Raw genomic sequence first — 418,097 nt, 5'->3', positions numbered from 1 at the left:
GGGGTTTCCCCATGTGAGAGTAGGTCATCGTCAAGATTAAATTCCGAAACCCCATCTGCGAAAGCAGATGGGGTTTTGTTTTTGCGCGCGGAAAATTCTCAGCGCGGGAAAGTTGCCAAGTACTCGGCCCCCGCATCACCACCACGAAAGTACGTTTCCCTGTCGCCCTCACAAGATCGACCGCTAACGAATCCTCTCCCTCTGTTAGTCTTCTCCCTCTTTTGAAAGACCAAGGGACGCAGCTATGCCGGTGACATCCAATCTCAACCCCGGGTTTATGGTGGTCCATGGGAATCGCCTGGATGAGCTGCGTGGCCTTGTGGTGTCATGGATGCGACGTTATCCCCTGACGCCCCTTGAAAACGAGGTAGCGCTGGTACAAAGCAACGGTATCGCGCAGTGGCTGAAGCTCGCCTTGGCAGAAGATGCACAGGACGATGATCAAGGTGGTTGCGGCATCGCCGCCGCGATCGATGTGCAGCTGCCTGGCAGTTTCATGTGGCAGCTGTATCGAGCGGTGTTGGGCAAGTCAGAGATTCCGGAAACCTCGATGCTCGATAAGGCTCCCCTGACTTGGCGTTTGATGCGTCTGCTGCCCGGTCTGATCAATCAGCCACACTTCGAGCCCCTGCGGCGATTCCTGACAGCCGACACTGACCTGCGCAAGCGCTACCAGCTCTCCGAGCGACTTGCTGATCTGTTCGACCAATATCAGGTGTACCGCGCCGACTGGTTGGAAGATTGGGCTGCTGGCAAGCATCAACTCAGGACCGGCCGGGGAGAACCAAAGCCGCTGAAAGCAGAGAACTGCTGGCAAGCCGAACTGTGGGGTGCACTGCTCCATGATGTCGGGGCAGAGGGCATGGCCCAGAGCCGCGCTGGGGTGCATCAGCGTTACATCGAACGTATAAACAGCCTGACCGAGGCACCGGCGGGTTTGCCGGCGCGAGTGATCGTCTTCGGCATTTCGTCATTGCCCGCTCAGGCATTGGAAGCGCTCGCTGGGCTGGCTCGTTTCAGCCAGGTCCTGCTCTGTGTTCACAACCCTTGCCGCCATCACTGGGCAGACATCGTGGCTGACAAGGATCTCCTGCGTCACGAATACAAACGCCAGACGCGAAAACCCGGCATGCCAGTGGTGCTGAACCCTGATGCACTGCACCAGCATGCTCATCCGTTGCTGGCTGCGTGGGGCAAGCAGGGTCGCGATTACATCAATTTGCTCGACAGTCATGACGACCCCAACAGCTACCGGTCGATCTTTCGCGACGGGCGCATCGACTTGTTCAGCGAGAGTGAGCCCAAGACCCTGCTTAATCAGCTCCAGGACGATATCCTTGAGCTGCGTCCCTTGAGCGAAACCCGGGAAGTCTGGCCAGCCGTGGACATCAAGACCGATCGCTCGATTCGCTTTCATGTCGCCCACAGTGCCCAGCGCGAAGTGGAGGTGCTGCATGACCAACTGCTCGCGCGCTTCAGCAAAGATCCGGACCTTCGTCCTCGGGACGTCATCGTCATGGTGCCGGACATCGACAGCTACGCCCCCCACATTCGCGCAGTCTTCGGCCAACTGGATCGCGACGACCGCCGCTTTATTCCGTTCACCCTCGCCGACCAGGGCCAACGTGGCCGTGATCCGCTGCTGATCGCCGTGGAGCACTTGCTAAAGATCCCGGAAAGTCGGTTCCCGGTCAGTGAAATCCTCGATCTATTGGACGTCCCCGCATTACGAGCGCGATTTGGCATTGATGAGCGAGACCTGCCAACCCTGCACCGCTGGATCGAAGGAGCGGGTATCCGATGGGGGCTCAATGCGAAGCAGCGTGAGGGGCTGGGGCTGCCGGAACAGCTTGAGCAGAACAGCTGGCACTTTGGTCTGCGTCGCATGTTGCTGGGCTACGCCGTCGGTGCGGGTGCAGCTTACGACGGCATTCAGCCCTATGACGAAATCGGCGGGCTGGATGCAGCTCTGATTGGCCCTCTCGTATCCCTGATCGACGCGCTTCAGGTTGCACACAATGAACTCTCACTGCCTGCGACGCCCGCGATGTGGGGCGCGCGCCTTCAGGCGATCATGCAGCTGTTCTTCATGGCCGACAGTGAGCACGACGACTACCTGCTCAGTCAGCTGGAAACCCTGCGTGAAACCTGGCTGCAGACCTGCGAGAACGTTGGCCTTGAAGAAGAGCTGCCGTTGACGGTCGTGCGTGAAGCCTGGCTGGCGGGGCTGGATCAAGGCCGCTTGTCCCAACGCTTTCTGGCCGGCTCGGTCAACTTCTGCACGCTAATGCCGATGCGCGCCATTCCATTCAAAATCGTCTGCCTGCTGGGCATGAATGACGGCGATTACCCCCGCGCGCAGCCCCCGCTGGATTTCGATCTGATGGGCAGCGACTACCGTCCCGGCGACCGTTCCCGACGCGAGGATGATAGTTATCTGTTGTTGGAAGCCCTGTTGTCCGCCCGTGATCAGCTGTACATCAGTTGGGTGGGGCGCAGCATTCGCGACAACTCTGAGCGGCCAGCTTCGGTGCTCATCGGGCAGCTGCGCGATCATCTGTCCAGCGGTTGGCGGCTGGCCGATGCCATCGAGCCCGAGGACGATAGAAAGCGTGATCCGGGCCAACAGTTGCTGCACAAGCTGACCGTCGAACATCCGCTGCAGCCGTTCAGTGCCAAGTACTTTCAGGAGAATCCGGAGTTCTTCAGCTTCGCCCGTGAGTGGCAGGTGCTGCACGAAGCCGTCATCGAAGCAGGGGAAACAAAAGCGCTGCAAAAGCACCTGCAGGAAGAGCCCTTGAGCCTGATGCAGTTGCAGGATTTCCTGCGCAATCCGGTCAAGCACTTCTTCAGTCAGCGCTTGAAGATATTCTTTGAGGTCGCCGAAGCGCCCTTGGCGGACGAGGAGCCTTTCGTGCTCGACGCGCTTGAGCGCTACGGCCTCAGCGACAGCTTGTTGCAAGCGGCGCTCACAGATCCCGAGCACATTCAGGAATCGCTCCATGCACAAGCGACGCGCTTGCAGGGCAGCGGACTGCTGCCGATGGCCGGGTTCGGCACCTTGTTGCAGGATGAGCTGATCGAACCGCTGCCGGATCTGGTCGCCCGCTACCATGACTTGCTGGTTCGCTGGCCGGTGCGGCTGCACAGCGCGCTGCCGGTCAGTTATGAGCATCAGGGCGTCGAGCTCGATGGCTGGGTCGATGGGCTTTATCAGAACCCTCAGAACGAGTTGCTCGCGATCACCGCTATCCCCAATGCCATTGCCAGCAAGAAGACGCGCAAGTGGCATCGTCTGACCAAGCCGTGGGTGAACCATCTGGTGGCCTGCGCGTGCGATCTGCCGTTGACCACCGCGCTGGTGGCCAGCGACGAAACCCTCTTGCTGCCGCCGCTGGACAAAGACACCGCCACGCGCACCCTCAATGACCTGCTGCTGGCCTGGCACCAAGGCATGCAGCGACCGCTGCCGATTGCGGTAAAGACGGCCTTCGCCTGGCTGGGGCAGAGCGATGAAGTCAAAGCCGAAGCCGCCGCGCGCAAGGCCTATGAAGGCGATGGCCAGAACACCAAGGGTGAACGTGCTGAAAGCACTGCCCTGGCGCGTCAGTTCCCGGACTTCGATGCATTGCTGGGCAGCGAAGAGTTCGTGGGCTGGTGCGAGGCATTGTACAAACCGATTTTTGAAGCGCCCTGGCAGGCACTTTCTCGCGAGGAGGCCGGCGCATGAGTGACGCACAACAACCATTGGCCCTGCGCTTCCCGCTGAAAGGCAGCCAGCTGATTGAAGCCAGCGCCGGCACCGGCAAGACGTTCACCATCTCGGCGCTGTACCTGCGTCTGGTGTTGGGGCATGGCAGTGAAGACTCGGGTTTCGGCAGGGAACTGTTGCCGCCGCAGATTCTGGTGGTGACGTTCACCGACGCAGCGACCAAGGAGCTGCGCGACCGTATTCGTACGCGACTGGCCGAAGCCGCGCGGTTCTTCCGTGAAGAAATCGACGCGCCCGACGCATTGATCGCCGGTTTGCGTGACGAGTTCGCGATTGAGCAATGGCCCGGCTGCGCCAGTCGTCTCGACATCGCGGCGCAGTGGATGGACGAGGCGGCGGTCTCGACCATTCACAGCTGGTGCCAACGCATGCTGCGCGAGCACGCCTTCGACAGCGGCAGCCTGTTCACCCAGAGCCTGGAAACCGATCACACCGATTTGCTCGGCGAAGTGCTGCGCGATTACTGGCGCAAGTTCTGCTACCCCATGAGCGATGACGCGCTGATCTGGGTGCGCGAGAACTGGAGCGGCCCTGCGGCGTTGTTGCCAAGGGTGCGCGCGTTGTTCGGCAGTGAGCGGGCAAGCATTACGCAAACCCCGACGCAGATCATCGAGCAGTCGATTCAGCAGCGGCGCGAAACCCTCCGCCAGCTCAAGGCGCCATGGGCTAACTGGGCCGCGGAGCTGCATGCGATTTGCATCGACGGCGTCGCGTGCAAAGTGGTCGACGGCCGCAAGATGCAGGAGCGTTATTTCAGGCCCTGGTTCGACAAGCTGATTGCCTGGGCGAATGACGACGAGCAGGAGCAACTGGACCTCGGCACCGGTTTCACCCGGCTGACGCCCGACGGCATTGCCGAAGCGTGGAAGAACAATCCGCCGTCGCACCCCGCGTTCGAGGCGATGGTCGAGCTCAAGGTGGCGCTGGACACGCTGCCAACGCCCGATGCAGCGGTGCTCGAACACGCGGCCCAATGGGTCGGCGCCCGCTTTGAAGAAGAGAAGCGCCGCCGCGCCGAGATGGGTTTCGACGACATGCTGCTGCGCCTGGATGCCGCCCTGCGCGGGAGCGGTGGCGAGCGCCTGGCGACGCTGATCCGCGAGCAGTTTCCGGTCGCCTTGATCGATGAATTTCAAGACACCGACCCGGTGCAGTACCGCATTTTCGACAGTATCTACCGGCTTGAGGCCAACGACGAAAGCACCGGGCTGTTCCTCATTGGCGACCCGAAGCAGGCGATCTACGCTTTTCGCGGCGCGGATATCTATACCTACCTGCGCGCCCGTCAGGCCACCACCGGCCGCTTGCACACGCTGGGCACCAACTTCCGTTCCAGCCATGCGATGGTCGATGCAGTGAACCACGTGTTCACGCGCGCGGAGACGAGCGAGGCCGGTCGCGGTGCGTTCCTTTTCCGCACGCCCGAGGACAATCCCGTGCCGTTTCTGGCAGTCGGGTCTCAGGGCCGTAAAGAGAGCTTGCAGGTCGACGGTCAGGTGCTTGCGGCGCTCAACGTATGGCAGCTGGAAACCGATCAGCCGGTGTCGGGCACGATGTATCGAGCGCAACTGGCGGCGAGCTGCGCCAGTGAGATCGTCCGCCTGCTTAACGCTGGTCAACAAGGCCAAGCGGGCTTTGCCAAATCCGGCGAGCCTTTGAGGAAGCTGCTGCCCGCCGACATCGCGATTCTGGTGCGTGACGGCAAGGAAGCCCAGGCGGTGCGAGGCGAGCTGTCGGCCCGTGGTGTGCGCAGTGTGTACCTCTCGGACAAGGATTCGGTGTTCGCGGCGCAGGAGGCCCATGACCTGCTCGTCTGGCTCAAGGCCTGCGCCGAGCCTGACGCCGAGCGAACCCTGCGCGCGGCCTTGGCCTGCATCACCCTTGCGTTGCCGCTGGCCGAACTGGAGCTGCTGAATCAGGACGAACTGGCGTGGGAAAACCGCGTCATGCAGTTCCGCGACTACCGACGCATCTGGCGCACCCAAGGCGTGCTGCCCATGCTGCGGCGGCTGCTGCACGACTTCAAATTGCCCCAGGCGCTGGTTCAGCGAACCGATGGCGAACGTGTCCTGACCAACCTGCTGCACCTCAGCGAACTGATGCAGCAGGCCGCCGCCGAGCTGGACGGCGAGCAAGCGCTGATTCGCCATCTGAGCGAGCATCTGGCGTTGTCCGGTCAGGCGGGAGAAGAGCAGATCCTGCGCCTCGAAAGCGATGAGCAACTGGTCAAAGTGGTGACCATCCACAAGTCCAAAGGCCTGGAATACCCGCTGGTGTTTCTGCCCTTCATTTGCTCAACGAAGCCAGTGGATGGCAGCCGTCTGCCGCTGCACTTCCACGACGCCGCCGGCCACGCGCAGATCAGTCTCAAAGCCACGCCGGCGCTGATCGAGCAGGCGGACGACGAGCGTCTGGCGGAGGACCTGCGTCTGCTGTATGTGGCCCTGACCCGCGCGCAACACGCCTGCTGGCTGGGCGTTGCCGATCTCAAACGCGGCAGCAACAGCGCTTCGATACTGCACCGCTCGGCATTGGGCTATTTGCTCGGCGGTGGGCAGAAGCTGGAGGAGTCAGTGGGGTTGGGTCAGTGGCTGCGTTCGCTGGCAGAAGATCATCCCGCCGTGAAGGTTGAGCCTGTGCCGCTGCCGACCACCGAGTCTTTCAGCGCGCCGCGCAGCGAGGTCGCGTTGAGCAAGCCGCGCGTGCCCCGGCGCAGCGCTCGGGAGAACTGGTGGATTGCGTCCTACAGCGCGCTACGCATCGGCGACACCATTACCGACAGCGGCGATCAGTCGCCGGATAGTCCGCAAGCGCAGAAGCTGTTCGACGATGAGCGTCTCGACCCGGAGGCCCCGCGAGAGGTGATGGTCAGCGGAGGCGATATCCATCGATTCCCGCGCGGCCCGAACCCCGGCACCTTCCTGCACGGTCTGTTGGAGTGGGCCGGCGAGAAGGGCTTTGCCGAAGCGGCTGGTGATCCGCTGTCGCTGGAGAAAGTCGTCGCCCAACGCTGCAACCGTCGCGACTGGAAAGGCTGGATCAACACGTTGACCGACTGGCTGCAGCATCTGCTGACCCTGCCGCTGCGTTTGGGCACGGATGTGCAGCCCGTGGCGTTGTGCGAGCTGGATCAGCCGAACCAGTACCGCGTCGAAATGGAATTCTGGTTTGCCTGCTCGAAGGTCGATGTGGCGCAGATGGACGCGCTGGTTCGCCGCTACACCCACAACGGTGCGCCGCGGGCGGCGGCAGAAACGGTCTCGCTCAACGGCATGTTCAAGGGCTTCATCGACCTGACGTTCGAGCACGAAGGCCGTTACTTCGTTGCCGATTACAAATCCAACTGGCTGGGCGTCGACGACGATGCCTACACCGAGCAGGCGATGGAAAACTCGATTCTGGACAACCGCTACGACCTGCAATACGTGCTCTACCTGCTGGCCTTGCACCGTCAGCTCAAGGCGCGGCTCGCCGATTACGACTACGACCGGCACATGGGCGGCGCGGTGTATCTGTTCGTGCGCGGCAGCCGTGCGGCAAGTCAGGGCGCGTGGTTCACCCGACCGCCCCGCGAGCTGATCGAAAGTCTTGATCTGCTGTTTCAGGGCCGAGCGCCGATCACGGAAGATGTGCTGTCAGGAGACCTCGTATGAACCGCACCTTCGCTCACTTGATGCCCACGGCGCTGGACGCCGACAGCCTGGCCGACCTCAAGCCCCTCAGCCGCGTGGAGGATTTGCTGCTGTTGCTGCAGCGCTGGGTCGAACGCGGATGGTTGCGCGCGCTGGACAAGGCGTTTGTGGCGTTTCTGGCTGATCTTGATCCTGCCGCCGATTCCCTGGTGCTGTTGGCGGCCACGCTGACCAGTCACCAGTTGGGTCATGGCCACGTCTGCCTGGACCTCTACGAAACCCTTAAAGAGCCGGACTTCGCCTTGTCGCTGCCGCCGGAGGGCGATGTGTTGTCGACGCCGATGCTATTGCCGTCCTCGCTGCTCAAATCCCTCGACGGCGCGACGTGGTGCAAGGCGCTGGAAGCCAGCGCGCTGGTGGCCCACGCCGGGGATGTCAGCGAAGCGGCGGCTCAGAGACCGTTGGTTTTGTCCGATCGGCGCCTGTACCTGCGCCGTTACTGGACGTACGAGCGGCGGATCGATACGGCGTTGCGTCGTCGACTGGCTCAGGTGGAAACGGGGTTCAGCGATTTGCCCCAGCGTCTGGATGCGCTGTTCGGCCCGGCCAACCATGCGCCTGACGCCTTGATCGACTGGCAAAAGCTGGCCTGCGCCCTGGCAACCCGAGGCGCGTTCAGCATCATCACCGGCGGCCCCGGCACGGGCAAGACCACCACGGTCGTGCGCTTGCTGGCGCTGCTGCAATCGCCGGCAGTGGAACGCGGCAAACCGTTGCGTATTCGTCTGGCGGCACCGACCGGCAAAGCCGCGGCACGGCTGACCGAGTCGATCAGTCATCAGGTGCAGTCGCTGCAAGTGCCGGAAGACGTGCGGCAGAAGATCCCCAGCGAAGTCACGACGGTTCACCGTTTGCTGGGCAGCCGTCCGGGCACGCGGCATTTTCGTCATCACGCGGGTAACCCGTTGCCGCTGGACGTGCTGGTGGTCGATGAGGCCTCAATGATCGACCTGGAAATGATGGCCAACCTGCTCGACGCATTGCCGCCCCATGCACGGATGGTGTTGCTGGGCGACAAGGATCAACTGGCGTCGGTTGAGGCCGGCGCCGTGCTGGGCGATTTGTGCCGCGACGCGGAGGCGGGCATGTACAGCCCGCAGACCCAAGCGTGGCTGGAATTGGTCAGCGGCGAGGATCTTTCCAGAAGCGGCTTGCAGCAGGGCGACGATCAGCATCACGCGTTGGCTCAGCAAGTGGTGATGCTGCGCCATTCCCGGCGTTTCGTCGCGGGCAGCGGCATCGGTCAGTTGGCCAAGCTGGTGAATCAGCAGCAGGACCAGGAAGCGCGCGCATTGCTCGCGGCTCGCCAGTACCCGGACCTGTTTTCCCTGGTGCTGAAGGGGGAGCAGGACCGCGCGCTGTCGCGGCTGCTGCTCGACGGTCACGGCGATGGCCCGCAAGGCTACCGTCATTATCTGGGCGTGATGAACGCGCAGCGGCCGCAAGACCTAACGCAGATCGAAGACCCGCGCAGCGTCGAGTGGGCGCGGCAGGTGTTGAATGCGTTCGATGAGTTCCAGCTGCTGTGCGCAGTGCGCAAAGGGCCGTGGGGCGTAGAAGGGCTAAATCGACGGATCACGGAAACGCTGTTTTCTGCCGGTCTGATCGAGAGCGATCATCAGTGGTACGAGGGCCGCCCGGTATTGATGACGCGCAACGACTACGGGCTGGGTTTGATGAACGGCGACATCGGCATTGCCCTGCGCCTGCCCGAGGGGCCGGTTGAGGAGAACCGTCAAGCGCTGCGCGTCGCATTCCCCCGTAACGACGGCAGCGGCGGGGTGCGTTTCGTGCTGCCGAGCCGGCTCAATGACGTGGAAACGGTGTACGCGATGACGGTGCACAAGTCCCAGGGCTCGGAGTTCGCGCACACAGCGTTAATTTTGCCGGAGGCGCTGAACCCGGTGCTGACCAAGGAGCTGATCTACACCGGCATCACCCGGGCCAAGCACTGGTTCAGCCTGATCGAGCCGCGTCAGGGCGTGTTTGAAGAAGCGCTGCGGCGCAAGGTCAAGCGCCTAAGCGGGTTGATGTTGGGGCTGTGAGGCTTACGCCTCTTTGAGCGCAGGCGTCTGCTGCGTAACGGCGTGGTCCAGTCCCATGAACGTGCGCACGCGCGCGCCGCACTGGTCGGCAAGAATCGTCTGCGGCGCGGCGTCGACTTGCACGATGCCGTTTTCCATGAAGATCACCCGGTCGGAAATCGACAGGGCGAAGTCCATCTCGTGGGTCACGATGAGCATCGTCATGCCTTCTTTCGCCAGCTCGGCGATGACCTTCAGCACGTCGCCCACCAGCTCCGGATCCAGCGCAGAAGTGGGCTCGTCGAACAGCATGATCTGCGGGTCCATCGCCAGCGCTCGGGCAATCGCCACGCGCTGTTGCTGACCGCCGGATAACTGATGCGGGTATTTGTGCGCGTGGGCCAGTAGCCCGACCTTGTCGAGCAGGGCGTAGGCACGGTGTTCGCTGACTTCCCGGTCGCGACCGTGATAGCGCGGCGCCAAGGTCACGTTGTCGAGAATGGTGCGGTGGGGGAACAGGTTGAAGTTCTGAAACACCATGCCGATGCGCTGCACGCCCCGGCGGATCTGCGGCGCGTTGGGGTTGTCGCCGGCGTGAATGTAGCCCTCGCCAAACAGGATGATCTCGCCCTTGTCGATGGTTTCGAGGCTGTTGACCGTGCGAATCAGCGAGGTCTTGCCCGAGCCCGATGGGCCAATGATGGAAATGACCTGACCGGCGTCCACCGCCAGATTGATGCCCTTGAGCACTTCGTGCTGCCCGTAGCTTTTGTGGATGTTGACCAGCTTCAGCGCCGGCGCCGACCCCGGTCCTGTTGTCGGCTGGCGTGCTACCGCGGGCTGCGCGACCAGGCTGGCGCGCAGGTGAGTCAGGGCGGTGTCGTCGAGGGTCTGCGGTTTGCGATTGCTCAGCTCAAGGTGCTGCTCCAGCCAGTGAAACAGCCAGCCAAATACCGTCACGATCATCACGTAATACACCGCGACGGCCGACAGCGTTTCCATCACCAGAAAGTTTTGCGCGTACAGGCGTTGGCCCACGGTCAGCAGTTCGGTGAGGGAAATCACTGACACGAGCGAGGTCAGTTTCACCACGGTGATGTATTCATTCACCAGCGTTGGCAGGGAGATACGGAACGCCTGGGGAATGACGATCAGACGCTGCATGCCGATCAGGCCGACACCCAGGGCGCGGCCGGCTTCTTTCTGGCCCTTGGCGACGGAGATCAGGCCGCCGCGGTGAATCTCCGCCATGTACGCTGCTTCCGTAACCACCAGCGCGAGAAGGCCGGAATAGAAGGGGTTGGAAAGTACGTCACGGGTGACCGGAAACATCTGCGGCACGTTGTAGGTAAACACCACCAGCACCAGCAGCGGAACACTGCGGAAGAACCAGATATAAATCGACGCCGGAACGCTGATCCAGCGCGCGGTCGACAGCTTGGCCGAGGCCAGCAGGAAACCCAGCAGCATGCCGATAAACCAGCCCAGGGCGCTGAGTTCGATCACGGTGATGCAGGATTCCCAGAAGTCAGCGACCGAGAATAAAGAAAAAAAGTAGGACCATTCGAATTGCATACACACACCTCAGCAGGGCGGGGCCCGGCGGGATTCCCTTAACAAACGCGATCCCTGTAGGAGTGAGCTTGCTCGCGAGGCATAAGCACAGACACCGCTGAGGTGACTGACCTACCGTGATCGCGAGCAAGCTCACTCCTACACTGGGTTAAGCATCAAACCGTCAGTTGGCGGGCGCTTCCAGGTTGTATTTCTTCAACAGCGCAGCGTATTCGCCGGATTTTTTCGTCTCGTCGAAGGCCTTGAGCAACGCCTGATACAGCTCGTCATTGCCCTTCTTCACGTAGATGCCAAGCGTCTGCTGGTAGATGGAATGCTCGGTGCTGACCACCACGCGGCCCTTGGTGCGTTCGGCGATCATGCCGGCGGCGCCGTCGATTTCCACTTGCGCCTGAACGTTGCCCGACAGCAGCGCCTGGGTGACTTCCGGCGCGGACGGGAACTCGCTGACGGTGACCGGGCCTTTGCCCTTCGGCACGCAGTATTCGGCGGACAGCTTGTTGAACTGGGTGACCCACGTGGTGCCTTTTTCCAGGCCGATTTTCAGCCCGCACAAGTCTTCCGGCACCTTGGGTTTGAGCGGGCTGTCCTTGAGCACCATGATCGCCGCGCCGGTTACGGCGTAGGGGATGGTCTGGGCCTGGGTCTGGCGCTCCGGCGTGATGTACATGCCCGAAATGATCGCGTCGTAGTGCCCGGCATTGAGGCTGAGGATCAGGCTGGAGAACTTGGTGTCGACAAACTCCGCTTTGAGATCCATGTGCTTGGCGAGCAGGCGTGAGAGGTCAGGGTCGGCACCGACGACGTTCTTCTTCTCGTCGTAGGACTCGAATGGCGGGTAGGTGATCTCCATGCCGACCTTGAACTGCCCGGGCGTCACCGTGGTGGCAGCCTGAGCGGCGGTTGCCGCAAACAGGGATGTACCGAGCACCGCAGAGGCAAGCACGGTCAAGCGGACAGCAGTGTTCAAAGTGTTGCGCATCGTCGGTGACTCCACGTCAGGAAGGTAGGGCTGGGTGTGCTGGGTATTCGAGTGATGCAGGACGCCGTATCGCATCAAGATACGTCCTGTGTCTGATTCTTCAGGTGGCCGAAGCTCGACGGCTTGCGGGCCTTTTCGTACAACTTGATTTCGCCGTTCTCGACCTTGCGCCGCAGGTATTGGTAGGTCTGCAACGCCTGACCGAACATGTGCTCGCCGATGGTGATTTCTTCGTAGTCGGCCGTGCCCTTGTCGAACTGCGGAAGGGGCTTGATCTGGGTGTGGAAGTCGCAGGCGAAGAACAGCGGAAACGAATAGCGCTCCTCGCTGACCGTGCGTACCCGATGAGCCGTAGCAACGAACGTACCAGCGGTCATGACCTCCAGCATGTCGCCGATGTTGACCACGAACGCGCCCTCCACCGGCGGCGCGTCGATCCACTGTCCGAGGTCGTTCATGACTTCCAGGCCGGGCTTGTCGGCCAGCAGCATGGTGAAGCACTCGTAATCGGTGTGCGCACCAATTCCGGGCGCGTCTTGGGCCGCGCCGTCGAACGGGTAATGAATCAAACGCAGCTTGGAGGGCGGACGGGTGACCATCGCTTCGAAGTAGCCTTCCTCCAGGCCCAGCGCCAGCGCAAAGCCGTCGAACAGGCGGCGGCCCAAAGCGAAAACCGCGGCGTAATACGCCTCCACCGCTGGGCGAAAGCCGGGCAGGTCCGGCCACTCGTTGGCGCCGATCAGCGGGGTTTTGGCGATCACCAGCGGGTCGTCATCGTCCACTTCGAAACCGATATCGAACGCTTCCTTGTGGTCCGGCTTGCCCTTGGCATACACCTCTTCGCCCTCGGGCACGAAGCCTTTGTGACTGCGCGAGGTGCCGATGTAATGCTGCATCTTGTAGTCAAGGGATTGGGCGAACAGGTCCTTGGCGGCCTGGCGCAGGCCGTCGATCAACGGCGGCGCAATGCCGTGATTCCTGACGTACAGAAAGCCCACTTCGCGCGCCGCCTTGCCCAGTTGGTCGGCGACGGCCTGACGCCGGGCAATGTCGGGGCTGAACAGCCCGGCGATATCGACCACCGGGATGCTGCTGAAGTTGGCGACCTTCGGTGCTGCCGCGTGCGACGGATCTGGCATGACGAAACGCTCCTTATCGGCTTGTTGTGTGGGTGAAGCGCTGGAAATGTTCGCGTTCGGTCTGGCCCATCCACACGTTCAGCGACCAGAGATTGGCCACCGGCACATTGGTGAAGGGCAGATGATGCAGATAGCCGTCGGCGCCGAATTCAGGCGTCATCGTGCTGACCTGGTAACCGCGGGCCTGCTGGGATTTCCACACGGTTTCCCAGTGTTGCTGATGGAAAGCCAGCTCGCGGGCGTACTCGGGGGCAGCGGGATGCGGGACTTGCGGACCCTGGTCGTAACCGACCCGTGCCTGAATGTGATGGACGCGCTCGACAAACGCGCTGAGGTCGTCTTCCAGGTCGTCGAGCAAACGCTCGCAAGTGACGATCCAGTGGCTGATGTCGCTGGTGAAGCGCAGATCGGGCAATTGGCGGATCAGCTCAAGGGTGACCCACGGATTGAACAGCGAGCGTGCGCGGTGGGTTTCGAACGCCACTGCCTGACCATGCTTGCGCGCCACCTCCAGCGCCTGACCGAAGAAGTCCACCTGCTGCGGCAATTGCCAGCGGTCGTTGCCGGCCAGCACGTTGACGAAACGCGGCGCCAATTCGGTTGACCAGGCGAGCTTCTGTTCCAGGTCGGTGAGGTGTTCCGCGGTGGTCGCTGATTGTTCCGGAAGGACGTCGTAGGCGGTGAACACCGTGGCGATGTAAGGCACGTGATTGGCACGCAGGAAGGCGCCGAATTCCGCGCGCTCGACAGGCGTCAGTGGCAGGCGTGCTTCCATGCCGTCGAACCCGGCTTCCAGCAACTCGTCCAGCGCCTGGGCCTTGCTGGCGCGGTAGTCCCAGAGCGTGCGGAAGATTTCCAGTTTCATCAAGCGTCCTCAAAGATTGCGTCGTGCGGCTGACGTGTGACCCGAGACAGGGCTCCGCCACGGCACAGGCCAAGACGGGGTACAGCGGCAGTCACATCAGAAAAGGCAATCTTCGGGCCGGGTCTCTAATGGACGGGCTCCTTTATTGGGGGCGATCTTAGATTTGGCTTAGGAACGGGAAGAATAGGAAAGCTCAAATGCATAGTTCAGAGATTTCTGAACTATGGCGGGGAGGGGCTTTTTGAATGGAAATCCCGGCCAAATGACGAACTTGTGGGAGCGAGCTTGCTCGCGAATAGGCCGGTGCAGCCTCAATACATTCATGGGTAGAAACATTGCATTCGTGAGCAAGCTCACTCCCACAGGACCGAGTGGTGCTCAACGACTTGTCCGGACCAGATCCCCATTCAATCCACAAACATCATCCGCCCGGTTTTGCCCAACAGAAACGCCTGATTGCGCTCAGTTGCGGCGCGGATGTAATCCCACAACAACGTAATCCGCTTGAGCTTCCTCAAATCCTCGCGGCAATACATCCAGAACTGCCTCGTGATATCCACCTCGCTCTCCAGCACGGGCAGCAGTCGAGCATCTTGCGCCGCGAGAAAGCACGGCAGGATCGCCAGCGCTCGGCCCTGCAGCGCGGCGACGTATTGGGCGATGACGCTGGTGCTGCGCAGGGTGGCGTGGGCGCCGGGGAGGAGGTTGCTGAGGTAGAGCAATTCCGAGCTGAAGGCCAGGTCGTCGACGTAGCTGATGAACGGATGGTCGGCGAGGTCTTCGGTCCTGAGAATCGGCGCGTGGGTGTCGAGATAATCCTGGGTGGCGTAGAGCCTGAGGCTGTAGTCGCACAGTTTGCAGCACACGTAAGGCCCGTGCTCCGGACGCTCCAGCGCGATGACGATATCGGCCTCGCGCTTGGACAGGCTGATGAAGTGCGGCAGCGGCAGGATGTCGACAGAGATGGCCGGGTACGTGTCGGTGAAGTGACTGAGTTGCGGGGTGATGAAGAAGCTGCCGAAGCCTTCGGTACAGCCCATGCGCACATGCCCCGACAACGCGACGCCGGAGCCGGAAACCTGCTCGCAGGCCAGGTGCAGGGTGCTTTCGATGGACTCGGCCGCGCCCAGTAATCGCTGGCCTTCAGCGGTGAGGATGAAGCCGTTGTTGCGGGATTTCTCGAACAGCAACGTGCCCAGTGAAGTCTCCAGCGAGCTGATCCGTCGCGACACCGTGGTGTAGTCCACCGCGAGGCGTTTGGCCGCAGAACTGGCCTTGCGCGTGCGCGCCACTTCGAGAAAAAACTTCAGGTCATCCCAGTTCAGTGCGCTCAGGGACGTGATGTTTTTTTGCATGTTGAACCTGCTTTTATGTGCGTTCTTATTAGAAGTTTGCACATCTATACTCCGAAGCGCGGCCGGATCCAACCTGCCCGTCAACGCCTGTTGCAGCTGCTGAAACCAACGAGGCAACGCCCCGGTAAATCGCCCCATCCCACATGCCATAACACCCTGCACAACAATAAATAAGCGGAGGAGTTTATGAAGAACGCTATTACGGCGGACGCTGGCGCACTCGATGCCAGCCCCGTGAAAAATGCCCGATCCTACCGGCTTGCCGGCGCGGCGAGCATGGCTGGCACGACCATCGAGTGGTACGACTTTTTCCTCTACGGCACGGCTGCCGCACTGATCTTCAACAAGATCTTCTTCCCTGCACTGGACCCGATCATCGGTGTGCTGGCGGCGTTCGCCACCTACGCCGTGGGCTTTCTCGGCCGGCCACTGGGCGGCATCGTGTTCGGCCATTTCGGCGACAAGATCGGGCGCAAGTCCATGCTCCTGTTCACGCTGATGCTGATGGGTATTCCGACCATCATCATCGGCCTGATCCCGACCTACGAACAGATCGGCTATTGGGCCGCAGTGTTGCTCGTCGCGATGCGTTTCTTGCAGGGCATGGCGGTCGGCGGCGAGTGGGGCGGGGCGGTGCTGATGGCCGTCGAACATGCGCCCGAAGGCCGCAAGGGCTTCTACGGCAGCCTGCCGCAAACCGGCGTTGGCGCAGGGCTGGTGCTGGCGTCCCTGGCCATGGGCATGGTCGCCAAATTGCCAGAGGCCGACATGTTGAGTTGGGGTTGGCGCATTCCGTTTCTGGCCAGCGTCGTGCTGCTGGGCGTGGGCTGGTTGATTCGCCTGAAAGTCCCGGAGTCGCCCGATTTCGAGAAGCTCAAGAAGGACAACATCGCCGTCAAGGTGCCGCTGTTCAAAGTGTTCCGCGAACACCCGAAAGAAACCCTGACCATCATCGGCGCGCGCACGGCCGAGAACGCCTGGTTTTACATGTCGGTGACCTTCGCACTGGCGTACGCCGCCAACCAGTTGCTCATCCCTCGCGCCGACGTGCTGAGCGCGATCACTGCTGGTGCTGCGCTTTCTCTGGTGACGATGCCGCTGTGTGGGCACCTGTCCGACAAGGTCGGTCAGAAACGTCTGTATTTCGCCGGGCTTCTGCTGCTCTGCGCCTTCGTTTATCCGTTCTTCGCCATGCTTGGCACCCGCGAACCGCAGATGGTGTGGTGGGCGATGGTGCTGGCGGTGGGCGTGGTCTTCCCGATCCTTTATGCGCCGGAATCTCTGCTGTTTGCCCGGCAGTTTCCGGCGGAAATTCGCTACAGCGGCATCTCCGTCTCGGTGCAGTTGGCGGGCGTCCTGGGCGGCGGATTTGCGCCAATGATCGCCACGCAGTTGCTGGCCATGGGCGGCGGCAGTCCGCACTACGTGATCGTTTACCTGATCGGCATGGCGTTGGTGGCATTGGTCTGCACCGCGCTGATGAAGCGTGATCCGCCCCGCCATCGCGCTGCCTGAAATCGACTTTTTTCAGCGCGCCCACGCTGGCGCGCTGCCTTGAATGGAGCAATGGCAATGAACGTGTCACTGAACAAAAACAACACCACCGTGGCCCGCGTGAAGCTGCTGATCGGCGGCGAATGGGTTGAGTCGCAAACCACCGAGTGGCTCGACGTGGTCAACCCCGCCACCCAGGAAGTGCTGGCCCACGTGCCGTTCGCCACGGCCGCTGAGGTCGATGCCGCTGTCGCCGCTGCGCAGAAGGCATTCACCACCTGGCGGCACACGCCGATTGGCGCCCGCATGCGCATCATGCTCAAGTTGCAGGCGCTGATTCGCGAACATTCCAAGCGCATCGCCGTCGTGCTCAGCGCCGAACAGGGCAAGACCATTGCGGATGCCGAGGGCGATATCTTCCGCGGTCTGGAAGTGGTCGAGCACGCGTGCTCCATCGGTACGCTGCAGATGGGCGAATTCGCCGAAAACGTAGCCGGTGGCGTGGATACCTATACGTTGCGTCAGCCTATCGGCGTCTGCGCAGGGATCACGCCTTTCAACTTCCCGGCGATGATTCCGCTGTGGATGTTTCCGATGGCCATCGCCTGCGGTAATACGTTCGTGCTCAAGCCGTCCGAGCAGGACCCGATGTCGACCATGCTGTTGGTGGAGCTGGCCGTCGAAGCGGGTTTGCCGGCAGGCGTGCTCAATGTCGTGCACGGCGGCAAAGAAGTGGTCGACGGGATCTGCACCCACAAGGACATCAAGGCAGTGTCCTTCGTCGGCTCAACGGCGGTGGGCACTCACGTTTACGAGCTGGCGGGCAAACACGGCAAGCGCGTGCAGTCGATGATGGGCGCCAAGAACCATGCCGTTGTGCTGCCGGATGCCAATCGCGAGCAGACCCTCAACGCACTGGTCGGCGCCGGTTTCGGTGCGGCGGGGCAGCGCTGCATGGCGACGTCGGCGGTGGTGATGGTCGGCGCGGCGAAGCAGTGGATTCCCGAGCTGAAGGCGCTGGCGCAGAAGCTCAAGGTGAATGCGGGAAGCGAGGCGGGCACCGATGTCGGACCGGTGATTTCCAGGCGCGCGAAACAGCGGATTCTTGATCTGATCGATAGCGGCGTTCAGGAAGGCGCCACCCTCGAACTGGACGGGCGCGACATCACGGTGGCGGGCTACGAGGACGGCAACTTCGTCGGGCCGACGCTGTTCACCGGCGTGACCACCGAGATGCAGATCTACACTCAGGAAATCTTCGGGCCAGTGCTTGTAGTGCTGGAAGTCGACACGCTGGATCAGGCCATTGCGCTGGTCAACGCCAACCCGTTCGGCAACGGCGTCGGGCTGTTCACTCAGAGCGGTGCGGCAGCGCGCAAATTCCAGAGTGAGATCGACGTGGGTCAGGTCGGCATCAACATTCCGATTCCTGTGCCGGTGCCGTTCTTCAGCTTCACCGGTTCGCGCGGTTCGAAGCTGGGGGATCTGGGGCCGTACGGCAAACAGGTGGTGCAGTTCTACACTCAGACCAAGACCGTCACCAGCCGCTGGTTCGATGACGACAGCGTGAATGACGGGGTGAACACGACGATCAATTTGCGTTGAGTGCGACGCGCTTTAAGTGGGCCTTCGCCTGCTCGCGATCGCGTTGCGTCATTCAGCGTTGTGCCATCTGAACGATCGCTTCGCGAGCAAGCTCGCTCCCACAAGGGGCCTGCGTCACCTGTGGAACTGGAACTGAGCAAGGAGAACAACCATGAAAATCGCATTCATCGGCCTGGGCAATATGGGGGCGCCGATGGCGCGGAACCTGATCCGTGCCGGGCATCAGCTGCATTTGTTCGACCTGAACCAACAGGTGCTGGCCGAGCTGGCCGAATTGGGTAGCCGGATCAGTGAGTCGCCCAAACATGCTGCTCAGGGCGCCGACCTGGTGATCACCATGCTCCCGGCGGCCGCTCATGTCCGCGCGGTTTATCTGAATGACGACGGCGTGTTGGCTGGCATCAGCGCAGGAGTGCCGGCGGTGGACTGCAGCACCATCGATCCGCAGACCATCCGCGATGTGGCGGCGGTAGCGGCGAAACAAGGCGTGGTGGTCGGCGATGCGCCAGTGTCCGGCGGCACTGGCGGCGCGCAGGCCGGGACCCTGACGTTCATGGTCGGCGCGAGTCTTGAACACTTCACGGTACTCAAGCCGATCCTGGCGCAGATGGGCCGCAACATCGTCCATTGCGGCGATGTCGGCACCGGGCAGATCGCGAAGATCTGCAACAACATGCTCTTGGGCATTTCCATGATCGGCGTGGCAGAAGCCATGGCGCTGGGCAATAGCCTGGGCATCGACACCGGCGTGCTGGCGACCATCATCAACAGCTCGACCGGCCGGTGCTGGAGCTCGGAAATGTACAACCCCTGGCCCGGCGTCGTCGAAACCGCCCCGGCGTCCCGTGGTTACACCGGAGGGTTTGGCGCAGAGCTGATGCTCAAGGACCTGGGCCTGGCAACCGAGGCTGCCAAAGCCGCACGCCAACCGGTGCTCATGGGCGCGCTGGCACAGCAGCTGTATCAGGCGATGAGCCTGCGCGGTGATGGTGGCAAGGACTTCTCGGCGGTGGTCGAGGGATACATCAAGAAGGAAAAATGATGGTGCATGGCCCGGCCTCTTCCCGGCTAAAGCCGGTCCCACAATAGGCACGCGATCAGTCAGTGGGACCGGCTTCAGCCGGGAAGAGGCCAGCACCGACACCGCAATTTCGCGGCGTGGCATCCGACGCCTTCCCGGCTAAAGCCGGTCCCACAATAGGCACGCGGTCAGTCAGTGGGACCGGCTTCAGCCGGGAAGAGGCCAGCACAAACACCGCAAATTTGGGGCATGACACCCGGCGCCTTCCCGGCTAAAGCCGGTCCCACAGAGTGCACGCGGTCAGTCAGTGGGACCGGCTGCGCGCAATTAACCCCGCGGGCCGCTGTAATCCTTGGCCCACTGCTCTTGCGCCACCAGGTGCTGTTTAAACCGCGCGATCTGTTCGGCCACTCGCACCGGCGACGTTCCGCCCCAGCCGCTGCGCGCTGCCAGTGCGGCTTCCAGCGTCAGGCTCTCCAACACCTGTGGCGTCAGGCGCGGGTCGGTGTGGGCGAGCATCTTTGGCGTCAGCTCCGGCAGCCCGATGTCCTGCGCCTCACACAGCTGAACCAGTTGCCCGGTGATCTCGTGGGCTTCCTTGAACGGCACGCCGCGAACGGCCAGCCAATCGGCGACCTCGGTTGCCAAGGTAAAGCCTAGCGGCGCCTGTCGCAGCAACTCGTCCTTGCGCACCGTCATCGTGCGGACCATGCCGGCGAAGGCGGGCAGCACCAGATTCAGCGTGTCCAAAGCGTCGAAGATGGCGTGCTTGTCTTCGCTCAAATCCCGGTTGTACGACAGCGGCTGCGCCTTGAGCACCGACAGAATCGCCGTCAGCGAACCGATCAAACGGCCGGATTTGCCCCGCGCCAATTCGGCAATGTCCGGGTTCTTCTTCTGCGGCATGATCGAACTGCCCGTGGCGTAGGCATCGTCCAGCTCGACCCAGCGAAACTGCCGCGATGTCCAGATGCAGAACTCCTCGGCCATGCGCGAAATATTGATACCCAGCATGCTCGCGCAGAACAGAAACTCGGCCACGTGATCGCGGCTGGCGACGGCGTCGATGGAGTTCTCACACGGCCCGGCGTAGCCCATTTCCGCCGCCGAACGTTGCGGGTCGCGGGCGATGGCGGACCCGGCCATGGCGGCGGCGCCGAGGGGCGATAGATTGAAGCGCTGATCCCAATCCTGCAGGCGCTGGATGTCACGATGTATCGCTTGGGCGTGGGCCATCAAATGGTGACCGAAGACAATGGGCTGCGCCTGTTGCAGGTGGGTGAAACCAGGCGCAATGGTCTCGATGTGCGCTTCGGCCTGACCCACCAACGCCTGCTGCAGATCAAGAATCGACAGGGTCAGCACGCGAATCCGGTCACGCAGAAACAGCCGCATGTCGTTGGCCGTCTGATCGTTGCGCGAGCGTCCGGCGCGAAGCTTGCCACCCAGTGCGCCGAGGCGTTCAGTGAGCAGGCGCTCGATGAAGGTGTGCACGTCCTCATCGGCGGGAATGGGCTGGATCGTGCCGGCAGCGAAGTCCTCGTCGATCGATTGCAGCGCGTCGATGATGCGGCGAGTTTCGTCGGCATCCAGCAAACCGGCGCGCTCAAGCTCGTGGGCGTGGGCCTTGGAACCCGCGACGTCATAAGGCGTCATGCGGAAATAGACGGCGGGCGAGCGTGACAGGTTGGCCATCGCTTCGGCTGGCGCTGATTTGAAGCGCGCGCCCCATAGACGCTCAGTGGCATCGGACATATGCATTCCCCCTTAAACACGTGATGGCTGGCGAACCAGGCGTCGGCGACGTCAGGGGATCCTAGGAAAAACCCGCTGCCGTTGAAACGTCACAAATGGCAAGTCGGGTTGGCAAAAATGGAAAGCTGCCCGCATTGGCCTGCTGATCAGCCGCGTGGTGCTGAGCATTTTTTCCATTACCCCAGGCGCCGGAATGTGGTGAAGTGGCGCCGATTGCAACGTTCGTTGTTGCCCATCGTCGACCTTTCGCAGGATGCGCCCATGACTGATTTTCTATCGCTGTATCAGCACCTTGGCTGGACGTTGTCAGTGCTGGTGCTGCTGACGTTTCTGCTGGCGGGGACGGTCAAGGGCGTGATCGGCATGGGGCTGCCGACGGTTGCGATGGGCCTGCTGGGGGTGATGATGCTGCCCAGCCAGGCGGCGGCGTTGCTGCTGATCCCCTCGACACTCACCAACCTTTGGCAGCTGGCAACCGGCGGGCATTTGCGCGGATTGTGCGTGCGGTTGTGGCCGTTGCTGCTGACGATCGTCATCGGCACGCTGCTCGGCTCATACGCGTTGGGCCTCGGCAACGGGCACGGCATGGCGCGGGCGCTGGGTGGCGCGCTGTTTGTCTACGCGTTATGCGGCTTGTTTCTGCCGACGCTCAAAGTGCCGTCCGCTGCGGAGGGCTGGCTCGGGCCCTTGTGCGGCTTCATCACCGGCCTGGTCACCTCGGCCACCGGCGTCTTCGTGATTCCAGCGGTGCCTTACATTCAGGGCCTTGGGCTGGATCGCAATGAACTGGTGCAGGCGCTGGGGCTGTCCTTCACCGTCTCGACCCTGGCACTGGGTGCTGGTCTGTTCTGGAACGGCGCGGTGGGAAGCGCTGAAATGGGTGCCTCATTGCTGGCGCTGGTTCCAGCGTTGCTGGGGATGATGTTCGGTCAGTGGCTGCGTCAACGGATCAGCGCGCTGGTGTTCAAGCGGATGTTCTTCATCGGCATGGCGCTGCTGGGCGCGCACCTGATGATTGCTGGCTGATTACGCGACGTCCCGCTCGGATTCACGCTGCTGTTCAGTCAACAAAAATTCATCAATAGATGCATGACTCGTGATTCAGGCGCAAATGTATTTTGCCCCTCTGCGGCTTATTCCCGCCTCGTCTGGCAGATATTCTGCCGTCCATTCCAATTGAAGACCCTCAATCCGCCACCGCTAAACAGCGGGCTGCATTGACGGCGGACGAGGCTTGATATGAAAAAAGTACTGTTTCTGAACGGCGGCAAACAATTCGCGCATTCCGATGGCCGCTACAACACCACCCTGCATGAAGCCGGCATGGCGTTTCTGGACCGCGCCGGGTTTGACGTGCAGCAGACTTTCATTGACGGTGGCTATGACGTGGCCGAGGAAGTGCAGAAGTTTCTCTGGGCTGACGTGATCATCTGGCAGATGCCGGGCTGGTGGATGGGCGCGCCGTGGACGGTGAAAAAGTACATCGACGAAGTGTTCACCGAAGGTCACGGCAGCCTGTACGCCAACGACGGTCGCACCCGTTCCGATGCGTCCCGGCGGTACGGCAGCGGCGGCTTGCTGCACGGCAAGCAATACATGATTTCGGCCACTTGGAATGCGCCGCAGCAAGCGTTCGACGACCCGGCCGACTTCTTCGAAGCCAAGGGCGTGGATGCCGTGTACTTCCCGTTCCACAAGGCCAACCAGTTCCTGGGCATGACTGGCCTGCCGACCTTCCTGGCAGTGGACGTGATGAAGATGCCGAATGTCGACGCAGACGTGAAGCGGTATGAAGCGCACTTGGGGTCGGTGTTCGGGATGTGAGGGGGAGGAGCGAGCTACAAGCGGCAAGCGGCAAGCGGCAAGCGGCAAGCGGCAAGCGGCAAGCGGCAAGCTCACGGCTCACGGCTCACTTGCAGCTTGCAGCTTATAGCTTATAGCTTATAGCTTGCTCCGAAGAGCGCTAATATCCGGTCTCTTGTGAGCGGGAGACAACAGTGAAAGCCAGGTCGGATGAGTTGCAGGTGTTTGTCACGGTGATCGAGAGCGGTTCGATTTCCGCCGCTGCCGAGCAGGTCGGGCAGACGCCGTCGGCGATCAGTCGCACGCTGTCGCGACTGGAAAGCAAGCTGGGCACGACGTTGATCAACCGCACCACCCGGCGCATGGACCTGACCGAGGAGGGCAAGTATTTCCTCGAGCGGGCCAGGCAGATTCTGGATCAGATGGAAGAGCTGGAAGAGCGCATGTCGGTGCGCCAGCAGACACCCTCCGGCCGCTTGCGGATCAACGCGGCGTCGCCCTTCATGCTGCATTCCATCGTTCCGTACGTCGCGGAGTTTCGCGCGCGGTACCCGGACATCCAGCTGGAGCTGAACAGCAATGATCTGATCATTGATCTGCTGGAACAGAGCACCGATGTAGCAATCCGCATTGGCGTGCTGGCCGATTCCACGCTGCACGCAAGGCCACTCGGCAGCAGCCCGCTGAACATCCTCGCCAGCCCGGAATACCTCGAAAAACACGGCACGCCGAAAACCGTGGAGGCGCTGAGCGGGCATTCGCTGCTCGGCTTCACCCAGACCGAAACCCTCAATCACTGGCCGTTGCGCCACGCCGATGGGGATCGGCTGTTCATTCAGCCGACGGTCTCCGCTTCCAGTGGCGAGACGTTGCGCCAGTTAGCGTTGGCGGGTGAGGGCATCGTCTGCCTGTCGCACTTCATGACCCACGAGGACATCCGCCAGGGCCGCCTCAACGTCATCCTGCCGCAAGCCAACAGTGGCTATCGCCAGCCGATCCACGCGGTCTACTACCGCAACTCGCAACTGGCGTTGCGGATTCAGTGCTTTCTGGATTTCATTCAGGAGAAGCTGGCGGTGTACGCCGCCTGATGCGTCACGCGTCGCCAACCCCGCTGAACTCCGCCCGCAACATCTCCACAAACGCCTCCCGCGCGGGGTGATGCTCGGCGCTTTCGTGCCAATAAAACAGGTTGTCGACGGAGGTCAGTTCAGGGAATTCATAACCGACCCAGCCCGAGCCTTTTCGGTACTGCTCGTAAACCCCTTTGGGCACCAGCGCCACGCCCGCCCCGGCGCTGACGCAACCGACGATGGTGCCGTAATTGGCGATGCTGACGATGGGCTGGGTCTGGCCGTCGTTGTGCAACCAGCGTTCAAGCGCTGCGCGGTAAGGGCAGCCCTCGGGCCACATGAAAATCGATTTGCCCTGCAGATCTGCGGCACTGGAAATCGGCCCCAACGACTCTGCCGCAATCAGCACCAGATCCTCCCGGTACATCGACGTGCGCTTGAGCCGTGGGCGTTTGACGTCGATGGCGACGATCGCGCCATCGAGCTTCTGGTTGAGCGTCGCGTCAAGCAGTTGCATGCCGGTGCCGGTGGTCAGCTCCAGCGACACGTGTGGGTAACGCGCATGAAAACGCGCCAGCAGTCTCGGCAGCCGCGCCGTGGCCGAGGACTCGATGGCGCCAATGCGCAACGGCCCGGATGGCGCCGCATCCGGATGCACCGCGCGTTTGGCTTCGTCGGCGAGGCTGAGCATTTTGCCGGCGTAGGTCAGGAAGATTTCTCCCGCCGGGCTGATGCGCAAACCGCGGCCCTGGCGGTAGAACAGCTCGGTGCCCAGCTCCGCCTCGAGCGCCTTGATCCGTGCGGTGATGTTCGATGGCACGCAATGCAGCACCTCCGCAGCGCGGGCAATGCTGCCGGTGTCGACGACGGTCTTGAACATCCGAATCTGGGCCAGTTCCATTCATCACCAAAAGTGAGGGGTTGAGTCATTATTGTTCGGTTGTGGTGAGCATAAGTTGTTTCGATACTTGCAGCCATGGGCAGGCGTCGGGCTTGTCGGCGGGAGTATCGAGATGCGCAGGGTGGCTGAGCCGGTTGTTGATTCGGATATCGCGGTTAATGGTGCGGTGCCTTGGCAAGGGCTGAAAATCGCCTTTGCCACGTTCTTCGTGGTCGCCTGCTGGGGCTTCTCGCCGACCGGCATTCGCATCGGTTTGCAGGCCTATGAGCCCGGGCATCTGGCGCTGCTTCGTTTTCTGATCGCGTCGGTGTTCATGCTGCTAATCGCTTCATCGCAACGCATCACGTTGCCGCGCCTGAAGGACCTGCCGTTGCTCGCGGTGCTGGGTTTCTTCGCCGTTAGCCTGCATCACATCGCCCTCAACTTTGGCCAGGCCGGGGTGAGTGCCGGGGCGTCCAGTGTGCTGGTGCAGTCGACGCCATTGTTTACCGCGCTGCTGGCGCATTTCGTGTTCAAGGAGCGGGTCAGCGCCTGGCGTTGGGGCTGTGTCGCGCTCGGCCTGGTGGGCGCCGCGATTGTTGTCACCGGTGATCGCGGCATCGGCCACATGGACGCGCGCGGGCTGCTGATTCTGGCGGCGGCGTTTTCCTGGAGCGTGTATTTCTCGCTGCAGAAGCGTCACAGCCACCGCTACGACGGCCTGACCATGGTCTGCTACACGGTCTGGGCCGGCACGGTATTTCTGCTGGTTTACCTGCCGGGGCTGATCGGCGAGATCCTCAACGCGCCACTGCGGGTCAATGTAGCGGTGGGGGTATTGGGGCTGTTCCCGAGCGCACTGGCGTACCTGGCCTGGGCGTACGTCTTGAAGCATATGGACGTCAGCCGTGCGTCGATGAGTTTGTACCTGACGCCGCCGATGGCCATCGCTATTGCCTCGGTGATGCTGGGCGAGTTGCCTTCGCAGCGAGTCATCGTAGGCTCCATTGTGGTGCTGGCGAGTGTCTTGGCGCTCAATCTGCGGCGGGAGAGGGCGGTGGTGTTTCCCGTCCGGGATGAACCTGAGCGTGCCCCGGTTTAGGGGCCTGGCTGTTTGCGTTTGTGGCAAGTTTCATCATTAATGTGCAGCCGGACCGTTAGTCTCTTCAGCCTCCAGACAGCCCATCAGTTTCAAGCTGTCGCATTTGTCATCAAGGAAGCCCCATGCGTGCAGTGACCTTCAAAACCCTTGCCCTGTCGGTGATCTTCGCCGCGAGTTCGCCAGTGTATGCCGTGGTACTGGAAGGCGGCGCCGTTGCGGCCCCGGACCAATACGGTGCTCAGGTCGCTGCGCAGATTCTGAAAAAGGGCGGGAACGCAGTCGACGCTGCGGTCGCCACGGCGTTTACCCTGGCGGTCACCTACCCGGAAGCGGGCAACATCGGCGGCGGTGGCTTCATGACCCTGTTCATGAACGGCCGACCGTACTTTCTTGACTACCGCGAAGCCGCGCCAAAAGCGGCGACACGCAACATGTACCTGGACGACAAGGGTGAGGTTATCCCGGGCATGAGCCTGGTGGGCGCACGTGCTTCAGGCGTTCCCGGCACGGTGATGGGGCTGTGGGAAGCCCATCAGAAATTCGGCAAGCTGCCATGGGCCGAGCTGCTGACGCCGGCCATTGGTTACGCCAAAAATGGTTTCAAGGTCGCTGACAAGCAGTACATGTATGGTGCCGAAGCGATCAAGCAGCTCAACGGCAAGACCAATTTTGCCGATTACTTCGGCGACATGAAGACCGGCGAGACCTTCCGCCAACCTGAGTTGGCCAAGACCCTGGAACGCATTGCCAACAAGGGTGCCAACGAGTTTTACCAAGGGCAGACGGCTGACCTGTTGGTGTCGCAGATGCAGCACGACAACGGCCTTATCACCAAAGAGGACCTGCAGGATTACAAGGCGGTCTGGCGCAAGCCGCTGCACGTGAACTTCAACGGCAACACGCTTTATACCGCGCCGCTGCCCAGTTCCGGCGGCATTGCGCTGGCGCAATTGATCGGCATGAAGCAGCTGCTTGCCGATGACTTCAAAGACGTGCCGCTCAACTCGGCGCGCTACATCCACTTGTTGGCAGAAATTGAAAAGCGCGTGTTCGCCGATCGCGCCAACTACCTGGGTGATCCGGACTTTTCCGTGGCGCCGGTGAATCAGCTGACCGACAACGCCTATCTGGCCAAGCGCGCCCACGAGGTCAACCCGACGGCAATTTCGCCTACGGAGAACGTGAAGGCCGGGCTTGAGTCGCACCAGACCACGCATTTTTCCATCGTCGATGCCAAGGGCAACGCGGTCAGCAACACCTACACCCTGAACTGGGATTACGGCAGCGGCGTGGTGGTCAAGGGCGCAGGCTTTTTGCTGAACGACGAGATGGATGATTTCAGCTCCAAGCCGGGCGTTGCCAATGCGTTCGGCGTGGTGGGCGGGGATGCCAACGCCATCCAGCCCGGCAAGCGCATGTTGTCGTCAATGAGCCCGAGTCTGGTCACCCGCGACGGCGCAGTGACGCTGGTGCTGGGCACGCCGGGTGGCTCACGGATTTTCACCACGGTGTTTCAGGTGCTGAACAATATTTATGACTTCCACATGCCGCTGAAGGACGCCGTCGCGGCGCAGCGGGTTCATCACCAGTTGCTGCCGAAAGACACGATCTACACCGAGAAATTTGCACCGCTGGCAACCCCGGTGGCCGACGAACTGACGGCCATGGGTTACACGCTGAAGGATCAGGGCTGGTCGATGGGCAATGTGCAGGCGATCAAGATCGACGGCACGAAAGTCGAAACCGCGTCCGATCCGCGCGGGCGGGGTGTGGGGATGGTGGTGAAGTAACGAGAGGCTCATGTGGGAGTGAGCTTGCTCACGAATGCGTCAGTTCAGGCTACTCCAATCGCACGTCCTGCCGCTTTCGCGAGCAAGCTCGCTCCCACAGGTTTTGCATCACCCCGAGATCTGAATCAGCCCCGCCCAGTCGATGATCGTTTCCGCGCTCCGCGTGGGAATGCATTCCTGGACGCTCTGCGTCTGCGGTTACTCAGCGTGCTGAGCCTTAGTGATGCTCCCGCGTCGCGCGGAATTTCACGTCAGGCCAGCGCTCTTCCATCAAGGCCAGGTTGACCCGCGTCGGCGCGAGGTAGGTCAGGTGACCGCCGCCGTCCACGGCCAGGTTTTCCACAGCCTTGTTCTCGAATTCCTCGAGCTTCTTCTTGTCGCTGCAATCGATCCAGCGGGCTGACCACACGGTGATCGGCTCGTAGGCGCATTCGACTTTGTATTCTTCCTTCAGGCGGCTGGCGACCACATCGAACTGCAGCACACCGACGGCGCCGAGGATGATGTCGTTGCTGCGCTGCGGGAAAAACACCTGAGTGGCGCCTTCCTCGGCCAACTGCTGCAGACCCTGACGCAGCTGCTTGGATTTCAGCGGATCCTTCAGGCGTACGCGACGGAACAGCTCAGGGGCAAAGTGCGGGATGCCGGTGAAGCCCAAGGCCTCGCCTTCGCTGAACGTATCGCCGATCTGAATCGTGCCGTGGTTGTGCAGGCCGATGATGTCGCCCGCGTAGGCTTCTTCAAGCTGTTCACGCTCGCTGGAGAAGAACGTCAGCGCGTCACCGATGCGCACGTCCTTGCCGGTGCGCACATGGCGCATTTTCATGCCCTTGTCGTACTTGCCCGAACAGATGCGCATGAACGCGATGCGGTCGCGGTGCTTGGGGTCCATGTTCGCCTGGATCTTGAACACGAAGCCGCTGAATTTCTCCTCGACCGGCTCCACCGTGCGCTCGTTGGCGACGCGGGCCAGTGGCTTCGGCGCCCAGTCGACCACGGCATCGAGCACATGGTCGACCCCGAAGTTGCCGAGTGCCGTACCGAAAAACACCGGCGTCAGCTGGCCGTCGAGGAATTCCTGCTGGTTGAATTCATGACAGGCGCCCTGAACCAGTTCCAGCTGATCGACAAAGCGATCGTACTCATCGCCCAGGTGGGCGCGGGCCTCGTCCGAGTCGAGCTTCTCGATGATTTTCACCTCGGTGCGCTCATGACCATGACCGGCGGTGTACACGATGATGTAGTCGTCGGCGAGGTGATACACACCCTTGAAGTCGCGGTAGCAACCGATCGGCCAGGTGATGGGCGCGGCCTTGATTTTCAGGACGGCTTCGATCTCGTCGAGCAGCTCGATCGGGTCGCGAATGTCGCGGTCAAGCTTGTTGATGAAGCTCACGATCGGCGTGTCGCGCAGGCGGCAGACGTCCATCAGTGCGATGGTGCGGGGCTCAACCCCTTTACCGCCATCGAGCACCATCAGCGCCGAGTCGACGGCGGTCAACGTGCGGTAGGTGTCTTCGGAGAAGTCTTCGTGGCCCGGGGTGTCGAGCAGGTTGATCATGTGATCGCGATACGGGAACTGCATGACCGAGGTGGTGATGGAAATGCCGCGCTGCTTTTCCATTTCCATCCAGTCGGAGGTGGCGTGACGGTCGGATTTACGCGACTTCACTGTACCGGCGACGGAAATGGCCTTGCCCATCAGCAGCAGCTTTTCAGTGATGGTGGTCTTACCCGCATCGGGGTGGGAAATGATGGCAAAAGTGCGGCGTTTCGCGACTTCGGCGGCCTGTCTGGTCATGGGAAATCGCCCGAGAGGTGATTCAAAAAAGGGCGGCGATTATAGCCCAAACCAGAGCAATAACCGAACCGTTCAGTCGATAAGGGGTGGCCAGATACCATCGCACGTGGGAACCTTTGCGGTTAAGGAGACGTCCATTCCCTGGTATCGCTACACGCCAAGGGTTGCAAAATCAGCAAGTTAGCTTGACGAAGCTGCGCTCATGGCTTGTGTTTTCGCCGAGGTATCAACCTTTCCGGCGACCCACCCGCTGCTCTTCGCGAACGTTCGCGTGCTGCCTGAAGAGGCCAGTTCCACGCCAGACGTTCGCCGACTGAAATAAGGAGTCCGCCCGTGGCAAATCGCTATGGCAAGGGGCTGTTGGGAGGTGTGATTGTCATCGCACTCCTGGCCCTGCTGGTCCAATGGATCGGCATCAGTACCATCAGGCAATATCAGGATGATCTGCTGTTTTATCTGCAAGCCCACGTCTGGCTTGTGCTGGCTTCGATGCTGGCGGCACTGGTGGTCGGGATCCCGACCGGCATTGTCCTTAGCCGACCGAACATGGTTGGCCGCGCCGAACGCTTCATGCAGATCTTCAACATCGGTAACACCGTTCCTCCTCTCGCCGTGCTGGCCATCGCTCTGGGTATTCTGGGCATCGGCAGCGGTCCGGCGATCTTCGCTTTGTTCCTCGCTTCGTTGTTGCCCATCGTGCGCAACACCTACGAAGGCCTGAAAAACGTTCAGGGTTCCCTTAAAGAAGCTGCTCGCGGCATTGGCATGACACCGCGCCAGGTGCTGTGGCGCGTCGAGCTGCCCAATGCCGTGCCGATCATCATCGGCGGCGTGCGCGTGGCCCTGGCGATCAACGTCGGGACCGCGCCACTGGCGTTCCTCATTGGCGCGAACAGCCTGGGCAGTCTGATTTTCCCCGGCATCGCCCTGAACAATCAGCCGCAACTGGTGCTGGGCGCCGCGTGTACCGCGTTGCTCGCGCTGTTGCTCGATGGTGCCGTGACCCTGGCAAGCCGTCTCTGGCTGGAACGCGGCCTGGCTCGATAAGTCGAGCCCCGCTGAGAAAGGAATTGCTATGAAGAAGTTATGCACATTAATCATGGGCGTCGGGATGTTGCTGTCCGGTTTCGTCCAGGCCGCGGATGCACCGGCCGAAATGCCTGTGCTGCGCATCGGCGCGCGAGTGTTCACCGAACAGACCATGCTCGCCGAACTGACGGCGCAATACCTGCGCGACAAGGGCTATCAGGTTCAGATCACCGGCGGCCTTGGCAGCAACCTGGCGCGCAGTGCCCAGGAAACCGGCCAGCTGGATCTGCTGTGGGAGTACACCGGTGTGTCGCTGGTTGCCTACAACCATGTCGACGAGAAGCTCGACAGCGATCAGACCTATCAGCGCGTCAAGGAGCTGGACGCCAAGAAGGGGCTGGTCTGGCTGTCACCGTCAAAGTTCAACAACACCTATGCGTTGGCGCTGCCGGACAAAATTGCCCAGCAGTACCCGCAGGTCAACAACATGTCTGACCTGACCACGGTGCTCAAGGCCGAGGCCGACAAGGGCCACATCGTCGCGCTGGACACCGAATTCGCCAACCGTTCCGACGGGCTGGTGGGCATGGTCAAGCATTACGGCATGAACCTGGGGCGTGAAAACACCCGTCAGATGGACGCCGGCCTGGTCTACACCGCGTTGCGCAACGGACAGGTTTTTGCAGGGCTCGTCTACACCACCGACGGCCGTCTGAACGCGTTCAAACTCAAGGTGCTGGAGGACGACAAGCACTACTTCCCGGACTACACTGCGGCGCCAGTCATTCGCAAAGAATACCTGGACAAGCACCCGGAACTGGCCGATTTGCTCAAGCCCCTCGCCGCGCTGCTGGATAACCAGACCATGCGCACGCTGAACGCGCGCATCGACGTCGACCACGAAAGTCCTACCGTGGTGGCGGCTGAATTCCTGCGCGAGCATCCAATCAATCCTTCCGCCGACAGCGTGCCGGTCCCACCGGCGCCGGCGGCAAAACAGGAGGAGAAACCATGAGTTTCCTCAGCGCTTTCTCCCATCTGGACTGGAATCAGGTCATGCACCTGACGCTGCAACACATCACCTTGGTCGGCATCGCGGTGACGCTGGCGATCGTGGTTGGCGTGCCATTGGGCGTGTTGATGACACGCTTCCCGACCCTCGCCGGGCCGTTGCAGGCCAGCGCCACGGTGCTGCTGACCATCCCGTCGATTGCCCTGTTCGGCTTGCTGCTGCCGTTCTATTCCAAGTTCGGTCAGGGCCTCGGCCCGATGCCGGCGATCACCGCAGTGTTTCTCTACTCATTGCTGCCGATCATGCGCAACACCTACCTGGCGCTCACCGGCGTCGAGCCCGGCATCCGTGAAGCCGCCAAGGGCATCGGCATGACCTTCGGCCAGCGCCTGCGCATGGTTGAACTGCCGATCGCCGTGCCAGTGATCCTCGCTGGCGTACGCACTGCCGTAGTCATGAACATCGGTGTCATGACCATCGCCGCCACTATCGGCGCGGGCGGTCTGGGCGTACTCATCCTCGCTTCCATCAGCCGCAGCGATATGTCGATGCTGATCGTCGGCGCCGTACTGGTCAGCATTCTGGCCATCTTCGCCGACCTGCTTCTGCAATGGCTGCAACGCTCGCTGACTCCAAAAGGACTCCTGAAATGATCGCCAAACAAATGATTGAGCTGCAGAACCTCACCAAGACTTTCCAGAGCAACGGCAAGGAAGTGAAGGCCGTCGACTCAGTGAGCCTGACCGTCAATGAAGGCGAGATCTGCGTGTTTCTGGGTCCGTCGGGTTGCGGCAAAAGTACAACGCTGAAAATGATCAACCGGCTGATCATGCCGACCTCCGGCAAAGTGCTGATCAACGGCGAGGACACCACCGGTCTCGACGAGGTCACCCTGCGCCGCAACATCGGCTACGTGATTCAGCAGATCGGCCTGTTCCCCAACATGACCATCGAAGAAAACATCGTGGTCGTGCCCAAGCTCCTGGGTTGGGACAAGCAGAAGTGCCACGACCGTGCCCGCGAACTGATGAGCATGATCAAGCTGGAGCCCAAGCAGTACCTGCATCGCTATCCGCGCGAGTTGTCGGGTGGTCAGCAACAGCGGATCGGCGTGATTCGTGCGCTTGCCGCAGACGCGCCGCTGCTGCTGATGGACGAGCCGTTCGGTGCGGTCGACCCGATCAACCGCGAGATGATCCAGAACGAGTTTTTCGAGATGCAGCGCGCGCTGAACAAGACCGTGATCATGGTCAGCCACGACATCGACGAAGCCATCAAACTGGGCGACAAGATCGCCATATTTCGCGCCGGCAAACTGCTGCAGATCGACCATCCGGACACGCTGCTGGCGCACCCGGCGGATGATTTCGTCAGCAACTTCGTCGGCCAGGACAGCACGCTCAAGCGCCTGCTGCTGGTCAAGGCCGAAGACGCGGCGGACAACGCACCGTCCGTGAGCCCGGAAACGCCCGTCGCCGATGCGCTGGAAATCATGGACGAAAACGACCGCCGCTACGTGGTCGTCACCGATGCCGAAAACAAGGCCATGGGCTACGTCCGCCGCCGCGACCTGCACCGTCAGGCCGGCACCTGCGACCAATACCTGCGCCCATTCAACGCCACCGCCGCCTACGACGAGCACCTGCGCATCCTGCTGTCGCGCATGTACGAGTTCAACCGCTCGTGGCTGCCGGTGCTGGATGCCGAAAATGTGTTCTTGGGTGAAGTGACGCAGGAGTCAATCGCGGCGTACCTGAGTTCCGGCCAGTCGCGCGGGATGAAGACCAGCATTGTTTCGCCGGCGGAGTTGGTGGAACAGGCTGCGTTGAGTTGAGGTGAAGGGCCTGGGTACTTTGGGTGCCCGGGCCTTTTTTTACGGTGGTGCCGCTGAATCGTCACCGCTGACACGTCAGCTTGCTCTTGGTCTGCACGAACGACATGAGGACCAAGCCCAAGGCGTTCTCCATTGGCCCAGCGAAATGAGATTTTTCATGTGTAAGTCAGTGTGCCGAAAGTTGGAGAAGGTCTTGTTTTTGCCTATCTTTGGTTAGTGATGTCGGCAGGTTTAAGGGTAAGTTCACGCCAGTTCCACTTCGCTATGAGATAAAGAATTTGCCATAAGTGAATGGATTAGCGCGAATGAGTTGCCCTCTGCCAAGACTAGAGGCGTGGCTGGCCAGATTTCCTAAAAAAATTAATGAGCATTCGGTTTGGAGTTCAGTTTCTGGAGCTGTCGTCTGATTGTGTCAATGTGATCCGGTAGCTTCTTAACTGATTGCCTTCAGTAACGTACTCTTTACTGAAATAGCGATAGACGGCCCCTTTGACTTCTATCCCTACGCCATTGGGCGTGTCTTGAATCTGGACATTTTCCAGGGCGCTGTCCGTGATCATGAATTCGCTCGCCTTATTGAGCTGCTCCAGCACTTCTGAATCATCGCCCTCAAGCGGTCTGCTGATAAAAAATCGCAAAGTGTCCCGATCAGTTGCCATCGCGCCGTAGCGGGTAATGTATAGCCAGTCGCCCTGAGGGAGCTGCCGTTTCAAAACTACCTCATCAGCGTCGCTTCCGAATTCAAAAAAGACGCCGCACGATGCATTGAAAATCAAAACCGCTACAAGCAACCAGAATGCATGTTTTTAGGTGAACCCAAGATTCGTATTGCTTACGGTATTCATAGATTTTTAAGAGGGCGTAGGAACGGATTCGCCCGAGATTGGTTAGGCAGGTTGCAGGTCAATGGCGACGCACTCGTCATGATTATGATTCAGTAGATTCGCACTGATACCGGAGAATCATGCGTTTCGGTGAGTTCGTAAATTTGCTTGCACTTGTGAAAGTCGTCCATCGTATTTATGGGAGTATCAAAACCTACGTAATATTTGCAAAAATCGATGGCGTACTGTCGTTCCTCGGTCTCCAGATATCCATTCCAGTTATCCTCATGATCACTGCGAAATACGTTGATGAAACTGATTTTGTAGGTTGGGCGTTTTTTAATGAAAAATGTCAACTGATCGTCTTCTATCCATCGTGTTTGGTAAAAGCCCAAAAAAGGGAGTGGTGAAATTAATAACGCAATTATGAGCGAGATTTTTTTCATGCTTCAGGAGGCCTGTTCAAGGAAGTTTTGAGTCTAATTAAATTGACGAGGGTCATCCCAACATTTCCCGGACAGATTTTTCCATTGGCTTTCTGGCGTGGAAATTCTTTATGACCACCCAGCCGGGTGATGTTGAAAACGCTTTTCAACGCATTGACGAGATTTAGGGTCGCATCAGCCTGTTGGAGCGGGATTTCATTGGTGGTACTAAATCCGATGGCGTCCAGCAGGCTTCTTCCCCATGCAGTGGGGCCTCCTCCTTCTTCGGTCGTGGTCAGGTTGTTGAGCAATACAATGCTGATCACGGCAGTGTTGTATAACTCAACACCTGATGCTTTAAATCGAATATCTCTACCCTCATAACAATGCCCGAGCAGTCGATTCCAAAGTGATAGCCGATGTCATCGAATTTTTTCTCCTCAAGATGTGTTCGTAGCGCTTCTTGCATTTGGTTCGCACCCTCCCCGCAGGAATAACTCCTCCCTGCGTGATGAAGCGCGACCATTGTGTAGTCCCAGTCTCGAACCAAAGCCTTTTTAGGCGGCTGCGCATGCCACTCCGACCGCTCAACAAACCCATGCCCCAACTCACGCACCTTCCGAATGATCGCCTCGCGCGTCGCGGCCCGATCATTCACGGTGATCACCATGGGCTTGGGCGTGTCCCCGTGGATCAACGTCTCGACCCGCGTCGTAGTGGTCACTTCCCGCGTCGTCATTCCCGCAAGCTCGTTCAACTCGCGCGCAGGCGAACGGAACATGACGTGGAGGGAAACGACAGAATCTGCTGAAGAACCCTCAACGCGCGCCATTCCGTTGCTGTCGGTAGTCCCTGACTTTTGCTGACCATCCACCGTCGCCGTGAATGTCCGGTTCGCGAGTGGCTGCCCCGTTTCGCTGTCGCGGATGGCGAACGCACGGGCGAAGATTTTCCCCGGCGCCGGAGTGGTGTGTGGATAAAGAGAAGACGGGGTATTCGGCGTGGGCATAATGGGGTGTGGCGCCGCAGCGGCGTCCGGTGCCGCTCGACTGGCCCCCGCGCGTTCTGACCGCGAGGCAATCAATCGATTGGTGCCCGGCGGACATGCGCACAACACAAGCGCGTCGTGCACGGCGGTCGGAATGCCATCCCACGTGAAGCTGTCGTCCCCTTCGACAATTTCGCCAACTTGCCCACACACGCCGCAGGAGCTGGTCTTGTCGCCGAGCCGCAATGCCATGCGGCCATCTTCCAGCGAAGTTTGAACAAGGCTGGCGTGGCAGATGGCGCCGGTGGTAGTTAGGTCACCGTCGAGGCCTTGCTCCCGGCCGTTGATGTCGAAGATTGTCATGCTTCAACTCTCCACGTCGGGCAGAAAGTCATCCGGCCAGGCGACATCCTTGCGCTGGAGCAGAAGAAGAGAACCCTGCGGCGTGTTGATGATCTCGTCGCCGTTGCTCAAGCGGCTGCCCACCAGCGCCATTTGGCTGTTCGCCTTTCCTGCACCCGTGACGACCTGGGCCATGGTGCCATCGGGGTAAACGGCGCAGTCACCGACGCTAGCACCTGCGACCTTGCTTCCGTCCGCCAGTCTGAACTCCACGCCAAGGGCGCCTCTCACGATCACACCGCCATCGCGGGTCTGGCTGCCTTCCGCCGCCACCCGGAAAATGCCGGTGCAGGGGTGGGCTTGCTTGTAAGCCTCACTCTCTCTCACCTGAGCCAGCGCTGCCGGACTGAACGTGGTCAGCGCCTCTTCCGAAAAGGGCGGTCGATCCAGATCACGCAGGTACTCGGAGGTGACGTCATTGTTGTACAGCGGGGAATAGGCAGTCTTGTGCATGAATTTGATCCATGGTCGGGGTTGATCCAGCTCCTCGCACAGTTCGTGCGAGGCGATTGGACGCCAACCCTAGTGATCAGGACCAATGGGATACGTGGGGGAGAGAGATCCGGTGCGTAGGGCATTTCGGGTGATCAGGTAGCCGATGTCTGACGGACAGGTGGCTTTCGTGACGGATTGCCCATTTGCCACCCACCGGGAACATCACCCTGTCATGTCGGTCGGTTACTACGGGTTGATTGAACGTGCGCGGATTCCCGTCTGGCAAAAACGGGCAGAAACGCGACATTTTTAGTTGATCTCCGGCCCCTCAGGTCCTACAGTTCGCGCCGAACGTCCATGCTGGAAACGATCCATCCGGCTCAAGTACTGACGACGAGACAGCAAGGCCAACCGTGACCTGTCACCGGATGGCCTTTTTGCTTTCGGCCGAGCAGCCTTGGGAAGTAGGCGAACCAAAGTGGGGATACGGAGGACGTTCACGAGCCGCGCGCTCACACCCATTGTTTTTTACCGTTTGCCAACAGGAGTCCCCGCATGTCGATCCAGGTCGAAGATTATTTCGAGAAAAGCACCTTCGATAAAATGAAGGCGTTTGCCGACAAGCAAGAAACCCCGTTCGTGGTCATCGACACCGCGATGATCAGCAAGGCCTACGATGACCTGCGTGCAGGCTTCGAATTTGCCAAAGTGTATTACGCGGTTAAAGCCAACCCGGCGGTCGAAATCATCGACCTGCTGAAGGACAAGGGCTCGAGCTTCGACATCGCCTCGATCTACGAGCTGGACAAGGTGATGGATCGCGGGGTCAGCCCGGATCGCATCAGCTATGGCAACACCATCAAGAAATCCAGAGACATTCGCTACTTCTACGAGAAGGGCGTGCGTCTGTTCTCCACCGACTCCGAAGCCGACCTGCGCAACATCGCCAAGGCTGCGCCGGGCTCGAAAGTCTACGTGCGCATCCTCACCGAAGGCTCGACCACGGCTGACTGGCCGCTGTCACGCAAGTTTGGCTGCCAGACCGACATGGCGATGGACCTGCTGATCCTTGCCCGTGAACTGGGCCTGGTCCCTTACGGCATCTCGTTCCACGTTGGTTCGCAGCAGCGTGACATCAGCGTCTGGGACGCCGCGATCGCCAAAGTGAAAGTGATTTTCGAGCGTCTGAAAGAAGAAGACGGCATCGTTCTCAAGCTGATCAACATGGGCGGCGGCTTCCCGGCCAACTACATCACCCGCACTAACAGCTTGGAAACCTACGCTGAAGAAATTATTCGCTACCTGAAAGAAGACTTCGGTGATGACCTGCCGGAAATCATTCTGGAGCCGGGCCGGTCGTTGATCGCCAACGCCGGTATTCTGGTCAGCGAAGTGGTGTTGGTGTCGCGTAAATCCCGCACTGCTGTCGAGCGTTGGGTGTACACGGATGTGGGCAAGTTCTCAGGCCTGATCGAAACCATGGACGAAGCCATCAAGTTCCCGATCTGGACCGAGAAGAAAGGCGAAGTGGAAGAAGTAGTTATTGCCGGCCCGACCTGCGACAGCGCCGACATCATGTACGAAAACTACAAGTACGGCCTGCCATTGAACCTGGCCATCGGTGATCGTTTGTACTGGCTCTCGACAGGGGCGTACACCACCAGTTACAGCGCTGTTGAGTTCAACGGCTTCCCGCCGCTGAAGTCTTACTACGTCTAAGCCCGGCCGCTGAACAGAAACCCGCGAGAAGTCGCGGGTTTTTTTATTGAGTCATTGTCGGGTGTGCTCGGTCAGTTCTTCTGCCAAGTCCAGTCGGACCAGCGCCGACTCGATCATGTCGTGGAAGCGCTGGAGCGTAATTGAGGTAAAGAGGTCGATGAACTCGTCCACCGCGCCGGAAACAAGGCGCTCCAGGTTGACGTAACCCTCGCTGAGATCCCTCGATGCGTCCGCGAGCAACTTTCCGTCCTCCTTCATTTTCTCCATGAGTGTCATGACCATCTTGATTTTGGCGTCACTGCCAAGAGGGTCGACAGTGTTCTCCCTTGCGTACGTATCGATAGCGACCTGCATGAAGTCCATGAGGCGCGGCAAGATGAGCGAAGAGTTCTGGTAGACGTTGTTGCAGGTGATAGATGCGGTTCGGTATTGATTGGCCAGATTGATGACGTGTTGCTTGAGCTGCAGGCCGAATGGGAAACCAGGTCCGACACTCAGGATTTTCAGTTGGCCGTTCAACTCATAGGGCGCTCGTGAGAAGTCCAGTGCAGAGAGAAATCCAGCGCGCTCCTCCCGGGTCATCCCGTCCATGATCCTGGAATACTCCGCGTCGAACCGCTTGATATCGCTCACCAGGTCCGATTGCTCATAGAAAATCCGGACGGGCCACTCAAACAATTCGGGCCAGTTCTGGAGCTGGCCCCTCACTTGAATAAACGCGTTATCAAGGCTCGGCTGGTGAAGCTGGATAAACGCCTGGTTCGAGGTCAGCGCCAGTTCCTCCTTCACTCGGTCAGTGGTCTGCTTGGCCTCTTGCAATGTCATGCGGTAGCGGTTGAGCGCTTCGAAGTTGTCTGGCTTGAAGAAGGGTGTAGACATATCGACGTCCTTGTCGGTGGCGCAGCCGTGACAGCGGTTCGGCTGTCACGGCTGCTTAAGTGCATTTAACAAGCGTCGTTCAGATACGCGATGAGCGATGGTGCCGCAGCGACTAGCTGGTCTTCATAGCCTGGCCCACTGGCCAGCGCCAGATGGTTAACGAAAGCCTTGATCGACTGATCGATTTTTGCGTATTCGTCGCGAGCGATGAAAAAGCTCTCGAACAAGCCGTGGATGCTGACGATCACGGTGGTCTTGTCGGTAATGAGCTTCGCGTCTGCCGCCAGTTCGGTATTTCTGGCTTTCAGTTCACCGAGCTGTTTGATCAGCGCATCGCGTTGTCTGTTCATCGTGATGTAGTTGAGCGCTTCGCCCACGTGCTCGAGGGTTTTTTTCATTTGTTCGACGGCGATCCTCACCAGCTCGACTTCAGGTACCGCCAGCCCTGCTGCCGAGAGATTCTCGGCGGTGAGCAGGGTGTCTTTGGCCAGGCCTGCGAAATCATCTTTTTCGAGCACCGCCATCGCGTCATTCAGCGTCGCCCGAGCAGCCTCTACCGCGGCGATGTCTTGGTTTGCAGACGTGAAGGCTTCGTCCAATTTCGTCAGTTGCGCCTGCAGGTCATTTTTGTAAGTGGTCGTCAGTGCCGGGTCGAAAGCGACATCAGCGAGCGTCTTGAACTGCTGTTGAAGCGCTTGCACGGCGGGTGTAAAGGCTTCTTTAAAGGTGCCAATCGTTTGTGCCCGGACATAGGCATTACTTTCAAGATCATCCTCGGACATATCGGTCGTCATCGCCGCGCGATAGGTGTTCAGACTCTTCAGCGCTTTAGTAGTGGCAATACCAATCGCTAACAGCTGTTCGTTGATTTTACGCCCTGACACGACGAGGGAAGTGTGCAGACCTTGCGCTTTTGCACGTATCGACGGCAGGTAGCTAGTTCCGCTAAACGCAAAGTCGAGCTCCCCGTTCTGTTTGAGCATCTGGTCGATGGTAGCCTTGATCAGTGCGATATCGGGTGCGACGTACGCGACGTCGTCGTTGAATTGAATAACAGTCATTTTGAACAGTCCTTGTAATTAAATAGCTCGATTTTTTATTTCTTGATCCGCTTCAGCGAAGACGCCATATAGCGTATCGGCGTCGGTCAAAATCTGCGCCCACGGTCCGACCACTTGGTCAAAATGGTAGGCCAGAAGATTAACTTTCAATGCGTCGTCGATTTTGCGTGCCTCTTGGGCGGACGAGGTGACGTACAAGTTCAGTGCGTTCCAGGTGAACACCAGATTTTGCGTGGCAGCATCGGCTTGAAGGCTTAGGAACTGAATATCTTGCAGATCGGCTTTGACTTGATTGAGACGTTTGAGGACAGTACTTTTGAATCCCATTTCCTCGTTCTTGGCGTCCCGGGTTGCTTTAAGGCTATTCCGATATTTTCGAACCTTCTCTGCCTCAACCCCGATATAGATCGCCATGCCTAATCCGATCAAGCCTCCGTCGGCAGCAGATTTTATAGAGTCCATGACCATCTGCTTGTACGTTGCATTCTGTTCATCGATTTCCTTTGTCGCTGCGGCGATTTCGGATTGAAGCAGGCTTATCTCATCATCCAGTTTATGGTTATCGACCGCGACCAGCCTAAGCGAGATCTCGGGTCGCACTTTGGTCGCCAGCTCATCTGAGAACTGGTCCAGGTCAGCCTTCAGCTCCTCGGTTTTACGCTCCTGAACGGCGATCTTCTTCTGCAGGTCATCCAGGTAGTAGGCGATTTGCGTTGCTGCTCCCGCATCATTTTCATCCAGGTGGATACCCGGGAACTTGTCGCCCATCTCGGCTTCAACCTTCCGCAGATCAGCCAGCGTCTCGATACCGTATTCCTTCAATACTTTCAGGGCGGTAATTTCGTCCAGTGCCTTGGTCACGTGCTTTTCGGCATTCATCATGCCGGATGCAAAAATTTTCAGCTCGCTGCTGATAAGTTTGATTCGCTGGCGTAGGCCGTTCCACTGACTTGCGTGGGATTTTATGATTGAGAATGTTTTGGTGAAGTCACTGACTTCCAATCCTTGACCCGGCGTGTATCCCTGCTGGTAACCCAGATAGGAACTTACGTCTGAGGGGGCCGTCGGTAAACTCAGGCCCTTCTGTTCATACAGGTATAAGTCGACAATCTGATCTTTTGTCAGAATAAGCCCTTTCGGTCGAAAAGTGCCTGGCATGTTTCCGGTCGACGCATCAATCAGCGTCTTTGGCGCTTTCGCTGCCACCTCCGCTGTCTTTTCCATGGAAGTGTCAGACGTGTCATACAAAGCGTTATTCATAGTGATTCCCTGCTCTAGTAAAAAGCGCCTTCCTGGCGCTACTTATCATGTTCGCACTGCGTGTTGAGTTGCAGTGAGCGCAGGCTAGTTGCAACTATCGTCGGCTGTCAAAGTGAGTTCGCCTTCATCTGCTGTAGGAATATTTACAACAGCAACGTAGTTACGGCCCCAGCCCAAGAGGGCCGGGGATCGGCTGAGTGAATATCTAACGTGTTTCAGAAAAATACTAATGGGCGTCGCGATTGCTATTCAAGAATTCAGACAAGGCATCTTGGTCGTGGCTGTCGCCCAACACTGCCGCTTTGCTGAAATAGTCGAGTGCCAGAGCCCGTATTTCGGGGTGCCTGGACAGCGTGAGTGCCGCGCGACTGATCCGGAGGAATTTGAGGTTGCCCAACTCAAGGGCGGCTTGAAACCACACAAGGGCTGCATCGACATGACCGTCATCAGCGAGAATTGAGGCATGGCTGAACTGGCCGCGGAAATCACCTGCCTGTGCTGACCGTCTATACCACTCATGGGCAGCGGCAAGATCCCGCTCGCAGCACAGACCTTCTTCCAAATAACGCCCCACCAGGTTCATCGACTTCGCATGACCCAGCTCTGCCGCCTTGCGGTAACACGCCAACGCGCGGGCCTGGTCTTTATTGACGCCACAGCCGGTTGCCAGAAGATTGCCGTAGTTATAAAACCCCCAATCCAGACCATCCTCGGCGGCGAGACGATAATGCTCGGCAGCTTTGGTGGCGTCCGGCTCGCAGCCCCACCCATGCTCGTGGCATCGGCCGGCCATGTTCTGCGCCATCGCGTGGCCGCGACGGGCCGCAATCTGAAACCAGACCAGCGCCAGCGCCGGGTCGCGTTCTATGCCGCTGCCGTCGAGCAGGATCTGCCCAAGTAACGCTTGGGCGTCGACGATGTTGGCCTGCGCCGCGCTCAGAATCGCCTTTGCGGCACTGGCCGGGCTCTCTTCCAGCATGGCGCGCAACTGGTCGCCATCGAGCACTTCTTCACGTCGCAGATTCCAGGTCATGACTCAGACCTCGACCCACTGCCGCAGCAGGTTGTGATAGGTGCCGGTGAGTTGAAGCAGCGAGGGGTGATCAGGCACATCGCGGCTGAGTTGCTGGATGGCCGTGTCCATTTCGAATAACAACGTGCGGTGGCCATCGTCCCGCACCAGGCTTTGGGTCCAGAAGAACGAGGCGTACCGCGCGCCCCGTGTGACGGCGTTGACCTTGTGCAGGCTGCTGGCCGGATAAAGCAGCAGGTCGCCCGCCGGCAGCTTCACCTGACGGGTGCCGAACGTGTCCTGAATCACCAGCTCACCGCCGTCGTAATCATCGGGATCGCTGAAGAACAGCGTCGATGAAAGATCCGTGCGCACTCGCTCGGTGCTGCCCTTGGCCTGACGCACGGCGTTGTCGATATGAAAATCGAAACTGCCGCCGCCGGTGTAGCAATTCACCAATGGCGGGAAGACCTTGTGGGGCAGGGCGGCGGACATGAACGGGGGGTTCTGCCAAAGGCGCTCGAGCATCGCCGCGCCAATCTCCACGGCAAGTGGATGGCCTTCCGGCAACTGCAGGTTGTGCTTGGCTTTCGCCGACTGATGCCCGGCGGTGATCTTGCCGTCAGCCCATTCGGTTTCCTCCAGCGCCTGTCGGATGCGTAGCACCTCCTCGGGTGAAAACAGACCGGGGATATGTAGGAGCATGAATCGCGACCCGCGAGAAGAATGAAGCGGTGGATGATAGTGATTCTTATTGATCGTGTAAAACGTGGCCCGCGCGCGTGAATGGGTAGATGTGAAAATTGGGTAATGGGAAAGTGTAAAGAATGTAAGTTTTCTGCGAATGCGAAGCAGTCTCAACTATATTCCGCCGCCTTATTGTTTCCTTGGGGAAGGAAAATGTCGCGCCAAGCACAACCGGTTACCGCCCATTCGCAGCGTTCCATCGTCAGCGCCGTCGGTGTTGCCCTTGCGGCGATGTCAGCCGCCCATATGGCGCAGGCTGCGGAGCCTGCATCGGATGCTCTGAATCTCGGGGCCACCAACATTGACGGCGAGCGGGCCGACACAGCTTACAAGACCGAAGAATCGACCTCGAAAAAGTACACCGCACCCCTGCGCGAGACGCCAAAGAGCGTCACTGTGATCCCGCAGCAAGTGATCCGCGACACCGCTGCCACGAGCCTGGCTGACGCATTGCGCACCACCCCCGGCATTACCTTTGGCGCGGGCGAGGGCGGTAACCCGAATGCGGATCGCCCGATCATCCGTGGCTTCAACGCAGAGAGCGACGTGTTCGTCGACGGCATGCGCGACGTAGCGGCGCAAAGCCGGGAGATTTTCAACGTCGAATCGGTCGAGGTCAGCAAGGGCCCGGGCTCGGCGTTCACCGGCGCGGGCTCCACGGGTGGCAGCCTGAACCTCGTCACCAAGGGCGCCCATCTGGGCGATGCCTTCAACGGTGGCTACACCTTCGGTTCGGACCAGACTCAGCGCTACACCCTCGACGTCAACAAGCAGATGACCGACACCTCGGCCTTCCGCCTGAACCTGATGAAGCACGATTCCAACGTCGCCGGCCGCAACGATGTCGACAACAGCCGCTGGGGCGTTGCGCCTTCGTTCGCATTCGGTCTGGGCACCGACACGCGGGTCAAGGTCGACTACTACCACCTGTCCACCGACGACATGCCCGACTATGGCATTCCGCTGACCAACACTCCCGGCCGCAGCCAGTACGTGGTCGACAAGCCGGCCCACGTCAATGAAAACAACTTCTACGGCCTGACCGACCGCGATTACCGCAAGAGTGTCAACGACAGCGGCACGATCCGCCTCGAACACGACCTCAACGACAACCTGACGATCTCCAACAGCTTCCGCATGTCGCGCTCGACGCTGGACTACATTGTCACCAACCCGGACGACAGCCGCGGCAACGTCGCCAGGGGCCTGGTCTCGCGCTCGGCGAAGAGCCGCAATTCCACCTCCAGCGGCTTCGTCAACCAGACCGACCTGCAGGCGAAATTCAATACCGGTTTTGTCGAGCACAGTCTGGTGACCGGTCTCGAGTTTTCGTATCAGGACACCCACAACCGTGGCTACAACGTGCTCAGCGCCAGTGGCGGAAGCATCGGCTCGACGTGCAACGCTGCGCTGCTGGCGTCGGGCGATTGCACGAGCCTGTCCAGCCCGTCGCCGAAAGACGACTGGAACGGCACCATCACCGACAGCCAGGCGTACACCGATACCGACACCAAAACCAGTGCCGCCTACGTCTTCGACACGCTGAAATTCAACGAACAGTGGTCGTTGAACCTCGGCCTGCGGTATGACGATTACGACGTGCGCTCCAGCGGTTACAGCACGGGCGGCCGTGGTTCGGTGGCGGGCAGCTTCAAGCGTGAAAACACCAGCCAGCTGTGGAATTACCAGGTCGGCGTGACCTACAAGCCTTTGCCGAACGGCAGCATCTACGCAGCATGGTCGACGTCCAGCAACCCGTCGGGTGAGACCAGCGGCAATGGCGGGCTGGAAATTGCGGCGAACAACGCCAACCTCGATCCGGAAAAGAACCGCAACTACGAGCTGGGCACCAAGTGGGATTTCTTCGACGACAACCTGTCGCTGACGGCTGCGCTGTTCCGCACCCAAAAGACCAACGCGCGGGTGACCGATCCTGACAACGCGACCTTCCAGGTGCTGGACGGCGAGCAGCGGGTCGATGGCCTGGAGCTGACCTACAGCGGCAACATCACCGGCAAGTGGAAAGTCTATGGCGGCTACACCTACATGGAGAGCGAGATCGTCAGTGCGACCAGCAAGGCGGACGAGGGCAATCACATGCCGAGCACGCCGCGCAACAGCTTCAACTTCTGGTCGACCTACGAGCTGATGCCAAAGCTGACCGTGGGCGGCGGCGCGACCTTCGTCGACTCGCGTTTCGGCAATGAAGCCAACTCGGTAGAAGTGCCGTCCTACTGGCGCTACGACGCAATGGCCACGTACGCGCTGACCAAGAACGTCGACCTGCAGCTGAACGTGCAGAACCTGACCGACAAGCGTTATTACGACCAGGTCTTCACCACTCACTACGCCCACATGGCCGCCGGGCGTACCGCGCTGATAAGTGCCAGCTTCCACTTCTGATCTGAAAGCGAACCCGACACCTGTGGGAGCGAGCCTGCCTCGCGAAGGCGGAATCGACCGCTGGGTATCCAGCGGATGTCCCGGCCTCCTCGCGAGCAAGCTCACTCCTACAGGATGTATGTTGGCCGGGTGAGCGCGGGGTGTCAGGACGCGTTCACCCCACATCTTCGCATCAAGAATCAGCCACAGATGAGAATGTATGCCGTTTGTGCGCATAATGCGCGCCGTAGCGGGTGAGTGAGGGGTCGAGGGTGTTGAAGAAAGTCCTGTTTCAAGTGCACTGGTTCTTCGGAATCACGGCCGGTCTGGTGCTCGCCCTGATGGGGATCACTGGCGCGCTGTATTCCTTCGAGGACGAGATACTCGACGTGCTCAACCCTGACGTGTTGTTCGTGCAGCCCCAGGGTCGTCAACTGTCACTGGCTGAAATGGTCAGCAAGGTTGAAGCCCAGGGCAAAGACACGGTGGCGATGTTTCGCATTGATGTCGACAGCGACAAGGTCGCTCAGGTCTGGTTCAAGCCGCCGCCGGGTCAGCGCCGCGGCGAGATGCACAACTTCAACCCCTACACCGGCGCATTCACCGAGGACGTCACAGGTCAGGACTTCTTCGGCTTCATCCTTAACCTGCACCGATTCCTTGCCGCAGGGGAATATGGCAAACAAGTCACCGCGGCCTGCACGCTGATCCTCGTGTTCTTCTGCCTGTCAGGGCTGTATCTGCGCTGGCCGCGCAAGCCGCTGAACTGGCGCGTCTGGCTGACCATGGACTGGGCGAAGAAGGGACGCAGTTTCAACTGGGACCTGCATTCGGTGTTCGGCACCTGGTGCCTGATCATCTATCTGCTGCTGGCGATCACCGGGCTGATGTGGTCCTACGACTGGTTCAGCAACGGCATGACCAAGCTGATTGGCGATCCTCCCGTGGCGGGCGAACAACGCCGTGGCGGAGGGCCGCGTCCTGGTCCTGCTGTGAAAGAGGCGCCTAAGGAGCTCACGGCGTCGGCCCCGGATTACGACGCGATCTGGCAGACCATTCAGAGCGCGGCCGGACCGGACCTCAAGACTTACAACCTGCGCATGCCTCAGGCACCGGGCCAGATGGCGACGGTGTTCTACCTCCTCAAATCCGCGCCGCACCCCCGCGCGTTGAACCAGATCACCCTCGATCCGGCCGACGGTACGCTCAAGGCAGTGTCGCGTTACACCGAGAAAAGCCTCGGCGCCCAGTTGCTCATCAGCAACTACGCGCTGCACACCGGCAGCTACTTTGGCCTGATCGGGCGCATCGTCGTGACCGTGGCCGCGTTGCTGATGCCGCTGTTCTTCATCACCGGCTGGTTGCTCTACCTGGACCGCCGACGCGAGAAGCGCGAGATCCGCAACGCCCGCGGTGACGTGTCGGCGACGACAGGCGAGCAGGGCGCGACCTGGCTGATCGGCTTCGCCAGCCAGAGTGGGTTCGCCGAGCAACTCGCCTGGCAGACGGCCAGCCAGCTGCAGACCGCCGGCGTGCCGGTGAAGGTGCAGCGTCTGGGCGACATCACCGAGCAGGACCTGCACCAGAGCCGCAACGCGCTGTTCGTCGTCAGTACCTTTGGCGACGGCGAAGCACCGGACAGCGCCCGCGGATTCGAGCGCAAAGTGCTGGGCCGGCCGCTGGCGCTGGATAACCTCAACTACGCGGTGCTTGGGCTGGGCGATCGCCAGTATCAACAGTTCTGTGGTTTCGCTCAGCGGCTGCACGGCTGGCTGGCCGAGCGTGGCGGGCGCACGCTGTTCGCACCGGTTGAAGTGGACAGCGGTGACGGTGAAGCGCTGCAACACTGGCAACAGCAGTTGGGCCAGTTGACGGGCTCGACGCCGACGACGGTCTGGCAAGCGCCGGAGTATCAGAACTGGACGCTGGTGGCTCGGGAATGGCTGAACCCCGGGAGCGTGGGATCGAAAGTGTTCTTGCTCGGCCTGGCGTGTGAGTCGGCGACTCGCTGGGAGGCCGGCGATCTGGTGGAGGTATTGCCGCGCAACCCGGCCTCTGCGGTCGAGCAGTTCCTGTCCGGGTTGGGTATTGCTGCCGACACGCAAGTCACCGTCGACGGCCTGAGCGAGACCCTCAGCCAAGCCTTGTCCACGCGTCAGTTGCCGGTCAATCGCAGTCATCTGGTCGGCCTGCATGCGCAGGCGTTGGTCGATGCGCTGGTGCCCCTGGCGATGCGCGAGTATTCAATCGCGTCGATTGCCGAGGACGGTGTGTTGCAGCTGATCGTGCGTCAGGAACTGCACCCCGATGGCAGTCTCGGGCTGTGTTCGGGCTGGTTGACCGAGCATGTCGCCGTGGGCGGCGCGGTCAGTGTGCGGGTGCGTCGCAACAGTGGTTTCCATCTGCCGGCCGAGTCGGTGCCGATGATTTTGATTGGCAACGGCACCGGGCTGGCAGGCCTGCGCAGCTTGCTCAAAGCGCGCGTCGTTTCGGGTGAGCAGCGCAACTGGTTGCTGTTTGGCGAGCGAAACAGAGCGCACGATTTCCACTGCGCAAACGAGCTTAATGGCTGGCTGGCGAGTGGGAATCTGGCGCGTCTGGACCTCGCGTTTTCCCGGGATCAGGCGGAAAAAATCTATGTGCAGGACCGGTTGCGTGAGGCGGCTGATGAGCTGCGTCGCTGGCTGAATGAAGGCGCTGTGATTTACATCTGCGGCAGTTTGGAAGGCATGGCGGCTGGCGTGGATGAAACGTTGAACGCTCTGCTGGGTGAGGACGCGGTGCGGGAGTTGATCGAGCAGGGGCGGTATCGGCGGGATGTTTACTGATAGCGTTCTGGCTGCCAGGGCCTGTCGCGTCATTCCCGGCTAAAGCCAGCCTACACTGCAATTCCCGGCTAAAGCCGGTCCTACCCCAGCCACAAAAAAAGGCCGTTGCGCTCACACGCAACGGCCTTTTTATTAGTCAATCATCACGCCACAAACTGTTCCGCGTAATGGCAAGCAACCTGGCGGTTGTCGACCCAGCGCAGCTCCGGCACTTCCGTCACACAACGTTCTGTCGCGTACGGGCAGCGCTTGTGGAACGGGCAGCCCGACGGCGGGTTCAGCGGGTTAGGCAATTCGCCGACGATTTTGATCTTCGGCTTCGACGGGTCCGGGTGGATCGTCGGAGTCGCTGACAGCAGCGCCTGGGTGTAAGGGTGCAATGGACGGTTGTAGATCTCTTCCTTGGGACCCATTTCGGCCGGGCGACCGAGGTACATCACCAACACCGTGTCGGCGACGTGACGCACCACCGCCAGGTTGTGGGAGATGAACACGTAACCGGTGTTGAACTCTTGCTGCAGATCCATGAACAGGTTCAGCACCTGGGCCTGAATCGACACGTCGAGCGCGGAAGTCGGTTCGTCCGCCACCAGCACTTTGGGCTGCAGCATCATCGCCCGCGCCAGCGCGATACGTTGACGCTGACCGCCGGAGAACATGTGCGGGTAGCGCTGATAGTGCTCGGGACGCAGACCGACCTGCGCCATCATCGCCTGCACTTTCTCGCGGCGTTCGGCGGCGGAAAGGCTGGTGTTGATCAGCAGCGGCTCACCCAGTTGATCACCGACTTTCTGCCGCGGATTGAGCGATGCGTACGGGCTCTGGAACACCATCTGCACGTCTTTGCGCAGCTGCTTGCGTTGCGCCTTGGTCGCGCCGGTGACTTCCTGGCCGGCGATCTTCAACGATCCCGAAGAAGGCTCTTCGATCAGCGTCAGCGCCCGGGCCAGCGTCGACTTGCCGCAGCCGGACTCACCGACCACCGCCAGGGTCTTGCCGGCTTCGAGTTCGAATGACACGCCGTTGAGCGCGCGCACGGTTGCATGGGGCTTGAACAGCCCACGGGACACATCATAGTGACGAGTAAGGTCACGGGCGGTCAGTACGATTTCGCTCATCACGCCACCTCCTGATTCAGCGGAAAGAAGCAACGCGCCAGGCTATGGGCTTTCGGGTCAAGGCCCGGGCGTTGCTGGCGGCATTTGTCCTGGACGTACGGGCAGCGCGGCGAGAGCAGGCAACCACTTGGACGGTCATAGCGACCCGGCACGATGCCCGGCAGCGTCGACAGGCGCGCGGCGCCCATGCTGTGTTCGGGGATCGCTGCCAGCAATGCTTCGCTGTACGGGTGCGCCGGGATGTCGAACAGTTGGGGGACCTGACCCACTTCCACCGCCTGCCCGGCATACATCACGCAGACCCGCTGAGCGGTTTCAGCCACCACCGCAAGGTCGTGGGTGATGAGCACCAGCGCCATGTCCTGCTCTTTTTGCAGGGCCAGCAGCAGGTCCATGATCTGCGCCTGAATGGTCACGTCCAGCGCGGTGGTCGGTTCGTCGGCGATCAGCAGCTTCGGCTCGCCGGCGATGGCCATGGCGATCGCAACACGCTGGCTCATGCCGCCCGAGAGTTGGTGCGGGTAGGCGTCCAGACGCTGTGCGGCGCCCGGGATTTCCACCTTCTGCAACAGCTCAAGTGCGCGCTGATGGGCCGCGCGGCCAGACAGACCCAAGTGCTGCTTGAGCACTTCCTTGATCTGGAAGCCCACGGTGTAGCTCGGGTTCAGCGCGGTCATCGGATCCTGAAAGACCATCGACATGTCTTTGCCGACGATCTTGCGACGCTGGCGTGCATTCAGCGTGAGCATGTCCTTGCCGTCGAAGACCAGAGCGTCGGCGGTGACGATGCCGGGGTGCTCGATCAGGCCCATGAGCGCCATCATGGTCACGGATTTACCCGAACCCGATTCGCCCACGATTGCCAGCACTTCGCCCTTGTCGACGGCCAGGTCCAGTCCATCGACGACCGGGGTGGCCCTGGCGTCGCCGAAGCGCACGTTGAGGTTCTTGATGTTTAAAAGAGACATTCGGACGTCCTCAGGCGGCGTTCTTGAGTTTCGGGTCCAGCGCATCGCGCAGACCGTCGCCCATCAGGTTGATTGCCAGCACGCTGAGCAAAATGGTCAGACCCGGGAGGCTCACCACCCACCAGGCGCGTTCGATGTAGTCGCGGGCCGAAGCGAGCATGGTGCCCCACTCAGGCGTTGGCGGTTGTACACCCAGACCGAGGAAGCCCAGCGCCGCAGCGTCGAGGATCGCCGAGGAGAAACTCAACGTGGCCTGAACGATCAGCGGCGCCATGCAGTTCGGCAGCACGGTGATGAACATCAGGCGCGGCAGCGTTGCACCGGCCAGACGCGCGGCGGTCACGTAGTCACGGTTCAGCTCGCCCATGACCGCAGCACGGGTCAGACGCACGTACGACGGCAGCGAAACGATGGCGATGGCGATGACGGTATTGATCAGGCCAGGGCCGAGGATCGCGACGATGGCCACAGCCAGCAGCAGCGATGGCAGTGCCAGCATGATGTCCATCAGACGCATGATGGTCGGGCCCAGGATTTTCGGGAAGAAGCCGGCCAGCAGACCCATGAGGATCCCCGGAATCAGCGACATCACCACCGACGACAGACCGATGAGCAGCGACAGGCGCGAACCCTGGATCAGACGCGACAGCAGGTCGCGGCCCAGTTCATCGGTGCCCAAGAGAAACTGCCATTGGCCGCCTTCAAGCCAGACCGGCGGGGTCAGCAGGAAATCACGGTATTGCTCGCTCGGGTCATGGGGGGCAACCCACGGCGCGAACAGGGCGCAGAACACGATCACCAGCATGAACAAGAGGCCCGCGACGGCGCCTTTGTTCTTGGCGAAGTGCTGCCAGAACTCTTTGTAAACGGACGGGTAGAGCAGGCTTTGATCGACTGCTACTACGGGAGTAGGTGTGCTCATAAAAAGGGATCTCAGCGCTGATGACGAATGCGTGGGTTGGCAAAGCCGTAGAGGATGTCCACCACGAAGTTGACCAGAATCACCAGGCAGGCGATTAGCAGGATGCCGTTTTGCACGACAGGGTAGTCACGGGCGCCGATGGCTTCGATCAGCCACTTGCCGATGCCCGGCCAGGAGAAGATCGTTTCGGTCAGAACCGCACCGGCCAGCAGCGTGCCCACTTGCAGACCGAAAACCGTCAGCACCGGGATCAGCGCGTTGCGCAGGCCGTGAACGAATACCACGCGAGCCGGCGAAAGGCCCTTGGCACGGGCGGTGCGCACGTAGTCTTCACGCAGGACTTCGAGCATCGAGGAGCGGGTCATTCGGGCGATGACCGCCAGCGGAATGGTGCCCAGCACGATGGCCGGCAGAATCAGGTGACGCAGGGCGTCCATGAACGAACCTTCTTCATCGCTGAGCAAGGTGTCGATCAGCATGAAGCCGGTTTTCGGGGGAATGTCGTAGAGCAGGTCGATACGCCCCGATACCGGGGTCCAGCCCAGGGATACCGAGAAGAACATGATCAGGATCAGGCCCCACCAGAAGATCGGCATCGAGTACCCCGCCAGGGAGATACCCATGACCCCATGGTCGAACAGGGACCCTCGCTTCAGTGCTGCAATGACACCGGCCAGCAGCCCGAGAATGCCTGCGAAGATCAGCGCCGCAATCGACAGTTCCAGTGTTGCCGGGAACAGCGAAGTGAATTCGGACCACACGCTCGTGCGCGTACGCAGCGATTCGCCCAGGTCGCCATGGGCGAGCTTGCCGACGTAATCGATGTATTGCGCATAAAGGGGTTTGTTCAGGCCAAGACGTTCCATGGCTTGGGCGTGCATTTCCGGATCGACCCGGCGTTCACCCATCATGACTTCGACAGGGTCGCCCGGAATCAGGCGAATCAAGGCGAAGGTCAGCAAGGTGATGCCGAAGAAGGTGGGTATGAGCAACCCCACTCGGCGAGCGATAAAACTAAACATCTTCTCGTGTACCTCATCAGGTACCGGCGAGTCTCTGGGTAGCAGAGCCCGCCGGATTCTTCTTCTACTTCGCTTGGGTGGTAGCGAAGTTATTAGTGGTGAGAGGGCTGATGTGGTAACCCTCCACGTTGTTGCGCATTGCAGTGAACATCTTGGTGTGCGCCATGCTGATCCATGGCAGGTCCTGATTGAAGATCACCTGAGCTTGCTCGTAGAGCGAAGCGCGTTCGGCCGGGTCGGTTTTTTCCCGAGCCTGATCGATCAACGTCTGGAACTTCTGATTACACCAGCGCGCGTAGTTTTCGCCGTTTTTGGCGGCCTCGCAACTGAGGTTCGGGGTCAGGAAGTTATCAGGGTCGCCATTGTCACCTGCCCAGCCGGCCGACACCATGTCGTGTTCGCCGTTTTTGGCACGTTTGAGCATTTCGCCCCATTCCATGACGCGTATATCTAACTTAATGCCGACTTTGGCCAGGTCGGCCTGCATCATTTGTGCGCCGAGCATTGGGTTCGGGTTGGTCGGACCGCCGCCGTTGCGCGTGAACAGGGTCAGTACCGTGCCTTCAGGGACACCCGCTTCCTTGAGCAAGGCGCGGGCCTTGTCCAGGTCGTGGGCAGGGTTTTTCAGGTCTTTGTTGTAACCCAGCAGGGTGTCCGGATACGGGTTCACAGCGACGGTGGCGTTGCCTTTGCCGAACAGGGCGTTGACGTAGGCTTCTTTATCAAATGCGATTTCGATGGCCTTACGCACTCGCACGTCGCTCATGTATTTGTGCGTGGTGTTCATGGCAATGTACGCGGTGGTCATCGCGTTCAGCTCATCAACCTTGAGGTTGGTGTCTTTCTTGATGCTCGGGATGTCGTCCGGCTTCGGATACAGGGCGATCTGGCACTCGTTGGCCTTGAGCTTCTGCAGGCGCACGTTGTTATCGGTGGCGATCGCAAAGATAAGGGTGTCAGCCGGCGGCTTGCCGCGGAAGTAATCCGGGTTGGCCTTGAAGCGAACCTGAGCGTCCTTGGCGTAGCGCTGGAAGACGAACGGACCGGTGCCGATGGGCTGGCTGTTGAGGTTGTCGGTCTTGTTGGCCTTGAGCAACTGATCGGCGTATTCCGCCGAGTACACCGAAGCGAAGGCCATGGCGACGTCAGCCAGAAACGGCGCTTCGCGGCGGGTCAGGGTGAACTTGACGGTGCTGTCGTCCACTTTCTCGACGTTCTTCAGCAGCTCTTTGAAACCCATGCTTTCGAAGTATGGGTAACCGACCATCGACTGTTTGTGCCAAGGGTGGTTGGGGTCCAGTTGACGCTGGAAGCTCCACACCACGTCATCGGCGTTCATGTCGCGGGTCGGTTTGAAGTATTCGGTGGTGTGAAACTTGACGCCCTTGCGCAGATGGAACGTGTAGGTCAGGCCGTCATCGCTGATCTCCCACGTCTCAGCCAGCGCGGGAACAATCTCGGTGGTGCCCGGCTTGAAATCCACCAGACGGTTGTAAATGGTTTCCGCCGACGCATCGGCGGTCACGGCGGTGGTGTAGAGCGCCGTGTCGAAACCTTCCGGACTGGCTTCGGTGCAGACCACCAGAGGCTTGGCCGATACGCCGACCGCAACGCTGAATACCGCCAGTGCGATCGCGCTGCGCAATGTTGCGAGTTTGAATGTCGATTTCAAGTAACGCACTCCGCAAGTGATGAAGCCATTAGTGAGTCGGTATCGGGCCCCGAAGTTCGGTATAAACCGCACCGTGAGGCCCGATCGATCATGCTGATTACATAATGTTGAATGGAATCGTGGTCACCAGACGGAACTCGTTGATGCTGCCGTCAGCCTGATTGGCGCTCGCGCGGTGAGTGGTGTAGGTCGCACGCATGGTCGACGCCTTGAGCGGGCCGGACTGCAGGGTGTACGACGAGCCAACACCGTATTCGTAGTGAGTTTCGCCGTCCATTCGCGAGACGTCATAGGCGGTGCCTTTGTAATGGGTACCGTCGATGTCGAAACCGCGCGCCTGATAGATGTTGAATTTCAGGCCTGGCACGCCGTAGTCGGCCATGTTCAGCAGGTAGCTCAGCTGAACCGACTTCTCGTTCGGGCCGTTGAAGTCCGAGAGCAGGGAGTTGGCCAGGAAGATGGCGTTGGTGTCGTGGACGTAGTCGAAGTAGGTGTCGCCTTCGACTTCCTGGTACGCGACGCTGAAACTGTGCGCCTTGTGAGTGGCGGTCAACGACAGGCTGTAGGTGTCGTTGTCGATCTCGCCCATCTTCTTCTGACCGGAATCCTTGGTCTTGTAGTAGTTCAGGTTGGTGCTCAGGCCCAGTACGTCGCTGTCGCCGATTTCGTGCAGAGCCGAGAAGTAGTACTGATGCCAGAAGTCTTCGACATTGGAGGCGTAAAAGCTGGTGGTCAGGCTCTTGAATGGCTTGTAATCCACGCCTGCCATGTCAACGCGGTCGGCGGTGGCGGTGTTGTTGGTGTACTCGGAGCGGAACTTGGTCAGGCTCTGCTCGGTACGTGGCGACACGCGGTCGAAGCTGCCTGCCTGGATCGAGATGTTGTTGAACTCTTCGCTCAGGATGCTCACACCTTCGAAGCTCGAAGGAAGTGCGCGGTTGCCGATATAGGCCAGCACCGGGGTGTTCATCGACTGACGGCCGGCGGTCAGGGTCGTATTGGAAACGCGCGCCTTGATGTTGGCCAGGCCCATCTTGCTCCACTGCCCGACAGGGTCGCCGTTGTTCTCGGTCAGCGTACGGTTGGCGCCGCCCATCAGGTCGTCTTTGTCACGGTCCAGCGCAACGGCGTTGTAGACCGCCATTTGCGTGGCAAAACCGACAGTGCCCTGGGTGAAGCCCGAGCTGTAGTCAACGATGGTGCCCTGAACCCAGTTGATCCGGCGCGGGTCGCTGTCGACCACAACGCCGTTCTCTTTGCGGGTGAACTCGCCGCCACGGCGCAACAGTTCGTTGGCGTACCAGTTCTTGGTCGAACCGGTCAGCTTCGAGTCTTCCAGAAAGCCCTTGGCTTCGCCCTGGAGGTTGCTGGTGGCCAGTGTGGTCGGAACGAATTCCTGACTGGTCGGCTCTGCCTGGGCCGCGACGCTGATGGCGAGTACGGATAAGGCGAATACAGCGGTGCTGGCTTTTTTCACGTTTTGAAGCTCCCGATTGCTGCTTTTTTAGAGGCGGGCTTTTTATGGTGTAGCCCGCTCGATGGTGCGGCCCTATGGGCCAGTTTCTTGCCTATCCGGCTAAACGCGGATAAAGCAATGCCAAAGGGCGTGGTTGCGCCCCAGGCAAGTTTTGAATTATTCGGCGATGCTGACGCCCGAGAAATTGTTGCGGTTGAACGGGCTGACCAGGAAACCTTGCACTTCCTTACGCAGCGGCTGGATCACCGTCGAGTGGGCAATCGGCGTAATGGGTACCTGTTCTTTCAGGTAATGCTGAGCCTGTTTGTACAGCGCAATGCGCTCGTCCTTGTTCGTGTTCGAAACAGCGGCCTTGACCAGTGCGTCATATTTTTCGTCGCACCACATCGAGTAGTTATTGCCCCCGATGGACGCGCAGCTGTACAGCGTGCCCATCCAGTTGTCCGGGTCACCGTTGTCACCGGTCCAGCCGATCAGCGAAATGTCGTGCTCGCCGTTCTTGCTGCGCTTGAGGTATTCGCCCCACTCGTAACTGACGATGGTTGCCTTGATGCCCACCTTCGCCCAGTCGGCCTGAAGCATCTGGGCCATCAGCTTGGCGTTGGGGTTGTAGGGGCGCTGGACCGGCATGGCCCACAGGGTCAGTTCGGTGCCTTCCTTGACGCCGGCGGCGCGCAGCAACTCGCGGGCTTTTTCCGGGTTGTAGGGCGCGTCCTTGACCGTGTCGTCATAGGACCACTGCGTGGGCGGCATGGAGTTCTGGGCCAGTTGCCCGGCGCCTTGGTACACCGCCTCGATGATCGCTTTCTTATCCACCGCCATGTCCAGCGCCTGACGAACCTGCAAGTTGTCCAGCGGGGCGTGGCGCACGTTGTAGGTGATGTAACCGAGGTTGAAGCCGGGCTTTTTGATGACCTGCAGGTCCTTATCCGCCTCGATCGACGCGACATCAGCCGGACGCGGATTAAGCGTCACCTGGCACTCGTCTTTTTTGAGTTTTTGAATGCGCACCGAAGCATCTGTATTGATGGCGAAGATCAACTGATCAATCTTGACCCGACTCGGGTCCCAGAACTGTTTGTTTTTCACGTAGCGAATCTGAGAATCTTTTTGATAGCGCTGAAATACAAAAGGACCCGTGCCAATAGGCGCCTGGTTAATATCGCGGACATCGCCGGAGGCCATCAATTTGTCGGCATATTCGGCGGACAGAATTGACGCGAAGTTCATGGAAACGTTCTGGATGAACGCCGCATCAACTTTGTTGAGTGTGAACACGACGGTCATCGGGTCGGTCTTTTCCACCGACTTGATGTTCTTGTCCAGGCCCATGCTGGTGAAGAAAGGAAACTCCGTCGGATACGCCACGCGGAACGGATGGTCCTTGTGCAGCATGCGATTGAAGGTGAACAGCACGTCGTCGGCATTGAAATCGCGCGTGGGCGAGAAGATCTTGTTGCTGTGGAACTTGACGCCTTCACGCAGATGGAACGTATAGGTCAGGTTGTCAGGGGAGATATCCCAGCGGGTGGCGAGAGCAGGTACCACGGTGGTCTCACCGCGTGCGAACTCGGCTAAACGGTTGTAGATCGGCTCAGCGGCATCATTGTCAGTGCCCGAGGTGTACTGACCGATATCAAACCCGGCCGGGCTGCCTTCCGAACAGAAGACCAGGCTTTTGCTGGCGGCCTGAACGACAGGCGTCATCGCCAAAAGGCCGGCGGCAATAAGTGATGGCACAACGATATTCGTACGCATGATATTCCTTATCGTGAGAGGCGCATTAACTGCGAATGCCTGCGCGATCCATTGCAACCGTTTGCGCAAATGGAGAGTCAACGCCTGGAAGAAAATCCCACTGTTCAAGATAAACAACGGACCGCATGTGCGGCTTGTCAGACGGTATGTCTCCGGCGCCGCACAGTCCATAGTTACGCATGCTTCAAAGTTTGTAGGAAAAGTGCTTATCGTTAGTAGGCAAGAACTGTAGGCAAGTCGCTACTCATCTAACGATAGTCAATTTCATTTAACGATCGAGCACATGACAACGCGATCGCGTCGCCCTGGGGCAACGCGACCGAGTGGTCATTTAAAAATATTACTTGCCGCTGACGCTGACGCCGTAGAACGAGTTCAGACCGAACGGGCTGATCTTGAAGTCCTGAACTTCCTTGCGCATCGGCTGATAAACAGTCGAGTGAGCAATTGGGGTCATAGGGACCGCGTCTTTGAGCAGGTGTTGAGCCTGCTTGTACAGCTCGGTGCGTTTGGCCTGATCGGTGGTTTCCTTGGCCTGGTGGATCAAGGTATCGAACGGCTTGTCACACCATTTGGCGAAGTTGTTGCCGTTGAGGGCATCACAGCCAAACAGGGTACCCAGCCAGTTGTCCGGGTCACCGTTGTCGCCGCTCCAGCCAATCAGCATTGCGCCGTTTTCGCCGGCCTTGGCGCGCTTGATGTATTCGCCCCATTCATAGGAAACGATCTTGGCGTTGATGCCGATCTTCTTCCAGTCGTTCTGGAGCATCTCGGCCATCAGCTTGGCGTTCGGGTTGTAAGGACGCTGAACCGGCATCGCCCACAGGGTAATCTCGGTGCCTTCCTTCACGCCCGCCTGCTTGAGCAGGTCCTTGGCCTTGGCGATATCGAACGGTGCATCTTTGATGGTGGTGTCGTAGGACCATTGGGTCGGCGGCATGGCGTTGGTCGCCAGTTGGCCCGCGCCTTGATACACGGCATCGATGATGGATTTCTTGTTGACTGCCATGTCCAGCGCTTGACGCACTTTGAGGTCAGCCAGCGGGTTCGGCTTGTCTTCGCCTTTGATCTTGGGCATCACGTTGTAGGCGATGTAACCCAGGTTGAAGCCGGCCTGGTCAGGCATCTTCAACGCAGGGTCGGCTTTCAGCGGAGCGAGGTCAGCCGGACGCGGGTAAGCGGTGATCTGGCATTCGCCTTTCTTCAACTTCTGCGCACGAACCGAGGCGTCAGTGGTGATGGCAAAAATCAGGTTGTCGACTTTGACGTCTTCAGGCTTCCAGTAGTCCTTATTCCCGGTGAAGCGAATGTTGGAGTCTTTCTGGTAGCTCTTGAACACGAACGGGCCAGTGCCGATCGGCTTCTGGTTGATGTCTTCCGGCTTGCCTTCTTTCAGCAGCTGGGCAGCGTATTCAGCGGACTGAATGGACGCGAAGCTCATCGCCAGGTTCTGGATGAACGCAGCATCGACGGTGCCGAGGGTCATTCTGACGGTGTGATCGTCGACCTTCTCGATCTTGGTGATGTTGGTGTCCATCGCCATGTCGGTGAAGTACGGGAATTCGGTCGGGTACGCCTTACGGAACGGGTCGTCCTTGTTGATCATGCGGTTGAACGTGAACAGCACGTCATCGGCATTGAAGGTACGCGTCGGCTTGAAGTACGGCGTGGTGTGGAATTTCACACCTTCACGCAGGTGGAAGGTGTAGGTCAGGCCATCCGGGGCAACGTCCCAGCTGGTGGCCAGGCCTGGAATGACAGCGGTGCCGCCACGTTCGAACTGGCTCAAACGGTTGAAAACGGTCTCGGCCGAAGCATCGAAGTCGGTACCGGTGGTGTATTGACCTGGATCGAAACCAGCAGGGCTGCCTTCGGAGCAGAACACCAGATTCGATGCTGCATGGGCGAAGGGAGCGCTGGCGATCAAACCTGCGCCGAGAAGAAACGGAATGACCGCTTTTTTGAGCATGGTGGCCTCAGTTGTTGTCATTTTTTGATTGAGGGTACGGCCTTTTGAGCCGGTCCCACGGATACTTATGCAGGCGCCATACCCAAAGCAAGATGTTGGCGCCAGCAAGGTGTCAAACAGTGGCACGAACGTACACGAATGTCGCATAAGTGTAATTTCTGACGCTGTTGAACGTTTGCGTGTCGCATATCGATATCTTTGCAGCACCAAAAGGGTGCATCGCAACGTGGCGATTGCACCCGCTTCGGTCATCGAGTGTTACTTCGCTGTTGGTTTCAGCGAGTTACTTGGCCAGGCTTACGCCGTAGAAAGGCGTCAGGCCAAACGGGCTGAGTTTGAAGTCCTGAACCTCTTTACGCATCGGCTGAAAGACCTTGGAATTGGCGATCGGGGTGATCGGCACGTCGTTTTTCAGAATGTTCTGCGCTTGCTGGTACAGCTTGATGCGCTCATCGCGGTTGCTGGTCAGCTTGGCCTGGGTGACCAGTTTGTCGTAGCTGGGGTTGCACCATTTCGCGTAGTTGCTGCCCTTCACCGCGCCACAGCTGTACAGCACGCCGAGCCAGTTGTCAGGGTCACCATTGTCACCGGTCCAGCCGTAGATCATCACGTCGTGCTCGCCGGCCTTGGCGCGCTTGATGTACTCGCCCCATTCATAGCTGACGATGTTGGCCTTGATACCAATCTTCGCCCAGTCCGACTGGATCATCTGCGCCGACATGCGTGCGTTGGGGTTGGACGCGCGCTGCACGGTCATCGCCCACAGGTTGATCTGCGTGCCTGGCGCAACGCCGGCCTCCTTGAGCAACTGCTTGGCTTTTGCCGGATCGTGGGGCGCGTCCTTGATGTTCGGATCAAAGCTCCATTGCGCAGGCGGCAGAGCGTTCTGTGCCAGCTGCCCGGCGCCCTGGTAAACCGCCTTGATGATGGCCGGTTTGTCGATGGCCATGTCCAGCGCCTGACGCACCTTCAGTTGATCCAGCGGCGGATGGGTCACGTTATACGCAAGAAAGCCCAGGTTGAAACCGGCCTGGCTCAGCACCTTGAGGTTCGGGTCCTTCTGCGCTTCTTCGATGTCCTGTGGGCGCGGATACCCACTGATTTGGCACTCGCCGGTCTTCAGCTTCTGCAGACGGGTGGCGGCGTCGGTGTTGATCGAGAAGATCAGGTTGTCGAGCTTCACGTCCTCCGGCTTCCAGTATTCCTTGTTGCCGACGTAACGGATCTGCGCGTCTTTCTGATAACGCTTGAACACAAACGGCCCTGTACCGATCGGCTTCAGGTTGATGTCGCCTGCCTTGCCTTGCTTGATCAATTGGGCCGCGTATTCAGCCGACTGAATCGAGGCGAAGCTCATCGCCAGGTTCTGGATGAACGCCGCGTCGATGTTGTTCAGCTGGAAGCGGACGGTTTGGTCGTCGACCTTTTCGACCTGCTTGATGGTGGTGTTCATCCCCATGTCGGTGAAGTACGGCGACTCCGACGGGTACGCCTTTCGGAACGGGTCGTCCGGGTTCAGCAGGCGATTGAAAGTGAACAGCACGTCATCGGCGTTGAAGTCGCGGGTCGGTGTGAAATAGTCCGTGGTATGGAATTTCACGCCAGGCCGCAAGTGAAAGGTATAGGTCAAGCCGTCTTCGGACACGTCCCATTTCGTTGCCAGGCCCGGCTCGACATCGGTGCCGCCGCGCTTGAACTGGGTCAGGCGGTTGAAGACTGTTTCCGCTGACGCATCGAACTCGGTGCCGCTGGTGTACTGACTGGGATCGAAGCCGGCAGGGCTGGCTTCCGAGCAATAGACAAGGGTGCTGGCCGCCTGCACCGAGGGAACGCACAGCGCCATTGCGGCTGCCAGGAGCAGGGGTTTGAAGGTGGTGTCCATGTGAACCTCATTAAGTGCGGCACTCATGCCTGAATTCATCGACGGGATGATAGACCGCCAAGAATGCCGCACGGCTCACTCGGGCAACAAGCCAGGTAAATTCATAAGCTTATTACTTAATGAAGTTCTGCAACTCCTTCCACCAGGTGGTGCCGGAAACCACTTTCATGAACCCCTGCTCCAGAATGCCCTGCAAGCCCGAGGCCTGTGAGGTTTTGCTGTTGAACACGTAGTCCAGGTAGCTCTGGCTGTCTTTGATGAGTGTGTTCTGGATGGCGCGAAGTTCGTCGATTGCCGCTTGCTGGGTCTTGTCCAGCTCGCTCTTCGATTCACTGCGTGCCACTTCCGCCGGATTGCTGGCCGCCCATGCGTTGACGATCGGGTACTGCCATTCGCTGTCGGCAGGATGGCAGAAGAATGCCGACGCGACGGCGACCGGATCTGCCTCAGGTTTGCCAGCCCAGTAATCGACCATGGACTGGGCAACTTTGCGCACGGCTTCGGTAGCGAGCAGCGCGGCCAAATCGTGGAGCGGGTGTTCAGCGTGGTCCTTGGAGAGTTGCGAGTGGCTCGGCTCCAGCGTCGGGTCAGTATTCGGGTCACTGCCCAGCAGAGTCTGCGCATCGTCGACGCTGTTGCCGATCCAGGTCAGTACACCTTGTGCCGCGCTGTTGTACGCGTTCAGCAAAATGCCCGCCGGGGTGTTGATCAGCCAGCGATAGAACTTCAGGGTGTCTACGCCCATTTTTTTGGCGAGCGTCACCAGGCCGTCCCTGGCCGTCAGCAGCGCGTTGAATGCGTTGAAATAATCCTGATCAGGGTGTTCGCTCAGCAACACCAGCATCACTTTATCTCTGTCCGAGCGATAACCCGGCTGAGTGAGCTCGAACTCAAGCTCCTGGGTGGAAAAGAGGATTTTGCCCAGCGGTCCCGCCAGACTGGCGATGACGTCGGTGGCCCCGAATGTGCCCGTGACCAGAGGCAGGTTCCATTTGACGTGAACAGGCGTTGTCCAGGGTAGAACCCTGACATGCCCGGCCTTGATCAGGCTCAGTTCTGCGAAGTTTGAATGGGCGAACAGGTCTTCGAGCACATGCAGCGCGGCGCCGAAGCTTCGCAGTCCGTCGAGGGAACGGCCCTGTTCCATCGCCAGGCGCAGCTCCTGCTCCATGTAGCCCACCGCGTTGCCGATGTAGCGTTTCATTGACGTGGCCAAGTCCGCGCCAAGGGACGGATCACCGGATAGCACCCAGGCTTCGAAGTCCGGGTCACGCACTTTCGGGTCCGGGAACGGTGGATCGGTCACCAGCGGATTGTCGATGTGCTCCGTCGGCCGGTAAACACCCAGCTTCGTGGGCGTGACCTTCATTTCGTTCGGATAGCGCATCCGCAGATCGAAAAATTTCTTGGCTGCCAGCACGTCGATCAGATTCGTCCAGCCCTCGCGGGACAGTGTCGACGGGAATTCTTTTGGCATGTCGGGTGCACGGGTGATCTTGGGATCAACGACCTGAGAGTAATCCCGTAGCCAGTTGCCGAAATAAACGGCGTCGATTTCCGTTCGGCTGAATTTGAAATCCTGCAGTACCCATTCAATCGTCTGGTGGGTGCTGCCTTTCGCCTCGGCGTTGCCGGCTTCGAAGGCTTCGCGGTCGGAATTGCTGTGGGAAGGCTCGATGCGCAGATCGGTCGAGGCCAGATAGTCGCGAATGGCTTCGCCAGCCTTCTTCCAGGACATCGCGTACTCACGATTGCCGGAGGCCACTTCGGAATACGTGGCGAAACTCAGGTCGTCTCGTGACGGGGAGGCTGCTTCGGTCAACCACAAGGTGAAAAGATGGCCTTCCTCGAATGGGGCATCGTTCGCCAATGGCGCATTTTCATCAGCCAGTTCATGGCGCAGGACGTTGTCGATGTGGTGGCCGAATTCATGGAGCAGTGCGGTGAGCAACCACCAGTAGTGCTGCGGATGGGCGGTCGTACGCGCGAAGAATGACCAATCGACACGGATGACCCGCTCGCGGTTGTCATAGTCGGCTTCGAAGCCCAGCTCCCAGGAGAGAAGCACGGCAGGGTTTTGCACCTCACCCGCCTGCAGTTTGTCCCGCAGCTTCGTATAGAGGTGAGGCGGAATGTCGTTACCGAAGACGTTGCCCATCTCAATGGCAAAAGATTCTGGCGCGAGCGTTTCGGCCACGTGGGTCAGTAGATCCAGCGCGAATGTACTGCGCAACGTGCGGGTAGACACGTCGACAGGAATAACGGTTTGAGCTTGAAAAGGCATGATCGGATTCTTCCTTGAATCATTGGCCGCGCACGGCCGTGCTCTTGGGGCAGGCGGCCTTGAGTGCGCGTCAGGTGTGTTTTGCTGCGGACAATTCTATTTATTTCGGGCAGCGTGAAAATCGGCCGAATCGCCCCGGGACGTAGGAGATAGGAGCTGCGCTGATGGGGAAGCGGCCACGGGATGGCCGTAATAAAGCGGGGATGGGAGAGGGAAAAGGCGGCAGCCCTTGGCTGCCGCCGGGTGCATCAAGGGATAGCGACTTCGATCACGCCATCTGCTGCCACACTGACCTGGCTGGTGCCGGCCTCGACATCAGGCGTTGGCGCGGCGTCGGCACGCGCGGCCTTCATCATCATGACTGGCGCGCGCAGATACGGCTGCGGGAACCCGGAGGTGTTCAGGTTCAGGTTGACCAGTTTGTAGCCCGTACCGCCCAGTGCGTCGGTCACCAATTTCGCGCGAGCACGGAATGCTGTCACAGCGTCCTTGAGCAACGCGTCTTCGCTGGTCTTGCGTGCGGGGTTGGAAATGGAGAAGTCCATGCCGCCCATTTTCATGTCGCCACCCAGCAGGTCGCCGGTCAACTTGGAGAGGGCGGCAAAGTCGGCGCTTTCCAGGCGCAGTTCGGCGTGTTCACGCCAGCCGGTGATCTTCTGGCCTTTGTCGTCGTAGATCGGGTAGCTGTTGCGGCTGCCCTGACGGATGTTGATGTCTTTGACCTGACGCGCTTCGCCCAAGGCCTTGTTCAGGGTTTCAGTGACGCCGGCCGCCAGTTTGGCCGGGTCGGTGTTCTGCGATTCGGTGTAGAGGGTGACGGTCATCAGGTCGCGCTGCACTTCCTGGCTGACTTCGGCGCGGACCGAAACCTGGTTGTAGTGAACGTCGTCGGCGAGGGCAGGGGTGCTGGCCAGCGCGAGTGCGCCGAGGGTGAGCAGTGCGGCAGTAGGGCGAAGGCTGAACATAAAAACTCCTTGTTTGGCGAACCGTCCCGAGAGATGTGGCAAGTCCTCGGCGGACGGATGCCCATGAGACTGTGAACCCGGAGGCTTGTTCCTGCGCCATTGGGCGGAGGTCAAATGGATGTGGCGGTTTGACGCACTTTGACGGCAACTGTTGTCGCATTGGTTATACTCGCTCCGATTCGCCTGGAGCGCTCATCAGGAGAGCTCATGCTCGCCCCCTTGCAACTGCTTTCTGCCACCCGTCAGAACCTCTGGCGCCTGACGTTCATCCGCATTCTGGTGCTGGGTGCACAGGCGGGCTCAGTGGGGTTCGCCTATCTGTTCGATTTGCTGCCGCTGCCCTGGCTGCAGCTGGACATCACCCTGGGTTTCTCGGCGATCGTCTGCCTGCTGACGGCCATCCGTTTGCGCACCTCGTGGCCGGTGACCGAGCTCGAATACGCCGTGCAACTGGCATTCGACCTGTTTATCCACAGTGCGCTGCTGTACTTTTCCGGCGGCTCGACCAACCCGTTCGTTTCTTATTACCTGGTGCCGCTGACCATCGCCGCCGTGACGCTGCCGTGGCGTTATTCGCTGATCCTGTCGGGTATTGCGCTGGCGTTGTACACCCTGATGCTGGCCAAGTTCTTCCCGCTGGATGCCTTCGTGGCCCGCGAGAACATGCAGATCTACGGCATGTGGCTGAGTTTTGCGCTGGCGGCCGGGGTGATCACCTTCTTTGCCGCGCGCATGGCCGAAGAACTGCGCCGTCAGGAACACATGCGTGCCTTGCGCCGCGAAGAGGGCGCGCGCGATCAGCAATTACTCGCGGTGGCCACCGAAGCTGCCGGCGCCGCCCATGAACTTGGCACGCCGCTGGCGACCATGAGCGTGCTGCTCAAGGAAATGCAGCAGGACCATAAAGACCCTGCGCTGCAGGACGACCTTTCGGTGCTGCAGGACCAGGTCAAGCTGTGCAAGGAGACGTTGCAACAACTGGTTCGCGCCGCCGAAGCGAATCGCCGGCTCTCGGTGCAGGAACAAACCGTTACGCACTGGCTCGATCAGGCGCTTAATCGCTGGCACCTGATGCGCCCGGAAGCCACTTACCGCTTTCAACGCCTGGGACAGGGCGACGTGCCGATGCTGGCGCCGCCGCCGGACCTGACCCAGGCGCTGCTGAACCTGCTCAACAATGCTGCCGATGCCTGCGCCGAAGGGCTTGAGGTGAATCTGGACTGGACCGTGACTGAAATCCGCATCAGCATCCGCGATCATGGGGCCGGCGTACCGTTGGCCATCGCCGAGCAGATCGGTAAACCGTTTTTTACCACCAAGGGCAAAGGCTTCGGCCTTGGCCTGTTCTTGAGTAAGGCCAGCGTGACCCGCGCGGGCGGCTCGGTGAAACTCTATCCTCACGAGGAAGGCGGCACGCTGACCGAGCTGCGCCTGCCCCGTGACGCACGAGGAGATGAAGCATGACTGACGAAATCCAGGTTGAAGGCGAAGAGCTGCCGCACCTGCTGCTGGTGGACGACGACGCCACCTTCACCCGCGTGATGGCGCGGGCTATGGCGCGCCGCGGTTTTCGCGTGAGCACCGCCGGCTCCGCCGATGAGGGCCTGGCCCTCGCGCAGCAGGACATTCCGGACTACGCCGCCGTCGACCTGAAAATGGAAGGCGATTCGGGGCTGGTGCTGTTGCCCAAGCTGCTGGAACTGGACCCGGAAATGCGCGTGCTGATCCTGACCGGTTATTCGAGCATCGCCACGGCCGTCGAGGCGATCAAGCGCGGCGCCTGCAACTACCTGTGCAAACCCGCCGATGCCGATGACGTGCTGGCAGCGCTGCTGTCCGAACACGCCGACCTGGACACGCTGGTGCCTGAAAACCCGATGTCCGTCGACCGCTTGCAGTGGGAGCACATTCAGCGCGTGTTGACCGAACACGAGGGCAATATTTCCGCAACGGCGCGTGCGCTGGGCATGCATCGACGTACCTTGCAGCGCAAGTTGCAGAAGCGCCCGGTCCGTCGCTAAGCAGGGACTGCTTCTTAAACATTTATTCATGGAAGATCGTCTGTGGCGTCTGGCACATTGGCGCCAACGCCTTTAATTGCCTGCTGCCGAGCTTTTGCCATGAATTTTGATGTAGACGAATCCAGGGTCAATGACGCTGTAAACGGGAATTTCTTTTCCCGGGTCTGGAAGCTGGTGACGCCCTACTGGCGCAGCGAAGAAAAAGGCATGGCCTGGGTGCTGCTCATCGCAGTGATCGTGCTGTCGCTGTTCAGTGTGTTTATCTCGGTGCTGGTCAACAGCTGGTACCGCGACTTTTACAACGCCCTGCAGAACAAGGATCTGGGCGCCTTTACCCACCTGATTCTGTACTTCTGCGGCATTGCCGCCATTGCCATACTTGGCGCGGTCTATCGCCTCTATCTGACCCAGATGCTGACCATCCGCTGGCGTCGATGGCTGACGGAACAGCATTTTGCCAAATGGCTTGCGCACAAGAACTACTACCGGCTGGAGCAGGGCGGTTACACCGATAACCCGGACCAGCGTCTGTCTGAAGACCTCAATAACTTCACTTCCGACACCCTCAGCCTAAGCCTCGGCCTGCTGCGCACGGTGGTCAGCCTGGTGTCGTTCTCGGTGATCCTGTGGGGCGTGTCCGGCAGCATCGAGCTGTTTGGCATCACCATCCCCGGCTACATGTTCTGGGCCGCACTTATTTATGCCGCGGTCGGTAGCTTGCTGACTCACCTGATCGGCAAACGCTTGATCGTGCTGAGCAACCAGCAACAGCGTTACGAGGCCGACATGCGTTTCTCGCTGGTGCGCGTTCGCGAGAACGCCGAAAGCATCGCCCTGTCCGACGGGGAGGCCAACGAGAATCAGCGCCTGAGCGCACGGTTCGGCATGGTCTGGAGCAACTTTTGGACGATCATGAAGGTGCAGAAGCGCCTGACGTTCTTCACCGCCGGTTACTCGCAGATCGCCATCGTTTTTGCCTTCGTCGTCGCTGCGCCGCGTTATTTTGCCGGCAAGATCGAACTGGGCGAGCTGATGCAGATCAACTCCGCATTCGGCAATGTGCAGGAAAATTTCAGCTGGTTCATCGACGCGTACACCCAGCTGGCATCGTGGCGCGCCACCTGTGATCGTCTGCTCAGCTTCCGTCAGGCCATGGACGAAAACGAAGCGCGCGTGCCGGCCATCAAGGTCAGTCATGAGAGCGATGCCTTGCAACTCGAGGGCCTCGCGCTGTCTCTCGCCGGCGGTCGTAAGTTGCTGAACAATGCCAACATTCGCATTGCGGCAGGCGAAAAGGTCATGCTCAGCGGCCGCTCCGGCAGTGGCAAAAGTACGCTGCTGCGGGCGATGGGCGGATTGTGGAAAGAAGGCCACGGTGCCGTGAAGCTACCCGCCAAACGTGCGTTCTTCCTGCCGCAAAAACCGTATCTGCCAATTGGCACCCTGCGTGAGGCGTTGAGTTATCCCCAGGCGCCCGAAGTCTATCCTGCCGAACGCTTTGCTCAGGTGCTGGAAACCTGCCGCCTCGATCACCTGATCCCGCGACTGGACGAGAGTGAACACTGGCAGCGCATGCTTTCGCCGGGCGAGCAACAGCGCGTCGCTTTTGCCCGAGCGTTACTGTTCGCGCCGGACTGGCTTTATCTGGATGAAGCCACATCCGCGATGGACGAAGAGGATGAGGCCGCGCTGTATCAGGCGTTGCTGGACGAGCTACCAGGCGTGACCCTGCTCAGCATCGGCCACCGCAGCAGCCTCAAGCGTTTCCATCGCCGGCACGTGCGCATCGACGGTGGCCAGTTGCACGAGCAGCCGCTAACCGAATCGGCACTTTAAGCGTACAGTGCTGAAGCGATAAAGTGTCGTAAACCAGGTGCTACGCCGGGGTTGTTGTGTGATCGCACAACCCGGTGAGCTATCATCAGCGTTCAGCGTATTTAGAGATGCATGTTGGATATGGAAAATCAGAGCGCTCCGCCTCGCGCACGCAGAAAGCACCGCAGTCTCGCACAGGAACTGGTGACTGAACTCTCCGAGCGGATCCGCACTGGCGGGCTAAAGCGCGGGGACAAGTTGCCTACCGAGTCTGCAATCATGGAAGAGCAGGGCGTCAGCCGCACGGTTGTTCGCGAAGCCATCTCTCGCCTGCAGGCCTCCGGACTCGTCGAAACCCGGCATGGCATCGGCACGTTCGTTCTGGACACGCCGAGCCCGAGCGGTTTCCGTATCGATCCGGCCACCATCGTCACCCTCCGTGACGTCCTGGCGATTCTTGAGCTGCGCATCAGTCTCGAAGTCGAATCAGCCGGCCTTGCCGCCCAACGCCGATCCGCCGAGCAACTGGCCGATATGCGCGCCGCCCTCGACGCACTCAGCGAGAGCGCGGCCCATGCCAGCGATGCTGTCGGCGCCGATTTCCAGTTCCACATGGCCATCGCCCTGTCGACCGGCAACCGCTACTTCACCGACATCATGAATCACCTGGGCACTAGCATCATTCCCCGTACCCGTCTGAATTCTGCGCGCCTGGCCCACGACGACAACCAGCATTACATGAGCCGCCTGAGCCGCGAGCACGAGGAAATCTACGATGCCATCGCGCGCCAGGATTCCGATGCCGCCCGCGCCGCCATGCGCCTGCACCTGACCAATAGCCGTGAACGGCTGCGTCATGCCCATGAAGAGGCTGAATCGCAGCGGGCTTGAGACACGTTGTTAGAAGGCTAGGGCATAGCTGCGCTGCCCTCTAAGGTGTTTGCGCGGGTCGGTGATTCAGGCTCGGACGTCGGCTCGTTGACTCTGGCCGGAGGCCGTAGGAGTGAGCTTGCTCGCGATCGGCTGCGCAACAGTCGTAAAACTGAAGCTGCGGTGCTTTCAAACGCGCCGCATCACCAAGAATGCTGCCGCTTTGCGCCAGATCGCGAGCAAGCTCACTCCTACAAATCGCGCCATTCAGCACTCCTCTGCAGCGACTGCGGCATCTCATAACCGGGCTTCGCACCATGCCAGCATCAGCAGGCACCACTCATCCTCCCCCGTCATAAATATTTCAAAACGCTATTGAGTGATCCTACTACCGGTTGTACGATGACTTACGACATCAGCGCAGGACTGGTGCTTCATCCACAAAAATAGCTCCCCAGGGTGTTCGAATAATGAATCCACAAGAACTGAAGTCCATCCTCTCTCACGGTCTGCTTTCCTTCCCGGTTACCGATTTCAATGCCCAGGGCGACTTCCACCGCGCTGGCTACATCAAGCGTCTGGAATGGCTCGCCCCGTATGGCGCTTCCGCGCTGTTCGCCGCAGGCGGTACAGGTGAGTTCTTCTCCCTGACCGGCGACGAATACTCCGAAATCATCAAGACTGCCGTCGACACCTGCGAAACCAGCGTGCCGATTCTGGCTGGCGTCGGTGGTCCGACCCGCCAAGCGATTCAGATGGCTCAAGAAGCCGAGCGTCTGGGTGCCAAAGGCCTGCTGCTGCTGCCTCACTACCTGACCGAAGCCAGCCAGGACGGCGTCGCCCTCCACGTTGAAGCGGTCTGCAAATCGGTCAAGATCGGCGTTGTTGTCTACAACCGTAACGTCTGCCGCCTGACCCCTTCGCTGCTGGAACAACTGGCCGAGCGCTGCCCTAACCTGATCGGCTACAAAGACGGCCTGGGTGATATCGAGCTGATGGTTTCGATCCGCCGTCGTCTGGGCGACCGCTTCTCGTACCTGGGTGGTCTGCCAACGGCAGAAGTCTACGCCGCTGCCTACAAGGCGCTGGGCGTGCCGGTTTACTCCTCGGCGGTGTTCAACTTCCTGCCAAAAATGGCGATGGACTTCTACCACGCCATCGCCAAAGACGATCACGAGACCGTCGGCAAGCTGATCGACGATTTCTTCCTGCCGTATCTGGACATCCGTAACCGCAAACACGGCTACGCGGTGAGCATCGTCAAGGCGGGCGCCAAGCTTGCCGGTTACGACGCAGGCCCTGTCCGCGCACCGCTGACTGACCTGACGTCAGACGAAGTCGACATGCTGGCTGCATTGATGGACAAGCAGGGCAAGCAGTAATCGCCCAGTTGCCGCAAAACCGCTGAGCGATCAGCGGTTTTTTGCCCTCGGGGCTTCGCTAACGGACAGCTCGCAGTACAGCTTCACATCGCATCTGTTTTAGGGGCAGAGGCGAGCAGCACACACATAAGATCGTTTACCCGCGCAAAAAAAATAACTAGTGGGAGTTTCGAACATGCAGAAAACCAAGCCGACGCACGTCCGCTATTTGATCTTGCTCATGCTGTTTCTGGTGACCACGATCAACTACGCCGACCGTGCAACCATCGCCATCGCGGGCTCCAGCCTGCAGAAAAGCCTCGGCATCGACGCCGTCACCCTCGGTTTCATCTTCTCCGCATTTGGTTGGGCCTACGTCGCCGGCCAGATCCCAGGCGGCTGGCTTCTGGACCGCTACGGCTCCAAGAAAGTCTACGCATTGAGCATCTTCACCTGGTCGCTGTTCACCGTGCTGCAAGGCTACGTCGGCGAATTCGGTCTCTCCACCGCCATCTTCCTGCTGTTCGCCCTGCGCTTCATGGTCGGCCTCGCCGAAGCACCGTCGTTCCCCGGCAACGCCCGTATCGTGGCGGCCTGGTTCCCGACGTCTGAACGCGGCACGGCCTCGGCGATCTTCAACTCGGCACAATACTTCGCCACCGTTCTGTTCGCCCCGATCATGGGCTGGATCGTTTACACCTTCGGCTGGCAGCACGTGTTCATCGTGATGGGCAGCATCGGCATCCTGTTCTCCCTGATCTGGCTGAAAGTTATCCACAGCCCGCGCAACCACCCAAAAATCAACAAGGAAGAATTCGATCACATCGCCAACAACGGCGGCATGGTCGACATGGATCAGGACAAGGGCAAAGGCTCTGCCAGCGGCCCGAAATGGGACTATGTGCGTCAGTTGCTGACCAACCGCATGATGCTGGGCATTTACCTGGCTCAATACTGCATCAACGGCATCACCTACTTCTTCCTGACCTGGTTCCCGGTGTACCTGGTTCAGGAACGCGGCATGACCATCCTCAAGGCGGGCTTCATCGCTTCGCTGCCAGCCATCTGCGGGTTCATCGGCGGCGTGCTGGGCGGGATCATTTCCGACTACCTGCTGCGCAAAGGCCACTCGCTGACCTTCGCTCGCAAGGCGCCGATCATTGGTGGCCTGCTGCTGTCGACCTCGATCGTGACGTGCAACTACGTCGACATCGAATGGGTCGTCGTGGGCTTCATGGCACTGGCCTTCTTCGGCAAGGGCGTTGGCGCACTGGGCTGGGCGGTCATGTCCGACGCATCGCCGAAACAAATCGCCGGTTTGAGCGGCGGTCTGTTCAACATGTTCGGTAACATCGCTTCCATCACCACCCCGATTGTCATCGGCTACATCATCAGCACCACCGGTTCGTTCAAATGGGCCCTGGTGTTCGTCGGCGCCAACGCGCTGGTGGCGGTGATCAGCTACATCTTCATCGTCGGTGAAATCAAACGTGTAGAACTCAAGGAAACCCCACAGAAGGGTGCCTTGCCGGCCAGTGAAGCCGAGCTTTCTCAAGCGAAACTCTGAGGAAAAACCGTGATGAACTTGATCCAACATGCCGATTCGCCGCGTTACATTCGCTTGCACGCGCTTGATAACGTCGTCGTCGTGGTCAATGACCAGGGCGTACCGGCGGGGACTGAATTCGATAACGGTCTGGTGACCGTCGACAATGTGCCGCAGAGCCACAAGGTGAACACCGTGGACATCGCCGAAGGGGAGCCGATCATTCGTTACGGCCACACCATCGGCTATGCGCTGCAGCCGATCCCGAAAGGCAGTTGGGTCAAGGAAGATCAGCTGCGCATGCCATCAGCGCCGGCGCTGGACAGCCTGCCGATGTCCGACGCCGTGCCGGTCCGCGGTGAGCCGCTGGAAGGCTTCACCTTCGAGGGTTACCGCAACGCCGACGGCACCGTTGGCACGCGCAATATCCTGGGCATCACGACGACGGTGCAGTGCGTCACCGGGGTTCTGGATTTCGCCGTCAAGCGCATCCGCGAGGAATTGCTGCCCAAGTACCCGAACGTCGATGACGTGGTGGCGCTGACCCACAGCTACGGCTGCGGCGTCGCCATCACTGCCAAAGACGCGTACATCCCGATTCGCACGGTGCGCAACCTGGCGCGCAACCCGAACCTTGGTGGCGAGGCGCTAGTGATCAGCCTGGGCTGCGAGAAGCTGCAGGCCGATCAGGTCATGCACACTGGCGACGCCTCGGTCGACCTGAGCGAGCCCTGGCTGTATCGCTTGCAAGACTCCAAGCACGGCTTCAACGAAATGATCGAGCAGATCATGGAATTGGCCGAGACACGCTTGAAGAAGCTCGACCAGCGTCGTCGCGAAACCGTGCCGGCGTCGGAATTGATTCTGGGCATGCAGTGCGGCGGCAGCGATGCGTTTTCCGGCATCACCGCCAACCCCGCGCTGGGTTATGCCTCGGACCTGTTGCTGCGCGCGGGCGCAACCGTGATGTTTTCGGAAGTGACCGAAGTGCGTGATGCGATCTACCTGCTGACCTCCCGTGCCGAAAACATGGAAGTCGCTGAAGGCCTGGTTCGCGAAATGGACTGGTACGACCGTTACCTGGCCAAAGGCGAAGCGGACCGCAGCGCCAACACCACGCCGGGGAACAAGAAGGGCGGGCTGTCGAACATCGTCGAGAAGTCGCTGGGGTCGATCGTCAAATCCGGCAGCAGCGCGATCAACGGGGTGCTTGGCCCTGGCGAGCGGGTGACGCGCAAAGGCCTGATCTTCTGCGCGACGCCGGCGAGCGACTTTGTCTGCGGGACGCTGCAACTGGCGGCCGGGATGAACCTGCACGTGTTCACCACAGGACGCGGCACGCCGTATGGTCTGGCGATGTCACCGGTGGTGAAAGTGTCGACCCGCACGGAGCTGGCACAGCGCTGGCCCGATCTGATCGATGTTGATGCAGGGCGCATTGCAACCGGGCGCGCCAGCATCGAGGACTTGGGATGGGAGCTTTTTCACTTCTACCTCGACGTCGCCAGCGGAAAGAAGACGACCTGGACCGAGAAGTATCGTCTGCACAACGACATCACCCTGTTCAACCCGGCGCCGATCACATAAGCCGGAGTTCAGCCCTTTACCAGCCGGGCTTGGTAGCCCGGCTGGTACATGGTCCATGTGGGAGCGGTCGTGTCGCCACAGGTTTCTGCGCCGTACTCAGCGCCCCTGTGGCAGCGAGCTTGCTCGCGAATACGCCACTTCTGCCGCTGTAGATTTCGGACGTACCGGCCTCGTCGTGAGCAAGCTCACTCCCACGATTTAACCCTCTCGCCAAAAGACTTCGCGCCGTACTCACTTCCCTGTGGGAGCGAGCTTGCTCGCGAATTCGTCACTTCAATCGCTGAAGAATCAGCGACTGGTCATCAACTCCGCTTTCTCTTCACCCGCCTCAGGCTCCGGTTCCGGAAACGCCTCGGTGTGATCAAACTCCACGCCTTCGCCCATCGCCTTGTATTTCTTGCGCAGTGCGTGCAATTCCTTCTGATCAAGATTATCCAGGCTCAGCACAGCGTTCTGCGCGTCTTTGGTCACGCGCAGCAGTTCGTCGATCTTGATATGCATCTCATCGGTGTCGCGGTTCTGGGTGTTCTGGATCAGAAAGACCATCAGGAAGGTGATGATCGTCGTGGATGTATTGATGATCAGCTGCCAAGTGTCGTTGTAGTGGAAGAATGGCCCGGTCACGGCCCACAAACAGATCAGCGCAATCGCCACGAGGAAGGTTCGTGGGCTGCCGGACCACTGCGACAAGGCCTGCGCGAACTTCGAGAATTTCATTAACGGGTTTCCTTAGTTAACCAAGAGAGATACCCAAGGGACCACGCTAAGTCTTTGAAATTTCTTATCGCAACATGAAATCGGCGACAGGTTTCAGTCCCAGCCGAACACTTCACACGCATTGGCGGTGCTCGCTGCGGCCAGTTTGTCCGCAGGGATTTTCATCAGTTCGGCGATGGCCGCGCATATATCGGGAAGGTGCTCGGGGCTGTTGCGCATGCCCGGAAACATTGCCGGCGCCATGTCCGGGGAGTCGGTTTCCAGCACGACGCTTTCCAACGGCAGATCGGCGATCACCCGGTGCATGCGCAACGCCTGCGGCCACGTCGCCGCACCGCCCAGCCCCAGCTTGTAACCCAGCTTGATGTATTCCCGGGCTTCTTCGCGGCTGCCGGCGAAGGCGTGAACGATGCCGCTGCGCTTGAGCTTGAAGCGCTTGAGCGCGGCAATGGTGTCGGCGTGGCTGCGGCGCACGTGGAGCAGGGCAGGGAGGTTGAAGTCGGCCGCCAGCTGCAACTGCTGGTCAAGCAACGTCTGTTGCCGCGGGCGGTCCAGGGATTCGATGTAGTAATCGAGACCGATCTCGCCCACGGCGCACAGCTTGGGATGCCCGGCCAGACGCGTCAGCCAGTTGCGCATCTCCTGTACATGCTCTGGCTGATGCTCCTCAAGGAACACAGGGTGCAGACCCAGCGCGGCGTACACCGAAGGTTCGCTGATCGCCAGATCCCACACCCGTTGCAGATTGCGCTGATAGACGCCCAGCACCACGATGCGCTCGACACCCAACTGCCGGCTGTTGGCGAGGACGGCGTCGCGGTCGGCGTCGAAGTCGTCGAAATCCAGGTGCGTGTGGGTGTCGATCAGTCGCACGTTGCTTACGCCTCGTGAATCCGTTGTTTGAATGTCCGCACGATGGCATGCACGCCTGGCTCGTACTGATCCTGCTCGATGGCCGACAACGCCAGGGCCAGGGCTTTTTCAGCGATCAGATGGTGCTGCTGAGCCATGGCATTGACCGGCAACGGCAGGAAATCCAGCAATTGCGTGTCACCGAATGTGCCCAGATGAAGCTGGTCCGGGTTCAGGCGGCGCTGGTGCAGCACATCGAACACCCCTTGCAGCAGGACATAGGACGTCGTAATCAGCGCGTCGGGGAAATACCCCAGGCGATCAAACATCTCGCTGGCGAGTTGCTGGCCGCAGTCACGGCTGAACGCGTCGCCGTGTTCGATGATCACCGAGCCTTCGAAACCCTCCAGCGCATCTTCGAAGCCACTGGCCCGCGCCTGACTGACGCTCAGCTCCGGCCGCGCGCCGATCAGGGCGATGTGCCGCGGCTTGATCTCCAGCAGGCTGCGGGTCAGTTGCTGGCTGGCGTCGTGGTCATCGCTGACCACCGAGCAGAAGTGCGCCGGGTCCATCTCCCGGTCGATGGCGATGACCGGTGTCCCTTGCTGTTGCAGCGCGCGGTAGCTGTCATCGCTGGCCGGCAGGCAACTGGCGACGAACAGCGCATCGCAGCGTCGCGCGCGAAACAGCTGCAACAACTGCAACTCGCTGATGGGATCGTCGTCTGAACTGGCGATCAGCAATTGGTAACCACGCGCGCGGGCACCCTGTTCAAGTTGCTTGGCGATGCGCGCGTAACTGGGGTTCTCCAGATCGGGCAGGATGAAGCCAAGGGTCCGGGTATGCCGGCTGCGCAGCCCGGCCGCCTGCGGGTTGGGCCGGAAGCCGTGGGCGTCGACCACCGCGCGCACGCGCTCGACCGTCGCGCTGCTGATGCGTTGCTGTTCGGCCTTTCCGTTGATCACGTAGCTGGCCGTGGTCACAGAAACACCGGCCAGACGCGCAATATCACTGAGTTTCAAGCCGGGCATCCTTTCGTGATGAGAAGCAGAAGTGAGAGCTGAACTACCGTGGCAGGGATTTTCACCGATTAACAGCCATCATGACAGCAGACCGTTGTCTCGTAGGAAGCGTGTGGGCCGCGAAGGATGTTTCCTACACGATTCGACCGGATGAGCTTCAATCCGCATGGATTATCAAGTAACGTGCGCGGCACGCTAGATTAAACGATTCAGCAGGCCTGTTTATGGCGCCTTCTGCCCTGTTCTTTGCCTAAGGCGGGCCTGAGTCGAAGTATCAATGTGAGTTTACGCATTCATTATTAGCAAACCGTAAGTCATCGGTGTGTACGACCGGTCCTACAACAAGAATCTGGCGCGACCCCGCGCAGCACAGGAGAACGCAATGCTCGAGCTGACCATAGAGCAAATTTCCATGGACCAGTCGGCGGTGGACAAGCCCGCCGCGTTGCAACTGCTGGCTGACTTGCTTGTCGCCGATGGCCTGGTGGCTCCCGGCTACCTTGCAGGCTTGCAGGCGCGTGAGCAACAGGGTTCGACTTTTCTGGGGCAAGGCATCGCCATTCCCCACGGCACGCCGCAGACCCGCGACCAGGTGTTTGCCACCGGCGTGCGCCTGATGCAATTCCCCGAGGGGGTGGACTGGGGCGACGGGCAAATGGTTTATCTGGCCATCGGCATCGCTGCCAAGTCCGACGAGCATTTGCGGTTGCTTCAACTGCTGACCCGTGCCTTGGGTGAAAACGACCTGGGCGAAGCGCTGCGTCAGGCGAAGGATCCCGAGTCTCTGCTCAAACTGCTGCAAGGCGCGCCGCAGGAACTGGCCCTCGATGCTCAGATGATCAGCCTGGGCGTCATGGTCGATGATTTCGAAGAGCTCGTCTGGCGCGGCGCACGTTTGCTGCGCAAAGCCGAGTGCGTGAACAACGGTTTCGCGGCGGTGCTGCAGCAGGTCGAGCCGCTGCCGTTGGGCGAAGGCCTCTGGTGGCTGCACAGCGAGCAGATGGTCAACAAGCCCGGCCTGGCCTTCGTTACGCCGGACAAACCCATGCGTCATTTGGGGCAGTCGCTGACCGGCCTGTTCTGCCTCGCCAGTCTGGGTGAGTCCCACCAGGCGTTGCTCGAACGTCTGTGCGCCTTGCTGATCGAAGGTCGCGGCCACGTACTGGGTGAAGCGACCAGCAGTCGCGCGGTGCTTCAGGCATTGGGCGGCGAGGTGCCGCCCGACTGGCCGAGCGAGCGCGTGACCCTGGCCAATGCCCACGGCCTGCATGCGCGTCCCGCAAAAATCCTCGCGCAACTGGCCAAGGGCTTTGACGGCGACATTCGCGTGCGCATCGTCGACGGCACCGAAAATCCTGTGTCGGCCAAGAGCCTGAGTAAACTGCTGAGCCTCGGCGTGCAGCGCGGTCAGTCCCTTGAGTTCATTGCCGAGCCGACCATTGCTGCCGACGCCTTGCCCGCTTTGATTGCTGCGGTGCTCGAAGGCCTGGGCGAAGAAATCGAGCCGTTGCCGACCCATACCGAAGTCAAGCCAGCCCCGGCAGTTGTGGAAAAAACCCTCAGCGCCCCCGCCGCAGGCACTCAGATTCAGGCCGTGCCTGCTGCGCCCGGCATCGCCGTCGGCCCTGCCCACGTGCATGTTCTGCCGGTGATTGATTACCCGGCAAAGGGCGAATCGCAGAGCGTCGAACACGAACGTCTGCACAGCGCGCTGGCGCAGGTGCGCGTCGACATCGAGCAATTGATTCAACGCAGCACGGCGAAGGCCATTCGCGAGATTTTCGTCACGCACCAGGAAATGCTCGCCGACCCCGAGCTGGTCGACGAAGTGGCCCAGCGTCTGAAACAAGGCGAAAGCGCCGCTGCCGCGTGGATGAACGTGATCGAGGCCGCCGCGCGTCAGCAGGAACAGCTGAAAGACGCGCTGCTGGCCGAGCGCGCCGCTGACTTGCGGGATGTCGGCCGCCGGGTGCTGGCGCAAATCTGCGGCGTCGAAGACCTGGTTGAGCCGGAAGAACCGTACATTCTGGTGATGGATGAAGTCGGTCCGTCCGACGTCGCGCGTTTGGACCCTGCCCGTGTCGCCGGCATTCTCACCGCCCGCGGCGGCGCCACGGCCCACAGCGCCATCGTCGCCCGGGCGCTGGGCATCCCGGCCCTTGTAGGCGCGGGCGATGCGGTGTTGCTGATCAAATCCGGCACCCAATTGTTGATTGACGGCCAGCGCGGGCGTCTCGACGTTGCGCCCGACGAAGCGACCCTGCAGCGCGCCTTGCAAGACCGTGACACCCGGGAGCAACGCCTCAAGGCTGCCGCTGCACTGCGCATGGAGCCAGCGATCACCCAGGACGGCCACGCCGTTGAGGTCTTCGCCAACATTGGTGATAGCGCCGGCACGCCGGCAGCAGTGGAGCAGGGCGCCGAAGGGATTGGCCTGCTGCGCACCGAATTGCTGTTCATGGCCCACAGTTCCGCGCCCGATGAAGCGACACAGGAAGCGGAATACCGACGCGTGCTCAACGACCTCGACGGTCGCCCGCTGGTGGTTCGCACCCTCGACGTCGGCGGCGACAAGCCGCTGCCGTACTGGCCCATCGATAAAGAAGAAAACCCGTTTCTCGGCGTGCGCGGCATTCGCCTGACCTTGCAACGCCCGGACATCATGGAAAGCCAGCTGCGCGCGTTGCTGCGTGCGGCGGACAATCGCCCGTTGCGCATCATGTTTCCGATGGTGGGCACCGTTGAAGAATGGCGCCAGGCCCGGGACATGACCGAGCGTCTGCGTCTGGAGATCCCGGTTGCCGACCTGCAACTGGGGATCATGATCGAAGTGCCGTCGGCGGCATTGCTGGCGCCGGTGCTGGCCAAGGAAGTGGATTTCTTCAGCGTCGGCACCAACGACCTGACCCAGTACACGATGGCGATCGATCGCGGTCATCCGATGTTGTCCGCCCAGGCCGACGGTCTGCACCCGGCGGTGTTGCAACTGATCGACATCACCGTGCGCGCCGCTCACGCCAACGGCAAATGGGTAGGCGTTTGCGGCGAGCTGGCCGCCGACCCGCTGGCCGTCCCGGTGCTGGTCGGTCTGGGTGTGGATGAATTAAGCGTCTCGGCGCGGAGCATCGGCGAAGTCAAAGCCTGCGTCCGTGAATTGAATCTGATCGAAGCCCGAAAACTTGCGCAGGCGGCCCTGGCCGTTGGCAGCGCGGCGGACGTGCGTGCCCTCGTGGAGGGGCTGTAATGGCGAAAATTCTGACATTGACCATGAACCCGGCGCTGGACCTGACCGTGCAGTTGGGCCCCTTACAGATCGGCCAGGTCAACCGCAGCGATGCCATGCTCAGCCACGCGGCGGGCAAGGGCATCAACGTCGCCCAGGTGTTGGCTGATCTGGGGCACGAGCTGACCGTCGCGGGCTTCCTCGGCGTCGACAACCAGCAGCCGTTCGAAACCCTGTTCGCCAAGCGCGGCTTCGTCGATGAGTTCGTGCGGGTGCCGGGCGAGACGCGCAGCAACATCAAACTGGCGGAAAGCAGCGGGCGTATCACCGACCTCAACGGCCCGGGCCCGGAAGTCAGCCTTCAGGCGCAACAGGCGCTGGCCGCTCGGGTTGAACAGATCGCGGCGGGTTTTGATGCGGTGGTCGTGGCCGGCAGTCTGCCCCGCGGCGTCAGCGCGCAGTGGCTGAAAACGCTGTTGCTGCGCCTCAACGCCATGGGTTTGAAAGTGGCGCTGGACACTAGCGGCGAAGCGTTGCGCGCCGGCCTGGAAGCGTCGCCGTGGATGATCAAGCCCAATACCGAAGAACTGGCCGACGCCCTTGATGCGCCGATCATTTCCATCGCTGCGCAAGCCGAGGCGGCGGCCGATCTGCGCCAGCGTGGCATTGAGCACGTGGTGATTTCCCAGGGCTCGGAGGGCGTTCACTGGTTCAGTTCCAACGTGGCGTTGCAGGCACTGCCGCCCAAAGTCACCGTCGCCAGCACCGTCGGCGCGGGGGATTCGCTGTTGGCCGGGATGGTCCACGGCTTGCTGTCTGGGCACAAACCCGAGCAAACCTTGCGAACTGCCACGGCCATTGCGGCCATGGCCGTGACTCAGATCGGCTTCGGCATCAATGATCCGGCGCAATTGAAACGTCTGGAAAGCGGCGTCAACGTCCGCGTCCTGACGGCATAACAAGAGAGGAAGTGTGATGAAGTTAGCCATCGTTACGGCCTGTCCGAACGGCAAAATCAGCAGCGTCCTCAGTGCCCGTCTGCTGGATGCGGCGGCCCAGCGCCAGGGTTGGAGTACCAGCGTCGAGATCCATGATCCGCGTCATCCGGAGAAGCAACTGTCGCCGGGCGACATCGAAGCGGCCGACTGGGTGCTGGTGGTCAACACCGGCGCGCTGGACCTGGCGCGCTTCGCCGGCAAGCGCCTGTATCAGGCCACGCCCGCGCAAGCGTTGCAGGACGCCGACGGCTTTCTGCGTTCAGCGGCGGCCCTGGCGACCGAGCACACCGCGACTTCTGCTGCGCCGACTGCTTCCAGCGCGCAACCGCGTCTGGTGGCAGTGACGGCGTGCCCGACCGGCGTTGCCCACACCTTTATGGCGGCCGAGGCGATTCAGCAGGCAGCCAAAAAGCTCGGCTATGAACTGCAGGTGGAAACCCAGGGCTCGGTCGGTGCGCGTAATCCGCTCAGCGCCCAGGCCATTGCCGACGCCGATGTGGTGCTGCTGGCGTGTGATATCGAAGTCGCCACCGAGCGTTTCGCCGGCAAGCGCATCTTTCGCTGCGGCACCGGTATTGCGCTCAAGCAAGCTGAAGCGACGCTGAAGAAAGCGCTGGCGGAGGCGGAGGTTGAATCCACGGCTTCGGCATCCAAGGCCTCCTCCAAAAAGGAGAAGACCGGCGTCTACAAACACCTGCTCACCGGCGTGTCGTTCATGCTGCCGATGGTGGTAGCGGGCGGTTTGCTGATCGCGCTGTCGTTCGTGTTCGGCATTCACGCGGCGGAAGAACCGGGCACGCTGGCGGCAGCCTTGAAACAGATCGGCGCGGGCGCGGCGTTTCAGTTGATGGTGCCGTTGCTGGCCGGTTATATCGCGTATTCCATTGCCGACCGTCCGGGCCTTGCGCCGGGGATGATCGGTGGCCTGCTGGCGAGCACCTTGGGCGCGGGCTTCATTGGCGGCATCATCGCGGGATTCCTGGCGGGCTACAGCGCCTGGGCGGTCAATCGCTACGCGAAGTTGCCGGCAAGTGTCGAAGCGCTGAAGCCGATTCTGATCATTCCGCTGCTGGCGAGCCTGTTCACCGGCCTGGTGATGATCTACGTGGTGGGCAAGCCGGTGGCCGGCATGCTCGAAGGGCTGACCCACTTCCTCGACACCATGGGCACGGCCAACGCGGTGCTGCTCGGCGTGCTGCTGGGCGCGATGATGTGCGTGGATCTGGGTGGGCCGATCAATAAAGCGTCCTATGCGTTTTCGGTGGGCTTGCTGGCCTCGAGCAGCGGCGCGCCGATGGCGGCAACCATGGCGGCTGGCATGGTGCCGCCGATCGGCATGGGCATCGCGGCATTGATCGCCCGTCGCAAGTTTGCCCAGAGCGAGCGTGAGGCGGGCAAAGCGGCGTTCGTGCTGGGGCTGTGCTTCATCTCCGAAGGCGCGATTCCGTTTGCGGCGAAAGACCCGCTGCGGGTGATTCCGGCGAGCATCGTCGGTGGCGCGCTGACCGGTGCCCTGTCGATGTTCTTCGGCTGCAAACTCATGGCGCCCCACGGTGGGTTGTTCGTGCTGCTGATCCCGAACGCGATTAACCATGCGCTGCTGTATCTGCTGGCGATCGTGGCGGGCAGCGTCGTTACCGGCGTGCTGTACGCGCTGCTGAAACGACCTGAACCCGCCGAGCTGGATGCGGTGCCCGCCGGCGCGTAACCGCTGGCGCTTCCCTGGCTATAACCGGTTCCACGGGATGCACGCGATGCTTTTAGTGGGACCGGCTTCAGCCGGGAAGAGGCCGGTTGGCGCGCCATCACATTTGCGGTGTTAACGCCGACGCCTTCCCGGCTAAAGCCAGTCCTACAAGTGCGCGGTCTGGCTTCGGGAGATGTGTCGGATGTTCGGGCCTCTTCGCGAGCAAGCTCACTCCTACAGAAGGCTGAGTGCGCCCCGGATTTCCGCGGCCGAACACGATCAATTGTAGGAGTGAGCTTGCTCGCGAAAGCGATATCCCAAGCGCTGAATGTGTGTCGGATGTTCGGGCCTCTTCGCGAGCAAGCTCACTCCCACAGGGATCGGGCTTGGCACTGGATCTTGTGCCAGACACAGACAACCCTCGGCCTGTTCACTGCCCTGTCATCTCCCGCAAACAATCCGCTGCTAGCGTCCTCCTTTCGGATTCCCTTGAGGAGGATAAACATGTCCCGGTTCGACCTGACTCGCCGCCGTATCATCCAGGCCGCTGGCGCCGGATTGTTGTTGCCGGGGCTTGCGCCGGCGGTCATTGCCTCGGTGAAGGATCGACCGAAGATGACCGACGGCGTGCAGTCCGGCGATGTGCTCGGCGACCGCGCCATGGTCTGGAGCCGCAGCGACCGGCCGGCGCGCATGGTGGTCGAATGGGACACCCGCAGCATGTTCCGCAACCCCCGTCGCACGGTCTCGCTGCTCGCCGACCAGCGCACTGACTTCACCGCCCGCGTCGAACTGACCGGTCTCCCAGCGGATCAAGCCATCTTCTACCGCGTGTTTTTCGAAGACGCGCAAACCGGCGTCGCCAGCGAACCCTGGTTCGGTCATCTGCGCAGCGTGCCGGTCAATCGCCGCAACATCCGCTTTGTCTGGAGCGGTGACACCGTCGGCCAGGGCTTCGGCATCAACCCCGAGATCGGCGGCATGCGCATCTATGAGGCCATGCGCCTGCGCTTGCCGGACTTCTTCATCCACAGCGGCGATACCATCTACGCCGACGGCCCGGTGCCCGCCGAAGTGGTCACCGAAGGCGGGCGCGTCTGGCGCAACATCACCACCGAAGAGAAGAGCAAGGTCGCCGAAACCCTCGACGAATACCGCGGCGCCTACCGCTACAACCTGATGGACGAGAACCTGCGGCGCTTCAATGCCGAGGTCCCGCAGATCTGGCAGTGGGACGACCACGAAGTGACCAACAACTGGTCACCGAGCAAACAGCTCGACGATCGCTACAAGGTCAAAGACATTCAGCTGTTGGCAGCCCGCGGGCGTCAGGCGTTCCTCGAATACTCCCCTATGCGCCTACAGAGCGCCGACAACGGCGGGCGTGTCTACCGCAAGATCGCTTACGGCCCGATGCTGGACGTGTTCGTGCTCGACATGCGCAACTACCGCGACGGCAACGACGCCAATCTCGCCGATAAGCCCGGGCCGACCACCGCCTTCCTGGGCCGCGAGCAACTGGACTGGCTCAAGCGCGAACTTCAGGCTTCTGGCGCTCAGTGGAAAGTCATTGCCGCCGACATGCCTATCGGCCTCGGCGTGCCCGACGGCGAGATCAGCCCCGGCGTGATGCGCTGGGAGGCGATCGCCAACGGTGAGAATGGCGCGCCAAAGGGCCGCGAACTGGAGGTCGCCGAGCTGCTGGGTTTCCTGCGCCAGCAGAAGGTGCGCGACACCGTCTGGCTGACGGCCGATGTGCATTACTGCGCGGCACACCACTACCTCCCGGATCAAGCGGTGTTCCAGGATTTCGACCCGTTCTGGGAGTTTGTCGCGGGGCCACTCAATGCGGGCAGTTTCGGACCCAATACCCTGGACAAGACGTTCGGGCCTGAACTGGTGTTCCAGAAGGCGCCGCCGGCGCAGAACACCTCGCCGTTTGCCGGGTTTCAGTTTTTTGGTGAGGTGAACATCGATGGCCAGAGCGGGGAGATGACCGTGACGCTGCGGGATCTGGACGGGGTTTCAGTGTTTGAGAAGACGCTGCAACCCACGCCCATCGCCTGACGCAGCCTTGGGTTGTACGACCACTGCGTAATTGCCGGTAACACTTCCCGCGCCGCTGGCCTATCATTAGCCACCTAACGACGGCTCAGGGTTTGGCGTGCATGCTGGCAATCTTTCTGGAAACCCTGAACATCACCGCGCCGGTCTTTGCGATGTTGTTTCTCGGCGTATTGCTCAAGCGCGTGGGCTGGATCAACGACAGCTTCATTCACACCGCTTCCTCGTTGGTGTTCAACTGCACCATGCCGGCGCTGCTGTTTCTGGGGATCATTCACGCTGACCTCCACGCGGCGTTTCAGCCAGGTGTGTTGATCTACTTCATCGTCGCCACGCTGGCGGGTTTTGCGTTGTCGTGGGGCTGGGCCATCTACCGCGTGCCGTTCGCCGAACGAGGCACGTACACCCAAGGCGCGTTTCGCGGTAACAACGGTGTGATCGGCCTTGCCCTGGCCGCGAGCATGTACGGCGACTACGGCATTTCCCTGGGGGCGATCCTCGCCGCGCTGGTCATTCTTTTCTACAACACCCTGTCCACCGTTGTGCTGGCGGTCTACAGCCCGGTCATCAAGTCCGACCCGTGGAGCATTACCAAGAGCGTCATGGCCAATCCGCTGATCATCAGCATTGTCATTGCGGCGCCGTTCGCCTACTTCCAGATACCGCTCCCCAAATGGCTCGACACGTCCGGCAGCTATCTGGCGCAGATGACCCTGCCGCTGGCGCTGATGTGCATCGGCGGCACGCTGTCATTGAAGTCGTTGCGAGAGAGCGGCACGTTGGCGATCAGTGCGAGCCTGATGAAGATGGTCTGGCTGCCGCTGATCTGCACGCTGGGCGCGTGGTTGCTGGGCTTCCGTCATGCGGAACTGGGGATTCTGTTTCTGTATTTCGGCGCTCCGACGGCGTCGGCCAGTTTCGTCATGGTCCGCGCGGCCAATGGCAATCACGAGTTGGCTGCGTCGATCATCGTCATGACCACCCTGGCAGCGGCGGTCACCACCAATATCGGGATTTTCATCCTGCAGTGGGGCGGGTGGATTTAGGTATCCCGGCGCTGAAAGGTGGGAGATAGCTGTCGCCCGTACGCCGAGCTTTCGCGCAGCAATCACTGTCCGTGTGGGAGTGAACTTGCTCACGAAGACGTCACTTCAGCCGCTGAAGATTTGGCGGATGTCCCTGCGCATTCGCGAGCAAGCTCGCTCCCACCATTCGCGCGCCCCTACGATTTGTCAGGGCTTAGTGCTGACGCCGCCACGCTCGCACCGTACCCACGACGATGCACAGGGCGATTACCGGCAGCGCGTAGTGAATCATCAGGCGCTCCAGTCGCTCGGCCAGTGGCATGCCCGTGGTAAACGCCACGATGTGCAGCCCATACACCGCGTACAGCCCGAGCAGCAGCAGCCCCTCCAGCCGGGTGATCCGGTACCCCGAATAGAACAGCGGCACGCACAGCGCCGCGACACCCAGCATCACCGGCAAATCGAAATCCAGTGCATTGGGCGAGATCGATAACGGCGCGGTGGAAATCAGCGCCGTGATGCCGAGCACACCCAGCAGGTTGAACAGATTACTGCCGATGATGTTGCCCACCGCGATATCGCGCTCGCCGCGCAATGCTGCGATGAGCGAGGTCATCAGCGCGGGCAGCGAGGTCGCAACGGCGATCACGGTCAGGCCGATCACCCGCTCCGACAGGCCCAGATCCAGAGCCACCGAGACCGCCGCGCCGACCAGCAGATGACTGCCAAAGGTCAGCAGGGCCAGGCCGCAGGCCATCAGCGCCAGTCGACCCAGCAGCGGCCCGACGCGACGACGCGGCTCAAGGTCCGTCCTCGCCACATGCCGCGCGCCGTGGGCGAACTGGCGCACCACGACGAACAGATACGCCGCCATGGCCAGCAACAGCACGACGCCATCCAGCGCGCTCAACTCGCCATTCCACGCCAGCGCCGCAACCAGGGCGGTGGCAGCGATCATCAATGGCAAATCGACGCGCACCAGTTGCCGGGCCACGCGCAGGGGGATGATCAGGGCAGACAGCCCCAGCGTGACCAGCACGTTGAAGATATTGCTGCCGATGACGCTGCCCACCGCAATGTCGGTGCTGTCAGTGAACGCCGCTTGCAGCCCGACCGCCAGTTGCGGGGCGCTGCTGCCCAGCGCAACGACGGTCAGGCCGAGAAACAGAGGGCGGGTTTTGAGCAGGGCGGCCAGGGCCACGGCAGCGCGCACCGACAGTTGCGCGCCGAGGATCATCAACAGCAGGCCGCACGCCAGCTCGATGAGCGTAGGCAGGGGAAGATTCGTTAGGGCGAGAATTCAGGGCACCAGTCAGTCGTCGAGGGCTTGTACCCGCACGTGGGCGGTTCCGCTGCGCAGCATACCCAATTGCGCGGCGGCTGCACGTGACACATCGATCAGCCGCCCCCGGGTGTGCGGGCCGCGGTCGTTGATACGGACAATGACCTTGCGGTCGTTGTCCAGGTTGGTGACTTGCACGCGCGTGCCGAACGGCAGTTGCCGGTGCGCGGCGGTCAGGGAATTGGCGTCGAAGCGTTCACCGCTCGCGGTGCGCTGGCCGTGGTGTTGCGAGCCGTAGTACGAGGCGCCGCCGGTGGCGTTGTAACCGTGCGGGTCGATGATGCCGTCACTGGCGCAGCCGGCCAGCAGAGAGAGCAGGGCGCAAGCGCCGAGGATTCGCTGCATGGGGCAGGGTCCCTACAGAATGTGATGATCGTTCCCGTGCAGAACGTGGACTGGATCAATAAGGTAGGTGCGAGGATATGTGGGAGCGAGCTTGCTCGCGAAGACGGCGTGTCAGTCGCTAAAAACATAGCGACTGTACTAACGTGTTCGCGAGCCGCTCGCTCTCACCGGTTCTGCACTCAGCCTTCGAGCTTGCGCTTCAGCAGTTCGTTGACCTGAGCCGGGTTGGCCTTGCCTTTCGATGCTTTCATCGCTTGCCCGACGAAGAAGCCGAACATCTTGCCGCGTTTGGCTTCGTCGGACGCGCGATATTGCTCGACCTGCTCGGCGTTGGCGGCGAGGACATCGTCCAGCATCGACTCGATGGCGCCGCTGTCGGTGACTTGCTTCAGGCCGCGCTGCTCGATGATCTCGTCGGCGCTGCCTTCACCATTGGCCATGCCCTCAAACACCATCTTGGCGATCTTGCCGGAAATGGTGTTGTCCTTGATCCGCAGCAGCATGCCGCCCAACTGTTCGGCGCTGACCGGCGACTCATCGATCTCGACGCCTTGCTTGTTCAGCAACGAACCCAACTCGACCATCACCCAGTTGGCCGCGAGCTTCGCGTCCCCGGAAATGCTGACCACCTTCTCGAAGAAGTCCGCCTGCTCGCGGCTGGAGGCCAGGACACTGGCGTCGTACAGCGACAGGCCGAACTGCGACTGGAAGCGTTCGCGTTTCTGCGGCGGCAGTTCCGGCAGCGTGGCGCGGGTATGCTCCAGGAACGCGTCTTCGATGATCACCGGCAACAGGTCAGGATCGGGGAAGTAACGGTAGTCGTTGGCTTCCTCTTTGCTGCGCATGGCGCGGGTTTCGTTGGTGTTCGGGTCGTACAGGCGGGTCTGCTGAATGACCTTGCCGCCGTCTTCGATCAGATCGATCTGGCGCTGGATCTCGCTGTTGATCGCCTTCTCGATGAAGCGGAACGAGTTGACGTTCTTGATCTCGCAGCGGGTCCCGTACTCAACCTGGCCTTTCGGGCGAATCGACACGTTGCAATCGCAACGCAGCGAGCCTTCGGCCATGTTGCCGTCGCAGATGCCGAGGTAGCGAACCAGCGCGTGCATGGCCTTGACGTAGGCGACCGCTTCTTTGGCCGAACGCATGTCCGGCTCGGAAACGATTTCCAGCAACGGCGTACCGGCGCGGTTCAGATCAATGCCGGTCATGCCGCTGTAGTCTTCGTGCAGGCTCTTGCCGGCGTCTTCTTCAAGGTGGGCGCGGGTCACGCCGATGCGCTTGATGGTGCCGTCTTCCAGGGTGATGTCCAGATGGCCTTTGCCAACGATCGGCAATTCCATCTGACTGATCTGATAACCCTTCGGCAGGTCCGGGTAGAAGTAATTCTTGCGGGCGAACACGTTGTGCTGACCGATCTCGGCATCGATGGCCAGGCCGAACTTGACCGCCATCTGCACGGCTTCCTGGTTCAGCACCGGCAACGTGCCCGGCATGCCCAGGTCGACGAGGCTGGCCTGAGTGTTGGGCTCGGAGCCGAACGTGGTGGCGCTACCGGAGAAAATCTTTGATTGGGTGGTGAGCTGGGTGTGAATCTCCAGCCCGATGACGACTTCCCATTGCATGTGTTTTCTCCTTAGAAGCCAGCCGGCGAGCGGGTGTGCCAGTCGGTTACTTGCTGATATTGATGGGCAACGTTCAGCAAGCGGCCTTCCTGGAAATACGGCGCCAGCAATTGCACGCCCACCGGCAGGCCGTCGGCGAAACCGGCAGGCATCGACAGGCCCGGCAGGCCCGCGAGGTTGGCGGTGATGGTGTAGAAGTCTTCCAGGTACTCGGCGATCGGATCGGCGTTCTTGGCGCCGATTTTCCAGGCCGGGTTCGGCGTGGTCGGGCCGAGGATCACGTCGACTTCGGCAAACGCGTTCATGAAGTCGTTCTTGATCAGGCGGCGGATCTTCTGCGCCTGCAAGTAGTAAGCGTCGTAGTAACCGGCCGACAGCGCGTAGGCGCCAACCATGATCCGGCGCTGCACTTCAGGGCCGAAGCCTTCGCCGCGGGAACGCTTGTACAGATCGGTGAGGTCTTTAGGGTCTTCGCAGCGATAGCCGAAGCGTACGCCGTCGAAACGCGACAGGTTCGAGGAGGCCTCGGCCGGCGCGATCACGTAGTAGGCCGGGATTGCGTGTTGCAGGTTCGGCAGGCTGATTTCCTTGACCACGGCGCCGAGCTTTTTCAACTCTTCGACGCTGGCCATGATCAGATCGGCGATGCGCGGGTCCAGACCTGCGCTGAAGTATTCCTTCGGCACGCCAATACGCAGGCCTTGCAGCGAGGCATTCAGACCGGCGCTGTAATCCGGCACGGGCTCGTCGATGCTGGTGGAGTCATTAACGTCGAAACCGGCCATACCTTGCAGCAACAGCGCGCAGTCTTCAGCGGTGCGTGCCATCGGGCCGGCCTGATCGAGGCTGGAAGCGTAGGCGATCATGCCCCAGCGCGACACGCGACCATAAGTCGGCTTCAGGCCGGTCAGGTTGGTCAGTGCAGCAGGCTGGCGAATGGAACCGCCGGTGTCGGTGCCGGTGGCGCCGGGCAGCAGACGCGCCGCCACCGCCGCCGCTGAACCGCCGGACGAGCCGCCCGGGACGTGCTCCAGGTTCCACGGGTTTTTTACCGCGCCGTAATGGCTGGATTCGTTGGCCGACCCCATGGCGAATTCGTCCATGTTGGTCTTGCCCAGGGTCACAGTGCCAGCGGCGGCGAGCCTGGCAACCACGGTGGCGTCATAGGGCGCCTTGAAGTTGTCGAGCATCTTCGACGCGCAGCTGGTGCGAATGCCCTTGGTGCAGAAGAGGTCCTTGTGCGCCAGGGGAGCGCCCAGCAGCGCGCCGGTTTCGCCTGCCGCACGACGGGCGTCGGCGGCCTGAGCCTGGGTAATCGCCAGGTCTTCGGTGACGGTAATGAAGCTATTGAGTTGCGGATCCAGCTGGGCGATGCGCGCCAGCAGATTGCGGGTCAATTCTTCGGAAGAAAACTTTTTATCGGCGAGTCCGCGAGCGATCTCTGCCAGAGTCATTTGATGCATTGCAGGCACATTCCCTTAGTCGAGGACTTTCGGAACCAGATAAAGGCCGTCTTGGACCGCTGGTGCGATGGCTTGATAGGCGTCGCGATGATTGACCTCGGTAACGGCGTCTTCACGCAGGCGTTGCGAGGCTTCAAGGGGATGCGCGAGGGGCTCGATGCCGGTGGTATCGACCGCCTGCATCTGGTCAATCAGCCCGAGAATGCTGTTCAGTGCTTCAGTAGTACGCGGGATATCGGCGTCATTAAGGCCCAGTCGGGCCAGATGAGCGATTTTTTCCACGTCGGAGCGATCAAGCGCCATGGGGTTCTCCAGTGGAATGCGGACGGGGTGAGCCGTACGTCAGATTGCGGAACACTACGCCCTTTAAACGGTCATAAGGCCGCGATCTTCCAGGGTAGTGCTCGGAAAAACCGCCAATTTAACATATTGGCTCCTTGCCCAAAATCCCTGTCGTTGTTAGAGTTTGCCGCACTTTTTTACCCACGCGTTGCCTAGGGTCCTTTCCCCATGTTCAAGAAACTGCGTGGCATGTTTTCCAGCGATCTTTCCATCGACCTGGGCACTGCCAACACCCTTATTTACGTGCGTGAGCGCGGCATTGTGCTGAATGAGCCATCAGTTGTGGCCATTCGGACCCACGGAAATCAGAAGAGCGTTGTTGCGGTCGGGATGGAAGCCAAGCGGATGCTGGGCCGTACCCCGGGCAACATCGCCGCCATTCGCCCGATGAAAGACGGCGTCATCGCCGATTTCAGCGTCTGCGAAAAAATGCTTCAGTACTTCATCAACAAGGTTCACGAGAACAGCTTCCTGCAGCCAAGCCCTCGTGTGCTGATCTGCGTTCCCTGCAAATCGACCCAGGTCGAGCGTCGCGCCATCCGCGAATCCGCTCTGGGTGCCGGTGCACGTGAAGTATTCCTGATCGAAGAGCCAATGGCTGCGGCCATCGGTGCCGGCCTGCCGGTTGAAGAGGCCCGCGGTTCGATGGTCGTCGACATCGGTGGCGGTACCACTGAAATCGCGTTGATCTCCCTGAACGGTGTGGTCTATGCCGAGTCCGTCCGCGTGGGCGGCGACCGTTTCGATGAAGCGATCATCACCTACGTGCGCCGCAACTACGGCAGTCTGATCGGCGAATCCACCGCCGAGCGCATCAAGCAGGAAATCGGCACGGCCTATCCGGGCGGCGAAGTGCGTGAAGTCGATGTGCGCGGTCGCAATCTGGCCGAAGGCGTGCCACGTGCCTTCACCCTGAACTCCAATGAAGTGCTGGAAGCGTTGCAGGAATCCCTCGCAACCATCGTTCAGGCCGTGAAGAGCGCGCTGGAGCAGTCTCCGCCAGAGTTGGCCTCGGACATCGCCGAGCGCGGTCTGGTGCTGACCGGTGGTGGCGCGTTGCTGCGTGATCTCGACAAGCTGCTGGCCCAGGAAACCGGTCTGCCGGTGATCGTGGCTGAAGACCCGCTGACCTGCGTCGCTCGCGGCGGTGGTCGTGCGCTGGAAATGATGGACAAGCACACCATGGACCTGCTCTCCAGCGAATAAGTCGCCGGATCGCAGCATGTTGCGCTTAACGGGCAGCACCTCACCGTGCTGCCTGTTCGTGTCTGACCTGTTGACGTCGCGCAGCGATGTTGCAAGTCTGACGCCCTGCATTTCCATCAACCCGCATCAGGCCGGTTTCATGTCGCATGAATAAGCACAGTCACACTCACGCATCTCTGGAAGGAGCGGCCCATTAAACCGCTTTTCTCCAAGGGCCCGTCCCTGGGCGTCCGTCTACTGGTGCTGGTCGTGCTGTCTGTGGCCATCATGGTCGTGGACGCGCGTTTCACCCTGCTCAAGCCTGTCCGCAGCCAGATGTCGCTGGTGCTGATGCAGTCTTACTGGATTGCCGATCTGCCCGAGCGCCTGTATCAGGGCGTCGCCAGCCAGTTTGGCAGCCGCACCGAACTCGCCGCCGAAAACGAAAAACTCAAGACCGAGAACCTGCTGCTCCAAGGCCGCCTGCAAAAGCTGGCCGCCCTGACCGAGCAGAACGTGCGCCTGCGCGAGCTGCTGAATTCGTCGGCACTGGTCAACGAGAAAGTCGAAGTCGCCGAGCTGATCGGCATGGACCCGAACCCGTTCACCCACCGGATCATCATCAACAAGGGTGAGCGCGACGGCGTGGTCCTCGGTCAACCGGTGCTCGATGCACGCGGCCTGATGGGGCAGGTGGTCGAATTGATGCCGTACACGTCTCGCGTGCTGCTGCTGACCGACACCACCCACAGCATTCCGGTGCAGGTGAACCGTAACGGCCTGCGCGCGATTGCCAGCGGCACCGGCAACCCGGAACGTCTTGAGCTGCGCCATGTGGCGGACACCGCCGACATCAAGGAAGGCGACCTGCTGGTGAGCTCCGGTCTGGGTCAGCGGTTCCCGGCGGGCTATCCGGTGGCGACGGTCAAGGAAGTGATTCACGATTCCGGCCAGCCCTTCGCCATCGTGCGAGCGGTGCCGACCGCTGCGCTGAATCGCAGCCGCTATCTGCTGTTGGTGTTCTCGGACGGCCGTTCTCCAGAAGAACGCGCTGCCGACGCCGCGCAGCAGCAGGAATCCCTTGATCGTCAGACGGCTGACCCGTCAGCGGTGCCATCGGCCACTGTGCCCGGTGCTGCCCCAGCCGCCACGCCGAACAAACCGGTCGTTCCGGCCACCGTGCCGAAGCCTGCCGGGCACAGTGCTTCATCGACGCCCGCCAACGCCAACGCCAATGGCGCAGCGGCTCCGGCGACCACCGCGCCGGCGGCAACCACACCTGCCAAGCCCGCGACCAGCAAGCCGCCCGCCAAACCTGCGGCGAAACCCGCCGCCACCCGACCGGCGACCCCTGCTGCGACCCCGGCCGCCCCACGCGAGAGGGAAGAATAATGGCGCGTCACGCTCCCGCACGAAACGGCTGGGTGGTCTGGTTGACCTTCGCCATCGGCCTGCTGCTCAGCGTCTCGCCGCTGCCGCAGTTCATGGAAATATTTCGACCACTGTGGTTAGCGCTGCTGCTGGCCTTCTGGGCGTTGGCGCTGCCGCACAAGATCGGCATGGTCACGGCGTGGATGCTCGGGCTGGCCGAGGATGTCCTGTACGGCACGTTGCTGGGGCAGAACGCGTTGATCCTTACGCTGATTACCTTTCTGGTGCTCTTGTTGCAGCAACGTTTGCGCATGTTCCCCATGTGGCAGCAGTGCCTGGTGATCCTGGTGATTTTCGGCCTCGCCCAACTGGTGCAGCTGTGGCTCAGCGCCCTGACCGGCAACCGTCAGCCGACCCTGGCGCTGGTCTTGCCGGCGTTGGTCAGCGCATTGCTCTGGCCATGGGTCAGCTACGGCCTGCGCGGACTGCGCCTGCGGTTGAAGATCAACTGAGTAATTGGGAACGGCATCTGTCAGTTTTTGTAGGACCGGCTTCAGCCGGGAAGGGGCCGGTATGGGCGCCATCAGTTCTGCGGTGTGACACCTGACGCTTTCCCGGCTAAAGCCGGTCCTACAAGTACGCGTCGCATCAGTGAGACCGGGTCTGAGTGCGCGATCTGTTTTTAGTGGGACCGGCTTCAGCCGGGAAGAGGCCGGTGTGACCACCATCACGTTAGCGGCATGCACCAAGGCTACGCTTGTGATCAACGACACGGAGACGTCCCATGCCCCAACTTCTTCTTGCCTCCGGCTCCCCGCGCCGTCGTGAGTTGCTGACCCAGATTGGCGTACCGTTCACGACACTGAGCGCCGATATCGACGAAACCCCCCTGGCTGACGAAACCCCAGCCGCTTACGTCCTGCGACTGGCTCGTGGCAAGGCGGACGCCGGGCTGCTGCAGCTCGCCAACGATCCTGCGTACCCGACCGCCTGCGTCCTCGGTGCCGACACCGCCGTGGTCCTCGATGGCCGCATCCTCGGCAAACCGGCGGACGAAGCCGAGGCGCTGGCGATGCTCGCCGCACTTTCGAACCGGGAACACGAAGTCCTGACCGCCGTCGCCGTGGTCCACGAAGAGCGCTGCGAAACGCGAACTGTCACCAGCCGTGTCCGTTTCCGTGAGATCCCGGAAGATGAGGCCCGCCGCTACTGGGCCAGCGGCGAGCCGTGCGACAAGGCCGGCGGCTATGGCATTCAAGGGCTTGGCGCGGTGTTCGTGGAAAACCTCAGTGGCAGTTATTCCGCCGTGGTTGGCCTGCCCTTGTGCGAAACCGCAGAAATCCTCCAGCGTTTCGGCATACCCTGTTGGCAACGCCCGGAAGGTGACAAGTCATGAGTGAAGAGATTCTGATCAACATCACGCCGATGGAATCGCGCGTGGCCGTCGTTGAGAACGGGGTGTTGCAAGAGGTGCACGTCGAACGCACTCAACGTCGCGGGATCGTGGGCAATATCTACAAGGGCAAGGTCGTGCGCGTGCTGCCTGGCATGCAGGCGGCGTTCATCGACATCGGCCTGGACCGCGCGGCGTTCATTCATGCATCGGAAATCTCCATGCGCGAAGGCCCGGCCGTGGAGACCATTAGCTCGCTGGTCCACGACGGACAGAGTCTTGTCGTGCAGGTCACCAAAGACCCGATCGGCAGCAAGGGCGCGCGGTTGACGACTCAACTGTCGATCCCGTCCCGCTATCTCGTCTACATGCCGCGCACGGCCCATGTCGGCATTTCTCTGAAAATCGAAGACGAAGCCGAGCGCGAACGCCTGAAACAAGTGGTCAGCGATTGCGTCGCCAAGGAAGGGATCAAGGAGAAGGGCGGTTTCATCCTGCGCACTGCTGCCGAAGGGGCGGGCGCCGACGAGATCATGATGGACATCCGCTACCTGCGCAGGCTGTGGGACCAGATTGGCGAGCAGATCAAAACCATCAGTCCGGCCAGCGTGATCTACGAAGACCTGGGTCTGGCGCTGCGCACGTTGCGCGATCTGGTCAGCCCGCGCACCGAAAAGATTCGCATCGATTCACGGGAAACCTTCCAGAAGACCACCCAGTTCGTCGCCGAGCTGATGCCGGAAATCGCCGACCGCCTTGAGCATTACCCCGGCGAACGGCCGATCTTCGACCTGTATGGCGTCGAGGACGAAATTCAGCGGGCGCTGGACCGCAAGGTGCCCCTCAAGTCCGGCGGCTACCTGGTGATCGATCCTGCCGAAGCCATGACCACCATCGACGTCAACACCGGCGCGTTTGTTGGCCATCGCAACCTCGAAGAGACCATTTTCAAGACCAATCTTGAAGCAGCGACGGCCATTGCCCGGCAGCTGCGGCTGCGCAACATCGGCGGCATCATCATCATCGATTTCATCGACATGGAAGACGCCGAGCACCAGCGTCAGGTGCTGCGAACCCTCGAAAAACAACTCGAGCGCGATCACGCCAAAACCAACATCATCGGCATCACCGAACTGGGTCTGGTGCAGATGACCCGCAAGCGCACCCGGGAAAGTCTGGAGCAAGTGCTCTGCGAGCCATGCAGCAGTTGTCAGGGCCGTGGCAAGCTGAAGACACCGGAGACCATCTGCTACGAGATATTCCGTGAGATTCTGCGCGAAGCCCGCGCTTATCAAGCAGTGGGTTATCGCGTGCTGGCCAATCAGAAAGTGGTCGACCGGCTGCTCGACGAAGAATCCGGCAACGTGGCCGAGCTGGAGGTGTTCATCGGCAGGACCATTCGTTTCCAGGTCGAGACCATGTACTCCCAGGAACAATATGACGTCGTGCTGCTCTGAGAGTGCGTGATGCGCCGCGCTGCCGAGTGGCGGTGCCGTTGAAGACAGAAAACAGTGCCCTTGAGGCAGACGGAACGGATGCCGTCCAAAGAGAACACCGCGTGGCGATTGAGCACAACCTGGACGTACCCGCACCTGCACGATTGGGCCGGATTCCACTTGCAGGCAGTTTTTGCGGAGGCGCTGCGACATGGAGCGTCTGACCCGCTTTCTGGCTGTGCTGACCCGTTGGGGGCTGAGCCTGTGCGCCCTCGTCGTGGTGCTGGTTGCGCTGTACGTGAGCGTCGGACGGCAGCTGGTGCCGATGGTGGCCGAATACCGCGCCGACGTCGAAGCCAAGGCGCAGGCCGCGCTGGGCATGCCTGTAAGCATTGGCCGCCTGGAAGGCAGCTGGAGCGCCTTCGCCCCTGTCTTCGTTGCGCGTGACGTGATGATCGGTGAAGGCGGCAACGCCGTTCGGCTCGATCATGTGCGAGCCATGCCGGACCTGCTCGCCAGCGTGAGGACCCGTGAAGTTCGCCTCGAACGGCTTGAGCTGGACGGCCTGCAGATCGGCCTGAAAGAAGACCAGAACGGCCACTGGGCACTGCAAGGGCTTCCGGTGCAGCCCGATCAGATTGTCGATCCCGAGAAAATCCTCAACCAGATGCAGATGGTTTCGCAGCTGTCGCTGTTCGACAGCCAGATCACCTTGCAGCCGTATGACCACTCGCCTCTGACGCTGACCTACGTGAGCCTGACGCTGAAGACCGGCAGTCTGCATCAGCGCCTCGACGCCCGCCTGAACCTGCCTGACGGCCAGCCGTTGTCGCTGAATGTCCGCTCCACCGTGCGCGCCCACGAATGGCGCGACGGCAAGGCCGAGGCCTACTTGAGCTTGCCGCAAAGCGACTGGTCGAAGTGGCTGCCGAAGAGCCTGACCCGCGACTGGAAGATTCAGAAGCTCAAGGCCGGCGGTGAGTTGTGGCTGAACTGGGGTAAAGGCAATCTTCAGAGCGCGGTTGCGCGCCTGAATGCGCCGCAGTTCAAAGGCGCGTACGCCGACCGCAAACCTGCAAGCATCGATAATCTTGCCCTCAATGCCTGGTTTCAGCGCGACGAAAAAGGCTTTAGCGCCACGCTCGACCCGCTGGCGATGGACCTGAACAGCAAGCGTTGGGAAAGCCACGTTCATCTGCAGCAGACCGCCGCGACGGCCGACGCCGAAGAACTGTGGCACGTTCAGGCTGACCGGCTTGATCTGACGCCGATCACGCCGCTGCTCGACTCACTGGCGCCGTTGCCCGACAAGGTCATGGTGGCGGTCGACCGCCTGAAAGTCACCGGCGGGCTGCGCAACGTGCTGGTCGATTACCGACCGCAGGCCGAGCCGCCCAAGCGAGTGAGCTTCGCCGCCAATCTGGACAAGGTCGGCTTCAACGCCTACCACGGTGCGCCGGCGGCGGGGAACGTCAGCGGTGCCATCAGCGGTGATCTCGGCCAGGGCGAACTGCGCCTCGACACCGACGATTTTATGCTGCACCTGGACCCGATCTTCCGTAACGAATGGAAGTACCTGCATGCCAATGCGAAGCTGACCTGGTCGCTGGACGATCAGGGCTTCACGCTGATTGCGCCGTACATCAAGGTCGAGGGGGAGGAGGGCAGTATTGCCAGTGATTTCCTGATCCGCCTGCACTTCGATCACAGCCAGGAAGACTACATGGACCTGCGCGTCGGGCTGGTCGACGGCGACGGTCGCTACACCTCCAAGTATTTGCCCGCCGTGCTCAGCCCGGCCCTCGATCAGTGGCTGCGCACCGCGATTCTGGGGGGCAACGTCGATCAGGGTTTCTTCCAGTACCAAGGCTCGATCAACAAGGACGCGCCTGATGTGGCCCGGGTCATCAGCCTGTTCTTCAAGGTGCGCAACGCGAGCCTGGCCTTCCAGCCGGGATGGCCGCAGCTGAACAATGTCGACGGGGACGTCTTTGTCGAAAACAGCGGCGTGCGCATTCGTGCCAACAAAGGTCAATTGCTGAACACTCAAGTCAGCAACGTCGATGTGGACATTCCCCACGTGCCGGCGGGCCAGTCCAGCCATCTGTTGGTGGATACAGATCTGAAAGGCAGCCTCCAGGACGGTATGAAGATTCTTCAGGAAGCGCCGATCGGCACCGCCCAGACCTTTGCGGGCTGGCAGGCGGAAGGGCCGTTGCAGGGGCATCTCAATCTGGATATTCCGCTGGTCAAGGGGCAGGACCCCAAGGTCGTGATGGATTTCAGTACCGACAGCGCGCGGCTCAAGCTCGCCGATCCGGTGCTGGAGCTGACGCAACTGCGCGGCGACTTCCGATTCGATTACACCAAAGGCTTGAGCGGCAAGAACATCAAGGCCGTCGCGTTCGACAAGCCGGTGAACGCCGAGATTTTTGCCGAAGGCAAGCCGGGGGCGCCGGTGACGCGCATCACCGCCAGTAGCCAGATCGCCAGCAAACGCCTGACCGATTGGCTGGGCGTCACGCAGCCGCTGCCGATCTCGGGAGATCTGCCCTATCAGCTGCAGTTGACGTTAAGCGGCAACGCCAGTCAGCTGCAGATCAACTCCAACCTGAAAGGGCTGGCGGTCGATCTGCCAGCGCCGTTCGGCAAAACCTTTGATGAGACGCGCGACACTGATTTCCGTATGAACCTGCAAGGTCCGGAGCGGCGCATTGACGTCGGCTACGGCAACATCGCTAACCTCGCGTTCGCATCACCGCCGGGCGCGTTTGGTGACGGGCGTGGCGAGCTGTTCCTCGGTGAAGGCGGGGCGATCGTGCCGGACAGCAAGGGCCTGCGCGTTCGCGGCTCGTTGCCGGAACTGGACATCGCGCCCTGGCAAGCCATGGCTGAGCGCTACGCTGGCAATGACCCGGGCGGCAGCGCCAAGCAATTACTCAACAGCGTCGATTTGCAGATCGGCAAGCTGACCGCGATGGGCACGACCCTGGAGCAGGTGGGGGTTCAGCTTCAACGCAGCAGCGCCGCATGGGCCCTGTCGCTGGACAGCTCGAAGGTGAAAGGCACGGCAACGTTGCCGGACAGCAAGACTGCGCCCATCGACATCAGCCTGCTGTATGTGCGCTTGCCGGCGCCGGACCCGACCGCGGCGGTCGTTGAAAACGCGCCGGACCCGTTGGCGGACGTGGACCCGCGCAAGATCCCTGCGCTGAACATCAAGATCACCCAGCTGTTTCAGGGCGATCAATTGATGGGCGCGTGGTCGCTCAAGGTCCGCCCGACGCCGAACGGCATCCAGATGGCCGACATGAATCTGGGCCTCAAGGGCATCGCGCTGCTGGGCAACGGCGGCTGGGAAGGTACGCCGGGGACGACCAGCAGTTGGTTCAAGGGCCAGGTGAGCGGCAAGAATCTCGCTGACGTGCTGAAAGCCTGGGGTTTCGCGCCCACCGTTACCAGTCAGGAATTCGAGCTGAACGCTGACGGTCGCTGGCCGGGCTCGCCCGCGTGGGTAGGCTTGAAGCGTTACTCCGGCAGCCTGGATGCGACGCTGAAGAATGGCCAGTTCGTTGAGGTCGAGGGCGGCGCGCAGGCGTTGCGGGTGTTCGGCCTGCTGAACTTCAATTCGATTGGCCGGCGTCTGCGCCTGGACTTCTCCGACCTGCTGGGCAAGGGCCTGAGCTACGACAAGGTGAAGGGGCTGTTGGTGGCGAGCGATGGTGTCTACGTCACTCGCGATCCGATCACCATGACCGGCCCGTCCACCAATCTGGAGCTCGACGGCACGCTGGACATGGTCCGCGACCGCGTCGACGCCAAGCTGTTGGTCACGCTGCCGGTGACCAACAACCTGCCGATTGCCGCGTTGATCGTCGGCGCGCCAGCAATCGGCGGCGCGTTGTTTCTCGTCGACAAGCTGCTCGGGGATCGCGTATCGCGCTTCGCCAGCGTGCAGTACAAGGTTGAAGGGCCATGGAAAGAACCCAAGATCACCTTCGACAAACCGTTCGAGAAGCGGCAGTGAAGGATGACGCCAGGCAACTGAATCTGTGGCGTGATGCCTGACGCGTTCCCGGCTAAAGCCAGTCCTACAGGTGCGCGCGGTGCGTAGGACCGGCTTTAGCCGGGAAGAGGCCGGTGTTGGCGCCCTCAATTTTGTGGTGTGACACCCGACGCTTTCCCGGCTAAAGCCGGTCCCACAAGGTGGGCGCCGTGTGTAGGACCGGCTTCAGCCGGGAAGAGGCCGGTTTGAACGCCGACAGTTTTGTGGTGTGGCGCCTGACGCGTTCCCGGCTAAAGCCAGTCCCACAGGGTGCGCGCGGTGCGGAGGACAGGCTTCAGCCGGGAAGAGGCCCGTTTGGATGCCGACGATTTTGTGGTGTGACGCCTGACGCCTTCCCGGCTAAAGCCAGTCCTACAGGTGCGCGCGGTGCGTAGGACCGGCTTTAGCCGGGAAGAGGCCGGTGCCATCACCCTGAATTCTGCGGTGTGACATCCGACGCTTTCCCGGCTAAAGCCGGTCCCACTAAGTTGAAATCAGCGTGTTGAACAAGCCCAATCATCGGTGCGTGGAGTAGAGTGCAGTTCTATCGATCAGGGAGCGCTTATGTCCTTTGCAGTCATTCAGATGGTCAGCCAGAGCGATGTGCTCGGCAATCTGGCCCAGGCGCGCAGGTTGCTGGAACAGGCCGCAGCGTCGGGTGCGAAGCTGGCAGTGCTCCCGGAAAACTTCGCTGCCATGGGCCGTCGTGATGTCGCTGCCATCGGCCGCGCCGAGGCCCTTGGTGAAGGACCGATCCTGCCATGGTTGAAACTGGCTGCTCGCGACCTCACATTATGGATAGTGGCCGGGACATTGCCGCTGCCCCCTGAAGGCCAGCCTGATGGCAAAGTCACCGCATGCTCGCTGCTGGTCGACGACCAGGGCCGGCAAGTCGCGCGTTACGACAAGCTGCATTTGTTCGACGTCGATGTCGCTGATGCGAGAGGGCGCTACCGGGAATCCGACGATTATGCCCATGGCAACAACGTGGTGGTGGCCGACACACCCGTTGGGCGTCTGGGGCTTTCGGTGTGTTACGACCTGCGTTTTCCCGAGCTGTACACTGCGCTGCGGGAAGCGGGGGCTGAATTGATCAGCGCGCCGTCTGCCTTCACCGCGGTGACCGGCGCGGCGCACTGGGAGATTCTGCTGCGCGCCCGGGCCATCGAAACCCAGTGCTACGTACTGGCGGCCGCGCAAGGCGGCATTCATCCGGGACCGAGAGAAACATTTGGGCACGCGGCGATCATAGATCCATGGGGCCGCGTGATGGCCGAGCAGGCACAGGGTGAAGCCGTGCTGCTGGCCGAACGAGACAGCGTAGAACAAGCGTCCATACGGACGCGCATGCCGGTATCGAATCACCGGCGATTTTTTTCGCAGGCCGCCGTGCGACCTGCCAATACCCCGGAGTGAATATGAGCCACTTGTCCTCTGTCAGCGAACACCTTCTGGCACCAGGCGGCCTGAGCATCGATAGCCTGCAATCGGTGCTCGGCGAGCTGGCCGGCCCCGGCATTGACGCGGCCGACCTGTATTTTCAGGGGCAGATTTCCGAGTCCTGGGCGCTGGAAGACGGCATCGTCAAAGAAGGCAGCTTCAACCTGGACCAGGGCGTCGGCGTCCGCGCGCAATCGGGTGAGAAAACCGGCTTCGCCTACAGCAACGCCATCACCCCTGAAGCACTGACCCAGGCGGCCCGTGCCGCTCGCTCGATTTCCCGTGCGGGTCAGAATGGCCAAGTTCAAGCGTTCACCACTCAGGACGTCGCCCAGCTGTATGCACCGGACAACCCGCTGGAAGTCATGACCCGCGCCGAGAAAGTCGAATTGCTCAAGCGCGTCGATGCCGCCACCCGTGCGCTTGACCCGCGCATTCAGCAGGTCACCGTGAGCATGGCCGGTGTCTGGGAACGCATTCTTGTGGCCTCCACGGATGGCGGTCTTGCCGCCGACGTGCGTCCGCTGGTGCGTTTCAACGTCAGTGTGATCGTCGAGCAGAACGGCCGTCGTGAGCGCGGCGGGCATGGCGGCGGCGGTCGTACCGATTACCGTTATTTCCTCAGCGACGACCGTGCCATGGGCTATGCCCGCGAAGCGCTGCGTCAGGCGCTGGTCAATCTCGAAGCGATTCCGGCCCCGGCGGGCACCTTGCCGGTGGTGTTGGGCTCGGGCTGGTCCGGCGTGCTGCTGCACGAAGCCGTCGGCCACGGCCTTGAAGGCGACTTCAATCGCAAGGGCAGTTCGGCGTACAGCGGCCGCATGGGCGAGATGGTCGCGTCCAAGCTCTGCACCATCGTCGATGACGGCACCCTGGCCGATCGCCGCGGTTCTCTCACCGTCGATGACGAAGGCACCCCGACCGAGTGCACCACGCTGATCGAAAACGGCGTGCTCAAGGGCTACATGCAAGACAAGCTCAACGCACGGCTGATGGGCGTGGCGCGTACGGGTAACGGTCGTCGCGAATCCTACGCGCACCTGCCGATGCCGCGCATGACCAACACCTACATGCTCGGCGGCCAGAGCGATCCGGCGGAAATCATCGCCTCGGTCAAGCGCGGCATCTACTGCGCCAACCTCGGCGGTGGACAGGTGGACATCACCAGCGGCAAGTTCGTCTTCTCCACCAGCGAGGCCTATCTGATCGAAGACGGCAAAATCACCGCGCCGGTCAAAGGTGCGACGCTGATTGGCAACGGCCCGGAATGCATGAGCCGCGTGTCGATGGTGGGCAACGATCTGTCACTGGACAGCGGCGTTGGCACGTGCGGCAAAGACGGTCAATCGGTTCCGGTCGGCGTCGGTCAGCCCACGCTGAAGATCGATGCGATCACCGTTGGCGGCACTGGCGGGGCTTGAGAGTCGAGGGGGCTTGCGCCGGTTGAGTGACTCAATCGGCGCAGCGGTTCTAGCGCAGTCCGCGTTTGCTTTCGTCTAGCTCGCGGATGTATTTGAAGATTTTGCGGGTCGCGGTAGGGGCCTTGTTCTGCGCAGCTTCGTGCTGAGCCTGACGGATCAGCGAGCGCAGTTGCTGGCGGTCGGCGTCCGGGTATTCACTGACGAATTGCTCAAGCACGTCGTCAGTGCCGGTCACCAGGCGATCACGCCAGCGTTCCAGGTTGTGAAAGCGCTCGTTGTACTGGCGCGTAGAGGCGTCAAGCTGATCGAGCAGCACCAGGATTTCATCCAGATCCTGATCGCGCATCAGCTTGCCGATGAATTGGATGTGGCGTTTGCGCGCAATGTGCGCGGTGTGCTTGGGAGCATCGGCCAGTGCCCGACGCAGAGGGTCGGTCAGAGGCAGCTTGGCCAGCACATCGGGCTTGAATGTCGTCAAGCGTTCGCCCAGCTCCACCAGAGCGTGAAGCTCTCGTTTGACTTGGGTTTTGCTTTTCTCTCCGTCGAAGGAGTCGTCGTAAGAATCAACCATGGGGGCCGTCCGCAAATAAACGCCGCCATGATAACCAGTCAGGGCCCGGTTGTCCGGCCCGGCTGCTGAAATCAGAATTTGATGGAGAACGTCATGAGTGCATCAGAAAGCGTCGGCCCGCAGGCTTTGCCGGCATTGCAGCAGCAGGTCGAGCAGATCGTCGCTGAAGCCAAGCGTCAGGGCGCGACCGCGTGCGAAGTCGCCGTGTCGCTGGAGCAGGGCCTGTCCACCACGGTTCGCCAGCGCGAAGTCGAGACGGTCGAATTCAACCGCGACCAGGGTTTCGGTATCACCTTGTACGTGGGCCACCGCAAGGGTTCGGCCAGCACCTCCGCGAGCGGTCCCGACGCCATTCGTGAAACTGTAGCCGCGGCGCTGGCCATCGCCAAGCACACGTCGGAAGACGAGGCCTCGGGTCTCGCCGACTCTGCGCTGATGGCGAAAGATCAGCCGGATTTTGATCTTTATCACCCCTGGGACATCACTCCCGAGCAGGCCATCGAACGCGCGCTGATCTGTGAAGCCGCTGCCTTCGACGCCGACAGCCGGATCAAGAACGCTGACGGCACCACGCTGAACGTGCATCAGGGCTGCCGCGTGTATGGCAACAGTCACGGTTTCATCGGCGGCTACGCGTCGACCCGCCACAGCCTGAGCTGCGTGATGATCGCCGAAGGCGAGGGGCAGATGCAGCGCGACTACTGGTATGACGTCAACCGTCGTGGCGAGCTGTTGATGGACGCCACACTGATTGGCCAGAAAGCTGCTGAACGCGCGGCGAGCCGACTGGGCGCACGGCCGGTGCCGACCTGCGAAGTGCCGGTGCTGTTCTCGGCGGAACTGGCCGGCGGCCTGTTCGGCAGTTTTATGGGCGCGATTTCCGGCGGCAACCTGTACCGCAAGTCGTCATTCCTCGAAGGCGCCATCGGCCAGCGTCTGTTCCCCGAATGGATGACCATCGACGAGCGGCCGCATTTGGTCGGCGCCATGGGCAGCTCCGCGTTCGACGGCGATGGCCTGGCGACCTACGCCAAGCCGTTTGTCGAAAATGGCGATCTGGTTTCCTACATCCTCAGCACCTATTCAGGCCGCAAACTGGGCCTGCCGAGCACCGCGAACGCAGGTGGCGTGCATAACCTGTTCGTCAGCCACGGCACTGAAGACCAGGCGGCGTTGATCCGCCGCATGGGACGCGGGCTGCTGGTCACGGAACTGATGGGCAGTGGGCTGAACATGGTCACCGGCGATTATTCTCGCGGCGCGGCGGGTTTTTGGGTCGAGAACGGCGAGATCCAGTTCCCGGTTCAGGAAGTGACCATTGCCGGCAACATGCGCGACATGTTCAAGCAGATCGTCGCCGTGGGCAGTGATCTGGAGCTGCGCAGCAACATCCGCACCGGTTCTGTGCTGATCGAGAAAATGATGGTGGCGGGTAGCTAAGTTCGCTGTGTTTGACCGCTTCATCCCAAGGCCTGCCCCGATCCCGGTGCGGGCCTTTTTAATGGGGGCGTTCAGGCTCAGCGCGTTAACTCAAACCATCACTGGGGTTGTGCTGATTCTTAAACTCATTTAATAATGAATCTCATTCGTTAAATGGGCCTCGGTCATGGGCACTGTTCTGCACGAGTCGCCGTACCTGGAGCACTGGCGCGCATTGAGTCTGCGGATTCGTTGCGCGCTGGATCCGGACGAGCCGCGGCTCATCGAACACTACCTTGCGGAAGGCCGCTATCTGGCGCGCTTTACCGCCACGCCCAAATCCCTCATCTGTGAAAGCACCTTCCGCCTGCTGCTCGACACCGCCAGCGACACCGCGCTGCCCTGGCATTGGCGTTGTCTGTGCCTGGACCAGGCGTGGCGTCCGCTGCGTGACATGCAGTCGCTCGCCGAGTCGGCTGCGCAACAGCAACGCGTCCAGGCTTTCGCCCGGCGCCTCGCGAACTGCGCGCTGCTGCCGTCGATGCCTCTGGCAGAACCCGCGCCATCGAATCCGCAAAACGCCCTGCCGACGGCATCTGATCGCCGGCGCCACCCGTGAGGACCTGCGCCATGGAGCAATGGAAACGTACCATCCTGAGCGGTAACAGTTGCTTCAACCGAGGCGACCTGATCGATGCGCGCGAGCTGTACCTGCAAGCTCTCGCCCTGGCACAGGTGCTCTTCGACCGATGGCGCGTCGCCGATGAAGCCGTGGCGGCGTACGTGATTTCTCATCACAACCTGGCGGATCTTCACCTGAGTCTGGGGCAGCCGGAGGAGAGCGCAGAATACCTCTGCACCGTCCATCAGCGCCTGCTGAATGTGATTCAAGACCCGCAAATGACACCGGCCCTGCGACAGGCAGCGCTGCGACACAGTAATAAAACCTACAGCGAACTCTTGGGTTTCGTCGGCCAATACGGCGAGTACCCGCGTACCCAACGCCTGCTCAACAGCAATGGCGAACATTCCCGCTCGGCGCTTCAGCACCCTGCTGCTCGTGCCGGCACCCTCTCGTTCGGAGTCCACTGACATGCCCTTTACGTTGCCAGCCTTGCCCTATGCCTACGATGCGCTCGAACCCCACATCGATGCTCAGACCATGGAAATCCACTACAGCAAGCACCACCAGACCTACATCAATAACCTCAACGCGGCGGTCGACGGCACTGAATACGCCGAGTGGCCCATCGAGAGGTTGGTCGCCAGCGTCGCCGAGCTTCCGGAAAAAATGCGCCCGGCGGTTATCAATCAGGGCGGCGGTCATGCCAACCACTCTCTATTCTGGGAAGTGATGAGCGCCCAGGGCGGCGGCGTGCCAAGCGGTGCGCTGGCGTCAGCGATCGACGGGCAACTGGGCGGATTCGAAGCGTTCAAAGATGCCTTCACCAAGGCGGCGCTGACACGTTTCGGCAGCGGCTGGGCCTGGCTGAGCGTCACCCCGGACAAAAAGCTCGTGGTGGAAAGCAGCGGCAATCAGGACAGTCCTCTCATGAACGGCAACACGCCGATCCTCGGGCTGGACGTCTGGGAGCACGCTTATTACCTGCGCTACCAGAACCGTCGGCCGGAATACATCGCTGCGTTCTACAACGTCGTCAACTGGGATGAAGTTGCCAGGCGCTACGCAGCAGCACTCGGCTGAAAACTCTCAGAACTCGGATAAGGCGATTTATGCGCTCGGACATACTGGCTCTCGGCAGCGTGCGGTTATTGCGCCTGGCATTGGGCTTGATTCTGGTCATCGTTGGCACAGCGTTGCTGGTGGCCCAGGGTCTTTCGTGGGTGGCGCTTGAGCCCAGAATGTTACGAGCGCTGGAAGGCGGTGCCATCTGTGCGTTGGGCACCGCGTTGGGGGCCGTGCCGGTGCTGGTGATCCGTGGCATGCCGGTGGCGGTGTCCGACGGCCTCCTGGGTTTCGGCGCCGGCATCATGCTGGCGGCGACAGCCTTTTCGTTGATCGTGCCGGGACTGGGCGCGGCTCATGACCTGGGCTTTACCCCATGGGGCGCCGGAGCGTTGGTCAGCTTCGGGATACTGCTCGGGGCGGCGGGTTTGTTTCTGGTGGATACGCTGGTTTCCAGAGGGCCGCAGTTGTCGGAGGTGGCTGGGAAGCCGGCGATCCCTTCGAACATCTGGCTGTTTGTGATTGCCATCATTGCCCACAACATTCCGGAAGGCATGGCAGTGGGGGTGTCGGCAGGCGGCGGTCTGGCCCACGCCGACAGCCTGGCGATGGGTATCGCCATTCAGGATGTGCCGGAAGGGCTGGTCATCGCGCTGGTTCTGGCGTCGGCCGGCATGTCGCGGCTCAAGGCGTTTCTGATCGGCGCGGCTTCCGGTTTGGTCGAGCCAGTATTCGCGGTGCTCTGCGCCTGGCTGGTGGAAGTGGCCGCGTTGCTGTTGCCGGTGGGACTGGCGTTGGCGGCCGGGGCGATGCTGCTGGTGGTGACCCACGAAATCATCCCCGAATCCCGTCGCAATGGTCACGAAAAGATCGCCAGCTTCGGATTGCTGGTCGGGTTCTGCCTGATGATGGTGATGGACACCGCGCTGGCCTGAGGAGCGCGCAGGTGAAGGTCTGCCTCAGCCCAGCTTCGACAGCGTCACGGCATCTGGCTCGCCATCAAAAAACGCCTCAAGCACTTGCTGAAACACCGGCGTGTCCGGCGCGACCGCTGCAAACAGCGTCATGCTTGATCGCAGCTTCATGTCATCCGGTGAGCCCATGATCTGCGTGGCGCTGCGGTCTTCCCACTGAAGCAACGCTTCGCAGCAACGGGCTAGCCGATCTCCCAATACCGGATGCTGCACATAAGCGATCGCCTCTTCACGCCCACTGATGCCATACCGCCGGGCCATGTCGCTGTGGCCCAGGCCGGCCAGCTGCGGGAAGACGAACCACATCCAGTGCGACTGTTTGCGCCCGGATTTGAGTTCCGCCAATGCGCGTTCATGCATTGACGCTTGCGCCTCGACAAATCGCTGCAGGTCAAATGGATCGCTCATTTCACTCACCTCGTTCTGACCACGGCACCCCGCCGTTCATGAGATTGAGACTACGGCAGTGGGCGATGTTTCCAGCTCTTTGAGGCGCCGACTCCCCAGGTGGGTAAAAACCCTTATAATCCTGCGCCTATTCATCTGATGCGAGATCCGCCGTGAGCTTACCGCCGTGCCCAAAATGCAGTTCCGAGTACACCTATGAAGATAGCAGCCAGCTCGTGTGCCCGGAATGCGCCCACGAGTGGTCGGCTGATGGCGCCAGCGCCGAAGCGGGCGATGACACAAAGGTCATCAAGGACGCAGTGGGTAACACTCTGCAGGACGGCGACACCGTCACGGTCATCAAGGACCTGAAGGTCAAAGGCTCTTCGCTGGTGGTCAAGGTCGGCACCAAGGTCAAAAACATCCGCCTGGTGGACGGCGATCACGACATCGACTGCAAAATCGACGGCATCGGCGCGATGAAGTTGAAGTCCGAGTTTGTGAAGAAGGGTTGATCCCCGGCCGGCCTGATCGGCAGGTCGATCGTCCCTCACGGTTTGCCTGCTGATCGTTCCTCACGCTCTGCGTGGGAATGTTGCTCATGATGCTCCGCGTCCCCTCAATGTGGGCGCGGACTTGGGACGAATGTCGCAATTATGTAGGCCTGATCCTCTTGGTGATTCGGAAACTTCCCACCATCAGAGTGGCATTGCTGCCCATCCATCCCGTCGCAAGCCCCATAGCCTATGCCGCCTTGGATTGGCTATGCGGGAATTGCTTCGATGTCAGATTTCTACCAGTACTTCAAAGAAAACATGGAGAGCATGGGGCTGCCTGCGCCTCAATCGCTTTTTGGCTCTGTCACGAGCGCGGTTGCGACAGCGACGACGCTTCTCAGCCAGGTCGAGAAATTCGGTAAAAAAGTAACCATTAATGAGCTTGTGCGCGCGGGTACCAGATTAGAGCAACTTGCAATCGTCGGAACATGCTCGGCGGCGTTCTATTTGGGTGCGGTGATTGGAAGCATTGCCGTTGCTACCGGAAGGGTGCTTGGTAACGGCGCGACTTTGTCCGACGTGCTTCTCACCGCCCACTCCCATGACCTTAGGACTGACTGGCTGGTCCATTGCTTACACATGTATCCAGGCATATACCAAGCCGCCACTCCGGGCAAAACCCTTTATCGATTCTTGGGACATGTGGTGTGAAAGACTCAATCTTGCTGCTGACAGTCGCTGTGATCGTCGCCTATGCCGCATGGGTTTTCTGGCACTACGTCGGTCTGAACGGCTTTGAGCTAATAAGCACTTTGATAGTTGTGTCGCTTGCGGTGGACAACACGCGCTTGAGGCGCGAGTTGAAAAAGCGCAGAGCTTAGTCGGTAAGTGCGATCCCAGCGGCCTTGCTAACGGGCGCTGTGATCGTTCCTCACACTCCGCGTGGGAATGCCGGTCATGATGCCCTGCGCCTGTGGAGTGCCACCCCGGTTACTCCCACCGTTAACTGCAAGCCGCCATGTAGCTGAGAGACGCGGAGCATCCCCGAAGGCGTTAGCACGCGGAGCGTGGCAACGGTCATAGTGGGGCGACATGCCTGCGCCTCAACTCGGCAAATTGATCCCGAACGTATTCACCCCATGCCCACTGCGCACGAACACGGTGCCGCCGTGCATCAGGGCGATGGCTTTGACGATCGCCAGGCCCAGCCCGTGGTTGGCGCCGCTGTTGCTGCGCGAGGCGTCGACGCGATAGAAGCGCTCGAACAGTTTCGGCAGATGCTCGCCAGCAATCGGCGCGCCGGGATTGGTCACGCCAATACTGACGTGATCGCCCTCATCGCGAATATCCACCTGAATCAACTGCCCCGGCGAGGTGTGCTGCACCGCGTTGTGCAGCAGATTGATCAGCGCCCGGCGCAAGTGCGCGGTTTCGATCGGCGCGTTGGCATCACCACGCACTTCAACCTGGACCTGGGCGTCCTCGAGAATGAAATCCAGATAATCCAGGGTCTTCGCCACTTCTTGGGCGAGCGAGGCCTGGGTCAGTTGCGTGGCCTTGCTACCCTGGTCGGCGCTGGCGAGAAACAACATGTCATTGATGATCGAGCGCAGCCGTTCGAGCTCTTCGAGATTGGATTGCAGCACCTCGAAGTAATGCTCGGCGGATCGCCCTCGGGTCAGCGCCACTTGGGTCTGGCCGATGAGATTGGTCAGCGGCGAGCGCAATTCGTGGGCAACGTCGGCGTTGAACGACTCCAGCCGCGAATAAGCCTGCTCGACCCGATCCAGCGTCGAGTTGAAAGAGGTCACGAACTGATCCAGTTCCGGCGGCAGCGGCGACAACTTGAGGCGCCCGCTCAGTCGTGGCGGCGTCAGCTTGCGCGCCTCCAGGGACAACTCCGTCAGCGGTTTCAGGCCGATACGCGCCACCCAGTAACCCAATGCAGACGCGAGCAGGATGCCGATGGCCGCCAGACTGATCAGCGCGATCAGCAGGGAATGTTGGGTCTGCCAGAAGGTTTCGGTGTCGACCGCTGTCAGAAAACGCAGCGGCGGGCGTTGATCTTTCGCCGGGAACTGACTGACCAGCACCTTGAACGGGTAATCATGGCCCCTCAGGTTCAAGTCGCGCATGCCCAGCGGACCGTTGGCGAAGGCACGGATCTCGGCGTCCGGGTCGCCGAATTCGTAGGTCGGGTTGTCGCTGACCACCCAGAAGCGCAGGCGTTTGTCTTCCTCGCTGAGCAGCCTGAGCTTGGCGTTGATCTTGGCCCAGTGTTCCGGGTTTCCGTAACGCTGCACGGCGGATTCGAGCACGCTGTAGCGGGCGTCGACCTCCGATTCCGGCAGCAGGCCGAGGCTTTTATCCACTTGCAGGTAGAGCGCCCAGCCGATCAACAGAAACACCAGCAGCGCCACGAGGGCAAACATCCCGCTCAGGCGCAGGGCGATGGAATTAGTCGACACGACGGCTCTCCAGCACGTAACCCATGCCGCGGATGGTGTGCAGCAATTTTTGCTCGAACGGCCCGTCGAGCTTGGCCCGCAGTCGTTTGATCGCGACTTCGACAACGTTGGCGTCGCTGTCGAAATTCACGTCCCAGACCATCTCGGCAATCGATGTCTTCGACAGGATTTCCCCCTGACGCCTGGCCAGTACGCTGAGCAGCGAAAACTCCTTGGCGGTGAGGTCCAGACGCACGCCGGCGCGGCTGGCTTTGCGGCTGATCAGGTCGATCCACAAATCGGCGACGCTGATCTGCACCGGCTCGTGGCCGCCGCTGCGCCGGGTCAGGGCTTGCAGACGCGCCACCAGTTCCAGAAACGAGAACGGCTTGCCCAGGTAATCGTCGGCGCCTTCGCGCAGGCCGCGTATGCGATCGTCGACGTTCTCGCGGGCGGTGAGCATGATCACCGGCGTCTGTTTACGCGCACGCAGGGCGCGCAGCACGCCATAGCCGTCCAGTCCCGGCAGCATGACGTCGAGAATGATCACCGCGTATTCGCTTTCCAGCGCCATGTGCAGGCCTTCGATGCCTTCGCGCGCGACGTCGGTGGTGTAACCCTGCTCGGTCAGGCCCCGGTGCAGGTAATCGGCGGTTTTCTCTTCGTCTTCGATAATCAGGACACGCATCGGTCCACGCTCACTTTTCGCTGCTTGCTTATTAGGTGCTTGGGTTCAACCGCTTATTTTTCAGCAACCAGGTCGGCCGCAGCCGGCCTGGAAACCGTTGAACCTGATGCTACCGAGCCCGGCGTTGGACGCTGGCGATGGAAAATTCGCTCCAGTTGCAGGTAGATCACCGGCGTGGTGAACAGCGTCAGCGCCTGGCTCACCAGCAATCCTCCTACCACGGCGATGCCCAACGGCTGACGCAGTTCAGCGCCGACACCATAACCGAGCATCAAGGGCAGCGCGCCAAGCAATGCGGCCAGCGTGGTCATGATGATGGGCCGAAAGCGCGTCAGACACGCTTCATAGATAGCGTCGCGCGGGGACATCCCGCGATTGCGCTGGGCGTCCAGCGCGAAGTCCACCAGCAGGATGCCGTTTTTCTTGACGATGCCGATCAGCAGCACGATGCCGATCAGGCCCATGATCGAAAAGTCCTGACCCATCAGCCACAGCAGCAACAGTGCGCCGATACCGGCGGAGGGAAGGGTGGAAATGATCGTCAGCGGGTGGACGAAGCTTTCATACAGCACGCCCAGAATGATGTACACCGCCACCAGTGCGGCGAGAATCAGCCACGGCTGGTTCGCCAGCGAGCTCTGGAACGCCTGGGCCGCGCCCTGGAAGTTGCCGATGATCGAGGCCGGCATGCCGATCTCGTTCTTGGCCTGATCGAGCAACACCACGGCATCGCCCAGCGCTACGCCCGCCGACAGGTTGAAGGACAGATTGGCGGCCGGGAACATACCGTCGTGGCTGATCGACAACGGGCCCATCCTCGGCGCACCGACCTTGGCCAGCGCCGACAGCGGCACCATTTCATTGGTCAGCGGCGAGCGCAGGTAAAAGTAGTTCAGGCTTTCGGCCTTGCCGCGCTGTTGCGGCTCTAGCTCCAGAATGACTTTGTACTGGTTGATGTCGGTCTGGTATTCGTTGATCTGGCGCTGACCAAAGGCGTCGTACAGCGCCTGATCGACATCCGCCGTGGTCAGGCCGAAGCGCGCGGCGGCGCTGCGGTCGATGTCCAGATGCGTGACGCTGCCGCCCAGTTGCAAGTCGTTGGAGAGGTCGCGGAAAGCCGGCAGTGTTTTCAGCTTATCGGTCAGCTTCTGCGTCCAGACATTCAGCAGCGCGCCGTCGTTGCTCTTGAGCACGTATTGGTACTGCGCGCGGCTCGGCCCGGAACTCAGGTTGATGTCCTGCCCCGCGCGCAGGTACAGGACGATGCCGGGGATCTGCGCCAGTTTCGGCCGGATCCGGTCGATGAACTGACTGGCGGAAACGTCACGGTCTGCACGGTCCTTGAGGGCGATCCACACCCGGCCGTTGGCGATCGTCTGGTTGCTGCCGCTGACCCCCACCGAGTGGGAAAACGCCTTGACCGCCGGATCGGCCGCGATGATTTTCGCCAGCTGTTTGTGTTTCTCGATCATGTCCGGGAAGGAAATATCCGCCGCCGCTTCGCTCGTGCCGAGCACCATGCCGGTGTCCTGCACCGGGAAGAAACCTTTGGGGATCAGCACATAGCCCACAACCGCCAGCACCAGAGTCAGGCCAAAAATCCCCATCATCAATCGCTGGTGGGCGAGGGCGAAGCGCACGCCGCGGGCATACCGCGCCAGCAGTCGTTCGCCGAAGCCGGGTTTGGCGTGGGGATCGTGTTTCGGCGCGCGCATGAACAGCGCCGCCAGGGTGGGCGCCAGGGTCAGCGAGACCACCACCGAGATCAGAATGGTCGACGTCGCCGTCAGCGCGAACTCCTTGAACAGCCTGCCGACCACGCCGCCCATGAACAGCAGCGGAATGAAGGCGGCGATCAGCGAAAAGCTGATCGACACCACGGTAAAACCGATTTCGCTGGACCCCTTGATCGCCGCGTCGCGCTTGCTTTCGCCGGCTTCCAAGTGTCGATGGATGTTCTCCACCACGACAATCGCATCGTCGACGACAAACCCCACCGCGACCACGATGGCCACCAGGGTCAGGTTATTCAGGCTGAAGCCGAGCACGTACATCAGCGCGAAACTGGCGACGAGGGACACGCCCAGCACGGCAGTCACGATCAGCGTCGCAGAGAGCTGGCGCAGGAACAGCGCCATGACCGCAATCACCAGCGCGATGGCAATCAGCAACGTCATTTCCACTTCATGCAGCGACGCACGAATGGTTTTGGTGCGGTCGCTGAGCACCGAAACGTCTACCGACGCCGGGAGCATTTCCTGCAACTTGGGCAACTGGCCGAGCACGCGATCGACCGTCTCGACGATGTTCGCGCCGGGCTGGCGGAACACCACGATGTTCACGCCCTGTTGATCCCCGGACCAGGCCCGCACGTAGGCGTTTTCAGAACCGTTGATGACCCGAGCCACGTCACGCAGATGAACCGGGGCGCCGTCTTTGTAGGAAACAATCAGTTGTTCGTAGTCCTTTGCCTGAAACAGTTGGTCGTTGGAGGCGAGGGTGGAAATGCTGTCTTTGCCATACAGCGCGCCCTTGGCCAGGTTGAGGCTGGTCTGCTGCAGGGATTCCCGCAGATCGGCGAGGGTCAGCCCGATGGACGCCAGTTTTTCAGGCGCCGCCTGGACGCGAATTGCCGGACGTTGCTGGCCAGTGATGTTGACCTGTCCGACGCCATCGATCTGACTCAACTGGCGCGCCAGCAGGGATTCGGTGACGTCGCTGAGTTCGGTGCCGGGCATCAGGTTCGAGCTGACGCTGAGGATCAGCACCGGGCTGTCCGCCGGGTTGACCTTGCGCCAGGTCGGCAGCGTCGGCAGGTCTGCGGGCAAACGTCCAGCCGCCGTGTTGATCGCTGCCTGCACTTCCTGCGCGGCGGTGTCGATGCTTTTGTTAAGGGTGAATTGCAGGGTCAGGTTGGTGGAGCCCAGTGCGCTGCTCGAGGTCATCTGGGTCATGCCGGGAATGGCGCTGAATTGCACTTCAAGCGGTGTTGCCACCGATGACGCCATGGTTTCCGGGCTGGCACCAGGCAACTGGGCCGCGACCTGAATCGTCGGAAATTCGGCTTCCGGCAGCGGCGCCACCGGCAGGCGAGGGAAAGCGATGCAGCCCAGCAGCACCAGCGCGAAGGTCAGCAGAACCGTGGCGATCGGGTGATTGACGCACCAGGCGGAAATAGACCCGCGGCTGTTCATTTCGCTGCCCCGGTGGCGTCGGCAAGGGTATCCACAGGATCAGCCTTGACCACCTCGATGCGCGTGCCGTTTTTCAGGCGCGACTGACCGTCGCTGACCAGCACGTCATTAGCCTCCACCCCGCTGATCAACATCAGGTCGCTGTCCTGATACAGCACCTTGACCGGTACCACCTCGGCAGTGTCGCCTTTGATCCGATACACGTAATGCTGGTCGATGCCGCGCTGCACCACCTGCGGCGGGACCTTCAGGGCACCGCGGTCGATGGCGGTCTGAATCCGCACGGTCACCAATTGCCCGGGCCATAGCTTCTCTTGCGCATTGTCGAATATCGCCTTGGCGCGGATGGTGCCAGTGCTAGCGGCCACCTGATTGTCGATCAACAGCAACTTGCCCTGACCCAGCAGCGTGCCGGTCGCCCCTTCGCCGAGGTAGGCGTTGACCGGCGCGGGCGTGCTGGAAGCAATCAGATCATGCAGCGTGGGCAGCATCTGCTGCGGCAGGGAAAACTCCACTGACACCGGGTCGATCTGCGTCACCGAGAACAGCCCGGTCGCGTCGCTGACGCGCAGGAAGTTGCCCTCATCGACGTTGCGGATGCCGACCCGGCCCGTCACGGGCGAGCGTATTTGCGTGTAGGAAAGCTGCACTTGCGAAGCATTAATCGACGCCTGATTGCCCAGCGCCGTGGCCTTGAGTTGGTCGACCAGCGCTTGCTGCTGATCGTATTGCTGCCTGGAAATGCTGTTGTCGACCGTGAGCAACTTGTAGCGCTTGAGGTCGACATTGGCCACGTTCAGCTGCGCCTGGCTCTGGGTCAACAGCGCTTTGGCCTGTTCGAGGGCGGCGCGGATCGAGCGATCATCGATGGTTGCCAGCAGATCACCCGCCTTGACCTGCTGCCCTTCCTTGACCAGCACTTTGGTCAGGATGCCGTCCACCTGCGGGCGGATCACCACGCTTTGCAGCGACAGCACCGAGCCTATGCCGGTGACATAACGGGGCACGTCTTCCTGCATGACGTTGATGACGCGCACCGGCACGGCAACGGGAGCGCTGACCTTTTTCGCAGCGGGGCGGGTCATTGCCCAGACGCCTATCACCAGCAGCACGACCACCAGGGTCGCGAGCACCACCACGTTGTTCTTCTTCTGCATACAGGGACAGGCCAGCCAGTGAATGAGGGGCGGGTAACCGGAAGCGTCCTTTATAACCCTTTGACCCGGTCAGCAAAATGACTGCTACCTGTCAATATTGTCAGGTGAATAAGGGCAGACGATGAACGTGGGTAAAGAAACAGCGCCGCAGGGCGATACCCAAGTAGAAGGCACGAGTTTCGATGAACGAGTTCTACTGTGACGGGGAAAATTCCTACATAAACTTCGTGAGTTCTAAATGCTTGTTCACAGGCCGGGACTTACTTTGTGAGCCGGGCCTACTCCGGAGTGTTTGCGATGAAAAGCCAAAAGGCTGTTTCGCTGTTTTTCTCGATCACGGTCATCGGTGCATGTGCCATGACAACGCCAGCCGCCTGGGCTGCCCAAGGCGCGCTCATGTTTCACGGCAGCGTGACCAATGCGACGTGCGACGCGCAGGTTTATAGCGCTCCGTCTTCAACCGGCTCTTTTAAAACCTTGCGAGCCGACACTTATCTGACCGTGGGCGATAGCGGTGGTGACGACACGTGCGCTCAGCGAGTTGGGCCCGTACAGGTCACTTTCAACGAGCTGTCCGCAGCCGGGCCGGATATTCACGCGGGCATCGTCACGCTGACGTACCAATAGGCGCTTTCTAGCTTCCCCTAAAACATTCGCTGACGAACCCGGCTCAATCGAGCCGGGTTTTTTGTGGGTGAAGGCTTTTAAGGCGCCCTTCTGCGGCCAGGCCTTTCGGAGCACGGTGCAAACCTTCGTACCAGGTTTTCTGGAGGCTCAATCACGCAAGCCCCGGCCTACGGGAGGTGTGACACAAAAGCGTAACCTCCTACTGAAAAGTCCGACGCGCCCCACTGTGCTTTCTGTCCATAGGAAGTAGAGCGCCTGACAGCCGCCCTTGGAAGCGCTGCTTATAGTTCGTCTCGTCCTTTTGGGCACACACGAATCGACACAAGGAACGTCGTTATATGAAAAAGCTTTCTCTTAGACTGGCTATCGTGGCCGCAATCGGCCTCGGCATTTCCGGTACCGCGAATGCTGCCAACAACGGCAAACTTGTTTTCACCGGCACCCTGACCAACATCACGTGTGACATCGGCGCCGGGACTGGCGCAACCCCCGGCAACAACCCGGGCGAGATCAACGTAGACCTCGGCAACGTCTCTTTCTCCGACATCGGGCTCTTTGCCGATAACAAACTTGAAACCGCTTCGCCCATCCAGCTGTTGGTCAACTGCACCGGCGGCGCCGCTCAATACAACACTGTCAACATGCGCTTCGTTGCCCGTCAGGGCAGCGGTCTGGATAACCTCGATCAGAAACTGCTGCGTGCGACCGGTGCGGCAGACGGTGTGGGCATCGGCCTGCTCAATGCGTCCAACCAGTTGATGGACCTGAGCGGCAACGAAACCATCGACACGCCGCTGATCAAGGACGGCGCCGATGGCGCTACCGCCGAGATCAACTTCGGCGCGGTTTACGTTCTCAATGGCGCGCCGACCAATCCGGGTAACGCTGACGGCTTCCTGCCGTTCGTGATGGATTACCAGTGATGTAGCAGGCGAGCGGGCACTGCTCGCTCGCCTTCCTCACGCGCTCACTTCCAAACCCGAGACGGTCTCATCATGCTTCCTGATTTCATTCGTTGCTCCGCCATCTGGCTGGGGTTGCTTCTGGCTGCCCCGGCGCAGGCGGGTATCGTGCTCAACACCACGCGTGTCATCTACCAGGCCACGGACAAGGAGGTCAGTTTCGTTGTGAACAACAGCGGCACCGCTGACATCCTTGCCCAGTCCTGGCTCGAAGCGCAGAGCGACACCGAGAACCTGCCCTTCGTCGTCACCCCGCCGCTGGCGCGAATGGCGGGCAGTACGCGGCAAATGATTCGGGTGATCTACGCCGGCGAAGGTTTGCCTCAGGACCGCGAGTCGGTGTTCTGGCTCAACGTCCAGGAGATCCCGCAATCGGCGAAAGACAACCAGCTGCAGATCGCGATTCGCCAGCGTATCAAGCTCTTTTACCGTCCCGCCGCATTGAATGGCGACCCGCTCGACGCTGCAAAAAGCCTGCGATGGCGCGTGCACGACGGCCAGCTGCAAGTCAGCAATCCGACGCCCTATCACGTGTCGATGATCCAGATCGACGCCCGACAGCAGGGCAAGACGCTGTTCACCGCCGACAGCCGGATGCTGGCGCCCCTGCAGACCGTGCAGTTGCCGCTCAAGCAGACGGCCAGCGGTCAGGCGGTGGACCTTCGGTTCATCAGCATCAACGATTTCGGCGCGCAGGAGCCGTACACCGCAAAAGTGTCCGGTGGACAGCCGACCCAAGCCATCAAGGCCGCCAATGTCGTGACCCACGCCGAGTAGCCACTCGGTTGCGGGTGGAATTTTGCCCAGGTCTTCCTTCGGTCGCAGTCATGCGGCTCCAGCGCCTGCGCCTGCCAAACATGATTTTGCCAGCGCGTCGGAATCGAGAACACGAGTGAAACCAGCCAATGGAACCCCGAGATCACACCAAGGGACATGCACGGACCGCAGCATGCTTTTCCCCCGTCGACCGCAGACATCAGGCACGCCGGCCGTTCCTGCTGAACCCGTTGGCGAGGATCATCCTTGCATCGGCAGGGCTGGCGCTGGCCTCGTCTGCGACGGCAATGACTGATCAAAACAGCGCCGCGACCGATGTGAAATTCAATACTTCGTTCATTCAGGGCACCGATCAGCCTGCCGATCTCGCGACGTTTCTGCATGGCAACAGCGTGGTGCCCGGAAGCTATCGGGTGGACGTCTACGTCAACCGTGTCCTGAGCGGGCGGCGCGACATCAACTTTGTCCCCAATGCTGAAAAAGGCTCCGTAGAACCCTGTCTCACCCTGGACATGCTCCGCCAGTTCGGCATGAACGCAGAGGCTGTGCAAGCCGGCGACACCTTGCCGACGGCGTGCTTCGATCTCCCGGCGCGTGTCGAATTTGCCCGCGTCGATTACCAGCCGGCGAGCTTGCGCCTGAACATCAGCATTCCTCAGGCGATGATGTCGCGCAGCGCTCGCGGCTACGTGCCGCCGGAATTATGGGACGAAGGCGAGACCGTCGGTTTCGTCAATTACAACTTCAGCGGCGCGCGCCGTACCCGCAGCGGCCAAGGTCGATCTCAAGCGCAGGATCAGTATTACCTGAGCCTGCGCAACGGCATGAATCTGGGTGCCTGGCGGCTGCGCAACGAGTCTTCGCTGACCTATGGCAATGATCAGCCTTATCGCTTTCGCAGCAATCGGACGTTCATGCAGCGGGACATCACATCGCTGAAAAGCCAGCTGACCCTGGGCGAGACCTTTACCGATTCGCAAGTGTTCGACAGCGTTCGCTTCGTCGGTGCGGCCTTGGCGTCCGACGACGGCATGCTGCCTGACAGCGAGCGCCTGTTCGCGCCTGTCATTCGTGGCATCGCCGACACCAACGCGTTGGTAGAAGTGCGGCAGAACGGTTTCATGCTGTACAGCGGCAACGTCTCGCCGGGTCCGTTCGAAATCACCGACATCTACCCCAGCGGGTCGAACGGTGATCTGGAAGTGACGGTCGTCGAAGCCGACGGCAGCAGGCGCGTGTTCGTGCAGGCCTATGCATCACTGCCCATCATGGTGCCGAAAGGCGCGTTGCGTTACAGCCTCGCCGCGGGGCAATACGACAGCAACACTGAAGACGGCCTTTCACCCTCGTTTGCCAGTGGCACGCTGGTGTATGGCCTGACCGAGCAGGTGACCGCAGCGGGCGGCGTGCAAATCGCCGAGGATTATCAGGCGGGCAACATCGGCGCGGGGATCAATACCGGGCTCGGCGCAGTGTCGCTGGACCTGACCCAGTCCCTCAGCCGACAGCGCGAGCAACGCTACAGCGGACAGAGCCTGCGCCTGCGCTACGCCAATACGCTGGACCTGACCAACACCACCCTCGCCGTGGCCGGTTATCGCTATTCAACCGATCAATACCTGACGTTCGACGATCACGTCGATGCGTTGCAAGCAGATGACGGATCAGCCCGCGCGCGCGCCAAAGATCGCATCGAAATCAGCCTGACCCAGGCGCTGCCGGAGCAGTCTGCGTCGCTGAGCTTTACTGGATCCGAACAGCGCTACTGGGACAGAGGCAGCGAGACGCGACAGCTTTATCTGTCGTGGAACTCGGCGTGGCGCAGCGTTAGCTATAACGTGTCGGTCGAACGCAATCAGACCTTCGAACGCAGCGGAGAAAGCCAGTCCGACAACCGCATCGCGCTGACAGTGAGCCTGCCGCTGGGAAGCGATTCCGGGTCGTCGCGGCTGTTTGCCAATGCCGTTCGTGACAGCGCCGGCGCGTCCAGCCTGCAGTCCGGCTTGAACGGTCAGCTGTTCGACGACCGCAACAGCTTCTACTCGCTGCAGGCCGGGCACGACAGTGCGTCGGGCTCATCGGGGTTCGGCAAACTCAGCACCACAACGGCCTACGGGCGTTTCGATGCGGGGTACGGGCAGGGCAGGGATTATCAGGCGCTGAGCATGGGCGCTTCAGGTTCGGTGGTTGCTCACGCGGGCGGGGTGAATTTCGGTCAGCCCCTGGGCGAGACCTTCGCCCTGGTGCAGGTAAAAGACGTCAGCGGTGCGCGGCTGAGCAATTTCAGCAACGTCGAAACCGCCGATAACGGCTACGCCATCCTGCCTTACGCCCAGCCGTATCGGACCAACTGGGTCAACCTCGACACGCGTCAGCTAGGTGCCGACGTCGAGTTGGAGAATGCCGTGGATCAAGTCGTGCCCCGGCGCGGCGCGGCGCCCTTGGTCAGCTTTCGCACGGCAATTGGCCGGCGTGTGCAATTCGACCTGGAGCGGGCCGATGGCAGCCGCGTGCCAATGGGCGCAGCGGTGGAGGACGAGCAGGGCAAGCCGCTGGCGACCGTCGATCCGAGCGGGCGAGCACTGGTACTGAGCGAACGGGACAGCGGCGAGCTCATCGTCAAATGGACCGGTCAACAGTGCCGCGCAACCTTCGTGCTGCCGCCGAAAGAAGCCCACCGCAGCTACGATCGCCTGAAGGTGCAGTGCCAATGAACCGCGCTTGCCTGTCAGGTATTTTGCTGGCCTCGATCAGCGGCATGGCACAAGGCGCGGTGTCGCTGTCAGGCACCCGGTTGATCTTCGACGGTCGCTACAACGAGGCGACGATCGAGGTCAGTAACCGCGGTGATTCCGAGGCTCTCATTCAAGCCTGGCTCGATACGCCGCGCGGGGACGATCAACCAGGCAATGGGCCCTCAGCCGATCTGCCGTTCGCGTTGACCCCGCATCTGGTGCGCATCCCGGCAAAGAACAAACAAACCTTGCGCCTGTTGTATGAAGGCATCGGCATGCCCCAGGACCGGGAGTCGATGCTGCATCTGTACGTGCTGGAAATCCCACGGCGCAGCCCGGCGGTTCAGCAACTGAGCATTGCCATACGCCAGCGCATTAACGTGTTCTACCGCCCGGCGGGGCTGGCCGGCGATCCGGCGGATTCCCCGCAAACGCTGATCTGGCAACGCGTTCCGTCGGCCAACGCTGCGCTGTCCCTGCGCAACCCGACGCCGTATCACGTTTCGCTGCAGGACCTGCGCATCAATGGAATCAAGGTCGCGGACCACCGGTTGCTGCCGCCTTTTTCGGACGCATCACTGACGCCGCCTGTCCTCGGTAAGAAGGGCACACTGCCCGAAACCCTGAGCTTCAAGGCCATGACCGATTACGGCGGGCAGCGTGAGTACTGCGCGCCATTTCGGGAAGGGCAGCCGTTCACTGTGCCGCTGGGCAAGCCGGATTCACACTCACTCATAGGGAAATGCTGACATGAAAACATCCATCATCCGAAGATGGCTGATGCTGCCGATCACGTTGCTGATGACGCTATTGATGCCCGGTCTCGCACTGGCGCTGACCTGCAAGACCCAGGGCGCTGGCGAGTCAGTGGTTCGCGCGGACCTGAGCAGCACCGTTGCCATTCCTGCGAACCTGCCCGATGACAGCGTGGTCTGGCGCTCGGAGCGATTGAACCTTGCCATCGAGTGCGCGCGGGACGAAGCGGGCGGCCCTGAGGACGTGTTCATGAATCTGAACCCTGACAACTTACAGATCGGGGAAGGGATTCGCGCCGGACTCACGTTCAGTGGCGTTGATTTCGTGCAAAACAGCGGGCGTATTCCTACGCAACAGCAGGCCCCTGCCTGCACGGATGCAAGCTCGGGCTGCCCGAGCGTCAGGTTCAACCTGCCGTTTTCAGTGTTTATAGAGAAGTACGGCCCGACCCCGCCCTCCGGCGTCGCCAGTGATCTGTACGACTATCGGATGTTTCAACTGGATGGCCGTGACGGGCCCAGTTCCGGGGCTGACGGCACGTTGAGCTACGTCATCAACAACCTGATGGGCTTGCGCTTTGTGGCGTGCGACGCCGAATTGCGCGTCATGCCCGAGACGGTGGACTTCGGCGACGTTGCCATTCGCAATGTGCGAGTGGGAGAGATGGCGACTTTTCAGCGCTTTGCCCTGGCCACCAGCCGGACCTGCGAATCGCCGTTCAGCCTCAATGCTCGGATTACCCCGGTGTCCGGGATACTCAAGGGCGATGTGCTGGTGCCGGTCGACAACGACAGCATCGGCATTCGGATCACTCAGGCCCGCGACCGCTCGCCCGTGCCGTTCCACGAACCCTTTCACTTGACCGATCTTCTGGAGGGCAACTACTCGGACACGGCCGACTTCAACGCCGAACTGCTGTGGCAAACCAGCACGCCGACCGCAGGGCCTTTTTCAGCGGAAGTGATGGTGGATCTGTTCTACAAATAGGCGGGCGCAGCCGGTCTGTTGGCAGCAGCGATCCGGCGGCGATTCAGGTATGCTGCGCGGCCCTCGGGCGCCGCCCGTATTCCTCGAACGTCTGCCATTCCGGAGCTTTCATGACCACCCCCGAACACACGCCCGCTCCTGAACTGGACACGTCGGTCGACACCAACGCTGTCCCGGCGGATACGAAACCTGCGATTCCCGCCTTCAGCTTCCCGTTCAAACCGGGCGAGTTGTTGCAGGCGAAGAAGGATCAGCAGCACTACAAGGGTTCAGGCAAATCGAACCACGACAAGCGTCCAGGCGTTGCGCCATCAGGCACACGTCGGTCGATGGGCAAGCGCTGATTACGCCTTCGCTGACGCGCGCTGCAGGATCATTCTCCGCCCGCCATGCTCATGCGTCCTTGCGAAAACTGTCCCGGTATTGAGTCGGCGTCACTCCCAGGCGCTGGCTGAAGATCAGCCGCATTCGCGCGGCGCTGCCAAACCCGCAGTGATACGCCACCGCCTTGATCACCATTTCGCTGCCTTCCAGCAAGTGCCGGGCAGCGTCGATGCGCGCGCGCTGCACGAACTCTGCAGGGGTGACCTTGGCGTCGCGGGCAAACACCCGGGCGAACGTGCGCGGACTCATCGCCACCACGTCGGCCAGCCGCTCCACTGAAAACGGTTCGCCGATGTGCTCCATCACATAGCGCTGCACCTTGGCCACGGGCGAATCGTCGTCTGCCGACGCTGTGAGGTACGGGCTGAATTGCGACTGCCCGCCCTGACGCTGGGCGACCACCAGCAGACGCTTGGCCACCGCGAGGGAAATCGCCGGGCCGTGATCCTCCGCCACCAATGCCAGCGCCATGTCGATGCCCGCTGTGACCCCGGCTGAGGTCATCAGCGCGCCGTCGCGAACGTAAATGCGATCAGGCTCGACCCTCGCGTGGGGGAACTGGTCGGCGAGTTGCCGAGCGTGGCTCCAGTGGGTAGCGGCCTGCCGGCCATCCAGCAAACCGGCGTGCCCGAGGATGAACGCCCCGGTGCAGATTGAACCGTAGCGTCTCGCCTGGGGTACGGCTTGCAGCAGCCACTGGGTTAGGGCGGGCATTTCCGCGGCGTCCGGCAGCGAAGGGCCGCCGGGAATCAGAAGGGTGTCGAACGGCTTAGGCGCGTCCGCCAGGGAATAATGCGCACCCAGCGGCATGCCGTTGGACGCAATGATCGGGTAGGGCGCCGAGCCGATGGTGACGATCTCGTAGCCATCACCCTCGGGCAGGAAGCGGTTGGCTTCGGCGAATACATCGAGTGGCCCGGCCACGTCCAGGGACTGAACGTTGGGAAACAGCACGATCGCGACGCGCTTCATGCCGGCACACCCAGACCGAAAGGGGAGGCTTGAAGGCGAGGGTTGCTGTGGGAATTATCCCGCCAGCCAGGCACACGCCGCGAACGGTCCGAGCGCAAGTCGCCTTACTTCTTCGGCAACGTAGTGACGTTGTCCCACTCAGTAATCAGCGCTTTCTTGTTCTTGCGGTCGTAGAGGCAGAGCTCGGTTCCCGTCTTGTTCTTCATGAACGCCTGTTTGTACTGACCTTTGATCAACAGCGCGTTGAAGCCGACGCTGTCATCGAAGGCAGCGTCAGCGCCGGCAGGTTTGGCGTTCTTCAGGGAGCTGGCGCTGACACAACTGTCGACCAGGGTTTTGTTGAAGGCGGTCCAGGCGTCCGGGCTGGAGGCATTGGCCTGACCAGCAGCGGCGGCGGTTAGTACGAGCAGCAGCGCGGTGTGCATCTTCACGGGTAGGCATCTCCATGGCGTGAGGGGTGAACGCGGCCCGGCGCAGAATCAGCGCGGTTCGAGTTCGTGGCGCTGAATATATTGCATACCGGCGCGCTCATACAGCCGGCGTGCGCCGAGATTGCTTTCCATCACCTTAAGGTCGACGTGGCCCTCACCGCGCTGGCGAAAGGCTTTGAACACTTGACCGAGCAGCGTGAGCCCCAAGCCCTGATTGCGCGCGCGAGGGTGGACCACCAGGTTGCGGATGAACGAGCTGGTCCAGCATTGCGCAACCGCGACCACACCCTGGGCGTCCTCCAGCACGAAACACAGCGCCCGATCACACTCAGGATCAGTCTCGAAGGCGTCAAGCCATGCGGGGTAATCTGCGACGCGACCGCCACCGTCCTCGCGGCCCAGCACCAGCAATTGGTGCACCGACGCCGCGTTTTGCGCGGTGAATTCAACGAGGCGCACGGAGGCCGGCCATCCCGGATCATCAAGGGTCGGGCCGAGGTCGCGGCGCATCAGCCAGTAATGCGCGGTGGAGGCATCGCCTGCGGTCGGTCTCAGATGCCCTGAGCTTCGACCGTGCGGGCGGCTTCGATCAAGCATCGTGTCAGCTCGGGCGAGGAAAATTTTGTCAGAACCGCGTTGGCGCCGGCGGCGTTGGCTTTTTCGGCGTTCATCGCGCTGTCCAGTGAAGTGTGCAGCAGCACGTACAGCTCCTGGAAGTCCGGCGTTTCCCGAAGTGTACGAGTGAGCGCGTAGCCGTCCATTTCCGACATCTCGATGTCGGACACCACCACGTTGATCTGCTGTGCGGTGCCTTGCAGTTCAAGCAGTTGATCAATGGCTTCCCGCGCGCTGCGGGCCGTGTGGCATTCGACGCCCAGATTGCGCAGAGTGATCACCGATTGCTGCAGCGCCACCTGACTGTCATCGACCACCAGAATGCGGGCCTTGGCGAGCACTTCGGCATCTTCAGGGCGCAGCTCGGCCCGCTCTGCAACAATGCGCGGCGGGGCGATACCGTGAATCACCTTCTCGATGTCCAGCACCTGAACCAGCGTCCCGTCCACCTGTGTCACGCCGGTGATGAATGACTTGTTGCCGGAGCCAAACGGAGGCGGACGAATGTCGGTGGTCAGGCAGTGAACGATCTTGCTGACGGCCTGCACGTGCAGCCCCTGCTTGGAGCGGCTGACATCGGTGACGATCAGGCAGCCGCCATCCGGGTCCACCAACGGGCGCTCGCCAATGGCACGACTCAGGTCGATCACTGACAGCGGATTGCCGCGCAAGGTGGCGACGCCTTTGACGTGTGGATGCGATTCCGGCAGACGCGTGAGAGGAGGGCAGGGAATGATTTCACTGACCTTGAGCAGGTTGATCGCCATCAGCTTTCCGCTGCGTAACGTGAACAGCAGAAGCGAGAGTGAATCCGCACGGACGTTCTTGGACATATAAACCTTCTGTGATGCGTTGCCTGGCCGCATGGAATCGGCCAACAGCTTTCGATGACGGTTTATCGACCCGTTGAGGGCAGGCTTTAACCCTTTCGGTTTTTCCCGGCCGTGTGACCCGTCCGAATTGCAGTCAATTTGACTGCGCTGAGGTCACTTTGACCATTGGTTTTCTCGAGTCATATTGACTGTGCGTTGGCCAAGCCCTTGATTTCGGGCCGTGGAGTTGCTGGCACGATTCCTGAACTACCGAGGTAACGCATCCTCATCACATCTCGGGAGTTCTTTATGTTGTCCGCATCTGATCGTGCCATCGTCAAGTCAACAGTGCCACTGCTGGAAAGCGGCGGAGAAGCGCTGATTACCCATTTCTACAAAATGCTGCTCGATCGATATCCACAAGTACGTCCTCTGTTCAATCAGGCACATCAGGCCAGCGGCGATCAGCCTCGCGCACTGGCGAACGGGGTGTTGATGTACGCGCGGCATATCGATCAGCTTGATCAACTGGGCGATCTGGTCACCAAAATCATCAACAAGCACGTGGCCCTTCAGATTCTGCCCGAGCACTACCCTCTTGTCGGGGAATGCCTGCTCGAGTCCATCCGCCAAGTGCTGGGGGCCGAGATTGCCACTGACGAGGTGATTACGGCGTGGGGCAACGCCTACGGACAGCTGGCCGACATTTTGATCGGCGCAGAAAAAACCATCTATGACGAAAAGGCCCAGGCAGTCGGCGGCTGGCGTGGCGCGCGGGAATTCAAGGTCGTCGCCAAGACTCGGGAGAGCTCGGAAATCACCTCGTTCTACTTCGCCCCTGCAGACGGCCAGCCGATTTTGCAGTTCACTGCCGGCCAGTACATCGGCCTGCAGTTGCAGGTGGAGGGCGAAGAAATCCGCCGCAACTACTCGTTGTCGGCGCTGGCCGGCAATAACCAGTACCGCATCAGCGTCAAGCGCGAACCGGACGGTGTCGCTTCCAATTACCTGCACGATCACCTGCAGATTGGCGACAGCATCAATCTGTATCCGCCATCGGGGGAGTTCACGCTGACCGACAGCGACAAGCCGCTGGTGCTCATCAGCGGGGGTGTCGGCATCACGCCAACCCTTACGATGCTTGAGGCAGCGTTGCCGACCCAGCGGCCGATTTACTTCATCCACTGCGCACGCAACGGCTCGGTCCATGCATTTCGCGACTGGATCGAGAGCCTGGCGAGCAAGCATCCTCAGCTCAAGCGTTTCTATTGCTATGCCGAAGATGACGGCGTCAGCCCGGCGGCCCATGGGACGGGTCTGCTGGATCAGACACGCCTGGAGCAGTGGCTGCCGGAGAATCGCGACGTCGATGCGTACTTCCTGGGGCCGAAGGGCTTCATGGCGGCGATCAAGCGTCAACTGAAAGCGGCCGGGGTGCCCGAGGCACAGGCGCGTTATGAATTCTTCGGTCCTGCGTCAGCGCTGGAATAATCGCTGCGACAATTAGACGCATCCTACATATATATAGAAGGGCTCAATGCCGTGATCCGTGTCTGCGACAAAAAGCCGCACTCTTCTATATATAGGCAGGAAACAGGAGCGCTCACACTAGCGTTTGAATTGGAACGTTAACGCTCGGCTAATGCAGGCGTGTTCACCATTGCGCGGGATACGACGGTGGACCGGAAGGCGGTTACGTCCGGTCGCGAATGGCACTGCGTGAACGGGCTGTCTCGACGGTGATAGAATCGCCGCCTTTGCGGGGCGTCCGGGCCGCAACACTCCACATCCGTCGATCCGGATGACTCCAATTCAAAGGACATGTGAATGACTGAAGAGATGTTGTACCTGCGGCGTGAAAAGCAGTTTCTGGTGTTGCTGGGCATCATCTGCCTGGCGTTGATCGGCGGCGCCTTGTACATGCAGGTGGTACTGGGCGAGGCGCCTTGCCCGCTCTGCATCCTGCAGCGGTATGCGCTGTTGTTCATCGCGGTATTCGCGTTCATTGGCGCAGCAATGCCGGGCCGTCTGAGCCTGACCATCTGCGAAGCGCTGGTGGTGTTGAGCGCAGTGGGCGGGCTGGTTACGGCCGGGCGCCATGTGTACATCCAGACCCACCCGACCGAGAGCTGCGGCATCGATGTATTGCAGCCGATTGTCGACGGTTTGCCCCTGGCGTCGCTATTTCCGCTAGGCTTCCAGGTAGGCGGTTTCTGCGAGACGCCATATCCGCCAGTTCTCGGATTGTCGCTGGCGCAATGGGCGTTAGTGGCGTTCGCACTGACTGTTGTGCTGGTCCCGGTGGGAATCATTCGTAACCGGATGAAAGCACGCTGATTACAAAGTGTTGCGTAACAAAGTCCCGGAAATCCTTCAATAGAACCGGGGCTTTGCCCAGTTTCAGGGTGCGACATAACACCGCATTTTTACGGATCGTGAAATTAACTGTTGCGCAGAAACTTATAGTCAATAAAACTTTACGTATCTACAATCGCCCCCAATTCACGCCCCCCCTCATTTGCGGGACGGTGTAAATCGAGGTTATGGAGCGTCTTTTCGCTCTAGTAGACGCGGTTCGAATGGCCTCCCGAGTCACGTTCTGAATGTCTGCGCCAAGGGATAGGGTCCGCATTAGCGGGTGCCACCATTCGAATAAGAAACCAAAGCTCAACCCGGATTTGTTGTGAGGCCCCATGCTTCCTGACAGGCCCCTTTTCAATCCAAGCATTTGCCAGCACCTGGCAGGGTGAAGTGTTGGCGGTCGAAACCCAACTGCGATGCGAAAGCTGCTTTTAGAGGTCGTGAGATGAGTAAAAAAAGGTACCCCAGGTTTTTTGGCTTCTTGGCCCTTTTCAGCATGCTCCTGCTCAGCGGGTGCGATTACACCCTGCTGGATCCCAAAGGCCATGTGGGCGTTCAAGAGCGTGACCTGATCATCACTGCTACCTTGCTGATGCTGCTGGTGGTGGTGCCGGTCATTTTCATGACCATCATCTTCGCCTGGAAGTATCGCGCTACCAACAAGAGCGCGACGTACACGCCTGACTGGGCGCATTCGACCCGGATTGAGCTGGTGGTCTGGCTGGTTCCATTGGCCATTATCATTGTGCTCGGCTATGTGACCTACAAGTCGACCCACGCGCTGGACCCTTACCGTCCGCTCGAGTCCGACGTCAAGCCGGTGACCATCGAAGTGGTCGCACTGGACTGGAAATGGCTGTTCATCTATCCGGAACAGGGCATCGCCACCGTCAACAAGATCGTGTTCCCGGCCAATACGCCGATCAATTTCCGCATCACGTCCGATTCGGTCATGAACTCGTTCTTCATCCCTGCGCTGGGCGGCCAGATCTACGCGATGGCCGGCATGCAGACCAAGCTGCACCTGATCGCCAATGAAAACGGCGAGTTCGATGGGATCTCCGCCAACTACAGTGGCGCAGGTTTCACCGGCATGAAATTCAAGGCGACTGCCACCTCACAGGCTGATTTCGACGCCTGGGTTGCCGACGTCAAGAATTCACCTAAAACACTGGCAACGGCCGAATACGCCGCGCTGGCCAAGCCTAGCGAACGTAACCCCGTTGAACTCTACTCCTCGGTCACTCCGAACCTGTTCCAGATCATCATCGACAAGTATGAAGGTATGAAGCCGGGCAAGATTGTCCACGAGAAGAAAGAAGTAGCAGGTACGGAAGGGATGGACATGGGTAAGCATTCAGCTGCGCAGGCAGAGGAGTAAACGATGTTTGGTAAATTAAGTCTGGACGCGATTCCGTTCCACGAGCCGATAGTCATGATCACGGTCGCCATGATCGCGATCGGTGGTGCGGCGTTGCTGGGTCTGATCACGTACTTCAAGAAGTGGACTTACCTCTACACCGAGTGGCTGACGTCTGTCGACCACAAGAAAATCGGTGTCATGTACATCATCATTGCAATGGTCATGCTGCTGCGCGGCTTTGCCGACGCCGTGCTGATGCGTTCGCAATTGGCCATGGCTACTGAAGGCTCACCCGGCTACCTGCCGCCTGAGCACTATGACCAGATCTTCACCGCCCACGGTGTGATCATGATCATCTTCATGGCGATGCCGTTCTTCACCGGCCTGATGAACATCGTCGTGCCTCTGCAGATTGGCGCTCGCGACGTTGCCTTCCCGTTCCTGAACTCCTTGAGCCTCTATCTGCTGATCTCCGGCGTGATTCTGGTCAACGTGTCTCTGGGCGTCGGCGAGTTCGCACGTACCGGTTGGGTTGCTTATCCACCGCTGTCGGAACTGGGCTATAGCCCGGGCGTGGGTGTGGATTACTACATCTGGGCACTGCAGCTGTCAGGACTGGGGACAACGTTAACCGGGGTCAACTTCCTGGTCACCGTGCTGAAGATGCGTACCCCTGGCATGAAACTGATGGACATGCCGATCTTCACCTGGACCTGCACCTGGGCCAACGTCCTGATCGTGGCTTCGTTCCCGATCCTGACCGGCACCCTGGCGTTCCTGACCCTCGACCGTTATCTGGACTTCCACATCTTCACGAACGAATTGGGTGGTAACCCGATGATGTACGTGAACCTGTTCTGGGCGTGGGGTCACCCTGAGGTTTACATCCTGATTCTGCCGGCGTTCGGGGTCTTCTCCGAAGTCATCTCGACCTTCACCGGCAAGCGTCTGTTCGGCCACCACTCGATGATCTACGCCTCCGGTGCGATCTCGATCCTCGGCTTCATGGTTTGGCTCCACCACTTCTTCACCATGGGTTCGGGTGCAAGCGTCAACGCCTTCTTCGGTCTGGCGACGATGCTGATTTCCATCCCGACGGGTGTGAAGCTGTTCAACTGGCTGTTCACGATCTACCAGGGGCGTCTGCGTTTCACCGCGCCAGTCTTGTGGACCCTGGGCTTCATGGTCACCTTCTCCATCGGTGGTATGACTGGCGTACTGCTGGCTATCCCGGGTGCTGACTTCGTTCTGCACAACAGCCTGTTCGTGATCGCGCACTTCCATAACGTGATCATCGGTGGTGCTGTGTTCGGTTACATCGCCGGCTTCGCGTTCTGGTTCCCTAAAGCGTTCGGCTTCAAGCTGAACGAGAAGTGGGGCAAGGCAGCGTTCTGGTTCTGGATCTCGGGTTTCTACGTCGCCTTCATGCCGCTGTACGCATTGGGCTTCATGGGCATGACTCGTCGTCTGAACACCACTGACAACCCGGACTGGACGCCATACCTGCACGTCGCCTTCGTCGGTGCGTTGCTGATTGCTGTCGGTATCGCCTGCCAGCTGATCCAGATCTTCGTGAGTATCCGTGACCGCGAGCAGAACCGCGATCTGACCGGTGACCCATGGAATGGCCACACCCTGGAATGGTCCACTTCGTCGCCGCCGCCTTTCTACAACTTTGCAGAAATGCCGAAAGCCAACGAAATCGACCCGTGGTATGCCGCGAAGCGTGATGGCGAGGCGTACAAGGTTCCGGCCAAGTACTCCGACATCCACATGCCGAACAACACGGCAACGGGCATGGTAATGGGCGGCCTGCTGACCGTGTTCGGTTTCGCGATGATCTGGCACATCTTCTGGCTGGCGGCTGTCAGCCTGATCGGCACGATCGTTTACTTCGTGATTCACGCGGCACGTGACGATCAGGGCTACATGGTTCCTGCATCCGAAGTGGCACGTATCGAAGGCGAGCAACACGCGATCCTGGCTCGTGTTCGCAATGGTCAGACAAACTCTCCTGTCAACAAGCTGGAGCAGGCATAAACAATGTCGAACTTAGTATTTGATGGCGCGAAGGGTCACGACCACGGTCATGACCACGAGCACGACCATGGTCACCATGACGCCGGCGAGATGAAGATCTACGGCTTCTGGATCTACCTGATGACCGACTGCATTCTGTTTGCGTCGATCTTCGCCATTTACGCGGTACTGGTTAACAACGTAGCGGGTGGTCCTGCGGGCCACGACATCTTCGAACTGCCTTACGTGCTTGGCGAAACCGCCTGCCTGTTGCTCAGCTCGATCACCTACGGCTTCGCCATGCTGGCGATGCACAAGGGCAACAAGTCGGGCGTTCTGGGTTGGTTGTTCGTGACCTTCCTGTTCGGCCTGGGCTTCATCGGCATGGAGATCAACGAGTTCCACCTGCTGATCTCCGAAGGTTACGGTCCTAACCGCAGCGGTTTCCTGTCGGCGTTCTTCACGCTGGTCGGCACCCACGGTCTTCACGTGACCAGCGGCCTGATCTGGATGGCGATCATGATGTATCAGGTCTCCAAGCACGGTCTGACCGGGACCAACCAGACTCGCCTGAGCATGCTCAGCCTGTTCTGGCACTTCCTGGACGTTGTCTGGATTTGCGTGTTCACCGTTGTCTATCTGATGGGGACCATTTAAATGGCGAATTCACATCACTCAAATGACGCTGCCAGCCATGAACCTGCCGCCCACGGCAGCTTCAAGTCGTACATGGTCGGTTTCGTACTGTCGATCATCCTGACCGCGGTTCCTTTCGGTCTGGTAATGTTCCCGACGATCTCGAAAGTGGCCACGCTGTGGGTCGTTCTGATCTTCGCAGTCGTGCAGGTGTTGGTTCACCTGGTGTACTTCCTGCACCTTGACCGCTCGGCGGCACAGCGCAACAACGTCATCGCGTTTGCCTTCGCTGGCCTTGTGATCGTGCTGCTGGTTGGTTTGAGCACCTGGATCATGTTCAGCATCCACACCGCCATGATGGCGAAGTGAGGAAAACCTGATGTCACTGAAGCACTTTATCCAAATCACCAAACCGGGGATCATTTTCGGTAACGTGCTTTCGGTGGCAGGTGGCTTTTTTCTGGCGTCCAAGGGACATGTCGACATCGGCCTGTTCCTGGCAGCCGTGATCGGGACTTCGCTAGTGGTGGCTTCTGGCTGCGTGTTCAACAACTGCATCGATCGCGATATCGATGTGAAGATGGAACGCACCAAGAATCGGGTGCTGGTGCAGGGGTTGGTGTCAGTGAAACTGGCATTGATCTACGCTACCGTGCTGGGCGTTGTCGGCGTTGGCCTGCTGTACACCAAGGCCAACGCACTGGCGGCGCTGTTTGCCGTGATCGGCTTCGTGATCTACGTCGGCTTCTACAGCCTGTACCTGAAGCGCAGGTCGGTTCATGGCACCTTGGTAGGCAGCCTGTCAGGCGCGATGCCGCCGGTGATTGGTTACGTCGCGGTCAGCAACACCTTCGACCTTGCGGCGCTGACCTTGCTGGTGATGTTCAGCCTGTGGCAGATGCCTCACTCGTACGCCATCGCGATTTTCCGCTTCAACGACTATCGGGCTGCGTCGATTCCGGTCCTGCCGGTCAAGCGTGGTATTCGGGTCGCCAAGCGGCACATCCTGATCTACATTTTGGCTTTCCTGCTGGCGACCTTGATGCTGACGTTCGGCGGTTACGCCGGGCTCAATTATCTGGCCGTTGCGGCGGCGATGGGCATGTATTGGTTGTACATGGCCTGGACCGGCTACAAAGCCAAAGACGACACTGTTTGGGCACGCAAGCTGTTCGTGTTCTCCATCTTCACGATCACTGCCTTGAGCGTGGCCATGTCGCTGGATTTTCAGGTAACTAAGGAACTGTTGGTCACATACGCAGCGCCTTAGTCGACTGAATGAAACGAAGAAAACCCGGTTGCTCGTGAGAGAAACCGGGTTTTTTTTCGAGCTGAATAAAGTCTCTGGGTTAGCTTGCCGGGTCTTTCCCGGAGGCCTCCTCGGCGTCCTTGGCTGGCCCGAGCACGATGGCCAGATGGCGCAAGTCTTCAATCTCCACGCTGACGCTTTTCCCGGACGGACTGGCAACCAGTTTGCCCAGGGCAAAGACCGTGAAGAAGCGTACCTCATCGGCATGGCTCAGCAGCTCGCTGAGGTAGCGGCTGGAGCGGTAGGCCTGCATCTGCGCGGGCGACACGTACAAGGTCACCAACTTGCCTTGCAGGCGATCGAAGAACTTGAATTTGAAGCCCGTCCCGTAACGCTCGACCAGTCCGCCGCCATACAGCACCCGACGCTCGTCATTGAGCTGAGCGAATTTGATATGGCGAAAATAGGCGCGCAATGACACCTCGCCCTGACCCGGGATGCGCAAGGTGAGCAGTGCCAGTTCTTCCTTGGTCAACGAGGCCTGGGCCTGACGAAAGCTGTCGACCAGACGCTCCAGATTGCTGGTGCGATTCTGCTTGTCCTGTTTGGCCTTCAACGCGTCAGCTGGGAGCGTGGCGTCTTCGGCCTTCTCGGTCGGCTCGGCGTCAGGCTTGTCTGTCGGCGACGTGGATTTTACGCGTTCCTTCGGGGTGGGATCGAAGACGTCGATGTAGTCATCCAGCTTGCGCTTGACCTTGCGCAACTCGCTTTCAGCTTCGGTTTCGTTTTCCTGCGCAACCGGCGTCTTGACGGCTTCATCCACCCACTCGCAATCGGCGTGATGTTCGTAGTTGGGGTTGGCCCGGTAATGCGCGGCGACGAAGGTCGGATGCTCCTGGGGCTTAACGTCATAGCGAACCCCTGTGATCTTGACGCCCAAGGCGCGACACGGTTCGGACGAGCACAGGAAGCTGAAGCGCGCCCGGGGGGGCTCTTGAGAAAAATACTCGCGCCGCGCCGCCACGATGGAAAGCTCTTGCTGCAGCTCAACGCAAAACGCGCGAGTAATGGTTCTGTTGGTTTTCATGGATACGGCGGGGTCCTGTGCCGAAGTCTTGCGGGCGTGCTGCGCGTTGTCACTCTGTAGGCATCGCCAGCCATTCGCCAACCACTTTCTTGTAGGTGCCGGTGGCTTTGGTGAGATGCAACCACTGATCAACATAGGCCTTCCAGGCCACGTCATCCCGCGGCAGCAGGTAGGCCTTTTCGCCGTACTGCATGTAATTCGACGGATTGACCGTGCACAAGCCGGGAATGCGTTTCTGCTGGTACAGCGCTTCGGACGCGTCGGTGATCATCACGTCGGCTTGCTTGTCGAGCAACTGCTGGAAAATGGTTTTGTTGTCGTGGAAGGCCAGACTGGCCTTGGGCAGGTAGGCATGGGCGAAGGCTTCGTTGGTGCCACCTTGAGGCTCGATCAGTCGAACGCCGGGCTGATTGATCTGCTCAAGGGTTTGGTACTTCGATTCATCTTCGCAACGTACCAATGGCACCTTGCCGTCGATGTCCAGCGTGCTGCTGAACGCCGCCTTCTTCTGCCGCTCCAGGGTGACCGAGATACCGCCGACGGCCATGTCGCATTTGCCGGCCGTGAAGTCGGGCATCAGGGTTTTCCAGGTGGTCGGTACCCACTCGATCTTCACACCGAGGCTCTGGGCCAGCGACTGCGCCAGCTCGATGTCGATGCCTTCGTACTGGCCGTCTGGCTTGAGAAAGGTGTAGGGCTTGTAGTCCCCGGTCGTGCAAACGGCCAGTTGGCCCTTCTGCATAATGGTGTCCAGGTGCGACGGGGTCTCAGCGGCCTGAGCCTGGATGCTGCTGACCATGCTCAACAGCAAACCGGCGGTGATGCGTGTGTTCATCGAGTCGATCCCTCTGCGTCAAATGCCTGTCTGCCGTTATAGAGGCGGTCGGCGCAGATGGGAAGTGTTATCCCGCAGAGGAGGGCGGGACGTCTTTCGCCCGCTTGGCTGCCTGGCGGGCGGGGCGCGTTTTCGCGCGATGATGCCGATACAGTGCGACGGCCGCGCCCACCACGACCACGCCGAGGAATATCGGCATTTTATAAGGCTTCAGGTTGCCGAGCATGTTCTCCAGGAAACCGCCCGCCCAATAGCCGGCGGCCAGAAACAGGCTCGCCCAGACTGCCGCGCCGATCAGGTTGATCACCGCAAAACGGATAGGTGACAAGCGACTTGCGCCGATGACCAGAGGCCCGATCAAACGCATGCCGTAGAGAAAGCGCACCGAGAAAATGGACGCCGTGGGGTAGCGCTTGATCAGGTCGGACACGCGGTCGATGGTCGCTTGCTGGCGGTGCAGACGCGGCAGCAGGCGTGGCCCGAAATGGCGCCCGGTCCAGAACAGAATCTGATCGCCCAGCATCCCGCCCAACGTGGCGTAGATCAGCACCTGCTGCCATTGCAGTACGTGCTGGTGCGCCGCCAGCCCGCCGAGGATCAGGATGGTTTCCCCCTCCAGCAGGCAGCCGATGAACACGGCCCAGTACCCGTAGTTTGAGAGCAGATAGTTGAAGTCGATGTGTTCGAACATGGAAGGCCGGTGGTTTTCGGTGAATGGATGCCTGCTGAAAAGTCCAGCAGTGTGCGCCTTGGGGGACACATTGCACGCCGTTCGACCGAAGCCGGTCGTCATCGGTTCGGTCGCTTTGAGTCGAATCTTCCGGCGCCGCACCGTCAGGGAAAGGTCTGTGGGTCGCTCAGGCAGTGGATCAGATGATCGTAGACAAGTCGTACCCTGCTCGGCACCGGCCCTGACTGCGTCCGGTACACGGACAGGTCCATGGGCGGCGGCGCCACTGTCGGCAACACCTCGACCAGACGCCCGTCACGAAGATGCGCCTCGGCCAGGTAATGGGGCATCTGCGCAAATGTGACACCCGCCAGCACGAATTCCAGCTCAGTCTCCGGGTCATCACAACTAAAGGCGGGGGAGGGCGGCAAGTAGCTTTGGCCTTCGGACAGAAACCACGGCCAGGGTCGTCCGTTGTTACGGTCAATCAACGTCGACAGCGGCAGTGTTTTCAAGTCTTCGAGTGTGGCCGGCATTCCGACTGCCGCAATCAATGCCGGCGCTGCCACGATCTTCAACGGCACATGCGCCACCGCCCGCGCGATGTAGCGCCGGTCCCGGACCGTGCCGATGCGAATGCCGATGTCGATCCTCGAGGCGACGGCGTCGGTGAGCTGGTCGTCCAGGCTTAACTCGATCCGCAGGCCGGGATGTTGCTGCATCAATGGCTGGAGAAAACCGGCCAGATAGAGCTTCCCGATCGAGTGCGGCGCTGTAATGCCCACGCGGCCCACCACATCCGCCGCTGGATTTTTCGTGTGGGCGGCGAACAAGCGATCGAATTGGTCGAGGGTCTCACGCGCCTGTCGCGCAACCTCTGCGCCGTACGCCGTGACATGGGCCTGTCGGGTGCTGCGATGAAACAACGGCTCGGCGAAGGTTCGCTCAAGCTCTTTGATGGCACGCGTAACCTTTTGTGGCGAGGTGCCGAGGCGAGTCGCGGCTTCCCGAAACGTAGGCGCGTCAACGGCCACCAGAAAGATACGCAGCATTTCCATTCGGTTAAGCATGTCAGGCCACTCGTATTCCAGAAAGTGGAATTCTCAAAACCGAACTCTTCCATTTTGTGGCAGGAATATCCAGCGCAAACTGGCTCCCATCAACTTCCCATGCGTCAGGAGCACTGCAATGAGCAATGGCATTCAAGGCAAAGTCGTCGTCATCACCGGCGCAAGCAGCGGACTCGGCGAAGCCACCGCGCGGCATCTGGCAAAACTGGGCGCCAAGGTCGTCCTCGGCGCCCGCCGTCAGGAGCGCATGGACGTCATCGTCCGCGACATCATTGCTAACGGCGGTGAAGCATCGGCCTACACGGTTGACGTCACTCGTCGAGACGACCTGTCAGCACTCGTTGAAAACGCCATTCGCGACTTCGGCCGCATCGACGTCATGATCAATAACGCCGGGCTCATGGCCATCGCGCCGATCGCGGAATTGCGCGTCGACGAATGGGACCGCATGATCGACATCAACGTCAAAGGCGTGCTCTACGGAATCGCCGCCGCACTGCCGAAGTTCGAAGCGCAGGGCTCCGGGCACTTCATCAACATCTCGTCGGTGGCCGGCATCAAAGTCTTCAGCCCGGGCGGCTCCGTCTACAGCGGCACCAAGTACGCCGTCCGCGCGATCTCCGACGGTCTGCGCCACGAAGTCGGCGGCAAGATCCGCACCACCACCATCGAACCCGGTGCCGTGGATTCCGAGTTGAAACTGGGCAGCGGCCATCAGCCGAGCGCGGATGTGGTCAAAGAGTTCTACAAGCAGGCGATCCCCGCCGAGTCCGTCGCCCGCGCAATTGCCTACGCGATTGAACAGCCGGGGGATGTGGACATCAACGAGATCGTGCTGCGGCCGACTTCGCAGGACTTTTGATGGGGGCAAATATTGCGGCGTGACACCCGGCGCCTTCCCGGCTAAAGCCAGTCCCACTGAGTGTACGCATAGTAGGACCGGCTTCAGCCGGGAAGAGGCCGGTATGATCGCTATCAGATTGCGACATGCAGCTATTGTTCTCCGCTGAATCCAGTCTTGATAAGTGGGAGAGCCAGCGCCTTACTGCAAATCAACCGTCAGCGACGGCGCCCCGAAACTCACCAGTTGCGCGTTGGACTGGCTCAAATATCCGCTCCAGAAACTCTCCAGCTTCTGCACCGTATTGCCCGACCGATAACCATTCTTGGCAGTCCCGGGCACCAGACCTGCACCCAATACATACACCTTGGCACCGCCCAGGTCGGCAAACAGTTTCTTCTGCTCGACCTTCTTGAGCTCGGCAGCCGGGTCAATGGCGCGGATCTGGTTGCTGGCGTAGAAGCTTCCGAAGTCGCTGTTCTCCAGCATGTCCGAAACCAACAACACCACCTTCTCCCGCGCAGGCCGTGGGGCGATGTCTTCGCCTATCTGCTTGAGACTGAAAAAGATCTCGCTCTTGGCGATGTCCTCGCCCGGCTTCGCAAAACTTTCCACCAGTTTCTGGCCAAGCGTTTTGCGGAAGAAATCGACTTGTTTGGTCAGGCAGCTGTCCAGCTGACGCAAACTGTTCATGCCGATATCGTCGCGTTTCTTCTCGTCCAGCTTGTCTTCAAGTTGCCCGGTATACATCAGCTTCATGTAATTGCCGGGCAAGTAGGCCGAAAACTGATACAGCCGGACGCTGTCACCCGGTTTGACGTACCGCAGCGCATGACTGTAAGTCGAGTCCTTCAGGTCCTTTGGCAACTGAACCGTCTGGTCGACGATGATAGTCAACTCGCGTCCTGAGGAAGCGGGCCGGTATTCGGACAGTTTTGCAAACTCATAGCAACTGGGCAGGTCATTGCGCTCAGCCGCGTGCAGTAACGGCGTGCCCAGTAACAGGAAAGTGCTTGCCAGCAAGGCGCGCCCGATCATCTCACTGCTCCTGACGGGTTTGGGTGGCTTTTGCAGCCATCCGTTGCAGTTTCTGGACTTTCTTCAACTGCTCGACAGTGACCTGGTACTTACCGGCAAGGAATGCCAGTTCGTCGTCGTCGAAGTCATTCAGATCGTCAAAGTTGTCCGGGTCGAGTGCGACTGCAGGCTTCAGTGCAACTGGGGTCGCTTCTGGAATCGCAGTGGGCGTTGCCGTCGCCAACTCGGCCGTCGCTGGTTGAGTAACCGCAGGCTTTGCCCTCGCGCGCTCGTACGCCTGGTCTGTGCTCAGCTGCTCGCGGCGCAGACGGTCTTGCTCCAGACGGCTGTCGTCGCTCTTGCGGAAGCCCTCATGGCGCTTGGTCACATAAGTATCGAAGTTGCGATGGCCAAACCCTTTGAGCAAATGCTCTCGCTCATGGCCCGAGGTGGTAATGCGATTGGCAAGCCGACTTTGTAATGCCGTCAGTTTGGCCTGCGCATCCCGGGCGACCCGTTCGCGAAGATTCTGATAGTGAGCCGCAAACTCTTCGGCATTATTGAACCCACGCGTGTATTGCCACGCTTGTCCCGACTGTTTCCCGGCGAAGGAGAACCGATTGGACAGCACGATACCCACGCCCTGAATGCCCAGGAAAATCACCGAAAGGATAATGTAAGTCGTCAGCGACGCAGCGCGGATGGCTTCCATTTTGTCGTGAGCCGAGGTCTGATCGGCACTCTGATTTTCCTGCGCGCTTTCGGCCGGCAATTCGAATGGTGAGTCCGGCAGTTTGTTGTTGCCCGACTGAGTCTGGCTAAAGGCATCCGGGTTGCTGACCAAATCAACTTCCATGGATTTGAGGCTGTAGTTACGGATGACAAATGCACCAATCGCAATCGCCAGCACATAAATCAGGCAGACCGTTGTCCAGGTGTATTTAGGCGTGACGCGCGCGTTGTGGTCAGTGCGGTTAAGCACTTTCAGGTAGTTGGGTTCGTCGTCGTCGCGGTAGGTGTTGTCGATATCAACTTTGGTGTCCGCCTCCAGATCTCGCGGCGTGCGCGACTGTTCATACCAGGTGCGAATTTTGGTAATCAGGCTGCTGTGATGCATCTCGCGGCCTGCCATCTCGGTGAAAAATACAGCAGCGACAGAGAGCAGAAAGGCCGTGAACCACGCCAGCATGCCAGCGACATTGGCGGATATGTTCTGCACCATAAACGGCGCAAGGACATAGGCAAAACCAACGGCCTCAAAGAAGATTAGCCCGATGATCAGCATCCACATGAGGAAGCCTTTCTCTCGTCGACCGGTCTCGTGAACCTTGTTCAGGTAATCACGGCACTTGTCATAGAAGTCCGGGCTTTTGTTCAGCTCATGGTAATAAGAGTAATAGTCGGCGCAAAGGCGCGTTTCACTGTCCATCCAGCCATCCGCATTAGTGATGGGTGGCTTGCTGCTCCAGCGACTGATTCGACCTACGAGCGGCAGTGCATACGCTACGTTCATATAGAAGTAACTGACCTTCGACCACCAGATCTTGATGGCAACCAAGAGCACCATCGTGCTCAGGATCAAACCCACTGCCACGCGGTGCAGTACAAGAAAAGCAGTCAGGGCGTCCATTGAAAACTGTTCCATGTTGTTCCTCGAGCGTTACGTACTTCAGGTGCGGATAGGGACGAATTTTGCGACGTAGCTCTCGCCGGTTTTGTCATAGAACAACTTGCCGTCTACGGCCTTGCCACCATTCTTATCCAGAACTATGTCCATGCAGTTCACCGGCGCCTGGGCGTCGTCGATGAATACGCGATAGAGCACGGTGTCCTGTCCTTCGAAGGTGTTGGCAACAGCGGCGAGTGTGGTCGCCTTGCCTTTCCTGTTCTGGTCGTAGCCTTTAACCAGTTGGATACGGGGCTGCTTGGCAATCTCTGCGTTGTTGCGCAGCACGGCGATTGGCGTGATGGTCACCAGGTTGCCGTTGACGTTGTTGGCCCAGACTCTGCCGTTGTAACCGGGCAAGTAATCGGTGGTCTCGTGCTCGGCCAGTTCTTGCCCGCTCGCAAGGTTCTTCACCGCGCCGGCAACCCGTGGGCGGTCCGCTTCACAGCTCGCGACCGGCACGCTTGCATTGGCTTTGCTGATCAGCGTGAAGCCCGTGGACTCCATCGGTTTGACCAGGCGGGCCAACTGATTGGTATCAGCGCTGGAGGGGCTTCCGCCGAAATCGACGAAGTTCGAGGGAGACGCGGCAACCGGTTGCTCGACAGATTTTGTCGGCGCCTTAGCTTGAGGTGCAGACGCAGCGACTTTAGCTTTGGACGTGGATTGGTTGCGAGTGCCATGGGCCAGGTAGCGCGGGTTGCTGCGCTCCTGTTTGACGCGTTGTTCCAGCAGCGCCGTGGACTCCAGCTGGACGATTTCGACCCGCCGATTCTGGGCGCGCCCTTCGGCAGTGGTGTTATCGGCGAGGGGGCGAGCAGCGCCTACACCCTGGAAGTACAGACTCTGAGCTGAAATACCGGCCTCGGCCAGGACTTTACCTACGCTGCGCGCACGACGTTCGGAGAGTTGCTGGTTGAAATCAGCCGAGCCGGTCGCGTCGGTATGCCCGACCACCAGAACCGCTTGCGGCTGGGCGCTGGACTGACCTTGTGCCGGCTTGAACGCATTGGCGAGCTTGCGCACTTGGCGCAGGCCATCGGCCGTCAATTGGTCGCTACCTGTGGGGAACATGCCCTGGTCTTCGACCTGAGCGACGATGCCTGCATCGGCCATCACTGCGGGCTTGCCATTCTGCGCGGGGGCCTGCGCTTGCAGCGTGTCGATCTGCATCTTCAGGTGTTCTTCCTGCGCGATCCGCTGCAGTTCCTGCTGACGGTTCTGCCAGACATGGCCCACCGCGCAACCCGCTGCACCGCCAACCACGCCGCCTGCCACGGCTTTACCCGCATTGCCCGTAGCCGCGTAGATCAAGCCCGCGCCGAGCAATGCCCCGCCTGCGCACCCTATCGCCGTGCCGTAGTCACGGCCTGCCTGATCGAACGTTGCGCAACTGCTCAGCGTCACTGCCAGTGCCAGCACTGTCAGCTTGCCGGGATGAAAAGACTTCAATGCGTACGCTCCTTGTGAGACTGCGAAGACGCACGGACACAAATGACCCGGCCCAATCGCCCGTCTTCGTCCGTGATGAAAAGCCTTCAATGGATCCGATTTTTCAGGTGGGGGATTTCACCACAGCGGGGCAGGGGATTCAATGTCAAAGGGCCATTCCCGTTTGGTTTCGGGAATTCTTGCTGAGGGATCAGCCGAGGCTGGCGATGTGCTGAGGACGCGGGTGATTGATGCGGATGCTCATACGTTCAATAAATTCCGCCCACAAAAAAACCGGCTCAAATCTGGCCGGTTTTTTTGTGCTTCAAGTCACGTAACCACTTGAAGGTGTTGCTGTTTGGTGCCCCGAGGGAGAATCGAACTCCCACTTCTTTCGAAAACGGATTTTGAATCCGCCGCGTCTACCAATTCCGCCATCAGGGCTCAATGGCGGCGAAGTATAGAGATGAGCCTACCGTTGGTCAATCATGTTTCATGGTCAATTTTCACTTATTCGGCTAAACTTCCCGGCCCTGCTAGACGAACCCCATCATGCGTGTCGCTGACTTTACCTTCGAGCTCCCGGATTCATTGATCGCTCGCCATCCTTTGGCGGAGCGACGCAGCAGCCGTTTGCTGACCCTCGACGGGCCAAGCGGCGCGCTGGCACACCGCCAATTCACTGATTTGCTGGAGCATTTGCGCCCCGGCGATCTGATGGTCTTCAACAATACCCGGGTGATTCCGGCGCGGCTGTTCGGGCAAAAAGCCTCGGGCGGCAAGCTGGAAATCCTGGTCGAGCGCGTTCTCGATCAGCACCGTGTGCTGGCCCATGTGCGCTCCAGCAAGTCGCCCAAGCCGGGTTCGACAATTCTCATCGATGGCGGTGGCGAGGCCGAGATGGTCGCGCGCCACGATGCGTTGTTTGAACTGCGCTTCGCAGAGCCGGTGCTGCCATTGCTCGAGCGCGTCGGGCACATGCCGTTGCCTCCTTATATAGACCGCCCGGACGACGATGCCGATCGCGAGCGCTATCAGACCGTGTACGCCCAGCGCGCGGGTGCGGTGGCGGCGCCGACGGCAGGTCTGCATTTCGACCAGACCATGATGGCCGCGATTGCCGAGAAGGGCGTCGAGACCGCGTTCGTGACGCTGCACGTCGGCGCGGGTACGTTTCAGCCGGTGCGCGTCGAGCGCATTGAAGATCACCACATGCACAACGAGTGGCTTGAAGTCACTCAGGAAGTGGTCGACGCCGTGGCCGCCTGCCGCGCACGCGGTGGTCGAGTGATCGCCGTGGGCACGACCAGCGTGCGTTCACTGGAAAGTGCTGCGCGCGATGGCGTGCTCAAGCCCTTCAGCGGCGACACCGATATCTTTATTTATCCGGGCCGACCGTTCCATGTGGTCGATGCGCTGGTCACCAACTTCCACTTGCCGGAATCGACGCTGTTGATGCTGGTTTCGGCATTCGCCGGTTATCCCGAAACCATGGCGGCCTATGCGGCTGCGGTGGCGCACGGTTACCGCTTCTTCAGTTACGGGGATGCCATGTTCATCACCCGCAATCCCGCGCCGACCGCTCCCGGGGAATCCACCCCGACGGACTCGGCCCCAGAGGATCAAGCATGAGTCGCACCTGTCGTATGTCTTTCGAGCTGCTGGCCACCGATGGCAAAGCGCGCCGCGGTCGTCTGACCTTTCCTCGCGGCGTTGTCGAAACGCCTGCGTTCATGCCGGTCGGCACCTACGGCACGGTCAAGGGCATGCTGCCTCGGGACATTGAGGCCACCGGTGCTCAGATGATCCTCGGCAACACCTTTCACCTGTGGCTGCGTCCGGGCACTGAAGTCATCAAAGGCCACGGCGACCTTCATGATTTCATGCAGTGGAAAGGCCCGATTCTGACCGATTCGGGCGGTTTCCAGGTGTTCAGCCTGGGCGCGATGCGCAAGATCAAGGAGGAGGGGGTGACCTTCGCCTCTCCGGTCGACGGCGCAAAAGTGTTCATGGGGCCTGAAGAATCGATGCAGGTTCAGCGCGACCTCGGTTCCGACGTCGTGATGATCTTTGACGAATGCACGCCGTACCCGGCCGACGAAGAGGTTGCGCGCACCTCCATGGAGTTGTCGCTGCGCTGGGCCAAGCGCTCCAAGATCGCCCATGGCGAAAACACGGCGGCGCTGTTTGGCATCGTTCAGGGCGGCATGCACGAGAACCTGCGCATGCGCTCCCTCGAAGGCCTGAACGAACTCGACTTCGACGGCCTGGCAATTGGCGGCCTGTCGGTCGGCGAGCCCAAGGACGAGATGATCAAAGTCCTGGACTACCTGCCGGGGCGCATGCCGGCTGACAAACCTCGTTACCTTATGGGTGTAGGCAAGCCCGAGGACCTGGTTGAAGGTGTCCGCCGCGGCGTCGACATGTTCGACTGCGTGATGCCTACGCGCAATGCGCGCAACGGTCATCTGTTCATCGACACCGGTGTTCTGAAAATCCGTAATGCGTTCCATCGCTACGATGAGTCGCCGCTGGATCCGACCTGCGATTGCTACACCTGCAAAAACTTCTCCCGCGCCTATCTGCATCACCTGGACAAGTGCGGCGAAATGCTGGGTAGCATGCTCAATACGATCCACAATTTGCGCCATTATCAGCTGCTTATGGCTGGTTTGCGCGAGGCTATTCAACAGGGTACATTGGCCGCCTTTGTCGACACGTTCTATGCCAAACGCGGGCTTGCTACGCCGCTGTTGGACTGAGCGACATCCGGTCTTTCGCTTCCTATTATTAAAATATGCAACTGGAGTGTTAAATGAGCTTTTTCATCTCTTCCGCTTTCGCGGATGCGGCTGCCCCTGCCGCTGCAGGCCCTATGGGCGGCGGCTTCGAGTGGATTTTCCTGGTCGGTTTTCTGGTCATCTTCTACTTGATGATCTGGCGTCCACAGGCCAAGCGCGCCAAAGAGCAAAAGAACTTGCTGGGCAACTTGCAGAAGGGTGACGAAGTCGTCACTACCGGCGGTATCGCAGGCAAGATCAATAAAGTGACTGATGACTTCGTTGTTATCGAAGTCTCCGACACCGTAGAGCTGAAGATCCAGAAGGGCGCAATCGCTGCCACCCTGCCCAAGGGCACTCTGAAAGCCATCTGATTCCAGTCTTTTACCAATCGACGGGGCGCGCAAGGCGCCCCGCGTTATAAGCAGGCGGCGTGATGTTGAACAAATACCCTCTGTGGAAATACATCCTGATCCTGGCAGTGCTGGTGATCGGTTTTATTTATTCCGCACCCAATCTCTACCCTGATGACCCGGCTATTCAAGTCACCGGCGCAAGCACTGCGCTGCAGGTCAATCAGGCTGATCTGGATCGCGTAAGCAAGGCGCTTACCGATGCTGGCATCGCGGTCAAGGGCGCGTCTCTGGCCGAGAACGGCAAGGGCGGTTTGTTGCGTCTGACCAAACAGGAAGACCAGCTGCCAGCCAAAGATGTCGCACGCAAGGCGCTGGGCGACGATTACGTTGTCGCGCTCAACCTGGCTCAGACCACGCCGAAATGGCTGCGCAGCATTGGCGCTACGCCGATGAAGCTGGGTCTCGACCTGTCCGGTGGCGTGCACTTCCTGCTTGAAGTCGACATGGACAAGGCGCTGAGTGCGCGTCTGAATGTCTACGAAGGCGAAGTGAAGAGCCTGCTGCGCAAGGAAAAAGTGCGCTATCGCAGCCTGCCCCAGGACAACGGCGCCATCCAGCTGGGCTTCAGCGATGCTGATACCCGCGAACAGGCCCGTGCGCTGATCCGCAAGGACTACACCGATTTCGATATCACCACGAGTGATCGCGGCGAAATGCCGATCCTGCGCCTTGCCATGACGCCAGCCAAGATCGCTGAAATCCGCGAATACTCGATCAAGCAAAACCTGACCACCGTGCGTAACCGGGTCAACGAGCTGGGTGTTGCCGAGCCGCTGGTTCAGCGTCAGGGTGCCAACCGCATCGTGGTTGAGCTGCCAGGTGTTCAGGACACCGCCGAAGCCAAGCGTATTCTCGGCAAGACGGCCAACCTTGAGTTCCGTCTGGGCGCAGGTCCCGACGACAACAAAGCAACCACCGAGATGTTCGAGTTCCGCGAAGGCGGTCGTCCTGCGGCGCCGGTCGAGCGTGGTCTGATCATCACCGGTGACCAGGTGACTGATGCCAAGGCCGGCTTTGACGAGCACGGCCGTCCGCAGGTGAACATCAAGCTGGACGGCCATGGTGGTGATCTGATGAGCCGCGCCACCCGCGCGAACGTCGGTCGCAGCATGGCGGTGATCTTCATCGAGCAGAAGCCGACTACCACCTACACCAAGCAAATGGTCAACGGCGTCGAAAAAGACGTGCCGGTCCAGACGTTCAAGGAAGAGAAGAAAATCATCAGCCTGGCGACCATCCAGTCGCCGCTGGGTGCTCAATTCCGCATCACCGGCCTGAACGGCGCGGGTGAATCTTCCGAGCTGGCGCTGTTGCTGCGTGCCGGTGGTCTGGCTGCACCGATGTACTTCGCTGAAGAACGCACCATTGGTCCAAGCCTGGGTGCCGACAACATCACCAAGGGTATCGATGCATCCCTGTGGGGCATGCTGTTCGTCTCGCTGTTCATCCTCGCCATCTACCGTTTCTTCGGTCTGATCGCGACCGTGGCACTGGCCTTCAACATGGTCATGCTGCTGGCGCTGATGTCGCTGCTGGGAGCAACGCTGACCCTGCCAGGCATCGCCGGTATCGTCTTGACGATGGGTATGGCGGTCGATGCGAACGTGCTGATCTTCTCGCGGATTCGTGAAGAGATCGCCAATGGCATGACGGTCCAGCGTGCGATCAACGAGGGCTTCGATCGCGCGTATACCGCGATTCTCGACGCCAACCTGACGACGCTGCTGGTCGGCGGCATTCTCTTTGCGATGGGCACAGGCCCGGTGAAGGGTTTTGCAGTCACCATGTCCCTCGGGATCTTTACCTCGATGTTCACAGCCATCATGGTGACCCGCGCAATGGTCAACCTGATCTTTGGCGGTCGTGACTTCAAGAAGTTGTGGATTTAAGGGGCTGCCATGAAACGTACGATCAACTTCATGGGCGTTCGCAACATTGCGTTCGCCATTACCATGCTCCTTACCGTTCTGGCGTTGTTCAGCTGGTTCTATAAAGGGCTGAACTTCGGTCTGGATTTCACTGGCGGCACGCTGATCGAGCTGACCTACGAGCGTCCGGCCGATCTGCACAAGGTGCGCGAAGAGCTGGTGGCGTCGGGTTACACCGAAGCCGTTGTACAGAGCTTTGGTGCAACGACTGATCTGCTCGTTCGCATGCCGGGTGAAGACCCGCAGCTGGGGACTCAGGTTGCCGACGCGCTGCGCAAGACAGGGGCCGATAACCCGGTCACCGTCAAGCGCGTCGAGTTCGTCGGTCCGCAAGTGGGTGAAGAACTTCGCGACCAGGGCGGCCTCGGCATGCTGCTGGCGCTGGGCGGCGTACTGGTCTACCTGGCCTTCCGCTTCCAGTGGAAATTCGCGGTAGGGGCAATCATCTCGCTGATCCACGACGTGGTGGTGACGATGGGCATCCTCTCGTTCTTCCAGGTGACCTTCGACCTGACCGTACTGGCCGCTGTGCTGGCGATCATCGGTTACTCGCTCAACGACACCATCGTGGTATTCGACCGGGTTCGCGAGAACTTCCGTCTGCTGCGCAAGGCATCGCTGATCGAGAACATCAACATCTCCACCACGCAGACGTTGCTGCGGACCATGGCGACCTCGATCTCCACATTGCTGGCCATCGTCGCGCTGTGGATCTTCGGCGGCGACAGCCTGCACGGTTTCTCGGTGGCGCTGTTCATCGGTGTTCTGGCGGGTACGTACTCGTCGATCTACATCGCCAACGTGGTGTTGATCTGGCTGAACCTGCGCAGCGAAGACCTCTTGCCACCGGTCACTGTCGATAAAGTGGATGATCGTCCGTAACCGATACTGGTAACCGGCCATCACCTGAAAAGGCGCGAGTGTGAACTCGCGCCTTTTTTTATGCTCCAAGGCTGGGAGTAGCGCGAGCAATTGCGCTGAATATCGTCAGGAGGTTCACGTGAACAAGTCGTTGCTTATTGGTGCAGTATTGGGTGCTGTCGGTGTAACCGCCGGTGGTGCTTTGGCCACCTATAGCCTCGTAAAACAAAGCGGCCCAGAGTACGCAGACGTACTTGCCGTCGAGCCTGTGAAAGAACAAATCAAAACCCCGCGACAAGTCTGCAAGGACGTTGCCGTGACTCACCGAGCGCCGGTCAAGGACCAGCATCAAATCGTGGGGAGTGTCATCGGTGCCGTAGCGGGTGGCCTGCTCGGCAACCAGGTGGGTGGCGGTAATGGCAAGAAGATCGCCACGGTCGCCGGTGCGGTGGGTGGCGGTTACGCCGGTAACAAGGTTCAGGAAGGCATGCAGAACCGCGATACCTACACAACCACCGAGTCGCGCTGCAACACTGTCAACGACATCAGCGACAAGGTTGTTGGCTACAACGTGAAGTACAAGCTCAACGACAAAGTCGGGCAGGTGCGTATGGATCGTGATCCAGGCAGCCAGATCCCCGTCAACAAGGACGGTCAGTTGGAGTTGAGTCAGGCGGGCCAATAAGCCCTGACTCAACGCTAAAAAAAACGCCCCTCATGCAGGGGTGTTTTTTTTTGCCTGGAATAAACGCAATGAAGGCGCCAAGTCTCCTGCGCATCCACCACCATACTTATTAAGTATCGTGTGGGTAGTAACTATATATTTTTAATCAAAATTCCCGGCCGGTAAGCTCGTTTCGGTGGTAGGGAACTCCTACAGTCGCCATTCCACCTGAATAACTCTAATAAAAACGAGCTGGACCCAACGGGATATAACAATGCACAAAAGCCCAATGTCTCTAGGGCTCACGTCTGCTGCCCTCGGACTGAGCCTTGCTTTACCCGGTTTCGCGGAAGCTGACTTTTTTGAAGACAGCAAAGCGGATCTGGAATTTCGAAACTTCTACTTCAACAGCGATTACCACCAGGACGGCGCGCCTCAGTCTAAGCGCGACGAGTGGGCGCAAGGTCTGATCCTCAACTATGAGTCGGGATTTACCGATGGCACGGTAGGGTTTGGCGTGGATGCCATTGGCCTCTTCGGTTTGAAACTGGACTCCGGACCTGACCGCCGCAACAGTGGACTCCTGCCGGTCGGTGACGACAAGGCACCCGACGATTACGGCCGATCAGGTGTGACCGCCAAAGCGCGGATGGCCAAGAGCGTGCTGCGCGTGGGCACCTTGTTGCCCAAGCTGCCGACCGTCCTGCCCAACGACGGACGCCTGCTGCCGCAGACCTTTCGTGGCGCCCAGTTGACCTCAAAAGACGTGTCCGACATGACGCTCAATGTGGGGCGGCTGACCAGCAATACCGAACGCAACGACAGTGGCCATGAAGACATCGAGGCCGAGGCCAAGGGTATCAAGGGCGGGCGCCCCAGCGACAAGTTCGACTTCGCCAGCGCGAGCTACAACTGGAGCAAAGGCCTCACCACGTCCTATAACTACGGCGGTCTGGAAAACAACTACAAGCAGCATATCGTGACGCTGCTGCACAGCGTCCCGCTCGGTGAGTCGCAGTCGCTCAAGAGTGATCTTCGATACGCCCGTTCGCTCAAGGACGGCAATACCAACATCGACAACACAGCCGTTGGCGCGAAGTTCACCTACAGCGTCGGTGGTCATGGCTTCGGCGTTGCGTACCAGCGCATGAACGGCGAGACCGGGTTTCCCCACCTGGCCGGAACCGACTCGTTTCTCGTCAACTACGTCATGATTTCCCCGGACTTTGCCAACCCCGAAGAGCGTTCCTGGCAGGCGCGATACGACTATGACTTTGCAGCGGTCGGACTGCCCGGTCTGAGCTTCATGAGTCGCTACCTCAAAGGCGACAACTTTGCCCGCGGCGCCAGAGAAGGCACCGAGTGGGAGCGCAACACCGACATCGCCTATGTATTCCAGAGCGGTGCGTTGAAGAACCTCGAACTGAAGTGGCGCAACGGCAGCTACCGCAGTAATGGCGGCAACGACATCGACCAGAACCGCGTCATCGTCAGCTACACGCTGCCGCTGCTATAGCCGCTGCGCATCCTCCGCACTCATCACGACAACGCACCCTCGGCAACTGCCGCACTGGAGCCTGAAATGCCCACAACAAAAACCCTTCTTCATCTGGCCGTCGCCTGCGTATTGAGCACCAGTTATGGCGCGTACGCAGCCAACACCGCCGAGGTGCCCTGCAAAACCACCGAGGAATGCGCCGCTCAAGCCGCGAAAATCGGGGCGACCGTTGAAAAAACGAAAGCCCGAGGCAGCAACACCGACAGCCAGTTTTCATGGCTGAACAGGATTAACAAGGCGTCGATCGTGATGCTCACTGAAGAAGGCATCGTCAAGCCCGAGATGGGTCAGAAGATCGCCACGGGTGTGCGCTTCGCCATCGATCAGGCGGACCAGCCCAATGGCAAGCGGCCCACCGATGTGTTGCAGCTTGAAGCAATCATGACCGACAAAATCGGGCCCGAGGCCTCGCTGATTCACTCCGGCCGCAGTCGCCAAGACATGCTGGCCACCTATCGTCTGGCGAAGTTGCGCACCGATGTGCTGGCGTACAGCGAAGCGCTGAACGCTACACGCAAGCGCTTGTTGGATCTCGCCGACAAGAACATCGACACGCTGATTCCCGCCTACACCAACGGCGTCCAGGCCATGCCGATCACCTACGCGCACTACCTGCTGGCGTACGAGGCAGCGTTTGATCGTGACGGACAGCGCATTCGCGAGTTGTACCAGCGCTTGAATCAAAGTCCGATGGGCACGGCAGTACTGGCGAACTCAGCGTACCCGCTCAACCGCGAGCGGCTCGCCGAACTATTGGGCTTCGACGGCGTGCGGGAGAACTCACTGGATTCGAGTCAGGTTTCGACGTACGACATCCCGATCGAGGCTGTGGGCATCGCGTCCTCGTCGGCCATCCGGGTAGGCGCACTGATTGGCGATATCCACACGCAGTACCACCAGATTCGTCCGTGGTTGCTACTGGATGAGGAAAAGACCTACACCAGCAGTGCGATGCCCCAGAAGCGTAATCCGGGGTTGCTCATGCGTGCCCGTGAATCGGCGTCGGACGTCGTGGGACTGGCGCAGACGGTCACGCTGCGGGCCCATAACGTCACTACCGGCATGACCGACTATAAATTCGCTTTCGATTCTCTCGGCGTGTTCGATTCGACTAAGGAGATGTTCGGGGCAATGGACGCAGTGATCGATGCGCTGCAGGTCAATCCCCAGCGAGCGCGGGAAGAGCTGGAGAATGAGTGGACGACCTCCATGGAACTGGCCGACACGCTGGAACGCACGCAGAAGGTTCCCTTTCGGATCGGCCATAGTTTCGCTTCGTTGATCGTCGAACAGGCCCGCAGTGAAGGGCTTACTCCGAAGACCTTCCCCTACGCCGATGCGCAGACGCTCTACACCCAGGCGGCGGACAAGTATCAGTGGAAGCAAAACACCTTGCCGCTGGATGAGGCGACGTTCCGCGCTTCACTCTCGCCGGAGAACATGGTGAAGACACGAAAGGGCACTGGCGGTCCGCAACCGGAGGAGGTTAAGCGCATGCTGGCTGAAGCGCACAAAACCCTCGATGGGGACCAGGCATGGTTGCGTGAGCGCCGCGAAAAGCTGACCCAGGCCGAAGGAAACCTGGATCGAGCGTTCGAGAAGTTGCTTTCCTCCAAGGGATGAATGGTGAAGGGGCGTAGCGAGGAATCGTTGCTGCGCCCCGGCTTGTAGCCGTTTATCTCAGTGCCTGGGCAAGCAGGTCAGTCCTGCGGTGCTTCGCCGTGAATCGCCGTAGGGGCTGAATCAACCCGCTTTGTGTTTTGCCACCGTGCGATGGCGAGGCAGGCCACGCAATTCCCCAGCACGTTGGTCAGCACGCGGCACTTCATCAGTCGTTCCACACCCAACAGCAAACCGACACTCTCCACGGGCACCATTTGGAACAGATTCAGGGTGGCAATCAACGTAAAAAATGCCGACCCCGCCATGCTGGTCGACCCCAGGGAGGTCACCATTGAAATCAGCAGCAAGGTCATCCAGTTCGCCGCCGTCAGGTCGATGCCCGACATCTGAGCCAGAAAAAGCACGGCTGTGATCAGGTAGATATTCGAACCGGCGAGGTTGAAGGTATAACCGGTGGTCAACACCAGGCGGCTCAACTGCCGCTCACACCCCAGGCCCTGCATCTTTTCGATCAGGCCGGGAAGCGCCGCTACCGAAGAACCCGTGAAAGTCACCAGCAGCAAGTCATCCTTCAGGTGCAGCACCAGTGACCACAGCGAAGTCCCCGAAGCCCGCGCTATCGGCGCGAGTACCAGTAGAACGAACGCGCCACAGGCCAGGTACATGACCGCGACAAACTTGAGCAGCGGCAACGCTGAACCGAGCCCGAACTTGCCGATGGTGAAAGCAATGGCGCCGAAAGCGGCGAGGGGCGCGAAGCGCAGTATCAGCCTCAGGCACCTGAAGAGCTGCTCGACGATTCGTTCCAGCAGGAGTCGCAGCGCGTCCGCCCTTCGATGGCCGCGGGCGTGCGCTATCCATGCTCCGGTCAGCAGGCCCGCGAGCATGATTTGCAAGACGGGATTGTGCATGAGTGCGTCGGCAAGGGTGGCGCCAATCCCTGTCCATGAGAGGGTTGTCGAAGAGAAGCGCAGGCTATCCAGACTGTTCGGCAGCCAGGAAGCCTCCGACGCCGCGTGGCTGCCGGGTTGCATCAAGCCGGCGATCACGCATGCCAGGGACAGCGACAACAGCGCCATGGCTTGAAAATAGACCAATAGCCTGGCTGCCAGCCCCCGTTGCCCGAGGCGCAAACCCGCGACGCCGGATGCGATCAGCAGAAACATCATAAATGGCATCAGCCAGCCAATAACGCGAATGAAGCCGTCGCTCAACGGTTTCATCTCTACCGCGAGCGGCGGATTAAGGGCGCCAAGCAGCGCGCCACTGAGGATGGCGACAAGAAGATGCAGAGTTGTGCTGCGCAGAAGCCTGAGAGGCATCGGGTTCCGGAGTGGGCATGTTTATTGTTATGAGCGCGCCTTGCCAGTGGTTTGGCGATTGGGCACGCTTGCTGGCCAACGTCGCGTAGATCGACGGCAATCATAAACCCCGTAGCGAGATAGACCATCATGGAGCTTCGTCATCTGCGCTATTTCGTCATGGTGGCTGAGGAACGACATTTCACCCGCGCCGCAGCACGCCTGAATATGCAGCAGCCGCCGCTGAGCCAGCAGATCCGGGCGCTGGAGGACGAGCTGGGTTTCGAGCTGTTCAAGCGCCATCCCAAAGGGGTGGATCTCACTGCGGGCGGGCAGGTTTTCCTGCAAGAGGCGCAGGACATTCTGGCGAGGGTCAAGGAAGGTTCGCTCAAGGCTTCGCGCGCCGCCCACGGCATCGAGGGGCAACTGACCATCGGTTTCACCAGCTCGGCCGCTGCCCATCCGCTGATTCCCCGGATCATTCGTGCTTACCGTGAGCGTTTCCCTGGAGTGGCGGTTTCGCTGAGGGAGGGCAGCGCGCAGCAGCTGACCGAGTCGGCCATTGATGGCAGCGTTGACGTCGGCATCTTGCGGGCGCCCGTCAGCCGACATCAGAGCATCGCTTTTTACCGGCTGCTGAACGAAGAGATGCTGCTGACGTTACCGGTAGGGCATCGCTTGTTGACCGGGCATCAGGCAGACCAGGGGCCGCCTGTTATTTCGCTCCTCGATCTGGCCGACGAGCAATTCATCCTGGTCCGTCGTCCGGGTGCCCCCGGGATGTACGCCAACCTGATCAAGGCCTGTTTGAACGCCGGTTTCAATCCGAAGGTCGCCTTTGAGGTTGAGCGTATGCTCACCAACGTCAGCCTTGTCGCCGCGGGCGCGGGCATCTCTATCGTGCCGGGGTCGATGCGCGATGTGCACAAGGAAAGCGTGGTGTATTGCCGGATCGCTGACGCAAAGCCTCGGTTGCACGCACCAATAACGCTGGTATGCCCAAGCTTTAATCCACAGCCGCCGCTGCGCAACTTCGTTGCCCTGTCGCAAGAGCTGAGCGGGCGGAGAATTACGCAATAAAAAAACCGGCACATGGCCGGTTTTTTGTACAGTCCGCTTGGCTTAACGCTTCAGCGACGTCGGCACAAACGGAGCGATCGAGGTCAGCACCGCTTTGAAGCATTTGGTGTTGCCCGCAACGATGTGGCCCTTTTCAAGGAAGTCGTGACCGCCGTTGAAGTCACTGACCAGACCGCCTGCTTCCTGAATCAGCAGGGCGCCTGCGGCCATGTCCCACTCCGACAGACCCGATTCCCAGAACGCATCGAAACGGCCCGCAGCCACGTAAGCCAAGTCCAAGCTCGCGGCGCCGGCGCGACGGATGCCAGCAGTCTGGCCCACCAGCGAACGGAACATGTTCATGTAGTTATCGAGGTTGTCGAGTTGGTTCTCGCGGAACGGGAAACCTGTGCCGAGCAGTGCGCCTTCAAGGCTCTTGCGCGGGCTGACGCGCAGACGACGGCCGTTCAGGGCAGCGCCGCGACCGCGGCTGGCGGTGAATTCTTCCTGACGGACCGGGTCCAGAACAACGGCGTGTTCCAGGCGGCCGCGGTATTTGCACGCGATGCTGACGGCGAAGTGAGGAACGCCACGCACGAAGTTGGTGGTGCCGTCGAGCGGATCGATGATCCAGAGGTAGTCGGTGCCTTCGCCGCTGCCTTCATGCAGGCCGCTTTCTTCGCCAAGGATGCCGTGGGTTGGATACGCCTTGCGCAGGGCAGTGATGATGCTCTGCTCGGCGGCGCGATCGATTTCGGTTACGTAATCTTTCGCGTCTTTTTCGTCGACCTTGATGGTATCCAGGCGCTCGATGGAGCGGAAAATCAATTCGCTGGCGCTGCGGGCGGCGCGCAGCGCGATATTCAGCATGGGCTGCATGGATGGATCACCTAGGTCGTTAAAGAGAGCCGGCCATTCTATTGGTTCTCTTGGATGATTTCCAGCGCGAGTGCAGACTTTGCCGCGCGTCCGGTCGGCTTGGCGTGAGCAACTCGGCGATGCTCTGTGCCGTTTTAGTGGCGCATCCCTTGCGTGAGGCGCAAGGTTCGTGGCGTTGAAGCAAGCGCTTCTGTAACATTCGTCCCCCTTTTCACCTGCTAGCGAGACTTCACCAGTGCTGCAAAATATTCGTGTCGTCCTGGTCGGTACCAGCCATCCCGGAAATATCGGTGGCGCCGCACGTGCCATGAAAAACATGGGCCTTTCGCGTCTGGTGCTGGTTGATCCCGCCATGTTTCCCCACCATGAAGCCGATGCGCGGGCATCTGGGGCGGGCGACATTCTGGAGGGCGCGCAGGTCGTGGCGACGCTGGAAGATGCGTTGGTGGGTTGCAACCTGGTATTGGGCACCAGCGCGCGGGATCGCCGCATTCCCTGGCCGCTGCTAGACCCTCGCGAGGCGGGCGTCAAGACCGTCGAGCATGCCGCGCTGGGCGAAGAGATCGCATTGGTGTTCGGTCGTGAGTACGCCGGCCTGACCAACGAAGAGCTGCAGCGCTGTCATTACCACGTGCACATCCCCTCGGACCCGGAATTCAGCTCGTTGAATCTCGCCGCCGCCGTGCAGGTGTTGAGTTACGAAACCCGTATGGCCTGGCTTGCCGCCGACGGACAGGCAAGCAAGGTGGAGAAGTTTGAGGTGAACTCGGTGCGCAGTACCGAACTGGCCACCATGGATGAGATGGAGAAATTCTATGAGCATCTTCAGTCCACGCTGGTCACCATCGGCTTCCTTGATCCCGAGAAGCCGCGTCACTTGATGGCCCGGCTGCGTCGTCTTTACGGCCGCTCTGCGGTGAATCGATCCGAGATGAGCATCTTGCGCGGCATCCTCACCGAAACCCAGAAAGCGGCGAACGGCGAACCCTACAAGCGGAAGGATCAGTGATGTTCGAGCGTTTGCGGGAAGACATTCAAAGCGTGTTTCATCGTGACCCGGCGGCTCGAAACGCCTTTGAAGTGCTCACCTGCTATCCCGGCATGCACGCCATCTGGCTGCATCGGTTGTCCGGGTGGCTGTGGCGCAACGAGCTGAAATGGCCAGCACGCATGGTCTCCAACTTCGGCCGCTGGCTGACGGGGATCGAGATCCATCCGGGCGCGAAGGTCGGCCGGCGCTTTTTCATCGATCACGGGATGGGCATTGTCATCGGCGAAACCGCCGAGATCGGCGATGACGTGACCCTCTACCAGGGTGTGACCCTGGGCGGTACCAGTTGGAACAAAGGCAAGCGCCATCCGACCCTGGAGTCTGGCGTGGTGGTCGGTGCGGGCGCCAAGGTGCTCGGCCCGTTCACGGTAGGCGCGGGCGCAAAGGTCGGTTCTAACGCAGTCGTGACCAAGCCTGTGCCGGCGGGTGCAACGGTGGTGGGTATTCCGGGACGGATTATCGTCAAGTCTGACGACGAGGCGCAAGCAAAGCGCAAGGCCATCGCCGAAAAGCTCGGCTTCGATGCTTATGGCGTCAGCGAGGACATGCCGGATCCAGTGGCGCGCGCGATCGGCCAATTGCTCGATCACCTGCAAGCGATGGACGTGCGCGTGGAAGACATGGGCAAGGCATTGAAGAGCCTGGGCGGTGAATACCGCGAGAAGGAGTTGCCGGAGCTGCGTCAGGAAGTCTTCGAATGCATGAAAGAGCGTTCCGAAACTGATGCTCCCACCAAATAAGGCAGCGCGCGCCTGCAGGCGGCACATGTGCCAATCCCTGGCGCGTTTTGCTATGATGCGGCCGCGCTTTTGCGGGTAATCCCGACTATCCCGCTAGGTCTTATAGTTGACTTAAATACTCGGGAATAGCATACTCGCCCCCATTCCGAACCTCCGCGGTACACGTCATGCGACTGACTACAAAAGGCCGATACGCTGTCACTGCCATGCTCGACCTTGCATTGCATGCGCAGCATGGGCCAGTGTCTCTGGCCGATATCTCCGAGCGGCAAGGGATTTCCCTTTCCTACCTCGAGCAACTGTTCGCCAAGCTGCGCCGCGGCAGCCTTGTGTCCAGCGTGCGTGGTCCCGGCGGCGGTTATCAGCTGTCCCGCGACATGCAGGGTATTCAAGTGGCGCAGGTGATCGACGCCGTCAACGAGTCGGTTGACGCGACGCGCTGCCAGGGGCTCGGTGACTGCCATGCTGGCGATACCTGTCTGACCCACCATTTGTGGTGCGACCTCAGTCAGCAGATTCACGAATTTCTAAGCGGTATCAGCCTGGCCGACCTCGTCACTCGCCGTGAAGTGCAAGAAGTCGCCCAACGTCAGGATCTGCGCCGTTGCGGTAGCAAGACGCAGCCACTGGACAAGATTGAAACATCCGCCGTTGAGTGAACGCAGATGAACGCGCGGCGCGCCTGCCTGATAGGAGATATTCAATGAGATTGCCGATTTACCTCGATTATTCCGCGACCACCCCGGTCGACCCGCGTGTTGCGCAGAAAATGAGCGACTGCTTGCTGATGGATGGCAACTTCGGTAACCCGGCGTCGCGCTCCCACGTCTTTGGCTGGAAAGCTGAGGAAGCGGTTGAGAACGCTCGCCGTCAGGTGGCCGATCTTGTCAACGCCGACCCTCGCGAAATCGTCTGGACCTCCGGTGCTACCGAATCCGACAACCTCGCGATCAAGGGCGCTGCGCATTTTTATGCCTCCAAAGGCAAGCACCTGATCACCAGCAAGATCGAACATAAAGCCGTGCTCGACACCATGCGTCAGCTTGAGCGTGAAGGCTTTGAAATCACCTACCTCGAACCGACCGAAGATGGCCTGATCACTCCGGCCATGATTGAGGCGGTGATGCGCGACGACACCATTCTGGTCTCGATCATGCACGTCAATAACGAGATCGGTACGGTCAACGACATCGCGGCGATTGGCGAGATGACCCGTTCCCGCGGTGTTCTCTTCCACGTCGATGCGGCGCAGTCCACCGGCAAGGTTGAAATCGACCTGGCCAACCTCAAAGTTGATCTGATGTCGTTCTCGGCCCACAAGACCTACGGTCCGAAAGGTATTGGCGCATTGTGGGTCAGCCGCAAGCCACGGGTTCGCATCGAAGCGGCCATGCACGGTGGTGGTCACGAGCGTGGCATGCGTTCCGGCACGCTGGCGACGCACCAGATCGTCGGCATGGGCGAAGCGTTCCGTGTTGCCAAAGAAGACATGGCTGCCGAGAACGTTCGTGTCAAAGCCTTGAGCGATCGCTTCTATCAACAGGTCGCGCATCTGGAAGAGCTGTACGTCAACGGCAGCATGACTGCCCGTGTGCCGCACAACCTCAACCTGAGCTTCAATTATGTAGAAGGCGAGTCGCTGATCATGGCGCTCAAGGATCTGGCGGTTTCGTCAGGCTCCGCGTGCACCTCGGCTTCGCTGGAACCTTCCTACGTGCTGCGTGCCCTGGGTCGCAACGATGAGCTGGCACACAGCTCGATCCGTTTCACCTTCGGTCGCTTTACCACTGAAGAAGAGATCGACTACGCCGCGCAGAAAGTCTGCGAGGCCGTCACCAAGCTGCGCGCCTTGTCGCCGCTGTGGGACATGTTCAAAGATGGCGTCGACATCTCCAAGATCGAGTGGGCGGCGCACTAATTCAAAGTCGCCATTTCATGCGGCACTTTGAAAACCGGGTTTTCCAAGTGTCGTGAGAGCGACGTGTTGTATCTGATGAGGATTGCACCATGGCTTACAGCGAAAAGGTCATTGACCACTACGAAAATCCGCGCAACGTCGGCAAGATGAACGCGGAAGACCCTGATGTCGGCACCGGCATGGTCGGCGCGCCGGCGTGCGGCGACGTCATGCGTCTGCAGATCAAAGTCAACGAGCAGGGCATCATCGAAGACGCCAAGTTCAAGACCTACGGCTGCGGCTCTGCCATCGCGTCGAGCTCCCTGGCCACCGAGTGGATGAAAGGCAAGACTCTGGATGAAGCAGAGACCATCAAGAACACTCAGCTGGCCGAAGAACTGGCCCTGCCGCCGGTGAAAATCCACTGCTCCGTACTCGCTGAAGACGCCATCAAGGCGGCCGTTCGCGACTACAAGCAGAAGAAAGGCCTGCTCTAAACAGAGCATGTTCCGCTGCGTTAAGTAACTTGCGTGAGGTAAGGAGTTCCGATGGCTATCAGCATGACCGAAGCAGCCGCCAACCATGTGCGTCGCTCCCTCGATGGGCGTGGCAAGGGTGACGGCATTCGTCTGGGCGTTCGCACGACCGGTTGTTCAGGCCTTGCGTACGTGCTCGAGTTCGTCGATGAGCCTGAAAGCGAAGACACGGTGTTCGAGTACCACGGCGTCAAGGTGATCATCGATCCCAAAAGCCTGGTCTATCTCGACGGCACCGAGCTCGATTTCGTCAAGGAAGGGTTGAACGAAGGCTTCAAGTTCAACAATCCCAACTCGCGCGGTGAATGTGGCTGCGGCGAAAGCTTCAACGTCTGAGGCTTATCGTGGGTACTCCTTGTCACTTTGCTTTGTTCGACCTGCAGCCGGGCTTCAATCTGGATCTCGATCTGCTGGCGACGCGTTACCGTGAGCTCGCCCGGAGCGTGCACCCCGACCGTTTTGCCGACGCCCCCGAGGCTGAGCAACGGGTTGCGCTGGAGCGCTCCGCCAGTCTGAACGACGCCTACCAAACCCTGAAGAATGCGCCTAAAAGGGCGCGTTACCTGTTGGCGCTGAAGGGTGAAGTTCCGCTGGAAGTCACCGTGCAGGATCCCGAGTTTCTGATGCAGCAGATGCAATGGCGCGAAGAGCTCGAAGACCTGCAGGACGAAGCGGATCTGGCAGGTGTCGCGGTATTCAAGCGCCGGCTGAAGGTTGCCCAGGAAGAACTGAACGAAAGCTTCGCGGCCTGTTGGGACGATGCTGCACAGCGTGATCAGGCTGAAAGGCTGATGCGTCGCATGCAGTTCCTCGACAAGCTCTCCTACGAAGTGCGCCAGCTCGAAGAGCGCCTCGACGATTAACCCCGCGCCGTCCTTCTGGGGCGGCTCGCCAGTGATATCAGAAAAGCAATGGCTCTACTGCAGATCGCCGAACCCGGCCAAGCTCCAAAACCTCATCAGCGTCGTCTGGCTGTCGGGATTGATCTCGGCACGACCAATTCCTTGGTGGCTGCCCTGCGCAGCGGCATCAGTGAGCCGCTTCCCGACCAAAACGGTCAGGTCATCCTGCCGTCTGCCGTTCGCTATCACGCCGAGCGGGTCGAAGTCGGCCAGTCGGCCAAGGACGCTGCAGCGACCGATCCGCTGAACACCATCATTTCCGTCAAGCGCCTCATGGGTCGCGGGATTTCCGATGTGAAGCATTTGGGTGGGCAGTTGCCTTACCGCTTCACCGGCGGCGAGTCCCACATGCCGTTCATTGAAACCGTGCAGGGCCCGAAGAGCCCGGTTGAAGTGTCGGCGGACATCCTCAAGGTGCTGCGTCAGCGTGCTGAGGAAACCCTGGGTGGCGAGCTGGTCGGCGCGGTCATCACCGTTCCCGCTTATTTCGATGACGCCCAGCGTCAGGCCACCAAAGACGCCGCAAAGCTGGCGGGCCTTACCGTTCTTCGCCTGCTTAACGAGCCCACGGCGGCTGCCGTGGCGTACGGGCTGGATCAAAACGCCGAAGGTGTGGTTGCTATTTACGATCTGGGTGGCGGCACCTTCGATATCTCGATTCTGCGCCTGACCGGCGGCGTGTTTGAAGTCATGGCGACCGGTGGCGACAGCGCGCTGGGCGGTGATGATTTCGACCACGCCATCGCGACCTGGATCATTGCTGAAGCCGGTCTGTCCGACGATCTCGACCCGGCTGCCCAGCGCCGTCTGATGCAGACGGCATGCGCGGCGAAGGAATCCCTGACTGACGCCGATTCGGTCGATGTCGTCCATGGCGACTGGCAGGGTGTACTGACCCGCGCCGCATTCGATGCCCTCATTGAGCCAATGATCGCCCGCAGCCTCAAAGCCTGCCGTCGCGCCGTTCGTGATTGCGGCATTGAGCTGGATGAAGTCGAAGCCGTGGTCATGGTGGGCGGCTCCACCCGTGTGCCGCGAGTTCGCGAAGCGGTGGCCGAACTGTTTGGCCGTCAACCGTTGACCGAGATCGACCCGGATCAGGTAGTCGCCATCGGCGCTGCGATCCAGGCCGATACGCTGGCAGGCAACAAGCGCGATGGCGGTGAGCTGCTGCTGCTCGACGTGATCCCGTTGTCCCTGGGGCTGGAGACCATGGGCGGGCTGATGGAGAAGGTCATTCCGCGCAACACCACGATCCCGGTGGCCCGCGCCCAGGAATTCACCACTTACAAAGACGGCCAGTCGGCCATGATGATTCACGTGCTGCAAGGCGAGCGTGAATTGATCAGCGACTGCCGTTCACTGGCGCGTTTTGACCTGCGTGGCATTCCCGCGATGGTCGCCGGCGCCGCGAAAATCCGCGTGACCTTCCAGGTCGACGCCGATGGCCTGCTCAGCGTGTCCGCCCGCGAGCTGGCATCCGGCGTTGAGTCGAGCATTCAGGTCAAGCCTTCGTATGGGCTGACTGACGGTGAAATCACCCGCATGCTCAAGGACTCCTTCCAGTACGCCAGTGACGACATGGTGGCTCGCGCGTTGCGTGAACAGCAGGTCGACGCCCAGCGTTTGCTCGAAGCCGTTGAAGGCGCGTTGCAGGCCGATGGCGATCGCTTGCTCGATGCCGAAGAGCGCATGGTCATCGACCTGCAGATGGAAGAGCTTCGTGAATTGATGAAGGGCGATGACGGCCCGGCCATCGAGCTGCAGACCAAGCGTCTGTCGCAGGTGACTGATGCGTTCGCCGCCCGCCGCCTGGACTCGACGGTGAAAGCCGCGCTGTCAGGGCGAAACCTGAATGAGATTGAGGAATAACTGATGCCGCAGGTTACATTTCTGCCACACGCCGAGCATTGCCCGGGCGGAATGGTTGTCGAGGCTGAAGTCGGCAAGTCGATTCTGGAGCTCGCCCACGATCACCACATCGAGATCGAAAGCGCGTGCGGCGGCGTCTGCGCCTGCACCACCTGCCACTGCATCATTCGTGCGGGGTTCAACTCCCTCGAAGAAGCGGATGAGCTGGAAGAGGACTATCTTGATCGTGCGTGGGGTCTGGAAGCTCAGTCCCGTCTGGCCTGCCAGGCCAAGGTCGGCACCGAAGACCTGACCGTCGAAATCCCGAAATATTCGCTTAACCACGCTGCCGAAGCGCCGCACTGATCGAGAAGCTGTCATGAGTTACGGTTGGAATGAGGTACAACGCATTGCTGAAGAACTCGCCGAGACCCACCCCGGCGTCGACCCTTATTCGGTTGGGTTTACCAAGCTGCAATTGATGATCCAGCAACTGCCTGATTTCGACGACACTTCTGGCCGCGTCGGCGAGAAAGTGCTCGAGGCGGTGCAGACGCTCTGGGCCGACGAAATCGACTGATCAGATTTGCACGTTAGGCAATAACATCAAACCCGCGTATAATTCGCGGGTTTAATTTTTCGCAATAATCACTGCTTCTGGAGTTACACCATGGCTGTTCAACGTACTTTCTCGATCATCAAGCCTGATGCTGTTGCCAAAAACGTCATCGGCGAAATCACCACCCGTTTCGAAAAAGCCGGTCTGCGCGTTGTCGCTTCGAAACTGAAGCAACTGTCCAAGGCCGAAGCAGAAGGTTTCTACGCTGAGCACAGCGCCCGTGGTTTCTTCGGTGATCTGGTTGCATTCATGATCTCCGGCCCGGTTGTCGTACAGGTTCTGGAAGGCGAAAACGCTATCGCTCTGAACCGCGAGCTGATGGGCGCTACCAACCCTAAAGAAGCAGCTGCCGGCACTATCCGTGCTGACTTCGCTGATTCCATCGACGCCAACGCTGTTCACGGCTCCGACTCCGAAGCCGCTGCTGCTCGTGAAATCTCGTACTTCTTCGCTGCTACAGAGGTAACCACTCGCTAAGCTATTGCTGCGAGTGAGGGTGAATCCATGACTGAATCAACTGGCAAAATCAACCTGTTGGGTCTGACCCGGCTGGAAATGGAAAAATTCTTCGAGTCTATCGGGGAGAAACGCTTCCGTGCCGGTCAGGTCATGAAGTGGATTCACCACTTTGGCGTCGATAACTTCGATGCCATGACGAACGTCGGCAAGGCCCTGCGCGAAAAGCTGCAGAGCCGTGCCGAAATTCGGGGTCCTGAAGTCGTCAGCGAGGACATCTCCACCGACGGCACCCGTAAGTGGGTCGTTCGTGTCGAGTCCGGCAGCTGCGTCGAGACCGTTTACATTCCGCAAGGCAAGCGCGGCACGCTGTGTGTCTCGTCCCAGGCGGGTTGTGCGCTGGATTGCAGTTTCTGCTCCACCGGCAAACAAGGCTTCAACAGCAACCTCACTGCCGCCGAAGTCATCGGTCAGGTGTGGATTGCCAACAAATCATTCGGCAGTGTCCCGGCTACCGTCGACCGTGCCATCACCAACGTGGTGATGATGGGCATGGGCGAGCCATTGCTGAACTTCGACAATGTCATTGCCGCCATGCATCTGATGATGGATGACTTGGGGTATGGCATTTCCAAGCGCCGGGTGACGCTGTCCACCTCCGGCGTGGTGCCAATGATCGATGAGCTTTCCAAGCACATCGACGTCTCGCTGGCCCTTTCGCTGCACGCGCCCAACGACGCGCTGCGAAACCAGTTGGTGCCGATCAATAAAAAGTACCCCTTGAAGATGCTCCTCGAGTCCTGCCGCAACTACATGGCTGCGTTGGGCGAGAAGCGTGTGCTGACCATCGAGTACACGCTGCTCAAGGACATCAACGACAGGCCTGAGCACGCGATCGAGATGATCGAGCTGCTCAAGGATACGCCGTGCAAGGTCAACCTGATCCCGTTCAACCCGTTTCCGCATTCGGGCTATGAGCGCCCCAGCAATAATGCGATCCGTCGTTTCCAGGATCTCCTGCATCAAGCCGGTTTCAACGTCACCGTGCGCACCACGCGCGGTGAGGACATCGATGCTGCCTGCGGCCAGTTGGTCGGGCAGGTCATGGACCGCACCCGTCGCAGCGAGCGTTATATTGCCGTGCGGGAGCTCAGTGCCGATGCCGAGGTGGTGCAGGTCGCTTCCGCTCGCAATTGAATGCGAATTTGACTGAGAGGATCTCTATGCTCCTGCGCGTTGCGCTGCTGCTCTGTTTTGCCACGCTGCTGGTTGGTTGTGTGTCCACCGGCAACGTCGATCCGCTGAGTACCAGCAAGGGACGTGACGAGGCTCGTCAGGCTTATGTGCAGTTGGGATTGGGCTATCTTCAGCAGGGCCAGATGGAGCGTGCGAAGGCACCTCTGAAAAAAGCGCTTGAGCTCAATGGCTCCGACGCAGACGCCAATGCCGCGCTGGCTCTGGTGTTTCAAGCCGAGATGGAACCGGAGCTGGCGAACCAGTATTACGAGAAAGCGTTGTCGGCACGTTCCAAAGACGCGCGGATCCTCAACAACTACGGCAGCTTTCTCTACCAGCAGAAGCGTTACAAGGAAGCCTACGAGCGCTTCGAGCAGGCCGCCGAGGATAACCTCTACGCAGAGCGCGCCCGGGTTTTCGAGAATCTCGGCATGACCGCGGTGATGCTGGGCGATCGCGTAACCGCCCGTGAGCATTTCGACAAGGCGCTGCGTCTCGATCGTCAGCAGCCACGCGCGTTGCTGGAAATGGCTGAGTTGTCGTACGAAGACAGGCATTATGTGCCAGCGCGCGATTACTACGAGCGTTTCAGCCAGTTGAGCGAGCAGAATGCGCGGAGCCTGTTGCTCGGTACGCGGCTGGCGAAGGTGTTTGATGATCGCAACAAGGCGGCCAGTTACGGGTTGCTTCTAAAAAGACTCTATCCCGGTACGCCGGAATATCAGCAATACCTGTCGGAGCAATGATGAAAGCGGCGCATCCCGAAGTTGTAGCAGCCACTCGCACGAACCCAGGCGAAACATTGCGTCAGGCCCGCGAGAGCAAGAACTGGTCGCTGCCAGATGTGGCGTTGAGGCTTAACCTCACCGTGGCGTCCCTGACTCATCTGGAAGCGGGCGATTTTGACAAGCTCCCCGGCCATACCTTTGCCCGCGGCTATGTACGCGCATACGCCAAGCTGCTGGACCTTGATCAAGCGGCGTTGGTCAGTGCGTTCGATCAGTACACCGGCACTGACGGCAAGGGCAGTAGCGTTCATGCGCTGGGCCGAATCGAAGAGCCGGTGCGCCTGTCTCACAACATTCTGCGCATCGTCAGCCTGTTGCTGCTCGTCGCATTGATCGGCGGCGGCTTCGTGTGGTGGCAGGATCAAGCCACGCTGCGCGGCAAGGAACCGACCAATCTGGGCATGGAACACGTCGAAGTCGAAAGTGCGGACGGCACCACCCAGATCCATCCGCTTGACGAGCCGGAAGATCAAGCTGTCGCTCAAGGCCAGACCGCGCTGCCGTTGAATAACGCCGAGCCGGCGTCCGCGCCTGAAGCGCCCGCTGCATCCAGCAGTGCAACCACCACCACGGGCACGGTTGCAGGCGCTGTTGTTCCCCATAGCACATCTACCACCGCTCCGGTAACGCCTGCGCATACCGCGTCGACGCCAACAGCGCCGGTCACAACCGTAGCGCCAACGCCTGCGACGACCGCGCCCGTCAACAGTGCCCCGAGCGCAACCGCTGACGCCGCGCCCGTACCGGCAGGTGCCGGCCGCGTGCAGGTACAGTTTGTCAACGATTGCTGGACCCAGGTCACCGATGGCAACGGCAAAGTGCTGATGAGCGGGCTCAAGAAAAAAGGCGATAGCCTCGACGTCAATGGCAAGCCGCCGCTGACCCTGCGTCTGGGCTTCGCTCGTGGCGCGCAAGTGAGCTACAACGGTCAGCCGGTTGATGTGGCACCTTTCACCAGTGGCGAAACTGCTCGCCTGAAGCTAGGGCAATAAGTCATGCACGGCGAATCTCCGATCAAACGTCGCGAATCTCGTAAAATCTGGGTCGGCTCGGTGCCGGTCGGTGGCGATGCCCCGATCGCAGTGCAGAGCATGACCAACAGCGACACCAATGACGTCGCGGCCACCGTGGCCCAGATCAACCGTCTGGAAGCCGCGGGTGTGGACATCGTTCGCGTCTCGGTGCCGGACATGGACGCTGCCGAGGCTTTCGGCCGTATCAAGCAGCTGGTCAAGGTCCCCCTGGTCGCTGACATCCATTTCGATTATCGAATCGCCCTGCGCGTTGCCGAACTGGGCGTCGATTGCCTGCGGATCAATCCGGGCAACATCGGCCGCGAAGACCGCGTCCGCGCGGTGGTGGAGGCGGCCCGTGATCGCGGCATTCCTATCCGTATCGGCGTCAATGCCGGTTCGCTGGAAAAAGACCTGCAGAAGAAGTACGGCGAGCCAACGCCGGCGGCTTTGGTCGAGTCCGCACTGCGTCACGTCGAGCATCTGGACCGTCTGGATTTCCAGGACTTCAAGGTCAGCGTCAAGGCCTCCGATGTGTTCATGGCGGTCGAGGCTTATCGCCTCCTGGCCAAACAAATCATCCAGCCGTTGCACCTGGGTATCACTGAAGCGGGCGGTTTGCGCTCAGGCACAGTGAAATCGGCCGTCGGCCTAGGTATGCTGCTGGCCGAAGGAATCGGCGATACCATTCGGATTTCCCTGGCTGCCGATCCGGTTGAAGAAGTGAAGGTCGGTTACGACATCCTCAAGTCGCTGCGCCTGCGTTCCCGTGGCATCAACTTCATCGCCTGCCCGAGCTGCTCGCGGCAGAACTTCGATGTGGTCAAAACCATGAACGAGCTGGAAGGGCGCCTTGAGGATTTGCTGGTCCCGCTGGATGTTGCAGTGATCGGCTGCGTGGTAAACGGTCCCGGCGAGGCGAAGGAAGCCCACGTTGGTCTGACCGGTGGCACGCCGAACCTGATCTACATCGATGGCAAGCCGGCGCAGAAGCTGACAAATGACAATCTGGTGGAACAGCTTGAACGCTTGATCCGTCAGAGAGCGGCCGAAAAGGTCGAGGCCGACGCAGCGCTGATCGCGCGCGGCTAACCCAGTTTCCAAGGAATATTTGTGAGTAAGTCTCTGCAAGCCATTCGTGGCATGAACGACATCCTGCCGGATCAAACGCCGCTGTGGCGCTACTTCGAAGGCACCGTATCGCGTTTGCTGGATAACTACGGTTATCGCCAGATCCGCATGCCGATCGTCGAGTTCACCGACCTGTTCAAACGCTCCATCGGCGAAGTCACCGACATCGTCGAAAAAGAGATGTACACCTTCGCCGACCGCAATGGCGATTCGCTGACCCTGCGCCCTGAAGGCACAGCGGCCTGCGTTCGTGCGGTCCTCGAACACGGCATCACCGGCGGCGGTCAGGTGCAGAAGCTGTGGTACATCGGCCCGATGTTCCGCCACGAGCGTCCGCAAAAAGGCCGTTATCGTCAGTTTCACCAGATCGGTGTCGAGGTGTTCAACCTCGATGGTCCGGACATCGACGCCGAGCTGATCGTCCTGACCTGGCGCCTGTGGGGCCTGCTGGGTATCCGCAATGCCGTCAAACTGGAACTCAACAGCCTGGGCACCAGTGAAGCCCGCGGCCGTTATCGTGAAGCGCTGGTCGAGTATCTCTCTGCGCGTCACGAGCAACTGGACGAAGACAGCCAGCGCCGCCTGAAGACTAACCCGCTGCGTGTGCTCGATACCAAACACCCTGAAACCCAGGCTGTGCTGGTCGATGCACCCAAGCTGGCCGATTACCTGGACGACGAATCCCGGGTTCACTTCGAAGGCCTGAAGGCGCGTCTCGACGCGGCGGGCATTCCTTACGTGATCAACCCGAAGCTGGTTCGCGGCCTGGATTACTACAGCAAAACCGTATTCGAGTGGGTCACTGACCAACTCGGCGCTCAGGGCACTGTCTGCGCGGGCGGCCGTTACGACGGTCTGGTCGAGCAGATGGGCGGCAAGCCGACATCAGGCGTGGGCTTTGCCATGGGCATTGAACGTCTGGTGCTGCTGCTGGAAACCCTGGAGCAGGTTCCCGAAGACATCGCCCGTACGGTCGACGTTTATGTCTGCGCCTTCGGCGAGGCCGCCGAGCTGGCGGCGCTGACCTTGTCCGAGCGCGTGCGCGATCAGGCGCCGAACCTGCGCCTGCACGTCAATGCCGGGGCTGGCAGCTTCAAGAGCCAGTTCAAGAAGGCCGACAAGAGCGGCGCACTGTACGCGCTGATCCTTGGCGATGAAGAGCTGGCGCGCAAGGAAGTGGGCGTCAAGCCGCTGCGTGGTCAGGGCGAACAACAAAATATTGCCTGGGATGCTCTGTCCGAGCACCTGGCCACCTGCATCTCGCAGGGTTGAAGCAGACAAAAGCCGATTTAGCGAATAGGAGTATTGGGGTGTCGAGTACCGATGATGATGAGCTGGTTGCCGTAAAGGACTGGTGGCAGCGTAACGGCAAGCCTCTGGTGACCGGCGGCCTGCTGGCGGTGATCGTGGTGTTGGGCTGGCAAGGCTGGCAGCGCTATCAGAACAACCAGGCACAGGGTGGTTCGGCGCTTTATCAGCAATTGCTGGAAACCGCACTGACGCCTAGCGGCCAGGCTGATGCAGGCCGTGTGGCCGAGATCGCCGGCAAACTCAAGAGCGAGTTCGGCGGCACCGCGTACGCTCAGTACGGCAGCCTGTTCGTGGCCAAGGTGGCCGTAGACACGGGCAAGCTGGATGACGCTGCGAACGAGCTGAAATCCGTGGCCGACAAGCCGGCCAATACGACTCTGGGTGAGATCGCCCGTCAGCGTCTGGCTCGCGTGCTTGCCGCACAGAACAAGGCTGAAGATGCGCTGAAGTTGCTCGACGGTCAGGCCGACACGTCGTTCGCGGCCAGCCGTGAAGAGCTCCGTGGTGACCTGCTGGTGCAGCTGGGTCGTACCGATGATGCCTACGCTGCATACAAAAAGGCCAAGGCGGCGCTTTCCGAAGAAGCGGCTGTTGGCGGTCTGCAAATGAAGCTCGACGATCTGGCGAAAGGGGATGCGTGACGTGATTCGTTGGAAACATGCAGCATTGCTGGCTCTGGCCATTCTGGCCGCGGGTTGCAGCAGCAACAGCAAAAAAGAGCTGCCTCCGGCAGAGCTCGTCGACTTCAAGGAAGAAGTGACCCTGCAGAAGTTGTGGAGCCGCTCCGTCGGTGACGGTCAGGGCGATATATACAACATGCTGGTCCCGGCCATCGACGGCGAAAACATCTACGCTGCCGACGCGAACGGTCTGGTCATGGCGATCAATCGCAGCAACGGTGACGTGGTCTGGAAAAAAGAGCTTGAGCAACCGGTTTCCGGCGCCGTTGGCGTAGGTTTCGGTCTGGTCATGCTGGGCACGTTGCGCGGCGAAGTCATCGTCCTCGACGAGGCCACCGGCGAACAGAAGTGGAAATCCAAGGCAACCAGCGAAGTGCTGTCCGCTCCGGCCACCAACGGCAGTGTCGTGGTTGCCCAGACTCAGGACGACCGGGTTATAGGTTATGACGCCATCACTGGCGATCAGCGCTGGATCTACGAGAGCAGTCCTGCGGTTCTGACACTTCGTGGCACCGGCGCACCGATCGCCACCAATTCGCTGGCCATTGCCGGGCTGTCGACCGGTAAGGTCGTGGCGCTGGATATCAACAACGGCGTCCCGGCCTGGGAGCAGCGCGTTGCCGTTCCGACAGGTCGCTCCGAGCTGGATCGTGTGGTCGACATCGACGGCGGCTTGCTGCTGTCCGGCAACACGCTGTATGTCGCGACCTATCAGGGCCGCGTAGCCGGTCTGGAACTGCAGAGCGGCCGCGTGCTGTGGCAGCGTGATGCATCGAGCTATTCGGGTGTGGCGCAGGGCTTCGGCAGCGTTTACGTTTCGCTGGCCAACGGCACCGTGGAAGGCATCGATGAGCGCTCGTCCACCGGTCTGTGGAGCAACGACTCGCTGGCCCGTCGTCAACTCGGCGCGCCGGAAGTGTTTTCCAGCTACGTTGCGGTTGGTGACATGGAAGGCTATCTGCACCTGCTGAGTCAGGTCGACGGCCATTTTGTCGCCCGTGAAAAGATTGACAGCGATGGTCTGCGTGCACGCCCGCTGGTCTCCGGCAGCACCATTTACGTCTTCGGCAACAGCGGCAAGCTGGAAGCGCTGACGATCAAGTAGTGGCTGTCTATGCTTGAGGCGGTCGTGTTTGGACTTCCTCAGGCGGCCCCGCTTTCATGGGGCCTGCGACGCTTCGGTGTCGCTCCGAACTCCGGCCGCTGCCTTGCAGCGGCTTTTGTATTTTCTGAAATAACGAAGTGGAGAGCCGCATGGTTCCCGTAATCGCCCTGGTGGGTCGACCGAACGTCGGCAAGTCCACCTTGTTCAACCGCCTGACCAGGACTCGCGACGCTATCGTCGGCGACTTGTCCGGTCTGACCCGTGATCGCCAATACGGTGAGGCCAAGTGGCAAGGGCGCTCCTACATCCTGATCGACACCGGCGGTATCTCCGGTGACGAACACGGCATGGACGAAAAAATGGCTGAGCAGTCGCTGCTGGCCATCGAAGAAGCCGATGTCGTGTTGTTCCTCGTTGACGCAAAAGCAGGCTTCACTGCCGCCGACCAGATGATTGGCGAGCACCTGCGCAAGCGCAACAAGACGTCCTACGTCGTCGCCAACAAGGTCGACAACATCGACCCTGACATGGCCCGAGCCGAGTTTGCACCGCTGGGCATGGGTGACGCGATTCCGGTGGCCGGCGCTCACGGACGCGGCATCACCCAGATGCTTGAAATCGCCCTGCGCGACTTCCCGAAAGACGCTGACGAAGTCGAAGAAGGCGAAGAAGAGGAAGTTGTCGCCGAAGGTCAGGAAGCCAAGCGCATTCCGGGTCCGAGCGAGAAGGACGGGATCAAGATCGCGATCATCGGTCGTCCTAACGTCGGCAAGTCGACGCTGGTCAACCGCATGCTCGGTGAAGACCGGGTTATCGTCTACGACGAGCCCGGCACCACCCGCGACAGCATTTACATCCCGTTCGAACGCAACGAGGAAAAGTACACGCTGATCGACACTGCTGGTGTGCGCAAGCGCGGCAAGATCCACGAAGAAGTCGAAAAGTTCTCCGTGGTCAAAACCCTGCAGGCGATCAAAGACGCCAACGTGGTGATCTTCGTGATGGACGCCCGTGAAGGCGTCGTCGACCACGACCTGAACTTGCTGGGCTTTGCCCTTGAGTCCGGTCGGGCGCTGGTCATCGCACTCAACAAGTGGGATGGCATGGTGCCGAGCGAGCGCGACTATGTGAAGGTTGAGCTGGAGCGTCGGCTGTTCTTCGTCGACTTCGCCGACATCCACTTCATCTCGGCGCTGCACGGCACCGGCGTGGGTAACCTGTATCAGTCGGTGCAGAACTCGTTCAAATCCGCTGTGACCCGCTGGCCGACCAGCCGCCTGACCCAGATCCTTGAAGACGCCGTCAGCGAGCACGCACCGCCCATGGTCGGCAGCCGCCGCATCAAGCTGCGTTACGCTCACTTGGGTGGCGCGAACCCGCCGTTGATCGTGATCCACGGTAACCAGGTCGAGAAAGTGCCGAAGTCGTACGTTCGGTATCTCGAGAATACCTATCGTCGCGTGCTCAAGTTGGTCGGTACGCCGATCCGCATCGAGTTCAAGGGCGGCGAAAACCCGTACGAAGGCAACAAGAACACGCTGACCGACCGCCAGGTCAACAAGAAGCGTCGAATGATGTCGCACCACAAGAAGGCCGACAAGAAGCGCCGCGACAAGCGCTGATCGTGTAAAGGTCTTTCTCGGAAAAGGCGCCAGTGGCGCCTTTTTTTGTGCGCGATATCTGGGCTATCCTGCCAGTCCCCGAGCCCTTCAGGTATCGGGAGTGGAGCAGGAAAACCCATGATCACCAGCAAACTGCCGAACGTTGGCACCACCATTTTTACTGTGATGTCTCAGCTTGCCGCCGAAACAGGGGCGATCAATCTGTCCCAGGGTTTTCCCGATTTCGATGGGCCCGACGCACTGCGTGAAGCCTTGTGCCGCCGCGTCATGGACGGCAACAACCAATACGCGCCGATGGCCGGGCTGCCAGCATTGCGCGAGCAAGTCGCCGCCAAGATCGCTCGCTGCTACGACCGTCAGGTCGGCGTCGACAGCGAAATCACCATCACGCCCGGCGCCACCCACGCCATCTTCTGCGCCATCCAGGCGGTTGTCAGAGCCGGCGATGAAGTCATCGTCTTCGACCCGTGCTACGACAGTTACGCGCCTTCGGTGGAACTGGCCAGTGGACGCTGCGTCCATGTTCAGCTCAAGGACGGTGACTTCGCCATCGACTGGGAAAAGCTCAGCGCTGCGTTGAGCCCTCGCACTCGAATGATCGTTATCAACACGCCGCACAACCCCAGCGGCGCGCTGATCACCCGCGAGGAACTGGATCGCCTGGCTGCGTTGATCCGGGACCGGGACATCTACGTGCTCAGCGATGAAGTCTACGAACACCTGGTGTTCGACGGCCTGCAGCACGCCAGCGTGCTGGCCCATGACGAACTCTACCAGCGCGCTTTCGTGGTCAGCTCGTTCGGCAAGACCTACCACGTCACCGGCTGGAAAACCGGCTACCTTGTCGCGCCGCCGGCACTGACCGCCGAAGCGCGCAAGGTCCACCAATTTGTTGCGTTCTGCGGCGTGACACCGCTGCAATGGGCGCTGGCCGATTTCATGGCGGCGCACCCTGAACATGTCGACGAACTGCCGGCGTTCTATCAGGCCAAGCGCGATTATTTCTGCGATCGCCTGGAAGCCTCGCGCTTCACCTTCACGCGCGCCAGCGGCACGTACTTTCAGCTCGTTGATTATTCGCAGATCCGCCCGGACCTCAATGACGTCGACATGTCGCTGTGGATGACCCGCGAACACGGTGTCGCGAGCATTCCGATTTCGGTGTTCTACCAGAATCCGCCTGAAGGCCAGCGCCTGATCCGGCTGTGCTTTCCCAAGCGTGAGGAGACGCTGCGTCAAGCAGCGGAAAAACTATGCGCGATCTGAGCACGCTGCCCAATCTGAACATCGCGTTGGTCCAGACCACGCTGGTCTGGCACGACGCCCCGGCGAACCACGCCCACTTCGAAGAACTGCTGGCCCAGGCCCAAGGCGCGGATCTGGTGATCCTGCCGGAGATGTTCACCACTGGGTTTTCGATGGAATCCGAACTGCTCGCCGAGCCCGAAGACGGCCCGACTGCCCAGTGGATCCTGGCGCAGGCCAAGCGACTGGATGCCGTGGTGACCGGCAGCGTGATCATTCGCGACGCTGACGGCAGCCATCGCAATCGCCTGCTGTGGGCGCGACCGGACGGCGAGCTGCTGCATTACGACAAGCGCCATCTGTTCAGAATGGCCGGGGAACACGAGCATTACAGCCCGGGCGAGCGCCAGGTGCAGTTCGAGCTCAAGGGCTGGCGGATTCGTCCGCTGATCTGCTACGACCTGCGTTTTCCGGTGTGGAGTCGTGACGCCCAGAATACCGATTTGCTGCTGTACACCGCCAACTGGCCGGGCGCTCGCCGTCTGCACTGGAATCGCTTGCTGCCAGCGCGGGCCATCGAGAACCTCTGTTACGTCGCGGCGGTGAATCGCGTAGGCATTGATGGCAAGGGCTTTGCCTACACCGGCGACAGCCAGGTGCTGGATTTCCAGGGCGAGAGCCTGCTGAACATCGGCGAGGCAGACGGGGTGTTTCAGGTCAGCTTGTCAGCGCAGAGTCTGGCGGCGTATCGCGAGAAATTCCCGGCCTGTCTCGACGCGGATACATTCGAGATACAGTAACGTCATAGAGTTGAGGGGCGGGTGGTCGATAGCGGTTGTACCCAGACAGGAGATCGGTATGACCACCATCAGCACATCCTCATTGAGTTCGTATTCCACCCGCTTCACGGTCGCGTTAAAGAAAGACGCCATGGCAACGGCGGCTGACAGCGACGCCTCGACCACCACCGATGCCACGTCAGCATCTGCATCTATCACAGCCACTGCGGCAGGTGGCGCTGGCGGAGCGGGTGGGGCATCTGACTCTTCCAGTACCAGCGAGCAGGCCATCGCGAAGCTGGAAGAGCAGATCAAGGAAACCCAGAAGCGCTTGCAAGAGCAGCAACAGCAGCTCGCTGCCGCCGAGGCCAGCGCCGGCACCGACGAGGAAAAGTCCGCGCGCGTGATGGCGATTCAGGGACAGATCTCGTCGTCCACCGCCAGCCTGGCCACTGAGCAGGCGGCCCTCTTGCAACTGCAGAAGTCCGGCAGCATCAACACCACCGCCTGATTCATTGATTCAGAGACAAAACGCTCCATGACCTCGGTCGTGGGGCGTTCCTGTGGGTGCAATAAATTCGACTTCAGATGTTTGTACGCTGGCCGATACAACGTGCACCTCATAAGGAGTTCATCATGACCACTATCAACACAAGTTCCTTGGGTGCTTACTCCAGCGTGTTCACGGCTGCCGTCAAGACCGACGACGCCACCAAGAGCGATGCCAAGGCTGCCAGTGTCGAGCTGCGTGGCAATGTGTATGGAGACTCCAAGGCGTCTGGCGCCACTGAGTCAGGCGACGCGCCGAGCATGAAGGAGGAGATGATCAAGCAGTTGCAGGAGCAGATTCAGCGAACCCAGAAGATTCTCCAGCAGCAGCAGGCTCAGCTGGCTGCGGCTCAAGGCAGCAAGGCGCCGGATGAGCTGAAGGCGACGCAGGTCATGGCTATCCAGCAGCAAATTTCCGGGACCATGGCTCAACTGGGCGCACTGCAGGCTTCCCTGTTGAACTTGATGAAAGTCAAAGTCGACACCACGGCCTGACAATCCGGCATTAAACAAAAGGCCCTGAAGCTTGCACTTCAGGGCCTTTTTTGTCGCTGCGGGTTTTACCACGCAGCGTGCTTGCCGGCGATTACGCCGCCTTCGTCGCGTCAGCCTGCAGCAAGCCACGATTGAGCGCGCTGAACAGTGCCTTGAAGCTGGCCGTGGTGATGTTCTCGTCGATGCCGACGCCGTGTACCGCGCGATCGCCATCCACACGCAGCTCGATGTAGGCAGCGGCTTTGGCCGTGGTGCCCGCGCCGATGGCGTGTTCGTTGTAGTCCATGATCTCGGCCGACACCGGGAGGCCGGCGACCAGCGCTTCCAGTGCACCGTTGCCCGTGCCTTTCCAGCGCAGGTTGCTCTCGCTGTCGCCCATGCCGGTCACGACCACTTCCACGGCGCTGTTGCCGTTCTCTTCCTGCAAGCGATGGCTGACCAACGCGTAGGGCTTGTTGGCCTGCAGGTATTCACGCTTGAACAGCGAGTAAATCTGCTGAGCCGTCATCTCCAGACCCAAACGATCGGTCTCGCCCTGAACCACCTGGCTGAATTCGATCTGCATGCGACGGGGCAGGGAAATGCCGTATTCCTGTTCGAGTAGGTAAGTGATCCCGCCTTTACCAGACTGGCTGTTGACGCGGATGACCGCCTCGTAGCTGCGGCCAATATCAGCCGGGTCGATCGGCAGGTAAGGCACTTCCCACAGCGTGCCGTCCTTTTGCTGGGTGAAGCCCTTGCGGATCGCGTCCTGGTGAGAGCCGGAAAACGCGGTGTGCACCAGATCGCCGACGTACGGATGACGCGGGTGCACCGGAATCTGGTTGCATTCCTCGACCACCTTGCGCACGCCGTCGATGTCGGAGAAATCCAGCTGCGGATTCAGGCCTTGGGTGTACATGTTCAGCGCGACGGTCACGAGGTCGACGTTGCCGGTGCGCTCGCCATTGCCGAACAGGCAGCCTTCAACACGATCCGCGCCGGCCATCAGGCCCAGCTCGGTCGCGGCGACGCCGGTGCCACGGTCATTGTGGGTGTGCAGGCTGATGATCACGCTGTCACGACGGGAAATGTTGCGGCAGAACCATTCGATCTGGTCGGCGTAAATGTTCGGGGTGGCGACTTCGACGGTCGCTGGCAGATTGAGAATCACCTTGTTCTGCGGCGTCGCGTTCCATACTTCGATGACGGCGTCGCAGACTTCCTTGGCGAACTCCAGCTCGGTGGCGCTGAACGTTTCAGGCGAGTACTCGAACTGCCATTGGGTTTCTGGCTGCAGCGCGGCGTATTTGACGAACAGCTGAGCGGCATTTACCGCAATGGCTTTCACGCCCGCTTTGTCCTGATTGAAAACGATGCGGCGGAAGGACGGGCAGGTGGCGTTGTACAAATGGACGATGGCTTTTTTTGCACCACGCAGGGACTCGAACGTCCGCGCGATGAGGTCTTCGCGGGCCTGAGTCAGGACCTGAATGGTGGTGTCGTCCGGGATGTGGCCGTCTTCGATGAGCGTACGCACGAAGTCGAAATCCGTCTGCGACGCAGACGGGAAGGACGCTTCGATTTCCTTGACGCCCACTTGCACGAGGGTTTTCCAGAAACGCAGCTTTTTGACCGCATCCATGGGCTCGATCAGCGACTGGTTACCGTCTCGCAAGTCGGAACTGCACCAGATCGGCGCCGCAGTGATGGTCTTGGAAGGCCAGGTGCGGTCAGGCAGGTCAATGACAGGGAAGGCGCGGTACTTCGTCGAGGGATCTTTGAGCATGGTCATGTGAATAGTCCTTGTTGTACTCAGGGCCGAAAGAAGGCGGCCAGCCGGTTGATGCGAGAGTAGCACTGCGGGTGAGCGTCGAGGCACCGCGTTCAGCTTTGCAGTCGTGCACTGACGAGGCAGAGGCAGCGATGTTGACGCATCAGAATGAGGGTGTGAGAGGTTTTCATGTCGCCAAACGTAACCAATGGGGTGAAAGCTGGCAAGCGGTTGGGAAAAATTGAGAGAAGTGACCGGTAAATACTCGAGATCAAGTTTTTATTGCTAGATTCTAAGGCTCTGCGCGATTTAATTGCCCTGTCAATCGGGTGTGCGCAACATTGCGGTCGCTGATTTTGAACATGTCCAAGCGGCAAACTTGTCACCTGTGGGAGTGAGCTTGCTCACGAAGACGGTGTTCCAACCCCTGGAGATCTGGCGGATCTACCGACCTCTTCGTGAGCAAGCTCACTCCCACACAAACGTGTTCGCCGCACGATCGTGCGGCCCCCCACAGCGCCATTACCCCCGATCAAGCATTACGGCTGAAACGCATTGATGAAAATCGCCGGATCCACGCGCGCGTCATTCAGGCTGACGTTCCAATGCATGTGCGGCCCCGTCGCGCGGCCAGTCGAACCGACTCGCCCGACCACACCACCGCGCGGCACGGCATCGCCGACCTTCACGTCGATCTTCGACATATGGCAGAACATGCTGATGAAGCCCTGCCCGTGATCGACGAACACCGTGTTGCCATTGAAGAAGTAATTGCCGATCAGAATTACCTTGCCCGCCGCTGGCGATTTGATCGGCGTGCCAGCGGGGACCGCGAAGTCCAGTCCCGCATGAGGGTTGCGCTCTTCACCGTTGAAAAAGCGTCGAACACCGAATTTGCTTGAGAGCGGCCCGTCCACCGGTTTGTCCAGCAACAGATTACTCGGCGTGACCGGGCTGAACGTACGATAGGCGCGAACCTGCACGTCGAGCTCCTGCTCGATGCGCTTCAGGTCTTCCGGGTCGGGATTGACCTGACGTTTATTCTTCAGGGTAATCCGCTGCTCCGGGTATTTCTTGTCGCCGACCACGAAGGGCAGGTTACGGCCGCCGCTGCTGACCTGCTGCGAGGTTCCAGGCTTGATGCTCAACGGAATGCCGACGATGGCCAGCCAGCGCGCGTCCTGATCCTTGACCACCAGCACCGGCTTGCCCTGCCACGTGGCTTTGGGCGCTTGTGCGGCGGGGCCGAGATCGACCACCGCTACGCCGCCTGGCACGGGCTTGTTGAGCAGGCGGGAAATGTAGCTGTCGGCGTGGGCGGGCAGGGCCGCGCAAAAGACCAAGGCAGCAGTGGCCAACGAACGGGATAGAAGAGGCAGCATTGATCAATCCAGAAGTGAAAGGGTGACAGGCGTCAGATGGTTGTCTTCGACGCGCACTTGCAGTTCGCCGTCGGCCAGCTTCGCCGTCAGGCGCTGACCCTGATGAGTCTGTTCGGCAGCGCGAATGGCCCTGCCGCGTTCATCCAGCAAAATACTGTAACCACGGCCGAGGGTCGCCAGCGGGCTGACCACGTTGAGCGTCTGCACCTGACTTTGCAGGTGCAGGCGACGGCTCTTGAGGTTTTCCTTGATCGCACGGGGCAGCCGCTCGGCCAGTACCGCCAGGCGCTGACGCAGAAACATCAGCGTTCGCCCGGGATGTTGCGCGGCGAGGCGGCTTTCCAGATGGCTCATGCGCACCTGGCGCTTGTGCATCTGCTGCTCAAAGGCCCGGCGCATGCGCATGTCCAGGTCGTCGAGGCGCTGGGCGCGCTGGCGCAGACGCTCGCCAGGGTGACGCAAGCGGCGGGAAATCCCGTCCAGGCGCAATTGCTCGCGCATCAGCCGGTCCTGCATGCGGCTGATCAGTCGGCGCTCCAGGCTGTCGACACGGCGGTGCAGATCACTTGAATCCGGCGCCAGCAGTTCAGCGGCGGCGGAGGGCGTCGGGGCGCGCACGTCGGCGACGAAGTCACTGATCGAGACATCGGTTTCGTGGCCGACCGCGCTGACGATCGGCGTCACGCACGCATCGATGGCGCGGGCGACGGCTTCCTCGTTGAAGCACCAGAGGTCCTCCAGCGAACCGCCGCCCCGCGCCAGGATCAACGCATCGAAGCCGCGGCCGTCAGCGAGTTTCAGTGCGCGCACGATCTGGCCAATGGCTTCGCGGCCTTGAACTGCGGTGGGAATCAGGGTGAGTTCAACTTGGGGCGCGCGACGACGAAACACGCTGATGATGTCGCGAATCACCGCGCCTGTGGGGGAGCTGATGATGCCGATGCGCTTGGGGTGCAGCGGCAGGGCGACCTTGCGCTCGGCGCTGAACATCCCTTCGGCGCTGAGCTTTTCCTTCAACGCGTCGAAGGCCAGACGCAGCGCGCCATCGCCAGCAGGCTCGACGGTGTCGAGAATCAGCTGGTAGTCGCCGCGACCTTCAAACAGCGAGACCTTGCCGCGCACCTTGACCGCCAGGCCGTCCTTCAACGCTTGGCGAACCCGCGCCGCGTTGCTGCGGAACAGCGCGCAACGCACCTGGGCGCCGGAGTCCTTCAGCGTGAAATAAACGTGCCCGGAGGCCGGACGCGAGAGGTTGGAAATCTCGCCCTCCACCCAGATGCTGGAAAATACATCTTCCAGCAGCACGCGTGCGCGGCCGTTGAGCTGGCTGACAGTGAGGACATCCCGGTCAAGGCCGAGTCTTGCGAAGGGGTCTTTGATCATGGCGGCATCATAAAGGCATTGGGGCTTGGGTCACCAGATGAGTTCGCTGACGCGCGCACCCTGTCGACCCTACTTGACGTCACCGACAGCGCGATTAAGCTGCGGCCCCCCGATTACTCGTCAGACAGGCCCTCCATGGACACCCAAAGCATCATCGTCCCGCAAATCTCCAGCTTTCCTGCGCATGAAGCGAAGGCGCGGGCGATCCTGCGCTGGCTGGTGAAGCTGAACGTCGTCGAGGAGTCGCTGACCACGTGTGGGCGCAGCTTCAACCGCATGGCTTATGCGATTGCGCCAGGCGCGCGACGCTTCGTCGAAAACCCGGACGCCTTGCCGTTCGGTCAGCCGGTCAACGGTCTTGAGATCGTCCTCAAACGCTGCATCTATACCCCGCAGCAGGGCTTCAAGGAGGAGGCCGGTTGTCCAGAGTGTCGGCGCGAGATCGGCGAAGCCCTGTTCGACAGCCTTGAAGACTGGATGCCGGGCCATACCGACAACTTCATGTGCCCCGAATGCCGCCATGAAGACGACATCAACGGCTTTCTGTTTCTGGAGCCGTGCGGGTTCTCGAATCTGGGGTTCATTTTCAATAATTGGCTGGATGCCGGTTTCAAAAGCAGCTTCGTCGAGGCATTTGCCGAGCGTATGGACCGTCCGGTGTCCCATGTCAAAGTCAGGCTGTAGAGGTGCGGTGCAGTGATAGACGGCATTAATCTCGCTCGTACGCTAAATAGCCTGATCTTTACATTGAGATAGTGCAGGTGTCTGGGTACAATGGCGCGCTTCCATTTTCCCGCTCGGGAGCCCAGCGATGCTGCGTATAAGCCAAGAAGCCCTTACATTCGACGACATTCTCCTTGTGCCCGGTTATTCCGAGGTGCTTCCCAACGAAGTCAGTCTGAAAACACGATTGACCCGTGGCATCGAACTCAACATCCCCCTCGTTTCCGCCGCTATGGACACCGTCACTGAAGCCCGTCTGGCAATCGCCATGGCTCAGGAAGGCGGCATCGGCATCATCCACAAGAACATGACCGTCGAGCAGCAAGCTGCCGAAGTGCGCAAGGTCAAGAAGTTCGAAGCGGGTGTGGTCAAGGATCCGATCACCATCGAGGCTGACGCCACCGTTCGTGACTTGTTCGAACTGACCCGTCAACACAACATCTCCGGCGTTCCAGTCCTGCATGACGGCGAGCTCGTCGGCATCGTGACCTCCCGCGACGTCCGTTTTGAAACCCGCCTCGACATCGCCGTTCGCGAAGTGATGACGCCGAAAGAGCGTCTGGTCACCGTTCGCGAAGGCGCCGACAAGTACGAAGTGCGCGACTTGCTGCACAAGCACCGTCTGGAAAAAGTCCTGATCGTCGACGACAAGTTCGCGCTCAAGGGCATGATGACCGTCAAGGACATCGAGAAATCCAAAGCCTGGCCTCTCGCGAGCAAGGACGACCAGGGTCGTCTGCGTGTCGGCGCTGCGGTCGGCACCGGTAAAGACACCGGCGAACGCGTCAGCGCGCTGGTTGCTGCGGGCGTTGACGTTATCGTGGTCGACACCGCCCACGGCCACTCCAAAGGCGTGATCGACCGCGTTCGCTGGGTCAAACAGAACTTCCCTGACGTGCAAGTCATCGGCGGCAACATCGCCACCGGCGCCGCTGCACTCGCACTGGTCGAAGCTGGCGCTGACGGCGTCAAGGTCGGCATCGGTCCTGGCTCCATCTGCACCACCCGTATCGTCGCTGGTGTGGGCGTCCCGCAAATCAGCGCCATCGCCAACGTGGCGTCGGCACTGGAAGGCACCGACGTTCCGCTGATCGCCGACGGCGGCATCCGTTTCTCGGGTGACCTGTCCAAGGCCATCGTTGCTGGCGCTTACTGCGTGATGATGGGTTCGATGTTTGCCGGTACCGAAGAAGCCCCGGGCGAGATCGAACTGTTCCAGGGCCGTTCGTACAAGGCCTATCGCGGCATGGGTTCGCTGGGCGCAATGTCCCAGGCCCAGGGCTCGTCGGACCGTTACTTCCAGGACTCGTCCGACGGCGCGGAAAAGCTCGTACCGGAAGGTATCGAAGGCCGCGTTGCGTACAAGGGTTCCCTGACTGCCATCGTTCACCAGTTGATGGGCGGCCTGCGCTCCTCAATGGGTTACACCGGCAGCGCCGACATCCACGAAATGCGCACCAAGCCTGAATTCGTGCGCATCACCGGTGCCGGCATGGCTGAGTCCCACGTTCACGACGTGCAGATCACCAAGGAAGCGCCGAACTACCGGGTCGGCTGACGCCTCCAGCCACAAGTTGATAGTTACTAGCTACAAGCGATCTGTAGCGGCACCGCCTCTAGGCCTGTCGCTACGGATCTGCGGCCCCCGACACCTTGCAGCTTGAAGCTTGAGGCTTGAAGCTGCTCTATCTAGAGTCCTCTCATGGCCCTCGACATTCACGCCCACCGCATCCTGATCCTGGACTTCGGTTCCCAGTACACCCAGCTAATCGCCCGTCGCGTTCGCGAAATTGGCGTTTACTGCGAACTGCACCCGTTCGACATGTCGGACGAAGCGATCCGCGAATTCGCCCCGAAAGGCATCATCCTCGCCGGCGGCCCCGAGTCCGTACACGTTGCCGACAGTCCTCGTGCTCCCCAGGCCGTGTTCGACCTGAACGTGCCAATCTTCGGCATCTGCTACGGCATGCAGACCATGGCCGAGCAGCTCGGCGGCCACGTCGCCGGTTCCGAACTGCGTGAATTCGGCTATGCCCGTGTCGACATCGTCGGCAAGAGCCGCGTGCTGGACGGCATCGAAGACCACGTCGACGCCGATGGCGTTTTCGGTCTGGACGTATGGATGAGCCACGGCGACAAAGTCACCGAGATCCCGGAAGGCTTCCACGTACTGGCCAGCACCCCAAGCTGCCCGATCGCCGGCATGGCCGACGACACCCGCGGTTACTACGGCGTGCAGTTCCACCCGGAAGTAACCCACACCAAGCAGGGCGGTCGCATCCTGTCGCGCTTCATCCTCGACATCTGCGGCTGCGAAGCATTGTGGACCCCGTCGAAGATCGCTGAAGACGCCATCGCCCAGGTTCGCGCTCAAGTGGGTACCGACAACGTGCTGCTCGGCCTGTCCGGCGGTGTTGACTCTTCGGTGGTCGCAGCGCTGCTGCACAAAGCCATCGGCGACCAACTGACCTGCGTCTTCGTCGACAACGGCCTGCTGCGTTTGCACGAAGGCGAGCAAGTCATGGCCATGTTTGCCGAGAACATGGGCGTGAAGGTCATTCGCGCCAACGCCGAAGACCAGTTCCTCAACAACCTGGCTGGCGAGAGCGACCCGGAGAAGAAGCGCAAGATCATCGGGCGCACCTTCATCGACGTGTTCGACGCCGAGTCGACCAAGCTCGACAACATCAAGTTCCTGGCCCAGGGCACCATCTACCCTGACGTGATCGAGTCCGCTGGCGCCAAAAGCGGCAAGGCGCACGTCATCAAGTCGCACCACAACGTGGGCGGCCTGCCGGAAGAAATGAACCTGAAACTGGTCGAGCCACTGCGCGAACTGTTCAAGGACGAAGTCCGTCGCCTGGGCCTCGAGCTCGGCCTGCCGTACGACATGGTCTACCGCCACCCATTCCCGGGCCCGGGCCTGGGCGTACGCATTCTGGGTGAAGTGAAGAAGGAATACGCCGACCTGCTGCGTCGCGCCGACCACATCTTCATTGAAGAACTGCGCAAAGCCGACTGGTACCACAAAGTCAGCCAAGCCTTCGTCGTGTTCCAGCCGGTGAAATCGGTTGGCGTGGTCGGCGACGGTCGTCGTTACGCCTGGGTCGTCGCCCTGCGCGCCGTAGAAACCATCGACTTCATGACCGCACGTTGGGCGCACCTGCCTTACGAACTGCTGGAAACGGTGAGCGGCCGGATCATCAATGAGATCGAAGGTATTTCGCGCGTGACGTATGACGTGTCGAGTAAGCCGCCTGCGACGATTGAGTGGGAATGATCAACTTCTGATCTGAACTATTTATAACGTCGTAGCTAAAAGGCCGGGGGGCCATCAACGCATCCCCCGGCTTTTTTGCATTCAAGCCTCAACGCACCAACGTCATCCCCATCAGCTCCAGCGCAGTCGTCAAATCCGCCAGCGTCTCAAACCGACGTCCGCTCACTCGCTGCCATTTAGGCCGATCGATATAGACGCGCTTGCCCTCTCGCTTGATCTCGGTACGAACCGCAATGCCTTCGTTGCTGCGGTGGACGATGCTCAGTTGACCATCACTTTCATCGAGGGTGAACATACCCGCTCGAGGCAGTTTGTTCTCCAGGCTGATCTCAATCCGGGGCGCGGCGACAAGAACCTGCAGACGCAGATCACTCTGTACGCGTCCCGCACGACGGCCCACCGTGTCGGTCGTTTCAACCCCGGGGTCCGGCGTTATTCCCGCCGACTCAGCCACACGAACGTCTTCAATGCGCAGCCCTACAGCACCTTCCAGTTCCGCGAGACCGGGCACGCCCTGATACGTATTGGCGTGGGAATTACCCACCAGTGCCACCCAGTTACCACCGATCTGCGCCGACTGATCTGCGTCGATAACGCCCTTGGCGTAGTAATTCATCATTTTCTGTCGCAGCGTGGGATCCGCGCCTTCGATTCGGCCGATGCGATAGCTGGCCATGCAGTCGATAGCCCGGACGCGGACGCGGTTTTCTCGCGCTGCTTTCAACACCGCCATGAACGTGTGCTTGCCTGTGGGGTCGGTCCGGTGGCCCTTGTCCAGTGACTCGACGTAAGCCTCAAGCGTTGGTGACAACTCGCCGGACTTCGAAAAGGCGTCCAGATCCGCTTGGTGAAAGTCGGTCAGCAGGTGCTCCATATACAGGGTTTTCACCTTGAGCTTGGTGAGCAGCGGCATCTGTTCGATCAAAAACTGTTTGCTGCCGATCCCCGCATGACTCTCGCCGATGATTAGGCCCAATGAGCGTTTGAATATCGTCTTGAGAACACTTTTGAGCGGTGCGTTGGCAGGCAGCTCTGGCATCGCTGGACGCCTCGGCAGTTCGAGCGTGTTGAAGAATGCGTTGGCGTCATCGCGGAGATTGCGACGGATGCGCTTGAAATCGTCGTAGGGATCGGGTTTGTCAAAATCGGCGCTGTGATAGCGATCGTCGACAAAGCGGCCGCCATATTGCGCGCCATCCATGACATCAGTCCTCAGCGCCGCTGGCACTTCGTATGGGCTGGGGAGGGTGGTCGTCTGGGGATAAACGCCGACCCCACGACCGGGACCCATCTTGCCGAGCACTTTGCCGCCGCCTGACAGGTTCAAGGAAGTGACGGGCTCCCACGCGCCAGCGGAGGTAAGGCGCACAGGCACGTTTCGGTAAAACGAGTAGGGGTTTGTCGGGTCGATGATGGCCCAGGATTTCAGTTCGTTGATGTAGCGAACGGCGTAGGCGAAGCCATCGATCTCGATGAAGGTTTCGCCCTGATCGGTCAGGTAGATGCCTTTCATGGGGCCCTCTTCGCGTATGGGTTCGAAGGCATCCAGCAGCATGTTGGTCTCGAAGGAGGCCAGCTTATCGTTGCGTTCAAAAGTGTAAACGGATTCTGGTTCCAAGCCCGGTGTCTGAACAAACCCATCGGTGGGCTCATCTCCTTCCGGTGCCAGCTCTCCCTCGGGTTCAGGCTGCAGCAACTCGCCGTCCGGCATCGCCTCCCCGCCGACAAGAAAGGTGCTGTTGAACAGGACGTCGATGCTGGCCGTCACGGCGCCGATGACCCCCGCCTTGCGCTCCGCCGTGCTTGCGCCGTTCATGGCCTGATCAATGTTAAGTCCCATGTCGGCGATGCCGGCGCCAACGGCTGCCAGCGCAATCGGCCAGTCAACCGCTGCCAGTGCACCGGAAAGCCGAGAGAACGACCGCAAATAGCCGATCCACATCTGCTTGCGCAGGTCGCCGTTGGAATGCAGTGCCAAGTCGGCATCGGCAAACATCCGCGCTCGGATCGCGTCTCGCAGATGAGCGAAAGGGTCCCCTGACACAGGCTGGCTGTGTTGATTAATCACGCCGGGATGCGCCGCGCCCCACGTGGTGTAGAGCACATCCAGTCCGTGGAACAGCCCGATGTTGCTGTCGGCCTCTCCGTGTGCCGACAACGGGAAGTGGCCCATGAAACGTGCGCGCCGCTCCGGGCGGTTATTTTGCGACAGCAGCCACCCATGCAGGTCTTCCGAGGTGGCGAAAGCATGAAACGCCTGCACCTCGCCGGGGGTGTAGAGAATCTGTCGGCCGCCCGCGGTCACGATGCGCAGGATATCGCTGGCCTCGTAACCGATCACGTCAAAGGTCCAGACGCTCGCTTCGGCGCTGGCCGGCGCGCTGGCTTGCAGGGTTGCCAGGCTCGGTGACTCGGACGGTTCTACGTTCGCCACACGTAAGACGCTTCGCAGATCCTCTTCGCTGAGCGAGCCCGCTTGATGGTCTTCGAAAGCGCTGGCGATGAAGTTGGCCTTGGCCAGGGTGCGAAAATCATCAGCGAAGTCGCGCCAGAACGTCTTCAACTTCTCTTGATAGCGGGATTTGAAATCCACGGCCCAGAAGTCGCTCATGACCTGCGCGGGCAGCATCCTGATCTCGTTACGCTCGTCGAATGCGTCGGCATCGGCGCCTGCGGTATAGAAGCCGCTGAGCATCTGCAGGGTGTCGGCATTGTCCTGATCACGGGGGTTGAAACGGTGCATGACCAACTGCGGAAGGGTTATCGATTGCCAGGGCGCATCGCGGTGCTGCCAGCCATTGAATGATCGTGGACTGCTGACCGCCGTGTGAAAGCGGTGCCAGTAAATCGTATCTGGCTCGGCGTCGTGACCGGTCTGGCGCAAGAGAATTTCTCGAGCGATGCTGCGGGCCATTTCGCGCATGTCCGGGCAGGCCTCGACCAGACGGTCACTTATTCTGATGAGGGCGGTTCGATCCTGGTCCAGGGTTGCAGAGGACAGGTGATTAACTGCGGTGGTCATATTCGTCTTCCTTGATGAACGGGAAGACAAGCTTGGCGTGATTCCCGATTCATTTGGCACTAAATATGTATTGCGTACGCGGTCTCCTTAAATTTCTGTAAGGGCAGGTGTATCGTGTCCGCCCCTCGCATCGCTCACGGATGCGACCCGTCGTTTGAGGTTTTTTCGTACATGTCTTTTACCCGTCGACAGATACTCGGAGGTTTGGCCGGTCTTGCCGTGGTCGGGCTCGGCGCGGGCGGCGCTTCAAGGTATTGGCTGGGCAAGCGCGGGCCGGGGGAAGGGCATGATTACGAACTGATCGCCGCGCCACTCGACGTTGAACTGGTGGCCGGGCAGCAGACGCCCGCCTGGGCATTCGGCGGTTCGGCGCCGGGCACTGAGCTACGCGTCAGGCAGGGCGAGTGGCTACGGGTGCGCTTCATCAATCATCTGCCCGTTGAAACCACCATTCATTGGCATGGCATTCGGCTGCCACTGGAGATGGACGGCGTGCCTTACGTCTCGCAATTGCCGGTCAAGCCGGGCGAGTACTTTGACTATAAATTCCGGGTGCCGGACGCCGGCAGCTATTGGTATCACCCCCATGTCAGCAGCAGCGAAGAGCTGGGGCGCGGGCTGGTGGGGCCGCTGATCGTCGAGGAGCGCGAGCCGACGGGGTTTACCCACGAACGCGTGGTCAGCCTGAAGAGCTGGCATGTGGACGAGGAGGGCGCTTTCACTGACTTCAGTGTCATTCGCGAGGCGGCCCGCGAGGGCACGGCCGGGCGATTGTCGACGATCAACGGCGTGCCACAGGGCGTGATCGAGTTGCCTGCCTGGCAGATCACCCGGGTGCGCATTCTCAATCTCGACAACACGGTGACCTACCGCCTGAATCTGCCGGGCGCCGAGGCGACGATCTACGCCCTGGATGGCAACCCGGTCAAACCGCGCGCGCTGGGCAAGGATTACTGGCTGGGCCCGGGCATGCGCATCTGTCTGGCGATCAAGGCGCCTGCCGCCGGTGAAGAACTCTCCCTGCGTAACGGCCCGGTGCGGCTGGGCACATTTCGCTCGGTCGCCAACAACGATGCGCCGGGCGAGTGGCCCCCTGAGCTGCCGGCGAACCCGGTCGCCGAGCCGGATCTGGCGAACGCCGAGAAGCTCAATTTCAATTTCGAGTGGGTTGGTTCGGTGTCGGTGAATGTCGACAACGGCAAACCGCCCAGCTTGTGGCAGATCAATGGCCAGGCCTGGGACATTACCGACAAGACCTGCGCGGACCGGCCAATTGCCAGGCTCGAACGAGGCAAGAGTTACATCTTCGAGCTGAAGAACATGACGCAGTATCAGCATCCCATTCACTTGCACGGCATGAGCTTCAAGGTCATCGCTTCCAATCGAAAGAAGGTGGTTCCGTATTTCACGGACACCTATCTGCTGGGGCGCAACGAGCGCGCGCGCGTCGCCCTGGTCGCGGATAATCCCGGCGTGTGGATGTTTCACTGCCATGTGATCGATCACATGGAAACCGGTCTCATGGCCGCTATCGAGGTTTCGTAATGCGTCAGCCCCCCATCATCGATCGCAGTGGCGATCAGCACTTCATGCGCGAAGCGCTGGCACTGGCTGCCGAAGGTGCGTTGCTCGGCGAGGTGCCGGTCGGCGCGGTGGTGGTGCAGGGCGGTGAAATCGTGGGCCGCGGCTTCAATTGCCCCATCAGCGGCAGCGATCCCAGTGCCCACGCGGAGATGGTCGCCATTCGTGCGGCGGCGCAGTCACTCAGCAATTACCGCCTGCCGGGCAGCACGCTGTACGTGACGCTGGAACCCTGCAGCATGTGCGCGGGGTTGATCGTCCATTCACGCATCAGCCGCGTGGTGTATGGCGCCACCGAGCCGAAAGCGGGGGTGGTGCAGAGTCAGGGGCAGTTCTTTACGCAGCCCTTCCTGAATCATCGCGTGCTGTTTGAAGGCGGGGTGCTGGGGGAGGAGTGCGGGATGATGCTGAGTGAGTTTTTCAGGATGAGGCGGGCGAAGGGCTAGTTCAGTGCGACGGCGAGCGGTTCTGGCGCTGACTAGAGCGGCGCTTTCTCCTCAGACGGTTTGGTCTTGTCGACTCCGGGCACATGCAGCGAGCCTTCCGCGACCTGGCCGCCTTCCATCTGCGGCTGCGTCACCCACGTGAGGATGTCGTAATAACGGCGGATGTTGGCGACGAAGCTGACCGGCTCACCTCCCCGGGCATAGCCGTAGCGGGTCTTGCTGTACCACTTCTTCTGCGACAGACGCGGCAGCATCTTCTTCACGTCCAGCCATTTGTTCGGGTTAAGCCCTTCGGTTTCCGCCAGCTTACGCGCGTCATCCAGATGGCCGCTGCCGATGTTGTAGGACGCCAGCGCCAGCCAGGTGCGATCCGGCTCCTGAATCGAGTCGTCGAGCTGTTCTTTGACGTAGGCGAAATACTTGGCGCCGCCCTGAATACTCTGTTTTGCGTCGAGCCGATTGGACACGCCCATCGCCTGGGCCGTGCTCTGCGTGAGCATCATCAAGCCGCGCACGCCGGTCTTCGACGTCACGCCCGGCTGCCACAACGATTCCTGATAACCGATGGCTGCAAGCAGGCGCCAGTCGACTTGCTCAGCCTTGGCGGCGGTCTGGAAGTGCTTCTCGTACTTGGGCAGGCGTTCCTGCAAGTGTTGGGCAAAGGTGTAGGCGCCGACGTAACCAAGAACGTCAACATGCCCGTAATAGCGGTCTTTGAGCCGCTGCAGCATGCCGTTCTTCTGCATCTTGTCGAGATAGGCGTTGATCTCGTTGAGCAGGCTGTTGTCATCGCCCAGCGCCACGGCCCAACGCTGATCGCGGCCATCGCCGAGGTCGAAGCCGACGCGTACGTTGGGGAAATACACCTGATTCATCGCCAGCTCGTTGGAATCCACCAGGGTCAGGTCGATCTGGCCCTCATCCACCATGCGCAGCAGGTCGACGACTTCGACCTGATCGGACTCTTCATAGTTGATGCCGGGGTACTTGACCTTTAGCGCCGCCAGCTGCTCGGCGTGGCTGCTGCCTTTAAGCACGAGGATGCGCTTGCCGACCAGATCGCCCGGGTCGGTGGGACGCGACTGGCCGTTGCGGTAAATGACCTGCGGGGTGACTTCAAGATAGGAATGGGAAAACCTTACCTGCTTCGCGCGGTTTTCGCTGCTGACCAGGCCCGCTGCCGCCAGAACCGGCCCGCCGGGTTTGCCCATCTGATCGAACAGGTCGTCGAGGTTGTCGGCGGCTTCGATTTTCAGTTCAACGCCCAGATCATCGGCGAAGCGCTTCACCAGTTCGTACTCGAAACCGGTTTCACCGTTGCGGTCCTGAAAATAGGTCGCCGGGCTGTTGCGGGTGACGACGCGCAGAACGCCATCCTCCTTGACTCGTTCCAGCGTGTTGGGTTTCTCCACACACGCGCCGAGCAGCAGGAAGATTCCGGTTGCGATGAGCCACTTGGCACAGCGTGGGCGGAAATCTGATAGGGAAAACATCGGTGCAGTATACGCAAAGGAGCCATACCGCCATATCTCGACAGCGCGGGTCCCGTCTGATAGAGCAGAGGAATTTTTACCTTCCGGCGCAGGCAAGCGCCCGGAGCCGACATTCGGGTGCATCCCATGCCGTGGTTTCGGGTGCCGACGCAGACTGATTAGGCTAGAATGCACGGCCTCAAGCACACCCCCTTCCCGAGGCTGTCCCGACGATGTTGATCCTGCGTGGTGCTCCCGCCCTTTCCGCCTTCCGCCACAAGAAATTACTTGCGCAGCTGAACGATAAAGTTCCGGCTGTCTGTGGCCTGTACGCTGAATTCGCCCACTTCGCTGAGGTCAATGGCGTCCTGACCGAAGACGAGCAGCAAGTGCTTGCCCGCCTGCTGAAATACGGCCCGAGCGTACCGGTTCAGGAGCCTGCGGGCCGCCTGTTCCTTGTCCTCCCGCGTTTCGGCACCATTTCGCCATGGTCGAGCAAGGCCACCGACATCGCGCGCAATTGCAGCCTGACCAAGATCCAGCGCCTTGAGCGCGGCATTGCCTTTTATGTAGAAGGCCAGCTCAGCGACGCCGACGCACAGCTGATCGCCGACGCGCTGCACGACCGCATGACCCAGATCGTACTGGGCGCGCTGGAAGAGGCCGCCAGTCTGTTCAGCCACGCCGAGCCCAAGCCGCTGATTGCCATCGACGTACTGGGTGGCGGCCGCGCGGCCCTGGAAAAAGCCAACGTCGAACTGGGTCTGGCCCTGGCCGAAGACGAAATCGATTATCTGGTGAACGCGTTCACCGGGCTCAAGCGCAACCCCCACGACATCGAATTGATGATGTTCGCGCAGGCCAACTCGGAGCACTGCCGTCACAAGATCTTCAACGCCAGTTGGGATATCGACGGCCAGAGCCAGGAAAAAAGCCTGTTCGGCATGATCAAGAACACCTACCAGATGCACAACGAAGGCGTGCTGTCCGCTTATAAGGACAACGCCTCGGTGATTGTCGGCAGCGTGGCCGGCCGCTTCTTCCCGAATCCTGAAAGCCGCGAGTACGGTGCGGTTCAGGAGCCGGTGCACATTCTGATGAAGGTCGAAACCCACAACCACCCGACGGCGATCGCTCCGTTTCCGGGCGCAGCCACCGGTTCCGGCGGCGAGATCCGCGACGAGGGCGCGACCGGCCGCGGTGCCAAGCCGAAAGCCGGCCTCACCGGTTTTACGGTGTCCAACCTGAACATTCCGGGTTTCGAGCAGCCTTGGGAAAAGCCGTACGGCAAACCCGAGCGCATCGTGACGCCGCTGGACATCATGATCGAAGGCCCGCTGGGTGGCGCGGCGTTCAACAATGAGTTCGGTCGCCCGGCGCTGACCGGTTATTTCCGTACCTTCGAGCAGTCGATCAGCACGCCGCACGGCGATGAAGTTCGCGGCTACCACAAGCCGATCATGCTCGCTGGCGGCATGGGCAACATCCGCGAAGAGCACGTGCAGAAAGCCGAGATCACCGTCGGCGCCAAGCTGATCGTGCTCGGCGGCCCGGCGATGCTGATCGGTCTGGGCGGCGGCGCGGCTTCTTCCATGGCGACGGGCACCAGCTCGGCTGACCTGGATTTTGCCTCGGTGCAGCGTGAAAACCCGGAAATGGAACGCCGCTGCCAGGAGGTTATCGACCGCTGCTGGCAGCTGGGCGACGCCAACCCTATCGCGTTCATCCATGACGTCGGCGCGGGCGGTCTGTCCAACGCTTTCCCGGAACTGGTGAACGACGGCGGTCGCGGTGGCCGCTTCGAGCTGCGCAACGTGCCGAACGACGAGCCGGGCATGGCCCCGCTGGAAATCTGGAGCAACGAGTCCCAGGAACGTTACGTCCTGGCCGTCAGCGCCCCTGACTTCGAACGGTTCAAAGCGATCTGCGAACGTGAGCGTTGCCCGTTTGCGGTCGTAGGTGAGGCGACTGAAGAGCCGCAACTGACCGTCACCGACAGTCATTTCGGCAACAGCCCTGTCGACATGCCGCTGGAAGTGCTGCTGGGCAAGGCCCCGCGCATGCACCGTTCGGCCGAGCGTGAAACAGAGCTGGGCGACGACTTCAATCCGGGCACCCTCGACATCGAAGAAAGCGTGCAGCGCGTGCTGCATCACCCGGCCGTGGCGAGCAAAAGCTTCCTTATTACCATTGGCGACCGCAGCATCACCGGTATGGTCAATCGCGACCAGATGGTCGGCCCTTGGCAAGTGCCGGTGGCGGACGTCGCCGTCACGGCAACCAGTTTTGATGTGTACACCGGCGAAGCCATGGCGATGGGTGAGCGCACTCCGCTAGCGTTGCTGGATGCTCCGGCGTCCGGCCGCATGGCCATTGGCGAGACCCTGACCAATATCGCAGCGTCGAGCATCGGCAAGCTTTCCGACATCAAGCTGTCCGCCAACTGGATGTCCGCTGCCGGCCACCCGGGCGAAGACGCGCGTCTGTACGACACCGTGAAAGCAGTGGGCATGGAGCTGTGCCCCGAGCTGGGCATTACCATTCCGGTGGGCAAGGACTCAATGTCCATGAAGACCCGCTGGAGCGATGAGGGCACCGAGAAAACCGTGACCTCGCCGCTGTCGCTGATCGTGACCGGTTTCGCGCCGGTCACCGACATTCGCAAGACGTTGACCCCGCAACTGCGCATGGACAAGGGCCTGACCGATTTGATCCTGATCGACCTGGGCCGTGGGCAGAACCGCATGGGCGCGTCGATTCTCGCCCAGACCCACGGCAAGCTCGGCAGCGTTGCACCGGATGTCGATGACGCCGAAGACCTGAAAGCCTTCTTCGCCGTCATTCAGGGCCTCAACGCCGACGGCCACCTGCTGGCCTATCACGACCGTTCCGACGGTGGCTTGATGGCGACCGTGCTGGAAATGGCGTTCGCAGGCCATTGTGGCCTGAACCTCGAACTCGACACGCTGACCGCCAAGCGCGAAAAAGTCGCAGCCATTCTCTTCAACGAAGAGCTGGGTGCGGTGATCCAGGTTCGCCAGGACGCCACGCCGCTCGTGCTCGCACAGTTCAGCGCTGCCGGCCTGGGCGAAGATTGCGTTGCGGTGATCGGGAAGCCGATCAACAACAGCGATGTCATCATCAGCCTGAGCGGCGACACCGTGTTCAAAGGCGATCGTCGCCTGCTGCAGCGTCAGTGGAGCGAAACCAGCTACCAGATCCAGCGCCTGCGTGATAACGCCGATTGCGCCGATCAGGAATTCGATGCGCTGCTGGAAGAAGACAACCCGGGCCTGAACGTGAAGCTGGGCTACGACGTCAACGACGACATCGCTGCGCCTTACATCAAGAAGGGCGTTCGCCCACAAGTGGCAGTGCTGCGTGAGCAGGGCGTCAACGGTCAGGTTGAAATGGCGGCTGCGTTTGACCGCGCCGGCTTCGCCTCGGTTGACGTGCACATGAGCGACATCCTCGCCGGTCGCGTCGACCTCAACGACTTCAAAGGTCTGGTGGCGTGCGGTGGTTTCTCCTACGGCGACGTGCTGGGTGCCGGCGAAGGGTGGGCTAAGTCGGCGTTGTTCAACAGCCGTGCACGGGATGCGTTCCAGGGCTTCTTCGCCCGCAGCGACAGCTTCGCGCTGGGCGTTTGCAACGGTTGCCAGATGATGTCCAACCTGAGCGAGCTGATCCCGGGCAGCGAGTTCTGGCCGCGCTTTGTGCGCAACCGCTCGGAGCAGTTTGAAGCGCGCGTGGCGATGGTCGAAATCCAGAAGTCGGCGTCGATCTTCCTGCAAGGCATGGCTGGCTCGCACATGCCGATCGCCATTGCCCACGGTGAAGGTCACGCTGAGTTCAAGACCCCTGAGTCGCTGATTGAAACCGATCTGTCCGGCACTGTTGCCGTGCGTTTCGTCGACAACCACGGCAAGGTCACCGAAACCTATCCGGCCAACCCGAACGGTTCGCCCCGTGGTATCGCGGGTCTCACCACCCTCGACGGTCGCGTGACGATCATGATGCCGCACCCTGAGCGCGTGTTCCGCGCCGTGACCAACTCGTGGCGCCCGGATGAGTGGGAAGAAGACGGCGCGTGGATGCGCATGTTCCGCAATGCGCGCGTTTGGGTGGACTGATCGCCGATGTACAAGCTGGCCTTCTTTGTGCCACCGAGCCATGTGGAGCAGGTCAAAAACGCGTTGTTCGCCGCCGGTGCGGGGCGAATCGGCGCGTATGACTGCTGCTCATGGCAGGTGCTCGGGCAAGGCCATTTTCGCCCGCTGGACGGCAGTCAGCCGTTCATCGGGCACGCCGGCGAGGTCGAGCAGGTTCAGGAATGGAAGGTCGAGCTTGTAGTGTCAGATGAGCTGATCAGGCAGGCGGTTGCTGCGTTGAAGAACAGTCATCCCTATGAAGTACCGGCTTACGATGTCTGGAAGCTGGAAGATATCTAGCTTCCTGCAGCATGGCTCTAGTTGGAGCGATCTGCATCACTCCCGCAAATCTTACGGCCGAATCTCTATCATCGTGCCGTCCTTCACCAGATCCCACACCTCGCGAATGTCGCTGTTGCGCATGGCGATGCAGCCGTTCGTCCAGTCAAGCGTGTGGAAATACCACTCCGGGTAATCGTCGTTGATCGGCGTGCCGTGAATCATGATCATGCTGCCCGGTTTCACGCCTTCGCGGCGGGCGCGTGCGGCATCGGAAATGTTGGGGTAGGAAATGTGCATCGACAGGTTGTAGGCGTCGCTGGTCTTGCGCCAGTCGAGCCAGTAGAAACCCTCCGGCGTGCGCTGGTCGCCTTCCTGCAGCTTGGGTCCGTTGGGCGCCTTGCCCAGTGAGATCCGGTAGGTCTTCAGCGCCTCGCCACGGCTGATCAGCTGCAACTGATGTGCGGATTTGAGGACCAGCACCTTATCGATGGTGCGGTCCGCGATGTTCTGGGTGTCGACGACCTTCCCGCCAACGAACTTCTGTTCGCTGCCTTTGGGCACGATGGTCTGAGTGAACGCAGCCTGGGACAGCGGCACCACTGACAGGCATAAAACGGCAAGCAACCAACGCATGAAAAGGGTATCCCTGAAGCCTGCGCGGCAATCGCGCATCGTCGTTTCGATCAAAGGGTCTTGAGCGGCGGTGTTACAGACAGACAATCGGTGCGTACCTGGAAATCTTGATGCCGCCGGTCGCGGAAAAAACATTCCAGGGTTCGCCTGACCGTATTGAACGCCAGCTCCGACCACGGGATATCCGCTTCGTCGAACAACTTAACCTCAAGGCTTTCGATACCGGCAGCGAACTCCGGTTTGACCAGATTCGAGCGGTAGAAGATATGCACCTGATTGATGTGCGGCACGTCGATCATCGAATACAGCTCCAGGTCCTCGACCTCTGCACACGCCTCTTCAAGGGTTTCCCGGCGGGCGGCCTGCTCGACGCTTTCGCCGTTTTCCATGAACCCTGCGGGCAGCGTCCAGTAGCCCATTCGTGGCTCGATGGCTCGACGGCACAGCAACACCTTTTCGCCCCACACCGGCACGACGCCGGCCACGATGTTGGGGTTCTGGTAGTGAATGGTGTCGCAATGTTCACACACGTAACGCAGGCGGCTGTCGCCCTCGGGAATACGCTGGATGACCTGTTTGCCGCAGTTGCTGCAGAATTTCATGATCGAATCGGGTTCCTGTTGGCAGCGGCTATCTTGAGCTGTAGCGCGGGTGGACGGCAAGAGGCGTCTTGCGCGCGCGGGGTTGTCCTACAAGACTTGGGCGCGTCGTCGCTTTGGTGCATGATGCCGGGCAGGCAACCGATCGAGAATTCCCATGCTGGATGAGCTACTTCACCGTATGAGCAGCTACACGCCGGTGATGCTGGAAACGGACGCGCGCTTCCCCGAGGCCGCCGTGCTTCTACCCATTACCCGCAACGCAGAACCTGAACTGGTGCTGACGCTGCGCGCCAGTGGCCTGTCGACCCACGGCGGCGAGGTGGCCTTCCCGGGCGGGCGGCGTGATCCGGAAGACCCGGACTTGATCTTCACGGCGCTGCGCGAGGCCCAGGAGGAGATCGGTTTGCCGCCTGGTCTCGTCGAAGTGATCGGTCCCTTGAGTCCGTTGATCTCCAAGCACGGTATAAGAGTGACGCCCTATGTCGGCGTTATTCCTGATTTCGTCGAATACACACCCAACGATGGCGAGATCGCGGCCGTGTTCAGCGTGCCACTGGACTTCTTCCGTCAGGATGCGCGCGAACACACCCACCGCATCGACTATGAAGGGCGCAGCTGGTACGTGCCGAGTTATCGCTTCGGGGAGTACAAGATATGGGGCCTGACCGCGATCATGATCGTCGAATTGATGAACCTGCTTTTCGACAGCGGCATCGACCTTAACGAGCCGCCCAAACGATCGATCATCCACACGCTGAAATCCTGACCCGCAGCCGCCGCGCGAGCATGAGGACTGAGTCATGAGGAGCAAACCATGAAATACCGTCTGGGCGACGCCCGCGTCGATGCGCACGCCAGCAGCTGGATTGCGCCGACAGCCACCGTCATCGGCAATGTGCGTTTGCAGGCCAATGCCAGCGTCTGGTTTGGCGCTGTGTTGCGTGGCGACAACGAGCTAATCGACATCGGCGAGAACAGTAACGTGCAGGACGGCACGGTGATGCACACCGACATGGGGTCGCCGTTGACCATCGGCCGCAACGTCACCATCGGTCATAACGCGATGCTGCATGGTTGCAGCGTGGGTGACGGCACGCTCATCGGCATCAACTCAGTCATCCTGAACGGCGCGCAGATTGGCAAACATTGCATCATCGGCGCAAATTCGCTGATCGGCGAAGGCAAAGTCATCCCTGACGGTTCGCTGGTCATGGGCTCGCCCGGCAAAATCGTCCGCGAGCTGACTGACGCGCAGAAGCAGATGCTCGACGCCAGCGCCGCCCATTACGTCCACAACGCCCAACGCTACGCGCGTGACCTGGCCCCACAGGAAGATTGATGTCCAGCGCCAACCCCCCCACCCATGCAGCACCCGTCGATGAAGCGCCGATCCATGAAAAGCCGGTCCGCTCGCCCTGCGTGAGCATTTGCGCACTGGACGACGCCGACATCTGCACGGGTTGCCAGCGCACCGTGGCCGAGATCACCGGCTGGAGCCGCATGGACAATCAGCAACGCCGCGCTGTCTTGATCGCCTGTGATGAACGGGCGAGGGCCGGCGGGATGATGTTTCAAGTCAGTGGCAACAGCCCTCGACCGTGAATCAAGCCCGCGCCGCTGCATCCCATTTCCCGGCCTTCATGGTAAATTGCGCGCCTTTCTACCTGCGGTTGCTTGCACACGCCGAGCGACCCTCGACCTGCTCCACGAGGACCTGAGATGACTCAAATCGGAACTCCACTGTCGCCGACCGCGACCCGCGTTTTGCTCTGCGGTTGTGGCGAGCTTGGCAAGGAAGTAGTGATCGAACTTCAGCGCCTGGGCGTTGAAGTGATTGCTGTTGACCGTTACGCCAATGCTCCGGCGATGCAGGTCGCGCACCGCAGTCATGTCATCAATATGCTCGACGGCGCCGCCTTGCGTGCGGTGATCGAGTCCGAGAAGCCCCATTACATCGTCCCGGAAATCGAAGCCATCGCTACTGCGACCCTGGTGGAACTGGAGTCCGAAGGCTTCACGGTCATTCCGACCGCCCGTGCCGCGCAGTTGACCATGAACCGCGAAGGTATTCGTCGTCTGGCCGCTGAAGAACTGGACCTTCCAACCTCGCCCTACCACTTCGCCGACACCTTCGAGGACTACAAAAAAGCCGTCGAAGACCTCGGCTTCCCGTGCGTGGTCAAGCCGGTGATGAGCTCGTCGGGCAAGGGCCAAAGCCTGCTGAAAACCGACGCGGATATCCAGAAGGCCTGGGATTATGCCCAGGAAGGCGGTCGTGCCGGCAAAGGCCGGGTGATCATCGAAGGCTTCATTGATTTCGATTACGAAATCACTCTGCTGACCGTGCGTCACGTCGGCGGCACGACCTTTTGTGCGCCGGTTGGCCATCGTCAGGAGAAGGGCGATTATCAGGAATCGTGGCAGCCCCAGGCCATGAGCGCGGTGGCATTGGCCGAGTCCGAGCGCGTTGCCAAAGCGGTGACCGAGGCGCTGGGTGGCCGCGGTCTGTTCGGCGTCGAGTTGTTCATCAAGGGCGATCAGGTCTGGTTCAGTGAAGTCTCGCCACGCCCCCACGACACCGGTCTGGTCACGCTGATCTCTCAGGACCTGTCGCAGTTCGCGCTGCACGCCCGCGCCATTCTCGGTCTGCCGATCCCGCTGATTCGCCAGTTCGGGCCATCGGCGTCGGCGGTGATTCTGGTAGAAGGCCAGTCGACCCAGACGGCGTTTGCCAACTTGGAGCAGGCCCTGAGCGAACCGGACACCGCGCTGCGCCTGTTCGGCAAGCCCGAGGTCAATGGACAGCGCCGCATGGGCGTTGCCCTGGCGCGCGACGAGTCGATCGAAGCTGCCCGTCGCAAGGCCACTCGCGCGTCGATGGCGGTGAAGGTTCAGTTGTAAGCGTCACGCCGAATAAGAAACGGCGCCCTCATGGGCGCCGTTTTTGTTTCGCGATCACGCACCGTCGATGTCCGGTTTGCTCAGGCAACCGTATCCAGGTCCGCGTGCCGGGTTTCTTTCAGGCACAGCACGGCGATCACGCTGATCAGTGCCGCCGCCGAGACATACCCACCGACCCAGCTCAGGCCACCCATTTCCACCAGCTTCTGCGCGAAGAAAGGCGCGACCGAGGCACCGACGATACCCCCGATGTTGTAGGCCGCCGACGCGCCGGTATACCGCACACGCGTCGGAAAAAGCTCCGGCAACATCGCCCCCATCGGCGCAAAGGTGACGCCCATCAGGAACAGCTCGATCGACAGGAACAGCGTCACCGCCCAGGTCGTGCCGTGGGTCAGCAAGGGCTCCATCAGGAAGCCCGACAGGATCGCCAGCACGCCGCCGATGACCAGCACCGGCTTGCGACCGAATCGATCACTTGCCAACGCGGAAAGCGGTGTCGCCAGGGCCATGAACAGCACCGCAAAACACAGCATCGCGAGGAACGACTCGCGGCTGTAACCCAGGGTTTTTACGCCATAGCTCAGCGAGAAGACGGTGGAGATATAGAACAGCGCGTAGCACACCACCATCGACGCCGCGCCCAGCAGCATCGGCTTCCAGTATTGACCGAACAGCTCGGCAATCGGCAATTTCACACGCTCATGGCGGGCGATGGCCTTGGCGAAAACAGGCGTTTCCTCAAGCTTCAGGCGCACATACAAGCCAATGATCACCAGCACGGCGCTGAGCAGAAACGGCACGCGCCAGCCCCAGGAGCGGAATTGCTCGTCATCCAGCGTCATCGCCAGTGTCAGAAACAGCCCGTTTGCCGCAAGGAAGCCGATCGATGGGCCCAGCTGCGGGAACATGCCGAACCACGCCCGTTTGCCCTTGGGGGCGTTCTCGGTCGCCAGTAACGCGGCCCCGCCCCATTCGCCGCCCAGTCCAAGGCCTTGGCCGAAGCGCAGCACGCAGAGCAGGATCGGTGCCCACGACCCGATGGCGTCGTAACCCGGCAGTACGCCAATCAGCGTGGTACAGACGCCCATGAGCAGTAGCGAGGCCACCAATGTCGATTTGCGGCCGACACGGTCACCGAAATGGCCGAACAGCGCCGAGCCCAGCGGACGTGCGAGAAAGGCGATCCCGAATGTCAGAAACGCCGAGAGCATCTGTGCGGTACTGGACGTCTGTGGGAAGAACACCGGCCCGATTACCAGTGCGGCGGCGGTGGCGTATACGTAGAAATCATAGAACTCGATGGCGGTGCCGATGAAGCTGGCCGTGGCGACGCGGGCCGCCGAGTTGGCGGGGCGGGCCTCGCTCTCGTCACGGGTTGGACAGGCAGAAGTCGTGGTCATGGGAAATCCCTGGCAGTCGTATCGCCTGTCAGCGAGAGACGAAGATTCGTTCGCGCGCTGCGGCAATCGTTAATTGTTTTTTTGGTCCAGCGCTGAACAGACTAGCCCGGATGCGGGCAAGGCGCGTGGCGTGCTCGGGATAGGAGCGAAGGCCAGGGTGTCGCGTGAGCGGTCAGGCTGTGTGACTGGCCGGATCGCGCATTGTGCGGGTAGCACGCGGATCGGCGGGGCTGGGTAAGCGGATCGATTATAGGAAGGGGATTGGCGCGGAAACAAGTGTTTCAGGGCGCCGCCTGCCTTCTCAGATCACGTCTTTGGTGCGGGTGTTCAACCACACCAACACCCGGCTGACGCGGTTGTCTTCGGTCTCGAGGATTTCCAGGCGGTAGGGCCCGATCTTCAGGCAGACCGCGCTGTTAGGGATCGTCTCCAGCGCTTCGGTGATCAGCCCATTGAGGGTTTTAGGGCCATCGGAGGGCAGATGCCAGGCGAGGCTTTTATTCAGATCGCGAATCGACGCCGCGCCATCGATCACCAGCCGCCCGTCAGGCTGCGGGTGGATGTGCGGGTTATCGAGGGCTTGCTCGCTTTCGAACTCGCCGACGATCTCTTCAAGAATGTCCTCGAGGCTGACGATGCCCAGCACCTCGCCGTATTCATCGACAACCACGCCCATGCGCCGCTGCTGCTTGTGGAAGTTGAGCAGCTGCATCTGCAGCGGCGTGCTCTCTGGTACGAAGTACGGTTCGTAACAGGCGGCCTGTAGCGCCTCTTTGGTCAGCTCGTTGCGCGGGAGCAGGTGGCTGATCATCCGTGTGTTGAGCACGCCTTCCACCTGATTGATGTCGTTGTGGTAAACGGGCAGACGGGTGTGGCGGGAAATGATCAGCTTGTCGACGATCTCCTCAATGGTGTCGTCGAGGTTAATGCCGTCGACTTCGCTGCGCGGCACGAGGATATCGTTCACAGTCATGCGATCCAGCGCGTAAATCCCGGAGATCACATGGGCGCGGCCATACTGGCTTTCGTTGTCCTGATAGACCGTCGGGTGCGTGTCGTCTTCGTCATCGTGGGTGTCTGGCCGACGCTTCGACAGAAAAGGGCGCAACAGCGTTTTGGCAATGTTCTTGTAGATCCAGGTCAGCGGTTGCAACAGCCGAACCGGGATACGCAGCACGTTGTTGCCCAGCAGCAGAATGGACTCGGGGCGACGCGCCGCCAGCTTTCGCGGGATGAACTCAGTTATCACGACCAGCACGCTGGTAACACCCAACCAGGCAATCAGCGGCCCCTGAAAATACCAGTGCCCGACGGCAAGAAGGGTGGCGAGGACGGTAATCAGCGTCTTGAGCAGCGTATTGCCGAGGATAAGGCTGTTGAGGTTGAACGCGAGCACCGGCTTCAGTGGCTCGTTGGAGCGGGGATTGACCGGCATCGCCCGAAGATTGTGGTGCGCAGCCTCGACCGCGCTGAACAGCCCGGACCACAGCGTCAGCAGGGCCAGGAGCGTAAGCATTGTGCCGACCGGCAGGTTGTCCATGATCAGCGCTCGTCAGATATGCAGAATGTATTCACGAACGAGCTTGCTGCCGAAGTAGGCCAGCATCAACAGCAGAAATCCGCCCAGCGTCCAGCGAATCGCTTTGTGACCCCGCCAGCCCAGATGATGGCGGCCCCAGAGCAGCACACTGAAGACGATCCACGCGAGAATCGACAGCAAGGTTTTATGCACCAGATGCTGGGCAAAGAGGTTTTCGACGAACAACCAGCCGGAAATCAGCGACATCGACAGCAACACCCAGCCGGCCCAGAGAAAACCGAAGAGCAGGCTTTCCATGGTTTGCAGCGGCGGGAAGCTTTTGATCAGGCCAAGGGGATGCTTGTTTTTCAGTTGATGATCCTGCAGCAACAGGAGCAAGGACTGGAAGACCGCGATGGTGAACATCCCGTAGGCGAGAATCGACAACAGGATGTGGCTGATAATGCCGTGTTCTTCAATGATCGGCTGCAGTGTGCCGGAAGGCGCGAACTGCGCCAGCAGTGTCGTGAGCAGGCCCAGTGGGAAGAGGAGAATCAGGAGGATCTCCACCGGCAGGCGAATGCACGCGAGCATGGTCACGATGATGACTGAAACAGCGATCAGGCTGGCGGCACTGAAAAAGTCCAGACCCAGGCCGATAGGGCGCACCAGTTGGCCGAAAAGCGCACTGGCCTGGCAGGCGACGGCAAGGGTGCCGATCAGGCACAGCAGCCATTTGTCGGCCTTCTGGCCCTGGCGCAGGCGCATACCCTGGTAGACGGTCGCAGCGGCGTAGAAGACGGCGGCGGCGAGGCTGAAGAGCAAACTCGGTGACAAAGGGAACATAGATCCTGTTGGGCATGCCCGAAAGCCGGTGAGTTTGGCATAAAACGCGCATTTCACGAAAGACTACAGAAGCAGACGCCGTGGTGTCCGTGGGCCGGAGTCTTCGCTATAATCCGCGACCTGCTCAAGCCACAGGCTTGCCGATCGCTGTTTCAGCCGCTTTTATAGCGTCACTATTATCAATAGCGATGCTGTAAAGAGCAGGCGTCGCGATTTCGGCAGCCGACTGAACGGCCGCTACGGGCCGGGCCGCATCAATCGGGGTTCAGCACGAGCCCAAAGGATCACGCATGTTTGAAAATCTGACAGATCGTCTCTCGCAGACGCTGCGCCAGGTCACTGGCAAAGCCAAGCTGACCGAGGACAACATCAAGGACACACTGCGTGAAGTGCGTATGGCGCTGCTTGAAGCCGACGTCGCCTTGCCGGTTGTCAAAGACTTCGTCAATCGCATCAAGGAGCGCGCCGTCGGCACCGAGGTGTCGCGCAGCCTGACGCCGGGCCAGGCGTTCGTGAAGATCGTCCAGGCCGAGCTGGAAGAGATGATGGGGGCGGCCAACGAAGAGCTGACCCTCAACGTCACGCCGCCAGCGGTCATTCTGATGGCCGGTCTGCAAGGTGCGGGCAAGACCACCACTGCCGGTAAGCTCGCCCGATTCCTGAAAGAACGCAAAAAGAAAACCGTGATGCTGGTGTCGGCGGACGTCTATCGTCCGGCCGCGATCAAGCAGTTGGAAACCCTGGCCAACGACATCGGCGTGACGTTCTTCCCGTCCGACATTAGCCAGAAGCCGGTCGACATTGCCGAAGCGGCTATTAAAGAAGCCAAGCTCAAGTTCATCGATGTCGTGATCCTCGACACCGCCGGTCGTCTGCACATCGATGCCGAGATGATGGGCGAGATCCAGGCGCTGCATGCGGCGGTCAAGCCGGCCGAGACGCTGTTCGTCGTCGACGCCATGACCGGCCAGGATGCCGCCAACACGGCCAAGGCGTTCGGTGATGCGCTGCCGCTGACCGGCGTGATCCTGACCAAGGTTGACGGCGACGCCCGTGGCGGTGCTGCGCTGTCGGTGCGCGCCATCACTGGCAAGCCGATCAAGTTCATCGGTATGGGCGAGAAGAGCGAGGCGCTGGAGCCGTTCCATCCGGATCGTATCGCATCGCGCATTCTCGGCATGGGCGACGTGCTCAGCCTGATCGAGCAGGCTGAACAAACCCTCGACAAGGACAAGGCCGACAAACTGGCCAAGAAGCTGAAGAAGGGCAAAGGCTTCGACCTCGAAGACTTCCGCGATCAGCTGCAGCAAATGAAGAACATGGGCGGCCTGGGCGGGCTCATGGACAAACTGCCAAGCATCGGCGGCGTCAACCTGTCGCAGATGGGCAACGCACAAAACGCCGCCGAAAAGCAGTTCAAGCAGATGGAAGCCATCATCAACTCGATGACCCCGGCCGAGCGTCGCGACCCTGAGCTGATCAGCGGTTCACGCAAGCGCCGCATCGCCATGGGTTCGGGGACCCAAGTGCAGGACATCGGTCGTCTGATCAAGCAACACAAACAGATGCAGAAGATGATGAAGAAGTTTTCGACCAAGGGCGGCATGGCCAAAATGATGCGCGGCATGGGCGGAATGTTGCCCGGCGGCGGTATGCCCAAAATGTAAATCGCAACGCGCGGGCGCTATTCCCGCGCGTTCTTCATTGGGGCGACCGTCCCGGTGGCTTGCTCAGGCAGGCACTCAACGCCGTCATCGCTGACGGCTCCATGGCAGATCTAGATGGCCCGACGGCGTACGCCGGAAAAAGTCATTTGCAAAACTCCGGATATTCCTTAGAATATGCGGCCTTTCGGGCACCCATGCCCGCTGTGCATCTTAGATTTGCAGCACCGACTACAGGAAAATTGTTCAATGCTAACAATCCGTCTTGCCCTTGGCGGCTCTAAAAAGCGCCCGTTCTACCACCTGACTGTCACTGACAGCCGCAACCCACGTGACGGTTCCCACAAGGAACAAATCGGTTTCTTCAACCCGGTTGCCCGTGGTCAGGAAATCCGTCTGTCCGTGAACCAAGAGCGTCTGGCCTACTGGCTGAGCGTTGGTGCACAACCTTCTGAGCGTGTTGCTTCGCTGTTGAAGGAATCTGCCAAGGCTGCGGCCTGAGCAATATGAACGCGACGCCAGCTTCCGCCGACGATCTGATCGTCATCGGCAAGATTTATTCGGTACACGGCGTTCGCGGCGAAGTGAAGGTGTATTCCTTTACTGATCCAACCGAAAACCTGTTGCAGTACAAAACCTGGACGCTCAAGCGCGAAGGGAATGTGAAACAGGTCGAGCTGGTCAGTGGACGCGGGAACGACAAGTTCCTGGTCGCCAAGCTCAAGGGTCTTGATGATCGTGAAGAAGCTCGTCTTCTGGCCGGTTACGAGATCTGCGTGCCACGCAACCTGTTCCCTGAACTGACCGACGGCGAATACTACTGGTATCAGCTTGAAGGTCTGAAGGTCATTGACGGTCTTGGGCAGTTGCTCGGGAAGGTCGATCATCTTCTGGAAACCGGCGCCAACGATGTAATGGTGGTCAAACCCTGCGCAGGCAGTCTGGACGATCGTGAACGCCTTTTGCCCTATACGGAGCAATGCGTGTTGGCAGTTGATCTGGTTGCAGGCGAGATGAAGGTGGAATGGGACGCGGATTTCTAAGCAATGGCCAGCCTGCGCATAGACGTCATCACGCTGTTTCCCGAGATGTTTTCCGCCATCAGCCAATACGGCATCACCAGCCGTGCGGTGAAACAGGAGCTGTTGCAGCTTACCTGTTGGAATCCGCGGGATTACACCACTGATCGACATCACACTGTGGACGATCGCCCGTTTGGCGGTGGCCCTGGCATGGTGATGAAGATCAAGCCCCTCGAAGATGCTCTGGCTCAGGCCAGGCAGGCGGCGGGGGATGCGGCGAAGGTGATTTACCTGTCGCCACAAGGCCGCAAGCTGGATCAGTCTGCGGTACGCGAACTGGCGCAGGAAGAAGCACTTATCCTGATTGCCGGTCGTTATGAAGGCGTCGACGAGCGTTTCATTGAAGCTCATGTCGATGAAGAGTGGTCGATTGGCGACTATGTGTTATCTGGCGGTGAGCTGCCGGCCATGGTCCTGATAGATGCGGTTACGCGACTGCTGCCTGGAGCTTTAGGGCATGTAGATTCCGCGGAGGAAGATTCCTTCACGGATGGTCTGCTGGATTGCCCGCATTACACCCGACCGGAGGTGTATGCGGATCAGCGTGTTCCCGACGTATTGCTTAGTGGCAATCACGCACACATCCGGCGTTGGCGTTTACAGCAGTCCCTTGGGCGGACCTATGAACGACGCGCCGATCTTCTGGAAAGCCGCTCGCTTTCTGGAGAAGAGAAGAAGCTGCTGGCGGAATACCTCTGCGAGCGGGACGATAGTTAACGTATCGATGGTAAATCCAACCGGTTTACCTTAGGAGCACAGCATGACTAACAAAATCATCCTTGCACTCGAAGCAGAGCAGATGACCAAAGAGATCCCTCCCTTTGCCCCGGGCGACACCATTGTCGTTCAGGTGAAAGTGAAGGAAGGCGACCGCGCTCGTCTGCAGGCGTTCGAAGGCGTTGTTATCGCCAAGCGTAACCGTGGTGTGAACAGTGCTTTCACTGTTCGTAAAATCTCCAACGGTGTTGGCGTTGAACGTACTTTCCAGACCTACAGCCCGCAAATCGACAGCATGGCTGTGAAACGTCGCGGCGACGTTCGCAAGGCCAAGCTGTACTACCTGCGTGACCTGTCCGGTAAAGCAGCTCGCATCAAGGAAAAACTGGTTTAATCCCAGTCTTCCCATGCGAATGAAAAAGCAGCCTACGGGCTGCTTTTTTGCTTTCTGGCATTTGGTTTTTGTCCCGTCGTCGCAGGTGTGAAAAACTGCCCGCTGCATTTCACCACTCAAGTCAGAACCCATGCCCGCCATTGACCATCCCATGATCGACCGCTTCCTCGACGCCCTCTGGCTGGAGAAAGGGCTGTCGGACAATACGCGCGATGCCTATCGCAGTGACCTTGCGTTGTTCAACGGCTGGTTGCAGGAAAAGGGCGTGGACCTGATGAGTGTCAGTCGGGAAGCGATTCTCGACCACCTGGGGTGGCGGGTCGACAATGGCTACAAACCTCGCTCGACGGCGCGACTGCTTTCCGGCGTGCGCGGCTTCTATCGCTACCTCCTTAGGGAAAAGCTGATTGCGGTCGACCCGACGTTGCAGGTCGACATGCCGCAGTTGGGTAAGCCACTGCCCAAATCCTTGTCCGAAGCCGACGTTGAAGCATTGCTGGCCGCGCCGGACCTGAGCGACGCCATCGGTCAGCGCGACCGGGCCATGCTGGAAGTGCTCTATGCCTGCGGACTGCGGGTAACCGAACTGATCAGCCTGACGCTGGAGCAGGTCAACTTGCGCCAGGGCGTGTTGCGCATCATGGGCAAGGGCAGCAAGGAGCGTCTGGTGCCGATGGGGGAGGAAGCGATCGTCTGGGTTGAGCGCTACATGCGCGACGCTCGCCATGAGTTGCTCAATGGTCGGCCCAGCGATGTGCTGTTTCCCAGCCAGCGCGGTGAGCAGATGACGCGCCAGACCTTCTGGCACCGCATCAAGCATCAGGCTAAAGTCGCCGGCATCGGCAAATCCCTTTCCCCCCACACCCTGCGTCACGCCTTCGCCACCCACCTGCTTAACCACGGCGCCGACCTGCGCGTCGTGCAGATGCTCCTCGGCCACAGCGACCTGTCGACGACGCAAATCTACACCCACGTCGCCCGCGCGCGGTTGCAGGACATGCATGCGAAGCACCACCCGAGGGGGTAGGTTTTGCACACAATAGCTATTTGGAATAGCCCGTACTTCGATTCAGTCTAGATTACCCATCCATGCCGGATGCATTGGACGCTAATCTGAAGGCTCAACCCAGCAAAAGTTAACCAAGGAAGAATGGCATGGCCAGTGAAGCTAAAGAGCGCTCATTTAAGGCGGAGCTTTCAATGAGCAATGGGGATCACCTGGAATTTACGAAGGCTCAGTTGGGGCAGACTGAACACGATAAAGAAGGTTTCTTATGCGCGAGCACGACTGTCAGCGAACCGCTTAATGTGTATTTCAGGTGCGAAGGCGATCTCGGATACCTCATCGCTGTGGATAGGATTGCAGACGATGACGCTCAGCCTGTCGCTACGGGATTATCCGATGGTTCAGCAGATTCACGGGATAAGCGGATCGAGGAGTTGCAGCGGGTCGATCCACTGGGAAATGCCTCGCTGGCTGGAGGTGCTGGCGCGCTGGGCGGTGCTGCAGAACTTCCCGAGTCAGTGGGTGATTTATTAGGGAGTGGCTCGTTAAGTGCCCAAGCCACTCCTGAATCAAATTCCGCAGTAACTAAGGGGTACTTCGGGGTCGATGCGTCAGGAAGAGTGTTCAGGGCTTCCAACATTGAACAAGCCGCTTATTTTAAGATTTTTGGACGCGACAAAACCATCGCGGATGCTATAACCGCGCCCCAGCTTGTTTATCTGCAATCTACTAAAAGCAGTGAGTTTATCCATGTGAACAGTCTGGCACTTGGCAGCGGTAGTGAGAGCGGGGGCACGCTCATGAAATTGACCGTCAAGGAGCGCTATAACAGTAATGGGTCGGTCAAAATGCATTAGCAATATTGGAGAACGGGGTGGAAGCAACAGTCCCCGTTTTTCATCCGTTGGCTTTATGGATCGCCTCTTGAACTGGTAACGCAGCCGGGAAGACGATTGAGGGGGTGGGACGCTCGGAATATCGATCGTGAGTCGGCCTCGCGAGCCTTATGTGATAGGCTTTGCCGGTTTCGCAGATCAGGGCCCTGAAAACATCCCGGTGCTTTTTTGCCACCCGTTTTCAGCCCGGCCCGTCTGCTCACCGCTCGAGGAGTTTTCATGCGCGTCACTCGTTTTCTCGGTGCTGCCGTTGTAGCGCTGGCCAGCTCTTTCAGCCTTTTTGCCCACGCCGACGAGGCGTCTGACAAAGCCATTCGCAAGACCCTGGAATCGCTCAATCTGGAAATTCCCGTCGAGAGCATTTCCAGCAGTCCGTTGAACGGCCTCTACGAAGTCAATCTCAAAGGCGGTCGCGTGCTCTACGCCAGTGCCGACGGGCAGTTCGTTATGCAGGGCAACCTGTACCAGATGCAGGCCGGCAAGCCGGTCAACCTGACCGAGAAGGTTGAGCGTCAGGCGATTTCCAAGACCATCAATGGCATTCCTGCCGCCGAGATGGTCGTCTACCCCGCCGTGGGCGAGACCAAATCCCATATCACGGTGTTCACCGACACCACCTGCCCGTACTGCCACAAACTGCACGCCGAAGTGCCGGAGCTGAACAAGCGCGGCATTGAAGTGCGTTATGTGGCGTTCCCGCGTCAGGGCCTGGGTTCGCCGGGCGACGAGCAACTCCAGGCAGTCTGGTGCTCCAAGGACCGCCGCGGTGCCATGGACCGCATGGTCGATGGCAAGAATATCCAGGCGCCCAAGTGCGACAACCCGGTCACAAAGCAATTTGAAATCGGCCAGTCCATCGGCGTGAACGGCACACCGGCCATCGTGTTGGCCGACGGTCAGCTGATTCCGGGCTATCAGCCAGCGCCGCAAGTGGCCAAACTGGCGCTGAGTGCCAAGTAATTTCGTTTATCGCAGCCTCCTGCGGTCAACACTGAAGCGGCCTGTCTGCAGCGCTTCATCAATAGCGAGCCGTGCTGAATGCGGCTGATTCCACGGCCGGCCTTGCGTCGGCCGTTTTATGGGGAGTTCATAGTGAAACCGGTCAAAGTAGGCATCTGTGGGCTGGGTACTGTCGGTGGCGGTACCTTCAATGTGCTAAAGCGTAACGCCGAGGAAATTGCCCGCCGTGCCGGGCGTGGAATCGAAGTGGCGCAAATTGCCATGCGTACACCAAACCCCAATTGCCAGATTACCGGTACCCCGACCACGACCGACGTATTCGACGTGGCGAGCAACCCTGAAATCGACATCGTCATCGAGCTGATCGGCGGCTATACCATCGCCCGCGAACTGGTGCTCAAAGCCATCGAAAACGGCAAGCATGTGGTCACCGCCAACAAGGCGCTGATCGCCGTGCACGGCAACGAAATTTTCGCCAAGGCCCGGGAGAAGGGCGTCATCGTGGCCTTCGAAGCGGCGGTGGCAGGCGGTATTCCGGTGATCAAGGCCATTCGTGAAGGCCTGTCTGCCAACCGCATCAACTGGGTCGCCGGCATCATCAACGGTACCGGCAACTTCATCCTCACCGAGATGCGCGAAAAGGGCCGCACCTTCCCGGACGTCCTCGCTGAAGCGCAGGCGCTGGGCTATGCAGAAGCCGATCCGACCTTCGACGTCGAAGGCATCGACGCGGCGCATAAGCTGACGATTCTGGCGTCCATCGCCTTTGGCATCCCGCTGCAGTTCGACAAGGCCTACACCGAAGGCATCACCAAGCTGACCACCGCCGACGTCAATTACGCCGAAGCGCTGGGCTACCGGATCAAACACCTGGGCGTCGCCCGCAGCACGCCGAGCGGTATCGAGCTGCGCGTGCACCCGACCCTGATCCCGGCGGATCGCCTGATCGCCAACGTCAACGGTGTGATGAACGCCGTGATGGTCAACGGCGACGCGGCCGGCTCGACATTGTTCTACGGCGCAGGTGCCGGCATGGAGCCCACCGCTTCGTCGGTCGTGGCCGATCTGGTCGACGTGGTCCGTGCCCTGACCACCGACCCTGAAAATCGCGTCCCGCATCTGGCCTTTCAGCCCGATTCGCTGTCGGCCCACCCGATCCTGCCGATCGACGCGTGCGAAAGCGCCTACTACCTGCGCATTCAGGCCAAGGATCATCCCGGCGTGCTGGCGCAGGTGGCGAGTATCCTGTCCGAGCGTGGCATCAACATCGAATCGATCATGCAGAAAGAAGTCGAAGAACATGACGGCCTGGTGCCGATGATTCTGCTGACCCACCGCGTGGTCGAGAAACGCATGAACGATGCGATCGAAGCGTTGGAGGCGCTCGAAGATGTCGCCGGCCCGGTTGTGCGCATTCGCGTCGAGCATCTGAACTGAAAGCAGCGATAAGTCCAAAGCGGCAAGCTGCAAGTGAGAGCAAAATCATATCGCGGTGAGCTTCGTGCTCCGGGCGGCAGGGGGAAGGCAAATCGTCTTGACCTGCAGCCCACCACTTGAAGCTTGCCGCCCAAACCGAAGGTTTGAAAAATGCGCTATATCAGTACCCGCGGCCAGGCACCGGCCCTGAATTTCGAAGACGTGCTGCTGACCGGCCTGGCAAGCGATGGCGGTCTGTATGTGCCGGAAAACCTGCCGCGCTTTACTCAGGAAGAGATCGCGTCCTGGGCCGGGCTGCCTTATCACGAGCTGGCTTTTCGCGTGATGCGTCCGTTCGTGACGGGCAGCATCCCCGACGCGGATTTCAAAAAGATTCTCGAAGAAACCTACGGCGTTTTCTCCCACGCTGCGGTGGCGCCGCTGCGCCAGCTGAACGGCAACGAGTGGGTATTGGAGCTGTTTCACGGCCCGACCCTGGCGTTCAAGGATTTCGCCCTGCAACTGCTGGGTCGTCTGCTGGATTACGTGCTGGAGAAGCGTGGCGAGCGCGTGGTCATCATCGGCGCCACCTCGGGTGACACTGGCTCGGCCGCCATCGAAGGCTGCCGTCGTTGCGATAACGTCGACATCTTCATCCTGCACCCGAACAACCGCGTGTCCGATGTTCAGCGCCGCCAGATGACCACCATCTTCGGTGAGAACATCCATAACATCGCGATCGAAGGCAACTTCGACGACTGCCAGGAAATGGTCAAGAACAGCTTCGCCGACCAGAGCTTTCTGAAAGGCACGCGTCTGGTGGCGGTGAACTCGATCAACTGGGCGCGGATCATGGCCCAGATCGTCTACTACTTCCACGCGGCCCTGCAGCTGGGTGGTCCGGCGCGTTCGGTGGCGTTCTCCGTGCCGACCGGCAACTTCGGCGACATCTTCGCCGGTTACCTGGCCCGCAACATGGGCTTGCCGATCAGCCAACTAGTGGTTGCCACTAACCGCAACGACATCCTGCACCGCTTCATGAGCGGCAATCAGTACGTCAAGGAAACCCTGCACGCCACGCTGTCGCCGTCGATGGACATCATGGTGTCGTCCAACTTCGAGCGTCTGCTGTTCGACATGCACGGTCGCAACGGCGGCGCGATTGCCGAGCTCATGGCCAACTTCAGGCAGGGCGGCGGTTTCAGCGTTGAAGAGGAACGCTGGACCGAAACCCGCAAGCTGTTCGATTCCCTGGCGGTCAGTGACGAAGACACCTGCAAAACCATCGCTGAAGTGTTCGCCAGCACCGGCGAGTTGCTGGATCCGCACACCGCGATCGGCGTAAAAGCCGCGCGGGACTGCCGCCGCAGTCTGGACACGCCGATGGTGATTCTGGGCACAGCGCATCCGGTCAAGTTCCCGGACGCCGTGCTAAAAGCCGGTGTAGGAAAAGCGCTCGAGCTGCCTGCACATTTGTCTGATTTGTTTGAGCGAGACGAACGCTGCACTGTCCTGCCAAATGACCTCAAGGCCGTACAGGCCTTTGTCAGCCAGCACGGTAATCGTGGCAAACCTCTCTGACGGTATCGTCGTGTAACAACTAAGGCCCGCCTCGCAGCGGGCCTTGTATTTTCTGCGTGCCACACTTCCGAAGAATTTTAATTCTCGGATAAGCCTGTGGTTGTTAAACATTTTTACTCAACGGTATTCAACGGCCGTCACCTTGATTTCGGACCGGCGCTGTGGGCGGTGCTCCTGCTTGTGTGTCTCTACAGCCGCGTCGGCCATACCTCTGAAAACCTGCCTTTCACCTTGGGCGCGCCATTCCTTGCGCAACAGCCCCTGGCGCTTGATGACGCGGACCGCCAGTGGCTGGACGCACGAAAAGTGCTGCGGGTCGGTATTTCCGTCGCCGATCACGAGCCCGTCGACATCACCGCCGACCGTAATCGGTATCAGGGCATCAGTGCGGATTACCTCAGCGTGGTCACTGCCCGGTTGGGGATTCCGACCCATGTGCAAGGGTTTGCCAAGCGTGCACACGCGGTGGACGCGTTGCTGGCCGGAGAAATCGACGTGCTGACCAGCGCCAGCGGGTTTGAGCGAAACACAGCCGGGCTGGCGTTCACGCCTGAATACGTGCCGGACCGTGCGGTGGTGGTCGGCCGCGGCAACGACATTGGCCTCAAGCCTTCGCTCGAAAACAAGCGCGTGCTATTGCTGGATGGCTATGCCGATGCTGCAGTGGTGCAGCGAACCTACCCCAAAAGCGAGATCGTGCTTGCCCCCACTCTCTACAGCGCCATGGAAGCACTGGCTCACGAGGATGCCGACGCACTGATCGCGAATGAGCTGATGGTCCAGTCCTACAGCCTGTTGCGGCCCTATCTTGGGTTACAGATCAAGTTCGACAGTCTGTTGCCGCCCGTGGGATTTTCCTTCGCATTTCGTGAACAGGAGTCAAAGCTGCTGAAGCTTTTTGGCCTTGCCCTGGCGGACATGGATGAATCATTGAACCGTGAAATCCACGGACGATGGACCGTCGGCCTCGGCGCAGATCCGGGTCATCGGCAAGTCAGTTTCAGTGCCGGCGAACAGCTATGGATTCGCAAGCATCCGCGGGTCATCGTGGCGTCGACCCAGCACCCTCCGTACGTTTACAAAGACGCTCGAGGGCGATGGGTGGGGTTGAACGTCGATCTGCTGTCGCGCATTTCGCGTCTGACCGGACTGCAGTTCGTGTACGAGGACGCGGCTTCCACCCATGCGCTGCTGGAGACATTGGCAGACGGCGGTGCACACATGAACACCACGCTGGCCGAAAACCCTGAGCGCAAGAAGCTGCTGGATTTCACCTATGCCTTCGGCGGCAATAGCTGGGTATTTCTGTTGCGCGCCGACAGCGACGCGTCCCTGCAATTGTCGGACATGGCCGGCAAGGTGCTGGCACTTCCTGCGCGGCATGCGTTGCTGGAGTTCATCCAGAAGCGCTATCCCGACATCCGCTTGCGGCTTGTGCCCACTTATGCAGAGGCGCGACAGTTGGTCGAGGAGGGCGAGGCGGACGCAACGCTCCAGAACGAGGCGGGTGCATGGATCTCTCCTGGCGAACTGAAAGTGGGGCGCAGCGTCGAAGGCCTGTGGTCGCCGGACAGATTTTCCGTGGTCAAGACCCATCCCGAATTGCTCAGCATTCTGAACAAGGCGCTGGAAGAATTTCCTGTGGCTGAAATGCGTGCGATCCGCCTCAAATGGCTTGGCGCGGGCGCCGTTCCACCCTCGGTCTGGAATCGTATACCGGCGTGGATTTACTGGGTCATGAGCGTTTCGCTGCTGCTGGGCATTGTGTCCCTGGCCTGGAGCAGCCGTTTGAAGTTTCAGATTCACCAACGTCAGCGCGCGGAAGAACAGCTGGGTGATCAGTTGGCCTTCAAACGCACGCTGCTCAACGGCATCCCGAACCCGATTTACGTACGTGATCTTCAGGGGCGGCTGATTGCCTGCAATCGCAGTTATGAGGAAAGCTTTGGTATCGGTTACGAGCAACTACAGGGACGGCGCCTGATCGACGTCGATCTCGTTCCTGGCGACCTCGCCGAGCAAATGCACGCTGATTACATGAAGCTGCTGGACACGCAGCAGCCCGCATTTACCGAGCGCACCCTTACGCTTGCCGGGCGACAGATCCATGCCTGGCAATGGGCGGTGCCGTACCACCGCGGCGACGGTCAGTTGCATGGTTTGCTCGGCGGCTGGATCGACATCAGCGAGCGCAAGCGCCTTGAGTCTGAATTGCGTGACGCGCGCACGGCAGCGGAGGAGGCGGCAGGGCAGCTGCGCGCGCTGCTCGACGGCACAGGGCAGGCAAAGGCTCCGGAGGAGTGAATTCCGCCTGTCACAATCGGCAGGCATGCTCGGGGATCAGACTGCCGGAATCAGGTGCGCTTGAGTTCGCGCATTCCGGCTCTCGAACTTTTCACTGCTGCCAATGGTCATTGGTTAGCACCTTTGCATTCAAACTGTTGAGTGGTGATCCGGATGGAAAATATCAGCTTGCTACTGAGCGAAGCGCTGTCCCCTTATCAGGTGAATATTGGCCCTGCCGGTATCCTGGGCGAGCGCCTGGTGACGCTGAAAAATCCAGCGGGTGCGATGGTAATCGAACGTGTTTTCTCTGCATCGCAATTGGGCGACAAGCGTCAGCTGACGGACGTGGTAGATGGTCTGCACCGTGACTTGATGGTGGCAGAAGGGCGCATCGAGCCTTGCGTAATCGCCGCCTTGCGCAATGTTTCGCAGTCCGCCGCTTATGCTGCAGCTCGACCTTTTGTCTGAGCTGCGGGGAACCTTCTCAATTCAGTAGGCTCCTATCAGTTACGGTAGGCGCAGGCATTGTGCTCCGGTGTTCATGCTGCCTGCCGTGCGGGTCCAAGATGGACCGCGGTTGACCCCGAGCAGTCTCCCCGCTGCTCGGGGTTTCTTTTGTCTGAAATTCGGCTTTTTGCGCCAGACAGCGGTTTACCCCACGTCAATTCGGCGGCTCTTCGAAGAACGTCTGGGCGTCGCGAAGATACTCCTCCTTCTTGACCATCCACTCCGCATAAAACCCGATTAGTCGCGTCACTCGCAGCACGCGCATTTCCCGGTTGATGATGTCCATCGCCGCGCGCCCCTTGTCTGTTTTTGAACAGGCAATGTGAGCGAACTGGTATTTGGGCACGCCCTTGACCGGCAGAAACTCCAGGTCCTCCAGGGGGATGCCTTGTTGTTGGGCGTGAAAGCGCGCCTCCGGCCAGTAACTGATGATCGCCTGAAAGCGATCCAGTCGTTCCATCTCCAGCATGCTGCCGACCGCCGCGTTGCCGTAGTGCAGGATCAGTCGATTGGGGTGATTGGTCTCGCGCAGCACTTTGTCGATGACCGGGCCGTAACTGCGTCCACCGACGATGCCGACATCGACGCTGTCGCTGGCCAGCAAGGCGCCAAGATCCAGACGCCCGTCGGCATCCATGAACGCCGCGAAGAATGCGTGACGCCTGCGTTCGATGGTCACGCCATTACTGGGCGTGGCGTAGGCAGGGATGGAAAACAGAATGGTTTTGTCCCGCTCCGGCGTCCATAGCAGGGTGGGGTCGCAGGCGAACACATCGGGGTCATTGAGCATCTGCGTTCCGCGCGCGCGGTTGACGTGCATGATCTGATGATCGTATTCCGGCATCCGTGCCGTCAGCTCGGGCATCAGCTTGTCGATGGCCCCCTGGCCCGCCAGTGGCCCGGAAAATATGGTCAGGGGCGGGAAATCGCGGAGCAGCCAGATCAGCGTTTCACGCGCCGACGCGGTAGCGGGCAGGCAGGCGAGCAGCGCAACGACCAGCAAGGCGCGCATTCGGGAACCGGTGTCATGCATGGCAGCGTTGACCCTCATCGACAGCGTCTCGCAGCAAGGAATCGGTGATGTGCTTCATTTATTTAACACATGTCGTACGGGCTTGAGTAACCCCTCGCGAATGTTGTGCCCCATCCCCCATTCAAAGGGCGACCCGCATCGCTCATCGAGTTCGGTCGTTCAACGGGGCTGCATCGGGTAGACTTGCCGCCTTTCCCGTCTCTCTAGAAGCCCGTTCATGGCCCAGCCGTCCACGACCTACAAGTTCGAACTCAATCTCACCGACCTTGATCGCGGGGTCTATGAAACCGTCAAGCAGACCATCGCCCGTCATCCTTCGGAAACCGAAGAGCGCATGACCGTGCGCCTGCTGGCTTACGCCTTCTGGTACAACGAGCACCTGTCGTTCGGCCGGGGTCTGTCCGACGTCGACGAACCTGCCTTGTGGGAAAAGAGTCTGGACGATCGCGTTCTGCACTGGATCGAAGTGGGCCAGCCTGATGCCGACCGCCTGACCTGGTGCTCGCGTCGCACCGAACGCACCAGCCTGCTGGCCTACGGCAGTCTGCGGGTGTGGGAAGGCAAGGTCATCCCGGCGATCAAGACACTGAAGAACGTCAACATCGCTTCGGTACCCCAGGAAGCGCTGGAAGTCCTGTCCAAAGACATGCCTCGGGTGATCAAGTGGGACGTGATGATCAGCGAAGGCACGATCTTCGTCACCGATGATCGCGGCCAGCACGAAGTGCAATTGCAGTGGCTGGCAGGCGAGCGGGGCTGATTCACGCCTGCACCGCGACGGCATCGCTACCTCCTGCCAGTCCCAACGAGAATCCCAGCGGAACCTGAATGCGCATCGAACCACGCGAGTTACCTGACACCCTTCCTTTTCTTGGCGATTTGCCGCCCTTGCTCACCCGGTTGTACGCAGCACGCGGTGTGGCCTCGGAGGCAGAGCTCGACAAGGGCCTAGCCCGGTTGATCCCCTATCAACAGCTCAAAGGCATCGACGCCGCCGTCGATCTGCTGGTGACGGCCTTTCAGCAGCGTCAGCGCATCCTTATCGTCGGAGACTTCGATGCCGACGGCGCGACGGCCAGCACGGTCGGCGTGTTGGGCCTGCGCCTGCTGGGTGCGGCGCATGTGGACTACCTGGTGCCGAACCGTTTCGAATTCGGTTACGGCCTGACACCGGAAATCGTTCAGGTCGCGCTTGAGCGCCAGCCCGAGCTGTTGATGACCGTGGACAACGGCATTTCCAGCGTCGAAGGTGTGGCGGCAGCGAAAGCAGCAGGCTTGCAGGTATTGGTCACCGACCATCATTTGCCTGGTCACGAATTGCCGGCGGCCGACGCCATCGTCAACCCGAACCAGCCCGGCTGCACGTTCCCGAGCAAGTCGCTGGCCGGCGTCGGCGTGATCTTTTATGTGTTGATGGCCTTGCGCGCGCGACTGCGGGACATCGGCTGGTTCGAGGGCCGTGCTCAACCCAATCTGGGCGAGTTGCTGGATCTGGTGGCGTTGGGCAGCGTTGCCGACGTTGTGCCGCTGGACGCCAACAATCGGATTCTGGTGCACCAGGGATTGATGCGCATCCGCGCCGGGCGTGCGCGTCCGGGGTTGCGCGCCATTCTCGAAGTGGCCCGTCGCGAGGCCTCGCGGATCACCTCCACCGACCTGGGCTTCATCATCGGCCCGCGCCTGAACGCCGCCGGGCGTCTGGATGACATGAGCCTGGGCATCGAATGCCTGCTGTGTGATGACGAGACCGAGGCGCGGGAAATGGCCGTGCGTCTGGACGAGCTCAATCAGGACCGCAAATCCATCGAACAGGGCATGCAGCGAGAAGCGCTGGCCCAGCTCAAGGACTTGCCACTGGAGTCGATGCCGTTCGGGCTATGTTTGTTCGAACCCGAGTGGCACCAGGGCGTGATTGGCATTCTGGCCTCGCGCATGAAAGAGCGTTATCACCGCCCGACCATTGCATTCGCCAGCGCCGGCGAGGGGGTGCTGAAAGGCTCGGCGCGTTCGGTGCCGGGCTTTCACATCCGCGATGCACTCGATGCCGTGGCGGCGAGGCATCCCGAGCTGATCAGCAAGTTCGGCGGCCACGCGATGGCGGCCGGGCTGTCGCTGCCGGAGGGCAACTTCCCGGCATTTGCCGAGGCCTTCGACACCGAGGTTCGCCGCCAGCTCAAGGAAGAGGACCTGACCGGCCGGCTGTTGTCCGACGGCACCCTGGCGGTGGAAGAATTTCATCTGGAACTGGCCCGCGCCCTGCGCAACGCCGGCCCATGGGGACAGCACTTTCCCGAACCGTTGTTCCATGGCGTGTTCCAGCTGGTTGAGCAGCGAGTGGTCGGCGAGCGCCATTTGAAGATGGTACTCAAGACCGAGTGCGGCAGCGTGAAGCTTGAAGGCATCGCCTTCAGCGTCGATCGCGAGGTATGGCCCAACCCGACGGTGCGCTGGGTCGAGCTGGCCTACAAGTTGGACCTGAACGAGTTTCGCGGCAACGAAACCGTGCAATTGATGGTGGTTCACCTCTCACCACGCTGAGCCCCGATCAACGTGCGGTGTGCTACTGACGCTTTCCCGGCTAAAGCCGGTCCCACGGGTGCACGCGTTGCTTTTTAGTGGGACCGGCTTTAGCCGGGAAGAGGCCTGTTTGAGCACCCTCAGTTTCGCAGCGCGACCCCCGACGCCTTTTCCGGCCAAAGCCAGTCCTACAGGTGCCGGGGTGTGTCAACAGGACCGGCTTCAGCCGGTAAACGACTGAACCCTCACTTCTCTCGGGTTGTCGACTAGGCTCAAGGTTCGCAACCTATGGAACCTGCCACACGATCTGAGAGGTCCCTATGAGCCTGCTGCTTGAACCCTATACCCTTCGCCAACTGACACTGCGCAATCGCATTGTGGTTTCGCCGATGTGTCAGTACTCCTGCGCCGACGGCCTGGCCAACGACTGGCATCTGGTCCATCTGGGCAGCCGCGCGGTTGGCGGCGCCGGGCTGATCTTTACCGAAGCGGCGGCAGTTACCCAGGACGGTCGTATCACCCCGGAAGACCTCGGCATCTGGAACGACGGGCAGATCGCACCGTTGCAACGCATTACTCGCTTTATCGAGGCGCAAGGCGCGGTGGCCGGTATTCAGCTGTCCCATGCCGGACGCAAGGCCAGCACATGGCGTCCGTGGGTGAGCCAGAGCGGCGCTATCCCTGCCGACCAGGGCGGCTGGGCGACCTGGGGTCCGTCGGACATCGCTTTCGATCCGAGTTACACCACGCCCACTGCGCTGGATGAAGCCCAGATTCAGGAGGTCATCAAAGCCTTCGCTGACGGTGCCAAACGTGCCTTGACCGCAGGTTTCAAAGTGGTCGAAATCCACGCTGCCCACGGTTATCTGCTGCATCAGTTCCTGTCGCCGCTGAGCAACCAGCGTCAGGATCAATACGGTGGCTCCTTCGAAAACCGCATTCGTCTGACCCTGGAAATCACCAAAGCCGTGCGTGAAGTCTGGCCCGCGGAGCTGCCGGTGTTCGTGCGTGTCTCGGCCACCGATTGGGTGGAGGGGGGGTGGAACGCGGATGAAACCGTCGAACTGGCCAAGCGCCTGAAAGAGTTGGACGTCGATCTGGTTGACGTGTCTTCCGGCGGTACTGCAGCCAAAGCCGAGATTCCAGTGGGCCCGGGTTATCAAACCGAGTTCGCCGCTCGAGTGCGCAGTGAATCCGGCATTGCCACCGGCACCGTGGGCATGATCACCGAACCTACCCAGGCCGACACCATTCTGCGGACGGGTCAGGCCGACCTGATTTTCCTCGCCCGTGAGCTGCTGCGCGATCCGTACTGGCCGCTGCAGGCCGACGAAGCCCTCTGTGGACGCCAGGCCACATGGCCTGCGCAATATCAGCGTGCAACCCACCGCGACCAGCCGATTCATGAGTCGGATTTGCGGGATTGAGGCGCAGCCTCGGGACGCCTGTATAGGCTCTTCGCTGATAGATATAGGGTCAGATGGCTTGCCGAAGCAGGTCACTGACCCATTGGTTGATACTTTTGTGTGCCAACTCCGCCTGTGACGCCACGCTCGCATGCAACTCAGGTTCCAGCCGTAAGCTCAGCTTCCCGGAGTAGGTTTTTTGAGGCTCGCGCCCCAAGCGTTTGCAGACGTCCAGATAATCGTCTACCGCCTCCTCGAACGCTGCGCGAAGCTCCTGTACCGACTGGCCGTGAAAGCCAATCACGTCTTTGACGCCCGCTACATGACCTACGAACAGGCCGTCCTCATCGCTGTAATTGATCCGGGCTGAGTAGCCTTTGTAATTCATGATGTTCATGGGTTGACTCCTGCGTGCTCAAGGAACACTCGCGCGTCTCGAACCTGGTAGGGTTTCGCCTCCTTATCTGGATGCGGGCGGTGGAAGGTTGCCACCACGCCATTGAGCTCGAACCTGACCCTTGAGCCATTGCCTTCTATGGTTCTTGCACCCAGAGCAGTGAATAGCGACTCCAGTCGACTCCACTCCAGGTTGCTAGGGACGGGTTTGGAAAACACGATTTTCAGGGTGCCGGCTTGTCGATTATTCATGGTATCAAAATATGATACTGACAAGCCTCCGCCTAGGGACATGCTGTAGGAAAAGGGGACGGGTCAACGCTCTGCCTTCCGAATCTATCGATACCCTCACTTCCCCCCACTCCCCGCCACGCTTTCCCCGCCCCGAGTCAGGTAGTACGCGCCGAGGATGGGCAGCATCGTCACTATCATCACGAGCATCGCCACCACATTGGTCACCGGCACGTCCCGTGGACGGCTGAGTTGGTTGAGCAACCAGAGGGGCAGGGTGCGCTCATGCCCGGCGGTGAAGGTGGTGACGATGATTTCGTCGAACGACAGGGCGAACGCCAGCATGCCGCCGGCCAGCAGCGCCGAGCCCAGGTTGGGCATGATGATGTAGCGGAAGGTCTGCCAGCCGTCGGCGCCGAGGTCCATCGACGCTTCGATCAGGCTGTGGGACGTGAGGCGCAGGCGGGCGATGACGTTGTTGTAGACGATCACCACACAGAAGGTCGCGTGGCCGACAATGATGGTGGACATCCCCGGCTCGATCCCCAGGGTCTTGAATGCCGACAACAAGGCCAGCCCGGTGATGATGCCGGGCAGGGCGATGGGCAGAATCAGCATCAGCGAAATGCCGTCCTTGCCGAAGAAGTCCCGCCTGTACAACGCCGCCGACGCCAGCGTGCCGAGCACCAGTGCGATCAGCGTGGCAGCGCAGGCGATTTGCAGCGACAGCTTGATCGACTCCAGCACGTCAGGCCGCGCGAAGGCCACGCTGATCCACTTCAGGGTGAAACCTCTCGGCGGGAAACTGAAAGCGGCGTCTTCGGTGTTGAAGGCGTAGAGGAAGATGATCAGGATCGGAAAGTGCAGAAACACCAGTCCGCCCCAGGCGGCGATTTTCAGGCCCCACGACGCTTTTTCAGAGTGCATCGAAAGCCCCCAGTCGTTTGACGATAGCGAGATAGACCGCGATCAGCACAATGGGCACCAGCGTGAACGCCGCCGCCATGGGCATGTTGCCGATGGCGCCTTGCTGGGCGTACACCATGCTGCCAATGAAGTAGCCCGGCGGGCCGATCAGTTGCGGCACGATGAAATCCCCCAGCGTCAGCGAAAACGTGAAGATCGAGCCCGCCGCAATGCCCGGCACCGACAACGGCAGAATCACGTGCGTGAACGTCTGCCGGGGCGTGGCGCCGAGGTCGGCGGAGGCGTGCAGCAGTGAAGGCGGCAAGCGTTCGAGGGAGGCCTGAATCGGCAGAATCATGAACGGCAGCCAAATGTAGACAAACACCAGAAAGCGCCCCAGGTGCGAGGTCGATAACGTGCTGCCGCCGACGCCGGGCACGCTCAACAGCCATTGCAACACCGGCGCCAACCCCAGATGCTGTACGAACCATTGCGCGACGCCGCCCTTGGCGAGCAGCAGTGTCCATGCGTATGCCTTGACGATGTAACTGGCCCACATCGGCATCATCACCGCGATGTAGAAAAACGCCTTGGTTTTGCCGGTGGTGTAGCGCGCCATGTAGTACGCGATGGGGAAGGCGACGACCGCGCTGGCGATGGACACCGCGACCGCCATGGTCAGGGTGCGCCGGATGACGTCGAAGTTGGCCGGGTTGAACAGCGCGCCGACGTTAGCCAGGGTCAGGTCCGGCGTCACGGTCATGCTGAAGTCGTCGAAGGTATAGAGGCTTTGCCACAACAGGCCCAGCAGCGAGCCGAGGTAAATCGCGCCAAACCAGAGCAGCGGCGGGATCAGCAGCAGCGACAGGTACAGATTCGGGCGTCGATACAGCAGGCCGGAAAAACGCCGGAGTGGCGATTGCCGTTGCGTCGGCGCCGGGCCAGTGAACGTCTGACCCATCTCAATGCGCCTCGCCCGGCGCGTCATGCAGCGCAATCATCGCTTCCCGCGCCCAGCGAACGGTAACGCGTTGCCCCGACGGGTAGCGCGCGTCGGTGTCCAGCCACTGATCGTTGGCCTGGCTGACTGTGAGCGTCTGGCCGTTGTCCAGTTTGACCTCGTAGCGGGTGGCACTGCCCTGATATTGAACGTCGTGCAGCACGCCGCTGACCTGAACCTCGTGGCTCGCCCCAACGCCCTCGGCAAACCGAATATGCTCCGGCCGAATGGAAAACGCGCCCGGGCTGCCGCTCAACGCCTGGGCCAGTTCGCCGCGCACAACGTTGGAGGTGCCCACGAATTCCGCCACAAAGGTCGTCGCTGGTTTCATGTACAGATTGCGCGGCGTATCAACTTGTTCGATGCGGCCCTTGTTGAACACCGCGACCCGGTCCGACATCGACAGCGCTTCGGTCTGGTCGTGGGTGACGAAGATGAAGGTGATGCCCAGCTGGCGCTGCAGTTTCTTCAGCTCGCTCTGCATCTGTTCGCGCAGCTTCAGGTCGAGGGCGCCGAGGGGTTCGTCGAGCAGCAGCACCCGCGGCCGATTGACCAGCGCGCGCGCCAGGGCCACACGCTGGCGCTGGCCGCCGGACAGTTGCACGGGTTTGCGCGCACCATAGCCATCGAGCGCGACCATGTTCAGGGCCTCGTCGGCCCGCTTGATTCGTTCGGCCTTGCCGACGCCTTTGACTTTCAGGCCGTAGGCGACGTTGTCCCATACGTTCATGTGCGGGAACAAGGCGTAGTCCTGAAACACGGTGTTGACGTCACGCTGATAGGGCGGCAACCCGGCCGCTTCCTGGCCATGAATGCGGATCGAGCCGGCGCTGGGTTGCTCGAAGCCGGCGATCAGGCGCAGGCAGGTGGTCTTGCCGGAGCCCGAGGGGCCGAGCATGGAAAAGAACTCGCCGTCCTCGATATCGATGGACACCCGGTCCACGGCTTTCACCGCGCCGAACAGCCGAGAGACCTGAGTGAACTGGACAGCGTGAGTCATGGCCTAACGCCCACCCATGATCGCGATGTAATCCTGAGTCCAGCGGCTATACGGCACGTATTTGCCGCCCTCGGCCTGGGGTGTTTTCCAGAAGGCGATCTTGTCGAACAGGTCAAACCCGTTGGTTTCGCAGCCCTCGGCGCCCAGCAGTTCGTTGCCCTTGCACGCTTCAGGCACCACCGGCAGGGAGCCGAACCAGGCCGCAACGTCGCCCTGAACTTTCGGTTGCAGCGACCAGTTCATCCATTTATAGGCGCAGTTGGGGTGTTTGGCCTCGGCGTGCAACATCGTCGTGTCGGCCCAGCCGGTGGCGCCTTCCTGGGGGATGGTCGAGGCGACGGGCTGCTTGTCGGCGACCAGCCCGTTGACCATGTAGCCCCACGAACTGGACGCCGCCACGCCTTCGTTTTTCACGTCGCTCATCTGCACCGTCGCGTCATGCCAGTAGCGATGAACCAGCGGCTGCTGGGCGCGAAGCAGGTCGAGCACGGCTTTGTACTGGGTCTCGGTGAGCTGGTAAGGGTCGACAATGTTCAATTCCGGCTTGGCGGTCTTCAGATACAGCGCGGCGTCGGCGATGTAGATCGGCCCGTCATAAGCCTGGACCCGACCCTTGTTCGGTTTGCCGTCGGGCAAATCCTGTGGCTCGAAGACCACGCTCCAGCTCACCGGCGGCGTCTTGAATACGTTGGTGTTGTACATCAGCACGTTCGGGCCCCACTGGTAGGGCGTGCCGTACGTTTTGTTCTCGACTGTGTACCAGGGCCCGTCTTTCAGGCGCGGGTCGAGGGTTTTCCAGTTCGGGATCAGCGTGGGGTCGATGGGCTGCACCCGCTTGCCGGCGATCAGGCGCAAGGACGCGTCTCCCGAGGCGGTGACCAGGTCATATCCGCCCTTGGTCATCAGGCTGACCATCTCGTCGGAGGTCGCGGCGGTCTTGACGTTGACCTTGCAGCCAGTCTCCTGTTCGAAGCCGGTCACCCAGTCGTAGGCCTTGTCGCTTTCGCCGCGCTCGATATACCCCGGCCACGCCACGATATCCAGTTGTCCCTCGCCATCGCCCACTGCCGTGAGTGCTTCAGCGGCCTGCACCGCACCACTGGTGAATAGGGCGCTGATCACGGCGCTCAGAATCGCGGTCTTGTGCACGGACATGGTGGGGTTGCCTCTTGGTGGTTGTTTGGGCAGAGATCGGTGGTGCAGAGCGTAGTGCCCAGTTCGATCCTCGACAAACTTTGATGCAGCAAATACCGAGCCCATTCCAGCAGGCTGAGGCGCTTCAGTGAAAACCCTTCGTCACCCCGACGCAGGACGCCCGGCCGCCGCAACATTCAGAAGCAAACCGGCCCAACGGGCGCAGGTGCCTTCGTCTTAACCTGCGGGTCGAATCGTCTGTCCCTCTTTTAAAGGTGAAGTCATGAACACTCGCGGTTTACTCGATCAACTCTTGAAATCCGGCCAGGACCTGCTGCAAAACAAGGCCGGCGCTCACGACAAGAGCGGCAACAACGGGCAGGGCGGTCTAGGTGATCTGCTTGGAAAAGTCAGCGGCGGCAAGTTGGGCAGTGGCATGGGCGGGAATGTGGGCGGTGGGCTGGGCGGGCTGCTCTCCGGTGCCGGTGGCGGTGCATTGGCGGCAGGCGCGATGGGCTTGCTGATGGGCAACAAAGGCGCACGCAAGATGGGTGGCAAAGCGCTGACCTACGGCGGGCTCGCGGCCCTGGGCGTGCTGGCCTACAAGGCCTACGGCAACTGGCAGGCGAGTCAGGGTGTGGCGCAACCGGCTGAGCCGCAAACCGTGGACCGCGTGCCCCCGGCCCAGGTCGAACAGCACAGCGAGGCCATCTTGCGGGCGCTGGTGGCAGCGGCCAAGTCGGACGGGCATGTCGACGAGCGTGAACGCGAACTCATCGAAGGCGAATTCACCCGCATCACCGGCGACAACGAACTGCAGCAATGGCTGCACGCTGAACTCAACAAACCGCTGGACCCTGCCGACGTGGCCCGCGCAGCGCAAACCCCGGAAATCGCCGCCGAGATGTACTTGGCCAGTGTGATGATGGTTGACGAAGAACACTTCATGGAGCGTGCTTATCTGGACGAGCTCGCCAAGCAGTTGAAGCTCGATCCGGCGCTCAAAACCGAGCTTGAGCATCAGGTTCGGCAGGCGCAGCCGTAAGCGGTCAGTCTCTGCCGCATCGGTTACAAGAAACTGAGTACCTGCAAATCCCCCGGGTCAGCCCCAATAATCATTGGAGACTGACCCGCATTCTTCTCCCGCGCTCCAAAAGTCCCATTCATACATCCGCCTTCAACGCATTCGTACCATCAAGCAACGCCACATCAAGCCGATAGCGTGTAAGACACTTCCGATCTGGCTGTGCGATATGGCGTTTTCCTTGTCGGAAACGGCCCGTTTATTGGGAAGTCACTAAGCTATACTCCCGCTCGTTTTGGACCGTTCGTCGGTCCGCTTCTTGAACCCGGTCATGCCGGCGTTGAACCCTTGAGGGCTGACTGTGAAGAACTGGACGTTGCGTCAACGGATTTTGGCGAGCTTCGCTGTCATCATCGCCATCATGCTGTTGATGGTGGTTGCGGCGTTCAATCGCCTGTTGGTCATCGAAAACAGCGGAGACGCGGTGAGGCTGGACGCGCTCCCCGGCGTTTTCTACAGCAGCACCGTGCGCGGCGCCTGGGTTGAAAGCTACGTAGCCACCCAGCATTTGCTGGTTGAAGGCGCGGGTCGCGACCTCACCAGCGCTGAAGAAGACCAGTACAAAGAATTCGAAGATCGCCTGCAGGCGCAGATCGTCAATTATCAGAAAAGCATCTTCGACGAATCGGATCGCAACGACTTCGCCCAGTTTCTGCAATTGCGCGAACGCTACCAGCTGGTGCTCAACGGGGTGCTAGCGGCTTACCAGGGCGATAACTACGCGCTGGCCCAACGGATGTTCACCGAGCAACTTACGCCCGCATGGTTTGAGGGTCGCAAACAGCTCAACGCACTCGGCGCCAAGAACAAGGTGGTCGCCGACAAGGCATCCGACGCCATTCAGGCCGCTGTTTCCAGCGCCAAAATCACCCTCGGCATCTCGCTGATCATCGCCTTGCTGGCGGCCGCCGCGTGCGGTCTGTTGCTGATGCGCGCGATTCTGGCGCCGATGAATCGCATCGTGCAGATCCTCGACACCATGCGCACTGGCGACCTGAGCACACGACTGGCTCTGGACCGCAACGATGAGTTCGGATCGGTGCAGACCGGTTTCAACGACATGGTCGCCGAACTGGCCGCGTTAGTGTCCCAGGCCCAGCGCTCGTCGATTCAGGTGACCACCTCGGTGACCGAGATCGCCGCCACCTCCAAGCAGCAACAGGCAACCGCCACCGAGACCGCCGCGACCACCACGGAAATCGGCGCCACTTCCCGCGAGATTGCCGCGACGTCCCGGGATCTGGTGCGCACCATGACCGAAGTGACGTCGGCGGCGGATCAGGCTTCGGTCCTGGCGGGCTCCGGTCAGCAAGGCCTGGCGCGCATGGAAGAAACCATGCACTCGGTCATGGGTGCTGCCGATCTGGTCAACTCCAAGCTGGCGATCCTCAATGAGAAGGCCGGCAACATCAATCAGGTCGTAGTGACCATCGTCAAAGTCGCCGACCAGACCAACCTGCTGTCTCTCAACGCCGCGATCGAAGCGGAAAAAGCCGGCGAATACGGCCGAGGTTTCGCCGTGGTCGCCACCGAAGTCCGCCGCCTGGCCGACCAGACCGCCGTTGCCACTTACGATATCGAGCAAATGGTTCGCGAGATCCAGTCGGCGGTGTCGGCGGGCGTCATGGGCATGGACAAGTTTTCCGAAGAAGTGCGTCGCGGCATGTACGAAGTGACCCAGGTCGGCGAGCAGCTTTCGCAGATCATCCATCAAGTGCAGGCCCTGGCGCCGCGTGTGTTGATGGTCAACGAAGGCATGCAGGCCCAGGCCACGGGCGCCGAACAGATCAACCAGGCGCTGGTGCAGCTGGGCGATGCCAGCAGTCAGACTGTGGAATCCCTGCGTCAGGCCAGCTTCGCCATTGATGAGCTGAGTCAGGTGGCGGTGGGGCTGCGTAGCGGCGTTTCGCGTTTCAAGGTCTGAGCCAGGCCCATGATCGAGCATTCAGCCAGGCGCAACGCTGCGGTGTTGCCGAAGAACAAGCTGTTTCTGCTATTTCGCATCGGTGCGGAACGCTATGCGCTGCAAGCGACGGAAGTCGCCGAAGTGCTGCCGCGGCTGGTGCTCAAGCCCATCGCACAGGCGCCGCACTGGGTCGCCGGTGTGTTTGCCCACCGGGGTGCCATCGTACCGGTCATCGACCTCAGCGCGCTGACCTTCGGCCATCCCGCGCAACTGCGCACCAGCACGCGGCTGGTGCTGGTGCATTACCGCCTTGGCGGTGATCGTCCGGCGCGGGAACTGGGTTTGATCCTCGAACAGGCGACCGACACGCTGCGCTGCTCGCCCCATGAATTCAAGGCCTACGGCCTGGACAACTCACAAGCCCCGTATCTGGGCCCGGTGCGCGAAGACGAACAAGGCCTGCTGCAATGGATACGCGTCGAGGACTTACTCAGCGACGCCGTGCGCGAGCTGTTGTTTCCCGAGCAGCCCATGAGTCTCGATGCCTTCGAGGCCGCGCCATGAGCAGCGACGCGCGTTTCTTCGCCTTTCTCAAAGACCGCATCGGGCTCGACGTCGCGTCGGTGGGCGAGGCGATCATCGAGCGCGCCGTGCGTCAGCGCTGCACGCTGTCCAAGGCGCGGGACCACGACGACTACTGGCACATGCTGCTGGGTTCGGCGGACGAACAACAGGCGCTGATCGAAGCGGTGATCGTCCCCGAAACGTGGTTTTTCCGTTATCCGGAATCGTTCGTCACCCTCGGCAAGCTGGCCAATGCCCGACTGGCGCAGCTCAATGGCGTACGCCCGCTGCGCATTCTCAGCTTGCCGTGCTCCACCGGCGAGGAACCTTATTCCATCGCCATGGCGCTGTTCGACGCCGGTCTTCGAGGGCCGCAGTTCAGCGTCGAGGCAGTGGACATCAGCCCGCTTTCGATCCAGCGCGCCCGCCAGAGCGTGTATGGCAAGAACTCCTTCCGCGGCGATCAACTGGGTTTTCGGGAACGTTTTTTCAGCGCGGCCGAGGAGGGCTATCGCCTGGAGGAGCGGGTGCGGGATCAGGTCCGCTTCCAATCAGGCAATCTGCTCGACCCTGCGATGGCGGTGGCGCAGTCGGCGTACGACTTCGTGTTCTGCCGCAATCTGCTGATCTACTTCGACGTCGACACCCAGCGTCAGGGCTTCGAGGCGCTGAAACGCATGACCCGCGAAGACGGCGTGTTGTTTATCGGCCCCGCCGAGGGCAGCCTGCTCGGGCGCATGGGCATGGTGTCGATTGGCATCGCGCAGTCCTTCGCCTTTCGTCGGCGTGACGAGGCCATTGCCGAACCCCACAGTGTCGTGACTGCCCCAGCCATGCAGCCGTCGCGAAGCGATTCCTCGTCTGCTCACCCGACATCGGCCCTGTCGCGCGGCGCCCATAAACCTCAGCCCTTTGTGCGGAGGTTATTGAATAATCCTGCGCTGACCGAAGAACGCAGGGCTGCGCTCAGACCCGACATCAAAGCGGTGGCGGCGACGGGTTCTGGCAACGGCGAAGCTGCCGAGTTATTGCGCAGCATCGCGGCCCTTGCCAATGAAGGCCGGACGACGGAGGCAAAGGCTGCTGGTGAGCAGTACCTCAAGCGCTTCGAACCCGTTGCGCCGGTGTTCTACTGGCTGGGTCTGCTCAGCGAAGTGGCGGGGGAGACGAGCGCGGCCCAAGGGTTTTATCGCAAGGCGTTGTATCTGCAACCACAGCATCCGGAAACCCTGGCGCAACTGGCCGCGCTGCTCGCCGCCCAAGGCGATAGCGCAGGGGCCCGGCGGCTGCAGGAGCGCGCGGCAAGGGGTGTCACTAAAGAAGGACGCAGCGGATGAGTCGCGTACACACAGAGCTGGTCAGCGACGACGCCGCGGCGATCGACGACTGCTGGAATCGCATCGGCATCCATGGCGACCGGTCCTGCCCGCTGCTTGCCGATCACATTCATTGCCGCAACTGCTCGGTGTATTCGGCCGCGGCAACGCGCTTGCTCGACCGTTACTCCCTGGCCCAGGAGCAGCGTGTGTCTGTGCACAGCGATGCGCTTGCCGCTGACGTCCAGACCCGCTCGACGGTGGTGTTCCGTCTCGGCGAAGAATGGCTCGGTCTGCCGACGAGGTGTCTGGTGGAAGTATCGCCGGTGCAAGCCATTCATTCCCTTCCGCACCAGCGATCCCGTGCCCTGCTGGGCGTTGCCAATGTGCGCGGCGCGCTGGTGGCCTGTCTGTCATTCGTCGAACTGCTCGGGCTGGATCCTTCGGTCGCGCCGGTGGGTGATGCCCGAACATTGCCGCGCATGCTGATCGTTTCGGCAGACGGCGGCCCGGTGGTGGTGCCAGTGGATGAGGTCGACGGCATTCATGCCATCGAGGCGCGCCTGCTGGATACGGCCTCGGCATCGGCGCAGAACAGCAACGCGCGCTTCACCCGAGGCGTCGTGCAATGGAAAAACCGCAGCTTGCGCCTGCTCGATGAAGACCAGCTGTTGTCGGCCGTGAACCGGAGCCTGACATGACGCCCGATCAAATGCGCGACGCGTCGCTGTTCGAACTCTTCACCCTGGAGGCTGAAGCTCAGACCCAGGTGTTGAGCGCCGGCCTGTTGGCCCTCGAGCGCAACCCGACCCAGGCCGATCACCTGGAGGCGTGCATGCGCGCGGCCCATTCGCTGAAAGGCGCGGCGCGGATTGTCGGGGTCAACGCCGGTGTCAGCGTCTCCCACGTCATGGAAGATTGCCTGGTCAGCGCTCAGGAAGGGCGATTGCACCTTCTGCCCGAGCACATCGACGCCTTGCTGATGGGCACCGATTTGCTGATGCGCATCGCCACGCCTGGCGCCAGCGTGCCCCAAGCGGATGTGGACGGTTACGTGGCGCTGATGAACAACATGGTCAGCGACGATCCGGCCATGAAAGCCATGCTGGTGCCCACTGCGCTGCCTTCGCTTGAGGACATCCTGCTCGCCAACGCGCAGTCGCTGGTCACCTCGCTTCAATCTGCGCAGGATTCGGCGGCCGAAGAGCTGGCAGCCTCCGTTGTCGAACCTGCGCCGGACCCCGCGCTCAAAGCGGATGGCCCTGGCGAGCGACGCGTTGCCGAAACCGGCGAACGGGTCCTGCGCGTCACCGCCGAACGTTTGAACAATCTGCTGGACCTGTCGAGCAAGTCGCTGGTCGAGACCCAGCGCCTGAAGCCGTATCTGGCCGCAATGCAGCGGGTCAAACGCACCCAGACCGGCGCAACAAGGGCGCTGGACAGTCTTGAAGCCTTGCTCGGCGCCAACACCGATCCCGACGCGCAGAAGGCGCTGGACGAAGCGCGGCGTCTGCTCGGCGAAGCGCAGCATTTGCTGATTCAACAAACGGCTGACCTCGACGAGTTCGGCTGGCAGGCATCGCAGCGCGCGCAACTGCTCTATGACACCGCGCTGGCCTGCCGCATGCGCCCGTTTGCCGATGTGCTGGCGGGGCAGGCGCGCATGGTCCGTGATCTGGGCCGTTCGCTGGGCAAACAGGTGCGCCTGGAAATCGACGGCGAAAAGACCCAGGTCGACCGCGACGTGCTGGAAAAACTTGAAGCGCCCCTGACCCATCTGCTGCGCAACGCCGTCGACCACGGCATCGAACTGCCCGCACAGCGTATCGCCTGCGGCAAGCCGGCCGAGGGGCTGATTCAACTGAAGGCCTCGCACCAGGCCGGGCTGCTGGTGGTCGAGCTGATCGACGACGGCGCCGGCGTTGACCTCGAACGCCTGCGCCTGAGCATCATCGAGCGCAAACTTTCGCCTGCCGAAACCGCTGCGCAGTTGAGCGAGGAAGAACTGTTGAGCTTCCTGTTCCTGCCCGGTTTCAGCATGCGCGACAAGGTCACCGAAGTGTCCGGACGAGGGGTTGGCCTGGACGCGGTTCAGCACATGATTCGGCAACTGCGTGGCGGCGTTGAAATGGATCAGCGCGCCGGACAGGGCAGCCGCTTCCATCTGGAAGTACCGTTGACCTTGTCGGTGGTGCGTAGCCTGGTGGTGGACGTCGGCGGCGAAGCGTATGCCTTTCCGCTGGCGCACATCGAGCGCATGCGGGACGTGCGTGCCGATGAGATCGTGCAATTGGAAGGCCGTCAGCATTTCTGGCACGAGGAGCGGCATGTCGGGCTGGTCGCGGCCACTCAGCTACTTAATCGTCCTGCCAGCCAGCACAGTGAAGACGTGCTCAAAGTGGTGGTCATCCGCGAGCGCGATGCCGTGTATGGCGTCGCCGTGGAACGCTTCATCGGCGAACGCACGCTGGTGGTTCTGCCGCTGGATCCGCGCCTGGGCAAGGTTCAGGACATCTCCGCCGGCGCTTTGCTTGACGACGGCTCGGCGGTGTTGATCATCGACGTCGAAGACATGCTGCGATCGGTGGAGAAACTCCTCAACACCGGGCGCCTGGAACGCATTGACCGGCGCAGTCGTCAGGCCGACACCCGGGTGCGCAAGCGCGTGCTGGTGGTCGACGACTCGCTGACGGTGCGCGAACTGGAACGCAAATTGTTGCTCAGTCGTGGCTATGAAGTGGCGGTGGCCGTGGATGGCATGGACGGCTGGAACGCCCTGCGCGGTGAGGATTTCGACTTGCTCATCACCGACATCGACATGCCGCGCATGGACGGTATCGAGCTGGTGACCCTGGTGCGTCGCGACAGCCGCCTGCAATCGCTGCCGGTGATGGTGGTGTCGTACAAGGACCGTGAAGAAGACCGCCGTCGCGGCCTGGACGCCGGTGCCGATTATTATCTGGCCAAGGCCAGTTTCCATGACGATGCGCTGCTCGATGCAGTCGTTGAGTTGATAGGAGATGCGCAGGGATGAAGATTGCCATCGTCAATGACATGGCCATGGCGGTGGAGGCGTTGCGCCGCGCGCTGGCCTTCGAGCCGGCGCACCAGATCGTCTGGGTGGCCAGCAACGGCGCCGAGGCGGTGGAGCGTTGCGCCCAGCTGACGCCTGACTTGATATTGATGGACCTGATCATGCCGGTGATGGACGGTGTGGAGGCGACTCGACGTATCATGGCGGCGACGCCGTGCGCCATCGTCATCGTCACCGTGGACCGCGAGCAGAATGTGCATCGGGTGTTCGAAGCCATGGGGCATGGCGCGCTGGACGTGGTCGACACGCCCGCGCTGGGGGCCGGCAATCCCAAGGATGCAGCCGCGCCTTTGTTGCGCAAGATCCTTAATATAGGCTGGCTCATTGGCGAGCGGGACACGCGGGTCCGCCCCGCGCCGCCACCGGTGCGCGAATCGGCACAGCGTCAGCGGTTAATCGCGATCGGCTCATCGGCCGGCGGGCCCGCCGCGCTGGAAATACTGCTTAAAGCGCTGCCTGCGGATTTCCCGGCAGCGATCGTGCTGGTGCAGCACGTGGATCAGGTGTTCGCCGAGGGGATGGCGCAATGGCTGAGCAGCGCTTCGGGGCTGGAAGTCAGGCTGGCGCGCGATGGCGAGCCGCCGCAAGTGGGCACGGTGCTGCTCGCAGGCACCAACCATCATATTCGTCTGCTCAGGAACGGCACACTGGCGTACACCGCAGAGCCGGTTAACGAAATTTACAGGCCGTCCATCGACGTGTTTTTCGAAAGTGTGGCCAGCTATTGGAATGGTGATGCAGTGGGTGTTTTGTTGACCGGCATGGGCCGTGATGGTGCGCAGGGGCTCAAACTGATGCGGCAGCGGGGCTTTCTCACCATCGCGCAGGATCAGGCGAGCTGCGCGGTATACGGCATGCCCAAAGCGGCTGCGGCGATCGACGCCGCCATGGAAATTCGCTCACTGGAATCGATCGCACCTCGCTTGAAGGAGGTATTCACCCAATGAATTTCCAGGTGATCTCACAGCCCGCCTGTGACCAGGAGACCCCGCATGCATGATTTGCAACTGGACGATCTGAACGCCACGGATGAAAACGCTGCCATGGTGTTGCTCGTCGACGATCAGGCCATGATCGGCGAGGCCGTCCGACGCGGGCTGGCTCACGAAGACAATATCGACTTTCACTTCTGCGCAGACCCGCATCAAGCGATCGCGCAAGCCATTCTCATCAAACCTACCGTGATTCTTCAGGACCTGGTGATGCCCGGCCTGGACGGCCTGACGCTGGTGCGTGAATACCGCAACAACCCGAAGACCCGTGACATCCCGATCATCGTGCTCTCGACCAAGGAAGACCCGCTGATCAAGAGCGCCGCCTTTGCCGCCGGCGCCAACGATTACCTGGTCAAATTGCCGGACAACATCGAACTGGTCGCGCGCATTCGCTACCACTCGCGCTCGTACATGACGCTGCTGCAGCGCGACGAAGCCTATCGTGCGTTGCGTGTCAGCCAGCAACAGCTGCTCGACACCAATCTGGTGCTGCAACGCCTGATGAACTCAGACGGCTTGACCGGCCTGTCCAATCGCCGACACTTCGACGAATACCTGGAACTGGAATGGCGCCGTTCCACCCGTGAGCAGACGCAGATCTCGCTGCTGATGATCGACGTGGATTACTTCAAGGCCTACAACGACGCCTTCGGCCATCTCGAAGGTGACGAGGCGTTGCGTCAGGTCGCCAAAGCCATCCGTGCCAACTCCAGCCGTCCCTCCGACCTGCCGGCGCGTTATGGCGGCGAAGAATTTGCGCTGGTACTGCCCAGCACATCACCGGGTGGCGCACGCCTGCTGGCGGAAAAGCTGCGCCAGACCATCGCCGGCATGAACATCCCCCACGTCGCCCCGACCCAAGGCTCGAGCCTGACCGTCAGCATTGGCCTGGCCACTATGGTGCCGCAAGTGGGCAGTCACAGTCGCCAGCTGATTCAGAGTGCGGATCAGGGGTTGTATGCGGCCAAACACAATGGCCGCAATCAGGTGGCGGTGGGGTAGGGCGGGGAATCCACACTCCCGCGCTCCCTGGCCGTCACCGGATTGGTGACTCGTCAAGGACAATGAACACGGCTCACCCCCGCCCAACGGACTGCCATCGCTGGATTGGCTGCGCTATACTCGCCGGCTTTGTGAAAATCGCCTGCGAGTGCTGCCTACCATGGAAATCAACCCGATCCTAAACAGCATCAAGGACCTGTCCGAGCGCTCCGAAACCATTCGGGGGTATCTTTGACTACGATCACAAGCATGATCGTCTGACCGAAGTTAACCGCGAGCTCGAAGATCCAAACGTCTGGAACAACCCGTCTTACGCCCAGGAACTGGGCCGCGAGCGTTCGCTGCTGGCGCAGATCGTCGACACCCTCGACGAGATGAGTACCGGCCTGGTGGACGCCAAGGACCTGTTGCTGATGTCCGCCGAAGAAGAAGACCAGGCCGCCGTCGACGACGTTGCCGCTGAAGTCGAGCGCCTGCGCGAGGCCCTGGAAAAACTGGAATTCCGTCGCATGTTCAGCGGCGAGATGGACCAGAACAACGCCTACCTGGACATCCAGGCCGGTTCCGGCGGCACAGAAGCCCAGGACTGGGCGAACATCCTTCTGCGTATGTACCTGCGCTGGGCCGACAAGCGCGGCTTCGACGCGACCATCATGGAATTATCGGCCGGTGAAGTCGCCGGCATCAAGGGCGCCACGGTGCACATCAAGGGCGAGTACGCATTTGGCTGGTTGCGCACCGAAATCGGTGTCCACCGTCTGGTCCGCAAGAGCCCGTTCGACTCCGGCAACCGCCGTCACACCTCGTTCTCGGCCGTGTTCGTGTCGCCGGAAATCGATGACAACATCGAAATCGACATCAACCCGTCGGACCTGCGCATCGACACCTACCGCTCCTCGGGCGCCGGTGGTCAGCACGTTAACACCACTGACTCGGCGGTCCGGATTACTCACGTTCCGACCAACACCGTGGTCAGCTGCCAGAACGAACGTTCCCAGCACGCCAACAAAGACACCGCGATGAAGATGCTGCGGGCACGCTTGTACGAGCAGGAAGTGCAGAAGCGCAACGCGGCCTCGCAAGCGCTGGAAGACACCAAGTCGGACATCGGCTGGGGTCACCAGATCCGCTCGTACGTGCTTGATGCCTCGCGCATCAAGGACCTGCGCACCAGCGTCGAACGCAGCGATTGCGACAAGGTGCTCGATGGCGACATCGACGAATACCTGATCGCGAGCCTCAAACAGGGCCTGTAATCGCCACACCACTGTTGCGGGTCGGGCGCGTCATCATGACGTCGCCGCCCGCGATCCTTTGTCGCGCTTCCCGGCCAGACGAAGGGCCACGAACCTGTGATGGATAATCAAGACATGAGCGACCAACAACTCGACCCGCAAGCCCAGCAACAGGAAGAAAACAGCCTGATCGCCCTGCGCAAGGAAAAACTTGCGGCCGAGCGCGCCAAGGGCAATGCCTTCCCGAACGACTTCCGTCGCGAAAACTACTGCAACGACCTGCAGAAACAATACGCGGACAAGACCAAGGAAGAGCTGGCTGAGGCGGCGATTCCGGTCAAGGTTGCCGGGCGCATCATGCTTAACCGTGGCTCGTTCATGGTGATTCAGGATATGACCGGGCGCATCCAGGTCTACGTCAACCGCAAGACGCTGCCCGAAGAAACCCTGGCCTCGGTGAAAACCTGGGACATGGGTGACATCATTGCGGCCGAAGGTACCCTGGCGCGTTCCGGCAAGGGCGATCTGTACGTCGAAATGACCAACGTGCGCCTGCTGACCAAGTCCCTGCGTCCGCTGCCCGACAAGCACCATGGTCTGGTGGATACCGAGCAGCGTTATCGCCAGCGTTACGTCGACCTGATCGTCAACGAAGACGTGCGCGAGACCTTCCGCGTTCGCTCGAAAGTCATCGCCCACATCCGCAGCTTCCTGATGCAACGCGACTTCCTTGAAGTCGAAACGCCGATGCTGCAGACCATCCCGGGCGGCGCTGCGGCCAAGCCGTTCGAGACTCACCATAACGCGCTGGACCTGGAAATGTTCCTGCGCATCGCGCCGGAGCTTTACCTCAAGCGTCTGGTTGTCGGTGGGTTCGAGAAAGTGTTCGAGATCAACCGCAATTTCCGTAACGAAGGCGTTTCGACCCGGCACAACCCCGAGTTCACCATGCTCGAGTTCTACCAGGCCTACGCTGATTACGAAGACAACATGGACCTGACCGAGGAGCTGTTCCGCGAACTGGCCCAGCTGGTTCTTGGCAGCACCGACGTGCCGTACGGCGAAAAGGTGTTCCACTTCGGCGAGCCGTTTGCGCGTCTGTCGGTGTTCGACTCGATCCTCAAGTACAACCCCGAGCTGACCGCCGATGACCTGAACGACATCGACAAGGCCCGCGCCATCGCCAAGAAAGCCGGCGCCAAGGTGCTGGGCTTCGAAGGTCTGGGCAAGCTGCAAGTGATGATTTTCGAAGAGCTGGTCGAGCACAAGCTGGAGCAGCCGCACTTCATCACCCAGTACCCGTTCGAAGTGTCGCCGCTGGCCCGTCGCAACGATGACAACCCGAACGTCACCGACCGCTTCGAGCTGTTCATCGGCGGCCGCGAAATCGCCAACGCCTATTCCGAGTTGAACGACGCGGAAGACCAGGCCGAGCGCTTCATGGCTCAGGTCGCGGACAAGGACGCCGGCGACGATGAGGCCATGCACTACGACGCAGACTTCGTCCGGGCGCTGGAATACGGCATGCCGCCGACAGCGGGCGAGGGCATCGGCATCGACCGTCTGGTCATGCTGCTGACCAATTCGCCGTCCATACGTGACGTCATCCTGTTCCCGCACATGCGGCCTCAGGCGTAAGTGATGTAAAAAATAGCCGCCTGAGCAGGGCGGCTTTTTTTTGGCTGTTCGTTGAGTGCGCGGCTGCATTTGGAGATGCTATCGAGAGCAATCTCACTTCTACAGGGGCACTCCGCCGATTGTAGGAGTGAGCTTGCTCGCGATGACGTCCGCGCAGACACCGCCGTAAGCTGACGTTGACGTGATGTGAGTGACTCGAAAAAAGGAAACCCCGTTGTGAACCGCACGATCGCTCAAAAGGGAGCCGCTGGCCTGGCCACGGCAGTCGCGCAGAGTGTTCAGTACCAGGGCCGCAAGGCGAGTCGACAGGGAAGTGAACAGCGTCGGCAGCAGATTCTTGATGCGGCCATGCGCATCCTCATTCGTGACGGCGTTCGGGCTGTGCGTCATCGCGCGGTGGCAGCCGAAGCGCAAGTACCGCTCTCCGCCACCACCTACTACTTCAAAGACATCGATGACCTGCTCACCGATGCCTTTGCGCAGTACGTTGAACGCAGTGCGGCCTACATGGCCAAGCTGTGGACCAACACCGAGGCGCTGCTGCGCGAAATGGTCGCGCGCAATGACGGCAGCGTCGAGGCCCGCGCCCGGCTGGCCGACGAGATCGCGCGCATGACCATGGAGTACGTGCGCCATCAACTGCTGACCCGTCGCGACCAGCTCATTGCCGAGCACGCGTTCCAGCTCGAAGCGCTGATCAACCCGCGTCTGGCTCCCTTGGTGAGCGCCCATCAGCAGATTTTGTTGCAGGGCAGCGCCCAGTTTCTCGAAGTCATGGGCTCGGTTCAGCCGCAACTGGACGCCCAAGTGTTGACGGGGCTCATCTGCCGGATGGAATATCAGGGGCTGCTCAACGGGCCTCAGCCCGGCGCAGACGAAGAAATGCTCGCTATTCTTACTCGCCAGATGCATCTGGTACTGGGCACCGCCAAGCCGATGGCTGGCTGATACCTCAAGGAGAACCCGATGAGAGTCTGGAGCGTTTTGCTCGCCCTGTCGTTCGCGCTGTTGAGCGGATGCCTGGTGACGTTCAAAGACCCGATTCCGGCCAGTAATACCGCCCCGCCCAAATTGCTCGGCACCTGGAGCAGTAAAAATGCCTGGGGCGAGCCGCTCGAACTGGAGATCAGCCGCGCCGGCCCCGACCGCTACAAAGCAGTGAGCTACCGCAAAGGCGATCGCAAGAACCGTGACGAGTACGCCTTCACCGTGTCGCGCCACGGCAGCCGCTGGTACGTGTCCGCTGCGCTGCCTGACAAATACGGCGGCAATTACGTCATCGCCGGGTTTGACCTGATGGATAACGAGAACGGCGCCGACGAATTGGTGGTCTATGACCTCGACCTGGAGCGGTTTCAGCAGTTGGTCGAGCAGAAGGTGCTCGACGGCGAGCGGGTCGATACGGTGAAGGGCGACGGCATGCTGATTTCAAGCCCCATGGACAGGGTGTTTGCCTACCTCGACGATCCAGCCTATTCCGATGTCTTTCTCAAAGCAGCTCAATATCAGCGCATGACCAAATAGCGCAACGTTTCAATAAGGGGTACCGGGTGGACGAATACCAACAGACTATTCGCACGTTGTCCGATCGTATCGTGGTGGCGCAGACGCCGATCCGCGTCCTCGATGCCGTGAAATGGGATGACAACATCCGCAAGACTTTCCTCGACGGCAAGGGCAAGCACCTGCCGGAAGTGGATCGCGCGTACTACGAGAATCGCCCACTGGGATTTGATTCTGGCGCGGTCAAGCTGGAGTTCCAGAACATCGAGCGGGACATCACCCGACAACTGGGCCAGTTCAACCCGGTCGGGCAGATCATGCGCCGCATGTGCAAGGAGTACCGGATGGTCATCCGCATGCTCGAAGCGCGCGGCACCCCGGACTTCGGCCTGATTTCCCAGGAACTCTACGGCGCGGCGTCCGATGCGTTCCATGCTGGCGACCCGACGCTGTCCGACCTCGGCATGATGCTCTCCGATTACCTGAACAACATCGCCGGTCGCGGTGACCTCAAGGATGAGCCGAAAATCCTGACGGCCAAAGACGCCGTTGCCATGCTGCAGACCCGGCTCAATCGCACGTTCGGTGAAGCCGAAGAGACGATCCGGGTGTTCGAATCCGACGGCATCGTGGCCGACGCTGCGGCTGGCGCCGATTACATCAAGATCCGCAGCGACGCGATGTTCAACGAGCGCGACGTGCGGGCGCTCGAAGTCCACGAGGGCCTGGTCCACGTCGGCACTACGCTCAATGGGCAGAATCAGCCGATCTGCACCTTCTTGTCCAAAGGCCCGCCCTCGTCGACGGTGACCCAGGAAGGTCTGGCGATTCTGATGGAGATCATCGGCTTTGCGTCCTACCCAAGCCGCCTGCGCAAGCTGACCAATCGTACGCGCGCCATCCATATGGCCGAGGAGGGCGCCGACTTTTTGCAGGTGTTCGAGTTCTATCGTGAGCAGGGCTTTGGCATGTCGGAGAGCTACGGCAACGCCAGTCGGGTGTTCCGCGGCTCGGTGCCGAATGGGCTGCCATTCACCAAGGATCTGTCCTACCTCAAGGGCTTCATCATGGTCTACAACTACATCCAGTTGGCCGTGAGAAAGGGCAAGCTGGAGCAGGTGCCGCTGCTGTTCTGCGGCAAGACCACGCTGGAGGACATGCGCACGTTGCGCCAGTTGGTGGACGAAGGTCTGGTTGTACCGCCCAAGTACCTGCCCGACCAGTTCCGCGACATGAATGCGCTGTCGGCGTGGATGTGCTTTTCCAACTTCCTCAACCACCTGAGCCTGGACCGGATCGAAGCGGATTACTCCAATATTCTGTGACCCCTATCCTAAATTGAAGGACATCGCTTGAAGCGTCTTCTTGCCTTGCTTGTGGTCATCTCCCTCAGCGGCTGCAGCGAATTGCTGTTCTACCCGGAACGCGGTCTGCCATTGACGCCGGATAAAGCGCACTTGGCCTGGCGCGATGTCACCCTCAAAGCGGCCGACGGCACCCGTCTGAATGCGTGGTTTCTGCCGGCCAAGCCTGGCGTGCCGGTGAAGGGCACGGTGCTGCACCTGCATGGCAACGGCGGCAACATGGCCTGGCATCTGGCGGGTAGCTGGTGGTTGCCGGAGCAGGGCTATCAAGTGCTGCTGGTGGACTATCGCGGCTATGGCCGGTCCGAAGGCGAGCCAAGTCTGCCGGCCATTTATCAGGACATCGACGCGGCGTTCGACTGGCTGAACACTGCGCCCGACGTGCAGGGCAAACCGCTGGTGGTACTCGGCCAAAGCATCGGCGGGGCGCTGGCCGTGCATTACCTGTCCGAACATCCGCAGCAGCGCGCGCGGGTCAAGGCGCTGGTGCTCGATGGCGTGCCGGCGAGCTACCGCGAGGTCGCGCGGTATACCCTCGGCACCTCGTGGCTGACGTGGCCCATCAAACGGCCGCTGTCATGGGTGATCCCCGACGGCGACAGCGCCATCAACGGCATGCCCCAGCTCAAGGGCACGCCGATGCTGCTGTTCCAGAGCCTGGACGACACGCAAGTGCAGCTGCACAACGGCATCAGCCTGTATCAGGCCGCACCGCCGCCGCGCGTACTGCAACTAACCCGCGGGCCGCACGTGCAGACGTTCGGCGACCCTACCTGGCGCGAGGTGATGGTTCGCTACCTGGATGATCCGCAGCACTTCAACGGCTTGCGCAGGTTAGGGGAAATTCCGAATTATCCCGATCCTCAATCCGGCAAGGCGGGGCCGTCGTCCCAACCGCCAGCGCACGAGTGACGATGACTAACGACGCCGATTGCATCCCGCAGATACTCACCGGAGTCGCCTGCATTTCCGGAACGGTCGGCGTGCTCTGGTTTTGCATAAAGGGACTTGTGCATAAGGGGACTGATTTATTTACGACGCTTCACCGTAAATTAATCTGTCCCTGCTGGTGAGGTATTCGCCAGCTCCATGGGCAGCGCCTTGTCTCTTTTCATCCACAAACGCGGAACTAAAAATGGGGCGTTCCTTCGACTCTGTTGTACACGTGTTACTTTTTTCTTGATGCGAAGTTTCTCCGTGCGGCGTCAGCGACATCCTCATCTTCATCTAGAAACAGCTTTTCAAGAATGTCCAGAGGTGTTTTTCTGTTGTAGGCTATCCCGCACCTCACCACGGAGTCGGAATCTTCTGACAGACTTTCAAATAGATTCTGCGACAGTTTTCTTTTGCTTGCTACGAATCTTTTGCTTTCAGGGTCGGCTGAGCACAACTCTTCAAGAATCTCCAGCGGTACCGTTTTGTTGTGTACAACCCACCTCATGTAATCAGGGTAGGTCTTGAGGACCGCACGCCACACGGAGATGGGTGCTTCTTCCATGGCTGCTCTATCGTACTCCGCCTTGATGGTGCTACTTCGAAGCGCTACAAATTCGTCTGCAGATGTGATCATTTGTTATCCCAGCATTTTAAAGATTTAAAGTTGATCTGTTTCCCAGTTTCACTTTTGTGTTTGTCCATGTGGTCTCCGTATATATCGACATCGGTAATCCATGCACCGCCCTTTTCATATACTTTCCAAGCGCTGTCTCCATGACCGGTTTTATCTGCGGACCACCATCTTTTGGTGTCAGGGTCCTTGTAATATCTGGCGTAGCCCTCGCCAGGGACATTACCCTCGGAAACCCGATCGTACCGGCTAACCTCCCACTTTCTTCTGCATGCGCGTTTGCAGTTCTGATTAGGCTTATCAGACTTAGGCTTTCGCCGCGGTCCAACGGCCGAACTTGCCAGCCCTAACGGATCAACCCAGTTGATTGAGTTCGGCCCATATTGGTAGATGTTCAGTCCACCTAAATAGCCAATCGGATCCTTGCTGATAAACCGCCCGATTCTTGGATCATAGTACCGATGCCGGTTGTAGTGCAGGCCGGTTTCGTGGTCGTGGTATTGGCCTTGGAATCGGATTGGATTGGATAGGCCGATCTGTTGGGCGAACTCCGAGCGCTGCTCAGTTGCCTCGCCCCACGATTTGTATTGCGCGCTCCATGCAACTAAAGGGGGCCGTCCCCTCTGGTCTTAAGCCCGGTTGCTTTTAAGGCCTATTCTTTTTCTGGCGGCCTCCGAGACAATCAGATCTTCATCTCCTGCTAGCTGAGCTAGGATGTCTTCTGGCGCTTTGGGATTGCAGGCAATTCTGTGCCGGATGATGATGCTTTTATCACGGGCTAGCTGCTCGAAAATCGCTCGGTTTATCCTTCTTTTGATGGCAATTTCCCAGCGCACATGCATATCGTCGCATAGGCATAGCCGTTCCAATACGTCCACCGAGATCGTGTGATTAAAAACAACATCTCGGCTCAGCTCAGGGTACTTTAGCAGTACGTCGAACCAGACCTCATCAGGCGCTGGATCGAACGCCTTCGCGTTTTCATCCTCGATTTCGCTCTCTACGTACCGCTTAAATTCTTCAGCGCTCGTGATCATCATCAGATTCCTTTGGCATCCCGACATTTCATGCCTTTCATAGGCATGACTTTCCCCGTTTTTCCTTTATGTTTATTCATGAAGTCCCCATAAACATTCACATCACGAACATGGATTAAATGGTTGCTATCTTGCTCCATCAATTTCCACGCTGTACCACCGTGACCTTCAGTGTCAGCGGACCACCACATCTCTGTCCCAGTTGCACGATAATATTTAACTATGGTGCCGTTGAGTTTCGCTTCACAAATGCGATCAAAGCGATTGACCTCCCATTTTTTTCTGCAGGCACACTTTGCATTTTGGTTAGGTTTGTTCGCGCGATTTTGAGTGCCTGCGCTGCCAAGCGTTTTCGTCAGGCCTAGTGGATCAGTCCATTCTATGGAGTTGGGGGCATAGGCGTAGAAGTTGAGGCCGCCAACTAACTCAATCGGATCCTTGCTGATGAACCGCCCGACCCTTGGATCATAGTACCGATGCCGGTTGTAGTGCAGGCCGGTTTCGTGGTCGTGGTATTGCCCTTGAAATCGGATCGGGTTAGTCAGGCCGATCTGTTGGGCGAACTCGGAGCGCTGTTCGGTTGCTTCGCCCCACGCTTTGTATTGGGCGCTCCACGCGGTGTTGCCGTTTTGGTCGGTGATTTCCTGAGGGGTGCCGAGGTGGTCGCATTGGTACCAGGCGAGGACGTCGATTGGCAGTGCGACGGGTTTGTAGTTCCAGAGCGGGTCTTCTTTGAAGTTGTAGCGACCTTCGTAGGTCGGTTGGCTCACGAGGCGGATGGTTTCGTGGCAGATGGCTTGGGCGACCGGGACGAAAGTGTCGGGCTCGTGGATGTAGTGGACGGTTCGGCCTAACCCGCCTGCATAGGGCGGCGGGCTGCTTTCCCAGGCAAGGTTGTTGCCATCCCAGCCGTACAGGGTAAACCCACAACCCAGTTCCCGCTCTTTGCGGGCGTGTTCGTTTTCGTTCCAGCCTGTGCCGGCCTCGGGGCGTGGGCGGTAGTGGGCTTTGGACAGTTTGTAGAGGCGACGTCCGAGGGGGTCGTAGCCGAAGTCGACGGTGAGGCGCGGATCGCGGAAATGCGCGAGGCGATCGAAGAGGTCCCAGTGCAGTTCGCTGCGCAGCCCGTTGGTCCAGCGGACTGTCTGGTTGCCGCGTTCGTCGTATTCGTAGTGGTTGCCGCCGTAGTCACGCAGCAGGTTATCGACGAGTTTGTTTTGAGTCGGCTCGGGATCTAGCGGACGGCGAACTGGCGCTGCGCTGTCGTCGAGCATGTTGCTCGCGGGGTCAAAGGCGAAGGTTTCTGTGCCTAATCGACTGGTGGCGCTGAGTAGTCGGCTGACGGGGTCGTAGCGGTAGCTCAATTGCCCGCGACGGCTGTCCTTGATGTCGGTGAGTTGGCCGGCGGCGTCGTAGGTGTAGGCGCGTTTGATGAGCGTGAATTTGTCGTCGGTGCGCCCTAGCAGTTGTTCGTGCAGACGCCCCGCTGGGTCCCAGCTTTGGGTTTGCAGCAAGCTGTTGCCTTGATGGCGGGCCACTTCGCGGTGCAGGTCATCGCGTTCGTAACTGAGTAGTTCGTGCTCGTCGAGCTTCAGGCCAAGCAGATGGCCGCTGCCGTAGGTAAGCCAGCTGACGCGATGTCCATCAGGGCGAACAGTCGCGACGCGGTTATTAAGGGCGTCGTATTCATGCTGCCAGACGGCAACCAGTGGTTTATCCAGATTCGAATAATGCTGGTGCTCGCGCAGCAGGTTGCCGGCCGGATCGTGAAACCATTGCAGGCGGCTGACGGCGTTGGTCGCCATGACCAGATTTCCGTTGCCGTCGTAGGCAAAGGTTTCGCTTTGCGACTGCTCGCCGAGGGTGGCCCGGCGTTCGGTCAGGCGGCCCATTGGGTCGAAGGTCAGTGCGATGGTGCGCTGGCCGTTAAGCGTCTGAGCGAGCCGTCCCGTTTCTGGATCGTACCGGTATTGAGTCGAGCGATTGTCGAAGCCGCGCTCTTCCAGCAGTCGCCCGACCGGATCGTAGTGAAAATGCGCACGGCGTTCGTTTTCGTTTTCCAGCGCAACGAGACGACCGAGTTTGTCCCAGCGATAGCGCAAGGTTTGCTCGGCAGCGTCGACGCGTTCGGCGATAAAACCGGCGGCGCTATAACGCCAGGTGGTGCAACGTTCCAGGCCATCGGAGTGGGCCAGCAAACGACCTTCTGCATCGCGGCTAAAGCGTTCTTCGGTCTTGTCCGGGTGTTTGATCAGGACAAGCTGGCCTGACTTGTATTCGTACGTCGTGCTGTACCCGGCCGGATCGGTAAAGCGGATCATCTGGCCGCGTTCGTCGTACTCCCAGCTACTCACTTTGCCCGAGCAGTCGGTGTATTTGAGGAGTTGTCCGGCGTCGTTGTAGGCCAACGACTTGGTATTACCGTTAGCGTCCTTGATTGCTGTAGGAAGACCAAACGTGTTGTAGGTGTATTCGGCAACGTTCTCTAGCGGATCGATCGCCTCGATCAGATTGCCGCGATGGTCGTAGTCCCGTTTCCACAGTCCGCCCTCGCCATCGCTGATTTTGATCAGATGACTCTTATCGTCGTAGGCGTAATTGATCACGCTGTGGTCAGCGCGTGTGTGCTCCGTCAGGTTGCTGAGTTTGTCGTAGCGATAGCGGTCGGTGCTGCCATCGGTGTGGACGTGGCGAATGATGTTCTTGGCGGCATCGCGAAAGAACCACTCGGAACGCCCATCGGCGTGGCAGATGCGATAGGTGTAGCCGAGGCTGTCGTAGTAATGCCGGGTTTCGTGACCGAGCGCATCGGTGACATAGGTCAGACGGATGTTTTTATCCCACGCCAATCGCGTATCAAAACTGCCGTCGTCAGCCCATTCACGGACAGCTTTCGCATCGGGGCCAGTTCCTTGCCATTGCAGACTCAAGCCACGATTGGTGCGGTCGGTGTATCGGGTGATGAGATGGTGTTGATACTGGTAGCGCCAGGCAGCGCCGTTCTCGTCTTGAGCTAGAACAAGATCGCCAGAATTGTCGTACTGATACGCACACAGTTGGCGTTTGACATCGCCATCGCGCACTTCCCAAAGGCCGGTCAGACGCCCCTGATCATCAATCAAAGTACCCAAGCGAAGATGGACTTTGTTTAGATCTTTCTCCGAGTAGGTCACCAACTCGGAGAGCACCAAATGCCCATCATGCCGATGCTCATGATGCAGCATGACCCCGGCGCCATTGGGCAGCATCTTGTTGATCAGAACGAACCGCTTGCCCCGCCGAACATAGGTCTCCCTGTGATCCAGGCCACGCATCAGCAATAACCGATCTTTGCTGAGGCGAACGACCGTCAGGTTTTCAATGGCGTTGAAGTGAAACAGCTTGACCTTGGGAAGAGGGAATTCATGGCTGCGGCCATCGGCGTCGTGGAAGACCAATCCGTCGCCGACGAGATCAAACCGCGTAGTAAACGGCGTGATCCATCGCGCGCCCACCACGTCATGATCGTAGGCATCCAGACTTGAGCAATAAGTCCGCGTCCACTCAATGGGAAAAGGCCCTGGCAAACTAAAGTCGGTATGACTGACCGACTCCGAACCCATCGCAAAACTAATACTGTTGGCCGTAGAGGCGCAGGCACAATTCTTGAGCTCGTTAGGCCGACCCTTGGCAGGCTTCTCGTGCTGCACAACCTCAAGCTTCCCTTCACCGGCCCGTCGCTTGGCCTGATTAACCACCCCCGGTTTGATGTTGAACGACTGACCATGCCCATTGCGCGACCGCCACGTGACCACCGCACCCGCTAATGTCTGCAGCAACGACCCAATCGAAGTCTGAAGCTCAGGATCCGCCAAAAGATTAATCTGATCCCGAAGCTCAGGGCCCATCGTACGCAAAGAACCTGCGTGTTTGAGCACCTGCTTTTTCAGCGCTTCGGGCACGAAATATTCGGCAGCACTGTTAACAGCGCCCTTGCCCGCAGCAATGCAAACATCCGCAGCGGCCGCAAAAATGTTGTCAATCGCCGCCTGGTGGTCGTAAGCCCAAAGATTCCCAGCGGCCTGGACCAACTGCTCCGCTTCCAGTAAATCAGCCTTGGCGTTCAGCTTCGGGTCAACCAGCTTCTCCAGGCCAGCAGCGATCTGAAGAACGACCGCTTCACCGAGCTTCCCTGCATCGGCAAGAATCCCGGGGAGCTTGGCCTGCGCCTGTAGCACAAAGTCATCAAGGGTCCCGACAATGGTGGCATTGAGGTGCCCGATCAAAATCTCGATCAGCACGTCACTCACCACCAATTTGCCGGTCCGACGTATTTCCTGGCGCACCAGAAACAGCATCGGACGAAGGCTAATTCGTGCCGCTGCCATTCCGGGCGGGCGTGGCAGCATTCCGATCAGATTGATGCCCAGACTCACCCAGTCCCAGGGATCACGCTTCTCGCTGCTCCATAGCCTGGCAATGTCATTCAGCGCATCAACGAGCGCCATGATGTTGCCTACTACTAACAGTCCGCCTGCCTCGGCTTTAATTCGATCAAGCGTGACAACCCCACCGCTGATCTCCTGCAGCCAGGCATCGACATTGGTCGCACCGAGACCAACGTCTTCGACCTGAATTAGATCAAGCGGAACAATCGCCACTTGAGGTTCGCGTTTCTTTCCACCGTTCGGCGGATTTAAGGGGGGTGCCAAGGATGCTCTCCGTGCTTAAAAGACAGCCCGGAAGGCATGAATGCCGATCCAGGGGCCACGGAGATATCAAGGGTTGTGCCAGCCATGAATTAGCCAAGCAAAATCAATAGCTTAAGAAATAAATAAACAGGTTTGAGCGAACGCTAAACCCGACAACAAAGTAAAAGTGCGCAAGAAGTTGCGCACCCCTGCGCAACTTCTTGCGCACTCGTCCACAGGCCACGAGCGACGTGGCCTGTGGAGCATCAACTACCCTATTTTAGCCAGTGAGTGCGCAACTTCTTGCGCAGTCCCCAAAAACACGGGGCGCATTCAGTTCTTCCTAACAGCACTCTCATCCCAACCCCATACGGAGAAAAACGCAGGCCACAAAAAAGCCCCGCCTGTCTCTCAACAGGCGGGGCTCTTTATGTGCCGCTACAACCGCATTACTTCATGGAAGAGCGCGGTGCTACTGGCTGGTTGTCGTTGGAAATGGTGACTTCCACACGACGGTTCATGGCACGGCCCGAGGCGCTGGCGTTGTCAGCAACCGGGTATTCCTTGCCGTAACCCTGAGCAACGATACGTTCAGGGCCTACGCCCATCTTGATCAGCGCCATGCGCACGGAGTTGGCGCGGCGCTCGGACAGGGAGTCGTTGTAAGCAGCGGAACCGGTGCTGTCGGTGTAGCCTTCGACGATGACCTTGCGATCAGGGTTTTCCTGGAGGAACTGGGCCAGCTTGTTGACGTTGACCAGACCGGACGACTTGAGCTCAGCCTTGTTCAGGTCAAACAGTACGTCGCCAAAAGTCACCAGCGTACCGCGTTCGGTCTGCTTGGCGTTCAGGCTGTTCTGCAGTGCCTTGATCTGTGCATCGCGAGCATCCAGACGCGCCTGGGCACGCTGGGCCGCAGCGCCTTTCAGATCGTTCTCAGCGGTCTTCAGGTTGATGGTCTGCTTGGCCAGCTCAACGCGCTGATTGGTCAAGTAGGCCAGCTGATCGACCTTTTTCTGGTCATCGTTGTTGCGGTACGCAGCGTCAGCCTTGTCCAGCCACTCGCTGGCGTCTTTGGTTTCCAGCGCAGCCAGCTCGGTGGCTTTCGGATTGCTTTGCAGCGCAGAGTAGTTGGTGCGGGCTTGTTCCAGGTTCACGTTCGGTTGCGACGAGCATGCCGCCAGACCAACGCTCAAAGCCAGCAGGGCAGGGATAAGTACTTGTTTACGCATAATATTTTCGTCCTTTAACTCAATGGCCAATGCTTGAATTGCGAAGCGTTACTGAGTGACAGGCTGAACCTGACGCATGCCTTCTTCACGCAACTCATTGACGCCTTGACGAGCGTCCTGCACTGCTTTCTGTGCCTTGGCGGCCTGAGCCTTACGCTCGGCTACACGTGCATCCCACTCGGCCTGTTCGGCGTATTTACGAGCTTCGTCGTATTTCTTTTCCTGCATCGCCAGTTCGGCTTGCTTGAACTTGTCCTGGGCGGACTTCATTTCGACAGCGGCGTATTCGGTAGCGCCGGCGGTGACAGCGGCATTGACGGCCGATTGGGTCACGGCGTACTGCTCGCTTGGAGGATTACCTGCGCAACCAGCCAGAAGAACGCTGGTGCCCAGTGCCAGTGCAGCCATCTTCAGCCCGCGCAGGCGATTGAACGTTGGTTTGGCAGTGCTGGTGTTCATGGTGGTCAACTCCATTTCTTTACTCCTGAAAACTGGTTGTTCCATTTCAGCAGAAGCCCACGCGGATGGATGGTGTTGCGTCACTTCCGCTGTCATCTGACGGCTTTACTGCAATGGCTAACTGGTCGGACCGCTGCTTTTTTTGAATAGTTCAGACATTTTTTTAAACTTCCGGTCAGCTTTTGTTACGTGTTGTAAAATTGACGCTCAAAAAATGACGCCGGTTTGCTCCTGACATTGCCGGCCTGACGCCGCTCGTAGCGGATTCGACGTGTCAGAAACCGACGTCGCAGACGCAACCCTCAAGAGCCTTCCCGATCGGATATTTCCTGAAGGTGGCGCCGAGACAGTTCGAGAAACCGAGGCGTGGGTCCGACGTCTTCGTAAAGCGGGTTGCCTTCCTCATCGGTGGCAACGACATGCTGACCGCGCACGTATGGGAAGCTCGCCTCCAGTTCCTCCAGCGCGGCGCCGATCAACTCGCCGAGCAACTCCTCGGGCGTACGCTTGGGGTACATCTCGGCGATCGCCGCCAGCCGCGCGGCAGCCTCAACATCCAAATGAATAGCGTAGGCGGTCTCGGTCAGACGGCCCTTGGCGTTCTGTTCCCACTGTTCGGCGAGCTCTCGGATCTTCATGAATACCTCATCATTGCCCGCAGCACGGCGGGCGTTGGACGTGGGCCTGAGCCACAGTCAGGCGTGACTGAGACGGGCTTCCCCGGCGGTGAACGTGCGTCGAGGGTTGCGTAGGGACATCAATTTGTCGCTCTATACACACCAATAGAAACGAAACCCCGCAGGGCGTTCCGTTCGGCAGCAGCGAATGGACCCCTGCAAGGACTCGCCGGTAAAAACAATAAAGCTGAAGGAGAGGGCTGGATGGCTGATATCGATGCACGATTGCGCGAGGACGTTCACCTGCTGGGTGAGCTGTTGGGCAACACCATTCGTGATCAGCACGGTGCTGATTTCCTCGAGAAGATCGAGCGCATCCGTAAAAGCGCGAAGGCAGACCGACACGCGTCGACTCAAGGCACTGAGCAGCTTAGCTCCAGTCTTGAGGGCCTGGGCGAAGATGAGTTGCTGCCGGTTGCGCGTGCGTTTAACCAATTCCTCAATCTGGCGAACATCGCCGAGCAATATCAGCTGATTCATCGTCGCGATGACAGCAAGCCGCAGCCGTTTGAATCCCGCGTGCTGCCTGAGCTGCTGGAGCGCCTGAAGCAGGCCGGGCAGACGCCAGAGGCGCTGGCGCGGCAATTGACCACGCTGGAAATCGAGCTGGTGCTCACCGCGCACCCCACCGAAGTCGCGCGACGCACGCTGATTCAGAAGTACGACGCCATCGCCGCTCAACTGGCCGCCCTTGATCATCGCGATTTGAATCGCCACGAGCGTGAGCAGATCACCGAGCGCTTGCAGCGACTCATTGCCGAAGCGTGGCACACCGAAGAAATCCGCCGCGTTCGCCCCACGCCTGTCGACGAGGCAAAGTGGGGGTTTGCGGTCATCGAGAATTCCCTGTGGCAAGCGATTCCCAACTACCTGCGCAAGGCCGATCAGGCGCTGCACGCCGCAACCGGCCTGCACCTGCCGTTGGAAGCGGCGCCGATTCGCTTCGCTTCCTGGATGGGCGGTGACCGCGACGGTAACCCCAATGTGACCGCCGCTGTCACCCGTGAAGTGTTACTACTGGCGCGCTGGATGGCCGCCGATTTGTACCTGCGCGACGTCGATCAACTGGCCGCCGAGTTGTCGATGCAGCAAGCCAGCCCTGCGCTGATGGAAGCGGCGGGCGACAGCGCCGAACCTTACCGCAGTGTTCTGAAACAGCTGCGCGAGCGGCTTCGGGCCACGCGCAACTGGGCCCATGCTTCATTGAGTGTCACCCAGGTCGCACCGGAAGACGTTTTGCACGACAACCGCGAACTGCTCGAGCCGCTGCAACTGTGTTTCGACTCACTGCATGAATGCGGCATGGGGGTGATCGCTGATGGCCCGCTGCTCGACTGTTTGCGCCGCGCGGTGACCTTCGGCCTGTTCCTGGTGAAGCTCGACGTGCGCCAGGATTCCACGCGGCACAGCTCGGCCATGAGTGAGATCACCGAATACCTAGGGCTCGGCCGCTATGACGAGTGGGATGAGCCGACCCGCATCGACTTCCTGCTGCGAGAACTGGACAACAAGCGCCCGCTGCTGCCCGCGCATTTCAGCCCTGAAGCGGACACCGCCGAAGTGTTGGCGACCTGCCGTGAAGTAGCGGCTGCGCCGGAGGCGTCGCTGGGGTCGTATGTGATTTCCATGGCCGGCGCGGCCTCCGATGTGCTCACCGTTCAACTGTTATTGAAGGAAGCCGGGCTGCAGCGCTCCATGCGCGTCGTGCCGCTGTTCGAAACCCTCGCCGACCTGGACAACGCCGGCCCGGTGATTGAGCAGCTGTTGAGCATTCCGGCCTACCGCCGAAGCCTGGAAGGTCCGCAGGAAGTCATGATCGGTTACTCGGATTCGGCCAAGGATGCCGGCACCACCGCCGCGGCCTGGGCGCAGTACCGGGCGCAGGAAAAACTGGTTGAGATCTGCCGCGCGCAAGAGGTTGAGCTGCTGCTGTTCCACGGTCGCGGCGGTACGGTCGGTCGAGGCGGCGGCCCTGCCCACGCGGCGATTCTGTCGCAGCCGCCCGGCTCGGTGGCGGGGCGTTTCCGGACCACCGAACAGGGCGAGATGATCCGCTTCAAGTTCGGCCTGCCGGACATCGCCGAGCAGAACCTCAACCTGTATCTGGCCGCGGTCCTGGAGGCCACGCTGCAACCGCCGCCGATGCCGCAACCGGCCTGGCGCCAAGTGATGGACGAACTGGCGGCAGATGGCGTGAAGGCCTACCGCGCCGTGGTGCGGGAAGACCCGGAGTTCGTCGAATACTTCCGTCAGGCCACGCCGGAACAGGAATTGGGACGCTTGCCATTGGGCAGCCGACCGGCCAAGCGCCGCGAAGGCGGGGTCGAAAGTCTGCGCGCGATTCCTTGGATTTTCGCCTGGACCCAGACGCGCCTCATGCTGCCCGCCTGGCTGGGCTGGGAAAACGCGTTGAGCAAGGCGCTGGAGCGCGGTCAGGGCGATCTGCTCGCCGAGATGCGTGAACAATGGCCGTTCTTCCGCACCCGCATCGACATGCTGGAAATGGTGCTGGCCAAGGCCGACAGCGATATCGCCCAGCTCTACGACGAACGTCTGGTGGAGCCGAAACTGCTGCATTTGGGGACGCATCTGCGCGGCCTATTGTCGCAGGCGTGTGACGTGGTGCTTGGCCTTACGGGTCAGTCCCGGCTGTTGGCCCATAGCCCTGAAACGCTGAAGTTCATCAGCCTGCGCAACACCTACCTCGACCCGCTTCATTTATTGCAGGCGGAGTTGCTGGCACGCTCCCGCCAGCAGGAGGCGAGTCTGGACAGTCCGCTGGTGCAGGCGCTGCTGGTGTCTGTCGCAGGCATTGCCGCCGGATTGCGCAACACCGGCTGACGGAGCAGCGCGCGCGACCGAATCAGGACGAGGGTGTTGATTCGGGCGCGCCCGATGCGTTGCGAGCAGTGCAGCCTTACCGAGTTGCACGTCGTCCCACCCTTGCGCCGATCGATGCCAAGCTACTGGTTTTTCGCGGGTTACTGCGACTTTCGGCGTCTTGTGCGGCATGAATCGGCTGTGTATCTTGATCAGCCTTTGGCCGTTGGGTCAGTAAAATTTTGCGATTGGCCCCATTTAGGCGAATCCGACGATATCTCTATAAAAATTTGAGGAGCACAACAATGCGCGTGATTCTGCTGGGAGCTCCCGGGGCCGGCAAAGGTACTCAGGCAAAGTTCATCACTGAGAAATTCAACATTCCGCAGATTTCCACCGGCGACATGCTGCGCGCTGCGGTCAAGGCCGGTACTGAACTGGGCCTGCAAGCCAAAAGCGTCATGGACAGCGGCGGCCTGGTCTCCGATGACCTGATCATCGGCCTGATCAAGGATCGCCTGTCCGAGCCTGATTGCGCTGGCGGTTGCCTGTTCGACGGCTTTCCTCGCACCATTCCTCAGGCTGAAGCCCTGAAGAAAGCCGGTCTGGCCATCGACCACGTCATCGAGATCAAGGTCGACGACGAAGAGATCGTCAAGCGCATCTCCGGTCGCCGCGTTCACGAAGGCTCCGGTCGCGTTTATCACACGTTGTACAACCCGCCGAAGGTTGACGGTGTGGACGACGTTACCGGCGAGCCACTGGTTCAGCGCAAGGACGACGTCGAAGCCACCGTTCGCCATCGCCTGTCGGTCTACCATTCACAGACCAAGCCGCTGGTAGATTTCTACACCAAGCTGCAGGCGCAGGACGGCACACCGAAGTGCAGCCACATCGAAGGCGTGGGCACGGTCGAGCAGATCACCGCCAAGGTGCTTGAAGCCCTGAGCTGATTGGCGTCTCTAGGCATCGAACAACGGCCCGCTTGCGGGTCGTTGTTGTTTATAATGCGGCACTTTTTTTCGCACAACGATGGAAACCCCGATGACCACCTTGCTGGCCCTGGACACCGCCACTGAAGCCTGCTCAGTCGCTTTGCTGCATGACGGCAAAGTGCTGACTCATTACGAGGTGATCCCGCGCCTGCACGCGCAAAAACTCCTGCCGATGATCAAGGACTTGCTGGCCGAGGCGGGCATCGGCCTGTCGGCGCTGGACGCCATTGCCTTCGGCCGAGGCCCGGGCGCGTTCACCGGCGTGCGCATTGCCATCGGTGTGGTACAGGGCCTGGCCTTCGGTCTGGATCGGCCGGTATTGCCGGTCTCAAACCTCGCGGCCCTCGCGCAACGAGCCTTTCGCGAGCAGGGCGCCACTCAGGTCGCGGCCGCCATCGACGCGCGGATGGACGAGGTCTATTGGGGTTGCTACCACGAAGTGGCGGGAGAGATGAAGCAGGTGGGTGAAGAGGCGGTCATGGCGCCGGAGCTGGCAGCTTTGCCAGGCGCTGCGACGGGCGACTGGTTCGGCGCCGGCACAGGCTGGGGCTATGCCGAGCGTATTGCCGCCGTTGTCAGTGCCCGGGATGCCACACTGTTGCCCCACGCGCAGGACTTGCTGACCCTCGGTACGTTCGCCTGGCACCGTGGCGAAGCCATCGTCGCCGACGACGCCCAACCGGTTTACCTGCGCGATAAAGTCGCCACGCCCAAGGCGCGCTGAGCGGTGACATCAGGTACACGCGGGGTCATCAATCTGTAGGCGCCGGCTTGCTGGCGAACCTGGGCCATTTACTACCACCACAGTAACGGGGTGATTTGCGCTCGCCAGCAAGGCGCCTCCCACTGATTGCCGGCATCCACCGGGCCCCTAACTGCATGGCTGTACGCCGGATCTGCGAACCAGGTCACACAGTTGATGACCGTTCGGCGATAAATCCGCAGAAAATTCCGGCTGTTTTAAACAATTCGCAATAAGTGTGGTCTAGTTATCGTTCGCATGTTTGCTTAAGGGCTTACTGTGAGATTAAATTGCCACTATTAGACGCCGAGTAAGCATGATGCGAATCACCGGTCCCTCACCACGTACCTACCCGATCAAGCGCAAGCCACGCAAGGATTCTGCGGCGCTGGAAGGCTCGTTCGAGGAAGTGAACGATGAGATCGAGGTGAATCCGCAAGTGGCCCGTCGCCAGACCGGGACCACGGCCAATGTGCCCGCGCGTCAGCAAGACATTATCTTCCCCCGTGCCATGAGCACCCGCGTTGCCCACGCGTTGAGCAGTTACTTGATGACCTCGACCTTCGTCGAATGGGACCTCGAAGTCTCCGGGCTCGACCTGCACGTTTGAACCTCGCCCACCCGCCTTACTACATCGGTTGCCCGTCCTGGAGCGAAAAAGCCTGGCGTGAGTCCCTGTACCCGCCGGACGCCTCGGATCTGGATTTGCTTGGGTTGTACGCGCAGGTCTTCAATGCCGTCGAAGGCAACACCACGTTCTACGCGCGTCCCAAGCCTGAGATCGTCCAGCGTTGGGCGGCCGCCTTGCCCGAGCACTTCCGCTTCTCGGCAAAAATCCCCCGTGACATCAGCCATGCCGGCGACCTGCGCGAGCATCTGGGCGCGGTAGAGGATTTCCTGCAGCTGCTTGCGCCGCTAGGGTCTAGGCTTCAACCGCTGTGGCTGCAGCTGTCGGCCAGTTTCGGCCCCCATCGGCTCAATGAGCTGGGCGCGTTCATTGATGCGCTGGAAGGCCGGCCGCTGGCGGTGGAAGTGCGCAACATGGCGTTTTTCACCAAGGGCGAAGACGAGCGCCAGCTCAACCGCCTGTTGCTTGACCGCGGCGTCGAGCGCATCTGTCTGGATTCCCGGCCGCTGTTCAGTTGCGTTTCCAGTGAGCCTGCCGTGCTTCATGCGCAATCGAAGAAGCCCAAAGTGCCGCCGCGGCCGGCGGCGCTGACGTCCTTTCCCCAAGTGCGCTTTATTGGCGGGCCGGATGAGGCGATCAACGAAGGCTTCATCGTGCAATGGGCGGAAAAGGTGGCTGGCTGGATCGAGGAGGGGCGTACGCCCTCGGTGTTCCTGCACACCCCTGACAACATCGCCTCGCCCCAACTGGCCCGTCGTTTTCACCATCAGTTGATGACCCTGCTGCCGGGCCTGCCCGATCTGCCGCAACTGGATCGCGGTCGGCAAGTGGAGCAACTCGGGCTGCTCTGAGGTCGAGATAGGGTGGACTCATCCCTCCGTCAGACGAGAACCTTCCTGCATGCGCGGCTCGACCCTCTTTCTTCTACTGATTTTAGTCGGCGCGGCGGTCGCGGTATCGATCTGGCGTGGCTGGTTGCCTGTCGCTGACCGCTGGAACCCGTGGGCGCCGCTGAATGTGCAGGACGAGCCCAATCTCATTACGCCGTTCAAGCTCTGGCGATTGCAGGAGGATCCGGCGTTGTGCGAGGCCGCGCTGCACACCTCGACCCTGCGTTACACGCACCAGGCCGACAGTGCCGCCGACGCCAAATGCCCGCTTACCAACACCTTGCGGATCCAGGGCGGCGACGTCGCGCTGAGCAGCAGTTTTCTGTCCAGTTGTCGCCTGGCGGTGGCGTATGCGCTGTTCGATATTCATCAGTTGCAGCCGGCGGCCCAGTCGGTGTTCGGGCAGAAGGTCACGCAGGTCGATCACCTCGGCAGCTTTGCCTGCCGCAACATCTACAACCGCAGCGAAGGCCGCCTAAGCCAGCACGCCACCGCCAACGCGCTGGACATCGCCGGATTTCGCCTGGCAGACGGGCGCCGGATTTCGGTGCTCAAGGACTGGAAAGACGACGGCGACGACGGGCGTTTTCTGCGGTTGGTGCGGGATGGCGCCTGCCAGCAATTCAATACGGTGCTGAGCCCGGACTACAACGCCGCGCACCGAAACCACTTTCACCTGGACATGGGACGCTGGCGGGTGTGTCGATAAAGGCAGCGAACGAGGTTGCGCGGTTCGGTTGGGTTAAACCAGGCGTCAGGCCGCGAGACGAAGGTTCTGCAGCACAATCGGCCGCGCCCAGCCGTTATCGAAGGCCAGATGACGCTGCTGCTCGGTCATCTCTTCAGCGCTGAAGGGTGTGGCGGGCTTGTCGGCCAAGTCCCATTCAAACTCGGCAATCGGCAGGAACAGTGGGCGAGGTTGAGGGCCCGGCCCGGGTTCAACGCTGTCATCGTACGGGTTGAGGACGGTCGGGCGAACCCAGTTGTCATCGAATTCGAGGTTGCGCTGCTGCTCGATCATTTCCATCGCGGTGAACGGCTTGGCGGGTTTGTCGGCCAGGTCCCATTCGAACTCGGCGATCGGCAGGAACAACGGCTCCGGCGGCGCGATTTCCTTGTCCTGAACCGGGCATTCACGCTGCTCAACGATCTTGCCCAGCGCAGTGGCGCCGGCAATAGGCTCGCCGGTCAGGTTGTCCGTCGTGGCGACGGCGCTGTATTCCGGGGTTTCGCCAGCGTTGTCATCGACCTGCTGAGCCATCGCACGGGCAAACGCATCCTGCCAGAGCTGCGTGACGCCGCTCAGGGTTTGGGTATTGCGTACGCTGTAGTCGCCTGCGTACGTCAAATAGCCTATCGAGGAGGTTTGCTGAATGTCTGACATAAGCGCTCAGTACAGCCCGTGGGTCTGGCAAAATGCCGGATACTTTTGTTATCGGCAGATCCTGCCAATCATTAAGATTATTTGAGCGCGTAGAGACAATGACTGAGCAGCACGCGGGCAGCCGCATTCGGGTCGACAGCCTGACCCCTGACGGGCAGGAAACCGCAGCGCAGTGGGCGCAGCGACTGGGTTTGCCGCTGGAGGATGCCGACGCGGATTTCGCCCTGCAAGTGGCCGAAGACGGCCTGCAGTTGCAGCAACTGGGTGACGACGCGCCGGGCCCGGTGCGTGTAGATTTCATCGAAGGCAAGGCGGCCCATCGGCGTCTGTTTGGCGGCGGCAGCGGGCAAATGATCGCCAAGGCCGTGGGCATTCAGCCGGGCGTGCGCCCTCGGGTGCTGGATGCCACGGCGGGGCTGGGCAAGGACGCCTTTGTGCTGGCGAGTCTGGGCTGCGAAGTGAGCCTGATCGAGCGGCAGCCGATCATCGCCGCGCTGCTTGAAGACGGCCTGACGCGTGGGGTGAGGGACCTGGAGGTGGGCGGGATCATCGCGCAGATGCGCCTGTTGACCGGCAATTCCATTGAGCTGATTCGCCAATGGGAAGGCGAGCCGCCCCAGGTCATTTACCTTGATCCGATGTTTCCTCATCGGGAAAAAACCGCGCTGGTGAAAAAGGAAATGCGCCTGTTCCGGCCTCTGGTGGGCGATGACATGGACGCTCCGGCGTTGCTGGAAGCCGCGCTGGCGCTGGCGAGCCACCGCGTCGTGGTCAAACGTCCACGCAAGGCGCCAAGCATCGAAGGGCCCAAGCCTTCCTACGCGCTGGACGGCAAATCCAGCCGCTATGACATCTACCCGAAGAAGGCGTTGAAGGGCACGGGTTCATGACACTCGTCCGGTAAACCTGAACCCGGCAATCCCGGGCGTAGTCCTCTGCTGTGCCGATGCCTGACAAGCCGCCGTTTCAGGTGTGTGCACATCGGCGATACGCCCTGACCAGAGCAGTAGCCGGAGATCACCGATGAGCAATTCCCGTTTGTCCGTAACGCCTTTGCCGTTCGAGCCGCACTTCGAGCAGATACCCGATGACGAGGCCCAGACGAGCAAGGAACTCGCCGAGGCGATGCACAGTATTCTGGAAACCACCTACAAGGATGGCGGCCATGCTATACGCAGCGTGCATGCCAAGGCGCATGGCTTGCTGCACGGGCAGATTCATATTCTGGACGGCCTGCCCACTGACTTGGCTCAGGGTGTTTTCGCGCATCCCGGCACGCTGGATTTGAAGATGCGCTTTTCCACCAATCCGGGTGACCTGCTCGACGACAAGGTATCAACCCCGCGTGGGCTGGCTATCAAGCTGGTCGGTGTGCAGGGCGCACGTTTGCCGGGGAGCGAAGGGCAGGTCACCCAGGATTTCGTGATGCAGAACGCCAGGGCGTTCACGGCTGTTACTCCGAAGGATTTTCTCAAGACTCTCAAGCTGCTGGCCAAGACCACCGACAAAGTGCCCAACATGAAGAAAGCGCTGTCGGCGTTGTTTCGTGGCCTGGAGTCGACGGTCGAAGCGATGGGCGGGGAGAGTGGCACGCTCAAATCACTGGGCGGGCATCCGATGACCCACTTACTGGGTGAAACCTATAACACTGTGGTGCCGTTTCTCTATGGCCGCTATTACGCCAAGCTGAGCGTGGTGCCTGTTTCTCCCGAGCTCACCGCGTTGACCGACCAGAAAGTGGACCTGAATGATCATCCCGACGGTTTGCGGGAAGCGGTGCGCAGTCACTTCGCGAGCAAGGGAGGGGTGTGGGAGGTGCGCATCCAGTTGGCGACCGACCTCGAAAAAATGCCGATTGAAGATGCTTCGGTGGAATGGTCCGAGGAACTGAGCCCGTTCGTGACCGTGGCCCGTATTGAAGTGCCGCGCCAGGACAGCTGGTCGGAAGAACGCCAGCAGGAAATCGACGACGGCATGGCCTTCAGCCCCTGGCATGGCGTGGTCGAACACCGGCCACTCGGCGGCGTCATGCGGGTTCGCAAGCCGTCCTATGAGCTGTCTTCAGGCTTCCGCGCCAGCCACAACGGCTGCCCGATGCACGAGCCTCGCTGACAAGCTGGTAGTCAAATTCTGTGGTGTCTTCCACTCCGCATTCCCGGCTAAAGCCGGTCCCACTATGAGTACGCGGTCGATTAGTGGGACCGGCTTCAGCCGGGAAGAGGCCCGCGTGCGCACCTTCGTAGTTATCGCCCTACACCCGATACGCCTTGAGAAACAACGCTACCACTTCCCGCACATGGTGCTCCGCGGTCTGCTCATCCGGCAGTTCGCCGGTGCCGATCAGCAGCCTGAAATTGCACACCCCTTTGATCAAGCACAAAAAGTGCCCCGCTGCGCCAGCAGGCGATTCGAAGCGCAGACCGTTCGTGCCGTTCAGTCTGGTCAGAAACCGCTCCATCTCATGCAGGATGCGCTGTGGTCCCGCTTCGAAAAACACTTGAGACAATGAAGACCCTTGGGTTCCCAGGGTGATCATCAGGCGATGCAAATCGATGGACTCAGGGCTGTTGATCAGCGTCTGAAATCCTCTGGCAATACCCAGCAATACTTTCTCGACGGGTTCGCCCATCGGCACATCCACGAACAACCCCGGCACTTGCTCCTCACAGCGCGCCACCACCGCGCAGGAAAACAATGTCTCCTTGTCGGTGAAGTGGCTGTACACCGTGAGCTTGGAAACCCCGGCTTCAGCGGCAACGGCATCCATGCTGGTGTTGGCGTAACCATTGCGGACGAACAGGTTTTTGGCGGCTTCGAGAATGGCCTGGCGCTTGGCCAGATCCTTGGGGCGGCCGGGTCCGGTGGAGGAGGTCGAGTCAGTCATGGCGGTGTCAGGCGTCTTCGTTTGATTAGTGGACTGTTCAGTTCGGTAATTTTAAATATACTCGCCGGTACAATTATTCAAAGCTCTCTTGCCAAGGTGCCTCATCATGCTCCGCGATGCCCTGCTTCTTGCCCTGCCGGTCAGTCTCATCGTGGCACTTTCCGGTTGCGGCAAGGAGGCACCGGTGACCGCCGCAGTGCGGCCCGCCATGGTGGTGCAACCGTTGCCGTCTGCCCAGTCCATGGACAGCTATCCGGGCGAGGTCCGCGCTCGCTTCGAGCCGGAACTTGCTTTCCGCATTTCCGGCAAGGTCAGCAAGCGTCTGGTCGAAGAAGGCGAGCGGGTCACCGTCAATGAGCCGCTGGCCGAGCTCGATGCCCAGGACGTGCGCTTGCAGCAGGACGCCACCCGTGCTCAGGTTGCAGCTGCCGAAGCCAATCTGCAGACAGTCCGCTCCGAGCGCGACCGCTACAAAACCCTGATGGACCGGCAGATGGTCAGCAAGTCGCTTTACGACAATGCCGAAAACACCTACCGCGCCGCAGACGCCCGTCTTAGACAGCTCAAGGCTGAATTGACCGTTGCCGACAATCAGACCGGCTACGCCGTGCTTCGTGCGTCGCAAAACGGTGTCATCGCCAGACGATTGGTGGAAGTCGGTCAGGTGGTGGCGGCCGGGCAGACCGTCTTTACTCTGGCCGCTGACGGCGAGCGCGAAGTGTCGATCAGCCTTCCGGAGCAGAATTACGGCCGCTTCAAGATCGGTGATCCGGTTTCCGTCGAACTCTGGACCCAGCGCGAGCAGCGTTTTCCGGGCCGCATCCGTGAGCTCTCGCCCGCTGCCGATCCACGTTCGCGCACCTTCGCCGCGCGCATCGCTTTCGCCAGCGGGAAGGTCCCGGCCGAGCTGGGCCAGAGCGCTCGGGTTTACATCCAGTCCGAACACGCTGTTCCGTTGTCCGTGCCGCTTTCCGCGCTGACCGCCGAAAACGGCGTGACCTACGTCTGGCGCCTGCAAAGCGATGCCACCCTGAAACGCACGGCGGTGCAGGTCGGCGCCTACGGCCAGGAAACCGTGCCGGTGCTCAGCGGCTTGCAGGCCAGCGACTGGGTCGTCGCGGCGGGTGTGCACGTGCTCCACGAGGGCGAGCAGGTGCGCCCGGTCGACCGCAGTAATCGGGCGGTGAAGCTGGCGGCGAAGGAGTAGGGGCATGCGTTTCAATCTTTCCGAATGGGCCCTGCGTAATCGGCAGATGGTCCTGTATCTCATGATCCTGCTGGCCGCAGTCGGTGCGCTGTCCTACACCAAACTGGGCCAGAGTGAGGACCCGCCCTTCACCTTCAAAGCCATGGTCATTCGTACGCTCTGGCCGGGCGCGAGTGCCGAAGAGGTGTCGCGACAAGTCACCGACCGCATCGAGAAGAAGCTGATGGAAACCGGCGATTACGAGCGCATTGTCTCGTTCTCGCGGCCCGGTGAATCCCAGGTCACGTTTGTCGCCCGAGACTCATTGGTTTCCGCGCGGCTGCCGGAACTCTGGTATCAGATCCGCAAGAAGATCAGCGACATCCGTCAGAACCTTCCGGCCGGCGTGCAGGGCCCGTTCTTCAACGATGAATTCGGCACCACGTTCGGCAATATCTACGCGCTGACGGGGGAGGGGTTCGATTACGCAGTGCTGAAGGACTACGCCGATCGCATCCAGATCCAGCTGCAGCGGGTCAAGGACGTCGGCAAGGTCGAGTTGCTCGGTCTGCAGGACGAGAAGATCTGGATCGAACTCTCCAACGTCAAACTCGCCACCCTCGGCCTGCCAATGCAGTCGGTTCAGCAAGCGCTGGAAGCGCAGAACGCGGTGGTGGCGGCGAGCTTTTTCGAGACACCCAGCGAGCGCGTTCAGCTGCGCGTGACCGGGCGTTTTCAAACCGTCGACGAGATCCGCAGCTTCCCGATTCGCGTGGGTGATCGCACGTTCCGCATCAGTGATCTGGCCGATGTGCGCCGTGGCTTCAACGATCCGCCCGCGCCGCAAATGCGTTTCATGGGTCAGGACGCCATCGGGCTCGCCGTCGCCATGAAAGACGGCGGCGACATTCTGGTGCTCGGCCGTGCGCTGGAGACGGAGTTCGCGCGCTTACAGAACAACCTTCCTGCCGGCATGCAGTTGCGCAAAGTCTCGGACCAGCCAGCGGCGGTGAAGACCAGCGTTGGCGAGTTCGTTCAGGTGCTCACCGAGGCCTTGGGCATTGTGCTGCTGGTGAGCTTTTTCTCGCTGGGCGTGCGCACCGGGATGGTGGTGGCACTGGCGATTCCGCTGGTGCTGGCGATGACATTCGCCTGCATGTATTACCTGGGCATCGGCCTGCACAAGATATCCCTCGGCGCATTGGTGCTGGCGTTGGGCTTGTTGGTGGACGACGCAATCATCGCTGTGGAAATGATGGCGATCAAAATGGAGCAGGGTTACGACCGGCTGAAGGCCGCCAGCTTCGCCTGGACCAGCACCGCGTTCCCGATGCTTACCGGCACTCTGATCACCGCAGCAGGTTTCCTGCCCATCGCCACCGCGCAGTCGAGCACCGGCGAGTACACTCGCTCGATCTTTCAGGTGGTGACCATTGCGCTGATCGCCTCGTGGATTGCTGCCGTGGTGTTCGTGCCGTATCTGGGCGCGCGCCTGTTGCCGGACCTGGCAAAAATCCATGCCGCCAAACATGGCGCCGGTGCCCACGCGCCGGATCCTTACGGCACGCCGTTTTACCGACGTGTTCGCGGGCTGGTGGGCTGGTGTGTGCGCCGGCGCAAAACGGTCATCGTGCTGACCATTGCGCTGTTTGCCCTGTCGATTTTCATGTTCCGCTTCGTGCCTCAACAGTTCTTCCCGGCGTCGGGCCGGCTGGAGTTGATGGTCGACTTGAAGCTTGCTGAAGGTGCCTCGCTGACCAGCACCGCCGAGCAGGTCAAGCGGCTGGAAGCGATGATCAAGGACCACGCCGGCGTTGACAATTACGTGGCCTATGTCGGCACCGGTTCTCCGCGGTTTTACCTGCCCCTGGATCAGCAATTGCCCGCGGCCAGTTTTGCCCAGTTCGTCGTGCTGGCGAAAACCATCGAAGACCGCGAGACGCTGCGCACCTGGTTGATCCAGACGCTGGATGAGCAATTCCCGATGCTGCGGCCCCGCGTCACCCGCCTGGAAAACGGCCCGCCCGTGGGCTATCCGGTGCAGTTTCGCGTCACGGGCGAGCACATCGACGAGGTGCGGGCGCTGGCTCGCAAGGTGGCGGCGAAGGTCCGGGAAACCCCCCATGTGGTCAATGTGCATCTGGACTGGGAAGAGCCGAGCAAGGTCGTCTACCTGAATGTCGATCAGGATCGGGCCAGGGCGCTGGGCGTAACCACTGCCGACCTGTCGCGCTTTCTGCAAAGCCAGTTGACCGGGTCGAGCGTGAGCCAGTACCGCGAGGACGACGAGCTGATCGAAATCCTGCTGCGCGGCACGGAGCAGGAGCGCCATGAACTGGGCAGCCTCGCCAGCCTGTCGGTGCCGACCAGCAACGGCAGCAGTGTCGCGCTTTCCCAAGTGGCGACCCTGGAATACGGTTTTGAGGAGGGCATCATCTGGCACCGCAACCGGCTGCCGAACGTGACGGTGCGCGCTGACATCTACGGCAAGGAGCAACCGGCGACGCTGGTGAAACAGATTCTGCCGACGCTGGAAGACGTGCGCGCGCAGTTGCCCGACGGTTACCTACTGGAGGTGGGCGGCACGGTGGAGGATTCGGCCCGCGGGCAGAACTCGGTGAACGCCGGGGTGCCGCTGTTCATCGTGGTGGTACTGACCTTGCTGATGATCCAGCTGCGCAGCTTCTCACGCACGTTCATGGTGTTTCTGACCGCGCCCCTGGGGCTGATTGGGGTAACGTTGTTTCTGCTGCTGTTCAACCAACCATTCGGCTTTGTGGCGATGCTGGGCACCATCGCGCTGTCGGGGATGATCATGCGTAACTCGGTGATTCTGGTCGACCAGATCGAGCAGGACATCGCGGCGGGTCTGGACCGCTGGCAGGCGATCATCGAAGCGACGGTGCGGCGCTTCCGGCCTATCGTGCTCACCGCGCTGGCGGCAGTGCTGGCGATGATTCCGCTGTCACGCAGCGTGTTTTTCGGGCCCATGGCCGTCGCCATCATGGGCGGCCTGATCGTCGCCACCGCACTCACCCTGCTGTTTCTGCCCGCACTGTATGCGGCGTGGTTCAGGGTGAAAAAGGATGAGCGGGTCGAGGTTTGATCGCTTAACCCGCCACGGCGCGTCTCACAGCGCGCCGAACACCTTCTTCGCCAGACCGGTCGCCGCCGCTGCCGGGTTGGCGCGGATGGTTTCTTCCTGTTTGGCGATCATTTCGAACAGGCCGTTCAATGCCTTCTCCGTGACGTAGCCTTCGATGTTCGAGCTCTTCGCGTCCAGCACGCCCAGCGTCGCGGCCTGTCCGGCGAAGGCGTTGTATTTCTGCGCCAGTCCGACTTTGTCAGTGGCCTGTTTGATGATGGGCAGGAATTTGGCGCGGATCTGTTCGCGGCTGGAGGTGCTCAGGTACTGGGTGGCGGAGTCCTTGCCGCCGCCGAGGATGGCCTTGGCGTCCGACACACTCATTTTTTTCACGGCATCGACCAGCAACGTCTGCGCCTGGGGCATCGCTGCTTCTGCCGCCTGATTCATGCTGTTTTCCAGCTGATCGACCTGCGCGCCCATACCGAACTGCTTCATCTTCTTGGCGACCTTGCCCAGGTTGCCGGGCAGCTCGATGCGCACGTCCTTGTTGTTGCTGAACCCGCCCGGCACGCCCAGTTGCTTGACGGCGACCTGCGCGCTTTGGGTCAGGGCATCCTTCAGCCCGCCGGTGGCGTCCGATTGAGACAGATCATTGAGCGACAGCGCGAAGGCACTGGCCGACAACAGCAGGCCGGCGCACACGCCAGTGAACGATAGAGAGCGACGCAACATGGGTAATGTCCTTTTCAACGGTCTGTGATCCACGCCCGATCAACGGGCCGGGCTCAAACGAATTTTGATGGGCGGTTTTTCGTCCAGCGTCAGGTCCACCGTGTAGCGCTCGGTGCTGATCATCAGCAGCTTGCCGTCCACTTCGATGCGCGCGCTGACCGAGTAGGTGTGTCCCGCCTGGACCTGCTTCTGATCGTAGGTCAGGTGAAACGGCAGCGGCACCTGGCCTTTGATCGGGCCGTTCTGGCTGGCGAGGATCTGTGCGGGCGCGTCGGCCAGCGTCACGTTCTGCAGCGTAACCTTAAGCGTAGCGGTAGGCGGAAGCGCCATGCGCTGCAGGTAAAACACCTCGCCATCCACCGAGCCCGGCAGGTTGTCCGGCCCATGGGCGCACGCGGCGAGCACGGTGGTCATGAGGGTGAGCAGGATGTGTTTCATGTGAATTTCCTTGTCATGTGAAACGTTAGGTAAGGCGTGCGTCGTCGCTCAGGCGATCGGCGCGGCCCCGACGACTTCATCACTGCGGTGCAGCGCCACCTGGCGGATCGACAGCCTGATTTCCGCTGGCAGTACGCGTTTGGCGGCACCTTCCGCCAGATCCCCCAACATATCGTGATAGCTCAGTTTGTCGGCGGCGTCGGTGCGCAAGACGCCCTGATCCAGCAGCGTCTGGATGAAATGCCGGAACAGACTTTTGTCGAAAAATTCCGGCGCGTTCAGGCCGTGCAGGATCGATAACCGCTGGGCCATCGTCGTGCATAACTCCTCAAGCCCCTCGGCAGTGAGCGTGTGCTGACCGCTGTTGAGCAGCAGCGAGATCGCCATGTAGAAACGCTGCAGGGTCTGGGCAATCGCCCGCGACAGCACCGTCAGCAGCACGAAAGCCCGCGAGCTTGGCGCCGGGCGCAGGTAGACGCCGTTCTCGAATCGCAACAAGCCCTGCTCAACGAACGCCGCCAGCCACTGATCGATGACCTCATCCAGATCGTCCAGCGACCAGCGGATGAACAGCTCCGATTGCAGGTACGGATACAGCGCCCGGGTATACCGCAGAATCTGCTCGCGGCTCATGCGCGACGAGCTCTGGAAGAAGCAGGCCAGCAACGAGGGCAGCGCGAAAATGTGCAGCACGTTGTTCCGGTAGTAGGTCATCAGGACGGCATTTTGCTCGTCCAGGTACAGAATCTTGCCCAGCGCGTCGCTGAGTTCCGAGAGCAGCTTCATGTCCTTGACGTGCTCGATCAGGGCGCGACCATCGCCGTCCGGCAGCGTGGTATGGGGCGAGTAGGGCACGGTGCGCAACAGCGTCAGGTACAGATCGAGCACCCGCGCCAGAGCTTGATCGTCCAGCGCGTGTTTGGCGGTCGACAGCAACGCCAGCGCCACCAGATTCACCGGATTGATCGCCGCCGCTTCGTTCAGGTGGCGGGCCACGCGTTCGCCCAGACGGTGAGTGGTCTCGTTTAGCCAGGCCGGTTTGAACACCGGGCCCAGTTCCTGAGTGCGCCAGTCCGGCTGCTCATGGTCGAGAAATTCGGTCAGCTTGATCGGCTCACCGAAATTCACCGACACCTGGCCGAAGCGCTGCTTTAGCGCGCCGATGACTTTGAAAATGTCGAAGATCGACTCTTTCTTTTTCGCTGCACCGCGCAGTTCACCCAGGTAGGTCCGGCCTTCCAACACCCGTTCATAGCCGATGTACACCGGCACGAACACGATGGGCATGCGCGAATTGCGCAGGAAACTGCGCAGGGTGATCGCCAGCATTCCGGTCTTCGGCTGCAACATGCGCCCGGTCCGCGAACGTCCGCCTTCGACGAAGTACTCCACCGGGAAACCTTTGGTGAACAGGGTGTGCAGGTATTCGTTGAACACCGCGGTGTACAGCGGATTGCCCTTGAACGTGCGGCGCATGAAAAACGCGCCGCCGCGCCGCAGCAGGCCACCGATCACCGGCATGTTGAGGTTGATACCCGCAGCGATATGCGGCGGGGTCAGGCCGTTGCGAAACAGCAGGTACGACAGCAGCAGATAATCGATGTGGCTGCGGTGGCACGGCACATAAATGATCTCGTTGCCCTGGGCGACGTTCTGCACGCCCTCCAGGTGACTGACCTTGATGCCGTCGTAAATCTTGTTCCAGAACCAGCTCAGCACCACTTCCAGAAACCGGATGGCGGTGTAGGTGTAGTCCGAGGCGATTTCGTTGCCGTAATGAAGCGCTTTGTCCCGAGCCTTGGCTTCGGTGATTTTCTCCCGGGCGGCCTCGTCGAGAATGGCCTGCCTGACCAGCGGATCCGCCACCAGCCCTTTGACCAGATGGCGACGGTGGGAAAGGTCCGGGCCGATCACGGACGTCTTCAGGTTGCGGAAATGCACCCGCAGCAGGCGTTGAGCCATGCGCACCGTGCGCTCGTAACCCTTGTTCTGATCGACCAGCTCACGCAGATGAACCGGTGCCGAGAACTGCACGCGGGTCTTGCGGCCCAGGATCAGAATGGTCACAAAGCGACGCAGACGCCCGGTCACCTTCCAACTGTCGGCAAACAGCAGTTTCCACGGGCTGTCTTCCTTGTCCGGGGACTGGCCCCAGAAGACGCTGACCGGAATGACTTGCGCGTCTTCGGTGGCGTTTTGCGAGACCGCGCTGACCAGGCGTTCAAGGGTCGGTGGTGCGCCGCGTTTGTCGTGGCGCCCCAGCCAGTCAGGCTCGGGCGTCAGGTAGAAAAACGCGGCCGGCTCGGTCAGATTGCCGACGGCCACGGAGAGTACCGGGCGCGGCAGACCGGCCTTGCGGCACTCGCTGTCGAGGACGGCGAGGTCGCTCATTGAAGGGTTTTGCAGCGCATAAAAAACCGGGCGGCTGCGGTCGAGATTGAGGGTGAAGGACGACTGGTTGATCGTCTCCGAGCGCACCCACAGGTAAAGCAGGCGGCGCACGGTGCCGAATACAAGACGGCGAAACGGGGAACGGGTCATAGAGTTCTGCTGAGAGGGGCGACGCCCGCGAGGCCGCCAGTTTGCCGCATCTGGCGGGGATGGGCAAAGCGGCGCGGGCGCCCGTCAGGATGATGTATCAGGACGTATGCCAGGTGATTCCTTCCTCACCATCCACGCTGATGCGGATCCATTGATCGGCTTCGGCGTCACTCTCTTCTTCGACCCATGTCCCCGGGGCGCAACGCACTTCGACCTTCAACGCGGCGAAGGCGGCACGGGCGCAGGCGATGTCGTCTTCCCACGGGGTTTTGTCGCTGTCCAGGCACAGGCTGTTCCACTTGCCGACGGCCTTGGGAATCCAGGTCACGGGCACGTCGCCCGCCTGGCATTTCCACGTCTGGCCTTTCTGTGCCCATTCGGTGCAAGGGCCGATGGCTTGAGTCAGCCAGGCGGTGATTGCCTTGTGGTCGACGTCAGCGTCTTTCAGGTAAATCTCGATATCGGGTTGGCGCATGGATGCCTCTTGGTTGTGCTGGAAAATCCACTCGCGGATTCAGTCTGTTCGGGTGCTTCAAGCCGTCAGTTCAGGACGAAATAATCGTAGCGCATGGACACCGTGACCTCGAACGGCTCGGGCTGCTCGATCACGTTGGCGCGGCGTTCGGCACTGGCGCGCCAGCCGTGGGGCGTCATGGCCAGTAGATTGGCGCGGGCCTGGCCGTCCACCAGTGTCAGGGTGAAGCGCAGGGTTTCGCTGTGCTGCAGGCTCATGCCTTCCGGCACCAGGGCCAAGTGCTTGTCATCGCTGTAATCGCGGACTTCGTCGTACAGGCGCTGACGCAATTCCATCAGGTGATCGTTGGTCGGACCTACACGCATCAGGCCGCCGCCCGGCGAAAGCAGACGCTTGGCCTCGGCCCAGTCCAGCGGGCTGAACACGCTGGCGATGAACTGCATGCTCGCATCCGGCAGTGGCACGCGCGCCATGCTGGCGATCAACCAGGTGATGTTCGGGTCGCGTTTGCATGCGCGCTTTACCGCTTCGCGGGAGATGTCCAGCGCGTAGCCGTCGGCGTTGGGCAGACCCTGGGCGATCTGCGCGGTGTAATAACCCTCGCCACACCCAATGTCGAGCCAGTGCGCGGGGGCACGCTCGGCGGCCAGTTCGGCGAGACGCCTGGCGACTGGCGCGTAATGCCCGGCGTTGAGAAAGTCGCGGCGCGCCTCGACCATCGCCTGATTGTCGCCGGGGTCGCGGCTGTTCTTGTGCTGCACGGGCAGCAGATTCAGATACCCCTGACGGGCGCGGTCGAAGCGGTGCCCGGCCGGGCACACGACACCGTTATCCGCTGAATCGAGCGGGGCGGAGCAGATCGGGCAGGTCAGCATCAGGCGAGCAACTTGACCAGGGTCTGGTAGTAGATCTCGGTCAGCACGTCGAGATCGCTGGCGAGGATGCGTTCGTTGACTTGATGGATCGTCGCATTGACCGGCCCCAGTTCGACCACTTGGGTGCCGAGGGTGGCGATGAAGCGACCGTCCGAGGTGCCGCCGCTGGTCGACGCACGGGTGTCGCGGCCGGTGACGTGTTTGATGCTCGCCGACACTGCGTCCAGCAATGCGCCCGGTTCGGTGAGGAACGGCAGGCCGGACAGCGCCCATTCCACGTGCCAGTCCAGATCGTGTTTGTCGAGAATGTCGGCGACGCGTTGCTTGAGGCCTTCGACGGTGGATTCGGTGGAGAAACGGAAATTGAACACGGCCACCAGATCCCCCGGGATCACGTTGGTGGCGCCGGTGCCGGAATTCAGGTTGGAGATCTGGAAGCTGGTCGGCGGGAAGAAATCATTGCCGTTGTCCCAGTGCTCGGCGGCCAGCTCAGCCAGCGCCGGTGCTGCCAGATGAATGGGGTTCTTCGCCAGATGCGGGTAGGCGACGTGGCCCTGAATGCCTTTGACGGTGAGGGTCGCGCCCAGTGAACCGCGACGGCCGTTCTTGACCACATCGCCCACCAGCGTCGTGCTCGACGGCTCGCCAACGATGCACCAGTCGAGCCGCTCGTTGCGCGCCGCCAGACGCTCGACCACTGCTTTGGTGCCGTGGTGCGCCGGGCCTTCTTCATCGCTGGTGATCAAATAGGCCACTTTGCCCTTGTGGTTCGGGTGATCGGCGACGAAACGCTCGGTAGCGACAATCATCGACGCCAGGCTGCCTTTCATGTCCGCCGCGCCACGGCCGCAGAGCATGCCGTCTTCGTCGATCAGCGCGCTGAACGGGTCGTTCTGCCAAGACTGAACGGGGCCGGTCGGTACCACATCGGTGTGCCCGGCGAAGCACAACACCGGACCGTCCTGACTGCCATGGGTGGCCCAGAAGTTATCCACGTCCTGGATGCGCATTGGCTCCAGCGCAAAACCGGCATCGCTCAGGCGTTTCATCATCACGGCCTGGCAGTCGGCGTCCAGTGGCGTGACGGATGGGCGACGGATCAAGTCGCAGGCGAGTTGCAGCGTGGGCGAGAGGTCGGCTGGGGCTGTCATGAAAGGTCCGAGATATTGAGTGAAGGCAAGGCATAAACCGGCGAATAGCTTAAAGCAAAACGGCGACCCGAAGGCCGCCGTTTAGTACAGCGCCCCATTGTCTCAGGCGGTAGCGGGTTCGTCTGCCGGTTTCGGTTTCGGCAGCGACGACAGAAACGCCATGATCAACGCCGCCAGATACGGCAGCGATTGCACCAGCAGCATGACGACCCAGAAGCGCATGTCGTTGCTCGGCAGACCCTGTACCAGACAGATCCCCAATGCAGCGCCCCACAGCATCAGCATGATGAACAACTCTTCGCGGGCCTCGGAAATCGCCACCAGCAAGCCATGGCTTTCGGCGTTTTTCGGGGTGCGAAAGAACGGGATGCTGGTGGTGAAGAACCCGTACAGCACCGCTTTGGCGATGGTGTGAGACAGCGCCAGCCCCGCGAGCGCCGCATAAAACGCGTCCGTGAGGTTCACGCCAACGGCGCGGCGGTACAGGAAGATGATCTTGCCGACCTTGAAGAAGAACAGCGCCAGCGGAGGAATCGCGAAAATCAGCAGCGGTGGATCAACACGGTTGGGCACGATGATCATCGCCGACGACCAGAGCAGTGCGCCGACCGTGAAGAAGATGTTCATCCCATCGGCTACCCACGGCAGCCAGCCCGCAAGGAAGTGATAACGCTGGCCGCGGGTCAGCTCAGTGTCCTTGCCGCGCAGCAGGCTGGCGGCGTGACGCTTGATAATCTGAATCGCGCCATAGGCCCAGCGGAAACGCTGCTTTTTGAAGTCGATGAAGGTGTCGGGCATCAAGCCCTTGCCGAAGCTATTGTGCGCGTACGCTGCCGAATAGCCTTTTTCGAACACGCGCAGGCCCAGCTCCGCGTCTTCACAGATGCACCAGTCCGCCCAGCCCAGTTCTTCCAGGACCGAGCGACGGGTCATGGTCATGGTGCCGTGCTGAATGATCGCATCGCGGTCATTGCGGGTGACCATGCCGATGTAGAAGAAGCCTTTGTATTCCGAGTAGCAGAGCTTCTTGAACGCACTTTCGTGCTGGTCGCGGTAGTCCTGCGGAGACTGCACCACAGCGATTTTCGGATCGGCGAAGTGCGGGACCATGTGCTTGAGCCAGTTGCGATCAACGCAGTAGTCCGAGTCGATCACGGCAATCACTTCGGCGTCCGGCGCGGTGTGCGGGATCAGGTAGTTCAGGGCGCCGCCCTTGAACCCGGCCAGCGGCGCGACGTGGAAAAACTTGAAGCGCGGCCCGAGCATTTCGCAGTGGGCCTTGACCGGCCCCCACACGGCGGGGTCCTTGGTGTTGTTGTCGATCAGCAACACTTCGAAATCCGGATAATCCAGCGCCGCCAGTGCGTTGAGGGTCTGTTTGACCATTTCCGGCGGCTCGTTGTAGCAGGGCACGTGAATAGACACTTTCGGTCTGTAGGCCGAATCCCCTTCAACGGGCAGGAATTCGCGGCGGCGTTTGTGCGTCCACACCGCTTCGGCCAGCTCGTGGGCCTCGGTCAACAAGACGATAAAGACGCCGAATGCGCCGAGCGCCAGTAAAAATCCTACGAGCAAACTGAACCAGGTGCTGTATTGCTGGCTGTAGTCGTAGCCGATCCAGACCAGGACAGATCCACACAGGAAAGCAATAAAGGTCAGGAATGTCCGGCCACGCTGACGCAGCGCCGAGCCATCAATCAGCAACAAGGCGAGGGCAAGCATCGCCAACACCGCGGAACCGATCGCCAATACACGCCACTGCGGGATCGCAACGACCGGGCCTTCGAAGTTGAATTTCTGCTGGCGGGCGGCGTTGTACACGCCCCAATAGGCACCAACCGAGCCTTCGTCGCTGGCTTTCCACGGCTGGTCGAAGGCCTCGATCACGAAGTAGTTGAAGCCCTGGCGGTTGAGCTTGTTGACCAGCGTGCGCAGGTAAACCGCTTGATCCGCCTGGGTGGCGTCCGCACCGCCGCGCATGTGGCCGTTGCTCGGCCAACCGACTTCGGAGAGCAGCAGCGGCTTTTTCGGGAACATGCGTTTCAGTTCGCGGGCACGATCAAGCACGTACTGACCGGCTTTATCCATCGGGATGTATTCCCAGTACGGCAGGATGTGCGCGGCGACCAGGTCAACGTGCTTGGCCAGTTCCGGGTACTTCTCCCAGATATGCCACTGCTCGGACGTGGTCACCGGGACTTTGACGGCGGCGCGCACGCGGTCGAGGGCGGCCATCAGGTCCTTGGGTTTGATCTCTTCGCGATACAGCGCTTCGTTGCCGACCACCACGCGAACCACGCTGCGCGAGGTGTTCGCCAGTTCGATCGCCGTGGTGATTTCGCGCTCGTTTCGCTCCAGGTCCGGACTGATCCAGATGCCGAGGGTCACCCGCAGGCCGAACTCTTCGGCCAGCTTGGGGATGTCCTTGAGCGTGCCGTCCACTGAATAGATACGGATGTTGTCCGTCTGCTTGCTCATCAGCTCCAGGTCCTGACGCATTTCTTCGTCGGATGGGTAGGAATCTTTCTGTGGATTCTGTCCGAGGCGGAAAGGCGAATAGGAGAAGCCGGAGATCTGTTCAGGCCAGTTGGGGGCGGTGACGGGGCGGTTGATCAGCGCCCAGAAGCCGGTGAACAGCGCAGCAATCGCCACGACGACAACGAGGTTGAGTCCAAATTTACGCGATGACATAGGTGCTTCAGGTTCCAAGAGGGGAACGGGGAGGAGTGACAGGGTACAGCGGGCCGAAACTTTGGCAACCGACACGTGTTGAAGTTCTGTTCGGCCAGGCTCGTAGGCCGTTACCTGTCCTGCATTGGGCAGGCGGGGAAAGAGGGGACTTTCAGACCAAACGCCTGCCACTCAGCGCTTTGCGAATCGCCGTCAGGGCCTATAATGCGCGCCGGTTTTTTGGGGTATTGGTCATGAGTACAGAAGATCCGCGTTTCGCTGGCGTTGCCCGCCTGTACGGCATTGAGGGCCTGGAGCGCCTGCGCGCGGCCCACGTGGCGGTCGTCGGCATCGGCGGTGTGGGTTCTTGGGCGGCGGAAGCCATGGCGCGCTGTGGCGTGGGCGAGATATCCCTGTTTGATCTGGACGACGTCTGCGTCAGCAACAGCAACCGCCAGCTGCACGCCCTGAGCAGCACCGTTGGCCGCGCCAAGGTCGAGGTCATGGCCGACCGTCTGCGGGAGATCAATCCTGATTGTGTGGTCCATGCCGTGGCCGACTTCGTCACCCGCGAGACCATGGCCGAATACATCACGCCGGACATCGACTGCGTGCTCGATTGCATCGACAGCGTCAACGCCAAAGCGGCGCTGATCGCCTGGTGCAAACGCCGCAAGATCCAAATCATCACCACCGGTGGCGCGGGCGGCCAGATCGACCCGACCCTGATTCAGGTCTGCGACCTCAACCGGACATTCAACGATCCGCTCGCGTCCAAAGTGCGTTCGACCCTGCGCCGCGATTACGGCTTTTCCCGCACGGTCACTCGCCATTACAGCGTGCCCTGCGTGTTCTCCACCGAGCAACTGCGCTACCCCAAGCCGGACGGCAGCATCTGCCTGCAGAAAAGCTTTGTCGGCGATGGCGTGAAGCTCGATTGCGCGGGCGGGTTTGGCGCGGTGATGATGGTCACTGCCACTTTCGGGATGGTCGCCGCGACCAAGGCCGTGGACAAAATCGTCGCCGGCGTGCGACGGCCGTCGGAGCGAGCCAAGGCGCAGCCGGCGGCTTGAAGGTCGAGGCGTGGGAGCAAGCTCGCTCCCCCAGGTCTCATGTTTGCTGCGCAACAGCGCGGCGCCTGGACGACGGGGCATCTCTACCGTGCGAGCTGCCGCATCTTCTGCAACACCGCATTCAGCCCGTTGCTGCGGGATGCCGACAGCTGACGGCTCAAGCCCAGCTGCGTGAACCACTCAGCCAGATCCACCTGCTGCAGTTCTTGCAACGACAGGCCGTTGACCCGGGCCAGCAGCAACGCCACCAGCCCCCGAATCAACCGCGCATCGCTGGCGGCGCGGAACTGCCAGTGCCCGTCGATCAGGTGGCCCACCAGCCAGACCTTGCTCTCGCAGCCGTCCACCAGACGCTCGTCGGTCTTTTCCTGGTCGCTCATGGGTGGCAGGCGGTCGCCCCATTGCATCAACAGCCGCGCCCGCTGCTCCCAGCTCAATGACCCGTTGAAGGTTTCCAGCGCCGTCTGCGCCTCGATCGGCAGGCTCATCGCAACAATTCCAATGATTGATCCAGAGCGCTGAAAAACCGCTCCAGGTCCTCGGAATCGTTGTACAACCCCAGCGACACGCGGATTGCCCCGGAGAGGCCCAAGCTACTGATCAACGGGATGGCGCAGTGGTGACCGGCGCGAACGGCGACGCCTTGCTCGGTCAGCAGGTGCGCAAGATCGGCGTTATGTACGCCCTCGACCACGAAACTCACCAGCGCCACATGGGGATCGCCCAGCACCTGCACACCGTCGCGCAGCATCAACCCGGCGCGCAACCGCTCATGCAGGCACGCTTCGTATTCGGCGACGGCGGACTGATTCAGGCCGTTGAGATAATCCAGCGTCGCGCCGAGGCCGATCACCGCGCTGATGGGCGGCGTGCCCGCTTCGAAGCCCAGCGGCGCGGGGCGGAACGTGGCTGTCCGGTAACCGGTCTGCAGGACCATCTCGCCGCCGAACTGCCAATGCTGCAACTGCGCCAGCGCCAGATGTCTGCCGAACAGGACGCCCACGCCATCCGGGCCATAGAGCTTATGGCTGGAAAACACGTAGAAATCGCAGCCGATGTCCTGCACATCGTGTCGGCCATGGACGACGCCTTGGGCGCCATCAATCACCGTCAGCGCGCCTTGTGCCTGGGCCAGCGCAACGAGTTGCCGGACCGGCTGCCAGGTGCCGAGCACGTTGGACAACTGACTGACCGCCAGCAATCGGGTGCGTGGAGTGATCAGTTCGGCGGCGGCCTCAACATCTATCACACCGGCCTCAGTGACGGGGAGCACCACCAGTTTCAGGTCGCGACGCAGGGCCAGTTGCTGCCAGGGCAACAGATTGGCGTGGTGCTCCAGCGCGCTGATGACAATCTCGTCGCCGGCCTGAAACACGTGCTCCAGGCCATAGGCGAGCAGGTTGAACGCGGACGTGGCGCCGTGGGTGAATACGATCTGCCCGGACGCTCCGGCATTCAGCCATTCGCCGGCCTTGCGCCGCGTGTCCTCAAAGGCCTGGGTCGCCATGGCGCCCGGCAGGTGCTGGGCGCGATGCACATTCGCTGCGCCGTTGGCGTAGTAATGCACCGTGGCGTCGATCAGGGCGTGGGGCTTTTGTGCGGTGGCGGCGCTGTCCAGATAGGTCTGGCCTTGCCGTTGCAGGGCGTCGATGGCCGGAAAGTCAGCGCGCCAGGGAGAAATGAGGGGCATATCAGTCACGCTCGTTGAGGCGGGTTCGGTGCCCAGGGGGACACCGAACCCGCACGCAGCATCGATCAGTTGTGAGCGTGCAGCGCTTCGTTCAGCTCGATGGCCGACTTGTGGGATTTGCATTCCACCGCGCCGGTCTGCGAGTTACGACGGAACAGCAGGTCCGGTTGACCGGCCAGTTCACGTGCCTTCACGACCTTGACCAGCTCGTTCTTGTCGTCCAGCAGCGCCACTTTGGTGCCCGCAGTGACGTAGAGACCGGCTTCAACGGTGTTGCGATCGCCCAACGGAATGCCTATGCCGGCGTTCGCGCCGATGAGGCAGCCTTCGCCGACCTTGATCACCATGTTGCCGCCGCCCGACAGCGTGCCCATGGTCGAGCAACCGCCGCCCAGGTCCGAACCTTTGCCGACGAATACGCCAGCCGACACACGGCCTTCGATCATGCCCGGGCCTTCGGTGCCGCCATTGAAGTTGACGAAACCTTCGTGCATCACGGTGGTGCCTTCGCCGATGTAGGCGCCCAGACGCACGCGGGCGGTGTCAGCGATGCGCACACCGGCCGGCACGACGTAGTCGGTCATTTTCGGGAATTTGTCCACCGAGAAGACCTCCAGAAACTGGCCTTTCAGGCGGGCTTCCAGCTGACGCTCGGCCAGCTCGCCCAGATCAATGGCGCCCTGGCTGGTCCACGCGACGTTCGGCAGCAGCGGGAACACGCCGGCCAGGCTCAAGCCGTGGGGCTTGACCAGTCGATGGGAAAGCAAATGCAGCTTGAGGTAAGCCTCGGGGGTGGAGGTCAGCGCGGCGTCTTCGGCCAGCAGCGTGGCAACCAGCGGGTTGTGGCTCTCGGCCAGTCGGGTCAGCAGCGCGGCCTGGGCGTCGTCGATGCCTTTGAGGGCATTGGCCAGACGCGAGGACAGATCGGTGTTGAATGCGATGGCCTGATTGCCACCGGTGTAACCCAGGATCGGTGCGACCGCGGCGACGATTTCAGCCGACGGGTTGAGCAGTGGCAGGGCGTAGAAAACTTCCAGCCAGGTGCCTTGACGGTTTTGTGTGCCAACGCCAAAGGCCAGGCTGAACAGAGAAGTGGACATGCAGATACCTCGTTATTTAGGGCTATCTCAATCAGGCGATAGCCGCGGCGTACAGTTCGGGTTTGAAGCCGATCAGGGTTTTGTCGCCAAGATCCAGCACCGGGCGCTTGATCATCGACGGCTGAGCGAGCATCAGCTCAATGGCCTTTTCCTGATCGAGGTCGACTTTCTGCGCCTCGTCCAGTTTGCGAAAGGTCGTGCCGGCGCGGTTGAGTACCGTCTGCCAGCCATGCTCGGTGCACAAACGGGTCAGGTGGTCGCGGTCGATGCCTTGGGTCTTGTAGTCGTGGAAATCGTAATTCACCGATTTTTCATCGAGCCAGGTGCGCGCCTTCTTCATCGTGTCGCACGCCTTGATCCCAAACAGGTGCAACGTGTGGGTTTCCTTGGCCATTGGCCTGCTCCTTTCGGGACGGTTGAAAAAAACGGTGGAGGATTATGCCACGTACACGCAGGGTAAGCGCGGCGGGCCGACGCTTTGTCCATTCGACGCCGTGTTGCCCGCCATGAATGCTGGCGACGACGGCCTGCCGCTGCAGATTTATCAGAACGCCATGACCTTTCCAGCCGTAAATATGGGCACTTTGCCGGACGCATCCGGTCTGTTGCCGATGTCAGTCATGAGTCAACGCTTGGGGAAACACGCAATGCAAACAGCCTATACCGTCCTTATCTTGTTGACGCTGGTAGGTGTCTCGCGATTGCTGGCCCGGGTGATTCCGCTGCCGCTGCCGCTGGTGCAAATCGCTGCGGGTGCCTTGCTCGCCTGGCCGACGCTGGGCCTGCACGTGGCACTCGACCCTGAGCTGTTCCTGTTTCTGTTCCTGCCGCCGCTGCTGTTTTCAGATGGCTGGCGGATGCCCAAACGCGACCTCTGGCGCTACCGCGGCGCCATTCTGACCCTCGCGGTCGGGCTGGTGATTTTCACCGTGATCGGCGCCGGCTACTTCATCCACTGGCTGCTGCCTTCCATTCCCTTGCCTGTCGCCTTTGCGTTGGCAGCGGTGCTGTCCCCGACTGACGCCGTGGCGGTCTCGGCCATCGCCGAGGACCGGCTGCCCGCGCCGATAATGCGCATGCTTCAGGGCGAAGCATTGATGAATGACGCGACCGGCCTGGTCACTTTCAAGTTCGCGCTGGCAGCGGCCATCACCGGGGTGTTTTCCCTGACCGATGCCAGCCTGAATTTTGTGCTGGTGGCCTGTGGCGGTCTTGCCGTTGGCGTTGCGCTCAGATGGATGGTGGGGCGTCTGCGAAGCTGGATGATCACCCGGGGCTGGGATGATCCTGCGACCCACGTCGTCTTCATGTTGCTGCTGCCGTTCGCCGCTTACGTCCTTGCCGAGCGGCTTGAACTGTCCGGAATTCTCTCGGCGGTGGCGGCAGGGATGATGCAAAGCTGGGTCGATCTGCTGCCCCGGCAGACCACCACCCGACTGCTCAATCGCAGCGTGTGGACCCTGTTGGAATTTGCATTCAACGGCCTGATCTTCCTGCTGCTCGGCTTGCAGCTGCCTGACATCATCACCGCCGTTACCCACCATGAAGCCACGCTGTGGCCGACCTTGTTGTGGCGTTGCCTGGATGTGCTGGCGATCTTCGTCGTGCTGGCGGTGTTGCGTTACATCTGGGTGCAAAGCGTCTGGCGGCTGATGATCCAGATTCGGCGCTGGCGCGGCAGGGGCGACGGCACGCTGGATCTGTCGACCCGTTCGTCATTGCTGCTGACCGTGGGCGGGGTGCGCGGTGCCGTCACGCTGGCAGGTACATTGTCGGTGCCGATGCTGATCAGTGCGGGCGTCGACTTTCCCGAGCGTGACTTGCTGATTTTCATTGCTGCCGGGGTGATCCTGCTGTCGCTGGTGTCGGCGAGCATCGGTTTGCCACTGCTGCTGCGTGGGCAGGTCAATGAACCGGACATGCGCATGAAGCGCGAAGTTAGGGACGCCTGGAAACGTACGGCCCAGGCGGCAATCAAGACACTGGAAAACGAAGCGATCCCGGCGGCCACGGATTCACCCGAGGCCGCGCAGGCTGTGCTCGCGATAGAAGTAAAGGCGCGGATCATGTCCGAATACCGCCAGCGTCTGGATATCTTCAACGACACCGCCGAAGCCCAGGCCCTGGCGTTCCAGATGGACCAACTGGAGAAACGCATGCGCCTCAACGCCCTGCGTGCCCAGCGTCTGGAACTGTACAACCTGCACCGTCACCACCAGATTGGCGATGACGTGCTGCGCCTGGTGCTGGCGGAACTCGATCTCAATGAAGCCAATCTGGGGCTGGCGCACTGAGGCCTGTAGACAGCCTCAGTCGGCGGGATGTCAGCGGCTCGTCACAAACTCGCGAATACGCTGAGCGGCTTCGATGCACTCGGCCAGCGGTGCAACCAGTGCCATGCGCACGCGGCCGGCGCCGGGGTTGAACCCGTCGACATCGCGGGACAGGTATGACCCCGGCACCACGGTCACGTGCTCGGTGACGAACAGATCCCGGCAGAACTTCGCATCGTCAGTCCCGACGTTGGGCCACAGATAGAAGCCGCCGTCGGGACGCTGCACGTCCATGACCGGGCTGAGGATCTCCAGCACGGCATCGAACTTTTCCCGGTACAGCGTGCGGTTGGCGCGCACGTGTTCTTCGTCGCTCCAGGCCGCGATGCTCGCCAGTTGCGTCTGCACCGGCATCGCACAGCCGTGGTAAGTGCGATACAGCAGAAATGCCTTGAGAATGTCGGCATCGCCGGCGACAAAACCCGAGCGCAGTCCCGGCAGGTTCGAGCGCTTGGACAGGCTGTGGAACACCACGCAACGCTTGAAATCCTGACGACCCAGTTCGGCGCAGGCGCTGAGCAGGCCGGCGGGCGGGGTCGCTTCGTCGAAATACAACTCGCTGTAGCACTCGTCCGCCGCGATCACAAAGTCGTGCTTGTCGGCCAGAGCGATGAGTTTCTTCAGGGTATCCAGCGGGATTAGCGCACCGGTCGGATTGCCCGGCGAGCACAGGAACAGAATCTGGCAGCGATCCCAGACATCAGCGCTGACGCCGTCGAAATCCGGGTTGAAACCATGCTCGGCCAGGCAGGGCAGGTAGTGCGGTGTGGCACCGGCCAGAAACGCCGCACCTTCATAGATTTGGTAGAACGGGTTGGGACTGACCACCAGGCCGTTGTCAGCGCGATTGACGACCGTCTGGGTAAACGCGAACAACGCCTCGCGGGTGCCGTTGACCGGCAGCACATTTTTCGCTGCATCCAGCCAGCCGGCCGGCACGCTGAAACGGCGTTCGCACCAGTTGGCGATGGCTTCACGCAATGCAGGAATCCCGGCTGTGGTCGGATAGACCGCCATTTGATCGAGATTGTCGGCCAGCGCCTTGGCGACGAATTCCGGCGATTTGTGCTTGGGTTCGCCGATCGACAGGGCGATCGGACGTTTGTCCGGATTCGGTGTAACGGCACCGAGCAACGCGCGAAGTTTCTCGAAAGGGTAGGGCTGGAGCTGCTGCAGGGCGTTATTCATGTCGAATCGTTCTCAAGGCTGGGCGCCCGCACTCGTGTTCACGAGGTGGCAAGGCGCCGTTGAATCAAGTCGTTAAGTCGTGCCGTCCTGGCCGGTTCAAATGCTGATGCGCAATTCGCTGCCGGGCTCGGGGTTGACGCTGAGCTGCTCGACGATTTCGTCCTGAAGGCGTCGGCACAGCTGCGGATCGGACAGCGGCTGGTGGTTTTCATCGGTCAGGAAAAACACGTCTTCTACGCGCTCGCCCAGCGTGGCGATCTTGGCGTTCTGCAATGACAGATCGAACTCCAGGAAAATCTTGCCCAGTCGCGCCAGCAGCCCGGGACGATCCGGCGCGCTGAGTTCCAGCACCGTGACCGGCCTTTGAGCGTCATTGGAAATCGTCACCACGGGCGCGAACGCAAAGTGCTTCAGCTGACGTGGGACACGACGTTTGATGATGGTCGGGTAGTCGTCGGGGTTGCGCAGCGCATCGGTCAGTCCATCGCGAATGGCCTTGATGCGCTCCGGGTTTTCACCGATCGAACCGCCTTCGCTGTCGAGCACGATGTAGGTGTCGAGAGTGAACTGGCTGGTGGAGGTGATGACCCGGGCGTCGTGAATGTTCAGGTTCAGCTGGTCCATCGCCGCCACGGTCACGGCGAAAAAGTCGTGCTGGTCGGGTGCATAAATGAAGATCTGCGTGCCGCCTTCGAACTCGCGCTGGGTGGTTTCCTTGATCAGCACCAGCGGGCCACCATCGGCCGGCTGCTGCAAAATCGCGTCGCTGTGCCACGCCACGTCGCCTGCGGTGTGACGCAGGAAATAGTCATCACCCAGTTGCGACCATAACTGCTCGACGTCGTCGGGATCGGTGCCACTGCGCACCAGAATATCCAGGGCGGCGCTTTGCGTGCGACGGATCTGCTCCTCGCGGTCGACCGGGTTTTCCAGCCCACGCTTGAGCGCGCGCTTGGTCTCGGTGTACAGCTGGCGCAACAGGCTGGCACGCCAGGAATTCCATAACGTCGGATTGGTCGCGTTGATGTCCGCGATGGTCAGCACGTACAGGTAGTCCAAATGCACTTCATCGCCGACGAACTGGGCAAAGTCGTGGATCACCTGCGGGTCGGACAGATCCTTGCGCTGGGCGGTGGTCGACATCACCAGATGGTTCTGCACCAGCCAGACAATCAGCTGGGTGTCCCACTGTGGCAAGTGGTGACGGTTGCCAAACGCCTCTGCGTCGATCGCGCCCAGTTCCGAGTGATCGCCGCCGCGGCCCTTGCCGATGTCGTGGTAAAGCCCGGCCAGGTAAATAAGCTCGGGCTTGGGCAGTCTGGCCATGAGCTTGCTGGCGAGCGGGAATTTCTCTGACACCTGCGTGTATTGCAACTTACGCAGATGCTTGATCAGGTTCAGCGTGTGAGCGTCGACCGTATAGATGTGGAACAGGTCGTGCTGCATCTGCCCGACGATGTGGCCGAACTCCGGCAGGTACAGCCCGAGAATGCCGTAGCGGTTCATCCGCCGCAGATTGCGATGGATGCCGATCTCGCATTTGAACAGCTCGATGAACAGGCTGGTGTTGCGGATATCGTTGCGGAAATCGTCGTTGATCAGGTACAGATGCTCGCGCAGCAGCCGGATGGTGTCGGCCCGCACGCCCTTTATTTCGGGGCGCTGCGCCATCAGCACGAAGATCTCGATCATCGCGAACGGCGTGCGCTTGAACACGTTCGGATGGGTCGCCTCGATGTAGCCGTCATGCAGCTGGAAACGCGAGTTGATGGTCTCGGTGACCGTGCCGTCGTCGTCCGCGAGGATGACTTCTTCGAAGTGCTGGATGATCAGGTCGCTGAGCTGCGCGATGCTCATGACCACCCGGTAATACTTTTGCATGAAGCGTTCGATGGCCAGCTTGGCGTCGGTGTCTTCGTAGCCCAGCAAGCGCGCGATGCCTGTCTGGTAATCGAAGAGCAGACGGTCTTCGGAACGACCGGCGAGCATGTGCAACGCGTAGCGGACCTTCCAGAGAAACTCCTGGGAAGACGCCAGCAGCGCGTTTTCGCTCTCCAGCAGAAAACCCTCGTCGGCCAGGGCGTGCAGATTCAGCGTGCCGTATTGGCGACGGGCAACCCAGAGAATGGTCTGAATGTCGCGCAGCCCGCCCGGCGAGCCTTTGACGTTGGGCTCGAGGTTGTACTCAGTGTCGAAATACTTGTGATGGCGGTTCTTCTGCTCGGCGCGTTTGGCCAGGAAGAACTCCTTACTAGGCCACATCTCGCGGGTGCTGGTGACGGCGAGCATGCGCTGACGCAGTCGCTCGGGACCGGCAATCGTGCGGCTCTCCATCAAATTCGTGATGACCGTCAAATCCGCCCGGGCTTCTGTGACGCATTCATCGACCGAACGCACGCTCTGACCGACTTCCAGGCCGATGTCCCACAGTAGTGTCAGAAAGCGTTCGATGGAATCGCGGAAAACTTCATGGTCGGCGCTGTCCAGCAGGATCAGCAGGTCGATGTCGGAATAGGGGTGCAGTTCGCCGCGACCGTAGCCGCCGACCGCCAGCAAGGCGATGTCGGCGTCTTCGCTCCAGTCGAACTGATCCCAGGCCTGTTGCAGGATGTTATCGACGAACCAGGCACGGTCTTCGATCAGGCGGCGGATCTCGCGGCCGGATTTGAAGCGTCCGTCCAGCACTTCACGCGCCTGACGGATGGCTTTCTTGAAGGCGGGTATGGGGCTGGCCTTCAGTGCCAGCTCGGCCTGAAACTGGCCGCGATCGAACAAATCTGGGTCCACCTGCGGCATCGAACTGCTTTCCTTCTATCTATACCGACCGTGCTAAACCGACCGTGCTGGCTGTACCGGCTCTTATCGCAAGTGACTTCGCGATCAGACCGAGGTGCGGGCGATGGTGTCATCACTGCGCAAGGTGAAGATTTCGTAGCCGGTCGCGGTCACCAGAATGGTGTGCTCCCACTGGGCCGACAGCTTGCGATCCTTGGTGATGGCTGTCCAGCCGTCGCCCAGCAGGCGGGTGTCAGCCTTGCCCTGGTTGATCATCGGCTCGATGGTGAAGGTCATGCCTTCTTTCAGCTCCATGCCATCACCGGCCTCGCCGTAGTGCAGCACTTGTGGCTCTTCATGGAAGACCCTGCCGATGCCGTGACCGCAGTATTCGCGGACGACAGAGAAACCGTTCTTTTCAGCGTGCTTCTGGATCACTTCACCGATATCGCCCAGGTGCGCGCCGGGCTTGACCACTTCGATGCCTTTATAGAGGCACTCTTGGGTGACGCGGGACAGACGCTCGGCCCACTCCGGCACTTTGCCGACGTGGAACATCTTGCTGGTGTCGCCGTGGTAGCCGTCCTTGATGACGGTCACGTCGATGTTCAGCACGTCGCCATTCTTCAGCGGCTTCTCGTTCGGAATGCCGTGGCAGACCACGTGGTTGATGGAGGTGCAGATGGATTTCGGGAAACCCTTGTAATTCAGCGGCGCCGGAATGGCCTTCTGCTCGTTGACGATGTAGTCGTGGCAGATGCGGTCCAGTTCTTCGGTGGTCACGCCAGGCTTTACATAATCGCCGATCATTTCCAGCACGTCGGCAGCCAGGCGGCCGGCAATGCGCATCTTTTCGATGTCTTCGGGGGTTTTCAGTGTCACGGTCATTAAACAGGCTCTCTCGGCGCGGCGGGGCCACGGCTTGATACGGAAAAAACGCGATTCTACCAGACCGTCGTCAGGCGGGTTATCATCGCGTCCTCCATCGATGCGGGCAGGGTGTCCGACCGCTGGCACGAGGGGGGCAAAAGCGTCGGAAAAACAGGCTCTTATTTCGAGTTCCGTTATCCAGTCTTTTGTGATATAAAATGCGCCGCTTTACGGGGTCTGCCCCGAAAGCTCTAACCCACACACGTGTCGACACGATGACCTGGGTGCCTTCGGCTCAAGCCGCTGGTTGGTCATTGGGATACGTGGAGGCCTAACCCGACTTATCAAGGAACTATCATGTCCCAAGTCAACATGCGCGATATGCTGAAGGCCGGTGTGCACTTCGGTCACCAGACCCGTTACTGGAACCCGAAAATGGGTAAATACATTTTCGGCGCGCGCAACAAGATTCACATCATCAACCTTGAAAAAACCCTGCCTATGTTCAACGAAGCTCTGACTTTCGTTGAGCGCCTGGCTCAGGGCAAAAACAAGATCCTGTTCGTCGGCACCAAGCGTTCCGCTGGCAAGATCGTTGCTGAAGAAGCGGCACGTTGCGGTTCGCCGTACGTCGATCACCGCTGGTTGGGCGGCATGCTGACCAACTTCAAGACCATCCGCGCTTCAATCAAGCGTCTGCGTGATCTTGAAATCCAGGCAGAAGACGGCACGTTCACCAAGCTGACCAAGAAAGAGGCGCTGATGCGCACTCGCGATCTGGAAAAGCTGGATCGTAGCCTGGGTGGTATCAAGGACATGGGCGGTCTGCCAGACGCTCTGTTCGTTATCGACGTTGATCACGAGCGCATTGCGATCACCGAAGCCAACAAGCTGGGTATCCCGGTCATCGGCGTTGTCGACACCAACAGCAGCCCTGAAGGCGTTGACTACATCATCCCGGGCAACGATGACGCAATCCGCGCCATTCAGTTGTACATGGGTTCGATGGCTGACGCTGTGATCCGTGGTCGCAACAACAATGCTGGCGGCACCGACGTTTACGCTGAAGAAGCTCCAGCGGCAACTGTTGAAGGCTGAGTAACAAACGCCTGGCGTTGACTCAGTACGCAAAAAGGGGGCTTGGCCCCCTTTTTGCCACCTCGAAAACCATCTGACGTTGCCATCGATCTTATTGTCATGTGCAGCAGTCACCATGGATTTTCAAGAATTTGAACGCCCGTCTTGCGGGTGGAATGGTTGAAGACCTATCCAAGAGGATTTTGAAATGGCAGAGATTACTGCAGCGTTGGTCAAAGAACTGCGCGAGCGTACCGGCGAAGGCATGATGGATTGCAAAAAGGCCTTGACCAAGGCTGGCGGCGACATCGAAAAAGCCATCGACGATATGCGTGCTTCGGGCGCAATCAAGGCCGCCAAGAAAGCAGGCAACGTTGCTGCTGAAGGCGCCATCTCCATCAAGGACGACGGCAAAGCCGCAGTCCTGATCGAAGTCAACTCCCAGACCGACTTCCTGGCTCTGCAGGATGACTTCAAGGCATTCGTCGCCAAGAGCGTCGAGAAAGCCTTCGCTGACAAGCTGACCACCGTTGAGCCTCTGGTTGAAGCGATGGAAGCTGATCGTCTGGTTCTGGTCGGCAAGGTTGGCGAGAACGTCAACATTCGTCGTCTGGCGCGTATCGAAGGCGACGTGCTGGGTTCGTACCTGCACGGCAACAAGATTGGCGTGGTTGTTGTCCTCAAGGGCGGCGACGCAGAGCTGGCGAAGGACATTGCCATGCACGTAGCAGCGACCAACCCTGAGTTCCTGCTGCCTTCGGACGTTTCCCCGGAAGCGATCGAGCGCGAGAAGAATGTCTTCATGCAGTTGAACGAAGACAAGCTGAAAGGCAAGCCTGCTGAAATCGCCGAGAAGATGGTTGGCGGTCGTATCAGCAAGTTCCTGGCTGAAGCAAGCCTGGTCGAGCAAGCGTTCGTCAAGAACCCGGAAATCAAGGTCGGTGAGCTGGCCAAGAAAGCCGGCGCTGAAATCGTTTCCTTCACCTACTTCAAAGTAGGCGAAGGCATCGAGAAGCCAGTCGACAACTTCGCTGAAGAAGTCGCTGCTCAAGTAGCTGCAAGCAAGCAATAAGACGGTTTTCCAACTGTCGCCCCGAAGAGGCTGCCCGCTAACGCGCGCAGCCTCTTTGTCAAAGCGGTACGCGGAATTGTCATTGCTGCACTGAATTTGTTTTTGCAGGGGTTGGGCCTACGAGGCTGCATTTCCCTGAAGCAGTGACCTAGAGTGAGCGTAGGCCGAAAATAGCCCGCAACTCGAACGATTTTTTTCAAACGCCGCAGGAGAGATTCGCAATGGCTCAGCAGGGCAGTGGCTATCAAGCTCGCTATAAACGCATTCTACTCAAGCTCAGCGGCGAGGCCCTGATGGGGTCGGAAGAGTTCGGCATCGACCCCAAGGTGCTGGATCGCATGGCCCTTGAAGTCGGTCAGCTGGTCGGCATCGGCGTTCAGGTCGGCCTGGTCATCGGTGGCGGTAACCTGTTCCGCGGTGCAGCGCTGAGCGCGGCCGGCATGGATCGGGTCACGGGCGACCACATGGGCATGCTGGCCACCGTGATGAACGCGCTGGCCATGCGTGACGCGCTGGAGCGGGCCAATATCTCGGCCATCGTAATGTCCGCCATTTCCATGGTGGGTGTGACCGATCACTACGATCGTCGCAAAGCCATGCGTCACCTGAATGCCAAGGAAGTCGTGATTTTCGCCGCCGGTACCGGCAATCCGTTTTTCACCACGGATTCGGCAGCGTGCCTGCGCGCGATCGAGATCGACGCTGATGTCGTGCTGAAGGCAACCAAGGTCGATGGTGTGTACACTGCCGATCCATTCAAGGACCCGCATGCCGAGAAGTTCGATCGTCTGACCTATGACGAAGTGCTGGATCGCAAGCTGGGTGTAATGGATCTGACAGCCATCTGTCTGTGTCGTGACCACAAGATGCCACTGCGTGTCTTCAATATGAACAAGCCCGGCGCCCTGCTGAACATTGTGCATGGCGGCGCGGAAGGTACTTTGATCGAGGAAGGCGAACAATGATCAACGAAATCAAGAAAGACGCTCAAGAGCGGATGAAGAAATCCCTTGAGTCCCTGGCCCATGCATTCGGCCAGATCCGTACCGGCAAGGCGCACCCGAGCATTCTCGGCAGCGTCATGGTGCCGTACTACGGTTCCGACACCCCTCTGAGCGGCGTCGCTAACGTCACCGTGAAGGACTCCCGTACGCTGCAGGTCGTGGCGTTCGAGCGCAACATGCTCTCTGCGGTCGACAAGGCTATCCAGAGCGCTGGCCTGAACCTCAACCCGACCAACCTGGGCGAGATGCTGTTGATCTCCATGCCTGCCCTGACGGAAGAGACCCGCAAGGGCTTCACCAAGCAGGCACGCAGCGCCGCAGAAGACGCCCGCGTTGCCGTGCGTAACATTCGCCGTGACGCTTTGGGTGAGCTGAAGAAGCTGGTCAAGGACAAGGAAATCAGCGAAGACGAAGAGCGCCGCGCCGCTGCCGACATCCAGAAGCTGACGGACAAGGCTGAGGCGGACATCGACGCCGCGACCAAGTCCAAAGAAGCGGACCTGATGGCCGTATAAGGGCCGGGAAGCTTTCATGGATAAGACAAAGCTGGCTGCGCCGGCATCGGTGCCGCGTCATGTCGCGATCATCATGGATGGGAACAACCGCTGGGCCAAGAAGCGCCTGCTACCGGGTGTAGCAGGCCACAAAGCCGGCGTCGACGCTGTTCGTGCGGTGATTGAAGTCTGTGCCGAGGCCAAGGTCGAGGTGCTGACCTTGTTCGCGTTTTCCAGCGAGAACTGGCAGCGCCCGGCGGAAGAAGTCGGCGCGCTGATGGAGTTGTTTTTCACGGCGCTACGCCGCGAGACCAAGCGCCTTAACGAGAACGGCATCAGCCTGCGCATCATCGGCGACCGTTCGCGGTTCCACCCTGAACTGCAGGCTGCCATCCGCGAAGCCGAGCAGCGCACGGCTGAAAACAGTCGCTTCGTTCTGCAGATCGCCGCCAACTACGGCGGTCAGTGGGATATCGCGCAGGCGGCCCAGCGGCTGGCACGCGAAGTTCAGGCCGGCCACCTGCGCCCGGAGGACATCACCCCGGAACTGCTGCAAACGTGCCTGGCCACGGGTGACCTGCCGTTGCCCGATCTCTGCATCCGCACGGGCGGCGAGCACCGCATCAGCAATTTCCTGCTCTGGCAGCTGGCCTACGCCGAGCTGTATTTCTCCGACCTGTTCTGGCCGGACTTCAAACACGATGCCATGCGCACTGCGCTGGCCGATTTCGCTTCTCGCCAACGCCGCTTCGGGAAAACCAGCGAGCAGGTAGAAGCTGGAGCCCGCGCTTAATGCTTAAACAACGAATCATCACTGCGTTGATCCTTGCGCCGCTGGCCCTGTGCGGTTTCTTCCTGCTCGAAGGCGGCAGCTTTGCCTTGTTCATCGGCGCGGTGGTCGTGCTTGGCGGCTGGGAATGGGCTCGCCTATCAGGCTTTGAAGCGCAATCGTCCCGCATTCTGTACGCCGTGGTGGTCGCTGCGCTGCTGTTTCTGCTGTACCTGCTGCCGGACCTTGCGCCATGGTTGCTGGTGGCGGCACTGATCTGGTGGCTGATGGCAACCTGGCTGGTGCTCACCTTTCCCGAGTCCAGCGCGCATTGGGCCAGTGCCATCTGCAAGCTGGTGATCGGCCTGCTGATATTGCTGCCGGCATGGCAGGGGCTGGTACTGATCAAGCAAATGCCGCTGGGCAACTGGCTGATCCTCTCGGTGATGATCCTGGTGTGGGGCGCCGACATTGGCGCCTACTTTTCCGGCAAGGCATTCGGCAAGCGCAAGCTGGCGCCGAAGGTCAGCCCGGGTAAAAGCTGGGAGGGCCTTTATGGCGGCCTGGCAGCATGCCTGCTGATCACAGCGGTGGTGGGTGTCTACCGCGGCTGGTCACTGGGTGAAATCATCTTCGCCCTGGTGTCTGCAGCGATCGTCGTGCTTATCTCGGTCGTAGGCGATCTCACCGAAAGCATGTTCAAGCGCAAATCCGGGGTCAAGGACAGCAGCAACCTGCTACCGGGCCATGGCGGCGTGCTGGATCGCATCGACAGCCTGACCGCCGCCATTCCGGTGTTCGCCTTGTTGCTCTGGGCCGCCAAAGATTGGGGCGTGATGTGAGTACGCCTCAGCTCATTACCGTACTTGGCGCAACGGGCTCGGTCGGGTTAAGCACGCTGGATGTCATCGCGCGCCACCCGTCGCGGTACCAGGTGTTTGCCCTGACGGGTCATACACGTATGGCCGAACTGCTGGCATTGTGCGTTCGCCATACCCCGCAGTTTGCCGTGGTGCCGACGACGGCCGCCGCCCGCCAGTTGCAGGACGACCTTCGCGCAGCCGGTCTGGATACGCGTGTGCTGGTGGGGGAGGGCGGGCTCTGCGAAGTGTCTGCGCACCCTCTGGTGGATACTGTGCTGGCGGCTATCGTGGGTGCCGCCGGTTTGCGCCCGACCCTTGCCGCGGTCGAGGCGGGCAAGAAAGTCCTGCTGGCCAACAAGGAAGCGCTGGTCATGTCCGGCGCCTTGTTCATGCAGGCTGTCCGCCGCAGTGGCACGGTACTGCTGCCCCTCGACAGCGAGCACAACGCGATCTTCCAGTGCTTGCCGCGTAATTACGAAAACGGCCTCGAGAAGGTCGGCGTCCGGCGCATTCTGTTGACTGCCTCCGGTGGTCCGTTCCGGCAGACACCGCTCGCCGACCTGGAACACGTCTCGCCGGATCAGGCGTGTGCCCATCCCAACTGGTCCATGGGCCGCAAGATTTCCGTCGATTCCGCCAGCATGATGAACAAGGGCCTTGAGCTGATCGAAGCCTGCTGGCTGTTCGATACGACGCCCGCGCGGATCGAGGTGGTGATTCACCCTCAGAGCGTGATCCATTCGATGGTCGATTACGTCGACGGCTCGGTGCTGGCGCAACTGGGTAATCCTGACATGCGCACGCCGATTGCCCACGCGCTGGCCTGGCCTGAGCGCATTGATTCCGGCGTTGCGCCGCTGGATCTGTTCAGCATCGCGCGGCTGGACTTCGAAGCACCGGACGAAGTGCGCTTCCCATGCCTGCGTCTGGCGCGGCAAGCTGCCGAGGCGGGGGACAGTGCACCCGCAGTGCTGAATGCTGCCAATGAAGTCGCAGTCGCCGCGTTTCTCGACAAGCGCATTCGCTACCCGGAAATCGCGAGTATGATCGACGAGGTTTTGAACCTTGAGCCTGTCGTTGCCGTGTCCGAACTGGAGACAGTGTTCGAGATCGATGCGCGGGCGCGGGCGCTGGCCGAGCAGTGGCTAGGTCGCAATGGTCGCTAGGCAGTCGGTTCAGGCACTGATGATTTCGACGAATTGCACGCAATGTGGGCTTCAACGCACCGCTAGATCGGTACCCGGAGAGCAGCGATGAGCGCGCTATACATGATTGTCGGCACCCTGGTTGCGTTGGGCGTGCTGGTAACGTTTCACGAATTCGGTCACTTCTGGGTGGCGCGTCGGTGTGGCGTCAAGGTCCTGCGTTTTTCAGTGGGCTTTGGCATGCCGTTGCTGCGCTGGAGTGATCGCAAGGGCACCGAATACGTCGTTGCGGCGATTCCCCTCGGCGGCTACGTGAAAATGCTCGACGAACGGGAGGGCGACGTTCCCCCCGAGCTGGCGGATCAATCCTTCAATCGCAAGTCGGTTTATCAGCGCATCGCCATCGTGATCGCCGGCCCGGTCGCCAATTTTCTGCTGGCGATTGTGTTTTTCTGGGTACTCGCCATGCTGGGCAGCCAGCAGGTCCGACCCGTCGTCGGCGGCGTTGAGCCAGGCAGCATTGCGGAAAAGGCCGGGCTGAGTTCCGGTCAGGAAATCGTCTCCGTTGATGGTGAGGCCGTCACCGGATGGGCGGGCGTGAACTTGCAGCTGGTCCGCCGTCTGGGTGAAAGCGGCAGCATTGCGCTGAACGTTCGCGATCAGGGTTCCGACGTGGAAACCCCGCGCTCGCTGGTGCTCAACGACTGGCTCAAGGGCGCAGCCGAGCCGGACCCGATCCGTTCGCTGGGTATCCGCCCGTGGCGTCCGGCCCTGCCGCCGGTGTTGGCGGAGCTTGATCCGAAAGGCCCTGCGCAGGCCGCAGGTCTTAAGACCGGCGACCGCTTGCTTGCCCTCAATGGCGAGCCGGTCGACGAATGGCAAAAGGTCGTGGATTGGGTACGTGTCCACCCGGATACGCGGATTTCGGTGGGCGTGGAGCGTGACGGCGCGCGGCTGGATGTGCCCGTTGATCTGGTTACACGGGGCGAAGGCACTGCCGCGACGGGATATCTCGGCGCCGGTGTTAAAGGTGTGGATTGGCCACCGGAGATGTTGCGCGAGGTCAGTTACGGTCCTGTAGCCGCCGTCGCAGAAGGCGCGCGGCGTACCTGGACGATGAGCGTGCTGACCCTCGATTCGCTGAAGAAAATGTTGTTCGGCGAGCTCTCGGTAAAAAACTTGAGCGGACCGATAACCATTGCTAAAGTGGCGGGCGCTTCGGCCCAGTCAGGCGTAGGTGACTTCCTGAATTTCCTCGCTTATCTGAGCATAAGCCTGGGTGTTCTCAATTTGCTGCCCATACCGGTACTGGATGGGGGGCACTTGCTGTTTTATCTGATCGAGTGGGCGCGTGGTCGACCACTGTCAGAGAAGGTGCAGGGCTGGGGGGTTCAGATCGGTGTCAGTCTGGTGGTTGGAGTGATGTTGCTCGCACTGGTCAACGATCTGGGACGACTGTAAAAGCTACGCCGAATTGTGAATCTGCCGCATTTTGCGGCAGTTTGTTTATTGCCAGTTGGAATAAGAAAGGACTTCATGAAACGTCTGCTGCTAACTGCGGTTCTTGCCGTACTGATGATCGCCGAAGTTCACGCCGAGTCCTTCACTATCTCCGATATTCGTGTCAACGGTCTGCAGCGGGTTTCCGCCGGCAGCGTGTTTGGCGCGCTGCCGTTGAACGTGGGTGAACAGGCCGATGATGGGCGTCTTGTCGACGCAACTCGTGCGCTGTTCAAAACCGGATTTTTCCAGGACATCCAGCTGGGCCGCGACGGTAACGTCCTGGTCATCACAGTTGTCGAGCGTCCGTCGGTTTCGAGTATCGAGATCGAAGGCAACAAAGCGATCACCACTGAGGACCTTATGAAGGGTCTGAAGCAGTCGGGTCTGGCCGAAGGCGAGATTTTCCAGCGCGCCACGCTGGAAGGCGTCCGCAACGAGCTGCAACGTCAGTACGTGGCTCAGGGCCGCTATTCTGCAGAAGTCGCCACCGAAGTCGTGCCGCAGCCGCGCAACCGTGTGGGTCTGAAGATCAACATCAACGAAGGCGCGGTCGCCGCCATTCAGCACATCAACGTGGTGGGTAACTCGGTTTTTCCTGAAGACGATCTGGTCGACCTGTTCGAACTGAAAACCACCAACTGGCTTTCCTTCTTCAAGAACGACGACAAATACGCCCGTGAGAAACTCTCTGGCGACCTGGAACGTCTGCGTTCGTATTACCTCGATCGCGGCTATATCAACATGGATATCGCCTCGACCCAGGTATCCATCACGCCCGACAAGAAAAGCGTGTACATCACCGTCAACATTCATGAGGGCGAGAAGTACAGCGTGAAGTCGGTCAAGCTGAGCGGTGACCTCAAGGTCCCCGAAGATCAGGTCAAGTCGCTGTTGCTGGTCAAGCCGGGCCAGGTGTTCTCCCGCAAGGTGATGACCACAACCTCCGAGCTGATCACCCGCCGTCTGGGTAACGAGGGTTACACCTTTGCCAACGTCAACGGTGTGCCAACGCCGAATGACGAAGACCACACCGTCGACATTACCTTTGTTGTCGATCCGGGCAAGCGTGCATACGTCAACCGCATTAACTTCCGTGGCAACACCAAGACAGCGGACGAAGTGCTGCGTCGCGAAATGCGCCAGATGGAAGGCGGCTGGGCATCCACTTACCTGATCGACCAGTCCAAGACCCGTCTTGACCGTCTGGGCTTCTTCAAGGAAGTGAACGTTGAAACCCCGGCGGTGCCTGGTACCGACGATCAGGTTGACGTGAACTACGCAGTAGAAGAGCAGGCGTCCGGTTCTATCACCGCCAGCGTCGGCTTTGCGCAGAGCGCCGGTCTGATCCTCGGTGGTTCCATCAGCCAGAACAACTTCCTGGGTACCGGTAACAAGGTCAGCATCGGCCTGACCAAAAGCGAATACCAGACCCGTTACAACTTCAGCTACGTCGACCCGTACTTCACGCCTGACGGTGTGAGCCTTGGCTACAGCGCGTTCTACCGCAAGACCGACTACGACGACCTCGACGTCGACGTCGCGAGCTACTCGGTCGACAGCCTGGGTGCCGGTATCAACATGGGCTACCCGATCAGCGAAACCTCTCGCCTGAACTTCGGCCTGTCGGTACAGAAGGATGAGCTGAGCACCGGTAAGTACACCGTTGACGAAATTTTCGACTTCATCGAGCAGGAAGGCGACAGCTTCACCAACTTCAAAGCGTCGGTGGGCTGGTCCGAGTCGACGTTGAACAAAGGCACGTTGCCGACCCGTGGCAGCTCCCAGAGCCTGACCCTGGAAACGACTATTCCGGGCAGCGACCTGTCGTTCTACAAACTTGATTATCGCGGCCAGTTGTTCCACCCGATCACCAGCAACTACACCCTGCGTCTGCACTCGGAACTGGGTTATGGCGACGGTTATGGCTCGACGTCTGGTCTGCCGTTCTACGAGAACTACTACGCCGGTGGCTTCAACTCGGTACGTGGCTTCAAGGACAGCACGCTGGGCCCGCGCAGCACGCCAAGTCGTGATCCCTCCAACGGCGGTAAGCCAGGAACCATTGCTGACCCGGATCAAGATCCGCTGCCGTTCGGTGGTAACGTCCTCATCACTGGTGGTGCTGAAATCCTGTTTCCGCTGCCGTTCATCAAGGATCAGCGTTCGTTGCGTACCTCTATTTTCTGGGACGTGGGCAACACGTTTAACACCAACTGCGGTTCACAGAAGAAATCGACTGACGGCCAAAAAGTCGAATGTAACGGCCCGGATCTGTCCGGCCTTGCAAGCTCCGTCGGTGTCGGCGTGACATGGGTCACTGCCTTGGGTCCGTTGAGTTTCGCCCTGGCGATGCCGGTCAAGAAGCCGGACGACAGCACCGAAACCCAGGTCTTCCAATTCTCCCTCGGTCAGACCTTCTAAGGGTCTGATCACTGCTAACGACAACGGATTCTGTAGGAGTTACATCGTGCGTAAGTTGACCCAATTGGCATTGCTGGCAACGGTTCTGATCGCAGGCCCGGCATTTGCTGACATGAAAATCGCAGTACTGAACTACCAGATGGCGCTGCTAGAGTCCGACGCAGCCAAACGGTATGCAGTAGATGCAGAGAAAAAATTCGGTCCTCAGCTGACCAAACTGAAGGCTCTGGAGAGCAGCGCGAAAGGTATCCAGGATCGTCTGGTCGCCGGTGGCGACAAGATGGCCCAGCCTGAGCGCGAGCGTCTGGAGCTGGACTTCAAGCAAAAGGCCCGTGACTTCCAGTTCCAGTCCAAGGAGCTGAACGAAGCCAAGGCTGTTGCTGACCGCGACATGCTCAAGCAACTCAAGCCGAAGCTGGACCAGGCGGTAGAAGAAGTCATCAAGAAAGGTGGTTTTGACCTGGTGTTCGAGCGCGGTGCCGTGATTGACGTCAAGCCACAATATGACGTCACTCGCCAGGTTATCGAGCGCATGAATCAGCTGAAGTAAGTTAATGACTGCGACCATCACACTCGGCCAATTGGCCGAGTTCCTCGGTGCCACCCTGCGTGGCCCGGCGGACAAGCGAATCACAGGACTGGCAACCTTGCAGGAAGCCGGTCCTGATCAGGTCAGTTTTCTGGCCAATCCTCAGTACCGAAAATTCCTCGCGACCACCCAGGCCGCTGCCGTGCTGCTCAAGCCGACAGATGCGGAAGGGTATGCCGCCGACGCGTTGCTGGTGCCTGATCCGTATTTGGCCTACGCCCGTATTTCCCATCTGTTCGATCCGAAGCCGAAGGCTGCTGTTGGTGTTCATCCAACAGCCGTGGTGGCGGCGGATGCTTTCGTCGACCCGGCGGCCAGCGTTGGCGCCTATGCGGTCATCGAAAGCGGCGCACGGATTGCGGCTGGCGTGACCATCGGCGCTCATTGCTTCATCGGTGCGCGCAGCGTAATTGGCGAGAGCGGCTGGCTTGCCCCGCGCGTCACGCTGTATCACGACGTCCGTATCGGGCAGCGAGTGGTTATCCAGTCCGGCGCAGTGTTGGGCGGTGAAGGTTTTGGTTTCGCCAACGAGAAAGGCGTCTGGCAGAAGATCGCGCAGATTGGCGGTGTGACCATCGGTGACGATGTCGAGATTGGCGTAAACACCGCCATCGACCGCGGCGCCATGGATGACACCCGCATCGGCAATGGCGTGAAGCTGGATAACCAGATTCAGATCGCTCACAACGTTCAGATCGGTGATCACACGGCCATGGCTGCGTGTGTGGGTATCTCAGGCAGCGCCAAAATCGGCAAGCACTGCATGCTTGCCGGCGGTGTCGGGCTGGTGGGCCATATCGAGATCTGCGACGGGGTTTTCGTCACCGGCATGACCATGGTCACGCGGTCGATCACCGAGCCCGGCTCCTATTCTTCGGGAACGGCGATGCAGCCGGCGGCAGAGTGGCGCAAGAGCGCGGCACGCATGCGTCATCTCGACGACATGGCGCGGCGCCTGCAGCACCTGGAAAAGATTGTCGAGGCAGTGACCTCAGGCGGTAAAGCTTCATCTGATGGCTGATACTTTTTTCTTATCAAGCGTGCACAGCCGATAAACTGCCTCCTTGATTTGCTAGAGGAGTGACGCGCGTTAGTCGCGCCCTCCCAATCTTTACTACAGGCTTCCCTTCGAAATGATGGACATCAACGAAATCCGCGAATATCTGCCGCACCGTTACCCGTTCCTGCTTGTGGACCGTGTGGTGGAGCTGGATGTCGAGACCAAAAGCATTCGTGCCTACAAGAATGTCAGCATCAACGAGCCTTTCTTCAATGGCCACTTTCCTCAGCACCCGATCATGCCGGGCGTGCTGATCATTGAGGCCATGGCTCAAGCGGCCGGCATCCTGGGCTTCAAGATGCTCGATGTGAAGCCTGCCGATGGCACCCTTTATTACTTCGTCGGCTCCGACAAACTGCGCTTCCGCCAGCCAGTACTGCCGGGCGACCAGCTGATCCTTGAAGCAAAATTCCTCAGCTGCAAGCGCCAGATCTGGAAGTTCGAATGTCAGGCGTCGGTTGATGGCAAGCCGGTGTGCTCGGCTGAAATCATCTGCGCGGAACGCAAACTATGAGTTTGATTGACTCTCGCGCAATCATCGATCCGACGGCCGTACTGGCCGACAATGTGGAGGTCGGCCCGTGGTCGATCGTCGGACCTGGTGTGGAAATCGGCGAGGGTACAGTGATCGGTCCGCATGTGATCCTGCGCGGCCCGACCAGGATCGGCAAACACAACCACATCTACCAGTTTTCCTCGGTAGGTGAGGACACGCCTGATCTGAAATACAAAGGTGAAGCGACGCGTCTGGTGATCGGTGACCACAACGTCATCCGCGAAGGCGTGACGATTCACCGTGGCACCATCCAAGACCGCGCCGAAACCACGCTCGGTGACCACAACCTGATCATGGCCTACGCGCACATCGGGCATGACAGCGTCATCGGCAATCACTGCATTCTGGTCAACAACACCGCGTTGGCTGGCCATGTGCACGTGGATGACTGGGCGATTCTGTCCGGGTTCACACTGGTGCATCAGTACTGCCACATCGGCGCGCACAGCTTTTCCGGCATGGGCACTGCCATCGGCAAGGACGTCCCGGCGTTCGTCACCGTGTTCGGCAACCCCGCCGAAGCCCGCAGCATGAACTTCGAAGGCATGCGTCGTCGCGGCTTCTCCGAAGAGTCGATTCACGCGCTGCGCCGCGCCTACAAGACCGTCTACCGTCAGGGTCTGACCGTAGAGCAGGCGATCGTCGAGCTGAGCGAGCCTGCTGCGCAGTTCCCTGAAGTGGAGCTGTTCCTCAAGTCCATCCAGTCTTCGACTCGCGGCATCACTCGCTGACCATGGCTCGCTTGCGTATTGCGCTGGTGGCCGGAGAGGCTTCCGGCGACATTCTCGGCTCCGGCTTGATGCGTGCGATCAAGGCGAGGCACCCGGACGCCGAATTCATCGGTGTCGGCGGTCCGCTCATGGAAGCCCAGGGCATGACGTCGTATTTTCCGATGGAGCGCCTGTCGGTCATGGGGCTGGTGGAAGTACTCGGCCGGCTCAAAGAGCTGCTCGCCCGTCGCAAGTTGCTGATTCAGACCCTCATTGACGAGAAGCCGGACGTGTTCATCGGCATCGATGCCCCGGACTTCACTCTTAATATCGAGCTCAAGCTGCGTCAGGCCGGGATCAAGACCGTTCATTACGTCAGCCCGTCCGTGTGGGCGTGGCGTCAGAAGCGTGTCCTGAAGATCCGCGAAGGCTGCGACCTGATGCTGACCTTGCTGCCGTTCGAAGCCCGTTTCTACGAAGAGCAAGGCGTGCCGGTGCGCTTTGTCGGGCACCCGTTGGCCGACACCATTCCGTTGCAGGCCGATCAACTGGCCGCTCGCGCCGCGCTTGGCTTGGGCGAAGGCCCGGTGGTTGCGTTGATGCCGGGCAGTCGCGGTGGTGAGGTCGGGCGTCTCGGTGCCCTGTTTTTCGACGCAGCTGAGCGCCTTGTGGCAGTGCGTCCCGACATCCGTTTCGTGCTGCCCTGTGCCAGCCCTCAGCGCCGTGAACAGATCGAACAACTGCTGCAGGGGCGCGAACTGCCGCTGACGCTGCTCGATGGCCAGTCCCATGTAGCGCTGGCGGCGTGCAATGCCGTGCTGATCGCTTCCGGGACCGCGACCCTCGAAGCACTGCTGTACAAGCGACCGATGGTGGTTGCCTATCGTCTGGCACCACTGACTTACTGGATACTCAAGCGGATGGTGAAGAGCCCGTACGTGTCGCTGCCGAACCTGCTGGCCCAGCGTTTGCTGGTTCCGGAGCTTCTGCAGGACGCGGCGACCGCCGAGGCCCTGGCGCAGACGCTGCTGCCGTTGCTGGACGACGGCGACGCACAGACTGCCGGCTTTGATGCGATTCACCGTACCTTGCGTCGCGATGCATCCAATCAGGCTGCCGAGGCGGTATTGAACCTGATTGGCGCAACGCCTTCACAATGAGCAAGCAATCAATGCAAATGGGTCTGGACTTCAATCTCGTCGAGGATCTGGTCGCCGGTGTCGACGAAGTCGGCCGCGGTCCGCTGTGTGGCGCCGTGGTCACCGCGGCGGTCATTCTTGACCCCAAGCGCCCGATTCTGGGCCTGAACGATTCGAAGAAACTTACGGAAGCCAAGCGCGAGAGGCTGTTCGATGAGATCTGCGAGAAGGCGCTGTGCTGGCACATCGCGCGGGCTGAAGTCGAAGAGATCGATGAGCTGAATATTCTCCACGCCACCATGCTGGCCATGAAGCGTGCGGTAGAAGGTTTGATCATCACGCCGAAACTGGCGCTGATCGATGGCAATCGCTGCCCGCAGCTGTCGGTGCCCAGCGCCCCGGTCATTCAGGGTGATGCCCACGTGCCGGCCATTGCCGCCGCCTCGATTCTGGCCAAGGTCAGTCGCGACCGGGAAATGGCCCGCATGGAGCTGCTGTACCCGGGCTACGGCATCGGCGGCCACAAGGGTTATCCGACAGCCGTGCACTTGGAAGCCTTGGCGCGTTTGGGGCCAACGCCTATTCACCGGCGTTCCTTCGGTCCGGTCCGTCAGGCCTGGGCGGCACGGGACATGATGGTCGCCACCGGTTTCATGTCGCTGCCACTCAGTTGATCACGGGCTGATGTTTTTCTGAATGGCCGGTACAATCCGGCCTTCGTTTTTTCTGCACCATAGGATCAACCATGCCGGCTTCTTTCGTTCATCTACGCCTGCACACCGAATACTCCCTCGTTGATGGTCTGGTCCGTGTAAAACCGTTGGTCAAGGCGCTCGCGGCCATGAACATGCCGGCCGTGGCGGTGACCGACCAGAACAACATGTGTTCGCTGGTCAAGTTCTACAAAGCAGCCATGGGCGCCGGCATCAAGCCGATCTGTGGCGCCGACATCTGGCTGGCGGGGCGTGATCGCGATGCACCGCTCAGCCGTCTGAGCCTGCTGGTGATGAACCCCAAAGGCTACCTGAACCTCACCGAACTGATTTCCCGTGGCTTCATGCACGGCCAGCGCAACGGCCTGGTCGTTATCGAGCGCGAGTGGGTGGCCGAGGCCAGCGAAGGGCTGATTGCCCTGTCTGCGGCGAAGGAAGGCGAGATCGGCATGGCCCTGCTCGGTGGCAATCCGGCCGAAGCCGACGAGTTGCTGAAAGAGTGGCTGACGGTTTTTCCGGACCGCTTCTACATCGAAGTCCAGCGCACCAACCGCATCAATGATGAAGAACATCTGCACGCCGCCGTCGCCTTGGCCGAACGCCATGGCGTGCCGCTGGTGGCCAGCAACGACGTGCGTTTCATCAAGCAGGAAGATTTCGAAGCCCACGAAACCCGCGTGTGCATCGGCGAAGGCCGGGCGCTGGACGATCCGCGTCGCTCGCACAACTACAGCGATCAGCAGTACCTGAAGAGCGCGGAGGAGATGGCCGAGCTGTTCAGCGATCTGCCTGACGCCCTCGCCAACACCGTCGAGATCGCCAAGCGCTGCAACATCGACGTTAAGCTGGGCACGCACTTTCTGCCCAACTTCCCGATTCCCGATGGCATGACCATCGACGAGTATTTCCGCAAGGTGTCCTTCGAGGGGCTGGAGGAGCGCCTTGCCGTGCTCTGGCCGAAAGAAACCACGCCGGACTACGAGGCCAAGCGGCAGGTGTACGTCGACCGCCTGAATTTCGAGCTGGATATCATCATCCAGATGGGATTCCCCGGTTACTTCCTGATCGTTATGGACTTCATCCAGTGGGCCAAGAACAACGGCGTGCCGGTGGGTCCGGGCCGGGGGTCGGGTGCCGGTTCGCTGGTGGCCTACGTGCAAAAGATCACCGACCTCGACCCGCTGGAATACGACCTGCTGTTCGAACGTTTCCTAAACCCCGAGCGGGTCTCCATGCCCGACTTCGACGTCGACTTCTGTATGGATGGTCGCGACCGGGTCATCGAGTACGTGGCCGAGAAATACGGCCGCAACGCGGTCAGCCAGATCATCACCTTCGGCTCCATGGCCGCGAAAGCGGTGGTCCGGGACGTCGCGCGGGTGCAGGGCAAGTCCTACGGATTGGCGGATCGTCTGTCGAAGATGATTCCCTTCGAAGTCGGCATGACACTGGAAAAAGCCTACGAGCAGGAAGAGATCCTGCGCGACTTCCTCAAGGTCGACGAGGAAGCGGCTGAGATCTGGGAAATGGCGCGCAAGCTCGAAGGCGTTGTGCGTAACGTCGGCAAGCACGCCGGTGGTGTGGTCATCGCGCCTACCAAGCTGACTGACTTCTCGGCGATCTACTGCGATGAAGAGGGCGGTGGCCTGGTCACCCAGTTCGACAAGGATGACGTCGAGGCCGCTGGTCTGGTGAAGTTCGACTTCCTGGGTCTGCGTACCCTGACCATCATCGACTGGGCACTGAAGACGATTAACCGCGACCGCGCCAAGGTCGACGAAGAGCCCCTCGACATCGCGTTCATCCCGCTGGACGACATGCCGACCTACGAGCTGCTGCAGCGCGCCGAAACCACGGCCGTCTTCCAGCTTGAATCCCGCGGCATGAAAGAGCTGATCAAAAAGCTCAAGCCCGACTGCCTGGAAGACTTGATCGCACTGGTGGCGCTGTTCCGTCCCGGTCCTTTGCAATCGGGCATGGTTGACGATTTCATCAACCGTAAACACGGTCGCGCGGAGCTGTCGTACCCCCACGTCGATTACCAGTACGAAGGCCTCAAGCCGGTGCTTGCGCCGACCTACGGCATCATCCTGTATCAGGAACAGGTGATGCAGATTGCTCAGGTCATGGCCGGTTACACCCTTGGCGGCGCTGACATGTTGCGTCGTGCAATGGGCAAGAAGAAGCCCGAGGAAATGGCCAAGCAGCGCGGCGGTTTCATCGAAGGTTGCAAGACCAACAACATCGACCCTGACCTGGCCGGTAACATTTTCGACCTGGTAGAGAAATTCGCCGGTTACGGTTTCAACAAGTCGCACTCGGCGGCCTACGGGCTGGTGTCGTACCAGACCGCCTGGCTCAAGCGTCACTACCCGGCGCCGTTCATGGCGGCGGTGCTTTCAGCGGACATGCACAACACCGACAAGGTCGTGACCTTGATCGAAGAAGTGCGGATCATGAAGCTGCGCCTGGATGCGCCGGACGTGAACAACTCCGAGTTCAAGTTCACCGTGAACGACGACGGCCGCATCGTCTATGGCCTCGGCGCGATCAAAGGCGTCGGCGAAGGCCCGGTGGAAGCGATCACCGAAGCGCGTCAGGAAGGCCCGTTCGCCGACCTGTTCGATTTCTGCGCCCGCATCGACCTCAAGCGCGTCAACAAGCGCACCCTCGATGGCCTGATTCGCAGCGGTGCCTTGGACCGTCTCGGCCCGTTCTTCTATGACGAGCCAAAACAGTATCAAGCCAATATCGACCGTAACCGCGGTGTCCTGCTGGCCGCACTCGAAGAAGCCATTCAGGCCGCCGAGCAGACCGCCCGCAGTCACGACAGCGGCCATGCCGATCTCTTCGGCGGCCTGTTCGTTGAAGCCGACGCCGACGTTTACGCGAACCACTGCAGCGCCAAAGAGGTCACTCTCAAGGAACGGCTGCGTGGCGAAAAAGAAACCCTGGGCCTGTACCTGACCGGGCACCCGATCGACGAATACGAAGGTGAGATCCGCCGCTTCGCGCGTCAGCGCATCGTCGATCTGAAGCCCTCGCGGGAGACCCAGACCATCGCCGGGCTGATCATTGCGCTGCGGGTGATGAAGAACAAAAAGGGCGACAAGATGGGCTTCATCACCCTGGACGACCGTTCCGGACGTATCGAAGCGTCGCTGTTTGCCGATTCGTTCCAGGCGGCTCAGTCGCTGCTGCAAACCGATGCGATGGTGGTGGTGGAAGGGGAAGTCAGCACCGACGACTTCTCCGGGGGCCTGCGGTTGCGCGCCAAACGGGTGATGAGCCTGGAAGAAGCGCGCACCGGGCTGGCGGAAAGTCTGCGCCTGAACGTGCGGGCCGAAGCGCTCAAGGGCGACCGGCTGCGCTGGCTGGGCGAGCTGTGCAAGAAGCACCGCGGCGCGTGCCCGATCACCCTCGACTACACCGGGCAGGAAGCCAAGGCATTGCTGCAGTTCGGCGAAGCGTGGCGGATCGATCCCGCAGACAGCCTGATTCAGGCGCTGCGTGACCAGTTCGGACGAGAGAACGTCTTCCTGCAGTATCGCTGACACCGATCAGCTCAATATTAATGACCTCGACACTTTAAACTCGACCGAAAGGCGCCCGCTCCATTAAGGTATGGCGCTTATCGGATCAACCGGCCGGCCTCTTGGCCGTCGACCCAAGACGGATGCCTATGAACCCGAATTTTCTGGATTTCGAACAGCCGATTGCTGACCTGCAAGCCAAGATTGAAGAGCTGCGTCTGGTGGGCAATGACAACTCGCTGAACATCGGCGACGAAATCTCTCGACTGCAAGAGAAGAGCAATACGCTCACCGAAAGCATTTTCGGCAACCTGACCAGTTGGCAGATCGCGCGCATGGCGCGTCATCCGCGTCGTCCGTATACGCTGGACTACATTCAACACATCTTCACCGAGTTCGACGAGCTGCATGGCGATCGCCACTTCTCTGACGACGCTGCCATCGTCGGCGGTATTGCCCGGCTGAACGACCAGCCAGTGATGGTGATCGGTCATCAGAAGGGCCGCGAAGTGCGCGAGAAGGTTCGCCGCAACTTCGGCATGCCGCGTCCTGAAGGCTACCGCAAGGCCTGCCGCCTGATGGAAATGGCCGAGCGTTTCAAGATGCCGATCCTGACCTTCATTGATACGCCGGGCGCATACCCAGGCATCGACGCCGAAGAGCGTAACCAGAGCGAAGCCATCGCCTGGAACCTGCGTGTGATGGCGCGCCTGAAGACTCCGATCATTGCCACCGTGATTGGCGAAGGCGGTTCAGGCGGCGCACTGGCCATTGGCGTGTGCGATCAGCTGAACATGCTGCAGTACTCGACCTACGCAGTGATCTCGCCTGAAGGCTGTGCTTCCATCCTGTGGAAAACCGCCGAGAAGGCGCCGGACGCAGCTGAAGCGATGGGCATCACTGCCGAGCGTCTGAAGGGACTGGGCATCGTCGACAAGGTGATCAGCGAGCCACTGGGCGGCGCGCACCGCGATCCGGCCGCTGCCGCTGCCTTGATCCGCGAAGAACTGAGCAGCCAGCTGAGCATGCTTCAGAAGTTCGATAACGACGCGCTGTTGGCCCGCCGTTACGACCGCCTGATGAGCTATGGCCTTTAACCGGACCGTTCTGCAAAGAGAGCGTCACCGAACCCGGTGACGTCTCCGGTCCGGCGAGCTTTAAGCAGGGTTAACCAGCATGAGCAAACCGGACAGCATCACACTCGCACTCTCCAGACGTCTGCTGTCGCGCCTCGAACCCTGGCGCGCTGCAGGCGCCTGGCGCGTCGCATTCTCCGGTGGGCTCGATTCCACTGTTCTGCTCCACCTGCTGGCGGAACTTGCCAGGGTTCACGCGCTTCCACCTCTGACCGCTGTTCACGTCAACCATGGCCTTCAGGCTGTGGCGGCTTCGTGGCCGGTGCATTGCCGGCAGATGTGTCAGATTCTGGGCGTACCGATGCAGGTCATCGACGTCCAGGTGCGCCCCGGTGCGAGCCTTGAACAAGCCGCGCGGGACGCTCGATACGCCGCCTTCAATTCGACGCTCGCGGCTGGCGAAGTGCTGCTGACCGCTCAGCATCGGGACGATCAGGCGGAGACGCTGCTGTTCCGTCTGCTGCGTGGCGCCGGGGTGCGCGGGCTGGCTGCCATGCCGGCGCAGCGTCCTTTGGGCGCAGGGCAGCTGGTTCGGCCTCTGCTGGACGAATCCCGCGCGACCCTTGAGGCCTATGCCCGGGAGCAGGGTTTGAGCTGGATCGAAGACCCGAGCAACAAAGACAGCCGCTTTTCGCGCAACTATCTGCGCAGCCACGTGCTGCCGCTGGTGACGACGCGCTGGCCGCAGGCAATTGCGAGCATGGCTCGTAGCGCCGCGCATCTGGCCGAAGCCCAGCAGTTGCTGGACGAGCTGGCGGTGCAGGACCTGGCTCTGGCCGATACGCCGTGCCCCTGGCCGTGGCTCGATATGCCCTCTCTTGAGCTCGCGCCGCTGGAAACGTTGTCTCCCGCCCGGCAGCGCAACGCATTGCGCCACTGGCTGGCGCCGCTCACTCGACTGCCTGATACCGATCACTGGGCAGGCTGGGATTCGCTGCGCGATGCCGGGCCGGACGGTCGCCCCATCTGGCGACTGGCCGATGGTCAGATGCACCGAGCCGAAGGGCGCATCTGGTGGCTGTCGGGGATCTGGCTGAAAAACGTCGCCGGCTCGCAGCACTGGTCCATGGCGTCGCAACCTCTCGCGCTGCCGGGCAACGGCATGTTGCAGATCCTCGGCGCTGCGCCATCGGGTGGCCTGCATGTGCATTACCGCCAGGGCGGTGAAACCTTTGATGTGCCGGATCGGGGACGTCGAGACCTCAAACGCCTGCTTAACGAGAAGGGTGTGCCGGTGTTTCTGCGCGGCCGATTGCCGCTGTTGTACCGCGGCGAGCAGTTATTGGCCGTGGCAAACCTTCCGGGACTGGACGCCAGCCCCCGTGGCGACTGGCGATTGCACTGGTTGCCACCGACGAATGACCAAAGTTTGAGCTGAAAGGGCCTTTCCGGTAGACTACGCTCCCTTCTTGATACAGCTTATGTCGATCCTTCCGGAACGACGCAAGTTGCCGATTACCAGCCAGTCTTTACTGGGCGATTCTCAAAAATGTGGCGATCCACGGACAGACCTTTTCAAGGCCGGTCGTTGATTTAGGCGCGACAGATTCGAAATGCACAGTGGAACACGCAGGTTATCGGGGGCTTCGGCCTTCCTTCGCTTTCCCCGGCGGCTCTGACCGCTTTAACGCAGACTTCTAGGGTTTTTCATGACGCGCTACATCTTCGTCACGGGCGGTGTTGTTTCTTCATTGGGGAAAGGCATCGCCTCGGCTTCATTGGCGGCCATCCTGGAGGCGAGGGGACTTAAGGTCACCATGCTCAAGCTGGACCCCTACATCAACGTCGATCCCGGCACCATGAGTCCGTTCCAGCACGGTGAGGTGTTCGTCACCCACGACGGCGCCGAAACTGACCTGGACCTGGGTCACTACGAGCGTTTCATTCGCACCACCATGACCCAGAACAACAACTTCACCACCGGCCGTGTGTACGAACACGTCCTGCGCAAAGAGCGCCGTGGTGATTATCTGGGCGCGACCATTCAGGTGATCCCGCACATCACCGACGAAATCAAGCGTCGCATCATCAAGGGCGCCGGCGATGCCGACGTCGCCATGGTCGAAATCGGCGGCACCGTGGGCGACATCGAGTCGCAACCGTTCCTCGAAGCGATCCGTCAGCTGCGTTTTGAAGTGGGCGCCAAGCGCGCCATGCTCATGCACCTGACGCTGGTTCCGTACATCGCCACCGCGGGCGAGACCAAGACCAAGCCGACACAACACTCGGTGAAAGAACTCCGTTCGATCGGCCTGCAGCCAGACGTACTGGTCTGCCGTTCCGACCACCCGATCGACATCTCGTCGCGCCGCAAGATCGCGCAGTTCACCAACGTTGAAGAGCGCGCGGTCATCGCCCTCGAAGACGCCGACACCATCTACAAGATCCCGGGCATCCTGCATTCCCAGGGCCTCGACGATTTCGTCGTCGAGCGCTTCGGCCTGCAGTGCGGCAGCGCCGACCTGTCCGAGTGGGAAAAGGTCGTCGACGCCAAACTCAATCCGGAACACGAAGTCACCATCGCGATGGTCGGCAAGTACATGGAGCTGCTGGATGCCTACAAGTCGCTGATCGAAGCCATGAGTCACGCCGGGATCAGCAACCGTACCAAGGTTAATCTGCGCTACATCGATTCCGAAGACATCGAGAATCAGGGCACTGGTTTGCTTGAGGGCGTTGACGCGATTCTCGTTCCGGGCGGCTTCGGTCTGCGCGGTGTCGAGGGCAAGATCACGGCCGTGCAGTTCGCTCGCGAGAACAAGGTTCCGTACCTGGGCATCTGCCTGGGCATGCAGGTGGCGGTCATCGAGTTCGCCCGTAACGTGCTGGGCTGGACAGACGCCAACTCCACTGAGTTTGATCGTGCCAGCCAACACCCTGTCGTCGGTCTGATCACCGAGTGGGAAGACGCCACCGGTGCTGTCGAAACCCGGACCGAAACTTCGGACCTGGGCGGCACCATGCGTCTGGGCGCGCAGGAATGCCTGCTTGAGCCGGGTTCTCTGGTGCACGATTGCTACGCCAACGACGTTATCGTCGAGCGCCATCGCCACCGCTATGAAGTGAACAACAAGCTGCTGCCACAACTGGTCGAAGCCGGCCTGAAAATCTCCGGCCGTTCGGGTGATGGCGCGCTGGTTGAAGTGGTGGAGTCTCCTGACCATCCATGGTTTGTGGCTTGCCAGTTCCACCCCGAGTTCACCTCTACGCCCCGCGATGGCCACCCGTTGTTCAGTGGTTTCGTGAAAGCAGCGCTTGCTCAACACCAGAAGAACGGTTGATAGGGAATCCATCACATGGCACAGAAAATCATCCGCGTCGGCTCCATCGACATCGCCAACGACAAACCCATGGTCCTGTTCGGCGGCATGAACGTCCTGGAGTCGCGCGACATGGCGATGCAGGTCTGCGAAGAATACGTGCGAGTGACCGAGAAGCTCGGCATTCCGTACGTGTTCAAGGCCAGCTTCGACAAGGCCAACCGTTCCTCAGTGACTTCCTACCGCGGCCCGGGTCTTGAAGAAGGCATGCGGATTTTCCAGGACATCAAGCAAGCCTTCGGCGTGCCGATCATCACCGACGTGCACGAGCCTGAGCAGGCCGCTGCGGTGGCAGAAGTCTGCGACATCATTCAGTTGCCGGCTTTCCTGTCCCGCCAGACCGACCTGGTCGTGGCCATGGCCAAGACCGGCGCCGTGATCAACATCAAGAAGGCCCAGTTCCTGGCGCCCCACGAGATGAAACACATCCTCGCCAAATGTGTGGAAGCGGGCAACGATCAGTTGATCCTGTGTGAGCGCGGTTCGAGCTTCGGCTACAACAATTTGGTCGTCGACATGCTTGGTTTCGGCATCATGAAATCGTTCGAATACCCGGTGTTCTTCGACGTGACCCACGCCTTGCAGATGCCGGGCGGCCGCTCCGATTCCGCCGGTGGCCGTCGCGCCCAGGTCACCGATCTGGCCAAGGCCGGGATGAGTCAGGGCCTGGCCGGTCTGTTCCTGGAAGCCCATCCGGATCCGGACAACGCCAAGTGCGACGGTCCCTGCGCCCTGCGCCTGGACAAGCTGGAGCCGTTCCTGGCCCAGCTCAAGGCGCTCGACGAACTCGTTAAAAGCTTCCCGACGATCGAAACGGCGTAAAACCCGCTTCTCCGGCGCCGAGCCCTCCGGTAGAGTGCCGTTCGTTGTTTTCCCGACCAAAGGGTCGGGAAAATTGTCGTTTCAGGCCCTGCCCGTTGTCCTAGAGCCCTGAGACGCCGAATCGTTTTCCCAGCTGCGTCGTTTTCGTCAATCTTGGAGTGTTAACAACAATGGCAAAAATCGTCGACATCAAAGGTCGTGAAGTTCTCGACTCCCGTGGCAATCCCACCGTGGAAGCAGACGTGCTCCTCGACAACGGCATCATCGGCAGCGCCTGCGCGCCGTCCGGTGCTTCCACCGGCTCGCGTGAAGCGCTGGAGCTGCGTGATGGCGACAAGAGCCGTTACATGGGCAAGGGCGTTCTGAAAGCTGTGGCCAACATCAATGGCCCGATCCGCGACCTGTTGCTGGGCAAAGACCCGGTTGACCAGAAAGCCCTGGATCACGCGATGATTCAGCTGGACGGCACCGAAAACAAAGCCAGCCTGGGCGCCAACGCGATCCTCGCTGTGTCGCTGGCTGCGGCCAAAGCAGCTGCTCAGGATCAGGACCTGCCGTTGTACGCGCACATCGCCAACCTGAACGGCACGCCGGGTGTTTACTCGATGCCGGTTCCGATGATGAACATCATCAACGGTGGCGAGCACGCCGATAACAACATCGACATCCAGGAATTCATGATTCAGCCGGTGGGCGCCAAGACCTTTTCCGAGGGCCTGCGCTGGGGTACCGAGATTTTCCACCACCTCAAAGCGGTGTTGAAAGCACGTGGCCTGAACACTGCCGTGGGTGACGAAGGTGGCTTCGCGCCGAACCTGAACTCCAACGGCGACGCGCTGGACGCCATCGCCGAAGCCGTTGCCAACGCGGGCTACAAACTGGGCACCGATGTGACCCTGGCGCTGGACTGCGCAGCGAGCGAGTTCTACAAGAACGGCAAATACGTGCTGAGCGAAGAAGGCGAGTACGACTCTGCCGGTTTCGCCGACTACCTGGCTGACCTGGTCAGCAAGCACCCGATCATTTCCATCGAAGACGGTCTGGACGAGTCGGACTGGGATGGCTGGAAAGTCCTCACCGACAAGATCGGCGACAAGATCCAGCTGGTGGGTGACGACCTGTTCGTGACCAACACCAAGATCCTGAAAGAAGGCATCGACAAGAAGATCGGTAACTCTATCCTGATCAAGTTCAACCAGATCGGCACGCTCACCGAAACGCTGGAAGCCATCCAGATGGCCAAGGCCGCGGGTTATACCGCAGTGATCTCGCACCGTTCCGGCGAAACCGAAGACTCCACCATTGCCGACCTGGCCGTGGGTACCGCCGCCGGCCAGATCAAGACCGGTTCGTTGAGCCGTTCCGACCGTATCGCCAAGTACAACCAGCTGCTGCGTATCGAAGAGCAACTGGGCGCCAAAGCGGTGTACCGTGGTCGCGGCGAGTTTCGCGGCTGATTGCAAAGATGGTAAAAAGGCAGCAGGCGTTGTAGGAGAAGTCACCGAAAGGTGACCGCTCTTGTCGTCCTGATCCATGAGCCCGGTGACCACCGGGCTTATGGGCATTTGAAATGGTCGGTTTTGCTGTCTTTATTCGCCGGGTAACAGATATTCACAATGCGCAGTCCTAACTGGTTGTTCCTCGTTCTGCTTTTGATGCTCGCTGGCTTGCAGTATCGCCTATGGGTAGGTAACGGCAGTCTCGCGCAGGTGGCCAGTCTGACGCAGCAAATCGCCGATCAACACGCCGAAAACGATGCTCTGCTGGAGCGCAACCGGGTCCTCGACGCGGAAGTGCTGGAGCTGAAAAAAGGCCTCGAAACCGTTGAAGAGCGTGCCCGTCATGAATTGGGCATGGTCAAAGACGGCGAAACCCTTTATCAGTTGGCACAGTGACGTTGGTGTAATGACTCAATCCCTTCCTGCCTTCTGGGCAGTGATTCCCGCAGCGGGCGTTGGCGCGCGCATGGCGGCAGACCGTCCCAAGCAGTACCTGCAACTGGGCGGCCTCACGATTCTTGAACACAGCCTGCTTTGCTTTCTCGATCATCCCCGGCTCAAGGGCCTGGTGGTCAGTCTGGCTGTGGATGACCCTTATTGGCCTACGTTGCCTTGCGCGCTGGATTCCCGGATTCAGCAGGTCGCGGGCGGCAAAGAGCGTGCGGACTCGGTGCTCAATGCACTGCTGCACCTGCACGCCAACGGCGCGGATGACAACGATTGGGTGCTGGTACATGACGCAGCGCGCCCGAACCTGGCGCGTTCGGACCTCGATAATCTGCTTGGCGAGCTGGCGGATGATCCGGTCGGCGGCTTGCTGGCGGTGCCGGCCAAAGACACCCTCAAGCGCGCCGACGCCAATGGCCGTGTGACCGAAACCGTGGACCGCAGCCTGATCTGGCAGGCCTATACGCCGCAGATGTTTCGTCTGGGTGCGCTGCACCGCGCGCTGGCGGACAGTCTGGTGTCCAACGTGGCGATCACCGATGAAGCTTCCGCTATCGAGTGGGCCGGGCAATCGCCGCGTCTGATCGAAGGGCGCGCGGATAACATCAAGGTCACCCGCCCGGAAGACCTGGAGTGGCTGCGCCAGCGGCGTGTGGAATTCAACGGCTGATCCGCCTACACGCTGTATTCCTCCCGTGACGCCAATCCCGCTTTCAGATAATCCACCAGCTTTCTCACCTTGGGCGACAGATGCCGCTGCTGCGGGTACAACGCCCAGACGGCGGTGTTCGGCGGCTGATGGGCATCCAGCAACGAGACCAGCGCGCCGCGCTTGAGATGCTCAAGCACGTAGTAGTCCGGAAGCTGACACAGCCCGACCCCACGCAACGCCGCATCCAGCACCGCCTGCCCACTGTTGCAGCGCCAGTTGCCTTGCACCCGCTGGGAAAATTCCCGCCCGTTTTGCTGCAGCAACCAACTGTCCGAGCTGCCGATCAGGCAATTGTGTCGGGCCAGTTCGGACACGCTGTGGGGCCGGCCGTACCGTTGGAGATAGGCGGGAGAGGCGCACAGGTACATCTTGCGCGGGGCCAATCGAGCGGCCACCAGTCTTGATTCCTGCAATCGACCCAGCCGGATGGCCAGGTCCAGGCCTTCATGCACCAGATCCAGCGTGTTGTTGGTCAGCTCGATGTCCACGCGCAGTTGCGGGTAGTCCTCCATGAAGCGTGTCACCAGCGGGGCGATGAACCGCTCGCCGTAAGCGACGGCACAGGTCATCCGCAGCAGTCCCTTCGGCTCGCTGGTCAGGTCGGTCACCGCCCGCAATGCTTCCTCGCGTCCGTCCTGCAGGCGTTGGCAGTGATGCAGGAACGTCTGACCCGCTTCGGTCAGCGCGACCTTCCGGGTGCTGCGATACAGCAAGCGCGTCTGCAAGCGCTCTTCGAGTCGCGCGATCTGCCGACTGATGTGCGATGACGACACCCCCAAGCGCTCGGCGGCGGCGGTGAACTGCCCGCACTCGGCAACGGCGACAAACTCGTCCAGACCTTCCCAACGATTGACCTGCATCTATTGTCCCTGCACAGCATTAATGTTTTGCTTTCAGGCGGATTATTCATCACCCAGCACTGTATTACACTCCTGGCTCGTATTTATTTAGCTGGAGATCATGATGATCAAGTCACGTGCTGCCGTAGCTTTCGCGCCCAATGAACCACTGCAGATCGTCGAAGTGGACGTAGAAGCCCCGAAAGCCGGCGAAGTGTTGATTCGTACCGTGGCATCCGGCGTTTGCCATACCGATGCCTACACCTTGTCCGGTGCTGATTCCGAAGGCGTCTTCCCTTGCATCCTCGGTCACGAAGGCGGCGGCGTCGTTGAAGCCGTCGGCGAAGGCGTCACCTCGCTGGCCGTGGGCGACCACGTCATTCCGCTGTACACCGCCGAATGCCGCGAGTGCAAGTTCTGCAAATCCGGGAAGACTAACCTCTGCCAGAAAGTCCGCGCCACCCAGGGCAAAGGGCTGATGCCCGACGGCACCACCCGCTTCAGCTACAACGGCCAGCCGATCTACCACTACATGGGCTGCTCGACGTTCTCCGAATACACCGTGGTCCCGGAAATCTCCCTCGCCAAAATCCCCAAGGAAGCGCCGCTGGAGAAGGTTTGCCTGCTGGGTTGCGGCGTGACCACCGGCATTGGCGCAGTGCTGAACACGGCCAAGGTCGAAGAGGGCGCCACTGTGGCGGTCTTCGGTCTCGGCGGTATCGGCCTGGCGGCGATCATCGGCGCAAAAATGGCCAAGGCCTCGCGCATCATCGCGGTCGACATCAACCCGTCCAAATTCGACGTGGCCCGTGAATTGGGGGCGACCGAGTTCGTCAATCCCAAGGATCACGACAAGCCGATTCAGGAAGTGATCGTCGAAATGACCGACGGCGGCGTGGATTACAGCTTCGAGTGCGTAGGCAACGTGAACCTGATGCGCGCGGCCCTGGAGTCGTGCCACAAGGGCTGGGGCGAATCGGTGATCATCGGCGTCGCCGGTGCGGGTCAGGAAATCTCTACCCGTCCGTTCCAGCTGGTGACCGGTCGCGTCTGGCGCGGTTCGGCCTTCGGTGGCGTCAAAGGCCGCACCGAATTGCCAAGATACGTCGAAAAAGCGCAGGCCGGCGAGATCCCGCTGGACACCTTCATCACCCACACCATGGGCCTGGACCGGATCAACGAAGCGTTTGACCTGATGCACGAAGGCAAAAGCATCCGTACGGTCATTCATTTCTGAAAAGCAGCGGTAAGCGACAAGCTTCAAGCCGCAAGTGGAGGTGAGTCAGGACCCCTTGCTGCTTACCGCTTGAAGCTTGCCGCTCGGAGATCCCCATGAGTCTGGAAAACATCTCGTGCCAGAAAAGCTTCGGCGGCTGGCACAAGCGTTACAAACATCACTCTGATGTGCTTGGCTGCGACATGGTGTTCGCGGTGTATCTGCCGCCGCAAGCGGAGCAGGGCGGCAAGTTGCCGGTGGTCTATTGGTTGTCAGGGCTGACCTGCACCGATGAGAACTTCATGCAGAAGGCCGGTGCACTGCGAGTTGCTGCCGAGCTGGGGCTGATCATCGTGGCGCCGGACACCAGCCCGCGCGGCGCCGACGTGCCGGATGACCCGGACAAGGCCTATGACTTCGGACTGGGCGCCGGCTTTTATCTGAACGCCACCGAACAGCCGTGGGCGCGGCACTACCGCATGTACGATTACGTGATCAGCGAGCTGCCGGCGTTGATCGAGGCGCACTTCCCGGCCTCGGACAAACGCAGCATCAGCGGGCATTCCATGGGCGGCCACGGCGCACTGGTCGGCGCGTTGCGCAACCCTGGCCGCTATAAATCGGTGTCGGCGTTCTCGCCCATCTGCAACCCGATGGATTGCCCGTGGGGGCAGAAAGCCTTCTCGCGCTATCTGGGCGAAGACCGTTCGCGCTGGCGTGAATGGGACGCCAGCGTGCTCATCGCCGAGGCCACCGAGCGCCTGCCATTGCTGGTGGATCAAGGCGATCGCGACGACTTCCTCGGCAATCAGCTCAAGCCGGAATCATTGGTTCAGGCGGCGAAGGCGGCCGGTCATCCCCTGGAATTGCGCATGCAGCCGGGGTACGACCACAGCTATTACTTCATCGCCAGTTTCATCGAAGACCACCTGCGCCACCACGCCCGAGCCCTGGCCGGCTGAAGTCTCCGCCTTCAATTGCAGTGTCTCGGGCAATTGCGCGCCGGCCGGCCCTAATGTCGATCAAAGTAGGTAGAATCACGCCCTGACTTTTTCAGGGCGTTTTTTTATGCGTATTGGCCACGGCTATGATGTGCACCGTTTCGCTGAAGGCGATTTCATTACCTTGGGCGGCGTGCGGATTGCGCACACGTCGGGTTTGCTCGCGCATTCCGATGGCGATGTAGTGCTGCACGCGTTGAGCGATGCTCTCCTTGGCGCTGCCGCCCTTGGCGACATCGGCAAGCACTTCCCTGACACCGATCCGCAATTCAAGGGCGCCGACAGCCGGGTGCTGCTTCGTCACGTGCTCAAGCAAGTTCAGGGCAAGGGCTGGAAGGTCGGCAACGTCGACGCGACCATCGTTGCCCAGGCGCCGAAGATGGCCCCGCACATTGAAAGCATGCGCGCCTTGATTGCCGAAGACCTGCAAGTCGACATCGACCAGGTCAACGTCAAGGCCACCACCACTGAAAAACTGGGCTTCACCGGCCGTGAAGAAGGCATCGCCGTGCACGCCGTTGCGTTGTTGATCAGCGCATGACCGAGCTCGAACTTCTGGGTCCGAGGGCTTACGGCGACGCGCTGGGTACTGCCGTGCTGAAGGCCACCGCGGAAGACTTTCAGGTCGATGAAGTCCTCGACATCCCGCTTTCCGGTGATGGCGAGCACCTGTGGCTGTGGGTCGAAAAGCGCGGCTTGAATACCGAGGAAGCCGCCCGGCGTCTGGCCAAGGCGGCCGGCGTGCCGTTGCGAACCGTCGCCTACGCCGGTTTGAAGGATCGTCAGGCGTTGACCCGGCAGTGGTTCAGCATTCAGCTGCCGGGCAAGGCTGATCCGGACATGTCGGTGGCTGAAAACGATTCCCTGAAAATCCTCGACAGCACACGCCACAAACGCAAGCTGCAACGGGGCGCCCACGCCGCCAATGGTTTTACGCTGCGTCTCACGCAATTGCAGGCCGACAAGGCCGGGCTCGACGCACGTCTTGAGTTGATCAAACAACACGGCATCCCCAACTATTTCGGTCCTCAGCGTTTCGGCTACGAGGGCGGGAATCTGGGTGAAGCCCGTCATTATGCCGAGCGTCAGGCCCTGCCCGAGCAGCGCAATGTGCGCTCTCGCTTGCTCTCCACCGCGCGCAGCTATGTGTTCAATCAGGTCCTGGCCGCGCGGGTCGCCGATGGCAGCTGGCAACGGGCGCAAGTGGGCGATCTGTTGGCGTTCACCGACAGCCGCAGTTTCTTCCCCGCAGGCGAAGCCGAGTGCAGCGACCCGCGATTGGCGATCCTCGATCTGCACCCGACCGGGCCGCAGTGGGGTGAGGGTGATTCCCCGGCCGCCGGCGCCACCGCAGCGCTTGAAAACAGCATCGCGGTGCGCGAGGCTTCGCTCTGTAACTGGTTGATAAAAGCGGGAATGGAACACGAACGGCGCATCCTGCGACTGCCCATCGGGCGGTTGACGTGGCATTATCCCGAGCCTGACATTCTGCAACTGGAATTCGTCCTGCCGGCCGGATGCTTCGCCACCGCATTGGTGCGCGAACTCGTCGATCTCGCCCCGGCAGGGCAGACGGACAGCTCATGCGTATTCTGATTTCTAATGATGACGGGGTCATGGCGCCCGGGCTTGCTGCGCTGCATGGCGCGCTGGCGGGGTACGCCGAGTGCGTGGTGATTGCGCCCGATCAAGACAAGAGCGGCGCGAGCAGTTCGCTGACGCTGGACCGGCCCTTGCACCCGCACACCCTGGACAACGGCTTCATCAGCGTTAACGGCACGCCCACCGATTGCGTCCACCTTGGGCTCAACGGTCTGCTGCCCGATGAGCCGGACATGGTTGTTTCGGGTATCAATCTGGGCGCCAATCTGGGTGACGATGTGCTGTACTCGGGCACCGTCGCTGCGGCGCTGGAAGGCCGTTTTCTGCAACGCCCGTCATTTGCCTTTTCATTTTTGTCACGTCAGGCCGATAACCTGGCAACCGCCGCGCATTTTGCCCGGCTTCTGGTCGAAGCCCACGAGCGCCTCGACCTTCCACCCCGTACCGTATTGAATGTGAATATCCCTAACCTGCCGCTGGCAAACGTGCGCGGTATCCAGCTGACCCGTCTCGGCCATCGCACCCGTGCGGCGGCGCCCGTGCGCGTGGTCGACCCGCGCGGAAGGGCCGGTTACTGGATTGCTGCCGCCGGAGATGCCGAAGACGGCGGGCCGGGCACCGATTTCCACGCCGTGATGCAGGGTTATGTGTCGATCACCCCGTTGCAGCTGGATCGTACCTATCAGGACGGTTTCAACAGCCTGAACGCATGGCTGGAGGGAATGGCCTGATGTCGCGTGAGCAAGATGATCTGTTACGACGTGGCGTGGGGATGACTTCCCAGCGTACCCGCGAGCGTCTTATCCAACGGTTGTGCGAAGAGGGCATCGCTAACACCCAGGTGCTGGACGTCATTCGCAAGACTCCCCGTCACCTGTTCGTCGACGAAGCCCTGGCGCACCGCGCCTACGAAGACACGGCGCTGCCGATCGGCAACAACCAGACGATTTCTCAGCCTTACATGGTGGCGCGCATGAGCGAGCTGCTGCTGGCGGCGGGCCCGCTGGACAAGGTACTGGAGATTGGCACCGGCTCGGGCTACCAGACCGCCGTGCTGGCGCAACTGGTGGAGCGGGTTTTCTCCGTCGAGCGCATCAAGGTGCTGCAGGATCGCGCCAAGGAACGCCTCGTCGAACTGAACCTGCGCAACATGGTGTTTCGTTGGGGCGACGGCTGGGAAGGCTGGCCGGCGCTCGCGCCTTACAACGGCATCATCGTCACTGCGGTTGCCACCGACGTACCTCAGGCCTTGCTGGACCAGCTGGCACCCGGTGGGCGGTTGGTCATTCCGGTGGGTTCGGGCGAGGTGCAGCAACTCATGTTGATCATTCGTGAGGAAAACGGTTTCTCCCGGCATGTATTGGGCGCTGTCCGTTTTGTCCCGCTGCTCAACGGGCCACTGGCGTAAGCGCTATTTTTTGGCGGCAATGAATTCCCGAAGACGCAGCCGGTCTACAGGCTGGCGTTTTGCAACGATGCTTCGGTTAACTCCCGCAGCGCCGTCTTACACCCTGTTTTTCATGGCTGCCTGATCTTTCACGACCCAGGACAGTTTCTTCTTCAGTCACCGGTAAAGGGAGTGGCGGGTGAGTCTCACAGTCATTCGGCAGCGTAGTTCTTCAACAAGCTTTCAGCGTCTGGTGATTGGAGTTGCCTTGAGTACCCTTCTGGTCGGCTGCTCCAGCACGCCATCGGGCGGCGTACGCGTTGTCGACCGCAACGGCAAATCGACGGTGCCGACGCGTCAGCCTGTGACCACAGGTCAGTACGTCGTGAAGCGTGGCGATACGCTTTTTTCCATTGCGTTTCGTTACGGCTGGGACTGGAAGGCGCTGGCCGCACGCAACAGCATTCCAGAGCCCTTCACCATTCATGTCGGTCAGACGATCCGCTTCGATGGGCGCGCCAACTCGCCGTCTACGGCGGTGGCCGCTGGCTCCGCACGCGTTCCGCAGACCACCACGAGCAGCTCGACATCCCCTTCCGGGTCGCTGAAAACCACTGTCATTTCAAGGCCGGTAGGGGCTGTCGCCGCAACGACGCCACCACCGACCAGCAACTCGACGACGACGCCGGTCAATACAACCGTGGTGACCGGCGCCCGTTCTCCAAGCGGCTGGACATGGCCGACGAGCGGCGTTTTGATCAGCAAGTTCTCTTCAAACGGTAGTTTGAATAAAGGAATTGATATCGCTGGTGATTTGGGACAGCCTGTTTTGGCCGCGTCTGATGGGGCAGTGGTATACGCCGGAAGTGGATTAAGGGGCTACGGCGAATTGGTCATCATCAAACACAGCGATACCTACGTCAGTGCATACGGACATAACCGTCGGCTCTTGGTTCGGGAGGGACAACAGGTCAAGGCAGGGCAAAGTATTGCCGAGATGGGATCAACGGGAACTGACCGGGTGAAACTGCATTTCGAGATTCGCCGCCAGGGTAAACCGGTAGATCCACTGGAATTCTTGCCACGTCGCTGATCGGTTGTCAGCCTGTTCCTGCGTAGAGGGGACAGGCTCAAGTGCTGCCACGGAAGAAGGCGTCACTGGAGCTTGAGGTCGAACTCACCAAAGGACTATAACAATGGCTCTCAGCAAAGAAGTGCCGGAGTTTGACATAGACGACGAGGTGCTCCTCATGGAGCCCGCAATCGTCCTGGATTCTGCAACGGATGAGAAGCCAGCTACACCTTCCGTTCGTGCGAAACCCAAAAACTCTGCAGCGCTCAAACAGCATAAGTACATTGACTACACTCGGGCACTGGATGCTACGCAGCTGTACCTCAATGAAATCGGCTTTTCCCCCTTGCTCTCCCCGGAAGAAGAAGTCCACTTTGCGCGGCTGTCGCAGAGCGGCGATCCGGCTGGGCGCAAACGGATGATTGAGAGCAATCTGCGGCTGGTCGTGAAAATCGCCAGGCGCTACGTCAATCGTGGTCTGTCATTGCTGGACCTGATCGAGGAGGGCAATCTGGGCCTCATTCGAGCGGTCGAAAAATTCGATCCGGAGCGCGGATTCCGGTTCTCGACCTACGCCACCTGGTGGATTCGTCAAACCATCGAACGCGCGATCATGAATCAGACGCGAACGATCCGCCTCCCGATTCATGTGGTCAAAGAGCTCAACGTCTACCTGCGCGCCGCGCGGGAGCTGACGCAAAAGCTTGACCACGAACCCTCTCCCGAAGAAATTGCCAACCTGCTGGAGAAGCCGGTCGGTGAGGTCAAGCGCATGCTCGGTCTCAACGAGCGGGTGTCTTCGGTGGATGTGTCGCTGGGCCCTGATTCAGACAAGACGCTGCTCGACACGCTGACGGACGATCGTCCTACCGATCCGTGCGAACTGTTGCAGGACGATGATCTGTCCCAGAGCATCGATCAGTGGCTTTCAGAGTTGACCGACAAACAGCGTGAAGTCGTCGTCCGTCGATTCGGGCTGCGCGGGCATGAAAGCAGCACGCTTGAGGACGTCGGGCTGGAAATCGGCCTGACTCGTGAGCGTGTACGGCAGATTCAAGTGGAGGGGTTAAAGCGCCTTCGCGAGATACTCGAGAAGAATGGCCTATCCAGCGAGTCACTCTTCCAGTAAGACGAGAGAGTGGGTGTTCGTTATATCAAGCGGTATGAAAGCCCCGACGAGTCGGGGCTTTTTTATGTCGATCTGATGTGAGTTAGATGGACGTCTCATGACAGCGTCTTGAGAGGTCGATGATCTTTTTCACAATCAGGTAAGTGATGCTTACTCATGCTGTAAGCAGTTTCTTACGCGTCCTGTGAGTAATCGTCTCTTCTTTGGCTGATCATGTCTCCGTCAGGTGAAAGCCGATAGTTATCCCGTTGATTTAGTTGGCAATTTAAAACTGGCGTCAGTCAGCGGCTGAATTTTCCTGAAAACTCTCGGCCCTTGCCCTGACCGTTTAAATCACTAAGATCAGTCCTGTACCGACGGATTGGTACAGGCGGTCAAGGAAGACTGCTCAAGGACATCGCAGGACGCGATTCATCAGGATGATGAACACGGATTGAAGGGATTAAGGAAAAAATGTGGGCGGGTCATACCGCCCCTTTTTTCTTCTGTAGAAAAGTGCGGCTGCAACCACCTCGACAATGCAAAAAGGCCCCGAGGGGCCTTTTGCGTCAGCAGGGTGTTCGACGTTTCAGAAGCTTAGCGCTCCAGATCGGCTATCTTGCCGGTCTTGCCATCCCACTGTGCCGCATCCGGCAGCGCGTCCTTGCGTTCCGTGATGTTGGGCCAGACGTCAGCCAGCTCTGCGTTCAGCTGAATGAAATTCTCCATGCCGGCCGGAATCTCGTCTTCGGAGAAGATCGCATTCGCAGGGCATTCAGGCTCGCACAGGGCGCAGTCGATGCACTCGTCCGGGTGAATCACCAGGAAGTTCGGGCCTTCGTAAAAGCAGTCCACCGGACAGACTTCTACGCAGTCGGTGTACTTGCACTTGATGCAGTTGTCGGTGACGACGAAGGTCATTTCTAATTCTCTCCTCAGGCGGCGGCAGCAAGGCCGTTCAGTCCGGCTTGCCAGGTACGGGACGTCCCCCGGCCGTAAAACTCAGCTTCTCGAGCAACGCGGCAGGCAAGGTGTCCTGCGCGGCGATGTCCGACCTTGGTTCGCTGCGTTCAAACGCGGCCAGGTGCGCTGTGAAGCCAGGCTAAAAGCTCACAGCGTCCCGAACCGCGCGGGATTCTAACAGCTTGTTACGAATCACGTTAGATGCGTGTCTTCATCGAATACAACAACTCAAGCGCCTGGCGCGGCGTCAGGTCGTCGATCTTCAGGTTCGACAACTCGTCCAGAACAGGGTGCGGCAAGCTTGCAAACATGTCGCTTTGCATCGGCAGCGGCGGTTTGCCCGGCTTGGCCTTGGGCTGTTCGTGGGGCAGGCTGGTGGTCTCCAGACGCAGCAGATGCTCTTTGGCCCGCGTGATGACGCGCCCCGGCACGCCAGCCAGTTGCGCCACGGCAAGACCATAACTCTGGCTCGCCGGGCCCGGCAGCACGCGGTGCAGGAAGACAATGCGCTCGTTGTGCTCGGTGGCATTCAGGTGCACGTTGGCCACCAGCGGCTCGCTCTCCGGCAACACGGTCAGCTCGAAATAATGGGTGGCGAACAGCGTGTACGCACGAAGCTGGGCGAGGCATTCCGCCGCAGCCCACGCCAGCGAAAGCCCGTCGAAGGTGCTGGTGCCGCGTCCGACTTCATCCATCAGCACCAGGCTTTTGTCGGTGGCGTTGTGCAGGATGTTCGCCGTCTCGCTCATCTCCACCATGAAGGTGGAGCGTCCGCCGGCCAGGTCATCGCTTGAACCGATACGCGTGAAGATACGGTCGACCAGCGACAGCTCGCAGCTCGCCGCCGGCACGAAGCTGCCGATATGCGCCAGCAGCACGATCAAGGCGGTCTGGCGCATGTAAGTGGATTTACCGCCCATGTTCGGACCGGTGATGACCAGCATGCGCGTGTTGTCGTTCAGATCAAGGTCGTTGGCCACGAACGGCGACGACAGAACCTGCTCCACCACCGGGTGACGTCCTTGCTCGATGCGCATGCACGGCTCGTCGGTGAAGCGCGGACGGTTGAGGTCCAGATTCAGCGCGCGCTCGGCCAGGTTGCTCAGCACATCCAGCTCGGCCAGCGCGGCGGCGGTGTCCTGCAGCGGCGCCAGGTGACTGATCAGGTCTTCCAGCAGCGTCTCATAGAGCATCTTTTCCCGAGCCAGCGCGCGGCTCTTGGCCGACAACGCCTTGTCTTCGAATTCCTTGAGCTCCGGGGTGATGAAACGCTCGGCGCCTTTAAGCGTCTGGCGGCGGATGTAATCGGCCGGCGCCTGTTCGGCCTGCTTGCTCGGCAGCTCGATGAAGTAACCATGCACGCGGTTGTAGCCGACCTTGAGGTTGGCCAGGCCGGTGCGTGCCTTTTCGCGGGTTTCCAGATCAATGAGGAACTGCCCGGCGTTCTCGCTCAGGGACAGCAATTCATCGAGCTCGGCGTCGTAACCGGTCTTCAGGACGCCACCGTCTCGAATCACCGCAGGCGGATTGTCGATGATCGCGCGTTGCAGCAGGTCAGCCAGCTCCGGGTAGGTGCTCGCGGTTTTCGCCAATTGCTGGATGTGCGGCGCTTCAAGCTCGGCCAGGGCCAGTTGCAATTCGGGCAACGCGCTCAGGGCATCACGCAGACGCGCCAGGTCCCGAGGACGGGCATTGCGCAGGCCGATACGCGCGAGAATGCGCTCGATGTCGCCGATCTCTTTCAGCTGCGGCTGCAGGTTCTCGAAGCGGTAACGCTCGAGGAAGCAGCCAATGGACTCTTGGCGGGCCTGAAGGATGTGCAGATCGCGCAGGGGACGGTTCAGCCAGCGGGTCAGCAGGCGCGTTGCCATGGCGGTCTGACAGCGATCCATCACCGACTGCAGCGTGTTGTCGCGCCCGCCCGCCAGGTTGGTGTCGAGTTCCAGATTGCGGCGGCTGGCGCCGTCCAGAATCACCGTGTCGTCGAGGCGCTCATGGCGCAGGCTGCGCAGGTGTGGCAATGCGGTGCGCTGGGTTTCTTTGGCGTAGCTCAGCAGGCAGCCGGCCGCGCCGATCGCCAGGGTGAGGTTCTCGCAGCCGAAGCCTTTGAGATCCTGAGTGGAGAACTGCTGGCACAGGCTTTTGTGCGCCGAATCGCGCTCGAAGTCCCATGGCGCGCGACGACGGGCACCGCGGCGTTTCTCTGCGGGCAACCCTTGGGGCCAGTCATCGGGAATCAGCAGCTCGACCGGATTGATCCGCTCAAGCTCGGCCAGCAGGTTTTCCCAGCCCTTGATTTCCAGCACGGTGAAATTGCCGCTGGTGATGTCCAGTACGGCCAGGCCGAACAGGCGCTCGTCACCCAGCACGGCAGCGATCAGGTTATCCCGACGCTCGTCCAGCAAGGCTTCGTCGCTGACGGTGCCGGGCGTGATGATGCGCACCACCTGACGATCGACCGGGCCTTTGCTGGTAGCCGGATCGCCAATCTGTTCGCAGATGACCACTGACTCGCCGAGCTTCACCAGCTTGGCCAGATAGCCTTCCGCTGCGTGATAGGGGATGCCGCACATGGGAATGCTTTGCCCCGCTGACTGGCCCCGCGCAGTCAGCGTGATGTCGAGCAGCTTGGCCGCCTTCTTGGCGTCTTCATAGAAGATCTCGTAGAAGTCACCCATGCGATAGAACATCAGCTGATCGGGATGCTGATTTTTCAACCGCCAGTATTGCTGCATCATCGGGGTATGCGAGGACAGGTCGGAAATTGCTTTATTCATCAGTTATTTAGGCAAATTCTGTAGGGGATTGAGGCAAGTTTCGGGCGACGGCGGGGATTCCACCTACGTGGCTCGACGTCGGATCCGATTGATTTTGCGATGGCGGCAAGGTTACCACGCACGTTCGCGGGCCGCAGGTCCGGCTGATTCGTCACGGCGCGTTTCCGAACCGACACGAAGCGCTTCGAGCTGGCTAGGATGTCGAGCACCGCCCGACGGGAGGCGGCATCATCGACAAGGATTGCCCTATGCAACGCAAGCGAGGACGAGATTCAACCAACGGCCGCTTCATCCCTCTGGAGGAGGCCAAGCGAAGGCCACGGGAAACCATCGTGGAAACCGTCAAGAAACCCTGCCCCGAGAAACCGGAGCGCAAATAGAGGGCTCGCAGGCGTGAACCGGATTCGGATCGCGTCCTGTGTTGCACATCAACCCGGCTGGTGTAGCGTGTCTACTTTGCCTCGACCGATACGGAGAACCCTCTTTGGACGACATTACCCACTTGGCAGCAACCTTGGGTCAGCAACTGTTGGCAGCGGGCGCGCAGGTCAGCACGGCCGAATCCTGCACCGGAGGCGGCATCGCCGAAGCCATTACCCGTATCCCCGGGAGTTCGGCCTGGTTCGAGGCCGGCTATGTCACCTACTCGAACCGGCAGAAGACCCGTCAACTGGCGGTGCCGGAAGCGCTGTTCGCCCAGGTCGGCGCGGTCAGTCGGGAAGTGGTCGAGGCCATGGCCAAGGGCGCGCAGGCCAACAGCGGTGCGCAGTTTTCGGTCGCGGTCAGCGGCGTGGCCGGACCGGACGGCGGCTCGGCGGAGAAACCCGTCGGCACGGTGTGGGTCTGCTGGGGCGTGGCGGAACGATTGATCGCCGAGTGCTTTCTATTTGCAGGTGACCGTGATGCGGTTCGCCGACAAACGGTGAGCGCCGCGCTAGAGGGGCTTGTCCGCCTCTCTCGCGGAGAAATACCAAATCAGGGGTAGGCGCGCGTCAGGCCCTGTGGAATAATACTGGCTACTTATACAGTTATATCGGCCGTCAAGGCCTAACCTATTACGAGAGGATTCAATGGACGACAACAAGAAGAAAGCCTTGGCTGCGGCCTTGGGTCAGATCGAGCGTCAATTCGGCAAAGGTGCCGTAATGCGCATGGGTGACCATGACCGCCAGGCTATTCCTGCCATCTCCACCGGTTCGCTGGGTCTCGATATCGCACTTGGTATCGGTGGCCTGCCAAAAGGCCGGATCGTTGAAATCTACGGCCCGGAATCTTCGGGTAAAACCACCCTCACTCTGTCCGTCATCGCAGAAGCCCAGAAAATGGGCGCCACCTGCGCATTCGTCGACGCCGAGCACGCGCTCGATCCAGAGTACGCCGGCAAGCTGGGCGTCAACGTCGATGACCTGCTGGTCTCCCAGCCAGACACCGGCGAGCAGGCCCTCGAAATCACCGACATGCTGGTGCGTTCGAACGCGATCGACGTCATCGTCGTCGACTCCGTTGCCGCCCTCGTTCCGAAGGCTGAAATCGAAGGCGAAATGGGCGACATGCACGTCGGCCTGCAAGCCCGACTGATGTCTCAGGCGCTGCGTAAGATCACCGGTAACATCAAGACTGCCAACTGCCTCGTTATCTTCATCAACCAGATCCGTATGAAGATCGGCGTGATGTTCGGCAGCCCGGAAACCACCACCGGTGGTAACGCCCTGAAGTTCTACGCGTCGGTCCGTCTGGACATCCGCCGTACAGGCGCGGTCAAGGAAGGCGACGAAGTCGTCGGTAGCGAAACCCGCGTCAAAGTCGTCAAGAACAAGGTGGCCCCGCCGTTCCGTCAGGCTGAGTTCCAGATTCTCTACGGCAAGGGCATCTACCGTAACGGCGAGATCATCGACCTCGGCGTGCTGCACGGTCTGCTGGAGAAATCCGGCGCCTGGTACAGCTACCAGGGCAGCAAGATCGGTCAGGGTAAAGCCAACTCCGCGAAGTTCCTGGCGGACAACCCGGAAATCGGCACCACCCTCGAACGGCAGATTCGCGAGAAGCTGCTGACGGCAGCGCCTGATGTGAAGGCCCAGTCGTCCCGCGTAGCGGCAGACGATGTGGCTGAAGTTGAAGCTGACGCGGATATCTGATCCCCGCCATGCCTGCTGTGCTTGATACCCCCGTCGCTGTCAGGCGGACTGCAATGGACCTGCTCGCGCGACGCGAGCACGGTCGTGTCGAGCTGACGCGCAAGTTGCGTCAGCGCGGCGCACCTCCCGAATTGATTGACGCAGCGCTCGACCGTCTGACGGAAGAGGGTCTGCTGTCTGAATCCCGATACCTCGAAAGCTTTGTTTCCTACCGTGCCCGTTCTGGCCACGGCCCTTTGCGTATCCGCGAGGAGCTGGGGCAACGCGGTTTGCCGCGCCCGGACATTGAGCAGGCGCTGCGCGAGTGCGGCGTGGACTGGTGGGAAAAACTGGAAGCGCTGTGGCAGCGCAAGTTCAGCGGCCAACTGCCCAGAGATGCCCGCGAACGTGGGCAGCAGATGCGGTTTCTGAGTTATCGCGGGTACCCACCGGAGCTCATCGGGCGTTTGTTGAGTGGCAAGGGCAACGACGACTGATGCGCGATGGGCTTGAAGGCGCGAAAGCACGCCCTCAAGCATTCAACATCACATCGATTTGACAGGCTCGGGCTCATGGGCCCGTTGGGAATGCGCAGGTCCTACCCAGTTCTCCTTAAGGTTTATGAAGTCCACCAGCTCGCGCAAGCGGCCGTGATTACGGCCGTTAAAGGCAAACGCCAGACGCGTGAGATGGCTGAACTGCGCATCGTCATATTCGTCTTGATGGCCGTATTGCTGGAAGTCGCCGCTTAACCGTAGATCGGCGAACCTGTCCTGCAGGGCGTTCAGCGCCTGTTCGCTCAACGCATGGTGCATGCGAATGACGAAGGTATTCTTCAACCAGCGGCTGGAGTGGAAGTTGCTGTAAAAACGGTTGATCTCGGCGACGGCCTCATCGGCGCTGTAGACCAGCTTCATCAGGTTCATGTCCGTGGGCAAAATGTATTTGTTCGCCTCCAGTTCGTTCTTGATGAAACTGAGCGCGCCTTCCCAGAACGTGCCTCCCGGTGCATCCAGCAGCACGATAGGAACCAGCGGGCTTTTGCCGGTCTGGATCAGCGTCAGCACTTCCAGCGCTTCGTCGAGGGTGCCAAACCCACCGGGGCAGAGCACCAGCGCATCGGCCTCTTTAACGAAAAACAGCTTACGCGTGAAGAAGAAGTGGAACGGCAGCAGATTGCCGGTGCCATCCACGGTCGCATTGGCGTGCTGCTCGAACGGCAGGGTGATGTTGAAGCCCAGGCTGTGATCCAGGCCTGCGCCTTCATGGGCCGCGGCCATGATCCCGCCACCGGCACCGGTGATGACCATCAGGTCGGAGGCGGCCAGTTGCTTGCCCAGTTCACGGGCCAGCGCATAAACAGGATGTTCCAGGGGGGTGCGCGCGGAGCCGAAAACCGTGACCTTGCGGCGGCCTTTGAAGCGTTCGAGCACCCGGAAGGCATTCTCCAGCTCGCGCAATGCTTGCAGGGTGATTTTGGCATTCCAGCGATTCAGGTCGTCCTGGGCCATGCGCAGGACGGTCAGAATCATGTCGCGGTAGAGCGGAAGGTTGGGGCTGTTCGGGGCGACCGAACCGAGGAGTTCTTCGACCTTTAGGGTGAGGTCGTTTCCGTTGCTCTGAAAGTGCTGAGACAACGCGTCACTGGGTACGTACGGCATTCACGCTTTCTCCTTCTGCAGAATCATTGACCGCCGCCAGGGGGCGGGATCGCGACGCTTCATGCGTCGGCGTGCGCAGCGCATCCTAAGGTAAGGGAGGCATCAGACCTGCGCGGCGCCCGATTCTGGACTAATCCGTGGTTGAAAAGAGAAAACAGTGATGGCAACCGGCGCCGCAGGCAACCCTTTCTTGCATGCAAGATGTGATGAGGCAGAGCGGGCACGGCCAGACGAAAATCAGGCATCAGGATCAGCGATCAAGCAGCGGGCGGGACGTGCTGAGTGGCGGGAATTTGAATGGCGTCTGTAGCGGGGAGGGGAGAGCAAGGCTGCGCGTTGAAAAGATCTCGAAACACGCAGCCCGTAAAGCCGGTTACATCACTTCTTGTGGGCAGGCGGTTTGGCAGCGCAGTCCGCCGCTTTGATTTCCTGAGTCGTGATGAGCTTGTTGGTTTTGTATTCGGTGAACTGGTAACGCAGGATCGCGCCCTTGGCCATAAGTTGACGGTAACCGGCGTTGCGGCACACGCTGCCGCCCAGCTGACCGCGGACATCGTCCGGGTGTTCACGCATTTGAGCGGCCTGGCCAGACTGCACACTCAGGTGATTGATCAGCATCTTGCCTTCAACGGTGTAGCCCTCGTCGAGGATGTCTTCGTTGATGGCGCGTGGCGTGCCGACACTGCTTTCCTTCGCGACTTTATCAAGCATCTGGCTCAGTTCGTAATCCTGCTTGGACGCCGCGTTGGCGCACAGTGGAGCGACGAGCAAAAGCGTGAGAGTGGGGGCGATGAGGCGCAGCATTGAATTCTCCTGGTGCATGGACGGGTGGGGCAGAGGCAGGCCGTTGGACCGGCGACATCCCGAGGCGTTCACTGCTGAGTGAGTGCTCTCAAGGCCGGCCAGTATAGGGGAGGAGCCTCGGCGGACACCAGAGAACACGGCGCGTCGGGCTGCGTCTGATAGAATGCCGCGACTTTTCGACCTGCCGGATGCCCCTCGTGTCACTGCCTTCCTACCCGTCAATGACCCAGACTGTTTTTCACACGAATTCGGTCGCACGTCTGAGAGATGAGCGGGAGGAGGAGAGTACGAAGCCTTACCTGGCCCGCGGATCACGTGCGCCAAGGTGCCATTACTGTCGCGTGATCGAAAGTCACTGCCTTTGCAGATGGCGTCCCAAGGTCGAGGCACAATCAGGGGTGTGCCTCATCATGACGAAAAAAGAGGTGTTTAAACCCAGCAACACGGGTTGGCTCATCGCAGACGTCATTCCTGATAACCACGCCTTCGTATGGTCACGCACCGAAACTGATGAAAAGCTGATTGCATTGCTCAATGATCCGCAATGGCAGCCCTATCTGGTTTTTCCGGGTGAGTACGTAGCGGCCGAGCGCGTCACTAACGCCGTGACGATCAACCCGAACAAGAGACCGCTGTTTGTGCTGATTGACGCGACCTGGACTGAAGCGAGGAAGATCTTCCGTAAAAGCGCTTACTTCGATTCGATCCCGATTTTAAGCCTGATTCCCGAGAAGCTTTCACGGTACAAGCTGAGACGCTCAACCCGCAGCGAACATCTCTGTACCGCTGAAGTGGCCGCACTGTGTTTCGATCTGGCCGGCGATACTGAGGCAGGCTCTGCGTTGAGTTGTTATTTCGATGTGTTCAGTCAGCACTATTTAGGGGCTAAAAACCAGTTACCCCTCGACTTGCTAAGCGACGCCCATCAAGAGCTGAAGGGTTACCTCGAGTAGTCATCATTTGTGCCGCCGCCCGCGAGCCGCATCAAAGCGGCTCGCAATAGAAGCTTTATCTCAGGCGAGGGTTTTCTTCGGCCACAACTGCGCCAGTAGCATCCCTGCCAGCATCAGTCCGCAACCGATATAACCGCGCAGTTGCAACGCCTCTCCAAGAATCCAGGCCCCGGCGATGGCGGCGAATACGGCCTCCAGCGAAAGGATGATGGCCGCGTGGGAGGCAATGGCGTGTTTCTGCGCGACCACTTGCAGCGTGTAACCCACGCCGACCGCGACGATGCCGCCGTAGAGCAAGGCAGGGCCCGCGTCGATGATTGCGTTGAGGGCGATCGGTTCGAAGAGCACTGCCAGCAGCAGACTCACCACCGAACAGGTGGCGAACTGAAGAAAGGCCAAACGGATCGGGTCGTGGCGGCTGGCGAACAGGCTGACCAACACCACGTGGCCGCCCCACACGAACGCGCCGACCAGCTGCAGCCAATCCCCCGAAGCGACATGAAAGTTATCGCCAATGCTCAGCAGGCACATGCCGACCACCGCCAGCAGGCAGCCCAGCCAGGTGCCCAGCCCGGTTTTATGACCAAGGAGCAAGCCCAGCAACGGAACTACAATCACGTACAGGCCGGTGATGAAGCCGGAGTTGGTCACGCTGGTAAACAGCAGGCCGACCTGTTGCAGGTTGATGCCCAGTGCCAGCGCCAGGCCCATGATGATGCCGGCGCGCAGCATGCCGCGATTGAGCAAGGGCTCCGGCACGCGCGCTGTTTTGGCGTTGCGCAGAATCAGCGGGATCAGGCAGAGGGAGCCGAGCGCGAAGCGCAGGCCCGAGAACAGGTACGGACCGATGTGATCCATCCCGGCGGTTTGAGCGACAAAGCCGGTGCCCCAGATCAATGCGGTCAGGAGCATGAGCAGGTCCGCTCGCAGGGCATGGTTTGGCATGATGGCACTCGTCAGGTCGGGGGCGCAGACTTTGCCGCAAAGCATCAGGCTTGACCACCCCGACTTCGCTGGGCATCCTTGGCGCCGCTCACGTACGGTCCCTGTGTCAAGATGTCGCGGGCTGCCTCATTGGGTGTTGAATCCGTCGGCGCTGAGTCATTTAAAGGATCATGAAATGCCATACGAAATCCTGATTGCCGACGACCATCCCCTGTTTCGCAGCGCCCTGCACCAGGCGCTGAGCCTTGGGCTCGGGCCGGACGCAAGGCTGGTCGAGGCCGAGAGCATCGCTGATCTGGAAGCGCGACTGACCGAGAAGTCCGACTGGGATCTGGTCCTGCTGGACCTGAACATGCCCGGCGCTTATGGCTTTTCGGGGCTGGTGTTGTTGCGCGGCCAGTACCCGCAAGTGCCGGTGGTGATGGTGTCTGCCCAGGAGGAGGCCGCGGTCGTGGTCAAGTCCCGTGAATTCGGCGCCAGCGGTTTCATCCCTAAATCCAGTTCCCTTGAAACCATTCAGAAAGCCGTACGAACGGTGCTGGATGGCGATGTCTGGTGGCCCCCGCAGGTTAATGAAAGCATCAGCGTATCCGCCGAAGCCAAAGCCGCCAGCGAAGGCCTCGCCAGCCTGACGCCCCAGCAGTTCCGTGTGTTGACGATGGTCTGCGAGGGGCTGCTGAACAAGCAGATCGCCTACGAGCTGAGCGTGTCGGAGGCGACGATCAAGGCCCACGTCACGGCGATCTTTCGCAAGCTCAATGTGCGCACCCGAACCCAGGCGGCCTTACTGCTGCAACAATTGGAATCCATTCCGCAGAGCTGATTCCCCGGAATCAGGCTCAGCCCCGGGCTTTGCGCGGCCGACCTTCACACTTTTTTGACCGTCGCCGCACTAGCCTCCACCGCTTTCATTCATCAGTAGTTTTCCTATGACGTCCCCATTCAAAGGCCAGACTGGCCTGAAACGCATTCTCAACGCCTCCGGCTATTCCCTCGACGGCTTGACCGCTGCATTCAAAGGCGAAGCCGCCTTCCGTCAACTGGTGCTGCTCAACGTCATATTGATCCCGCTTTCCTTCGTGTTTCACGTCAGCCGAGGCGAGCGCGCGATCCTGATCGCGGTGTGCCTGTTGGCGCTGATTGTCGAACTGCTGAACTCGGCGATCGAAGCCGCGATTGACCGAATCTCCCTCGACCGCCACCCGCTGTCGAAGAACGCCAAAGACATGGGCAGCGCCGCACAGTTTGTGGCGCTGAGCATGATCGCCGTGGTCTGGGGCCTGATTCTGTTGGGCTGACCTTCACTTTTATAGCCGGGCGGCGCCTCAGGCAATGCTCGGCAGGACGATTTCGTCGCTGCGGTTAACACCGGCGGTGAATGAGCGACAGAGGTCGAGAAACTCGCGGATAGCCGACGTCTGGTACTTCTGCTTGTGCCAGATGAAGTAGAACTGGCGCACCAGGTCCAGCTCCGGCGTTTCAACGGCCACGAGGCTGCCCCGGCGAAAGGCGTCCCGCAGGGCCAGACGCGAAATACAGCCGATCCCCAGCCCGGACTCAACGGCGCGCTTGATGGCCTCGGTGTGTTCCAGCTCCAGCCTCACGTTCAGGCTGTTCAGGTGATGACGCATGGCCTGATCGAAGGTCAGCCGCGTCCCCGAGCCCTGTTCGCGCAAGATCCACGCCTCGCGCGTTAATTCCTCCAGGGACGCCCGGCCTTTCTTGGCCAGCGGGTGCTGAGGGGCGCAGAACACCACCAGTTCATCTTCGACCCATGTCTGCACTTCGATGTCGGGGTGGCTGCAGTCGCCTTCGATCAAGCCCAGATCAATCTCGTAATGGGCGACCTGCTGAACGATGTTCGCCGTGTTTTGCACGTGCAGCTTCACCTGGCTTTCAGGGTGGCGCTGCATGAAGCTGCCGATCAGCAGGGTCGCCAGGTAGTTGCCGATGGTGAGCGTTGCACCGACCGCCAGCGAGCCGAAGCCGGACTTGCCGTTAAGCAGGTCTTCGATCTCCTTGGCCTGATCGAGCAGGGCAACGGCCTGAGGTAAGAGTTGCCGGCCGGTCGCGTTAAGGCTCAGTCGTTTACCGGCCCGGTCAAATAGCTGGCAGCTGGACTGGCGTTCCAGTTCAGTAATGGAAGTGCTCGCCGCCGATTGCGACAAGGACAACAGCACCGCGGCGCGGGAAACGCTTTCCTGCTGGGCGACGGCGACGAACACCTGGAGTTGACGAAGAGTAAATCGCATATCTATATAACCGATAACCCATATCTTGATAATTCAGTTAACAGATATTGTGTCTGCCACTAGAATGTCGCGCAATGGCGCATTGACTGGCGCACGTTATTTATCAGGAGCTCCCACGTACCATGAGCAACATGAATCACGAGCGTGTCCTCAGCGTTCATCACTGGAACGACACCCTCTTCAGTTTCAAGTGCACCCGTGATCCTGGCCTGCGCTTCGAGAACGGTCAGTTCGTCATGATCGGTCTGCAGCAGCCAAACGGGCGCCCGCTCATGCGTGCCTACTCCATTGCCAGCCCGAACTGGGAAGAGCATCTGGAGTTCTTCAGCATCAAGGTGCCGGACGGCCCGCTGACCTCGCAGCTGCAGCATCTGAAGGAAGGCGACGAGATCATCATCAGCAAGAAGCCTACGGGCACGCTGGTGCTGGATGACCTTAAGCCGGGCAAGCATCTTTACCTGCTCAGCACCGGTACCGGTCTGGCGCCGTTCATGAGCGTGATCCAGGACCCCGAAACCTACGAGCGTTTCGAGAAGGTCATCCTGTGCCACGGCGTGCGTTATGTGAACGAAGTGGCTTACCGCGAGTTCATCACCGAGCACTTGCCGCAGAACGAATTCTTCGGCGAGATGCTGCGCGACAAGCTGATCTATTACCCGACCGTGACCCGCGAGCCGTTCGAAAACGAAGGCCGCCTGACCGATCTGATGCGCAGCGGCAAGCTGTTCAGCGACATCGGTCTGCCACCGATCAACCCGCAGGACGACCGCGCCATGCTGTGCGGCAGCCCGAGCATGCTCGACGAAACCAGCGAAGTGCTCAACAGCTTCGGTCTGACCGTTTCGCCACGTATGCGCGAGCCGGGTGATTACCTGATCGAGCGCGCATTCGTCGAGAAGTAACCGCGCACAGATACGACCCAATCGCCGATGAATCATCCTTGCAGCACTGCGAGGGTGACGTCATCGGCGAATAGGTCAGTACAGGCACCCGCGTTTTTGGGGTCTGAAAAAAACCGCCTGGAGGTCACGGACCAGGCGGTTTTTTTGTGGGCGGGCGTAACGCGTTTATGAACCGACGGCAGGCACCACTTCCAGCACGCAAATGACGCCGGGCTGTGGATAGTGCCAGCGAACGTCCAGGTCCCAGAACTGCGCGCCGTAGCGTCGTTCCGGCGTGGGCGTCTGGTAGGCCGGTCGCGGGTCTTGAGCCAGGCACTGCTCGATCAGTTCGATCAGCGGTTCTTCGAGGCGCACCCCGTGTTCGCGGGCCTGCGCCAGCGCCGCATCCCCCCACTGCACCGGAATCAGCTCCGGCGCGGCGGCGGCCATGCCGTTGCGCGCATCAGCGATGACATCGGCGTAGGGCACGTAGGGTTTGACGTCCAGCACCGGCGTGCCGTCCAGCAGGTCGATGCCTGACAACCACAGGCGCCCGGCTTCGAACTTGTCCAGCTTGACCACCGACTGACCGATGCCGTTGGGCCGATGGGTCGCGCGCGTGGCGAACACGCCCATCGACTGATTGCCGCCCAAGCGAGGAGGGCGCACCTTGAGTCGCGGCTTGTCCTCCAGGGCCTGATGAAACAGAAACAGCAGCCAGACATGGCTGACCTGTTCCAGGCCCTGCACGGCGTCACCCTGATCGAAAGGCGCAACCAGCTCCAGCACGCCCCGGGCGGCAAGCGCCAGTTGCGGCTGCCGGGGAATGGCGAACTTCTCTTTGAAGCACGAGCGCATGAAGCCGATCGGCGAGACGCTATAGCCTTGGGTCATCGACGTAGCCGCAGCGCTTAGCCGCGTACGCGCAGAGTCAGGCCGCGCAGGAAGTTGCGCAGCAGCTGGTCGCCGCAGACGCGGTAGTTAGTGTGACCCGCCTTGCGGAACAGGGCGCTGAGTTCAGGCTTGGACACCGGGAACTCGGAGGCCTTGAGGATCGCGTGCATGTCGTCTTCTTTCAGCTCGAACGCCACACGCAGCTTCTTCAGGACGATGTTGTTGGTGATCGGCAGCTCGACAGGCAGTGGCGGACGGCTTTCGTCCTTGCCGCGCTTGAAGAACACCAGGCCGTCGAGAAAGTGCGCCATGACTTCGTCGCTGCACGGCACGAAGCCTTCTTCTTCGTCTTTCTTCATGTAGGCCGCGACATCGGCTTTGGTCGCGTCGAATCCGCCGAGCTTGATGATCTCGACCACTTTTGCGTCGTTGATATCAAGCATGTAACGGATGCTGCGCAGTACATCGTTGTTCATCATGGTGCGTGTATTTCCTGGAGATTCGCAGATGAGCGCACGCGAGACTGGATGCGGCGCTCACATAGGGGAGTCAGAATTTTTCTTTGTCGGTCATGTAGCGCCACTGGCCTTCAGGCACCTTGCCGATGGACACGCCGCCGATACGAATGCGCCGCACCGAAACAACCTTGAGACCCACCGCTTCGCACAGTTGGGCGATGACACCGGGCTGAGGGTTTTTCATGGCGAAGCGCAGGCGGTTTTCGTTCTGCCAACTGGCTTTGACCTTCGGCAGCTCCTTGCCCTTATAGGTCATGCCGTGGTTCAGGCGGTTGAGGCCGTGGGCAACCATGTCGCCCGAGATCTCGACGACGTATTCCTGCTCGATCTTGCTGCGGTCGTCGGTGAGTTTGCGCAGGATTTTCCAGTCCTGGCTGAAGACCATCAGGCCGCTGGCATTGGCTTGCAGCGTGGAAATCGCTTCCAGGCGCAGAAAGTGCCCTTTGAGGGGACGTCGGCCGACGCTGTGGTCCGCCGAAAGCGTACCTGGGGTGATCAACGCCAGGGCACTTTCGGGGGCCATGCCCGCCGGTGCGTTGAACAGAAGGGTGACGGATTCAGGTGTATCGGCTTTCGCTTCAGCGTTCAGCACCACGGTCTGGTTTTCGACCTTGAACTGCGGCTCGTCTACCACGACGCCGTCCACCGTGACCCAGCCGCCTTCGATGAACAGCTCGGCTTCGCGGCGAGAGCAGCCGACCAGCTCGATCAGGCGTTTGGAAAGGCGAATGGGATCAGTCATGAGAAAAGCCGTAACAAAATGGAAAGGCGCCTATTGTACCCGCGCATGCACCGTTAATCGCGGCCACATTGAAATTGGTGGATGAATAAGCCTCCACTCGATGGATTTTTCCGGGAGCGACGCAGGTCTGCTCTCTATTCCTACACTGTCTGGAGCGAATTCATGACCAAATGGCTACCCGCACTGCTGATGACTGTCAGCCTGCCGCTGCTCGCTGCGCAACCACCGTCTTACGGCCCACAGCTGGAAGGCTTTCAATATCCGTTCCCGGCGCAGAATTTCAGCTTTGAATCCCAGGGCGCGCCCGTGCAGATGGGTTACATGGACATCAAACCGACCGGTACCGCCAATGGTCGCAGCGTGGTGCTGCTGCACGGCAAGAACTTTTGCGGCGCCACGTGGGAAGGCACCATCAAGGCGTTGACGGGCGCGGGGTATCGGGTGGTCGCGCCGGATCAGATCGGCTTCTGTCGCTCCAGCAAACCGGCGGACTACAAATACTCCTTCGAACAGTTGGCGCAAAACACCAAAGCGCTGCTGACCCAACTGGGCATCGATCATGTCACGGTGGTCGGGCATTCAATGGGCGGCATGCTCGCGACTCGCTTTGCGCTGATGTACCCCGAGCAAGTGGATCAGTTGCTGCTGGTTAACCCCATCGGCCTGGAAGACTGGAAAGCCAAGGGCGTGCCGGATCGCAGCTTCGACGACTGGTACGCCCGGGAGTTGAAGACCAGTGCCGAGAGTATTCGCAAGTATCAGCAGTCGACCTACTACGCCAATGAATGGCGGCCCGAGTTCGATCATTGGGTCGACATGCAAGCCGGGATGTTCAGCGGCAAAGGCAAGGAAGAGGTGGCCCGGGCGTCTGCGCAGACCTACGGGATGATCTTCAATCAGCCGGTGTTCTACGACTTCGAGAAACTGAAGATGCCCACCGTGCTGCTAATCGGGCAGAAGGACAACACCGCCATTGCCAAGGACGCGGCGCCCGAGGCGCTACGCAAGACACTGGGTAATTACCCGGAGCTGGGCAAGGCTGCGGCCAAGCGCATTCCTCAGGCGACGCTGGTGGAGCTTGCGGGATTGGGCCATGCGCCGCAGATTCAGGACCCGCAGCAGTTCAACAAGGTACTGCTGGAAAGCCTGCAGCGTTGATGCGAATTCGCTTCACCTGACCTTCAGCCGCATCCGTAACATCGGATGCGGCCGACCGAGCCCATCGACCTCCGCCCGTCCCACCAACTCAAACCCCTGTCGTTCATAAAAGCCCAGCGCCTGGGCATTCTGTTCGTTCACGTCCAGCTCGGTGATGTGGAAATGCTCGATCGCATAGTCCAGCAGTTGCTTGCCCAGTCCCATGCCGCGGTGATCGGGGGCGATGAACAGCATTTCCAGCTTGCCGGGCGTGGTGCCGGCAAAGCCGGTGATGTGCAGGTGGGAGTCGCGGGTGCAGAACAGGTTCACGGCGCCCAGGTACTGGGTTTCCAGCAGGTGCCGGAGCAGCGTGATGTAGTTCTCGGCCAGAAAGTCATGGGTCGCGCGCACGGAGGCTTCCCAGACCCGGGTGAGTTCGGCGAAGTCGTGCTGCCTGGGCAGATAAATGACCGATGGGTGAGTCACGTTGCCGCTGCTCCCTGGGTAGTGATCCTGATGTGGGGACGATAGCCAGAAAAAACAAACCCCGCCGTTTTACGGGCGGGGCTGTTTGAGGCAGAACGGTGTTGGAGCCGGCGCTTGAGCGTTAGATCGGCTCAGCCCACAGGTCGTACTCATCGGCATCCACCACGCGGCACATGACCTTCTCGCCCGGTTTGAAATCACGGTCGCTTTCGACGAAGACGTTGCCGTCGATTTCCGGCGCATCGAAGAACGAACGGCCGACGAAGCCCTGCTCGTCCACTTCGTCGATCAGCACTTCGATTTCCTTGCCGATTTTCATCTGCAGGCGTGCGGCGCTGATGGCTTGCTGGTGCGCCATGAAGCGGTCCCAGCGATCCTGCTTGATGTCGTCCGGAACGATCGGCGCATCCAGCAGATTCGCCGGCGCACCTTCGACAGGGGAGTACTGAAAGCAGCCGACGCGATCAAGCTGGGCTTCAGTCAGCCAGTCCAGCAGGTACTGGAAGTCTTCTTCGGTCTCGCCCGGGAAGCCGACGATGAAGGTGGAACGGATAATCAGGTCCGGGCACTGCTCGCGCCAGTTCTTGATGCGCGCCAGGGTCTTGTCTTCGAAGGCCGGGCGTTTCATCAGCTTGAGGATCTTCGGGCTGGCGTGCTGGAACGGGATGTCCAGGTACGGCAGGATCTTGCCCGCCGCCATCAACGGAATGATCTCGTCGACGTGCGGGTACGGGTAAACGTAATGCAGGCGCACCCACACACCCAGCGAACTCAGTGCCTGGCACAGCTCGGTCATGCGCGTGCGGACCGGCTGGCCGTTCCAGAAACCGGTGCGGTACTTGATGTCGACGCCGTAGGCGCTGGTGTCCTGGGAGATCACCAGCAGCTCTTTCACGCCGGCTTTGACCAGACGCTGGGCTTCGTCGAGCACGTCGCCGATCGGGCGGCTGACCAGCTTGCCGCGCATGGACGGGATGATGCAGAAGCTGCAGCTGTGGTTGCAGCCTTCGGAAATCTTCAGGTACGCGTAATGACGCGGGGTCAGCTTGACCCCTTGCGGCGGCACCAGATCGATCAGCGGGTTGTGATCGAGCTTCGGCGGGGCGGCGTCGTGGACGGCATTGACCACTTGCTCGTATTGCTGCGGACCGGTGACGGCCAGCACGCTCGGATGGACATTGCGGATCACGCTTTCGTCCACGCCCATGCAGCCGGTGACGATCACTTTGCCGTTCTCGGCCAGCGCCTCGCCAATGGTATCGAGGGATTCAGCCTTGGCGCTGTCGATGAAACCGCAGGTGTTGACCACGACCACGTCAGCGTCCTGGTAGGTCGGAACGACCTGATAGCCTTCCATGCGCAGCTGGGTCAGGATGCGTTCGGAATCGACCAGGGCCTTCGGGCAACCGAGGCTGACAAAGCCGACCTTGGGGGCGGCAGACGTGGTGACGGTGGACATTGACTAACCTCGGCGTAGGATGCCCGGCATTTGGCCGAGCCACTGACTGGGCGCTTGGGGCGCCTCTGATCAAAAAGTGCGCAATTCTAGCGGCGCATCAAACGATTGACCAGTGTTATACAGAGAATTACGACGAGTGCTGCGCTATGCTTCGCGGCGCTACGCCCGGCACCCCAAGGGAGCCGGGCACATCAGAATTTACCGGTGCGGCGTGGGTCAATCCGACAACGCCGGATCGCGGTGCTCGAGTCATGGTTTCAGGAGTGGTAAATGGGTCACGCAACGAGTCAGGCAGAGGTCGGGCATTCTTCGGCGAAACCGTTGAGTCTGCTGGTGGGCGCGGTGGGTGTAGCCTATGGCGACATCGGTACCAGCCCGCTGTACACCATTAAAGAGGTATTCGTCGGCGGCTATGGCGTACAAGCCGGTCACGACGCCGTACTGGGCATTCTGTCGCTGATCTTCTGGTCACTGATCTGGGTGGTCTCCTTCAAATACATGGCCCTGGTGCTGCGCGCCGACAACGACGGCGAGGGCGGCATCATGGCGCTGACGGCGCTGGCGCGAAGGGCTTCAGCCAAATACCCGAAGCTGCAGGCAAGCATGATCGTCTTCGGCCTGTTCGGTGCGGCGCTGTTTTACGGCGACAGCATGATTACCCCGGCAATTTCGGTGCTGTCCGCGGTGGAGGGCATGGAGCTGGCCTTTGACGGACTGGAGCACTGGGTGGTGCCGATCGCGTTGGTCGTGCTGGTGGCGCTGTTTTTGATTCAGCGTCACGGCACTGCGCGGATCGGCGTGATGTTCGGCCCGATCATGGTGCTGTGGTTCGTGACCCTCGGGGTACTCGGCGTTCACGGCATCCTCCAGCAGCCGGAAGTGCTGCACGCGGTCAATCCGGTGTGGGCGGTTCGCTTCTTCATTGATCATCCCGGCATTGGCGTCTCGGTCCTGGGCGCTGTGGTGCTCGCACTGACCGGTGCCGAGGCGCTCTACGCGGACATGGGACACTTCGGTCGCAAGCCGATCTCCCGCGCGTGGTTCGCACTGGTCTTGCCGGCACTGGTGCTGAACTACTTCGGCCAGGGCGCCCTGGTGATTCAGGACCCTGAAGCGGTGCGCAACCCGTTCTATCTGCTGGCGCCAAGCTGGGCCTTGTTACCCTTGATCGCCCTCTCCACGCTGGCGACCATTATTGCTTCCCAGGCCGTGATTTCCGGGGCGTTCTCGATGACGCTGCAGGCAATTCAGCTCGGCTACATCCCGCGCATGTACATCCAGCACACGTCGAGCGACGCCCAAGGGCAGATCTACATCGGTGCGGTGAACTGGGCGCTGATGGTTGGGGTGATCCTGCTCGTGCTGGGCTTCGAGTCCTCCGGCGCTTTGGCCTCGGCCTACGGCGTGGCGGTGACCGGCACGATGCTCTGCACAACGATTCTGGTGGCGTCGGTCATGCTGCTGGCCTGGAAATGGCCGCCGCTGATCGCGGTGCCGATTTTGGTCGGATGCCTGTTCGTGGACGGTATGTTCTTCGCCGCCAACGTGCCAAAAGTTGTTCAGGGCGGGGCGTTTCCATTCCTGGCGGGGATCGCGCTGTTCATCCTGATGACCACCTGGAAGCGCGGCAAACAGCTGCTGGTGGAACGCATCGACGAAGGCGGTCTGCCGCTGCCGATCTTCATCAGCAGTATTCGCGTGCAGCCGCCCCATCGCGTTCAGGGCACGGCAGTGTTTCTCACGGCGCGTGCGGACGCCGTTCCCCATGCGCTGTTGCATAACCTGCTGCACAACCAGGTGCTGCATGAGCAGGTGGTGTTGCTGACTGTTGTGTACGAAGACACCCCGCGGGTGCCCGCTGCGCAGCGTTTCGAGGTCGAGGTGTTCGGAGAGGGCTTCTATCGGGTGATCCTGCATTTCGGTTTCATCGACGAGCCGGACGTGCCGGCGGCGCTGAGTCTGTGTCACTTGTCGGAACTGGATTTCAGTCCGATGCGCACGACCTACTTTCTCAGCCGCGAAACCGTGGTCTCCTCGAAACTCGTGGGCATGGCCCGCTGGCGCGAGGGTCTGTTCGCGTTCATGTTGAAGAACGCCAACGGCAATTTGCGTTTCTTCAAGCTGCCGTTCAACCGCGTGATCGAACTGGGTACGCAGGTGGAGATGTAAGCAACTCCAGCTTTTGTGGGACCGGCTTTAGCCGGGAAGGCGTTTAGTGCCGCGCTGCAGGATTGATGGTTTATGCACCGGCCTCTTCCCGGCTAAAGCCGGTCCTACGGGAAATGCGTGCATCCAATGGGATTGGCGCAACCGGCCATTGTAGGACCGGCTTTAGCCGGGAAGGCGTCAGGCGGTCCGACGCGGGATTGATGGTGTATGCACCGGCCTCTTCCCGGCTGAAGCCGGTCCCGCAAGGATGGCGCGTATTCCAGGTGGTACCCGGCTTGAGCAGACCCTGAAAACAAAAAATCCCCGCAATCGCAAGAGAGCGGGGATTTTTTATGGGTGGGGGATTACTCGGCGGCTGGCTCTTTGCCCTTCCACTTGTCGATCACCGCGCTTAGGCGCTTGGCCAGGGCAGGGTAGTCTTCGTCGAAGTGATGGCCGCCGGGCAGTTGCATCTTCTCGCCAGGCGCGGTGGCTTCGGTGCAGCCGCTTTCATCCTTCTCTTCGATGCCGTAGACGCACAGCACCTTGTCGCCGGGCAGCTTGGCCATTTCAGGCCCTGTCGCCGCTTCTTTACCGGCAGCGCCCAGCCAGCCTTCGACGGCAATCTCGAAGCTGCCGGTGCGGGCGAAGGCCAGCAGGATAATCCCGTCGACTCGCGCCTTGTCTTCTTCCGGCAGGCGGTTGTAGATCGCGGGCAGTACGTCGGCACCGAAGGAATAGCCCGCCAGCACAAAGTGCTTGGCGCCCCATTTCTGGCGGTAATGGGCCATCAGCTCGCTCAGATCAGCGGCTGTTTGCTCAGGCGATTTGTGCTCCCAGTAGTAACGCAGGGTGTCGATGCCGACGACCGGGTAGCCGCCCATTTTCGCCATGTCGCCCGCCACGTCCTTGTCCAGGTCGCGCCAGCCACCGTCGCCGGAGAGGAACAGCGTCACCGTGTCAGAGGGCTGCGAAGACGGCACCTCAACCACAGGTATGTTCAGGCCGCCGTTGTCGTCACCCCCAATCAGGCGACGGCGCACTTCGTTGTTCAGCACCTGCGGGTACTTGATGTCGTAGTCGCTGATGCTCGTTTCGGTGTTGGGTGCGTCCCGTACCAGCGTGGCGCTCTCGTCGTCGGGGCCATCGTTCCAGGCGACCGTCCATTTGCCGTGGGCGGCGGCTTTCGGCACAGGATCGGTACAGCCCGGCTGATCGCGGACGAAGCCGACCGAGATGGCCCGCGCGTTGTCGTTGTCCTGACCGGCCAGCCAGCGCCAGGCCAGGGAAGCGCCTGATCCGACCCCGGCGACCAGATCCGGAGCGCCGTCGAGCTGTTGCAGCGCGGCATTGAAGGTCTTTGCCTGAAGCTGGCAGTCGTCCTTCGGCAGCGTCACTTGAATGACTCGGGCCGAAGCGTCGTAGCTCAAGGCGAGCAGTTGTTTCTCGGTCAGCGATTCTTCGGTGGTAACGGCCAGCGCCACCTGGGTTTTCACCTTGGTCGAGGGCACTACGCGGATCAGTGCAGAGCCGTCATCCAGCGTGATGTGTTCCAGAGTAGGTTGCGCGGCGGGGCGGTTCCACAGCCAGAAACCCAATGCCACCACCAGAATTACCAGGGCTGCGAGCAAAAAGCGCCAGTAGCGTTGAATCATCAGCGTTTCACCAATCCAGTCAGGCCGCCCGCGATCAGGGCGGCGGTATCTGCCAGTGCCACCAGCGGATCAAGTCCTGCGGGCACGGCCATATAACGAGGTTCCCAGTCAGGCTGGAATTTGTCTTTGAAACGGCGCAGGCCCTGGAAGTTGTAGAGCTGCTCACCGCGACTGAACACCATCGAACCCAAACGCTGGGTCAGGGGTGCGCCCCGTCGTGGTTGCAACCCGGACAACGGCACCATGCCGAGGCTGAAGCGGGCGTAACCTTCTTTTTTGTAATGCAGGATCAGCCCGACCATCATGAATTCCATGGTCAGCTTTGGCGCTTCCGGGTGCGAGCGCATGAGGTCCAGGCTCGCCAGGTCATTGCGCGAGGTCTCCAGCAGATTGGAGAACGCGACCGGTTTGCCCTGAAAGTGGACGATGGCGATGCGGAAATGCTTGAGGTAATCCAGGCTGAAGCGGCCCAGTGAGAAGCCTTTCTCGCGCACGTTCTTGCCCAACAGCCACGCATCGGAAATCACTTTCAGCTCTTCCATGGGCGCCTGGCCCACTTCGTAGATTTCCAGCGAAAGGCCGTCGCGCCCACCCCGATTCCAGGTGTAGCGCAGGTCTTTCATTTCCTTGCCCTTGGCTTCGATGTCGAACTTGAGCAGATCGACCCTGGCTTCTTCGCCCAGCTTGATCGCGGTCAGGCCGATGTCCATATAGAACGGCAGGTTCTCGGCACGCACCTGATAGAACACGGGGCGGGCATGGTGAACGTCGCACAGATCGCGGAACTGCCAGATCAGCTCGGCCCGTTGCTGGGTCGGGCCGATCGGATCGTACAGCGCAACAAGACTGCGGCCGCGATGGGCGTACATCAGAAAAGCGTTGCCGTCCGGGTGCATCAGCACGGCTTTGTCGCCGGTTAGCACCAGGCCGCCGTCGGGCTGGCTGGACGCTTTGATGATCTCCGCCGCTTTGGCCAGTTGCGCTTCGTCCGGCAGGTTGATCACAGGGCGTGCGGTGCGCAGCAGCCAGGTCAGCGAGACGATCAGCAGCAACACCGCGCTGCCCAGCGCCGAACGCAGGCCGCGAGGTGCGTCTGCGTCCAGCGTGAACTGCCACCACAACTGATGGCTGTACGGCACGTCCTGATAGGCGAACAGCAGCAGCCAGATCGAAGCGCCCAGTACGCAGACACTGGCGACCAGATACAGCGGCGAAAACGGCAATTCCAGCAAGCGGCTCGGCCGGTAGAACGAGCGACGGAAGATCGCCAGCAGGCACGCGGTCAGCAGCAGCAGGCTCGCTTCCTCCCAGTCGAAACCCTTGAGGATCGACAGAATGGAGCCCACAAACAACAGGATGGTGGTCAGCATCCACGCCGCCGAAAGACGACGACGCAGACCCTGTGCGAGCAACAGGCAGAGCACGCCAATCAGGCTGGCGCCGAAGTGCGAAGCGTCGATCAGTCGATGGGGAATGAGAAATCCGAGGCTCTCCAGACGGGTGTCGATCTCGGGCGTCGAGCCGGAAAACAGCAATACCACGCCAGAGAGAAACACCAGCAGCGCCAGAATCGGGGCGCCAAGCCCGGAAGCAACGCGCATGGCCTGTTGCGCGAACAACAGTCGCTTGGCCTCACTGTAAAGCAGAACCAGACAGGCGATGAGCAGCGGCATCACCACATAGATCAGCCGGTACAGCAGGAGTGCGGCGGCCAACGGTGCGGCGCCCAGCTCGTCGGCAAAGGCGGCGAGCAGAATGGCCTCAAAGACGCCGACGCCACCGGGCACGTGGCTGAGAACGCCGGCGGCCAGGGCCAGCAGGTATACCAGCAGGAACGCGCCGAAGGGCGGGGCAGAGGGCAGCAACAGATAAAGGACGGCGGCAGCGGCGGCGACGTCCAGCGCGGTGATCACCAGTTGCATCAGGGTCAGCCGTACGCCCGGCAGACGCAGGGTGCGGCGTCCGGCGCGGACCAGCAAATTATGCGGGATTGTCTGTTCCGGCAAGCGTCGGCGATAGATCGCGTAACCCAGGATCACGCTGATCGCCAGCACCGCAACCGCTGCGGTTGCCAATACCGGCACCGACACATGCAGCGCCAGCGAAGCGGAGGGCAGGTCACTCAAGGTGGCGAGTGCAGCCAGTGGAGGAAGTGCGCAACCCAATGACAGGCTGGCAAAGAGCGTCATGTGGGCAACTTCGCCCGCACCCAGTCCCAATCGCGAGTAGAGGCGGTAACGAACCGAGCCGCCGGACAGCATCGACAGGCCTACCGCGTTACCGATGGCGAACGCGCAAAACCCGCCCATGATCAGCGACTTGGGCGGCAGATCGACATTGGCGTAGCGACTGGCGGACCACTCGTAGCCCAGCAGAATCACGAAACCGATGGCTGTCGCGAGCACCGCGCCAGCCAGAGAAGGCACAGGCACACTGAGCAGCGAGTCCTGAAGCGCGTAGATGTCCAGCTCGGTCAGCATGTGCCGGCAGGCGATCAGGGCAACGGCAAACAGAAGGATCGTGACGCCCAAGCCGATGGGTTGACGATACTTGCTCACCAGTTCGCGTAGACGCAGTCGTTTTGGGGGAGTCGGAGGAGTCTCCGTCACTGCTTCATTTGTGTCGGACGGGTTGGCGCGCATCAATCACTCCTTGGATCGTGCGCGACAGGATGGAGGTATACAGCCAAGTTACCAATCCCTACGCAAAAAATAATTCAGGATGTTAGCGCTTCAACGTCTAACGGGCGAATACCACGGATACGTATCGGTGGCCGTTCAGTCTAGGTTCAGTCGCTGGCCAGCGTATCGGCAGGGGAGATCAAAACTATCGCCCGGCAACATACAGTAACAAGACCTCTCGGATGAACGCACCCCGGTAGTGGGGATGTGACAAGGATTCCGGCTCGCTGTTCGTGAACTTTCAGCGAGGCAAAAAAAAGGCCACTCTTTCGAGTAGCCTTTTTAGATGTTGGTTGCGGGAGCCGGATTTGAACCGACGACCTTCGGGTTATGAGCCCGACGAGCTACCAGACTGCTCCATCCCGCGTCTGTGTGGCGGCATTCTACAGTCGAACGACAAAGTGTCAACCTTTAATGCCAGAGATTGACAAAATAACCGAATCGGCGGCGTCGGCAGGCCTAAGTGGCGGTTGGACAAGGCTTTTATCGCAATCCGCGCCTAAAGACAGGTGGGCATCATCCGCGGGCCTTGTTTCATTTATATGAAGGGGGAGAGGGAGATAGCGAAGGGAGCAGGCGCGCTCAAATGACGCCCACAAAAAAGGCCACTCTTTCGAGTAGCCTTTTTTGATGTTTGGTTGCGGGAGCCGGATTTGAACCGACGACCTTCGGGTTATGAGCCCGACGAGCTACCAGACTGCTCCATCCCGCGTCTGTGTGGCGGCATTCTACAGAGGATCGCCGGGCTGTCAAGCAAACGGCAGAAAAAAATGCTTTTTCTTCAAGCGGTTAGCATTGAGGGTGTGGCGGCCAGCTACGGCGCGCCTCGCTTTCAGCGCGTTTGGGGCGGGTTTAGTGAAGGGTACACTCCATAGGGAATCAGGCATATTCAGTGTCAGACAGGCCCGTGAATGAGATACTGCGCGCCTGTTTTCCTACGACCCTATGTGATGCCGCAGCGCAAAATCATCCATATCGATTGTGATTGCTTCTACGCCGCTATTGAGATGCGCGACGACCCGCGTCTGGCTGGCAAGCCGTTGGCAGTCGGTGGGTCGGCAGAACGGCGGGGCGTGATCGCCACCTGCAACTACGAGGCCCGGGCCTACGGCATCCGCTCGGCGATGTCGTCCAGGCATGCACTGACGCTGTGCCCGGACCTCACCATCGTCAAGCCGAGGATGGATGCCTATAAAGAAGCATCGAAAGAGATCCAGACCATCTTCCGCGATTACACCGACCAGATCGAGCCGCTGTCGCTGGATGAGGCTTACCTGGATGTCACGGAATGCGAGCACTTCGCCGGCAGCGCAACGCGTATCGCCCAGGACATTCGCCGGCGGGTCTCCAATCAGTTGCACATCACGGTTTCCGCCGGCGTCGCCCCAAACAAGTTTTTGGCCAAGATCGCCAGCGACTGGAAAAAGCCGAACGGGCTGTTCGTGATCACGCCTGATCAAATCGAAGACTTTGTCTCCCAGTTGCCGGTGTCCAAACTGCACGGCGTTGGCAAGGTGACTGCCGACAAGCTTGGCCGTCTCGGCATTGTTACCTGCACCGATTTACGCAGCTGGAGCAAGCTGTCGCTAGTGCGCGAATTCGGCTCATTCGGCGAGCGGCTGTGGAACCTGGCCCATGGCGTCGATGAGCGGCCCGTGCAGAACGACAATCGGCGCCAGTCGGTCAGTGTCGAAAACACCTACGACACTGATCTGCCGGACCTCGCCAGTTGCCTGTTGAGGCTGCCAGCATTGTTGGAAACGTTGAACGACCGGATTGCGCGGATCGATAGCCTTTACCGCCCCGGCAAGCCGTTTGTGAAGGTCAAGTTTCACGACTTCACTCAGACAACGCTGGAGCAGGCGGGAGCAGGGCGGGACCTGAGCAGTTACGAGCAACTTTTGACCCAGGCCTTCGCACGCGGCGGCAAACCGGTGCGATTGCTGGGAATTGGCGTGCGCCTTCATGACCTTCGGGCTGCCCACGAGCAGTTGGAGCTGTTCAGCTGAGGTTATTCACTGGCCGGCGGTACCGCGACCAGTCGGCCAGCGTCTTTGGCCAGTGACCGAAGGAATTCGTGCTGCAGTTGCGGATCGTTGCGGGTCAGCTCGATCAGGGACTGTTCCAGCTCACTCGCTTCGTCTTCAAGGCCTAGTTCCGACAGACGCTTGACGCGATGCACCCACTGGCTCACCTCGTCGTCTTCCAGGTCGTCGTAGATCAGGTCGTGTGCCTCGATCAGCTTGCCGCGCAGTGATTTGCTCAATGGCAACGTGGCGGTTGCCTGGACGTTGCTCTGGTCATCCTGCACTTTGATGTTCAGCTGGGTGACATAACTGAGGTTCTGCTCGGCGAACGGGCTGTCCAGCAGGTTGACGCGCAGCCCGCCGTTACGGTCCGTCGTCAGTTCATGGGTCTCTTTGCCCGCAGTGACTTCAACCGGCGCTTCACTCCAGGGCAGGCTTGAATGCTCGACGCGATGGTCGCGCTGGACCTCGTCGATACCGGCCAGGTTTTGCTGCGCACGGCCATGGGAAGGTGCGTTCATGAAAGGGTTGACGCCGGCGACGCCGTAAGTGAGCCAGTCCTTGGTGACACTGTCGGGCAGGCTGCCGAACGTCAACACGTTGACCACGTTCGCGCCAATGCCCGCAACGATGGCGACCGCGCCCAGCGGGATTTCATAGACTTCCCGCCACGGCTGATACGGCGTGTATCGGTCGTAGTGCCGGGTGACTTCGAATTCGGTGATGTCGAAGGTTTTCAACTCGTGGATGCGTATCCGGCGCTGGGGCAATTCCAGCGTCTTGGGCTCGCCGAGGTCGACCTGAAAACTGTGGTTGAGCAGTTTGCGCTCGACACGTTCTTCATGCTCGCTGCGTTGAGACAGTTGATTGGCACAGCCGCCGAGAAACAGGCTGGTGCACAACACAGCGCCTGCGAGACGTGAGGGATTTCGCTTGAACATGAGATCTCTAGGTGCAGGTAAGGCGCATCGCAGAGGCGTGGCGGATGAATGCGCGCCTGCATAGTCGCAGGCGCGCAACCCGGTCAGCGCTTGATCCGGTCCTTGATGAAAGACAACACATCGGCAACAGGCAGGGCCTGCGCTTCGGCTTCGGTGCGGCTCTTGTACTCGAGGTTACCCTCGGCAAGGCCACGGTCGCTGACCACGATGCGGTGCGGAATGCCGATCAGTTCCATGTCGGCGAACTTGATCCCCGGGCTGGTCTTCTTGTCACGGTCATCCAGCAACACTTCAAAGCCCGCCGCCGTCAGTTCGGCGTACAGCTTGTCGGTGGCCTCTTTGACGGCATCGGTTTCGTAACGCAGCGGCACGAGGGCAATCTGGAAAGGCGCGAGTGCGTCGCTCCAGATGATGCCGTTTACGTCGTTGTTCTGCTCGATGGCGGCAGCCACAACACGCGACACACCAATCCCGTAGCAGCCCATGGTCAGCGTGACCGGCTTGCCGTTCTCGCCCAGCACCTGGCACTTCATCGCGTCGCTGTACTTGGTACCCAGCTGGAAGATGTGCCCGACTTCGATCCCGCGCTTGATGATCACATTGCCTTGACCATCCGGGCTTGGGTCGCCGGCGACGACGTTGCGCAGGTCAGCCACGGTCGGAACCGGCAGGTCCCGCTCCCAATTGACGCCGAAGTAGTGCTTGTCGTCGATGTTGGCGCCAATGCCGAAGTCGCTCATCAGTTCAACCGAGCGGTCGATGATGCACGGCAGCGGCAGATTCAACGGCCCGAGCGAACCCGCGCCGGCGCCAATGGCGTCACGCAGTTCGGCTTCTGAGGCCATGACCAGCGGGCTGGCGACCTGCTCCAGATTGGAGGCCTTGATTTCGTTGAGCTCGTGATCGCCACGGATGATCAGCGCAATCAGCTTGCCTTCTTCAGCAGCGTGCACGACGAGGGTCTTGACGGTCTTTTCAATCGGCAGATTGAACTGCTCGACCAGCGCCGCGATGGTCTTGGCGTCCGGGGTGTCGACAAGGCGCAGCTCTTCAGTCGGCGCAGGGCGGCTGGTTTCGCGTGGAATGGCTTCGGCTTTTTCGATGTTTGCGGCGTAGTCCGAGGTGTCGCTGAACACGATGTCGTCTTCGCCGGACTCGGCCAGCACGTGGAACTCATGGGAGCCCGCGCCGCCGATGGAACCGTTGTCAGCCACCACAGGGCGGAAATTCAGGCCCAGGCGGGTGAACACGTTGCAGTACGCCTGATGCATGCGGTCGTAGGTTTCCTGAAGGGAATCCTGGGTCGCATGGAAGGAGTAGGCGTCTTTCATGATGAATTCGCGGCCGCGCATCAAACCGAAGCGCGGGCGGATTTCGTCACGGAATTTGGTCTGGATCTGGTACATATTGATCGGCAGCTGTTTATAGCTGTTGAGCTCGTTACGGGCCAGATCGGTAATGACTTCTTCGTGGGTCGGGCCTGCGCAAAATTCGCGATCATGGCGGTCTTTCAGGCGCAGCAGCTCAGGGCCGTATTGTTCCCAGCGCCCCGACTCCTGCCACAGCTCAGCTGGCTGAATGCCCGGCATCAACACTTCCAGCGCGCCCGCTGCGTTCATTTCTTCACGAACCACCGCTTCGACCTTGCGCAATACCCGTAGGCCCATGGGCAGCCAGGTATAGAGACCGGAGGCAAGTTTGCGAATCATGCCGGCACGAAGCATCAGCTGATGGCTGATCACGACCGCATCGGATGGCGTTTCTTTCTGTGTGGCGAGCAAATATTGACTGGTACGCATGGTCGGCCGTTGTCGGTTGCGGTGGCTGGGAAATGATTCGGGATTGTACGGTGGTGGTATCGCTGAGTACAGGCCGGGCGGGCGTTGCGAGCGGAGGGAATGTCAAACATGCCCCCATGAAAAAGCCCGGCGCGAGGGCCGGGCTTTTCGTTAACGAGTGTCAGACAGTGCGATTACAGGACCGAAATCGGGTAGTCGACGATCAGACGGAACTCGTTGACATCGCCTTCGCCTTCGTCCGTGTTGGCACGATGGAATGCTTGACGGATGCGGAACGACAGGTCTTTGGCTGGACCGGTTTGAACAACGTACTTGGCCTCGACGTTGGTCTCGTGGTGGCTGCCATCAGAGCCGTACAGGCCGGTGTAGGTGCTGTTCGATGGGGTGTGGGTGCCGTCGATGTCAGTACCGGTCACATAGCGAGCCATGAAGCTCAGGCCTGGGACACCGTAGGTGGCCATGTTCAGGTCGTAGCGGGCTTGCCAGGATTTTTCACCCGGGGCGTTGAAGTCGGAGTATTGAATCGAGTTCGCCAGGAAGATCGAGTCGCCACCGCGGTTGTTGTCGCCAATACCGATGTAGTCGAACGGCGTATCACCGTTAACTTTTTGGAAGGCGAGTGTCAGCGTGTGAGCAGCGAGGAATGAGTAAGCGGCGGACAGCGAGTAAGCATTGTTGCTGATGTCGCCTGCTTTCTTGCTGCCGGTGTCCTGGGTGTTGTAATAGTTGAAGTCAAACGCCAGCGACTGGTCGTCAGTGATCGGCAGTGCATAGTTCACGTTACCGTAATACTGATTCCACACGTCTTCGAGTTTGTTGTAGTAGAAACCAACGCCCAGGTTGTCAGTGATCGAGTACTTGCCGCCACCGTAGGTAGCGGAGTTGGATTTCACGCCAGCGTAGGTGGCCCAAATGTCGCCGTTGTGAGTAGTGTCGTCCTGACTGGTGCCTGATGTGAAGCGACCTGCTTCGACGTCAAGACCTTTGATCTCGCTGCTCTGCAAGCTCACACCGGTAGCTGTTTGTGGCAACAGGCGTGAGCCGCCTACCGCGAACACCGGGTTCTGAGGCTGCATGTCACCGATTTTCAACTCGGTTTTCGAAATCCGGAACTTGGCGGCAGCGCCGGCTTTGCCGAAGCTATCTTCGTTTTTACCATCGCTGTCAGTTACGAGGTTGCCGGAACCCGAGTAGTGATTCTCGCCATCCAGCTTGAAACCGGCATAACCAAACGCGTCGATACCGACACCGATCATGCCCTGAGTGTACCCAGAGCTGAAGTTACCCCAGAAACCTTGAGTCCAGTCTTTGGAGTCTACGCCGCCATTTTTCCGGTCACGGTTGAAATAGTAGTTACGAGCCTTAACGTCGAGCTTGCTCCCCTCTACAAAACCAGTGGCTTCGGACTGATCGCTTACGAATGCCGCAGCCGATGCCAATTGGGTGCTGGCTGCAGTAACGGCCAGTGCGATTGCGCTCCACTTCATCACTCTCATCGTGACTTTGCTCCTTTGGTTTTTAAGAAGAGTACTGCCGTCCACCTGTTTTTTTATCTGGCCGGCTTCTTTCTTTTTGGTGTCGGCGAAATCTACAACACGCTGACATTAATGGCGATAGTGACAAACCTATCCTTTCTATTTCTTTACGGCCTTGTCGCCGCCCGCTCTGTCCATGTCGCTACTGAACAGCTCCAAATTCTTCAATCGTGCAACTACCGGGTCACGTTCAACGCTGGACTCGCTCACACCCTCATCGAGTCCAGCCTCTCCAGCTACCTTGCTAAGCATCGCTGCATCCCGTCGGTCCTGGCCCGTCTTGCGACGCGCTCGCCTTCAAGCTTGTGTGTGACAAAGCAACAACCGTGCACAAAATTTCGACGAACATGAAAAAAATGTCGAAAGCGCTGTAAAAACATTCGATGTCAGCGCCAAGCTATTGAATATAAATGATAAAAATATTTTAGATAGCCTGCTTTGCAACGGCGATTTTGTTGAGAATAGCGCGGGCAGGTGTCACTGACGTTACCTGTCACCCCTCAAAAGTGGGTAATTCGCGGATGGCTGTCACATATTCGGGCTTGATCTGAGTCTTTTTGGTGCGCCGTGCCGCACAACTGCCTGCGTTTGGTTCCTTGGAGCCGAGTCTGGCGAGTTGGCGAGCATGCTGCACGCAGCCCTGCTCCCGAAATGCGTCCCGCAGCACCGGATTGACTGGCGTTACCCGGAATCTGCTAGCTGATTTTGCGCGGTCTGCGCCAGCGGTCAGCTGCTTCATGTCGGTGCGCGGCCTTTTTTTTCGCTCACTGCCAGTGCGGGGTGGACTTGCGGTGATCATCGATCAACAGCAAATCCGCAAAATGCTCTGAACCGCTGGGCAGGATGAATCCTCAGGAATTCGCGCGTATTCTTCCCGCTACCAAGACTTTCTTTTCGGGCCAGTCAATCGGCTCGATGAATCAAATCGGCGATCAGGAGTAATTTTTCGTGTTTGTTCTAGATCCGCGCTTGCTGCAAGACACACTACCGATCGGCGACTTCCCGCTGTGCACGCTGCTGCTGTCCAATGATTCCAGTTACCCCTGGTTCATTCTGGTGCCCAAGCGTGCAGATATCAGTGAAGTGTTCCAACTGTCCGAAACGGACCAGATGCAGTTATGGAAAGAAACCACCACCCTCTCGGCGGTACTTGATCGCACGTTTCAGGCGGACAAGATGAACGTTGCTGCGCTGGGTAATGTGGTCAATCAGCTGCATATGCACGTCATCGTTCGCCGTGTCGGCGACGCGGCCTGGCCAGCGCCAGTGTGGGGCAAGCATCCGGCCAAGCCATATACGCCGGAGGAGGTTGCGCGGATTACCGCGCAACTGAAGTCCGAATTGACCGAAACATTTACCTTTAAAGAGGGCTGACCATGGATCTCGAATCGCGTGTCATGGAGCTGGAGAGTCGACTGGCCTTTCAGGACGATACCATTCAAGCGCTCAACGACGTGTTGGTCACCCAGCAGCGTAGCCTTGATCGTCTGGAGTTACAGATCGCAGCCCTGATCAAGCGTCAGGAGGAAATGGGCGGGCAGGGCGACGATTTCGTTGAAGACTCTCGCCCTCCTCATTATTAAAGGGAGGAGAGCCGGGCAGGAGTTTCAGCCAAAAAAAACCGCGCCTCTCAGCGCGGTTTTTTTTATGCGGCGAAGTTAACGGCGCGGGAGCGCAGCGATGACGTCTTCCGCTTGCAGGCCCTTGTCGCGGTTCATCACCGAAAACTCGACACGCTGGCCTTCGACCAGAACGCGGTGGCCTTCACCGCGAATGGCGCGAAAGTGCACGAAGATGTCGTCGCCCGAATCCCGGGAAATGAATCCGAAGCCTTTGGAGGTGTTGAACCACTTCACCGTGCCTGTATCGCGGTTGCCCAGATCCTGGGACTGAGCGGCAGGCGCAGGTGAGGACCGGTAGAAGCTGACCGCCAGGTGCAATGCCACGGCAACGACGACGGCGAGCAGGCTGACCAGAACGGCCGGTTGGCCAGCAATGGTTTCGAGCGGAACGAGCAGCGTGAGGATTTGAAGCACGACGGCCAGCACGAGCAAGCCGCTGACCAGGTTTTGCAGTTGATGACGTGGACCTTTGTTCCAGTAAGGAATCACTGGCGCAAGCACCAGGTTGATGAGGCCGAAGAGCGCCAGATACAGCGCATCCGGTTGGGACAGGTAAGAAGACAGCGCTTCACTACGCAGGCTGGGGATGAAAGACAGCAGCAGAGCAGCTGCGCCCGTTAGCAGGTGGACTATTTTCAACATTTCGATGACTCACATTAAGATGGATCAAGAGGAAATAGCGGGTGACCTTCGGTACGCTTCGAGAAAAAAGGGAGGCGTGATGCACGAGTGTCGGTCCTGCCTATGCGCTGCAGCCGGACGGCACTTTGGCGGCAGCGCGTCTGTATTTAACAGCAAAGCCGAGAGCTACTCAAATCAAGCGCTTAGCTCACGTGTTGACCGGTGAGGGTGGCTGTATGTCGGTTTTTTTATTCCGGTCAAAGGCTCGCGCCAGAGCGTCCGGGATAAACAACGCGCCAGCCCGATCGTCTCCATTAAAGGAAGTGGGGTCTGACTGCGATGGTTGTCGCTGAACTAATCCCGACAGATGGCTGCGCAGGGTCAATGGTCTTGGTAGAGTGGTCGGCAGTCGTTTGACAATAAACCATCATAGAAGAGGGCTGAACATGGCAATCGATATCGGCATCAGCGAAGAAGATCGCAAGTCCATCGTGGACGGTCTTTCCCGCCTGCTGGCAGACACCTATGTGTTGTATCTGAAAACCCATAACTTTCACTGGAACGTGACTGGCCCGGCTTTTCGTACGCTGCACCTGATGTTTGAAGAGCAATACAACGAACTGGCGCTGGCGGTGGATCAGATTGCCGAACGTATCCGCGCACTGGGCTTCCCAGCGCCGGGCACCTATTCGACCTACGCGCGCTTGTCGTCGATCAAGGAAGAAGAGGGCGTACCTGCGGCCGAGGACATGATTCGTTCGCTGGTTCAGGGCCAGGAAGCGGTCACCCGTACTGCCCGTGGGATTTTCCCGTTGCTGGATAAGGTCAGCGACGAGCCAACGGCAGACCTGCTGACCCAGCGCATGCAGGTGCATGAGAAAACCGCCTGGATGCTGCGCTCGATGCTCGAAGCCCAGTAATCACCAGCGGATCAACGAAACACAGGCGCGGGCAGCGTAACGAGTGCCCGCTCCGCACTGCTGTCCCCCGCCTTGCACGACAGTCCCCTCCTGAATCAAATCCCTCCGCTCATAGCGCTCACCTGTAATACGCATTCCCCTTTTTTTCGAGTCGGGCCGACTACGGCAATCGGCTGAACGGGAAGAAATAAATCCGCAAAAAATACATATCTAACACCTCGACGGGTATTGGGGCTGGGCCGTTTGCCGGCTCTCGAAAATCACCCCTGCAGCGTGGTGATCTCCTACAGGTTTAGAGTGCTCCTTCTGCTGGTTGCGCCTTGTGGAATACGGCTTGATAGACACCTCTTTTCAACTGATTGCGAAGGTGTCGATGCCCTATCCGTGATCGCAACATGGGGGACCTGCATGAACCTGAATACTGCCCGAGAGGGGTGGGAGCCGACCCATTGTCTGAACGCCCGGGGCGACCCGTTTATCGAAAATTTCAACATGAGCCTGGCCCAGCCGCACGCCAGATCGGTGAGGCTGAATGGGCTGGCCACATGCCTGCGACTTGAGGAGGTGTACTGGAATATTCTGTCCGAAATGGCACGTTTCAACGATTGCTCCATCAACGCCGTGCTGTCCTATGTGGATCGCGAGGTTCACCTGCGCTACGGCGGCGTCAAGAATTTCAGCGGCCTGATCCGCGTCGTGTGCGTGGCGCACGTATTGAGTGCCGAGGGCCTGCGGTTGACGCCGTCCCCGACATGACCTGATTTCAGCGGGCCCGTTGCGGCGGGCCTGCATTCGCTGGCGGCACCGCGGCCTCCACGCCGCGCGCCGACATCTTCTTGCCCGGTATCGGGTTGCGCGGCTGCACAGCGATGATTATCCCTATATAATCCCCCGCCTTACTGTGGAAGGCAGGAACTGACCGTCAGGTCGGACTGCATGCCAAAGCTTGCGCACCCTTGCACCGGCGACGGGCGAAAGCTCCATCGAATTCCGAATTACGAGAAGTGAACACACGATCATGATGCGCAGCCATTATTGCGGCCAACTGAACGAGAGCCTGGAAGGTCAGGAAATTACCCTTTGCGGATGGGTCCATCGCCGTCGCGACCACGGGGGGGTGATTTTCCTCGACATTCGCGATCGTGAAGGTCTGGCCCAGGTGGTTTTCGATCCGGATCGTGCTGACACCTTCGCCATCGCCGACCGTGTTCGCAGCGAATACGTGGTCAAGCTGACCGGCAAGGTACGTGCGCGTCCTGCCGGCGCCGTAAACCCGAACATGGCGTCGGGCGCGATCGAAGTGCTGGGCTATGAGCTGGAAGTGCTCAACGAGTCGGAAACCCCGCCGTTCCCGCTTAACGAATACTCCGACGTCGGCGAAGAAACCCGCCTGCGGTATCGCTTCATCGACTTGCGTCGTCCGGAGATGGCTGAAAAGCTGCGTCTTCGCTCGCGCATCACCTCCAGCATCCGTGGCTTTCTGGACGGCAACGGCTTCCTCGATGTCGAGACGCCGATCCTCACTCGCGCCACGCCCGAAGGCGCTCGCGACTATCTGGTGCCAAGCCGTACCCACCCAGGCAGCTTCTTCGCCTTGCCGCAATCGCCCCAGCTGTTCAAACAGCTGCTGATGGTTGCCGGTTTCGACCGTTACTACCAGATCGCCAAGTGCTTCCGCGACGAAGACCTGCGTGCCGACCGTCAGCCTGAATTCACTCAGATCGACATCGAGACCAGCTTCCTCAACGAAGAGGACATCATGGGCATCACCGAGACCATGGTCCGCAAGCTCTTCAAGGAAGTGCTGGATGTGGAGTTCGATGACTTCCCCCACATGACCTTCGAAGAAGCCATGCGCCGCTATGGCTCGGACAAACCAGACCTGCGTAACCCGCTGGAGCTGGTTGACGTTGCCGATCAGCTTCAGGCCGTGGATTTCAAAGTGTTCAGCGGTCCTGCCAACGATCCGAAGTGCCGTGTGACGGCGTTGCGCGTTCCCGGCGGCGCAAGCATGCCGCGTAGCAAGATCGACGAGTACACCAAGTTCGTCGGCATCTACGGCGCCAAAGGCCTGGCCTACATCAAGGTCAACGAGCGCGCCAAGGGCGTCGAAGGCCTGCAGTCGCCGATCGTCAAGAACATCCCGGAAGCCAACCTCAACGTGATCCTCGATCGCGTGGGCGCAGTGGACGGCGACATCGTGTTCTTCGGCGCGGACAAATTCAAAATCGTCAGCGAAGCACTGGGCGCTCTGCGCATCAAGCTGGGCCACGACCTGAACCTGCTCACCCGTGAATGGGCGCCGATGTGGGTCGTTGATTTCCCGATGTTCGAGGAAAACGACGACGGCAGCTTCTCCGCGCTGCACCACCCGTTCACCGCGCCGAAATGCTCGCCTGACGAGCTCGAAGCCAACCCTGCCACCGCGCTGTCCCGCGCGTACGACATGGTGCTGAACGGCACTGAGTTGGGCGGCGGTTCGATCCGTATCCACCGCAAGGAAATGCAGCAGGCCGTGTTCCGTCTGCTGGGCATTTCCGAAGACGAGCAGCAGGAGAAGTTCGGCTTCCTGCTCGACGCACTGAAGTACGGCGCGCCGCCCCACGGTGGCCTGGCGTTCGGTCTGGATCGTCTGGTCATGCTGATGACTGGCGCTCAGTCCATTCGTGAAGTCATTGCCTTCCCGAAAACCCAGAGTGCTGCGGACGTGATGACCCAGGCACCGGGCGTGGTTGATGCCAAGGCACTGCGCGAGCTGCACATCCGCCTGCGCGAGACGCCAAAGGCAGAGTAAGCCGTGTCGGCCTTTTAGGCATGGGCTCGGCGGACCGACCATTCGGTCCGCCCTGAGCCTCGCCCATTTCGGGCAAAGATTCGAGGAAAGCGTCTGCGTTTGAGCGATCAAGCGCGGGCGTGCGTGTTTCAAGGTTTGGAGCGTGTTATGGCTGGTCATTCCAAGTGGGCGAACATCAAGCACCGCAAAGAGCGTCAGGATGCCAAGAAAGGCAAGATCTTCACCAAGTGGATTCGCGAACTGACCGTCGCTGCCCGTCAGGGCGGCGGTGATCCGGCGTCGAACCCGCGCTTGCGTCTGGCGCAGGACAAGGCCCTTGGCGCGAACATGAGTCGCGACATCATCGACCGCGCCATCGCTCGTGGTGCCGGCGCCGCCGATGCCGATGACATGGTCGAACTGGGTTACGAAGGCTACGGCCCCGGCGGCGTTGCGGTCATGGTCGAAACCATGACCGATAACCGCAACCGGACCGCGGCTGCTGTGCGTCATGCGTTCAGCAAGTGCGGCGGCAACCTGGGGACTGACGGCTCGGTGTCCTATCTGTTCGAGCGCAAGGGGCAGATATCCTTCGCACCGGGCGTGGATGAAGATGCGCTGATCGAAGCTGCGATGGAAGCGGATGCTGACGACGTGGTCACCCACGAAGATGGCTCTATTGACGTGTTCACTTCGTTCTCCAGTTTCTATGCCGTGCGCAACGCGCTGGAAGCCGCTGGTTTCACGCCCGCCGATGCGGAAATCGTGATGCAGCCGACCACCAGTGCGGTGCTCGATCTGGACATGGCGGAAAAGGTCCTCAAGCTGATCGATATGCTGGAAGACCTGGACGACGTGCAGAACGTCTACTCCAACGCTGAAATCCCGGACGAGGTGCTGGAGCAGCTCGGCTGATCCTTTGCCCGCTCGGACTTGAGGCCGGAGCGCACGAAGCGTTGATGATCAACGCTATCGGCCTCCGGCTTCTGCCTTTATGCTGCGTCCAATTGTTCGCGTTACCTCTCAAGCTGCAGGCGTTATGACTCTTATTTTAGGTATCGACCCCGGTTCAAGAATTACCGGGTTTGGCGTGGTGCGTGATACCGGGCGCGGCTGCGAGTACGTGGCCTCGGGCTGCATTCGCACGGGCACAGGCTTGCTCCATGAGCGGCTGCAGATCGTGTATCGCGGCGTGCGCGAAGTCATCCAGACGTACGGCCCGGTGACGATGGGCATCGAAAAAGTGTTCATGGCGCGCAACCCGGACTCGGCCTTGAAGCTGGGTCAGGCCCGCGGTGCGGCGATTGTTGCGGGTGCCGAAGAAGGACTGGAGATCGCCGAGTACACCGCGACTCAGGTCAAGCAGGCCGTCGCCGGAACGGGCGGCGCCAACAAGGATCAGGTGATGATGATGGTCATGCACCTGCTCAAGCTGACCACCAAGCCTCAGGTGGATGCGTCGGATGCACTGGCAATCGCCATGTGTCACGCGCATACCCGATCCAGCCTCATCCCTCATGGCCTCAATACGGCGCGCAGTCGTGGCGGACGTCTGCGGCTGTGATGGCATTATTCGTGTTAGCACGGCCCGTCGTGGCGATGGGCATCTGGAAAGGATTTGATTCGTGATTGGACGTCTACGCGGTACGTTGGTCGAGAAGCAGCCGCCGCATCTGGTACTGGATGTCAACGGCGTGGGTTACGAGGTCGAAGTGCCCATGACCACGCTTTATCGCCTGCCTCATCTGGGCGAAATCGTGACGCTGCACATCCATCTGGTGGTCCGCGAAGACGCGCACCTGCTGTTCGGTTTCTACGAAAAGCGTGACCGCGAGATGTTTCGCGAGCTGATTCGCCTGAACGGCGTCGGGCCGAAGCTGGCGCTGGCCCTGATGTCGACGCTGGAAGTGGACGAGTTGGTGCGTTGTGTGCAGGCGCAGGACACCTCCGCGCTGACCCGCGTCCCGGGCGTTGGCAAGAAGACCGCCGAGCGGTTGCTGGTTGAACTGAAGGATCGCTTCAAGGCGTGGGATTCGTTGCCAGGTACCTTCGCGCTCGTGTCGGACGGGCCGGGCGCGCCGATTCCGGTGGCGACGGCCGAGTCGGATGCTGTCAGCGCGTTGATTTCCCTGGGCTACAAGCCCCAGGAAGCGAGCAAAGCGGTGACCGCGATAAAAGACAAGAATCTCAGCAGCGAAGACCTCATTCGCCGCGCACTGAAGGGGATGCTGTAAGTGATAGACGCCGACCGTCTGATCGCCGCGACCGGGCGTGACCGTGACGAGCAACTGGACCGTGCGATTCGGCCGCTGAGCCTGGCCGATTACATTGGTCAGCCCACCGTGCGTGAGCAGATGGAACTGTTCATTCAGGCGGCACGCGGGCGCAGTGAAGCGCTGGATCACACGCTGATCTTCGGTCCGCCAGGCCTGGGTAAAACCACACTGGCGCATATCATCGCCCAGGAAATGGGAGTATCGATCAAGAGCACCTCGGGCCCCGTGCTTGAACGACCGGGTGATCTTGCGGCGATTCTCACCAATCTTGAGCCCCACGACGTGCTGTTCATCGATGAAATCCACCGTCTGTCACCCATCGTTGAGGAAGTGCTGTACCCGGCGATGGAGGATTTCCAGCTGGACATCATGATCGGTGAGGGCCCTGCGGCGCGCTCCATCAAGCTTGATCTGCCGCCGTTCACACTGGTCGGCGCGACGACTCGCGCAGGCATGCTGACCAATCCGCTGCGTGACCGTTTCGGTATCGTGCAGCGTCTTGAGTTCTACAGCACTGCGGATCTGGCCACGATTGTGTCGCGCTCGGCGAAAATTCTCGGGCTGTACATCGAGGACGAAGGCGCATTCGAGATTGCCCGTCGTGCACGGGGTACGCCGCGGATCGCCAATCGGCTGCTGCGTCGGGTGAGGGATTTCGCCGAAGTACGCGCCAAGGGCGAGATCACCAAGGCCATTGCGGATCTCGCGCTGAACCTGCTGGACGTCGACGAGCGCGGATTCGATCACCAAGATCGACGCTTGCTGCTGACGATGATCGAGAAGTTCGACGGCGGGCCGGTCGGGGTGGATAACCTTGCGGCGGCCATCAGCGAAGAACGACACACAATTGAAGATGTGCTGGAGCCCTATTTGATTCAGCAAGGCTATATGATGCGCACACCTCGCGGTCGCATGGTCACGCGGCATGCGTATTTGCACTTCGGTCTGAACATCCCCTCGCGCCTGGGCGACCGTGCGGTGCTGGATGAACCGATCGAAGACCCTGACGAATAAATGCACGATCAACCGATTTATTCGGGTGTTTGGTGGTCTGACGGGCAGTCACCGCAAAGTGATGTGGCGCAGGCAGTAAAAACGATGAAAAACAGTTGCCTGGCCGGATTGGCAACCTGAGGAGTAAGCACTAGAGTATGCGCGCGCAAAACGGGGCTCAGTCGTTCGCACATCGTTGTCGCGTTTATTACGAGGACACCGATGCCGGCGGCATCGTTTACTACGTCAATTACCTGAAATTCATGGAACGGGCTCGAACCGAGCGACTGCGGGAACTGGGCTTTGCCCAATCCGCAATGGCGGGTGTCGAGAACCTGTTGTTCGTCGTGCATTCAAGCGAGGCTCGGTACCACAAGCCCGCGCGGCTGGACGACGAACTGCTGATCAGCGCTGAAGTAATCGAATTGAACCGCGTCAGCCTGCGCTTTCAGCAACAGGTCAGGCGGGCTGCGGATGATGTGCTGCTCTGCGAAGGGCAGTTTTTGGTGGCGTGTGTGCGCGCCGACAGTTTGAAACCCCGGGCCATTCCCGAAGCTCTGCGCACGGCCTTTGCCGGGCAGGGCGGCGCGGGTACACATTCAGAGCAGGAGATACAGCGTGGAAGCTAACGTCGTCGACCATTCCTCCATGTGGAGTTTGGTCAGCAATGCCAGCGTGGTTGTGCAGTTGGTAATGCTGATCCTGGTGGCCGCCTCGGTCACCTCGTGGATCATGATTTTTCAGCGCAGCGCCATGTTGCGCGCCGGGCGTAAGGCCTTGGACAGCTTCGAGGAGCGCTTCTGGTCAGGCATCGATCTGTCCAAGCTCTACCGTCAGGCTGGCAGCAACCCGGACCCTGACTCCGGCGTAGAGCAGATCTTCCGCGCGGGCTTCAAAGAGTTCTCCCGTCTGCGTCAGCAGGCCGGCGTCGATCCGGATGCGGTGATGGAAGGTGTTGCCCGTGCCATGCGCGTTGCCATCTCCCGTGAAGAAGAAAAGCTCGAGCAGAGCCTGCCGTTCCTGGCAACCGTCGGTTCGACCAGTCCGTACATTGGTCTGTTCGGTACCGTATGGGGCATCATGAACTCCTTCCGCGGTCTGGCCACTGCGCAGCAAGCCACTCTGGCCACGGTTGCACCGGGTATCGCCGAAGCACTGATTGCCACAGCTATCGGCCTGTTCGCAGCGATCCCTGCGGTCATCGCTTACAACCGCTTCGCCGCTCGTGGCGAGAACCTGATCGGTCGCTACTACACATTCGCCGACGAGTTCCAGGCGATCCTGCACCGTAAAGTGCACACCAGCGAAGAATAAGCAGGTATTTCCCAATGGCTTTAATCGCTCGCGGCCGACGCAACAAGCGCAAGCCGGTCGCCGAAATGAACGTGGTGCCGTACATCGACGTGATGCTGGTGCTGCTGGTCATCTTCATGGTGACGGCTCCGATGATCAACCAGGGCGTGAAAGTTGATCTGCCCAAGGTCTCCAGCGAGGCTTTGCCGCAGGACAACAATAATCAGGTCCTGACGATCTCGATCAAGGCTGACAAGACCTATTACTGGAACCTTGGCAGCGAAGTCGACACCGACAAGCAAATGGACAAGGCGATGACCTTGCCGCAACTGACCAGCGCAGTGACCAAAATCATTGCTGCCGGTCGTGACGCTGGCAAGCAGACTCAAGTGTTCATCCGTGGCGACAAGACGGTCGACTACGGCGCCGTCATGGGCACGATGGGCGGGTTGCAGAAGGCCGGGGTCGGGAACGTTGGTCTGATTACCGAGGCCCCCTGATGCAGCCGATTCGAGAGCCGTCCGCCTCGGAAAGCTACTTCTGGCCGTCCGTCTGGGCGGTAGGACTGCACGTCCTGATTTTTGGTTTGTTGTTCGTCAGCTTCGCAATGACGCCTGAGCTTCCTGAAGCCAGGCCGATTGTTCAGGCCACGCTCTATCAGTTGAAATCAAAAAGTCAGGCAACCACCCAGACCAACCAGAAGCTTGCCGGTGAGGCGAAGAAATCCGCTGCGCGACAAACCGAAGTCGAGCAGATGGAGCAGAAAAAAGTTGAGCAAGAGGCGGTGAAGGCGGCGGAACAAAAGAAAGCCGATGCCGCTCAAAAAGCCGAAGAACAAAAGGCCGAGGAAGCGAAGAAAGCTGACGACGCCAAAAAAGCCGATGACGCTAAAAAGGCCGCGGAAGACGCCAAGAAAGCCGAAGCCAAAAAAGCGGATGACGCGAAGAAAACCGCCGAAGAGAAACAATTGGCTGATATAGCCAAGAAGAAAGCCGAAGACGACGCGAAGAAGAAGGCAGAGGAAGACGCCAAGCGTGCTGCCGCCGAAGAAGCCAAGAAACAGGCTGCCGAGGACGCGAAGAAGCAGGCTGCGGACGACGCCAAGAAAAAGGCTGCTGAAGACGCGAAGAAGAAAGCGGCTGAGGATGCCAAGAAGAAGTCGGCCGAGGACGCGAAGAAGAAGGCCCAGGACGCTGCCCGCAAATCGGCGGAAGACAAGAAGGCGCAAGCACTGGCCGACCTGCTTTCCGATAAGCCGGAACGCCAGCAGGCGCTAGCCGATGAGCGTGGCGATGAAGTGGCTGGCAGCTTCGATGACTTGATTCGCTCTCGAGCCGCTGAAGGCTGGGCACGTCCACCTTCTGCACGCAAGGGCATGACGGTCGTCCTGCAGATCAACATGTTGCCGGACGGCACCGTGACTTCGGTCAACGTGATCAAGTCCAGCGGCGATGGTCCTTTCGACAGTTCAGCAGTAGCGGCGGTCAAGAATATTGGTCGTTTGACAGAGATGCAGGGGATGAAGCCTTCGGACTTCGCGCCTTACCGTTCATTCAAGATGACATTCACACCTGAGGACCTAGCCTTGTGATTAACCTTCTTCGAGGAATGCTTGTCGTTCTGTGTTGCGCAGCGGGTTTTGCCGCTGCCGACGAAAAGAACATTCTGGTAACAAGCGGCAGTGACCGCGCCACGCCTATCGCGGTCGTACCGTTTGGCTTGCAGGGCGGCAGCGTCCTGCCGGAAGACATGGCCAAGATCATTGGCAACGACCTGCAGAACTCGGGCTACTACTCGCCGATTCCAAAGGAAAACATGATCAGCCAGCCGAGCCAGGCCAGCGAAGTCATCTTCCGCGACTGGAAAGCACTGGGCGCGCAGTACGTGATGGTCGGTAGCATTGTTCCTGCCGGCGGTCGCCTGCAGGTCCAATACGCACTGTTCAACGTGGCCACCGAGCAGCAGGTTCTGACCGGCAACGTTTCGGGCACAGCTGACCAGCTGCGTGATATGTCGCACTACATCGCCGACCAGTCGTTCGAAAAACTGACCGGCATCAAGGGTGCGTTTTCGACCCGTATGCTGTACGTGACTGCTGAGCGTTTCTCCACTGACAACACTCGCTACACGCTGCAGCGTTCGGACTACGACGGCGCCCGCGCGGTGACACTGCTGCAATCCCGTGAACCGATCCTGTCGCCACGCTTTGCGCCGGACGGCAAGCGCATTGCCTATGTGTCGTTTGAGCAGAAGCGTCCGCGCATTTTCGTTCAGCACATCGACACCGGTCGCCGCGAGCAAATCACCAACTTCGAAGGGCTGAACGGCGCGCCTGCGTGGTCCCCGGACGGCAGCAAGCTGGCGATGGTCTTGTCGAAAGATGGCAACCCGGAAATCTATGTGATGAATCTGGCGTCGCGTCAATTGTCGCGAGTGACCAACGATTCCTCCATTGATACAGAACCGTTCTTCGGTAAAGACGGCTCGACGCTTTACTTCACGTCTGATCGCGGCGGCAAGCCACAAATTTATAAAACCAATATTAATGGCGGAGGGGCAGAGCGCGTTACTTTCATCGGTAACTACAATGCCAACCCTAAGTTATCGGCGGATGAAAAGACTCTGGTGATGATCCATCGTCAAGATGGCTTCACCAACTTCAAGGTGGCGGCTCAGGATTTGCAGCGCGGTAGCGTAAAAATCCTCACAGACAGCAACCTTGATGAGTCGCCTACTGTTGCGCCTAACGGCACCATGGTAATCTACGCCACCCGCCAGCAGGGCCGGGGAGTCTTGATGCTCGTGTCCATTAATGGACGCGTAAGGCTCCCGCTTCCTACCGCTCAAGGCGAAGTCAGAGAACCTTCCTGGTCCCCTTACCTGAACTGACGCGGCGCTTTACGTTGTACTTAACACACTTGGGGTTCATTAGGAGTTTTACGATGGAAATGCTGAAGTTTGGTAAATTTGCTGCGCTGGCTCTGGCCATGGCCGTAGCTGTAGGTTGCTCGTCCAAAGGCGGCGACAATGCCGGTGCTGGCGGCGCTGCTGTAGATCCTAACGCTGGTTACGGCGCTAACTCTGGCGCTGTTGATGGCAGCCTGAGCGAAGAAGCTGCTCTGCGCGCTATCACTACTTTCTACTTCGAATACGACAGTTCTGACCTGAAACCAGAAGCCATGCGCGCTCTGGACGTTCACGCCAAAGACCTGAAAGCCAACGGCGCTCGCGTAGTTCTGGAAGGCAACACCGACGAACGCGGTACTCGCGAATACAACCTGGCACTGGGCGAGCGTCGTGCGAAAGCCGTTCAACGCTACCTGGTTCTGCAGGGCGTTTCGCCAGCTCAGCTGGAACTCGTTTCCTACGGTGAAGAGCGTCCAGTTGCTACCGGTAACGACGAGCAATCGTGGGCTCAAAACCGTCGCGTCGAACTGCGTAAGTAATTTGACATGCGAACGTGCCGACGTGCTTTAACCGTTTTGGCTCTCACCCTTCCTCTTGCAGCGATGGGTGCGGTTCCTGTGGTCGATGACAACTCTGGCTCTGCTGGTAGCAGTTATCCGCCATCGGGTTATGGTACGTCTGGCGCCTACGCCGGAGGTGCGGCTACGGCTGCGCCTTCGGCGCAAGGTCAGCTGTTCATGCAGTTGCAGCAAATGCAGGACGAAATTTCGCGCTTGCGTGGAATGGTGGAAGTCCAGCAGAACGATATCCAGCAGATGAAGCAGGAAGCGCTGGATCGTTACAAGGATCTCGACTCCCGAATCGGAGCTGGAGGCGCATCTGCCCCATCAGCTGCCAACAATTCTGCTTCCGACGGCGGCAGCAATGCCGGCGGAGCACCCGCGTCATCAGCCGCTCAAGCGCCTCAGGCGAGCAGCGAGCCCGGTGACCCTGCGAAAGAAAAGCTCTATTACGACGCTGCTTTCGACTTGATCAAAGCGAAGGATTTCGACAAGGCCAGTCAGGCGTTTGCGGCCTTCTTGCGCAAATACCCGAACAGCCAGTATGCGGGCAACGCCCAATACTGGTTGGGCGAAGTGAACCTGGCCAAAGGCGACCTTCAAGGTGCCGGTCAGGCCTTTGCAAAGGTCAGTCAGCTTTACCCAAAGCACGCCAAAGTGCCTGATTCCCTGTACAAGTTGGCAGACGTCGAACGTCGCCTGGGCCACACCGACAAGGTGAAGGGGATCCTTCAGCAAGTCGTTGCTCAGTACCCCGGCACCTCAGCCGCTCAGTTGGCACAGCGGGACCTGCAGCGTCTCTGATTGCCAGGCAATCTGACCGCTGATTCAAGAAAGCCGCGCATTGCGCGGCTTTCTTCGTTAGAATTCCGCCCCCGAAATTCCGGTATTGATTACGCTTCTGTGGATTCTGCGTGTGCAGGGTGTACAGAAGTGCCTGACGGAGGCGGATGGCCTGTTTAGCCGTTACGCCCGTGGCCCTTATGCAAGACACATTACGCATCACCGAAGTTTTCTACTCATTGCAGGGTGAAACGCGCACGGCAGGCTTGCCTACCGTTTTCGTGCGACTCACCGGCTGTCCATTGCGTTGCGGTTATTGCGACAGCGAATACGCCTTCACGGGCGGAACCATCCAAACCCTCGACTCGTTGATGGAGCAGGTTGCCGGCTACCGCCCGCGCTATGTCTGCGTCACAGGCGGCGAGCCCCTGGCTCAGCCAAACGCCATCCCTTTGCTTCAGCGGCTGTGTGACGCGGGCTACGAGGTTTCGCTGGAAACCAGTGGCGCGCTGGACATCTCCAAAGTCGATCCCCGCGTGAGCCGTGTCGTCGACCTGAAAACCCCGGGTTCAAAAGAGGTGGCGCGCAATCGATACGAAAATATCGAGCTGCTCACGCCTAACGACCAGATCAAATTCGTCATTTGTTCGCGGGAAGATTACGACTGGGCCGTCTCGAAGATCATTCAGTACGGTTTGGACCGTCGTGCCGGCGAAGTGCTGTTTTCCCCTGTCCACCGCGATCTGAACGTCAGAGACCTGGCCGACTGGATCGTGGCCGACAACCTTCCGGTGCGTCTGCAGCTGCAGTTGCACAAAATCCTGTGGAATGACGAGCCGGGGCGATAAATGAGTGAGCAACCGATGACTGAGAAAAGAGCGGTAATCCTGCTGTCTGGCGGGCTGGACTCGGCCACCGTGGTGGCGATGGCCAAGGCCGATGGCTTCAGCTGCTACACGATGAGTTTTGACTACGGCCAACGGCATCGTGCCGAGCTGCAGGCGGCGGAGCGTGTAGCAGCGGATATGGGCGTGGTCGAACACAAGGTCATCGGCCTTAACCTCAATGGCATTGGCGGTTCCGCGCTAACCGACAGCAACATCGCGGTGCCGGAGACGCCGGGCGAGGGCATTCCGGTGACGTACGTGCCGGCGCGCAATACCGTTTTCCTCTCTCTCGCGTTGGGCTGGGCGGAAGTGCTTGGTGCCCGGGACATCTTCATTGGCGTCAACGCCGTGGATTACTCTGGCTACCCGGATTGCCGTCCGGAGTTCGTCGAGTCGTTCGAGCGCATGGCCAATCTCGCCACAAAGGCTGGTGTCGAAGGTGAGGGCTTCACGATACAGGCGCCGCTGCAGATGCTAAGCAAGGCCGATATCGTCAAAACCGGTACGCGTCTGGGGGTGGATTACGCATTGACGGTTTCCTGCTATCAGGCCGACCACCAAGGGCGTGCGTGCGGAAAATGCGACAGCTGCCGGTTGCGCGCTGAGGGCTTCGCGGCGGCTGGCGTGACGGACCCAACGCGTTATTTTTAAATTATTTTCGCTTGGGTGTTGAATTACTGTGAAATATCAGTAATATACGCGCCACAACGAAGCGGGTCGTTAGCTCAGTTGGTAGAGCAGTTGGCTTTTAACCAATTGGTCGTAGGTTCGAATCCCACACGACCCACCATTTCGAAAATCTGGAAGGCCCATGAAAATGCGGATTTCCAGATTTTTTTTTGGCTGCCTGAAAGCAGCGGCCGGGCCTGACTCAATAACTCATCGCCCCTCGCGTCAATCTCACGCCTTCCCGAAAACCACGTCCAGGGACATCGAGTCAGTGTGCCGCATAGGGTTATTGCCCTGGCCCAAGGTGTCGTCATTCGGATGCTGATAGGTCATTCCAGTGCCCAGTTCTTTGGTCAGGAAATCGCCTCCCTGTTTCATCTTCTCGGTGGACCCGTCGTACCATCCGGCGATGGTTTTGTTCCCGGCTGAGTCCAGGGACGTGATGCTGTCAGGTGCCTTGTCAGCAATACTTTGCTTGTCACCGACCTCAAACCCTTTGCCATCGGTCGCATGGATCGCCGCGTTGCGGCCATCGATGTCGCTGGTATTGATGAAGCCGTTGTAGAACTCCAGGCGGCTCGCATCAGGCTTGTAGTTGCCGTCCGCGTCGGCCTGTTTGAGCAGGCCCGTCGTATCTGCCTCGTACTTCATCGTCCCTCTCTGCCCAGGCTCGAGTGACAGTTCGCCTACCAGTTTTTCATTCTTGTCGAACTGGCCAATCTTTATCGGGTGGTCTTGAGTATTAGTGATATTGAGCGAGTAAGGCCCGCTGCCAGCGGTGGCGGCGTCGCCCACAGCGCCCGGCTTGCCTACGGATTCAGGCGCAGTTGCGGGCTTGGAGGCCGTCAAAGTGTCCGGCGCAGGTGTGGAGGCAAGAGGAGCGGACGATGGCGGTTGGGTTACCCCTGGCGTTGCAGCCGCCTGTTGGGACACAGCGTTCGCTGCCATCGGCTGACCAAGTGCCGAGACTGCCGCTGACTTGCCTTGCGGACTGCCGCCGCTTGGGGAAGATGCGCCCGTATCGCCCCGACTTTGCTGCATGAACTGTGCGAGCGCCTGCATGATTTGCTCGACCAGATTATGTACCGATGCAGCGAGGTCCTGATCGGTGGGATTGGCCGCGCGCTCGCTGGCATTCACGCGGCTGTCACTGTGGTGCGGCGAGGGTCCGCCGAAGCTCACCGACTGCGCACCAGCACCGGGCGACGCACCAAAATCGATGCCTGCGCCCGCTTGCCGTTGATCAGCGAAACGCCCTTGGGGCGAGCCCAAATCGCTGTTATGCAAGCCGAAGAGCTGATCAACAGGCCCACTCACTTTCGTCGACATACGCCACCCGCTTTGGACTTTATACAGCGTGTGTGGCACCTGATCCGCTTTGGTTCCATCGTCCCACGATATGGGGCGAGGCCGTTTCTTTTGACGCGCGGTGTATGAGCGTTCGCCTAGACAAGGGAGAGCAGCGTTTCCAGTCGACCGCGTTCCCAAGTGCTCAGCAGCTCAAGCGGATCAGTGCCGTAGCGTTGGCGGGCGTCAAACATGTAGAGACGGCCTTCGGGGCTGAGGCAGCGGTCGCAGTGGTCCAGCGCGTGGTCCTCTTTGTAAAACGTGATCAGCCAGCCGTCAGCCTCGACGGTCATCAGACCGCTGTCGATGTCGACTTGAGCGTTGCTGTCCACCCGACGCATCACCCGAATGCCGAGGGCGATGTCACGCAGCACCTGACAGGTGTCACGGGCAGTAAGAGGCTTTGCTGTCAAATGGACGTTCCTTGATGGCTCAGCTTGCAGGGCGGTTACTTGAAAATGTCTACCCAAGGTACGTGCCATTGGCAACGTTTTGATGGCTCCGCGTCATTTTTTGGATTGTCCATGACTGATGCAGAGCTCAGTGTCAGTGCCGCAGGCAGGACGTCGTTTCAACCGTTGAAGCGATGAGGTCGCGCAGCCACATGTGCGCGGGATCGCGGTGCAGGCGCTCTGGCCACAGCATCAACATTTCAAATCCGGGGATAACGAGGGGAGGATCCTGAACATGCAAGGCAGCCTCGTCTTGCACCATCCTCTGCGGCACGACTGCCACCAGATCACTGTGGGTCAGGGCCGAAATAAGTGAGTTGAAGTTGGGCACCGACAACACCACTTGACGTTGCAGGCCTTTGATCGCCAATGCCTGATCAGTGATGCCAGCAAAGCCTGCGCCGTTGGGGGACATGATGGCGTGTTCAAGGGCGCAAAACGCTTTGAGGGTCAGCTTTGACTGGAAGGCAGAGTGCCCTTTCCGTCCGGCCAGGACGTAGCGTTCGTGGACTAACGAGCGTTGACGCAGCTTCGGCGGAGCTTCGTCGCGAGTGTGCAGAGCGAGATCGAGACGACCGCCTTCCAGGTCACTTGCAAGGTCGAGAGGGTGCTTGTTCAGAAGCGCCAACCGAGTGTTCGGCGCGATGCTCCTGATCCGTCGCAGCGACGGCCAGACAAGGGCGGTAGTGGCGTAGTCGCTGGCGGCTACTTTCCAGGTTTGATTTGAAGATCCGGGGTCAAATGCATCAGCAGGGCTCAATGCACTGTTCAACGCTGCCAGCGCTTCGCTCAACGGGTTGCGCAATTCGCGGGCGCGTTCCGTGGGCAGCATGCCTCGTGGGCCTGGCAACAGCAGAGGATCGGCCAGCATCTCCCTGAGCCTGCCCAACTGCAGGCTGACAGTTGGCTGCGATAGGTTGAGGACGCGTGCCGCGCGCGTGACATTCAGTTCAGCCAGCAAGACATCCAGCGTCAGCAGCAGATTGAGGTCCAGTCGGCGCAAGATATTGTGCATGCAAATACCAGCTGTTTCGGGAATTCATTTCTAGCATAGCGCGATCGCCGCTACGGTGAGGCATCCATCCCATCCGGAGCCTCTTGTGAACATACTGTTGATCTACGCCCACCCTGAATCTCGCTCTCTCAATGGCTCGCTGAGGGACTTTGCGATCGCCCATCTCAAGGCGGCTGGCCATGAAGTGGAAATATCGGATCTCTACAACATGAAGTGGAAGGCGGCGCTCGACCCTGACGACGCACCTGGTTACGACCCCAGCACGCCTTTCAATCCCGCCGTTGAGTCACACCGAGTGTTCTCCGCCGGTGTCCAGCCCCACGACATCGAGATTGAGCAAGCCAAGTTACAGTGGGCTGATGCCGTGGTGTTCCAGTTTCCACTGTGGTGGTTTTCGATGCCGGCGATCCTCAAGGGCTGGGTCGATCGAGTGTATGCCTATGGTTTTGCCTATGGTGTGGGCGAGCACAGCGAAAGCCATTGGGGGGATCGCTACGGCGAGGGCCGGATGGCGGGGAAGCGCGCGATGCTCACGGTCACTATGGGCGGATGGGAGTCTCACTACAGCGAACGCGGGGTGAACGGTGCGTTGAATGACGTGCTCTTTCCGATACAGCACGGGGTGCTGTTTTACCCCGGGTTTACAGTTCTGCCGCCTTTCCCGATCTATAAAACCGGCAAGGTCGACGCTGTCCGGTTCGACCAGCTGTGCGCTGAATATGCGACGCGGCTGGATAACCTCTTCACCGATCCGCCACTGCCGTTTCGTCGACAGAATGCCGGCGATTATGAGATCCCGGCGCTCACGCTCAAGCCGCACCTCGCGCCGGGGCGCCACGACTTTGGGATCCATTACACCGACGGCGATTAAAACTGAAGCAGTCGTGCGGACCTCGGTTCGAACCCTCCGACCAACGCCACGTCCTGTCCTTCAAGTCAGATTTTCCACGGCCGATACAGAGGAAAGCTGTCGCGTATGCACGCATCCGCTCAGCGATCCTTTCTAGCGAGCCGACGATGAACCCATTCAATCTCTTTAACCGAACCCGTGCCAACCGCCAGGAAGCGATCAGCATCAACTGCACCGCTGGCGAACTGGACCGTGCCCTCGCCGGCGTGCGTTCGGCGCCTGTTCTGGTGACAGGCTTCGTCTCTCCGCACCTGGACATCGATCAAGTCGCTGCGCGTATCAAGCAGCGCTTTCCCGACAGCGTGCTGAGCCTGTGCACGACCTCCGGTGAGCTGTGCAACAGTGCGACCGGTTTGTATTGTGCGACCGGCGATCAATGGGACCGCATCGTTCTGCAGCTCTTCGAACGCAGCGTAATTGCCTCCGCTGAAGTGGTGATGGTGCCGCTGGAATGCGAAGACATCCGCGGCGGAGGCAAGCGCATGGAGATGCGTGAGCGCATCGAAAAACTGGTCAACAACATCAAGCGTGCGCAGGTCAGCACCACCATCGATCATCGCGACACCTTGGCCTATGTGGTGTTCGACGGCTTGTCAGCCTCCGAATCGTTCTTCATGGAAGCGCTGTATGAGTCCGGGCGCTTTCCCTGCCTCTTTGTAGGAGGCTCCGCCGGCGGCAAGTCGGATTTCAAGAAGACGCTGATCCACGACGGCCAGCGCAGCTATCAGAACTATGCGCAGATTGTCTTCATCAAGACCGCCGCCGACATACGGTTTGGCGTGTTCAAAAGTCAGAATTTCCAGCCCGCCGGGCTGACCTTCAGTGTCCTGACCGCATCTGTCGAAGACCGCACTATCGATCAGGTGATCGACAGCAAGGGCAATATCATGAGCATGGTCCAGGCGCTGTGTAACGCCTTCGATTGTGACGCCCACGCCCTCGAGAAGAACCTGGCTGATTACTCCTTTGCCATTCGGGTGGGCAGCGAGTTGTTCGTGCGCTCCATCGCCCGCATCGACCATGCGCAGCAGATCATTCAGCTGTTCTGCGACGTGGCCCCCGGCGAGGAACTGGTGATGGTCAAGCGCACGCCGTTGCGCGAAGCCACCCGCGTGGATTACGAGCAATTCCTGCGCGGCAAAGGCGGGCAGCCCGTCGCGGCGATCCTCAACGACTGCATCTTGCGTCGGGCCAATAACGGCAAGGACCTGGGCAGCATGACCGGATTGTTCGGTGACGTCCCGCTGGTGGGTTTCTCGACCTTTGGTGAAATTCTCGGCCTGAACCTGAACCAGACGCTCACCGCGATCTTCTTCTTTCGGGTGGCAAAGGGCGCGTCATTCACGGATGAGTACGTGGACAATTTCATCGCCCACTATGGCGAATTCAAGGCGTTTTTCCTGCGCCGCCAGCTCAAGAAGATGGTGGGCTTGAATCACGTCATCGTGAAGCAGATCGAGTCGTTCAAGCTCAACGATTTCAACAACGCCCTGGATACTCGCGGGCTGGATACCAAAGTCCTGCCTGTCTTCGAAGGCCTCGCCGCACTGGGTCGGGTGCTTGCCCAGGCCGGTCAGCAGCAGGAAGAGATGTCCACGCAAATCAAGCACTACTCCGGCGAGCTGCACCTGTCGATGGACGATCTCGCCGGTACGATTGACCAGCAGAACACCGTCTCGACAAACGCCGGCAATACCGTTGTAGCGCTGGTCAGCCAGGCGGACGAAGCGGTAGTCGGCGCACGAGCCCTTGCGGAATCGAGCCTGCGCATCCAGTCCATCGTGCAGGTGATTCAACAGATCGCCGGCCAGACCAATCTGCTGGCGCTCAACGCCGCCATTGAAGCCGCACGGGCAGGGGATCTGGGCCGAGGCTTTGCGGTGGTCGCCGACGAAGTGCGCAAGCTGGCGGAAATCACCCGCAAGAACGCGGCGGAAATCGGCGTCGACATCGACCTGCTCTCCAGCGAGATCCAGCGGGTGGCGCAGCAGATCGAGGACCAGTCCTCCGGCGTCGGCGCGCTGCGCGAAATGCTCGACTCTCTGGAACATTCGAACCAGGCCACCGAAGGCACGGCCCGGCGCACTAAAGCCATCGCCGATACCTTGACCGGCTTGACCCACGCCAGAGCTTGACCCACGATGCCTGATTGTCGGCGATCAACGACCGCAGGGATCACGAGTGAGTTATGGCGAAAAGACCGTCGATAGAGCAGCGCCGCGAGTTCGGCAATTTCCTGTCCAGCCGGCGGGCGCGGCTTGATCCGAAGGACTTCGGTCTGCCGGAAGGGCCGCGGCGCACGCCCGGATTGCGTCGCGAAGAGGTAGCGGCGCTCGCCGGGGTCAGCGTCAGCTGGTACACCTGGCTTGAACAGGGCCGCGACATTCAGCCCTCGCCGGACGCGCTGCAACGGATCTCCAAAGTCCTCAAGCTTGATCGTGTGGAGTCTGCGCACCTGTATGCGCTATCGGCGCTGGAGGTGCCCGCTGCTGCGACCGGGGGCGGGGTAACGGCCGGCCTGGAAATGCTGGTGCAGGCGATCAACCCCATTCCGGCGTATGTGCGCAACGCCCGGCTCGACATTCTGGCGTGGAACGACGCCATCGCCGAGCTGTTTGTCGACTATGGTTCGTTGCAGCCCCATGAGCGCAACACGCTGCGTCTGCTCTTTCTGTATATCCCGTACCGAACCATCATTCTGGATTGGGAGCAGATGGCGCGCGGCATGATCAGTGCGTTTCGGGCATCGCGCGCGCTGGCCCAGGACAAGGCACCGTTCGACAGCCTGATCGAAGAACTTTCGGGCCTGAGCCCCGAATTCAAAGAGTGGTGGCAGGACACCGAGGTCAAAGGTTTTGACGAGGGTCGCAAGCGTCTGCTGCATCCTATCAGCGGCCATATCGATTTCACCTATGTCGCGCTGACGCCTGAAGGACGGCCGGATCTTTCGCTGGTGACTTACATTCCTCGCCACACTGCCTATGACTCACGGTCATAGGATAACAAGACGCCTTACTGGTTTTTTCGGGCTTGCCTAGAGTGACGGTCATCGCAGCGCACATGTGCTGCACCGACCGCCAACGAGGTAATCACGATGTCTGACCTGAGCCCGATCTCCACCGCAAACGTCGCTACATCACGCAACCCGGCCACCGGTGAGCTGATCGCCACTTACCCCTTCCAGACGCAAACCGACGTCGAGCAATTGCTGGATGTGAATGCTGCGGCCTTTCGTCTGTGGCGTGCCACGCCGATGCGCGAGCGCGTGGCGGCCTATCGCCGTCTGGCGGACACCCTGCGTGAGCGCTCGGAATCCTTTGCTGCACTGATCACCGCTGAAATGGGTAAAACCCTGGCGGCGGCCCGTGGAGAAGTGGAGAAGTGCGCGGCCACCATTGAGTGGATTGCCGACAACGGCCCGGGGATTCTTGCCGATGAGCCCGTCAATGTCGGCAGCGACGACGAGGTCCACGTGTCCTTCTTGCCGATCGGCACCGTGCTGGCGGTGATGCCCTGGAATTTCCCGCTGTGGCAGGTGATTCGTGCGTCCGGGCCGATCATGTTGTCGGGCAATGGCTTCATGCTCAAGCACGCGCCGAACGTCATGGGCTCGGCTTACGCGTTGCAAGAAGCTTACGAGGCGGCGGGCTTTCCCAAAGGGCTGTTCACCAATCTCATCGCTGACAACGACACCGTGGCCCGCACCATTGAAGACCCGCGCATCGCCGCCGTTACCCTGACGGGTAGCATGCGTGCAGGCTCTGCCGTGGCAGCCACCGCGGGCAAGGCACTCAAGAAGAGCCTGCTGGAGCTGGGCGGTTCGGACGCCTTCATTGTGCTGGCCGACGCCAATATCGACCTTGCGGTGAAGGCCGCCGTCGAGGCGCGTTTCCAGAACGCCGGCCAGGTCTGTCTGGCGGCCAAGCGCTTCATTCTGGAGGCGCCGATCGCCGAGCAATTCACGCGTCAATTCGTCGCGGCGGTCGGGCAGCTGAAAGTTGGCGACCCGCTGGACAGCGCAATCGACGTTGGCCCGATGGCCCGCGCTGATTTGCGCGATGAGCTGGATGGTCAGGTTCAACGCACGATTGCAGCCGGCGCGACGTTGCTGCTGGGCGGGAAGAAGATCGACGGCCCCGGCAACTTCTACGCGCCCACCGTGCTGGCTGATGTGAAGCCAGGCATGGCCGCATTCGACGAAGAAACCTTCGGCCCGGTTGCCGCGATCACCATTGCCGCCAACGCCGAAGAGGCGATCGTGCTGGCCAACACCAGTGACTACGGATTGGGCGGCAGCCTGTGGACCCAGGACATCCCGCGCGCGCAACGCATCGCCCGGCGTCTGGAGACCGGCGGCGTGTTCATCAATGGTTTTCCGGCCACCAACGCGCGCATCCCGGTGGGCGGCGTCAAAAAGAGTGGCTACGGTCGCGAGCTGTCCCACTTCGGGTTGCGCGAATTCACCAATGCCCAGGCGGTGTGGGCCAAAAGCGTTGACTGAGAATCGGTGAGCAGTACCCGCATGTGAGAAGCTGTGTCACCGCCCATGCTGCAAAAAAGCCGTCGCACCTGCGACGGCTTTTTCGTACCTGCCATTTGGAATGGCGCTTCCGGGTTCAGCCGATGGGGTGCAGGTCAGCGGGTGCCAGACCCACAAGCTCGATGTGCGCAGCGTTCGGGTCGGCCACGATCAGGTTATCGGCGCTGAAAGTCTTGGCGACGTTCTTGTCGATACTGATCTCGAATCGGTTACCGTCAGCGTCCGCTTCGTAATCCTTGAGATAGGTGCGGTTCAGGGCGGTGTCGTAGATCACCTTGAGCGTGCCATCGGTGCCATCGCCAAGGCCTGTGTAACCCAGCGCTGAAACATCGATGCGGTCCTGAGTGGCGTCGAAGTTTTTGATGAAGTCCGAATTGCCCCGGAAGCTGTCGCTTTTCTCCACGTATCGGAAAGTGTCGACCCCGGTGTTGCCCACCAACAGATCATCATCACCGCCGCCGACGAGAATGCCGCCCGCCGTCGAATTGGTGAACGTGTCGCGGTGGTTATCGCCGGTCAGCGTCTGGTTGGCGCGGTCTGCTGCACTGTCTCCGGCAAAGGTGAAGCGATCCATGTCCTGCAGGCCGGTGAGCGGATCCCGGTCGTATTGCGTCAGGTGCACGGCGAATCGGTTGCCGTCTTCATCGACTTCAAAGGATTGGGCAATCGCGTAACCAGCTTCATTGTCGTAGCTGTAATTGAGCGTGCCGTTGTAGCCATCACCAAGGCCGGTGAACCCCAGTGCCGAAACGTCCATCAGATCACCGTCACCGAGTCTGAAATTGTGGATGAGGTCAACGCTGGATTGGCCTGTACCGTCGTTCACGAAGCTATCGGTGAGATGCTCGAAGACAAACGTGTTACGGGAACTGCCGCCAGACATGTCGTCCGCTCCACCTCCACCGGTCACGATGTTGCCGGAGCGGGGAACGACCAGAAAGTCGTCGCCATCGGTCCCGGTGATGACGTATTGCTTGTTGCTTAGCCCATGCTCGCGGCCATTGCTTTCTGCAGTCAGGTCGTAACGCAGGGCGAAATTTTGCGTGCCAAGCTCAGCGGCGTGATCGCCTTCAAGTCTGACTTCGAATGCCTGGCCCTGGGCGTTTTTATCCAGAGAGCGAACATAGGTAATGTCCTCGTCGGCGTTGTAGGTCACTGCCAGATCGCCATTGTGGCCATTGCCAACGCGCTCCAGCCCGAGGGCCGTCAGGTCAAGTACGTCAGTGGATTGGAAGTTTTTGATCAGGTCCGAATGGGAACCCTGTTTGTCGAAGTAGCTGTCCGTCACCGAGGTGTAGACGAACGTGTTCCCGTAGACATAGGCGGAGTGGCTGGTGATCGTATCGACGCCTGCGCCGCCGTTGTAGCGATCCTGTGCATTGCTGAACGGATCGGGATCCCCTCCCTGACCGATGAGGATGTCGTCGCCATCGCCGCCAAAGATGAAGTCCCGCTTTGTGGTACCCGTGATGGTGTCGTTATCGGCTGTGCCGGTGTAGCTGTCATAGGTGCCATGAGGGGTCATGACAACCGCCTCATCCGCTTCACTTTGCAGTGCTGTTTTCTTTGCCTGAGCCATTATTTTTCTCGCGATAGAGGGTTTGGCACTGCCACCGCCGTCAACGGCAGATCCAGTTGCATCGGGCATCGTGAGCGTTCATCAATGCCCGTCACTGGCGTGGTAGACCCGTCAAAGCTGTGTTTGTTTGATTATTCGCCTCCCTCCGGAAACGACGAAAGCCCGACATAAAGTCGGGCCTGGGGTCGGGTTGAATCCGTTCATTACCAGTTCATGGCGGTTATCTCGGTGCAAAGGTGAAAAGCGGGGAGGGGTGCGAACACCCCTCGCGCCGGGCGGCGATCAGGCCGATTTGTTTTGCAGTGCCTTGATCAGCACGTCTGCCGCAGGGCCGGAGGAAGCAGGGTTCTGGCCGGTGATCAGCAGACCATCGGTGAGGACGTACGAACCCCAGTCCGGACCTTTGGAGTAGACGCCGCCCAGTGACTTCAGCTCGTCTTCCACCAAGAAGGGCACCACGTCGGTCAGGCCTACAGCTTCTTCTTCGCTGTTGGCAAAGCCGGTGACCTTTTTGCCCTTAACCAGCGGCGTGCCGTCGGCGTTCTTTACGTGGCGCAGCACGCCAGGGGCATGACATACGACGGCGACGGGCTTGTTGGCGGCGATGAACGATTCAATAAGCTGGACGGAATTTTTGTCTTCAGCCAGATCCCACAGAGGACCATGGCCGCCTGGGTAGAACACAGCGTCGAAATCTGCCTGGGACACGCTGTCCAGCCGGACGGTATTGGCGAGCAGGGCTTTGGCGGTTTCGTCTTTCTCGAAACGACGGGTCAGGTCGGTCTGGAAGTCAGGCTCGTTGCTCTTCGGGTCCAGGGGAGGTTGCCCGCCCTGTGGCGAAGCCAGGACGATTTCGGCGTTGATGTCGCTGAACGCATAGTAGGGTGCTGCCAGCTCTTCCAGCCAGAAGCCGGTAGGGCGGCCGGTGTTGCCGAGGGTGTCATGGGAAGTCAGAACCATAAGAACTTTCATCGGATATTTCCTTTTCGATTTAGGTTTGCGACTGCCGAGCAGCAGCCAAAAGGTAAAGCATCATTCGCTTGGATTAATAGACTAGTCGTCTAGTTCAACGGTAAAACGAAATCACTTGGCAGCTTTTATGATCAAGTCAGCCACGGCCTTGGGATAGGCCAGCATCGCAACGTGGCTTGAAGGGACCTCGATGGAGTCGGCGTGCAGGCGCTTCACCTGATCGCGCTGCAGTTGTGGCGAGATGATCTGGTCGTTTGTGGCGACCACCGCAAAGGAGGGCACCTTGTGCCAGGCAGCGTGGGGGATGGGCTGGCTCAGCGCTTTGATGTTCAGCGCACCTTGGGTGGCAGCGACAAGTTTCTGTTCGGCGCGGGGCAGATCAGGGGCGAAGAATTTGGCGACGCCTTCGTCGCTGACTTTCACGTAGCCATCTGCGTCTTTGACGAAGGAGGCCTGGCCGGGCATGTCGGGATAGCCCTTCACGGCATCGAACACTGACTGGCCATCATCCGGGGCGTAAGCGGCGACGTACACCAGCGAGCGGACTTTGTCGTTGACGCCAGCGTCGGTGATGACTGCGCCTGCCCAGGAATGGCCGACCAGAACCACCGGACCCTGCGCAGCGGCAATGGCGCGCTTGGTGACAGCGACATCGCCGTCAAGAGAGTCCAACGGATTCTGCACCGCCACCACATTCAGACCGGCTTTTTCCAGCAGCGGAATCACTTTGTTCCAGGAAGAGCCGTCGGCGAAAGCGCCGTGTACCAGCACTACCGTCTTGGCGGTCAGCGGAGTGGCAGGGCGATCTTGGGCTGACGCGAATCCAGCGGCTGCAAGCAGTGTCACGGCAGTGGCGAGAGCGGTGATCGTTGTTCTGGTTTTCATCACGTCAGTCCTTGTGGCGGCGGGTTAATGTGGGTACACCTTAACTCTGAGTAGACCAGTCGTCTAGAGTTATTTTCAAATTATTTCAGAGGGCCTTTTTCGCGGTGCTCGGTCGTGGGGGGCGTCGACGATACAAAGCCGGTCAGGAGAGACCGGCGGGCTTTATGCAGATTTGAAACGAAGCCAGAGAGAACAGTGGGACACTGGGGACTGATCAGTTAAGGCGCAGGATCGTGCGCGTGGTGGCCATGGCCGTCTCGAAGGGCGCGAGGCTTCTTTCGATCTTGACCATCACGCTGGCACCTACCCACAGCTGGTACAGGCTTTGCGCAACAGCGTAAGGGTTGTCGCAGGCGGGCAGCGAGCCGTCGGCAACGCCAGCCTCGATCGCGCTGCCAAGGCGGTCAGTAATCCCGGACGTTCCGCGCTTGAGGACGGCACGCATGGTCTCCGACAGATCGGCCACTTCAACGCCAAGCTTCACGGCCAGGCATTTGCCCTGGCATTCCTGGAACGACTGCGTGTCTTGCCAGACCCGCCAGTAATTCATCAGGCGCTCGCCCATGGGCAGCCCGGGCTCGCCGAGGATGCGATCGATATCAGCGAGGTAGTCTTCGAAATAGTGTTCGAGCAACGCCTCGCCGAAGGCATCCTTGGAGCCGAAGTAATGATAGAAGGAGCCTTTCGGCACGCCCGCGGCGGCAAGAATTTCGTTCAGGCCTACGCCGGAATACCCCTTGGCGGCCATGATGCGTTGGCCGACGTCGAGGATTCCTTGACGGACATCAGATGAACCACGTGTTTGAGGAGTATTCATGGCTCGGAGAATACATCCTAGTAAGTCGGTCTACTAGCTGATTCTGATGAGCGATGATGTTCTGTGTCGGCGGGGGCGACCTCCAACGACGGCGTTGCCCGAGAGCCGTCGTTGGACGCAGTTCTACCGCGAGCGTGCCCGTTATACCTGATCCACCGCTTCTGGCACGCCCTGATCCTCGCCCAGAAACCCGCCGCTCTGGTGATGCCACAGCCGCGCGTATGTGCCGTTCTTGTTGAGCAGTTCAGCGTGGGTGCCCTGTTCGATGATGCGCCCGTCGTCCATCACGATGAGCCGGTCCATGGCCGCAATGGTCGACAGCCGGTGAGCAATGGCGATCACGGTCTTGCCCTTCATCATTTCGTCGAGGCTTTCCTGAATGGCCACTTCGACTTCCGAATCCAGCGCGCTGGTGGCTTCGTCCAGCAACAGGATCGGCGCGTTCTTCAGCATCACGCGCGCAATGGCAACCCGTTGGCGCTGGCCGCCCGACAGCTTGATGCCACGCTCACCGACCAGCGTGTCGTAGCCGCTGTGACCATGCTTGTCGCTGAGCTGGGCGATGAAGCCATCTGCTTGAGCGTTAGCCGCAGCGGTGTGGATTTCCTCATCGGTGGCATCAGGTCGGCCATACGCGATGTTGTCGCGAATGGACCGATGCAGCAGCGACGTATCTTGCGTGACCATGCCGATGGCGCTGCGCAGGCTGTCCTGCGTGACCTGCCTGATGTTCTGCCCATCAATGCGAATCTCGCCGCTGTCCACGTCATAGAAGCGCAACAGCAGATTGATCAGTGTGGATTTGCCGGCGCCTGAGCGGCCGACCAGCCCGATCTTCTCGCCCGGCCGGATCGCCAGGTTCAAACCGTCCAGCACCTGACGCTCGCCGTTGTAATTGAAGCTGACGTTGTCGAAGGTTACCGAGCCGCCGTTGCTCTTCAACACCGCTGCATCTGGCGCGTCCTGCACTTTGGGGCCCTGAGTCAGCGTCGCCATGCCGTCCTGCACCGTGCCGATGTTCTCGAACAACGACGTCATCTGCCACATGATCCAGTGGGACATGCCGTTGATCCGCAGCGCCATGGCGGTAATTGCCGCCACCGCGCCGGTGCCGACGTCGCCCTGATGCCACAGCCACAGGGCATAACCGCCCGCGCCCAGAATCAAGGCGACGACCAGCGCCTGATTGACGATTTCGAATTGGCTCACCAGACGCATCTGGCGAAAGCCGGTCTGCTTGAAGTCCTCCATCGCTGCGCGCGCAAACTGCGCTTCCCGTTTGGAGTGGGAGAACAGCTTTACCGTGGTGATATTGGTGTAAGCATCGGAGATTCGCCCGGTCATCGACGACCGCGCGTTGGCCTGCTCCTGACCGACTTTGCCCAGGCGCGGCACGAAATACAGCATGGCCAGGCCGAACAACACGATCCAGGCAAGGAACGGCAGCATCAGCTTCAAGGCGAATCCGCCGGCCAGCGCGATGATGGCGATGAAATAAACGCCGATGCCAGGCGCGATTTCAATCAGGGTGAACAGCACGTCCCGCACCGCCAGCGCGGTCTGCATGACCTTGGTGGTGACTCGGCCGGAAAATTCATCGGAAAAGAACGACAGGCTTTGCCGCAGCATCAGGCGGTGAAAGTCCCAGCGCAGTCGCAGCGGCAGGTTGATCGCCAGCACCTGGTGCTGAACCATCGTGCGCAAGGCCACGAGCCCAACGCTGATCACCAGCACAATGCCGATGCCCCACAGCGCCCGACTTTCCTCGCCAGCAGTGGCGCCGCCGTCCTTCCAGGTCGACAGCAGATCGACCACTTGGCCGAGGAACGAAAAAAGCCAGGCTTCGTAGAGCGACACACAGGCGCTGAGCACTGCAAGGGCGAGAATGTAACCACGCGCTCCCCGGGTGCAGGCCCACAGAAACCGCACCAGCCCCACAGGCGGCGGGGGTGCTTCGTCGGGTGGGAAGGGGTCGAGTCGTCGTTCAAATACGCTCAGCATGAGGGGCTCCAAAACTGTCCATTGACGCAGATTCTGCCATTGAATGGCGGGCTTGAGGGTTTCGGTGCTTTTTTGGGTGACTCGTTCCAACCATTACGTGCGTGTTTTTGCGTTGTCCCAAGGTTGAGGTATTGGCGCCTGCGTTAATTCAGTGGGACCGCCGGTAAGTGATCGCTCAACAGATCCCGTGCTAACTTCCCGGCCGTTTTCTTATCATGCTGACTCTCCGTCCGCGCATTCAGGGCTATCGACATGACACACATTTCTGAACGCCTCCTGGTCCAAGCGCACCTGGACGCCAAACAGCCCAAGATCCTGAGTGCAGACGAGGAAGCGGAGTACCGCCGCTTGATCGCCGCCGAGCTTAAGGCCCAGGACGCTGTGCTGGTGGCGCACTACTACTGCGATCCGGTGATTCAGGCGCTGGCGGAAGAAACCGGCGGTTGCGTCTCAGACTCTCTGGAGATGGCGCGTTTCGGCAAAAACCATCCGGCGAAAACCGTGCTGGTCGCCGGGGTGCGTTTCATGGGCGAAACCGCAAAAATCCTGACCCCCGAAAAACGCATCCTGATGCCGACCCTCGAAGCGACCTGCTCACTGGACCTCGGTTGCCCGGTCGATGAGTTTGCTGCGTTCTGCGATCAGCATCCCGAGCGCACCGTGGTGGTTTACGCCAACACCTCCGCCGCCGTAAAAGCCCGTGCCGACTGGGTGGTGACGTCCAGTTGCGCACTGGAGATCGTCGAGAGCCTGATGGACAACGGCGAGAAGATCATCTGGGCGCCCGACAAGCATCTGGGCCGTTACATCCAGCGCGAAACCGGCGCCGATATGCTGTTGTGGGACGGCGCCTGCATCGTGCACGAGGAGTTCAAGTCCCGGCAGTTGGAGGACATGAAGGCCTTGTACCCGGATGCGGCCATTCTGGTGCACCCGGAATCGCCCGAGTCGGTCATTGATCTGGCGGACGCGGTGGGCTCGACCAGCCAGCTGATCAAGGCGGCGCAGACGCTGCCAAACACCACCTTCATCGTCGCTACCGATCGCGGCATCTTCTACAAGATGCAGCAGCTGTGCCCGGACAAGGTCTTCATCGAAGCGCCCACGGCCGGCAATGGCGCCGCCTGCCGCAGTTGTGCCCATTGCCCGTGGATGGCGATGAACACTCTGGCGCGCACGCTTCAGTGTTTGCGCGAAGGCATCAATGAGATCTTCGTTGACCCGGCGGTCATCCCTCACGCCGTCCGGCCGTTGCAGCGCATGCTCGACTTTACCCAGGCGGCACGCATGAAAAGCTCGGGTAATGCCTGATTACCAGCGGCAAGCGGCAAGCGGCAAGCGGCAAGCGGCAAGCGGCAAGCGGCAAGCCTCAAGCGAAAAGCCTCAAGCGAAAAGCCAACTCGCCGCATTTCAGCTTGCAGCTTATAGCTTGCCGCTCGTAGCTCGCTTCAGTTCATCATGTCCTTCACCGCCCGTTCCTGGGCGATGATCTCCTGCTGCCGCGCGTCGATGCGTGAGGCCAGCTGGAAGTTGTTGTTCGCCCGGCGCTTGGCGAATTCAAGCTGCTGAATCGCCTGCTTGAAATCGCCCATCAGCGCGAAGTATTCCGCACGGGCCTGGTGCAGGCCGATGGTGTTGCCCGACAGACCGCGGGTGTCAGCCACCTGATTCCAGATGTCCGGATCGTCCGGGCGGCTCTTCAGCAAAATTTCCAAAGACTTCAACGCCTCGGGCGCCTTGGACTGCTTGAGCAAAACATCGACTTTCGCCTGATTGAGCGGGTAGTTGTCGGGGTACAGGTTCAGCATTCGGTCCACCCGCAGTTGAGCGTCGGGCAGGCGATTGTTGGAGATGTCCAGATTCACGGCAGCGAGGTTGTAGGCAATGTTGTCCGGCGCCTTGTCGAGCAAAGGCTTCAGCGTCTCGCGCCCTTCATTCAGTTGCCCCGCTTTGGTCTGGGCCAGCGCGAGGCCGTAGCGAGCCGCGTCGTTTTTCGGGTTCTCTGCCAGTTGCGCGCGGAAACGCTTGGCGGCCATGCCGGGGGTTTCTTCGTAGATGAGCACTGTGCGTGCGCGCATCAGCTGATACGTGGGGCTGTCTTCCTTGCCGCCGGGTTTGGCTTGCTCGGCGCGGTTGCGGGTATCGGCGATGCGGGACTCGGTCACCGGGTGGCTCATCAAGAATTCCGGCGGTTTGGCGTCGTAGCGGTACTGGCGCGCCAAACGCTCGAACATGGTCGGCATATTGCGCGGGTCGTAGCCGGCCTTTTCCAGATTGAGGATGCCGATGCGGTCGGCTTCTGCTTCGTTTTGCCGGGAGAAGCGCGCCTGCTCCTGAATTGCGGCGGCCTGGGTGCCGGCAATGGCGGCGATTCCCGCATCGCCTGCACCCGCTGCCGCCATGACAATACCGGCGAGCATCGCCGCCATCACCGGCACTTGCATGCGCTGTTGCGCCTGCACGCCCCTGGCGAAGTGCCGTTGCGACAAGTGAGCCAGTTCGTGGGCGAGGACCGCGGCGTATTCGCCTTCAGTCTCCGCGTGGAGGAACAGCCCGCCGTTGACCCCGATGATCCCGCCGGGCGCTGCGAAAGCGTTGATCTCTGGCGTGTTGATCAGGATGAATTCAAGCCGGCGGTCCTGCACCTGACTGGTTTCGGCGAGCCGATAAACTGAAGACTCGACGTAGTCCTTGAGCAGCGGGTCGGACAGTTGCGCCACCTCAGAACGTAACAGCCCGAGCCAGGCGCGCCCCAGGTCGTGTTCTTGCTGGGGAGAAACGATGGATGAACTCGCGTCGCCGAGGGAGGGCAGGTCATCTTCTGCGAAGCTCGGCGCTGCCAGCAGGCAGGCGAGGGTCAGCAGCGTGGGGCGCAAAAAATTCATGCACGAAACTCTGGGGCAGAAAGGCGTCACTGTAGCTGGCTCAATGGCTTGCTGACCAGAGTGGGGTATTCTGGAAAACTTGTGAGAATGTTCTTCCGCCCGTTGGCTTTTGTGCGAGGGCGGATGTGTCTATCCGGAGAGAAACGATGTCTGACGCTGTAGGACACCCCGCTACCTGCGATGCAGAGCTCGACGCCAGCGGTCTCAACTGCCCGCTTCCCTTGCTCAAGGCCAAGATGGAACTCAACCGTCTGGCCAGCGGCGCGGTCCTCAAAGTGACGGCCACCGATGCCGGCTCGCAGCGCGACTTCCGTACATTCGCAAAACTGGCCGGGCATGTGCTGCTGCATGAAGAAAACGCTGACGGCATTTATCGGTATTGGCTGCGCAAGGCCTGAGCGTTTCTGACCCTCGCAACCCCTTTAGGATTCTTGATGTTCAAAGTGCTTCGCGACTGGATACAGCGCTACTTTTCCGATGAGGAAGCGGTGGTGCTGGCAGTGCTGTTGGTTCTCGGATTTACCGTTGTGCTCACCCTCGGCGGCATGCTCGCGCCGGTGTTGGCCGGGTTGGTGCTGGCTTTTCTGATGCAGGGGCTGGTCAATCTGCTCGAGCGTTTGCGCGTGCCGGAAGGTGGCGCAGTAGGGCTGGTCTTCGCTTTATTCATGGGGGCGCTGGCGCTGTTTCTGCTGGTGCTTGTGCCCTTGCTGTGGCGCCAGCTCATTACCTTGTTCAACGAATTGCCCGGCATGCTCGCCAAGTGGCAGTCGTTGCTATTGCTGCTGCCGGAGCGCTACCCGCATCTGGTATCGGACGAGCAGGTCTTGCAGGCGATAGAAGTGGCTCGCGGTGAGGTCGGAAAGTTCGGGCAATGGGCATTGACGTTTTCCCTGTCCAGCTTGCCGCTATTGGTCAACATGATGATCTACCTGGTGCTGGTGCCGATCCTGGTGTTCTTCTTCCTCAAGGACCGTCGGATGATCAGCCGCTGGGCGAGGGGCTATCTGCCCCGCGAACGCACGCTGATTACCCATGTGGCCGAGGAAATGAACCGGCAGATCGCCAACTACATTCGCGGCAAGGTCATCGAGATCTTCATCTGTGGTGGGGTGACCTACATCGCCTTCGTGACCATGGGCCTGAATTATTCGGCGTTGCTGGCGATGCTGGTGGGGATTTCGGTGGTAGTGCCCTATGTGGGCGCTGTGGTGGTGACGGTGCCGGTGGCGTTCATCGCGCTGTTCCAGTGGGGCTGGAGCGATCAGTTCATCTATCTGATGGCGGTCTACGGCATCATCCAGACCCTGGACGGCAATGTGCTGGTGCCGCTGCTGTTCTCCCAGACGGTGAGCCTGCACCCGGTGGCGATCATCTGCGCCGTGCTGTTGTTCGGCGGGCTGTGGGGTTTCTGGGGGATTTTCTTTGCGATCCCGCTGGCGACCCTGTTCAAGGCCGTTCTGGACGCGTGGCCGCGGAATGAGCCGACGGTGGCGCCGTTGTTATAGGCGTTGCCTCGCTTTTTGTAGGAGTGAGCTTGCTCGCGATCGGCGTCGTCATGGTCAACCTACGATGACTAAACGGCCCCCGATCGCGGGCAAGCTCAGGCCGACATGATGGCGATCAAGCCTTGTTCAGCGCCTGAGCCGCTTCAAGCACCGCCGCCACATGCCCCGGCACCTTCACGCCGCGCCATTCCTTGCGCAGCACACCGTCCTTGTCGATGAGGAAAGTGCTGCGGTCGACGCCCAGGTATTCCTTGCCGTACAGCTTTTTCAGCTTGATCACATCGAACAGCTGGCACAGCGATTCATCCTTGTCCGAAATCAACTCGAACGGGAATTCCTGCTTGGCCTTGAAGTTCTCGTGGGATTTCAGGCTGTCACGCGAAACACCGAACACTGCTGTGTTGGCGGCCTTGAAGTCGGCGTGATGATCGCGGAAGCCCTGGCCCTGGGTGGTGCAGCCAGGGGTGCTGTCCTTCGGGTAGAAATAAAGCACGACTTGCTGACCTTTCAGCGCCGACAGGCTGACCGCCTGTTCGCTCGTGGCCTGCACTTGAAAGTCGGCAACGGGTTGGTCGAGTTCTACAGCCATTCGGGACTCCTTACATCGGTGCTTGAGGGCGCCATGGTTCGATCAGCGCATCAAGGTTTAGGGCGTCGGCGAAGTCCAGGAACTGGTCACGCAGCCAGCTGATCTGGGTGCCGGCCGGCAATGTCACGGTGAACGTCGCGTTGAGCATGGTGCCGCCGGTCTGCGGTGCCTGATAGGTGTCGCAGATCAGGTTCTCCAGCTCGACGTTGTGGTCGATGAAGAACTGGCACAGCTCGTTGATGATATCCGGGCGATACGCCGAACTGACGTAGGCCACGTAGGGCAGGGCTTCCGGACGGTTTTCCAGCGAAGCACTGCGCACCACATTGACGGTGAAGGCGTGTTTCTTGGCCAGATTGGGCAGACCCGTTTCCAGACGCGCCAGCGCGTCCCAGCTGCCGGAGATCTGCAGGATCAGGGCGCTGCACTCACCGTGGCGAGTGAGGCGTGAGCTGACGACCGAGCAACGGCTTTCGTTACTGGCGCGGCACAGGACGTTGGTCAGCTCCATTGGGTTGGCGCCAAGGGCACTGATGACAAGGAATTGTTCGCGAACTGTGGGGATGGATGACATGCAGCATTCCTAAACGATGAGCGGTCGGTACGCAGCAGGCCTGTGCCGGCGGGTTCGACGGACGAAGGCATCGTGACGTCTCCCCGACCCACAGCCGCCAATCGCGTCCATGAGCCTGTCATGGCGCGCGATAACGACGCAGGGCGGGGTAAGTGACGACAAAATCGAGCAGTCGAGCGAGCCGGGCAGATGACCCGTACCGATCAAAGACCGAAGGGTAGCGAAAACCGGCGCCGAGGGGAATGCTCGCCTTGTGCAAGGATCATGGCGCCAGTACCATTACCGCTCTCTTTTTCCGGCAGGAGCGGTTTGCATGATTGCGGGCAGTATGGTGGCACTGGTCACACCCATGGATGCACAAGGTCGTCTCGATTGGGACAGCCTGAGCAAACTGGTGGACTTTCACCTGCAAGAGGGCACCAACGCCATAGTTGCCGTCGGCACTACAGGTGAATCCGCGACGCTCGACGTCAACGAGCACATCGAAGTCATCCGCCGCGTGGTACAGCAGGTCGCTGGCCGCATTCCGGTCATCGCCGGCACGGGCGCCAACTCCACCCGCGAGGCGGTCGAACTGACCACCAACGCGAAGAACGCCGGTGCCGATGCCTGCCTGCTGGTCACCCCGTACTACAACAAGCCGACCCAGGAAGGCTTGTACCAGCACTTCAAGCACATCGCCGAAGCCGTCGACATCCCGCAGATTCTGTATAACGTGCCGGGCCGTACCGCCTGCGACATGTCGGCCGAGACCGTCATTCGCCTGTCGAAAGTCAATAACATCATCGCCATCAAGGAAGCCACCGGAGACCTGCAGCGCGCCAAGGATATTCTTGCAGGCGTGAGCAGCGACTTCCTGGTCTATTCCGGCGACGATGCCACTGCGGTCGAGCTGATGTTGCTCGGTGGCAAAGGCAATATTTCGGTCACCGCCAACGTCGCACCGCGCGCCATGGCCGACCTGTGCAAGGCCGCGATGGCCGGTGACGCCGACACCGCCCGCGCCATCCACGAAAAACTGATGCCGCTGAACAAGACCCTGTTCATCGAATCGAACCCTATTCCCGTGAAATGGGCCCTGCATGAGATGGGTTTGATGCCAGACGGTATTCGTCTGCCGCTCACCTGGCTCAGCGAGTCCTGCCACGAGCCGCTGCGTCAGGCCCTGCGCCAGTCCGGTGTATTGGTCTAATGAGGAAGCATTACGCAATGAAGCGACTGGCCGGACTTTCCGCACTAGCCTTGATTATCTCCAGCACCAGCGGTTGCAGCTGGCTTTTTGGCCAGGACGGTTATTTCCGCGATCGCAGCAGCGATTACCTGGAAGCGACCCAGAAGCCGCCGATGCAATTGCCCGAGGGCGTTCAGGAAGTCAAACGCCTGGACCCGTTGCTGCCGATCCCGCGCAACGTTGCCGACGACACCCAGAAGGGTGAGTTCAACGTGCCGCGTCCGCAGCCGCTGACCACTGCTCAGGACTCCGGCGACTACACCCTGCAGAAGAGCGGCGACAACCGCTGGATTCTCGCCCAGCGCGCACCGGCTGAAGTCTGGCCTGTGGCGCATCAGTACTTCGAAGACAACGGCTTCCGCATCGCCGAAGATCGTCCGCAAACCGGTGAATTCAACACCACCTGGCAGCGCATGGACGAGTTGTCCGCATCGGTCGCCAAGCGTATGGGTTCGAGTGGCGACGCCGCCAACACCGAAACCCGTGTCCGCGTTCGCATCGAGCCGGGCGTGCAGCGCAACACCAGTGAAATCTACGTGGTCAGCGTGCAACGCCCGGCGGGCAGCAACGATGACCCAGCGTTCCCGTCGCGCAGCACTAATGTCGGCCTCGACTCTGTGCTGACTGACGACATGCTCGCAAGTCTCACCCGCACTGCCGAGAAGGGCGGTTCTGTCTCCCTGCTGGCGGCGCGCGATTTCGACACCCCGAGCCGCGTTTCCCTCAGCGAAGACGGCAGCGGCAACCCGGTGCTGAACCTGGGCGCGGACCTGGATCGCGCCTGGTCGAGCGTCGGTCGTGCGCTTAACCAGGGCGACTGGCGCGTTGAAGACATCAACCGCAGCCTGGGCCTGTACTACATCAACGTGGCGGAAAAGCCCGACAAGCCTGAAAACAAGCCTGGCTTCCTCAGCCGCGTGTTCGGCAGTGAAGAGTCCAAGGAAGAGAAAGAAGCCCGCGCCGAGCGTTATCAGGTGCGCCTGAGCAAGGTCGGCGAGAACGTTCAGGTCACGGTCGAGAAGAACATCAACACCGTGGCGCCGACGGAAGTCGCTCGTCGCGTGTTGAGCGTCATTCAGGACAACTTGGGTTAAGTGCGCTTCGCGGTTCTTGGCAGCGGCAGTCGCGGCAATGCCACGCTGGTTGCGAGCAACGACACGTACGTGCTGGTCGATTGCGGTTTCTCCCTGAGAGAGACCGAACGACGGCTCGACAGGCTGGGCGTCAGCGGTAAACAACTGAGCGCCATTCTGGTAACCCACGAACATGCCGATCATGTGCATGGCGTGGGTTTGCTGTCTCGGCGCTACGATGTGCCGGTGTACCTCAGCGACGGCACGCTGCGCGGCATGCGCAAACCGGTCGAAGCGGGTCTTCGGCTGGTGGGCGGGCAGGGTCTGCGCATTGGCGGTCTGGGCATCGACGTGGTGTCGGTGGCTCATGATGCGCTGGAGCCCACGCAGTTCGTGTTCAACGATGGGCGCCGGCGCTTCGGCCTGTTGACCGACCTGGGTTCGTATTGCCCGATGGTGCTCGACAGCTACCGCGGGCTCGACGCGCTCATGGTCGAGTCCAACCACTGCCGCGATCTGCTTGCGCGGGGTCAGTACCCGTACTTTCTCAAGCAGCGGGTGGGCGGCGATCACGGTCATTTGAACAATCATCAGGCTGCCGGTCTGGTGAACGAGTTGGGATGGCAGGATCTGCAGCACCTGGTGCTGGCCCATCTGAGCAGCAAGAACAACCTGCCGCATCTGGCCCGGCAATGTTTCGTCGACACCCTTGGGTGCGACGAGGACTGGCTACAATTGGCCGATCAGGATTCAGGGCTCGACTGGCGCGAAATCGCCTAGCGTCCCAAACGGGCGACTTGCCCCCCCACTATTCAGCCAGATTCAGCAAGCGGAGCCCATCATGGAAAAACGTGAAGAACTCTACCGCGGCAAAGCCAAGTCGGTTTACAAGACCGACGACGCTGACCGCTTGATCCTTGTGTTCCGCAACGACACTTCGGCGTTCGACGGCAAGCGCATCGAACAGCTCGACCGCAAGGGCATGGTGAACAACAAGTTTAACGCCTTCATCATGCAGAAGCTGGAAGCCGCAGGCGTTCCGACCCAATTCGACAAACTGCTGGCCGACAACGAAGTGCTGGTCAAGAAGCTCGACATGATCCCGGTCGAATGCGTCGTGCGTAACTACGCTGCCGGCAGCCTGGTCAAGCGCCTGGGCGTGGAAGAGGGCATGAAGCTCAACCCTTACACGTTCGAGCTGTTTCTGAAGGACGACGCCAAGGGCGACCCGTTCATCAACGACTCCCACGTTGTCGCGTTCGGTTGGGGCACCGCCGAGCAACTGGTTCGCATGAAAGAACTGTCGCTGAAGGTCAATGAAGTCCTGACCAAGCTGTTCGACGACGCCGGCCTGCTGCTGGTCGACTTCAAGCTGGAATTCGGCGTATTCAGCGACGGCTCGATCGTCCTGGGTGACGAGTTCAGCCCGGACGGCTGCCGCCTGTGGGACAAAGAGACCCGGAAGAAAATGGACAAGGACCGCTTCCGTCAGGGCCTGGGCGATGTCATCGAAGCCTACGAAGAAGTCGCCCAGCGTCTCGGCGTACCGCTCTGATCCAATGCTTCAAGCGAAAAATGCTGCAAGCATCTGAAAGAACGCGAAAAAATCCTTAAAAAGGGTTCGCGTTCTTTGAACGAACTGTTATGATGCGCGCCGTTGGAGAGATGCCGGAGTGGCCGAACGGGACGGATTCGAAATCCGTTGTACTGGCGACAGTACCTAGGGTTCAAATCCCTATCTCTCCGCCATTATAGAAAAACCTTTGTAAATCAATTGGTTACGAAGGTAGCAGAGCAGCGATTTGTAGCAGCAGTTTGTAGCAATTTTTTGCCAAACTGCAGCGATCAAGTCGCTGTTTTTTTTCGTCTGTATTTTTAGATTACTGATCATATCCCCCGTCAGGTCTACGTAGCCCTTCTATGACCATCTAAGATGCGATAGGGCGTCGTTCGCATCACGACGTGTGATACGAGCAAGGTCCGATAAAAGCTCTTACACTGCAGCTACGAGATCTGTGAGCTTTGCGGCTATACATCTAAATTCACCAAAGTAGGGCTTGCCATCGATGTTGAGCAAAGAGAGGATGTTCAACGGCACATCGCCATCATGGAACGGAAACCAAAATGCCTTATCAAGCTCAGCTTGTTTGTTTAGCCAACTCACGAAAACCCCAAGGCAAGTGCATTGCTGGCAAAATTTGGGGAGGAGATCACCACGGCACGTGGGTCCGTCCTGTGAGTAATCGTCCTCAAGATTCGATCTCTGACGTAGAACGAACCTGCCAAACTGGGCAATTTGCTCAGTTGCGTGATTTTCTATCTATTTCCTTTTCCAATGCCCATGGACATGCGTTTCAGCAAGAAAATCATGTGATCCAGCATCCACCCGTTTGGGTTCAAAACGGGCAAGCGTCAGTTGCTGACCTAGCCAATCTTGTGGACACTCCGCTTGCTCTGTGGGAAAACAATCATCACAGCTACTCAGGTTGCAATGACAAGGTTCCAGCTGAGATCCTTGTTAATCACCGATCTAGTCTCTACTTGATTCGCCCCCAAAATATCCGGATCAGAGTCTCTGCCGAGGGGGCGTATCGTGGTGATGGGACGCTAAAAGCAAGGGCAACATTTTCGTACAACAGAATTAACTACTCCCTTATCATCACCGATCATGACGTGGAGCGATATTATCAGCAGCAAGGTGCCGGTGAATATACTCCAGAGAGTGTGAGCTATTTTACGGTTAGCCTCGGTGACGTGAGCAACGGTTTTGCTTATAAATTGATAGCCGCAGTGATCTAAGGGTAAATATGAAAATTTTCACAATAGGTTTTACTGAGAAAAAAGCCGAGCGTTTTTTCTCTCTTATTAAATTGTCAGGTACGAAGCGAATTGTTGATGTACGACTGAATAATTCGTCACAACTTTCAGCCTTCGCCAAAAAAGACGATCTAAAATATTTTCTCAAAGAGCTTTGTAATGTTGACTACATCCACGTTCCGGATTTAGCCCCGACAAAAGAAATTTTGTCTCCATACCAGAAAAAAGAGATTTCTTGGCAACAGTATGAGGATAAATTTCTAAATCTCATGGCGAAACGAAATATTGAAAAACACGTAAAACCAGAAATTATTGATGAGGGTTGCTTGCTTTGCAGCGAGCATCAGCCGCATCAATGCCATAGACGGCTGGTGGCAAATTACCTCAAGCAAGCGTGGGATCAATCTGATGCGGTTGTCAAAGATCTAGTATGAGTAAAGATGCAAAAGTCTTAATTGCATATCCTATCGACTTTCTTTCGTATTCGAAATTTGAAAGGAAAGTCGAAAAAATTATCAGCTCTCTTGAAGAAGTAGAACTGATTTTCGTGTCCGACCAAAATAGATTTATCGAAAAATATTCACAGTCCAAGAGTTTGCAGACAATTTATTTCAGGTCGGATAAAGAAGCTTTAAAAGAAGCCACTCACGCTATTCTTTTTCAAGACGAAGAGCGGAATTGTTTTTTTATCCTCGATAACGAACTTCGAGAAAAACAAATACCCACGAGAATTATAAATTTGAAAATCACCAAAGTGTCTAATAAAGATAACGGTGATAGCTACGATATTTACATCGGCAGGGGAACACTGTGGGGCAATCCCTACCAAATGGGTAAAGAAGGCACACGCGACGAAGTTATAGTCAAGTTTGCTTATGATTTCGAAAAGCGGTTTTTGAAATTACCCGAAAAATTTGATGAAAACATTGAGAGGCTGAGAGGTAAGACGCTTGGTTGCCACTGCAAACCTGCGGCTTGTCATGGTGACGTGATCGCTAATTATCTTAACTCCCAAGATGATGGAAAGTGAAATCTTCGCCCATATGCTTGCGGGTGTATGCGTGTGGGTGTAACTCTATTATGTACTGCGACTTGATCGATCCACTGATCTGGTCAGTCGATCACTACCAAATTGCTAAAGGATTAGACGATGCTCCAAAGCTACGCATTCCGAAATCGCGATGGTCTATTAGGTATTTTTCAAAAAGAAGAAGACAGAGTTCACTTATATGTCGATAGCCAGTTCTACAAATACGATTGTAAAAATTGGAAAGAATGGACCCAGCAAGCGGAGAGTGATTACGATAAAAGATTCGCTGGTGGCGATATTTTAAAACCAACGGAAAAATCCGTAGGTTATTATCTACTGAATTTTTGTGAAAGCATTAACATTGACGTGCTTGATTTGGTAGAGGTAACCAATCCCGGCTTTTATTTCTCGAGGATCAGCAGGGGGAATTTTCAATTTAACTATGTAGGAGACAGCTACTATCAAGAAGTTAGAGCCTACCAAGCGATCCAAAATACATTGGATTCACTTCTCTATGTCGTTGAACCATCAGTCACGAATTTTGAGTCTTACGGCCATAAGATTCGTGAGCTGCTGATTTTGGCATGTACCGAGGTTGAATATCTTTTACTCAGAGTATTGATTGAAAACGGCTATCCTAAAAAGAAAATGTACAACACTTCAGACTACATCCATTGCCTACCCATACTGAAGCTAAATGAATACAAGGTTGTATTAGGCCAATATCCTAATTTAAAAATATTCGAGCCGTTCACAAACTGGAATACTGACTCTCCGACCCAGACTCTTGAATGGTATGATGCATACAACTCCGTCAAGCATAATCGAGGCGGAAGTCTTAAGAGCGCGAATTTCAAACACCTTCTTGACGCAATTGCGGCTATTCACATTTTGCTGGAGGCTCAGTATGGCAAAAATATTTTTCACAAATGGACTCAATACGAGGACGCCAAAAGCGTTTTCGAAAGTGTTTCAAGGCCAAGTTGGAACCCTGCTGAAATCTCCGTACCTATTTTTGAAGGATATGAGATAAAAACCAATTGGATAGGTGCATTGCAGTATTTTGCCTGTAACCCGCTCCCTAGCAAACCGCCGAAACCGAAATGCATAACGTGTGGTAAATAATCAAATATCAAAGGCAGGGTTTCCCGCCTCGGGGTTTGCGTCCACTGCTGAGATGTAAGCGGTTTGCATCGCTCTCGCTCTCGATAAAAGCTCGGCCATTGTTTGGTAGTGAATAACCATTCACCCTGGTGCTAGAGATGTTTATGCCTGATGGCGAACTGTAGGCACCGTCTGATTCGTAGGCTCGAGGCGGTTTGAAGGCTGGCATACGAGTGATAACGAAGGTAAGGTTTCATTTCTGACGTTTTGAAAAGCAGGGAGCTTTTATGTCATTTGATGCGTTTATGAAGGTTGATGGTGTCGAGGGTGAGTCGCTGGACGATGGGCACAAAGGCTGGATCGAGCTGCTCTCTTATCACTACGATGCCATGCAGTCCATCAGTCAGTCTGCGAGTTCCAGCGGTGGTGCATCTGCTGGGGGCGTGTCGCTTGGTGATTTCCAGATCAGCAAATACATTGATCGAGCTACCCCAAAGCTTTTTGAGCTTTGCTGTAGGGGTTCGCACATTAAAACAGTGACCATCCGGGTTCATCGTGCAGGAACTGAGAAGTTTAAATATTTGGACATCGTGCTCGAAGAAGTGCTGATTGCCTTGGTGAGTGGTCAGGGAGCGGAACAGTCTGGCTTCCCTGTTGAAGTGGTCACCCTGAATTACGGTCGTATCAAGTTCGAGTACTCACAACAGCGGCGTGCAGATGGTGGCAGTGCGGGTATCGTTTCTGGTGGGTGGGACAGGACCGCTAACAAACCATTTGCGTAAGGAGCGCGCCCTATGTCGGACGATGGATCGTTTCGCGTTGTACTTAATTTCGCCCAGATGGCTGCAGTGCTTACGCATGAATCCCTTACGCCTGCCGAGATCATGTCTAACCGCATATTCGGTAGTCTTAGGCTGGTCGGCGGCATTATCGAGTTGGCAGGTTCGGGCGTGTTGTGCGCCCTGCCGGAGCCTACGATGATCTCCAAGGTCGGATGCGTGGCGATGGGAGTTCACGCTTCTGATCAGTTAGCTGCCGCTTCGAACCAAATCGTCACGGGTCAGGAAACCAACTCCTACGCATTTAAAGCCGGCGCTACCGCTGCCGAGGCGTTGGGTGTATCTCGCAGCACTGGTCAAGTCATTGGTTTGGCTACTGAGTTCATGGTGCCTATTACCACGGCATCAATTTACAACGCATTTCGCGTGTCCTCGGTACGAGCTGGAAGGATGGCGGTGTCCGTAAGCGAGCAGCCCCTTCATGCAGCCAGGAATAGCGTTGGCGGCCACACTCTCCGTGATCACTATCAGAAAGATATTTTTGGATTACAAAAGCGTTTGCGGAAGGTTAGAAATGCCAAGGCGATGACGACATTTGACAGCATCGAAATGGCTGAGTGGGCGGTTAGTCAAGCACTGAAAGCTAACAAATTAAAAATAATAATGTACTCTAAGCTAAAATTTTTGCGCACACGAAACCGATTGATTTTGGTAAGCGAGTTGAATACTGAGATCGGATGGGGGGTTCTGAAAACGGCCCAAACGATACCTGTGAAGATGACTAAGGTTAGAGTTGTCATCGAGTTCGCTGAGTTTAACCACATGCCAGCTTACATTGTCACAGCGTTCCCTATACCTTGAGGTGATAATGCGCGGATATATGCAGTTAATAGACTTTATGCAAGACCTGGGAGATGGGATCCTCGATCACCTGCCGGAGGAGCTAAGGGTGGGAGTGCTGAGTGTCGAAGAGATAGTTAATCTCTGGATGCAGCGGAAATCATATTTTCAAGCTCTTTCTTTAAGGCGGGACATAATTTCCTACGCAAAACTTTATGAGGCGGGGGACTATTCTGTTGATGAGATTTTTGATGATTTTGATCTGTGCTTTATCCCGGAGAGGTTTGGTTGTGAAGAGCATGTTTTCCTCATGGGGCTTCTTGGATTGATAGATTTTCATATTGAAAAAAAAAGGAGGGACCTTCTTCTTAAATATTTTGGGTGGATGGGTTACAGGTGATGCACTCCCATCCCAGATTTTCTTCCCAAGGATAAACTCGGCGGTCGTGCCGACCTGAGATTATTCAGTAATTGATGGACTCCTCCGACATCGGTCATGGACCGTTAGCGATTGGGTATCTGGCACTTTACTTTTCCCAACCCCCGCCAACTATCGATCTCACGCCCACTAGCGGTACAAGATCGCTCCACGCCCCATCCCCCAATCCCTTCATCCTTCCAGCAATCAGAGAAGCCACGATCACCATCCGAGAGCTCAACGATTTCATTAGCACCCGGCACTCAATGACTCGGTCGCTCAGGTCTGGACGTTGATCGGAAAGCATTTCGGGCAGGCTCAAAGCACGTTGCCGGCGAGAGAGGGCGATGTCGCGAGAGGAGTTTTCGTTTCACGAACATGTGCGGCTGCTGGGTTATCTGGCGCTTCTGGTCGAAGTCATTCCGGGTGATGGTCGAGATTGGGGTCTGGAAGGGCGAGTCGCTGGTGCTGATGAATGAAGTCTGCAACCGCGAGCGCCGGATCATCGGGATTGATCCCTTTGAGCTGCCGAATCAGTTTGAAGAGTTCAGTTATGGATTTGAGGCGAGCTATGCGGTCCAGCGCGTGGGATAGGGCTCACCTATAGCACTAAACTTCAGTGCACCGGTTGAGATGGCATCCAATCAGACCCACTCCCCCCAGCGCACGTCCGTCAAACCATATCGCCGCCCATGGGCGATCAACGCCGTTAGCTCTTCCCGGGTCTTGGACAGGTTGTGCAGTACGCCGATACCTGCGTGCAGGCAGGCGTAGTACCAGGCATCAACTTCGTTCAGCGCCGAATCGGGTTGGAGAAAGACACGTTGCTCGCCCAGAAAGCGGTAGTGGATACGAAAGATGCGCTGGCCTGACATTAATATCTCCGGATTGATATCAATGTGACTGCAATGGCGTATCGCCAGTTCAATGTGTAAGGCATTTCGTCCCTTGATCCAGGGTGACCACGATCGAAAGCCCTTTTCTTGAAACGGTCAAATCGTCATGCCGGCGTGTTCACAGTGACCCAGTGCGCGGTTTTTGTTCCTAATCCAAGGGTGTTTAATGACCCTGTGGACGCTTGGGCGCCACCATTTCGCAATCGACGGGCGACAAAATGTCGCAATCGTTTTCAGGCGAGTAAGATAGGCACCCTGTTTTTACCCCCCTATTTTTTCGGACGGATCCCGCGTTGAGCGTCGTATACATCGACCTCCGGGGCATCGTGTCGACGACGTATTGATAGAGCAAACAGAGAAAAGGCGATCACTGCAAATGACCAAGACCTCGCGACCTTTATATATTTCCTATGCCGGCCCTTCGTTGCTGGAGATGCCGCTGCTCAACAAGGGCAGTGCGTTCACACCGCAAGAGCGCATCGATTTCAACCTGGTCGGCCTGCTGCCGCAGAACGTCGAAACCATCGAAGAGCAGGTCACTCGCGTTTACAACCAGTACCAGCAATGCGCGAGCGATCTGGATAAACACATTTATCTGCGCTCGATCCAGGACAACAACGAAACCCTGTTCTTCCGCCTGCTGGATTCGCACCTCGACGAGATGCTGCCGATCATCTACACCCCGACCGTGGGTCAGGCGTGCCAGGAATTCTCGAAGATCTACCGTACCCACCGCGGGCTGTTCATCTCTTACCCCGAGCGCGATCGCATCGACGATATCCTGCGCAGCGCAACGAAAGATCGCATCAAAATCATCGTGGTAACGGACAGCGAGCGCATCCTCGGCTTGGGCGATCAGGGCATCGGCGGCATGGGCATTCCGATTGGCAAGCTGTCGCTGTACACCGCGTGCGGCGGTATCAGCCCGGCCTACACCTTGCCGATCGTGCTCGATGTGGGCACCAACAACAAAGAGCTGCTGGACGACCCGATGTACATGGGCTGGCGCCATGAGCGCGTCACCGGCAAGGAATACGAGGACTTCATTGCGCTGTTCATCGAGGCCGTTCAGCGCCGCTGGCCGGACGTGCTGCTGCAGTTCGAAGACTTCGCCCAGACCAACGCCATGCCGTTGCTGGAGAAGTATCGCGATGAGTTGTGCTGCTTCAACGACGACATTCAGGGCACGGCTTCGGTTGCCGTGGGCACCTTGCTGGCGGCGTGCAAGGCCAAGCACGAAACCCTGGGCCAGCAGCGGGTAGTGTTCCTGGGCGCGGGTTCGGCAGGTTGCGGGATTGCAGAGCACATCATTGCGGCCATGGTCATCGAAGGCTTGAGCGAAGCCGAAGCGCGCGAACGCGTGATGATGGTCGACCGCTTCGGGCTGCTGACTGACAGCATGGACAACCTGCTGGACTTCCAGAAGAACCTCGCGCAGAAGTCTGTCGACGTGTCGGGCTGGTCGAGCGGTGAGGGTTCGCCCGAGTTGCTGGACGTGGTCGCCAACGGCAAGCCGACGGTGCTGATCGGCGTGTCCGGCCAGCGCGGGCTGTTCACCGAGCAGGTTATCCGCGAGATGCACAAGCACTGCGCCAAGCCGCTTGTCATGCCGCTGTCCAACCCGACCTCGAAGGTCGAAGTTACGCCGCAGGAAGTGCTGACCTGGACCAACGGCGACGCGCTGGTCGCGACCGGCAGTCCGTTTGCCCCGGTCACCGTAGGCGATCGCACGTTCCACATCGCCCAGTGCAACAACTCCTACATCTTCCCCGGCATCGGTCTGGGTGTTGTGGCGTCGAAAGCCACGCGCATCACCGACAAAATGCTGATGGCCGCTTCCAATGCGCTGGCGGAATGCTCGCCGATGGTGACGGGCAAAGGTGACGCTGTCCTGCCGCCGTTGAAAGAGATTCAGCAGGTGAGCAAGAAGATTGCCCTGGCCGTGGCCAAGCAGGCTCAGGCTGAAGGCATGGCGCTGGAGACCACCGAAGAAATGCTCGTCGAAGCCATCGAGCATAACTTCTGGATGCCGAACTACCGCAGCTACCGCCGCAGCGCGGTGTAAACATCCCCGCCACTGACGGCAAACGCTTCACCCCGGACCGCCCCATGGAAACATGCGGCGGTCTTTTGTTTTGTGGCGAATAACTTCAGGATGGGCTCTGCATAAAAACAAAAAATATCAGCGAGGGACGCATGCAAACGGACGTCGGTCTCCATGACTACATCATCGTCGGCGCAGGCCCGGCGGGCTGCCTGCTGGCCAATCGGCTGTCGCAGAATCCTGCCCACCGAGTCCTGCTGCTCGAAGCGGGCGGCCAGGACAATTACGCCTGGATTCATGTGCCGGTGGGCTACCTCTACTGCATCGGCAATCCGCGCACCGACTGGTGCTTCAAGACCGAAGCGGAGCCCGGCCTCGGCGGGCGGGCTCTCAATTACCCTCGCGGCAAAGTGCTGGGCGGGTGCTCATCCATCAACGGCATGATTTACATGCGCGGCCAGTCGCGGGACTACGACGGCTGGGCGGAGCAGGGCAACGACGGGTGGGGCTGGAAGGACGTATTGCCGATCTTCAAGCGCTCGGAAAACCACTACGCCGGCGACTCGGACCTTCACAGCGCGAAAGGTGAGTGGCGCGTCGAGCAGCAGCGCCTCTCATGGACGCTGCTGGATGCGTTCCGTGAGGCGGCGGCGCAAACCGGCATCCCGTCGATCCCCGACTTCAATGGCGGCGACAACGAAGGGTGCAGTTATTTTCAGGTCAATCAGCGGCGCGGTGTGCGCTGGAACGCGTCCAAGGCATTTCTCAGACCGGCATTAAAACGCCCCAATCTGACGGTGATCACGGGTGCAGAAGTGTCGCGCGTGTTTTTTGAAAACAACCGCGCCAGCGGAGTGATTGTTCGCGTCAACGGGCAGGAACAGACGCTTCGCGCCCGGCGAGAGATCATCCTCTGCTGCGGCGCCATCGGGTCGCCCATGGTGTTGCAGCGCTCAGGCATCGGGCCGCGTCCACTGCTGGAAAAGCTCGGCATCGGCGTTCGGCATGCGCTGCCCGGCGTTGGCGCGAATCTGCAGGATCACCTGCAGTTGCGCCTGATCTACAAGGTCACCAATGGCCAGACGCTGAACCAAATGGCGGGCAGTCTGTGGGGCAAGATGAACATGGGCCTGCGCTACGCCTACAATCGCAGCGGTCCGCTGGCGATGGCGCCGAGTCAGTTGGGCGCGTTTGCACGCTCGGGGCCGGAGCAGGCAAGCGCCAATCTTGAATACCACGTGCAGCCCTTGTCCCTTGAGCGCTTCGGCGAGCCGCTTCACGGCTTTCCCGCATTCACTGCGTCCGTGTGCGATCTGCGCCCGCAGAGCCGTGGCACGGTGGAAATCCGTTCGGCGCTGGCCGATGCCGCGCCCATCATTCGCCCGAACTACCTGAGTCACGAGGCGGACCTCAAAGTGGCCGCAGATGCGATTCGCCTGACGCGTCGCATCGCCGCCGCGCCTGCGCTCGCCCGCTTCGAGCCGGTCGAGTACCTGCCTGGCGCAAGCCTGCAAACCGAGGAAGAATTGCGCGAGGCGGCCAGCGTTGTCGGCACGACGATCTTTCACCCGGTCGGCACCTGCAAGATGGGGCAGGGCCGCGACGCCGTGGTAGACGAACGCCTGCGGGTGCACGGCATCACCGGCCTGCGCGTGGTGGACGCGTCGATCATGCCGAACATCACCTCCGGCAACACCTGCTCGCCGACCGTGATGATCGCCGAGAAGGCGGCGCAGATGATTATTGAGGATGCAGCGGCGCAGACCTGCTCGGCGTAAAGCTTGATCGGCTACTGAAGACCTGGCTGATTTCCTGCGGCTTGCACCGCAGGATCCTATCTAATAAACAACAATCCCACCCCACCATTCGTTCTCATCCTTTTCACAAAAAATTGATGGCCAGATGCCTAAAGTTCGCGACATCGGCGGGGGTCCTTCCGCGTTTATATTCTGATTTCCAACCAAGCAGACTTTTATGCTCAACGTCAAAGCAGTTCGTCCCGAGCTTGTGACATTGCTTGCCAGTGCCTTTTTGTTGGTCGGGTTTAATCTGACCCTCTGGCAGCATCTATTTGCAATCACCGACTCGGACGGTAAGGGTGTGTTGTTGCGTTGTGCTTTTGCGCTGATGGTGTTCTGTGCGTTTAATGTTTTCTTCACGCTGTTGGCATTCAAGCGTGTATTGAAATCGGTGTTGGTCGTTATCTTTTTTGTCAGCGCCGGCGTGGCTTACTTCATGAGCCAATATGGCGTAATGATTGACGCGGGAATGTTTAGAAACTTCGCTGAAACCAATGTCACCGAAGTGCGCGATCTTCTTTCATTGAAGTTGCTCGGTTACTTGTTTTTTCTGGGCGTCGTGCCGTCGTTCATTCTTATCAAAACACCGATTGCCTATCGCCGCTGGCCCCGTGAGTTGCTCAGCAAAGCGCTGGTGTCTGTTGTGTGCGCGGTCGCCATCGGCGGTGTGGCGCTGTTGAATTACCAGGGGCTGTCTTCGCTGTTTCGCAATCATCACGAGTTGCGCCTGATGGTGGTGCCGAGCAACTACCTTGCGGCGTCCGTGGGCTACTTGAGCGAGCAGGTCAAGTCAGCGCAGCGGCCGTTCGTGAGTATCGGTCAAGACGCCAGGCTTGCCAGCGATTGGCAGCAGCACAAGCGCAAGTCACTGACCGTGTTGGTCGTGGGCGAAAGTGCGCGGGCCGAGAACTTCGGCATCCTCGGCTACAACCGCGATACCACGCCGCAGTTGAGCAAGGAGCAGGGCCTGCTCACGTTTACGGATGTGCATTCCTGCGGCACGGAGACGGCGGTGTCGGTGCCGTGCATGTTCTCCAACATGGGCCGCAAGGATTACAACGCAACCACCGCCCGCAATGAAGAAGGCATGCTTGATGTGTTGAAACGCGCCGGGCTGGATGTGATCTGGCGCGACAACCAGTCGGGCTGCAAAGGCACTTGCGACCGGGTGACGTTGCAGGATGTCAGCAATCTCAAAGACCCGGCGCTGTGCGCCAACAACGAGTGCCGCGATGAAATCCTGTTGCAGGGCCTGCAGCACTTCATCGACACACTGGACAAAGATACCGTGCTGGTCCTTCACCAGATGGGCAGTCATGGGCCTGAGTACTTCAAGCGTTATCCAAAAGAGTTCGAGAAGTTCACGCCGGTGTGCGAAAGCAATGCACTGAATAATTGCTCCCGGGAAAGTATCGTTAACGGTTACGACAACACATTGCTGTACACCGACCATGTACTGGCATCGCTGATTGACATCCTGCGCAACAATCAGGGCAAAGTAGACTCGGCCATGGTTTATCTTTCCGATCACGGCGAGTCGTTGGGTGAATACAACCTGTTCCTGCACGGCACGCCTTATATGCTGGCGCCCGATCAACAGAAACATGTCCCGATGATTGCCTGGTTCTCCGAGAACTATCAGCAGTCTTTTGCCGTGGATACCCATTGCCTGCAAAAAGAGCGAAACGCGCCGCTGAGTCAGGATAACTTGTTTCATTCGATGCTGGGTCTGCTGCAGGTGCGGACAAGCGTCTACAACCCCGCGCTGGACATGTTCGCGGGTTGTCGGGGGATTTATACGGACGGGGTACTGGCCAATGAATGAGCCCCTCGACAAAAACCTTCACGCCGATGAGTTCGGGCGCCCACACGGACACACCCTCAGCCGACGTCTCAGTCTCTGGCGCGATGCGCAAATAGCGCGCAGAGCGTTGCGAGACGCGGGGGAGCCCGGGCTGGTGCTGGATTTGCCATCGGGCTCCGGGCGTTTCTGGCCAGTGCTGGCCGAACACACCAATCGAGTGATCCTCGCAGCCGACCCTTCCACCGACATGCTGGCGCGTGCCCAGGCGCAGTCGTCGAGCGAAGTGCGCAAGCGCATCCGCACGTTCCAGAGCTCGGCGTTTTCCATCGGCCTGTCCGCCAACGCAGTGGACTGCATCTTTTGCATGCGGTTGTTCCATCACCTGGCCGACCGTGAAAAACGCGGCGCGATTCTCGACGAGTTTCACCGGGTCACCCGCGACACGGCGATCGTCGCGCTGTGGGTCGACGGCAACGTGAAGTCGTGGCGCCGCAAACGTCAGCAAGGTCGACTGGACGTTGAAGTATCCGCGCCACGCAATCGGTTTGTGGTGTGCCGCAGCGACATCGAATCCGAGTTCGCGCAGGCGGGCTTCAGGATCATCGATCACCACGACTTTCTTCCCGGCTACGCCATGTGGCGTGTGTACGTGCTGCGCAAGGCGGGCCAGTGAGCAGTGATCGGATGGACGGTCGTCGCCACGGCGGCTATTTGCGCGCTTCAAAGATGAAGTTGTCCGAGACTTGCAGGACGGATGCCCGGTAACCGCTTGTAGCGATATATACTGCGCGCCATTCTTCGAGGGAGAGCCGTGTGGCCATCGATATTCACTGGATTCGCGACGACCATAGCCTCGCCGAACATTGCGCACAGTGGCAGACACTGCCCTACGTCGCGCTCGACACCGAATTCATGCGGGTCGACACCTTCTATCCCATCGCCGCGCTGTTGCAGATCGGCGATGGATCACGCGCCTACCTGATCGACCCGTTGCTGATAAGCGACTGGAAGCCTCTGGCCGCGCTGCTGGAAAACCCTGACGTCATCAAAGTCGTTCACGCCTGCAGCGAGGACCTTGAGGTGCTGTTGCGCCTGACCGGCAGCCTGCCTGCGCCGCTCTTCGACACCCAACTGGCCGCGGCCTATCTGAACCTCGGGTTCTCGATGGGTTATTCGCGTCTGGTCCAGGAAGTGCTGAACATCGATCTGCCGAAAGGCGAGACGCGTTCGGACTGGCTGCAACGCCCCCTCTCGGAAACCCAGATCAGCTACGCCGCCGAAGACGCCGTGCACCTGGCCGAGGTGTACAACCTGCTGCGCCCGCGTCTGTCCGATGAAAAGTACGCATGGGTGCTGGAGGACGGTGCCGAACTGGTCGCCAACCTGCGCCGCGAAACCGATCCCTATGACGCTTACCGCGACGCCAAGCTGGCGTGGAAGCTGTCCCGGGCGCAACTCGCCGTGCTGCGTGAGCTCTGCGCCTGGCGCGAGCAACAGGCGCGCCTGCGTAATCAGCCACGCAATCGCATCCTGCGCGAACATTCGCTGTGGCCGCTGGCCAAATCCCAGCCCGACAACCTCGCTGCGCTGGCGAAAATCGACGACATGCACCCCAAGACCGTGCGTCAGGACGGCGAGTTTCTGCTCGACCTGATCAAGAAAGCCGGCAGCGTGTCGCCGGATCTGTGGCCGCCCGCACTGCCGGAGCCGCTGCCGATCGAGGCCTCCAATGTGCTCAAGAGTTTGCGCGCCATTGGCCAGCAGCAAGCCGAGCGCCTCGACATGGCGCCGGAATTGATGCTGCGCAAAAAGACCCTCGAAGCCCTGCTCAAGACCGGTTACCCAGACGGTCCCTATAAACTGCCCGATTCGCTGCGTGGCTGGCGCCGCGAATTGATGGGCCAGATGCTGCTCGACAGCCTGGCCAACGTCGGAGAACAGCCTTGAAACGTATTTGCTCCATCTACCGCAGCCCGCGCAGGAACGAAATGTACCTGTATGTCCTCAAGAGCGACGCCCTGGAGCGTGTGCCCGAGGAATTGCTGACCGCGTTCGGCAAGCCGCAGCACGCCTTCAATCTGGTCCTGTCGCCGGAGCGCGCCCTGGCCCGTGAAGACATTCACGCGGTGCTCGCCAATCTGGACAAGCAGGGTTACCACCTGCAGATGCCACCGGCCGAAGACGACTACATCGAGCATTTGCCTGAAGAGCTGCTGCGCCGCAACGATCCGATGTGATCGATTTCTGACCCTGCAATCCATCGCAGGGGTACACCGGACCGTTGCATGCGTCAGACCTGACCGGCTCAACCGAGCACGGTCTGGAACGCTGCGCGGTCGCATGCCCCGTTTATTCGAGTTTTGAATCCATGCGCGTTCTGATCGCCGAACACGATTACCCCGTTTACACCGAACTGCTCCGCCAGACGGCCCCCGAGATCGAAGTGTTGAGCAGCGGTAATTCCGCCGAATTGTCGAAAATGGCCGCCGAAGCACCGGTCTGGCTCGGTCAGCCCGATTTGCTGGCCAATCTGCTGCGCCAGGGGCACAAACCGAAATGGCTGCAATCGACCTGGGCCGGCATCACGCCGCTGCTGGCTGACGGGCTGTACCGCGACTATCAACTGACCCGCGCCGTTGGCATCTTCGGTCAGGTGATGGCCGAGTTCGTGCTGACTTACATGCTGGTGCACGAGCGTGAAGTGCTGGCGCGGCTGGTCAGTCAGGTCGAGCGCAAGTGGGACAATCGCATGGGCCGCAGCCTCTCGGGGCGCAAGGCGCTGATCGTCGGGACGGGCGACATTGGTCGGCACGTCGCGCAGTTCCTCGTGCCGTTTGGCGTCGAGACGTATGGCATCGCGTCGAGCGCGCGGACTGAAGCGCCGTTCGTTGAAGTGGCTGCGCTGGAGGACCTGCCGCGTCTAGTGGCCGAGGTTGATTTCGTCATCAACCTGCTGCCCAACACGCCGCAGACCCAGGATCTCTACAACGCCAAACTGTTTGCCTGCTTCAAGCCTTCGGCGTTGTTCATCAACGTCGGTCGGGGCACGGCGGTGGTGGATGCGGATCTGGTAGAGGCGCTGAAAGAAGGGCATCTGGCCGGGGCGGTCATCGACGTCTGCCGTCAGGAACCGCTGCCCCAGCGTCACCCGTTCTGGACGGCGTGGGGGCTGTTGCTCACTGGTCACAGCTCGGCGCCGACGTCGCCGCCGGCAATGACCCAGCTGTTCGTGGACAACCTCAAGGCCTATACCGCCGGCGAGGCATTGCGCGGCGAAGTGGATTTCGCCAAGGGGTATTGAGCACTTCCCGGCTGAAACCGGTTCTACTGACACGACGCGTACTGAGTGGGACCGGCTTCAGCCGGGAAGAGGCCGGTTTTTACGCCATCCATTTTGCGGCGTGGCTGCAGACGTCTTCCAGGCTAAAGCCGGTCCTACTAAAACCGAGCGTCCAGCCCTTACAAACTGAAATCCCCCTCGGCCGCCAATTCAGCCAGCGGCCGACGCGGGCTCGGCGTTTCCCGAGCCTGAAGGTATTCGGCCAGCGTCAATTTATCCCCCAGCTTGCCGATCGCCACGGCCGCATGCACCGCATAACCCTCCGGAATCTTCAGCGCCTGGCGAGTCAGTTCCTGGTCAAAACCCGCCATGCCGTGGGTGTGCCAACCGCTGAGACTTGCTTGCAGCGCCAGGTATCCCCACGCCGAACCGGTGTCGAAGGTGTGCCACAGCGCCGGCGTTTCTTCCGTCGCGCCGGGGGCGGTGAAGGTGGTTTTGGAAATAATGATCACCAGCGCCGAGGCATGCTGTGCCCAGCCGCGATTGAATTCATTCAGCAGGCCCAGGAAACGCTCCCAGTTCGGCGTGTCTCGGCGGGCGTAGAGAAAACGCCAGGGCTGTGAGTTGTAAGCCGAAGGCGCCCAGCGCGCGGCTTCAAAAAAGCTCAGCAGGGTTTCCTGCGGGATGCTCTCGCCGCTGAACGCGCGCGGCGACCAGCGTTCGATGAATTGCGGGTCGATGGCGTATTCGGCAACACGTGGATTGGCGCTCATGGATTCGATCCTGAAAGAGAGATAAACCGCTCGCCTGCAGCAGGCGGCGTGATCATTCAGATGGGCCGTTGACGGCAGGCATCGTCGCAAAGGGGGGGGGCAGCGCAGGCAATGGCAGACCTGCCCGCGAGGGCCTAACGCTACTGCGCCGCTTCGCTGCTGACAAGCCTGCGCATTTCGGAGTTATAGCCGCTTCCATCTGCCGCGCCCGTCGACCGACAGTCGCCCGTGCTTGGCCCAACGGACCTGTACCTCTAGACTGGCGGCCTTTCATTGCCCACAGCTGTATGCGCGAGAATCATGGCCGCCATCGTAGAACCCTTCTGGATACGCAAAACCCTTGAGCAGCTCGATGCCGTTGAGTGGGAATCGCTGTGTGACGGCTGCGGTTTGTGCTGCCTGCAAAAGCTCGAGGACGAGGACGACGGCAGCGTTTATTACACGCGCATCGCCTGCAAGCTGCTGGACCTGAAGACCTGCGCCTGCACTGACTACCCGAATCGCCGCGCCCAGGTCCCGGACTGCATTCAGCTGACGCCCGGTAAGGCTGACGAATTCAAATGGTTGCCGCCCACTTGCGGCTATCGGCTGGTCAGCGAGGGCAAGGACCTGCCGCTCTGGCACCACTTGGTGTGCGGGGACCGGGACCAGGTGCATAAACAGCGTATTTCCCAGTCCGGACGCATGCTCAGCGAAGGCAGCGTGCCCGAGGACGACTGGGAGGATTACCTGATTTTTCGTGCGGGCTAATGCAAAAAGCTCGTGAGGCTGTGGGTTCAGCCGTCACGAGCTTGCTTGCGATGCAGCGTCGATCAGACGCCTTTCGGACCTTTCAATGCGTCGACGCCGGTGTCGACAGCGTCTTCTACAGCGACTTCAGCCTTGGTTTTCAGCTTGCTCAGTTCAGCGCCTGCTTCTTCGATGCGCGAACGCGCCACGTCCATTTCGCTGCGGCTTTTGTCGATCAGCGACTTGGCAGAGCAGTGGCCGGTGATGCCACGGGCCAGAACGGCGCCGCCGATTGCCAGTTGCACCAGACCAAAGATCCCGCCGCGGCGCAGGCCTTTGCCCATCATCAGTACACCACCTGCCAGCGAGCCAATGCGCTCCCAGCCCTGTACGTTCTGCTCCGGGTAATCGTGCAAAGGTCGTTCGATGCGTTCAATGATCGGGGTGTCGCTCATGATGCGTTCTCCGTGAAAGGTTGGGGTCCTTAAAGCTGACTGTCAGCAGCGCAAACTGTTCAATGCGTTTTGTCAGCGCGCGGACGTCAGGTGCGATCGGTTTCCCGTCCGAACTGCGGGCCAGAGCGGGTATTGACGCCTTTAGCCATGCGGTCGTAAAGCACGACGTTGACGGTCGCGGCGAGGTTCATGCAGCCCGTCGTGGGGATGTACACCACGTCTTCGCACCAATCGCGGATCTCTTTATCCAGCGAACCGTCTTCCGGCCCGAAAATATAGATCGCCCGGTCCGGGTGGGTGTACTCGGGCAGCGCACGTGCGCCCTCGACCAATTCCACGGCCACCGGCACGCAGCCCAGCGGGATGATCTTTCTCAGGTCATCAATGCCGATCAGCGGAATGTCCTGGTAAATCTTCTTGGTGTCGGTAACGAAATCACGCGCACGCTCGTAGCGCTTGCCGGTGTAGAACACCGACGCCACGCCATAGCAGCCCGCTGCGCGCATCACCGAACCGACGTTTTCCGGGGATTTGGGATTGAACAAGCCGATGCAGGCATAGCGTTTGTTGGCCACGGGGGAGGGTGCTCATCAGAGAAAGCGCGGGATTATAGGGGAAAGAGGCAGCAGGAAGCTGCAAGCCTCAAGCTTTGAGCTGCAAGAGGCGGTGAACGGTGGCCCGACAAACGCCGCTGTGCTTTTACTTGCCGCTTGCAGCTCAAAACTTGCAGCTCGTCTGCTAGTCCTTCTTCATCAACCCCGCCAGCGCGGCGAACGGGTTGTGGGTCGCCTTGGCGGTTTTCGGGCTGCTGGTCGAGCTTTCCGAGAAGTATTGCTGATCGGTGTAACGCGAGTGTTCGTTGTCGTGGCAGTACAGGCACAGCAGTTCCCAGTTGGAGCCGTCCTGGGGATTGTTGTCGTGGTTGTGGTCGCGGTGGTGCACGGTCAGCTCGCTGAGGCGTTTGCCGGCAAATTCCCGGGCGCAGCGGCCGCAGACGTGCGGGTACATGCGCAGGGCTTTGTCGCGGTAACCCATTTCTCGGTCACGCTGGTTGTCGGCGAGGATGCGGTCCAGTTTGGAAGTGTTGGTTGGCGTGTTGGCCGAACTCATGGCGTCACCTGTTTCGTGTTCTGTTGGCGATGGAGAGCAATGCAGGCAAGTCTAGCGCTTTGCCCGTCGATCAGCCCTTCAGTTTTTCGGCGATCCAGATGGTATGCCGTGTGCCCTTGTTGCCATGGGCGTAGACCTTGACCTCTTCAGCCTTGAAACCGGCCTTGCGCAGCTTGTCGCTGAAGGCCGCGTCGGCGCTGGCGGACCACACGGCCAACACACCTTTGGGGCGTAGCGCGCTGGCGCAGGCCGCGAGACCACCGGCCGAATATAGCCAGCTGTTGGATTTTTGCGTCAGGCCTTCAGGACCGTTGTCAACGTCGAGCATGATCGCGTCAAAGCCTTGTGGTTCTGCCTTGAGAACCTGAGCGACGTCCTGCACCACCACCTTGGCGCGTGGGTCCTGCAGCGGATTGCCCGATTTTTCGCCCAGGGCACCGCGATTCCACTCCACCACGCCGGGCACCAGCTCGGCGACCACCACTTCGCCGTTCTTGCCCAGGTGCTTGAGCGCTGACGCCAGGGTAAAGCCCATGCCCAGCCCGCCGATCAGCACCCGAGGGTTGAGGCGCGCCGCGACCTTCTTGCAGGGAATTTCCGCCAGGGCGTCTTCGGAACCATGCATGCGCGTGTTCATCAACTGGCCGCCGTCACCACCCTGGATCTTGATGACAAAATCCTCGCCGTACTCGAACAGGCACAAGGCGCCGCCGTTATCGGGGATCGGAGTGGTGTCGAGCAGAACAAAACGTTTCATGGATAACTCGTCAAAAGGGTTGGGCCGCATACAGCGCAATTTGTCAGAGCGCGATGGGTTGCGCAGGAGTAGCCTGAGCGATAAGCGAAAGATTGGCAGGGGAGGCCAACGATGAAGTGCTCCATTCTACTGACGATTGTCATCACTGTGCTCGGCGTGTCTCAAGCGTCTGCCGAGAGCCTGCAACCTGTTCTGAATACGCCCGAGCCCATCGCGGCGTCCGCCGGTTCGCCCGGCACCGCAACGCCAACGCCGTACCCGCAAGTTGCACCGCCGGGCATTCCCCATGCAGGCGGCCAGGGCAACCCTCCGCTGCTGCCGAAGATCCCCCAGCCAGGACCGCCGAAGGAAGATGAGCCATTGCCGGGCTTGCAGCCTTCGGCCAAGCCGACTCCCTGAAGGCCGTTCTGCTTAATCCTGCTGCGCCACGACCTGACCGTCCATCATGCGCAGCCGCTTGGACATCGCCACCGCGATCGCGCGAATGATCTTCGCTGCCACTTTCGGCGCGTCGTTGAGCATCTTGTCCAGCGAGTCCTTGCCCAGGTTCAGCAGATAGCACGATGAAGCGGCGATGCACGTGGCCGAGCGACGTTCGCCATCCAGCACCGCCATTTCGCCGAACGCTCTACCGCTGCGCAGGATGGCGGTCTCCACCGGATGGCCATCACTGTTGAGCTTCTGCACCGACACCGTGCCCGAGTGCAGGATGCACATGAACGTGCCCGCGTCGCCTTCGTTGAAGATCGCGTCGCCCTTTTCAATGCTGCTGATGCTGAAGTACCCCGCAGCGGCGGCAAATTCAGCCGGCGTCAGGGCGAGGAACAGACCGCAGTCCATCAGCTTGTCGCGGATTTCCTTATTGAGTGACGAAGAGTTGAGCAATGTAGACATGGCGAGTTCTTGTTGAGTGTTCTAGAGGGTTGCGTTAAGCACGGGCTGCAGTGAAAGGAGCCCGGACTTTACAGGGTCCGGGCTTGTCATGTGACACACCGCCCGCGCAGATGTCGTCAGGCCATTTTCAGCACTTTCAGAATAAACCCGTATTCGAGGGCTACGTCACGCAATCCCTGATAACGCCCGCTCATGCCGCCATGGCCTGCGCCCAGTTCGGTCTTGAGCAACAGCAGGTTATCGTCGGTTTTGCGATCACGCAGTTTCGCCACCCACTTGGCTGCTTCCCAATACTGCACGCGGCTGTCGTTGTAGCCCGCGATCACCAGCATGGCCGGATAATGCTGCGCCGCGACGTTTTCATAAGGCGCGTAGGCCTTGATCCGCGCGTGAACATCCGGCTCTTGCGGGTTGCCCCATTCGTCATATTCAGTGACGGTCAGCGGCAGATCGGGGTCGAGCATGGTGTTCAGTACATCGACGAACGGTACTTCAGCGATGGCAGCCTTGAACAGCTGCGGACGCTGGTTCACCACCGCGCCAATCAACAGGCCGCCGGCGCTGCCGCCACTGATCACCAGTTGTTCGGCCGTGGTGATGTTTTCCGCGATCAAGTGTTCGGCACAGGCGATGAAGTCGCTGAAGGTGTTCTGCTTGTGCTCCTGCTTGCCGTTGCGGTACCAGGCTTCGCCCAGCTCCCCGCCGCCGCGCACGTGAGCGATGGCGAAAGCGATGCCGCGATCAAGCAAACTCAGCCGCGCGTGGGAAAACCACGGGTCCAGGCTTTCGCCGTACGCGCCATAGCCGTACAGATACAGCGGAACGGTCTGACCGGCCAACTCGCGTTTGACTACCAGGCTGATGGGCACTTGCGTACCGTCGGCGGCTGTCGCCCACAACCGCTGGCTGACGTAGGCATCGGCGTCGAACACACCCAGTACGGGCGTTTCCTTGAGTACGACCTGTTCCCCGGAGGCCAGCGACAATTGCCAGACCTGCGGCGGACGGTTCAGCGATTGATAGCGCAGGCGAATCTTGTCGCTTTCGAATTCAAGGGTGTCCTGCACATACAGGTTGTAGGCCGCATCCGGCAGTTGCACGCGATACGCCGGGAGACCTTGGGGATGCACTTCGACAATCGGCAGGCCGCCTTCGCGCAGGCTCAAGGTCAGGCCTTTGGCGTTGAGGCTGAAGCCGTCGAGCATCACCGTCTCGCTGTGGGCAATCAGGTTCTGCCAGTCGCTCCGTTCCGGGATGCCATCGGGTTTTTCAGGCGCGTGGTACAGCGCAAAGTTGATGCCGTCTTGATTGCTGCGAATGACCCAACTCCACTTGCCGTCGATCAGCCCGTGGTCCACCGAATACTCATGGCCCTCGCTGCGCGGCGCCATGCACACGAACGCCTGTTCTGGTGTGCTGGCGTCCAGCACCCAGGCCTCACTGGTGGTCTTGCTGTCCAGCCCCACGATCAACTGCCGCTCCGAGCTGCTGCGATAGCAGTGGAGGAAGAAGCGCCCGTCGGGCTCGCTGAACACCAGTTCGGCGGATGCTTCGCCCAGCTTATGGCGGTACAGCTTGTGCGGACGATGGGTATCGTCCAGCTCGCCGAAGAACAGCGTCTGGCTGTCGTTGGCCCAGGTCATGCTGCCGTCGCAGTCTTCGAACGGCAAGCTGCTGACCGCGCCGCTGTTCAGCTCCTTGACGTAGAGCTGATAGACCTCCTCGCCGCTGGTATCGAGGCTGTAGGCCAGACGCTGATGGTCGGGGCTGATGCTGAACGCACCGAGGGAGAAGAAGCCACCGCCGGCCAGTTCGTTCGGGTCGAGCAGCAACTCTTCAGCGCTTTCGTCGATGGTTTGGGAGTCATCGCCCGGCCGCGGGCAGCGATAGTGACGAGCGTATTCGTCGCCTTCGGTGGTGCGGGTGTAATAAAGATACGGGCCCCAGGGGGAGGGCAGTGACAGGTCGGTTTCGAGGATGCGGCCCTTGATCTCCTGAAACAGGGTTTCGCGCAACGGCTGCAGGTCTGCGAGCTGCTGTTCCTGCCAGGCATTTTCGGCCTTGAGGTAATCGAGCACTTCATCAGTGTCGCGGTTTTGCAGCCAGACGTACGGGTCGGCGCCGTCAGCCTTGCGGGCGACGGGGGCGCTGGAAGTGTGTGGGGCGGAAGGCATGCTGGGCTCTCTCACATGGGCTCACTTAAAAGGGATCGGTCGCGCTGCCCGGTGCCCGACATACCGCAGACCGATAACTGAAGCCGGGGAAGCCGGGCTGGTGAAAAGCCGTTATCATAAGCGCCTCTTTACCTGCCTTACCACGGACGTCATGACCGACAACGACTATCTGATTGCCTGGGGCCTTTACGCGTTCGCCGCGTTGGGCTGTCTGTTGGTGTGGTTCAAGCTGACCGGCTGGATGTGGCGCTACCTGCGCGAACCCTTGCGCGTGATCGGCGCCGTGCTGTTGTTCTGCCCGACGATCGTTGATCCCGCCAAAGACCAATACGCCCCGGCGCTGGCGATCAGCGTGCTGGACCTGGCGCTCAAGGTCGGCAACAACGTCTGGCGCGCCGTGCTCGACCTCGCCACCTACGGCGCCATCGCCCTGGGGCTCTACGTCATCTTCGCTTTGATCCGCTTGCCGTTCCTGCGCAAGAAAAAAGCCCGTCTGGCCCACGCCGAAGCCGCCGCTGTCCAAGCTGCCGCCGAGCAGAAGGAACACGACGAGCCTTATGCAGACCCAGCCGCAGGGCGCTTCGCCAGCCAGTCTCCCGCTTCAACGCCGGCGCCTGCACCCAGCGGCCGCTATCGCGTCGAACCCAAACTGTGATGGTGACCGGCATTCTCCCAGACGCGTGCCTCAACGCACCGAGACCTGAGCATGTGTGAACTCCTGGGCATGAGTGCCAACGTACCGACAGACATCGTGTTCAGCTTCACCGGGCTGATGCAGCGCGGTGGTCGCACCGGTCCGCACCGCGACGGGTGGGGCATCGGTTTCTACGAAGGCCGGGGCCTGCGTCTGTTTCAGGACCCTGCCGCGAGCAGCGAGTCGGAAGTCGCGCAACTGGTGCAGCGTTACCCGATCAAGAGCGAGGTGGTCATCGGCCACATTCGTCAGGCCAACGTAGGCAAGGTCTGCCTGTCCAACACCCATCCTTTCGTGCGCGAACTGTGGGGGCGCAACTGGTGTTTCGCCCATAACGGCCAGCTCGCGGATTTCCACCCCGGCGCTACGTTCTATCGGCCGGTGGGCGATACCGACAGCGAAGCGGCGTTCTGCGACCTGCTCAACCGGGTGCGCGAAGCATTTCCCGAGCCGGTCGATATCGAGCAGTTGCTGCCGACACTGGTCGAAGCCTGCAGCGAATACCGCAGCAAAGGCGTGTTCAATGCACTGCTCAGTGATGGCGACTGGCTGTTTTGCTACTGTTCGACCAAGCTGGTGCACATCACCCGCCGCGCCCCGTTCGGGCCGGCGCGCCTCAAAGACGTCGACGTTATCGTCGATTTCCAGGCGGAGACCACGCCCAACGATGTGGTGACGGTGATCGCCACCGAGCCACTGACCGAAAACGAGACCTGGAACCGCTACGAGCCAGGTCACTGGAGTCTTTGGCGCCGCGGCGAATGCGTCGTCGAAGGTTCGGCCTGAAAGAGAGGGATCTATGCTGCGCAGCTATATACGACTGGTGTTGTTCACGGCAGGCCTGTTGATAGGCGTGCAGATTCCGGGGTTTATCAGCGACTACACCAAGCGCGTCGAAGCGCACATGCTGGAAGCTCAGCAGAGCCTGCGCGGCTACAACGAGACTGCCCTGCGGTTCTTCAATGGCGACGTGCAAGCGCTGATCCAGCATTACCGCACCAGCGATGACCCGGTGTTCCGCACCGACGCCGACAACATCAATAATCTGCTCACCCGCAATCAGACCCTCGACCGCGAATGGCTCGCGTTGCAAGGCCCGTGGTACGCCCGCGCCTGGCATGTGCTGACTGACGCTGACACTGCTATCCGCACCGAGACCTGGAATGGCTACACCTGGCAGGTGTTGTTGTCGCCGGAAGTCATCGGCTGGGGCCTGCTGTGCGCGCTGCTGTTCTCGCTGGTCATCGAAAGCATTGTGGTGTTCATCGACTGGGTATTCGTCGGTCGGCACCACGTGCGGCCGGTGGGTCGCGACTGGCGTTGAGGCCCATTGCCGGCACCCGCTTGATTGGGCAGTGATGCTACTGACGCTTTCCCGGCTGAAGCCGGTCCTACAATGGTGCGTAGTTTGTAGGACCGGCTTCAGCCGGGAAGAGGCCGTCCCGGTCAGCAAAGATCCTCCCCACCGTTCACTTTTTCTTATCCTCCCCCCGCGCTTTTATTCGTTGGACGCTTCGGCCATTCGCGCCGAAGAATGCTCCCATCCGCACAGCCCTGTGTCCCGCGCTGCCAACCCGATGACCCCGCGCGTACACTCGAGCTTCTTCCCGTTTCATTCGCACAGGAGTCACGCCCTTGAGCCGCCTGTTATTGAATTGTGATATCGGCGAAAGCTACGGCGCCTGGACCATGGGTCTGGACGCCGAGGTCATGCCCTACATCGATTGCGCCAACATCGCCTGCGGCTTCCACGCCGGGGACCCGAGCGTCATGCGCAAGACCGTCGCGCTGGCCCTGGCCAACAACGTCACCATTGGCGCGCACCCTGCTTATCAGGATCTGGTGGGTTTCGGGCGTCGCTCGATGGCCTGTTCCCCGCAAGAGATTCAAGACCTGCTGCACTACCAGATCGGCGCGCTCGACGGCGTTTGCCGAGCCCAGGGCAGCCACGTCAGCTACGTCAAGCCCCACGGCGCGATGTACAACGACATGATGGCCAACCCGACCCAACTGCGCGCCGTCATCGAAGCCATCGCCCGTTACAACCCTGAACTGCCGCTGATGCTGCTGGCCATGCGCGACAACTCGGCAGCGCAGGCCATCGCCGATGAATTCGGCGTCACGCTGTGGTTCGAAGCCTTCGCCGATCGCGCCTACGACAGCGTGGGGCGGCTGGTCTCGCGCAACCTGCCCGGCGCGGTGCATCACGATGCAGAGGTCATCATCGCCCAGGCCATGACCTTGTCCCGAGGCGAAGCCTTGATTGCCAGCGATGGCAGCGAGCTGCGACTGCGGGCCCACACCTTGTGCGTGCATGGCGACAACGACAGCTCCATCGACGCGGTCCAGCGCATTCGTCAGGCGTTGAACGCCGCTGATGCCGGACCGTCTGCCCTGTGAACCTGCGCATCGAAGTCGTCGCCATCGACTGCCTGATGGTCCGTCTATTCGACGCCATCGACGAGGCCAATATGCCGTGGATGCTGGCCGCGACGTCGCGCCTGCGCGAGGGTTTCGCTGCGCATTTGATTGATCTGGTGCCTTCCTACACCACGCTGATGGTGCATTACGATCTATTTGCGCTGAGTCCGACACAGGCCAGGGCAATCATCACCGATGCACTGACTGATCTTGCACCCGACGCCGCCCAAAGCGGTCGGCAGCATGTGTTGCCGGTCTGGTACGACTTAAGCGTCGGGCCCGAGTTAAGCCTGTTGTCCAGGCGCAGCGGGTTGTCGGTGGACGAGGTGATTCGCCGCCATAGCCAGCGCGAGTATCAGGTTTTCGCCCTGGGCTTCGCACCGGGATTTGCGTTCATGGGGCTGGTGGAAGAAGTCCTCGCCGCGCCGCGTATCAAGACACCCCGCAAGCGTGTCGCGGTGGGAAGTGTCGGCATCGCCGAACGGCAAACCGCGGCCTACCCGCTGGAGTCGCCCGGCGGCTGGAACATCCTCGGGCGCACCCCGGCCAAACTCTTTGATCGCGAAATCGACGGCTACAGCCTGATGCAGCCCGGCGACACCGTACGTTTTGCCGCCGTTGATCACGCAGAATTCATTCGTCTGGGCGGCGACGACACGCCGCTGGAGGGCCTGGCATGAGCGCGTTGACGGTCAAAAGCAGCACGCCGCTGTGCCTGTTGCAGGACGTTGGACGGTTCGGCGTAAGGCACCTCGGCGTGACCCAGGGTGGGGCGCTGGATTGGGTGTCGATGTCGTGGGCCAACAACCTGCTGAATAACGCTCTGGACGCCGCCGTTATCGAAGTGACGCTGGGCGGTCTGACGCTGCTGGCCGAATCCGACTGCTGCCTGGCGCTGGCCGGTGCGGATCTGGGCGCCGTGCTCGACGATCGACCGATTGCGCCGTGGCGCAGCTTCTTCGTGCGCAAAGGCCAGCAGCTTCGCTTTACCCGGCCCATCACTGGTGCTCGCGCGTATCTCGCTGCGCCCGGCGGATTCGCGGCGGTCGATGTGCTCGGCAGCTGTGCCACCGTCGCACGAGAAGGGCTGGGCGGGCTCGAAGGAAGCGGCAAGGCGCTGGCTGAAGGCGATCAACTGACTTATTCAGGGGCGTCGTTTGAGCTTCATGCGCTGCCTGATCACCTCATCCCCGACCTTTCCGATCAGCGTCCGCTGGACGTGGTGCTGGGTGCACAGATCGGCCAGTTCAGCGGCTTGAGCTTATTCGATGCGTTCAACAGCGAATGGACCCTCGACAGCCGCGCCGACCGCATGGGCATGCGCTTGCTCGGGCCGGAGCTGGTTTATCAGGGCAAGCCGATGATCTCGGAAGGCATCCCGCTCGGCGCGATTCAGGTCCCGCCGGATGGCCAGCCGATCATCCTGCTCAACGACCGCCAGACCATCGGCGGCTATCCAAGACTCGGCGCACTGACGCCGATGTCACTGGCCCGGCTGGCGCAAAAGCTGCCGGGGAGTGTGGTGCGGATGAGGGCAGTGGCGCAGGACGTGGCGCATCGGGAGCAGATGGGGTTTTTGAATGTTGTCCACCGTCCTCTCTAAATGTTGCCGGTCGTCTGGATGCCTCGCAATCGCCCCGCGAACACCCTCCTTGTGGGTGTGACCGGGGCGGCGCTCCACCTTGCTCACGAAAGCGGCATTTCAGTCGCTAAAGATTCAGTGAATGTACTGACCTCTTCGCGAACAAGCTCGCTCCCACGATGGAGCTGCGTTTGCCGGAATATCGGCGTCATGCACTGAACCTGTGGGAGTCAGCTTGCTGGCGAATGCGCTGGGTCA

General features: G+C 60.2%; 369 protein-coding genes, 5 tRNA genes and 3 pseudogenes. 240 read left to right on the top strand and 137 right to left on the bottom strand.

Annotated features, from left to right (window positions below; all coding sequences use genetic code 11):
• The first annotated feature begins 244 nt into the window (after positions 1–244).
• From recC to recD, 3 genes are read left to right on the top strand one after another with little or no spacing between them, the layout of a single operon-like run.
• The gene (gene recC / locus AC0Z8Z_RS09330; RefSeq protein WP_485618894.1) at positions 245–3,730 is read left to right on the top strand and encodes an exodeoxyribonuclease V subunit gamma; all 3,486 of its coding nucleotides are present in this window, start codon (positions 245–247) and stop codon (positions 3,728–3,730) included.
• Positions 3,727–7,425 (top strand): exodeoxyribonuclease V subunit beta, encoded by a 3,699-nt coding sequence (gene recB / locus AC0Z8Z_RS09325; RefSeq protein WP_485618893.1) that lies wholly within the window; start codon positions 3,727–3,729, stop codon positions 7,423–7,425. Before recC ends, recB begins: the two co-directional genes overlap by 4 nt.
• Positions 7,422–9,509 carry an exodeoxyribonuclease V subunit alpha gene (recD, locus tag AC0Z8Z_RS09320; RefSeq protein ID WP_485618892.1) on the top strand — a complete coding sequence of 696 codons (2,088 nt, stop codon included), beginning with the start codon at positions 7,422–7,424 and terminating at the stop codon, positions 9,507–9,509. The genes recB and recD overlap by 4 nt, the downstream gene beginning before the upstream one ends.
• Positions 9,510–9,512: 3 nt before the next feature.
• On the opposite strand, the gene AC0Z8Z_RS09315 is transcribed toward recD, so the two are convergent.
• The 5 genes from AC0Z8Z_RS09315 to AC0Z8Z_RS09295 all read right to left on the bottom strand — a co-directional run bounded on the left by AC0Z8Z_RS09315 (position 9,513) and on the right by AC0Z8Z_RS09295 (position 15,404).
• Positions 9,513–11,063, bottom strand: a complete 1,551-nt coding sequence (locus AC0Z8Z_RS09315; RefSeq protein ID WP_485618891.1) for an amino acid ABC transporter permease/ATP-binding protein — start codon at positions 11,061–11,063, stop codon at positions 9,513–9,515.
• A gap of 163 nt (positions 11,064–11,226) precedes the next feature.
• A complete protein-coding gene (locus AC0Z8Z_RS09310) occupies positions 11,227–12,045 on the bottom strand; it encodes an ABC transporter substrate-binding protein (RefSeq protein ID WP_485618890.1) in 819 nt (272 codons plus the stop codon).
• 74 nt (positions 12,046–12,119) lie between these two features.
• Positions 12,120–13,184, bottom strand: coding sequence for an isopenicillin N synthase family dioxygenase (locus AC0Z8Z_RS09305; protein WP_485618889.1), 1,065 nt, complete (start codon positions 13,182–13,184; stop codon positions 12,120–12,122).
• A gap of 13 nt (positions 13,185–13,197) precedes the next feature.
• A complete protein-coding gene (locus AC0Z8Z_RS09300; RefSeq protein ID WP_485618888.1) occupies positions 13,198–14,049 on the bottom strand; it encodes a sugar phosphate isomerase/epimerase family protein in 852 nt (283 codons plus the stop codon).
• 407 nt (positions 14,050–14,456) lie between these two features.
• Positions 14,457–15,404: a LysR family transcriptional regulator gene (locus AC0Z8Z_RS09295; protein ID WP_485618887.1), complete on the bottom strand. Its 948-nt coding sequence runs from the start codon at positions 15,402–15,404 to the stop codon at positions 14,457–14,459.
• A 186-nt stretch (positions 15,405–15,590) separates the two neighbouring features.
• Here AC0Z8Z_RS09295 and AC0Z8Z_RS09290 point away from each other — a divergent pair, with 186 nt between their 5' ends.
• The 3 genes from AC0Z8Z_RS09290 (at position 15,591) to mmsB (ending at position 19,545) form a co-directional block, all read left to right on the top strand.
• Complete coding sequence (locus AC0Z8Z_RS09290) at positions 15,591–16,919, top strand: MFS transporter (RefSeq protein WP_485618886.1); 1,329 nt, start codon at positions 15,591–15,593, stop codon at positions 16,917–16,919.
• 57 nt (positions 16,920–16,976) lie between these two features.
• Positions 16,977–18,503: a CoA-acylating methylmalonate-semialdehyde dehydrogenase gene (locus AC0Z8Z_RS09285; protein WP_485618885.1), complete on the top strand. Its 1,527-nt coding sequence runs from the start codon at positions 16,977–16,979 to the stop codon at positions 18,501–18,503.
• Between the two features lie 151 nt (positions 18,504–18,654).
• On the top strand, positions 18,655–19,545 hold the full coding sequence (gene mmsB / locus AC0Z8Z_RS09280) for a 3-hydroxyisobutyrate dehydrogenase (protein WP_485618884.1): 891 nt from the start codon (positions 18,655–18,657) through the stop codon (positions 19,543–19,545).
• 306 nt (positions 19,546–19,851) lie between these two features.
• Here the strand turns inward: mmsB and argH are convergent, their stop codons facing one another.
• Complete coding sequence (argH, locus tag AC0Z8Z_RS09275; RefSeq protein ID WP_485618883.1) at positions 19,852–21,279, bottom strand: argininosuccinate lyase; 1,428 nt, start codon at positions 21,277–21,279, stop codon at positions 19,852–19,854.
• A 261-nt stretch (positions 21,280–21,540) separates the two neighbouring features.
• Between argH and AC0Z8Z_RS09270 the strand changes: the two genes are divergently transcribed.
• The 3 genes from AC0Z8Z_RS09270 to AC0Z8Z_RS09260 all read left to right on the top strand — a co-directional run bounded on the left by AC0Z8Z_RS09270 (position 21,541) and on the right by AC0Z8Z_RS09260 (position 24,173).
• Positions 21,541–22,305, top strand: coding sequence for a sulfite exporter TauE/SafE family protein (locus AC0Z8Z_RS09270; protein WP_485618882.1), 765 nt, complete (start codon positions 21,541–21,543; stop codon positions 22,303–22,305).
• Between the two features lie 213 nt (positions 22,306–22,518).
• The gene (mdaB, locus tag AC0Z8Z_RS09265) at positions 22,519–23,103 is read left to right on the top strand and encodes an NADPH:quinone oxidoreductase MdaB (protein WP_485618881.1); all 585 of its coding nucleotides are present in this window, start codon (positions 22,519–22,521) and stop codon (positions 23,101–23,103) included.
• Between the two features lie 173 nt (positions 23,104–23,276).
• Positions 23,277–24,173 carry a LysR substrate-binding domain-containing protein gene (locus AC0Z8Z_RS09260; RefSeq protein WP_485618880.1) on the top strand — a complete coding sequence of 299 codons (897 nt, stop codon included), beginning with the start codon at positions 23,277–23,279 and terminating at the stop codon, positions 24,171–24,173.
• 4 nt (positions 24,174–24,177) lie between these two features.
• On the opposite strand, the gene AC0Z8Z_RS09255 is transcribed toward AC0Z8Z_RS09260, so the two are convergent.
• Positions 24,178–25,056 carry a LysR family transcriptional regulator gene (locus tag AC0Z8Z_RS09255; protein WP_485618879.1) on the bottom strand — a complete coding sequence of 293 codons (879 nt, stop codon included), beginning with the start codon at positions 25,054–25,056 and terminating at the stop codon, positions 24,178–24,180.
• A 112-nt stretch (positions 25,057–25,168) separates the two neighbouring features.
• On the opposite strand from AC0Z8Z_RS09255, the gene AC0Z8Z_RS09250 reads away from it, so the two are divergent.
• Positions 25,169–26,137 carry a DMT family transporter gene (locus AC0Z8Z_RS09250; RefSeq protein ID WP_122623248.1) on the top strand — a complete coding sequence of 323 codons (969 nt, stop codon included), beginning with the start codon at positions 25,169–25,171 and terminating at the stop codon, positions 26,135–26,137.
• Between the two features lie 122 nt (positions 26,138–26,259).
• On the top strand, positions 26,260–27,927 hold the full coding sequence (ggt, locus tag AC0Z8Z_RS09245) for a gamma-glutamyltransferase (protein WP_205484726.1): 1,668 nt from the start codon (positions 26,260–26,262) through the stop codon (positions 27,925–27,927).
• 217 nt (positions 27,928–28,144) lie between these two features.
• Here the strand turns inward: ggt and AC0Z8Z_RS09240 are convergent, their stop codons facing one another.
• Positions 28,145–29,728: a peptide chain release factor 3 gene (locus tag AC0Z8Z_RS09240; RefSeq protein ID WP_122534936.1), complete on the bottom strand. Its 1,584-nt coding sequence runs from the start codon at positions 29,726–29,728 to the stop codon at positions 28,145–28,147.
• A 333-nt stretch (positions 29,729–30,061) separates the two neighbouring features.
• Here AC0Z8Z_RS09240 and AC0Z8Z_RS09235 point away from each other — a divergent pair, with 333 nt between their 5' ends.
• Genes AC0Z8Z_RS09235 through AC0Z8Z_RS09220 form a run of 4 tightly spaced genes read left to right on the top strand, consistent with a single transcriptional unit; the run spans position 30,062 to position 33,603 of the window.
• Positions 30,062–30,775 carry an ABC transporter permease gene (locus AC0Z8Z_RS09235; RefSeq protein WP_074886589.1) on the top strand — a complete coding sequence of 238 codons (714 nt, stop codon included), beginning with the start codon at positions 30,062–30,064 and terminating at the stop codon, positions 30,773–30,775.
• A gap of 28 nt (positions 30,776–30,803) precedes the next feature.
• Positions 30,804–31,772, top strand: a complete 969-nt coding sequence (locus tag AC0Z8Z_RS09230; protein WP_122623251.1) for a glycine betaine ABC transporter substrate-binding protein — start codon at positions 30,804–30,806, stop codon at positions 31,770–31,772.
• Complete coding sequence (locus AC0Z8Z_RS09225; protein WP_065990219.1) at positions 31,769–32,422, top strand: ABC transporter permease; 654 nt, start codon at positions 31,769–31,771, stop codon at positions 32,420–32,422. The genes AC0Z8Z_RS09230 and AC0Z8Z_RS09225 overlap by 4 nt, the downstream gene beginning before the upstream one ends.
• Before the next feature lie 11 nt (positions 32,423–32,433).
• Positions 32,434–33,603 carry an osmoprotectant ABC transporter ATP-binding protein OsmV gene (locus AC0Z8Z_RS09220; RefSeq protein ID WP_122623439.1) on the top strand — a complete coding sequence of 390 codons (1,170 nt, stop codon included), beginning with the start codon at positions 32,434–32,436 and terminating at the stop codon, positions 33,601–33,603.
• A 383-nt stretch (positions 33,604–33,986) separates the two neighbouring features.
• Here the strand turns inward: AC0Z8Z_RS09220 and AC0Z8Z_RS09215 are convergent, their stop codons facing one another.
• Positions 33,987–34,379, bottom strand: coding sequence for a hypothetical protein (locus AC0Z8Z_RS09215; protein WP_485618878.1), 393 nt, complete (start codon positions 34,377–34,379; stop codon positions 33,987–33,989).
• Between the two features lie 188 nt (positions 34,380–34,567).
• Here AC0Z8Z_RS09215 and AC0Z8Z_RS09210 point away from each other — a divergent pair, with 188 nt between their 5' ends.
• Positions 34,568–34,837 (top strand): hypothetical protein, encoded by a 270-nt coding sequence (locus AC0Z8Z_RS09210; RefSeq protein ID WP_485618877.1) that lies wholly within the window; start codon positions 34,568–34,570, stop codon positions 34,835–34,837.
• Between the two features lie 32 nt (positions 34,838–34,869).
• On the opposite strand, the gene AC0Z8Z_RS09205 is transcribed toward AC0Z8Z_RS09210, so the two are convergent.
• From AC0Z8Z_RS09205 to AC0Z8Z_RS09195, 3 genes are read right to left on the bottom strand one after another with little or no spacing between them, the layout of a single operon-like run.
• A complete protein-coding gene (locus AC0Z8Z_RS09205) occupies positions 34,870–35,178 on the bottom strand; it encodes a hypothetical protein (RefSeq protein WP_485618876.1) in 309 nt (102 codons plus the stop codon).
• Entirely contained in the window at positions 35,175–36,203 is a 1,029-nt protein-coding gene (locus AC0Z8Z_RS09200) for a PAAR domain-containing protein (RefSeq protein WP_485618875.1), read from the bottom strand. Before AC0Z8Z_RS09200 ends, AC0Z8Z_RS09205 begins: the two co-directional genes overlap by 4 nt.
• Before the next feature lie 3 nt (positions 36,204–36,206).
• The gene (locus AC0Z8Z_RS09195) at positions 36,207–36,695 is read right to left on the bottom strand and encodes a hypothetical protein (RefSeq protein WP_485618874.1); all 489 of its coding nucleotides are present in this window, start codon (positions 36,693–36,695) and stop codon (positions 36,207–36,209) included.
• 537 nt (positions 36,696–37,232) lie between these two features.
• Here AC0Z8Z_RS09195 and AC0Z8Z_RS09190 point away from each other — a divergent pair.
• Positions 37,233–38,396 carry a type III PLP-dependent enzyme gene (locus AC0Z8Z_RS09190; protein WP_122534941.1) on the top strand — a complete coding sequence of 388 codons (1,164 nt, stop codon included), beginning with the start codon at positions 37,233–37,235 and terminating at the stop codon, positions 38,394–38,396.
• Between the two features lie 51 nt (positions 38,397–38,447).
• Here AC0Z8Z_RS09190 and AC0Z8Z_RS09185 read toward each other — a convergent pair whose 3' ends face one another.
• From AC0Z8Z_RS09185 to AC0Z8Z_RS09165, 5 genes are all read right to left on the bottom strand, one after another.
• Entirely contained in the window at positions 38,448–39,275 is an 828-nt protein-coding gene (locus AC0Z8Z_RS09185) for a hypothetical protein (RefSeq protein ID WP_485618873.1), read from the bottom strand.
• Between the two features lie 65 nt (positions 39,276–39,340).
• The gene (locus tag AC0Z8Z_RS09180; protein ID WP_485618872.1) at positions 39,341–40,336 is read right to left on the bottom strand and encodes an alpha-xenorhabdolysin family binary toxin subunit B; all 996 of its coding nucleotides are present in this window, start codon (positions 40,334–40,336) and stop codon (positions 39,341–39,343) included.
• Positions 40,337–40,354: 18 nt separating this feature from the next.
• On the bottom strand, positions 40,355–41,596 hold the full coding sequence (locus AC0Z8Z_RS09175) for an alpha-xenorhabdolysin family binary toxin subunit A (RefSeq protein ID WP_485618871.1): 1,242 nt from the start codon (positions 41,594–41,596) through the stop codon (positions 40,355–40,357).
• A gap of 226 nt (positions 41,597–41,822) precedes the next feature.
• Complete coding sequence (locus AC0Z8Z_RS09170; RefSeq protein ID WP_485618870.1) at positions 41,823–42,629, bottom strand: tetratricopeptide repeat protein; 807 nt, start codon at positions 42,627–42,629, stop codon at positions 41,823–41,825.
• Between the two features lie 3 nt (positions 42,630–42,632).
• A complete protein-coding gene (locus AC0Z8Z_RS09165; RefSeq protein WP_485618869.1) occupies positions 42,633–43,313 on the bottom strand; it encodes a Fe2+-dependent dioxygenase in 681 nt (226 codons plus the stop codon).
• 195 nt (positions 43,314–43,508) lie between these two features.
• On the opposite strand from AC0Z8Z_RS09165, the gene AC0Z8Z_RS09160 reads away from it, so the two are divergent.
• Positions 43,509–45,758 carry a TonB-dependent receptor gene (locus tag AC0Z8Z_RS09160; RefSeq protein WP_485618868.1) on the top strand — a complete coding sequence of 750 codons (2,250 nt, stop codon included), beginning with the start codon at positions 43,509–43,511 and terminating at the stop codon, positions 45,756–45,758.
• A gap of 254 nt (positions 45,759–46,012) precedes the next feature.
• Positions 46,013–48,565: a PepSY domain-containing protein gene (locus tag AC0Z8Z_RS09155; RefSeq protein WP_485618906.1), complete on the top strand. Its 2,553-nt coding sequence runs from the start codon at positions 46,013–46,015 to the stop codon at positions 48,563–48,565.
• Between the two features lie 143 nt (positions 48,566–48,708).
• Here the strand turns inward: AC0Z8Z_RS09155 and AC0Z8Z_RS09150 are convergent, their stop codons facing one another.
• The 11 genes from AC0Z8Z_RS09150 to AC0Z8Z_RS09100 all read right to left on the bottom strand — a co-directional run bounded on the left by AC0Z8Z_RS09150 (position 48,709) and on the right by AC0Z8Z_RS09100 (position 64,602).
• A complete protein-coding gene (locus tag AC0Z8Z_RS09150) occupies positions 48,709–49,683 on the bottom strand; it encodes a peptide ABC transporter ATP-binding protein (protein WP_485618867.1) in 975 nt (324 codons plus the stop codon).
• On the bottom strand, positions 49,683–50,651 hold the full coding sequence (locus AC0Z8Z_RS09145) for an ABC transporter ATP-binding protein (protein ID WP_485618866.1): 969 nt from the start codon (positions 50,649–50,651) through the stop codon (positions 49,683–49,685). Before AC0Z8Z_RS09145 ends, AC0Z8Z_RS09150 begins: the two co-directional genes overlap by 1 nt.
• Before the next feature lie 10 nt (positions 50,652–50,661).
• A complete protein-coding gene (locus tag AC0Z8Z_RS09140; protein WP_122534949.1) occupies positions 50,662–51,573 on the bottom strand; it encodes an ABC transporter permease subunit in 912 nt (303 codons plus the stop codon).
• Positions 51,574–51,584: 11 nt separating this feature from the next.
• Positions 51,585–52,595, bottom strand: coding sequence for an ABC transporter permease subunit (locus AC0Z8Z_RS09135; RefSeq protein WP_065990182.1), 1,011 nt, complete (start codon positions 52,593–52,595; stop codon positions 51,585–51,587).
• A gap of 64 nt (positions 52,596–52,659) precedes the next feature.
• Positions 52,660–54,267, bottom strand: coding sequence for an ABC transporter substrate-binding protein (locus tag AC0Z8Z_RS09130; RefSeq protein WP_485618865.1), 1,608 nt, complete (start codon positions 54,265–54,267; stop codon positions 52,660–52,662).
• Positions 54,268–54,364: 97 nt separating this feature from the next.
• Entirely contained in the window at positions 54,365–55,744 is a 1,380-nt protein-coding gene (locus tag AC0Z8Z_RS09125; RefSeq protein ID WP_485618864.1) for an OprD family porin, read from the bottom strand.
• A 156-nt stretch (positions 55,745–55,900) separates the two neighbouring features.
• Positions 55,901–57,502: an ABC transporter substrate-binding protein gene (locus AC0Z8Z_RS09120; protein WP_485618863.1), complete on the bottom strand. Its 1,602-nt coding sequence runs from the start codon at positions 57,500–57,502 to the stop codon at positions 55,901–55,903.
• A 340-nt stretch (positions 57,503–57,842) separates the two neighbouring features.
• Complete coding sequence (locus tag AC0Z8Z_RS09115) at positions 57,843–59,471, bottom strand: ABC transporter substrate-binding protein (protein WP_122623267.1); 1,629 nt, start codon at positions 59,469–59,471, stop codon at positions 57,843–57,845.
• Between the two features lie 283 nt (positions 59,472–59,754).
• On the bottom strand, positions 59,755–61,353 hold the full coding sequence (locus AC0Z8Z_RS09110) for an ABC transporter substrate-binding protein (protein ID WP_485618905.1): 1,599 nt from the start codon (positions 61,351–61,353) through the stop codon (positions 59,755–59,757).
• A 112-nt stretch (positions 61,354–61,465) separates the two neighbouring features.
• Complete coding sequence (locus AC0Z8Z_RS09105) at positions 61,466–63,637, bottom strand: HET-C-related protein (protein ID WP_485618862.1); 2,172 nt, start codon at positions 63,635–63,637, stop codon at positions 61,466–61,468.
• A 248-nt stretch (positions 63,638–63,885) separates the two neighbouring features.
• A complete protein-coding gene (locus AC0Z8Z_RS09100) occupies positions 63,886–64,602 on the bottom strand; it encodes an SIMPL domain-containing protein (protein WP_485618861.1) in 717 nt (238 codons plus the stop codon).
• A gap of 207 nt (positions 64,603–64,809) precedes the next feature.
• On the opposite strand from AC0Z8Z_RS09100, the gene AC0Z8Z_RS09095 reads away from it, so the two are divergent.
• The 7 genes from AC0Z8Z_RS09095 (at position 64,810) to garD (ending at position 73,802) form a co-directional block, all read left to right on the top strand.
• Positions 64,810–66,066, top strand: coding sequence for an ATP-binding protein (locus AC0Z8Z_RS09095; protein ID WP_122534957.1), 1,257 nt, complete (start codon positions 64,810–64,812; stop codon positions 66,064–66,066).
• The gene (locus tag AC0Z8Z_RS09090; protein WP_065990162.1) at positions 66,063–66,623 is read left to right on the top strand and encodes a response regulator transcription factor; all 561 of its coding nucleotides are present in this window, start codon (positions 66,063–66,065) and stop codon (positions 66,621–66,623) included. Before AC0Z8Z_RS09095 ends, AC0Z8Z_RS09090 begins: the two co-directional genes overlap by 4 nt.
• A gap of 99 nt (positions 66,624–66,722) precedes the next feature.
• Complete coding sequence (locus AC0Z8Z_RS09085; RefSeq protein WP_485618860.1) at positions 66,723–68,459, top strand: ABC transporter ATP-binding protein/permease; 1,737 nt, start codon at positions 66,723–66,725, stop codon at positions 68,457–68,459.
• A gap of 120 nt (positions 68,460–68,579) precedes the next feature.
• Positions 68,580–69,329 carry a FadR/GntR family transcriptional regulator gene (locus AC0Z8Z_RS09080; RefSeq protein ID WP_108120830.1) on the top strand — a complete coding sequence of 250 codons (750 nt, stop codon included), beginning with the start codon at positions 68,580–68,582 and terminating at the stop codon, positions 69,327–69,329.
• A gap of 449 nt (positions 69,330–69,778) precedes the next feature.
• The gene (gene kdgD / locus AC0Z8Z_RS09075; RefSeq protein WP_122534960.1) at positions 69,779–70,690 is read left to right on the top strand and encodes a 5-dehydro-4-deoxyglucarate dehydratase; all 912 of its coding nucleotides are present in this window, start codon (positions 69,779–69,781) and stop codon (positions 70,688–70,690) included.
• A 175-nt stretch (positions 70,691–70,865) separates the two neighbouring features.
• The gene (locus AC0Z8Z_RS09070) at positions 70,866–72,236 is read left to right on the top strand and encodes an MFS transporter (RefSeq protein WP_205484709.1); all 1,371 of its coding nucleotides are present in this window, start codon (positions 70,866–70,868) and stop codon (positions 72,234–72,236) included.
• Between the two features lie 12 nt (positions 72,237–72,248).
• Positions 72,249–73,802, top strand: a complete 1,554-nt coding sequence (garD, locus tag AC0Z8Z_RS09065; protein WP_122534962.1) for a galactarate dehydratase — start codon at positions 72,249–72,251, stop codon at positions 73,800–73,802.
• Between the two features lie 288 nt (positions 73,803–74,090).
• Here the strand turns inward: garD and AC0Z8Z_RS09060 are convergent, their stop codons facing one another.
• The 3 genes from AC0Z8Z_RS09060 to cra form a co-directional block, all read right to left on the bottom strand.
• Positions 74,091–74,519 (bottom strand): low affinity iron permease family protein, encoded by a 429-nt coding sequence (locus AC0Z8Z_RS09060; RefSeq protein ID WP_485618859.1) that lies wholly within the window; start codon positions 74,517–74,519, stop codon positions 74,091–74,093.
• 93 nt (positions 74,520–74,612) lie between these two features.
• Positions 74,613–75,392 (bottom strand): TatD family hydrolase, encoded by a 780-nt coding sequence (locus tag AC0Z8Z_RS09055; protein WP_485618858.1) that lies wholly within the window; start codon positions 75,390–75,392, stop codon positions 74,613–74,615.
• A 5-nt stretch (positions 75,393–75,397) separates the two neighbouring features.
• A complete protein-coding gene (cra, locus tag AC0Z8Z_RS09050; protein ID WP_485618857.1) occupies positions 75,398–76,393 on the bottom strand; it encodes a catabolite repressor/activator in 996 nt (331 codons plus the stop codon).
• 382 nt (positions 76,394–76,775) lie between these two features.
• Here cra and ptsP point away from each other — a divergent pair, with 382 nt between their 5' ends.
• The 5 genes from ptsP (at position 76,776) to AC0Z8Z_RS09025 (ending at position 85,411) form a co-directional block, all read left to right on the top strand.
• Positions 76,776–79,637 (top strand): phosphoenolpyruvate--protein phosphotransferase, encoded by a 2,862-nt coding sequence (ptsP, locus tag AC0Z8Z_RS09045; protein ID WP_485618856.1) that lies wholly within the window; start codon positions 76,776–76,778, stop codon positions 79,635–79,637.
• A complete protein-coding gene (gene pfkB / locus AC0Z8Z_RS09040; protein ID WP_485618855.1) occupies positions 79,637–80,575 on the top strand; it encodes a 1-phosphofructokinase in 939 nt (312 codons plus the stop codon). Before ptsP ends, pfkB begins: the two co-directional genes overlap by 1 nt.
• Positions 80,576–80,591: 16 nt before the next feature.
• Positions 80,592–82,322 carry a PTS fructose-like transporter subunit IIB gene (locus AC0Z8Z_RS09035; protein WP_485618854.1) on the top strand — a complete coding sequence of 577 codons (1,731 nt, stop codon included), beginning with the start codon at positions 80,592–80,594 and terminating at the stop codon, positions 82,320–82,322.
• 483 nt (positions 82,323–82,805) lie between these two features.
• Positions 82,806–84,368 carry an alkaline phosphatase D family protein gene (locus AC0Z8Z_RS09030; RefSeq protein ID WP_485618853.1) on the top strand — a complete coding sequence of 521 codons (1,563 nt, stop codon included), beginning with the start codon at positions 82,806–82,808 and terminating at the stop codon, positions 84,366–84,368.
• Between the two features lie 101 nt (positions 84,369–84,469).
• Positions 84,470–85,411: an AEC family transporter gene (locus tag AC0Z8Z_RS09025; RefSeq protein ID WP_122534970.1), complete on the top strand. Its 942-nt coding sequence runs from the start codon at positions 84,470–84,472 to the stop codon at positions 85,409–85,411.
• Positions 85,412–85,604: 193 nt separating this feature from the next.
• Here AC0Z8Z_RS09025 and AC0Z8Z_RS09020 read toward each other — a convergent pair whose 3' ends face one another.
• The 5 genes from AC0Z8Z_RS09020 to gatC form a co-directional block, all read right to left on the bottom strand.
• The gene (locus tag AC0Z8Z_RS09020; protein WP_420793051.1) at positions 85,605–86,627 is read right to left on the bottom strand and encodes a calcium/sodium antiporter; all 1,023 of its coding nucleotides are present in this window, start codon (positions 86,625–86,627) and stop codon (positions 85,605–85,607) included.
• Between the two features lie 75 nt (positions 86,628–86,702).
• On the bottom strand, positions 86,703–87,077 hold the full coding sequence (locus AC0Z8Z_RS09015) for a septal ring lytic transglycosylase RlpA family protein (protein ID WP_205484704.1): 375 nt from the start codon (positions 87,075–87,077) through the stop codon (positions 86,703–86,705).
• A gap of 179 nt (positions 87,078–87,256) precedes the next feature.
• The gene (gatB, locus tag AC0Z8Z_RS09010; protein WP_122623281.1) at positions 87,257–88,702 is read right to left on the bottom strand and encodes an Asp-tRNA(Asn)/Glu-tRNA(Gln) amidotransferase subunit GatB; all 1,446 of its coding nucleotides are present in this window, start codon (positions 88,700–88,702) and stop codon (positions 87,257–87,259) included.
• An 11-nt stretch (positions 88,703–88,713) separates the two neighbouring features.
• On the bottom strand, positions 88,714–90,165 hold the full coding sequence (gatA, locus tag AC0Z8Z_RS09005; protein ID WP_485618852.1) for an Asp-tRNA(Asn)/Glu-tRNA(Gln) amidotransferase subunit GatA: 1,452 nt from the start codon (positions 90,163–90,165) through the stop codon (positions 88,714–88,716).
• A gap of 15 nt (positions 90,166–90,180) precedes the next feature.
• Positions 90,181–90,468: an Asp-tRNA(Asn)/Glu-tRNA(Gln) amidotransferase subunit GatC gene (gene gatC, locus AC0Z8Z_RS09000; protein WP_485618851.1), complete on the bottom strand. Its 288-nt coding sequence runs from the start codon at positions 90,466–90,468 to the stop codon at positions 90,181–90,183.
• A gap of 207 nt (positions 90,469–90,675) precedes the next feature.
• On the opposite strand from gatC, the gene mreB reads away from it, so the two are divergent.
• The 8 genes from mreB to tldD all read left to right on the top strand — a co-directional run bounded on the left by mreB (position 90,676) and on the right by tldD (position 102,798).
• The gene (gene mreB, locus AC0Z8Z_RS08995; RefSeq protein ID WP_020292894.1) at positions 90,676–91,713 is read left to right on the top strand and encodes a rod shape-determining protein MreB; all 1,038 of its coding nucleotides are present in this window, start codon (positions 90,676–90,678) and stop codon (positions 91,711–91,713) included.
• Between the two features lie 222 nt (positions 91,714–91,935).
• Positions 91,936–93,084, top strand: a complete 1,149-nt coding sequence (gene mreC / locus AC0Z8Z_RS08990; RefSeq protein WP_485618904.1) for a rod shape-determining protein MreC — start codon at positions 91,936–91,938, stop codon at positions 93,082–93,084.
• Positions 93,084–93,575: a rod shape-determining protein MreD gene (gene mreD, locus AC0Z8Z_RS08985; RefSeq protein WP_485618850.1), complete on the top strand. Its 492-nt coding sequence runs from the start codon at positions 93,084–93,086 to the stop codon at positions 93,573–93,575. The genes mreC and mreD overlap by 1 nt, the downstream gene beginning before the upstream one ends.
• Before the next feature lie 272 nt (positions 93,576–93,847).
• Positions 93,848–94,459, top strand: a complete 612-nt coding sequence (locus AC0Z8Z_RS08980) for a Maf family protein (protein WP_122623284.1) — start codon at positions 93,848–93,850, stop codon at positions 94,457–94,459.
• Positions 94,456–95,913, top strand: coding sequence for a ribonuclease G (gene rng / locus AC0Z8Z_RS08975; protein ID WP_037012596.1), 1,458 nt, complete (start codon positions 94,456–94,458; stop codon positions 95,911–95,913). Before AC0Z8Z_RS08980 ends, rng begins: the two co-directional genes overlap by 4 nt.
• A gap of 190 nt (positions 95,914–96,103) precedes the next feature.
• Positions 96,104–99,919 carry a YhdP family protein gene (locus tag AC0Z8Z_RS08970; protein WP_485618849.1) on the top strand — a complete coding sequence of 1,272 codons (3,816 nt, stop codon included), beginning with the start codon at positions 96,104–96,106 and terminating at the stop codon, positions 99,917–99,919.
• A 582-nt stretch (positions 99,920–100,501) separates the two neighbouring features.
• The gene (locus tag AC0Z8Z_RS08965; RefSeq protein WP_485618848.1) at positions 100,502–101,353 is read left to right on the top strand and encodes a carbon-nitrogen hydrolase family protein; all 852 of its coding nucleotides are present in this window, start codon (positions 100,502–100,504) and stop codon (positions 101,351–101,353) included.
• 2 nt (positions 101,354–101,355) lie between these two features.
• On the top strand, positions 101,356–102,798 hold the full coding sequence (gene tldD, locus AC0Z8Z_RS08960; RefSeq protein WP_122623286.1) for a metalloprotease TldD: 1,443 nt from the start codon (positions 101,356–101,358) through the stop codon (positions 102,796–102,798).
• Positions 102,799–102,847: 49 nt separating this feature from the next.
• Here the strand turns inward: tldD and yjgA are convergent, their stop codons facing one another.
• Positions 102,848–103,369, bottom strand: coding sequence for a ribosome biogenesis factor YjgA (yjgA, locus tag AC0Z8Z_RS08955; RefSeq protein WP_065990105.1), 522 nt, complete (start codon positions 103,367–103,369; stop codon positions 102,848–102,850).
• Positions 103,370–103,462: 93 nt separating this feature from the next.
• On the opposite strand from yjgA, the gene pmbA reads away from it, so the two are divergent.
• The 5 genes from pmbA (at position 103,463) to AC0Z8Z_RS08930 (ending at position 107,410) form a co-directional block, all read left to right on the top strand.
• A complete protein-coding gene (gene pmbA / locus AC0Z8Z_RS08950; protein WP_485618847.1) occupies positions 103,463–104,809 on the top strand; it encodes a metalloprotease PmbA in 1,347 nt (448 codons plus the stop codon).
• Between the two features lie 166 nt (positions 104,810–104,975).
• Entirely contained in the window at positions 104,976–105,407 is a 432-nt protein-coding gene (locus AC0Z8Z_RS08945) for a FagA protein (protein WP_485618846.1), read from the top strand.
• Between the two features lie 11 nt (positions 105,408–105,418).
• On the top strand, positions 105,419–105,880 hold the full coding sequence (locus AC0Z8Z_RS08940; RefSeq protein ID WP_485618845.1) for a hypothetical protein: 462 nt from the start codon (positions 105,419–105,421) through the stop codon (positions 105,878–105,880).
• A 1-nt stretch (position 105,881) separates the two neighbouring features.
• Positions 105,882–106,493, top strand: a complete 612-nt coding sequence (locus AC0Z8Z_RS08935) for a superoxide dismutase (protein WP_205484698.1) — start codon at positions 105,882–105,884, stop codon at positions 106,491–106,493.
• Positions 106,494–106,522: 29 nt separating this feature from the next.
• Positions 106,523–107,410, top strand: a complete 888-nt coding sequence (locus AC0Z8Z_RS08930; protein ID WP_485618844.1) for a ZIP family metal transporter — start codon at positions 106,523–106,525, stop codon at positions 107,408–107,410.
• 24 nt (positions 107,411–107,434) lie between these two features.
• Here the strand turns inward: AC0Z8Z_RS08930 and AC0Z8Z_RS08925 are convergent, their stop codons facing one another.
• The gene (locus AC0Z8Z_RS08925) at positions 107,435–107,857 is read right to left on the bottom strand and encodes a DUF1810 domain-containing protein (protein WP_122534985.1); all 423 of its coding nucleotides are present in this window, start codon (positions 107,855–107,857) and stop codon (positions 107,435–107,437) included.
• Between the two features lie 152 nt (positions 107,858–108,009).
• Between AC0Z8Z_RS08925 and AC0Z8Z_RS08920 the strand changes: the two genes are divergently transcribed.
• Both AC0Z8Z_RS08920 and AC0Z8Z_RS08915 read left to right on the top strand, forming a co-directional pair.
• A complete protein-coding gene (locus AC0Z8Z_RS08920; protein ID WP_485618843.1) occupies positions 108,010–108,351 on the top strand; it encodes a zinc ribbon domain-containing protein YjdM in 342 nt (113 codons plus the stop codon).
• Positions 108,352–108,618: 267 nt separating this feature from the next.
• Positions 108,619–109,044: a hypothetical protein gene (locus tag AC0Z8Z_RS08915; protein WP_485618842.1), complete on the top strand. Its 426-nt coding sequence runs from the start codon at positions 108,619–108,621 to the stop codon at positions 109,042–109,044.
• A gap of 392 nt (positions 109,045–109,436) precedes the next feature.
• On the opposite strand, the gene AC0Z8Z_RS08910 is transcribed toward AC0Z8Z_RS08915, so the two are convergent.
• The 4 genes from AC0Z8Z_RS08910 to AC0Z8Z_RS08895 are packed head-to-tail and all read right to left on the bottom strand — an operon-like array spanning position 109,437 to position 115,819.
• Entirely contained in the window at positions 109,437–110,801 is a 1,365-nt protein-coding gene (locus AC0Z8Z_RS08910) for a heavy metal sensor histidine kinase (RefSeq protein WP_485618841.1), read from the bottom strand.
• Complete coding sequence (locus AC0Z8Z_RS08905; RefSeq protein ID WP_122623293.1) at positions 110,791–111,468, bottom strand: heavy metal response regulator transcription factor; 678 nt, start codon at positions 111,466–111,468, stop codon at positions 110,791–110,793. The genes AC0Z8Z_RS08910 and AC0Z8Z_RS08905 overlap by 11 nt, the downstream gene beginning before the upstream one ends.
• Positions 111,469–111,521: 53 nt before the next feature.
• Complete coding sequence (locus AC0Z8Z_RS08900; protein ID WP_485618840.1) at positions 111,522–114,662, bottom strand: multidrug efflux RND transporter permease subunit; 3,141 nt, start codon at positions 114,660–114,662, stop codon at positions 111,522–111,524.
• Positions 114,659–115,819: an efflux RND transporter periplasmic adaptor subunit gene (locus AC0Z8Z_RS08895; RefSeq protein ID WP_485618839.1), complete on the bottom strand. Its 1,161-nt coding sequence runs from the start codon at positions 115,817–115,819 to the stop codon at positions 114,659–114,661. Before AC0Z8Z_RS08895 ends, AC0Z8Z_RS08900 begins: the two co-directional genes overlap by 4 nt.
• Positions 115,820–116,116: 297 nt before the next feature.
• Between AC0Z8Z_RS08895 and AC0Z8Z_RS08890 the strand changes: the two genes are divergently transcribed.
• The 7 genes from AC0Z8Z_RS08890 (at position 116,117) to AC0Z8Z_RS08860 (ending at position 123,007) form a co-directional block, all read left to right on the top strand.
• Complete coding sequence (locus tag AC0Z8Z_RS08890; RefSeq protein ID WP_122623296.1) at positions 116,117–116,446, top strand: hypothetical protein; 330 nt, start codon at positions 116,117–116,119, stop codon at positions 116,444–116,446.
• Between the two features lie 338 nt (positions 116,447–116,784).
• Positions 116,785–117,369 carry a fimbrial protein gene (locus AC0Z8Z_RS08885; RefSeq protein ID WP_485618838.1) on the top strand — a complete coding sequence of 195 codons (585 nt, stop codon included), beginning with the start codon at positions 116,785–116,787 and terminating at the stop codon, positions 117,367–117,369.
• A gap of 72 nt (positions 117,370–117,441) precedes the next feature.
• Positions 117,442–118,185, top strand: coding sequence for a fimbrial biogenesis chaperone (locus AC0Z8Z_RS08880; protein ID WP_485618837.1), 744 nt, complete (start codon positions 117,442–117,444; stop codon positions 118,183–118,185).
• Between the two features lie 287 nt (positions 118,186–118,472).
• Entirely contained in the window at positions 118,473–120,899 is a 2,427-nt protein-coding gene (locus tag AC0Z8Z_RS08875) for a fimbria/pilus outer membrane usher protein (RefSeq protein WP_485618836.1), read from the top strand.
• Positions 120,896–121,669 carry a fimbrial biogenesis chaperone gene (locus tag AC0Z8Z_RS08870; protein ID WP_485618835.1) on the top strand — a complete coding sequence of 258 codons (774 nt, stop codon included), beginning with the start codon at positions 120,896–120,898 and terminating at the stop codon, positions 121,667–121,669. The genes AC0Z8Z_RS08875 and AC0Z8Z_RS08870 overlap by 4 nt, the downstream gene beginning before the upstream one ends.
• A 1-nt stretch (position 121,670) precedes the next feature.
• Entirely contained in the window at positions 121,671–122,663 is a 993-nt protein-coding gene (locus tag AC0Z8Z_RS08865) for a fimbrial protein (RefSeq protein WP_485618834.1), read from the top strand.
• Positions 122,664–122,773: 110 nt separating this feature from the next.
• On the top strand, positions 122,774–123,007 hold the full coding sequence (locus AC0Z8Z_RS08860; protein ID WP_485618833.1) for a hypothetical protein: 234 nt from the start codon (positions 122,774–122,776) through the stop codon (positions 123,005–123,007).
• 49 nt (positions 123,008–123,056) lie between these two features.
• Here the strand turns inward: AC0Z8Z_RS08860 and AC0Z8Z_RS08855 are convergent, their stop codons facing one another.
• The 4 genes from AC0Z8Z_RS08855 to AC0Z8Z_RS08840 all read right to left on the bottom strand — a co-directional run bounded on the left by AC0Z8Z_RS08855 (position 123,057) and on the right by AC0Z8Z_RS08840 (position 125,898).
• On the bottom strand, positions 123,057–124,019 hold the full coding sequence (locus AC0Z8Z_RS08855) for a GlxA family transcriptional regulator (RefSeq protein ID WP_485618832.1): 963 nt from the start codon (positions 124,017–124,019) through the stop codon (positions 123,057–123,059).
• Between the two features lie 104 nt (positions 124,020–124,123).
• Positions 124,124–124,450, bottom strand: coding sequence for a hypothetical protein (locus AC0Z8Z_RS08850; protein ID WP_163023052.1), 327 nt, complete (start codon positions 124,448–124,450; stop codon positions 124,124–124,126).
• 48 nt (positions 124,451–124,498) lie between these two features.
• Positions 124,499–124,960 carry a GNAT family N-acetyltransferase gene (locus AC0Z8Z_RS08845; RefSeq protein WP_485618903.1) on the bottom strand — a complete coding sequence of 154 codons (462 nt, stop codon included), beginning with the start codon at positions 124,958–124,960 and terminating at the stop codon, positions 124,499–124,501.
• Between the two features lie 41 nt (positions 124,961–125,001).
• Positions 125,002–125,898 carry a chemotaxis protein CheV gene (locus tag AC0Z8Z_RS08840; protein WP_205484685.1) on the bottom strand — a complete coding sequence of 299 codons (897 nt, stop codon included), beginning with the start codon at positions 125,896–125,898 and terminating at the stop codon, positions 125,002–125,004.
• Between the two features lie 288 nt (positions 125,899–126,186).
• Here AC0Z8Z_RS08840 and hmpA point away from each other — a divergent pair, with 288 nt between their 5' ends.
• The 7 genes from hmpA (at position 126,187) to cyoE (ending at position 133,526) form a co-directional block, all read left to right on the top strand.
• Entirely contained in the window at positions 126,187–127,368 is a 1,182-nt protein-coding gene (gene hmpA / locus AC0Z8Z_RS08835; protein WP_485618831.1) for an NO-inducible flavohemoprotein, read from the top strand.
• Positions 127,369–127,704: 336 nt separating this feature from the next.
• A complete protein-coding gene (locus AC0Z8Z_RS08830; RefSeq protein WP_485618830.1) occupies positions 127,705–128,214 on the top strand; it encodes a disulfide bond formation protein B in 510 nt (169 codons plus the stop codon).
• A gap of 469 nt (positions 128,215–128,683) precedes the next feature.
• Positions 128,684–129,619, top strand: a complete 936-nt coding sequence (gene cyoA, locus AC0Z8Z_RS08825; RefSeq protein ID WP_122535002.1) for a ubiquinol oxidase subunit II — start codon at positions 128,684–128,686, stop codon at positions 129,617–129,619.
• 3 nt (positions 129,620–129,622) lie between these two features.
• On the top strand, positions 129,623–131,641 hold the full coding sequence (gene cyoB, locus AC0Z8Z_RS08820; RefSeq protein ID WP_122535003.1) for a cytochrome o ubiquinol oxidase subunit I: 2,019 nt from the start codon (positions 129,623–129,625) through the stop codon (positions 131,639–131,641).
• A 3-nt stretch (positions 131,642–131,644) separates the two neighbouring features.
• Entirely contained in the window at positions 131,645–132,277 is a 633-nt protein-coding gene (locus AC0Z8Z_RS08815; protein WP_074886388.1) for a cytochrome o ubiquinol oxidase subunit III, read from the top strand.
• Positions 132,278–132,625, top strand: coding sequence for a cytochrome o ubiquinol oxidase subunit IV (gene cyoD, locus AC0Z8Z_RS08810; RefSeq protein ID WP_122535004.1), 348 nt, complete (start codon positions 132,278–132,280; stop codon positions 132,623–132,625). It abuts the gene before it with no gap.
• Positions 132,626–132,635: 10 nt separating this feature from the next.
• Complete coding sequence (gene cyoE, locus AC0Z8Z_RS08805) at positions 132,636–133,526, top strand: heme o synthase (protein ID WP_074886382.1); 891 nt, start codon at positions 132,636–132,638, stop codon at positions 133,524–133,526.
• Positions 133,527–133,605: 79 nt separating this feature from the next.
• Here cyoE and AC0Z8Z_RS08800 read toward each other — a convergent pair whose 3' ends face one another.
• From AC0Z8Z_RS08800 to AC0Z8Z_RS08785, 4 genes are all read right to left on the bottom strand, one after another.
• Positions 133,606–134,592 carry an ATPase gene (locus AC0Z8Z_RS08800; RefSeq protein WP_485618829.1) on the bottom strand — a complete coding sequence of 329 codons (987 nt, stop codon included), beginning with the start codon at positions 134,590–134,592 and terminating at the stop codon, positions 133,606–133,608.
• Between the two features lie 49 nt (positions 134,593–134,641).
• On the bottom strand, positions 134,642–135,436 hold the full coding sequence (locus AC0Z8Z_RS08795) for a transporter substrate-binding domain-containing protein (protein ID WP_485618902.1): 795 nt from the start codon (positions 135,434–135,436) through the stop codon (positions 134,642–134,644).
• A gap of 58 nt (positions 135,437–135,494) precedes the next feature.
• Complete coding sequence (locus AC0Z8Z_RS08790) at positions 135,495–136,118, bottom strand: DedA family protein (RefSeq protein WP_122623312.1); 624 nt, start codon at positions 136,116–136,118, stop codon at positions 135,495–135,497.
• A 143-nt stretch (positions 136,119–136,261) separates the two neighbouring features.
• Positions 136,262–137,149, bottom strand: a complete 888-nt coding sequence (locus AC0Z8Z_RS08785; RefSeq protein WP_485618828.1) for a LysR family transcriptional regulator — start codon at positions 137,147–137,149, stop codon at positions 136,262–136,264.
• 136 nt (positions 137,150–137,285) lie between these two features.
• On the opposite strand from AC0Z8Z_RS08785, the gene AC0Z8Z_RS08780 reads away from it, so the two are divergent.
• Positions 137,286–138,029 carry an SDR family oxidoreductase gene (locus AC0Z8Z_RS08780; RefSeq protein ID WP_485618827.1) on the top strand — a complete coding sequence of 248 codons (744 nt, stop codon included), beginning with the start codon at positions 137,286–137,288 and terminating at the stop codon, positions 138,027–138,029.
• Between the two features lie 180 nt (positions 138,030–138,209).
• On the opposite strand, the gene AC0Z8Z_RS08775 is transcribed toward AC0Z8Z_RS08780, so the two are convergent.
• The 4 genes from AC0Z8Z_RS08775 to AC0Z8Z_RS08760 all read right to left on the bottom strand — a co-directional run bounded on the left by AC0Z8Z_RS08775 (position 138,210) and on the right by AC0Z8Z_RS08760 (position 142,566).
• The gene (locus AC0Z8Z_RS08775; protein ID WP_122535010.1) at positions 138,210–139,046 is read right to left on the bottom strand and encodes a hypothetical protein; all 837 of its coding nucleotides are present in this window, start codon (positions 139,044–139,046) and stop codon (positions 138,210–138,212) included.
• A 1-nt stretch (position 139,047) separates the two neighbouring features.
• Positions 139,048–140,670, bottom strand: a complete 1,623-nt coding sequence (locus AC0Z8Z_RS08770; RefSeq protein WP_485618826.1) for a hypothetical protein — start codon at positions 140,668–140,670, stop codon at positions 139,048–139,050.
• 24 nt (positions 140,671–140,694) lie between these two features.
• Complete coding sequence (locus tag AC0Z8Z_RS08765) at positions 140,695–142,143, bottom strand: OmpA family protein (RefSeq protein WP_485618825.1); 1,449 nt, start codon at positions 142,141–142,143, stop codon at positions 140,695–140,697.
• Between the two features lie 338 nt (positions 142,144–142,481).
• Positions 142,482–142,566 (bottom strand) — tRNA-Leu (locus tag AC0Z8Z_RS08760).
• 108 nt (positions 142,567–142,674) lie between these two features.
• Here AC0Z8Z_RS08760 and queA point away from each other — a divergent pair.
• The 8 genes from queA to AC0Z8Z_RS08720 all read left to right on the top strand — a co-directional run bounded on the left by queA (position 142,675) and on the right by AC0Z8Z_RS08720 (position 151,952).
• A complete protein-coding gene (queA, locus tag AC0Z8Z_RS08755; RefSeq protein WP_272632420.1) occupies positions 142,675–143,754 on the top strand; it encodes a tRNA preQ1(34) S-adenosylmethionine ribosyltransferase-isomerase QueA in 1,080 nt (359 codons plus the stop codon).
• 14 nt (positions 143,755–143,768) lie between these two features.
• Positions 143,769–144,884 carry a tRNA guanosine(34) transglycosylase Tgt gene (tgt, locus tag AC0Z8Z_RS08750; protein ID WP_163022061.1) on the top strand — a complete coding sequence of 372 codons (1,116 nt, stop codon included), beginning with the start codon at positions 143,769–143,771 and terminating at the stop codon, positions 144,882–144,884.
• A 53-nt stretch (positions 144,885–144,937) separates the two neighbouring features.
• Positions 144,938–145,276, top strand: a complete 339-nt coding sequence (yajC, locus tag AC0Z8Z_RS08745; RefSeq protein ID WP_037012510.1) for a preprotein translocase subunit YajC — start codon at positions 144,938–144,940, stop codon at positions 145,274–145,276.
• A gap of 62 nt (positions 145,277–145,338) precedes the next feature.
• A complete protein-coding gene (secD, locus tag AC0Z8Z_RS08740; protein ID WP_122535015.1) occupies positions 145,339–147,207 on the top strand; it encodes a protein translocase subunit SecD in 1,869 nt (622 codons plus the stop codon).
• Positions 147,208–147,216: 9 nt separating this feature from the next.
• Entirely contained in the window at positions 147,217–148,128 is a 912-nt protein-coding gene (gene secF, locus AC0Z8Z_RS08735; protein ID WP_205484672.1) for a protein translocase subunit SecF, read from the top strand.
• Positions 148,129–148,246: 118 nt separating this feature from the next.
• On the top strand, positions 148,247–148,792 hold the full coding sequence (locus tag AC0Z8Z_RS08730) for a glycine zipper 2TM domain-containing protein (RefSeq protein ID WP_122535017.1): 546 nt from the start codon (positions 148,247–148,249) through the stop codon (positions 148,790–148,792).
• Between the two features lie 253 nt (positions 148,793–149,045).
• Positions 149,046–150,287, top strand: coding sequence for an OprD family porin (locus AC0Z8Z_RS08725; protein ID WP_172610814.1), 1,242 nt, complete (start codon positions 149,046–149,048; stop codon positions 150,285–150,287).
• A 66-nt stretch (positions 150,288–150,353) separates the two neighbouring features.
• Positions 150,354–151,952, top strand: a complete 1,599-nt coding sequence (locus AC0Z8Z_RS08720) for an argininosuccinate lyase (protein ID WP_485618824.1) — start codon at positions 150,354–150,356, stop codon at positions 151,950–151,952.
• 77 nt (positions 151,953–152,029) lie between these two features.
• Here the strand turns inward: AC0Z8Z_RS08720 and AC0Z8Z_RS08715 are convergent, their stop codons facing one another.
• Positions 152,030–153,274: a cation:dicarboxylate symporter family transporter gene (locus tag AC0Z8Z_RS08715; protein WP_485618823.1), complete on the bottom strand. Its 1,245-nt coding sequence runs from the start codon at positions 153,272–153,274 to the stop codon at positions 152,030–152,032.
• 129 nt (positions 153,275–153,403) lie between these two features.
• On the opposite strand from AC0Z8Z_RS08715, the gene AC0Z8Z_RS08710 reads away from it, so the two are divergent.
• Positions 153,404–154,333, top strand: coding sequence for a LysR substrate-binding domain-containing protein (locus AC0Z8Z_RS08710; RefSeq protein WP_485618822.1), 930 nt, complete (start codon positions 153,404–153,406; stop codon positions 154,331–154,333).
• A gap of 42 nt (positions 154,334–154,375) precedes the next feature.
• On the opposite strand, the gene suhB is transcribed toward AC0Z8Z_RS08710, so the two are convergent.
• Positions 154,376–155,191, bottom strand: coding sequence for a type III secretion system regulator SuhB (gene suhB, locus AC0Z8Z_RS08705; RefSeq protein WP_065990032.1), 816 nt, complete (start codon positions 155,189–155,191; stop codon positions 154,376–154,378).
• A gap of 235 nt (positions 155,192–155,426) precedes the next feature.
• Here suhB and trmJ point away from each other — a divergent pair, with 235 nt between their 5' ends.
• The 23 genes from trmJ to AC0Z8Z_RS08590 all read left to right on the top strand — a co-directional run bounded on the left by trmJ (position 155,427) and on the right by AC0Z8Z_RS08590 (position 175,197).
• Positions 155,427–156,200 carry a tRNA (cytosine(32)/uridine(32)-2'-O)-methyltransferase TrmJ gene (trmJ, locus tag AC0Z8Z_RS08700; protein ID WP_122623401.1) on the top strand — a complete coding sequence of 258 codons (774 nt, stop codon included), beginning with the start codon at positions 155,427–155,429 and terminating at the stop codon, positions 156,198–156,200.
• The gene (gene cysE, locus AC0Z8Z_RS08695) at positions 156,200–156,982 is read left to right on the top strand and encodes a serine O-acetyltransferase (protein WP_122535018.1); all 783 of its coding nucleotides are present in this window, start codon (positions 156,200–156,202) and stop codon (positions 156,980–156,982) included. The genes trmJ and cysE overlap by 1 nt, the downstream gene beginning before the upstream one ends.
• Before the next feature lie 167 nt (positions 156,983–157,149).
• On the top strand, positions 157,150–157,641 hold the full coding sequence (iscR, locus tag AC0Z8Z_RS08690; RefSeq protein WP_122535019.1) for a Fe-S cluster assembly transcriptional regulator IscR: 492 nt from the start codon (positions 157,150–157,152) through the stop codon (positions 157,639–157,641).
• Positions 157,642–157,685: 44 nt separating this feature from the next.
• Positions 157,686–158,900 carry an IscS subfamily cysteine desulfurase gene (locus AC0Z8Z_RS08685; protein WP_122535020.1) on the top strand — a complete coding sequence of 405 codons (1,215 nt, stop codon included), beginning with the start codon at positions 157,686–157,688 and terminating at the stop codon, positions 158,898–158,900.
• A gap of 89 nt (positions 158,901–158,989) precedes the next feature.
• Positions 158,990–159,376: a Fe-S cluster assembly scaffold IscU gene (gene iscU, locus AC0Z8Z_RS08680; protein ID WP_062383507.1), complete on the top strand. Its 387-nt coding sequence runs from the start codon at positions 158,990–158,992 to the stop codon at positions 159,374–159,376.
• A gap of 51 nt (positions 159,377–159,427) precedes the next feature.
• Positions 159,428–159,751 (top strand): iron-sulfur cluster assembly protein IscA, encoded by a 324-nt coding sequence (iscA, locus tag AC0Z8Z_RS08675; protein WP_065990022.1) that lies wholly within the window; start codon positions 159,428–159,430, stop codon positions 159,749–159,751.
• An 8-nt stretch (positions 159,752–159,759) separates the two neighbouring features.
• Positions 159,760–160,278: a co-chaperone HscB gene (gene hscB / locus AC0Z8Z_RS08670; protein WP_074886345.1), complete on the top strand. Its 519-nt coding sequence runs from the start codon at positions 159,760–159,762 to the stop codon at positions 160,276–160,278.
• 48 nt (positions 160,279–160,326) lie between these two features.
• A complete protein-coding gene (gene hscA, locus AC0Z8Z_RS08665) occupies positions 160,327–162,189 on the top strand; it encodes a Fe-S protein assembly chaperone HscA (protein ID WP_485618821.1) in 1,863 nt (620 codons plus the stop codon).
• Positions 162,190–162,192: 3 nt separating this feature from the next.
• Entirely contained in the window at positions 162,193–162,534 is a 342-nt protein-coding gene (gene fdx, locus AC0Z8Z_RS08660; protein WP_485618820.1) for an ISC system 2Fe-2S type ferredoxin, read from the top strand.
• Positions 162,535–162,547: 13 nt separating this feature from the next.
• Entirely contained in the window at positions 162,548–162,748 is a 201-nt protein-coding gene (iscX, locus tag AC0Z8Z_RS08655; RefSeq protein ID WP_485618819.1) for a Fe-S cluster assembly protein IscX, read from the top strand.
• Between the two features lie 90 nt (positions 162,749–162,838).
• Positions 162,839–163,264 (top strand): nucleoside-diphosphate kinase, encoded by a 426-nt coding sequence (gene ndk, locus AC0Z8Z_RS08650; RefSeq protein ID WP_007916882.1) that lies wholly within the window; start codon positions 162,839–162,841, stop codon positions 163,262–163,264.
• A gap of 27 nt (positions 163,265–163,291) precedes the next feature.
• Positions 163,292–164,440 (top strand): dual-specificity RNA methyltransferase RlmN, encoded by a 1,149-nt coding sequence (gene rlmN, locus AC0Z8Z_RS08645; protein WP_122535024.1) that lies wholly within the window; start codon positions 163,292–163,294, stop codon positions 164,438–164,440.
• Between the two features lie 26 nt (positions 164,441–164,466).
• The gene (pilW, locus tag AC0Z8Z_RS08640) at positions 164,467–165,225 is read left to right on the top strand and encodes a type IV pilus biogenesis/stability protein PilW (RefSeq protein ID WP_122535025.1); all 759 of its coding nucleotides are present in this window, start codon (positions 164,467–164,469) and stop codon (positions 165,223–165,225) included.
• Positions 165,225–166,259, top strand: a complete 1,035-nt coding sequence (locus AC0Z8Z_RS08635; protein ID WP_485618818.1) for a RodZ domain-containing protein — start codon at positions 165,225–165,227, stop codon at positions 166,257–166,259. Before pilW ends, AC0Z8Z_RS08635 begins: the two co-directional genes overlap by 1 nt.
• Before the next feature lie 3 nt (positions 166,260–166,262).
• Complete coding sequence (ispG, locus tag AC0Z8Z_RS08630; protein WP_065990008.1) at positions 166,263–167,372, top strand: flavodoxin-dependent (E)-4-hydroxy-3-methylbut-2-enyl-diphosphate synthase; 1,110 nt, start codon at positions 166,263–166,265, stop codon at positions 167,370–167,372.
• A gap of 21 nt (positions 167,373–167,393) precedes the next feature.
• Entirely contained in the window at positions 167,394–168,683 is a 1,290-nt protein-coding gene (gene hisS / locus AC0Z8Z_RS08625; RefSeq protein WP_485618817.1) for a histidine--tRNA ligase, read from the top strand.
• A gap of 38 nt (positions 168,684–168,721) precedes the next feature.
• Positions 168,722–169,363, top strand: a complete 642-nt coding sequence (locus AC0Z8Z_RS08620) for a tetratricopeptide repeat protein (RefSeq protein WP_172610838.1) — start codon at positions 168,722–168,724, stop codon at positions 169,361–169,363.
• Positions 169,356–170,507, top strand: a complete 1,152-nt coding sequence (gene bamB, locus AC0Z8Z_RS08615) for an outer membrane protein assembly factor BamB (RefSeq protein ID WP_122535029.1) — start codon at positions 169,356–169,358, stop codon at positions 170,505–170,507. The genes AC0Z8Z_RS08620 and bamB overlap by 8 nt, the downstream gene beginning before the upstream one ends.
• Before the next feature lie 149 nt (positions 170,508–170,656).
• Positions 170,657–172,129: a ribosome biogenesis GTPase Der gene (gene der, locus AC0Z8Z_RS08610; RefSeq protein ID WP_065990003.1), complete on the top strand. Its 1,473-nt coding sequence runs from the start codon at positions 170,657–170,659 to the stop codon at positions 172,127–172,129.
• Between the two features lie 117 nt (positions 172,130–172,246).
• Positions 172,247–173,395: a pyridoxal phosphate-dependent aminotransferase gene (locus tag AC0Z8Z_RS08605; RefSeq protein ID WP_485618816.1), complete on the top strand. Its 1,149-nt coding sequence runs from the start codon at positions 172,247–172,249 to the stop codon at positions 173,393–173,395.
• Positions 173,383–174,174 (top strand): amidohydrolase, encoded by a 792-nt coding sequence (locus AC0Z8Z_RS08600; protein ID WP_485618815.1) that lies wholly within the window; start codon positions 173,383–173,385, stop codon positions 174,172–174,174. Before AC0Z8Z_RS08605 ends, AC0Z8Z_RS08600 begins: the two co-directional genes overlap by 13 nt.
• 58 nt (positions 174,175–174,232) lie before the next feature.
• On the top strand, positions 174,233–174,664 hold the full coding sequence (locus AC0Z8Z_RS08595) for a hypothetical protein (RefSeq protein WP_485618814.1): 432 nt from the start codon (positions 174,233–174,235) through the stop codon (positions 174,662–174,664).
• 125 nt (positions 174,665–174,789) lie between these two features.
• A complete protein-coding gene (locus AC0Z8Z_RS08590) occupies positions 174,790–175,197 on the top strand; it encodes a hypothetical protein (protein ID WP_172610847.1) in 408 nt (135 codons plus the stop codon).
• 91 nt (positions 175,198–175,288) lie between these two features.
• On the opposite strand, the gene leuA is transcribed toward AC0Z8Z_RS08590, so the two are convergent.
• The 3 genes from leuA to xseA all read right to left on the bottom strand — a co-directional run bounded on the left by leuA (position 175,289) and on the right by xseA (position 179,715).
• Positions 175,289–176,971 (bottom strand): 2-isopropylmalate synthase, encoded by a 1,683-nt coding sequence (gene leuA, locus AC0Z8Z_RS08585; protein WP_172610849.1) that lies wholly within the window; start codon positions 176,969–176,971, stop codon positions 175,289–175,291.
• A 518-nt stretch (positions 176,972–177,489) separates the two neighbouring features.
• Positions 177,490–178,332, bottom strand: a complete 843-nt coding sequence (locus AC0Z8Z_RS08580) for a peptidoglycan DD-metalloendopeptidase family protein (protein WP_485618813.1) — start codon at positions 178,330–178,332, stop codon at positions 177,490–177,492.
• A gap of 3 nt (positions 178,333–178,335) precedes the next feature.
• Positions 178,336–179,715, bottom strand: a complete 1,380-nt coding sequence (gene xseA / locus AC0Z8Z_RS08575; RefSeq protein WP_272632384.1) for an exodeoxyribonuclease VII large subunit — start codon at positions 179,713–179,715, stop codon at positions 178,336–178,338.
• A 135-nt stretch (positions 179,716–179,850) separates the two neighbouring features.
• Between xseA and AC0Z8Z_RS08570 the strand changes: the two genes are divergently transcribed.
• The 3 genes from AC0Z8Z_RS08570 (at position 179,851) to guaA (ending at position 183,718) form a co-directional block, all read left to right on the top strand.
• Positions 179,851–180,399, top strand: coding sequence for a sugar ABC transporter ATPase (locus AC0Z8Z_RS08570; protein WP_272632382.1), 549 nt, complete (start codon positions 179,851–179,853; stop codon positions 180,397–180,399).
• Between the two features lie 127 nt (positions 180,400–180,526).
• Positions 180,527–181,996, top strand: coding sequence for an IMP dehydrogenase (guaB, locus tag AC0Z8Z_RS08565; RefSeq protein WP_122535039.1), 1,470 nt, complete (start codon positions 180,527–180,529; stop codon positions 181,994–181,996).
• Between the two features lie 144 nt (positions 181,997–182,140).
• Positions 182,141–183,718, top strand: a complete 1,578-nt coding sequence (gene guaA, locus AC0Z8Z_RS08560) for a glutamine-hydrolyzing GMP synthase (RefSeq protein WP_485618812.1) — start codon at positions 182,141–182,143, stop codon at positions 183,716–183,718.
• An 88-nt stretch (positions 183,719–183,806) separates the two neighbouring features.
• Here guaA and AC0Z8Z_RS08555 read toward each other — a convergent pair whose 3' ends face one another.
• Positions 183,807–186,740 carry a membrane-targeted effector domain-containing toxin gene (locus tag AC0Z8Z_RS08555; RefSeq protein WP_485618811.1) on the bottom strand — a complete coding sequence of 978 codons (2,934 nt, stop codon included), beginning with the start codon at positions 186,738–186,740 and terminating at the stop codon, positions 183,807–183,809.
• Positions 186,741–186,911: 171 nt separating this feature from the next.
• Here AC0Z8Z_RS08555 and AC0Z8Z_RS08550 point away from each other — a divergent pair, with 171 nt between their 5' ends.
• The gene (locus tag AC0Z8Z_RS08550) at positions 186,912–188,285 is read left to right on the top strand and encodes a multicopper oxidase family protein (protein ID WP_485618810.1); all 1,374 of its coding nucleotides are present in this window, start codon (positions 186,912–186,914) and stop codon (positions 188,283–188,285) included.
• Positions 188,285–188,767: a tRNA adenosine(34) deaminase TadA gene (gene tadA / locus AC0Z8Z_RS08545; protein ID WP_485618809.1), complete on the top strand. Its 483-nt coding sequence runs from the start codon at positions 188,285–188,287 to the stop codon at positions 188,765–188,767. The genes AC0Z8Z_RS08550 and tadA overlap by 1 nt, the downstream gene beginning before the upstream one ends.
• Before the next feature lie 32 nt (positions 188,768–188,799).
• Here tadA and mltF read toward each other — a convergent pair whose 3' ends face one another.
• Complete coding sequence (mltF, locus tag AC0Z8Z_RS08540) at positions 188,800–190,260, bottom strand: membrane-bound lytic murein transglycosylase MltF (protein ID WP_163022058.1); 1,461 nt, start codon at positions 190,258–190,260, stop codon at positions 188,800–188,802.
• Between the two features lie 212 nt (positions 190,261–190,472).
• Between mltF and purL the strand changes: the two genes are divergently transcribed.
• On the top strand, positions 190,473–194,372 hold the full coding sequence (purL, locus tag AC0Z8Z_RS08535) for a phosphoribosylformylglycinamidine synthase (protein WP_485618808.1): 3,900 nt from the start codon (positions 190,473–190,475) through the stop codon (positions 194,370–194,372).
• A gap of 6 nt (positions 194,373–194,378) precedes the next feature.
• Positions 194,379–194,690: an NGG1p interacting factor NIF3 gene (locus tag AC0Z8Z_RS08530; RefSeq protein WP_485618807.1), complete on the top strand. Its 312-nt coding sequence runs from the start codon at positions 194,379–194,381 to the stop codon at positions 194,688–194,690.
• A 51-nt stretch (positions 194,691–194,741) separates the two neighbouring features.
• Here AC0Z8Z_RS08530 and AC0Z8Z_RS08525 read toward each other — a convergent pair whose 3' ends face one another.
• Positions 194,742–195,305, bottom strand: a complete 564-nt coding sequence (locus tag AC0Z8Z_RS08525) for a L,D-transpeptidase family protein (RefSeq protein ID WP_074892288.1) — start codon at positions 195,303–195,305, stop codon at positions 194,742–194,744.
• Between the two features lie 50 nt (positions 195,306–195,355).
• The gene (locus AC0Z8Z_RS08520; RefSeq protein ID WP_485618806.1) at positions 195,356–195,907 is read right to left on the bottom strand and encodes an NUDIX hydrolase; all 552 of its coding nucleotides are present in this window, start codon (positions 195,905–195,907) and stop codon (positions 195,356–195,358) included.
• A 154-nt stretch (positions 195,908–196,061) separates the two neighbouring features.
• Here AC0Z8Z_RS08520 and AC0Z8Z_RS08515 point away from each other — a divergent pair, with 154 nt between their 5' ends.
• The 4 genes from AC0Z8Z_RS08515 to purT all read left to right on the top strand — a co-directional run bounded on the left by AC0Z8Z_RS08515 (position 196,062) and on the right by purT (position 198,808).
• Positions 196,062–196,673 (top strand): CoA pyrophosphatase, encoded by a 612-nt coding sequence (locus AC0Z8Z_RS08515; protein ID WP_205484641.1) that lies wholly within the window; start codon positions 196,062–196,064, stop codon positions 196,671–196,673.
• A 48-nt stretch (positions 196,674–196,721) separates the two neighbouring features.
• On the top strand, positions 196,722–197,246 hold the full coding sequence (locus AC0Z8Z_RS08510) for a gamma carbonic anhydrase family protein (protein WP_122535062.1): 525 nt from the start codon (positions 196,722–196,724) through the stop codon (positions 197,244–197,246).
• Positions 197,246–197,509 carry a DUF1289 domain-containing protein gene (locus tag AC0Z8Z_RS08505; protein WP_485618805.1) on the top strand — a complete coding sequence of 88 codons (264 nt, stop codon included), beginning with the start codon at positions 197,246–197,248 and terminating at the stop codon, positions 197,507–197,509. The genes AC0Z8Z_RS08510 and AC0Z8Z_RS08505 overlap by 1 nt, the downstream gene beginning before the upstream one ends.
• Positions 197,510–197,626: 117 nt before the next feature.
• Entirely contained in the window at positions 197,627–198,808 is a 1,182-nt protein-coding gene (gene purT, locus AC0Z8Z_RS08500; protein ID WP_485618804.1) for a formate-dependent phosphoribosylglycinamide formyltransferase, read from the top strand.
• 80 nt (positions 198,809–198,888) lie between these two features.
• Here the strand turns inward: purT and AC0Z8Z_RS08495 are convergent, their stop codons facing one another.
• From AC0Z8Z_RS08495 to AC0Z8Z_RS08485, 3 genes are all read right to left on the bottom strand, one after another.
• On the bottom strand, positions 198,889–200,211 hold the full coding sequence (locus AC0Z8Z_RS08495; RefSeq protein WP_485618803.1) for an MFS transporter: 1,323 nt from the start codon (positions 200,209–200,211) through the stop codon (positions 198,889–198,891).
• Between the two features lie 301 nt (positions 200,212–200,512).
• On the bottom strand, positions 200,513–201,751 hold the full coding sequence (locus AC0Z8Z_RS08490) for a CNNM domain-containing protein (RefSeq protein WP_485618802.1): 1,239 nt from the start codon (positions 201,749–201,751) through the stop codon (positions 200,513–200,515).
• A 12-nt stretch (positions 201,752–201,763) separates the two neighbouring features.
• The gene (locus AC0Z8Z_RS08485) at positions 201,764–202,576 is read right to left on the bottom strand and encodes a cytochrome C assembly family protein (protein ID WP_485618801.1); all 813 of its coding nucleotides are present in this window, start codon (positions 202,574–202,576) and stop codon (positions 201,764–201,766) included.
• Positions 202,577–202,866: 290 nt separating this feature from the next.
• On the opposite strand from AC0Z8Z_RS08485, the gene ffh reads away from it, so the two are divergent.
• From ffh to AC0Z8Z_RS08425, 12 genes and pseudogenes are all read left to right on the top strand, one after another.
• Entirely contained in the window at positions 202,867–204,243 is a 1,377-nt protein-coding gene (gene ffh, locus AC0Z8Z_RS08480; protein ID WP_172610879.1) for a signal recognition particle protein, read from the top strand.
• A gap of 246 nt (positions 204,244–204,489) precedes the next feature.
• The gene (rpsP, locus tag AC0Z8Z_RS08475) at positions 204,490–204,741 is read left to right on the top strand and encodes a 30S ribosomal protein S16 (protein WP_037012442.1); all 252 of its coding nucleotides are present in this window, start codon (positions 204,490–204,492) and stop codon (positions 204,739–204,741) included.
• A 5-nt stretch (positions 204,742–204,746) separates the two neighbouring features.
• A complete protein-coding gene (gene rimM, locus AC0Z8Z_RS08470; protein ID WP_037012440.1) occupies positions 204,747–205,283 on the top strand; it encodes a ribosome maturation factor RimM in 537 nt (178 codons plus the stop codon).
• Between the two features lie 3 nt (positions 205,284–205,286).
• On the top strand, positions 205,287–206,039 hold the full coding sequence (gene trmD, locus AC0Z8Z_RS08465; RefSeq protein ID WP_485618800.1) for a tRNA (guanosine(37)-N1)-methyltransferase TrmD: 753 nt from the start codon (positions 205,287–205,289) through the stop codon (positions 206,037–206,039).
• Positions 206,040–206,082: 43 nt separating this feature from the next.
• Positions 206,083–206,433 (top strand): 50S ribosomal protein L19, encoded by a 351-nt coding sequence (rplS, locus tag AC0Z8Z_RS08460; RefSeq protein ID WP_037012438.1) that lies wholly within the window; start codon positions 206,083–206,085, stop codon positions 206,431–206,433.
• A gap of 130 nt (positions 206,434–206,563) precedes the next feature.
• Positions 206,564–207,460, top strand: a complete 897-nt coding sequence (gene xerD / locus AC0Z8Z_RS08455) for a site-specific tyrosine recombinase XerD (RefSeq protein WP_485618799.1) — start codon at positions 206,564–206,566, stop codon at positions 207,458–207,460.
• Positions 207,461–207,588: 128 nt separating this feature from the next.
• Positions 207,589–208,296 (top strand): hypothetical protein, encoded by a 708-nt coding sequence (locus AC0Z8Z_RS08450; protein ID WP_485618798.1) that lies wholly within the window; start codon positions 207,589–207,591, stop codon positions 208,294–208,296.
• Positions 208,297–208,554: 258 nt separating this feature from the next.
• Positions 208,555–209,295 (top strand): bifunctional protein-disulfide isomerase/oxidoreductase DsbC, encoded by a 741-nt coding sequence (gene dsbC, locus AC0Z8Z_RS08445; RefSeq protein ID WP_192170775.1) that lies wholly within the window; start codon positions 208,555–208,557, stop codon positions 209,293–209,295.
• Between the two features lie 132 nt (positions 209,296–209,427).
• A complete protein-coding gene (locus AC0Z8Z_RS08440) occupies positions 209,428–210,732 on the top strand; it encodes a homoserine dehydrogenase (RefSeq protein ID WP_108120894.1) in 1,305 nt (434 codons plus the stop codon).
• A 150-nt stretch (positions 210,733–210,882) separates the two neighbouring features.
• Complete coding sequence (gene thrC / locus AC0Z8Z_RS08435; protein ID WP_122623426.1) at positions 210,883–212,292, top strand: threonine synthase; 1,410 nt, start codon at positions 210,883–210,885, stop codon at positions 212,290–212,292.
• A 159-nt stretch (positions 212,293–212,451) separates the two neighbouring features.
• Positions 212,452–214,536, top strand: a pseudogene (locus AC0Z8Z_RS08430) (transporter substrate-binding domain-containing protein); the annotation flags it as partial.
• Positions 214,537–214,749: 213 nt separating this feature from the next.
• On the top strand, positions 214,750–215,046 hold the full coding sequence (locus AC0Z8Z_RS08425; protein ID WP_122535073.1) for a DUF3509 domain-containing protein: 297 nt from the start codon (positions 214,750–214,752) through the stop codon (positions 215,044–215,046).
• Between the two features lie 193 nt (positions 215,047–215,239).
• Here AC0Z8Z_RS08425 and AC0Z8Z_RS08420 read toward each other — a convergent pair whose 3' ends face one another.
• Positions 215,240–216,097 carry a TIGR02285 family protein gene (locus AC0Z8Z_RS08420; RefSeq protein ID WP_485618901.1) on the bottom strand — a complete coding sequence of 286 codons (858 nt, stop codon included), beginning with the start codon at positions 216,095–216,097 and terminating at the stop codon, positions 215,240–215,242.
• Positions 216,098–216,335: 238 nt separating this feature from the next.
• On the opposite strand from AC0Z8Z_RS08420, the gene AC0Z8Z_RS08415 reads away from it, so the two are divergent.
• The 3 genes from AC0Z8Z_RS08415 (at position 216,336) to AC0Z8Z_RS08405 (ending at position 220,062) form a co-directional block, all read left to right on the top strand.
• Positions 216,336–216,878 (top strand): YaeQ family protein, encoded by a 543-nt coding sequence (locus AC0Z8Z_RS08415; protein WP_065989944.1) that lies wholly within the window; start codon positions 216,336–216,338, stop codon positions 216,876–216,878.
• Positions 216,879–216,946: 68 nt separating this feature from the next.
• A complete protein-coding gene (recJ, locus tag AC0Z8Z_RS08410; protein WP_172610891.1) occupies positions 216,947–218,656 on the top strand; it encodes a single-stranded-DNA-specific exonuclease RecJ in 1,710 nt (569 codons plus the stop codon).
• Between the two features lie 299 nt (positions 218,657–218,955).
• Positions 218,956–220,062, top strand: a complete 1,107-nt coding sequence (locus tag AC0Z8Z_RS08405) for an NADH:flavin oxidoreductase/NADH oxidase (RefSeq protein ID WP_485618797.1) — start codon at positions 218,956–218,958, stop codon at positions 220,060–220,062.
• Between the two features lie 49 nt (positions 220,063–220,111).
• Here AC0Z8Z_RS08405 and AC0Z8Z_RS08400 read toward each other — a convergent pair whose 3' ends face one another.
• The 6 genes from AC0Z8Z_RS08400 to ydcS form a co-directional block, all read right to left on the bottom strand.
• Positions 220,112–220,438: a type II toxin-antitoxin system HicB family antitoxin gene (locus AC0Z8Z_RS08400; protein WP_485618796.1), complete on the bottom strand. Its 327-nt coding sequence runs from the start codon at positions 220,436–220,438 to the stop codon at positions 220,112–220,114.
• Entirely contained in the window at positions 220,435–220,689 is a 255-nt protein-coding gene (locus AC0Z8Z_RS08395) for a type II toxin-antitoxin system HicA family toxin (protein ID WP_427684190.1), read from the bottom strand. The genes AC0Z8Z_RS08400 and AC0Z8Z_RS08395 overlap by 4 nt, the downstream gene beginning before the upstream one ends.
• Before the next feature lie 96 nt (positions 220,690–220,785).
• Positions 220,786–221,595 carry an ABC transporter permease gene (locus AC0Z8Z_RS08390; RefSeq protein ID WP_485618795.1) on the bottom strand — a complete coding sequence of 270 codons (810 nt, stop codon included), beginning with the start codon at positions 221,593–221,595 and terminating at the stop codon, positions 220,786–220,788.
• Positions 221,585–222,535 (bottom strand): ABC transporter permease, encoded by a 951-nt coding sequence (locus AC0Z8Z_RS08385; RefSeq protein WP_485618794.1) that lies wholly within the window; start codon positions 222,533–222,535, stop codon positions 221,585–221,587. The genes AC0Z8Z_RS08390 and AC0Z8Z_RS08385 overlap by 11 nt, the downstream gene beginning before the upstream one ends.
• 1 nt (position 222,536) lies before the next feature.
• Complete coding sequence (locus tag AC0Z8Z_RS08380) at positions 222,537–223,574, bottom strand: ABC transporter ATP-binding protein (protein ID WP_485618793.1); 1,038 nt, start codon at positions 223,572–223,574, stop codon at positions 222,537–222,539.
• A 3-nt stretch (positions 223,575–223,577) separates the two neighbouring features.
• Positions 223,578–224,729 carry a putative ABC transporter substrate-binding protein YdcS gene (gene ydcS, locus AC0Z8Z_RS08375; RefSeq protein WP_485618792.1) on the bottom strand — a complete coding sequence of 384 codons (1,152 nt, stop codon included), beginning with the start codon at positions 224,727–224,729 and terminating at the stop codon, positions 223,578–223,580.
• A gap of 262 nt (positions 224,730–224,991) precedes the next feature.
• Between ydcS and AC0Z8Z_RS08370 the strand changes: the two genes are divergently transcribed.
• From AC0Z8Z_RS08370 to AC0Z8Z_RS08305, 14 genes are all read left to right on the top strand, one after another.
• Positions 224,992–225,753 carry a tellurite resistance TerB family protein gene (locus AC0Z8Z_RS08370; RefSeq protein ID WP_485618791.1) on the top strand — a complete coding sequence of 254 codons (762 nt, stop codon included), beginning with the start codon at positions 224,992–224,994 and terminating at the stop codon, positions 225,751–225,753.
• Between the two features lie 340 nt (positions 225,754–226,093).
• Positions 226,094–227,716 (top strand): methyl-accepting chemotaxis protein, encoded by a 1,623-nt coding sequence (locus tag AC0Z8Z_RS08365; protein WP_172610906.1) that lies wholly within the window; start codon positions 226,094–226,096, stop codon positions 227,714–227,716.
• Between the two features lie 9 nt (positions 227,717–227,725).
• Entirely contained in the window at positions 227,726–228,262 is a 537-nt protein-coding gene (locus tag AC0Z8Z_RS08360; RefSeq protein ID WP_122623435.1) for a chemotaxis protein CheW, read from the top strand.
• Positions 228,259–229,599, top strand: a complete 1,341-nt coding sequence (locus AC0Z8Z_RS08355; RefSeq protein WP_485618790.1) for a CheR family methyltransferase — start codon at positions 228,259–228,261, stop codon at positions 229,597–229,599. The genes AC0Z8Z_RS08360 and AC0Z8Z_RS08355 overlap by 4 nt, the downstream gene beginning before the upstream one ends.
• Entirely contained in the window at positions 229,596–230,279 is a 684-nt protein-coding gene (locus AC0Z8Z_RS08350) for a chemotaxis protein CheW (protein ID WP_122535085.1), read from the top strand. Before AC0Z8Z_RS08355 ends, AC0Z8Z_RS08350 begins: the two co-directional genes overlap by 4 nt.
• Positions 230,276–232,612 (top strand): hybrid sensor histidine kinase/response regulator, encoded by a 2,337-nt coding sequence (locus AC0Z8Z_RS08345; RefSeq protein ID WP_122535086.1) that lies wholly within the window; start codon positions 230,276–230,278, stop codon positions 232,610–232,612. The genes AC0Z8Z_RS08350 and AC0Z8Z_RS08345 overlap by 4 nt, the downstream gene beginning before the upstream one ends.
• Positions 232,609–233,619 (top strand): chemotaxis response regulator protein-glutamate methylesterase, encoded by a 1,011-nt coding sequence (gene cheB, locus AC0Z8Z_RS08340; protein WP_172610913.1) that lies wholly within the window; start codon positions 232,609–232,611, stop codon positions 233,617–233,619. The genes AC0Z8Z_RS08345 and cheB overlap by 4 nt, the downstream gene beginning before the upstream one ends.
• A gap of 45 nt (positions 233,620–233,664) precedes the next feature.
• Entirely contained in the window at positions 233,665–234,669 is a 1,005-nt protein-coding gene (locus tag AC0Z8Z_RS08335; RefSeq protein WP_485618789.1) for a diguanylate cyclase domain-containing protein, read from the top strand.
• 160 nt (positions 234,670–234,829) lie between these two features.
• A protein-coding gene (prfB, locus tag AC0Z8Z_RS08330) for a peptide chain release factor 2 (protein ID WP_108120905.1) occupies positions 234,830–235,925 on the top strand; the annotation gives its coding sequence in 2 pieces (ribosomal slippage) (positions 234,830–234,901 and positions 234,903–235,925; 1,095 coding nt in all).
• Positions 235,926–236,039: 114 nt separating this feature from the next.
• A complete protein-coding gene (lysS, locus tag AC0Z8Z_RS08325; RefSeq protein WP_485618788.1) occupies positions 236,040–237,542 on the top strand; it encodes a lysine--tRNA ligase in 1,503 nt (500 codons plus the stop codon).
• A gap of 216 nt (positions 237,543–237,758) precedes the next feature.
• Positions 237,759–238,490: a TetR/AcrR family transcriptional regulator gene (locus AC0Z8Z_RS08320; protein ID WP_122623438.1), complete on the top strand. Its 732-nt coding sequence runs from the start codon at positions 237,759–237,761 to the stop codon at positions 238,488–238,490.
• Between the two features lie 18 nt (positions 238,491–238,508).
• On the top strand, positions 238,509–239,066 hold the full coding sequence (locus AC0Z8Z_RS08315; protein WP_122535090.1) for a cache domain-containing protein: 558 nt from the start codon (positions 238,509–238,511) through the stop codon (positions 239,064–239,066).
• A 26-nt stretch (positions 239,067–239,092) separates the two neighbouring features.
• Positions 239,093–240,370: a flavohemoglobin expression-modulating QEGLA motif protein gene (locus AC0Z8Z_RS08310; protein WP_122535091.1), complete on the top strand. Its 1,278-nt coding sequence runs from the start codon at positions 239,093–239,095 to the stop codon at positions 240,368–240,370.
• A gap of 27 nt (positions 240,371–240,397) precedes the next feature.
• Entirely contained in the window at positions 240,398–241,321 is a 924-nt protein-coding gene (locus tag AC0Z8Z_RS08305) for an alpha/beta hydrolase (RefSeq protein WP_485618787.1), read from the top strand.
• Positions 241,322–241,577: 256 nt separating this feature from the next.
• Here the strand turns inward: AC0Z8Z_RS08305 and AC0Z8Z_RS08300 are convergent, their stop codons facing one another.
• The 7 genes and pseudogenes from AC0Z8Z_RS08300 to AC0Z8Z_RS08270 all read right to left on the bottom strand — a co-directional run bounded on the left by AC0Z8Z_RS08300 (position 241,578) and on the right by AC0Z8Z_RS08270 (position 250,012).
• The gene (locus AC0Z8Z_RS08300; protein ID WP_485618786.1) at positions 241,578–241,979 is read right to left on the bottom strand and encodes a hypothetical protein; all 402 of its coding nucleotides are present in this window, start codon (positions 241,977–241,979) and stop codon (positions 241,578–241,580) included.
• Between the two features lie 335 nt (positions 241,980–242,314).
• A pseudogene (locus tag AC0Z8Z_RS08295) lies at positions 242,315–242,581 on the bottom strand (RHS repeat-associated core domain-containing protein); the annotation flags it as partial.
• 24 nt (positions 242,582–242,605) lie between these two features.
• Positions 242,606–243,016, bottom strand: coding sequence for a hypothetical protein (locus tag AC0Z8Z_RS08290; RefSeq protein WP_485618785.1), 411 nt, complete (start codon positions 243,014–243,016; stop codon positions 242,606–242,608).
• Positions 243,016–247,704, bottom strand: a complete 4,689-nt coding sequence (locus tag AC0Z8Z_RS08285) for an RHS repeat-associated core domain-containing protein (RefSeq protein WP_485618784.1) — start codon at positions 247,702–247,704, stop codon at positions 243,016–243,018. Before AC0Z8Z_RS08285 ends, AC0Z8Z_RS08290 begins: the two co-directional genes overlap by 1 nt.
• A 428-nt stretch (positions 247,705–248,132) precedes the next feature.
• Positions 248,133–248,915, bottom strand: a complete 783-nt coding sequence (lptF, locus tag AC0Z8Z_RS08280; protein WP_369304409.1) for a lipotoxin F family OmpA-related lipoprotein LptF — start codon at positions 248,913–248,915, stop codon at positions 248,133–248,135.
• A 48-nt stretch (positions 248,916–248,963) separates the two neighbouring features.
• A complete protein-coding gene (locus AC0Z8Z_RS08275) occupies positions 248,964–249,389 on the bottom strand; it encodes a DUF4398 domain-containing protein (protein ID WP_074893253.1) in 426 nt (141 codons plus the stop codon).
• Between the two features lie 287 nt (positions 249,390–249,676).
• A complete protein-coding gene (locus AC0Z8Z_RS08270; protein ID WP_122537336.1) occupies positions 249,677–250,012 on the bottom strand; it encodes a pilin assembly protein in 336 nt (111 codons plus the stop codon).
• Between the two features lie 243 nt (positions 250,013–250,255).
• Here AC0Z8Z_RS08270 and ppc point away from each other — a divergent pair, with 243 nt between their 5' ends.
• The 6 genes from ppc to AC0Z8Z_RS08240 all read left to right on the top strand — a co-directional run bounded on the left by ppc (position 250,256) and on the right by AC0Z8Z_RS08240 (position 256,835).
• The gene (gene ppc / locus AC0Z8Z_RS08265) at positions 250,256–252,892 is read left to right on the top strand and encodes a phosphoenolpyruvate carboxylase (protein ID WP_485618783.1); all 2,637 of its coding nucleotides are present in this window, start codon (positions 250,256–250,258) and stop codon (positions 252,890–252,892) included.
• 284 nt (positions 252,893–253,176) lie between these two features.
• Positions 253,177–253,824 (top strand): adenylate kinase, encoded by a 648-nt coding sequence (adk, locus tag AC0Z8Z_RS08260; protein WP_122537338.1) that lies wholly within the window; start codon positions 253,177–253,179, stop codon positions 253,822–253,824.
• A gap of 91 nt (positions 253,825–253,915) precedes the next feature.
• Positions 253,916–254,590, top strand: coding sequence for a tRNA (adenosine(37)-N6)-threonylcarbamoyltransferase complex dimerization subunit type 1 TsaB (gene tsaB, locus AC0Z8Z_RS08255; RefSeq protein WP_485618782.1), 675 nt, complete (start codon positions 253,916–253,918; stop codon positions 254,588–254,590).
• A gap of 337 nt (positions 254,591–254,927) precedes the next feature.
• Positions 254,928–255,218, top strand: a complete 291-nt coding sequence (locus AC0Z8Z_RS08250) for a hypothetical protein (RefSeq protein WP_122537800.1) — start codon at positions 254,928–254,930, stop codon at positions 255,216–255,218.
• Positions 255,179–256,087 (top strand): DUF72 domain-containing protein, encoded by a 909-nt coding sequence (locus tag AC0Z8Z_RS08245; protein ID WP_485618781.1) that lies wholly within the window; start codon positions 255,179–255,181, stop codon positions 256,085–256,087. The genes AC0Z8Z_RS08250 and AC0Z8Z_RS08245 overlap by 40 nt, the downstream gene beginning before the upstream one ends.
• Before the next feature lie 49 nt (positions 256,088–256,136).
• A complete protein-coding gene (locus AC0Z8Z_RS08240) occupies positions 256,137–256,835 on the top strand; it encodes an extensin-like domain-containing protein (protein ID WP_485618780.1) in 699 nt (232 codons plus the stop codon).
• Between the two features lie 45 nt (positions 256,836–256,880).
• Here AC0Z8Z_RS08240 and AC0Z8Z_RS08235 read toward each other — a convergent pair whose 3' ends face one another.
• The gene (locus AC0Z8Z_RS08235) at positions 256,881–257,510 is read right to left on the bottom strand and encodes an energy transducer TonB (protein WP_485618779.1); all 630 of its coding nucleotides are present in this window, start codon (positions 257,508–257,510) and stop codon (positions 256,881–256,883) included.
• 98 nt (positions 257,511–257,608) lie between these two features.
• Here AC0Z8Z_RS08235 and AC0Z8Z_RS08230 point away from each other — a divergent pair, with 98 nt between their 5' ends.
• Together AC0Z8Z_RS08230 and AC0Z8Z_RS08225 are read left to right on the top strand one after the other, a co-directional pair.
• The gene (locus tag AC0Z8Z_RS08230) at positions 257,609–258,400 is read left to right on the top strand and encodes a class I SAM-dependent methyltransferase (RefSeq protein ID WP_485618778.1); all 792 of its coding nucleotides are present in this window, start codon (positions 257,609–257,611) and stop codon (positions 258,398–258,400) included.
• A 133-nt stretch (positions 258,401–258,533) separates the two neighbouring features.
• Positions 258,534–259,622 carry a catalase family protein gene (locus AC0Z8Z_RS08225; RefSeq protein ID WP_485618777.1) on the top strand — a complete coding sequence of 363 codons (1,089 nt, stop codon included), beginning with the start codon at positions 258,534–258,536 and terminating at the stop codon, positions 259,620–259,622.
• A gap of 139 nt (positions 259,623–259,761) precedes the next feature.
• On the opposite strand, the gene AC0Z8Z_RS08220 is transcribed toward AC0Z8Z_RS08225, so the two are convergent.
• Positions 259,762–260,394, bottom strand: coding sequence for a TetR/AcrR family transcriptional regulator (locus AC0Z8Z_RS08220; RefSeq protein ID WP_485618776.1), 633 nt, complete (start codon positions 260,392–260,394; stop codon positions 259,762–259,764).
• A gap of 106 nt (positions 260,395–260,500) precedes the next feature.
• On the opposite strand from AC0Z8Z_RS08220, the gene AC0Z8Z_RS08215 reads away from it, so the two are divergent.
• Both AC0Z8Z_RS08215 and AC0Z8Z_RS08210 read left to right on the top strand, forming a co-directional pair.
• Positions 260,501–261,601 carry an efflux RND transporter periplasmic adaptor subunit gene (locus tag AC0Z8Z_RS08215; RefSeq protein WP_485618775.1) on the top strand — a complete coding sequence of 367 codons (1,101 nt, stop codon included), beginning with the start codon at positions 260,501–260,503 and terminating at the stop codon, positions 261,599–261,601.
• Positions 261,602–261,605: 4 nt separating this feature from the next.
• Positions 261,606–264,686: an efflux RND transporter permease subunit gene (locus tag AC0Z8Z_RS08210; protein ID WP_485618774.1), complete on the top strand. Its 3,081-nt coding sequence runs from the start codon at positions 261,606–261,608 to the stop codon at positions 264,684–264,686.
• A 24-nt stretch (positions 264,687–264,710) separates the two neighbouring features.
• On the opposite strand, the gene AC0Z8Z_RS08205 is transcribed toward AC0Z8Z_RS08210, so the two are convergent.
• The 7 genes from AC0Z8Z_RS08205 to AC0Z8Z_RS08175 all read right to left on the bottom strand — a co-directional run bounded on the left by AC0Z8Z_RS08205 (position 264,711) and on the right by AC0Z8Z_RS08175 (position 273,571).
• Positions 264,711–265,400, bottom strand: coding sequence for a DUF4197 domain-containing protein (locus tag AC0Z8Z_RS08205; RefSeq protein WP_205484602.1), 690 nt, complete (start codon positions 265,398–265,400; stop codon positions 264,711–264,713).
• Between the two features lie 39 nt (positions 265,401–265,439).
• Positions 265,440–265,838 (bottom strand): YbaY family lipoprotein, encoded by a 399-nt coding sequence (locus AC0Z8Z_RS08200; protein ID WP_485618773.1) that lies wholly within the window; start codon positions 265,836–265,838, stop codon positions 265,440–265,442.
• A 48-nt stretch (positions 265,839–265,886) separates the two neighbouring features.
• Positions 265,887–268,379 (bottom strand): glycerol-3-phosphate 1-O-acyltransferase PlsB, encoded by a 2,493-nt coding sequence (plsB, locus tag AC0Z8Z_RS08195; RefSeq protein ID WP_485618772.1) that lies wholly within the window; start codon positions 268,377–268,379, stop codon positions 265,887–265,889.
• Positions 268,380–268,476: 97 nt separating this feature from the next.
• The gene (locus AC0Z8Z_RS08190; RefSeq protein ID WP_485618771.1) at positions 268,477–268,854 is read right to left on the bottom strand and encodes a hypothetical protein; all 378 of its coding nucleotides are present in this window, start codon (positions 268,852–268,854) and stop codon (positions 268,477–268,479) included.
• A 65-nt stretch (positions 268,855–268,919) separates the two neighbouring features.
• Complete coding sequence (locus tag AC0Z8Z_RS08185; RefSeq protein WP_485618770.1) at positions 268,920–269,729, bottom strand: putative RNA methyltransferase; 810 nt, start codon at positions 269,727–269,729, stop codon at positions 268,920–268,922.
• On the bottom strand, positions 269,729–270,880 hold the full coding sequence (dapE, locus tag AC0Z8Z_RS08180) for a succinyl-diaminopimelate desuccinylase (RefSeq protein WP_485618769.1): 1,152 nt from the start codon (positions 270,878–270,880) through the stop codon (positions 269,729–269,731). Before dapE ends, AC0Z8Z_RS08185 begins: the two co-directional genes overlap by 1 nt.
• Before the next feature lie 102 nt (positions 270,881–270,982).
• Complete coding sequence (locus tag AC0Z8Z_RS08175; protein ID WP_485618768.1) at positions 270,983–273,571, bottom strand: glycosyltransferase family 2 protein; 2,589 nt, start codon at positions 273,569–273,571, stop codon at positions 270,983–270,985.
• Positions 273,572–273,804: 233 nt separating this feature from the next.
• On the opposite strand from AC0Z8Z_RS08175, the gene tcdA reads away from it, so the two are divergent.
• The gene (gene tcdA, locus AC0Z8Z_RS08170; RefSeq protein WP_122537355.1) at positions 273,805–274,623 is read left to right on the top strand and encodes a tRNA cyclic N6-threonylcarbamoyladenosine(37) synthase TcdA; all 819 of its coding nucleotides are present in this window, start codon (positions 273,805–273,807) and stop codon (positions 274,621–274,623) included.
• Positions 274,624–274,706: 83 nt separating this feature from the next.
• On the opposite strand, the gene AC0Z8Z_RS08165 is transcribed toward tcdA, so the two are convergent.
• From AC0Z8Z_RS08165 to AC0Z8Z_RS08150, 4 genes are all read right to left on the bottom strand, one after another.
• A complete protein-coding gene (locus AC0Z8Z_RS08165) occupies positions 274,707–275,111 on the bottom strand; it encodes a SufE family protein (protein WP_485618767.1) in 405 nt (134 codons plus the stop codon).
• Positions 275,108–276,313, bottom strand: coding sequence for an aminotransferase class V-fold PLP-dependent enzyme (locus tag AC0Z8Z_RS08160; RefSeq protein ID WP_485618766.1), 1,206 nt, complete (start codon positions 276,311–276,313; stop codon positions 275,108–275,110). Before AC0Z8Z_RS08160 ends, AC0Z8Z_RS08165 begins: the two co-directional genes overlap by 4 nt.
• 65 nt (positions 276,314–276,378) lie before the next feature.
• Entirely contained in the window at positions 276,379–277,413 is a 1,035-nt protein-coding gene (gene dapD, locus AC0Z8Z_RS08155) for a 2,3,4,5-tetrahydropyridine-2,6-dicarboxylate N-succinyltransferase (RefSeq protein WP_122622956.1), read from the bottom strand.
• A 31-nt stretch (positions 277,414–277,444) separates the two neighbouring features.
• Positions 277,445–277,807 carry an ArsC family reductase gene (locus tag AC0Z8Z_RS08150; RefSeq protein ID WP_485618765.1) on the bottom strand — a complete coding sequence of 121 codons (363 nt, stop codon included), beginning with the start codon at positions 277,805–277,807 and terminating at the stop codon, positions 277,445–277,447.
• 253 nt (positions 277,808–278,060) lie between these two features.
• Between AC0Z8Z_RS08150 and AC0Z8Z_RS08145 the strand changes: the two genes are divergently transcribed.
• Positions 278,061–279,707, top strand: coding sequence for a Na+/H+ antiporter (locus AC0Z8Z_RS08145; protein WP_485618900.1), 1,647 nt, complete (start codon positions 278,061–278,063; stop codon positions 279,705–279,707).
• Positions 279,708–279,737: 30 nt separating this feature from the next.
• Here the strand turns inward: AC0Z8Z_RS08145 and dapC are convergent, their stop codons facing one another.
• From dapC to map, 3 genes are all read right to left on the bottom strand, one after another.
• Positions 279,738–280,934 (bottom strand): succinyldiaminopimelate transaminase, encoded by a 1,197-nt coding sequence (gene dapC, locus AC0Z8Z_RS08140; protein ID WP_485618764.1) that lies wholly within the window; start codon positions 280,932–280,934, stop codon positions 279,738–279,740.
• 96 nt (positions 280,935–281,030) lie between these two features.
• Positions 281,031–283,730, bottom strand: coding sequence for a [protein-PII] uridylyltransferase (locus tag AC0Z8Z_RS08135; RefSeq protein WP_485618763.1), 2,700 nt, complete (start codon positions 283,728–283,730; stop codon positions 281,031–281,033).
• An 84-nt stretch (positions 283,731–283,814) separates the two neighbouring features.
• The gene (gene map / locus AC0Z8Z_RS08130) at positions 283,815–284,597 is read right to left on the bottom strand and encodes a type I methionyl aminopeptidase (RefSeq protein WP_108120923.1); all 783 of its coding nucleotides are present in this window, start codon (positions 284,595–284,597) and stop codon (positions 283,815–283,817) included.
• Positions 284,598–284,936: 339 nt separating this feature from the next.
• Here map and rpsB point away from each other — a divergent pair, with 339 nt between their 5' ends.
• The 23 genes from rpsB to ispD all read left to right on the top strand — a co-directional run bounded on the left by rpsB (position 284,937) and on the right by ispD (position 311,121).
• The gene (rpsB, locus tag AC0Z8Z_RS08125; protein WP_037014262.1) at positions 284,937–285,677 is read left to right on the top strand and encodes a 30S ribosomal protein S2; all 741 of its coding nucleotides are present in this window, start codon (positions 284,937–284,939) and stop codon (positions 285,675–285,677) included.
• Positions 285,678–285,864: 187 nt separating this feature from the next.
• Entirely contained in the window at positions 285,865–286,728 is an 864-nt protein-coding gene (gene tsf, locus AC0Z8Z_RS08120) for a translation elongation factor Ts (RefSeq protein WP_122537362.1), read from the top strand.
• Positions 286,729–286,949: 221 nt separating this feature from the next.
• Positions 286,950–287,693: a UMP kinase gene (gene pyrH / locus AC0Z8Z_RS08115; RefSeq protein ID WP_037014256.1), complete on the top strand. Its 744-nt coding sequence runs from the start codon at positions 286,950–286,952 to the stop codon at positions 287,691–287,693.
• Complete coding sequence (gene frr, locus AC0Z8Z_RS08110; RefSeq protein WP_065989845.1) at positions 287,690–288,247, top strand: ribosome recycling factor; 558 nt, start codon at positions 287,690–287,692, stop codon at positions 288,245–288,247. Before pyrH ends, frr begins: the two co-directional genes overlap by 4 nt.
• Before the next feature lie 16 nt (positions 288,248–288,263).
• A complete protein-coding gene (gene uppS, locus AC0Z8Z_RS08105; RefSeq protein WP_074891303.1) occupies positions 288,264–289,019 on the top strand; it encodes a polyprenyl diphosphate synthase in 756 nt (251 codons plus the stop codon).
• On the top strand, positions 289,019–289,837 hold the full coding sequence (locus tag AC0Z8Z_RS08100) for a phosphatidate cytidylyltransferase (RefSeq protein ID WP_172610965.1): 819 nt from the start codon (positions 289,019–289,021) through the stop codon (positions 289,835–289,837). Before uppS ends, AC0Z8Z_RS08100 begins: the two co-directional genes overlap by 1 nt.
• Positions 289,834–291,024, top strand: a complete 1,191-nt coding sequence (gene ispC, locus AC0Z8Z_RS08095) for a 1-deoxy-D-xylulose-5-phosphate reductoisomerase (protein ID WP_485618762.1) — start codon at positions 289,834–289,836, stop codon at positions 291,022–291,024. Before AC0Z8Z_RS08100 ends, ispC begins: the two co-directional genes overlap by 4 nt.
• A gap of 87 nt (positions 291,025–291,111) precedes the next feature.
• Positions 291,112–292,464 (top strand): RIP metalloprotease RseP, encoded by a 1,353-nt coding sequence (gene rseP / locus AC0Z8Z_RS08090; RefSeq protein WP_485618761.1) that lies wholly within the window; start codon positions 291,112–291,114, stop codon positions 292,462–292,464.
• A gap of 75 nt (positions 292,465–292,539) precedes the next feature.
• Positions 292,540–294,927: an outer membrane protein assembly factor BamA gene (gene bamA, locus AC0Z8Z_RS08085; RefSeq protein WP_485618760.1), complete on the top strand. Its 2,388-nt coding sequence runs from the start codon at positions 292,540–292,542 to the stop codon at positions 294,925–294,927.
• Between the two features lie 46 nt (positions 294,928–294,973).
• Positions 294,974–295,477 (top strand): OmpH/Skp family outer membrane protein, encoded by a 504-nt coding sequence (locus AC0Z8Z_RS08080; protein ID WP_037014235.1) that lies wholly within the window; start codon positions 294,974–294,976, stop codon positions 295,475–295,477.
• A 4-nt stretch (positions 295,478–295,481) separates the two neighbouring features.
• On the top strand, positions 295,482–296,537 hold the full coding sequence (gene lpxD, locus AC0Z8Z_RS08075; RefSeq protein WP_485618759.1) for a UDP-3-O-(3-hydroxymyristoyl)glucosamine N-acyltransferase: 1,056 nt from the start codon (positions 295,482–295,484) through the stop codon (positions 296,535–296,537).
• 112 nt (positions 296,538–296,649) lie between these two features.
• Positions 296,650–297,090 carry a 3-hydroxyacyl-ACP dehydratase FabZ gene (fabZ, locus tag AC0Z8Z_RS08070; protein ID WP_037014232.1) on the top strand — a complete coding sequence of 147 codons (441 nt, stop codon included), beginning with the start codon at positions 296,650–296,652 and terminating at the stop codon, positions 297,088–297,090.
• Complete coding sequence (gene lpxA, locus AC0Z8Z_RS08065; protein WP_122537369.1) at positions 297,087–297,863, top strand: acyl-ACP--UDP-N-acetylglucosamine O-acyltransferase; 777 nt, start codon at positions 297,087–297,089, stop codon at positions 297,861–297,863. The genes fabZ and lpxA overlap by 4 nt, the downstream gene beginning before the upstream one ends.
• 2 nt (positions 297,864–297,865) lie before the next feature.
• Positions 297,866–299,002 (top strand): lipid-A-disaccharide synthase, encoded by a 1,137-nt coding sequence (lpxB, locus tag AC0Z8Z_RS08060; RefSeq protein WP_485618758.1) that lies wholly within the window; start codon positions 297,866–297,868, stop codon positions 299,000–299,002.
• 11 nt (positions 299,003–299,013) lie between these two features.
• Complete coding sequence (gene rnhB, locus AC0Z8Z_RS08055) at positions 299,014–299,655, top strand: ribonuclease HII (RefSeq protein ID WP_172610975.1); 642 nt, start codon at positions 299,014–299,016, stop codon at positions 299,653–299,655.
• A 71-nt stretch (positions 299,656–299,726) separates the two neighbouring features.
• Positions 299,727–303,248, top strand: coding sequence for a DNA polymerase III subunit alpha (gene dnaE / locus AC0Z8Z_RS08050; RefSeq protein WP_485618757.1), 3,522 nt, complete (start codon positions 299,727–299,729; stop codon positions 303,246–303,248).
• 128 nt (positions 303,249–303,376) lie between these two features.
• Positions 303,377–304,324: an acetyl-CoA carboxylase carboxyltransferase subunit alpha gene (locus tag AC0Z8Z_RS08045; protein ID WP_485618756.1), complete on the top strand. Its 948-nt coding sequence runs from the start codon at positions 303,377–303,379 to the stop codon at positions 304,322–304,324.
• A gap of 79 nt (positions 304,325–304,403) precedes the next feature.
• Complete coding sequence (gene tilS / locus AC0Z8Z_RS08040) at positions 304,404–305,741, top strand: tRNA lysidine(34) synthetase TilS (RefSeq protein ID WP_485618755.1); 1,338 nt, start codon at positions 304,404–304,406, stop codon at positions 305,739–305,741.
• A gap of 271 nt (positions 305,742–306,012) precedes the next feature.
• The gene (gene pyrG / locus AC0Z8Z_RS08035; RefSeq protein ID WP_122537375.1) at positions 306,013–307,644 is read left to right on the top strand and encodes a CTP synthase; all 1,632 of its coding nucleotides are present in this window, start codon (positions 306,013–306,015) and stop codon (positions 307,642–307,644) included.
• Between the two features lie 15 nt (positions 307,645–307,659).
• Positions 307,660–308,505: a 3-deoxy-8-phosphooctulonate synthase gene (gene kdsA / locus AC0Z8Z_RS08030; protein ID WP_122622970.1), complete on the top strand. Its 846-nt coding sequence runs from the start codon at positions 307,660–307,662 to the stop codon at positions 308,503–308,505.
• A 170-nt stretch (positions 308,506–308,675) separates the two neighbouring features.
• The gene (gene eno / locus AC0Z8Z_RS08025; protein WP_122537377.1) at positions 308,676–309,962 is read left to right on the top strand and encodes a phosphopyruvate hydratase; all 1,287 of its coding nucleotides are present in this window, start codon (positions 308,676–308,678) and stop codon (positions 309,960–309,962) included.
• 159 nt (positions 309,963–310,121) lie between these two features.
• Positions 310,122–310,400, top strand: coding sequence for a cell division protein FtsB (ftsB, locus tag AC0Z8Z_RS08020; protein ID WP_037014212.1), 279 nt, complete (start codon positions 310,122–310,124; stop codon positions 310,398–310,400).
• 10 nt (positions 310,401–310,410) lie between these two features.
• Entirely contained in the window at positions 310,411–311,121 is a 711-nt protein-coding gene (gene ispD, locus AC0Z8Z_RS08015; protein WP_172610982.1) for a 2-C-methyl-D-erythritol 4-phosphate cytidylyltransferase, read from the top strand.
• 5 nt (positions 311,122–311,126) lie between these two features.
• Here the strand turns inward: ispD and AC0Z8Z_RS08010 are convergent, their stop codons facing one another.
• Entirely contained in the window at positions 311,127–312,023 is an 897-nt protein-coding gene (locus AC0Z8Z_RS08010; RefSeq protein WP_485618754.1) for a LysR substrate-binding domain-containing protein, read from the bottom strand.
• A gap of 103 nt (positions 312,024–312,126) precedes the next feature.
• Between AC0Z8Z_RS08010 and AC0Z8Z_RS08005 the strand changes: the two genes are divergently transcribed.
• From AC0Z8Z_RS08005 to rpoS, 8 genes are all read left to right on the top strand, one after another.
• A complete protein-coding gene (locus AC0Z8Z_RS08005) occupies positions 312,127–313,239 on the top strand; it encodes an S-(hydroxymethyl)glutathione dehydrogenase/class III alcohol dehydrogenase (protein WP_485618753.1) in 1,113 nt (370 codons plus the stop codon).
• A gap of 89 nt (positions 313,240–313,328) precedes the next feature.
• Positions 313,329–314,180 carry an S-formylglutathione hydrolase gene (gene fghA / locus AC0Z8Z_RS08000; protein WP_485618899.1) on the top strand — a complete coding sequence of 284 codons (852 nt, stop codon included), beginning with the start codon at positions 313,329–313,331 and terminating at the stop codon, positions 314,178–314,180.
• A gap of 106 nt (positions 314,181–314,286) precedes the next feature.
• Positions 314,287–314,760: a 2-C-methyl-D-erythritol 2,4-cyclodiphosphate synthase gene (gene ispF / locus AC0Z8Z_RS07995; RefSeq protein ID WP_122622973.1), complete on the top strand. Its 474-nt coding sequence runs from the start codon at positions 314,287–314,289 to the stop codon at positions 314,758–314,760.
• Positions 314,757–315,815 carry a tRNA pseudouridine(13) synthase TruD gene (truD, locus tag AC0Z8Z_RS07990; RefSeq protein ID WP_485618752.1) on the top strand — a complete coding sequence of 353 codons (1,059 nt, stop codon included), beginning with the start codon at positions 314,757–314,759 and terminating at the stop codon, positions 315,813–315,815. The genes ispF and truD overlap by 4 nt, the downstream gene beginning before the upstream one ends.
• A complete protein-coding gene (surE, locus tag AC0Z8Z_RS07985; protein WP_205484578.1) occupies positions 315,803–316,552 on the top strand; it encodes a 5'/3'-nucleotidase SurE in 750 nt (249 codons plus the stop codon). Before truD ends, surE begins: the two co-directional genes overlap by 13 nt.
• Before the next feature lie 41 nt (positions 316,553–316,593).
• Positions 316,594–317,229: a protein-L-isoaspartate(D-aspartate) O-methyltransferase gene (locus AC0Z8Z_RS07980; protein ID WP_172610991.1), complete on the top strand. Its 636-nt coding sequence runs from the start codon at positions 316,594–316,596 to the stop codon at positions 317,227–317,229.
• Positions 317,230–317,407: 178 nt separating this feature from the next.
• A complete protein-coding gene (locus AC0Z8Z_RS07975) occupies positions 317,408–318,301 on the top strand; it encodes a peptidoglycan DD-metalloendopeptidase family protein (RefSeq protein ID WP_485618751.1) in 894 nt (297 codons plus the stop codon).
• Positions 318,302–318,404: 103 nt separating this feature from the next.
• Positions 318,405–319,409, top strand: a complete 1,005-nt coding sequence (gene rpoS, locus AC0Z8Z_RS07970; protein WP_122537386.1) for an RNA polymerase sigma factor RpoS — start codon at positions 318,405–318,407, stop codon at positions 319,407–319,409.
• 576 nt (positions 319,410–319,985) lie between these two features.
• Here rpoS and fdxA read toward each other — a convergent pair.
• Positions 319,986–320,309 carry a ferredoxin FdxA gene (gene fdxA, locus AC0Z8Z_RS07965; RefSeq protein ID WP_065989796.1) on the bottom strand — a complete coding sequence of 108 codons (324 nt, stop codon included), beginning with the start codon at positions 320,307–320,309 and terminating at the stop codon, positions 319,986–319,988.
• A gap of 239 nt (positions 320,310–320,548) precedes the next feature.
• The gene (gene mutS, locus AC0Z8Z_RS07960) at positions 320,549–323,116 is read right to left on the bottom strand and encodes a DNA mismatch repair protein MutS (RefSeq protein WP_485618898.1); all 2,568 of its coding nucleotides are present in this window, start codon (positions 323,114–323,116) and stop codon (positions 320,549–320,551) included.
• A gap of 496 nt (positions 323,117–323,612) precedes the next feature.
• On the opposite strand from mutS, the gene AC0Z8Z_RS07955 reads away from it, so the two are divergent.
• The 3 genes from AC0Z8Z_RS07955 to recX all read left to right on the top strand — a co-directional run bounded on the left by AC0Z8Z_RS07955 (position 323,613) and on the right by recX (position 325,739).
• Complete coding sequence (locus AC0Z8Z_RS07955) at positions 323,613–324,113, top strand: CinA family protein (protein WP_122622977.1); 501 nt, start codon at positions 323,613–323,615, stop codon at positions 324,111–324,113.
• 85 nt (positions 324,114–324,198) lie between these two features.
• Positions 324,199–325,263: a recombinase RecA gene (gene recA / locus AC0Z8Z_RS07950; protein ID WP_065989790.1), complete on the top strand. Its 1,065-nt coding sequence runs from the start codon at positions 324,199–324,201 to the stop codon at positions 325,261–325,263.
• 8 nt (positions 325,264–325,271) lie between these two features.
• A complete protein-coding gene (gene recX, locus AC0Z8Z_RS07945; protein WP_122537389.1) occupies positions 325,272–325,739 on the top strand; it encodes a recombination regulator RecX in 468 nt (155 codons plus the stop codon).
• A 48-nt stretch (positions 325,740–325,787) separates the two neighbouring features.
• On the opposite strand, the gene AC0Z8Z_RS07940 is transcribed toward recX, so the two are convergent.
• The gene (locus tag AC0Z8Z_RS07940) at positions 325,788–326,903 is read right to left on the bottom strand and encodes an LOG family protein (RefSeq protein WP_485618750.1); all 1,116 of its coding nucleotides are present in this window, start codon (positions 326,901–326,903) and stop codon (positions 325,788–325,790) included.
• Positions 326,904–327,281: 378 nt separating this feature from the next.
• Positions 327,282–327,707, bottom strand: a complete 426-nt coding sequence (locus AC0Z8Z_RS07935; protein ID WP_172610999.1) for a quorum-sensing-regulated virulence factor family protein — start codon at positions 327,705–327,707, stop codon at positions 327,282–327,284.
• 221 nt (positions 327,708–327,928) lie between these two features.
• On the opposite strand from AC0Z8Z_RS07935, the gene AC0Z8Z_RS07930 reads away from it, so the two are divergent.
• Complete coding sequence (locus AC0Z8Z_RS07930; protein ID WP_485618897.1) at positions 327,929–328,660, top strand: tRNA-uridine aminocarboxypropyltransferase; 732 nt, start codon at positions 327,929–327,931, stop codon at positions 328,658–328,660.
• Positions 328,661–328,720: 60 nt separating this feature from the next.
• Here AC0Z8Z_RS07930 and AC0Z8Z_RS07925 read toward each other — a convergent pair whose 3' ends face one another.
• The gene (locus tag AC0Z8Z_RS07925) at positions 328,721–329,605 is read right to left on the bottom strand and encodes a DMT family transporter (protein ID WP_485618749.1); all 885 of its coding nucleotides are present in this window, start codon (positions 329,603–329,605) and stop codon (positions 328,721–328,723) included.
• Between the two features lie 175 nt (positions 329,606–329,780).
• Between AC0Z8Z_RS07925 and erdR the strand changes: the two genes are divergently transcribed.
• Complete coding sequence (gene erdR, locus AC0Z8Z_RS07920) at positions 329,781–330,428, top strand: response regulator transcription factor ErdR (protein ID WP_122537393.1); 648 nt, start codon at positions 329,781–329,783, stop codon at positions 330,426–330,428.
• A gap of 106 nt (positions 330,429–330,534) precedes the next feature.
• Positions 330,535–330,903: a diacylglycerol kinase gene (locus tag AC0Z8Z_RS07915; protein ID WP_172611002.1), complete on the top strand. Its 369-nt coding sequence runs from the start codon at positions 330,535–330,537 to the stop codon at positions 330,901–330,903.
• Between the two features lie 27 nt (positions 330,904–330,930).
• Here AC0Z8Z_RS07915 and AC0Z8Z_RS07910 read toward each other — a convergent pair whose 3' ends face one another.
• The gene (locus AC0Z8Z_RS07910) at positions 330,931–331,857 is read right to left on the bottom strand and encodes a LysR family transcriptional regulator (protein WP_065989779.1); all 927 of its coding nucleotides are present in this window, start codon (positions 331,855–331,857) and stop codon (positions 330,931–330,933) included.
• Between the two features lie 122 nt (positions 331,858–331,979).
• Between AC0Z8Z_RS07910 and fpr the strand changes: the two genes are divergently transcribed.
• A complete protein-coding gene (fpr, locus tag AC0Z8Z_RS07905) occupies positions 331,980–332,759 on the top strand; it encodes a ferredoxin-NADP reductase (protein WP_065989778.1) in 780 nt (259 codons plus the stop codon).
• Positions 332,760–332,924: 165 nt separating this feature from the next.
• On the opposite strand, the gene tsaA is transcribed toward fpr, so the two are convergent.
• The 3 genes from tsaA to AC0Z8Z_RS07890 form a co-directional block, all read right to left on the bottom strand.
• Positions 332,925–333,632 (bottom strand): tRNA (N6-threonylcarbamoyladenosine(37)-N6)-methyltransferase TrmO, encoded by a 708-nt coding sequence (gene tsaA, locus AC0Z8Z_RS07900; RefSeq protein ID WP_485618748.1) that lies wholly within the window; start codon positions 333,630–333,632, stop codon positions 332,925–332,927.
• 17 nt (positions 333,633–333,649) lie between these two features.
• A complete protein-coding gene (locus tag AC0Z8Z_RS07895) occupies positions 333,650–334,111 on the bottom strand; it encodes a YehS family protein (protein WP_172611003.1) in 462 nt (153 codons plus the stop codon).
• A gap of 70 nt (positions 334,112–334,181) precedes the next feature.
• The gene (locus tag AC0Z8Z_RS07890; RefSeq protein ID WP_485618747.1) at positions 334,182–334,892 is read right to left on the bottom strand and encodes an rRNA pseudouridine synthase; all 711 of its coding nucleotides are present in this window, start codon (positions 334,890–334,892) and stop codon (positions 334,182–334,184) included.
• 162 nt (positions 334,893–335,054) lie between these two features.
• On the opposite strand from AC0Z8Z_RS07890, the gene AC0Z8Z_RS07885 reads away from it, so the two are divergent.
• Positions 335,055–336,050, top strand: a complete 996-nt coding sequence (locus tag AC0Z8Z_RS07885) for an alpha/beta fold hydrolase (protein ID WP_485618746.1) — start codon at positions 335,055–335,057, stop codon at positions 336,048–336,050.
• Positions 336,051–336,062: 12 nt separating this feature from the next.
• Here the strand turns inward: AC0Z8Z_RS07885 and AC0Z8Z_RS07880 are convergent, their stop codons facing one another.
• Both AC0Z8Z_RS07880 and rimO read right to left on the bottom strand, forming a co-directional pair.
• Positions 336,063–336,515, bottom strand: a complete 453-nt coding sequence (locus tag AC0Z8Z_RS07880) for a GNAT family N-acetyltransferase (protein ID WP_485618745.1) — start codon at positions 336,513–336,515, stop codon at positions 336,063–336,065.
• 121 nt (positions 336,516–336,636) lie between these two features.
• Positions 336,637–337,974 (bottom strand): 30S ribosomal protein S12 methylthiotransferase RimO, encoded by a 1,338-nt coding sequence (gene rimO / locus AC0Z8Z_RS07875; protein ID WP_485618744.1) that lies wholly within the window; start codon positions 337,972–337,974, stop codon positions 336,637–336,639.
• A gap of 270 nt (positions 337,975–338,244) precedes the next feature.
• Here rimO and AC0Z8Z_RS07870 point away from each other — a divergent pair, with 270 nt between their 5' ends.
• Entirely contained in the window at positions 338,245–340,143 is a 1,899-nt protein-coding gene (locus AC0Z8Z_RS07870) for a potassium transporter Kup (protein ID WP_122537400.1), read from the top strand.
• 344 nt (positions 340,144–340,487) lie between these two features.
• On the opposite strand, the gene AC0Z8Z_RS07865 is transcribed toward AC0Z8Z_RS07870, so the two are convergent.
• The 4 genes from AC0Z8Z_RS07865 to AC0Z8Z_RS07850 all read right to left on the bottom strand — a co-directional run bounded on the left by AC0Z8Z_RS07865 (position 340,488) and on the right by AC0Z8Z_RS07850 (position 345,170).
• Positions 340,488–341,777 carry a virulence factor family protein gene (locus AC0Z8Z_RS07865; RefSeq protein ID WP_485618743.1) on the bottom strand — a complete coding sequence of 430 codons (1,290 nt, stop codon included), beginning with the start codon at positions 341,775–341,777 and terminating at the stop codon, positions 340,488–340,490.
• The gene (mprF, locus tag AC0Z8Z_RS07860) at positions 341,777–344,419 is read right to left on the bottom strand and encodes a bifunctional lysylphosphatidylglycerol flippase/synthetase MprF (RefSeq protein WP_485618742.1); all 2,643 of its coding nucleotides are present in this window, start codon (positions 344,417–344,419) and stop codon (positions 341,777–341,779) included. Before mprF ends, AC0Z8Z_RS07865 begins: the two co-directional genes overlap by 1 nt.
• A 329-nt stretch (positions 344,420–344,748) precedes the next feature.
• Positions 344,749–344,825 (bottom strand) — tRNA-Met (locus AC0Z8Z_RS07855).
• Between the two features lie 268 nt (positions 344,826–345,093).
• Positions 345,094–345,170, bottom strand: a tRNA-Met gene (locus AC0Z8Z_RS07850).
• Between the two features lie 238 nt (positions 345,171–345,408).
• Between AC0Z8Z_RS07850 and dinB the strand changes: the two genes are divergently transcribed.
• Positions 345,409–346,467 (top strand): DNA polymerase IV, encoded by a 1,059-nt coding sequence (gene dinB / locus AC0Z8Z_RS07845; protein ID WP_485618741.1) that lies wholly within the window; start codon positions 345,409–345,411, stop codon positions 346,465–346,467.
• 2 nt (positions 346,468–346,469) lie between these two features.
• Here dinB and AC0Z8Z_RS07840 read toward each other — a convergent pair whose 3' ends face one another.
• The 4 genes from AC0Z8Z_RS07840 to AC0Z8Z_RS07825 form a co-directional block, all read right to left on the bottom strand.
• Entirely contained in the window at positions 346,470–347,426 is a 957-nt protein-coding gene (locus AC0Z8Z_RS07840) for a hypothetical protein (protein ID WP_485618740.1), read from the bottom strand.
• An 83-nt stretch (positions 347,427–347,509) separates the two neighbouring features.
• Positions 347,510–349,225 carry a proline--tRNA ligase gene (locus AC0Z8Z_RS07835; protein ID WP_485618739.1) on the bottom strand — a complete coding sequence of 572 codons (1,716 nt, stop codon included), beginning with the start codon at positions 349,223–349,225 and terminating at the stop codon, positions 347,510–347,512.
• A gap of 173 nt (positions 349,226–349,398) precedes the next feature.
• Positions 349,399–350,721: an OprD family porin gene (locus AC0Z8Z_RS07830; RefSeq protein ID WP_485618738.1), complete on the bottom strand. Its 1,323-nt coding sequence runs from the start codon at positions 350,719–350,721 to the stop codon at positions 349,399–349,401.
• Positions 350,722–351,253: 532 nt separating this feature from the next.
• Positions 351,254–351,499 carry a hypothetical protein gene (locus AC0Z8Z_RS07825; protein WP_485618737.1) on the bottom strand — a complete coding sequence of 82 codons (246 nt, stop codon included), beginning with the start codon at positions 351,497–351,499 and terminating at the stop codon, positions 351,254–351,256.
• Between the two features lie 209 nt (positions 351,500–351,708).
• Between AC0Z8Z_RS07825 and AC0Z8Z_RS07820 the strand changes: the two genes are divergently transcribed.
• Both AC0Z8Z_RS07820 and AC0Z8Z_RS07815 read left to right on the top strand, forming a co-directional pair.
• Positions 351,709–352,134 carry an HIT domain-containing protein gene (locus AC0Z8Z_RS07820; protein ID WP_485618736.1) on the top strand — a complete coding sequence of 142 codons (426 nt, stop codon included), beginning with the start codon at positions 351,709–351,711 and terminating at the stop codon, positions 352,132–352,134.
• A gap of 2 nt (positions 352,135–352,136) precedes the next feature.
• Entirely contained in the window at positions 352,137–352,343 is a 207-nt protein-coding gene (locus tag AC0Z8Z_RS07815) for a SlyX family protein (RefSeq protein ID WP_172611023.1), read from the top strand.
• A 75-nt stretch (positions 352,344–352,418) separates the two neighbouring features.
• Here AC0Z8Z_RS07815 and AC0Z8Z_RS07810 read toward each other — a convergent pair whose 3' ends face one another.
• Both AC0Z8Z_RS07810 and AC0Z8Z_RS07805 read right to left on the bottom strand, forming a co-directional pair.
• On the bottom strand, positions 352,419–352,640 hold the full coding sequence (locus AC0Z8Z_RS07810; RefSeq protein WP_004667445.1) for a cold shock domain-containing protein: 222 nt from the start codon (positions 352,638–352,640) through the stop codon (positions 352,419–352,421).
• Between the two features lie 60 nt (positions 352,641–352,700).
• Positions 352,701–353,024, bottom strand: a pseudogene (locus tag AC0Z8Z_RS07805) (cold shock domain-containing protein membrane protein); the annotation flags it as partial.
• Positions 353,025–353,449: 425 nt separating this feature from the next.
• On the opposite strand from AC0Z8Z_RS07805, the gene AC0Z8Z_RS07800 reads away from it, so the two are divergent.
• From AC0Z8Z_RS07800 to AC0Z8Z_RS07720, 17 genes are all read left to right on the top strand, one after another.
• Positions 353,450–353,923 carry a Dps family protein gene (locus tag AC0Z8Z_RS07800; protein ID WP_074893279.1) on the top strand — a complete coding sequence of 158 codons (474 nt, stop codon included), beginning with the start codon at positions 353,450–353,452 and terminating at the stop codon, positions 353,921–353,923.
• A 408-nt stretch (positions 353,924–354,331) separates the two neighbouring features.
• Entirely contained in the window at positions 354,332–354,679 is a 348-nt protein-coding gene (locus AC0Z8Z_RS07795; protein ID WP_122537410.1) for a ribbon-helix-helix domain-containing protein, read from the top strand.
• A gap of 262 nt (positions 354,680–354,941) precedes the next feature.
• Positions 354,942–356,717 carry an aspartate--tRNA ligase gene (aspS, locus tag AC0Z8Z_RS07790; RefSeq protein ID WP_485618735.1) on the top strand — a complete coding sequence of 592 codons (1,776 nt, stop codon included), beginning with the start codon at positions 354,942–354,944 and terminating at the stop codon, positions 356,715–356,717.
• 147 nt (positions 356,718–356,864) lie between these two features.
• Complete coding sequence (locus AC0Z8Z_RS07785) at positions 356,865–357,611, top strand: YebC/PmpR family DNA-binding transcriptional regulator (protein WP_065989740.1); 747 nt, start codon at positions 356,865–356,867, stop codon at positions 357,609–357,611.
• Positions 357,612–357,735: 124 nt separating this feature from the next.
• Positions 357,736–358,260: a crossover junction endodeoxyribonuclease RuvC gene (ruvC, locus tag AC0Z8Z_RS07780; protein WP_065989739.1), complete on the top strand. Its 525-nt coding sequence runs from the start codon at positions 357,736–357,738 to the stop codon at positions 358,258–358,260.
• Positions 358,261–358,321: 61 nt separating this feature from the next.
• Entirely contained in the window at positions 358,322–358,930 is a 609-nt protein-coding gene (ruvA, locus tag AC0Z8Z_RS07775; RefSeq protein ID WP_122537412.1) for a Holliday junction branch migration protein RuvA, read from the top strand.
• Positions 358,931–359,986 (top strand): Holliday junction branch migration DNA helicase RuvB, encoded by a 1,056-nt coding sequence (gene ruvB / locus AC0Z8Z_RS07770; RefSeq protein ID WP_172611028.1) that lies wholly within the window; start codon positions 358,931–358,933, stop codon positions 359,984–359,986. It begins immediately after the preceding gene.
• 137 nt (positions 359,987–360,123) lie between these two features.
• Positions 360,124–360,594, top strand: coding sequence for a tol-pal system-associated acyl-CoA thioesterase (gene ybgC / locus AC0Z8Z_RS07765; protein WP_122537414.1), 471 nt, complete (start codon positions 360,124–360,126; stop codon positions 360,592–360,594).
• Positions 360,584–361,279 (top strand): protein TolQ, encoded by a 696-nt coding sequence (tolQ, locus tag AC0Z8Z_RS07760; protein ID WP_122537415.1) that lies wholly within the window; start codon positions 360,584–360,586, stop codon positions 361,277–361,279. The genes ybgC and tolQ overlap by 11 nt, the downstream gene beginning before the upstream one ends.
• 14 nt (positions 361,280–361,293) lie before the next feature.
• Complete coding sequence (tolR, locus tag AC0Z8Z_RS07755; RefSeq protein ID WP_037014073.1) at positions 361,294–361,758, top strand: protein TolR; 465 nt, start codon at positions 361,294–361,296, stop codon at positions 361,756–361,758.
• Positions 361,758–362,849 (top strand): cell envelope integrity protein TolA, encoded by a 1,092-nt coding sequence (tolA, locus tag AC0Z8Z_RS07750; RefSeq protein WP_485618734.1) that lies wholly within the window; start codon positions 361,758–361,760, stop codon positions 362,847–362,849. The genes tolR and tolA overlap by 1 nt, the downstream gene beginning before the upstream one ends.
• 17 nt (positions 362,850–362,866) lie before the next feature.
• On the top strand, positions 362,867–364,147 hold the full coding sequence (gene tolB, locus AC0Z8Z_RS07745; RefSeq protein ID WP_485618896.1) for a Tol-Pal system beta propeller repeat protein TolB: 1,281 nt from the start codon (positions 362,867–362,869) through the stop codon (positions 364,145–364,147).
• A 53-nt stretch (positions 364,148–364,200) separates the two neighbouring features.
• Positions 364,201–364,704 carry a peptidoglycan-associated lipoprotein Pal gene (gene pal / locus AC0Z8Z_RS07740; RefSeq protein WP_065989719.1) on the top strand — a complete coding sequence of 168 codons (504 nt, stop codon included), beginning with the start codon at positions 364,201–364,203 and terminating at the stop codon, positions 364,702–364,704.
• A gap of 6 nt (positions 364,705–364,710) precedes the next feature.
• Positions 364,711–365,529, top strand: coding sequence for a tol-pal system protein YbgF (gene ybgF, locus AC0Z8Z_RS07735; RefSeq protein ID WP_485618733.1), 819 nt, complete (start codon positions 364,711–364,713; stop codon positions 365,527–365,529).
• A 179-nt stretch (positions 365,530–365,708) separates the two neighbouring features.
• Positions 365,709–366,356 carry a 7-carboxy-7-deazaguanine synthase QueE gene (queE, locus tag AC0Z8Z_RS07730; RefSeq protein WP_205484560.1) on the top strand — a complete coding sequence of 216 codons (648 nt, stop codon included), beginning with the start codon at positions 365,709–365,711 and terminating at the stop codon, positions 366,354–366,356.
• A 15-nt stretch (positions 366,357–366,371) separates the two neighbouring features.
• Entirely contained in the window at positions 366,372–367,046 is a 675-nt protein-coding gene (queC, locus tag AC0Z8Z_RS07725; RefSeq protein WP_485618732.1) for a 7-cyano-7-deazaguanine synthase QueC, read from the top strand.
• Positions 367,047–367,109: 63 nt separating this feature from the next.
• Positions 367,110–367,185 (top strand) — tRNA-Lys (locus tag AC0Z8Z_RS07720).
• Between the two features lie 110 nt (positions 367,186–367,295).
• On the opposite strand, the gene AC0Z8Z_RS07715 is transcribed toward AC0Z8Z_RS07720, so the two are convergent.
• From AC0Z8Z_RS07715 to AC0Z8Z_RS07705, 3 genes are all read right to left on the bottom strand, one after another.
• The gene (locus AC0Z8Z_RS07715; RefSeq protein ID WP_485618731.1) at positions 367,296–368,393 is read right to left on the bottom strand and encodes a hypothetical protein; all 1,098 of its coding nucleotides are present in this window, start codon (positions 368,391–368,393) and stop codon (positions 367,296–367,298) included.
• A gap of 116 nt (positions 368,394–368,509) precedes the next feature.
• Positions 368,510–368,824 (bottom strand): DUF7693 family protein, encoded by a 315-nt coding sequence (locus tag AC0Z8Z_RS07710; protein WP_485618730.1) that lies wholly within the window; start codon positions 368,822–368,824, stop codon positions 368,510–368,512.
• 133 nt (positions 368,825–368,957) lie between these two features.
• A complete protein-coding gene (locus tag AC0Z8Z_RS07705) occupies positions 368,958–369,878 on the bottom strand; it encodes a LysR family transcriptional regulator (protein WP_485618729.1) in 921 nt (306 codons plus the stop codon).
• Positions 369,879–369,963: 85 nt separating this feature from the next.
• Between AC0Z8Z_RS07705 and AC0Z8Z_RS07700 the strand changes: the two genes are divergently transcribed.
• The 4 genes from AC0Z8Z_RS07700 to AC0Z8Z_RS07685 all read left to right on the top strand — a co-directional run bounded on the left by AC0Z8Z_RS07700 (position 369,964) and on the right by AC0Z8Z_RS07685 (position 375,289).
• Complete coding sequence (locus AC0Z8Z_RS07700) at positions 369,964–370,749, top strand: NAD(P)H-dependent oxidoreductase (RefSeq protein WP_485618728.1); 786 nt, start codon at positions 369,964–369,966, stop codon at positions 370,747–370,749.
• 146 nt (positions 370,750–370,895) lie between these two features.
• Complete coding sequence (locus tag AC0Z8Z_RS07695) at positions 370,896–372,923, top strand: FIST N-terminal domain-containing protein (RefSeq protein ID WP_485618727.1); 2,028 nt, start codon at positions 370,896–370,898, stop codon at positions 372,921–372,923.
• Positions 372,924–372,976: 53 nt separating this feature from the next.
• Complete coding sequence (locus tag AC0Z8Z_RS07690; protein ID WP_122537426.1) at positions 372,977–373,786, top strand: helix-turn-helix transcriptional regulator; 810 nt, start codon at positions 372,977–372,979, stop codon at positions 373,784–373,786.
• A 105-nt stretch (positions 373,787–373,891) separates the two neighbouring features.
• The gene (locus AC0Z8Z_RS07685) at positions 373,892–375,289 is read left to right on the top strand and encodes an NAD-dependent succinate-semialdehyde dehydrogenase (protein WP_485618895.1); all 1,398 of its coding nucleotides are present in this window, start codon (positions 373,892–373,894) and stop codon (positions 375,287–375,289) included.
• Positions 375,290–375,404: 115 nt separating this feature from the next.
• Here the strand turns inward: AC0Z8Z_RS07685 and AC0Z8Z_RS07680 are convergent, their stop codons facing one another.
• The 5 genes from AC0Z8Z_RS07680 to AC0Z8Z_RS07660 form a co-directional block, all read right to left on the bottom strand.
• Positions 375,405–376,853 (bottom strand): M10 family metallopeptidase C-terminal domain-containing protein, encoded by a 1,449-nt coding sequence (locus AC0Z8Z_RS07680; protein WP_485618726.1) that lies wholly within the window; start codon positions 376,851–376,853, stop codon positions 375,405–375,407.
• 336 nt (positions 376,854–377,189) lie between these two features.
• Positions 377,190–377,879 carry a type 1 glutamine amidotransferase domain-containing protein gene (locus AC0Z8Z_RS07675; RefSeq protein WP_485618725.1) on the bottom strand — a complete coding sequence of 230 codons (690 nt, stop codon included), beginning with the start codon at positions 377,877–377,879 and terminating at the stop codon, positions 377,190–377,192.
• Between the two features lie 111 nt (positions 377,880–377,990).
• A complete protein-coding gene (locus AC0Z8Z_RS07670) occupies positions 377,991–378,764 on the bottom strand; it encodes an alpha/beta fold hydrolase (protein ID WP_172611060.1) in 774 nt (257 codons plus the stop codon).
• A gap of 214 nt (positions 378,765–378,978) precedes the next feature.
• Entirely contained in the window at positions 378,979–379,581 is a 603-nt protein-coding gene (locus tag AC0Z8Z_RS07665) for a TetR/AcrR family transcriptional regulator (protein WP_485618724.1), read from the bottom strand.
• A 141-nt stretch (positions 379,582–379,722) separates the two neighbouring features.
• On the bottom strand, positions 379,723–381,582 hold the full coding sequence (locus tag AC0Z8Z_RS07660) for an ABC transporter ATP-binding protein (RefSeq protein ID WP_485618723.1): 1,860 nt from the start codon (positions 381,580–381,582) through the stop codon (positions 379,723–379,725).
• A 252-nt stretch (positions 381,583–381,834) separates the two neighbouring features.
• Here AC0Z8Z_RS07660 and nadA point away from each other — a divergent pair, with 252 nt between their 5' ends.
• Positions 381,835–382,893 (top strand): quinolinate synthase NadA, encoded by a 1,059-nt coding sequence (gene nadA / locus AC0Z8Z_RS07655; protein ID WP_485618722.1) that lies wholly within the window; start codon positions 381,835–381,837, stop codon positions 382,891–382,893.
• A 137-nt stretch (positions 382,894–383,030) separates the two neighbouring features.
• Here the strand turns inward: nadA and AC0Z8Z_RS07650 are convergent, their stop codons facing one another.
• On the bottom strand, positions 383,031–384,467 hold the full coding sequence (locus tag AC0Z8Z_RS07650; RefSeq protein WP_485618721.1) for a M48 family metalloprotease: 1,437 nt from the start codon (positions 384,465–384,467) through the stop codon (positions 383,031–383,033).
• 146 nt (positions 384,468–384,613) lie between these two features.
• Between AC0Z8Z_RS07650 and AC0Z8Z_RS07645 the strand changes: the two genes are divergently transcribed.
• On the top strand, positions 384,614–384,865 hold the full coding sequence (locus tag AC0Z8Z_RS07645) for a sulfurtransferase TusA family protein (RefSeq protein ID WP_122623057.1): 252 nt from the start codon (positions 384,614–384,616) through the stop codon (positions 384,863–384,865).
• Between the two features lie 36 nt (positions 384,866–384,901).
• Complete coding sequence (locus AC0Z8Z_RS07640) at positions 384,902–385,972, top strand: AI-2E family transporter (RefSeq protein ID WP_065986753.1); 1,071 nt, start codon at positions 384,902–384,904, stop codon at positions 385,970–385,972.
• A gap of 115 nt (positions 385,973–386,087) precedes the next feature.
• Here the strand turns inward: AC0Z8Z_RS07640 and AC0Z8Z_RS07635 are convergent, their stop codons facing one another.
• Positions 386,088–386,561: a peroxiredoxin gene (locus AC0Z8Z_RS07635; RefSeq protein ID WP_485618720.1), complete on the bottom strand. Its 474-nt coding sequence runs from the start codon at positions 386,559–386,561 to the stop codon at positions 386,088–386,090.
• A 10-nt stretch (positions 386,562–386,571) separates the two neighbouring features.
• A complete protein-coding gene (locus tag AC0Z8Z_RS07630) occupies positions 386,572–387,135 on the bottom strand; it encodes a glycine cleavage system transcriptional repressor (RefSeq protein ID WP_037014004.1) in 564 nt (187 codons plus the stop codon).
• Between the two features lie 313 nt (positions 387,136–387,448).
• On the opposite strand from AC0Z8Z_RS07630, the gene dapA reads away from it, so the two are divergent.
• From dapA to AC0Z8Z_RS07565, 13 genes are all read left to right on the top strand, one after another.
• Positions 387,449–388,327, top strand: a complete 879-nt coding sequence (gene dapA / locus AC0Z8Z_RS07625; RefSeq protein WP_485618719.1) for a 4-hydroxy-tetrahydrodipicolinate synthase — start codon at positions 387,449–387,451, stop codon at positions 388,325–388,327.
• A 17-nt stretch (positions 388,328–388,344) separates the two neighbouring features.
• Positions 388,345–389,460: an outer membrane protein assembly factor BamC gene (gene bamC / locus AC0Z8Z_RS07620; protein ID WP_122537439.1), complete on the top strand. Its 1,116-nt coding sequence runs from the start codon at positions 388,345–388,347 to the stop codon at positions 389,458–389,460.
• Positions 389,461–390,219 (top strand): MBL fold metallo-hydrolase, encoded by a 759-nt coding sequence (locus tag AC0Z8Z_RS07615; protein ID WP_485618718.1) that lies wholly within the window; start codon positions 389,461–389,463, stop codon positions 390,217–390,219.
• A gap of 61 nt (positions 390,220–390,280) precedes the next feature.
• The gene (purC, locus tag AC0Z8Z_RS07610) at positions 390,281–390,994 is read left to right on the top strand and encodes a phosphoribosylaminoimidazolesuccinocarboxamide synthase (protein WP_485618717.1); all 714 of its coding nucleotides are present in this window, start codon (positions 390,281–390,283) and stop codon (positions 390,992–390,994) included.
• 104 nt (positions 390,995–391,098) lie between these two features.
• A tRNA-Ser gene (locus AC0Z8Z_RS07605) sits at positions 391,099–391,188 on the top strand.
• A gap of 375 nt (positions 391,189–391,563) precedes the next feature.
• The gene (locus AC0Z8Z_RS07600) at positions 391,564–392,238 is read left to right on the top strand and encodes a dual OB domain-containing protein (RefSeq protein ID WP_485618716.1); all 675 of its coding nucleotides are present in this window, start codon (positions 391,564–391,566) and stop codon (positions 392,236–392,238) included.
• A gap of 8 nt (positions 392,239–392,246) precedes the next feature.
• Positions 392,247–392,690, top strand: coding sequence for a DUF488 domain-containing protein (locus AC0Z8Z_RS07595; RefSeq protein ID WP_485618715.1), 444 nt, complete (start codon positions 392,247–392,249; stop codon positions 392,688–392,690).
• Complete coding sequence (locus AC0Z8Z_RS07590; protein ID WP_485618714.1) at positions 392,687–393,286, top strand: DUF4326 domain-containing protein; 600 nt, start codon at positions 392,687–392,689, stop codon at positions 393,284–393,286. The genes AC0Z8Z_RS07595 and AC0Z8Z_RS07590 overlap by 4 nt, the downstream gene beginning before the upstream one ends.
• Positions 393,287–393,406: 120 nt before the next feature.
• Positions 393,407–394,411, top strand: coding sequence for a hypothetical protein (locus tag AC0Z8Z_RS07585; RefSeq protein WP_485618713.1), 1,005 nt, complete (start codon positions 393,407–393,409; stop codon positions 394,409–394,411).
• 266 nt (positions 394,412–394,677) lie between these two features.
• Positions 394,678–395,172, top strand: a complete 495-nt coding sequence (locus AC0Z8Z_RS07580) for an Hcp family type VI secretion system effector (RefSeq protein ID WP_485618712.1) — start codon at positions 394,678–394,680, stop codon at positions 395,170–395,172.
• A gap of 12 nt (positions 395,173–395,184) precedes the next feature.
• On the top strand, positions 395,185–396,030 hold the full coding sequence (locus AC0Z8Z_RS07575) for an RNase A-like domain-containing protein (RefSeq protein WP_485618711.1): 846 nt from the start codon (positions 395,185–395,187) through the stop codon (positions 396,028–396,030).
• Between the two features lie 19 nt (positions 396,031–396,049).
• Positions 396,050–396,409 (top strand): hypothetical protein, encoded by a 360-nt coding sequence (locus AC0Z8Z_RS07570; protein WP_485618710.1) that lies wholly within the window; start codon positions 396,050–396,052, stop codon positions 396,407–396,409.
• Positions 396,410–396,853: 444 nt separating this feature from the next.
• A complete protein-coding gene (locus tag AC0Z8Z_RS07565; protein WP_485618709.1) occupies positions 396,854–397,021 on the top strand; it encodes a class I SAM-dependent methyltransferase in 168 nt (55 codons plus the stop codon).
• 50 nt (positions 397,022–397,071) lie between these two features.
• On the opposite strand, the gene AC0Z8Z_RS07560 is transcribed toward AC0Z8Z_RS07565, so the two are convergent.
• On the bottom strand, positions 397,072–397,302 hold the full coding sequence (locus AC0Z8Z_RS07560; protein WP_485618708.1) for a DUF6555 family protein: 231 nt from the start codon (positions 397,300–397,302) through the stop codon (positions 397,072–397,074).
• Between the two features lie 397 nt (positions 397,303–397,699).
• On the opposite strand from AC0Z8Z_RS07560, the gene AC0Z8Z_RS07555 reads away from it, so the two are divergent.
• The 7 genes from AC0Z8Z_RS07555 (at position 397,700) to AC0Z8Z_RS07525 (ending at position 406,271) form a co-directional block, all read left to right on the top strand.
• The gene (locus tag AC0Z8Z_RS07555; protein ID WP_485618707.1) at positions 397,700–399,388 is read left to right on the top strand and encodes an NAD-dependent malic enzyme; all 1,689 of its coding nucleotides are present in this window, start codon (positions 397,700–397,702) and stop codon (positions 399,386–399,388) included.
• A 131-nt stretch (positions 399,389–399,519) separates the two neighbouring features.
• Complete coding sequence (locus AC0Z8Z_RS07550) at positions 399,520–401,145, top strand: GMC family oxidoreductase (protein ID WP_485618706.1); 1,626 nt, start codon at positions 399,520–399,522, stop codon at positions 401,143–401,145.
• Positions 401,146–401,341: 196 nt separating this feature from the next.
• Positions 401,342–402,991 (top strand): phosphoethanolamine transferase, encoded by a 1,650-nt coding sequence (locus AC0Z8Z_RS07545; protein WP_485618705.1) that lies wholly within the window; start codon positions 401,342–401,344, stop codon positions 402,989–402,991.
• A complete protein-coding gene (locus tag AC0Z8Z_RS07540) occupies positions 402,984–403,643 on the top strand; it encodes a class I SAM-dependent methyltransferase (RefSeq protein ID WP_485618704.1) in 660 nt (219 codons plus the stop codon). Before AC0Z8Z_RS07545 ends, AC0Z8Z_RS07540 begins: the two co-directional genes overlap by 8 nt.
• A 140-nt stretch (positions 403,644–403,783) precedes the next feature.
• A complete protein-coding gene (rnd, locus tag AC0Z8Z_RS07535; protein ID WP_485618703.1) occupies positions 403,784–404,917 on the top strand; it encodes a ribonuclease D in 1,134 nt (377 codons plus the stop codon).
• Positions 404,914–405,207, top strand: a complete 294-nt coding sequence (locus AC0Z8Z_RS07530) for a YcgL domain-containing protein (RefSeq protein ID WP_122537448.1) — start codon at positions 404,914–404,916, stop codon at positions 405,205–405,207. Before rnd ends, AC0Z8Z_RS07530 begins: the two co-directional genes overlap by 4 nt.
• Before the next feature lie 131 nt (positions 405,208–405,338).
• Positions 405,339–406,271, top strand: coding sequence for a D-2-hydroxyacid dehydrogenase (locus AC0Z8Z_RS07525; protein ID WP_485618702.1), 933 nt, complete (start codon positions 405,339–405,341; stop codon positions 406,269–406,271).
• 158 nt (positions 406,272–406,429) lie between these two features.
• On the opposite strand, the gene AC0Z8Z_RS07520 is transcribed toward AC0Z8Z_RS07525, so the two are convergent.
• Entirely contained in the window at positions 406,430–407,023 is a 594-nt protein-coding gene (locus AC0Z8Z_RS07520; RefSeq protein WP_485618701.1) for a nitroreductase family protein, read from the bottom strand.
• A gap of 300 nt (positions 407,024–407,323) precedes the next feature.
• Here AC0Z8Z_RS07520 and AC0Z8Z_RS07515 point away from each other — a divergent pair, with 300 nt between their 5' ends.
• The gene (locus tag AC0Z8Z_RS07515) at positions 407,324–407,773 is read left to right on the top strand and encodes a YcgN family cysteine cluster protein (RefSeq protein WP_272633756.1); all 450 of its coding nucleotides are present in this window, start codon (positions 407,324–407,326) and stop codon (positions 407,771–407,773) included.
• A gap of 62 nt (positions 407,774–407,835) precedes the next feature.
• On the opposite strand, the gene AC0Z8Z_RS07510 is transcribed toward AC0Z8Z_RS07515, so the two are convergent.
• The 4 genes from AC0Z8Z_RS07510 to AC0Z8Z_RS07495 all read right to left on the bottom strand — a co-directional run bounded on the left by AC0Z8Z_RS07510 (position 407,836) and on the right by AC0Z8Z_RS07495 (position 410,074).
• Positions 407,836–408,207 (bottom strand): YgaP family membrane protein, encoded by a 372-nt coding sequence (locus AC0Z8Z_RS07510; protein WP_205484533.1) that lies wholly within the window; start codon positions 408,205–408,207, stop codon positions 407,836–407,838.
• Between the two features lie 86 nt (positions 408,208–408,293).
• On the bottom strand, positions 408,294–408,782 hold the full coding sequence (locus AC0Z8Z_RS07505) for an RNA methyltransferase (protein ID WP_485618700.1): 489 nt from the start codon (positions 408,780–408,782) through the stop codon (positions 408,294–408,296).
• A gap of 163 nt (positions 408,783–408,945) precedes the next feature.
• Positions 408,946–409,317 carry a YajD family HNH nuclease gene (locus tag AC0Z8Z_RS07500; RefSeq protein WP_074890657.1) on the bottom strand — a complete coding sequence of 124 codons (372 nt, stop codon included), beginning with the start codon at positions 409,315–409,317 and terminating at the stop codon, positions 408,946–408,948.
• 70 nt (positions 409,318–409,387) lie between these two features.
• Positions 409,388–410,074 (bottom strand): spermidine synthase, encoded by a 687-nt coding sequence (locus AC0Z8Z_RS07495; protein ID WP_122623072.1) that lies wholly within the window; start codon positions 410,072–410,074, stop codon positions 409,388–409,390.
• A gap of 111 nt (positions 410,075–410,185) precedes the next feature.
• Here AC0Z8Z_RS07495 and AC0Z8Z_RS07490 point away from each other — a divergent pair, with 111 nt between their 5' ends.
• Positions 410,186–410,473: a hypothetical protein gene (locus AC0Z8Z_RS07490; RefSeq protein WP_122537453.1), complete on the top strand. Its 288-nt coding sequence runs from the start codon at positions 410,186–410,188 to the stop codon at positions 410,471–410,473.
• Positions 410,474–410,485: 12 nt separating this feature from the next.
• Here AC0Z8Z_RS07490 and AC0Z8Z_RS07485 read toward each other — a convergent pair whose 3' ends face one another.
• The gene (locus tag AC0Z8Z_RS07485; protein WP_485618699.1) at positions 410,486–410,968 is read right to left on the bottom strand and encodes a Crp/Fnr family transcriptional regulator; all 483 of its coding nucleotides are present in this window, start codon (positions 410,966–410,968) and stop codon (positions 410,486–410,488) included.
• A gap of 116 nt (positions 410,969–411,084) precedes the next feature.
• Positions 411,085–413,142: a S9 family peptidase gene (locus AC0Z8Z_RS07480; protein WP_485618698.1), complete on the bottom strand. Its 2,058-nt coding sequence runs from the start codon at positions 413,140–413,142 to the stop codon at positions 411,085–411,087.
• Positions 413,143–413,293: 151 nt separating this feature from the next.
• On the opposite strand from AC0Z8Z_RS07480, the gene AC0Z8Z_RS07475 reads away from it, so the two are divergent.
• The 6 genes from AC0Z8Z_RS07475 to AC0Z8Z_RS07450 all read left to right on the top strand — a co-directional run bounded on the left by AC0Z8Z_RS07475 (position 413,294) and on the right by AC0Z8Z_RS07450 (position 417,860).
• A complete protein-coding gene (locus tag AC0Z8Z_RS07475) occupies positions 413,294–413,797 on the top strand; it encodes an MFS transporter (protein WP_485618697.1) in 504 nt (167 codons plus the stop codon).
• A gap of 51 nt (positions 413,798–413,848) precedes the next feature.
• A complete protein-coding gene (locus tag AC0Z8Z_RS07470) occupies positions 413,849–414,622 on the top strand; it encodes a class II glutamine amidotransferase (RefSeq protein WP_485618696.1) in 774 nt (257 codons plus the stop codon).
• A gap of 13 nt (positions 414,623–414,635) precedes the next feature.
• Positions 414,636–415,160, top strand: coding sequence for a DUF2937 family protein (locus AC0Z8Z_RS07465; protein WP_272633768.1), 525 nt, complete (start codon positions 414,636–414,638; stop codon positions 415,158–415,160).
• Between the two features lie 311 nt (positions 415,161–415,471).
• Positions 415,472–416,236, top strand: coding sequence for a 5-oxoprolinase subunit PxpA (locus AC0Z8Z_RS07460; protein WP_485618695.1), 765 nt, complete (start codon positions 415,472–415,474; stop codon positions 416,234–416,236).
• Positions 416,233–416,937 carry a 5-oxoprolinase subunit B family protein gene (locus AC0Z8Z_RS07455; protein ID WP_485618694.1) on the top strand — a complete coding sequence of 235 codons (705 nt, stop codon included), beginning with the start codon at positions 416,233–416,235 and terminating at the stop codon, positions 416,935–416,937. Before AC0Z8Z_RS07460 ends, AC0Z8Z_RS07455 begins: the two co-directional genes overlap by 4 nt.
• Entirely contained in the window at positions 416,934–417,860 is a 927-nt protein-coding gene (locus AC0Z8Z_RS07450; protein ID WP_485618693.1) for a 5-oxoprolinase subunit C family protein, read from the top strand. The genes AC0Z8Z_RS07455 and AC0Z8Z_RS07450 overlap by 4 nt, the downstream gene beginning before the upstream one ends.
• The last annotated feature ends 237 nt before the right edge of the window (positions 417,861–418,097 follow it).

The sequence above is a fragment of the Pseudomonas sp. 1L-C-7-B-C1 genome (assembly GCF_057291635.1).
This window is presented reverse-complemented; position numbering and strand designations above follow the sequence as displayed.

Bases quoted from the DNA above. Each gene is read 5' to 3' on its own strand.
- AC0Z8Z_RS07510 (WP_205484533.1), bottom strand. From the start codon at position 408,207: ATGAGCGACACCCCGATCATTGAACGCATCGAACGACCTTTGCACGAT.
- AC0Z8Z_RS07515 (WP_272633756.1), top strand. From the start codon at position 407,324: ATGGCCGCCATCGTAGAACCCTTCTGGATACGCAAAACCCTTGAGCAG.
- AC0Z8Z_RS07660 (WP_485618723.1), bottom strand. From the start codon at position 381,582: ATGCTGAGCGTATTTGAACGACGACTCGACCCCTTCCCACCCGACGAA.
- secF (WP_205484672.1), top strand. From the start codon at position 147,217: ATGAAACGTACGATCAACTTCATGGGCGTTCGCAACATTGCGTTCGCC.
- pilW (WP_122535025.1), top strand. From the start codon at position 164,467: ATGCTCCTGCGCGTTGCGCTGCTGCTCTGTTTTGCCACGCTGCTGGTT.
- AC0Z8Z_RS09160 (WP_485618868.1), top strand. From the start codon at position 43,509: ATGTCGCGCCAAGCACAACCGGTTACCGCCCATTCGCAGCGTTCCATC.
- trmD (WP_485618800.1), top strand. From the start codon at position 205,287: ATGGCCAGCCTGCGCATAGACGTCATCACGCTGTTTCCCGAGATGTTT.
- ftsB (WP_037014212.1), top strand. From the start codon at position 310,122: ATGCGCAGTCCTAACTGGTTGTTCCTCGTTCTGCTTTTGATGCTCGCT.
- AC0Z8Z_RS08515 (WP_205484641.1), top strand. From the start codon at position 196,062: ATGCTGGATGAGCTACTTCACCGTATGAGCAGCTACACGCCGGTGATG.
- AC0Z8Z_RS08005 (WP_485618753.1), top strand. From the start codon at position 312,127: ATGATCAAGTCACGTGCTGCCGTAGCTTTCGCGCCCAATGAACCACTG.
- AC0Z8Z_RS07645 (WP_122623057.1), top strand. From the start codon at position 384,614: ATGTCTGACGCTGTAGGACACCCCGCTACCTGCGATGCAGAGCTCGAC.
- AC0Z8Z_RS07450 (WP_485618693.1), top strand. From the start codon at position 416,934: ATGAGCGCGTTGACGGTCAAAAGCAGCACGCCGCTGTGCCTGTTGCAG.
- pyrG (WP_122537375.1), top strand. From the start codon at position 306,013: ATGACGCGCTACATCTTCGTCACGGGCGGTGTTGTTTCTTCATTGGGG.
- AC0Z8Z_RS08200 (WP_485618773.1), bottom strand. From the start codon at position 265,838: ATGAAACACATCCTGCTCACCCTCATGACCACCGTGCTCGCCGCGTGC.
- AC0Z8Z_RS09310 (WP_485618890.1), bottom strand. From the start codon at position 12,045: ATGCGCAACACTTTGAACACTGCTGTCCGCTTGACCGTGCTTGCCTCT.
- AC0Z8Z_RS08425 (WP_122535073.1), top strand. From the start codon at position 214,750: ATGGAAAATATCAGCTTGCTACTGAGCGAAGCGCTGTCCCCTTATCAG.
- AC0Z8Z_RS09090 (WP_065990162.1), top strand. From the start codon at position 66,063: ATGACTGACGAAATCCAGGTTGAAGGCGAAGAGCTGCCGCACCTGCTG.
- recD (WP_485618892.1), top strand. From the start codon at position 7,422: ATGAACCGCACCTTCGCTCACTTGATGCCCACGGCGCTGGACGCCGAC.
- eno (WP_122537377.1), top strand. From the start codon at position 308,676: ATGGCAAAAATCGTCGACATCAAAGGTCGTGAAGTTCTCGACTCCCGT.
- guaB (WP_122535039.1), top strand. From the start codon at position 180,527: ATGCTGCGTATAAGCCAAGAAGCCCTTACATTCGACGACATTCTCCTT.
- AC0Z8Z_RS08580 (WP_485618813.1), bottom strand. From the start codon at position 178,332: ATGCTGCCTCTTCTATCCCGTTCGTTGGCCACTGCTGCCTTGGTCTTT.
- AC0Z8Z_RS09250 (WP_122623248.1), top strand. From the start codon at position 25,169: ATGCGCAGGGTGGCTGAGCCGGTTGTTGATTCGGATATCGCGGTTAAT.
- AC0Z8Z_RS07670 (WP_172611060.1), bottom strand. From the start codon at position 378,764: ATGAAAACCAGAACAACGATCACCGCTCTCGCCACTGCCGTGACACTG.
- AC0Z8Z_RS07485 (WP_485618699.1), bottom strand. From the start codon at position 410,968: ATGTCTACATTGCTCAACTCTTCGTCACTCAATAAGGAAATCCGCGAC.
- AC0Z8Z_RS07980 (WP_172610991.1), top strand. From the start codon at position 316,594: ATGACTTCCCAGCGTACCCGCGAGCGTCTTATCCAACGGTTGTGCGAA.
- mdaB (WP_485618881.1), top strand. From the start codon at position 22,519: ATGAAAAAAGTACTGTTTCTGAACGGCGGCAAACAATTCGCGCATTCC.
- AC0Z8Z_RS08570 (WP_272632382.1), top strand. From the start codon at position 179,851: ATGGACACCCAAAGCATCATCGTCCCGCAAATCTCCAGCTTTCCTGCG.
- yjgA (WP_065990105.1), bottom strand. From the start codon at position 103,369: ATGGTTGATTCTTACGACGACTCCTTCGACGGAGAGAAAAGCAAAACC.
- AC0Z8Z_RS09150 (WP_485618867.1), bottom strand. From the start codon at position 49,683: ATGAGCGAAATCGTACTGACCGCCCGTGACCTTACTCGTCACTATGAT.
- rlmN (WP_122535024.1), top strand. From the start codon at position 163,292: ATGACTGAATCAACTGGCAAAATCAACCTGTTGGGTCTGACCCGGCTG.
- AC0Z8Z_RS08355 (WP_485618790.1), top strand. From the start codon at position 228,259: ATGAGCAGCGACGCGCGTTTCTTCGCCTTTCTCAAAGACCGCATCGGG.
- AC0Z8Z_RS08980 (WP_122623284.1), top strand. From the start codon at position 93,848: ATGCCCCAACTTCTTCTTGCCTCCGGCTCCCCGCGCCGTCGTGAGTTG.
- pfkB (WP_485618855.1), top strand. From the start codon at position 79,637: ATGGCGAAAATTCTGACATTGACCATGAACCCGGCGCTGGACCTGACC.
- AC0Z8Z_RS09295 (WP_485618887.1), bottom strand. From the start codon at position 15,404: ATGCAAAAAAACATCACGTCCCTGAGCGCACTGAACTGGGATGACCTG.
- AC0Z8Z_RS08450 (WP_485618798.1), top strand. From the start codon at position 207,589: ATGGCCAGTGAAGCTAAAGAGCGCTCATTTAAGGCGGAGCTTTCAATG.
- AC0Z8Z_RS08600 (WP_485618815.1), top strand. From the start codon at position 173,383: ATGCGCGATCTGAGCACGCTGCCCAATCTGAACATCGCGTTGGTCCAG.
- hmpA (WP_485618831.1), top strand. From the start codon at position 126,187: ATGTTGTCCGCATCTGATCGTGCCATCGTCAAGTCAACAGTGCCACTG.
- mltF (WP_163022058.1), bottom strand. From the start codon at position 190,260: ATGTTTTCCCTATCAGATTTCCGCCCACGCTGTGCCAAGTGGCTCATC.
- AC0Z8Z_RS07480 (WP_485618698.1), bottom strand. From the start codon at position 413,142: ATGCCTTCCGCCCCACACACTTCCAGCGCCCCCGTCGCCCGCAAGGCT.
- AC0Z8Z_RS09255 (WP_485618879.1), bottom strand. From the start codon at position 25,056: ATGGAACTGGCCCAGATTCGGATGTTCAAGACCGTCGTCGACACCGGC.
- cyoE (WP_074886382.1), top strand. From the start codon at position 132,636: ATGTCACTGAAGCACTTTATCCAAATCACCAAACCGGGGATCATTTTC.
- AC0Z8Z_RS08405 (WP_485618797.1), top strand. From the start codon at position 218,956: ATGAGCCTGCTGCTTGAACCCTATACCCTTCGCCAACTGACACTGCGC.
- AC0Z8Z_RS09140 (WP_122534949.1), bottom strand. From the start codon at position 51,573: ATGAGCACACCTACTCCCGTAGTAGCAGTCGATCAAAGCCTGCTCTAC.
- AC0Z8Z_RS07885 (WP_485618746.1), top strand. From the start codon at position 335,055: ATGACCAAATGGCTACCCGCACTGCTGATGACTGTCAGCCTGCCGCTG.
- AC0Z8Z_RS09285 (WP_485618885.1), top strand. From the start codon at position 16,977: ATGAACGTGTCACTGAACAAAAACAACACCACCGTGGCCCGCGTGAAG.
- AC0Z8Z_RS08800 (WP_485618829.1), bottom strand. From the start codon at position 134,592: ATGAAAACCAACAGAACCATTACTCGCGCGTTTTGCGTTGAGCTGCAG.
- AC0Z8Z_RS08870 (WP_485618835.1), top strand. From the start codon at position 120,896: ATGAACCGCGCTTGCCTGTCAGGTATTTTGCTGGCCTCGATCAGCGGC.
- plsB (WP_485618772.1), bottom strand. From the start codon at position 268,379: ATGACCCGTTCCCCGTTTCGCCGTCTTGTATTCGGCACCGTGCGCCGC.
- AC0Z8Z_RS08780 (WP_485618827.1), top strand. From the start codon at position 137,286: ATGAGCAATGGCATTCAAGGCAAAGTCGTCGTCATCACCGGCGCAAGC.
- AC0Z8Z_RS08520 (WP_485618806.1), bottom strand. From the start codon at position 195,907: ATGAAATTCTGCAGCAACTGCGGCAAACAGGTCATCCAGCGTATTCCC.
- cyoA (WP_122535002.1), top strand. From the start codon at position 128,684: ATGAGTAAAAAAAGGTACCCCAGGTTTTTTGGCTTCTTGGCCCTTTTC.
- mmsB (WP_485618884.1), top strand. From the start codon at position 18,655: ATGAAAATCGCATTCATCGGCCTGGGCAATATGGGGGCGCCGATGGCG.
- AC0Z8Z_RS09220 (WP_122623439.1), top strand. From the start codon at position 32,434: ATGATTGAGCTGCAGAACCTCACCAAGACTTTCCAGAGCAACGGCAAG.
- purC (WP_485618717.1), top strand. From the start codon at position 390,281: ATGGAAAAACGTGAAGAACTCTACCGCGGCAAAGCCAAGTCGGTTTAC.
- AC0Z8Z_RS08350 (WP_122535085.1), top strand. From the start codon at position 229,596: ATGAGTCGCGTACACACAGAGCTGGTCAGCGACGACGCCGCGGCGATC.
- AC0Z8Z_RS08875 (WP_485618836.1), top strand. From the start codon at position 118,473: ATGACTGATCAAAACAGCGCCGCGACCGATGTGAAATTCAATACTTCG.
- bamB (WP_122535029.1), top strand. From the start codon at position 169,356: ATGCGTGACGTGATTCGTTGGAAACATGCAGCATTGCTGGCTCTGGCC.
- fdx (WP_485618820.1), top strand. From the start codon at position 162,193: ATGCCGCAGGTTACATTTCTGCCACACGCCGAGCATTGCCCGGGCGGA.
- AC0Z8Z_RS09085 (WP_485618860.1), top strand. From the start codon at position 66,723: ATGAATTTTGATGTAGACGAATCCAGGGTCAATGACGCTGTAAACGGG.
- AC0Z8Z_RS09035 (WP_485618854.1), top strand. From the start codon at position 80,592: ATGAAGTTAGCCATCGTTACGGCCTGTCCGAACGGCAAAATCAGCAGC.
- AC0Z8Z_RS08770 (WP_485618826.1), bottom strand. From the start codon at position 140,670: ATGGAACAGTTTTCAATGGACGCCCTGACTGCTTTTCTTGTACTGCAC.
- AC0Z8Z_RS07915 (WP_172611002.1), top strand. From the start codon at position 330,535: ATGACGTCCCCATTCAAAGGCCAGACTGGCCTGAAACGCATTCTCAAC.
- AC0Z8Z_RS09300 (WP_485618888.1), bottom strand. From the start codon at position 14,049: ATGAAACTGGAAATCTTCCGCACGCTCTGGGACTACCGCGCCAGCAAG.
- AC0Z8Z_RS08930 (WP_485618844.1), top strand. From the start codon at position 106,523: ATGCGCTCGGACATACTGGCTCTCGGCAGCGTGCGGTTATTGCGCCTG.
- AC0Z8Z_RS08190 (WP_485618771.1), bottom strand. From the start codon at position 268,854: ATGCGCCAACCCGATATCGAGATTTACCTGAAAGACGCTGACGTCGAC.
- AC0Z8Z_RS08940 (WP_485618845.1), top strand. From the start codon at position 105,419: ATGGAGCAATGGAAACGTACCATCCTGAGCGGTAACAGTTGCTTCAAC.
- yajC (WP_037012510.1), top strand. From the start codon at position 144,938: ATGAGCTTTTTCATCTCTTCCGCTTTCGCGGATGCGGCTGCCCCTGCC.
- AC0Z8Z_RS08250 (WP_122537800.1), top strand. From the start codon at position 254,928: ATGCGAATCACCGGTCCCTCACCACGTACCTACCCGATCAAGCGCAAG.
- leuA (WP_172610849.1), bottom strand. From the start codon at position 176,971: ATGACCATGCTCAAAGATCCCTCGACGAAGTACCGCGCCTTCCCTGTC.
- AC0Z8Z_RS09060 (WP_485618859.1), bottom strand. From the start codon at position 74,519: ATGAAATTCTCGAAGTTCGCGCAGGCCTTGTCGCAGTGGTCCGGCAGC.
- AC0Z8Z_RS08400 (WP_485618796.1), bottom strand. From the start codon at position 220,438: ATGAACATCATGAATTACAAAGGCTACTCAGCCCGGATCAATTACAGC.
- AC0Z8Z_RS07695 (WP_485618727.1), top strand. From the start codon at position 370,896: ATGAACCCATTCAATCTCTTTAACCGAACCCGTGCCAACCGCCAGGAA.
- AC0Z8Z_RS08855 (WP_485618832.1), bottom strand. From the start codon at position 124,019: ATGAAGCGCGTCGCGATCGTGCTGTTTCCCAACGTTCAGTCCCTGGAC.
- AC0Z8Z_RS08225 (WP_485618777.1), top strand. From the start codon at position 258,534: ATGAGCAATTCCCGTTTGTCCGTAACGCCTTTGCCGTTCGAGCCGCAC.
- AC0Z8Z_RS07570 (WP_485618710.1), top strand. From the start codon at position 396,050: ATGCAGTTAATAGACTTTATGCAAGACCTGGGAGATGGGATCCTCGAT.
- guaA (WP_485618812.1), top strand. From the start codon at position 182,141: ATGGCCCTCGACATTCACGCCCACCGCATCCTGATCCTGGACTTCGGT.
- AC0Z8Z_RS08240 (WP_485618780.1), top strand. From the start codon at position 256,137: ATGCGCGGCTCGACCCTCTTTCTTCTACTGATTTTAGTCGGCGCGGCG.
- AC0Z8Z_RS07470 (WP_485618696.1), top strand. From the start codon at position 413,849: ATGTGTGAACTCCTGGGCATGAGTGCCAACGTACCGACAGACATCGTG.
- ybgF (WP_485618733.1), top strand. From the start codon at position 364,711: ATGCGAACGTGCCGACGTGCTTTAACCGTTTTGGCTCTCACCCTTCCT.
- ruvC (WP_065989739.1), top strand. From the start codon at position 357,736: ATGACTCTTATTTTAGGTATCGACCCCGGTTCAAGAATTACCGGGTTT.
- hscA (WP_485618821.1), top strand. From the start codon at position 160,327: ATGGCTCTACTGCAGATCGCCGAACCCGGCCAAGCTCCAAAACCTCAT.
- AC0Z8Z_RS09120 (WP_485618863.1), bottom strand. From the start codon at position 57,502: ATGCGTACGAATATCGTTGTGCCATCACTTATTGCCGCCGGCCTTTTG.
- ppc (WP_485618783.1), top strand. From the start codon at position 250,256: ATGGCTGATATCGATGCACGATTGCGCGAGGACGTTCACCTGCTGGGT.
- AC0Z8Z_RS08935 (WP_205484698.1), top strand. From the start codon at position 105,882: ATGCCCTTTACGTTGCCAGCCTTGCCCTATGCCTACGATGCGCTCGAA.
- AC0Z8Z_RS08045 (WP_485618756.1), top strand. From the start codon at position 303,377: ATGAACCCGAATTTTCTGGATTTCGAACAGCCGATTGCTGACCTGCAA.
- AC0Z8Z_RS09230 (WP_122623251.1), top strand. From the start codon at position 30,804: ATGAAGAAGTTATGCACATTAATCATGGGCGTCGGGATGTTGCTGTCC.
- rpsB (WP_037014262.1), top strand. From the start codon at position 284,937: ATGTCCCAAGTCAACATGCGCGATATGCTGAAGGCCGGTGTGCACTTC.
- AC0Z8Z_RS07785 (WP_065989740.1), top strand. From the start codon at position 356,865: ATGGCTGGTCATTCCAAGTGGGCGAACATCAAGCACCGCAAAGAGCGT.
- ybgC (WP_122537414.1), top strand. From the start codon at position 360,124: ATGCGCGCGCAAAACGGGGCTCAGTCGTTCGCACATCGTTGTCGCGTT.
- lysS (WP_485618788.1), top strand. From the start codon at position 236,040: ATGAGCGACCAACAACTCGACCCGCAAGCCCAGCAACAGGAAGAAAAC.
- AC0Z8Z_RS07635 (WP_485618720.1), bottom strand. From the start codon at position 386,561: ATGGCTGTAGAACTCGACCAACCCGTTGCCGACTTTCAAGTGCAGGCC.
- cyoD (WP_122535004.1), top strand. From the start codon at position 132,278: ATGGCGAATTCACATCACTCAAATGACGCTGCCAGCCATGAACCTGCC.
- tolB (WP_485618896.1), top strand. From the start codon at position 362,867: ATGCTTGTCGTTCTGTGTTGCGCAGCGGGTTTTGCCGCTGCCGACGAA.
- ydcS (WP_485618792.1), bottom strand. From the start codon at position 224,729: ATGTCCGTGCACAAGACCGCGATTCTGAGCGCCGTGATCAGCGCCCTA.
- AC0Z8Z_RS08300 (WP_485618786.1), bottom strand. From the start codon at position 241,979: ATGATCACATCTGCAGACGAATTTGTAGCGCTTCGAAGTAGCACCATC.
- AC0Z8Z_RS08485 (WP_485618801.1), bottom strand. From the start codon at position 202,576: ATGTTCCCTTTGTCACCGAGTTTGCTCTTCAGCCTCGCCGCCGCCGTC.
- tgt (WP_163022061.1), top strand. From the start codon at position 143,769: ATGTCTTTCGAGCTGCTGGCCACCGATGGCAAAGCGCGCCGCGGTCGT.
- AC0Z8Z_RS09015 (WP_205484704.1), bottom strand. From the start codon at position 87,077: ATGCAGCGAATCCTCGGCGCTTGCGCCCTGCTCTCTCTGCTGGCCGGC.
- AC0Z8Z_RS09240 (WP_122534936.1), bottom strand. From the start codon at position 29,728: ATGACCAGACAGGCCGCCGAAGTCGCGAAACGCCGCACTTTTGCCATC.
- AC0Z8Z_RS09175 (WP_485618871.1), bottom strand. From the start codon at position 41,596: ATGAATAACGCTTTGTATGACACGTCTGACACTTCCATGGAAAAGACA.
- AC0Z8Z_RS07585 (WP_485618713.1), top strand. From the start codon at position 393,407: ATGCTCCAAAGCTACGCATTCCGAAATCGCGATGGTCTATTAGGTATT.
- dapE (WP_485618769.1), bottom strand. From the start codon at position 270,880: ATGACAGCCCCAGCCGACCTCTCGCCCACGCTGCAACTCGCCTGCGAC.
- cyoB (WP_122535003.1), top strand. From the start codon at position 129,623: ATGTTTGGTAAATTAAGTCTGGACGCGATTCCGTTCCACGAGCCGATA.
- recX (WP_122537389.1), top strand. From the start codon at position 325,272: ATGCCTGCTGTGCTTGATACCCCCGTCGCTGTCAGGCGGACTGCAATG.
- AC0Z8Z_RS07630 (WP_037014004.1), bottom strand. From the start codon at position 387,135: ATGTCATCCATCCCCACAGTTCGCGAACAATTCCTTGTCATCAGTGCC.
- AC0Z8Z_RS08785 (WP_485618828.1), bottom strand. From the start codon at position 137,149: ATGCTGCGTATCTTTCTGGTGGCCGTTGACGCGCCTACGTTTCGGGAA.
- tsaB (WP_485618782.1), top strand. From the start codon at position 253,916: ATGACCACCTTGCTGGCCCTGGACACCGCCACTGAAGCCTGCTCAGTC.
- recA (WP_065989790.1), top strand. From the start codon at position 324,199: ATGGACGACAACAAGAAGAAAGCCTTGGCTGCGGCCTTGGGTCAGATC.
- AC0Z8Z_RS09185 (WP_485618873.1), bottom strand. From the start codon at position 39,275: ATGTCTACACCCTTCTTCAAGCCAGACAACTTCGAAGCGCTCAACCGC.
- dapA (WP_485618719.1), top strand. From the start codon at position 387,449: ATGATTGCGGGCAGTATGGTGGCACTGGTCACACCCATGGATGCACAA.
- AC0Z8Z_RS08145 (WP_485618900.1), top strand. From the start codon at position 278,061: ATGCAAACAGCCTATACCGTCCTTATCTTGTTGACGCTGGTAGGTGTC.
- AC0Z8Z_RS08185 (WP_485618770.1), bottom strand. From the start codon at position 269,729: ATGCTGACCTGCCCGATCTGCTCCGCCCCGCTCGATTCAGCGGATAAC.
- purT (WP_485618804.1), top strand. From the start codon at position 197,627: ATGACTCAAATCGGAACTCCACTGTCGCCGACCGCGACCCGCGTTTTG.
- pmbA (WP_485618847.1), top strand. From the start codon at position 103,463: ATGAGTGCATCAGAAAGCGTCGGCCCGCAGGCTTTGCCGGCATTGCAG.
- AC0Z8Z_RS08490 (WP_485618802.1), bottom strand. From the start codon at position 201,751: ATGGACAACCTGCCGGTCGGCACAATGCTTACGCTCCTGGCCCTGCTG.
- AC0Z8Z_RS07495 (WP_122623072.1), bottom strand. From the start codon at position 410,074: ATGAAACGTTTTGTTCTGCTCGACACCACTCCGATCCCCGATAACGGC.
- fdxA (WP_065989796.1), bottom strand. From the start codon at position 320,309: ATGACCTTCGTCGTCACCGACAACTGCATCAAGTGCAAGTACACCGAC.
- AC0Z8Z_RS08420 (WP_485618901.1), bottom strand. From the start codon at position 216,097: ATGCGCGCCTTGCTGGTCGTTGCGCTGCTCGCCTGCCTGCCCGCTACC.
- AC0Z8Z_RS08100 (WP_172610965.1), top strand. From the start codon at position 289,019: ATGCTTAAACAACGAATCATCACTGCGTTGATCCTTGCGCCGCTGGCC.
- AC0Z8Z_RS08220 (WP_485618776.1), bottom strand. From the start codon at position 260,394: ATGACTGACTCGACCTCCTCCACCGGACCCGGCCGCCCCAAGGATCTG.
- AC0Z8Z_RS07830 (WP_485618738.1), bottom strand. From the start codon at position 350,721: ATGAGAGTGATGAAGTGGAGCGCAATCGCACTGGCCGTTACTGCAGCC.
- AC0Z8Z_RS08385 (WP_485618794.1), bottom strand. From the start codon at position 222,535: ATGGGTCAGACGTTCACTGGCCCGGCGCCGACGCAACGGCAATCGCCA.
- AC0Z8Z_RS07640 (WP_065986753.1), top strand. From the start codon at position 384,902: ATGTTCAAAGTGCTTCGCGACTGGATACAGCGCTACTTTTCCGATGAG.
- cysE (WP_122535018.1), top strand. From the start codon at position 156,200: ATGTTCGAGCGTTTGCGGGAAGACATTCAAAGCGTGTTTCATCGTGAC.
- AC0Z8Z_RS08395 (WP_427684190.1), bottom strand. From the start codon at position 220,689: ATGAATAATCGACAAGCCGGCACCCTGAAAATCGTGTTTTCCAAACCC.
- bamC (WP_122537439.1), top strand. From the start codon at position 388,345: ATGAAGCGACTGGCCGGACTTTCCGCACTAGCCTTGATTATCTCCAGC.
- uppS (WP_074891303.1), top strand. From the start codon at position 288,264: ATGGATAAGACAAAGCTGGCTGCGCCGGCATCGGTGCCGCGTCATGTC.
- dsbC (WP_192170775.1), top strand. From the start codon at position 208,555: ATGCGCGTCACTCGTTTTCTCGGTGCTGCCGTTGTAGCGCTGGCCAGC.
- AC0Z8Z_RS07500 (WP_074890657.1), bottom strand. From the start codon at position 409,317: ATGAGTTCGGCCAACACGCCAACCAACACTTCCAAACTGGACCGCATC.
- AC0Z8Z_RS08635 (WP_485618818.1), top strand. From the start codon at position 165,225: ATGAAAGCGGCGCATCCCGAAGTTGTAGCAGCCACTCGCACGAACCCA.
- AC0Z8Z_RS08205 (WP_205484602.1), bottom strand. From the start codon at position 265,400: ATGTTGCGTCGCTCTCTATCGTTCACTGGCGTGTGCGCCGGCCTGCTG.
- lpxB (WP_485618758.1), top strand. From the start codon at position 297,866: ATGGCTCGCTTGCGTATTGCGCTGGTGGCCGGAGAGGCTTCCGGCGAC.
- tilS (WP_485618755.1), top strand. From the start codon at position 304,404: ATGAGCAAACCGGACAGCATCACACTCGCACTCTCCAGACGTCTGCTG.
- AC0Z8Z_RS07870 (WP_122537400.1), top strand. From the start codon at position 338,245: ATGGGTCACGCAACGAGTCAGGCAGAGGTCGGGCATTCTTCGGCGAAA.
- AC0Z8Z_RS09100 (WP_485618861.1), bottom strand. From the start codon at position 64,602: ATGTTCAGCCTTCGCCCTACTGCCGCACTGCTCACCCTCGGCGCACTC.
- rimM (WP_037012440.1), top strand. From the start codon at position 204,747: ATGAACGCGACGCCAGCTTCCGCCGACGATCTGATCGTCATCGGCAAG.
- AC0Z8Z_RS08245 (WP_485618781.1), top strand. From the start codon at position 255,179: ATGGGACCTCGAAGTCTCCGGGCTCGACCTGCACGTTTGAACCTCGCC.
- fabZ (WP_037014232.1), top strand. From the start codon at position 296,650: ATGATGGACATCAACGAAATCCGCGAATATCTGCCGCACCGTTACCCG.
- AC0Z8Z_RS08715 (WP_485618823.1), bottom strand. From the start codon at position 153,274: ATGCCTCTCAGGCTTCTGCGCAGCACAACTCTGCATCTTCTTGTCGCC.
- ptsP (WP_485618856.1), top strand. From the start codon at position 76,776: ATGCTCGAGCTGACCATAGAGCAAATTTCCATGGACCAGTCGGCGGTG.
- purL (WP_485618808.1), top strand. From the start codon at position 190,473: ATGTTGATCCTGCGTGGTGCTCCCGCCCTTTCCGCCTTCCGCCACAAG.
- AC0Z8Z_RS09305 (WP_485618889.1), bottom strand. From the start codon at position 13,184: ATGCCAGATCCGTCGCACGCGGCAGCACCGAAGGTCGCCAACTTCAGC.
- AC0Z8Z_RS08860 (WP_485618833.1), top strand. From the start codon at position 122,774: ATGACCACCCCCGAACACACGCCCGCTCCTGAACTGGACACGTCGGTC.
- AC0Z8Z_RS08415 (WP_065989944.1), top strand. From the start codon at position 216,336: ATGGCCCAGCCGTCCACGACCTACAAGTTCGAACTCAATCTCACCGAC.
- AC0Z8Z_RS07525 (WP_485618702.1), top strand. From the start codon at position 405,339: ATGCGCGTTCTGATCGCCGAACACGATTACCCCGTTTACACCGAACTG.
- mreD (WP_485618850.1), top strand. From the start codon at position 93,084: ATGGCGCGTCACGCTCCCGCACGAAACGGCTGGGTGGTCTGGTTGACC.
- AC0Z8Z_RS07865 (WP_485618743.1), bottom strand. From the start codon at position 341,777: ATGATTCAACGCTACTGGCGCTTTTTGCTCGCAGCCCTGGTAATTCTG.
- ggt (WP_205484726.1), top strand. From the start codon at position 26,260: ATGCGTGCAGTGACCTTCAAAACCCTTGCCCTGTCGGTGATCTTCGCC.
- AC0Z8Z_RS08905 (WP_122623293.1), bottom strand. From the start codon at position 111,468: ATGCGTGTCCTGATTATCGAAGACGAAGAGAAAACCGCCGATTACCTG.
- tadA (WP_485618809.1), top strand. From the start codon at position 188,285: ATGCGTCAGCCCCCCATCATCGATCGCAGTGGCGATCAGCACTTCATG.
- pyrH (WP_037014256.1), top strand. From the start codon at position 286,950: ATGGCTCAGCAGGGCAGTGGCTATCAAGCTCGCTATAAACGCATTCTA.
- AC0Z8Z_RS08175 (WP_485618768.1), bottom strand. From the start codon at position 273,571: ATGTCATCGCGTAAATTTGGACTCAACCTCGTTGTCGTCGTGGCGATT.
- AC0Z8Z_RS08150 (WP_485618765.1), bottom strand. From the start codon at position 277,807: ATGGCCAAGGAAACCCACACGTTGCACCTGTTTGGGATCAAGGCGTGC.
- AC0Z8Z_RS08590 (WP_172610847.1), top strand. From the start codon at position 174,790: ATGACCACTATCAACACAAGTTCCTTGGGTGCTTACTCCAGCGTGTTC.
- AC0Z8Z_RS08370 (WP_485618791.1), top strand. From the start codon at position 224,992: ATGAACACTCGCGGTTTACTCGATCAACTCTTGAAATCCGGCCAGGAC.
- AC0Z8Z_RS09165 (WP_485618869.1), bottom strand. From the start codon at position 43,313: ATGCTCCTACATATCCCCGGTCTGTTTTCACCCGAGGAGGTGCTACGC.
- AC0Z8Z_RS09315 (WP_485618891.1), bottom strand. From the start codon at position 11,063: ATGCAATTCGAATGGTCCTACTTTTTTTCTTTATTCTCGGTCGCTGAC.
- AC0Z8Z_RS07475 (WP_485618697.1), top strand. From the start codon at position 413,294: ATGACCGACAACGACTATCTGATTGCCTGGGGCCTTTACGCGTTCGCC.
- rseP (WP_485618761.1), top strand. From the start codon at position 291,112: ATGAGCGCGCTATACATGATTGTCGGCACCCTGGTTGCGTTGGGCGTG.
- AC0Z8Z_RS08605 (WP_485618816.1), top strand. From the start codon at position 172,247: ATGATCACCAGCAAACTGCCGAACGTTGGCACCACCATTTTTACTGTG.
- AC0Z8Z_RS07590 (WP_485618714.1), top strand. From the start codon at position 392,687: ATGAGTAAAGATGCAAAAGTCTTAATTGCATATCCTATCGACTTTCTT.
- adk (WP_122537338.1), top strand. From the start codon at position 253,177: ATGCGCGTGATTCTGCTGGGAGCTCCCGGGGCCGGCAAAGGTACTCAG.
- dapC (WP_485618764.1), bottom strand. From the start codon at position 280,934: ATGAATAACGCCCTGCAGCAGCTCCAGCCCTACCCTTTCGAGAAACTT.
- ispD (WP_172610982.1), top strand. From the start codon at position 310,411: ATGACTCAATCCCTTCCTGCCTTCTGGGCAGTGATTCCCGCAGCGGGC.
- AC0Z8Z_RS07930 (WP_485618897.1), top strand. From the start codon at position 327,929: ATGACCCAGACTGTTTTTCACACGAATTCGGTCGCACGTCTGAGAGAT.
- suhB (WP_065990032.1), bottom strand. From the start codon at position 155,191: ATGCAGCCCATGCTGAATATCGCGCTGCGCGCCGCCCGCAGCGCCAGC.
- iscX (WP_485618819.1), top strand. From the start codon at position 162,548: ATGAGTTACGGTTGGAATGAGGTACAACGCATTGCTGAAGAACTCGCC.
- AC0Z8Z_RS07705 (WP_485618729.1), bottom strand. From the start codon at position 369,878: ATGCACAATATCTTGCGCCGACTGGACCTCAATCTGCTGCTGACGCTG.
- iscU (WP_062383507.1), top strand. From the start codon at position 158,990: ATGGCTTACAGCGAAAAGGTCATTGACCACTACGAAAATCCGCGCAAC.
- xseA (WP_272632384.1), bottom strand. From the start codon at position 179,715: ATGATCAAAGACCCCTTCGCAAGACTCGGCCTTGACCGGGATGTCCTC.
- AC0Z8Z_RS09190 (WP_122534941.1), top strand. From the start codon at position 37,233: ATGTCGATCCAGGTCGAAGATTATTTCGAGAAAAGCACCTTCGATAAA.
- AC0Z8Z_RS08830 (WP_485618830.1), top strand. From the start codon at position 127,705: ATGACTGAAGAGATGTTGTACCTGCGGCGTGAAAAGCAGTTTCTGGTG.
- AC0Z8Z_RS08815 (WP_074886388.1), top strand. From the start codon at position 131,645: ATGTCGAACTTAGTATTTGATGGCGCGAAGGGTCACGACCACGGTCAT.
- AC0Z8Z_RS07895 (WP_172611003.1), bottom strand. From the start codon at position 334,111: ATGATGAACAACGATGTACTGCGCAGCATCCGTTACATGCTTGATATC.
- AC0Z8Z_RS08270 (WP_122537336.1), bottom strand. From the start codon at position 250,012: ATGAAGATCCGAGAGCTCGCCGAACAGTGGGAACAGAACGCCAAGGGC.
- rpoS (WP_122537386.1), top strand. From the start codon at position 318,405: ATGGCTCTCAGCAAAGAAGTGCCGGAGTTTGACATAGACGACGAGGTG.
- AC0Z8Z_RS08495 (WP_485618803.1), bottom strand. From the start codon at position 200,211: ATGACCACGACTTCTGCCTGTCCAACCCGTGACGAGAGCGAGGCCCGC.
- AC0Z8Z_RS08895 (WP_485618839.1), bottom strand. From the start codon at position 115,819: ATGCAGAAGAAGAACAACGTGGTGGTGCTCGCGACCCTGGTGGTCGTG.
- mreB (WP_020292894.1), top strand. From the start codon at position 90,676: ATGTTCAAGAAACTGCGTGGCATGTTTTCCAGCGATCTTTCCATCGAC.
- iscA (WP_065990022.1), top strand. From the start codon at position 159,428: ATGGCTATCAGCATGACCGAAGCAGCCGCCAACCATGTGCGTCGCTCC.
- ispF (WP_122622973.1), top strand. From the start codon at position 314,287: ATGCGTATTGGCCACGGCTATGATGTGCACCGTTTCGCTGAAGGCGAT.
- AC0Z8Z_RS08380 (WP_485618793.1), bottom strand. From the start codon at position 223,574: ATGACTCACGCTGTCCAGTTCACTCAGGTCTCTCGGCTGTTCGGCGCG.
- rng (WP_037012596.1), top strand. From the start codon at position 94,456: ATGAGTGAAGAGATTCTGATCAACATCACGCCGATGGAATCGCGCGTG.
- AC0Z8Z_RS08505 (WP_485618805.1), top strand. From the start codon at position 197,246: ATGTCCAGCGCCAACCCCCCCACCCATGCAGCACCCGTCGATGAAGCG.
- AC0Z8Z_RS07600 (WP_485618716.1), top strand. From the start codon at position 391,564: ATGCCTTATCAAGCTCAGCTTGTTTGTTTAGCCAACTCACGAAAACCC.
- AC0Z8Z_RS07490 (WP_122537453.1), top strand. From the start codon at position 410,186: ATGAAGTGCTCCATTCTACTGACGATTGTCATCACTGTGCTCGGCGTG.
- AC0Z8Z_RS08510 (WP_122535062.1), top strand. From the start codon at position 196,722: ATGAAATACCGTCTGGGCGACGCCCGCGTCGATGCGCACGCCAGCAGC.
- tsaA (WP_485618748.1), bottom strand. From the start codon at position 333,632: ATGACCCAAGGCTATAGCGTCTCGCCGATCGGCTTCATGCGCTCGTGC.
- queE (WP_205484560.1), top strand. From the start codon at position 365,709: ATGCAAGACACATTACGCATCACCGAAGTTTTCTACTCATTGCAGGGT.
- AC0Z8Z_RS08360 (WP_122623435.1), top strand. From the start codon at position 227,726: ATGATCGAGCATTCAGCCAGGCGCAACGCTGCGGTGTTGCCGAAGAAC.
- tsf (WP_122537362.1), top strand. From the start codon at position 285,865: ATGGCAGAGATTACTGCAGCGTTGGTCAAAGAACTGCGCGAGCGTACC.
- AC0Z8Z_RS08390 (WP_485618795.1), bottom strand. From the start codon at position 221,595: ATGCACTCTGAAAAAGCGTCGTGGGGCCTGAAAATCGCCGCCTGGGGC.
- mprF (WP_485618742.1), bottom strand. From the start codon at position 344,419: ATGCGCGCCAACCCGTCCGACACAAATGAAGCAGTGACGGAGACTCCT.
- AC0Z8Z_RS07840 (WP_485618740.1), bottom strand. From the start codon at position 347,426: ATGTTCAAGCGAAATCCCTCACGTCTCGCAGGCGCTGTGTTGTGCACC.
- ffh (WP_172610879.1), top strand. From the start codon at position 202,867: ATGTTTGAAAATCTGACAGATCGTCTCTCGCAGACGCTGCGCCAGGTC.
- AC0Z8Z_RS09225 (WP_065990219.1), top strand. From the start codon at position 31,769: ATGAGTTTCCTCAGCGCTTTCTCCCATCTGGACTGGAATCAGGTCATG.
- queA (WP_272632420.1), top strand. From the start codon at position 142,675: ATGCGTGTCGCTGACTTTACCTTCGAGCTCCCGGATTCATTGATCGCT.
- rnhB (WP_172610975.1), top strand. From the start codon at position 299,014: ATGCAAATGGGTCTGGACTTCAATCTCGTCGAGGATCTGGTCGCCGGT.
- tolR (WP_037014073.1), top strand. From the start codon at position 361,294: ATGGCTTTAATCGCTCGCGGCCGACGCAACAAGCGCAAGCCGGTCGCC.
- AC0Z8Z_RS08885 (WP_485618838.1), top strand. From the start codon at position 116,785: ATGAAAAAGCTTTCTCTTAGACTGGCTATCGTGGCCGCAATCGGCCTC.
- AC0Z8Z_RS09170 (WP_485618870.1), bottom strand. From the start codon at position 42,629: ATGACCTGGAATCTGCGACGTGAAGAAGTGCTCGATGGCGACCAGTTG.
- AC0Z8Z_RS07465 (WP_272633768.1), top strand. From the start codon at position 414,636: ATGCTGCGCAGCTATATACGACTGGTGTTGTTCACGGCAGGCCTGTTG.
- AC0Z8Z_RS08345 (WP_122535086.1), top strand. From the start codon at position 230,276: ATGACGCCCGATCAAATGCGCGACGCGTCGCTGTTCGAACTCTTCACC.
- pal (WP_065989719.1), top strand. From the start codon at position 364,201: ATGGAAATGCTGAAGTTTGGTAAATTTGCTGCGCTGGCTCTGGCCATG.
- AC0Z8Z_RS07650 (WP_485618721.1), bottom strand. From the start codon at position 384,467: ATGAATTTTTTGCGCCCCACGCTGCTGACCCTCGCCTGCCTGCTGGCA.
- AC0Z8Z_RS07595 (WP_485618715.1), top strand. From the start codon at position 392,247: ATGAAAATTTTCACAATAGGTTTTACTGAGAAAAAAGCCGAGCGTTTT.
- AC0Z8Z_RS07575 (WP_485618711.1), top strand. From the start codon at position 395,185: ATGTCGGACGATGGATCGTTTCGCGTTGTACTTAATTTCGCCCAGATG.
- AC0Z8Z_RS09080 (WP_108120830.1), top strand. From the start codon at position 68,580: ATGGAAAATCAGAGCGCTCCGCCTCGCGCACGCAGAAAGCACCGCAGT.
- AC0Z8Z_RS09290 (WP_485618886.1), top strand. From the start codon at position 15,591: ATGAAGAACGCTATTACGGCGGACGCTGGCGCACTCGATGCCAGCCCC.
- AC0Z8Z_RS07935 (WP_172610999.1), bottom strand. From the start codon at position 327,707: ATGCTGCGCCTCATCGCCCCCACTCTCACGCTTTTGCTCGTCGCTCCA.
- AC0Z8Z_RS09025 (WP_122534970.1), top strand. From the start codon at position 84,470: ATGCTGGCAATCTTTCTGGAAACCCTGAACATCACCGCGCCGGTCTTT.
- AC0Z8Z_RS08890 (WP_122623296.1), top strand. From the start codon at position 116,117: ATGAAAAGCCAAAAGGCTGTTTCGCTGTTTTTCTCGATCACGGTCATC.
- AC0Z8Z_RS09020 (WP_420793051.1), bottom strand. From the start codon at position 86,627: ATGATCCTCGGCGCGCAACTGTCGGTGCGCGCTGCCGTGGCCCTGGCC.
- lpxD (WP_485618759.1), top strand. From the start codon at position 295,482: ATGACTGCGACCATCACACTCGGCCAATTGGCCGAGTTCCTCGGTGCC.
- AC0Z8Z_RS08010 (WP_485618754.1), bottom strand. From the start codon at position 312,023: ATGCAGGTCAATCGTTGGGAAGGTCTGGACGAGTTTGTCGCCGTTGCC.
- AC0Z8Z_RS09105 (WP_485618862.1), bottom strand. From the start codon at position 63,637: ATGCCTTTTCAAGCTCAAACCGTTATTCCTGTCGACGTGTCTACCCGC.
- AC0Z8Z_RS07555 (WP_485618707.1), top strand. From the start codon at position 397,700: ATGACCAAGACCTCGCGACCTTTATATATTTCCTATGCCGGCCCTTCG.
- der (WP_065990003.1), top strand. From the start codon at position 170,657: ATGGTTCCCGTAATCGCCCTGGTGGGTCGACCGAACGTCGGCAAGTCC.
- ndk (WP_007916882.1), top strand. From the start codon at position 162,839: ATGGCTGTTCAACGTACTTTCTCGATCATCAAGCCTGATGCTGTTGCC.
- aspS (WP_485618735.1), top strand. From the start codon at position 354,942: ATGATGCGCAGCCATTATTGCGGCCAACTGAACGAGAGCCTGGAAGGT.
- erdR (WP_122537393.1), top strand. From the start codon at position 329,781: ATGCCATACGAAATCCTGATTGCCGACGACCATCCCCTGTTTCGCAGC.
- recC (WP_485618894.1), top strand. From the start codon at position 245: ATGCCGGTGACATCCAATCTCAACCCCGGGTTTATGGTGGTCCATGGG.
- AC0Z8Z_RS08925 (WP_122534985.1), bottom strand. From the start codon at position 107,857: ATGAGCGATCCATTTGACCTGCAGCGATTTGTCGAGGCGCAAGCGTCA.
- AC0Z8Z_RS08915 (WP_485618842.1), top strand. From the start codon at position 108,619: ATGTCAGATTTCTACCAGTACTTCAAAGAAAACATGGAGAGCATGGGG.
- AC0Z8Z_RS08525 (WP_074892288.1), bottom strand. From the start codon at position 195,305: ATGCGTTGGTTGCTTGCCGTTTTATGCCTGTCAGTGGTGCCGCTGTCC.
- cheB (WP_172610913.1), top strand. From the start codon at position 232,609: ATGAAGATTGCCATCGTCAATGACATGGCCATGGCGGTGGAGGCGTTG.
- AC0Z8Z_RS08555 (WP_485618811.1), bottom strand. From the start codon at position 186,740: ATGACCACCGCAGTTAATCACCTGTCCTCTGCAACCCTGGACCAGGAT.
- AC0Z8Z_RS07550 (WP_485618706.1), top strand. From the start codon at position 399,520: ATGCAAACGGACGTCGGTCTCCATGACTACATCATCGTCGGCGCAGGC.
- garD (WP_122534962.1), top strand. From the start codon at position 72,249: ATGAACTTGATCCAACATGCCGATTCGCCGCGTTACATTCGCTTGCAC.
- tolA (WP_485618734.1), top strand. From the start codon at position 361,758: ATGCAGCCGATTCGAGAGCCGTCCGCCTCGGAAAGCTACTTCTGGCCG.
- recJ (WP_172610891.1), top strand. From the start codon at position 216,947: ATGCGCATCGAACCACGCGAGTTACCTGACACCCTTCCTTTTCTTGGC.
- AC0Z8Z_RS09200 (WP_485618875.1), bottom strand. From the start codon at position 36,203: ATGACAATCTTCGACATCAACGGCCGGGAGCAAGGCCTCGACGGTGAC.
- dapD (WP_122622956.1), bottom strand. From the start codon at position 277,413: ATGTCCACTTCTCTGTTCAGCCTGGCCTTTGGCGTTGGCACACAAAAC.
- AC0Z8Z_RS08275 (WP_074893253.1), bottom strand. From the start codon at position 249,389: ATGGAGTTGACCACCATGAACACCAGCACTGCCAAACCAACGTTCAAT.
- AC0Z8Z_RS08845 (WP_485618903.1), bottom strand. From the start codon at position 124,960: ATGCGCCGCGACCTCGGCCCGACCCTTGATGATCCGGGATGGCCGGCC.
- AC0Z8Z_RS08880 (WP_485618837.1), top strand. From the start codon at position 117,442: ATGCTTCCTGATTTCATTCGTTGCTCCGCCATCTGGCTGGGGTTGCTT.
- AC0Z8Z_RS07825 (WP_485618737.1), bottom strand. From the start codon at position 351,499: ATGAAGCAGCTGACCGCTGGCGCAGACCGCGCAAAATCAGCTAGCAGA.
- AC0Z8Z_RS08900 (WP_485618840.1), bottom strand. From the start codon at position 114,662: ATGAACAGCCGCGGGTCTATTTCCGCCTGGTGCGTCAATCACCCGATC.
- AC0Z8Z_RS08865 (WP_485618834.1), top strand. From the start codon at position 121,671: ATGAAAACATCCATCATCCGAAGATGGCTGATGCTGCCGATCACGTTG.
- dinB (WP_485618741.1), top strand. From the start codon at position 345,409: ATGCCGCAGCGCAAAATCATCCATATCGATTGTGATTGCTTCTACGCC.
- AC0Z8Z_RS08550 (WP_485618810.1), top strand. From the start codon at position 186,912: ATGTCTTTTACCCGTCGACAGATACTCGGAGGTTTGGCCGGTCTTGCC.
- AC0Z8Z_RS07580 (WP_485618712.1), top strand. From the start codon at position 394,678: ATGTCATTTGATGCGTTTATGAAGGTTGATGGTGTCGAGGGTGAGTCG.
- AC0Z8Z_RS07540 (WP_485618704.1), top strand. From the start codon at position 402,984: ATGAATGAGCCCCTCGACAAAAACCTTCACGCCGATGAGTTCGGGCGC.
- AC0Z8Z_RS07940 (WP_485618750.1), bottom strand. From the start codon at position 326,903: ATGCCGTACGTACCCAGTGACGCGTTGTCTCAGCACTTTCAGAGCAAC.
- AC0Z8Z_RS07690 (WP_122537426.1), top strand. From the start codon at position 372,977: ATGGCGAAAAGACCGTCGATAGAGCAGCGCCGCGAGTTCGGCAATTTC.
- iscR (WP_122535019.1), top strand. From the start codon at position 157,150: ATGCGACTGACTACAAAAGGCCGATACGCTGTCACTGCCATGCTCGAC.
- AC0Z8Z_RS08530 (WP_485618807.1), top strand. From the start codon at position 194,379: ATGTACAAGCTGGCCTTCTTTGTGCCACCGAGCCATGTGGAGCAGGTC.
- kdgD (WP_122534960.1), top strand. From the start codon at position 69,779: ATGAATCCACAAGAACTGAAGTCCATCCTCTCTCACGGTCTGCTTTCC.
- AC0Z8Z_RS08720 (WP_485618824.1), top strand. From the start codon at position 150,354: ATGCCCACAACAAAAACCCTTCTTCATCTGGCCGTCGCCTGCGTATTG.
- AC0Z8Z_RS09110 (WP_485618905.1), bottom strand. From the start codon at position 61,353: ATGGACACCACCTTCAAACCCCTGCTCCTGGCAGCCGCAATGGCGCTG.
- AC0Z8Z_RS07715 (WP_485618731.1), bottom strand. From the start codon at position 368,393: ATGTCGACGAAAGTGAGTGGGCCTGTTGATCAGCTCTTCGGCTTGCAT.
- lpxA (WP_122537369.1), top strand. From the start codon at position 297,087: ATGAGTTTGATTGACTCTCGCGCAATCATCGATCCGACGGCCGTACTG.
- AC0Z8Z_RS07815 (WP_172611023.1), top strand. From the start codon at position 352,137: ATGGATCTCGAATCGCGTGTCATGGAGCTGGAGAGTCGACTGGCCTTT.
- gatA (WP_485618852.1), bottom strand. From the start codon at position 90,165: ATGCATCAAATGACTCTGGCAGAGATCGCTCGCGGACTCGCCGATAAA.
- AC0Z8Z_RS07890 (WP_485618747.1), bottom strand. From the start codon at position 334,892: ATGACTGATCCCATTCGCCTTTCCAAACGCCTGATCGAGCTGGTCGGC.
- gatB (WP_122623281.1), bottom strand. From the start codon at position 88,702: ATGCAATGGGAAGTCGTCATCGGGCTGGAGATTCACACCCAGCTCACC.
- truD (WP_485618752.1), top strand. From the start codon at position 314,757: ATGACCGAGCTCGAACTTCTGGGTCCGAGGGCTTACGGCGACGCGCTG.
- kdsA (WP_122622970.1), top strand. From the start codon at position 307,660: ATGGCACAGAAAATCATCCGCGTCGGCTCCATCGACATCGCCAACGAC.
- AC0Z8Z_RS08970 (WP_485618849.1), top strand. From the start codon at position 96,104: ATGGAGCGTCTGACCCGCTTTCTGGCTGTGCTGACCCGTTGGGGGCTG.
- dnaE (WP_485618757.1), top strand. From the start codon at position 299,727: ATGCCGGCTTCTTTCGTTCATCTACGCCTGCACACCGAATACTCCCTC.
- AC0Z8Z_RS08840 (WP_205484685.1), bottom strand. From the start codon at position 125,898: ATGTCCAAGAACGTCCGTGCGGATTCACTCTCGCTTCTGCTGTTCACG.
- AC0Z8Z_RS08595 (WP_485618814.1), top strand. From the start codon at position 174,233: ATGACCACCATCAGCACATCCTCATTGAGTTCGTATTCCACCCGCTTC.
- AC0Z8Z_RS09195 (WP_485618874.1), bottom strand. From the start codon at position 36,695: ATGCACAAGACTGCCTATTCCCCGCTGTACAACAATGACGTCACCTCC.
- AC0Z8Z_RS08160 (WP_485618766.1), bottom strand. From the start codon at position 276,313: ATGCCCCTCATTTCTCCCTGGCGCGCTGACTTTCCGGCCATCGACGCC.
- recB (WP_485618893.1), top strand. From the start codon at position 3,727: ATGAGTGACGCACAACAACCATTGGCCCTGCGCTTCCCGCTGAAAGGC.
- thrC (WP_122623426.1), top strand. From the start codon at position 210,883: ATGCGCTATATCAGTACCCGCGGCCAGGCACCGGCCCTGAATTTCGAA.
- AC0Z8Z_RS08725 (WP_172610814.1), top strand. From the start codon at position 149,046: ATGCACAAAAGCCCAATGTCTCTAGGGCTCACGTCTGCTGCCCTCGGA.
- AC0Z8Z_RS09070 (WP_205484709.1), top strand. From the start codon at position 70,866: ATGCAGAAAACCAAGCCGACGCACGTCCGCTATTTGATCTTGCTCATG.
- AC0Z8Z_RS08945 (WP_485618846.1), top strand. From the start codon at position 104,976: ATGGGCACTGTTCTGCACGAGTCGCCGTACCTGGAGCACTGGCGCGCA.
- map (WP_108120923.1), bottom strand. From the start codon at position 284,597: ATGACCGTGACACTGAAAACCCCCGAAGACATCGAAAAGATGCGCATT.
- rplS (WP_037012438.1), top strand. From the start codon at position 206,083: ATGACTAACAAAATCATCCTTGCACTCGAAGCAGAGCAGATGACCAAA.
- AC0Z8Z_RS09135 (WP_065990182.1), bottom strand. From the start codon at position 52,595: ATGTTTAGTTTTATCGCTCGCCGAGTGGGGTTGCTCATACCCACCTTC.
- AC0Z8Z_RS08210 (WP_485618774.1), top strand. From the start codon at position 261,606: ATGCGTTTCAATCTTTCCGAATGGGCCCTGCGTAATCGGCAGATGGTC.
- queC (WP_485618732.1), top strand. From the start codon at position 366,372: ATGACTGAGAAAAGAGCGGTAATCCTGCTGTCTGGCGGGCTGGACTCG.
- nadA (WP_485618722.1), top strand. From the start codon at position 381,835: ATGACACACATTTCTGAACGCCTCCTGGTCCAAGCGCACCTGGACGCC.
- rimO (WP_485618744.1), bottom strand. From the start codon at position 337,974: ATGTCCACCGTCACCACGTCTGCCGCCCCCAAGGTCGGCTTTGTCAGC.
- AC0Z8Z_RS09145 (WP_485618866.1), bottom strand. From the start codon at position 50,651: ATGTCTCTTTTAAACATCAAGAACCTCAACGTGCGCTTCGGCGACGCC.
- AC0Z8Z_RS08710 (WP_485618822.1), top strand. From the start codon at position 153,404: ATGGAGCTTCGTCATCTGCGCTATTTCGTCATGGTGGCTGAGGAACGA.
- AC0Z8Z_RS07925 (WP_485618749.1), bottom strand. From the start codon at position 329,605: ATGCCAAACCATGCCCTGCGAGCGGACCTGCTCATGCTCCTGACCGCA.
- AC0Z8Z_RS08790 (WP_122623312.1), bottom strand. From the start codon at position 136,118: ATGTTCGAACACATCGACTTCAACTATCTGCTCTCAAACTACGGGTAC.
- AC0Z8Z_RS07680 (WP_485618726.1), bottom strand. From the start codon at position 376,853: ATGACCCCTCATGGCACCTATGACAGCTACACCGGCACAGCCGATAAC.
- AC0Z8Z_RS08230 (WP_485618778.1), top strand. From the start codon at position 257,609: ATGACTGAGCAGCACGCGGGCAGCCGCATTCGGGTCGACAGCCTGACC.
- AC0Z8Z_RS08235 (WP_485618779.1), bottom strand. From the start codon at position 257,510: ATGTCAGACATTCAGCAAACCTCCTCGATAGGCTATTTGACGTACGCA.
- frr (WP_065989845.1), top strand. From the start codon at position 287,690: ATGATCAACGAAATCAAGAAAGACGCTCAAGAGCGGATGAAGAAATCC.
- AC0Z8Z_RS07665 (WP_485618724.1), bottom strand. From the start codon at position 379,581: ATGAATACTCCTCAAACACGTGGTTCATCTGATGTCCGTCAAGGAATC.
- AC0Z8Z_RS08135 (WP_485618763.1), bottom strand. From the start codon at position 283,730: ATGCCGCAGGTGGACCCAGATTTGTTCGATCGCGGCCAGTTTCAGGCC.
- AC0Z8Z_RS09180 (WP_485618872.1), bottom strand. From the start codon at position 40,336: ATGACTGTTATTCAATTCAACGACGACGTCGCGTACGTCGCACCCGAT.
- secD (WP_122535015.1), top strand. From the start codon at position 145,339: ATGTTGAACAAATACCCTCTGTGGAAATACATCCTGATCCTGGCAGTG.
- tcdA (WP_122537355.1), top strand. From the start codon at position 273,805: ATGAGTACAGAAGATCCGCGTTTCGCTGGCGTTGCCCGCCTGTACGGC.
- AC0Z8Z_RS08685 (WP_122535020.1), top strand. From the start codon at position 157,686: ATGAGATTGCCGATTTACCTCGATTATTCCGCGACCACCCCGGTCGAC.
- xerD (WP_485618799.1), top strand. From the start codon at position 206,564: ATGCCCGCCATTGACCATCCCATGATCGACCGCTTCCTCGACGCCCTC.
- AC0Z8Z_RS09270 (WP_485618882.1), top strand. From the start codon at position 21,541: ATGACTGATTTTCTATCGCTGTATCAGCACCTTGGCTGGACGTTGTCA.
- AC0Z8Z_RS08215 (WP_485618775.1), top strand. From the start codon at position 260,501: ATGCTCCGCGATGCCCTGCTTCTTGCCCTGCCGGTCAGTCTCATCGTG.
- argH (WP_485618883.1), bottom strand. From the start codon at position 21,279: ATGTCCGATGCCACTGAGCGTCTATGGGGCGCGCGCTTCAAATCAGCG.
- AC0Z8Z_RS08965 (WP_485618848.1), top strand. From the start codon at position 100,502: ATGTCCTTTGCAGTCATTCAGATGGTCAGCCAGAGCGATGTGCTCGGC.
- AC0Z8Z_RS09095 (WP_122534957.1), top strand. From the start codon at position 64,810: ATGCTCGCCCCCTTGCAACTGCTTTCTGCCACCCGTCAGAACCTCTGG.
- AC0Z8Z_RS07675 (WP_485618725.1), bottom strand. From the start codon at position 377,879: ATGAAAGTTCTTATGGTTCTGACTTCCCATGACACCCTCGGCAACACC.
- lptF (WP_369304409.1), bottom strand. From the start codon at position 248,915: ATGCGTAAACAAGTACTTATCCCTGCCCTGCTGGCTTTGAGCGTTGGT.
- AC0Z8Z_RS08165 (WP_485618767.1), bottom strand. From the start codon at position 275,111: ATGAGCCTGCCGATCGAGGCGCAGACGGCGCTGGAAACCTTCAACGGG.
- gatC (WP_485618851.1), bottom strand. From the start codon at position 90,468: ATGGCGCTTGATCGCTCCGACGTGGAAAAAATCGCTCATCTGGCCCGA.
- AC0Z8Z_RS07800 (WP_074893279.1), top strand. From the start codon at position 353,450: ATGGCAATCGATATCGGCATCAGCGAAGAAGATCGCAAGTCCATCGTG.
- AC0Z8Z_RS08335 (WP_485618789.1), top strand. From the start codon at position 233,665: ATGCATGATTTGCAACTGGACGATCTGAACGCCACGGATGAAAACGCT.
- AC0Z8Z_RS07560 (WP_485618708.1), bottom strand. From the start codon at position 397,302: ATGTCAGGCCAGCGCATCTTTCGTATCCACTACCGCTTTCTGGGCGAG.
- bamA (WP_485618760.1), top strand. From the start codon at position 292,540: ATGAAACGTCTGCTGCTAACTGCGGTTCTTGCCGTACTGATGATCGCC.
- tldD (WP_122623286.1), top strand. From the start codon at position 101,356: ATGAGCCACTTGTCCTCTGTCAGCGAACACCTTCTGGCACCAGGCGGC.
- rpsP (WP_037012442.1), top strand. From the start codon at position 204,490: ATGCTAACAATCCGTCTTGCCCTTGGCGGCTCTAAAAAGCGCCCGTTC.
- AC0Z8Z_RS08775 (WP_122535010.1), bottom strand. From the start codon at position 139,046: ATGATCGGGCGCGCCTTGCTGGCAAGCACTTTCCTGTTACTGGGCACG.
- AC0Z8Z_RS09210 (WP_485618877.1), top strand. From the start codon at position 34,568: ATGCGTTTCGGTGAGTTCGTAAATTTGCTTGCACTTGTGAAAGTCGTC.
- AC0Z8Z_RS08315 (WP_122535090.1), top strand. From the start codon at position 238,509: ATGAGAGTCTGGAGCGTTTTGCTCGCCCTGTCGTTCGCGCTGTTGAGC.
- AC0Z8Z_RS09030 (WP_485618853.1), top strand. From the start codon at position 82,806: ATGTCCCGGTTCGACCTGACTCGCCGCCGTATCATCCAGGCCGCTGGC.
- ispG (WP_065990008.1), top strand. From the start codon at position 166,263: ATGCACGGCGAATCTCCGATCAAACGTCGCGAATCTCGTAAAATCTGG.
- AC0Z8Z_RS07835 (WP_485618739.1), bottom strand. From the start codon at position 349,225: ATGCGTACCAGTCAATATTTGCTCGCCACACAGAAAGAAACGCCATCC.
- AC0Z8Z_RS07795 (WP_122537410.1), top strand. From the start codon at position 354,332: ATGAACCTGAATACTGCCCGAGAGGGGTGGGAGCCGACCCATTGTCTG.
- AC0Z8Z_RS07910 (WP_065989779.1), bottom strand. From the start codon at position 331,857: ATGCGATTTACTCTTCGTCAACTCCAGGTGTTCGTCGCCGTCGCCCAG.
- AC0Z8Z_RS07520 (WP_485618701.1), bottom strand. From the start codon at position 407,023: ATGAGCGCCAATCCACGTGTTGCCGAATACGCCATCGACCCGCAATTC.
- AC0Z8Z_RS07545 (WP_485618705.1), top strand. From the start codon at position 401,342: ATGCTCAACGTCAAAGCAGTTCGTCCCGAGCTTGTGACATTGCTTGCC.
- AC0Z8Z_RS08290 (WP_485618785.1), bottom strand. From the start codon at position 243,016: ATGATGATCACGAGCGCTGAAGAATTTAAGCGGTACGTAGAGAGCGAA.
- surE (WP_205484578.1), top strand. From the start codon at position 315,803: ATGCGTATTCTGATTTCTAATGATGACGGGGTCATGGCGCCCGGGCTT.
- AC0Z8Z_RS09115 (WP_122623267.1), bottom strand. From the start codon at position 59,471: ATGCTCAAAAAAGCGGTCATTCCGTTTCTTCTCGGCGCAGGTTTGATC.
- fpr (WP_065989778.1), top strand. From the start codon at position 331,980: ATGAGCAACATGAATCACGAGCGTGTCCTCAGCGTTCATCACTGGAAC.